Origin of the sequence: Bradyrhizobium sp. 195 (assembly GCF_023101665.1) — a bacterium.
In the GTDB taxonomy this organism is placed as follows: domain Bacteria; phylum Pseudomonadota; class Alphaproteobacteria; order Rhizobiales; family Xanthobacteraceae; genus Bradyrhizobium.
In genome coordinates this window covers 7,478,391-7,929,936 of record NZ_CP082161.1, presented here as the reverse complement: position 1 = coordinate 7,929,936, position 451,546 = coordinate 7,478,391, and the positions used below count along the sequence as shown (strand labels likewise).

Genomic DNA, 451,546 nt, shown 5'->3' with positions numbered 1-451,546 from the left:
CCGCGTCGCGCCATCGCGCCATGCAGAAAACGCACCTGTACACGTCCTTTCGCCATCCGTAACCTCCGCGGCACAATTTCAGGAGGTGCGACGTGGCGAAGAAGACGACCAACAAAACCAAAAAGAAGACTGCTTCGAAGAAACCTGCAAAGCCCTCCAGCAAGACCAGCACAAGCCGCAAGGCCGTCACTGCGAAGAAAGCCAAGAAAGCCGCTCCGCGCCGGCCCGCTGCACCACGCCGTCCCAAGGGACCTGCCTGGCAATGGTCGGCAGTGGAGACCGCCGCCGCGATCCGCTCCGGCGCGATCTCCGCAGTCGACACGGTCGAGGCGCATCTTGAACGGATGCGCGCCGTCAATCCGAAGCTGAACGCCGTCGTCGTCGATCTCGGCGATGAAGCGCTGAAAGCGGCGCATGCGGCCGACAAGCAGCGCGCCAAGGGCGGTGCGCTCGGCCTTCTGCATGGCGTGCCCGTCACCATCAAGGAAAATGTCGACTACGAAGGCCGACCGAATTTCAACGGCGTTCCCGCCAACAAGGGCCTGGTCGCGCCGTCGGATGCGCCTGTTGTCCGCAACCTGAAGAAGGCTGGCGCGATCGTCATTGGGCTCACCAATACGCCAGAATTCTCCTTCCGCGGCTTTACCGACAATCCCCTGCACGGGCTGACACTGAACCCGTGGGATCCTGATATCACCTGCGGCGGCTCCTCGGGCGGCGCGGGTTCGGCGGTCGCTGCCGGTATCGGCACCATCGCCCATGGCAACGACATCGGCGGCTCGCTGCGCTGGCCCGCGCATTGCAACGGTGTTGCCACCATCAAGCCGACGCAAGGACGCATCCCCGCGTTCAACGAGAGCGCAACGGCGGAGCGTCCGATGCTGGCGCATCTGATGTCGGCGCAGGGGCCGCTCGCCCGCCACGTCGCCGACGTCCGTCTTGCGCTGGAGGTAATGAGCCAGCGCGATCCGCGCGATCCCTGGTGGGTGCCGGCGCCGCTGCTCGGCGAGAGGCCGAAGGGGCCGATCAAGGTAGCCCTGGCCAAGATTCCCGACGATATGGAGGTCGATCCGTCCGTCGCCGCGGCGCTGCGCCAGGCCGCCGACCACCTCGAACGGTCCGGCTACCGCGTCAGCGAGGTCGAGGTGCCCGACATCAACGGCGTCTGGCAGACTTGGTGCGACATCATCACCAACGAGACCGTGGTGATGCAGGAAGCCTCCATGCTGAAGGTGACTTCGGAAGACTTCCACAAAGCCTGGGGCGGCATGAAGGCCAAGGCCAACGTCCTCGATCTCAAGGCCTGGATGCAGGCGACCGCCGCGCGCAACGGCCACATCCGCGCCTGGCAATTGTTCTTCGAAGAGTATCCAATCGTGCTGGCGCCGACCACGGTGAAGCCGACGCCGGGCCCGCGCGATGACACCGTCAGCCCCGAGCGCGTGCGCGAGATTTTCTGGGGCGAGATCCGCTTCATCTCCGCGATCAACGTGCTCGGCCTGCCCGGCGCGGTGGTGCCGGTGGCGCTTCACGACGGCAGGCCGATCGGCGTGCAGCTGATTACCGGGCGCTATCGCGAGGATCTCGCGCTCGATGCCGCGGCCGCGATCGAGAAGCGCGCCGGCGTGCTCGCTCATCGGCTGTGGGATCGGATGGGTTGAACCCGCTCCAAAAAGAGCTTCAGGGCTTCGCGCATCGCGCCCGAAGCTCGCCTACGCAACGGTTCACCGCGGCGTGAAAGCGCGTGTGCCCGTGTTGCTGACCATGTCGAGTGTGCGTCGCCGCCGTTGTCAGCCTCTCGATCTCGTGGGGCAGGGAAGCCGCAGCAAGTTCCACAACGGGTGTTCCAGCCCGCATCTCTTCACGAGAAGTCCTCAATCTTCGACTCCTTGATCTAGGTCAAATCCGACCTTGAGGAGGAGAAGAGGTTCCTGCCGGGTGCCGATCCGTGAGCGGCATCGCCTTATCATGTGCGCGGCACCCCAAGTAATGGAGGAAAGCCATGCTTCGATGTCTTCTCGCTGCTTTGGCGGCGATCGTTCTGATCACCGTCAGTCTCATTCCCGATGATGCATACGCTCGCCGCGGCGGCGGCGGCTTCCATGGTGGTGGTATGCGCGCCGGAGGTTTCCATGGCGGTGGCGCCCGCGTCGCCCATGTCCGGGGCGGCGGATACCGGGTTGCGGGAGGCCGCTACGGCGTCGCCGGCCGTGGTTATGGCTATCGCCCGATAGCGGGGCGCCCTGTGGCCAGAGGGGTCTATCGCAATGCAGCCTATCGCGGCGCTTATAGGGGCGCAGCCTATGGTCTAGGTGCGGCCGCAGTAGGAGCCGCCGCAGCCGGCGCCTACGGCTACTACGGTGGCTCCAGCAGCTGCACCTATGACACTTACGGCAATTACGTTTGCCCCGGACAATATCCATACGGGTATCGATATTGAAGTTGGCGGGACGGCAGCGGCCAGCTCCGCTGCCGTCCGTCAAGGCTGCCGGTGCTTCCTCGGCTCAAGCCCGCCGTGACCCAATTGTCCAGGTTCCCTCTAGCAACGCGCGATGGTTCTTCGACCGAGGTCAAGAGTCCCAAGACCGAAAGCATCAAGGTGGCGCGCCATCAGCACTGGTCTGGCCAGGTGGCGGCATCACACAATCGAGCGAGCAGCATGAGATTTCCGGCAGGGGTTGTCGCGGGATTGCTCTTACTCACTGGCGCGGGGGCGAGCCATGCCGTGGTTCGCATCGCGAATGATCGAGGCGGATCGATTGCTGACTACATCGAGCGATACGAGAAATTGCGCGCCGCGCGTCAATCGATCGTCATCGATGGCCTCTGCGCTTCCGCCTGCACGATCGTCCTTGCGACGATCGCATCGGACGACATCTGCGTCACCTCGAAGGCAAGACTTGCCTTTCATGCTGCGTGGGACTTCGGCAGGAATGGGCGCACATTTACCGACCGCGGGGCGACCCGCATGCTGTATTCAATGTATCCCTCGCCAATCCAGCAATGGCTCGATCGTCGAGGAGGACTAACTCCCCGTACGGTTTTTCTTCAAGGTAAACAGCTGCATGGGATGTATCGAGGGTGCGATTTCGATCCACGGTCGTCTGCCGCGCGATGAGTGACGCGATCCGCAAGTTGCACCGAGCAGCATCTTCATTAATGCAATTTAACCCGGATTCCGGCCAATTCGCCGACAAGCATTAGGGTTACTTCCTCGATCTCTAAGCGAATTATTGTCCGCTTTACCACCCGCCTCTAACACGGGGACGGCGGACAACGCACATGCCTCATACAGGCCAATAAGTGCGGCCGCTCCACGCGGAGGTGGCACGATGCGCAACGAGACGATCGCTATTCACGCCGGTTACGAGCCCGAGGCGACCACGCACGCGGTTGCCGTGCCGATTTACCAGACCGCAGCCTATGCCTTCGACAGCGCCGATCACGGCGCGGCGCTCTTCAATCTCGAGGCCGAAGGTTTTCGTTACAGCCGCATCGCCAATCCGACCAGCGCGGTGCTGGAGAAGCGTATCGCCCAGCTTGAAGGCGGCGTCGGTGCGCTCGCGGTCGCGACCGGCCAGGCGGCCTTGCATTTTGCCTTCGTCAACGTCGCCGATCACGGCGGCAACATCGTTTCCGTGCCGCAGCTTTACGGCACCACGCATACGCTGCTCTCGCACATCCTGCCGCGGCAGGGCATCACCGGCCGCTTCGCCGAGAGCGACAAGCCAGATGCCATCGAGAAGCTGATCGACGAGAACACCCGCGCCGTGTTCGCCGAGACCATCGGCAACCCCGCCGGCAACGTCTGCGACATCGAGGCGCTGGCCAAGGTCGCGCATGCGCATGGCGTGCCGCTGATCGTCGACAACACCGTCGCAACACCGATTCTGCTCAAGCCGTTCGACTATGGCGCCGATATCGCCGTGCACTCGCTGACCAAGTTCCTGGGCGGCCACGGCACGACGCTCGGCGGCGCCATCGTCGATTCCGGGAACTTCCCCTGGGCCAAGCATGCCGAGCGCTTCCCGGCCTACAACAAGCCCGACGCGTCCTATCACGGCCTCGTCTACGCCGAGCGCTTCGGCAGGACCGCCTATATCGAGCGGGCGCGCAGCGTCTATCAGCGCACCATGGGCTCGGTGCTGTCGCCGTTCAACGCCTTCCTGCTGCTCCAGGGCATCGAGACCGTGGCGCTGCGCATGGAGCGCCACGTCGAGAACGCCCGCAAGGTCGCCGAATTCCTGCGCAAGGATTCGCGCGTTGCCTGGGTCAACTACACCGGCTTTCCCGACAGTCCCTATTATCCGCTGGTACAGAAATATCTCGATGGTAACGCCTCCTCGCTGTTCACCTTCGGCATCAAGGGCGGGATGGAAGCCGGAAAGAGCTTCTATGATGCGCTGCAGCTGATCACGCGCCTCGTCAATATCGGCGATGCCAAGTCGCTGGCCTGTCATCCCGCCTCGACCACCCACCGGCAGATGTCGGCAGAGCAGCAGCGCGTTGCCGGCGTGCTGCCGGAGACCATCCGGCTCTCGATCGGCATCGAGCATATCTCCGATATCATCGAGGACATCGACCAGGCGCTGGACAAGGCCTGCCGATCAGCGCGCCTCGAGGCCGCGGAGTAGGCGGGCGGCACCCATGACGATCTTGATCGACAGGGATCAAGTCATCTCGAGTCCGGCGCTGGTGCCGACCGAGCGCGATCTCGCGCGAGAGCACGAACCCGAACTCACGATCGGCCTCGTCAACAACATGCCGGATCCGGCGCTGAAGGCGACCGAGCGGCAGTTCATGAAGCTGCTTCAGGCCGCAGCAGGCCAGTGCCGCATCCGCTTCCACTGCTTCTCGCTTCCCGGCGTGAAGCGCTCGCCGGAAGCGAGGTGGCATGTCGAAAGCGAGTATTCCGACCTGTCCGATCTCAAGCGTCAGAAATTCGACGGCCTGATCGTGACCGGCGCCGAGCCCGTCGCGCCCGAACTCGACCAGGAGCCGTACTGGCGCGACCTCACCGAACTCATCGACTGGGCCAAGGTCAACACGCGCTCGACGATCTGGTCGTGCCTTGCCGCGCATGCGGCGGTGCTGCACCTCGACGGCATCGAACGGCGACGGCTGCCGGCCAAATGCCACGGCATCTTCGATTGCGACGCCGTGACGAGCGATTCCCTGACGCGCGCCGCGCCGGCGCCGCTGAAGGTCTCGCATTCGCGCTTGAACGAGATTGCGGAGAGCGACCTGGTGCAGGCCGGTTATCAGGTGCTGACACGCTCCGCCCATGCGGGCGTCGATGTTTTCGTTCGCCAATATGCCAGCCGCTTCGTGTTCTTCCAGGGGCACCCGGAATACGATGCGCTGTCGCTCCAGCGCGAATATCTGCGCGACATCGGCCGCTATCTCGCGCGCGAGCGGGAGAATTATCCCCGCCTGCCCGTGAGCTATTTTGACGCAGCGACGGAAGAGAAATTGGCCCGCTTCGAGAAGAAGGCGGCGCACCAGCGTCATCCCGCGCTCACCAACGAGCTGCCGGGGCTGAATTTGCGCGCCGATATCGGCGCCGGCGGCGCGGCGGCAGTGCTTTTTCGCAACTGGTTGCAATATCTCAGCGAGGGAGCCCATGCGTCGGTCCCCGCGCGTCAGCCGAAGGACGTTGGCTCCGCGTTAGGATTACCCAAGCGTTAGGCTTGCCTCAACCAGTGCGCGAATGTTTCAGTACAGAAATACGCACATCACGGGAAACGCAGTCGTGTGGTCGGCACTCCAGGAACGCGTGAGCAATCGGCTGGCCCGGCATTTCCGCGCCGCGCCGCACCGGCTGCCTGCGCATGCGCCGATCGTGAGCTTCACCTTCGACGATGCCCCCGACAGCGCGGCAGGCGAGGGCGCCGAGCTTCTGGAAAAGCATGGCGGCCGCGGTACATTCTATCTCGCCGGCAGCCTGATCGGCCAGCCGTCGGATCACTGGCATGGCCTGTCCGATGACGCGATCATCCGGCTTCACCGCGCCGGTCACGAGATTGCCTGCCACACATTCTCGCATCAGTGCTCGGCCAATCTCGACGAGGCTGCGATGGCGCGCGAGATCGAGCGAAACCGCGCTTATTTCCGCCGTATCGATTCCTCGATCACGCTGGAGAACTTCGCCCATCCCTACGGGATTGCCTCGGTCTGGCGCAAGCCGCAGCTCGCCAAGGCCTTCCGTTCGGCGCGCGGCATCCTCCCCGGCGTTAACAGCGACGTCATCGACCTCCAGTTCCTGCGCGCTTCGCCCTTGGTCGATTGCGAGATCGATAGGGCCGGCGTCGATCGCTATTTCGACGAGGCGGTCGCGAGCGGCGGATGGCTCATCTTCTATGGCCACGACGTGGCGATCACGCCGAGCCCCTACGGCTGCACCCCAGACCTGATGCGTCATGCGCTGGAAGCGGCCGGAAAGCGCAACATGCCGATCGTGACGGTCGCAGAAGCGCTGCGACGAATCGGAGCGTAAGAGGCTTCTTCCCTTCTCCCCTTGCGGGAGAAGGTGGCGTAGGCGGCCTTCGGCCGCCGTTCTTAAGAACGCCGAAGCGAAGCTTCGGCTATGGCGCCGGATGAGGGGTATCTCTCCGCAAGCGCTACTATCGAGTTCGTGGAGAGAGACCCCTCACCCATCTCGCCGCTCCGCGGCGAGCCACCCTCTCGCACAAGGGGAGGGGAAGAGCCGCGCCGCGCCCCGCAAACGCTCTTGCCACGCCCGCGCCGCTATGCGACTGGCCTTGTGACGAATCTCACGGCCTTGGTTCCATCCCGCCCATGTCCGCTCCCTCCACCGCCCCGCTACCTGCGCCGGCCAACGGCCGCGATGCGCTGTCGGTGCTGCATTCGGTATTCGGCCTGCCGGGTTTTCGCGGCGAGCAGGGTGAGATCGTCAGGCACGTCACCGACGGCGGCAATTGCCTGGTGCTGATGCCGACCGGCGGCGGCAAGTCGCTGTGCTACCAGCTTCCTTCACTGCTGCGCGAAGGCTGCGGCATCGTGGTGTCGCCGTTGATCGCCTTGATGCGCGATCAGGTCGCCGGCCTCATCGAGGCCGGTGTCAACGCCGCCGCGTTGAACTCGTCGCTGACTCTGCAGGATGCCTCCGATATCGAGCGGCGCCTGCTCGCGGGCGATCTCGATCTGCTCTATGTCGCGCCGGAACGCCTGGTGACGCCGCGCTGCCTGTCGCTGCTGGCGCAGGCGAAGGTGGCGCTATTCGCGATCGACGAGGCGCATTGCGTCTCGCAATGGGGCCATGACTTCCGTCCCGAATATGTCGGCCTCTCCATCATCGCCGAGCGCTTTCCCGACGTGCCGCGCATCGCGCTGACCGCGACCGCCGACGACTTGACGCGCAGAGAGATCGTCGAACGGCTCCAGCTCACGGGCGCACCGCAATTCGTCTCGAGCTTCGACCGGCCCAACATCCGTTACGAGATCGTCGACAAGCGTAGTGCCGTATCGCAGCTGAAGGAATTCGTCCGGGAGCGGCATGCGGGCGATGCCGGCGTGGTCTATTGCCTGTCCCGCAATCGAGTCGAGGAGGTCGCCGCCGCGCTTCAGGACGCCGGCATTGCGGCGCTGCCCTACCACGCCGGGCTCGACAGCCAAGTGCGCTCGCGCAACCAGGACCGCTTTCTCAATGAGGACGGCATCGTCATCGTCGCGACCGTCGCGTTCGGCATGGGCATCGACAAGCCCGACGTGCGCTTCGTCGCTCATCTCGATCTGCCCAAGAGCATCGAGGCCTATTATCAGGAGACAGGCCGCGCCGGCCGCGACGGTAAGCCGTCGGCGGCCTGGATGGCCTATGGTCTCTCTGACATCGTGCAGCAGCGTCGGATGATCGACGAGTCCAGCGCCTCCGACGAATTCAAGCGGGTCTCGATCGGCAAGCTCGATGCGCTCGTTGGCCTTGCCGAAACGCCGCACTGCCGGCGCCGCCGCCTGCTCGCCTATTTCGGCGAGATCGTGATGGGCGAGGCTTGCGGCAATTGCGACAATTGCCTGACGCCGCCAAAGATGCGCGACGGCAAGGTGCTGGCGCAGAAGCTGTTGTCCTGCATCTATCGCACCGGACAGCGTTTTGGCGCGATGCACCTAATCGATGTGCTGGTCGGGCGCCTGACCGAGAAGGTGACGCAGTTCGGCCACGACAAATTGTCGGTGTTCGGCATCGGCCGCGAACTCAACGAAAAGCAGTGGCGCACCGTGCTGCGGCAGTTGGTGGCGATGGGGCATTTGCAGAGCGACAGCGAGGCGTTTGGGGCGCTGAAGCTGACCGAGACTGCGCGCGGCGTGCTGCGCGGGGAGACCGAGGTGTGGCTGCGTGAGGAAGCGCCCGGCACGCGCGTCCGCGCCAGTCGCGGCAAATCGCGCCGCGGCGATCTCGCGCCTGCGGCCAGCGCGCCGCAGGGCGACGTCGATCCGGAACTGCGTGCGCGGCTGCGGTCCTGGCGTTCAGACATCGCCCGCGAACGCGGCGTGCCGGCCTATGTCGTGCTGCACGATGCCACCATCGACGGCATCGTCCGGGCCTGGCCGGCCACACTCGATGAACTACGCAACGTGCCCGGCATCGGCGACAAGAAGCTCGAGCATTACGGCGACGAGCTGCTGCAAATCGTCAGGACGCGGTAAGCGATCGCAGGTGCCGTAGCCTGGATGGAGCGAAGCGCAATCCGGGGCAGGCTTTCCGTATCGTACGATTCCCGGATCCGGGCTACGGAGATGGAGGAGGCGGCTATCGCCCCGCCTCCTCATGCCTCACCCATTCCGGAACGCATACGCATATCCATTCAGCGCGGGGGCGCCGCCGAGATGGGCGTAGAGGATCTTTGCGCCCTTCTCGAAATAGCCCTTCTTCGCAAGATCGATCAGGCCCTGCATAGACTTGCCCTCGTAGACGGGGTCGGTGATCATGCCTTCGAGACGTGCGCTGAGGCGGATGGCCTCCTTGGTCTCTTCCGACGGCACGCCATAGGCGGGATAGGCGTAGTCCTCGATCAGCACGACGTCGTCGGCGACGAGCTCCCTGTCGAGCTCGACGAGTTCAGCCGTGTTCTGCGCGATCTCGAGCACCTGCGCCTTGGTCTGGGCCGGCGTGAAAGAGGCGTCGATGCCAATCACCTTGCGGGCGCGGCCATCGGCGGCGAAGCCGACCAGCATGCCGGCATGGGTGGAGCCGGTGACAGTGCAGACGATGATGTAGTCGAACTTGAAGCCGAGCTCTTTCTCCTGCTTGCGCACCTCTTCGGCGAAGCCGACGTAACCGAGGCCGCCGAACTTGTGCACCGAGGCGCCGGCGGGAATGGCGTAAGGCTTGCCGCCGGCCGCCTTCACCTCTTCGATCGCCTGCTCCCAGCTTTTGCGGATGCCGATGTCGAAACCGTCGTCGACCAAGCGCACGTCGGCGCCCATGATGCGCGAGAGCATGATGTTGCCGACCCGATCATAGACGGCGTCCTCGTGCGGCACCCAGGCTTCCTGCACCAGGCGGCACTTCATTCCGATCTTGGCCGCGACCGCCGCGATCATGCGGGTGTGGTTCGACTGCACCCCGCCGATCGAGACCAGCGTGTCGGCGTTGGAGGCGATCGCGTCGGGGATGATGTATTCGAGCTTGCGCAGCTTGTTGCCGCCATAGGCAAGGCCCGAATTGCAGTCCTCGCGCTTGGCATAGACCTCGACATTGCCGCCGAGATGTTTTGACAGCCGCTCCAGCTTCTCGATGGGCGTCGGGCCGAAGGTCAGCGGATAGCGCGGAAATTTGTCCAGCTTCATGGGGCATCCCGATTGGCGTTGATGTCCGCCGCTGCCTAGCATCGCTCTAGGAAAATGTGCTCTCGAATATTGCGCCTATATTGCGCGGGTTCTTGCGAATACGGCGACATTTGCTAAGAATTCTTCCGTAAAATCGTTTTTCTATGGAAGTTTCTTTCATGGCCGCCCGTCTCGATCGCACTGACCTTAAGATCCTGAGATTGCTCCAGAATAACGGCCGGCTCAGCAATGCCGAGCTGGCTGTATCAGTCGCGATCAGCCCCGCCACCTGTCATCGCCGGACCCAGCGCCTGTTCGAGGACGGGTTCATCGCCGCCGTGCGCGCCATGGTCGCCCCCAAGAAGGTGGCCAAGGGTACGCTGGTGATGGTCGGCGTCGTGCTCGACCGCTCGACGCCGGAGAGCTTTGCCATCTTCGAGCAGGCGATCGCCAAGCTGAAATTCGTGCTCGATTGCCATCTCGTCGCCGGCGACTTCGACTATTTCCTCAAGATCCGGGTCGGCGACATGGAAGACTTCAACCGCATCCACGGCGAGCAGCTCATCGCGCTGCCCGGCGTGCGCCAGACCCGCACCTTCTTCGTGATGAAGGAAGTCGTCGACAACGCGCCGCTGGAGTTTTGAGCGGTCAGACCTGCAATCCGTCGATCAGGGTCCGCGCTGGCTCTGCGCTGCGCGGGGCCCACCTAGACGCGTACAGTGGAGCAGATAAGGGCCCTGTTCGTGCCAAGCATCGGTCCGGGCGACCTCTTTCCATCCGCATTTCTCGGGATCCCGCTCAAAGTGCTTTGGCTTCGTTTCAATGAAGGGACCTGTCTCCATTTCAATCCTGTCGATGCTCCAATCGTAGACCAAGGCGGGGGCGCCTGGCTGGTGCGCATGACTTTCGAAGTAAAAGAATGGGTTCACTCCGATAGAGATTAGTCCTTCCAACCAGGCGTCCAGGGGAGCATTGTCTGGAGGCTTTCCCTCGCAATACATGAGAATACCAACGTCCAGCACCCACCAATCATCTTGCGCGTGCACCACCTGCCCAACAACTGCGTACGAACTTTCCACAACTTGCCTGAGTGACGGAGCTTTGCGGTCAAATCGGCCACACTTCGGAAGTGGGACTACCGGAATAAATTCGAGCGCGAATGAGACATTTGTCGCTTGAGCGAAATCACCGTAGTTGCCGTCCTGAACTATCCAACTATCAAGTCCGACGATTAGATCGGTCATTCGATGCCTCGCCAATGACAGATACCGGGACATAGCACGGTTGTGCGAGCGTCTGTACACTCCTTGCAAAGTTGCACGATCGTCACAGCAACTTCACTTGCCTTGCGCGATAACGCGCGCGACCGTCCTCTCTTCTCAACGAGGAGACTCCCACCATGCGTCTTCCCATTCTCGATCCCAAGGATCTGACCGACGAACAGAAGCCGCTCTATGACGACATGCGAGCCGGTATCAAGGACCACTTCAAGGGCTTTGTGAACATGCGCGACGACGGCGCGCTGCTCGGGCCCTGGAATCCCTGGGTCCGCGAGCCGCGCTTCGGCAAGCCGGTGTGGGAGCTGGTCAAGGCGATCGCGTCGAACCCGCTGCTGCCCGCGCCGGTGCGCGAAGTCGCCATCCTCGTCACCGGCTCGCATTTCCGTTCCGGCTACGAGCTCTATGCCCATGTGCTGGTCGCCGAGCAGCGCGGCCTGTCCGACGAGAAGCTCGCCACCATCGTCGCGGGGCAACGACCGGTGGATCTGACCAAGCAGGAGGCCGTCGCCTATGACGTGGCGTCCGCATTGGTCAGCGGCGGCGTGTTGCCGGAGTTGACTTGGCGCGCCGCGGTGAAGGAGTTCGGCGAGCATGGCGCTGCCGAGCTGTCGTATCTGGTCGGCGTCTACTGCATGGTCTCGGTCACGCTGAATACGTTCGACGTGCCGGTGCCGGACTGAGAGCTGCTTGCTTCGATCACTCCGCCGCTTTGCTTGCAGGCGGCGGAGGCGCGAAGGCGATGCAGCGGTTGCGGCCTTCGGCCTTGGCCTGGTAGAGCGCGTGATCGGCCGCGCCCATCAGCGCGTCGATGCCGGACATGCTGACCGTGGCCTCCGCGATGCCAATGCTCACGGTGACGCCGAACTCAATCTCGCCGGCAACGATCTGCGCGCTCATCACGCGCTTGCGGATGCGATCGGCGACAGTCCTCGCCCGCGACAGGCTGGTCTCGGGCAGGAGAACGGCGAACTCCTCGCCCCCAAGGCGGCCGACGATGTCCGATTTGCGCTTGCCGTCGAGACACGCGGCGGCAACCGCCCTGATCGCGGCGTCGCCCACGGCATGGCCGTAGCGATCGTTGACCGACTTGAAGTGGTCGATGTCGAGCATCAGCACCGAGACGGAGCGATAGTAGCGCTGAAACCGGCTCCATTCAGCCTCGACGCTCTCGAGGAAGTGGCGGCGGTTGTAAAGGCCGGTGAGCGAATCGGTGGTGGCGAGCGTCTCCAGCATCGCAGCTTTCTGCGTCAGGTCGGTGATGTCGATATAGGTCAGCATGCGGCCGCCATTCGACATCGTGGTGCAATGGGCTCTGATGCGCCGTCCGTCCGGCGTCTGCAGATCGCGCACATGGTCGCCAGCCGTGACCTCCTCGACGCGACGCGCCGGAAATCTCGCGATCTCGTTTGTCGGAAGATTCGGCGCGCTGGCGCGATGCAGGCGCCGCACGAGCGACGAATAGGCCGGCCGGCTCGCGGCCTCGTCTTCGCTGACCTCCCAAAAGCGTCGCATACGCCGGTTCATGAAGGTGGCGTGCAGGTCGGAGTCGAGAAGGAGGACTCCATCCTGGACATTCTCGAGCGCATCCCGCAGCAGCTTCAGCTCGTCGGAGGCGCGCACGATGTCCGTGACGGGCGTATAGGTCAGCATGCGCCCGCCATCGGGCAAGGGCGTGACCTGGACACGCACGACATCGCCATTGGTCCGGCGCAGATCAATCGGCGTCGGATCACCGGCCTCGATCACGCGGACGCGTTCCGCCACCAGGGCATCGAGTTCGGGATCTGGCACTTCATAGGCGCCGGTGTCACGGCCGTGATGGAGCAGCGTGAGGATGGATGGGTTGCTGTCGGCAACTTCGTCAGGCAGGCGCCACATCTTGCGGAACGACCGGTTGATCAGGCGCGCCCTGAGACTGGAGTCGAGCAGCACGATGCCGGTCGGCACATGATCGAGCGCCGCGCGCAGCGCCAGCATCTGGCTGCGCATCAGCGCGTCGGACGAGCGTTCCCGCTCCTCGCCGACCGCTCGCTCGACGCTGCCTGGCTGCTCGAAGGCGATCCCGACCTGACGGCCCGACCGCCAGATCACACGGCAGGTCAGGATATCGCGCCCCGCGAACCTGAGCTGGAAACGCTCGGGTACGCCAAGGCCGCTTTCCATCTCGAGCGTCGCGGCGTCTTCGGTCAGCCGGCGCACGACGCAGTCGATCGAAGACTGGCCGAAATTGAAAAAGATCTTCCCAGCAAGGAACGTCCGTTCCGGAACCAAGCGGGACATTCGCAGCCTCCAAAGCGAAAACGACGGGACGAACACGGCACCAAACAGCCGGTCCAGTCTCGCTCAAGGTTCCTTGCGGCGATGTAACGCGATCAGGGATTTTGGATGACGATTAACGATTGGTTGACGAGCGAGGTGGGGTGACCGTGGCCGCACTAATTGCGGATGGCGTAGAGCGGCGTCCGCAGCGTCACCTGGTAGGACGGTTTTGGCGTCCACGCGATCTGCGCGGTGATGCCGAACAGGCGGTTGTCGTTGTCGTCCATGCGGTCGAGGTCGAGCCTAAGGATCGGCTGGGTGAAGGACGCCGCCAAGGTCCGGCCGGCGAGCTGCGCGCCGCCGAACGACTGCATGCCAAGGCGCCCGGTGAACTTCCAATTGCTCGGCCATTGGTAATAGCCGCCGGCATAGAGGATCGTGTTCGGCCGGATGCTGGCGAGCTGGCTGGCGATGTCGGTGTGGGTATATTGCACGCCGGCCAACCAGCCCCGCGTCTCGTCCTCGTCGAGCGCGTAGTCGAATTCCAGGATGTTGTTGAACGAATTCGTCATGCCCTGCTCGTTCGGCACCGATTGGGTCAGGGTCGATTGCAGTGTGATGGTCGGGATCTTCCCGCCGTTCTGTTGATAGAGGTCGGCCTGGACGCCGATGTTCCAGCTCGTGATGTCGAACGCCGACCAGCCGCCGCCGATGTCGGTCGTCGAGCCCGACACACCGCCATAGAGCGAGACGCGATCGCTGACGTCGACCGTCAGCGGCAGATCGACGGCGATCGATTTCGCGGCCGGCAAGCCGTTCGGCAAGCTTGCGCCCCGGCGCGCCGCCAGCGCCTGGAATGCGGCCGACAATGACGTGTTGCCGAAGCCGAGCCCGAGCGTGCCCGCCGGAATCGTCGCATAGATCGTACGGAGATCGAGATAGATGTTTGGTACGGCCGGCTTCGCCGGTGCGCCGTCCCCGTCGTCGGCAGCGAAGCCCGCGCGGGTCGAAATCGTCAGACAAAGCAGCCCCATCGCGGCAGCGCGCAGAGCCTGGCGATGCATGGGGTTATGATCGAGCACGAGACAATCCGACGCGCGGCGATTTGGTGACGGAATTCTTCCTAGATGGAACGTGATCGTTGGTGCGGTCAAGCGCTATTGCAAGCGGTGGACTGCACGGACGTGGGCGGCTACCTTGTGGTGATTGCACCGACACACACACGCCGGCCGGGGTGCAGGCGAGACAATGGAAGGACGACAGCCATGAACACGTCACGCCGCATTCTGCTCACTGGTCTGGCGGGGCTCGCTGTTGCTCCGACGGCCGTGGCCGCCATACCGACGTCCGCGCCTGACGACGTGACGGTCGCCGAGGAGCGCTTCGCGCGCACCATTGCGGCTGCGCATGCGCCAGATGTCACCTGCGCAAGGCAGGCCGAACGTTATGCGGATGCACATTGGCCTGAATATGTCGTGGCCGCCAGGGCTGTGCTCGACGCGCGGGTGTGATCCGCGCTACTTCCCCACCGCTCGCCGCACCTGCTCGCCGATCTGCGACAGCACGAGCTGCGCCTGCGGAAGGATCGCGCCCATGGCGTGGAAATTGTGAACCATGCCGTCGTGGCAGACATGCTCGACGGCGACGCCAGCAGTGAGCAGCTTGCGGGCATAGGCATTGCCTTCATCGCGCATCGGGTCGTACTCGGCCGTGTGGATGATCGCGGTCGGCAGGCCGGTGAGGCGTGTTGCGCGCAAGGGAGAAACGCGGGGGTCGGCGGTGTCGACGCCGTCAGGCAGATAGTCGGAAAGATCGGCCTCGATGGTGACGCGATCGATCAGATGGCCCTCGGCAAAGGCCTCGCGTGAGGGCGAGGTTTCCTCGAAATCCAGCACGGGGCAGATCAGGCATTGCGCGGCGATGGCGAGGCCAGCGGTTTGCGCCGCTTCCTGGCACACGATCGCAGCGAGCGTCGCACCGGCGGAATCGCCGCCGACCACCAGACGGTCCGCGTCGATGCCGAGCGATGCGGCCTCGCGCGCAACCCATTCGGTGGCGGCGATCGCATCGTCGACGGCGGCAGGAAATCTGTGCTCCGGCGCAAGCCGGTAGTCGACCGAGACGAGACGGCAACCGGTCGCATGCGCCAGCGCCGCTGCGATGCGATCATGCGTGGCGATGCTGCCGGCGACGAGGCCGCCGCCATGAAAGAACACGAAGCCGGGCGCGCGCTCCTCGGCATTTGCCGGCGTGTAAAGGCGATAGGGCAGTTCGCTGGCGCGGCCGGGCAGCACACCGTCGCGTGTCGTCACATCCGGCGCATCGGTGCGCGCGAACTGCATCAGCTTGGCCAGCGATTGCCGCCGCGCCTCCACGCTCGGCCGGCTTCTCGCCTGCGGCGCGGCCGCAGCCATCATGGTCAACAAGCGCTTTGCGAGCGGGTCGAGCGGCATCTTCCTTCTCCCCTTGTGGGAGAAGGTGGCGCGCAGCGCCGGATGAGGGGTTTTCTCCACAAATGAGCTCGCGGATAGATACCCCTCACCCGTCTCGCCGCTACGCGGCGAGCCACCCTCTCCCACAAGGGGAGAGGGTAACTCACCTAGTCGCCGCAGCAAATCGTTTAGAAATTGGGACAATAGTGCCTGGGTATTTCCAAGGGGAGGCCGGTCATGGCCGAAATCAAGAAGCCGATCGAATATTCGCCGAGCTGGACCTTCTTCGAGGGCAAATGGCACGACGGCAATGTGCCGATCATGGGTCCGCGAACGCATGCGGCCTGGCTCGGCTCGGTGGTGTTCGACGGTGCACGCGCGTTCGAGGGCGTCGCGCCCGATCTCGACCGTCACGTCGCGCGCGCCAATCAATCCGCGATCAATTTTGGCCTGAAGCCGGTGGTCGATACCGGCACCTGGCTCACGCTCGCAACGGAAGGCATTGCGCGCTTTGCGGCCGATGCCGAGCTCTACGTCCGTCCGATGTATTGGGCGCAGAACGGCGCGGGCGGCGGCGTCCTGTTCGACCCCGAGAGCACCAATTGGTGCCTGTGCATCTACGAGGCGCCGATGCCAAAGCCCGTCGGCAACGCCATCACCCTGTCGCCGTTTCGCAGGCCCACCGCCGAATGCACGCCGGTCGAGGCGAAGGCGGCCTGCCTCTATCCGAACAATTCGCGCGCGCTCGCGGAAGCAGCTTCCCGCGGCTTCCAGAACGCGCTGATGCTCGACATGCTCGGCAATGTCGCGGAATTTGGCAATTCCAACGTGTTCATGGCCAGGGACGGCGTGGTCTATACGCCCGTGCCCAACGGCACGTTCCTCAACGGCATCACGCGCCAACGCGTCATCAATCTGCTTCGCGGCGACGGTGTCACCGTGGTCGAGAAGACGTTGCGCTATGCCGATTTCCTGGCCGCCGACGAGATCTTCTCCACCGGCAATTTCGCCAAGGTCGCCCCGGTGATCCGCATCGACGAGCGCGAGCTGAAGCCGGGCCCGTTCTACACCAAAGCGCGCAAGCTCTATTGGGACTTTGCGCATGCGGTGAGGCTGGCGGCTTAGGCTCGCATGCGCGCCACGGACTCCGCTGTCATCGTCCGAGAAGGCGGACGATCCAGTATTCCAGAGGCAGCAGTGATTGACCCGATGGGCCGCGGCGTACTGGATGCCTCGCCTGCGCGGGGCATGACACCGACTTCTTAGCTCCGCCTCCGAAACCGGCTGAACTGAAACGCCTGCGTCGAATTCCACGGCGTGTGATGCGTCTCGCCGCGCGTCTCGACCAGCTCGAACTCCGGCCCCAGCTCCGCTGCAAGGCTGGCGCTGTCATGGCGCTGCACCGGCAAGCCGCTGCATTTCTCCGGACCGTCGAGCGCAAACGTCGCGATGATGACGTGGCCGCCGGGCGCAACCGCAGATCGCAGACGCTCGACATAAGCAGCCCTGTCGCGGGGATCGGTCAGGAAGTGAAACGCCGCGCGATCATGCCATACATCGTAGATCCTCGCCGGCCGCCACGTCGTGGCGTCGGCGACGATCCAGTCGATCGTCGAGGCGGCTTGGCCAATTCGGCGCTTGGCCGCCTCGAGCGCGTTGGCGGAAAGGTCCAGCACGGCAACATCGCGATATCCGTCGTGCAAGAGAGCGTCGACCAGCCGCGAAGCGCCGCCGCCGATATCGATGATGGCGGCGTCATGATCCGCCGTCGCCGCGCGGATCATCTCGAGCGAGATCGCCGGGTTGTTCTGAAACCAGCTGACTTCCGTCTCGCCCTTGGTGGCGTACACGTGCTCCCAATGGCCGCTTCGGTCAGGCAAGGCGCGTGCTCCGGACTAAGCCGGCATGAACAGCGAACGAGGCAGCATCGCTCTCAACCGGCAGCTTGCGCACCCACCACATGGGGGCGCGCCAGCACAGACGAAAGAGCTATTCGTCCTTCTTTGACATCCGCTCCAGGCGTTCCTGCATTTCCTTCATCTGCTGGCGCAGATCGTCGATGTTGCTGTCCTTCGGGGTCTCTGCGGTCGCGTCCGGCTCGGTCTCAGCGCTTGTCGCCGACCGCGGCGGGACGAAGGGCTTGAACATCGAAAAAGTCTGCTGGAACAGCTCCATGTTGCGGCGGACCTGTTCCTCCAAAGGAGCAAAAGGAGTGCCGGACAGGCTATTGGCGATCTGCTTGCGGAACTTCTCTTGCTCCTGGGTCAAGGTCGCGATCGACTGCTCCAGATATTTCGGCACCACCATCTGCATGCTGTCGCCGTAGAAGCGGATGAGCTGGCGCAGGAAGGTCGTTGGGAGCAGGTTCTGGCCGGCCTTGTTCTCCTGCTCGAAGATGATCTGGGCGAGCACGGAGCGGGTGATGTCGTCGCCGGTCTTGGCGTCATAGACCAGGAAATCTTCGCCATCCTTGACCATCGCGGCGAGGTCTTCCAGCGTCACATAGGTACTCGTCCCGGTGTTATAGAGCCGGCGGTTCGCGTATTTCTTGATGGTGGTGGGTTGGTCTGATTTCGCCATGGGCTCTCACTTGCAAGCGCGGAGAACGGGAACCCGGCGGGCAATGCCGCAGGGCGGGAAGAGTACGCAACGCAACAAAATAAGCATTTTCAAAGGGGTCACGCTACCGTTTTGTGCGGCACGGTTAATTGCGGAGCAAAATCTTGCTTGCGAAAGCGCCAAGAACGCTATTTTGAATGCGCCGCGGCATGAATTCGGTCGCCGGCCGATTGACATGCCTCAACGACGTTAACAGGATGGCCGACGAGACTGGCGAGCCGTATTCCTAAGCCCCGCCTGCCCCTTTCAAGAAACCTCAAGCCTCAGGAGATGCCCATGTCAGACGATGTCGTCATCGTCAGCGCCGCCCGCACCCCGGTCGGAAGCTTCAACGGAGCCTTCGCGACCCTTCCCGCCCACGATCTCGGCGCCATCGCCATCAAGGCGGCGCTGGAGCGCGGTGGCATCGAGCCCGGCCGGGTCTCGGAAGTCATCATGGGGCAGATCCTGACCGCCGCCCAGGGTCAGAACCCGGCCCGTCAGGCCTCGATTGCCGCCGGCATTCCGGTGGAGAGCCCGGCCTGGGGCGTCAACCAGCTGTGCGGCTCGGGCCTGCGCACGGTCGCGCTCGGCTACCAGGCGTTGCTCAACGGCGATTCCGAGATCGTGGTCGCCGGCGGCCAGGAATCCATGAGCATGGCCCCGCACGCGCAATATCTGCGCGGCGGCGTCAAGATGGGCCCGGTCGAGTTCGTCGACACCATGATCAAGGACGGCCTGTGGGATGCCTTCAACGGCTACCACATGGGCAACACCGCCGAGAACGTGGCGCGGCAGTGGCAGATCACCCGTGCCCAGCAGGACGAGTTCGCGGTCGCCTCGCAGCAGAAGGCCGAGGCGGCGCAGAAGGCCGGCAAGTTCAACGACGAGATCGTCCCTGTCACCATCAAGTCGCGCAAGGGCGACGTCGTCGTCAGTGCCGACGAATATCCCCGTCATGGCGCAACGATCGAGGCCATGGCCAAGCTGAAGCCCGCCTTCGAGAAGGAAGGCACGGTCACCGCAGCCTCTGCGTCCGGCATCAATGACGGCGCGGCTGCCGTGGTGCTGATGACCGCCAAGCAGGCGGCCAAGGAAGGCAAGAAGCCGCTCGCGCGAATCGTCTCGTGGGCGCAGGCCGGCGTCGATCCGAAGATCATGGGCTCGGGCCCGATCCCGGCCTCGCGCGCCGCGCTGAAGAAGGCCGGCTGGAACGTCGGCGATCTCGACTTGATCGAGGCCAACGAAGCTTTCGCGGCGCAGGCCTGCGCGGTCAACAAGGACCTCGGCTGGGATACCTCCAAGGTCAACGTCAATGGCGGCGCGATCGCGATCGGCCATCCGGTCGGTGCCTCCGGCGCGCGCGTGCTGGTGACGCTGCTGCACGAAATGCAGAAGCGCGATTCGAAGAAGGGCCTTGCCACGCTGTGCATCGGCGGCGGCATGGGCATCGCGATGTGCATTGCGCGCGACTGAAGATGGCTGACACGTAACTGACGTGTCATGCGCGCGTGCGCTGCACACATCGGTTAGTGCGTTGCACGCGACTAAAAAGGCAGCGGTTGCAAATCAAATATTCTTCGCAACCGCGCAAGCCTCGACTAAAGAGAAACGCCCGGCTCAACGCCGGGCGTTTTGTTCTTGATGTCCGTCAAACGTCCCGCATAATCCGCAGTTAAAAAACGATCACGTCAGAAACGTCCGAAGAGTCCAAGGGAAGGAATACGACATGGCACGTGTTGCATTGGTCACGGGTGGTACGCGGGGCATCGGTGCTGCGATCAGCAAGGCGCTGAAGGCGGCCGGCTACAAGGTTGCGGCGAGCTATGCCGGCAACGACGCCGCGGCGGATAAGTTCAAGGCGGAGACCGGCATTGCCGTCTACAAATGGGACGTCAGCAGTTTCGACGCCTGTGCCGAGGGCGTGAAGAAGGTCGAGGCCGATCTCGGTCCGGTCGAGGTGCTCGTCAACAATGCCGGCATCACCCGCGACACCGCCTTCCACAAGATGACGCTCGATCAGTGGAACGCCGTCATCAACACCAATCTCGGCTCGCTGTTCAACATGACGCGCCAGGTCATCGAAGGCATGCGTTCACGCAAGTTCGGTCGCATCATCTCGATCTCGTCGATCAACGGCCAGAAGGGGCAGTTCGGTCAGGTCAACTATTCCGCGGCGAAGGCCGGCGACATCGGCTTCACCAAGGCGCTCGCGCTCGAGAATGCCAAGGGCGGCATCACCGTGAATGCGATCTGCCCCGGCTACATCAACACCGAAATGGTCCAGGCGGTGCCGAAAGACGTTCTGGAGAAGAACGTGATTCCGCAGATCCCGGTCAACCGGCTCGGCGAGCCCGAGGAGATTGCGCGCGCGGTCGTGTTCCTCGCGGCCGACGAGGCCGGCTTCATCACGGGCTCGACCATGACCATCAATGGCGGCCAATATCAGGCCTGAGATAGCGCAAGCTAAAAGCCTGTAGCGTCAGGCGCGACAAGGCGATAGTGAAGACGAAAATGCCCGGCCTCGTGCCGGGCATCATCGTCCTCAGGCCTTTGATTGATGACCCCGCGCACAGCCACGCTGATTGGATTGACCGCGATCCTGATGTGGTCGCTGCTGTCAGTGATGACGGTGGCGACCGGAAGGATCCCGGCGTTCCAGCTCGCCGCGATGACCTTCGCGATCGGCGGCCTCGTCGGTCTGCTCACCTGGATCGGCCGCGGCGAAGCGGCGAAAAGCCTGCGCCAGCCGCTCGTCGTCTGGGCCGTCGGCGTCGGCGGCCTGTTCGGCTATCACGCGCTGTATTTTCTCGCCCTGCGCTTCGCGCCGCCGGCCGAGGCCGGCCTGCTGAATTATCTGTGGCCGCTCCTGATCGTGCTGTTCTCGTCGTTCCTGCCGGGCGAGCGGCTCGCCCTGCATCACATCGTCGGCGCGGTGCTCGGCCTTGTCGGCACCGTGCTGCTGTTTGCCGGCAACACCTCTGGCTTCGCGCCGGGCCAGGTGCCGGGACTGGTCGCCGCCTTCATCGCTGCGTTCGTCTGGGCGACCTATTCGGTGCTGTCGCGCCGGCTCAAGGCCGTGCCGACCGATGCGGTCGCGGGATTCTGTCTGGCCACTGCAGTGCTTGCCGCGCTGATGCATGGCCTGCTCGAGACCACGGTGTGGCCGGAGACGAGCTTGCAATGGCTCTCCGTGATCGCGCTCGGCATCGGCCCCGTCGGTGCCGCCTTCTACGCCTGGGACATCGGCATGAAGCGCGGCGACATCCGCGTGCTCGGCGCCGCCTCCTACGCCACGCCGCTGCTCTCGACCGGCTTCCTCATCGCCGCCGGTTTTGCCAAAGCCAGCGCCAACATCGCGATTGCCGCGATCCTGATCGCCGGCGGCGGCCTGATTGCGGCGAAGGACATGGTGCTGCGGAAGAGGTGAAGGGAGCTAGGGCTCCCAGCCCTTTGGTGCGAGCTCGAAGCCTGCGAACTCGAACGCCGGAGCGACGGTGCAACCGACCAGCGTCCACTCGCCCGTGGTCTCGGCGGATTGCCAGGCCTGCGCCGGCACGATCGCCTGCGGCCGGTCGCCATTCGCAAGGTCGGTGCCGAGGCGCACCACATGCTGCGAGCGACCGTCATGAGCGATGCGCAGCGTCAGCGGGCTGCCGGCGTAATAATGCCACGTCTCGACCGCGTCGACGCGATGCCAGTGCGAACGCTCGCCGCGTGCGAGCAGGAAATAGATCGAGGTCGAGCGCGACCGGCCGTTCGTGTCCGTGGTCTGGTCGCGGAACGTCTCGCGGTAATGCCCGCCTTCAGGATGCGGGCGGAGTTCGAGGCGCGCGATGATCTCGGCTGCGGTCGGCATCGATTCCCGTCAGGACTAGGTCTTCAGGACTTGTTCTTGCGCTCGCGCAGCTCGCCGAACACCGCGGCGGCATCCGCGCCCTTCATGTGCAGCCTGGCCGCGACCGACGGTTCATCGGCGCGCAGGAACACGTTTGCCCGCTTCTCCTCGCCAAGCAGTGTGGGAATGGTCGGTTTGTTCTCGGCCCGGAGCTTCGCCACCTCCGCCGCGCGCGCCTGGAGCGCCGCATTGTCGGGATCGACGGTAAGCGCGAACTTGACGTTGGAGGCCGTGTATTCGTGGCCGCAATAGAGCTTGAAGTCGTCGGGCAGGGCACGCAGCTTCAGAAGCGAATCCCACATCATCGGATAGGTGCCCTCGAACACGCGCCCGCAGCCGATCGAGAACAGCGTGTCGGCGGCGAAGACCGTCTTCTCGGTGTCGAACACGTAGGAGATGTGGTCGAGCGTGTGGCCGGGCGTCTCGATCACGCGCGCCAGCAGGTTGCCGATCTTGATCACGTCGGCATTGGCGACACGCAAATCGACGTTCGCGATCGCAGTGGTCTTGTCGTGCGGCGCGACGACGCGGCAATTGTATTTGCGCTTGAGTTCGGCGACGCCGCCGACATGATCGCCGTGATGATGGGTGATCAGGATGTCGGTGAGCTGCCAGCCCTCGCGCTCCAGCGCCTTCAAAATCGGGCCGGCCTCAGGCGCGTCGACGGACGCCGTCGCCTTGGTTTCCACATCGTGGATCAGATAGCCGAAATTATCGTTTAAACAGTTGAAAGTACGAATTTCGGCGGCCATGTCATCTCCATCGCGCTCAGCCCCGCCAGACAAATATGGCGTTAACGTCGCGCAGGCAATGCAATATTCCGCGCGCGGCGCCGGCCTTGCGCATGTTACATTGCGGTCATGACCATCGACGTCGTCGACCTCCGCGAGTTCTATTCCCGCCGCCTTGGGATTGTGGCGCGGCAAATGATCAATCGCGGCATCAGGGAGCGCTGGCCGCGTGCCGACGGCCACCGCGTGCTCGGCCTTGGCTATCCCACGCCCTATCTGGGGTTGTTCCGGGAAGATGCCGAGCGCTGCATCGCCTTCATGCCGGCGGCTCAGGGCGTCCTGAAATGGCCGACGGGACGGCCGGCGTTGGCCTCGCTGGTCGACGAATTCTCGCTGCCGCTTCCCGACGCCGCGGTCGACCGCATCCTGCTGGTCCACGCGCTGGAGATGTCGGACGATCCGGCCGCGCTGCTGCGCGAGGTGTGGCGCGTGCTGTCGCCGTCCGGGCGCGTGATCGCGGTGATCCCGAACCGGCGCGGGGTGTGGACCCGCACCGACAGCACGCCGTTCGGTCACGGCCGGCCCTATTCGCGCTCGCAGATCACCGATCTGTTGCGCCAAACCTGGTTCACGCCGACTGCCTGGGGCGAAGCGCTGTTCATGCCGCCCTACGCCGGCGGCTGGGTGCTGAAATCGGCGCAGATGTGGGAGCGCGCCGGCGCCGCGCTGTCGCTGCCCTTTGCCGGCGTGCACATCGTGGAGGCCACCAAGCAGGTCTACCGCGCGATCCCCGCCAAGCGCGAACGGGCGCGGCTCATTCCCTCGCTCGCCAAGCCGGTGCTGGTGCCGTCCTCGACGGTGACGCGCAGCTGAAAAAAATCGTCCCGGCGAGGCCGGGACGATTTCAGATCGGAAGACCAGAAGAAGCTTACTCGCCGGGCGCGACTTCGTCGCTCGAGGCGGCTGGAGCTGCCTCGCGCTCGGGGCGCGGACCATGCGGCCGGCGCCGCCGGCGCGGATAGCGTTCGCCACCGCCGGCACCGCCCTCGAAACCGGCCTGGCCGCCATTGGCGCCGGCATTCACCTGCGGCTGCGCGCCGGTGATGAAGGACGGCAGGCGATCGACGCTGCCGGCATCGGCGATGACGGGCTGCGGCTGGTTCGCGGGCAGCGGCTGCGGCTGATATTGCGGCTGCGGACGATGATCGCGCTCGCGGTGCTCGCGCGGCTGCTGGTTGTCACGCTGATAGGGCTGCTGCTGATTGTCGCGTTGCTGATGATCACGCTGGTGATGATCGCGCTGGCCGTCGCGCTCGCGCACGAAAGACTGCTGCGGCGGCTGCGGGACGAAGCCCGGCTCCTGGCCGAAATTCGAGAAATTCTCGCCGTCGTCTTCGCCGTCGTCGCTATGGCTGCTGACCGGCTCGTCACCGCGCGGCTGCTGGTTCTGGCGGAACTGCTCCTGGGCCGCCGCGATCAGGCGGAAATAATGCTCGGCATGCTGGTAGTAGTTCTCGGCCGCAACGGGATCGCCGGAGGAACGCGCGTCGCGCGCGAGCTGGAGATACTTTTCAGCGATGTGCGAGGCGGTGCCGCGAATCTTGATGTCGGGTCCGTTGGACTCATAGACCCGGGTCATCGGGTTCTGGCTGCGCCGGTTGTTGTTGTTGTTATTGTTGTTGTTGCGGTTGCGCATCCGCTGCTTGTTCTGACCGTTTCTCATGTCCTGCCTTTAATTCCAGCCCTAAAGGTTGCACGCATTACTGATTGCTAGGAGTGACCTGGCGACAGCGGTTCGCATCGCTCACGCGCACCGCGCGCAAGCGGATTGATCCCTGCCGATGTTCGTCGACCATCGCGCTCAACAAAGACGCGTTTCCCCACCCGCCAGCATTGATCGCCAGCGAACCCATTCATTTCGCCTGCCGAAACAAGCCCAGCTTTCTTGCGTAAGTCTTCAAGCGCAATATCAGGCTTTCGTTCACTTTGCGGTCGGAGAGCAGCGCAGCTCCACTGGCTATCGCGCTTCACAGGACCTGCGGCTTGGAACCTATATCAGTAAAGCTCTCGCCCGAGAGCCCGGCTTTCGCCCGTAGGTCTACGGGGCCGGCACCGATGTGTTGACCGGAACGTAGTCGTTCCCAAGGGATATTCCAAGAGCTTTTTGCAGGCCAATCCGGCTTTTATGGGGGCATTTTTCGGGCCGAAACGGCCCGCGGAATGCCCGCCAGGTCGGCCTTGGGTGGCCTGTCCACCATTAACCCCGCAGCCGCCATAAGGGTTTCAATATTTCTCGCCTGGCCTTGGCCAGCCTCGACGATCAGCGCTCCGCCGGGGGCGAGACACTCGCCCGCCTGCGGTATCAGGGCGCGGTAGGCGTCATAGCCGTCATTGCCGCCGTCGAGCGCCAAATGCGGATCGTGCTCGCGCACCTCGATGCTCAATGTCGGAATTTCGGCCGAGGGGATATAGGGCGGGTTCGACACGATGAGGTCGAACGGGCCGCCGAGCGCCGACGCATAGGAGCAGGCGACGAAGCCGGCGCGGCCGGCGAGGCCGAGAGCGGCCGCATTGTCGCGTGCCGTATTGAGCGCCGTCAGGCTGACATCGGTGCCGACGCCAAACGCATCGGGAATTTCGTGCAGCAGCGCGAGCAGGATGGCGCCTGATCCGACGCCGATATCCGCGATTCGCGGGCGTTGTCCCGATATCGTGAGCTCGCGAAAAATCTCGAGCGCCAGCTCGACGACGGTCTCGGTGTCCGGCCGCGGCACCAGCGTCGCCTCGGACAGCCGGAACGGCATGCCCCAGAAATCCCGCGCGCCGAGAATGCGGGCGACCGGCTCATGTGCCACCCGGCGCTCGGCATATCGTTCGAGGCGCGCGGTCTCCTCAGGCGTGAGTTTTCGTGCCGCCTGCGTCATCAGGCCGGTCAGATCGAGCTCCAGAGCAGCGCCGACGAGCAGGCGCGCATCGAGCGCGGGTTCCTCGATGCCGGCCGTTTGCAGCCGCGCGGTGAGGGCGCGCCGCGCACTCTCTATGCTGTTTCCGGAATCGAAGCCTGTCGTCAATGGAACCATCCTGCCCAGCATCGTGGATAGATCGGCAGGCTTGCTTGCGTCAACGGAAAGGAGCGCGTTTGATCGCGCTTCGCAGCGAGGGAGGGGATCCGTGACGGCCTATGACGACCAGAACGTCTTCGCAAAGATCCTGCGCGGCGAGATACCCTGCTTCGAGGTCTTCAGGGACGATCGCAGCTTCGCCTTCCTCGACATCATGCCGCGCTCGCCCGGACACACGCTGGTCATTCCCCGCGCGCCGGCGCGCGGCATCCTGGATATCGCCGATGACGATCTCGCCGCGGTCGCGAGAACCGCCAAGCGGATCGCGATTGCGGCGATGAGGGCGTTCGATGCCGAGGGCATCATCCTGCAGCAGTTCAGCGAGCCGGCCAGCGGGCAGGTGGTCTTTCACCTGCACATGCACGTCATGCCGGTCAGGTCCGATATCGAGCTATTGCCGGCGCAGACGCGCAAGGAAGACATGGCCGTGCTCGCCGATCACGCCAAACGGATGGTCGCGGCGCTTGCTGGCTGATCAAACGCCGAGATAGCGCTGCAGCAGTTCCGGCTGGGCCTTCAGCTCCAGCGCCGGCCCCTCATGCACGATGTGGCCGTTGTTGATGATGTAGATCCGGCTCGCCAGCGCCAGCGTCGCCGCCAGATTCTGCTCCACCAGCACGATGGTCTGGCCGGCGGCCGCCAGCTCGCGGCAGGCCTTGACGAGATCCTGGACGATCACAGGCGCAAGACCCTCGAACGGCTCGTCCAGCAGCACGATTTTGGGGTCGCGCACCAGCGCCCGCGCGATTGCGAGCATCTGCTGCTCGCCGCCGGAGAGCTCGGTGCCGCGGTTGCTACGACGCTCCTTCAGCCGGGGAAACATCTCGTAGATGCGGCCGAGCGGCCAGCGTTTCGGCGCGGTGATCCCTGCAAGGGTGATGTTCTCCTCCACCGACAGGCTGCCGAAGATGCGGCGCTCCTCGTGCACGAGCTGCATGCCGGCCAGCGCGATCTTGTGGCTTCTGCGTCCGGCGATGTCGACGCCGTCGAATTTCACGCTGCCGCTGCGCGGGGTTACGACGCCCATCAGGCTCTTCAGCGTGGTGCTCTTGCCGGCGCCGTTGCGGCCGAGCAGTGCCACCACTTCGTGGCGCTCGACGCGCATGGCGACGTCGAACAGGATGTGGGAGTCCCCGTAATAGCTGTTCAGGCCGTTGACCTCGATCAGGCTCATGCGGCGATCTCTCCGTGAACGCCGCCGAGATAGGCTTCCTGCACCGCGGCGTTGGTCTTGATTTCTTCGGGCGTGCCGGAGACCAGCACGCGGCCTTCCTGAAGCACGGTGACGCGCTCGACCAGCTCGAACAGGGAGTCCATGTCGTGGTCGATGATGATCATCGTGCGCTCGCGCGCGATCGACTTGAGCAGCTTGACGGTCTCGATGCGCTCGCGCGGGCTCATGCCGGCGAGCGGCTCGTCGAGCAGCAGCAGGCGCGGCGAAGTCGCGAGCGCAAGCCCGATCTCCAGCCTGCGTTTCTCGCCATAGGCGAGTTCGGACACGGGCGTATCGGCGCGGCGGGTCAGATTGACCAGTGCCAGCGTGTGCTCGACTTGCTCCGTCAGGCCCTTGACGCCCGAGAGCTTGCGGAACAGATCGAGCCGGAACTTCCCGCGCAGTTCGGCCAGCGCGGCGATCGTCAGGTTCTGGCGAACGGTGAGGCCAGTGAAGAGCTGGTTGACCTGATAGCTCTTGGTGAGCCCGAGCTGGCAAACCTCGGTGACCTTCAATCCCGTGATGTCGCGGCCCTCGAACACGATCTGGCCCGATGTCGGCGCGATCTCGCAGGTCAGCATCTTGAAGAAGGTCGACTTGCCGGCGCCGTTGGGGCCGATGATGCCGCGCAGTTCGCCCTGATTGACGCTGAAATCGATGTCGCTGTTGGCGACGAGGCCGCCATAGCGCTTGGTGAGGCCGGTGGCCTTCAGGATCGGTCCGGAATAGGCGGGATGCTCGACCTCCTTGGCCTGCATCGGCGCTGGTGCGGATTGCAGTGTCGCCGCGGCGTCCGCAGCTTCCTGTTCAGTCTCTGCTTCAGTCCGCTTACGCTTGCCGGAGGCGAGGCGATAGAGATCTGCAATGCCTCCGACGATGCCGCCGCGCAGGAAGCAGACCAGCAGCACGAACACGACACCGAGCACCAGCTTCCAGGCCGCTCCGAGCCCGAGCGCGGCCTGCAGGAAATCCTGCAGGAAGAGCCAGACCGCCGCGCCGACCAGCGGCCCGAAAAGCGTGCCCCTGCCGCCGATCGCGGTCTGCATCACCAGCTGGCCGGAGGTCTCGAAGGTGAACGCGTCGGGCGGCATGAAGGCCTGGAGCACACCGAGCAGGCCGCCGGCAAACCCCGCGTAGGCGGCGGCGATCACGAAAGCAGTCAGCTTGTAGCCGTGGATGTTGTGGCCGACCGCCGTGGCGCGCAGCGGATTGTCCCGGATCGCGCTCAGAATCGCCCCGACCGGTGAGCGGACGATCCTGAGCGCGATGATGACGCCGATAAGGTAGCACAGCGCGATGAATTGATAGAGCGACCAGCCATTGGTGAAGTGGATGGTGGTGAAGCCGAGATTGAAGCTTGGCGTCGGCACGCCGGGCAGGCCGTTCTCGCCGCCGGTGAAATCCGAGAGCGGATTGAACTCGACGAAGAAGAACACCTGTGCGATCGCCACGGTGATCATGGCGAAATAGATGCCGGTCCGGCGCAGCGCGATCAGGCCGACGAGATAGCCGGTCGCGGCGGCCGCGATCATGCCGATGATCAGCGCACCCAGCACGTTGCCGAAGCCGGCGCGCGTCAGGAGATAGGCCGCGACGAAGCCGCCGGTACCGTAGAAGGCGGATTGGCCGAACGACAACAACCCCGTGAAGCCGAACAGGATGTCGAAGCCGAGCCCGAACAGGCCCCAGACCAGGATCCGGTTCACGGTGTTCGGCGCGAAGCCGAGATGCGGCAGCACAAAGGGAGCCACGATCAGGCCGATGGCCGTCAGCGTCTCGATCAGGAATGGGCGTTGCTTGAGCATCACGAAATCACTTACTCGCGGCCCTGGACGCCGAGCAGGCCATGCGGTCGCACCACGAGCACGAGCGTCATGACCGCAAACAGCATCACATAGGCGTAGCCGGGGTTGAACATGGAGGTGACGCTGATGATCTCGCCGGCGATCAGGCCGCCGAGGATCGCGCCGGGGAACGAGCCGACGCCGCCGATCACCACCACCACGAAGGTCTGGACCAGGATGTCGTCACCGATGCCCGGTGTCAGCGAGACCACCGGCGCGTTGATGATGCCGGCAAAGCCGGCGGCCATCGCGCCGATGCCGAACACGACCATGAAGACGCGGTAGACGTTGATGCCGAGCGAATCGACCATCACGGAGTCCTCGATGCCGGCGCGCACGATCATGCCGAGCCGGGTCCGGTAGAGGATGATGAACAGCGCGCCGAGCGCGACCGCGACGATGCCGACCACGGCGAGGCGATAGGTCGGATAGAACATGAAGCCGAGATTGGTGATGCCCTGGAACAGCGCCGGCGGCGGCACCAGCTGTGACTGGCTCGAGAAGATCAGACGCACGAGCTCGACGAAACAGATGCCGAGACCGAAGGTCACCAGCAGCTGATCCTCGTGCGGGCGATGATAGAAATGGCGGATGATGACGCGCTCCATGAGCACGCCGAGCAGCATCACGAACAGCGACCCCGCGATGACGGCGAGGACGAACGATTCCGTATACTGGTAGGCGACGAAGCCGGCATAGCCGCCGATCATGAACATCGCGCCATGCGCGAGGTTGAGCACGCCGAGCGTGCCGTAGATGATGGTCAGACCGGAGCTGATCAGCGCGAGCAGCGCGCCGAGCGCCAGCCCGTTGAAGAGCTGCGAAACGAGGTTGGGCCAACTGATCATGAAATGGACACTGTTGCGACGCGCCGCGGCGCGTCAAAAAGGTGACGCCGCAGGAGCAGAGGGCAGCCCGCGGCGTCACAAGGGTTAGAGCGGGCTCAGCTGTAGTCGCCGGGATGGCAGCCGAAGGCGTCCGGTTTTTGCATCAGGCCTTCACCGGGGACGACCTCGACCACGTCGTACCAATCTTCCTTGTTCTTCATGTCCTTCTGCTGCTTGCCCTTGACGATGATCACCGGGCGGACGCACTGGTGATCTTCGGAGCGGTAGTGCACGTCGCCGACGAGAGAGGGGATGGTCTCGCCCTTCTCGTAGGCCTTGATCACGTCAGGCGGATTGAAGCTGCCGGCCTGCTCGCACATGCGCGCCCAGTGCGCGAAGCTGACATAGGCGTTTTCGGCGCCCCATTCCGGCTTGTAGCCGTACTTCTTCTCGAAGGCCTCGTTGAACATCTTGGCCAGCGGGAACTTGTCCTCGATCGTCCACCAATAGTCGGTGGCGGCGTAGACGCCCTGCATCAGGCCGCCGGTCTCGCGCGCGATGAACGGCACCTGATACGGCACCACCAGCTTCATCTTGTCGAGGACACCGAACTGCTTGGCCTGCTTGGTCGACAGCACCGCGTCGTGGCCCCAATTGACATTGATCAGCACATCGGCGCCGGAATTCGCGACGTTCAGAAGATACGAGGAGTAGTCGGGGGCGCCGAGCGGCGCCACCTGGTTGGTCACGGTGGTCCAGCCAGCGGCCGCAAGGAAGTCCTGCATCGACTTGGTGACGGTGTGACCGTAGGTGTAGTCCGGCGTGAGGTACGCGGCCTTCTTGCCCTTGCCGAATTCCTTGACCATGACGGGGCCGATCGCCGCCGCGGCGGTCTGGCCGAAGAAGTTCTGGCGGAAGCCGTAGCGGACGCAGTCCTTGCCGGTGGTGTCGTTCGAGCCGGAAATGCCGCACACGAAGATCACCTTCTCGCGCTGGGCGAGCTTGTTGAGCGCGACCGCGACAGCGCTCGACGTGCCGCCGGTGATCATGATCGCCTTGTTCTCGCTGATGAAGCGCTGCTGCGCCTGCACCGCCTCGTTCGGTTTGGCCGCGGAATCCGCGACGCCAAACTTGAGCTCCTTGCCGAGCACGCCCTTGCTTGTCTTCGGCGAGATCTTCTTGATCAGGTCGTGACCGCTGTTTATGTGCTCGATCGCGAGTTGATAGCCCTTGAGCTCGTCCTCGCCCTGAACGGCATAGGTTCCCGTGCGCGGCACCGAGATGCCGATGAAGGCGGTGGAACCCGAAACGCCCGCGGGATACGTGCCGATCGGCTTGTCTTCGGCAAAGGCCGGCATCGCCGGCAGCACCGAGCCGCCGATGAGACCCGCTGTGGTCTGGAGCAAGCCGCGGCGCGAGAGGCCGCGGCGGACGAGATCGTCAGTCATGATCGTTTCCTCCGAATGTCGTTCTTGTTTGCAGGCACAACACGACCTGTCCGGCGGCAGCCGACCTTCGAGGGCCTGCCTGCACCGGGCACGTCACATCCGCGTGTAGCTCCTGGACGTAAACATTGCTTGTGAACACCTTCTGTCAATTTCGCCTTTGGTCGAACGACGAAAATTATCACGTGAAAACATATCGGATCACGATATATATTAGTCTTTGTGAGTACGAGGCTGGCGGGTTCGGCGGGAGAAATGGCGCGGCGGATGACAGTAGCGGGTGCCCGGAAGCGACGATCCTGGCCGCAGGAGGCGGAGCGGCAGGAGGCCGCGTGGCCTGCGGAGGATGGGAACGACCAACGCTTGGCGCCGCAGTCCGGCGATGGCCCGCGCATGTCGGGAGCCGCGCAGTCGGTCCGCCGCTCAACGCGGGCCGGCCCTCGGCTCAGCTCAGGCCAAGCGCACGCCGGTGCCGATGCAGCGACTTAGCGTGCGCGCCCAGAATGTCTTGAAGGAACTCGCGGTCGAGCTCACCGGCGAGCAGCCGCCGAAGGGGACCTGGTCGCCCTCGCGCGAGCTGCTGCTTGCGCTGACGGCCGAGCGACTTGCGACGACGCGCAATTGCGGTCCTCACACGATGCGGGAGATCGTCGACTGGGCGCAGGGCTGCGGCGTGACCATCAGGCCGATCATCCCGCCCGGCGGCTCGCTGTCGCAGATGTGGGGCGAGCTGATCACGAATGCATCCGACGGTGCCTTGACCAGCGCCGAGATCGTCAGTGCGCTGCAGCGTTCGATCAGGCGGAAGAGCGTTCGTATTCCGATCGCCTTTCAGGTCATCCTGGTGAAGATCCTGCTGTCCAACTACGAATAGGAGAGCTGCAAAAGCCTCCATATTTGTGAATCCGCGACGCCCGCCGGTGGTTCCGCCTGGGCTTCCTTGCTAGTCTCGGCAGCTCCCGCTTCGCCGGCGGGCTGAGGTCGAAGGCACGGATGGCTGAATCGAAACGGAAGACTGGACACACGGCGCGTGCTGCTCCCGCAAAGGGCGGCGCAATGCGTGAGGCCGATTACACGGCGCTTGCCCAATTCCGCCGCCAGTTGCGAACCTTCCTTGCTTTCAGCGAAGCCGCGGCCCAGAACGCCGGGTTGACCCCGCAGCAGCACCAGGCGTTGCTGGCGATCAAGGGATTGGCAGGCCCCGACGGCGCCAGCGTCGGCGACATCGCCGGCTTCCTCCTGATCCGGCACCATACGGCGGTGGAGCTGGTGGATCGCATGGGGAAACTGAAGCTGATCGGCCGGGAAGCCGATCCCGAGGACGCAAGGCGCGTTCTCGTCAAGCTGACGGCCAAGGGCGAGCAGAAGCTGCGGTCGCTCTCGCGCATTCATCTGGACGAGCTGAGTGCCGCCGCTCCCGCCTTGGCCAAGCTCCTGCGATCGTTCCGGGCCAAGGCACGCTGAATAAGTCGCGCCAAATGAGGCGCGCTGAAGCGCGGATTCAGGCCGCTGCGCCCTGTGCGGCGAGTTGCGCGGCCTGGTGCTCGGTGGTCAGCGCGTCGGTCAGCTCGCCCAGCGCTTCGCCCGCGATCACCTGCGGCAGCTTGTAGAGCGTCAGATTGATGCGGTGGTCGGTGACGCGCCCTTGCGGAAAATTATAGGTGCGGATGCGCTCAGAGCGGTCGCCGGAGCCGACCTTCTCCTTGCGCTCGGCCGAGCGCGCGGCGTCGACACGCTGGCGCTCGGCGTCGTAGATGCGCGAGCGCAGAATGTTCATGGCGGAGGCGCGATTCTTGTGCTGCGAACGGCTGTCCTGCATCATCACCACGATGCCGGTCGGGATGTGGGTGATGCGGATCGCAGACTCGGTCTTGTTGACGTGCTGGCCGCCGGCTCCCTGCGCGCGCATGGTCTCGATGCGCAGATCGTCGTTCTTGATGTCGACGTCGACATCCTCGACCTCCGGCAGCACGGCGACTGTCGCGGCCGAAGTGTGGATGCGCCCCTGCGTCTCGGTGTCGGGCACGCGCTGCACGCGATGCACGCCGGACTCGAACTTCAGCTTGGAGAATGCGCCGCGCCCCTGCACCTCCGCGATGATTTCCTTGTAGCCGCCGACGGTGCCTTCGCTGGCCGAGATCACCTCGACCTTCCAGCCCTGCAAGGCAGCGAAGCGCTCGTACATCCGGAACAGGTCTCCGGCAAACAGCGAGGCCTCGTCGCCGCCGGTGCCGGCGCGGATTTCCAGCACCACGTTGCGATCGTCCATGGCGTCCTTGGGCAGCAGCGCAACGCGGATCTTCTGGACCAGCTCCTCGATTTTCGGTGCGAGCTCGTCGCGTTCGGCTTCCGCCATGCCGCGCATCTCAGCATCGGTCGCGGGATCGGCGATCAGCGCCTCGGTGTCGGCCAGCTCCTTGACGGCGGAACGGTAAGCCTTCACCGCTTCGATCAGCGGCGTGATCTCGGCGAGCTCGCGCGTGATCTGCACGTAGCGTTCGGAGGCGAGCTGCCCCAGCGATTCGGCTTCGAGCGAGGCATGATGGGCGAGCAGGACGTCCAGCTTGGATTCGGGGAGTGACGACATCGGTTCAGTCTCAAATGGCGGAAGGAGGCGAGGCGGCAGGGAGCGGGGACAGGCCCGCTACAACGCCAGGCCTTCGGCCTCGGCAAATTCCGTGAGTTTCTGCCGGATCGAGACGCTGCCCGCCGGCGCGTCAAGGAGCGGGCCGAGCATGGCTTCGGCCTTCTTTGCATCGAGATCGATCACCATCGCCTTGACCGGACCGAGCGCGGTTGCCGACAGCGACAGCGAGCGATAGCCCAGCGCAATCAGCGCCAGCGCGCCGATCGGCTTGGACGCCATCTCGCCGCAGAGCGAAAGCGACTTCTTCGCCGCCTGCGATTTGTGCGCGATCTCGCGCAGCGCGCGCAGGATCGGCGCCGACATGGTGTCGAAGCGCTCGGAAACTTTCGCGTTGCCGCGGTCGACCGCGAACAGGAACTGGAACAGATCGTTGGAGCCGACCGAGATGAAGTCGACCTTCCTCAGGAGCTCGTCGAGCTGATAAAGCAGGGCCGGCACCTCGACCATGGTGCCGATGTCGATTCGTTCAGGCAGCGTGTGGCCGTGCTGACGCAAGTAAGTGAGCTCGCGCTCGACCAGCGCCTTGGCCGAATCGAACTCGGCGACCTCCGAGATCATCGGGAACATGATGCGTAGCGCGCGGCCGCCGCCGGCACGCAGCAGCGCGCGGATCTGGCCGCGCAACAGGCCGGGGCGATCCAGCCCGAGCCGGATCGCGCGCCAGCCGAGCGCGGGATTTTCCTCGATCACGGCTTCCATATAAGGCAGCGCCTTGTCGCCGCCGATGTCGAGCGTGCGGAAGGTGACGGGTTTGATGCCCGCGGCATCCAGCACGGTGCGATAGAGCGCCAGCTGGTCGCTGGTGCGCGGCAGGCTCTGTCCCACCATGAATTGCAGCTCGGTGCGGAACAGGCCGATGCCGGCGCTGCCGGTGTCTTCGATATGCGGCAGGTCGATGGCAAGTCCTGCGTTGATCATCAATTCGACCTTCTGGCCGTCCCTGGTGACGCAGGGCCGGTCGCGCAGCGCCAGGTACTGCGCCTGGCGGCGGGCGCGGAAGCGCACGCGCTCGGCAAAGGCCGCTTCGACCTCCTGAGAGGGGCGCACATAGATCGAGCCGGAGGTGCCGTCGACGATGATGGCGTCGCCGGGATCGGCGATACCGGGCGCGTTCGGGACTTCGCCGACCGCGGGGATGCCGAGCGCGCGCGCCACGATCGAGACGTGGGAGTTGGCGGTGCCTTCCTCGAGCACGATGCCCCGCAGGCGCTTGCGGTCGTAGTCGAGCAGCGCCGCCGGGCCCATCGCGCGCGCGATGACGATGGCGTTGTCGGGCAGCTGCTCGCGCGAGGGCGCGTGGTCCTGACCGACCAGCTGCCGCATCAGGCGGTAGCCGAGATCCTCGAGATCGTGCAGCCGGTCGCGCAAATATGGATCGGTCGAGCGCAGCATGCGCGCGCGGGTGTCGGACTGCACGCGCTCGACGGCGGCTTCCGCGGTAAGGCCGGTGGCGACCGCCTCGTGCAGCTTGTGCGACCAGCCCTGGTCGTTGGCGAACATGCGGTAGGCTTCCAGCACCTCGCGGTGCTCGCCGCCCTCGGCGACGTCGCCGCGCTCCAGCATGCGGTCGAGATCGGCGCGCAGCTTGGCGAGCGCGGTGTCGAGCCGCTTGATTTCCTTGGGCAGGTCCTCGGCGATGTAGTCCTTGATGACGACGCGCGGCTCGTGCAGCACGACATGGCCGAGAGCGATGCCTTCCGACAGGATGGCGCCGACCTTCTGCGCGGAATGGCGCGCGGCCGGCTCCTGGCCCGGCTGGGCCAGCGCGGAGAGTTCGCCGGAGGCGATCAGCTCCGCCAGCACCATCGCGGTGGTCTGCAGCGCCTCGAGCTCCTCCTCGACATAGTTGCGCTTGGCGCGATTCTGCACCACCAGCACGCCGAGCGTATTGCCGGCCCGCAGGATCGGCACGCCGAGGAAGGAGTGGTAGATTTCTTCGCCGGTCTCGGGACGGAACGAGAAGGCCGGGTGGCTCTGCGCATCGCTCAGGTTGAGCGGTGTCGCCTCGCTGGCGACGAGGCCGACCAGGCCTTCATGGGCGCTCAGCACGGTGTGGTGCACCGCCTCGCGGTTGAGACCTTCGGTGGCGTAGAGCTCCAACGTGTTGTCGATGCGCAGCACATAGACCGAGCACACCTCGGCCACCATGTTGGCGGCGATCAGCACCACGATCTTGTCCAGCCGCTCCTGGGCCGAGACCTGCTCCGCCATGGTTTCGCGGAGCCGTCTCAACAAGACGCGGGGACCTCCCGACGCGCTCCGCATGTCCCGTCAATCTCCTCCGTGTGCCCGGCCCGGCGGTATCGGCCGGCGGCTGGCCCAAAATTCCAGAAAAACAACCAATTTGTTCGTCCGGCGCCGGCACAAGCCCAAAATCACTTGAGATTTAGCACTTGCACCGAATCGGCGCCGCCTGAACTGGGACACAGCCCGCGGCAGCCCACCCTGTTCGCCGTATAGCGAATTGAGGCTTGTTTTGCCAAGCAAAACGCCTGCCAAACGCGAAGGTGTGTACACCTTCGCATTTGCTGCGACCGCTAAGAGAAAATTAGTCTAGGTCTGATCGAGGCCGTAGAGCGTGTGCAGCGTGCGCACCGCAAGCTCGGTATAGGCGGTGTCGATCAAAACCGAGAATTTGATCTCGGAGGTTGTGATGGCCCGGATGTTGATATTCCGTCCGGCGAGGGCCGAGAACGCCTGGGCGGCCACGCCGGCATGGCTGCGCATGCCACTGCCGATCACCGAGATCTTGGCGACGTCGGTGGCGGTATCGAGCCGCGCGTAGCCGATCTTGCCCTTGGCGGCGGTAATCGTGTCCTTGGCGCGGGTATAGTCGGCCGCCGGCACCGTGAAGGTGAGGTCGGTGGTCTTGCCGTCCTCGGAGACGTTCTGCACGATCATGTCGACGTTGATGTTGGCATCCGCCAGCGGGCCGAAGATCGATGCCGCAACGCCCGGCTTGTCCTCGATCTGGCGCACCGAGATCTGGGCCTCGTCCTTGGAGAAGGCGATACCGGTGACGACGTGGCTTTCCATGATCTCCTCCTCGCTGCAGATCAGCGTGCCGGGCGGCTGGTTGGCATGCGGGTCGATATCCTCGGGCTTGTCGAAGCTTGAGCGGACGAATATCGGCATGTTGTGGACCATGCCGAGTTCCACCGAGCGGACCTGGAGCACCTTTGCGCCCTGGGAGGCCAGTTCCAGCATGTCTTCGAACGCGATCTTGTCGAGCCTCTTGGCCTTCGGCACGATTCGCGGGTCGGTGGTGTAGACGCCGTCGACGTCGGTATAGATATCGCAGCGGTCGGCCTTGACGGCTGCGGCAATCGCCACGGCAGAGGTGTCGGAGCCGCCGCGGCCGAGCGTGGTGATGCGATTGGTCTCGGCATTGATGCCCTGAAAGCCGGCGATGACCGCGACCTCCTTGCGCTCTTGAAAGCGCTTGATGATCTCGCTGCCGTCGATGTCCTCGATTCGGGCCGAGGCATGGGCGTCGCTGGTCTTGATCGGGATCTGCCAGCCCTGCCAGGAGCGGGCCTGGATGCCCATGCCCTGGAGCGCGATAGCAAGGAGGCCGGAGGTCACCTGCTCGCCGGAGGCGACGACGGCGTCGTATTCGCGCGCGTCGTGCATCGGCGAGGCCTCGGTGCACCAGGCCACCAGTTCGTTGGTCTTGCCGGACATCGCCGAGACGACCACGGCCACTTCGTGGCCGGCGTCGACCTCACGCTTCACATGGCGTGCGACGTTGCGGATACGTTCGATGTTGGCGACGGATGTGCCGCCGAATTTCATCACGAGGCGGCTCATGACGACGCGTGCATTCCTTCATAAGGATCAGTATGGTGACCCGCGCGAGGCGATGCTGCGGGCATCCGACCGCGCGTATACAGAGGGGCGGGGCCGGGGGCAAGCGGGTTCCTGCTCCGGCCAATCCGGGCAATGGGTTAATCCAGGTTATGGCGCGCTATATTGACGAAATCCTGCAGCCGGGCGAGCGGGTGCTGTATTCGACCAATGCGCACTGGATCTTCTATTTTCCGGCGATCCTGGCCTGGATCGTGGCCCTGGGCCTGTTCGTGCTGTCGCGGCAGACCACGGTCGAAGGGCTCGTGCTGCTGTGTCTCGTCGCCGCGGTGCTGGTGGCTCTCGCCGGCCTGTACTGGACCGTGAAGGGCTGGTTCCACCGCTTCACCACCGAGACCGACGTCACCAATCTCAGGGTCGTCCACAAGACCGGGTTCATCAAGCGCCGCACCTTCGAGATGGCGCTGGACAAGGTCGAGAGCGTCGACGTCAACCAGACGATCCTTGGACGTATTCTCAACTACGGCGATGTGACCATCAACGGGGTCGGCGAAGGCCGCGAAACCATCCGGACGATCGCCTCGCCGCTCGCCTTCCGTAGTTCGATCACCACGCGGTAGGACCGCGCGTAACCATGAGCATGCAGCAAAATACTTCCGCAACCGCCCAGCCGGGCTCGACCGTCGATGCCGCCGAGATCGCGAAATTCTCAAAACTCTCGGCGGAGTGGTGGGACCCCAATGGCAAGATGGCGCCGCTGCACCGGATCAACCCGCTGCGGCTCGGCTACATCCGCGACGCCGCCTGCCGCAAGTTCGAGCGCAACGTGCGCAGCCTCAACTGCCTCGGGGCCTTGCGCGTGCTCGATATCGGCTGCGGCGCCGGCCTGTTGTGCGAGCCGCTGTCGCGCCTCGGGGCGCAGGTCATCGGCGTCGATCCCTCCCAGAGCAACATCGCCGCGGCGAAGCTGCATGCCGACAAGGGCCATCTTGCGATCGACTACCGCTGCACCACGGTTGAGGAGATCGACCCGCGCGAGCGTTTCGACATCGTGCTGGCCATGGAAGTGGTCGAGCACGTCGTCGATGTCGGCGTCTTCCTGAAGCGCTGCGCCTCGATGCTGAAGCCGAACGGTCTCATGGTGGTCTCGACGCTGAACCGCAACTGGAAGAGCTTCGCGCTCGCCATCGTCGGCGCCGAATACGTCCTGCGCTGGTTGCCGCGCGGCACCCACGAGTGGAACAAGTTCGTCACCCCCGACGAGCTGACGAAATACCTGCTCGACAACCGCCTCGTCATCACCGAGCAGACCGGCGTGGTCTACTCACCCTTCGCCGACAAATGGACCCTCTCGTCGGACATGGACGTGAACTACATGGTGGTGGCGGAAGGGATGGTGTGAGGCTGCTGTGAGCAAGGCGCGAGCTGCTCCTCCACAGAGGTGCCTGCGTTCGCAGGGACGACAGCGGAGATTGTGGCGAGAGCATCGCTCCCATGACGCCCGCGTGGTTGACCGCGCTGGCCTCAACTTGCAGGTTGGCCGCATCCTTTCCCGCTAATGCCCGCCACCCATGCTCACCATCGCCAGCCTCTGGATTCCCTTCACCGTCATTGCCGCGCTCGGGCAGGTCGCGCGCAATGCGATGCAGCGGTCGCTGACGAAGCCGCTGGGGACCTCGGGCGCGACCAATATCCGCTTTCTGTTCGGCTTCCCGTTCTCGGTGCTGTTCTTGGGGGTGGTGCTGGTCGCCACCGGCGATCATCTCGGCATGCCGCCGACCGCGTTCTGGCCATGGCTGCTGCTCGGGGCACTCAGCCAGATCGTCGCGACGGGCTTGATGCTGCTGGCGATGAACGACCGCTCTTTCGTGGTGACGACGGCGTATCTGAAGACCGAGGCGATCCAGACCGCGATCTTCGGCTTCATCTTTCTCGGCGATCACCTGACCTGGCTGAAGGTGCTGGCGATCGTGATCGCGACCATCGGCGTCGTCATCACCGCGCTGCGGCCCGGCGGCGAGAAGAGTTTTGCGGAATTGAGGCCGACCATCACCGGCCTCGTTGCTGCTGCGGCCTTCGCGCTCTCCGCGGTTGGGTTTCGCGGCGCCATCATCAACGTGCCGGGCGTCTCGTTCGTGACCTCAGCATCGTTCACGCTGGTGCTCGGCCTCCTCGTGCAGACTCTGATCCTGACGGTCTATCTGCTCTGGCGCGCGCCAAATATCCTGCGGGCGATTCTGGGGCTATGGCAGCCGTCGATGCTCGCGGGCTTCATGGGCGCCTTCGCCTCGCAATTCTGGTTTCTGGCCTTCGCGCTGACCGCCGCCGCCAATGTCCGCACGCTCGCCCTGATCGAGGTGCTGTTCGCGCAAGGCGTGGCGTATTACTCGTTCAAGCAGCCGATCGCGCCACGCGAGATTTTCGGCATTGTGCTGATCGTGGTCGGCGTGGCGCTACTGGTGGGAGTCTAATTCCGGTCTTCCGGCAGCGTCGGCAACGGCGAAACCTCGATGCCCTCATCGATCAGCGACTTCGCCTCTTCGGGCGAGGCCTCGCCGTAGATCGGACGATGCTCCTTGTCGCCGTAATGCATCGCGCGGGCTTCATTGGCGAAGCGCTCGCCGACATTGTCGGCGTTCTTCACGATGTGATCGCGCAATTCCTTCAGCTTGGTGCGCAGCTCTTTTTCCTGCGCCATCAGCAGCGAGGTCGGACCTGATGGCGCGGCCTCGGGCGTGGTCGCGGCGGGCTCCGGCGGCGGGGTCGCGCGCCCGCGGCCCTTCTTGCCGACGATGCGCGGCGCCATGATCGCCTTCTCGACCTTGGCCGAGCCGCAGATCGGACAGGTCACGAGCTTGCGCTTGACCTGAGAATCATACGCCGACGAGCTCTGGAACCAACTTTCGAAGTCGTGGTCCCGGTCGCAGCGTAGCGCATAGCGGATCATGCCGATCCCCGTACGAGGTGCAGATGATCCGGCCCCGCCTTGGGGTCGGACACGCCAAAGCGGCGGCCGTGCTGGAGCGAGGGGATCGCGCGGCGCGCGGTCTCGACCTTGGCCGGATCGATCTGGGCCATAATGATGCCGGGTTCAACGTCGCCCTCGGCGAGGATCTCGCCCCAGGGGTCGATGATCAGCGAATGGCCGTAAGTCTCGCGCTTGTTCTCATGCAAGCCTGCCTGCGCTGCGGCGAAGATGAAGCAGCCGGTCTCGATCGCACGCGCGCGCAGCAGCACGTGCCAATGTGCTTCGCCGGTCTTGCGGGTGAAGGCCGAGGGCACGGTGATGAAATACGCGCCGCTCTCGGCGAGCGCGCGATAGAGCGCGGGGAAGCGCACATCGTAGCAGATCGTCAAGCCCACGCGGCCCCAGGGCAGGTCGGAGATCACGGCGGTCTCGCCCGGCTGGTAATTGGCGGATTCGCGGTAGCTCTCGCCGTCCGGCAGCTCGATGTCGAACATGTGGATCTTGTCGTAGCTCGCGAGCACATTGCCCTCTGGCCCGATCAGGAAGGAGCGGTTGACCGCCTTCTCCGGCGAAAAGCGCAGCGCCAGCGAGCCGACATGGAGGTGGATCTTCAGTTCCGCCGCGAGCGCGCGGTAAGCCTTCAGCGAGGTGTCGTCCTCCTCGCTCTGCAGATGCTCGAACAACGCCTTGCGGTTCAGCTGCATCATGTTGCTGACCTCGGGCGTCTGCACGTAATCGGCGCCATTCGCCGCAGCCTGCCGGATCAGCCTGGTGGCCTGCGCGAGGCTGGGCTCGGGCATCAAGCCGGTGCGCATCTGCACCATCGCAGCGGTAAACGTCCGATTCTCGCTCATGAAACAGCCTTCACGCTTTCGAGCATGCCGTCGAGCTTGCCCTCGCGATCGAGGGCGTAGAGGTCGTCGCAGCCGCCGACATGAGTTCCGCCGATCCAGATCTGCGGGAAGGTCGAGCCCTCGCCGGCGCGGTCGTACATCTCGGCCCGCCAGGAAGGGTTCTTGGCGACGTCGAATTCCGTGAAATCCGCCTTCTTGCGGGCCAGCAGCGACCTGGCAGCGGAACAATAGCCGCAGCCCGGCCTGGTGTAGATCTCGACAGCAGCAGTCATCTCGTCTGGCGCTCTCTTGTCATGAATTCATTGAATTATATGGGACTTTACCTGACCTCCACAACCCGGGCGAACACCAGCACGTCGACCTGGGCCGCTTTGGCACGCAACAGGGCCCGCGCGCAGGCATCCAACGTCGCGCCGGAGGTCAGGACGTCGTCGATCAGGACAATGCGCCGGTCTTGGACCTCAGCCTGGCGGTCCGGGGATACCTGGAACGCGCCCTGCACATTGGTGGCACGCTGGGCCCGCGACAGGCCGATCTGCTGCTCGGTGGCGCGCACCCGGCGCAGCACCTCAGCCCTCGTCTTGACCCCGCTCTGTCGCTCGATGGTCCGCGCCAGCGCCCCGGACTGGTTGTAGCGGCGCCGCCAGGCCCGTCGCCAGTGCAGGGGAACGGGCACCAGCATGTCGGTGCCGGCCAGCAACTCGCCGCCCGCCCGCGCCATCCAGCGGCCCATGGCCGGCGCCAGATCGGTGCGGTCCTGGTATTTCAGCGCATGCACCAGCGTGCGCGCGACGTCGTCATAGCGCACTGCCGCGCGGGCCCGCTGATAGGCCGGCGGGCTCGCGATCGCCTCCATCGACAGCATGTCCGGGCCGGGATCATAGACGAAGGGAATGCCGAGCCGCGGACAATAGGGCCGTTCGATGAACGACAGCCGCGCCCAGCACGAAGCGCAGACGCCCTCGCCATCGACCGGCTCGCGGCAGGACACGCACTGCGTCGGCAGCGCGATGTCGAGCGCGAGCCGTGCGGCGCGCGACAGGATGTGACGGCCGGCCGTCCCGGCGGCACGCAGCGGTGTGGCGATGGAACGGGTGGGGGCGGCGTCGGCTTCCATGGGAGGAGGCTAGCGTTGCAACCCGGATTGCTCAAGTCATGGTCTCGTGCCCGGACGCAGTGCGCCGCGTAGCGGTGCGCTGCAGAGCCGGGGCCCATCTTTCCGCATCGTGCGGTATGACTTCCGGGTCCCGGCTCTGCGGAGCGTCACTGCGTGCCGCACCGCGTCCGGGACACGAGAGTGATTGCAATAGTCAGCATGATCGGCGTAACCAGCGGCATGGCTCAACACCCCCCAACTCCGCCCGCTTTGTTCGATCGCGCCTTGCTGCACGCACGGCAGCGGCGCGCGCGGGCGCAAGGGGCGGTGAGCTTCCTGCTCGATCGTGTCGCTGAGGACATGTCGGAGCGGCTCGCCGCGGTGATGCGGGAATTTCAGGCTCCCGCCGATCTCTGGACGCCCGGTGAAGGGCTCGCGGTGCTGCGCACGCGCCTGCCTACGATTGAGCACATCGCGCCCGATCCGGCGGGAGCCGAGAAGCTGCCCTTTGCACCGGAAAGTCTCGACCTCGTCGTCTCCGCGCTGGCGCTGCAATTCGTCAACGACCTGCCGGGCGTGCTCGCACAGGTGCGTCGTGCGCTGAAACCGGATGGGCTGCTGCTCGCCGCAATGATCGGCGGCGACAGCCTGACCGAGTTGCGCCAGGCCTTTGCTGCGGCGGAGGCCGAATGCGAGGGCGGCGTATCGCCGCGCGTGGCGCCGTTCGCGGATTTGCGTGACATCGGCGCGCTGTTGCAGCGGGCGGGCTTTGCGCTGCCCGTGACCGATGTCGATCGCGTCGTGGTGCGTTACGCCAACGCGTTCGCGCTGATGCAGGATCTCCGCCGCATGGGCGCCGCCAATGTCCTGATCGAGCGGCGTCGCACGCCGTCGCGGCGCGCGACGCTGCTGCGGATGGCCGAGATCTACACTGAGCGTTTTGCCGATGCCGACGGCCGCATCCGTGCGACGTTCGACATCATCTGGCTCTCAGGTTGGGCTCCGCATGCGAGCCAGCAGCAGCCGCTCAAGCCCGGCTCGGCCAAAGCGAGCCTTGCCGAGGCGGTGAAGAGGGCTGGCAAAGAGTGACGTGTGTCCCGGACGCGGTGCGGCACGAAGTGACGCTCCGCTGAGCCGGGACCCAGTCCTGCCGCAAGCATGGGCCCCGGCTCTGCAGCGCATCGCACCGGACGATGCTTCGCATCGCCGGGGGCGCTGCGCTGCGTCCGGGGCACGGCCCTCACATCAACAGATCAATCAAATGCGGGATCAGCGGGATATCCGCCGGCGGCATCGGGTAGTCGCGCAGCTTGTTGGCGCGGACCCAGGCCAGGGTCTGGCCCTCGCGCGCGGTCACCGTCCCTTCCCAGCGCCGGCAGATATAGAGCGGCATCAGGAGGTGAAAGCTCTCATAGCCGTAGCTCGCGAAGGTCAGCGGCGCGAGGCACGGCTCGGCGACGGTGATGCCGAGCTCCTCGTGCAGCTCGCGGATCAGGCTCTGCTCCGGCCGCTCGCCGGGTTCACACTTGCCGCCGGGAAATTCCCAGAGGCCGGCCAGAGTCTTGCCCTCGGGGCGCTGCGCGATCAGGACACGCTTGTCGGCATCAACCAGCGCGCAGGCCACCACCAGTGTCAGTTTGAGATCGGCCATGCGTGGATGTGTCGCTCGCTGAAGATCATCGGTAACGGCTCGTTAACCGGTGACGGCTCGGATTCTTGCGGTTCCCCATAAGTCATATTTAATCAACGGTTCCTAGAGTGGAAACATATTTAATCCATTCCGGGCTCGGTCCATGCGCGCTGCGCTTCCCACCACCATCCGCCGGTTTGTCCGCGATCGGCGCGGCAACATCGCGGTGATTTTCGCACTCGCCTGCGTCCCCCTGATCACGGTGGTCGGTTGCGCGGTCGATTACTCCCGCGCGACGCAGATGCGGTCCAAGCTTCAGGCTGCGGCCGACGCGGCCAGCGTCGGCGCGGTTGCCAAGGCTTCGCCGGCCTTTGCGGCTGCGGGCACGATGACCTCGGACGGTGCGATCCCGGTCGGTGTCAGCGACGCAAGGAACATCTTCAATGCCAATGTCGCCAATCTGACCGGCTACACGCTCGACAGCCTTACCCCGACCGTGGTCAAGACCGGCTCGACGGTCACCTCGACCGTTGCGTTCAGCGGCAGCATCAAGACCATGTTCCTCGGCGTGATCGGCAAGACCGCGCTGACGGCGAGCGGCACGTCGACGGCGACGGCGAGCATGCCGCTCTATGTCGACTTTTACCTGCTGCTGGACAATTCGCCGTCGATGGGCGTGGCGGCGACGCCGGCCGACGTCAGCAAGATGGTCAACAATACGTCTGACAAATGCGCCTTCGCCTGCCACGACTACAACGACGCCAATAATTACTACAATCTGGCCAAGTCCATCGGTGTGACCACGCGGATCGACGTGCTGCGCAGTGCCACCCAGTCCCTGATGGACACGGCCGCTGCGAGCCAGACCTATTCGAACCAGTTCCGCATGGCGATCTACGATTTTGGCGCGGCGTCCTCGAGCATCGGCCTGCGTGCGCTGTTCGCGCTGTCGTCCAGCCTGTCGAGCGCCAAGACGGCCGCGGCAAACATCGACCTGATGGGCGTCTACGGCAACAATGACGCCTACACCAAGGACATGGATTCGCCCTTCAGCGCGGTGTTTCCGGCCCTCAACAGCGTGATCAGCGCGCCTGGGGCGGGGACGTCGTCCGCGCCGATGAAGTACGTGCTCTTCGTCTCCGACGGCGTGGCGGACGAGAACAATTCGGGATGCCTGAAGCCGATCAAGAACGTGAGCGGCATGTCGCGCTGCCAGTCGCCGATCAATCCCGCGCTCTGCGACACGCTGAAGAACCGCAAGATCAAGGTCGCCGTGCTCTACACGACCTACCTGCAGCTTCCGACCAACTCCTGGTACATGAACTGGATTGATCCGTTCAATGCCGGTCCCTTCGGTCCGTCGCCGAATAGCGAGATCGCCCAGAACATGCAGAGCTGCGCCTCGCCGGGGCTGTATTTCGAGGTGAGCCCGACGCAAGGCATCTCGGACGCGATGAACGCGCTGTTCCGGAAGGCGGTCGCGGACGCGCGAATTTCAGGGTGAGATGGAGACGTCATTCCGGGGCGATGCGTCAGCATCGAACCCGGAATCTCGAGATTCCGGGTTCTCGCTTCGCGAGCCCCGGAACGACAGCCTGGGAGTTTACGACCTGTAATCGCCGTTGATCGCGACATATTCCTTGGTGAGGTCGCAGGTCATGACGCGGTCGCGGCCCTTGCCGAGGCCGAGCGAGACCTTGATCGCGATCTCCGGCGCCTTCATCGCTTCCGACACCTGGGCTTCGTCATAGTCAGGATCGCGCGCGCCGCTCTTGGCGACGCGGATGCCGTTGAAGGAGATCGAGAGCTTGTCGCGATCGGCCGGCTCGCCGGCCTTGCCGACAGCCATCACCACGCGGCCCCAATTGGCGTCCTCGCCGGCGATCGCGGTCTTCACCAGCGGCGAGTTCGCGATCGACATCGCGATCTTGCGTGCCGAGGCCTTGGTCTTGGCGCCCTCGACCGTGATCTCGACCAGCTTGCGTGCGCCTTCGCCGTCGCGCGCCACCTGCTCCGCGAGATTGGCGAGCACCTGGTTGAAGGCCTTGACGAAGGCCTTCAGGCGCGGATCGCTGGCGCGGCTGATTTTGGGCGCGCCGTGCTCGGCGGCAGCGCCGGTGGCGAAGGCGAGCAATGTGTCCGAGGTCGAGGTGTCGCCATCGATCGTCACTGCGTTAAAAGTATCTTCGACGCCGCTCTTGAGCAGCGCCTGCAGCGCGGCGGGCGCGATCGGCGCGTCGGTGAAGATGAAGGACAGCATCGTCGCCATGTCGGGGGCGATCATGCCGGCGCCCTTGGCCATGCCGTTGATGGTGACCTTGGCCTTGCCGAGCTTGACGGTCGCGGTCGCGACCTTCGGGAACGTGTCGGTGGTCATGATCGCCTTGGCAGCAGTGAGGTAGTCGCCGGGCTCGGCGGCCTCGGCGAGGCGGCCCAGCACGCCGTCGAACTTGGTCGCGTCCAGCGGCTCGCCGATCACACCGGTCGAGGCCAGGAAAATCTCGCTTTCGCTGCATCCAACCGCCTTGGCCGCGATCTTCGCGGTCAGTGCGGTGGAGGCGCGGCCGGTCTTGCCGGTGAAAGCGTTGGCGTTGCCGGAATTGACCACCAGCGCGCGTGCCTTGCCGCCCTTCAGCTTGGCGCGGCACCATTCCACGGGGGCGGAGGGGCACTTCGATTTGGTGAAGACGCCGGCCACCGCGGTGCCCTTGTCCATCACCGCCAGCAGCACGTCGGTACGGTTCTTGTAGCGGATGCCGGCCTCGGCCGTCGCGAGACGGATGCCCGCAATGGTGGGCATGTCGGGAACAGTTTTCGGGGCGAGCGGAGAGACGGAGGAGGACATCGCGGGGCGCCTTGGTGGGGTCTGGATATGCAGATGCCCGGCACGGGGGCCGGGCATCACGATACGTTAGATACTCTTGGCGTCAGCGAAGTGACAGCGAATTCTTACTCTTCGCAGTCTTACTTCTTAGCAGGCGGCGCCATCTTGCTGTCAGACGGCTTGGCTGCATCCGCCGGCTTGGCGTCTGCCGCCGGCTGGTCCAGCCGCTCGACCTTGGCCTCCGCGCGCAGCTTGGCCACATACTCGGCCTGGGCCTTGCGGGTGACGTAGCTCTCGATCTGGGTCTTGACCTGCTCGAAGTCCGGCGCCTTGCGGTTGCGCTTTTCCTCGACCTTGATGATGTGCCAGCCGAACTGCGACTTCACGGGGTCGGAGATCTTGCCGGGCTCCATCGCGAAGGCGACGGTCGAGAATTCCGGCACCATCTGCTCCTTGGTGAAGAAGCCGAGGTCGCCGCCGTCGGCCGAGCCCGGATCCTTGGACTTCTTCTTGGCAAGTTCGGCGAAATCGGCGCCCTTGTCGAGCTCGGCCTTCACGGCCTTGGCCTCGTCCTCGGTCTCGACCAGGATGTGGCGGGCGCGCACCTCCTGCTCGCCGGTGATCTGCTTGGAGGCCTCCTCATAGACCTTCTTCATGGCGTCGGGGGTGGTGGCGGCCTTGCCCTCGCCCGCGAGCAGGCTGTCCATCAGAAGCCGGTTGCGGGCGAATGCCAGGCGCTTCTTGAACTCCTCGCTGTCGGCAACCTTCTTGTCTTCGGCAGCCTTGCTGACGATTTTCATGTCGATCAGGAACGACAGGACGTTCTCGTCCTTGGTCGCCGGGTCCATCTGGGCGAGGCTCGGCCCCAGCTCCTCCTCCGCCATGGCGACGTCGCTCTTCTTGATTTCCGCGCCATTGACCTTCGCCAGCACCGGATCGTCGGCGGCCCGGAGCGGGCCCGCGAACGCCAGGGACAGCGCCAGAGTGAGGCTGCCAGCCAGGGCGGACGCACGGCGGAAACGCTGGCCGGTGGTTACCGGGAACGAGGTGGTCATGGAAAATCCTTATGTTGAAGCAGGGGGCTGCTCGAGCGGGGCGGACACTCGCCCAATTCAGGGGGCCTTGGCAACGCGAAAAGTCTGTCAAAATGATGAATTGGCCGCAATGCGCCCGCCGTTGACAAGGCCCTGACCGGGCCATATCTCTGCCCGGTCGCGACCATGGCGATGGCGTTTATTTTGCTGCGTTTTTGGCCGTTGAACCCAGACTTGTCCAATTCCCACCCATATGGCGGACGCCCCCCGCAGTCCGGGCCAACGGCGCCGTCAGGCGTCACGGTGAGTTGATAGGCAGGCGGGTGACAACTTCTTGGCTGCAACGCGGTTGAATCGCGAACACAGGAACTAGGCATGATCGGCGCGCTCGCCCGCAAGTTTTTCGGCTCCGCCAACGACCGGCGGGTGAAGGGATATCAGTCCCGCGTCAACGCGATCAACGCGCTGGAGGGAGAGGTTTCCAAGCTCTCCGACGAGGCGCTCAAGGCCCGCACCGTCGAGTTCAAGAAGCAGCTCGCCGAGGGCAAGACGCTCGACGACCTCCTCATCCCCGCCTTCGCAACCGTGCGCGAGGCCGCCAAGCGCACGCTCGGCCAGCGTCATTTCGACGTCCAGCTGATCGGCGGCATGGTGCTGCATGAGGGCGACATCGCCGAGATGAAGACCGGCGAAGGCAAGACGCTGGTCGCGACCCTGGCGGTCTATCTCAACGCGCTCGCCGGCAAGGGCGTCCACGTCGTCACCGTCAACGACTACCTCGCCCGCCGCGACTCCGGCTGGATGGGGCAGATCTACGGCTTCCTCGGCATGACCACCGGCGTGATCGTGCACGGTCTCGACGACGCCGAGCGCAAGGCCGCCTATGCCTGCGACATCACCTACGGCACCAACAACGAATACGGCTTCGACTATCTGCGCGACAACATGAAGTACCGGCTCGAGGACATGGTCCAGCGGCCGCACTTCTTCGCCATCGTCGACGAGGTCGACTCCATCCTGATCGACGAAGCGCGCACGCCGCTGATCATCTCCGGTCCGCTCGACGACCGTTCCGACTTCTACAACACCATCGACGGCTTCCTGCCCAAGCTCGACAAGACCGACTACGACGTCGACGAGAAGCAGCGCACGGTGACGCTGACCGAAGCCGGCATGGAGAAGATCGAGACCCTGCTGCGCGATGCCGGCCAGCTCAAGGGCGAGTCGCTTTACGACGTCGAGAACGTCTCCGTCGTGCACCACATCAACCAGGCGCTGCGCGCCCACACGCTGTTCACGCGCGACAAGGACTACATCGTCCGCGACGACGAGGTCGTCATCATCGACGAGTTCACCGGACGCATGATGCAGGGCCGCCGCTATTCCGAAGGTCTGCACCAGGCGCTGGAAGCCAAGGAGCATGTGCAGGTTCAGCCGGAGAACCAGACTCTGGCTTCGATCACCTTCCAGAACTATTTCCGGATGTATGAAAAGCTCGCCGGCATGACCGGCACGGCGTTGACCGAAGCCGACGAACTGTTCGACATCTACAAGCTCGAGGTCGTGGAAATCCCGACCAACGTGCCGATCGGCCGCCTCGACGAGGACGACGAGGTCTATCGCACCCACAACGAAAAATACACGGCCATCCTCGCCGAGATCGAGCGTGCCAATTCGCGGCTGCAGCCGGTGCTGGTCGGCACAGCCTCGATCGAGAAGTCGGAAGTGCTCGCCGAATTCCTCAAGAAGAACGGCTACAAGCAGATCGATTTCGGCAAGGAGAACGCGCTCGACAAGCTGTACGCCGCCGCCCGCGCCGGCAAGCCGGCAAAACTGTTCGCGGTGCTGAATGCGCGCTTCCACGAGCAGGAAGCCTATATCGTCGCCGAAGCCGGCGTGCCCGGCGCGATCACGATCGCGACCAACATGGCCGGCCGCGGTACCGACATCAAGCTCGGCGGCTCGCTCGAGATGCGCATCCCGAAGGAGACCGCGGGCATCGAGGACGAGGCCGAGAAGGCAAGGAAGATCGAGCAGATCAAGGCCGACGTCGAGCGCTTCCGCGAGATCGTGCTGAAGGCCGAAGAGGTCGTCGAGATCGAGCCGGCGAAGGGCAACAAGCCCGCCAAGACCGTGACGAAGCCCGGCGGCCTCTACATCATGGGCTCCGAGCGCCACGAATCCCGCCGCATCGACAACCAGCTGCGCGGCCGGTCCGGCCGTCAGGGCGACCCCGGCCGCTCCAAGTTCTTCCTGTCTTTGGAAGACGATCTGATGCGCATCTTCGGCTCGGATCGCCTCGACAGCATGTTGCAGCGTCTCGGCCTGCAAGAGGGCGAGGCCATCATCCACCCCTGGATCAACAAGGCCCTGGAGAAGGCGCAGCAGAAGGTCGAGGCGCGTAACTTCGACATCCGCAAGAACCTTCTCAAGTTCGACAACGTCCAGAACGACCAGCGCAAGGTGATCTTCGACCAGCGCGTCGACCTGATGAAGGACGAGAGCGTCGCCGAGACCGTCACCGACATGCGCCACGCCTTCATCGATGATCTCGTCGCCAAGCACGTGCCCGAGCATGCCTATGCCGAGCAGTGGGACGTTGCGGGCCTGAAGGACGAGCTGAAGCGCGTGCTCGATCTCGATCTGCCGGTCGACGACTGGGCCAAGGAAGAGGGCATCGCCGACGAGGAGCTGCTCACGCGCATCGAGACCAGGGCCGACGAGCACATGGCGGCCAAGGTCGCGCAATGGGGTCCCGACGTGATGCGTTACGTCGAGAAGACCATTTTGCTCCAGACCCTCGACCATCTCTGGCGCGAGCATCTGATCATGCTCGACCATCTGCGCCAGGTCATCGGCCTGCGCGGTTACGGCCAGCGCGATCCGCTCCAGGAGTACAAGACCGAAGCCTTCAATCTCTTCCAGGAGATGAGCGCTCATCTGCGCGAGGCCGTCACGGCGCAGCTGATGCGCGTCGAGATCGTTCCCCCGGAGCAGGAAGCCCCCGTCCTGCCGCCGATGGAGGCGCACAAGTTCGACCCGAACACCGGCGAGGACGAGATGGCGCTCGCCAGCGTCACGCTGGGCGCTCAGGCCTCCGACGCCGCCCTGCGCGATCCCAAGAATCCCGCCAGCTGGGGCAAGGTCGGCCGCAACGAGGACTGCCCCTGCGGCTCAGGCAAGAAGTACAAGCACTGCCACGGGCGGTACGCTTAATTAGGCAGGCGTGAGGCGCAACACAGGCGCCTCATTCTCCAATGCCGTCGCCCGGCTCGACCGGGCGACCCAGTACGCCGCGGCCTCTCGGCTCAATCACATCCGTCTCTGGAATACTGGATCGCCTGAGTAAAATCGGGCGATGACAGTGTGCTTGTGGCGCTTGCGGAATTTCGTAGCCCGGATGGAGCGAAGCGCAATCCGGGAATCTTGTCGTTGTGAGAGACCCCGGATTACGCTTGCGCTCCATCCGGGCTACGGCTGCTCGGCGAGAGGCTGCACGTCCTCTCAATTCGAGCTGTCGATCAAACTCTCCAGCAGCCGCTTCAATTCGCTGGTCGACTTGTCGCCGTAGCTCTCCAGGATGTGCTCCTCCTGGTCCACCGCGAGCGAGTTGAGCTTCCTGCTCAGCACCTTGCCGCGGTCGGAGATGAACATCAGGACCTTGCGGCGGTCGTTCGGGTCCTGCACGCGGTAGACCAGCGTGTCCGAGACCATGCGGTCGATCATCTTGGTCAGCGTCGGATGGTTGAGCAGCACGGCATCGGCAAGCTCGCCCATCGAATGGCCGTTGCCATCCGACAGCACCTTCAGGATGCGCCACTGCTCGACCGGCACGCCCTCCTTGCTCAACCGCAGTTCGAGCTGCCGGTTGATTTCCCGGTTGGCTTGCGCGAGCAGGTAGGCGAGGTGTTCGGTGATCGGGGTGTTTTCTTTCGACGGTTTTGCCACGGCTAAGACTTCGTCTTGACCCAAATGAGTGAATGTCTTGCAATCAATGCTGCATCTATATGCACTTCAATTGTTGAATATTCAATATTTTCAAAATAGGATCATTGCCCAACAAAAGGGCGGAAGCCGCGGCCGCCTGCTCAATGTGCTTTCAGGTCTGGTGTCAGACAGGAGTTGGCGTGCGCGCGACGGTGAACTTCCCGGCTCACGGCGGCCCGGCGTTGCCGCCGTCTTTGCTGTTCAGGAATCTGTCCTCCGCGGCGGATGGAGCGTTGTCGCCGCGCGATCACGCGTCCTTCAGGCGGCGGGGCGCCAACAAGCTGCGTGTCGGCGGCTTCATCTGCTGCACCGGTTCGCCCGGAATCTGGGGACCCTGCGCGACCAACAGCGCGAAGCTCGCCGTCGCCGAGATCAACAAGCGCGGTGGCATCCTTGGCCGCGAGATCGAGCTTTCGGTCTACGACGCCGGCGGGCCTCTCGATGAGGTGCTGAACCGCGCCGAGCAGGCGATTGCGTTCGACGAGGTCGATCTGATCGTGGGCCTGCACACCAGCGCGGTCCGCGTCGGCTTGCGAGATGTCACCACGCGTCATCGTATCCCCTATATCTATACGCCGGTCTACGAAGGCGGCGAGCGGACGCCTGGCGTGATGGCGATCGGCGAGACGCCGCGCTGGCAGAGCCGCCCCTCGATCCACTGGCTCGCCGACGTCAAGAAGGCCAAGCGCTGGTACCTGATCGGCAGCGACTACGTCTGGCCCTGGCAATCGCACCGCGCGGTCAAGAACTACATTAGGGAAACCGGCGGCCACGTCGTCGGCGAGGAGTTCGTTCCCCTCGGTGAGGACAATCACGAGCCCCACCTGGCGCGCATCCGCGCCGCGAAGCCCGACGTCGTGTTGATCTCGCTGATCGGAACCGACAGCAGCACCTTCAATCGCGCCTTCGGCGAGTGTGGCCTGGGCGCCACCACGCTGCGGCTTGCCGGCGCCATGGACGACACCGTGCTGCTCGGCATCGGCGCCGACAACAGCGAGAACATGTTCTGCGCCTCGGGCTATTTCACCGGCACCGGCGCGCGCGCCAACGACGACTTCCAGAGCCGTTATCATGCGATGTTCGGACCGAATGCGCCGCCGATCGGGTCGGTCGGACAGTCGAGCTACGAGGGCATGCGCTTCCTTGAGGCCGTCGCAAACAAGGCCGGCTCGTTGTCGATGGGCCCGATGCTCGTGGCCGGCCGCAACATCGTCTACAGCGGCGCCCGCGGTCCGGTCACAGTCCGTGACGGGCGCGCGCGGATGCCGATGCATCTCGCCGCGGCCGATGGCCTCGACTTCAAGCTGATCAAGCCGCTCTGACCTCGGCGCGGCGATCCGCTCGCACCTCATTGCAAAATAATACTTGAAAAGGAAAATATTTCCGTTTTGAATGTTTGGGCAAGGCCGGTGGTGCGTGCGTCGCGCCAGGGCGGCCGCGTTCCGAGGACCGTTCCAGGGAATCGTTTCGAGGATCGTTTCAAGAAACTTCAGGAGAGCGCCGTGACTGTTGTCCTTCCCACCCCAACCCAACTTCGCAGCGTCGCCGAGCAGTGCGGCCTTTCGCTGACCGACGACGATGTCGCCTCGTTCCGCGGCCTGATGCAGGGCTCGATCGAGGCTTACAATCTCGTTGCCGCTATGCCGGACGAGGTGCCCGAGGTGAAATATCCGCGCACGCCGGGCTATCGGCCGTCGGCCGAAGAGAACCCGCGCAATGCCTGGTATCGCAAGTCGACCGTGAAAGGCGCGGCCAGCGGCAAGCTCAAGGGCAAGACCGTCGCGCTGAAAGACAACATCATGCTCGCCGGCGTTCCTATGACCAACGGCTCGTCGACGCTGGAAGGCTATGTCCCCGATTTCGACGCCACCATCGTCACGCGCATGCTGGATGCCGGCGCCGAGATCAAAGGCAAGGTGCATTGCGAGCACTTCTGTCTGTCCGGCGGCAGCCACACCGGCTCCTACGGGCCGGTGCACAATCCGCACAAGATGGGTTATTCGGCCGGCGGCTCGTCGTCGGGCTCGGGCGTGGTGGTCGCGCTCGGCGAGGTCGACATGGCGATCGGCGGCGATCAGGGCGGCTCGATCCGCATGCCGTCCTCGTTCTGCGGCATCTACGGCATGAAGCCGACCTGGGGCCTCGTACCCTATACCGGGATCATGCCGATCGAGATCTATGTCGACCATACCGGCCCGATGACTGCGACAGTCGCCGACAACGCGCTGCTGCTCGAGGTCCTCGCCGGCGACGACGGTTACGATCCGCGCATCAAGTCGCCGAAGGTCGAGGAGTACACCAAGGCGCTCGGCCAGGGCGTCAAGGGCATGAAGATCGGCATCGTCAAGGAAGGTTTTGAGCAGCCGACCGCAGAAGCTGCGGTGAATGAAAGCGTGCGCGAAGCGGCCAAGCGCTTCAAGGACGTTGGCGCCACCGTCGAGACCGTCTCGATCCCGATGCACCTGTTGGGCGGCGCGATCTGGACGCCGATCGGCACCGAAGGCCTGACCCAGACCATGATGTTCGGCGACGGCTACGGTCTGTCCCGCGGCGATCTCTATTCGACCTCGCTGATGGATTTCCATCGCGGCTGGCGCCGGCAGGCCGATTCGCTGTCCGAGACCACGAAATTGTTCATGATGCTCGGCACCTACATCAACAACAATTTCGGTCCGCGCTTCTACGGCAAGGCGCTCAACATCTCGCGGCGCCTGACCGCAGCCTACGACAAGGCGTTCAGCGATTACGATCTGCTGCTGATGCCGACCACGCCGATGAAGTCGACAAAGCTGCCGGAGCCCAATGCCAGCCGCGAGGATTACGTCGCCCGCGCGCTCGAGATGATCTCCAACACCGCGCCGTTCGACATCACCCATCATCCCGCGATGTCGCTGCCCTGCGGCATGGTCGACGGTCTGCCCGTCGGCCTGATGCTGGTCGGCCGCATGTTCGAGGAATCCACCATCTACCGCGCCGCCCATGCCTTCGAGCAGATCGGTGACTGGAAGAAGATGTGAAAGAGGCATTGATACGGGCGGACGGAACAGCATCGCATGGCTAACGCGTTCGTCGCAGCGTTCGAGATCCTGAGCTTTGGCGCGATCATCGTCCTGATCGTGCTGGGGCTCGGGATCATCGCGAGCATGATGGGCATCTTCAACTTCGCGCAAGGCGAGTTCGTCCTGCTCGGGGCCTACGTCACCTATCTTGCCTATGCCAAGGGACTGCCGATCTGGGCCGGCATGGTCGCAGCGCCTTTCGTGGTCGGCGCGCTCGGCTTCGTGCTGGAGGCGCTGATCATCCGGAGATTCTACGCCGCGCCGATCGTCGCCATGCTCGGCACCTATGCGCTGGGCCTCATCATCCGTGAATCCGTGCGCGGCCTGATCGGCGGCTTCTATCTCACGGTGCCCGAGCCGATCGGCGGCTCGATCGACATCGGCGCCATGCACATCTCGGCCTGGCGCTTCACCATCATCGTGATCACGCTATTGGTGATGGGCGGCTGCTATCTGCTGCTGTCGCGGACCAGCTTCGGCCTGCGCATGCGCGCCACGCTGGAAAATCCGTCGCTGGCGCGCGCTTCAGGTATTTCCACGCCGCTGATGTACGGCGCCACGTTCGCATTCGGTTCCGCGCTCGCCGGCCTTGCGGGTGCGCTGATCGTGCCGGTGTTCAGCCTCTATGCCGATCTCGGCCTGCGTTTCCTGATCCAGGGCTTTGTCGCGGTGATGGTCGGCGGCGTCGGCTCCTTCATCGGGCCGGTCGCCGGCGCCGGCGTCATCGGCACGCTCAGCGCGGCGCTGCCCTGGGTGATGGCGCCCGTCGTCGCCGACGTGCTCGTCTTCGTTCTCGCCATTGTCTTCATCAAATTCCGCCCGCAGGGCCTCATCGCTGGAAAAGGGGTTTAGTCACATGTTCGATCGCACTCAGCTCTCGCGCCGCCGCTTCCTGTCCAATTTCGCTTTTGCCTCCGGTGCGGTCGCAACCGGGGTCGGAAGCTGGGTGATCCCGGCACCGTGGGCCAATGCGGCGGAAGGCCCGATCAAGGTCGGCATCGCCACCGACCTTACCGGCCCGATCGCCTATGCCGGCAATGCCGACGCCAACGTCGCCAAGATGGTCATCAAGGAGATCAACGCGGCCGGCGGCCTGCTCGGCCGGCCGCTCGAGCTCTATATCGAGGACACCGCCTCCAACGAATCCGTCGCCGTCGGCAACGTGCGCAAGCTGATCCAGCGCGACAAGGTCGACATGGTGCTCGGCGGCATCACATCCTCGATGCGCAACGCGATCAAGGATCCGATCGTGGCGCGCGGCAAGACGCTCTACATCTATCCGCAGCTCTATGAGGGCAAGGAGTGTACGCCCTACCTGTTCTGCACCGGGCCGACGCCGGCGCAGCAATGCGACGAGTTCATCCCCTGGCTGATCAAGAACGGCGGCAAGAAATTCGCGCTGCCGAGCGCCAATTATGTCTGGCCGCACACGCTCAACGTCTACGCCCGCAAGGTGATCGAGGCGAACGGCGGCGAGGTCGTGTTCGAGGAATACTATCCGCTCGACCAGGTCGACTTCTCCGCGACCGTCAACCGCATCGTGTCCAACAAGGTCGACGTCGTCTTCAACACCGTCATTCCGCCGGGCGTTGGTCCGTTCTTCAAGCAGCTCTATGAAGCCGGCTTCCTCAAGAACGGCGGGCGTCTGGCCTGCGTCTACTATGACGAGAACACGCTCAACATCAATCAGGCCGCGGAGATCGAGGGACTCGCGAGTTGCCTCGATTATTTCAAGGTGCTGACCAAGGAGAATCCGTTCGACGCCAAGATCCAGGCCGCTTACGAGAAGGATTTCCCGGGCAACTTCCTGTTCGCCGCCGGCAGCGCCGCGACCGGCACCTATCGCGGCCTGAAGCTGTGGGAAGCCGCGGTGAAGGAAGCCGGCAAGATCGATCGTGAGGCGGTCGCAGCAAGCCTCGACCACGCCAAGATCGCCGAAGGTCCCGGTGGACCGGCCGAGATGGTGCCGGGCAAACGGCACTGCAAGATGAAGATGTACACCGCGGTCGCCAAGGCCGGGAATTACGAGATCGTCGCGCGCAGCGAGGGTCTGGTCGATCCCAAGGAATGCTGAGGCGGAATGCTGAAGTCGATGAGTGTGGTAAGAGAGGCCATCGCCGGCGACGAAGCGGACGACGGGATGGCTGAACGCGTGACAGCGGGACAGGCCGGGGAACAAGTCAAGGCGGGACGTAAAGTCCTGCCGATCGTGGAGGGCGTCGTGCTGGTCGCGGCGCTGCTCGCGCCCCTGCTGCTGCAGGACTATCTCACCGTGTTCGCGACGCGTGTGATCATCCTGGCGCTGTTCGCGCTGTCGTTCGATCTGGTCTGGGGCTATGCCGGCATCATGAGTTTCGGCCAGGCCCTGTTCTTCGGCTCGGCCGGCTATGGCGTCGCGCTGCTCGCGCGCGACCTCGACATCACCAACATCTTCCTGGTGCTGCCGGCGGGCACCATCATCGGCCTCACCTTCGCACTGCTGCTCGGCGGCTTCCTGCTGCTGGGCCGGCATCCCTCCAGCGTGATCTTCGTCTCGCTGGGCACGCTCACGGGGTCCTACGCCGCCGATCGTCTCGCGCGCGGCTGGTACTATCTCGGCGGCCAGAACGGCATCCCCTCGATCGCGCCGATGTCGTTCAGTGGTTACGAGTTCACGGAAGGGCCGGCGTTCTACTATCTCGTGCTCGGCATTCTCGTCGTGGTCTACCTGCTCTGCCGCTTCCTGGTGCGCTCGCAATTCGGCCTCGCGCTTGCCGGCCTGCGCGAGAACGAGCAGCGCATCGCCTTCTTCGGCTACAAGGCGCAGCACCTGAAGGCGATTATCTTCACCATCGGCGGCGGCGTCGCCGGGCTTGCCGGCAGCCTCTACGCCTTTCACGAAGGTTTCGTCTGGCCCAACATGGTCGGCGTCGTGGTCTCGACGCAGGTGGTGCTCTACGTGCTGTTCGGCGGCTCCGGCACGCTGATCGGCGCCGTCATCGGTGCCGTCATCGTTGAGGGCGTCAGCTTCTGGCTGTCGGACAATTATCGCGACATCTGGCCGATCATTCTGGGCCTGTTGCTGCTGCTCGTGATCCTGTTCCGTCCGCTCGGCCTGATCAGCTTTGTGCTCGGCGAGCGTGAACGGGTCGGCAGCTTCGGTGCCAAATCCGGGGGAAACGTCAAGGAGAAGCGCAATGCTCCTTGAAGCCGCCGGCATCAAGAAGGTCTTCGGCAAGCTCACCGCGCTCGACGGCGCAGCGCTCACCGTCGGCGAGAACGAGTTCCACGGCCTGATCGGCCCGAACGGCTCCGGCAAGAGCACGCTGATGAAGTGCATCGCCGGCGCCGAAGTGCCGACGCAGGGCAAGGTGAGCTTCCTCAACACCGACATCACCGCGTTCACGCCGACCGAGCGGGCGCGGGCCGGCATGAGCCTGAAATTCCAGATCACCAGCGTGCTGCCGTCGCTGACGCTGTACGACAACATCCTGCTCGCGTTGCAGGCGCAGTCCTCGCTGTTCGACCTCGTGTTCTCGCGCACGCGGGGCGCGCTGCACGACCAGGTCATGACCATGCTGAGGCAATTTCGCCTGGCCGATCGAGCCTTTGATGCGGCCGCCGCCCTGTCGCACGGCCAGCAGCAATGGCTGGAGATCGCAATGGCGCTCGCGGGCAAGCCGAAATTGCTGCTGCTGGACGAGCCGACCGGCGGCATGAGTCTCGAGGAGCGCCGCGTCACCGGCGAATTGCTGCAGCCGATCAAGCAGCATTGCTCACTGGTCATCGTCGAGCACGACCTCGATTTCATTCGCGACATCTGCGACCGCCTCACCGTGCTCGACCAGGGCAAGGTGCTGGCGTCAGGCACCGTGTCCGAGATCCAGGCCAACCCATCCGTCCAGGAGATCTATCTGCGCCGTGCCTGAATTTTTGGACATCAAGCATCTCGACGCGGGCTATGGCAGAAGCCAGGTCCTGTTCGACGTCACCCTGGGCATTCCCTGGCGTGGCGGCGTCGCCGTGCTCGGGCGCAACGGCACCGGCAAGACCACGCTGATGAAGACCATCGTCGGCGAGCTGCCGGCGTGGAAGGGCGAAGTCGCCTTCGACGGCCGCGACATCAGCCGCCGCGCCACCCAGGAGCGCGTGCGCGCCGGCATCGGCTACGTGCCGCAGGAGCATTCGGTGTTCGCGCGCCTGTCGGTGCGCGACAATCTCGCCGTCGGTTCGCTGGCGAGCAAGAAGGCCGACGCCGTCGATCAGGTGCTGACCATCTTCCCAAAGCTCGGCCAGCGCCTCGACCAGCCCGCCGGCACGCTCTCCGGCGGCGAACGCAAGATGCTCGCGATCGGCCGCGCCATGCTGGGCGATCCAAAACTGTTGCTGCTGGACGAGCCGACCGAAGGCGTCTGGATCGGCGTCATCGAGGAGATCACCGAGCGGCTGATCGAGCTCGCCAAGACTATCGCCGTCATCATCGTCGAGCAGCATCTCGACCTCGCGCTTCGTGTCGCCGATTACGCCTATGTGCTCGACCGCGGCAGGGTCGCGCTGCAAGGGGAGGCGGGAGAGGTGAGGGGCAATCCGGAGCTGATGCGGTATCTGGCGCCGTAAGATATGCGCGTGACGCGCGCAGATCCCACACCGACTACAGCTGTCATGCTCCGCGAAGGCGGGGCATCCAGTACGCCGCGGCTTCTCGATTGAAGACGACCGCCTCTGGAATACTGGATTCCCCGCCTTCGCGGGGAACGACAGCGGAGATTGGGACAGCCTTCCCCGATTCAACTGTCAAACAGCCGACATGGCATCGCGATCCCGCGGCGCACCGCGCCCGGGGTGTTGCTTCGCTCACGCCCCTTGAATTCGGAAGGGCGCAGGGAAGGCCGGGTACCGGCTGGCACCCGCGAGCCCCTGTGCAATGATGCGTAGATAGACGCTCACAGGGGAGACACAGGTGCAGCCCGATAACCGGCCTTCCCTGCGCAGTGGTTTGACGGCTTATGTCGAGCTCTCCCCGGGGAGCGATGCACTATTGCCCCCGTCGCCATGCAGATCGCTGATGCGCGCACCCGGTCGGGCCGCTCCATCACCGCAAGACTTGACGCACAGACCCCGGGCGTCAGGACCACACGATTTTGCCGTACCCGTGCAGCGCTGTCGTGCCGCGCCCGCGGATCGCTCACGGGGAGACCCCGCCCTGCGATGCGCTTGGGCGCCAACACCGCCCGCGTCCACCGCACCCCACGAACCGTGACGATCGCGACCCGCCCCTTCCGGAGGGATGAGATGGCAAGGGAGTATAGGGTGTGTCGCTATTCGGGTAAAGAGAATTATCCTTATCCGAAGGATCGAATTCGGCCAATGGGGTGGGTGTGCGACGGGTTACCGATCGCGATGAATCATGCGGAGGCTACCTTGGTTCCGCAGAGTACATGGTCGGCGTCATGAAGAGCGCATCTTCCAGAGGCGGAGCGATCTCGAACATTTGGGGTCGGTTGCGAAAGTGAAAGACGCGCCGGACTCGATATCTGTCGCTTCTCTCTGCAGCGACGTCGACTTCCCGCTTGGTGAGCCAAAATGGCGTGCGTTCGTGCCCGCATGTCGTCTTGATTTCCAATAGCCGTTCTTGGTCATCGGGTTCAAAGGAGCGAACGTCGTACCCGGGCCGCGGTGAGCATCCTCTGCTGGCACGGACCATGACGTTGTCAGACTTGCTATGTCGAGGAAAGCGCGGCGTCGCCGCCTACTTCACCGCCCCAAAGCGGCTGTCGAACGAGTTCGACTGCATCACCGGCGCGGCTCCCATGATCTGCGTGGCTTCACCGGCACCGTCCGACACCGAGGGCTTCAGCGCCGGACGCGTCGCGGCGAGGCGCGTGTCGGGCTTTGCCGGCTCGGCGGGCTTGGCGGCCACGGCCGGCTTCGGCGCATCCTTCGCCGCATCCTTCGACTTGTCGTGCCCCGGCACAAATCTCGTCACGGCGGCCTTGAGCCGCGACGCGGCGGTCGGCGGCGTCGGGGCGGTCTGGGCCGGCGCCACGGAGGCGGTGGCTTGCGGCGGCGGGGTGGTGGCCGTGGTGTCGGATGAGCCCATGCCCATCTTGCGGCCGAGATTCGAGAAGAAGCCGGATTTCTCGGCCGGAGCTGCCGTGGCGACGCGGGTGTTGGTTGCGGGCGCGCTGACGGCGACCACCGGCTCTTCCTGCGGCGCGGGTGCGGACGCCACCGCGTCGAGATTCGGCTTGGGCGGATTGACGTGGCCGGGGATCGTGCCCGGCGCCTTCGCCATTGCCAGCATCTGCAGCGTGTTGCCCTCGGCGCCCTCGGACAGGCCGGTCGAGCCTTCCGGAATCTTCGCGGCGAAGATCTTGTTCATGCCGCCGTCGATGCCGGTGTTCATGCGCGCCACCGGCGTGCCCTTGGCGACGAGCTTGGCGTATTCGGCCTCGTCCTTAGTTTGCTTCCCCCGCACGGCGGCGACGACGTCCTCGGGGATCACATAGGCCGGACACTTTGCCGAGGCGTCGAACACCGGATCGCGCTTCGCATCGGGCGCGCGGGTCGCATCGAAGACGTACTTCTTCTCGCAGAAATCGACCTTCGGCTCCTGCCGCGTCACCTCGAAATGATCATAGCCTTCCTTGATCATCTTCCAGAACGGCATGTTCGGGTTGTTCCGGTGCTTGGCCATGTTCACCGGCGTCATCTTGAACGGATAGGCCTGCAGCTGGAACGCCTTCTGTCCGCCGAAGAAGGATTCGCGCCCGAGCGAATAGATCTCCGCGATCTGCTCGTCCGTCATCGCGTAGCAGCCGCGCGAGGAGCAGTCGCCATGCACCATCAGCTGCGAGCCGGTGCGGCCCAAAGCCTTGTCGAAGGCGTTCGGATAGCCGGTGTTGAAGGAGAGGTAATAGGCCGATTGCGGATTCATCTGGCCAGGGTTGATCGAGTAGAATCCTTCCGGCGCCTGGCGGTCGCCTTCGCGCACTTTGGGGCCGAGGTCGCCCGACCAACGGCAGATCGGATAGGTCTTGAGCAGCGCGAACTGGCCGTTGCGGGCCTGCTTCCAGACCTCGAGCTCGGCCTCCTGCTTGAACAGGCGGACCAGGATCGGCGACTGCAGATCCATATCCTTCTCGACCATCGCGGCGAGAAGCTTTGGCGGCACCGGCTGGTTGGCCTTGGCATTGGTCGCGAGCGAGACCTGGTCGGTGTCGCAGCCGGCCAGCAGAACGCCAGCCGTCATCAGCGCAACCGAAGCCAAAAGCGCGCGAGCAAGCGAACGAGAAATCAAGATGGACCCCACACCGTGCCGGGCTACGAAGCGCGAACCCCAATTCTTATGGAGCATGATCCGACCGGAGAACCGGACCCGTCGTGACGGGCTTTTTCAGCTCACGCCCCAGCGCTTGTGCCCTGAAGCCATTGATTAAAATTCTAACCTCTGGGTCATGTGGTCGCAACCCGAGCGGGGATCACGAGCCCGTTGGCCCATCGGCATGGTCAACGAAGACTGAATGGACGCGACTTGGGACGGAACTTGGGCTTTTCGGCCCCGGAGAGACTCAGATCGCCGATTTGGGCAAAAAAAGGGTTAACGCGGGGTTACCGGGGGTATCGCGTAGGGTGGGCAAAGGCGCGAAGCGCCGTGCCCACGACCTGCGTGTGATCGGTGAGAATCCGTAGGCACGTCGCGCAAGAGCGCGCCTTTGCCCACCCTACGGCCCTACGGCACCGAAATCGGGTCGATTCAGCCCAGTTTCCGGCCGATATCGAGGAATTTCTGCCGCCGCTGCTTGCGGATGGCGTCGCCGTCGAGGCCGCGCATCTCGTCAAAGGCCTTGGCGATGGCGTCGCCGGTGGTGGCGATCATGGCGGCGGGGTCGCGGTGGGCGCCGCCGACCGGCTCCTTCAGGATGCTGTCGATCACGCCGAAGCGGAGCATGTCCTGAGCGGTGATCTTCATGTTGTTGGCGGCTTCCTGCGCCTTGGAGCCGTCGCGCCAGAGGATGGAGGAGGCGGCTTCCGGCGAGATCACGCTGTAGATGGCGTGCTCCAGCATCAGGACCTTGTTGGCGGTGGTGATGGCGATTGCGCCGCCCGACATACCCTCGCCGGTGATGATGGCGACGTTCGGCACGGTCAGCGCCATGCAAGCATCGGTCGAGCGCGCGATCGCCTCGGCCTGGCCCCGCTCCTCGGCGCCGATGCCGGGATAGGCGCCGGCGGAATCGGCCAGCGACAGCACCGGCAGGCCGAACCGCTCGGCCATCTCCATCAGCCGCACGCATTTGCGATAGCCTTCGGGCCGCGCCATGCCGAAATTGTGCCGGATGCGGCTCTCGGTGGAATCGCCCTTTTCCTGGCCCATCACGCAGATCGGCTCGCCGCGGAAGCGGCCGAAGCCGGCCACCAGCGCCTCGTCCTCGCCGAACTTGCGGTCGCCAGCGAGCGGGGTGAATTCGGTGATCAGGCCCTTGATGAAGTCGTTGAAATGCGGCCGCTGCGGATGCCGCGCCACCAGCGTCTTCTGCCACGGCGTCAGGTTCGTATAGAGGTCGGCCAGCGCCTGCGCCGCCTTGTCCTCGATCCGCCCGATCTCGTCTGAGATGTCGGTGCCGGAGGCCGCGAGCGTCCTGAGCTCGTCGACCTTGGAGTCGAGCTCGGCGACGGGCTTTTCGAAGTCGAGATAGCTGCGCATCTGGTCTTGCATCAACTCAATATAGGGAGGACGGGGCGAGGCGGCGAAGCGGATTTAGATGTGCAAAGAGAAGTGTAGCTTCTTCAAGGGGTTGGCCTGTGTGCTGCGAGCCAGCCCGCCAAATCATGCGAAAGGCCACGGCTCTTTCTGCGGAGATGTGGCCGAAGTCAAGGCGGTTTTGGCCGTTGCCGTCGTCCCCGCCCCGCTCTCGTGTCCCGGACGCGCTGCAGCGCTCTATAGCGCTGCTGCGCAGAGCCGGGACCCAGCAAGCGGCATGGGCCCCGGCTCTGCGGCGCACCGTTACCGGACGATGCTTCGCATCGCCGGAAACGCTGCACCGCGTCCGGGGCACGAGACCTGTTCACTTCTCCGCCAGCGGATGCAGGTCGCGCACCAGGCTCTTCAGCCGTTCCTCGACCACATGGGTGTAGATCTGCGTCGTGGAAATATCGGTGTGGCCGAGCAGGGTCTGCACGATACGCAAATCGGCACCATTGTGCAGGAGATGACTGGCAAAGGCGTGGCGCAGCACGTGCGGGGAGACCAGCCGGGCCTGCAGGCCCGAGACGACCGCGAGCTCCTTGAGGTCGCGGGCAAAATGCTGCCGCGTCAGATGTCCGCTCTCGCCGAACGAGGGGAATAGCCATTTCGAGGCGGAGAGGGCGCTCTTCTTGTCGCCCTTGTTGTCAGTCTTGTTGCCGGTCTTGGCAGCCTCCGTCGCCGCGAGATAATCCGCCATCGCCTGCCGCGAGGCCTCGTTGAGCGGCACCAGCCGTTCCTTGTTGCCCTTGCCGCGCACCACGATCATGCGGGCGTCGCGCTTGGCCGCCGAGCGCGGCAGCGCCACCAGCTCGGAGACGCGCAGGCCCGTGGCGTAGAGCACTTCGAGCAGGCAGTAGAGCCGCAAGCTCCGCAGCCGCTTTGCGGGCGAGGCATCTTGCGCCTCGCTCAATTCCTTGGCGCGGCGGAGCATGCGGTCGACATCGGCGATCGACAGCACCTTCGGCAGGCCGCGGCCGCGCTTGGGGCCGGACAGGATCGCGGCGGGATCCTCGCTGCGGATGCGCTCGTTGAGGAGAAAGCGATAGAGATGCCGCATCGCCGACAGGCGGCGGGCGACGCTGGTGGATTTGAAGCCGCGGCTGTCGAGATCGGCGAGATAGTCGCGCAGTGTTTGCGTCTCCGCGTCCACGAAACTGTGGCCGACGCGGCCCAGAAATTCCGAGAAATCGGTGAGGTCGCGGCGGTAGGCGTCGAGCGTGTTGGGCCCGGCGCCCTGTTCCGCCGCGAGCATGTCGAGGAACAGGCCGGTGAGCTTGCTATCGGAGGGGGAGGTAGCCATGCCCTTCAGCCTAGCTCCTATTTCTTGAGAAACTCACCAGCGATATCGAGCGGTCGGCGCGGAGCCGAACGCCTCATCGAAGCTCTAGGACATTTGGCTGATCGCCGTGGCCTGCGACCAGACCACCATCCACTGCCCGTCGCGACGTTCGTAAGTGTCGGTGTGCCAATAGTCCGCTGGGGCAACCCGGTGACCACCAAACACGATCTCGAGCCTGGCGCGATAACGTATCACGGCGTGATCGCTCTGCTGGCGAACGGCGATCGCTCCGGGTTCCCACATGAGGTATTTGATCTGCCCACTCTGGATCGCGCCCAGATATTCGGTCTTGGACAGCGGCATGCCGATCGGCGTGATGAGCTGGAACTCCGGCGCGTGAAGCTGTCCCGCCGCGTCCATGTCGCTGTCGACAAGGGCGCGAAGCCGAGCCCGCTCGGTGGTGCGGATCTGCTCGGCTTGTGGTGAGTCTGTCTCGGTCGCGTGTGCGGTCATTGGTCGGTTCTCCGATTCTGCAAGAGTAAGCGAGGTCAGCCGGCCTGCGGCACGGCGATCAGGCGAAAATCGATCAGGCTCTGTGCGCTGGCGCGGATGCAGTCTTCGTCAGGACGCGGGCTCCAGTTCAGCACGCGACGCGCCTTCGCGGCACTGACGCTGAGGTCGCGATCGAGCTCGTGGACGATCATGCGCGAACGCCCGCTGAACGGCGCCATTGCCCGCACCATCCAGTTCGGCACGTCGCCGCAAGGCAGATGAGCCGCGTAGGCCGGGAAAGATTTCGCCAGCACGGCGGCCAATTCCCGCAGCCAGAAGAAGCCTCCACCAACGATGAAGCGCTCTCCGGAGGCCTCCGGGCTGGTCATTGCACGGATGTGCGCGTCAGCGACATCGCGCACATCGACGACCGCAAAGCCGAAGCGCGGCACACGTTTCAACCTGCCGCTCATCATCTGCTGGATCAGTCCGACCGAGGTGCCGCATTGCCGGCCGAGCAGCGGGCCGAAGATCATGCCGGGGTTGATGACGGCCAGATCGAGTCCGCTCTTGCTGGCAAACTTCCAGGCGGCCTGCTCGGCCAGTGTCTTCGACCTGTAGTACGGCGTCGCCCGCGCGCTGGTCGGATCAGTCCAGTTGCTTTCGGTGAACGGGGCTTGGCCATCTCCGTGATTGGTGGCGGCGATCGAGGATGTCAGGACGACGCGTGCCACACCGGCGTCATGGGCCGCGCGCAGCACCCGCAGCGCGCCGTCTTTGGCGGTCCTGATCAATTCATTTGCATCGTTCGGCAGCCCTGCCGGAAACGGCGAGGCGGTATGAATGACATAGCGACAGCCCTTCAGCGCCTCATCCCATCCGCCGTCGGAGCAGAGATCAGCGCGCGCAAAATTGAGAGCGTCGGCCGCGGCGAGCGCCGGCGCGCCAAGCTGGCTCCGGATGCGGTCGCAGGCGGCCAGGTCGCGGACGGTTCCGCGCACGCGATAGCCGCGCGCCAGCAACTGCCTGGCGATATGTCCGCCGAGAAATCCGCCGATACCCGTCACGAGAACCGTGGCTGCCGGAGCGTCAACTTGGGAATGCATGTTATTTCAAGCCTTTAGGTCGGGGGGCGCAGGTGTTTAGACAATTGGACCGCTATTGTCTAATCTGTATTTGACGTATTGGACAAAGATCGTCAAGTTGTCTCTATGAAAGACAGCGACCACAAAGCCGGGGCTATTCTCGACGCGGCACTGCCGGTGTTCGTCCGCCACGGCTTTCGCAAGACGTCGATGGGCGACATCGCGCGCGCGGCGGGCATCTCGCGTGCGGCGCTCTATTTGAGCTTTGGCAGCAAGGAGGAGTTGTTTCGGGCGGGATCGGAGCGCGCGCACGCCAAGACGATGCGAGACGTCGAGGTCGCCCTCGCCGGTCACGGCGACGTTTTCGACCGGATCGAGTTCGCGATTGCGGCGTTCCAGCGCGATCTGGTCGTGCCGTTCGCCGGCAGCGCAGATGCGGCGGAGTTGTTCGATACCAACATGGCGGTGGCCAGGGACGTCACGCTGGCCGCTCGCGCTCGGTTGGTGGCGCTGCTTGCGCGCGCACTCGCCGATGCGCAAGCAACGGGTGCGATCACACTGGATAGTGTGAAGGCCACGCCGACGGACCTCGCCGGCATCATCGTCGCGGCGATGGAAGGCATCAAGGAGGCGCAGACCGCAGGTCAGAATCTACTTGAAGATACGCGGCTGTTCTTGCGCCTGCTACGTCAATCCCTGACCCGGAATTCGCAGGCCGGCTGACGCCTGCAGCCAACGGCTATTTCTTGAGAAACTTATCCGGCGGGATCGTCACGGTCATTTCCCGCGGCTTCGGATTGACGAAGTTCGCCAGCGTGAAGACCACGCCATAGACGATGCCGGCGATCACGGCGACGGCCGTCAGGAAGCGGAACAGGCTGGGCATCGTTCTGGGGTCTCTATAGGGGCTTGGCGGGCAAATTAACCAATGAAATCATCCAACATGTTCGCCGTTTCGTGGCAAGAGTCCACTGGCGAGGCCCCCTGCGGGGTCGTATAGGTGGCCAAAGCATGCCGCCTTTGGCGGCAGATCGAGCGAGATCCATCCGAGCGAGACAATGTCCGACGCCGCGTTGCCGATACCAGCTTCGTCCGATGCCGACATCCTGTCGGCGCTGGGCGCGCGCTCGATCGTGCTCGTCGGTATGATGGGGGTGGGTAAATCCACCATCGGCCGTCGCATGGCTCTCAGGCTCAAGCTGCCGTTCGTCGATGCCGACACCGAGATCGAGACGTCGGCCCAGATGACCATCCCGGAGATCTTCGAGCGCCACGGCGAATTGTATTTCCGTGACGGCGAGGCGCGGGTGATCGCGCGGCTGCTCGACGGCGGGCCGGTGGTGCTGGCGACCGGCGGCGGCGCCTTCATGCGCGAGGAGACGCGTGCGCGCATCGCGGCAAAGGCGGTGTCGATCTGGCTCAGGGCGGACCATGACGTCATCATGCGCCGCGTGCGCCGCCGCGCCGACCGCCCGCTGCTCCAGACCGCCGATCCCGAAGGAACCGTGACGCGCCTGCTCACCGAGCGCGAGCCGGTCTACAGTCGTGCCGACCTCACCATCGCCTCGCGCGACGTGCCGCACGACAGGATCGTCGAGGAGTGCATCGAGGCGCTGCGCGCACATCTTTGCGGCGATCAGGCCGCTCAACCACCTGCCGACGTTGCGAGTGCCATACGATGACTGCGCCGTTGAAACATTCCGATCCCGTCAATGTCGAGGTCGCGCTGGGGGATCGCGCCTATGACATCGTCATCGGCCGCGGCGTGATGGCCTCGCTCGGCGAGCGCGTGGCGCGTTTGCGTCCCGGCGTGCGCACCGCGATCGTGACGGATCGCAACGTTGCAAAGCACTGGCTCGAGCCCGCCGAGGCCTCGCTCGCGGCGAGCGGCATCCCGACCTCGCGCATCGTCGTCGAGGAAGGCGAGATCTCCAAGACCTATGCCGGCCTGGAAAAGGTCAGCGAAGCCCTGATCGCCGCGAAAGTCGAGCGCAACGATCTCGTCATCGCGCTCGGCGGCGGCGTGGTCGGCGATCTCGCCGGCTTTGCCGCCGCGATCCTGCGCCGCGGGGTCGATTTCGTTCAGGTACCGACCTCGCTGCTGGCGCAGGTCGATTCCAGCGTCGGCGGCAAGACCGGCATCAACTCGCCGCAGGGCAAGAACCTGCTCGGCGCCTTCCACCAGCCGGTGCTGGTCATCGCCGACACCGCCGTGCTCGACACGCTGTCGCCGCGCCAGTTCCGCGCCGGCTATGCCGAGGTCGCCAAATACGGCGTGCTCGGCGACGAGGCCTTCTTCAGCTGGCTGGAGAAGAACCATTCCGACATCTTCAAGGGCGGCTCGGCGCGCGAGCACGCGATCGCGACCTCCTGCCGCGCCAAGGCCGGCGTCGTCTCGCGCGACGAGCGCGAGACCGGCGAGCGCGCGCTGCTCAATCTCGGCCACACTTTCGGTCATGCGCTGGAGGCGGCGACCGGCTTCTCCGACCGCCTGTTCCATGGCGAGGGCGTCGCGATCGGCATGACGCTGGCGGCGCAGTTCTCGGCAAAGCTCGGCATGATCGGCGAGGCCGATGCGGCACGCGTCGAGCGGCATCTGATCGACGCCGGCCTGCCGACACGGTTACAGGACATCGCGGGTTTCGCGCAGGAAGGGCTTGCCGATGCCGACGCGCTGATGGCGCTGATGGCGCAGGACAAGAAGGTCAAGCGCGGCAAGCTCACCTTCATCCTGCTGGAAGCCGTCGGGCGCGCGGTGATCGCGAAGGATGTCGAGCCGGCCCCGGTGCGCGATTTCCTGAAGGCGAAGTTATCACAGTGATGGCAGGACCGTTTGGCACGGCCGCCCGCGAAGCGGCGCGCAATGCCGAGGCGGTCACGAGGCAAACATGAGTTCGATCTCGATCAATCTGCTGCTTGCCGCCCTCCTGCTCGCTGCCAACGCGTTTTATGTCGCGGCGGAATTCGCGCTCGTGAAGAGCCGTGGGTTTCGCGTCAAGGCCATGGTCGAGCAGAACCGCTTCGGCGCACGCCTGCTGCAGACCATGATGGGGAATATCGAATCCTATCTTGCCTGCTGCCAGCTCGGCATCACCATGGCCTCCCTTGGCCTTGGCTGGATCGGTGAGCCCACCGTGTCTGCGCTGCTGAGCCCGGTCCTCCGTCCGCTCGGATTGTCGGAGGCCACGCTGCACTTCACCTCGTTCATGGCGGGCTTTTTGGTGTTCTCCTCGCTGCACATCGTCATCGGCGAACAGGTGCCGAAGACGCTTGCGATCCGGGAGCCGATGCCGGTGTCGCAATGGATTGCGTATCCACTTCACGTTTCCTACCTGGTGTTCTATCCGCTGAGCTGGTGTCTCAACACCGCCTCGGGTGCGATCTTGCGTCTGATCGGGGTCCAGGAGTTTTCGCAGCACGAAATCCTGACGGATTCCGAGATCGAAGGCCTGGTCGAGGAATCGGCCGTGCACGGCAAGATCGAGAGCGGCGAGGCCGAGTACATTCACAATGTCTTCCGCCTCGGCGAGCTGACGGTGTCCGACGTGATGGTTCACCGCACCGCCATGGTGATGATCAATGCGGATCTGCCGCCCGAGGAGCTGGTGCGGGAGGTGCTGGCCACCGAATACACCCGCATTCCGCTGTGGCGCGACAAGTCGGAGAACATCATCGGCATTCTGCACGCCAAGGATCTGCTGCGGGCGATCCGCGCATCGGAAGGCGATACCTCGCGCATCGACGTCACCACCATCATGCTGCCGCCCTGGTTCGTGCCGGAAATGCGGCCGATATCCCAGCAGCTCAAGGCGTTCCGCCGCCGCAAGACCCATTTCGCCCTCGTCGTCGACGAGTACGGCGAGGTTGAAGGCCTGGTGACGCTGGAAGACATTCTGGAGGAGATCGTCGGCGATATCTCCGACGAGCATGACGTGGTCGTCGCCGGCGTGCGCCGCCAGCCGGACGGCTCGGTCGTGGTCGACGGCTCGGTGCCGATCCGCGACCTCAACCGCGTCATGGACTGGCATCTGCCCGACGAGGAGGCAACGACGGTCGCCGGCCTCGTCATCCACGAGGCGCGCTCGATCCCCGACCGCGGCCAGAGCTTCACCTTCCACGGCTTCCGTTTCCGCGTCCTGCGCCGCGAGCGCAACCGCATCACCGCGCTCCGTATTTCACCGGTGCCGCGCGATGCGGAGCTGGAAGAGGCCAAGCCGAGGCGGGCGGGGACGTCGTTCTGATTCTTACCCTCCCCTGGAGGGGGAGGGTCGATCGCGCGAAGCGCGAGCGGGGTGGGGTGATCTCTCAACACGGGCAGTGTTCGTTGTGGAGAGACCTCCACCCCACCCCGCTACGCATTTCGCTTCGCTCATGCCTAGCGACCCTCCCCTGGAGGGCAGGGCAATCGCATATGGTGTGCAGGATGCGGCGGCATTGGCAGTCGGCTCCCTCTCCCGCTTGCGGGGGAGGGCTGGGGTGGGGGCTGTCTCCGCATTGGGATTGTTGAGAATTGCGGAGGATGTCCCCGAGTGGTGAGAACCCTCACCCGCCGCGCTCTGCGAGCGCGTCGGCCTCTCCCGCAAGCGGGAGAGGCGGAGCAAGCCCGCGGTCCTCGTGAAATCCATATGCGATAGCCCTGCCCTCCAGGGGAGGGTAAGAAGTTTCAACCTTCCCCCGGCGCCTGCGCCTGGATCGCCAGCGCGTGCACGCCGCCGGCAAGTTCCGCGGCCAGCGCCGAATTTATCATGCGATGGCGGTCGACCCGGCTCTTCCCTTTGAAGGCGGCAGACACGATATACACACGGAAGTGCGTCTCGCCGCCGGTCCGATGGCCGGCGTGGCCCTCGTGCAGATGTGACTCGTCGACGACATCGAGGCTTTCGGGCGTGAAAGCTTCCTGCAACTTGTTGCTGATAGTGTCTCTCATAGCCATGTGTGTGCCATTAAGGTGCGCGTACTCACTCCGTCAATTGCCGGGGTTTGCCGCTAATTGCAATGTCAAGACTTGAAGGTTTTTGCATTGCGTAGTCAAAGTCAGCCATGCCGATCGATTCATCAAAGTTCTTCGACTCCATCCGCGTCAAGCCGCGCGGCAAGCAGCCGGAAGTGAAACCGCGCGACACCGTGGTTGGTTGCGAATGGGCCGGATGCCAGAACAAGGGCGCGCATCGCGCACCCAAGGGCCGCGATAACCAGCGCGAATACTGGCACTTCTGCCTAAATCACGTGCGCGAGTACAACCAGAACTACAATTTCTTCTCCGGCATGAACGCCGACGCGGTCGCGCGCTACCAGAAGGATGCGCTGACCGGCCACCGCCCGACCTGGAAGATGGGCGCCAATGGCGGCAAGAAGGGCGCGGAAGCCGAGATCGACATGGCGTCCGATCCGTTCAGCATGTTCAGCGAGATCAACGGCCGCGCCAGCTGGCGGAAGGGTCCCGAAGCGGAGCCCAAGGTCGAGACGCGCAAGGTGATGAACGCCGAGCGCAAGGCGCTCCAGGTCATGGGCCTCGGCCCCAGTGCCACGCTCGCCGACGTCAAGGCCAAGTACAAGGCGCTGGTGAAGCAGCACCACCCCGACGCCAATGGCGGCGACCGCTCCACCGAGGACCGCCTGATCGAGATCATCAAGGCGTATAATTATCTGAAGACGGTGGTGCGGGAGGCGTAAGGCTACGCCTCCGGGAAGGACAGTTCGCAAACCAGTCCTTCCGGCCGCCACTGCCGGGTAACTCGTCCCCGCAAAGTCCGGATGATGCCGTCGACGGCGCCGATCCCGAAGCCCGTGCGCGTCGGCGGCTCGTTGACCCGAGGACCGCCGCGCTCCGACCAGCGCAGCACGAGCGGCTCTGCGTCAGTGGTCTCCCAGCGGATCTTCAGCCTGCCCGACGGGGTCGACAGTGCCCCGTATTTGGCAGCGTTGGTGGCCAACTCGTGCACGGCGACCGCGATCGATTGGGCGAGCGTGGCCGGCAGACGGATATCGTCACCGGTGATGCGGATGCGTTCGCCGTCTCCGCTTGCGTACGGCCGGAGTTCCTCTTCGACGATCGTCTTCAGACTCGCACCGGTCCAGCGCGACGCCGAGAACAGCCTCTGCACGTTGGCAAGCGCGCTGAGCCGGCCTTGAAACGCGGCCTGGAATTCCGCAGCCGTCTCGGCCTTCGTCAGCCGCAGCATCGCCTGGGTCACCGCGAGCAGGTTGTTCGAACGATGATCGACCTCGTAGGCGAGGAGCATCATCCGCTGCTCGGCCTGCTTGCGGGCCGTGATGTCGACCAGCATGTTCACCGCGCCAACCAGTCGGCCGCGTTCGTCGCGCAGCGGCGTCGGATAGGGCATGAAGCAGATCCGGGAACCGTCCGGCCGTTCGGCCACAGCCTCGACATCGCGGACCGGCCGGTTCTGCTTCAGCGCGATGGCCATCGGGCACTCATCGTGGGGGAGCGGCGTGCCGTCGGGCAGATAGAGCTTCCATGTCACGCACCACATCTCGCCGACCTTCGGCGTGCGTCCGGCAAAATCGATGCAGGCTTGATTGAAGAAGGTGATGCGGCCCTCTGCGTCGGTCGTGTAGATCGCGGCCGGCAGTGCCTGGAGCAAGTCCTGGAATCGCCTCTCGGAATCCGCGCCGGCAGCGCTCCTGCTCGCTGCCTGCCTGGCGATCTCCCCGATCCTGGCCTCGTCAGATTGTCCAAGCAAGTCCAGCATTGCATTCCTCGACGGGCCAGATCATGCAATTCGCTGCAGGCCAATACGTTCCATGTGCCGTCGGGGACGTGCGGATCCTCCTTACCCAAAGATAGTTCAGGACGTCGGCTGCACGACAGTGTCGCAGGATGGGCAAAGCGACTTGTCCGCCGTAGCTCGAAGAGCGATGACGGAACGTGCCACCACTTCCGTTGCCGTTTCGGGTTGATGGTGGGCACAGCGCAAGCGCGCCTATCTCCGCGAACCAACATGTCGTTGTTGCGAGTGAGCCGCCGGAGATGGCGGGAGTGAATATGCCCGAGGGATTGACTATCGAAGAATGGAAACAGCGGGAGGGCGATTGAGCCCAGAGTTGGGGCGGCGCATTCCGCACGCTGCACGCATCTCCGCCGACTCGCCCGCGCTCATCCCTTGCGCTTCACCGTCGAGAACAACTCTGACCGCACCTCCGCGCCGCGCCTGCCGCACTCGTCCAAATAACTTTCGGCTAAAGCAACATAGGATTCACATATGTAGGTGCTGGAACGACGTCGGCGGATTTCAGTAGCGATTGCATCATTTTCCCGATTGGTCCAATGGCGGACCATGATCCAAGTCTTGTGCAAGAGCTTGGTTGGGAGCTTTACACGACATGCATGAACACCATGGTCGAGCGGCTGACGCCGCCGTGCTGCTGCGTGAGCATCTAGAACAGCTCACCGCTCAATTGTCCGAATTGGAAAGTCTTCGCGCCCGCGTGCTTGAGGCGGAGCGGAACGCACTCATCACCGAAGATTCCGATCCGCTTTGGTTGCCATCTTTTGGAACTGCGTCGGCACGTCAAGCGGTGCGATGTAGTATGCGCAGACGCAAACGGAACGAAGGGTATCAGGTGATCAGTTAGCGCCAACTCCGCTAACAGCCGCTCGCGATGCTGCAGGTGTAAGGCTTGCGTCTCGCGCAGTGTGGTCAGGAACGCCCGCGCATTGACAGTGTCGCGTCCCTTGCGCTCCAGCCCAGCGATAAGGGCCTCCTGCTTGGCAAGATGACCCTCGCCGAGTGCGACGTGGCGCTCGACCATAGCCAAATCCCGCAGGCGCATGGTGAGGCAAGCGGGCAGGTCCTGCTCGCCTCCATCGCCTCAATATGAGGCGATGGGCCACGATCGCGGCCTGAGAGCCGCCCGCAAAGGGCGACAACTACAAACTTGGCCAGCGATTGCCGTGGCTTCTCTTCTGGCGTCCTCAATCCCGACAGCCGATAACGCAATAGGCCCCCATAGGGGAGAGGGAAAGAACGCTCCGCGATACCTCACGCCTCCGGCATCGCCCCCACATAGGACGAACTCGGGCGGATCAATCGTCCCGTGCGCTGCTGCTCGCGCGCATGCGCGGTCCATCCCGCGGCGCGCGCCATCGCGAAGACCGGCGTGAACGCCTGGCGTGGGATCGCCAGCGCGTCGAGCAGGATCGCCGTGAAGAACTCGACATTGGTCTCCAGCGGGCGTTCCGGATTCTTCTTGCGCAGCGCGCCGCGGATATAGGCTTCGACCTCGCCGGCAAAGGGCAGGTCGGCGCCGTCTGCTGAAAGCCGCTCGATCGCGGTCTTGAGCACGTCGGCGCGCGGGTCGCGCACGCGATAGACGCGATGGCCAAAGCCCATCAGCCGCTCGCCGCGGGCCAGTGCCGCGTCCACCCATGGCTTGATCCGATCGCTCGAGCCGATCGCATCTAGCATCTCCAGCACCGGCTCCGGCGCGCCGCCATGCAGCGGGCCGGTCAGTGCGCAATAGCCGGCGGTGACGGCGGCAAACAGATCGGCTTGCGTCGAGGCCACCACGCGCGTGGTGAAGGTCGAGGCGTTCATGCCGTGATCGCAGACCGTAACGAAATAGGCATCGAGCGCCGCGACCTCGCGCGGCTCCGGCGCGGCGCCACGCAACATCTGCAGCGTGTCGGCGGCATGGCTCGCATTCGGATCGGGTGCGACTGGCTCCAGGCCCTTGGCGCGCCGGACCAGCGCGCCCGCGATCACCGGAAACGCGCCGACGATCGTCGCCTCATGCTCCAGCCCGTTCTCCGCGCGAAGCCCCGCGACCGCCGCGCGAAACCCGTCGACGATGCCCATGCCGCGCGTCGCCGGCAGCAGGTCGGGCAGGCGCGCGAAGGCGCGCTCGCGGGCCGCGCCCAAGCTTGCCCGCACGTTGGCTTCGCTCAAGCCGGTCTTGCCGGCGCCGTTCCAGAGCCGGGCGGTGACGCCCTCGAAGCTCGACTGGCTCGCCAGCCGGCCCACATGCTCGCCGGCAATGATGAGCTCGCCGCGCTCGCCGTCGACATGGCTCAGCACGGTTTCGGCCGCGGGAACGCCGTCCAGCCCGATCTGGCTTTTGGTGAGGTGGATGTTCATGGCCCAATCTCCTGTTCAGGGAGAAGACAAGGTCAGGCCTCTCGACACATTGATCAATCTTGATTACATAAATCAATATGAAAAATTCCGAGGGCCTTTATCTCTCCGCCCGGGAGGCCGCAGCCGAGCTCGCGATCTCGCCGGCCACGCTCTACGCCTATGTCAGCCGCGGCCTGATCCGCTCCGAGCCGACGCCGGATTCGCGGAAGAACCGCTATCGTGCCGAGGACGTCCGCGCACTCAAGGAGCGCCGCGTGCCGTCCCCGGAGCCGCGGGGCCTACGCAGCTTCGACGCCGATCTGCCTGTCATGGACACCGAGATCTCGACCATCACCGAGGAGGGCGCGATCTATCGCGGGGTCAATTGCGTCGATCTTTCCGAGACCGGCACGCTGGAGCACGCGTCGACGCTGCTTTGGGATGTCTCCGACGTCGATCCTTTTGCTCCGGACAATCAGCCCGCGCTCTCGGAGGAGATGCGCACGATCGGGCAGGCCGCGCGCCGGGCCGCGCCGATCGACCGCGCCATTGCCGTGCTGGCACTGGCCGCAAGCGTCGATCCCCGCGCGTTCACGCGTGCGCCCGATGGTCGCGCGATGGTCGGCGGACGGATCGTTCGGCTGCTGGTCGCGACCATGCTCAATGCCGAGCCCTCGGCTGAGCCGTTGCATCGGCAGATCGCAAACGCCTGGGCGGCCGACAACAAGCATGCGCCCGACCTGATCCGCCGCGCTCTGGTGCTGCTGGCCGATCATGAGTTGAATGCCTCCACGTTCACCGCGCGCTGCGCGGCCTCGACCGGCCTCAATCTCTACGATGCTGTCATCGCCGGTCTCGCCTCATTGAAGGGGCCCAAGCACGGCGGCGCCAGCGTGCTGGCCTCGCAGCTCGTCAAGACTCTGATTGATCGCGACGTCGCCCCGATGGTGCGCGAGCGTGTCGCGCTCGGCGAGCGTTTTGCCGGCTTCGGCCATGGCGTCTACAAGCGCGGCGATCCCCGCGCGCAATCGCTGCTCAATGCCTTGTCGCGCGCCGGCGCACCGCGAAAGTTCACGCGCGAGGTGCCGGAGCGCATCGCGGAAGCAACCGGCGAATTCGTCAACATCGACTATGCGCTCGCCGTGCTCGTCCACGCGCTGCGCCTGCCCGCCGGCAGCGAGCTAGCTCTGTTCGCAATGGCCCGCAGCGTCGGCTGGATCGCGCATGCGAGTGAGCAATTGCAGTTCGGGAAGTTGATACGCCCAAGGGCAAGGTATGTGGGGCCGGCGCCGGGGCGAAGGACGGGGGCTGGTTAGAGCCGATGTGAGTGCAGCGTCTCCCATGTCGTTCCTGCGTTCGCAGGGACGACACCTGTAATGTGGCGCCGCCTACGCCCGCGGCTTCGCTTCCGCGACGCTGCCATTCCGGCGGCGATAGATCCACACCGCCACGCCCAGCACGATCGCGCCGGCTACCACCGTCAAAATCCAGATGTGCTTGCCGACATGCCCGTGATGATGCAGCCCGGCATATTCGTGCAGGGCCGACACGGCTAGCATGCCGGGCAGCACATGGGCCGGCGCCCAGACCAGGATCGCCGGGATGTTCACCGTGTAGAACTTCGCGGGCGCCATCCCCAGCGCGCCCGCGGTAACAGGCACGAAGGCGCGGATCGGGGGTACGAAGCGGGCGAAGAACACGGCCCAGGTGCCGAAACGGTGGAAGAAGCTTTCGCTCTCTTCGACCACGCGCGGATAGTTGGTCAGCGGCCAGGTGGTGAGGATTTCGCGCTGCCGCCGGTGCCCGATCCAATAGGCCGAGCCGTCTCCGAGCACGGCGCCAAGCGCAGCGGCGAGCAGCACCCATGGCAGCGCCAGTTCGCCGCCCGGAACCAGGGCGCTGAGCGCCAGGATGATGGTCGAGCCGGGGATCACCGATCCCACCACCGGCACGGCTTCGAGCAGCGCCGCCAGGAACAGGGTCAAATAGGCCAGCCACGGATGGGCCGCGACAAAGGAGATGAGGGGATCGAGGAAGGATGTCACGTCGTCTTTCGTCTCGGCGATGGACCTGGGAAGACCCTACCTAGTTAAGGACGGGCGGTAAAAGTGCCATTCCGTGGGCAAGCCGCCGTCCCGCTCGAAATTCGAGCGTGATTCGCAAGGCAGCCCTCCAAAAACTGCGTTCCTCACCTATCTAAATGAAAAGGCAATGGAACTTTGATTGGTGGGCGGGCTTCTGCCGGCCATCTGTCTCTGATAGGTTGATTTTCAGCACCCAGCCGCAGCCAACGTGCGAATAACTGGTTTCGGGACCGCCCGGGACCTCGGAGGATTGATGACGACCGCCGCCCTGTCCAAAGTTGAGGAAGTTTCCGGTCAGCCCGATATGAAGGTGTCGGTGCGCCAGGTGTTCGGGATCGACAGCGATCTCGAGGTCCCCGCCTATTCCGAAGTCGATCCTCATGTGCCCGAAGTCGATTCCGACTACCGCTTCGACCGCGCCACCACGCTCGCCATTCTCGCCGGCTTCGCCCGCAACCGCCGCGTGATGGTGACCGGCTATCACGGCACCGGCAAATCCACCCATATCGAGCAGGTCGCGGCACGCCTGAACTGGCCCTGCGTGCGCGTCAACCTCGACAGCCACATCAGCCGTATCGATCTCGTCGGCAAGGATTCCATCGTGGTCCGCGACGGCAAGCAGGTCACCGAATTCCGCGACGGCATCTTGCCGTGGGCGCTGCAGAACAACGTCGCGCTGGTGTTCGACGAATACGACGCCGGCCGCCCGGACGTGATGTTCGTGATCCAGCGCGTGCTGGAAGTCTCCGGACGCCTGACGCTGCTCGACCAGAACAAGGTGATCAAGCCGCATCCGGCGTTCCGCCTGTTCGCCACCGCCAATACGGTTGGTCTCGGCGACACCTCGGGCCTCTATCACGGCACCCAGCAGATCAACCAGGGCCAGATGGACCGCTGGTCGATCGTCACCACGCTGAACTATCTCAGCCATGACGAGGAAGTGGAGATCGTGCTGGCCAAGGCCAAGCACTATCGCACCACTGAGGGCCGCGACATCGTCAACAAGATGGTGCGCCTTGCCGATCTCACCCGCAACGCCTTCGCCAACGGCGATCTGTCGACGGTGATGAGCCCGCGCACGGTGATCACCTGGGCTGAGAACGCCGACATTTTCGGCGATATCGGATTTGCGTTCCGGGTCACCTTCCTCAACAAATGCGACGAGCTCGAGCGTCCGCTGGTCGCCGAGTTCTACCAGCGCTGCTTCAACGCGGAGCTGCCGGAATCGGCGGTCAACGTGGCGCTCAGCTAGGCCAAATGACCTGACAATGCCAACCGTCACCGTCGAGCGCACCATTGGTACTACCAAGAAGGCTGTGCTCGCCGGGCTCGGCGCCTACAACGACGACCAGTTCGGGAAGCAGAAGGTCAAGAGCATTGCGGTCTCGTTGAAGGACGGTCGCAAGATCGTCGGCGGTATCGTCGGGCATCTCTGGGCCACGGTTCTGTTCATCCAGTATTTCTGGATCGACCAGAAACAGCGCGGCAAGGGCTTTGGCACGAAGCTGATCGCGGCGATCGAAGACGAAGCAAGACAATTGGGCGCGGTCCAGGCCCATGTCGACACGATGAGTTTCCAGGCGCCGGGGTTCTATCGTTCCCAAGGGTACGAGGAGTTCGGCACCCTCAAGGGCTATCCCGGCGGCGTGACGCGCCATTCGTTTACGAAGTCGCTATGAGCACATCATCATCCAATTCCAAATTCCGTAACACCAAGGAAGCGCCGACCGAGCCGTTCAAGCGCTCGGTGGCCTCCTGCCTGAAGGCGATCGCCAAGACGCCCGAGCTCGACGTCTCCTTCGCCGCCGAGCGGCCCGGCCTTGCGCCGGGCAAGGCGCGGCTGCCCGAGCCGGCGCGCAAGATGACCAAGCGTGACGCGGCGATCGTGCGCGGCCACGCCGATTCCATCGCGCTCAAGATCGCCTGTCACGATGCCAAGCTGCATCGCAAGCTGATGCCGGGCAATCCGCAGGCGCGCGGCGTGTTCGAGGCGGTGGAGCAGGCGCGGGTCGAAGCGATCGGCGCGCGCCGCATGGCGGGCGTTGCGAAAAACCTCACCGCGATGCTCGACGACCATTTCCATCGCGGCAAGTTCGACGAGATCACCGACCGCGCCGACGCTCCCTTGGCCGACGCGCTGGCGATGCTGGTGCGCGAGCGCCTGACCGGCATGGCGCCGCCGACCGCCGCCAAGAAGATGGTCGATCTCTGGCGACCGATTCTTGAAGACAAGATCGGCAAGCGGCTCGACCGGCTCGATAACCTGGTCGAGGACCAGACCCGGTTCGGCGACGCCGTGCACGACCTCTTGACCGCGCTGGAGCTCGGCGACGAGCGCAGCGCCGACAGCGAGGACGACGAGGACAACGACGAGAACCAGGACGGCGACAACGACCAGTCCGGCGCCGAGGGCTCGCCCGATTCCGATGCCGCGCAGGAGATGAGCGCCGACCAGGCGCAGGCGACATCTGAGGAGATGAGCGAGAGCGCGATGGAAAGCGCGCAGGCCTCGACCTCCGACACTTTCGACGACGGCGAGCTCGGCGACGACGAGACGCCGGGAGAGGCGACGCGTCCGAACTCGCACGGCAAGAACGAGCCGCGCGGGCCGGAATATCACGCCTTCGCGCCGAAATTCGACGAGATCATCGCGGCCGAAGATCTCTGCGACCATGACGAGCTGGAGCGCCTGCGCGCCTATCTCGACAAGCAGCTCGCGCATCTGCAGGGCATCGTCGCCCGTCTCGCCAATCGGCTGCAGCGCCGCCTGATGGCGCAGCAGAACCGCGCCTGGGAGTTCGATCTCGAAGAGGGAATCCTCGACCCCGCACGGCTGTCGCGCGTCGTCACCGATCCCTATCATCCGCTGTCCTTCATGCACGAGAAGGAGGCGACGTTCCGCGACACCGTGGTGACGCTGCTGCTCGACAATTCCGGCTCGATGCGGGGACGCCCGATCACGGTCGCCGCCACCTGCGCCGATATTCTCGCGCGCACGCTGGAGCGTTGCGGCGTCAAGGTCGAGATCCTCGGCTTCACCACGCGCGCCTGGAAGGGCGGGCAATCGCGTGAGGCGTGGCTTGCCGCCGGCAAGCCGGCCAATCCCGGCCGCCTCAACGATCTCCGCCACATCATCTACAAGTCGGCGGATGCACCGTGGCGCCGTGCGCGAAAGAATCTCGGGCTGATGATGCGCGAGGGTCTGCTCAAGGAGAACATCGACGGCGAGGCGCTGGACTGGGCGCACAAGCGCCTGCTCGGACGGCCCGAGCAGCGCAAGATCCTGATGATGATCTCGGACGGCGCACCGGTCGACGATTCCACGCTGTCGGTCAATCCCGGCAATTATCTCGAGCGGCATCTGCGCCACATCATCGAGGAGATCGAGACCCGCTCGCCGGTCGAGCTGATCGCGATCGGCATCGGCCACGACGTGACGCGCTATTATCGCCGCGCGGTGACGATCGTGGACGCCGAGGAGCTCGGCGGGGCCATCACCGAGAAGCTCGCCGAACTCTTCAGCGAGACCAACACCGCACCAACCCAGCCGGCCGGTCGCCCGCGACGCAAATTGCATTCGTGAGCACGCATCAATCCCGCCGCAGCTTGCTTCAGTACGCTGCGGCGGGATTTTCCACTCTCGCAACATCTCGCTTCGCGCAGGCGCAAGCCACGGCCGAGCCGCCGCCGCGCGCGCTTCAGGTCGAGCGCGCCGTCTCCGAGCCTGTCAGCATCGAGGTCAATGCGCGCGCCATTCCCAATTTCGAGCCGCGCGACCGCACGCGCACGCGGTTCGGCTCGCTGGAGTACCGCAGCGGCCTGGTGCTAACGTCGCCCTATCGCGGCTTTGGCGGATTGTCCGGCATCCGGCTGGATGCCAAGGGCGAGCGCTTCCTCGCTGTCTCCGACCAGGGCGGCTGGTTCACCGGTCGCATCCGCTACGCCAATGGCAAGATGGCCGGCCTCGACGACGTCGAGGCGGCGCCGCTGTTAGGTGCGGAGGGGCGGCCGATCACGGAAAAGCGGCTGTGGTGGGATTCGGAATCGATCGCGCGTGACGGCAATTTCGTCTATGTCGGGCTCGAGCGCGTCAACCAGATCCTGCGCTATGATTTTTCGAAGGGCGGCACGGCCGCGCGCGGCGAGGTGATGCCGGTGCCAGTGGGCGTGCGCAAGCTGCCCTCCAACAAGGGGTTGGAGGCGCTGGTCGTAGTTCCCAAAGGCAAAGACCAAAACATGCCGCTCGCGGGCACCCTGATCGCCTTCTCCGAGCGCGGGCTGGATGCCGACGGCAACCTCACGGCCTTCCTGATCGGTGGCCCGTCGCCGGGCCAGTTCAGCGTGCGCCGCATCGAGAAATACGACATCAGCGACGCCGTGCTGTTGCCCTCCGGCGAGCTCCTGATCCTCGAGCGCAAATTTTCCTGGTTCACCGGCGTCAACATCCGCATCCGCTCGATCCCCCTGAAGGCAATCGCGCCGGGCGCGCTGGTCGACGGCCCCGAGCTGTTCGTCGCCGATCTCGGCCACGAGATCGACAACATGGAAGGCATCGACGCCCACGTCACGGCCGAGGGCGAGACCGTGCTGACGCTGGTGTCGGACGACAATTTCTCGATGCTGCAGCGGACCTTGCTGCTGCAGTTCACGCTGGCGGAGTAGGCCCATTGTCGTCCCGGGGCGCGACGACGTCGCGAGCCCGGGACCCATAACCACAGGACGTGGTTTGGGTGCAGGCTCGTCGCCGCAAATCGTTTCCAGAACCGATCCTGTGGCTATGGATCCCGGGCTCGCGCTGCGCGCGCCCCGGGATGACGGCCGTGGTGATGCGCGAGCTTGCGAACCGAATGATAGCCGCAATGCATCCCGTCGCTATCCCCCATCCGCCCGCGCGTCTGGCATTCTCGCATCCTCTCACTACACTCCCCTCATTGCCCCTCTCATCCCCTGGAACTCCCCGCATGTCCGTCCTGTTTTCCCCGATCGAGCTGCGCGGCCTGACGCTACCGAACCGCCTCGTGGTGTCGCCGATGTGCCAGTATTCGGCCGACGACGGCGTCGCCACCGATTGGCACTTCACCCACATCAACAATCTCAGCCTGTCGGGCGCGGCGATGTTCTGCATCGAGGCGACCCATGTCGAGGCGATCGGCCGCATCACGCCGGGCTGTCTCGGGCTCTACAGCGATGCCTGCGAGGCCGCGCTGAAGCAGGTCCTCACTTCGGTCCGCAAGCATTCCTCGACCGCGATCGCGATGCAGCTTGCCCATGCCGGCCGCAAAGCCTCCAGCGCGCGGCCCTGGGACGGAGGCCAGCTGATTCCGGTGGAGCAGGGCGGCTGGCAGACGGTGGCGCCAAGCGCGGTGCCGCACAAGGAGGGCGAGGCCGCCCCGCTCGCGCTCGATAGCGCGGGCCTGAAGCGCATTCGCGAGGCCTTCGTCGACAGCGCAAAGCGCGCGGATCGACTCGGCATTGACGCCATCGAGCTGCACGGCGCGCACGGTTATCTCATGCATCAGTTCCTCTCGCCGATCTCCAACCGGCGCACCGACGAATATGGCGGGAGCCTAGAGAACCGCATGCGCTTCCCGCTCGAGATCTTTGATGCCGTGCGCGCCGTCTTCCCGCACGACAAGCCCGTGGGCATGCGGGTGTCGTCGACCGATTGGGTCGAGGGCGGTTGGGATCTGGCGCAGACGATCGAATTCGCCAGGGCATTGAAGGCGCGCGGCGTTGACTGGATCGATGCCTCCTCCGGCGGCGTCTCGCCGCTGCAGAAGATTCCGCTCGGCCCCGGCTATCAGGTGCAATTTGCGGAGGCCATCAAGCGCGAGACCGGATTGCCGACGATGGCGGTCGGCCTGATCACGGAGGCCAAACAGGCGGAAGAGATCGTCGCAAGCGGCAAGGCCGACATGGTCGCGCTCGCCCGCGGCATGCTCTACGACCCGCGCTGGGCCTGGCACGCCGCCGCCGAGCTCGGCGGCGAGGTCGAAGCACCACCGCAATATTGGCGCTCGCAGCCCTCGACGCAGAAGGCGCTGTTCGGCAAGACCACGTTCGGCGCGCGGTGAGGGCAAGGGAGTGTGGCGCGATGACCGCGCCGCACGCTCGTCATTGCGAGGAGCCCTTGCGACGAAGCAATCCAGCATCACCTCCGCGGTGACATCTCTGGATTGCTTCCACCTTCGCCGAAGGCTTCGGCGGACAAGTCGCTGCGCTCGCAATGACGGTGGGACGCACGCGTGCGCCACACGTAGAGGTCGCAACCCCGCGAGATCGGAGGCCATGAAGGTGCACCCCTCACGCATCCGTAAATCTCCCCAGCTTCCGCCTCCCGCAAAACTGGCCTAACCTCCGTCCCCCAACGCCTCATGGAGGCCCGCCATGCGTTATCCTGTTCGCAAAGCAGCTCACATCTTCGAGCGCGTCGGCCTTGCGATGGCGGGTGCCGCGTGCGGGCTGTTCGTCGGTGCCTATGTCGGCTCGGCGATCCCGCAGCTCACCACGCAGGGCTTCCTGCTGCTGATGATGATGCTCGGCTTCGTCGGCTTCTATCTCGGCATCGACACGCCGCAAATGCCGTTCGACGATGCGCACAGCCGGATCGACGCCGCGGAATTCATGAGCTCCGCCGGCACGCTCTGCGCCACGCTCACCGCCTTCGTCTCCGTCCTCGTCATCGTGCTCAGGGGCGATCCGCACATGGGCTGGACCTGGCTCGTCTTCTTCGGCTGGATCGCAGGCGTCGCCATGCAGATCGTCGCCGGCACAAAAGCCAGGATGCGGAAGTAGGCTTTCTCTTCCCCCTCCAGGGCAGGGTAGGCAAGACTCAAAACACCACGCCCACGCGCGTGCCGCGCTTCCAGGCGATGCGGCAGCGCTTCCTGGTGTTGACGTGCAACAGCTCGAAGCGATCGGGAATGTTCACCTGGCCGCCGAGATCGACGCAGGCGCCGCCGGGCGAATAGTCGATCAGCGTGCAGGTGATGACGGGCGCGCGCGCGTCAGTGATGATCTTGGCCTGGCGGGACACCAGCCCCGCCGGTTTCACGCGGGCATATTTGCGCGGATACATTGGCACTCTCCTCCAATGCCGCAGGTATCGCGGCGGATGATCTGTCCCGATGATGGGCAGCAGATCATGCGATCCGACTAAAGCGCGCCGAAGAATTTTAATGAAAAGTAGCAGCGAAGGCAGAAAGCGGCGGTAGCGGGGTGGGGGAAGCGCCGCCTCAACCGCCGTCGTTCCTGCCCGGGCGCAATTGCGCACTAGGCAGGGACGACAGCGGAGATTTGGCGCGAGCCTGCCTCCACCGCCGTCATTGCGAGGAGCGTAGCGACGAAGCAATCCAGGAATGCCTCCTCGGCGGCAGTCTGGATTGCTTCGTCGCATCAGCGCAAAATTGCTACGCAAATTTGTCGCGGGCTCCTCGCAATGACGAACTCGGCGCCCCAACTCACCCCGTCACGATCTCCTCCGCCTCAGCCTCGGCGCCGACATGCGGCCCCACCGGCATCGGCACCGTCACATACTCCTTCGGCATGTTCACCGGCCGGTAATCCGGCTCCACCGCCATGCGCTTCAACACGCTCTCATGCACATGCGCGCCTTCGGGGATCAGGCGCGGCTCGCAATCGGGGATGTAGAAGCCGAGAAACACCTTGCGCTCCGGCCATTCCTTGTACTTGGCGCTCTTCGGCAGATATTCCAGCAGCCGCCAGCCCGCCGTCATCGAATTGTGCAGCATCCCCGTTTTGCCCGTGTAAGCCGGCGCGACATATTGGAACGGCGAGTTCTTGCGCTGGACGCCCCAGGCGAGCTGCTTCACGGTCGCCGGGTTGAAGTTCAGCCCCGCCTTCTCCGCCTCCGCGATCATCCAGAGCAGCGGATATTTGGAGTCCCCGCTCTCCGCCTCCGGATAGCCGCCGCCGACGTCGCTGTGCACGCCGGCGAACCACACCTGCAGAATGTCCTGCGGCACCTTCTTCTCGTCGGGGACGTAGCGGTTGCTCCAGAACTCCTGCGGCTCCCGGTATTGCTTCAGGCGGAACATGCAGCGCTGCTCGTCGATCGCGATCGCCTGCCGGAATATCTTGACGCTGGGGTTGCGGAGCGTGAAGGCGAGCTCCTCCAGGCTGAACAGGAAGAGAAAATTGTCGCGCCGCGGCACGATCACGCTCGCCACACTGTCCCACACGCCGATGAAGTGGATGGTCGGCCAGCGCGTCGAGGTGATGCGCGCGAACTGGGCGGCGAGATCGAATTCGTCCTTCGGCAGCGGCCCGCTCTCGTCGAAGGCGACGTCCTTGAGGTCCTCGATGTCGTTGCCGCGCCCGGTGCCGGAATATTGCTTGTAGGCGACGAGGCCGCTGCCGGCGAGGTTCGCCTGCTCCGGCCTGATCAGTCCCACCTTGTGGATCAGCCCCGCCAGCACGCGAACCGTGTAAGCCCCGCGCGAAAAACCGAACAGGTAGATCTTGTCGCCGGGCGCGTAGTGCTGAATCAGGAAGCAATAGGCCGAGAGCACATTGTCATCGAGCCCGTAGCCGGTGGCGAGCCCCAGCACCAGATTGACGTTGGCCTTGAGCCGGTGCCACGTCGTCGGCTCCGTCACCGTCCCGACCCCGGGATCGTAAAACACCATCTGCCGCGGGTGCGTCTTTTCTGTTTTGCGCAGGCAGCGATAGAGCTTCAGGACGTTGGAGATGTTCTCCGAGATCTCGTTGCCAGTGCCGTCACAGCAGATGACGAGGTTTTTCGGCTCGGGCTTGCGGTCGGCTGTATGCGCGGGCTCCATGGGATGCGCCTCCGGGTGATGCTACCCGGGCGAGTATAGCGGAAAAGCGCGACGGGGAGGAGACGATGGCGGTGCCCGGGAGACGGTCAAGCGCGGCGCCTGCTGTTTTGGGTGATCGGCCCGCACACTCGCTGCACCTCTCCCGCTTGCGGGGGAGGTCGGCGCGAAGCGCCGGGTGGGGGCTCTATCCACACGGGGAGTATCTCGATCGCGGAAACACGCCCACCCCAGCCCTCCCCCGCAAGCGGGAGAGGGAGCGCACCTGCTCCGCGGCGATTGCTATGATCCGCCTCTACTTCTTCTTCCCCGGTCCGAAATCCGGCTGCCAGGCCGGCTCCTTGCGGCTCGGGGCCGCGGCGATCGCCTTGATCTTGTCTTTCTTCGGCTTCTTGATCTCGCGATTGCTGCGTTGCTGTCCCTTGGCCATGACGTCCGTCTCCTCTGGAGTTCGAATGCGTCCGATTGCGAGATTGGCGCTGCATGATGCGCAAGGCTCGCGGCGACGAGAAGGGCACGCGGTGCCGCGCACACGAGGCGCGGCAGATGCAGCGCAAAATCGACCTGCGGCAATTGCGTGAGTTGCGCTGACCTGATCGAGCGTACGCCTGCACCACGCCGATAGCGAGGACTAAAACGTCGCGTGGGAGCGCGCTGCTTGCTGCCTCGGGGACCCATCACCCTCGAAGTGAGTTGTTTCGGATGGCTTGTGCCACAGCGTGCCTCGGCAACGCCGCCCGGGGGCATGGGGACCCGGCCCCCCTGCGCAGTTGCGCACCCAGGCCGGGACGACGGTGGGGCTGATTTGCGCGCAGCAAAGGAGTAACCCCATGACGCTCACCAGCGGCCGCTTTGTCGGCCACGAACAGGATCGGGGGATCGTCCAGTTCTCGATGCAGGACGGCGCGAGGGAGATCGCCTGCGCGATCTCGACGTCCGCGATGGACGACCTCGAACGCGGCCCGCGCGCCAGGCCGAGCGAGCGCGAAGAGCAGTTCATGCGCCTGCGCGAGCGCATCGAAGCCTGCGCGGGACGCAAGTATCAGGCTACTGAGTTCGAGGGCACCCCGCCGGGTATCGTGCTCAGGAGCATTGATTTTCGGGGGTAGGGCCGGCGACGGTTCGTACCCGCGAGCGCGCGCAAGCTTCGCGCATTTTCGATCACATCCGCACGCTCCTTGCCGCCTCAGCTGTTGATATTAACCCTTCGTTAACCATGCGGTCGCCTAATGTGGAGGATGGGGGGATCACCATGTCGGCCCATGTGACGCGACCGAAATTGATGCCAGCGGATGCTGCCTTGCATCTGCTTGGCGGGCTCGCGGTTCGCGCCAAGGGCTTCATACAGGCCAAAGCGGCTGTCCTACGGAGCAATGCCATGTTCGGAAAGGACGACTTAGTGGACAATCTCAGTCGCGATCTCGATCGCGCGCGCGGGCGACGCGATGCTCTTGCATCCGAAGCCGCCACCCTGACGGCTCAGATCGCCGAAATCGAAACCCGCCTTTCGGAAGAGAAGAAAAGGCGGGAGCGTGATCGCGTCCTGGGCGAAATCGAAGCGATCAAAACCCGGATCAATCAGGCCGGGAGCGCATTTGCACCTGTTGTCGATGGTCTCTGCAAGGCGATCGAGCAGGCTGCGGCGGTTGTGCCCGAGGCCCGCGAGCTCAACAGCTTCCTGGTATCGGTCGCGGCCGAAATCGACAACGTCATCGATCCCCTGGTGCGCGAACTGGATCAGCGCGCGGATGCGGTGCGAATGGGCCACGCTGCACCTGATATCCCGAGTTCGGCCAGTGAGGCGGCCATCGTACCGCCCGTGGAACCGCCAAAGGACAGCAACGATCGCCTGCTTCGCTTCCCGGCATGGCTGTCTCGCGACAAGGAGCCGGAAAAAAAGGAAACAGCGGAGAGCCCGCGCAGCACGGCAGCGTGACGCATCGGCGCGCCGCGCGCCTTGAGAAGCTCGCCTGCGGTCCGAAGTTCGGAGCGGGCCGGCTCCATCGGAGCGTTGCTCCTGCCACAAGGAGCGTTGCTCCTCCCACAAACTCTGCCGTCGTCCCGGCCTAGTGCGCAATTGCGCACGGGGCGCCGGGACCCATATCCACAGGGAGTTCTTTGGCGAAGACTCGTGGTTAGCAACTTCGCGCCATAACCGCTCCCTGGGGTTATGGGTCCCGGCCGCCCGTGCGCAATTGCGCACTAGGCCGGGACGACAGCTTTGTTGTTGTCGCAGCGAGTATCCAGCAGCGCGAGACGATTCGTCGACTATCACCGGGCTTTGGAGCCGCCTGGCAGCGGTCCATTTCCGGCCTTGCAGGCCAGCAACTCCCCCTCTTGCGACCAGCTCAGTTGGCGGCGCGGCGCAGGAAGGCCGGGATATCGAGAATGCTGTCGTCGGTCGCGTTGCGCGGAGATGAGCGGCCGTAGGGATCGAGCGGTCGATCGGCTGCCCGGCGCGCATATTCCGGATCCGGCCTTGCCGGCTGCCCCGCGGGCCGGCCGGCCTCGGAGCGGAGCGGCGGGCTTTCCACCTGCGGAAGCGGTGCACTGCGCTCGATGCGATCGGCGATGCGGCGGCTGTCGTTGCGTAAGCGGCCGGCGAGCTGCGAGAGTGCGGTTTCCACCGGCGCCGCCAGCTGCTCCGGGTCGACATTGTCGATCCCGGTCGCCACCACCGAGACGCGGACGATGCCTTCGAGGCTTTCGTCAAACGACGCGCCGACGATGATGTTGGCGTCCGGGTCGGCCTCGTCGCGAATGCGGGTGGCGGCTTCGTCGACTTCGAACAGCATGAGATCCCTGCCGCCGGTGATGGAGATGATGAGGCCGCTGGCGCGCTTGATCGAGGGGTTCTCGATCAATGGATTGGAGATTGCGGCCACGGCGGCGGCGAGCACGCGTTTCTCGCCGGAAGCCTCGCCCCGTCCCATCATCGCCTTGCCCTTCTCCCGCATCACGCAGAGAACGTCGGCAAAATCGAGATTGATCAGGCCTTCCTTGACGATGAGGTCGCTGATGCAGGCCACGCCCGAATAAAGCACCTGATCGGCAAGGGCAAAGGCATCGGCGAATGTGGTCTTCTCGCTGGCCACCCGGAACAGGTTCTGGTTCGGGATGATCAGCAGGGTGTCGACTGTCTTCAGCAACTCCTCGATGCCGGCTTCGGCAAAGCGCATGCGGCGCTGGCCCTCGAAGTAGAATGGCTTGGTGACCACGCCGATCGTGAGGATGCCGAGCTCGCGCGCGGTCCTGGCGATGATGGGTGCAGCCCCGGTGCCGGTGCCGCCGCCCATGCCGGCAGTCACGAACACCATGTGCGCGCCGGTCAGATGTTCGCGGATCGTATCGATGGCCTCCTCGGCCGCGGCGCGTCCCAATTCGGGTTGCGAGCCGGCGCCAAGGCCCGCGGTCACCTGCGTGCCCAGCTGGATGAGGCGCGTCGCCTTCGACATGGCAAGCGCCTGCGCGTCGGTATTGGCGACGACGAAGTCGACCCCTTGCAGCCCGCCCGTGATCATGTTGTTGACGGCATTGCCGCCGGCGCCGCCGACCCCGAATACGACGATGCGCGCCTTCATCTCGTGAATATCGGTCATGCCAGTCATTCTGTCCTCGCGGTTGCTCCGGCAGGCCGGGATGGAGAAAGTTTCGAGTGCTACCTGCAGGCCGCGCGGTCTGCGTCCACGATGGCCGCGGCCAGATGTCCCAATCGAAGCGCGGCTGGTCCCGCGATCGCGCCGCCAGGGCGGCGACCGGTCCGCAAAGCCGTCACTTCGTCTTCCAGGCGTGCCGCCCACGCATTGGCGGCCTTCGTCTCGGCCGCCGCCTGCATCAGCTCGACGGCCAGGCGATCGGCGCGCTCGCGCTCGCGCTCGAAATCTGCCCTGGCGCCGGCTGCGAGGGCTTCGAGCCGCGCGACCTCCGCCTTGAAGGCCTCCGCCTTGAATGCCTCGATCTTTGCCATGGAGGCATCGATGGGGTCTGCCCGGCCGCGACGTCGTGGGCGAGGCGTGTACCGGAGTTCGGAGAGATCAACGCTCACCAGGGCCTTGCCATCATCCGAACGCGAGCGCGGCAAACCGCGTCGCCTGGCGAGCGAACGAGCGGCCTCGCGCGAGATATCGAGGCGGGCACTGAGATCGGCATACGTCAACAACGCAACGCACATCGGTGCTTCTCCTGGAGCGAACCGGGAAGGCATTTCGGGCTAATGATGGCTGGACGATGAGTCGAGGCTAGGCTGGGTTGGTTAATGGACGGTTAACGCGCGAGGGGCGCTGTTTACTGGTGCCGTCGCCGTGCCTACCCCAGGATTGCGGGACACCATCTGCCGCGGATGAGTCCTGTCCGTCTTGCGCAGGCAGCGATAGAGCTTCAGGACGTCGGGGATGTTCTCCGAGATCTCGTTGCCGGTGCCTTCACGACAGATGACGAGGTTTTTCGGCTCGGATTTGTGGTCAACGTTGCGCTCGTGCTCCACGGGATATCCCTCCCGGTGATGCTACCGGGGCGAGTATAGCGGAGTTGGGAGTTTTTCAGCGGAAATTGTTCTACACTGCGCGGATCGGCACTCTCGGTCGTACTTGGATGCTCGTGAGAACCTCCTCATATATCTGAGCTTCTCCCGGCATCTCGATCGTGATCACCAGGCCAAATGGAATTGGTTCGTCGATTGGCGTCCCTTGATCTCGCTCTCTCTGAATCTGAATCGGAACTGTCGCGTCGTTTTCAGCTTGGCCGATTTGCGAGCTTGTCCACCTTCGGTGAACAACAGTTCCACTTTCGGACTGGCTATTGGAGGGCTGATCTGACGTCGTACTTACGCCGGTCAGTTGTAGAGAATTTTGTTCGAGTGAGTCGATTTTGAGCTTCACAGCTCTATAAGCCAGGTGCCCAGGGCGCGTAGGTGTAAACCAAGCGAGCGTGGCGCGTATTTCTCGCACAGAAGCTGAGGTCGTAAGCGACTGAGGCACGCGCAGATCGAATATCAGGGACTCTTCTGAACCGAGGGCTCCGGTCGCCCACAACGTCGCACGGTCGTTCGTGCAAGCAACAACGTTGTCCGGGTCAACGAATCCAAAGCCTAAGTAACGACTAACCTCACGCCGCCAATGCTCATGATGGAGCGTCGATGTCGGGTCGACAACGGCACGAACGAACCCTTCGCTGCCGCGCCAAGAAGCAGAATGAACTAGAAAAGATTTGAGAAGAACAGCGCGCTCCGCCAACGGCATCGCTTCAATAAGTTGAGGGTAAGCCTCTTCAAGGGCATCGAATATTCGATGCCCTGAGTGAGTAGCCAAAGCGGCCGCGGCACTTGTACCGATTGTGAAGTGCGTTCCAAGTGTTCCATTTTGCGGGGGAGCCGCAACTTTTAGCCCCCAATAGCGGCTAGGATGAGGATGTGGTGCTAAATTTACGGGCGAAGACGCAGGCCAAATCCTGGCCCTCTCTCTTCCGCCTGCAAATAAAACCTCAGGCTTAATCGCTCGTCGTAAACCAGGACCGAGCCTTGAAGAGAGGTTCGGCATCTCTACACCAGTGAAGGGTGGGAAGGGAGTCGCTCCTCTAAAGGCCTCTTGCGAGGAATCGTTGTGCCAAGCTCCGATCGTCAGGGAATTGATACTGTCGGCAGGGGCTAGGACACGACGATCAGCCTTCAGTGCATCCACACCGGCCAGGGTAGCTTGGCCTCGTGCGTCAAGGGGGGCGCTGCTGAAACCTAGTTCATCGGGAAAGTCGTCCAGAACGACTGCTTGTTCTGAATTTCCAGCGCTTATGATGAAGAGTATGCCGTACGTGTAGGATAAGTAATCGAGTGCGCGGGCCCATGTGGATATCTTACCGTAGAAGGGCTTGGTCGTGTCGCCGAGAGATAAATTCACGATGATCACTTCTGGCCCGTCAGTGCTCCTCATGCGCATGACGGCCTCGAAAATCACATCGGCTACGAGTCGATTTTCGTCAAATTTTTCCACGCCGAATCCGGGCGCATACATAACGGGCCTGAAATAGACCTGACGGTTGAGCGGTGAAGGAGCATCATTCAGGTCGCCGTGAACAACTAGCGAGGCCATTGCCGTCCCGTGAACCCGCTGCCCGACCGCGCGGGTCTCAAGATCGTCAGGATCGTCTATTCTCAGCCGATCGACGAGCAGTGGGTGGGCTTGAACCGGAATCGCATCGAAGACAGCCGCGATTGGTTGCTGTCTACTAGGCGCCGATCGTACAATCCCTTCGGAACTGATTTCGTCGGCGACATCAATAGCCGCCCCAATGCTCTGGGGAGTAATTGCAGCAATCGGATCTGCGCCGGCGAGCGATGTTGGATCGAGCGCGGCGATGCGGCGTATTTCCGTCGCAGATACTTCAGCGAGAAGGGCGTGAAACGCGAATTCTGGTCGATAAGCTTGGTGGACCACCTGTCCACCGATCGCCTCAATAAGCTGACGAGCATCGCGTTCGATCGATTGGGATGATTCGACCGAACTCCTGAAGACTAGCTCGATCTCTAGTCTAAAAAACTCTGTGTCTGGCGCGTCGTCCGCTAGAATGTGAAAATATTCCCGATTTGCATGCGATACGCGATCAGCGGGCCCCCAAGGACGAACGGCGCGAAGCTGCAAAAACAGGTCTCGCCAAGGTGTGTAGTTTCTAGGGACGCTACCGTCCCGCAGCCACAGTTCCCAAAGCGAAACGATTTGTTGCAGCGCTCCCAATTGAGGGACAAGCAGATAAAATTCCGGGTTTGGGTCGAAGTCATCGGCCTCAAGCTCTTCTTCGCGGGCAAATTCCAACCCATCGATGCGTTGGACCGCCTTGGCAAAGTTTTGCACTGAGCCAGTGACCTCAAACACGAGAAGTCGTTCTGGTGCTAGGGAGTTTGGGTCGGATCGAAGCTGAAGGGCTGCGTCCGGTCGATTCAAAATATCTTGGAGCTGAGAGAAGATTGGCCCGTGATTTTGTGCCTGTGCTTGCCGATCAAAGCGTCTTACTCGTCCCCCTCCGCCGCCCGATCGCCGCTTCGGGACGTCTCTTGGATCGTTTAGGCGTAGAAGCGGCTTCTGAGGGTCGTGAGGCATCTGACGTTGCAATAACCCTTGATGTCCATAACTCAACCTGTTCGCGTAGAATATCCTCTAGCTCGCGATTCGCGAGTGAAAGTATGTGCTGTCGTCGGACCGTTTGGCAAAAATCCAAAGCTTCGGCAAAGCTGATTTCGCCAAGCTTGCTCGCTAAGCTATTCGCCGATACGCCCGGTCGCTGCGGCCACCCTTCGAACTGACGGTCCAAGAAGACTGCAAGAGCTTCATGGGAAGGCAGGGGCATAGCAAGCCGAAGTTCGAAGCGACGCCACACAGCGCGATCCAGCAATTCAGCGTGATTCGTGGCGGCAACGGTAACGACGTAGCTGGGCAGACGGTCAATTTGCATCAGCAAAAAAGAAACTACTCGCTTAATCTCGCCCGTCTCGTGGCTATCGCCACGTTCTTTTCCGATCGAGTCGAATTCATCGAAAAACAGGACGCAAGGAACAGTGCGGGCATAGTCAAACAAGCGCGCCAACCGGGTATTGGTTTCGCCCAAAAAGGAGCCAACAAGCGCATCGTATCGAACAGTAAAAAATGGAACCGCCAAGGCTTCCGCAACCGCTTCTGCAATGGATGTTTTGCCGTTACCTGGAGGACCAGACAGCAATATCCGATGTCGTGGCTGCATTCCGTGAGCTCGTAGCAAGTCCGCTCGATGTTGTTCTTCGATCAGCTGCTTCACTTGTTGCGTGACGGGAAGAGGTAGGATCAATTCCTCCAGACGTCTCCGTGGGACAGTTTCGATAATGCTATCCTTGCCAGGCTGAGAACTAGTCGAAGCAACGTTTGTAGGTGGCGTAATTGTTACGGCGGACAGCGCTCGTTGCAGGCGATCTGCCAGTACGTGATGATTCTTGCCTCGCTCTTCTGCAACTGCGGCTTCTACGGATGAACGCAAAGCTGCCCGATCACCGGTAGCGCCAGCGCGGACTATTGATAGAAGAAGGTCACTTCGTGCCACCGAGAAGCCCACCGTGAAGCGATTTGCATGAAAGCTAACACGGGCCGAAGCTCTCTGACATAGATGATCTGAGAGCCATCTCATAACTTGGGTGACGGCTGATGTTTGTCACAAAAACCAAAACGGCCGGATCTTCCGATCCGGCCGCAACGCAAAACTCAACCGGCTAAGCCTACGCCACGCGACGCAACCTAGCCCCCGCCCTAACGGTAAAACTTCTTAGCTGGCCTTCTTCGCCGGCGCGGTGGTCGGGCCGACCTTCTTCTGGATGGCGCGCTTCAGCTCGAGGGCGCGCGGCGACAGGACGTCGGCCTTGGCCTTGAGCAGGAAGGCATCGAGGCCGCCATTGTGGTCGACGCTCTTCACCGCGTTGGTGGAGACGCGCAGGCGCACGTTGCGCTCGAGGGCTTCCGAGATGAACGTCACGTTGACGAGGTTCGGCAGGAAGCGGCGCTTGGTCTTGATGTTGGAGTGGCTGACCTTGTGGCCGACGAGGGGGCCCTTGGCCGTCAGTTCGCAGCGGCGAGACATGGTAGAAATCCTCAGGTTTCGAACCCCTAACGAGTGCGGCCGCCATTCTGGGCGCCACGGGGGCTAATTCTTCGTCCTTGCAGGGAGCGGGCGGACGTATAGGGGGGAAGGGGCGGGCCGTCAAGTTTTCGGGCAGGGATTCATGACCCATAACAGGTGTCATCGCCCGGCTCGGCCGGGCGATCCAGTACGCCGAGGCGGCGCGGCTGACCAGAGGGGCCGCGGCGTACTGGATGCCCCGGTCGAGCCGGGCATGACAGTGGAGGGAGAGAGAGGTTTGCGGCCCGCGGTTACCGCCCGATCACCAAAACGGCAATGATTGTCGCGCCTTACCATCACATAAAGGGCGTATTCGCCGCCGAAGAGTCCGGTGGAGTTCCCGGTTTAGGGTGCCCGGACACATTGTTTGCCGTGGTTTTTGGCTTAAGTAACAGCCATCGCGCCCCGATTGGATTGTTTCGTGCTCATCACGCCGCCTCTTGCGCCAGAAACGCGCTCGATCCGTCCGCGCTTTGCCGGCTGGCTGGCGGCGTTTTGCGGCCTGGCGCTGGCGTGGGGCGCGGTGCCGGCGGCGGCGCAGGGCAAGCTCGAGGCGCAATATGAGGCCTCGCTGTCGGGCATTCCCGTCGGCAAGGGCGGCTGGAATATCGACATCCAGGACGACGTGTTCTCGGCGGCGGCCGCGGGCGGCACCAGCGGGATTTTGAAGTCGTTCACGGGCGGGTCCGGCACCGGCGCCTCGCAGGGCCGCGTCGTCGGCGGCGCGCTGGTCGCGACCGGCTACCAGGCCTCCACCACCACCCAGAAGAAGACCGAAGAGATCCGCATCACGCTCGACAAGGGCAATGTGAAGGATTTTGCGATCCTGCCGGAGCCGCCGGTCGATCCTGACCGTATCGTCGTCACCGACGCGCATCGCCGCGGCGTCTGGGACCCGATGACGGCCTCGCTGCTGCGCGTGCCCGGCACCGGCGACCCTGTTTCGCCCGAGGCCTGCCACAGCGCGGCCCCCGTGTTCGACGGCCGCATGCGCTACGACCTCAAGCTCGATTTCAAGCGCATGGAGACCGTGAAGGCCGAGAAAGGCTACAAGGGCCCGGTCGTGGTCTGCTCGCTCTATTTCGTGCCTGTCGCCGGCTACATTCCCGATCGGCCCGTGATCAAATACCTCGCCGCCCAGCGCAACATCGAGATCGCGTTTGCCCCGGTGGCCGGCACCCGCATCCTGGTCCCGTTCTGGCTGAAAGTGCCGACGCCGCTGGGACCCGCCATGCTGGAAGCCACCAGCTTCATCACCACAGCCCAGCCGCCCAGGGTGGCGAAGACGCAGTAGGGGCGTCTCCTCACCGCTGTCATTCCGGGGCGCGCCTCTTGGCGCGAGCCCGGAATCCATTAGGCCGCAGAGACTGTCTCACAATGGATTCCGGGCTCGCGACTGCGTCGCGCCCCGGAATGACGGGAGAGATTTTGACCCAAAAAAAGCATAATACTTTCAACCACATCGCTACTGTGCATGGGGTTGTTTTCGCAAAAAAGAGTTGGCGGAGGCCACTTGCCGGGAATCCATTTGACTCCTCCCCGATTCTGATTCGACTCCGTGCCGTCCCCAACTTAACGCTTGGCGCCATCGAAACGTCACTTGTACGGCAGCTCAAAACTCCATCTAGTTGCAGCCGATAGGACTCCCGCGACATGTTGCGTGAACGGAACGGGACTCAATCTGGAGTCAGCGATTCGGCCGCGATTCGTTCTAGAGTCGTTCCGAAGCTTAAGACCAACGGGAAAAGCGTCGCAAAGTGAGACAGTTGCGCGAGGTTTGGGGAGCACGCCTCCACACATCCGGTGTCATCGCCCGGCTTGACCGGGCGATCCAGTACGCCGAGGCGGCTGTGGTGGAGCGGACACGCCGCGGCGTACTGGATGCCCCGGTCCCGGCTCCGCCAAGGCTACGCCGCGGCTCAGCAGGTGCTTGGCTCGCCGAAGCCTTGGCGGAGGCGGCAAGCCGGGGCATGACAGCGATGGGTGCGGATAGCGCCGTGCACCTCACCGCCCCAATCCAGCACTGACATTCGCCCAAATCGCCATTACCTAATCCCCCAGACATGGCTTTTTCTTCCTCCCCCTTCGCTTCCGAGCGCGCGCTTTCCGATCGAGCGGCTGGCGCGGGCGTCACTGCGGTGCTCGGGCCGACCAACACCGGCAAGACCCATCTCGCCATCGAGCGGATGCTCGCGCATCCCTCGGGGATGATCGGGCTGCCGCTGCGCCTCTTGGCGCGCGAGGTCTACAACAAGATCGCGGCGCGGGTCGGAGCTGAGGCGGTCGCGCTCGTCACCGGTGAGGAGAAGATCAAGCCGAAGAGCCCGCGCTATTGGGTCTCGACCGTCGAGGCGATGCCGCGCGACCTCGACCTCTCCTTCCTCGCCGTCGACGAGGTCCAGATCGCCAGCGATCTCGAACGCGGCCACGTCTTCACCGACCGCATCCTCAACCGCCGCGGCCGCGACGAGACGCTGCTGCTGGGCGCCGCGACCATGCGCCCGATCATCGAGCGGCTGCTGCCGGGCGTGTCCATGATCACGCGGCCGCGCCTGTCGCAGCTGGAATTCGCCGGCGATCGCAAGATCACGCGCCAGCCGCGCCGCACCGCCATCGTCGCGTTCTCGGCGGATGAAGTCTACGCCATCGCCGAGCTGATCCGCCGCCAGCACGGCGGCGCCGCCGTGGTGCTGGGCTCGCTGTCGCCGCGCACGCGCAATGCGCAGGTGGAGATGTTCCAGAACGGCGACGTCGATTATCTCGTCGCCACCGACGCCGTCGGCATGGGCCTCAATCTCGACGTCGACCACGTCGCCTTCGCCTCGGACCGCAAGTTCGACGGCTACCAGTTCCGCCGCCTGACGCCGTCCGAATTCGCGCAGATTGCGGGGCGCGCCGGCCGCGCCACGCGCAACGGCACCTTCGGCACCACGGGCCGCTGCGCGCCGTTCGAGCCCGAGCTCGTCAACGCGCTGCAGAACCACACCTTCGATCCCGTGAAGATGCTGCAATGGCGCAACGCCAAGCTGGATTTCGCTTCGCTCGGTGCGCTCCAGGTCTCCCTGAACCTCGCCCCCGGCCACGAGGCACTGACGCGCGCGCCGATCGCCGAGGACATGCGCGTGCTCGACCACGCCGCCCGCGACGCCGAGGTGCGCGATATCGCGCATGGCAAAGCGGCGGTGGAGCGGCTGTGGGAGGCCTGCCAGGTCCCCGACTACCGAAAACTGTCGCCAGCCGCCCATGCCGAGCTGGTCACCACGCTCTACGGCTTCCTGATGCGGAAGGAATGCATTCCCGACGCCTGGTTCGCCGCCCAGGTCACCCAGGCCGACCGCACCGATGGCGATATCGACACGCTGTCGGCCCGGATCGCACAGATCCGCACCTGGACCTTCGTCGCCAACCGCCCCGATTGGCTGAAAGACCCCGAACGCTGGCAGGGGGTCACGCGGGAGGTCGAAAATAAATTATCGGATGCGCTCCATGAACGCTTGACTGAGCGTTTCGTTGATCGCCGGACCAGTGTATTGATGCGCCGCCTGCGGGAGAACACGAGCTTGAATACTGAAATCGGCAAGACCGGCGAAGTCATCGTCGAAGGCCATGTCATCGGCCGTCTCGATGGCTTCACCTTTGCACCGGATGCGGCGGAAGCCGGCTCCGATGCGAAAGCCTTGCAGGCTGCAGCGCAAGCAGTGCTCGCCGGCGAAATCAACACGCGCGCCGAAAAGCTCGGCAATGCGCCGGACGATCAGTTCGTGCTGACGTCGGAAGGCATCGTCCGCTGGACCGGCGATGCCGTGGCGCGGCTGTCTGCCGCAGAGGACGCGCTGCATCCGCGCATCCGCATCATCTCCGACGAGCGCCTGACCGGCGCCCCCCGCGAGAAGGTGCAGGCCCGGCTCGAGCTCTGGCTCAAGACGCATATCGAAAAACTGCTCGGGCCGATGTTCGAGCTGTCGAGGGCCGAGGATGTCACCGGCATTGCCCGCGGCATCGCCTATCAGCTCGTCGAGGCGCTCGGCGTGCTCGAGCGTCCGAGGATCGCCAACGAGCTGAAGGATCTCGACCAGCCCTCGCGCGCGGTCTTGCGCAAATACGGCGTCCGTTTTGGCGCCTATCACATCTATTTCCCCGGCCTGCTCAAGCCCGCCGCGCGCGCGCTCGCCGCGCTGCTGTGGGCGCTGAAGCAGGACAATGTCGATCTGTCCTCGCTCTCGGGCGCGCAGCATCTGGCATCGTCCGGCCGCACCTCGTTCCCGGTCGACAAGGCGCTGCCGCGCGATGCCTATCGCGTGCTCGGCTACAAGCAGGCCGGCGAGCGCGCCGTCCGCGTCGACATCCTGGAGCGCCTTGCCGATCTGATCCGTCCGGCGCTGGCCTGGCGCGCGAACGCGTCCGGCGAGAAGCCGGCCGGCGCCTTTGACGGCCGCAGTTTCGTGGTGACGCAGGCGATGACCTCGCTCACCGGCTCCGCAGGCGAGGACTTTGCGTCGGTCCTACGTGCGCTCGGCTATCGCATGGAGAAGCGTCCGCCGCTGCCGCAAAAGCCTGTTGTGACCGAGCAGGTCGTGACTGAAACAGTCGCGGCAGAGACGCCGCCCGTTGAGGGCAGCGCGGAGATTTCGGCCGAGACCGCTGCGGAGGCCGTCGCCGGCCTGCCCGAGGAGGCATCCACCGAGGCCGCTGTTGAAGCGGTCACCGTCGAAGACGCTCCCGGCATGGACCTGCCGGACGAGGCCGCGCAGGCGGAGCCGGCGCTGGAAGCGTCCCCCGAGGCGCCCGTCACCCCCGAAGATGCCCCCGGCATTGCGCCGCCGGCGGAAGAGCCCGCTGCGCAAGCCGAATCCGACGGCCTTGAGGCCGGTGCCGCCGAGACCGTGGCAGCGGAAGCCGCCGCATCGGCCGATGCCGCCGCGCCGGAAGCTGCGGCAGCCCCCGCCGAGCCCGAGCTGATCGAGGTCTGGCGTCCCGGCGGCCGTCACGAGGATCGCAAGCCGCGCCACGAGCGCCATCGCCACCAGCGTCACCACCAGCCGCGTCCGCAGGCGGGCGCCGAGGCAGGTGCTGCGCCCGCCGAAGGCGGGGCCGCGCAAGCCGCCGATGGCGAGAAGCGCAACGAGCGGCATCGTCATGGCGGCCATCGCAGGGACGGCGGCAGAGACTTCCGCAAGCCGCGCGAAGGTGGCGAAGGTGCGCCGCGTCCCGAGGGGCGCGACGACAAGAACCGCCGCTTCGAGGGCAAGGACCGCGACAACAAGGGGCGCGATCGCGACAAGGGCAAATTCGGCGGAGATCGCGACAAGGGCCGGGACAACCGTGGCCGCGACCGCGACAAGGGCCGCGACCGCCAGGGCGGTCCGTCGCTGCGCCCCTACGCCTCGAGCGCGAACCCGCGCGAGCGCGATCGTCCCGCCGATCCGAACTCGCCCTTCGCCAAGCTCGCCGCGCTGAAAGAGCAGCTGTCCGGCCGTAAGGAGTAATCCCACGACGACCGAGCGGCAGCGTCTCGACAAATGGCTGTGGCACGCGCGGGTGGTGAAGGCGCGGACTTCCGCGGCCGAGCTCGTGGCCACGGGCCACGTTCGCATCAACGGCGCGCGCGAGACCTCGCCGGGCCATGCGGTCAAGATCGGCGACGTCCTCACCATCGCGCTCGATCGCACCGTGCGCGTCTTGAAGGTGACGGGCTTCAACGAACGCCGCGGCGATGCCGCCTCGGCGCGGGTGCTCTACGAGGAGCTCGGCGTGCGCAATTAATTGCGCATGCTATTCATTTCTTGGTCGATCAAGCGCACACAAGTGTCATGATCGGGCTTTCACGACCTTGCGGCGCCGGGCCATCCGCGCTACGCAAGCCACGACTTTTAAAAGAGCTTTTCGGAGCGTTGGATGACTTACGTCGTCACTGAAGACTGCATCAAGTGCAAGTACACCGACTGCGTCGAGGTCTGCCCGGTCGACTGTTTCTACGAGGGTGAGAACATGCTCGTCATCCACCCCGACGAATGCATCGACTGCGGCGTGTGCGAGCCGGAATGCCCCGCCGACGCGATCAAGCCGGACACGGAACCGGGCCTGGAAAAGTGGCTTCAGGTCAACGCCGACTACGCCAAGAGCTGGCCGAACATCACCCAGAAGAAAGAATCACCCGCCGACGCCAAGGAATTCGACGGCATGGAAGGCAAGTTCGAGAAATATTTTTCTCCGAACCCCGGCTCCGGCGACTAATTCAGGCCCAAACTTAACCCTAATAGCGGCGCTTGAGCCGAAAACCAGCCCTGAAGACCCCTAAATCATTGATTTTTGCGGGAAATGTGCTATATTGGGCACATTAAGCCGAACCCCGTCAGCCCCGTTGGCCCCTCTGGGTTCCCGTGAAACCAAATGTCGAACAGGGGCGTGGCAGTTTCCGCGCGCAGGCTGTGTCACAGAAAACGCGTAAAAAGAGTACTTCAGCGAGGGCTTCCCATAAGGAGGCCAAAAAAGTCGCCGCGGCCAGCCGTAGCGCATCCAAGGGTCGGACCGCGACGAAGGCGCCGGCTGCAAAGTCCTCGAAGAACAAAAGAAGCGCAATGCCTAACAAGACTGCCAAACCGGCCGCGAAAGCGACCGCCGCTAAGCCTGCTGCCAAGCCTGTGACTGCCAAGGCTCCGGTGGCCAAGGCTCCCGCTGCCAAGCCCGCCGCGCCGAAGGCTCCCGTTGCTGCTGCTCCTGTCAAGGCTCCTGTCGCTGCTGCCAAGCCGGCCGCGAAGCCCGCTGCTGCGCCGAAGGTCGAGGAAAAGAAGGTCGTGACCCAGCGTCAGGGCTTCAAGGCCAACGAATTCGTCGTCTATCCCGCTCACGGCGTCGGCCAGATCCTGGCCATCGAGGAGCAGGAGATCGCCGGCGCGAAGCTCGAGCTGTTCGTCATCAACTTCATCAAGGACAAGATGACGCTGCGCGTTCCGACCGCCAAGGTCGCCAATGTCGGCATGCGCAAGCTGTCCGATCCGGCGCTGGTGAAGAAGGCGCTGGAGACGCTCAAGGGCCGCGCCCGCGTCAAGCGCACCATGTGGTCGCGCCGCGCCCAGGAATACGAAGCGAAGATCAATTCGGGCGATATCGTCGCGATCGCGGAAGTCGTGCGCGACCTCTACCGCTCGGAATCGCAGCCGGAACAGTCCTACAGCGAACGCCAGCTCTATGAAGCGGCGCTCGATCGTCTGTCCCGCGAGATCGCGGTGGTGCAGCACTCGACCGAGACCGAAGCGGTCAAGGAAATCGAGGCCCAGCTCGCCAAGAGCCCGCGCCGCAACGCCAAGGCGGAAGCCGCCGAGGGCGAAGCCGACACGGATGCCGAGGGCGAGAGCGACGATACCGATGGCGACGACACCACCGTCGCCGACGAGGCCGCGTAAGCAGCTCGTCGACCGCAACAGATCAAAAGCCCGGCCGTTCGGCCGGGCTTTTTGTTTGGGGCGTGACGGCCGATCTTGCTCAGGATCGTAGGGGGGTAGACGAAGGCGTAACCCGCCGCTTCTCTCGCCTGCAGCATGGTGGGTCACGCTTCGCCTACCACCCAACTTCGCGCAGCTGGGCCGTTCCGAGCTCCATCAAATGACCGACTGGAGGGGGCAGCTCGCATAACGTGGGCCACTCCTCACAACAAGAAGTCAGACGCGGTGAGACCAAGGCTGGCGCCGGTCAATTGGATCAGAAAGTCCGCGGTCGTATTGCCGTTCACATCGGCCTGCACGAAGGTATTCCCACCGCTCACGAACCAAGTCACGCTATTGGCAACAACGGCGGTGTTTTGGCCGGGGAATGCAAATGTATCATCGATGGCCGTGGTGGTGTTTGCGTCGATTCCTCTAAGATCAATCTTGTCGGTGCCATGGAGGAAATCCTGGATGATATCGAACTCGGTGGGCGTAGAGTCGGCAAAAGCGGAAAAGACAAAGCCGTCACGTCCTTGCCCGCCGTTTAGCGTATCCTTTCCCAGGCCGCCGTTTAAAGTATCGTCGCCTTGCCCTCCATTGAGAAGGTCCTTGCCAGCTCCGCCGGCGAGCGTGTCATTTCCTGTTTCACCTTCGAGGCGGTCGTTGCCGTCCAAGCCCTGGAGATTGTCGTCACTCTTCCCCCCGCGAATGTCATCCTCTTCCCCTGCTCCCATCAGGGTGTCTGGCCCGTTTCCACCAATTTTGGTGAGTCCGGGCGCATTCTGCACGGTCACAGCGATCGCCTGTGTATCGATACCGCCGTTGCCGTCCGCAGCTTGGACGGTCACGTCATAGACGTTGTTGCCGCCCGCATCGGCTGGCGTCTCGAAATCAGGCTTCGCGGCGAAGGTGAGTGCCCCGGTCGTTGCGTTGATCGAGAACTTGCCGGCATCCGCGCCGCCGCTGATCGAATAGGTCAACGTCTGCCCGGCATCCGGATCGGTCGCGACAACCGTCGTCACCACCGTGGTGTTTTCTGGAGTGAAGGAAGTCGCTGTGGTGCCGCCGCCATTCGATGTGATCGTTGGGGCCTCGTTCTGGTTGGTTACCGTCACCGCGATCGCCTGCGTGTCGATGCCGCCATTTCCATCCGCAGCTTGGACGATCACATCATAGACGTTATTACCGCCAGCGTCGGTCGGCGCCTCGAAGTTCGGCGCCGCGGCGAAGACGAGCACACCGGTCGTTGCATTGATCGAGAACTTGGTGCGATCTGCTCCGCCAGCGATGGAATAGGTCAACGTCTGCCCGGCATCCGGATCGATCGCGACAACCGTAGTCACCGCGGTGGTATTTTCTGCGGTCGAGGCAGTCGCGGTGGTGCCGCCGCCATTCGATGTAATCGTTGGGGCCTCGTTCTGGTTCGTCACCGTCACTGCAATCGCCTGCGTGTCGACGCCGCCGTTGTTGTCTGAGGCCTGGACAGTCACGTCGTAGACGTTGTTGGCACCCGCGTCGGCTCGCACCTCGAAATCGGGCGCCGTGATGAAGGCGACCGCGCCGCTCGTTTCGTTGATCGTGAACTTGCCGGCGTCTGCGCCGCCGGTGATTGAGTACCTCAACGTCTGACCTGCATCCGGATCGATTGCGACCACCGTCGTCACTGCCGTCGTGTTCTCTGCTATCGAAACCGTCGCCGTGGTGCCGCCGCCGTTCGAGGTGATCGTCGGCGCCCGGTTCTCGGTCTCATCCGTCACCGTGACCGCAATTGCCTGCGTGTCGATGCCGCCGTTGCCATCCGAGACCTGCACGGCCACAGCGTAGACGTTGTTGTTGCCGGCATCGCTCGGCGCCTCGAAGTTAGGCGCCGCGGCGAAGACGAGCGCCCCGGAGGTCGGGTTAATTGAGAACTTGCTGGCGTCCGCGCCGCCGCTGATCGAATAGGTCAAAGTTTGTCCGGCATCCGGGTCGGTCGCCGTTACGGTTGTTACCGCGGTGGTGTTTTCGGGTATCGAGATTGCACCGAGCTCGGCTGCGGACAACGCGCGGTGATAGAGGGCCACACCGTCAAGCTTGCCATCGAAATAGAATCCTTCCGCCTGCCCGATTGTTAGTGGGGCCGCGATATCCGGAATGGCTAGTGTCTCGTCGGCGGAGCCAATGAGTTGCCCGTCGACATAAAACTGGTAGGACGATCCAGACTTGGTGAGAGCGAACGAGCTCCACTGTCCGACCGTCAGATCTAATGGTGCACCGATTGAGAAATTCTCTCCGGCTGATGTGTTGACGTGGAAGTTGAAGCTGCCGCCGATGAAGTTTACGAGCCACTTGTTGTTTGTTCCACCACCTTCATCTTGCCCGATGACGACACCGGCAGTGGAGTCGATGTTGGCCCAGAACTTGATGGTGAAGTCGCCGCTTAAATTCCAATCGGAGGAATCGGGCGCGCTGACATAATTCGACGACCCGTTGAATTCCAGGGCGTTGCCCGACACTCCCTGTACATGAGTGGCGCCAATAATCGTCCCATCGTGTCCGCCTTGCTGATCGTGCGCGATCGAACCGCCAGTTTCATTGAAGGAGTAGGAGGCAATCAATCCAGCGTTGCCAGCACCGTTCGAAGTGATCGTCGGCGCTTGGTTCTCGGTCTCGTCAGTCACCGTGACCGCAATGGATTGCATATCAGTGCCGCCGTTGCCGTCCGCAGCTTGGACGGTTACGTCATAGACGTTGTTGCCTCCGTCATCGCTTGGACCTTCGAAGTTGGGCGCCGTGAGGAAAGCGAGCACGCCCGTTGTTGCGTTGATCGTGAACTTGTCCGCGTCTGCGCCGCCGGCGATCGAATAGCTCAACGTCTGGCCGGCATCCCGGTCCGTCGCCGTCACGGTTGTTACGGCGGTCGTGTTCTCTCGCATCGAGATCGTACCCGGTGCCGTCGCGCCATCCTGATAGCTCCGTTGAATCTCGGCTTGCGACAGCGCGCGCTGGTAAATCCCAACACCATCAAGGCTGCCGCCGAATGTGATTCCAAGGCCGTCATTGGTATAGCCGATCGTCAGCGGTGTAAAAGCATCAGGAATGGGTACGGCAGGGGTGGTGCCGATCAGTTGTCCATTGACATAGAATTGGTACGTCGACCCGGTTGCTACCAGATCGATGAGATACCATTGCCCCGGTGTCGGGTTAAACGGCACCTCGGCGAAGTAGGCCTGGCCAGCGGTGTCATTGACGTGGAAACCGAGATGTCCGGAGTAGGCGTCAAGAACCCATTTGTTAGTAGACCCGCCTCCCTCGTCATGCGCCACCAGGACGTCCCCAAGTTCTCCTGCCGAACCGGTCGGAACTGAGCTGAAATTGGCCCAAGCCTGGATGGAAAAATCGCCGCTGCCGAAGTTCCAATCGGAAGAATCCGGAACGCTGACATAACCAGGATTGGAGCCGTCAAACTGCAGCGCATTCCCGGTAACGCCTGGCACGGGAGTAGTGCCTATGATTGTGCCGTCGTGCTCGCCTTGCTGATCGTGCGCGATCGACCCGCTGCTTTCATCGAACGAATAGAACGCAGCCACCTCATTGTTGCCGCCACCGTTCGACGTGATGGTCGGCACCTCGTTCTGGTTAGTCACCGTCACCGCGATCGCCTGCGTGTCGGTGCCGCCGTTGCCGTCCGAGGCTCGGACGGTTACTTCGTAGATGTTGTTGGTACCCGCGTCGCTGGGCGCCTCGAAGTCAGGTGGGTTAACGAAGGCGAGCGCGCCGGTCGCCGCGTTGATTGTGAACTTGTCCGCGTCTGCGCCGCCGGTGACAGAATAGCTCACTGTCTGTCCGACATCCGGATCGGTTGCGACAACCGTCGTCACGGCAATCGTGTTCTCCGCCGCCAAAACCGCAGCCGTGTCGCCGCCGCCATCCGAAGTGATGGTCGGCGCGCCGGTGGTGTTGAGGAGCACCGCTATGCTGCCCGCGCCGAATGGGGGTTGAGCGCTGTAGTTGACCACCACCAGATCGGGGAGACCAATTCCGTCCAGGTCGCCGATCGCGACCGAAGAAGCCTGCGATCCTGCTGGAAAGTTGATCGCGTCAGCAAAGGTGCCGTCGCCGTTCCCCAGCAGCACCGACACGTTGGCGGTAACCAAATCGAGCTTGCCATCCCCATTGACGTCAGCCACTTTGACGTCACCCGACCCGTCGTACTGAGTTACGGCACCGAAGGTGCCGTCCCCGACGCCGAGCAGAACCGAGACCGTCGGCCCCGTGCCAGTCGCAAGGTCCAGCTGCCCATCGCCGTTAAAATCACCGACCGCAACGGCACCAGTGCTTGCTTCCAACGCATAAGCGGTCGCGGCACCGAAGGCGCCATCGCCGTTCCCAAGCAGCACCGACAAATCGTTGGTATCGGAGCCTGCTACCGCAAGGTCCAGCTTGCCGTCGACGTTGAAGTCGGAAAGGGCAAGCGCGTAATGTATCCCGCTTCCTACGGTGATATTGGTAGCAGCCCCGAATGTTCCGTCGCCGTTACCTAGCAATACCGACACGGACGAGTTTTGATTGCTGGTGACCACGTCGACCTTGCCATCCCCATTTAGATCCCCCAGAACGACCGACCTCGGGTTAAAATCGGTGCCAAAGTTCGTTGCGTTACCGAAGCCGCCAAGGCCATTGCCGAGCAGCACGGAAACATCACTAGAGTTGACGTTGGACGTCATGAGATCGAGCCGGCCATCGCCGTTTAGATCCGCAATCGCGATGGAACTGGGGCCGGTGCCCGTCGCAAATGTTGTCGCGGCGCCGAAGGTGCCGTCGCCGTTCCCGAGGAGCACCGAGACTCCGTTGGAATCGATGTTCGCGGTCACGAGATCGGCATGGCCATCACCGTTCAAATCACCGGTGTTAACAGACCAGAGAGTGACTGGGAGGGGATAGTCCGTTCTTGAAAATGTCAGCGCCACCATTGTACTTCTCCCTCGTTACAAAGCGCTTCAAACTAAGCTTCGACAGTTCGCCGTCGCGGGCAGCTCTCTCCCCGGACATCTGCTATTCCCGACAAGATTTTGGTGTCCGGCCTGCCTGCTCGGAAAATGGCTATCGGCCCCGACTGCGCACACGTGCACAGGGCATTGAGAAAGGCGGAAGTTTTCAAGGCCTGCCGATGGCACCAGCGCTGTCACGTCGGAGAACAGCGAGTTCGGCGAAGTCGCCGCTTAAACGGACAGCCGATGGCAAGAAATGCTTGCCTTTGTCACCAATGCTCTCCGTTTTTTTTGAAAAGGCAAGACATATTGTCAGCGTTACGCAGTAACACAGGGCGTGTTGATGGGGATCAGAGTTTGAGTCCGCTGAGGCGTCGCACTCTAGGATTGTAGCCCGGATGGAGCGAAGCGAAATCCGGGGACGGTCTCTCCGTTGATAGAGAAGCCACGGATGCGCTGCGCTTTATTCGGCCTATGCAAAGACTACTTCACCGGCCGCTTCTCGAGCTTCCGCGCCAGCGTGCGCCGGTGCATCCCCAGCCGCCGCGCCGCCTCCGAGATGTTGAAATCCGTCTCGATCAGGGTCTGGTGGATACGCTCCCATTCCAGCGTCTTGATCGAGGTCGGCCGCGCATCCAGCGCGACCTCAGTGTTCCCTTCGGCCTTGGTGAAGGCGGCTTCGATGTCGTCGGTATTCGACGGCTTCGCCAGATAGTGGCAGGCTCCCAGCTTGATCGCCTCCACGGCGGTCGAGATGCTCGCAAAGCCGGTGAGCACCACGATCAGCATGTCCGGATCATGCGTGTGCAACAGCTCGACGCAGGCGAGGCCCGAGGCGCCGCCGAGCTTGAGGTCGACCACGGCATGGCCGAAGGAACGCTCTTCCAGCACCTGCCGCACCTCTTCGATCGAGGCGGCCAGCACGACATCATAGCCGCGGCGTTCGAACGAGCGCTTCAATGTGCGCGCAAAGCCTGCGTCGTCCTCGACGACGATGAGCGAACGGTCAGGCGTCAAAATTCCCTCCGATCGCGAGCGTTGCGAGCGGCAGCGTCAGGCGCACGGTGGCGCCCCGCTTCCTGTGATTCTCGGCGGTCACGGTGCCCCCTAACTTGCGGACCACGTTCACCACCAGGAACAGCCCGAGCCCGCCGCCGGCGCGGCCCTTGCTCGACTGATAGGGCTTTCCGAGCTGCGCCAGCATCTCCGGCGCAAAGCCCGGGCCGCGATCGCTGATCGACAGCACGAGGTTGTCGCCCTCGCGCTCGGCCACGAGCTCGACCCATTCGCGCGAGACCTCATAAGCGTTGTCGAGCACGTTGAAGATGACCTGCTTCAACGCGATGTCGGAGACGATCGCAACGTCCGTGCCGAACGTATTGACGAAGTAGAGCGTCCGCGCCGAGCGCGCGTCACGCCATTCGTCGACCAGCGCGGTCACGAACGCCGTCACCGTCGTCGGCGAGGAGCCTTCGCCGCGCGCTTCGCCTGCCGACACCAGGATGCCCGTGACGATCGACTTGCAGCGTTGCAGCGAGGTTTCCATCTCCGCGAGGTCCTCGGCGAGTTCCTGATCGGCGGCAAGATCCGGCATGCGGCGCCAATCGCTGAGGATCACCGAAAGCGAGGCCAGCGGCGTGCCGAGTTCATGCGCCGCGCCGGAGGCGAGCAGGCCCATGCGCACGATGTGGTCCTGCTCGGCGGCATGCTGGCGGAATGCCGCCAGATGCGCATCGCGCTCGCGCAGGTTTCGATTGATGCGGGTGACGAACACGACCAGCAGCACGGCATTGAGCACGAAGCCCAGCAGCATGCCGGCGACTGTGAGCGTGTAGGTCTCGCTCAATGGGTTGGGCGGCAGCTCCAGCGGGCGGTAGGCCAGCGTCAACCACACGAAGCTCGCGCAGGTCAGCGCGACCAGCGACCAGGTCGAGCGGGCATCGAGCAGCACCGCGCCGAGCGTCACCTGGAGCAGGAACAGCGAGGTGAAGGGATTGGTGGCGCCGCCGGAGAGGTAAAGCTGCGCGGTCAGCGCGGCGACATCAAGCATCAAGGCGACCAGCAGCTCGTTGTTGGTGATCGCGGCGCGATGGCGCACCCAGATCAGGCTGGAGACGTTGAGCAGCACCAGCGCGCCGATCACCGCGCCCATCCGCTCCAACGGAAGGGGAATGCCGAGCCCAAAATGCACGCCGCCGATGGTCACGATCTGGCCGACCACCGCGGTCCAGCGCAGCTGGATCAGCAGCGCCATGTTCTTGCGATTGGTCTCGTCGTCGGTCGACGCAGCACCGATCAGCTCGCTGCGCGCATCCGCCTGCGATTGCAGCGTGACGGCCAGCCTGCCCTGAGCAAGTGTTTGGGAAAGCGTCTTCCCGTCGTCAGGCCTGTTCGACGATCGTTCCAGCATCTGATCCCGTCCTGCGCGCGGCGGCATCCAGGCCGTCGGCCGGTTCGTGGATGAAGCCCTTCAAGGCTCTCTTGCGGCGGAACAGTCCGCCGCCGAATGTGACGAAAAGTCTGCCAGCCAGCATGAAGGCCAGGGCAAACCACGTCAGCGCGTAGATCAGGTGGTTATTGGGAAAGCGGATCACGGTCAATCCGCCGATCGGACCGCCGGCAATTTGTGATCCGGCGTCGGCATCGACGAAGAACGGCGCGACATCGTGGAGGCTGCGAGCCGCCGCGATCGCGGCGACATCCCGCGAGTACCAGCGGTTGTGCTGGGGCACGTTGTTTCGAAGGAACCCGCCTTTGGGCTCCGTCATGCGGAGCAGGCCGGTGATCTCGACTTGGCCACCCGGATTGCCGCTTTGGCGGGTCGATGCGTCGCGACGCTCCGTGGGCACGAAGCCGCGGTTGACCAGGACCTGCGTGCCGTCGTCGCGCAAAAGCGGCGTCAGCACCCAATAGCCCGGGCCCTCCTCGGTGACGGCCTGAACCAGCGTCTCGCGGTCATGCAGGAAGCGGCCGGTGACGCTGACATGCCTGTATTCGTCGTTCGCGGCGGAGACCGCGGACCATGAAGCGGGCGAGGGGATCGGTACCGCCGGGGCATGAACGCGCTGCTCGACACGGTCGATCAGCGCCAGCTTCCAGGCGCGGCGTTCGATCTGCCAGACGCCGAGCGCGATCAGGGTCACGAAGGCCGTGAGCGAGAGGACCGTGAGCCACAGGGAGGGGCGCGCAGCATGGCCACGCATCCCTTTTGCCTTGCTCGTCACGGTCCTGACCTCGCTCACTTCATTCCGCTCATCTGGTGCATCGGCATCATGTTGCTGTTGAGGTGGCTCATCACCCACAGCGAACCCGACAGCGCGATCACCACCATGACGATGGTGAAGATCAGCGCCATCATGCTCCAGCCGTTCTCGGACGTCGTGTTCATGTGCAGGAAGTAGATCATGTGCACGACGATCTGCACGACCGCGAAGGCCATGATGACGAGGGCGGTGATCTGCTTGCTCGGCAGCGCGCCGCTCATCACCAGCCAGAACGGGATCGCGGTGAGCACGACCGAGAGCACGAAGCCCAGCATATAAGTCGAGAACGTGCCGTGGGCGTGGCTGTCGCCGTGGTGATGATGGTCGGCGCCAGCTGCATGAGTATCGGTGTTCATCGCAGAACTCCCAGGAGATAGACGAAAGTGAAGACGCCGATCCAGACCACGTCGAGGAAATGCCAGAACATCGACAGGCACATCAGCCGACGGCGGTTGGCCTCGATCAGGCCGAACTTCTGGACCTGCACCATCAGCGTCACCAGCCAGATCAGGCCGCAGGAGACGTGCAGGCCGTGGGTGCCGACCAGGGTGAAGAACGCGGACAGAAAGGCGCTGCGCTGCGGCGTGGCGCCTTCATGGATCATGTGGGCGAACTCGGTGAGCTCGATGCCGATGAAGGCGAGGCCGAACAGGCCGGTGATCGCCAGCCAGATCTGCGTCTGCGCGACCTTGTTCTGCTGCATCGTCAGCATGGCGAAGCCGTAGGTGATCGACGACAGCAGCAGCATCGAGGTGTTCACCGCGACCAGGTTGAGGTCGAAGAGGTCCTTCGGCGCGGGGCCGGCGGCGTAATTGCCGCCGAGCACGCCGAAAGTGGCGAACAGGATCGCGAAGATGAGACAGTCGCTCATCAGGTAGATCCAGAAGCCGAGCGAGGTGCTCCAGCCTTCCGGATGCGGATGCTCCTCGGCGACGTAGAAGACCGGCTCGCCGGTTTGGGAGGGATTGACAGCGACAGTCATTTACTTGGCTCCGGCGAGCAGTTTGGTACGCGCGTCCTCGGCCCGGATGACGTCTTCAGCCGGAATGTCGAAGTCGCGGTGATAGTTGAAGGTGTGGCCGATGCCGACGACGAGCATCGCGGCGAAGCTCACGGCGGCCAGCCACCAGATGTACCAGATCAGGCCAAAACCCATCCCGGTGGCGAGGCCGGCAAGGATGATGCCGGTGCCGGTGCTGCTGGGCATGTGGATCGGCCTGAACCCGGTGAGCGGACGCTGGTAGCCGCGCCGCTTCATGTCCCACCACGCGTCATTGTCGTGAACGACGGGGGTGAAGGCGAAGTTGTAGTCCGGCGGGGGCGAGGAGGTCGCCCATTCCAGCGTGCGTGCGTCCCAGGGATCGCCGGTGACGTCCTTGAGCTGCTCGCGCCTGAGGAAGCTGACCGCGAACTGCATCAGCATGCACATGATGCCGAGGAGCACGAGGCCGGCGCCGATCGCGGCGATGACGAACCAGATCTGCAGGGACGGATCGTCGAACACGCGCAGGCGGCGGGTCACGCCCATCAGGCCGAGCACGTAGAGCGGCATGAAGGCGAGGTAGAAGCCGGTGACCCAGAACCAGAACGACAGCTTGCCCCAGAACGGATCGAGCTTGAAGCCGAACGCTTTCGGGAACCAGTAGGAGATGCCGGCGAAGGCGCCGAACACCACGCCGCCGATGATCACGTTGTGGAAATGCGCGATCAGGAACAGGCTGTTGTGCAGCACGAAGTCGGCCGGCGGCACCGCCAGCAGCACGCCGGTCATGCCGCCGATCACGAAGGTCAGCATGAAGGCGATCGTCCACATCATCGGCAGCTCGTAGCGGATGCGGCCGCGATACATCGTGAACAGCCAGTTGAACATCTTCGCGCCCGTCGGGATCGAGATGATCATCGTGGTGATGCCGAAGAACGAGTTGACGCTGGCGCCCGAGCCCATCGTGAAGAAGTGGTGCAGCCAGACCAGGTACGACAGGATGGTGATGACGACAGTGGCGTAGACCATCGAGGTGTAGCCGAACAGCCGCTTGCCTGAGAAGGTCGAGGTCACCTCAGAGAAGATGCCGAACGCCGGGAGAACCAGGATGTAGACTTCAGGATGACCCCAGATCCAGATCAGGTTCACGTACATCATCGGGCTGCCGCCGAAATCGTTCGTGAAGAAGTTGGTGCCGACGTAGCGGTCGAGCGACAGCAGTGCGAGCACGACGGTCAGGACGGGGAAGGATGCGACGATCAGGACGTTGGTGCAGAGCGAGGTCCAGGTGAAGACCGGCATCTTCATCATGGTCATGCCCGGGCAGCGCAGCTTGACGATGGTGCAGATCAGGTTGATGCCGGATAGTGTCGTGCCGACGCCGGCGACCTGCAGCGCCCAGATGTAATAGTCGACGCCGACATCGGGACTGTAGCCGATGTTCGACAGCGGCGGATAAGCCAGCCAGCCGGTGCGGGCGAATTCGCCGATGAACAGCGAAGCCATCACCAGCACCGCGCCGCCGACCGTCATCCAGAAGCTGAAATTGTTCAGGAACGGAAACGAGACGTCGCGCGCGCCGATCTGCAGCGGCACGACATAGTTCATCAGGCCGGTAACCAGCGGCATCGCCACGAAGAAGATCATGATCACGCCGTGGGCGGTGAAGACCTGATCGTAGTGGTGGGCGTTGAGATAGCCTTCGGAGCCGCCAAACGCGAGCATCTGCTGGCCGCGCATCATCAGCGCGTCGGCAAAACCGCGCAGCAGCATCACGATGCCGAGGATCATGTACATGATGCCGATGCGCTTGTGGTCGACGGTGGTGAACCACTCGCGCCAGAGATAGCCCCAGAGACGGAAATAGGTGAGACCGCCGAGCAGTGCGGCGCCGCCGAGCGCGACCACCGCGAATGTGCCGACGACGATCGGCTCGTGCAGCGGCAGCGATTCGAAGCCGAGCCGGCCGAAGATGAGCTTGAGAAAATCAGGAGACATGCGAACTCTCTTTAGGAGCCTGACTTCAGGAGTCTGACTTGGGACGTTGTCCGAGGAAGAAGGACGAGGACTTCAGCGGCGTGAACGACGGCCGCTTCAGGCCTGCGCCGAGCAGCGGCGCGGTGTCGGTGGGTGCCGGGATGGACGCGGTGGTTCTGCCCTGCGGCGCATCCGGCGTGCAGGTGCCGGCGACGAAGCTCGGCTCCGGCCCAAATGCGGTGCCGCGGCGGGCGTACTTGTCGTAGGCCAGCGGCAGCGTGTTGTTCAGGCCCTGGTGACCGGCACCGCCCTTGGCGTCGATCGCCATCATTTCGCTCTGGCACATCTTGCCGGTCTCGACGCACATGTTGAGGATCAGGCGGTAGAGATCGGCATCGACGGTGCCCCAGCGGCGCACCGGCTCGTTCTGGCTGGGTTTTTCGAGCTGGAGATATTCGGCGCGGCCGAGCGAGCCGCCGGCGGACTTGGCGCTGGCGATCCAGGCGTCAAAGCCCTTGTCGTCGAGGCCCTGGAAGTTGAAGTGCATGCCGGAGAAGCCGGCGCCGCTGTAGTTCGCGGAGAAGCCCTTGTAGGTGCCGGCGTGGTTGACGACGGCGTGGAGCTTGGTCTCCATGCCCGGCATCGCGTAGATCTGGCCGGCGAGCGCGGGGATGTAGAACGAATTCATCACCGAGGACGCCGTGATGCGGAATTTGATCGGACGATCGACCGGAGCTGCGAGCTCGTTGACGGTGGCGATGCCGTAGTCCGGATAGATAAAGAGCCACTTCCAGTCGAGCGCGACGACGTCGACCTCGAGCGGGGCCTTGGACTGGTCCACGGCGCGGTCTGCATGGATGCGGCCCAGCGTGCGGTAGGGGTCGAGCAGATGCGTGCCCATCCAGGTCAGAGCGCCCAGGCAAACGATGATCAGAAGCGGCGCCGACCAGATCACCAACTCGAGCTTGGTCGAGTGGTCCCAATCCGGCTCGTAGCGGGCGTCCGTGTTGGACTGGCGATAGCGCCAGGCGAACAGCACCGTCAGCGCCATCACGGGGACGACGATCAGGAGCATCAGGACGGTGGAGATGATGACGAGGTCGCGCTGCTGGGCAGCGATATCGCCGGCTGGCGCCAGCACGACGTAGTCGCAGCCGCTGAGCGCGGCAGCCAGAGGTAGTAGCGCCAGGATCTTGAGACGAGACACGGGCCGAGCCTTTGAGAATGAGTTTCTTTTGCGGGACCAAGGGGTAGCTGCGGCGCAACAATCCGGACATTGGACAATTTGTCCAATGTTGCAGTGCGGGATGTTGGGTCAAACAGGGCCAGATTGCCTGGCGCCCCGCCGGGCGGTCGGCTTTGGTTTCAGGACGTTAAGGGCGCACGAATGGCGACGGCACAGACCCCCGCAATGGCAGACCTCCACACGGGCGAGCACGGCCACGACCAGGCCAGTCCCGGCGAGATCGCCATCGGCGTCATCATCGGCCGCACCTCGGAATTCTTCGACTTCTTCGTCTTCGCGATCGCCTCGGTGATCGTGTTCCCGCGCCTGGTGTTCCCGTTCGCGAGCGAGCTGACCGGCACGCTCTATTCCTTCATGATCTTCGCGCTGGCCTTCATGGCCCGACCGATCGGCACCGTCATTTTCATGACGGTCGACCGTGCCTACGGCAAGACGGCCAAGCTGATCTCGGCGCTGTTTTTGCTCGGCACTGCCACCGTCGCGCTGGCGTTCCTGCCCGGCTATCACGACATCGGCGTTGCGGCGATCTGGCTGCTGGCGCTCGCGCGCATTGCGCAGGGTCTGGCCTGGGGCGGCGCATGGGACGGCATGGCTTCGCTGCTGGCGCTGAACGCACCGCCCTCCAAGCGCGGCTGGTATGCGATGGTGCCGCAGCTCGGCGCGCCGCTCGGTCTGATCGTGGCGAGCGCGCTGTTCGCCTATTTCGCGGGTAACCTCTCGGCCGACGATTTCTTCGACTGGGGCTGGCGCTATCCGTTCTTCGTCGCCTTTGCCATCAACGTCGTGGCGCTGTTCGCGCGCCTGCGCATGGTGACGACCGAGGAATATGCCTCGCTATTCGAGACCCGCGAATTGCAGCCCGCGCGCATCTCCGACACCGTCGCGCGCGAAGGCCAGAACATCATGCTCGGGGCGTTTGCGCCGCTCGCGAGCTTTGCGCTGTTCCACATGGTCACGGTGTTCCCGCTGTCCTGGGTGTTCCTGTTCACCCGCGAAAGCCCGGTGCGCTTCCTGATCATCGAGATCGTCGCCGCCGTGTTCGGTGTCGGCGCGATCGTGATGTCGGGCATCATCGCCGACCGCGTCGGGCGCAAATCGCTGCTGATGGGATCGGCGATCGCGATCGCGATCTATAGCGGCTTTGCCCCGCAGCTGCTCGACGCCGGCGCGTTCGGCGAGACCATCTACATGGTGATCGGCTTCATCCTGCTCGGCCTGTCCTTCGGCCAGTCCTCCGGTGCCATCGCCTCGAACTTCAAGCAGGCGTACCGCTACACCGCTTCGGCGCTGACCTCGGACATGGCCTGGTTGTTCGGCGCCGGCTTCGCTCCGCTGGTGGCGTTGCTGCTCGCCACCAATCTCGGCGTCATCGCCTCGGGTGCGTATCTCTTGTCCGGCGCGTTCTGGACCCTGCTCGCCCTCTGGCTCAGCGGCCAGCGCGAGAAGGGCGACATGGACGCGGGCGGTTAGTCAGGCGCGAGCAGTAGCCGCATCGCGGATGCCGTAGGGTGGGCAAAGGCGCGTAAGCGCCGTGCCCACTATCTGTGTCCGATTTAGAGAGGTGGTGGGCACGCTTGCGCTTTGCCCACCCTACGGCAGCGCGATTTGCAGCTCGAGATCCCGGGTTCACGCTAAGCGCGCCACGGGATGACGTGCGCTTAGCGCACGTCAATCCGCCACGATCTTCACGCGGTCACGCACCTTCACCTGCGCGGTGCGATCGAGGCCGTTCAGCACGCGAAAGCGCTCGGCGGGGTGATCGACGCCGGCCATGCGGTGGGACAGCGACTCCACGGTGTCACCGGGCTGCACGGTGATGACCTTGATGCGCAGCGGACGCGCGGCCTGGATCTCGTCGAGCGTCAGGCGGCGGAATGAATTGACGGTCTCGCGCGCGTTGCGCTCGCTCTCGGTCGACTTCTGCCGTGTCGCGAAGATGAAGCGATAGACATCGCTGCCGAAGCGCAGCGCATAGACCTTGAACTGCCACTGGTCGCCCTTGGCGGTGGCGGACGCGGCCGGGAAGCCATTGATGGTGATGTCCTCGGTCGACGCCTTCTCGACGCCCTCCATCCAGCCGGAATTGAGGTAGTCGCCGAGCGACTGCTCGGCCGGCACGCGCACCACGTCGAAACGCATCGCCTGCGCGCCGCCCTCGCGCACGCCGATCACGGCCTGGGCGGTGTTGTCGAGCGTGAAATTGTCCGGCGCCTGGAAGGTGAAGCCGAGCTTCGGATGCAGGAATCGGCGGCCGCGCACGAAACCTTCACTGGGGTCTTCGCCGTAGACGAGGTTGTCGATCGCGGCGAGATAGGTCTCGCGGTCGCGCTCGGCGCCCTCCGGGGCCGTATATTGCCGCGCAATGGTCTGCGCGTTCTGCACGCGCTCCGGCGTCGCCGGATGCGACGAGGTGAAATCCTGTGCGCGCGGATCGAGCGAGTTCTTGCCGGCCTTCAGCTCGGCATTGCGCTCCATCGCCGACAGGAACCGTGCCGCACCATACGGGTCGAAATGCGCCTTGGCGGAAATTCCGACGCCGATGCCGTCGGCTTCGAACTCCTGCTTGCGCGAAAAGCTCGCCATGGTGAGCTTGGTCTTGGCGAGCGCCAGCGCGGTGAGATCGGGATCGTTGCTCATGTCGGTGACGACGCGGGTGACGATCGCGGCCTGGCGCGCCTGGTCCTCGCGCATCGCGGCGTGCTTGGACAGCACGTGCGCCATCTCGTGGCTGAGCACGGAGGACAATTCCGACGTATCGCTCGCAAGCGCAAGCAGACCCCGCGTGACATAGAGCTGGCCGTTCGGCAGCGCGAAGGCGTTCACCGCGCCGGAATTGAGGATGGTGACCTTGTAGCCCTGGTCGGGACGGTCGGAGGCGGCGACAAGGCGATCGACGGTCTTGCTGACGAGTGATTCGAGCCTGGGGTCATCATAGGTGCCGCCATAGCTCGCCAGGATGCGCTCGTGCTCCTTCTCGGTGGCGGGGGTCTGGGCGACGGCCGGCTTCGGCTTCGGCATCGCGACCGTGGCTGGGGTAGCCGCGGTCTGGAACCGGTTCATGTCGCCGCAGCCCGCAAGCGCCGTACCCAGCACGAGGCATAGCGCGGCCGGCGCCGCCCGCAGGCGGCGGCGTTCGTTCCGTACGTGCCGTTCTAGCACCCCATTCACGTCGCTTAACCCGTGCCTGGCCGTTAAGGCCTTACCCCAGTAGGCTCGTTTGCGCCCAGCAATTCAACCTGTCCCAAGAGACGCACATCGATCCGCGGCCCCGTATTCCCCTCGACCCAGCCCCGGACTCGAATACGTTTACTTTCCAAGGACTTAAGTGTGATGCCAGCGTTTTCAAACGCCGGTAGCGTGCGCTTTGAAATAGTCGCGGCAAAGCCGCGTGTCCAGTTCCGTCCGAAGTTGAGGTAGGTCATTGCCCCAGCTTGCCGGACGGACAGGACTTTGCCCTCGACCACCATAAACCGCCCGATCCCCGCCAAAATATCGTCCGGACTTTCCGCGTTTTTTATGGCCGACGGGTCAGCCCAGCTGCCCTTTTTTTGGCGCCGTGCTGCGGCCTCCGACGCCATCAGGGCGGCCGCGCAGTCCTTGTCCGTGATCTCGGCGGAGACCATAGCGTCGCCCTGGGAGAGTAGCATGGCCTGCACCGAGGTGTCGCTTTCGCTGATGAAGACCAGCGCGCCCTGGCGGCCGTAGCGGTCGGGCGTGTCGTCGGTGCCGCGGAGTGTCACGTCACGGCCGGCGAGCAGCGCTGCCAGCGCCTGCTTCGTGGTCGCGGTTGGTTCTATGCCGGCGAGACGGATCTCGCGGCCGTCATCGAGGCGGACGCTGCGCGCATCGACGATGGCCGCGACGCGGCCTTCGCCTTGGGACTCGAACTGGCACGGCGCCGCGAGCGCGGTGTTAGCCGTGGCAATCAAGAATGCGACGATGAGATGAAGCGGTCGCGTCACGTGACCCGGAGAGGTTGCGTTGCGAGTGAAGCTTAACTCAAGCGTAGTGGGTCGCGAAGAGGTTTCCTCACGCTCCGTCATTGCGAGCGTAGCGAAGCAATCCAGACCATCTCCGCGGAAGGACTCTGGATTGCTTCGTCGCAAGAGCTCCTCGCAATGACGATGCGGAGACATCTTGCGTCCTCTCACTATTCCGCTTTGCGGAAAGCGCGCAATGATCATTCATCTGCATCGCACTCGCGCTTGCTGCGCTCTTGCGCATGCGGCATGATTGCGGCAACTGCAATAACCAAGAGCAATAACCAAGCCGCCATCAGAGTACGGCGCGATAAAGGGAGGTCGATTTCCATGAAGCATGTTTTGTCCGGCATTTTTGCCGCCGCGTTTGCTCTCAGCGCGAGCGCTGTGCAGGCCGAGGACAAGCCGCCGCTGAAGATCGGCGGCATCTTGGACATGTCGAGCCTCTATGCCGACATCACCGGCCCCGGCAGCGAAACCGCGGCCAAGATGGCTGTCGAGGATTTTGGCGGCGAGGTGCTCGGGCGCAAGATCCAGGTGCTCGCGGCCGACCATCAAAACAAGGCCGATCTCTCCGCCAACATCGCCCGCGACATGCTCGACAACCAGGGCGTCGAGATGATCTACGACGTCGCGGCCTCCGCGACTGCGCTTGCCGCCGGCGAGATCGCCAAGGCGCGCAACAAGATCGTCATCTTCAACGGCCCGGGCTCGATCCGTCTCACCAACGAAGCCTGCGGCCCCTATACCGTGCACTACGTGTTCGACACGTTCGGTCAGGCCAACGTGACCGGCCTTGCCGCGGTGAAGTCGGGCCTCGACACCTGGTACTTCCTCACCGCCGATTACGCCTTCGGCCAGGATTTGGAGAAGGACACCAGCAACGTCGTGACCAAGACCGGCGGCAAGGTGCTCGGCAGCGTGCGCCATCCGCTCAACACGTCGGATTTCTCGTCGTTCCTGCTGCAGGCGCAGGCTTCCAAGGCCAAGGTGATCGGTCTGGCCAATGCCGGCGGCGATACCGTCAACGCCATCAAGCAGTCGGCGGAATTCGGCATCATGAAGGGCGGCCAGAAAGTGTCGCCACTGCTCGCCTTCGTCACCGACATCGATTCGATCGGGCTCGAGACCGCGCAGGGCCTGCTGCTGGCCGAAGCGTTCTACTGGGACATGAACGACGAAACGCGCGCCTTCTCGAAGCGCTTCCAGGAGCGTGTGAAGCGGCCGCCGACCTCGGCGCAGGCCGGCGTCTATTCCTCCGTGACGCATTACCTGAAGGCGGTGAAAGCGGCCGGGACGACCGACGCGGCCACCGTGATGAAGGTGATGAAGGAAACGCCGATCAACGATTTCTTCGCCAAGGGTGGCAAGATCCGCGAGGACGGCCGCATGATCCACGACATGTATCTGTTCGAAGTTAAGAAGCCGTCGGAGTCCAAGGGCCGCTGGGACGATTACAAGCTGCTCGCCACCGTGCCCGGCAGCGAGGCGTTCCAGTCGCTAGACCAGTCGCGCTGCCCGCTGGTGAAGAAATAGGATCGTCATTGCGAGCGAAGCGAAGCAATCCAGAGATGTTTCCATAGAGACAGCCTGGATTGCTTCGTCGCTTCGCTCCTCGCAATGACGGCGTGGTGATAGCCCGGTCAAATAGCAACAAGGGAGACGTCCCATGAACGACATGGTCCTGCAAAAGCTCGAAGGCGGGCTGCTCACCATCACCATGAACCGCCCCGAGCGGAAGAATGCGCTCAACCCCGAGATGGTCGCAGGATTGGTCGAAGCTGCGCGTCGCGCGGCCGACGATCCCGAGGTGCGGGCAGTGCTGTTCAAGGGCGCCGGCGGATCGTTCTGCGTCGGCGGCGACGTCAAGTCGATGGCGGCAGGCCGTGCGCCCCTGCCGTTCGAGCAGAAGCTTGCGAGCCTCCGCCGCGGCATGGAGGTCTCGCGCATCCTGCACCAGATGCCTAAACCCGTGGTGGCGCAGCTCGACGGCGCCGCGGCCGGCGCGGGCCTGTCGATGGCGCTGTCCTGCGACCTGCGCATCGCCTCCGAATCCTGCAAGATCACGACGGCCTTCGCGAAAGTCGGCTTCTCCGGCGATTACGGCGGCACCTATTTCCTCACCCAGCTGCTCGGCAGCGCGCGGGCGCGCGAGCTCTATCTGATGTCGCCGGTGCTGAGTGCGAAAGAGGCGCATGCGATCGGCATGGTGACCAAGGTCGTTCCCGAAGCCGAGATCGACGCCGCCGCCCACGAGCTCGCACTGTCGCTGGCGCAAGGGCCCTCGATCGCACTTGGCTTCATCAAGCGCAACATCAACAATGCCGAGCATCTCGCGCTGGAGGACTGCTTCGACGGCGAGGCGATCCATCACACCCGCTGCGGCGACACCGAAGACCACAAGGAGGCCGCAAAGGCCTTCGTGGAGAAGCGCAAGCCGACGTTCAGGGGCGCATGACGATGGCGCCCTATATGCGGCTGCGACAGATCTGCCTGGTCGCGCCGCAGCTCGCGCCGGTCGTCTCCGACATCGCGGAGATCATGGGCCTTTCCGTCTGCTATCGCGACGGCAATGTCGCCAAATACGGCCTGGAGAACGCGCTGCTTCCGGTCGACACGATCTTGCTGGAAGTGGTTGCGCCCTTCAAGGACGGCACCACGGCCGGCCGCTTTATCGAGAAGACCGGCGGCCGCGGCGGCTATATGGCGATCTTCTGCTGTAACGATCCCGACGAGCGCGGGCGCAACGCCAATGCGATGGGCGTGCGCACCGCCAACGTCATCGACCACGCGCCCTATCACGGCGTGCAGCTCCACCCCCGCGACTGCCGCGCCGCCTTCATCGAGTTCAATCACACCGAAGGCAGCGACGACATCTTGGCGCCGTACCCGCCGGCAGGACCGGATTGGCAGGGGTGCATCCGCAAGGACGTGACGCAGGCACTTGCTGGCGTGGAGATGCAGAGCCCGGACCCGCAAGGCCTCGCGGAGCATTGGGGCAAGATCATCGGCGTTGCGCCGAGCGGCGCCGAATTGAAGCTGCCCAATGCGACCTTCCGCTTCGTGAAGGGCGCCAGCGAGATCATGAGCGCGCTGGAGTTTCGGGTGACTGACGTGGCTCAGGTGCTGCATGCCGCCAAGGCCAGAGGACTTGCGGTGGCCGGAAACGAATTTCTGCTGGGTGGGGTGACGTTCCGGCTTGCTGCTTGACCCCTTGCCTTCGTAGCTCTCAATCCGTCATCCTGAGGTGCGAGGCACGCGGTGCAACGCACCGCGTGGGGAGCCTCGAAGGATGAACGGCCCAGCTGGTGGCCGTGCATCCTTCGAGGCCTCCGCTTCGCTCCGGCGCCTCAGGATGACGGGTAACCATAAGAGCAGGGTTTCAACATGCCGCATCCGCTCGACAGCTTCTTCGCTCCCGCCAGCATTGCGCTGATCGGCGCCTCGCGCGATCACGAGAAGATTCCGGGCCGGCTGCTGTCTATGCTGCGCAAGAACGAGTATCCCGGAAAGATCTACCCGGTGAACCCGAACTACGCGGATATCGACGGGCTCGCCTGCTACAAATCGATCGCAGAGATCGGGGCGCCCATCGACCTCGCCGTCATCGTCATCCCGGCCCGCGCCGTGCTGGCCGCGCTCGAGCAATGCGCTGCCGCCGGCGTCAAGAACGCTGTCATCATATCCTCCGGCTTTGCCGAGGAGGGCGGCGACAGCGCGGCGATGCAGGATGCGATCGCGGCGCTGGCGAAGCGCACCGGCATGCGGGTTTCCGGACCGAACGCCGAGGGCTTCTTCAGCCAGGTGCATCGCGTGGCGGCGACCTTCAGTCCCGCCGTCGATGTCAAGCCCGGCGTGGTGCCGCTCGTTGCGACGACGAGGCGGATCGGCATCGTCGCGCAGAGCGGCGGTATCGGCTTTGCCTATTATCATCGCGCGCGGGCACTCGGCCTCGCCGTCAGTTATGTCGTCAGCGCCGGCAATGAATCCGATCTCGGCGCTGGCGAGTTCCTGGATTATCTGGTGCAGGATACTTCGACCGATGTGATCCTGCTGTTCATCGAAGGCATCCGCGACGTCGAAAGGTTTCTGGCCGCCGCCCGGCTCGCGGCCGAGCTGAAGAAGCCCGTCATCGTGACCAAGGTCGGCCGATCCGGCGCAGGTCAGCGCGCGGCGGCCTCGCATACCGCGAGCATGACCGGCTGGTCGGCGGCCTATGATGCGGTGTTTGCGAAACACGGCTTCATCGTCTCCAACGATCTCGATGAGGCGCTGACGATCGCGGCGCTGCTTGCCAGCAATCCGCTGCCGAAGGGCGATCGCGTTGCCGTCGTCACCGTCTCCGGCGGCGCTGGCATATGGGGCGCCGATGCCGTGGCGCTGCAAGGCTTGCAGGTGCCGGAGCTATCCGAACCGATCCAGGCGGGGATCAAGCAGTTGATGCCGTCCTATGGCACGGCGCGCAATCCGATCGACGTCACCGCGCAGGGCGTCACCTCCGGCGGCCTGCAGAAGAGCGTCGACGTGCTCACCGCCTCCGACGAGGTCGATGCGATCCTGGTCGTGCTGTCGCTGTCGAGCGAGGTGCGCAAGCCGTTCAAGGAAGAGGAATTGAAACCAGTGCTGGCCGCGCAGCGCAAGCCGGTAATGTTCTATTCCTACACGGTGCCATCCGACTTCGCGCGCCGTGAGCTCGCCAAATCCGGCGCCGTGGTGCTCACGGGCCTTACCCATGTCGGCGTCGCGATGCGGCAGCTCGTCGACTGCGCCAGTTTCAAGCTGCCGCCGCCTTCGGACGTCGCGCGGCTGCCGGCGCGCGATCTCTCCGCGCATCTGAAGTCGCCGGTCCTGTCCGAGGCCGACAGCAAGACATTTCTCCGCGCCGCGGGCCTCACGCTGCCGGACGAAGTGCTGGTGAAGGACAAGAGCGAGCTCGACGAGGCGGTCGCTCGTGTCGGCTTCCCCCTGGCGATGAAGATCCAGTCGCCGGATATTGCTCACAAGAGCGAAGTCGGCGGCGTGCGCGTCAACATCACCACCAAGGGCGAGGTGTTTCTGGCATTTGAGGCCCTGCTGGACAATGTGCGCAAGCATCGGCCCGAGGCGGACATTCAGGGCGTACTGGTCGGGCCGATGGCGCCGAAGGGCGTCGAGATCATCGTGGGCACGATGACGGATGAGACCTTTGGTCCGATGGTGATGGTGGGCCTCGGCGGCATCACGACGGAGCTGTTTCGGGACGTGGTCTATCGTCCGGCGCCGGTGAGTGCGGACGAGGCCGGTGCGATGCTGGCGGGCTTGAAGGCGGCGCCGCTGCTGAACGGCTTTCGCGGAGCCGCGAAGGCGGATGTCGCGGCACTGGCGCAGCTGATCGCGGATATCTCAGTGCTTGCCGCCCGACATGCTGGCGAGATCGCGGAGATCGAGCTCAACCCGGTGCTGGTGCACCCGGAGGGGCGGGGTGCGACGATCGTCGATGCGCTGGTGGTGGGGCGGAAGTAGCTGGCCGCAAGCACCGTTGTCGTCCCGGGGCGCGAAGCGAACCCGGGACCCATAACCACAGGGAGTGGTTTGGCGAAGACTCGGAGTTATCAGCTTGCGACACAACTTCTCCCTGGGGTTATGGGTCCCCGCGTTCGCGGGGACGACAGCCAGAGTGCCGGAGCGTCAGCGCAATACGTCGACTACCGTCCCCTAAAATTCGCCGCGCGCCGTTCTTCCGTGGCCTTGACGCCTTCCTTAAAATCTTCCGTCGCGCGTAGCCTGGTCTGTTCGGCGAGCTCGTGATTGGTGGCGGCCATGACGCGATCAGCCAATCCCGCACGCATCGTGGCGCGGGTTGAGAGCAGGCCGAGCGGGGAGCATTCGGCGATCTCGCCGGCGAGCTTCATCGCGGCCGCCTTGACCTGGTCCTGCGGCACCAGCTCATTGGCGAGGCCCCATTTGACCGCTTCCTCGCCAGTGACGCGGCGGCTGGTGTAGAACATCAGTTCGGCGTTGTTCTTGCCGATCAGCTCCGGCAGCGTCGTTGTCAGGCCGAAGCCGGGATGGAAGCCGAGTTTTGTAAAGTTCGCGGAGAAGCGCGCCTCGGGGCAGGTGACGCGGAAATCGGCGGAGACGGCGAGGCCCAACCCACCGCCGATGGCGGCACCCTGTACGGCCGCAACGATCGGCTTCTTGGCGCGGAAAATACGCACGGCCTGGATGTAGAGATGGTTGATCGCCCCGAGGCTGTCGGCCGGGTCGCCCTTCTTGTCGGCTTCGCGCGCCTCTTGCGCCTGACGCGCCGGGTCCTGGAAGTTGGCGCCGGCGCAGAACGCCTTGCCCTGTGCCGACAGCACCGAGGCCCGGATCTCGATGTCGCGGTCGAATTCGTCGAGCGCGTCCGCGATCTGGTTGATCAGCGAGATGTCGAAGAAGTTCAGCGGCGGGCGCCGAATCTCGATGGTGCCGACGTGCCCGACTTTCTCGACGCCGATATCTTTGTAAGTGCTCATGATAGTCCTCGATTGATTAGCGCAAACCAAGTCCGCGCGACTAGCGCAGCCCAAGTCCGCGGGCGATGATGCCGCGCAGCACCTCGGTGGTGCCGCCCTGGATGGTGAGTTTCGGTGCGGTCTTGATGGCGAAGTCGAGTTGCCGCTCCAGCGTCTCGCGGTTGGTCGCGGTCTCCTCGACGAAGGCGGCGAGATCGCGCACGCGGTGCGGCAGCTGCTGCTCCCACACCGTGCCGATGTCCTTGACGATGGACGCCTCGACCACCGGCTCCTTGCCGGCTTCCAGCATCCCGGCCACGGAGACCGACATGCGCCGCATGGTGTGGAGCTGCGCGACGAGGCGGCCGATGCCTTCGGCGCTGCGCGTATCCGGGTTGGGGCCGACCGCGCGCACGAGCTCGGTCAGCACGTAATAGGTTTCGAGGAAACGCTCGGGACCCGAACGCTCATAGGCGAGCTCGCTCGTCGCCTGCTTCCAGGCGCCGTCGACCTCGCCGAGCACGTGATCGTCGGGGACGAAGAAGTCGGTGAAGACGACCTCGTTGAACTCGTACTGGCCGGTGATCTGGCCGATCGGGTTCACCTGGATGCCCGGCTGCTTCATCTTGACCAGGAACTGGGTCAGGCCATGACGGCGGTTTTCCTTGGTCGGCTGTGACGTCCGGAAGATCGCGATCATGTAGTCGGCGATGTGCGCCGACGAGGTCCAGATCTTGGTGCCGTTGACGAGATAGCCGCCGTCGGTCTTGGTCGCGCGGGTCTTCGCGGCGAACAGGTCCGAGCCGGAATTCGGCTCGCTCATGCCGATCGCAAAGCAGATCTCGCCGCGGCAGATCCGCGGCAGGATCTCCATCTTGATATGCTCGGGCGCGTATTTGATCAGCACCGGCCCGCTCTGGCGGTCGGCGACGAAGAAGCGCCGCGTCGGCGCGTTGGCGACGCGCATCTCTTCGGTCACCACGTAGCGTTCGAGGAAGGAGCGCTCCTGGCCGCCATATTTCTTGGGCCAGGTCATGCCCAGCCAGCCCTTGGCGCCGACCCGGCGGGAGAATTCCGGCGCGTCGGTGTCCTCGCGGTTGGGCTTGTGCGGATCGAAAGTGCCGGCGGCGATCTCCTCGGCGAGGAAGGCGCGCACTTCCTTGCGCAATTGCTCGCACTTTTCGGGCAGCCGGATCGGATCGAAACGTAGGGCAGCGGTCATGGTTTCTCTCCCTGATCAGCGCGACGCCACGAGCGGCCACAATTCGTCGGCGCCGCGGTTTGCGACCAGCTTGCCGAGCTCGACGGCCCAGTGGCTCTCCGAGCCGAAATCGTCGCGCCAGGCCAGCGCCCGCAGCGAATAGCGGTGCAGGATGTGCTCAAGCGTGAAGCCGATCGCGCCGTGAACTTGATGCGCGATGGCGCCGCCCTTTTCCGCGGCTTCCGCGCAGCGGATCTTTGCGGAGGCGGCTTCGAGATAGACCTCGTCGTCAAAACTCGTCGCGTTCGCGATGGCGTCGGCCGCAGAGGTTGCAGCCGCAAGGGCCGCGGCGGATTCACCGGCGAGGCGCGCCAGATTGTGCTGCACCGCCTGGAATTTCGAGATCTTCTTCTCGAAGGCGACGCGCTCGTTGGAATAGCGCACGGAGATGTCGAGCATCGATTCCAGCGCGCCCGCAATCTGCAGGCTGCGCGCAACGCCGCCCATCAGCATCATTGTGGTCTGGTCAAAGCCCTTCGGTGCGGCCTTGAGCGTGACGGGCTGCACCTTGTCCAGGGTCACGGTGTCGCTGTGGTCGTAGCCGACATTGAGCCCCGCCTCGACCCGCGCCTTGGCGGCGTCGACCAGCGCGATCGAGACGCCGTCCTTGCCATGTGCGAGCACGGCAAAATGCTTGGCCGCCTTCGCAAAAGGTACGCCGCGGGCGCGGCCGGAGAGTGAACCGTCGGCATCCAGGGTGATGCGATCCTTCGGCGATGCCGGCAGGACCGTCATCTCGCCCTCGGGCGAGGCGATCTTCGCCTGCGCCAGCAGCCAGCCCGCCAGCATGGTCTCGGCCAGGGGAACCGCCACGGCGAAGCGGCCGGCGGCGTTCAGCAGCGCAAAGCCATCGGCCAAGCTCGCGCCGGAGCCGCCGAGATCATCGGGCACCCAGGACAATGGCAGGCCGGCTTCGCTCAGCGCCTGCCACAGCGGCCCCTGCCAGGAATTCTTGTCGTTGTTGATCTCTTGCGGATCGGCAAGATCGGCGAAGATCTTCTCCGCGGTCTCGACGACGATGTTGTCACTCTCCGCCACAGCGTTCCCCGTGTTTTGCCATTGGCGCGTCCCGCCTGGTTGAGCGAACCGCGCAGGTCTTCTTGCGCCCGATGATCCGAAAAAGCCATGGCCCTGACAAGCGTTGATCGCAGGTCAACCTGCGGCGCAGGCATGGGCGAAGAGCCGACAGGGGCTAATTCCGCTTAGCGGAGTTTGCTCGATTTGCAGGGCGCGGCAAACTCGCTAAACAAGGTCAGCTCTTTTCAAGGCTTGCATCAGAACCAGGGGAAGGAAATCCGGATGGCCAAAGACAGCTTGTGTGCAATCGTGACGGGGTCTGCCTCGGGCCTTGGCGCTGCGACCGCGGAAATTCTTGCGCGCAGCGGGGCGCGGCTCGTCATCAACTATTCGTCGAGCCAGAAGGAGGCCGAGGCCACGGCAGAGCTCTGCCGCAAGGCCGGCGCTGCGGAAGTCCTCGTCGCGCAGGGCGACGTTTCCAAGGACGAGGATTGCCGCAAGATCGTCGCGGCCGCCAGCGGCTGGGGCCGGCTCGACATCCTCGTCAACAATGCCGGCACCACCAAGCATGTCGCTCACGCCGATCTCGACGGCTTGTCGGCTGAAGATTTCCAGCGCCTTTACGGTGTCAACACCATCGGCCCGTTCCAGATGGTACGTGCTGCGCGCAGCCTGCTCGAGGCGGGCGCGAAGGCGTCGGGGAGGCCCTCCGCCGTGGTCAACATATCCTCGGTCGCCGGCATCAGCGGCGTCGGCTCGTCGATCGCCTACGCCGCGAGCAAGGGCGCGCTCAACACCATGACGCTGTCGTTGTCGCGCGCGCTGGCGCCGCTGATCCGCGTCAACACGGTCTGCCCCGGCTATATCGACACGCCCTGGTTCACCAAGGGCCGCGGCGAAGCCGGCGCCAAGCAGGTGCGCGACAGCGTGGTGGCGAAGGTTCCGCTGAAGGTCGCATCATCAGCGGAGGACATCGCGCAGCTCGTCAGCTTCCTGGCGATGCCGGCCTCCAGCAACATGACCGGCGAGGTCGTTCGCATGGATGCAGGGATGCATTTGATTACGTGAACTCGTCATTGCGAGCGCAGCGAAGCTATCCAGGAATCTCTCCGCGGAGACACCCTGGATTGCTTCGTCGCAAGAGCTCCTCGCAATGACGTCGCGTGGGGCGGCAGCGTGCCAACGGCCTATATCGCTACCCCTTGATCACGCCGCTCGCCACAAGCCGGTGCCAGATGAACAGCACCGCCACTGCGCCAATTGTGGCCATGATGAAGCCCGCACCCTGGTCAGGACTGTAGTGACCGATCGCCTGGCCGACGAAGGTCGCCAGGAATGCGCCGGCGATGCCGAGGATGGTGGTGAGGATGAAGCCGCTCGGGTTATTCGGTCCCGGCGCCAGCCAGCGCGCGATGAGGCCGGCGACGAAGCCGACGACGATGATCCACAACAGGCCGCCCATGCTCATGAGTGTGCTCCCCTTCCCGAAAGCGCGTCGATCAAAGTACGATTAAAGTCTGCCCGAGATCTCGTTCTCGGTTGGCAGCCGTCCGTCCGGCGTCAAATGGTCGATCACCTGCGGCAGATATTGGCTGAGCCCGTTGAGCAATTCGTCGCGCGACAGGCCGCTCTGGGCTGACAGGCTCTCGATCTGATCGGCGCCGAGTGCGTTCGCGAGATCGCCGGGCGCGATGGCCTTGTTCTCGCCCTTGCCGACCCAGGAATTCGCGGCATCGCCATGGCCGCCCTGCTGGAGCTGGTTGAGGAGATCGCCGAGCCCGCCGCTAAGCACTGTTCCGGCCGCGCCGCCGGCGAGCAAGCCGCCGAGCCCGCCCTTGAGCAGGCCTCCGAGACCGCCAAGACCGCCGCTGTCCGCGGTGTTCACGTTCACCGGCGGAGGGGCGGGCGTCGGCGACGGTTGCGGCGCGGTGCCGGACTGGTTCGCGGTCATGTGCTTGAACGCCTTCCAAGCGAGCAGGCCAAGCAGCGCCATGGTCATCGGCGACATGCCGCCGGAGGATTTCTCGGAGCTCGGCGTAGAGGGGCCGCGGGGGCCGTTCTGCATGCCGTTGAGGACGTCGAGTAGACCCATGGTGCTCTCCTTTGGCGTGTCGTTCGGCGAGCGCTCGCCGCTGACTGCCCCGGCGCAAAAACATATGAGCCTCTCATGACGGTTACAAGGCGGATGCGACGTGATGGGCAGCCGGTCTCGCCTCTGCTATCGAGGACGGGTCGTTCAGGGAGCAAGGCCAGGTGATGACGGATCGACCGATCGTGTTGGCCGGCGCGGGTGCCATCGGCTGCTTCGTCGGCGGCATGCTGGCGGCCGCGGGCCGCCGCGTCGCGCTGCTGGTGCGGCCGCGGGTGAAGACCGAGATCGAGCGGTTCGGCCTGCGGCTGACCGATTTCGACGGCTCCGAGAAGAAGCTCGGTGCGGGCCAGCTCGCGCTGTCGGAGGATCCTTCGATCTTCCACAGTGCCGGCATCGTGCTGGTCACGGTGAAGAGCGCCGATACCGCCGATGTCGCGGACCAGATCGCACGGCATGCGCCCGAGGATGCCGTCATCGTCTCGCTTCAGAACGGCGTCGGCAATGTCGCGGTGCTGCGCGAGCGGCTCGGCCGCCGCCGCGTGCTCGCCGGCATGGTGCCGTTCAACGTGATTGCGATGGGTGAGGGGCGCTTCCATCGCTCGACCTCCGGCGACATCCATATCGGCGAGGATGCCGAGAACACGTCGGCGGCGCTCTCGGTGCCCGGCCTTACCATGCGCGCAAGCGGTGATATCACCGGCGTGCAATGGGGCAAGCTGATCATCAATCTGAACAATGCGCTCAGCGCGTTGTCCGACATGCCGCTTGCCGCGCAACTGGCCAACCGCGACTGGCGCAGGCTGTTCGCGGACCAGATGGCCGAGGGGCTCGCCGCGCTGAAGGCCGAAGGTATCGCGCCGGTCTCGGCGACGCCGATCCCGATGAACTGGACGCCCGCCTTACTGCGGCTGCCCGACCTGATCTTCAACGCGATCCTGGGACGGACCATGAAGATCGATCCCGAGGCGCGCTCCTCGATGTGGCAGGACCTGAAACAGGGCCGCAAGACCGAGATCGACTATCTCCAGGGCGCGGTCATCGCGCTCGCCGAGCAAAACCATGTCGACGTGCCGCTGATGCGCCGCATTGTTGCGCTGATCAAGCAAGCCGAGGCGGCCGGCAACGGACCGCCGCGGCTGACGCCGCCGCAGATCCGAGGCGTGGCTTGAGTGCGAGGGAGGAACGTGATGAAGCGTGGTTTTGTAATCGGGCTCGCGCTTGCCGCGTTCTGCGGCGCATCGACGCTCGCTCACGCGAGGCCGCCGACGGTCATCAACTCTCCCGGTTATGATAGGCGATTGCAGGAGAGCCGGTCGCAGTTGGGCAGCTCGCCGACGGTAACGGCGCCGGCGGATGTGCCGGTGGCCAAACCGAAGCACGGTAAGAAGAAGCGCACGAAGTGAGGGTGGGAGCTGATCTCCATCCAACTCGTCATTGCGAGCGCAACGAAGCAATCCAGAATCCCGCCGCGGAAAGACTCTGGATCGCTTCGCTGCGCTCGCAATGACGGCTTGTAGGGTGGGCAAAGCGAAGCGTGCCCACCTCTCTCAATCATAAATGAATGGTGGGCACGGCGCTTTGCGCCTTTGCCCACCCTACGGTCATCTCGCAATGACAGCCGCTACTTCAGCTCTTCTTCGCCGGCTTACTCGGGGTCGGGTTGAACAGCTTCTTCAGATCGTTCAAGCTTTCCGATAGCCGCGGCCATTCGCAGGAGAACGAGCCCTTGGTGCAGGTGGCGCCCTTCGGCCGCTGGCCGGCGGTCTGCTGCACCTTCGGCCGCTCGGCGGGGATAGGCACGCGCTCGACGTCGGTTCGCAATGCGACCTGCTCCAGTTGCCGCGCCTGTTGCTCCTGCTGCTCGCGCTGTTGGCGCGCGGTTGCCTGGGCGGCTTCATTAATGCGCCGCTCTTTGGCGAGATAGGCGGTATAGGCTTCGTCGATCTTCTTCTGCTCCTCCGGCGTCGGGTTAGGCCCGGCGATGTCGAAGGTGCGATCCTGCAGGAAGTCGTAATAGGAATAGCCTCCGCCTGGCTTGCGGCGGCCGGCAAACTTGGCGTTGCAGTTGGCAAGCGCAGATGTCTTCTCGGCCTTGGTCGCGGCCTTCTCGGCTGCGTCGGCGCATTCCTCGAAGTCGACCGGCGCGCGCTTCCACCATTGCGCCTGCGCATGCGGTAGCGTCAGCAGAAGACATCCTGCTGCAACGAGAAGCAGCGCCGCACGACGCAATGCAATCACGGACAACATTCTACGAGAGCATTCCCTGCAAACTCAACCCGAACTGAGTCGAGCCAGATTTTTGCCTCTTTATCGCCGGCTTGTCACCCATGGAACCCGGGAAATTCATGGCTGCGATGCTGACATTTTGTGCTTGACGTGGCGCAGGAGTCACAGCGTCGCGCTGACCGGCTGCTACACTCCGCCCCGCGAGCGCCTCATCCGAGGCGACGCCAAGAAAACGAAATGGAAACACCTGATGTTGCTTCCCCTGTCCGACGTGCCGCGCTGGTACGCTGAGCGCAAACCACACGGCACGATCGCCGTCCGCCATGGGCAGGACGCGCTGACATGGGACGAACTCGAGCGCGGTGCCAACCGGCGCGCGCGGGCATTCGCGGCCAAGGGCGTCAAGCCCGGCGATTTCGTTGCGATCGGATTGCCCAACGGCAACGCGTTCTTCGAGACCTCCTTCGCGGTGTGGAAGTGCGGGGCGACGCCGACCTCGCTGTCATGGCGGCTGCCGCGCGGCGAAGCCGCCGCCGTACTCGACATTCTCAAGCCCGCGCTGGTTGTCGGCGGCGAGGCCGACTGGAACGCGCCGAACCGTCTGCCGGCTGATTTCGTGCCGGAGGGATTTTCGGACGAGCCGCTCAATCCGCCGGTGGCACGCTACTGGAAAGCCATGACCTCAGGCGGCTCGACCGGGCGCCCGAAAGTGATCCTCGACCATCATCCGGCGGTGACCGACACCGTCGCCGCCCCGCCGCTCAACATGCCTGTCGGCGCCTCGCTGCTCAATCCCGGTCCGCTCTATCACAACGCGCCGTTCATCGTGTCGCATTACGCGCTGTTCACAGGCGGCCGGCTCACGGGTCTCGTCAAGTTCGATGCCGAGGAGACGTTGCGGCAGATCGAGCGCGAGCGCGTGCAATGGGTCAATTTCGTGCCGACCATGATGCACCGGATCTGGGCGCTGCCGGAGAGCGTGCGCAACGCCTACGATCTGTCGAGCCTGAAGACCGTCTTCCATATGGCAGCTCCGATGCCGCCCTGGCTGAAGGAAAACTGGATCGCCTGGCTCGGCCCCGAGCGGATCTGGGAGCTCTATGGCGGCACCGAGCGCCAGGGCTCCTGCATCATCTCAGGCACGGAATGGCAGACGCACAAGGGCTCGGTCGGCAGGATCGGCGAGATGGCACGCCTGCGCATCATCGGCGAGGACGGCAACGACGTCGCGCCCGGTGAGACCGGCGAGATCTATTTCCTCAACAATGACGGCAAGGACGCCACCTATCACTATCTCGGCGCCGAGCCGAAGCGCCGCAGTGATGGCTGGGAGTCGCTCGGCGACATCGGCCGGCTGGATGCGGACGGCTATCTCTATCTCGGTGACCGCCTCGCCGACATGGTGCTGCGCGGCGGCGCCAACATCTATCCGGCCGAGGTCGAGGCCGCGGTCTCCGCTTGCCCCGGCGTGCGGTCCTGCGTGGTGGTGGGATTGCCCGATCCGGAATTGGGCCAGCGCGTGCATGTCATCATCGAGCCGGAGGGCGATGCCGATGGCCAGACCATCGCCGACGGCATGGCCGACTTCCTGAAGGACAGGCTCAGCCGCTACAAGCACCCCGAGAGCTTCGAGGTCGTCAGCGCCCCGCCGCGTGATGATTCCGGCAAGGTCCGCCGCACGCTGTTGCGCGACGAGCGCGCAGCGTGGTTGAAGGAAGGGCGCGCCTTCCGGATTTGGCCGGCGAAGGCGCGGGCGCACGCCGAGTAAGGCAAACCCGGAAGGACTGACATGACGATCACCATCGCAGCGAACAGCGTGCCGAAGCCGCCGGCCGAGATCATCGAGGGCTTTCGGAATGCGCCGACCTCGGTCATTTCAGACAATCTCGCGCGGCTGCCGGGCGCGGTCGGCCTGAAACCCTATCACCGTGGCGGCAAGCTGGTTGGCACGGCCTTCACGGTGCGTACCCGACCGGGCGACAATCTCGCGATCCACCGCGCGCTCGAACTGGTCGGTCCCGGCGACGTCATCGTGGTCGATGGCGGCGGCGACGAGACGCGCGCGTTGGTCGGCGAGATCATGAAGAACATCGCGCAATGGCGCAAAGCCGAAGGTTATGTCATCGACGGCGCGATCCGCGATGTCGCGGCCTTCGCGGCCGACGACTTTCCCTGCTATGCCCGCGCCGTGATCCATCGCGGTCCCTACAAGAATGGTCCCGGCGAGATCAACGTGCCTGTGACGATCGGCGGCAGCGTCATCTCGCCCGGCGACATCGTCGTCGGCGACGAGGACGGCGTGGTGTCGTTTCCTGCCGCGGGCGCCGCCGCGCTGCTGGACGCCGTCCGCGCCCAGGTCGCGCGCGAGGAGGAGACATTGAAGGCGATCCGCGAGGGCCGCTACCAGGGGTCGTATGGCAAATCCTGATTCAATCGCGGCTTAAGTCAAAGCGGTGGCCGAGTCGGTCGCAAGCCGTCGGCCATTGCCAGCTTCGAAACTGATTTCATAGTCCTTGTTTAGACCAAACTGTCTCATGCTTTTTGACGCTGGAGATAATTCAAGTGGCGAGGAAGTACGCGATCGTCCTGCCTTGCTTTCTCCTTCTGTTGATCTCTGGAAATTTCGAGATTGGTTCGCTGGAGCGGCCGCCTCATCCGGTGGTCAAGGCCGCGTCGGCCCCTACTGAGCGACGAATGACCGAAGACGCCTACGCAACAGCCAACGGTCTCTCTCCAGGTGAGGTGCGAGAGCGCTTTGCGGCGAGTGGAGTCCTGCGATGTCCGGGCGGAGCCAGCAGCGCTCAGGTCACCGGAGCGCGCGACGTGATCACGACGGCGGCTCACGCTTTTCGGGATCTTTGCAAACCGAATACGCCACCCGAGAAGTGCATCTTCGAGTACTATCGGGGAACGGAGAGGCGGATCATTCCTCTATCGGCGACGCTATGGATGGGCATCTGCGCGGATGCTGCCCCAAGAGCGGTCGTCAGCGATTGGGCTGTCGCAAAACTCGCGTTTCCCGCGGAAGTGACGCCTTACGAGATCTACGAACGGACGGAAATTCTGGCCGAGCTGGAGCGTGTTCTGGCGGTCGTCGGTTATGATATCGAAGCCATGGGAAAGAAGGACAAATTCGGGCAGTTCAACAAGACGATGCAGGAGTGTCAGGTTCGCAACGTCAGGGACTGGTCGACATTTGAAACGAACTGCGAGTTTGAAGTTGGGGCGTCCGGTAGCGCCTTGTTTCGCATGCGGGACAATCGAATGACCCTGTTTGGCGTTCTTAGTGGCGACCATCACGATAAAAACTATTGTCCGAAAGGCGGCTGCGACTACAAGGCTGGGCGTTGGTCCAGCGTGTACGTGACCTTGAAGGGCGAGTTCAAAGATCGGCTTCTGACTGTCGTGAGCCAGTCTGCCGCACAATAAGCGTAGAAGGGAGAACGGCTTGAGCCAGAAGGACGAATTTCACAATATCGATGATGCCAGCGACGGGCTCTTCCGCGAGCTCGCGGCGGGAGTGACGACGCGCATCTTCTCCGGCGAGCAGGCGATGCTGTCGGTGGTGACGCTGGCCCCGCATGCGCGAGGCACGCTGCACCATCATCCCGAGGAGCAATGGGGCGTGCTGCTCGACGGCTCCGCCATCCGCGTCCAGGGCGACGAAGAGATCCCGGTGAAGAAGGGCGATTTCTGGCGCACGCCGGGCAACGTGCCGCACACCATGCGCGCCGGCCCCGACGGCGCGCGGGTGCTGGACATCTTCAGTCCGCCTCGGCCAGAATACAGAAAAGCCGGGTCCGGTTTCGGCACGACTTGAAGCGCCAAAGAGCAAAAGCCGGGCGCAGAACCAAAGGGAGGGGACCATGACGATCACACGACGGGCGCTGCTCGCTGCGCCCGCCATCCTCGCGATGGCACCGGCAAGTGCGCAGGCCGGCAAGATCACGCTGGTGGTGCCGTTTCCGCCGGGCGGCTCGACCGATGCAATGGCGCGGCTGCTGCAGAGCAACCTGCAAACCAGGCTTGGCCGCATCGTCGTGGTCGAGAACAAATCGGGCGCCGCCGGCGCGCTCGGTGCGGCGCAAGTCGCCAAGAGCCCGGCGGACGGCTCGACCTTCCTGGTCACCTTCGATTCCCACGCCGTGATTCCGTCCATCCTCGACAAGCCGCCGGTGGATGTCGAGCGCGAGCTGATGCCGGTGCTGCTGATCGGCACCGCGCCTTACGTGATCGCGGCCGGTGCCGACCGTCCCTATAGGAGCTTTGCCGACGTCGTGGCGGCCTGCAAGGCGAAGCCCGGTGCGGTGAAATATGCCTCCGTCGGCATCGGCACGCTCGGCCATCTCGCCATGACCGTGCTCGGCAGCAAGGCCGGCGTCGAGATCATGCACGTGCCCTATCGCGGCGGCGGGCCGGCGATGAACGACGTGCTCGGTGGCCATGTCGATCTCATCGCGGGATCGGCGGCGCTGGTCGCCGCCCAGCTCGGCACCAACATGCTGCGTCCAATCCTGCAGCTCGGCCGCGAGCGGCTGCCGGCCCTGCCTGATACTCAGACCGCGATCGAGGCGGGCTTTCCCGATTTCGAGACGCTGGCCTGGTGGGGCATCTTCGCCCCCGCAGGCACGCCGCCGGACATCGTCGCAGCCTTCGCGGCAGCGTCCAAGGAGATCCTGAGCGAACCTGCGACCGCCACCCAGCTGAAGGAGACGCAGCACATGACGCTGCTGCTCCAGGACGGTGCCGCCTTCAAGACCTTCTTCGACAAGCAGGTCGCCTATTGGGGCAAGGTGGTGAAGGACAATAATATCAGGGCATAGCCGGTAGACTCCCGCAATCGGGGCGCGGAGGGCTTCCGGTCCCGTCGCCGCTTTGATATGAACGCCTCAAGGCAACCCGTCGACGAGCGGGTTCCGCGGTCCCGTAGCTCAGCCGGATAGAGCGACGGTTTCCTAAACCGTAGGTCGGAAGTTCGAGTCTTCCCGGGATCGCCAGTCTGACATCAGCCGTCGCCACTGCGCGACAAGCTCTTCGGCGCAAGATTTGCTAGAAGCAGGGCCTCCCTTCTAGGCTGACTGCCGCAGGCAGTCTTATCGCCACACCTCCGGAGACCATGATGCCTTTCGATCTGATCCTGCGCGGCGGCCGCGTGGTTGACCCCTCGCAGAAGCTCGATGCCGTGACCGATGTCGCCTTCGCCGGTGGCAAGGTCGCCGCCATCGGTACCGGGCTCAAGGCCGATCCCGGCACGGATGTGCGCGATGTCTCGAAATACGTCGTGACGCCGGGACTGATCGATCTGCACACCCATGTCTATTGGGGCGGCACGTCACTCGGCATCGATGCCGAGGAATTTTGCCGTCTCTCCGGCGTCACCACGGCGGTGGATACCGGCAGCGCCGGGCCCGGCAATTTCGCGGGCTTCCGCAAGCATGTGATCGAACCGAGCCAGGTCCGCATCCTCGCTTATCTGCACGTCTCGCATGCCGGCATTTTCGGCTTCTCGCACCGGATCATGGTCGGCGAGAGCGAGGAGCTGCGGCTAATGAATCCGATCGAGGCCGCCAAGGTGGCCGATGCCAACCGTGATCTCATCGTCGGCATCAAGGTGCGCGTCGGTTTGCACTCCTCGGGTACGTCGGGAACGGTGCCGCTCGACATCGCGCTCGAGGTCGCCGACGAGGTCGGCATGCCCCTGATGGCGCATATCGACCATCCGCCGCCGAGCTATGAGGAAGTGCTGGCGCGTCTGCGTCCCGGTGACGTGCTCACCCATGCGTTCCGTCCCTTCCCCAACACGCCGGCGACCGCGCAGGGCACGGTGAAGAAGGCCGTGCTAGATGCGCGCGAGCGCGGCGTGCTGTTCGACATCGGCCACGGCAAGGGCTCGTTCGCCTTCAAGACCGCGCGCGCGATGCTCGCCAATGGCTTCTATCCGGATACGATTTCCTCGGATATCCACCAGCTCTGCATTGACGGCCCCGCGTTTGACCAGGTGACGACCATGTCGAAATTCCTGTGCATGGGCATGGAGCTGTCCGATGTGATCGCGGGCTCGACGGTCAATGCCGCGATGGCGCTGCGGCGCCCCGAGCTCGGTAGCCTCAAGCCCGGCAGCGTCGGCGACGCCACGCTTGTTACGATCAGGCAAGGCCAGTTCGATTATGAGGACGTGGTCGGCGAGCATCTGATCGGCGACCGCAAGATCGTGTCCGAAGGCGTCGTCATCGGCGGCCGCTGGTGGCATCCGAATTGAGCGGCGCTAACCCTGCTCGCGATAGAATTGCAGCAGCCGCGCGCCGGCCGGTGAAAGCCAGTCGGGCGCACCGGTGATGTAGCCTTCGACGCGACCGCTGGTGCCGATGAGATAGGTGATGGGCATGCCGAGGATGGAGAACGTCGCTTTGGACGCTTCGGCCGCTACGCCGTAGGCATCGACATAACAAGCGAGATTCTGCACCGCGAGGCCGCCGAGAAATGTGCGGATCTTGCGCAGGTCTTTGGTGTCGGTGCAGATCGCGACAATATCGAGCCGGTCGGGCCGCGATCCCGCAAGGCTCGCCAGCATGGGCAGATCGAGTTTGCAGGCCGCGCACCAGGTCGCCCAGAAGTTCACCAATGTGACGCGGCCCGCCTTCGCGGTGACGACGGCATCGCGACCGTGCAGGTCCTGAAGCCTGAGCTGCGGCATCGGCGCGCGCGGCCGCACCAGTGTGAACTGGCTGCGGCCGGCCTCGAACACCGGCGGCCAGCTTTCCTGCGCGTGGCCTGCCTGCACGGAAGCAAGAAGCGCCGGCGCGGCCATCAGGATCGATCGCCGCGACAGCGCCGGACCGGCTTTGAGCGTCGCCTCACGCATGAATATAGGCCCAGCCTTTGAGTTGCAGATCGACGACGCGCCCGATACCGAACGGCACGAGGCTCGCGCCCGATATCAGCGGAATTGAGACCTGCTCCTTGGCTTCCGCGATCGCCTTGGACGAGGCGCACATGCTGTAGGTCAGGTTGGGCAGCGACTTCCGCAGCGTCGCCAGCGGCTCGACCAGCGGCGACTTGTCCGCGCGGAAGACGTCGATGCCCTTGCCGTTGGCGACGACCTCGATCAGCAATTTCGCGCCCCTGTCGGCAAAATGCTTGGAGAGGTTGGCCGAGTAGCTGATCGCGTGCCCCATGACATAGGGCTCGTTGCTGTCGATCAGGATCACGACGCCGTCGGCAAGGCGATCCTCCTTGGCCGCGGCGGTCCCGCCGGCCGTGAGGATCGCGGTGCCGGCGAGCAGTCCCCTGCGGGACCATCCATTGGCAGAGATCATTGTGCGGCGTTCCCGTCGGTCAGAACTGGCGCGGAGTGATCGGCGCCTTGCCGTTGCGTCCCCACAGCACGAACAGGCTGAGCGCGAGCAGGACGAGGTTGAGCGGTGTCGTTGCGGCTTCGCCGCGCGAGAGATGGAAGACGAATGCGAACACCTGCAGCACGGAGCAGCCCAGCGCGGCCAACACCGTGAGTCGCGGCAGGATCCGGGTCAGGGCAGGCAGAAGAATGCCGATGCCACCGGCGAGATCGACCAGGGCGACGGAACGGACGAACGTTTCGGAATACTCGCCTGCAAATGGCATCATCGCGGCCAGCTTGGGAATTGGCGTCGTCAGCTTGACGAACCCGGCCGAGATGAAGACGGCGGCGAGGACGATCTGGGCGGCCCAGAGGCCGATGCGAAGGGCGCGGCCGGGGGTGGGGGTCTCGAGGGTGGTGGCAGACATGGTGGTTCTCCAGGAGGTGAGGTTGCCACCATTTGATGGTTTCTCCATTTTTGATCATTATATGTTTTGGGATAGGTTCATTTCCTAGGTGTTGATGATCTCATGGATTCCCTGGTCAGCATGAGGGTGTTTTGCCTGGTCGCCGAGCTGAAGAGCTTTGCGACCGCGGCGCAGCGCCTGCGCATCTCGCCCGCCATGGCGAGCAAGCACGTGATGCAGCTCGAGAAGCGGCTGGGCACGCGGCTGCTTAACCGGACCAGCCGGCGCGTCAGCCTGAGCGAGAGCGGCACGCTCTATTTCGAGCAGGCGCGGCAAATGCTGGATTCGCTCGACGAGGTCGAGGCCGCCGTCAGCCATGCGACGGTCGTTCCGCGCGGCACGCTGCGGCTGACCGCGCCGGTGTGGATGGCGAACACGATCTTCGCGGGCGTATTGGCGGACTACCAGGCGCGATACCCGGATGTGCGGCTCGACATCGATCTCAGCGGGCGGCTGGTCAACCTCGTGGAGGAGGGATTCGACCTGGCCCTGCGCGCGACCGCCGCGCCCGACGAGGCGCTGATCGCGCGCCCGATCACCAACGTTCCGTTCTACATGGTCGCCGCGCCGGCCTACCTCAAACGCGCAGGGCGCCCGGCCAGGCTCGCCGATATCGCCGGCCACGCGCTATTGCATTACGCGCTTTATCCCGGCGAGAGCTTTTCCTTCGAGGGCGAGAACGGGCCCGAGACCATCAAGCTCGATCCGGTGCTGCGCAGCGCCAACGAGACGCTGCTGCACATGGCGGCGCTCGAAGGTATGGGCCTCGCCTTCCTGCCGAAATGGCTGGTCGCCGCGGACATCAGCGGGGGGCGTCTCGATCACGTCATGCCGGAGCAGGTCATCTTCGAAGGAAAGCTGTTCGCGGTCTATCCGAGCCGCAAATATCTCTCCGCGAAGGTGAGGACCTTCATCGACTTCATCGCTGCCGACAAGCGGATGAAGTAGCCGCTCACGGCAACCGGATCACAGCGACCTCGCGATCAACAGCTTCATGATCTCGTTGGTGCCGCCATAGATCTTCTGGATGCGGGAATCGATGAAGATGCGCGAGATCGGGTATTCCTGCATGTAGCCATAGCCGCCGAACAGCTGGAGGCATTCGTCGGCGGTCTGGACCTGCTTGTCCGAGCACCAATATTTCGCCATCGAGGCCGTGACGGTGTCGAGATCCCCCGCGACCAGTTGCTCGATGCACCAGTCGACGAAGACGCGCGCGATCATCGCCTCGGTCTTACGCTCGGCGAGCGCGAAGGCGGTGTTCTGGAAATCCATCAGCGGCTTGCCGAAGGCCTTCCGCTCCTTGGTGTAGTCGACGGTCAGCTTGACCGCGCGCTCCATCGCGGCGACGGCGCCGACCGCGAGCGCGAGGCGCTCCTGCGGCAATTGCTGCATCAGCTGGACAAAACCCTGGCCCTCCTCCTTGCCGAGCAGGTTTTCGGGCGGCACCGTGACATTGTCGAAGAACAGCTCTGACGTGTCGGAAGCGTGCAGGCCGATCTTGTCGAGGTTGCGCCCGCGCTTGTAGCCGTCCGCGCCTGCAGTCTCGACCACGATCAGCGAGATGCCTTTGGCGCCGGCATCGCCGGTGCGCGCGACCACGATAACGAGATCGGCGGCCTGGCCGTTGGTGATGAACGTCTTCTGGCCGTTGATGACGTAGGAATTGCCCTGCTTCTTCGCCGTGGTCTTCACGGCTTGCAAATCCGAGCCGGTGCCGGGCTCGGTCATGGCGATGGCGCCGACCATCTCGCCTGAGGCCATCTTCGGCAGCCAGCGCTTCTTCTGCTCCTCCGAGCCGTAATTGAGGATGTAATGCGCCACGATGGCGCTGTGCACGGAGACGCCGGTGGTCAGCTCCGGCACCGTGCTTTCGAGGTCGTCCAGCACGGCGGCGTCATAGGCGAAGGTGGCGCCCAGGCCGCCATATTCCTCCGGCACGCTCGCCAGCAGCGCGCCCATCTCGCCGAGCCCGCGCCAGGCGAAGCGGTCAACCATCTTCTGCTCGCGCCATTTCTCGGCATGCGGCGCCAGATCCTTGGCAAGATATTTCCGGAACTGGTCGCGGAAGACATCGAGCTCTTCGGTCATCCAGGAGGAGCGGTAGGACATGATCACCTCGGTTGATACGGCCTAGGCTTGGTAGGCCAGCTAGCTGCGGCAATTATTGTGTTTTCAGGCTGCGCCGGTGACGCTACCAAGGCGGCCGTAACAGCTTCTGTCGGGATGGTTGATTGTGGCTGGCAAAACAAAAGAGCTCAAGCTCGACATCGCGCGTATCGGCACCGTCTCCGCGATCCTGACGCAGCCTGACAACGCACGCGCCTGCTACGTGCTGGCGCACGGCGCGGGCGCCGACATGCGCCATTCGTTCATGGACAAGGTCGCAGTGGGCCTCGCGGAGCGCGGGATTGCGACGTTCCGTTTCAATTTTCCCTACATGGAAGAAAAGAAGGGACGTCCCGACCAGCCGGCGGTTGCGCACGCCGCTATCCGCGCGGCCGTCGAGGAGGCGGCGCGGCTTTGCCCCGGGGTGAAGCTCATTGCGGGTGGAAAATCGTTCGGTGGCCGCATGACCTCGCAGGCGCAGTCGAAGGCGCCGCTGGCAGGCGTGAAGGGGCTCGCTTTCCTCGGCTTTCCCCTGCATGCCGCCAAGAAGCCGTCGTCCGAGCGCGCCGAGCATCTCGCCGGCATCGCGATCCCCATGCTGTTCCTGCAGGGCACGCGCGATGAGCTTGCCGATCTCGGCCATCTCAAGCCCGTCATCGCGTCGCTCGGGGCGAAGGCGACCTTGCATGAGATCGAAGGTGGCGATCATTCTTTCGCGGTGCTGAAGAAGTCGGGCCGCACCAATGACGAGGCGCTCACCGAGGTGCTTGATACGCTCGCGGCGTGGATCGACCAACTCGCCTGAGGCTCAGGCCGAGTAGAGCCCCTTGTCGCGCGCCTTCTGGACCGCGAGCGCGGCGATCAGGTCGAGCGTCGGGGTCGACAGGCCGGCGGTGCGCGCGAAGGCGGCGGGCGCCCTGACAAGCACGTCGATCTCCATGGCGCGGCCGAGCTCGTAATCCTGAAGCAGTGACGGCTTGTGGTTGGGGGCGGGGCCGCTGCGCGTGACGCGCTTGACCTCGGGAATGAAGTGCTGGGCGATATCGTTGGCCTCGTTCAGCATGCGCGGAATGACCTCAGTGAAAGCAGGGTCGTCGCGCACGCCGCGTGCGGTTTGGCCGGTGAGCAGGCACAGCACCGACAGCGACATGTTGGTCAGCAGCTTTGACCAGATCGCCTCGCGGATTTCCGCCACCGGCGGCGATTCAAGCCGGGCGTCGTTGAAGACGCCGCGCAGCTTGGTGATCCGCTCGCAATTGCGGTCGTCGCATTCGCCGATCAGCAGACGGTTGCGGTCCGGGGTGAGGTTGTGCACGACACCGGGCGCGGTCACCTCGTTGGACGAGAAGACGACGCCGCCGATGATCCGCTCCTTCGGAATGCAGGCGCGCAGCCGCCCGCCGGGGTCGAGGAAGGAAATGTCCGGCGGCGTCGGATGCCGCGGCGGCAGGCCGATCCCGTACCACCAGGGAATGCCGTTCTGCGCGAACACGATGGCGGTGTCGTCCTGCAGCAGTGGCTTGATGCTGGAAACCAGCCCCGGCAACGCGGTTGCCTTTAGCGTCGAGATCACGACGTCCTGCGGGCCGAGCTGGGCTGGATCGCCTGAGGCGTTCACCTTGGCGCTGACCTCGGAATCGCCGACGCGCAGCTTGAGGCCGCCTGCGCGCACCGCCTCGAGATGCGCCCCGCGCATGACGCACGAGACGTCATGGCCGGCGCGCGCCAGCCGGACCGCGATGTGGCTGCCGACGGCGCCCGCGCCGAAAATGCAGATGCGCATGATGATTCTGTCCTGTCCCTGGGTGCCATCGGGCGGCAGCATGACACAAGCCGCCATGCGATGGACGCGACCGCCCCACGCTGGAAAGATATGGATCGGGACGCGTTGCCTCGGCCATAGTGCGTGCCAAGCAACTGACCGGAGGATCGCCGATGACTGCCAGCCCCGTCCTGTGGAGCCTTGATGAGCGTGGGGTTGCGACCGTCACGTTGAACCGGCCGGAGGTCAACAACGCCTATGACGGCGCGCTGATCGCGGGGGTGCTCGCGGCCATGGACGATCTTGCCACGAAGCCGGCCTTGCGCGTCGTCGTGCTCAAGGGTAACGGCAAGCATTTCCAGGCCGGCGCCGACCTGAAATGGATCAACGGCGTGCGCCCGCAATCGGCTGAAGCCAACGAAGCGGCCTCGCGTGCGACGTTCGAGGCCGTGCAGCGGCTCAATACGCTGCCGATCCCGACGGTCGCCCTGGTGCAAGGTGGCTGTTTTGGCGGCGGCACCGGCGTAATCGCGGCCTGCGATGTCGTGATCGCCGCGGACAACGCGCTGTTCTCCATCACCGAAGTGCGTTGGGGCCTGACGGCGGCGATCATCATCCCGCAGCTCTGCGACGCCATCGGCGTGCGGCAGGTTCGCCGCTACGCGCTGACCGGCGAACGCTTTGGTGCCGAGGACGCCCGCCGCATCGGTCTCGTCCACGAGGTGGTGCCGCTTGCCGAACTCGAAGCCGCAGGCCGCAAGGTGGTCGAGCAATTGCTCGCCAATGGACCAGACGCGATGGCCGAGACCAAACGCCTCGCGCTGGAGAGTTCGTTCGGCGGCATGGCGGTGGACGATGCCGCCTACACGCGGCTGGTGCACCTGCACTCACTCAAGCGCCAGAGCGCGGAGGCCGCGGAAGGGCTCGCCTCGTTCGCCGAGAAGCGGGCCGGGAATTGGGGTACGAAAAGCTGAGGCTCAACAGCCGCGGCAGATGTTGTTGATGCTGCGATAGACCGCGTCGTCGTCCTGCCGCATCTGGCGCAGCGTTTCGAGCGTCGTGCCATCGTTGGCGGGCGCGGCGGGCTTGCGCTTCGCTGCGAGTTCTTCCTCCTGCCGCTTGTAGCAGGCCTCGCGATCGGCCTTGGCCTGAATGAAGCGGCAGTTCTGCTCCACGGCGGCGGCGGGAGTGGCGGAGATCGCAAGGGCGAGCAGCGCGGGGAGAGAGAACTTCAAGAGTGTTGTATCCATTCGTTGAACGAAGTTGCTTGTCGTCGCCCGGCTTGACCGGGCGACCCAGTACGCCGCGGCTTCTCCGTATGCGCTTGACGTCTCTGGAATACTGGATCGCCCGGTCAAGCCGGGCGATGACAGCGGAGCTTGGCGATCCTTCTCTCAGGTCCGCTCTGCCAGAGCAACCTCGATCTTGCGACAACGGCGTGGCACAGCCTACAGCGACGGTGCCAGTGACGTTTTCAGCAGCGTGAGCAACGCCTGCACCGCGGCGGCATTGCGTCGCCGCTCGGGGATCGCGGCCTTCACCCATAATTCCGGAATCGGAAAATCGCGCAGCACCGGCTTGAGCGTGCCCTCGCGCAAGGCATCCGCAACGAGATAATGCGAGAGCAACGCGATGCCGTTACCCGCGATGGCGCTGCGCGCCAGCACGTGTCCCTCGTTGGAGGAGAGCAGTGGGGTGACCTGGATGCTGATGCGGCCGCGCGGTCCGTCGAAGACCCATTCCGGGCCGGTCGGCAGGAAGCTGAGGCAGCGATGCTCGACGAGATCGCGCGGATGTTTTGGCGTGCCATGTTTCTTCAAGTAGGCGGGCGAAGCGCAGAGCAGCCGCTTCAGCGCGCACAGCGGTTCGTCGACCACGCCGCCGAACGAATGCGGGAAAGCGCCGATCGCGATATCGAAACCTTCGGTCACGGGATCGACCGGGCGATCGATCAGTACGATATCGAGCTTGAGCTTCGGGTTCTCGGTCTGGAACGCGCTGAAGGCATCGGCCAGCCGTGCCACCGTCAGTGAGGTCGGCGCCTTGATGCGGAGGTGATCGACGAGGTCGTGACCCTTCTCGCCCATGCGCGAGAGCAGGTCGGTGGCGTCAGTCACAACGCCGCGCGCACGATGCACGTAACGCTGTCCGGCTTCGGTCAGGCGCAACTGCCGGGTCGAGCGATGAAACAGCGACGTCCCGATCCGTGCCTCCAATTGCGTGACGCGCTTGGCCACGACCGAGGTCGAGACATCGAGTTTTCGAGCCGCGGCGGAGAAGCCGGCCGCATCCGCGGTGGCGAGGAAGGCTTGCAGGTTCACCAGAATATCCATGTTGACCTTTCTCGATTCGCGAAAGCTGATCGCGTATTTTGGTGGATTGTAGCCCCGTCCGCGTTAATTCATAGTCGGCCCCAAGCAAGAGATTTTGGGAGCGGACGCGCCATGCGGGCCACAATGATCGAAGAACCGGCACGACAGGTGCCGCTCTATGGCGAATACGAAGTCGTCGTGCTCGGCGGCGGTCCCGCCGGCATCATCGCGGCGGCTTCATGCGCGCGCGCCGGGCGGAAGACCCTGCTGATCGAGCGCTACGGCTTCCTGGGCGGCATGGGCACCGCGGCCGGCGTCACCAATTTCTGCGGCCTGCATGGCAATGTCTTCGGCGAGCATCGTCGGCTGGTGCAGGGCATGGCGTCGGAGCTGCTGGCGCGGATCGATCATTTGAACGGCCTCAACACGCCGCATCTGATCCTCGGCAAGGTCTTCGCCCAGGCCTATGACACCGCCGCCTACAAGATCGCGGCCGACGAGCTGCTTGCCAGTCACAAGGTGCACATCCTCTTCCACGCGCTCGGCGCCGGCGTGGTGATGGGCGACAACAGCCGTATCGACGCGCTGATGGTCGAGACCAAGGCCGGCCGGCAGGCGGTGCGGTCGGAGATCTTCATCGACTGCTCCGGCGACGGTGACCTTGCGGTGTGGGCCGGCGCGCCGTTCGAAATCGGCGACGAGCACGGCCATCCTCTCTATCCCTCCATGATGCTGCGCCTCAACGGCATCGATCCGGAGAAGGCCGGCGATGCCTGGCGGACCATTCCCCAATTGATGGAGAAAGCCGCCGCGGCCGGCACGCATCAATTCCCGCGCAAAAGCGCGATCGTGCGACCGCAGAAATCCGGCATTGAATGGCGGGTAAACTTCACGCAGGTGGCGCGCGCGGACGGCCACGCCATCAACGGCGTCGAGCCCGACGATCTCACCCGCGGCGAGATCGAGGGCCGCAAGCAGGCGCTCGCCGCGTACGAGTTTTTGCGCAGCACTGTCCCGGGCTTTGAAAAATCCTACATCGTCGATCTGCCGCCGCAGCTCGGCATCCGCGAGACGCGCCGCATCAAGGGCAGCTACCAGCTCAGCGGCGAGGACGTGCTCGGCTGCGCCTCGTTTACGGATTCCATCGGCGTCAATGGCTGGCCGATCGAGGCCCACGTGCCCGGAGACGTCGTCTTCACCTTCCCGCCGATCCCGGAATCGCGGGCTTACAACGAGCTGCCGTACCGGATGCTGGTGCCCGAAGGCGTCGACAATCTCCTGGTCGCCGGCCGCTGTGCCTCGATGACCCACGAGGGCCAGTCGGCGGCACGGGTTTCCGGTGCCTGTTTCGTGATGGGCGAGGCCGCCGGTTCCGCCGCGGCGCTGGCGCTGTCCGGAAACAGGATCCCGCGTGACATCCCCGTTGAAAAATTGCAGGAAACGTTGAAACAACAGGGCGCCTTCATCGGCCGGGATCAGCCCGTCCCCGAGGGCCTGTAACAAACTGCTGAGAGAAACGACGAGGGAGGAAACGGGATGATCGGGATTGCGCGGCTCGCGGCAGCCAGTCTTTTGGCGATCATGGCAATGGGCACGGCCCGGGCCGAAGACGCGCTCAAGGCCAAGATCGGCGTGCTGCGCCTGTCGTCCTCCGCGCCCGTCTTCATCGCGCAGGACAAGGGCTATTTCCGCGAGGCCGGCCTGGAGGTCGAGCTGAAATTCTTCGACGCGGCGCAGCCGATCGCGGTCGCCACCACCTCGGGCGACGTCGATTTCGGCATCACCGCCTTCACGGCCGGTCTCTACAATCTTGCTGGCAAGGGAACGCTGAAGGTGATCGGCGGCATGAGCCGCGAGAAGGCCGGTTATCCCCTGATCGGCTATTTCGCCAGCAACAACGCCTACGCGGCCGGGCTGAAGACGCCAAAGGATCTCGCGGGCAAGCGCGTGGCGATGACGCAGGTCGGATCGAGCTTTCATTATTCGCTCGGCCTGCTCGCCGACAAATACGGCTTCAAGCTCGCTGAGGTGAAGATCGTGCCGCTGCAATCGCTGTCGAATGCGGCCGCTGCACTCAAGGGCGAGACCGTCGATGCGGCGCTGCTGCCGATCTCCACGGCGCGAAAGCTGATGGACGAGGGCGGCGCGAAGTTTCTGGGCTGGGTTGGCGACGAGACGCCCTGGCAATTGGGCGCGGTGTTCGCCTCGCCGAAGACGCTGACCAAAAAGGTGCTGGTGACAAAACTTCTCGGCGCGCTCGCCAAGGCGGATCGCGAATATCACGACGTCATCCTCGCCGCGATGAAGGACGGCGTGGCGCCGATCAACGACAAGACCAAGCCGCTGCTGGAGATCATCGCAAAATACACCAATCTCCCGGTCGAACAGGTGGTCGGCAACTGCGCCTATATCGATCCCGACGGCAAGCTGGACGTGAAGAATGTCGACAACCAGATCAAATGGCTGCAGGAGCAGGGATTCGCGGACAAGGGCTTTGACGCGGATGCGATCATCGCCAAGGATTATGTGAAGGCGGATTGATCGATGTTGCGAGCCCCCCTCTCTCCCCGTCATCCTGAGGTGCTAGCGAAGCGAGCCTCGAAGGATGCACGGCCCGGATGTAGCGGGGCCGCTCATCCTTCGAGGCTCCCAATCGCGATGCATTCGCATCGCGATGCTCGCACCTCAGGATGACGGGTTGAGATTGAAGGGTTGCACATGGACCTGATCGCCAACCACATCACCCATCGCTTCGGCGATCTCGCCGTGCTCGACGATGTCTCCTTCACCGTCAGCGCCGGCGAGGTGGTGGCGATCGTCGGGCCCTCGGGCTGCGGGAAGAGCACGCTGCTGTCGATCCTCGGCGGGCTGTTGCAGCCGACCTCGGGCGCGCCTGAACTGCGCGGCTCGCCGCCGGCGGACAGTCTCAATCCGCTGACCTTCGTGTTCCAGGATTTTGCGCTGCTGCCCTGGGCCACGGTCGAGGAGAATGTCGAATTCCCGCTGCTGCACACCCAGCTTTCAGCAACGCAGCGCCGCGCGCTGGTCGACGACGCCTTGCGGCGCACGAGCCTGACCGATTTCCGCAAAACCTATCCAAAGCAGCTCTCCGGCGGCATGCGCCAGCGCGTCGGCATTTCGCGCGCGCTTGCGGTGAGGCCCGCCATTCTGCTGATGGATGAGCCGCTGTCGGCCCTGGATTCGCAGACCCGCGAATTGCTGATGGAGGATTTCGTCCGCCTGCTCGCCGATGGCGGCATGGGCGCGGTTTATGTTACCCATAATCTGGAAGAGGCGGCGCGGCTTGCCGACCGCATCGTGGTGCTGTCGCGCAGGCCTGGCCGCATCCGCGAGGTCGTGACCGTGCCGATGACGCGCGCGGCGCGGGGCGAAGCTGCGGCGCGCGAAAAGCTGCTGGCGTTGCAGAACCAGATCTGGTCGCTGATCCGCAATGAGGCGATCGATGCCGAACGCGAGGTCCAGCATGCTTGATCGCGCACCGGGCGAAAGCGCGAAGGACACCGCGACAAGGCGCGTCCGCTTTCGCGGCGCCGGCTTCGTGCCCGCGTCGAGCAGGTTCGGCGGCTGGATCGCGCTCGCCCTCGTCATCGCGATCTGGCAGGCCGCTGGCAGCGTGGGCCTCGTCAACGCGCTGTTCCTGCCAACGCCCCTCGCAATTGCGCGCGCGATCTACCAGCTCGCGATCTCGGGCGCGCTGTGGCAACATTTGTCGGCCTCGCTGCTGCGCATCGGCGTCGGCTGGCTGTTGGGCACCGCGGCCGGTATCGCGGTCGGCTTCGCCATCGGCCTGTCGCGGCTGGCGCGCAGCGTCGGCATCACGTTCATCTCCGCGCTGTTCCCGATCCCGAAAATTGCGCTGCTGCCGCTGTTGATCCTCTGGCTCGGCATCGGCGAAGAGCCGAAGATCGCGACCATTGCGCTCGGGGTGTTCTTCTCGACCGCGATCTCGGTCTATAGCGGCGTCGACGCGGTGCCGCGCAACCTCATCCGCATGGCGCAAAGCTTCAACGTTCCCTTCGCCACCATCGTGCGCAAGGTAATCTGGCCCGGCGCGCTGCCCGCGATCCTCGCCGGCTTCCGCATCACCGCCTCCGTGGCTCTCCTGCTCGTCGTCAGCGCCGAGATGATCGGCGCCCAATACGGCATCGGCGCCTTCGTGCTCCAGGCCGGCAATCTGATGCAGACCGATCAGCTGCTCGCGGGCGTGGTGATCCTGTCGGTGTTTGGCCTCGCGGTCGGCAAGGTGATCGGCTGGCTGGAGACGCGGCTGTTGCACTGGCGGTAGCGGCATTGCGCGCTGCCGTAGCTGCCGTAGGGTGGGTTAGCGAAGCGTAACCCACCTCCTCTTTTTCGCGTGTGCCGATCGAAGTTGGTGGATTACGCCTTCGGCTAATCCACCCTACGAGACCGTCACGCGTTGCCCCTGTCCTCGCGAAACAGATCCAGCTTCTGCTGTACCGGCCGATCCGAGAAGCTGAACAGCACGGCGTCCTCATCCGCCTCGTGGGTGACCCAGTGCCAGCTCGGCACCACGAACAGATCGCGGGGGCCCCACTCGAACACGGCATCGCCGATGCGACTGCGCCCTCGGCCCTCGATCGGGCAGAACACGGTGGCATCGGTCGACCGATAGCGCGCGGTGTTAAAGCCCTTCGGCAGCAGCTGGATGAAGGTGCCGATCGTCGGCATCGCGAAATCACCGGTCTCGGGATTGCTGAACTTCAGCTTCAGCCCGTGACAGGCGTCCCATTCCTGGCTCGTCCTCGCCTTCTCCAGGGCTTCGCGGGTGTAGGCATAGGGATAGCTGAAGATCGGCGAGGTTTTCGACGAACGCTTCACGTCGACGGGCAAGAGATTGTGGCCGTAGCGCGCAAAGCTGTCGCCGGCAGGCCTCGTGATCTTCTGCTGGTCTTCTTTCGAGCCTTCCGCAAAAGAGCAGTCGAAGAACTGCACCAAGGGGATGTCGAGGCCGTCGAGCCAGAACATCGGCTCGCTGGTCTCGTTGGAATGATCGTGCCAGGTCATCGACGGCGTGATGATGAAGTCGCCCGGCTCCATCGCGGTGCGCTCGCCGTCCACCGTGGTGTGGGCACCCTTGCCTTCGAGCACGAAGCGTAGCGCGGACTGGCTGTGGCGATGCGCCGGCGCGACGTCGCCGGGCACCACCATCTGCACGCCGGCATAGAGCGAGGTCGTGATCTTGGACTGGCCGCGCAAGCCGGGGTTCTCCAGCACCAGCACGCGCCGCTCGGCCTCCTTGGCGGTGATGAGCTTGCCGGCTTCCGTCATGTAGTCGCGGATGACGTCGAATTTCCACAAGTGAGGCCGGCAGGCGCTCTTCGGCTCCGGCGTGATCAGATCGCTCATCACCGTCCACAGCGCGGTGAGGTTTTCGCCGTCGATCTTCCTGTAGAACGCCTCGCGTTCCGGCGTCTTGGTCACGGCTTCCATGGTTGCTGCTCCCGATCGTTTTGTTAATTGACAGTATACTGACGATCTAGGTAGCGTCAACGTGACGAATGAAAGGGAGGTCTCGATGAAGCTGCACGGCTATTTCCGCTCCAGCGCCGCCTATCGGGTGCGGATCGCGCTGAACCTGAAGGGTCTCGGCGCCGAGCATCTGCCGCATCATCTTCGCAAGGGCGAACAATGCGCGCCCGCCTATCTCGCCATCAATCCGCAAGGCCTGGTGCCGGCGTTGGAGAACGATGCGGGTACAGTGCTGACCCAATCGGTGGCGATCATCGAATGGCTCGACGAGACGCACCCCAATCCGCCGTTGCTGCCGAAGGATCCGCTGCGACGCGCCAAGGTGCGGGCGTTCGCGCTGGCGATCGCCTGCGATACCCATCCGGTGCAGAACCTGAAGGTGCTGGCGCGGCTGCGCGAGCTTGGCCTGCCCGAGGAGAAGGTCCAGGACTGGGCGGCATGGGTCAACCGCGAGGGACTGTCGGCCTGCGAGACGCTGATCAGGGACGAAGCGGGCCCGTTCTGTTTCGGCGCTGCGCCGACGCTGGCTGATCTCTGTCTGGTGCCGCAGCTCGCCAATGCGCGCCGCTTCGGTGTCGATGTCTCGGCCTATCCGCGCCTGCTGGGGGCGGAAGCTGCCGCCAAGGCGCTTGCAGCTTTCGCCGATGCCGCACCGGAGAAGCAGCCCGATGCCGAGTAAGCCGCCCGCTCCGATCACGATCGATGCCGTCTATGCCGCGCCGGGTTATCTGTTCCGGCGCATGCAGCAGATCGCGGTCTCGATCTTCATGGAGGAGTGCAAGGCATTCGACCTCACCCCGGTGCAATATGCGGCGCTGATCGCGATCCACACCCATCCCGGCATCGACGCGACGCGGCTGTCGGCTGTGATCGCGTTCGACCGCTCCACGCTCGGCAGCGTGATCGAGCGGCTGCAAGCCAAGGACTATATCGAGCGCAAGCCGGCGCCCGAGGACAAGCGGATCAAGCTGCTCTACCTGACGAAATCTGGCGCCGCGATCCTGCGCGAAATCATCCCCGCCGTCGAGCGCGCCCAGGCGCGCATGCTGGAGCCGCTGAAGGCCACGGACCGCAAGACGCTGATGGGTCTGCTTGTGCAGCTCGTCGATCTCAACAACGAAGCGTCACGCGTGCCGCTGCGGGCCGAGGATGCGCTGGAGCATTTGGGGAAGGCGGGGTGAGGGGGACGTGAGGCGATGCTCGCGCCTCACGCTCATATCTCGTAGGGTGGGCAAAGGCGCCCTTGCGCCGTGCCCACCACCTCTCTCCAACGGATCAGAAGTCGTGGGCACGCTTCGCTTTGCCCACCCTACGAATGCGGTGCGCGGATCCTCGTCCTCGCCTCACATCCTGAGCAATGCCTGCCGATCAATCTTCCCCGTGCCGGTCTTCGGCAACTCGTCGATGAAGATCACCTCGCGCGGATATTTGTAGGGCAGCAGCTTGCCCTTGACGTAATCCTGCAATCGTCGCGTCGCGTCACCCTGGTTAACCGCGCGGTTGTTCATCACGACCACGGCCTTCAGCGTCATGCGGCGATCCGGCAGCTCGGCGGCGAACACCGCGCATTCGCGGATATCGGGGTGGTCGGCGAGGCAGAGCTCGACCTCGAGCGGGTAGACCCACTGGCCTGAGATCTTGATGAGATCATCGGCGCGGCCGCGGAAGAAGTGGAAGCCGTCGGCATCCCTGACGAAGCGGTCGCCGGTGTAGATCCAGCCGCCCTCGCGGATCGTCTCGGCGGTTTTGTCCGGCCGGTTCCAATACAGCGGTGTGTTGGAATCGCCGCGGACCCACAGAATGCCTTCCTCGTTGTCGCCGACCTCGCGGCCCTCCTTGTCGCGCAGCGCGACCTCGTAGCCGGGCACGCGCAGACCGGCGGCGCCGAGCTTCTTTTGCTCGGGCCGGTTGGAGAGATAGATGTGCAGCACCTCGGTCGAACCAAGGCCCTCGACGATCTCGAGGTCCGTGAGCGTCTTCCAGCCGTTAAAGACTTCGGCCGAGAGCACCTCGGCCGCGGAGAGCGACATGCGCAGAGATGAAAAATCGATTTTCTCCGCGCCCTCGGCCTTGGTCAGCGAGGTGTAGAGCGTCGGCAGGCCGAAGAAGACAGTCGGCTTGTATTGCTCGATCGCCGCAAAGATCGATGCTGGTTTCGGCTGGCCCGGCAGCAGCAACGTTGCCCCTCCCGCCGAGAACGGGAAGGTGACGGAGTTGCCGAAGCCATAGGCGAAAAAGATTTTGGGCACCGAAAAGCAGATGTCGTCGGGCGTCAGCTTCAACACGTTTCGCGCAAAGGCCGCCTCGCTATAGGCCATGTCGTGCTGCAGATGCACGATGCCCTTGGGCCGTCCGGTCGAGCCGGACGAGTACATCCAGAACGCCATCTCGTTGCGATGGGTGTCCGCTTCCGCCAGCTCGGCCGGGAATTGCGCGAGCCATCCTGCGGCAGAGATCGCCGCAGGCGCGGCGTGGTCGCCCGCTTCGCCATTCGCGACGATCAGCGTGCGCAGGCCCGTCTCCTTGCACGCCTCCGCATTGAAGCGCGCCGCGAACTCGGCATCCGCCACCGCAACCGCCGCGCCGGAATCGGCGAGGTAGAATTGCAGGAGATCCGGCGGAGTCAGCGTGTTGATCAGGAGCGGCACGAAGCCGGCGCGCACCGCGCCGAAGAAGGCAGCCGGGTATGCCGGGGTGTCGTCGAGGAACAAGAGCACGCGGTCGCCGCGCGTGAGGCCAAGCGATGCAAAACCGTTGCCCCAGCGGCAAGCCTCCGCGCAGAGCTCGGCATAGGTCCGCATGCCCGCGGGACCCAACAGTGCAAGCTTGTCGCCGCGGCCGTTGGCGAGATTGTCGAACAGCACGCGGCTGGCGTTGTAGATTTGCGGAACGGCAAAGCCGATCTCGCGTGTCCCTTCGCTGTCGGCGGGCACCTGGTCGCGAATTTCGTTGCTCATGCCTCGTCTCCGCCGTTCTTGGCCGCCTCGTACCGGGCCGCGAAAGCCGGCGACATCGCGCGTAGCCGGGAATCGTCGATACGGCCGGAGCGGGTGATGTAGCTGTAGGCGAAATCCATCAGGTCGAGCTTCATGTGCTCGGCAAAGTGCTCGTACCAGAACGCCGACGTGCGTGCGGCGTTGACGAGCTTCTGCACCACCGGTTTTCGCGCGGCCTGGTACCGATGCAGCGCGGTCGCAAGATGCGCATCCGATTCCAGCGCCTTGACCAGCGCAATGGCGTCCTCGATCGCAAGCCGCGTGCCCGAACCAATCGAGAAATGCGCGGAATGCAGGGCATCGCCGAGCAGCACCATGTTCTTGAACGACCAATGCTCGTTCCAGACCCAGGGAAAGTTGCGCCAGACCGATTTATTGGAGACGAGGCAATGGCCGCCGAGCGTGTCCGCGAACACCTCCTCGCAGACGCCCTTGGACTGCTCGACGTCCTTATAGGCAAAGCCGTAGGCCTGCCAAGTGGCGTAGTCGCACTCGACCAGGAAGGTGCTCATGGCCGGCGAGTAACGATAATGATGGGCGTTGAAGGCGCCGCGGTCGGTCTTCACGAAGGTCTGCGACAGCGTGTCGAACCGCTTCGAGGTGCCGTACCAGACGAACTTGTTGGAGGAGTAGGACAGCGAGGTGCCGAAATCGCCCTCATAGGCGCGGCGCACCAGCGAGTTCAGCCCGTCAGCGGCGACGATCAGATCGTGCCCGTTGAGCTGGTCGATGGCATGGATCGGCGTATCGAAGCGCGGGGTGACGCCGACGTCGAGCGCGCGCTGCTGCAGGAATCTCAGGAGCTCGAGCCGCCCGATCGAGGAGAAGCCGACCCCGTCGATGGCGACGCTGTCGCCGCTGAGGTTCAGCGTGATGTTCTCCCAGCTCTCCATATGCGGCGCGATCGCATCGACCGTTTCGGGGTCGTCGGCGCGCAGGAATTCCAGGGCCTGGTCGGAGAACACGACGCCAAAGCCCCAGGTCGCGTCGGCCGGGTTCTGTTCGAACAGGTCGACCTGATCCTCGGGGTGACGCTTCTTCCAGAGATAGGCGAAGTAGAGCCCACCGGGCCCCCCGCCAATCACGGCGATCCGCAACGTCTGCCTCCCTAATTGACAGTATACTTACTATCTAGGGGTAGACTAATGTGCTCCGGCGTCCTGCGCCAGCGGAATTATCGGCCAAGCGCGGGCGCGTCGAAGCCCATCTTCGGACACACGTTCTGCGCATGTCCGAAACCGTCAGGTCCGAATCATAGCCAAACCGCGCCGGCTTGGCCATCCGCCCCGTTCAGACGCAGCGCTTCACGTAAACGCCGTTGACCAGCACCCGGGTGCAGCGGATCACTGGAACCGGCTTGCGGACAACGACAGCCGCGTTCGGGCCGGCGCAACCGGCGCGATAGACCCCGCGGGCGCACACCACCGCATTGGCGTCGGTGGCCTCGAACGTCATGGTCGCTCCGAAGGCGAGGAGTGCAGAAGCAACGAGCAGCAATGAACGCATGTTGTCCTCCCGGCTTGTCGTGATCGAAATCGGATATCTGCAATAGATTTGTCGTTGCAGGCGTGCGGAAATTCAATTCACCGCACGCCGCCAATCATTGACGCGCGAACGCGAACCGCATCATCGCGCCGCGAACGGAGCCAGCACGTCCCTGCACGCGGGCGATAGCGAGGCGGCCCTGTTGGAGATGCATCGAATGATGCGGCCGCCGCCGGGCGCGACGCCGGCGCAGAGCGAGCGAATGTCGGCGCCGCAGGCCGACCTCACGATGAACAGCTCTTCGCGCGGCAGCAAGGGGCGCAAAACGATCACGGCGGGTGCGGCCGCTGCGGGAGCCGCATCCGCGGGCGCTGCCGTTGCTGCCGCGCCGCCGCCGGTTGCGGCGCTCACGGCCTTCTCGCAGGCGGGCGAGACCTTGGCCTTGTTTTTCTCCAGGCATTCGAGCGCGGGGGCGCCGCCCGGCGGCACGCTGGCGCACACCTTGGGATAGTCGGCGCGGCATGCGCTTTTGACGGCCGCAACCTGCGCGCTGCTGGGTTGCTTGGCGGCCGCAGCCTTCGGCGCCGGTGCGGCGGCCGGCTTTGCCGCGGGGGCGGCATCGGCCTTCGGCGCGGCCGGCGCGGTTTCCGCCTTGGGCGCAGCCTCAGTCTTGGGCGCGGCGGGAGCGGCTTCGGTCTTCGGAGCCGCAGCGGGCTCGACGGCGCGAACCGCGGTCTGGCATCCCGATGACAGGCTCGACATGTTCTTCTTCAGGCATTGATACGCTTCGACGCCGCCGGGCGTGACGCTCGCGCAGTGCGCCATGAAGTCCGACCGGCATGCAGACCGGATGGCACCCTTCTGCGCCTCGGTCGGCGCTTGTGCGAATGCGGGTGCTGCAGTTGCGAACAGCGCCGCCAGCAACGCCGTGCGGGCTGAGACTTGTTTCAACGTGTTGAACATCTGGATGAATTCCTGCCCTGTCGAAATCTTTTGACAATCAATCAAAGTCGCGCAATCCCAGTCGTCGCGAAGTGATGCCTCGCGAGCGATATCATTGGCCGCTTCCGTTTCTACCGCAAGTGGATATTGCCGACGCAATTGCGACGTAACTACGTCTCAGAGCTTGACCATGCGCTTGCCGCGGTTCTCGCCCGCGAGCAATCCGATCAGCGCCTTCGGCGTGTTCGGCAATCCGTCGATAATGTCTTCCTGCACCTTCAGCTTGCCGGATTTGACCCAGGCCTGGAGGTCGGCGAGCGCGCGCGGGCTCTCCTTTATGTAATCCATCACGATGAAGCCCTGCATGACGAGCCGCTTCACCACGATCAGTCCCGGCACGCCGCGGGGTCCGTGCGCTGCGGGCGCGCCGTCATATTGCGAGATCGCGCCGCAGCAGGCAATGCGGCCGTAATTGTTCATCTGCGGCAGGCAGGCTTCGAGAATGTCGCCGCCGACATTGTCGAAATAGACGTCGATGCCCTTCGGGGCAGCAGCGCGGAGCGCCTTGAAGACCGCGCCGTCCTTGTAGTCCACGGCGGCATCGAAGCCGAGTTCGGAGGTCAGCCAGTTGCACTTGTCCGCGCCGCCGGCGATGCCGATCACGCGGCATCCTTTGATCTTGGCGATCTGTCCGACGATCGAGCCGACCGAGCCTGCGGCCGCGGAGACCACGACCGTCTCGCCCTCTTTGGGCTTGCCGATCTCCAGCAGGCCGAAATAGGCGGTGAGGCCGGCGATGCCGAACACACTGAGCAGATGCGTCATCGGCTCGAGCTTCGGCATCTTGGTGAGATGCTTTGCGGCTACCGCTGCAAACTCCTGCCAGCCGGTGTCGCCGAACACGATGTCGCCGGGCGCTAGTCCCTCGGCCTTCGAGCTGACGACCTCGGCAATGGCGCCGCCGGCCATTACGCTGTTGGCCTCGACCGCGGAGCGGTAGGTCGCGCCATGCATCCAGGCGCGGTTGGCGGCGTCGAGTGAGATGTATCGCACGCGCAGCAGGGCCTCGCCGTTTTTTGGCTCCGGGGTTGCGCTCTCCACCATCTTGAAATGCTCGGGGCCGAGCTTGCCGCTGGGCTTTTCCACCAGCAGAATTTGGCGATTGATGTTGCCGCTCATGGCGTTTCCCTCTTTGATTGTCTTGGCGATTATTGATGCAGCCGCCGCAAACAAGACGTGCAGGCCGCTGCGTTGTGCGCTGCATGAAGGCTAGATCGCGGCGTTCCTTTTCACAATGGGAACATCCTGAAAACGCGATTGCACGCGAAGCGTGTTGCGTCGCTTTGATATCTGCGACATCATGAAGCGCCGGTGTACGTGGGGGTCAACGATGTCCAACAGGTTTACGCAATACATTCTGGCAGCGATGGTGCTCGGCATCATCATGGGGTCGGCGATCTACAACTTCCTGCCCGACACGCGCGCGGACTGGGCCTCCTCCATCAACCTGATCGCCATGATGTTCCTGCGCCTGATCAAGATGATCATCGCGCCGCTGGTGTTCGCGACCCTGGTCGGTGGCATCGCCCATATGGGCTCGGGCTCCAAGCTCGGCCGCATCTTCGCCAAGACCATGGGCTGGTTCATCAGCGCCTCCTTCGTCTCGCTGCTGCTCGGACTCGTGATGGTGAACCTGCTGCAGCCCGGCGCGAACTTCCCGGGCACGCTGCCCCAGGCGGGCCAATCGACCGGCCTGCCGGTCTCGGCCTTCTCGATCGAGAAATTCCTGACCCATCTGATCCCGACCTCGATCGCGGATGCGATGGCGCAGAACGAGATCCTTCAGATCGTGATCTTCGCGGTGTTCTTCTCGGTGGCGATGGGCTCCATGCCCGAACGTTCGAAGCCGATCCTGGCGATGATCGACGATGTCGGCCACATCATGCTCAAGGTGACGAGCTATGTAATGCTGTTCGCGCCGCTCGCGGTGTGGGCCGCCATCACCGCGACGGTCGCCAAGAACGGCCTGCTGGTGCTCTGGAAGCTCGTCGTCTTCATGGGTGGCTTCTATCTCTCGCTGGCGATCCTGTGGACGATCCTGGTCATCGTCGGCTTCATCGTGATCGGGCCACGCTACAGCCATCTCTTGAAGCTGGTCCGCGAACCGCTGATGATCGCGTTCTCGACCGCGAGCTCGGAGGCGGCCTATCCGAAGACGCTGGAGGCGCTCAACCGCTTCGGCGCCTCGTCGCGGATCTCGAGCTTCGTGCTGCCGCTCGGCTATTCCTTCAACCTCGACGGCACGATGATGTATTGCACGTTTGCGGCCGTCTTCATCGCGCAGAGCTATCACATCGACATGCCGCTCGGCACCCAGCTCGCCATGCTGGCAACGCTGATGATCACCTCCAAGGGCGTCGCCGGCGTGCCGCGTGCCTCTCTCGTCGTGATCGCCTCGACCTTGGCGCAGTTCAACATCCCCGAGGCGGGCCTCTTGATGATCATGGGCATCGACACCTTCCTCGACATGGGCCGCAGCGCCACCAACGTGATCGGCAACACCCTTGCGACCTCGGTCGTGGCCAAATGGGAGGGCGAGCTCGGACCCGAGCACGCGCTCGGCCCCAGTGACGTCGTGCCTGATGGCATGGTGCCGGGCGAAGTGCCCGCGATGGCCGGCCATGGGTAGGAGTGAACCATGGGCCAGATATTGGCGAGGTCTCTGACCTCAAGCCGGCTGTGGCTGGCGGCCTCGTTGCTCGCGACCTCTTTGTCGGCGACGTCGTTGTTCGCGAGCTCGGCGCTCGCCCAGACCGGCGGCGAAGGGCTCAGCCCGACGCTGTCGGCCATCAAGACGGCGCACGCCGTGCGGCTCGGCTACCGCGAGAGCTCGCCGCCTTTCTCTTTCCTCGACCAGTCGGGCCGCCCGATCGGCTACAGCCTCGAGCTCTGCGAGGCGATCGTCGAGGAGATCGGCGTCGAGGTCGACGATCCCAACCTCAGAATCGACTACGTCAAGGTCACCTCGGACGACCGCATCGACGCCGTGCTCCAGAACAAGATCGACCTGGAATGCGGTTCGACCACGGCCAATGCCGAGCGCGGCAAGCGCGTCGCCTTTTCGCCCTTGATGTTCGTCGCCGGCACCAAGCTGATGGTGCCGAAGGCGTCGAACGTCGCCGCGATCACCGATCTCAAGGGCAAGACCGTGGTGGTGACCAAGGGCACCACCAACGAGCAGGCGATGCATGCGGCCGACAAGAAGTTCTTGCTCGGCCTCAACATCGTCACCGCGAGCGATCACGAGCAGTCGTACCAGATGCTCGCCGAGGGCAAGGCCGACGCGTTCGCGACCGACGACATCCTGCTCTCCGGCCTGATCGCGCGCCACAAAGCGCAGGACAAGTTCCGCGTCACCGGCGATTATTTGTCCTACGATCCCTACGGCATCATGTTCAAGAAAGGCGAGCCGCAATTGTCCGCATTGGTCGAGCGTGCCTTCCGCAAGCTCGGCTCCAACCGCGACCTCGTCCCGCTCTACAACAAATGGTTCACCGCGAGGCTTCCGACCGGCGAACGTCTGAACGTGCCGATCTCGCCGCAGCTGGAGGAAGCCTTCAAGGCGATGGACGATTCCGCCAGCGCGAATAACTAGCGGCTTGCGTGGCGGCGATCGCGCCGCGATTTCAGTGCACCCTCTCCCCATACGGGAGAGGGTGGCTCGCCGCGTAGCGGCGAGACGGGTGAGGGGTCTCTCTCCGCGAGTCCAACTCTCGTTTGAATTTGCCGAGAAATACCTCTCATCCGGCGCTTCGCGCCACCTTCTCCCACAGGGGGAGAAGGGATTGCAGCGAGCATGCCGCTGCTATTTTTCGCCAAACACCCGATCCAGCGCCGCGTCATACGCCGCTTGCACCAGCTCCGGATGCAGCTTGCCCAGCGCCTCCATCATCACGCCGGAATTGATCTCCAGCACGCGCCACTTGCCATCGACGCGCACCAAATCGATCGACGCAAAGACGATGCCGATGGCGCGCGCGGCATCGATCGCGAGCTTCGCGCGATCCGCGCGAGCCTCGCCATCCTCCAGCAAGACCGGCTTTGCGCCGGCATCGAGATTGTGCCGCCAATCCGTGCCACGCTGCTTGCTGTAGACGATGAGTGGAACATCGCCGAGTAGCACCACACGGACCTCTTCCTCGATCTCGACATAGGGCGAGATCACGAGCCCCGTGCTCATCGAGAAAACGTCGCTGGTCGCGTGGTCGAGTTCCGCTTCCGTCGTCACCTTGAACACCGAACGCCCCGATGTCCCCTCGTTCGGCTTCACCACCACGCCTTGCGGATGGTCGTGGAGCAGTTCGAGCATTGCATCGCGCCAGCTGGGGCCAACAACATTCTTGCCGAGCTTCGGGTTGAGGGAGAGGTGATGGGGAACGCACGGCACGCCCTCAAGCGTCAGCGCTTCGGCCGTGGCCGATTTGTCGTTGGCGAGGCGGTGTGCGATGGCGCTGTTGAGGCCGATGTCGTAGCCGAAGGCGAAATGGCGCGCCTCGCCCCGGCGCATCGTGATCAGCCAGCCGCCGGCGCGGACATCGACGGCGATGCCGTGGTCCGCGCAATAGCGCCTGATCGCCTGAACGAAGATTCGCTCGCCGCTTGCCATCTCTGCTGTTCCTGTCGCCGAAAGCCGCAAAAACACGGGCAATAGCGCCAACCGCGCGGAAAATCAGAGCTATTCTTAATGAAATTCTCGCGAGCGCGACGGAAATTAAGTGCTGCAATCGAGCTCTGGAGGGAAAAGAAATTGCCCTCCCGGCATGGCAGGCAGCAGATTCATTAATGATGCGGCCAATTCCGCCGCAAATGCCGGTTTGATCGGCGTCAATTGCATCCGAAACGAGGTTGATTATTGGTCTCAATGGCGTAGATCACACACGCGAAATCCTCCGCCATGGCAATGGTGTCCGCCCCGATTTCTGGGCCGGGCAACGCTGTTGCCCGAAAAACCGCAATTATTCGGAATAGCGAAAATCATGAGCGCGTTTTACCGAGAGAAGGTTCTTTCCGTCCAGCACTGGACCGACACGCTGTTCAGCTTCCGCGCCACGCGCGATACCGGCTTCCGCTTCCAGAACGGCCAGTTCGCGATGATCGGCCTCGAGATCGACGGCCGTCCGCTGCTGCGCGCCTACAGCATGGCGAGCGCCAATCACGAGGAAGAGCTCGAGTTCTTCTCGATCAAGGTGCAGGACGGCCCGCTGACCTCGCGCCTGCAGAAGATCAAGGAAGGCGACACCATCCTGGTCGGCCGCAAGGCGACCGGCACGCTGATCACCGACAATCTCCTTCCCGGCAAGCGGCTGATGCTGCTCTCGACCGGGACGGGCCTTGCGCCTTTCGCGAGCCTGATCAAGGACCCCGAAGTCTACGACCAGTTCGAATCCATCGTGCTGGTGCACGGCTGCCGTCAGGTTTCCGAGCTCGCCTATGGCGAGAAGCTCGTCGCTTCCCTGCGCGAGGACGAGCTGTTCGGCGAGCTGCTCGCGGACAAGCTGATTTACTACCCGACGGTGACCCGCGAGCCGTTTAGGAATCGCGGCCGCATCACCGACCTCATCAGCTCCGAGCAGATCTTCAACGACATCGGCCAGGGTCCGCTCGACATCGCGACCGATCGCGTCATGATGTGCGGCAGCCCGGGAATGCTGGAAGAGCTGAAGGTGATGTTCGAAGGCCGCGACTTCATCGAGGGAAGCGGCAACAAGCCCGGCCATTTCGTGATCGAGAAGGCCTTCGTCGAGCGGTAAGCGCTGATGAAGAAGTGGCGTGATCGCGCGCCACCTCAACTCGTCGTCCCGGACAAGCGCAGCGAAGCGGAGCGCAGATCCGGGACCCACAACCCCAGCGAGGGTTATGGTGCGAGCTGGTCACCACGAGTCTTCGTCAAATAACTTCCTTTGGTTATGGGTCCCCGGGTCTGCGCTGACGCTTGCCCGGGCCGACAGCTGGGCTTGTGGACTGCATTGGGGCCCTTGCGCAGCCCCTCCAGGGGCCGGTGGCACGCCCTTTCTTCCTGCCCCAGCCCCTTTGCTGCACCGCACCCCGCCCATCGGGCTGATTGATTTGTCTCGGCCGAATTCGCTAGCCTGAAACAAGGGTCGCGTCATATCCGTATGACAGGCGAGGGCGTATCGTACCGCCTCATGCTGGCGAGAGGATCGGAATCGTGGCCGACGACAACAAGACGCAGGAATCCTCCCAACACTCATCCCCCAAACGGCTGCCGCTGGCGGAAGAGGGGATCATGGAAACCCTGCTGCTGCCATTCTCGCCGCGCTTCATCGTGCTGACGATCTGCGCGGTCGTCACCGCGCTGTTGATCGGCATCGGCATCGTCGACCGCAAGATCTTCGACATCCTGCTGGTGCCGATTCTGATTTTCGGCGCGCTGACGCTGCTGGGCGTCCGCGATCTCCTGCAGAAGAGCCATGCGGTGCTGCGCAACTATCCGATTTCCGCGCATATCCGCTTCCTGCTCGAAGAGATCCGCCCCGAGATGCGGCAATATTTCTTCGAGAGCGAGAAGGACGGCATGCCGTTCTCGCGCGACACCCGCGCGGTGGTCTATCAGCGCGCCAAGATGGAGCTCGACAAGCGTCCGTTCGGCACCCAGGAGGACGTCTACCGCGAGGGCTATGAGTGGATGCATCACTCGGTCTCGCCGAAGACGCATGCGGCGGAGAAGTTCCGCATCGGCATCGGCGGCCCCGACTGCAAGAAGCCTTATTCGGCCTCGGTGTTCAACATCTCCGCGATGAGCTTTGGCGCGCTCAGCCCCAACGCCGTGCGGGCACTCAATGCCGGCGCAAAGAAGGGCGGCTTCGCGCACGACACCGGCGAGGGCGGCGTCAGCCCCTATCATCGCGAGATGGGCGGTGACATCATCTGGGAGATCGGCTCCGGCTATTTCGGCTGCCGCCATCTCGACGGCACCTTCGATCCCGAAGCGTTCGCGCGCGTTGCCGGCGACGACCAGATCAAGATGGTCGAGCTCAAGGTCAGCCAGGGTGCCAAGCCCGGCCATGGCGGCGTGCTGCCGGCCGCGAAAGTCTCGGAGGAGATCTCCAAGATCCGCGGCGTCGCGATGGGCGAGGACTGCATCTCGCCGGCCTCGCACCGCGTCTTCTCCACGCCTGTTGGCATGATGCAGTTCATCGCCGAGATGCGCCGCCTCTCCGGCGGCAAGCCGACCGGATTCAAGCTGTGCATCGGCCATCCCTGGGAATTCCTGGCGATCTGCAAGGCGATGCTTCAGACCGGCATCTATCCTGATTTCATCGTCGTCGACGGCAATGAAGGCGGCACCGGCGCGGCGCCGCTGGAGTTCATGGACCATCTGGGCATGCCGATGCGCGAGGGCGTCAGTTTCGTCCACAACGCGCTGATTGGCATCAATGCGCGCGACCGGATCAAGATCGGTGCCTCCGGCAAGATCGCCACCGCCTTCGACATGGCGCGGGCGATGGCGATCGGCGCCGACTATTGCAACTCGGCGCGCGGCTTCATGTTCTCGCTCGGCTGCATCCAGTCGCTGAGCTGCCACACCGATCGTTGCCCGACCGGCGTCGCGACCCAGGATCCGACGCGTGCGCGAGCGCTCTACGTTCCGCTCAAGATCGACCGCGTGCACAATTATCACCACGCGACGCTGCATTCGCTGACCGAGCTGATTGCCGCCGCCGGCCTCGAACATCCGCAGCAGTTGCGCCCGATCCATTTCAGCCAACGGACCTCGACGACCCAGGTGCAATCCTTCGCGCAGCTCTATCCGGCGCTGCGTCCGGGCGAGCTGCTTGAAGGTACCGAAGACCCGCGCTTTCGCGACGCCTGGCGGATGGCGCAGGCCGACACATTCCAGCCGGCGCTGTGAGCGTCGCCCCGGCCGCCGGGGTGGCTGGCCGCGGCGCGTAAAGTCACCGCGAGCGGGGCTGTGTTTAATTCTTGATTCAACTTTGGGTGTAGATTGTGCCCATGGACGAACGGCGCGACAAGGCGAGGCATCGCGTGCTGAAGGCCGGAACGATCGAGTTCGGCGGCGGCGCGATCGACTGCACCGTTCGCAACCTGTCCGACGCCGGCGCGGCTCTCGACGTCACCAGCCCGGTTGGCATCCCCGAGCATTTCACTCTGTTCGTCCCGGCCGACGGCAAGCACCTGCCCTGCACAGTGGTCTGGCGCAAGGAGAAGCGGATCGGGGTGAGGTTCGGGTGAGGGTGCGGGTCTCGGCCTGACGCTTGTCCGGAACGACAGCCTAGATTGGGGTTCGTCCCCGCCGCTCCATTTACCCCGTCTCGACCTCGCTCAACCGGCTCGCCAGGATCTTGTCGATCCTTCGTCCATCGAGATCGATCACCTCGATATGCCAGCCGCCGAAGTCGAAAGCGTCGCCAGTGTCAGGCAGCGCGCTGAATTGTTGCAGAACCAGGCCCGCCACCGTGTTGTAGCGGTGCGGCGGTAGTTCGACGCCGAGCAACTCGCCGAATTCGTCGACCGGCATCCAGCCGGAGATCAGCAGCGAATCGTCTGCGCGCCTGACATAGGCCGGCTCCGGCGGTCCCGCTTCCGAATGGAAGGCGCCGACGATCGACTCGAGGATGTCGGCCGCCGTCACCATGCCTTCGAAGCCACCGTATTCGTCGTAGACGAAGCCGATGTGAACCGGAGCAGTTTTCAGGATGGTCAGTACGTCGCGCGCGTCTGCCGACGCCGGGATGCCGGGCGCCTCGCGCACGAGCGCGCGCAGGTCCGGTGTGCGTTCGTTCATATAGGCGACCAGCAGGTCCTTGGCCTGAATCACGCCGATTGGTTTGTCGCGGTCGCCATCGGAGACGGGAAAGCGCGAGTGCGGGCTCTTGGCGATGATCTCCTGGATGACGGCCAAATCGTCGTTGAGGTCGATTTCGTCGACCTCCGTGCGCGGCGTCATGACCGCGCCCACCGGCCGGTCGCCGAGCCGCATCACACCGGCGATCATCTCCTTTTCGCCGGGCTCGAGCACGCCTGCGCTCTCGGCCTCGCTGACGAGGTGATGGATCTCGTCCTCCGAGACCTTCTCCTCGGACTTGCCGCCACGGCCGAGCAAAGTGAGGATCAGCTTGCCGGAGACGTCGAGCAGGAAGACCAGCGGCAGCGAAACCTTCGCAAGCACGTGCATGGCCGGCGCAACCCTCACCGCAATGCTCTCGGGATCGCGCAACGCCACTTGTTTCGGCACCAGCTCGCCGACGATCAGGGTGGCGTAGGTGATGAGCGTGACCACGAGCCCAACGCCGACGATGTCGGCGATGCCGGGCGACAGCCCGAGCTCGAGCAGCCACTGCGTCAGCCGCTGTCCGAGCGTCGCGCCCGAGAATGCGCCGGAAAGCACCCCGACCAGCGTGATGCCGATCTGCACCGTCGAGAGGAATTTGCCGGGATCGGCCGCCAGAATCAGCGCCCGCTCGGCGCCGCGCACGCCCTTGGCGGCGAGCAGCGACAGCCGGGCCGGACGGGACGAGACCACGGCCAGCTCGGACATGGACAAGAGGCCGTTGATGACGATCAGGACGACGACGATGGCAAGTTCGACCGAGAGCATTGACGTTCCGAGGTAAGGGAGTGTGGCCGGATGGGGGCACTCGCCTTGATATAGGTATTCGGCGAGGAAATGCCGTCAATTTTGCCCCATTTGGCGCCCGCGGGAACTGGGCGCGGTCGATCGGCTGCCCGACAAGCTCGCGCGTGCGTCCGTGGAACTACGGGACTCCATGTTTAACGGGCTCTTAGTGGCCGGCGGTTAGGTTTTCGACATTGCAGAAGTGTATTGGGGAAACGCAAGATGCGGATCGGGAAGCTTTTCGCGCTGTCCATGCTGACGGTGACGGTTTTTGCAGTCATCCTGGGCGCGGAGGTCCTGATACCCCAGGCACGCATCTTCACGAACCGCTCCGACGCGATCAAGACCGTCGATGCCTTTGGCGCAATGCTGACGGTCAGCCAGCACGTCGCCGGCCTGCGCGCCCCCTACGTTGGACCGATGTTCCAGGAAGGCGTTGCAACGCAGGCCCAGCTCGAAACCGCTGCAAAGGCCGCGAAAGCCGCCGATGCCTCCTTCGAGGCTGCAAGGCGCGCCATCATGGTGCTGGATGACGGCGGCACGATGGTCGAGAACCTCGACCGTGCCGCACGGCGGCTGAAGGAGGTCTACAGCGCGGCAGATCGCACGATGGGCGTTCCTCTGGCGGCGCGCGACGGTTCTGTAGTCAAAGGCTTCCTGCCCGGCGTTGCCGAGGTGCTTGCCACCATCGAGCCGACCATGAACCGGCTCGAAGCCAAGGTCATCAGCGCGGATTCCTCGCTTGCGTCGTTGCTGCGCCTGGCGCGGACGGCGCAGGATCTGCGGGTTGCGGCAGGCAGCCGCGCGGCCACGCTGTCACTCCCGCTGTCCGCACGCCGGCCATTGACGGCCGCCGAAGCGTTGCTGATGGATCGCATGCAGGGTCGTGTTGAAGCCGACCGCGAGCGCATCGAGGCCGGCATCGACCAGCTCGGCAATCCGCCCCGCCTCGTCGCGGCGTTCAAGGCCGCCGTGGAGGCGTATTTCGGAAAAGCAGCGCCGATCATCGACAAGGAGATGCCCGCGGCGCGCAGTGACGGCAAATATGCCCTCGGCGCCGATGAACTGGCGACCGTCATCGTGCCCGCCATCCAGATGTTCTACGGCGTGCGCGATGCCGCGCTGGCGGAAGCGGCCGAACGCGCCTCAGCTGCGCGCGATGGCGCGCTGGCGATGCTCGCGCTCGCAGGCGTCGTCGTGCTGGCATTGCTCGGTACACTTGCCGGCGTGACCATGATGCTGCGCCGTCGCGTCGTGACGCCGCTTGCGAAGCTGGCCGAGGTGATCGGAACGCTCGCCGCCGGACGGCACGAGGTCGAGATCCCCGCGACGGGTCGCGATGACGAGATCGGCCAGGTGGCGGGCTCGCTGCAGCACTTCAAGGATTCGCTGCTCGCCAAGAAGGCGGCCGACGAAGCGGCCGCAATCGAGGCCGACGCGAAGCTCCGGCGCAGCCAGCGCATGGACCAGATCGCGCGCGAGTTCGAAGCCATGATCGGCGACGTCATCAACACGGTGTCATCGGCGTCGTCCGAGCTCGAAGTGTCCGCGGGCACGCTGACCAGCACGGCCGATCAATCGGAAAAGGTTACCGCGACCGTCGCGGCCGCTTCCGAACAGGCTTCCACCAACGTGCAGACCGTCGCCGCGGCGGCCGAGGAGATGGCCTCGTCGGTCGACGAGATCAGCCGGCAGGTGCAGGACTCCGCGCGCATTGCCGGCGAAGCGGTGCAGCAGGCAGGGCGGACCAACGACCATGTCGGCGAGCTCGCCAAGGCCGCCGGCCGTATCGGGGACGTGGTTGAGCTCATCAGCCAGATCGCGGGCCAGACCAATCTTCTGGCGCTCAACGCCACCATCGAGGCGGCGCGCGCCGGTGAGGCCGGGCGCGGCTTTGCGGTGGTTGCTTCCGAGGTCAAGGCGCTGGCTGAGCAGACCGCCAAGGCCACCGGCGAGATCAGCCAGCAGATCGCGGGAATCCAGACCGCGACGGAGGATTCGGTCGGCGCCATCAAGGCGATCGGCGACACCATCAGCCGCATGTCCGAGATCGCTTCCGCAATCGCCGCGGCGGTCGAGGAGCAGGGCGCAGCGACGCGAGAGATTTCCCGCAACGTGCAGCAGGCCGCGCGCGGCACCCAGCAGGTTTCCGCCAGCATCGTCGATGTGCAGCGCGGCGCAAGCCAGACCGGATCGGCGTCTTCCAACGTGCTCGCGTCCGCCAAGTCAATGTCCGGCGAGAGCAGCCGTCTCAAGGTCGAGGTCGGAAAATTCCTGGACGCGATCCGGGCCGCGTAAAATTCGAACTTCTCGCTGACGCAATCCCGTCAGGCGCGGCTTCCCCTCAGCGCATCCTTCGAGACGCCCGCCTATGGCGGGCCCTCAGGATGAGAGCGGAGTGCGCGGCGGCAATTTCGGCGGACACCGATGCCGCTTAGCCTCATCCTGAGGGCCTGCGAAGCGGGCGTCTCGAAGGACGAGGCGCGCGCATTCATCGGTCAGCGCCGCGCTCAGAACTCGCCGTGCAGCCGTCCTGAGAACACCGACACCGGTCCGCGGTCGGCATTGTAGGCGGGGTTGACGATCAGCTGATAGTCGGCGGTGAGCGTGAGATTCTTGTTCACCGCATAGGCGTAATAGGTTTCGAGGATGCGCTCCTTGCGGTAGTTGAGCGCACCGTCGCCGACCAGCACGCCGAGGCCGCCGGCGGCGAGGAAGTCGCGGTAGTCCTGCGAAATCGCATTGATCGCGCCGCCGATGCCGACCACGTCGTCGGGTCGCCCCCATCTCGTGCCCTTGATCGACAATCCCGCGGACAGACTGCGATGAATGTCGGTGAACGCCAGCGTTTCGAAATGGCCGTCGTTCCAGCTCCAGCGGCTGAACAGGCCGACATCGTCCATGATCGCCTGCTCGAGGTTGAGCACATAACCATACTTCACGCGGCCGCGCCGGGTCTGCGCGATGTCGAGATTGAGCGCGGGATTGTTCAGCGTCTCGCGGAAGCTGCCCATATTGGCGCTGTCGAGCCAGCCCATGGTCCTGAGCTTGCCGGGCTGGCCGAACAGCGAGAAGCGCGTCTCGAGCTCGAGCACGTACTGGCCGCGCTCCCCGACCTTGGTGTCGAAATGATTCGAGTTGGACTCGGAGACCATCAGGAAATAGCCGCCGCGTAGCGCCCATTGCTTCTGATTGAGCTCGGCGGTGACGCCGTAGGTGAGGCCGACCTTGTCGGCGGAATAGTCGAAGGCGCCCGGCGCCCAGATCGACCAGTTCATGAAATCCCTGCGGGTGTCCTTGGCGTAGGCATTGCCGTCGAACACGTCGACGACCGCGAACTTGCCGGCCTGCACCGTGAGGCGGGACACGTCGACCTTCTGTCCCAGCTGCAGCTGCCCGCTCGCGAGCTCCTCCTGCTCGCCGCCAAAGCCAAACGTCTGGCGCACGAACAGGCGCGAGGTGTTGTAATGCGGATAGGGGAAGTTCGACTTCTGCGCTTCGCCGTTGGGGAAGCCGGCCGCACCGACCGTGTCATTCAGTCCAAATCCCTGCAGCAGCTCGGGATTGTAATAGACCTCGCCGCCATCCCAGAGCCGCGCATTCAGGAACAGGCTGTTGCTCCAGGTCGCCTTGGCTTGCCGCGAAGGCGAGAGCGAGTTCGGTCCGGTATAGAGCGTGGGGAACGACGGATAGCCTTGCGGCAGATAAGTGCTCTGGCCGTGAATCTCCCAGCGATCGGATTCCGTGTCGATCAAAGAACTCTTCGGGTCGTAGCTGGGCACGCCCGGCCAATCGACCTTGCGGTTGAGGCCGACCCTGACCTGCTGGAAGTCGAGCGACGATGAGGTGTATTGGGCGCCCGTGGAGAAGGCGACATTGGCGCCGTCGAAGCGGCTGTAGAGATATTCGAGCCGTGCGCTCCAATGCGGCGCGAAGCCGTATTCGACGCCGGCGCCCGCGATCCAGCCGGGCCGCGTGTTCAGGATCTTCGGGATTTCGGCGCCGGAGGCCGGCGAGTCGAAATAGCGCTCGCCCATCCAGGCAAAGCCGCCGGTGGCGTAGACCAGCCACGGACCGCTGGTGTAGCCGACGCGGCCGCGCACGCTCGCGGCGTAGTCCCATTGCTGCGTGACCGTGTTGGCGGGTGTCGTCAGGAAGGACACGATCGAATTCGAGGTGATGTAGTTGGGAAACGAGAAATCGCCTTCGACGCCGATCAGCCAGCCGGAGTTGAGCCGGTAATTGTAGCCGGCCTGCACGCCGCCGATCATGCCGCTGAAGACGCCGCTGTCGCCAATTGCGGTGCCGTCGTTCAGTGCGAAGTGCGATGAGCCGTGGCCATAGCCGGCATGCGCGCCGATATAGAGTCCGGTCCAGTCATAGACCGCTCTCAGCGCCGGCGCCTTCAGCGGCAGATCGGCCGCGGTGCCTGTGGCGGGAAAAACCAGCACGCCCGTGGCAATCGCCGCGGCCGTTCGCAAGTACCGGTGTCTGTGACCTCTCAACGCCAAAACGCACGCCCCCAAAAACACGAATGTTTCCCCATTCGCCGCGCTATCCCAGCCGATTCGCGGCGACCCTGTCATCAGGTTCCGGACCCGCGATCGGCCGAAATTCGGCGCGACTTCGTCCAGGTTCCTGAGCCTGATGCGAACCTTATTGCGATTAATTCGCAATAGCAACTAACACGGATTGCCGCGGAGGATGGTTCGCACCTCGGTGTGACGGGACTGCAACATCGGTTTTGGGGGCGCGAGAAGCTTGCACCGCTTGGAATGGGGGGCGGGCCTTGTTGGAGGCCTATCCAGGGCCAGGACAGATGCGAGGGGCGGCGAGCTCTGGCAGGTCGGCGGTCGGTCGCCGGCTGACGCAAGCGCCTAGCAGCCGCGGCAGATGCCCTTGATCTTCTTGTTGAGCAACGCGTCATCCGTGCTCATTTTCTTGTCGAGCGAGGTGGAATCCTTGATGGCCGGACTGCTCGTATCCTTTGTCGGAAGGATCGTATCCCACCGCTGCTGCCAGAGCTTCTCGCCGATCATGCAGAGAACCCGCGGCTCCTTGTTCCCGGTCGGGGCAGGCGATTGATTCGGTGTGAGGCCTGCGACCTCATGCGCCAGCTTGGTCCGGATCGCCTCCTTGAAATTTTCGCGATCGGTGATCGGCACAGCAAAAGAACCTGGCCCGCCGATCACGCAATCCTCGTAGTACCAGTCGATATGGTCGATATGGCTGATATCCTTCGTCCCGTTCGGCGTCGCATTGATCAAGACCGGGAGGCCGGTGATGACGATGCCGTTCTGCAACGCTGTGTCGCGCGCTGTGGCGACAGGATCGCCGACGTTGTTGGGACCGTCGCCCGAAATGTCGATGATTTGGCGCGAGCCACGGTATGGGTTCTGCTCGAACAACGGCATGGCGAACTTGATCGCGCTTGAAATCGACGTGCGCGAACCGCGGAGGATTGGGGCCTTCATAAGTTCATCTGCGACGGCCTCGGCCGCTTCCGGTCCGTCGATCTGCCGCCAGGGGACAACAATCTTCCGGTCCTTCGTGCCTGACCATTCGAAATAGGTCAGCGCGATCTTGCCGATCGGGCCGGCCCGCAGGGCCTGAAGAAATTCCCGCGAGACGATGGCCTTGGCAAAGCCCTCGCGTTGAGCTGCCAGATCATCCATTTCCATCGAGTAGGAAATATCGACCGCGATGACGAGTTCGACGTCCACGGCAGGCCGGCTGTCGGCCTGGGGCGCCGTATGCGGCTGCGACCCCGGCTCGGAAAACGCTTGTGTCGATGTCAGGATCGCAATCAGGATCGATCCAATTGTGACCCGCCAATTCACGCTCGCCCTCCAGCTACCCGTCTGTATCCTGACACGCGGAACGTGCAATCGGAAGGGCAGTCTGAGCCAAGCCATTGCTGGGCTGCTCTGACGGCTCAAAAAAGAATGACCCCGCCCGGGGGACAGCCGGGCGGGGTCGGGGGCACGACACGGGGTGGATGAGGCGCCCGTGTCGGACGCAGGATCCACGTGAGATCGGCCTCAGGTACTCAGATCAGTAGCAGCTACGAACGCGGCCGACGTACTGGCCGAAGGCGTTGTACTGGGCGACCCAGCCGCAGCGGTGATAGCCGTAGTGATAGGGGTCGTTGCTGGCGGCGATCGCGGAGCCGACGACGGCGGCAGTGGCGATGCCGGCACCGACACCCCAGACCCAGCCGGGCTGCTTGGCTTCGGCCGAGGAAGTGGTGGACACGATGCTGCCGGTGACGGCGAGGGCGGCGAGAGCGATGGCGGCAATCTTGGTCTTGATCGACATGTGAAACTCCATCCGGGGTTGAGGCGGTCCGTTGTGGCCCGCGTGCCCAGTTTGACGGAGGCTGCTCGCGTCCGGTTCGAAAGCGGCAAACCCGCCCCCGAATCGAAGTATTTTCCTGAACAATTCCAGTTGGATACGGCCTAGCCGAGGGGGCCCTTGGCAAGCCTCTTCACGTCGAAGTTATCGACCTCGCTCAGAAGCTCGCAAAAAGCACGGGCGCCCTGATCGACGAGGTGCTCGCCCTTCTCGGCCACGGCCAATGTCGCGTTGCCGACTGCGCCGCTGGCGTTCAGATCCTGCGCCTGCCAGGCGAACGGTGCGGGCCGCTGCGTCGACAGCCAGCGATATTGCTTTTCCATCGCGATGCTGCTCGCGGGAAAATCCGCGATTTCATGCTTGCGCACCTGATCGGGATAGCGCGCCAGCATGATCGAGGTCTCGATCGCGCCGCCATGAATGCCATGTCGCACTTCATCGGCCGGGAACAATTTGTCGGCGCCCGACAGCCGCGACCAGGACGTCGTCACCACGAACAGTTTTTGATGCGCACGCAAATCTTGCGCAATCAACATCATGGCCGCGCTGTTGCCGCCATGGCTGGTGATGATGACGAGCTTCCTCACGCCGCGCCGCGCGACATCCTCGCCAATTCCCGTCCATCGCTTCAGCGCGACGTCAGTCGCCAGCGTCTGCGTGCTGGGATAATCGATATGCTCGGTGGAAATCCCGACCGGCTCGACGGGCAGGAACGTCGCTGGAACGTTCTCGGGCAACAACTCGCGCACCCGCGCCAGATAGGCGTCCGCGATCAGCACGTCGGTTGTCACAGGCAGATGCGGGCCGTGCTGCTCCGTCGCCGCCAGCGGCAGCACCGCGATCCAGCGCGACGTCTCCGCAGGGGGCGCATCGGCCCAGCGGATCTCGGTCCAGTCGCGGGACGGCGTCATCAAGGTTTCTTTGCCCGAATTTGTCACGTAATTTGGGTTATCAGGGGATGCGGGCCCGGCCGGCTCGCATCCCCTGATGTCATGCGGTTTTATCGCGTTGTGTCCACATGAGCCAGACGCGATTGGCCGGAAGCGATCGACGGAGTGCCATTATGACCCCCTTTCATCTGCGGCGAGCGCTCACGGCGGGCCTGATGGCCGCCTTCGTCTGCGGCGTCCCCGTGCGCGCCGAGACGCTGGACAAGGTCACCTTCGGCACCAACTGGGTCGCCGAGGCCGAGCATGGCGGCTTCTTCCAGGCCGTTGCCGACGGCACCTACAAAAAATACGGCCTCGACGTCACCATCGTCCCCGGCGGGCCTAATGAGAACAACCGGATGCTCTTGATCGCCGGCAAGATCGATTTCTTCATGGCGGCGAACACGCTGATGTCGTTCGATGCGGTGGCCAACAACGTCCCCGTCGTGACCATCGCCGCGATCTTCCAGAAGGATCCGCAGGTGATGCTGACGCAGCCGGATGCCAAGGTCAGCAAGATCGAGGACCTCAAGCCGCTGACGCTGTTCGTGTCCAAGGAGGGCATGGGCAGCTACTTCCAATGGCTGAAGTCCGAATATGGATTCAGCGAGAAGAACGTCCGCCCCTATAATTTCAATCCGCAGCCTTTCATCGCCAACCCCAAGAGCGCCATGCAGGGCTACGTCACCTCCGAGCCCTTCGCGGTCGAGAAGGCCGCCGGCTTCAAGCCGAACGTGCTGCTGCTCGCCGATTACGGCTTCAATACCTATTCGACCCTGATCGAGACTCGCCGCGACATCGTCGAGAAGAAGTCCGATCTCGTCCAGCGCTTCGTCGATGCCTCCATGGTCGGCTGGTACAATTACATCTACCGCGACAATTCCGCCGGCAACGCCATGATCAAGAAGCTCAATCCTGAGATGACCGACGATCTGCTCGCCTATTCCGTCGCCAAGATGAAGGAGCATGGCATCGTCGATTCCGGCGACAGCTTGAAGAACGGCATCGGCGCGATGAGCGACGAGCGTTACGCCTCCTTCTTCAACAAGATGGTCAAGGCCGGCGTCGTCAAGGCGGATCTCGACTTCCGCAAATCCTACACGCTGCGCTTCGTCAACAAGGGCGTCGGCGTCGAGCTGCGCCCGAACAAGCCATAACGCACGGTCGATGTCCCCTGTCCAAACCTCATCCGCCGTCGAGGCCAGCCTGACGGCGCTCGCCGTGAGCCTGCGCGGCGTGACGAAGACCTATGACAATGGCGTCATGGCGCTCGGCCCGTTCGACCTCGCTGTCCGCAACGGCGAGTTCATCTCGCTACTGGGCCCCTCCGGTTGCGGCAAGTCGACGGTGCTGCGCATCATCGCAGAGCTCAGCGCGCCGTCATCGGGCAGCGTGCGGGTTGCGCGCCGTGAGGGCGTCCCGCAGCCGGGTCACGGCATCGGTTTCGTGTTTCAGGAACCCACCCTGATGCCCTGGTCCAGCGTGCGCGAGAACGTGCGGCTGCCGTTGCGGCTTGGGCGCGTTCCGAAGGCAGAGGCATGCGCGCGTGCCGACGCGGCGCTGGCCAGCGTCGGGCTCGCCGATTTCGCGGATAGCTTTCCACGCGAGCTCTCCGGCGGCATGAAGATGCGGGTGTCGCTGGCGCGCGCGCTCGTCACCGATCCCGACATCCTGCTGATGGACGAGCCGTTCGCCGCGCTCGACGAGATCACGCGCTTCCGTCTCAACAACGATCTGCTCGCGCTGTGGCGCAGCCTTGGCAAGACCATCATCTTCGTCACCCATTCGGTGTTCGAATCCGTCTATCTGTCGCAACGCGTGGTGGTGATGACGGCGCGGCCGGGCCGCATCCAGGCCGATATCCGCATCGAGACGGTCGAGCCGCGCGGCGAGGCGTTTCGTACCTCCGCCGCCTATTCCGACTATTGCCGGAAAGTGTCGGCGGCGCTGGCGCCGTCCTATTCGGGGCAGTCGACGCTATGAACGCGCAAGCCGCCGTCACCGCGAAACCGCGAGCTGCGCAGCGCGCGCTGCGCTTCGTGTTGCCCGTCATTGTGTTCGCGGCGGGCCTCCTCGCCTGGGAACTGGTGGTCCGGATCAAGGAGATCCCGCCCTACGTGCTGCCGGCCCCCTCAATCATCATCCTGACGCTGATCAAGGACTGGGCGGTGCTGTCACAATCGCTCGCGACCACGCTGCTGACCACGCTCGAAGGTTTTGTCGCGGCCAGCGTCGGCGGTATTGCGCTGGCGCTGCTGTTCAACCAGTCGAAATGGGTGGAATATTCGCTATTTCCCTATGCGATCGTGCTGCAGGTGACGCCGGTGATAGCGATCGCGCCGCTGCTCCTGATCTACCTGGAACAACAGACCGCGGTCGTGGTCTGTGCCTTCATCGTCGCCTTTTTCCCGGTGCTGTCGAACACCACGCTCGGGCTCAATTCGGTCGACCGCAACCTCGCCGGGCTGTTCCAGCTCTACGGCGCCTCGCCACAGCAAGCGCTGCGCTTCCTCAAGCTGCCGGCCGCGCTGCCCTATATCCTCGGCGGCCTGCGCATTGCCGGCGGCCTGTCGCTGATCGGCGCGGTCGTGGCCGAGATCGCGGCGGGAACGGCCGGCGCCGGCTCCGGGCTTGCCTACAGGATCGCCGAGTCGGGCTATCGATTGAACATACCCCGCATGTTCGCAGCGCTGCTGCTGTTGTCGCTGGCCGGGATTGTCATCTATGGGGTGCTGGCGCTAGTTTCCCACCTCGTTTTACGGCGCTGGCATGAGAGCGCGCTTGGAAAGGAAAGCTGATGTCTACCGGTTCGATTTCGTCCGAAAAGATCGACCTTCTGATCTATGGGCCGGTGCGGCCGATCCTCGAGAACGGGTTTTCCGACCATTTCGTCGTGCACAAGGCCGAGACGCGCGGTGACCTGGAGCGATTGACGCCGGCGATCCGCGAAAAAATCCGCGGCGTCGCGGTGACCTATCACACCGTGCGCGCCGACAAGAATTCGCTGTCGCAGCTGCCCAAGATCGAGATGGTGGCAAGCTTCGGCGTCGGCTATGACCACATCGACGCCAAATATGCGGCCGAGCACAACATCATCGTCACCAACACGCCCGACGTGCTGACCGAGGAGGTCGCCGACGTCGCGATGGGCCTTCTGATCTCCACCTTGCGCGAGTTCGTCAAGGCCGACCGCTACGTTCGCTCCGGGCTCTGGCAGACGCAAAATTATCCGCTCAGCGTCGGCTCGCTGCGCGACCGCAAGGTCGGCATCGTCGGCATGGGCCGGATCGGCCAGGCCATCGCGCGCCGGCTCGACGCCTCGCTGGTGCCGGTGGTCTACCACTCGCGCAACCCGTCCAAGGACGTCTCCTACAAGCACTATCCTGATCTGATCGAGATGGCGAAGGCGGTGGATACGCTGATGGTGATCGTGCCCGGCGGCGCCAGCACGAACAAGATGATCAATGCCGAGGTGCTGAAGGCGCTCGGCCCGCGCGGCGTGCTGGTCAACGTGGCGCGTGGTTCGGTGGTCGACGAGCCCGCGCTGGTGCAGGCGCTGAAATCAGGCACCATCCTGGCCGCCGGCCTCGACGTGTTCGCGGCCGAGCCGACCGTGCCGGACGAGCTCAAGACCATGCAGAACGTCGTGCTGCTGCCACATATCGGCTCGGCCTCGGTGGTGACGCGCAACGCCATGGACCAGCTCGTGGTCGACAACCTCAAGTCCTGGTTCGGCGGCAAGGCCCCGTTGACACCGGTCGCCGAGACGCCGTTTAGGGGGCGCTGATGACAGCTCTTCGGGTCGTTGCATTCGCCGTCGCGGCCTATTTGGCCGCGATCGGCATCGCGCAGGCGCAGGATGCGACGAGCCTGAAGAAATCGATGCCCGGGCAATGGGAGCTCTCGACCACCGAGCGTAGCAAGACCTGCGTCGTCACCCTCAAGGGCGACGCCGCAGGCCAGGGTTTTAAGCTGGAGCTCGAGCCTGCCTGCAAGACCGCGCTGCCTTTCACCAAGGATATCGTCGCCTGGAACGTCAGGGGCCTCGACATCGTCCGCTTGCAGGACGCCACCGGTGAAGCCGTAATCGACTTTACCGAGGTCGAGGCCGGCATCTTCGAAGGCCTGCGCCAGGGCGAGGGCGTCTACATCCTGCAGGACCTCGCGGCCGCCCGCTCGATGGCCAAGTCGATGGACCAGATGATCGGCGACTGGTCGATGGTGCGCGGCAACGGCCAGCCGATCTGCGGGCTGACGCTGACCAACACCGAGTCGAGCCCCGACAATTTCCAGGTCTTCCTCAAGCCGAAATGCGACGCAGCCATCGCGCAGTTCAACCCGACGCAATGGCGGCTCGAGCGCGGCCAGATCATCCTGATGTCGAAATCAGGCGATGCCTGGCAGTTCGAGGCCGACGACAACGCGCAGTGGCGGCGCGTCCCCGATACCGCCGATCCCCTGATCATGCTGCGTCAGTAGACGACGCGGAACGTGCGGGGGCGCCTCGAGAGGAACTGATCGAGCCGCGGGCTCGGTGCAACCTCTCCCGCTTGCGGGAGAGGTCGCGCCGGAGGCGCGGGTGAGGGCTCTTTCCTCTTGGGGATTGTCCCGTTAGGGACACACCCTCTCCCCAGCCCTCCCCCGCAAGCGGGGGAGGGAGTAGACCCGTTCCGTAGCGATACCCGAGCTACGATCTCGTCGCGTTACGTCGTCAGCTTCGGCGGCGGCGCCGTGCCTTGCGCCCATTTCTCCATCTTGCCCAGCGCGCCCCAGGCCGCGAGTGCCAGGGAGATCGGCATCGCGAACTGGCCGAGGCCCGGCACTGCCGACACGACGGTCCCGAGCAGTCCGGCAAGTCCTCCCGCATTGGGGCTCGCCGTCACTGAAGAGAGCAGCGCAGTGAGCACCGAGCCGCCGATACCGAGCGCGGTCTTCTTGCCGTTCAGCATCTTGCCGATGGTCTCGCCGAGCGCGCCGTTGACCTGGCCGAGCACCGGCTTGCTGTCCTTGTTGAGCAGTGTGCTGAGCAGATCAACAACCTGTTTCAGCTGGTCGACGGGGGCGGGGGTGGCTGGCGTGACCGGTCCCGGCATCGGCGCCGTCTTGTTGATAAGAGAGAACAGCCGTTCGAACAGGTTGATCGGATCGTTGGTGGCAGGCACGGGTTTGGGCGGAATCGTCGCTGGCAGCGTCGTGCCGCCGGCTGGCGGCCTCAGCACTTGCGCCAGGTCTTCCAGTCGGGTCAGGACGTGTGACAGGTCGGCCGCCTGCCCGGCAGGGCCCGGCTGCTGCGTCGCGCGCGTGATGGAGGCGACCGTGGCGGCGTCGAGAAGCCCGGTGTCTCTCAAGCCGTTCTGTTGCTGGAATTGCGAGACGGCCCCCCTGGTCTTCACACCGCAGATGCCGTCCTCGGCGAGCGGCGGATTGGCGCCGAGCTTGTTGAGCGCCTGCTGCATGAGAACGACCGTCGAGGCCGCATCGTCCTCCGGCTCGATGCGGGCGGCGAATTGCGGGCTGCCGTCGAGCGTGATCGAGGAATCCAGCGACATCATCGCATGCAGGATCGCCGCGGTGCCGAGCTGGGTGTCGACATGATTGGAGTCGAACACATGGTCGCGGACAAACTTTCCGGCCCGTGCCTCGGGCGGCCCGTACAATGTCGAGCCGCCATAGAGATAGGGCGAATTGACGCCCTTGGCGTGATAGCCGAAGCCGTTGAACGCCTCGAGTCGGAACAGCATCCGCGCGATGCCCCAATCCTGGGCGCCGACGAAGTTCTCGAGTCTGTACGCGTCCACGGCGCCGTCCACGAAGGTGGCAAACGGGCCGCGCCCTTTCGGCACGATGGTGGTCACGCGATGCAGCGACTCGCCGTTGCCGAGATAAGTGTCGAAATCGAAATTGGACTCGCGGTAGTGGCAGAGCGCAGTGAAGTACCAGGGGACGCCCGTCAGCCGCTCGATCTGCTGATAGGTTGCCTTGCCGTTGAGGGCCTTGCGGGCCACCGCATTCGCATCAGCGAGGCGCCCGGGCCGGATCTCCAGATTGGCCCAATTCCGCTCGTATTCGGCTTTCAAACTCTCGAATGAAATCATTTTCCGCTCCATCAAATGAATGGTCGAATCTCGTGCAAGCCAAGTGAACCGGCTGGCGTGATCGGGGCGTGACGCCAGCATGATCTCCCGCAAATCTGGCAGGTCGCCGGTCCGTCGCATGTGAAATGGCTTACAACCTGGATGGGAAATCCTCAGCGGCACCTGGCATGCGGGCGCGACTGCCCATCAGGGAACCGGCGCCGTCGTCCGTCCGTTAGCGAGGTGAGACGGTTCGGCAAGGAGTCCTGCATGGCCAAGCGCATCCTCGCGATCGGCATCGAACCCGGCAGTGCCGACTACAGCGCATTCCCGCAACTGACGCCGGAGCTCGTGCGCAACTATATCGAGGCGCAGCTGTTGCGTCTGCGCGATCTCGGCTTCGAGGTCACGAGCTGCCTGATCGATCTCGACGTCACCGCGGAAGCCGGCGTCACGGCCGCGCTGCGCGACGAGAGCTTCGACTGCATCGTGATCGGCGCCGGCCTGCGCGAGCCGAAGGAGCGCCTGGTGCTGTTCGAGAAGGTGCTCAACCTCGTCCATCGCCTGGCCCCGGAAGCCGCGATCTGCTTCAACACCACGCCCGCCGATACCGTCGAGGCCGTGCTGCGCTGGGTCGAGCCGTGAGCCGGCAATTTGTCTGGCCCGAATCCGCGTCCGGCGCTATGACTTGCCCCACCACAGGGAGGGCGAGCATGCTTCGGGGTCTTCGCATTGGAAGTTTTGGAATCGCGGCATGTCTGACGGTTGCGGCGGCAATGCCCGTGCATGAGGCTGCAGCCCAGGACGCCATTGGCGGCGCGATCATCGGCGGTGTCGGCGGAGCGATCCTCGGCGGCGCGCTCGGTGGAGGCCGCGGAGCCGCAATCGGCGCCGTCGTCGGTGCCGGCACGGGCGCCGCGATCGCTTCCGAAGGCGAGCGCCGCCGCTCCGGCTACTATGCCTATCAGCGCGGCTGCTACATGCAGAGGCCGGACGGGTATTATGTCCGGGTCGATCACAGGTATTGCTACTAGATCAACCGCATCCCACGCAAACTCGCATGCCCACCCTTGCCGACGATGATGTGGTCGTGCACGGCGATGCCGAGCGGCTTTGCGATGTCGATGATTGCTTTCGTCATCTGGATGTCGGCCTGCGATGGCGAGGGATCGCCTGAGGGATGGTTATGCACCAAGCCGCGGAGCTACTGCGTTGAAACTCAAGTATACATTGGGCCATTGATCATTATGGGGGCGGCGATTGGGAGCGGCTTTCCATGCGCCCGAGTGATCCTCACGCTCCCTCATCGACATGGATGTGCAGTCGCTTTTGATGCACAGCTCGTCACCAAGCTCGTTGATCGGGTAAGAACAGACTTTCCGACTTTGACGAAGGTTGTCGTCGCCGCCAGGACCGGAACGGCTTCAGGTGCCCGAGGCACCCTTGCGATATTCAGCCGGCGTACAATTGAGGTACTGGCGAAAGACCCTGTTCAGATGACTCTGGTCGGCAAAGCCGCTGAGAAGCGCGATTTCCTTGAGTGCAAAATTGTCCCGTCGCAGATGCCGGCATGCCTGTTCGACTTTCTGTTTCTGAACAAAAGCGTGAGGCCGCATTCCGTAATGAGCGTGGAATTTTCGGGCGAACTGAATCGGCGTACAGTTGCAGATGGCTGCTAGTTCGTCGAGCGTGATGTTTCGGGAAATATTCTGCTGGATGTAGTCCTCGATCAGCCGGGCATGAGCCGGCCTGAAATGTCCCCGCGCGGAAGGCATCTTGAACTTCACCGCCGCGTATTTCCGCACGATGTGGACGCTGGCCTGGAGCGCCAGCGCGTCGTAGCAGAGTCTTCCGCCGGGACCGCCGGCGGCGACTTCGTGAGCCATTTGTTCGTTGATCCAGCCCAGGACGGGGTCATCGATTCCGAGCAGGTCATGGAGTTCAATGGCGCCGACGTCATGATCGAAAGCCTCGCTCGCGGTTTTCATCATGAAAGCCGGTGAAATGTAGAAGTGGCTGACCTCTATATCGTTTGCCCATCGCCAATGCGAAGGCTCGGCGCGGGTCAGCAGCGTGGTAATGCCGCGGCTGACTCGCTCCTGCTTCCATGCGCCGGTGACGCGACGGTTCATCGCGGTGGCTCCTTGCCGGTAGACGACGATCAGGAAGTCTTCCGTCGGGGGGACCCAAATATCGGACGGCGCATAGCGAAATACCCGCATGCGGAAATCAGGTCGGCCGACCGCCGAACTGTCCAGCTTCAGTTCACCCGGTGCGTATCGCGGAAGCTCCTCGACCGCAATGAACTTGCTCATGGCGCAACCTCCGCATGGTTGGCGGCCGTTCGCCGGCTCTTCTTTCCGATGATATGGGATCGGTAGCGCAGGATACGGCGCTTTTTGCATTTGGCCAAATGTATTGGTTCGCCCGGAGCGTCCGCTGCACCGCACACGCATTTCGTCCAAAAAATGGTCGGCTTCGTTCAAGCCCGCCGTGGTTCGGGGCAACTATTTTCCGGCACGTTCTGCCGGCGATGCGTGAGCGGCTTGAGATCCTTCAGGGGCCATGAGACCTGCCCAGCACTTCCGTTGGATCGCCAAGGACGCACTCCGCCCACTAGGTAGGTCGAGTGGCCGTGCATAGCCAAGAAATATCAGGAGAGGGAAATGGACCAGGCTGAAATCACGTCCAGATCGAACGGAGCAAAAAAGACGACGCTCGACGCGGTGGTCATCGGAGCTGGCATCGCGGGTCTGTACCAATTGTACCGCATGCGGCAACTGGGGCTGAAGGTTCGCGCCTACGAGGCGGGTTCGGGCGTTGGTGGAACCTGGTACTGAAATCGTTACCCCGGTGCGCGCTTCGATTCTCAGGTCGAGGTGTACCAGTATTGGTTTTCCGAGGATTTGTACAAAGCTTGGAAGCCGAGCGAGCGTTTTCCGGGGCAGCCAGAGACCGAGCAATGGCTGAACTTCGTCGCTGATCGCTTCGATCTCAAGAAGGACATCCAGTTCAGTACCCGGATCGAGTCCGCCACCTATCGGGAGAACGACGGCCGCTGGGATGTGGTCACTGCCGATGGCGAACGCATTGATACGCAATATCTGTTGGCCTGCTGCGGCATGCTGTCGGCGCCGCTGAACGACCGCTTCCCGGGCCAGTCCACGTTCAAAGGTGTGATCACCCATACCGGTCTTTGGCCGAAAGATGGTATCGATCTCAAAGGTAAGCGGGTCGCCGTGGTGGGCACCGGAGCCACCGGCATCCAGGTGATCCAGACCATCGCACCCGAAGTCGGGTCGATGAAGGTGTTCGTGCGCACGCCACAGTATGTTGTGCCCATGAAGAACCCGAAATATTCGCAAGCGGATTGGGGTCGCTGGAGCAGCCGATTCAATGAGCTGAAGACCCGCGTGCGCTCCACCTTCGCGGGCTTCGACTACGACTTCGAGAATCGCCCTTGGGCCGAACTGACCGCCGATGAGCGCACCGAGGTTCTGGAAAAGTACTGGAACGACGGATCGCTCTCGATGTGGCTTGCGACGTTCCCGGAAATGTTCTTCGACGAGGCGGTAAGCGCGGTCGTTTCTGAATTCGTCCGAGGCAAGTTGCGGCAGCGGCTTCGAAACGAGCCGAAGCTGTGCGATCTTCTCATTCCATCCGAGAACGACTACGGATTCGGCACGCATCGTGTGCCACTCGAGAACAATTATCTTGAGGCATATCTGCAGGACAACGTCGAGGGAGTGAACTGCCGCAAGACACCGATCGAGCGCATCGTGCCCGAAGGCATCCAGACCTCCGACGGGAAGGTCCATGAGGCCGACATCATCATCCTAGCCGTCGGATTCGACGCCGGTTCGGGCGCCCTCAGCCGGATCGATATCCGTGGCCGCGACGGCCGTTCGCTGAAGGACGGGTGGCACGATGATATCCGCACCGCGATGGGGTTGCAGGTGCACGGCTATCCCAACCTGTTCACCACCGGCGCTCCGCTCGCTCCGTCCGCCGCACTTTGCAACATGACGACCTGTCTTCAGCAGCAAGTGGACTGGATCACCGACTGCATTGCTTACGCGAGGAAACACGGCAAAGGAGTCGTTGAGGCAACCAAGGAGTTCGAGGACAACTGGGTGAAGCACCACGACGAGATCGCGGCCGCGACCCTCGTTGTGAAAACCGACTCCTGGTACATGGGCTCGAACGTCGACGGAAAGCCACGACGCCTGCTGTCCTATATTGGCGGCGTCGGTAACTACAACCGGCAGTGCGACGAACTTGCAGCCAATGGCTACCAAGGCTTTGCGATGACCTGATGATAACAACAACAGAAGGAAACATCCAATGAGCACAAATCCCTACTACGGCCAGGAAGGCCACGGTCCCTACGAGATGATTAGAATCGGCAACCTCGAGCTTGAGGAGGGGGGCTATATTCCCGACTGTCAGCTTGCGGTGGCGACCCACGGAACGCTGAACGCGGCGAAGGACAACGCGATCCTCGTTACGACCTGGTACTCGGGTACGAGCAAGATCATGGAGCAGGTCTATATCGGCAATGGGCGTGCGCTCGATCCGGAAAAGTACTTTATCATCGTCGTCAACCAGATCGGAAATGGCCTTTCCACCTCACCGAACCACAGCGGTGGAGCGCAGGCCATACCGACCTTCCCGAAAGTGCGCATTGGTGACGACATTCGCGCCCAACACAAGCTTCTGACCGAGAAATACGGTCTGAAGAGTCTCGCGCTGGTCGTCGGCGGCTCGATGGGCGCGCAGCAAGCCTATGAGTGGGCCGTGCGTTATCCCGACTTCGTCAAGCGAGCTGCTCCGATCGCCGGCACCGCCAAGAACACCGAGCACGATTTCGTCTTCGCCGAGACACTCTGCGAAGCCATTACATCCGATCCGGGGTTCAGTGGCGGCAAGTACGGTTCGCCGGCCGATGTCTCCGCCGGGCTCAAGCGCCACGCCAAGCTGTGGACGGTGATGGGGTGGAGTACCGACTTCTTCCGCGAAGGTCGACACAAGGCGCTCGGCTTCGACTCGATGCAGGCCTTCGTCGACACCTTCATGACAGGATATTTCGCGCCGATGGATCCAAACGCTCTGCTGGCGATGGCGTGGAAATGGCAACGAGGCGACGTGAGCCGCAACACCGGCGGCGATCTGGTGTTGGCGCTCGGCCGTATCAAGGCGAAGACCTACGTGATGCCGATCAGTCACGACATGTTCTTCCCGCCGAGCGACTGCGAGGTTGAGCAGCGTCTGATCCCGGGAAGCGAGTTTCGTCCGCTGAAGAGCATCTGCGGACATCTCGGCCTGTTTGGTGTGGACCCAGAGTTGCTCGCGCAGCTTGACGCCAATCTGAAAGAGCTGCTGGCGGCGCCTGTGAATTGACGCTCCGGATTGATTAATCGCTGTGCAGTTGGGGGCGCGAACGAAAATTGTTCACGCCCTCAATCCGCGCTCGACGCCGATGGCGTTCCGGTGGCGCCAGCGGGCTAGATCAGCTTCATTCCCTTAAGGCTGGCGTGCCCGCTCTTGCCGACGATGATGTGGTCATGCACGGCGATGCCGAGCGGCTTTGCGATGTCGATGATCGCTTTCGTCATCTGGATGTCGGCCTGCGACGGCGAGGGATCGCCTGAGGGATGGTTGTGCATCAAACTTCTCGCATCAATATCATGTTGATTCGATTGTTATTATTTGAGCGGGCGATTCCGTTGGGGCCGGGGATTGGAGGCGGTGAGTGTTGACGGTTCGTGATCATCCCGCTGCCTCTCGTTCCTTCTCGCCCAGGACTTTTGCCGCACGACAGATCACGAGGTTCTTCCAATCCCGTGCCTCCAACTCCGAGAGGGGATACAAAACTGCACGTCCGAGCTTCAGGAAGAAAGGCCCGATTTTTATCATCCGCCAATTGCGCAACACGCGCCAAGCTGATCATTCCTCGATAACGCTCGTAGACCTCCTCGGGCGTAAGAAAACAGGGATGACATAGCGCAGCGCGAGTGGCAGGAGGGCAATCCGAAGATGGGCGAAATGCACACGCTCGACCCACTTGCTCCGAGAGCACCATGCCGCGCTCAGGTTTGCGCGTGGTCCGCAAGGTCCCCCCTGCTGATCGGGTTCACGGTAAGCTCCTCGGCTCGAATTCGTTCGAGTCAAGGGGGTGGATGGATAATAGGTGGACCTGCTATTTGTACAGAAGCCCGATGCCGAGTCGCGGCCATGAGGATTTGGATCGGTGCATGGCGGACTTTTTTGTAAGCTATACCTCTGCCGACAAGGCCTGGGCCGAATGGATCGGTTTCGTTCTTGAGGAGGAAGGCTTCACGGTCGTCATTCAAACTTGGGACTTTCGGCCAGGCAGCAATTTTGTCCTCGAAATGCAAAGGGCGGCGACCGAAGCCGACCGCACAATCATGGTGTCGTCGCCCGACTACCTGAAATCTCAATTTGCCTCGCCTGAATGGGCCACTGCATTCGCCCAGGATCCCCAGGGGCTCAAACGCAAATTGGTGCCAGTGATGGTCAGGCAATGTCAGCCCCCGGGGCTATTGAGCTCTGTCGTCTATATCTCCCTTGTGGGCGAGGACGAGCGCGCTGCCCAGGGATTGCTCCTGAATGGGGTCAATGCAAAGCGCGCAAAGCCTGCTCAACGACCATCCTTTCCCGGGGCTAGAGCCGGCCGGCCGCATAAAGCCTTTCCCGGGCCGGTGAGTCCGGGTGGCGCGGGCCTCGCACCCTACGTTCCCAACTTAAAGCGCTCGCCGACCGACGCTGACAGGCGACGGTTCAGCCGACGGGCCTTCGAAGTGATCAAGGCTCACTTTCAGACGGCACTCGACCAACTCGCACAGCACGGCGACGCTGTGGAATGTGACTTTCAGCCGAACACCGCGACAGAGTTCATGGCGGAGGTGTTTTTGAGTGGAAAGAGCGCATGTCGCTGTCGGATTTGGCTAGGCGGCATGCATTCTAACGACGGGATTTCCTATGCTAAGGACAAAGGCATCACGGGACCAACGCCTGCAACGAGATCCTGTCGGTCACTGACACCCAAGGTGAGTTGCATATGACTTCGCTCATGGGGCTGGGGTTCGGTCAACTTGAAAGGAAGTTTGATTTGAAGCGGATGAGCCAGGAGCAGTCTGCGGACTATCTGTGGCGCCGCTTCGTAGCGCCGCTCGAAGGGTAGTCGGCTTGATGGAGATCGTTCCGGCTGCCCGAACCACTCGATTTGAACAGCTCGAGGCTGGTGATCTCTTTATCTATATGGATGGACGACAGACATTTTATGCTCTCAAAACCCAGCGGCCGGCGACCGGCGATAGAAGCACCATGGTCCTTCTCGGGCCCACATTTATTCAGGATGTTGCAGAATCCTTTCTCGTTCCCTGGCAGCCCGTAACAGTCCTGTCTTTCGGAAAAGGCTTCTCGATTTTGCCGTCACTAGATCCTGCTGCGTGGTCGCCCAGAGGGCCAAGCCGTGCGCCTGTTTGCCTCGCCGTTGCGGATGAGAACGTCTACATCTGCACCGACGGGGGCCCTTCGCCCCAGCGCTATTTCCCCTGCTTCGTCGAAGTAAAGACAGGTGCGATTGTCGAAGGGCGTCTTCCTGGCTCGGCCGCCTTCACCAGCCGCTGGGAGATTGCCGTGTTAGCTGCAAATCATCCGCCGCGGTCGATTCTGAAATATCCGCTTCCCTAGGGTTTCGATCCGGCATTTTATGCAACAGCCCGTTGCACCACCATGATTGGAGGTCGTCAACAGAGCGTGCTGCACTTCGTCTTGTTGTGCGTAATTCGCACTAAACGCGAATTGCTACATACATGCTATTGTGCGCCCGATCAAACCGGCCCCCCTCCAGGCGGTCTCCAGGCGGCCATCGGCGATACAGCCTTGGAAGCACTATGGTGATAGAGGCGTTCCTTTTCGTCGTCGAACGCATCCTACTCGAACAATTTTTGGAAACGGTTTCAGGTCAGCGCGTCTACGCTAAACAGCCTGGCTCCTTCAATGGACGCCGAGCCGACGCGGAGACACTTTGGAGTGGCCGGTGAGCAAATAGCCGTTTTTGACTCACATCGTCTTTTGACCACGGTCTTTCGCAGCACGACAGGGCGACAGCTGCCCTTCGTCGCGACCTGAGGGCTGCTTCCAGATAAAGAACAATACGGACCTATGGATCACGGCGATTGTTGAGATTCATGCGATCAACCGGCCGCCTTCCGTGCCCTACAACTGAACGCCGCCTCGAAAGCCGAACCGTGGCAGCAGCGGAAAGAATGGAGAAAGTGGCGGATGCTCACGAGGGGATACTTCATAGGCGAGATTGTCGATGCGTTGAGTGATGTTTCAGGACAAGTATCGACGCGAGGGAAACTCGGCCTCACGGACCTCAACAAGTATCTTGAGGACTTTATAAAGACTACACTCAACCACCTCTGGTCGCTAACGTTGCGAAATCTTAACGAGGAGCGAAGCAACTTCCCCGGCCTCGATCTCGGCGACGAAACCAGCGGATGGGCCTTCTAGTGGTTCCTGCCTAACATAAGAGTCCCTTTAGGGATTCCCTTTGTTTGGCGCGCGTGCGAGTCTCGCGCATGCGCACCGGGATATCCATCAAGATCACACGACCAGATCGCCGTCGGCTTGAAGCGATCATCAGGGACCGTAACGCCCCGCAGAAGCACGCTTGGCGAGCGGACATTGTGCTTCTGAGCGCCGACGGCGTCGGCACCAACGAGATCATGCGCCGGACTGGCACATCCAAGACCTGCGTTTGGCGCTGGCAGCAGCGCTTCATGGAAGAAGGCGTCGATGGTCTCCTGCGAGACAAGACGCGCCCCTCGCGGATCCCTGGGCTCGGCCCGGAGGTGGCCGAGCGTGTGGTCGCTCTGACGTTGGCCGATCCGCCGACTGAGACGACCCACTGGACGGCCGACCTGATGGCCCAAGCGAGCGGTATCAGTGCCAGCGCGGTCCGTCGAATCTGGAAGGCGCACGGGCTCCAGCCTCATCGATGCCGACAGTTCAAGCTCTCGAACGATCCGAACTTCGTCGCCAAACTGCGTGACGTCGTCGGGCTCTATGTCGATCCGCCGGCCCACGCGATCGTGCTGTCGGTTGACGAGAAGAGCCAGATTCAGGCCCTCGATCGCACCCAGCCGGGCCTGCCGCTGAAGAAGGGCCGGCTCGGAACCATGACACACGATTACAAGCGGCACGGCACCACGACGCTGTTTGCCGCACTCAACGTCCTCGACGGCACGGTGATCGGCCGCAACATGCAGCGCCACCGTCATCAGGAACTCATTCGATTTCTGAACGCCATCGAGGCGGAAGTTCCGGCAGGTAAGATCATCCACGTCATTCTCGACAACTATGCCGCCCACAAGCATCCAAACGTTCGCGCCTGGCTCGATCGCCACCCGCGTTTCGTCTTCCATTTCACGCCAACCTCGTGCTCCTGGCTCAACGCCGTCGAGGGATTTTTCGCCAAACTTAACCGGCGTCGATTGAAGCGCGGTGTCTTCCACTCCGTCGTCGATCTCCAGGCCGCAATCAACCGCTTCGTGGCTGAGACCAACGCAAACCCGAAGCCCTTCACATGGACGGCCAATCCCGACAAAATCATCGCCGCCGTCAAAAGAGGGCACCAAGTGTTAGATTCGATCCACTAGGTCACGGCCGAACGCACTAGCGGCAAGGTCAATGAAACGTTGGCTAAACTCACGCAAGAGCAACTGGACGCGTTCCCAACGATCAAGGTCCTCATTCTGGGCTCGAAGCAGGGATCCTGTACGCTCGATCCCGACCAATGTGCCCCAACCGGATTCAAGGAAGAGGACATCTGGGACATCCACATCCTGTGCAAACGCTGTATGGACCTGCCCGTCGACGTGCTGCAAACGCTCTATAATCATGTTCGTGCCGAACTGGCGCGTGTGCGGATCGAGCTAGAGATTCCCGACGAGAACGGGAGGTTCCAGACCAACGTCGCCGATTACATCGAGGCGATCCCGAAGCCGCGCATGTCCGATTTATCCAAATTCAAAGCGTACCTGCGAGCGGAGGGGTTGGATGACCTGACCGGCAAGGGGGAGGCCGACTTCAAACGCGTTTCTGAGAACCTCGCCAAACTCGCTCGCATCACGCGGGAGTTTCTGACAATGATGATTGAGCGCCGTGAGACGGAACAGCGCCGCGGCAGCACTTGGCACGGAATGGAGATTAACGTCGATCGGCTTGACAGAATTTCCAGCTATCCTGACAGCGAGGGCGAGGTTCGACTGCTCCGCGAATACAACTTCATCGATCTCAGTGATCCTGACGACGAGAACGACAGCAGGTATTGGTACATATACTTCGCCGGCACGTCTGAGGGGTTCGAGTACGAGCTTGTAGACTACGCAAAGCAGAACGGGATTCCTCTCGCCCGGCCCTTGGTCAATCTCGATTTCAGCGAGTTCTGACGCACGTGCTCTCGGCCAGGTTCCATATGTGTTGAAGGATAACAAAGTGACGCAGGTGAACAGCGCGCCGATGCCGCGAACATTGAAGCATCGGCTCGACGGTATCGAGAAACTGGAGCAGGAGCTTGTCGCCAAAGCCCATGAGATGCTTCCCGACGGTGCCGTCAACATCGTTGACTTCTTCATCCTCGGCGCCACCCAGAGGACGCTCTCACAATCGCGCGGTTTCCGGACGTTGATTGAAACGAAGAACTTTCCTTCGGCCACGATCTTGTTGCGTACGCAGATCGACACTGCGATGCGCATCAACGGACTGACGATGATGGGAGACATCGAGGCCGATGTTCAAAAGCTTCTCAAAGGCGAGCGCACGTTCGATCGCCTAATGTCCGGTACACCGGTCGGAGGCGGCAAGCCCGAACGCCTCACCGATGCGTTCTTGAAAAAGAAGCTTGCCGAGGAGCATCCCTGGATCGAACGTCCGACTTCGTGCATCTCAGCTTTCGGCATCTATTCACCGCGATCACCGACACGGATTCGGAGACGCGTATTGCGATGCTTGCGATCAGCGGTATTGACCCCAAGCAGGATGAGGCAGTCTATTACGAGGTATGCGACGCGTTTTCCAGGGTTTCTCGGCTGACCTCCATGTCGATCCTCGCCATGTTGATGCTGAGACATCAGCGTGGCCGCGTCATGGCGGCCGCTGCAGCACCGGAGAGCGGCGGAAGATGAACAGCCTTAGCCGCGAGATCATTGACCTTGATCGACCCGATACATGGCCCTCTGATCTTGTCGCTGTTCTATCGGAGCATCACGCGACACTGCTCTCACAGGAAGTTGGCCCCTTGAGCAGCCGTTACGATGCGGCGATCTACAGCGTGGTTGATGCACTGCAGCCCTATAGCATCGTCGGCTGGCACTGCACTCGACTCGCCGATCACGAGGTCGAGGACATCAAGAACAACGGAATGACAGTGCTCGACATTGGTCTTGTATCGCGCCGGATTGGTACTGCCGTGCGGACGGGACTGCTTTCCGCCAGTCACGGTGATCGCCTCACGAAGGCCAATCAGGCTGCCGAAAAATATCGTGCTGGCATGTTGTGGTTCTGCTTTTTCAGGCCCGGCCTCGCGGGAGAAAGTGGGATCGGCGATCTCCTCCGGTTCTAGGGCGGCGAGGCCGTCTATAACTCTCATGACTCCGACCCGGAAATTGGTCCGATCATTGCCGCGCTTGGGAAGCCGGCAATCGTGGAAGCGGAGATCCCGATTGCGTGGTGTGGTGGCGATCGTGGATTACGTTTGGCGATGAATATCGGCCAGAGGTTTGTCCTCGCCCAAGGCGCACCAAGCCGAAGGTCGAGCCATGTCGAAGACAATATCAAGCGGCCTCTTCCGAGCAAATTCATCCGCCAGGTGCATGTTCATCCCACTTCGGAGTTCATAAAACTGGCCGGTTGTGCGGATTGGGATCGCCCTCTCTGACCAAGGCGAAGCAGTTCGCATTTTGTTTGCACACGAACGTGAGCGCGGCGTTTCAATGAATGCTGGGCGGACGTCGTCGTTTAGGTCACGCGTGTGTAGGTCTCTCCATCGATCACTCGCTGTACCTGGTCTCTATTCCGCGCGCCGATGCGCTCGGCGATGACATCTGCCGAATGGATCCTCGACAGTTCCCGAATCGCGCGGACCTGCTCGACGGACAGGCGGTCATCTCGGCCACAGATCTGCGCCACCGCCCACGCATCGTTCTTCCATTTCTCCGAAACCCAGGGGGCGGGCAGGCCCTTCCGCGGATGCTCGCGTAGCCAAGCCTCGACTAGGCGATCACGTTCGTCGGGCATCGGCACCACCCGTTCAGCCAACATGCCGTGCTCGCGAAGATACCGCAGCCCAGACTTTCCGCCGGGAGTCATGTTCAGGCGCCGCTCATCATGCCAGTGCCCGTCCACGAGCCATTCCTCTGTGGCGTAGAGCCGTTCGATGTCGTCGGTGACAGCCATGACCTTGTGGTGGATGTAGGTCACCCGGCCTGCACCCATCTCTTCCCGCAGCTTGCGATGGAACAGCAACGGGCTGCCGGTCTCGACTGCCCGCCGGTGTTCTGCCCACCGCTTTTGCCAGCTTCGAGTGGTGACGCCGATATAGAAAAACCCATCGTCAGGATAGGATGGTCCCGCGCCGAAAATGTGCTGATAGAGCACGTAAGCCTTCTTCGGAAACGCATCGGGAGCCAGCAGAAGACGCGCCGGCGCCGAAAAGACTTGGCTTGGCTCCTTAACGCCTGCGATGTGCGTAGATGTGTCTCCTCGCGCCGCTGCCGCAAGAAGGGTATAATCCTCAACGACATCGAACCGAATTTCCGGCCGCAGCGCGAGTTCGCCTTCGTCAAGCGTATGACCCGATCGAAACTGATCAGGCCCCACCATTCGGTGCCCTGGTCTGACCTTGGACTGTGGCGCAATGAAAACCGGTCTGTCGCCGAGAGCGACGAAATGGACAACCGGAATGAACTGGCCCGATTTGACTCGGATCACTCCGTGCTCCTGCATCGCCATGGTGAGCCATCGTGCACCATATTCCGAACGACACCATTGCCTCAGCAACGTCTCGACTTCGCGAAACCGCCGATGCATCGGCCTTTGGAGCGAGATGCTCCCACCAAGCGCGGTTGATCGAGACAAAAGAATCCCCCAAACTTCTGCCAGCGTGGTGTCTTGCGGGCTCAATACAACCCCGCCGATCACCGGTGCCTTGCGAACCGGCAAAAGACGTCACCTTCGATCCGTGTCAATGCCATGCGCATGCTTCTGATGCGATGGATCCGCGCCACAGAGCGGGCAGGGCCTACGCGCCCGCCAGCAACGCCGCACCGCCTTCCTCGAGCGAGGCCAGCCGCTGCAGATCGCTTTCGTAAACACTCTTGAGCAGAGCGAATCGTCCGAGCGAGAGTGTGATCTCCGTCCGACGTTCCTGGGCGTCTCTGAGGGAGTCTATTCTCGACCGACGATCCAGGCGGAGCTCATCCAAAAGCGATTGCCGATCCGACATCGTCTGCTGAAGGTCGCGGATCGACGCGGTTTGCTTTTCCGCCTGGTCGTTCAGGTCCGGCTCGCCGGGATAGTCGCGTTCCCACTCCAGTTGCGCGGCCACGATCATTTCGTCGATGATCTCAACCTTTCCCGAATTCGCGGTTCGCTGGGAATCTGCGCTTTGCGTGGTGACGATCGCGGAATCATCGACCCCAGTCAGGATAAATTTCAGAACATTCTTGTCGAACGTCTCGCCGCTGCGGTCTGAAATTCGGATGGGGCTCCACTCCCCCATCATGTTCGTTTCTTCGGTGTAAACAAAAGCAGCGTAGTGCCGGAATGTGAAAGCGCTCTTCTCGCCCGTCAGCGTTCGAGCGATTTCCTTCGCGCCGACTCCGAGTTCGCCAAGCAGAAAACCCGACAGGCTCTCGCCCTTTCCGCGATGATCCCAGGACAGCGTCCGAGCAGCCGACCAGCCGATTCCGGATCTATCGAACCGATGTGGAGGCCGAAATCTCCGCCCTTCATCGCCCGCGATAACGTCACCGTGCGGCTCACAGGAAGCTCAAGCTCAAGCCAGCATTTGTCGTAGCCTTGGGCTTCGGTGATAGGCGGGAGGGGCGTCTTGGCGCCCGACATCAAGTCGAGCGCCTTGACGATATAGGATTTGCCGCTATTGGAGGCGCCCCAAACGACATTGATGCGCTCCTCGAACATGAGGGTGACGGGCTTTTTTCCGGGCCCGGTAATCGTAAGCCGGAGAAGAAGGACGCGCGCTGGATCCGCTAAGCTCATGTCGAGCCTGTCTGGAAGGCATCGGTTCAATCACCGATCCGCTCCCGCACCAACCGCTTGAACTGCGTCTTGCCGTGGTTTTTTACCTGCTCGGCAGCCAGCGTGCACAAGCCTTCATCTGCACCGAGCAGTCCGTTTCGAGCAGCTCGACATAGGCTGCGGCCTCTTCGGAGACGCGATAAATAATACCCTCCTCGGCCCCCTCCTGGTCAACGAGATGACATCGCTGCATGAGCTGCAAGCTTGACTCGACCAATCTTCGGCGAACCAAAAGCTCGCCCTTTCGACCGGGAATCTCGGGATGCAGGCTAGGCGGGCCACCAAGATCGGCGGTATGCACGACGACATGGTCGAACAGGACCATTTCGGCAAGGTCCAACGTCTCCGGCCGTAAATGCTCCAGCACGACGACGGCCCTGATGCCGGCCTCGAGAGGAGAGTTGAACAATCCTCCGAACTCGCTCTCGCCTACGGCGCCCATTTCAGCCGCCCGTCATTCGCGAGATGATGGCAAATCCCCTGTTTTACGGGGATGCGCACAGTACGGCCGATCAAACTCGCCGGCAGGATCGATGCGTGCTTCATGACCGCGTCGACGCGTCGAAGAAGCGTCTCGTAGCGATCGCGGTGCACTTCGATGACGCCGTGATAGACGTCGCCTTCAAACGTCACAAGCGCGCCCGGAGCAGTATTGTCCCGGTGAAACCGCTTGAACGAGGCCGCTTCGAAAAAGCGCGTGCGTTGATCGCGGAAATGCTCGCCGTGATCCGCATGCGCAAGGACGTCGTCGGCCGACATGAAGGTGCTGCCGCTGGCCTCTCCATAGACGTGACGGAGCTGCTCGACGTACTGCGCCTCCTCCGGCTGAATGGCCTGCGGCGCTTCGCCCGCGGGTGCCTCATCTGGTATCAACCCAAGCACCTTGGACAAAGCTGGCCCCGCGGCCTGGTCCTTTACGAGCATCGGTGCCGTCAGATGCTCGACGCGTGAGAAATCGAAGCCGTCGATCGCTGCCTTAATCTCTGGTGTCAACGCCACCGTTTCTCGCCGGGTTATGCTCCCGGAGCAGTGCTCGTCCCACCCATCGATCAACGCGGCTTTCAGCGTCGAGGGGTTATTGATCAAGTCCATCAACGAGCCGACGATGCCGCGCGGCGCGACGAACACATATTTTTCGGGCAGGCTTTTGTAGACGCCTCGACAATGATGGAAAAACACCTTGCCGAGTTCGGCAAGCCCCTCGGACTTGCCAAGCTTGCCGCCTCGCGTCTTCCGCTTGCATTGAAAGAGATGCCAAGCCCCTTCATGCCGGGCGCGGGTCAAAAAGCCGATCAGGTCGCGGCCCTTGTCATTCGCCGCGCCTATTCTTTCGACCCGATCATATTGCTGAGAGCGACGCTCCACCCACAGTTCGATGAACTCCTCGAGCTGCGTGTCATCGATCTCCATCAACCAAACAGCCAGGCTAGTCACGTCAGCACACTACCTCCATCAAACGAGCCAGTGCGGTGCGATCTGAGACTACAGATTCCATACCCGATCAACGGTGCTGCCCCGTCACCAATTTTTGCATTGTTATCGCCACGAATCTTGCCCCCCTTCCACTTGCGATCGACTCTACAATAGGAATTTGGTTTCGCCCATTGTTCTTTCTGACTCGACCGCATCAAACCTGCTTGCTGAGGCGTGCACGAGCTGTCGTGACCCAGAAGGGAGCAGAGAACCATCGCATCTGGACGGAGGAAAGGGGCTTCTTTGCTCGCAGAAAAGCGTCTTGCGAAGCTAGCCTTTCATTCCCTTTTTCCTATCCACCGGCAGCAAGTGGGCGGATCTGAGCGCATCCGTAAGCCCCTTAAATCGAGTTGGCATGTTCGAGCGGCACGCCGATCATTGACCACCATTCTGTAAGCACATTGAAATGTCCGCGCTAACTAGTCTGCCCAAAAATGTTGGGGACGTGGAGCCGATAGTGGCTGTTTTTCCGTGGTCTGCGCTAACGTTAGCTCACGTTCAGCCCTTTTGACGCACTACAAATGACAAGATTTTTTCGATCCCATGCGTCAAGTTCATCCACCGGATATAAGACGGCTTTGCCGATCTTGACGTATGCGGGTCCGATTCGCATCGCGCGCCAATTCCGCAGCGTGCCCACTGTGACCTCACCACGGTACCGTGCAGACACTTCCTCGGGGGTAAGGAATTTGTCGTCCGACATTCGTATTCTCCATCACTCCGCCGCACGACACATCACGGTCGAGATGGCCGAGATGTTGGCACCCGGACTGACGCAAGAAAACGATATTCTCGATGAGCCAGCGTAGCTCGCGTCGAATGCAGACGACTTGGCGCGTCGGGCTTCGTTGATAGTCGTAGGATGACGTGATGGAGCGTAGTAAAAATACTTGCGCCTCGCGGTCCCAAGTTCACGAGGTAAAGGATGCTGAAGCGATCGCCCGACGACTCGCAAGCCAGATCCAGCGGCGCTACGTCAAGTATCCGTTGCTGGTGAAGGCTAACGTTATAGCGGTCAATCTCAACAGGAAAAGTCGGCCACGCCGCCACGATGTAGCCAGTCCCCTAGCGATGCTCGCCAAACGTCACCGAGCGATCGCGGCAGCCTTGGTCGGCTGGCCGACCAAGGCTTGCAGCAGCTGTCCGCTGCCGATCTCGCCCGGCTTGCGTTCGCGCTACAATGCCAACCGGGTGATTTCATCGAGAATGACGGCCGGCCTGAAGGGCGGAAATACGCTGATCCTGACATCCTGAAATTCGGCGTTACGCCTTTGAGGGGAAAGCCTTCCCCTACGCCCGAGTCTTTGGTCTCGGTCGACCCCTTCTGCGGGGAGAACCCCGCAACGCCCCCAATAGAGTGAGAGGGCGGACGGGCTTCGCCGTGACGGGTTGAAGAACGGAGGAGAGGCCTCCGGCGCCCGTCATGGAGATGACCCATGACCCAAGTCGAAGTTCTGAGCGCTGGCCGCGACCGCGTCGGCGGCTACAAGGTGGACGTGACCCGCGGCGAGCGCGTCGGCCGCGTATCGTCGGAGTGGTTCGCGCGGCCAGCGGACGAGCGCTATCTGTCGCTGTCGGACCTCTATGCTGCCGTGCACGGCCGGACCGAGCGCAGCCAGACCCGAACAGTCGAGAGCGCGGCGATCCGGGTGGAGGCCAACCGCGATGACGCCGAGCGCCTGGCGCTGATGTTGCCCGGTTCCGACGCGCCGATCGCACCGACCCATTGGAGCTTCGGCCAACTCGCCGGCCTGGTCGGAGCCCCGGCGGCCTACCTCCGGCAGCTTCCGGCGACGCTCGCCGGCATTAACCTGCAGTTCGGCCTCAGCTCTCATCGAGGCGAGCAGGTCAAGACGCTCGAGATCGAAGATGGTCGCGTCGAGCTTCGCGCCGTTACCGGGCCCGAATACGGCCGTATCTTCGACCACGAACTCGTGGCGGCGGTTCAGCGCATCGCCGGCAATGGTACGGGCGACACGCGCTGGAAGATGCCGGGCGTGCTCGACTGGTCGACGGGGGTCTATAATCCGCATGTCGACATCAGCCAGGATACGACGACGCTTTACGCGTCAGATCGGGACGTTTTCCTCTTCCTGGTTGACGACCTCAACCCGATCGAGGCCGGCCGGCTGCGTGATGGCTCGCCGGACCTCTACTTCCGCGGCTTCTACTGCTGGAATTCCGAGGTCGGGGCGAAGACGCTCGGCATGGCAAGTTTCTATCTCCGCCCCGTCTGCCAGAACCGCAATCTCTGGGGCGTCGAGGATTTCGAGGAGATCACCATCCGTCACTCCAAATACGCCGCCTCACGCTTCGCACACGAGGCGGTGCCGGCGCTGACCAACTTTGCCAATTCCTCAGCGATGCCGTTCGTCAATGGCATCCGAGCCGCACGAGAAATGATCGTCGCCCGCACCGACGACGATCGCAGCGGGTTCCTGCGCAAGCGCGGCTTCTCGAAGAGCTAGACAGCGAAGATCATTGAAACGGTGCTGGCCGAGGAAGGACGCAAGCCTGAAAGCGTGTTCGATTTCGTGCAAGGCATCACAGCGATTGCGCGGGGCAAGACCCATCAGGATGCACGCCTCGACCTGGAAGCGCGTGCGAAAAAGCTGCTCGACCGAGTAGCCTGACAACTGGAAAGCCGGATGTACGGAACGGCGTGGCTCCGTTTCCGTGGCTTTCCTTCATTTCCGATCGCCAGTTTGCGGCGCTGCCCTCAGAGGAAGAGGGCGGCGCTTGCGCTTTGTGACGGGTTGGAGGCCCAGAGAAAGTCTTTGGGTCGCCCGTCGCGGAGTATCACCCATGGCGACTGTCGTTCAGAAGATCACCCTGTCGTCCTCGCGCGACATCCCCTTCAATAAGCTGGTGCTCAGCCAGTCCAACGTCCGCCGTGTAAAGGCCGGCGTCTCCATTGAGGAGCTGGCCGAGGACATCGCCCGGCGTACCTTGCTCCAAAGCCTCAACGTCCGGCCGGTCCTCGACGCCGAAGGTGCCGAGACCGGAATGTTCGAGATCCCGGCCGGCGGCCGCCGCTATCGGGCACTGGAGCTGCTGGTGAAACAGAAGCGGTTGGCCAAGTCCGCGCCGGTGCCTTGCGTCGTGCGCGATCTGCGAGCAACATTCTCGCCGAGGACGACTCACTCGCCGAGAACATCCAGCGCGCGCCGTTGCACCCCCTTGACCAGTTCCGCGCCTTTCAGGCTATGCGCGAGAAGGGCAGGACCGAGGAGGACATCGCCGCTGCTTTCTTCACGTCGATCAATGTCGTGAAGCAGCGCCTGCACCTCGCGTCGGTCTCGCCCGCGCTGCTCGACGTCTATGCCGATGACGGGATGTCGCTCGAGCAGCTCGTGGCCTTCACCGTCACTGCCGATCATGCGCGCCAGGAGCAGGTTTGGCAGTCGATCTCCGGGTCGTGGCAGAAGGAGCCCTATCAGATCCGCCGCATGCTGACGGAGAAGACGGTGCGCGTCTCCGACCGGCGGGCCGTGTTTGTCGGCCTCGACGTCTACGAGGCGGCCGGAGGCGCGGTGCTGCGCGATCTCTTCCAGTCCGACGACGGCGGCTGGCTCGAGGACGTCGCTCTGCTCGACCGACTTGTCGCTGAGAAGTTGAAGGCAGAGGCGGAAACGATCGCCGCCGAAGGTTGGAAGTGGATCGAGGTCGGCGCGACCGATTTCCCCTACGGCCATACCCGTGGCCTGCGCCAACTGGACGGCGTCTCCGCTAATCTCACGGCTGAAGAGCAGGCGACCATCGATGCGCTCAACGCTGAATATGCCAGGCTCGAAGCCGAGCATGACGGTGTGGACGAACTGCCCGACGAGGTTGACCAGCGACTCGGCGAGATCGAGACGGCTCTCGCCGCCTTCGAGGATCGACCCGTCACCTATCAGTCGGCCGACATCGCCCGCGCGGGCGTGTTCGTCGGCATCGATGCCGAAGGCAGGCTGTCGGTCGATCGCGGCTATGTGCGGCCGGAGGACGAAGTGCCCGTGGCCGAGCCGGGGCAGAGTGGCGACGGCGAACCCACCACCTCGGTTGATCCAGATGGCGCGGAGCCCTCGGTGCCGGTCGCCCAACGCGCCGTCATCACCGTCGCGGGCCAAGCTGCAGAGCCCGAGGATGAGGACGATGATGCGGTCAAGCCGCTCCCGGACCGTCTACTGACCGAACCACGGCGGAGCGGACGCTGGCGCTGCGCGACAAACTGGCGACCACGCCTTCGGTGGCCTTCCAGGCGGTGCTGCACAAATTCTGCCTCGACGTCTTCTCCCGCTATTTCTCCCATGGGGCGGCGATGGAGGTCTCCGTGCGCAGCGCCAGCTTCCCGATGCAGGCGCAGGGGCTGAAGGATACGCCGGCGGCTAAGGCGATCGACGCACGCCACAAGAGCTGGGAGGAGCGGATGCCGAAGGACAAGGCGGGCCTATGGGATTGGCTCACCGGCCTCTCCGGCGACGAGCAGGCGCCGCTTTTTGCGCACTGCGCCTCGTTCGGTGTCAACGCGCTGTACGAGAAGGGTGACCGCTACGGCGGCGGGGTCACGCCGCACACCGTCGAGCAGCGCATCACTGAGGCCGATCGCATCGCCAAAGCCGTCGACCTCGACATGGTGGAAGCCGGGTGGCGCCCGACCGTCGAGAACTATCTCGGCCGGGTGCCGAAGCGCCGCATCCTGGAGGCGGTGCGGGAAGGCGCCGGCGAGCGGGCCGCCCAGCTCATCGATCATCTGAAGAAGGGCGACATGGCCAAGGAGGCCGAACGCCTCCTGGCGGAGACCGGCTGGCTGCCCGAGCCCCTGAGAATGGCCGACGCCGACCACGCGGCGACCGTCCACACCACGGAGCACGAGCGCGATGACGCGGTCTGGCTCTCCAAGTCCGACAAGCTGCTCGAGGACGCCCAGCGCGACTGGTCGGCGCTGGGCATGGAGCGTCTGCTCGTCACACCGCTCTCGCGCTTTCCTCAGGGACGTCCGATCGTTCTCTCCGAGGATATCCTATTTTTAACCTACGCTACGCTGCGGTCCGACGACCGCGGCGAGAAGCTTTCGCGCGTCCGGCAGATCGTTCAATGGTTGGGCTCCGACTTCGACGGCGTCATTATTTTCGACGAGAGCCATGCCATGCAGAACGCCGGGGGCAAGGGCGAGCGGGGCGATGTCGCGCCCTCGCAGCAGGGCCGTGCAGGTTTGCGCTTGCAGCACGCGCTGCCCAACGCCCGCGTCGTCTATGTTTCGGCGACCGGCGCCACCACTGTCCACAATCTCGCCTATGCGCAACGGCTCGGGCTCTGGGGTGGGGAGGATTTTCCGTTCGCCACCCGCGCCGAGTTCGTCGAAGCAATCGAGGAGGGCGGCGTCGCGGCAATGGAGGTTCTGGCCCGCGACTTGCGCGCGCTCGGCCTCTACACCGCCCGCTCTCTCTCCTATGACGGTGTCGAGTATGAACTGGTCGAGCACCAGCTCACCGACGAGCAGCGGCGGATCTATGATGCCTACGCCAGCGCATTCAGCGTCACCCGCCTTGAACCCGACCTCGAGGACCTGCTCTGGTCGACGGTGAACGTCTTCCACCGTGCCATCGACCGGATCGAGCGCGAACTCGACGACAACGAGCTGGCGCAGCAGCGGTCGCAGCGCGAGCATGACGGCAGCGAGATCAAATCCGTCGAGCTGGAGCGACTGACGGCAGAAGGGCAGACGCTGATCGAGCGACGAGGCGCCTTCGAGCTGATGCGCGACCAGGCCGCCGACGAGTTCGAATGCCACAGACGGCAAGCTATGTGACGCATAAGTTCGATATGCGATTCCAGGAAAACGCGATCGAAGATCGCCTGACCAAGGTCAAGCATCCCTGGACCAATGCCCAGGTCGAGCGCATGAACCGCACGATCAAGGGACGCGGCCGTCCAACGCTACCATTACGATCGACACGTTCAGCTCGAAACTCATCTTGCCGACTTCATCACCGCCGACAACCACGATCGACGGCTGAAGACCCTGAAGGGCCTCACACCCTACGAATACATCTGCAAATGGACTTCCCAGCCAGGACGATTCAAGCTCGACCCGCTCCAGCAAATGCCGGGACTAAACACCTCGGTCCAACCAAAATGGCGCAATCGTAAATTGCGCGCGCAGATTCCATGCTGAACGGGATGATCCAGGATGCCGTTGTAGGCAGCCATAGCAATTACCAGATCTTCGCACGCTCGACGTTTGATTCTAGATCAACGTCGAGCGGACGGAGCTGGAGCGAACAGTTCAGTCAAATTTGTAGGAGGCCTGGAAGAACGTGCCCCACCGCTCCATGCGATAGTCCCCGGGAAAGGGGCCGTGAGTAACAGGACGGCGGCCGGCTTCCTCGGCTATGGTTGTGAGTTGCTTTTGCTGGTTAGGAGTCCACATGGCCCAATAACGACCACCGACGCCGACGCTGAAGTTCTTGGTGATGAAGTAGGATAAAACTGCCTCGACCTGCACACCACCGCCACCACTCCCGCGTTGATCGTAGAAGGTCGTGAACGGGCGCAGCAGATGGTTGTCGCGCCCCTGGAAATCCGTCCACGGCAGGTAAGCAACATCGGCGCTCATGCGCCAGCGATCGAGCAACATGGTCTCAGCGCTAAGCCCGATGCGCAGCGCATTCCAATCAGTGTCTTGGCTGCCCACAATCCTTTTATCGCCTGGCGCCAGACATGGAGCGTAGGGCGAGGCGATCTGAACGCAGCCTATCGTGTCAGACTTCTGGCCGTAGTAGCTCCAGCCCATAAACCCACCAACCTTGGAGGTGCTGCCATGCAGGAAATCGTAACCGGCATCGGCGGTGTAGTACGTGAACCTTCCGTTGCCCTGGCCCGATATTGTGTTGCGATAAGGGAGCGGGTCCACGCCCCAATCTTCATCGTTCATTTTTCCGTTGTTGAAGCGCCCAACTCCGATATTGCCCTTCAGAAAGATTCCCCAAGGGCTGTCCAGCCGCTCGAACAACTCACCGGAAATCCCGTCCAGCCCATGATAGGTGAGCCTTGATATAAGATCAGTACTCCCGAGGTCCCATTGAAACCTCCCCCGGCTCAACCACAGCCGTGTGCCGCCTTCCAGCGACCACCCGTCAGCAAGGCCACTGGGCGAGGCGCTGACGGTCGGCTTCGTTGCGTATGGCGGCGTATCTCGCCATCCTGGCGTCTGTGGGAGTGCGTCAAAATGGTAGTTCAGTCCAAGTTTTCCGATGTGATAGCTGCTGGACAGGCCGGTGGTGTTGGCGGGGACGGTTGCCGGCGGCGGATATTGCAGGGTCGGAGGAGTCGCAACACTTGATCCGTTGAACTTCAGATAATCGTACTCAAGGCTCAAGGACCATGCATTCGTGAGTGCTTGCTCGACGCCTACGCCGATGGTGCCACCGACACGACCATCGTCGAAACGGGTGGAATTCTGTGGCGCCAGGCCAGATGGGTTAGTGCGGCTAGCGAATTCGTTGTTGTTGGCGACAACGCCGCTATTGCGCTGCCAGGCCAAGCCCCCCTTGAGGTAAACAAGTGTTTGGCCATGCGGGCCGAACGCATACCCAAGGCGACCCGTTCCGGTAGCAAACACGCTTGGACCGGCGCTGCAGTTTGCGCTGATGACAGAGCTGGAGGCGGCAAGACAGGTGTTTGTACCGTCTGAGGCAGCGCGACTAGCATCCAGTTCAACGCCGAAAACCCAGCGTTCGCTCTGCCAGTTGTAGCCGATCTGACCTCCCGCCAGGAACACAGGGGTTTGGACAACGTCCCCATAGAGCGACTTGCCATAGGAATCGCTGAATGATGTTTGCCCGTAGCCCCCGCCGACGTGCCCACCGATATATCCTCCGGTCCACCTCCAGACGGCGGGTGGGGCCTTTACTGCCGGCTTAAGATCGGCCGAATTGACGGCACCGCCTGCAACGAGCGCAGCTGTTGTGACGCAGCAAAAAAGAAGTTGGGGTCGCATTTCACCTCACGAACACAAAACGCGCGCCAAAACTTGCAACGGCAACTCAATGGCTGACGTTGTTGGCTCGCTTCCACGGCGGTTGTGGTTTGCAGGATCTGAGCCAGCGGACGCAATGCGCATTCGCTGCGGTTTTCGATCGCGATGTTGTCTTCGCAACAAGATCGGTTAGTTTTGTAACACGCGGCGTGTCCAGGACCGGACACGAGTCGGTCGCATGAACAAGAGCGATCGGAATGATGCTCGGGGTCTTGCCGAACTGGGTGCGGGTTGGGTGGTATCGAGAAGTCAAAATCCAGAGCGAGGAGAGCCACAATGTTCGAGCGATACTTGTCGCGCAATTCCGCCTTGTGTCCATGCGCCGGATATCGAGAACCAGGACCGCAGTCTGATGTCGGGCGACGTGGAAAATTGACCCCCTGACGACACGAGGAATTGACCCCCTCGCGACACGGTCAGAACGGGGGTTTTATGCAGCGACTCAGTTCAGGTCCTCTGCGGTTCAAAGATCCGCGGAGGGAGGCCATGCTGGAGCCGGACGAGGTTTCGGCGATACTCCGGCTCAAGGAGCTGGGGTGGGGTAGTAAACGGATTGCCGGGGAGCTCGGGATTAGCCGCAACACGGTGAAGGACTACGTGGCGGCTGGCGGCTGGACGCCGTATCGGCAGCCGCACCGCAAAAAGGCACTCGATGGCCAGGAGATCTGGCTCAAGGAGCGCCTACGGCAGCACCACGGCAATGCCGACGTGATCCGCCAGGAGCTGGCAGCCGAGAAAGGCATCATCGTCAGCCTGCGCACGGTCGAGCGGGCCGTCCAGCGCTATCGCCAGGAGCTTGCGGCCGAGGCGCGTGCGACGGTGCGGTTCGAGACACCGCCCGGCAAACAGCTGCAGATCGATTTTGGCGAGCGGCTGGTCGAGATCGGCGGTAGCAAGGTTCGCGCCTACCTGTTCGTCGCCACGTTGGGCTACTCGCGCCGGCACCATGTCAGGGCATTCCGCAACGAACGGCAAGAGAGCTGGTTCGATGGCTTGGAAAGCTCCTTCGTGAAGTTTGGCGGCGTGCCCGACGAGGTGCTGTTCGACAATGCGCGTGCGCTGGTCGTGGAACACGATGCCGCGACGCGCACCGTCGTGTTTAATGACAAGCTGACCGCGTTTGCCAAGCACTGGGGCTTCCGGCCACGGGCCTGCGCGCCATATCGAGCCCGCACCAAGGGCAAGACCGAGAATGGCGTCGGCTACGTCAAGCGGAATGCGGTCGCCGGCCGCACCTTCCCGAGCTGGGAGGCCTTTGAGGCGCACCTTGAGGCTTGGACGCGGGAGATCGCCGACCTACGCCAGCATGGCACGACGGGCGAAGTACCGATTGAGCGCTTCAGGCGCGCTGAGGCGCATGCGTTGAAGCCCATCGCCGGCAGGCCGCCCTTCCAGGCCGCACGTGAACTGATCCGTCGCGTGCAGGCCGACTGCGCGGTCGAGATCGATGGCAACGCCTACTCTGTGCCATGGCGGCTGATCGGCGAGACGGTGAGAGCGACGATCGCCGATGGCGTGGTGTGCATCCACCACGGGATCCATGAGGTGGCCGCTCATCCGATCTGTGTCGGCCGTCGCGGTCGCGTCGTCGACCCTAAACACTTTGAGGGCCTGACTGGCTTTAAACCGAGTCGTGCTGGCGATCTCGCGTTATCGCCTGTCGCGCCGCCGTCGCCGACGCTGCTGCGGCCGCTCGGCGAGTACGAAGCGATTGTGGGAGGGGGCTTCTGATGCGAGCCATTGTCCCCGACCGCCTTAGTGATATGCTGACGCGCCTAAAGCTGACGGCTGTCCGCGACCAGCTGGATGGGCTGTTGGATGAGGCCGGCCGGCAAGAGCTGAGCCTACGCGAGACCCTGGTGCTGCTGTGCGAGCGCGAGATCGCCCGCAAGGATGAGCGGCGCGTCGAGATGACGCTCAAACTTGCTCGCTTCCCGTTCGTTCGCGATTTGTCGGGCTTCGACTTCTCGGCCCAGCCCTCGCTGGATCCCAAGCAGATACGCGAGCTTGCGAGCGCCCGCTGGATTGCCAATGGCGAGAACGTGTTGCTGCTTGGGCCACCCGAGTCCGATTCATACTGCTCACCTCGCTATGCCGTTATAGTTCAAGCTCTCTTTGGCGCAGATCGCCGGACGACGGCCGCCGGAAGCGCCGCGCGTGTGCCGCCTTCTTGACCTCAGGATGCTCCAGATCCAGCGCTTTGATCACCCAGGGTGCGCCCTTGCACAGCTGATGCGCGGGCAAGCTCTGCTCCGCGATCAGACGGCGAACCGTCGATGGGCTGACCTTCAAGGCAGCGGCAGCTTCATCCAGAGTGACCTCTCCTCTCTCCGCGCGTTCGCCCTCTCGGTAGGGCGCGATAGCCTGCTGGTTGCGCAAGTGGCAAACGCGGGCGCGGGTCCAACTGTTACCCCGTCCCGTCGACTTGCCGGCGCGGTTGAGGACCGCCGCGATCGTGTTGTCGGGCATCTGCCGCGCCAGAACACGCACGAGATCGATGACGTCCGCGGACGTTCTCCAGCGGTGTTGGCCCGTGCGGTTCTTCCTGGTCTTTAGTGCTGTATGATCGCCGCCCTGCCAGTGGATGACAAGCTCGATCGCCTCATCATGGATGCGCACAACGATCTCGCGGATCACAGTTCGGATGATCCGCTTGCGCGTCGCAGGCGTCGCCCCAGTGCTGTTCCAGGCACGCTCCAAATCGGAGCCAAGCGCGAGTAACCGCTCGCGATCCGCCTCTGTCAGAGTCGTCTCCGGCTTGGCTAAAAACGCACCGCGCTCATCCTCGAGCGCGCGGACAGCCAGCAGGCGTTCATTCCAACGTCGCTCCAACTCGCCGGCTACCAAGCGATGGTCGGGATCGACGGCCTCATAGTGCCGACGAGCACGAGTGGCCTCATAACGCGCTTGCTCCAGAGCCAGTTCAAGTTGACGCAGCTTCTCGGCGTGCTCACGGCCGCGCGCCTCCATGGCAGCCAGCGCAGCCTTGACACCGAGCGGCTGCAAACGTGCGATGACTTCCGCGCTGATTGCGCGATCCACGCGCAAGCCGCCGAATGAGATACATGGATCTCCGCCATGGTTGATCTGGCTACCGCGGCAATGATAACGCCCAACAGTGCTGTGCGTGCCACTGTAGGCAACGTGAAGTTTGCGACCGCAGTGACCGCAACGAAGGAGCCCTGCAAGAAGGGCCTCGCCGCAGCGGACCGAGCCACGACTCATGAAGCTCTTCCCATTGGCGTTATCGGTGATCAAGCGCTGATTCCTCTCGAACTCCGCCCACGTAATGTAGCCCTCATGGTGGTCCTTGATCAAAACCTCCCAGTCGCTGCGCTCCCGCCGGAAGCCCCGCACGATCCTCTTGCGGCCGGCCTCGATCGTCACCCGACTGCTCGAGCGCCCGAAGGCGTAGGCACCAGCATAGATGGGATTGGTCAGGATGTGATAGATCGTATTGTAGACTGGTAACTTCCACTCGACGTGGCGGCCCTCGGGGCCATGGCTGACCGCGGGCAAAGTGATTCGTTCTTGCCGTAACCACAGGTGGACCTGGCGAAGTGTCTGCATCTCGGCAAACTTGGTGAACACGAGTGCGAGAGCCTCCTTAATGCGTCGATCAGGGTCCTTCTCGATCCGATCGTGGGAGACTTTGAGATAGCCGATGGCAACGTTGAGGAAGAGCTCACCCCTGTGGGCCTTCTGCTTCAAGGCTTCAAGCGAGCGCTGCCGAAAGATAGACAGCTCCATCTCGCTCATTGTGCCCTTCATGCCGAGCAGAAGGCGATCATTGGGGTGGCGCGGATCGTAGACGCCATCCTCATCGACGATCAGTGTTCCGACGAGCCCGCAGAACTCCAGGAGCGTATGCCAATCCCTGCCGTTGCGGGCCAGCCGAGAGGCCTCAATCGAGACCACAGCGCCAACTCGCCCTTCGCAAATGGCGGCAAGCAGCTTCTCGAAGCCGGGACGCGCGGTGCCTCCACCAGAGCGACCGAGATCATCGTCGATCACGACCACCTCGTTCCAGCCCAGTTGCCGCGCACGGTCGGCCAAGCCGTACTGGCGGCGCTGGCTCTCTCGGTTGTTGATAACCTGGTCGGCCGTCGACTGACGAACGTACACGACGGCCTGGCGAGCAAGGTGCTCAGGCGTGATCTTGCTCACCGCTGTCCTCCCCGTTCACGTCGTTTGCGTCGACCGCGCTGTCGGTGAGCGCTTCGGTCAGAAGCTCCTTCAACAGCTCCAACATTCGCTGGTGGGCTTCGATTGGAATGCTGCTGTATGTTGGAGGGCTCTCGAAAAGATCCCCCTGACGACGTGATGCGTCCGCCATGACCGCCTCCTCGCGATTGGGACGATTCCCTGGGAGAGGAGGCTAAGGCCGCGTCGGCAAGAACGCGCGCCTCCAGCAGACGATTCACCGGAAGCCGCGGATCAGCTATCAGTCGGAAGGAAGCGGCGGCGGGGGTCGCCATCCATGCCGGCAGAAGCGTTAACGTCGCATCAGGTTGTCTGATAACAAAATGCGTCTCACCCCCGAGCCGCTTGCAGGCGACAACGACGACTAACGCTCCGCATCGCGGATGAAATGGGTAGAGGATCTCAACCTCTGATCCCAGACACCCGGCATTATGACGCTGGTCCGCCTGGCGTTGGCAAGACGCATCTTGCGGTCGCTCTTGGTCGCGAAGCGATCCTGGCTGGGCATTCAGTTCAGTTCGTCGCAGCCACGACTGTCGTTGCGCAGCTTGCTAAAGGTCACGGCGAAGGGCGGCTCGAGGAGCGACTCGCGCAATTTGCCAAGCCAAAGCTCTTGATCATCGACGAGCTTGGGTATCTGCCCTTTGAACCCAATGCCGCGCATCTCTTCTTTCAGCTCGTTAGCCGTCGCTATGAGAGAGGCGCGATCCTGCTGACCAGCAACCGCAGTGTCGGCGAGTGGGGCTCGGTCTTCAGCGACCCCGTGGTTGCCACCGCGATCCTTGATCGTCTGCTGCACCACAGTCACGTCATCACGATCCGCGGCGACAGCTATCGCTTGAAGGAGAAGCGCCGCAGCGGACTGCTGCAGAAGCCCGCTGCACCAGAAGCCAAATCGGAGAAGAAGTCGTGAAGCAAGCCGCTCGCTCGCTACAGCGCTATGACGGGCGCGCTTCGCGAGCGGCTTGCTACAGTCCTGCAAACAACAAGGGGGTCACTTCCTCATGTCGCTGCGGGGTCAAATCCGGACGTCGCTTGACAGTCTGATGAAGAAATGTGGGTTGCTATTCCCTCGCGCGATTGGCCAACAGTTCTTAACCAGCTCGGGGAGCTATCGGGCGAAGATCATCGACTCCTCAACATGATCGAGCCACTCCTGTCAATTCATGAGCATATCTGCCAGCAGCAGATAAAATTCGACGAGGAGGTCCGCCGATTTGGGAAGTCTGACGAGACGACGCCTCGCCTAATGACGGTTCCTGGTGTTGGCCTGGTGACTGCCGTCACCTTCCGCCATACGATCGATGACCCGCCCCTGCGATCGGCCTCGACAGTCAGTGCCTATCTCGGCCTCACACCTCTGCGCAACCAATCTGGTGAAACTGACATTAGTGGCAAGATATCTCGATGGGGCGATTGACTTCTCCAAATCTACCCTGTTTTAGGCAGCGACCGTCCTTCTCTATCGGACCAAGAAATGGTGTTCCCTCAAGGCCTGGGGAATCGCGAAGCGGGTCGGTATGAAAAAGGCAAAGGTCGCCATTGCGCGCTAGATCGCTGTGATCCTCCACGGCATTTGGGTCTATGGCACGCCGTTCCACTGAGGCCACGCGCCGGCCTGACATTATTTTGCAAGTTCCTGACCCGGTTCGCCGGGCCCGGCGATGTCCCGCTGGGATGGTGGTCGTGGTGACCTCGGTCAATCGGCTGGTGGCGGCTCGCCCGCACGCCATTGCAAACGATGAGGCACCCGATCCGGACATCATCATGAGGCGCTTGCGACCTTCGGAAAGGACCATGACCCCAGCGGCGCGCAGCTGAGGAGAGTAGGTAATGGCTAATCGGTCCACGACTACGAGCCGGCTATCGATCTACCAGTCGCGCTCGCCCCGTCTCCGCAACCCCAACCCGCTCCAACGGGTCGAGCGCTATCGTCTTGCCGAATGGCTTCAAAAAGAGAATTGGCATCAATCCGCAATTAAAAGGCCGATTGACACAACGATCGCCGACATGGACGCGACTCGCGTTGCTGCTGCGCAGGGGAGCACTTGGCGGTACTGGAGGGGAGCCTGGACGGCCTGACCACGCGCCAGATTGCGGCGGCGAACGGGTGGGCGACGGCAAGTCCAGCGAGCGCAAGGCCGTGGTAGCGCAGGATTTTCACTTGAGGCGTTGGTTGGCGATGGAGAAAAAGCTCGCGGCCTGACAATGAAATCATGATCCAGCCAAATTGAGACCGAAATCGCCAATCACATCTCCCGCGCCCTAGAGCGGGAGAGATGAGAGACGTGACGAAAGAGCGCCGAAACAGGGGTATTCGCATAGCCGAGATCGTTATTGATGGTTCTCCGATGCGCTGTAAGGTGCGCCATCTCACGGCTTCCTCCGCAATCGTTCAGACCTTGGATGCGCCTTTTATGCCAGCCGCTTTCGGTCTGCGCATTCCGAGCGTTGGACGTGATATTTATTGTTCCGTCATCTGGCGTGACGAGCGACGGTTGGGCGTGACATTTCTCAACTAACCGCCAATTTCTTTTGTAGAAAGACGTTCTTACGCTGAACTCGGACGGTATTCAATTGTAGGCAGATTTCTGTCTCGACGCGACGATGCATCACTCGCGCGGGTTCGATCCCCGCGTAACTGGCCGGACTGAGGGCCTTGCGGGACCTCTGTGCGGCTCATTTTTACCACACCCAATCGACATTGTTGATTGAGGAGAAGGGTACATGGCGAGGCTCGCCGACGTGCTCGAGCTATCGAGCCACTGGGCTTCGATCCTGCTAGAGCCAAACATGAGCAGATCGTCCTTCCATGTCCCATCCGAAGGCATTGATGGTCAGAACGGCAACAACAAGTGGGACCTCGCTGATGAGAATGCCAAAAACGAGCGTGGGCCAGCGTCATCTTACCCAACTCCTCATCGGCGAAGCCGACGAAGTTTCCTTTAACAACGCTGCGGCTGGCGCCGATCAACAAGGTCTCCGGCCGCCGAATGCTCTCGTCCCGAACGCGCCGATCCGGCGGCCGGGGAGCGGCGCTTCTCCACGCGTGCCGCCGTGACCGCCACGGCCCGCAAAGGCAAGTGGCCATGGATCGCATCCTGCGCTGTTTCGACGAAGGTGTCGAGGAATGATCACCCGCAAATTCCGTGGACGCCAGTGCCAATGATCAGGTCCGAACTCGTTGAGCGTATCGCCGGTCGAAGTCCGCGCCTTTATCAGCGTGACGTCGAGAACATTGTAAATGCAATCCTGGGCGAGATCGTCGCTGCGCTCGCGCGCGGTGATCGGGTTGAGCCTCGAGGATTCGGAGTGTTTTCTGCCAAGCAACGGCCGGCGCGCATCAGCAGAAATCCGCGAACGGGCGCGCTCGTGCGAGTCGACAAGAAGCGCTTTCCGCTCTTCAAGGCTAGCAAGGAAATGCACAAACGACTAAACAGTGAAGCCGGACCGAACGACAGCAACTTTGCCGTCCAAGACAGTCTGAGAGCGTCCGGGCAGTCTAAGTGGCCGGGCTGAGCCCGGTGTGGTGAAGAAGCAACGTTAATATTGTTTTCGCAAACGCAAGCGCCATTGACGCTCCACAAATCTCAATGAACGAGGCACTCTGAGGTCGGTACCGGGGCTGGACTACATTGCGTCTTATTGAGCTATTTCCCGGGGAGCCGCGGATCTCATCTGCGGCTCCATTTTATTTCGTGAATGTCTTTGAGAAGATGTCGATGGCCATCCAGGATTTAAGTGACGCGAGCGTCCTTAAACTCTACGAAAATATTCGGCAGCAAGTTGCGGCCGATGTGCGCCTAGGCAGCAAACATCGTCTGCTGGGCGAAACTGCGAAACGAGAAGCGTTGCGCCTTGAGGAAGAACTGAAGCGCCGTCGAGTTCCGTATACCCCCATCAGTTGGGGCTGACGCTCGATCCAAATGAAGTCGGCGCGAGCCGCCACGACGCGTGATCAATCTGATGAGGATTGAAGCCGTCCTGCCTGGTCCTCTAAGTGGGAATCTCCGTCACTCGGCCAAGTACCAAACGTAGCCCAGATTCTCTTTCACTCAGCGCTCGCGCGCCTGGATTTCATCGCCTGCGCCGCGCAATCTCGTCAGCGACTGCGCTCGTGGCGCGCACCAGCCGCTCATGCAGAGTCTCGAACATGTCGAGAATCTCATCATTGGGTTCATTCCTGCCTTCTTCGATAGCCTCGGCAACCAGTTCGTCGAGAGGCGTCTCCTTCAATTGACCTTTCTCGAGCAGGTGTTCAAATAGCCCGTCGCTGTCGGGCTGCGGCTGGATGCGGCCGTCGGAGTTGCACCAAACCCCGATTGTCTGATGCCTCATAACGGCTTGCTCAACCATCTCCGCCTCCAGTGGGATCAGCGTGCCCCACGCCTCGTCCTCCTCATCGACGAATCCCGCCACGTACATCTGTTGCTCCTCAGCGTCCTCATCGCGAGGGCGGAAGAACGGCGTGAGGACGATTTGAGGGGGTTTTGCCATAACAATCTCTCCAGGGGGTTCAAGCACTAGTTGCATTGGTACATGGCAGCATCAGGGCCTGCGCCAACACACCGGATCATCCAAAAACTGCAAACGGTGGAAGCGGCTGTCGGCGGCCAACGAACAATTCGTTCTCTCATTCATCGCTCTGGCAGATAAACTATTCCGGCGCGCAACGTGATCGAAGCAGACGACTTCTGTCATCTCCCGTGGTCGTGGTTATGCGCCACCTGCGCATAGGTAAGAATTCGACCCGTTCCAATGATGAAGGACCCGAGCATCGTGGAGGTCGGGCGGCGGAAATCCCACAGGATTTCCGCTCGCGATCACAGTCGTCTCCGCTATACTCGGGCATGCGCCGTGGTGGTGGTGGAAGGCGCGACCGTCAGACCTCTATCTCACGGAGCCCACCGCTATGATCATCTTCGGACCGCTGCTCGTCATTACCGGCATTGGCTTCTTTTGCTGGCTGCTGTTCACCCTTGCTGTCTTCGCGCTCCGGTTTTTCGTCGGCCTCACGACCGTCGTCTGGGCCTTTCATACCGGCGCCGGGGTGGTCGGCTGCATTGTCTTAGGCCTCGTCGCAGGCGGCGCGACTTTCGGCATCGGCCAGCTTGCGCTCGCCTATGTGCCGTGGACCTGGCTCCGGCTGCTGATCGTCGTCCTCTACGTCGCGCCCGCCACTGTCGCCGGTTACAGCGCCACCCACGGAATTGCGCTGATGGCGGTGCCTGCACCGATCTGGCAGGCGATCTTTCCAGTCGTGGGCGCCATTGCCGTCAGCATCACGGCGTTCATCCGGATCACTGGAATGACCGCCGGACCTGCCGGGTAATGGCAGGGGGCATTGTAGCTTCACGTCGGCGGACGGGATTGGATCAGATGTACGGAACGCTCTCGGTTTTCATCGCCGAGTCAAATGCGCGCGTCGAAGCTCGAGCAATCTCCACAAGGCCAGCTTCGTCACGCCCTCATGGCGGTATGGACCAAGCCGTCACCTCTCAAATATCGGCCGACAACGGATGTGAACGGGCCGTCCCCGCCGAGGCGCGATCTCGAACGCCAAATCCGTCCATTGCTGACAGGAGAGGGCGCCTGTCACCATCGAACTCATTCGCCGGGCTCTCGGTGCGACCGAAATCGCCACGTTCTCCTCGATATCAGCTCTGTCCGGCCGAGCGCACCGAACGGCCTCTTTGATGGATTGATCTGGCCGAAGGCCGGCTGAAGCCTCGATCGCCTAAGGCGCAACAGCGGCGTCACAACTTTCTTCCCCTGCCGGCTGCGCCGTCATTCCTCGCGCGAGACAAGAAAGGTCCTCCTTTGCTGTCGAGCCCCTTCGGGGTGCGCCGTCGATCGCCTCCGGCCCCTTCGATCACCATCGAGGCCGCAAGGTGCGGGCTCGGAAAACAGAGATCAAGGAGAACTTCCATGGCGACCATCGGCACCTTCAAGAAGACCGGCAACAACGAGTTCACCGGTGAAATCGTGACCCTCTCGCTCCAGACCAAAAACGTCCGGATTGTCCCCGAGACCAATCGGTCCGGCGAGAACAGCCCCAGCCACCGCGTCTATGCGGGCCGGGTTGAGATCGGCGCCGCCTGGGCCAAGCGCTCCAACGAGGGCCGCGATTATCTCGGCCTCAAGCTCGACGATCCGAGCTTCACCGCTCCGATCTTCGCCAACCTCTTTGACGACGAGGAGGGCGAGGGCTTCAGTCTGATCTGGTCTCGCCCCAGCCGTCGCAACGGCGACTGAGCCGATCCACAATGCCTCGCCCGGCTGGTCCGGGCGGGGCATCACCATCCGCCAGGTGTGCCGGGCGGGCTTGCAATGAACGGCAAGGGAGCAGTTGGGTACGGCGGAATAGATCCCGGTCAGCAGCGCGAGGCGGTCACGGTTTGACTGGACGCGTTTCGTTGGCCTCCAATGCGCTCAACAATGTCCGGCCAGCTCAAGTCGTCAAGTGGCCCGCTTTCCGCGTAGCGTGCCGCGCGCTTTCTTCTGCAAGAGATCCGCTGCTTCGACCCCTAATTCACGGGCAAGTCGATCGAGAACGTCAATGCTGGCTGCATACCGGCAGCGTTCGAGTGAACTGATGTAACCGCGATCAATTTCGGCGCGATGGGCAAGCTCCTCCTGAGACAGGCCTGCGGCCTGCCGATGCTTTCTCAAATTGCGCGCCAGAATCTCCCGTATCTCCATGGAGATGAGAGAGGTCTATTGAAGAGTATTTCACCACGGAGTATTCTCTACAATCGGCACGGCAGTCCCCAATGAACGAAGCTGCTGATGTGCCTCAAGCCCGAACCGAATGCATGATGAAACGTTGGCGATCAGCGCGGGGGGGCAGACGGTACGGACTACGTACCGCCGAGGGCGTCAGCAGGATGCCGAATCGGGTTGCGATTTCGTGCCAGGCGCGCTCAGCGAGCGCCGGTTCACGATTTAGAGAGCGCCGGTGCCTCGCGAGCCATCGTTCGCCGCTTGCGGGCACACCGTGATGCGGCCTATGCATCACGGTGGAGGTCGCGCGACATTTCGCGACGTTGCGAAGTTCCCGCCGTCAAATGAATGTCCGGCATTGCTTTGAGGCTGACGGAGATGATTGCAATGAACGAACTGCCATTTCAGGACCGGCCGCCACAAACCGATCGCGTGAACGCCTACGATGAGAAACATCTTGCAATCTACGTCCGGTTGTTAATGGCCGAAGAAGAGGGCGCCGACTGGCGTGAGGTCGTCGAAGTGCTCTTTGGCCTTGATCCATCCCGAGAACCCGATCGCGCCAAGATCGTCCATGACAGCCATCTGGCCCGCGCGCGATGGATGACGGACGCCGGATATCAGCATTTATTGGAGCCGCGGATGCAGTGAGCTGCCCTGTCACGCAAGTTGCGATCACGCGTGATGCAACTTCGAGGTCTAGCTTGCCTGCCCCTCTTTTCTGATCCTGCCGTGGCCTTCGCTGGGGAGCGCGGAACGTGAAGAAGCAAGAGGACACACTATGCCCACGCAGTATTGGCGCTCGCCGGAGACGATTGAACGCCTGAATCGTCTCGAACGCCCGGGCTTTGCCCTCGAGTTCCTTCGCCGCAACGCTGACTATCGCCGCGACTTCGCTCGTGCACAGCGCCAGATCACGCGTGAGGGGGCTGATCCCAAGACTGTCCGTTCCGAGCTTGCACGTCGTTGGAGGTTACGGTGTCGCCCATGACCCCGCCTCTCCCGTTGGACTTGAACCCACCATTTGGCTGCCGCAGGTATCGCCGGGAACGCTGATCCTGGAGCGGGCGCCTTCCGGATTCGATATCGCCACGTCGGTCGGTCGTAACGTCCTCGGGGAGCCGCTTATCGAGCGGATCGATGCCGACGGACGTGAGCTGGTGATCACAGACGGATCAGGCGAGCTCCACTTGCTCATGCGAGACGAGCAGGCTGCGCGACGTCCTGCTGTGCTCGTGCCGCTCGACAGCATGGGCGAACTGCGGCTCGAGGTGGCGCTAAACTTCGTTCGTCGCCTTGGGGGCCAGCGCATCGGTCTTCTGCCGGCGGCTCTGCGGCTGACGTCCTTTCAGAAACGGCGATTGATCCAGCTCCTTCACGCCTTCGACGTCCACGACCTGGGCGGCGGCCCGCGCGAGGTGGCCGCAAAGGTGCTAGCTTCCGATCACGCGCGGCGTCGTTCGGTCGAGTGGAAGGATTCGCACGCCCGCCGCAAAGCAAACCGCCTCATTCACGATTCGATCGCCCTGGTCGAGCGAGGTTACCTGAAACTCCTGCGCGGTTTCTGACGCGGGCGTCAATCCCTCAACGCAATCCGTACAATCAGGCCCGTTCGCGCGGCGCCCCGCTGGCAATGTCTCAGCTCGCCTTGTCGCGACCTTAAGGGGGACACGCACCTGCAAGAATTTTCGTCCACCCCCAACGCCTGAACTCTCCGCCACTCTGGCCCCGACATGCCGCGACTTGGCCGCGGCGCTTCGAGGCAAGACGGAGATCTCCCATGCTCGACCGGACCGCGCAGCTCACCACGCGCTACGTGCGCACGCCTGAGGCCGCGCGCCTCCTTGGCCTGTCGCCGCGCACACTGGAGAAATACCGCTGCCATGGCAACGGCCCGACCTTCCGCAAGCTGGGCGGCCGTGTCGTCTACGCCATCGGCGATCTCGAAGCCTGGGCCGATCAGGCCGCCTGCACCTCAACGTCGGATCCGCGTTACGTCGAGGCCCGCGCCGCCGGCAACGCGCACCGCTAAGGCAACGCTCGCCCATGTCGTCGCGTCGCATCCTTGTGCCGAGCGAGCGAAGCAAGCTCGACCCATTCGTTGTCGCCACGGGCGACGCCAGCCCGCGCGATCAGCGCGACCTGATGGAGCGGCCATTCTTCTCGCTTGCCAAGGCCAAGCGCACAAAGCCCATTCTCTACCAAGCCGGCGACGTCCGCGTCGAAGTCTATGCAGTTCCCGAGCACGGTATGGCGACAATTTGGGACGCCGACGTGCTGATCTGGGCCGCCAGCCAAATCGTCGAGGCTGAGAACCTCGGCCTGAGGACCTCGCGTTTCCTGCGCTTCACGCCCTACCAGCTTCTGATCGCGGTCGGGCGGCAGACCGGGGCGCGCGACTACAAGCTTTTGAAAGGGGCACTGGCCCGCCTTCAAGCGACCGTCATCCGTACCACCATCCGGCAGGGCGAACATTGGCGGCGCCACCAATTCTCGTGGATCAACGAGTGGGAGGAGTGCGCCAAGGCCGACGGTCGCGTCGAAGGCATTGAGTTTGTCCTTCCCGACTGGTTCTATCGCGGCGTTATCGATCGCTCCCTCGTTCTCACCATCGACCCGGCCTACTTCAGCCTGAGCGGCGGGATCGAGCGCTGGCTGTACCGCGTCGCGCGCAAGCATGCCGGCCGCCAGCCGAGAGGATGGCTGTTCGAGGTCGCACATCTTCACGAGAAATCCGGCAGCCTCGCCAAGCTCGCTGACTTCGCCTTCGATCTCCGCCGGATCGCTGCACGTCAACCCCTGCCAGGTTACTCTCTGAGCATCGAGCGCATCGAACGGCGCGAGCTACTGCGCATCTTGCCAGGCAAGCCATCCACAGCACCTGTGGATGGCGCTGTGAATCAGCTCGGGACTTCGGGCGTTCGCACGATCGGGACTTCGGGCGTGCCGGTATCGGGATTTCGGGAGTGCAAACCACAGCTAACGCTTTGGCAAGACGCGACGATCCCGGGTCCTAACTTAGAGTCTAACTTAGAATCTAACTGTTGTAGTGGGTTGGTGCGTGTTGCGGATAACGCCGCCACGAGCGCTGAGCCGCCAACCAAGCACCCAAGCGAACAATCTCTGCCTCTTCCCGACCATAAGACGGGAGGTAAGCGATGATTGTCGCGCTGCTCAACCAGAAGGGTGGCGTCGGCAAGACCACGCTCGCCTTGCACCTCGCCGGCGAATGGGCGCTGCGCGGAAAACGCGTGACGTTGATCGACGCGGACCCACAGGGCTCGGCACTCGACTGGTCACAGCAACGGGCGCGGGAGAACGTTCCACGGCTGTTCGGCGTCGTTGGTCTCGCCCGCGACACGCTCCATCGTGAGGCGCCGGAGATCGCGCGCGCCGCCGATCATGTCGTCGTTGACGGACCGCCGCGTGTCGCAGGCTTAGTGCGCTCGGCGCTGCTAGCGGCCGACCTAGTGCTGATCCCCGTGCAACCCTCGCCGTTCGACGGCTGGGCATCGGCCGAGATGCTGGATCTTCTGCGGGAGGCCCGCATCTACCGTCCGCAACTCGCCGCTCGCTTTGTGCTCAACCGCTGCGGCGCGCGCACGATCATCGCCCGCGAGACAGCCGAGACGCTCGCCGATCATGATCCGCCGGTGCTCACGAGCACCATCGGCCAGCGCGTCGTCTTCGCCGATGCCGCGCAGTCCGGCCGGCTCGTCTTCGAGCTTGCCGACGAGAGCGCCGCTGCGCGCGAGATCGCCGCGCTCGCCTCTGAAGTTGCGAGGTTCGCGTCATGAGCGAGCGCTCCACCAAGCGCGGCTTCGCCTCGCGTCCCGGCGATGCCGAAAGCTGGATCAAGGCCAGCGACGCGCCGCCGCGCCGCGTGGATGACGGGACCGCATTCACTGCGCGTCTGACCATCGACGTCACCCCGGCGCTGCGCGGCCGCATCAAGGTCGCTGCGTTCCAGAGCGGCGTGACCGTCGCCGACATGCTGCGCGAGCTGCTGGCACGCGAATTCCCCACCGACACCGGAGAGCCGTCATGAACGACAATGAGGCCCTGCCGCCGCGCGCCGTGCCGTCCTCGCATCGGCGCAGCGTCGCGCTCACGCATGTCGAACTGACCTGGATCGAGAAGAGGATCGAGCACTGGCTGCGCTTCGGCCGTCGCATTGAAGAGAAGATCCTCGACCGCCGCCGCAGCGTTTCAAGCTTTGCACCCGGCAGCATCTTTGGCTTCGTTCGCTGGGCCTCGAACGACTATGGCACCGTGGTGTCGCGTATGGACATTGTGCGCGCCGTGGAGGCCGGCCAGCGTTATCAGACGCTGCCCTTCGTGCGCCCCGGCGGCGAGATCCTGCTGCGCGTCGATAACTGGCCGAAGGTCGAGCGCGTGTTGCAGGCGGTCGATGCCATTGAGGCGCTCGCCATCGATCCTGCTGACGCTGCCCCCGAATACTGGCGGCATCTCCACAACCGCCTCGCTGCCGGCCACGTGCCGCGCGCCTACACGCGCGAGCAGCATGTGGCCTGGCTCAAGCGCCGGAGTGTCACACCATGACCCGCTTTGGCTACGTCGTTCTGACATACATCGCGTCGCTCGCCGCCGGGGGGCTGGTGTTCGTTCAGCCTGCTCCGCGGCTGATCTGGAATGCCACCGCGAGCACGCCGACGGGACTCTATGCGCTACATCCCATCGGTGAGCTGCACGCGCTGGAACTGGTCGTGGTGCGGCTCCCAGAGCCGATTGCCAATTTCCTCGCCGATGGTGGCTTCCTGCCAAAGGGCGTGCCCCTGCTGAAGCATGTGATGGCGCTGCCAGGACAGACCGTGTGCCGGTCCGGCGATGCGATCACCGTCGATAATATCGATGTCGGCGCCGCGCACGATCGCGACCATCTCGGCCGTCTGTTACCGCGGTGGAGCGGATGCACGACCCTTCAGCCGGGTCAGGTCTTCCTCATGAACCCCACCGTTCCGGACAGCCTGGACGGACGCTACTTCGGCTCACTGCCTGCAAGCTCGATCGTCGCGCGCGCGGTCCCGCTTTGGACGGATGAAGCCGGCGACGGCCGTTTCGTTTGGGGCGCCGCCACTCATTGACCCGCCTCCCAACCAGCCACCAAGGAGATTTCCCATGGCGCAAATCGGTCAGTTCACCCGCGACAAGTCCGGCTTCACCGGGCGCATTGAAACGCTATTCTTCGAGCGAATTCTCACCCTCGTTCCGGCCGAATCCTCGGATGCCGAGAACGCGCCGGACTACCGCGTTCGCCTCGGCGACGGCGACGGCCCAGAGATTGGCGCGGGCTGGAAGCGTACCGGTGAGAAGGCCGGCGAGTACGTTTCGCTTGTCATCGACGATCCCACGCTGCCGCGACCGATCCGCGCCAATCTCTTCCGGTCGGGCGACGACAAATCGGCCTGGACTCTGAACTGGAATCGTCAGGCCCAGCGCGCGGAGAGGGACTGATCGCATGCAGGATCCCGTCGCGCATGCCGGCTACAAGGCGCATCAAAGCTCGATCGCTTTGTTCGTATTGTCTCGTCACCTTATCCAGTTGAGGCGTCAGTCGGCCGTCGCACACGGCGAAAGTCGAGGGCGGCCGCAGGCTGGCGCGCCGTACACTCGCTTGTCGGGCGCGAGCACGATGGCTTGCTCACGTTATGGCGGAGACCTGGCGGGTTTTGCCATTCTCCTGCTTGCTGGCGTGCTGGTGATTAGTGAGCCGAACGGCTTCTCCACCATATCACTGTCGATACACTCCAGATGGCGTTCTATGCGCTTCGGCGCAAAGCCGCCCCCGGCGTGGATGGCATGACGTGGCAGGACTACGAGGCCGACCTTGAGCCCCGGCTCAGGGAACTGCACGAACGGGTCCACCGGGGAGCGTACCGGCCGCAACCGTCGAGGTTGCAGATGATGCTGGCGTATCGGTGATTGGTAAGCGACGTTCGCGTCCCATTTGCAAAGGTTTGGCGTGGGGGATTGCAGTCTGTTGATCAACGTGTTTGCAAATCGTTGGCGGCGGGTATGGAGGCGGCAACGACGGAGAATCACGAGGTGCGGCCGAACGACCAGGGCAGGAGTTTGTCGATCCGGGACTGCGGGTGACCGGTTGCGATCGCTTTGAGCGTCGCTTTCATCCAGGCGTATGGCTCCACGCTGTTGATCTTGCAGGTGGCGATGAGCGAGGCAACAATGGCATTTACCTTCTGGATGTCGGCGTTGCCGTTTGACTTCAGGCGAAGCCGAGCTTTCGGCGGAAGTCCCCATGTCACCTTAAACGTGGTGACTTCGTAACCCATTTGTTCGAGCACAGGCAGAGCATCGCCCACTTGTTGAGTGAATGCATGAACTCCGTCATCATTTTACCCGTCGTATCCGAGAAGTCTGGAAGCGAAAGGTCAGGCGTCGAAGGCAGGGAGACGGATGGCAGCGACGGCATGGCAGGCATCATGTCTCGCGCAGATTTTGTGATGCTATCGATCCGACTTGGCGCGACCTCTTCGGCCTGAGCTGCCGCGGTCACGAGCCCCACGGCAATTATCGAGAATGCCTTCATACAATTTCCCCCTGTTGCCCGATGGATTAGGCATCGGTCATGTGTCGTTGCAATAGGCATCATGCACGCGGTAAAGGTGTTAGGCGTCAACTTGAGGATTGCTCCAGCGCTAAGCCGGACCATCGAGTGAGCCGGGCATAACCGTAACAAGAGCTCAGCGCACGCTTGCAGGCAGCAGGCCGATCAGCGCTTTAGCCTCGGACTTCAGAACTACAATCGCAGCCTTCCGAGCATCTGCATCAAAGCGCCTCCGAATGGCGGACACCGAGAGAGCGCCGCGCAATTGGCCATGAACGTCGATCACAGGCACAGCTGCAGCCGCGACCTCAGGATCCCGCTCGCCGATCGAGACGTAGAAGCCACGATCTCTGACCTTCTTTCCATCGGTTGATGCAGAATCGCGGTAGGCGGTAAGAACACGGCCGGCAGCGCCGCGGTCAATCGGCAATCGGTGACCCTCTTCGAGGTGATGCCGGACCGAACGCGGAGAATTGACGCGATAAAGGCAGATGCGCTCGTCGCCCTCCGCGATGTAGAACGATGCGGTCTCTCCGGTAGCCTCGACCAGACGATGGAGCGAGGGTCTGATCAGGTCACCAAGGTCGAGCCCGCGCTGATAGAGCGCCCCAAGGCGCCATAGCTCCGGTCCGGGTCGAAATAGCCGGTCCGTACCCCGCACCAGGAAGCCATCCGCCTCCAGAGATGCGGCAAGGCGAAGGACTGTGCTCTTGTAGAGGTCAGTCGCATCCGCAATCTCCGTCAGCGTCATCGCGGCGCGCTCCGGGTCGAACGCCTTAAGGATTGCCAGTGCCCGCGCGACCGCATCAACCCCTGTTCTTACCATCTATACCTCTGGTTCTGTTGTGCAGAACCAATAGTCAGAATGACGCCAGGAGTCCATCCAGTTAGCACAATCGCCATTCTGCACATCAAAGTAAGCTTGACTGTTCGTGAGACGCCAGCTACTCAAGTTCCATCAGCAAGAATAAGTTCTATGTAGCGAAACAATGGAGGCCCCGGCCTTGCTGTGGATTGCGCGACGCGGGGATAACGGCGCTCGGTTGTGGACCGAGGGAATGCAGGGAACTCTTGGATGCGATCTGGAATTCTTCTTTCGGGAGCCACAACAATTGCGTTTGCAAGCGTTGCAGCCACTGCGGCGAATTATGAGCCAGCGGTGCAACCGGCGGTGTGGAGCTGGTCCGGAGGCTATATTGGCGGGCACGTCGGCGGTGGGTACGGCCGAACCTCCTTCACCAATCCCTACGGTCCGTCAATCTATGGCGCCGTCGTCGATACCCCAGTGTTCCTCGCAGGAGGTCAGGTCGGCTACAATTGGCAGAAGAACGGCTGGGTGTTTGGCGTCGAACTAGATGCCAGCGGCGCTGTATCCGATGGCACAAATACTTGCCTGGCCGCCTCCGGCTTTGTTGTGAGCGCAAACTGCACGGCTGGTCCAAACCTCTTCGCCACCGGGACCGGCCGCGTCGGTTACGCGTTCGGCGCTGTCGGCCATACGCTGGCCTATCTCAAGGGAGGCGTGGCTTGGCAACACAATCAGGGCAACGTCCTCAATAACCGCGAATTCAACGAGCTACGGCAGAAAACTCATTTCGACTATGGTCAGGTCGGTGGCGTCATCGGGCTGGGCATCGAACAAGCGCTTACGCCTGCATGGTCGGTCAATGTAGAGTATGACTATCTGCATTTCGGTGGGCCAAGCGTCGGAACGCCTCCGACGGTGCAGTTTCCGCCGTTCGCAATTGTTCCGGCGAACACAACGAGCCTGTCCAGCAGCTATCACATCGGAAAGATCGGGTTGAACTACCATTTTGGCGCCGACCCATGGGGGGCGCAATGGGCCGATGCGCCGCTGTATGCGAAAGCACCTGCCGGCGCGCCGCCGATTGCTTACACGGCCGGTTGGTCGTTCGAAGGCGGATCGCGGCTCTGGCTCAGCCGGGGACGATTCCAATGGGACCACAGCGGCATCGCTGCTGGAGATCGAGATCCTAACAGTCTTATATCAAGGCTCACCTACCACGGCCTCGACGGACTTTCCGGCGAATTATTTGGCCGTCTTGACAGCCCGTGGGGAGTGTTCCTGAAGAGCAACGTCGGCATCGGGCGCTTCGATAAAGGAAAGATGAACGATGAAGATTGGAGTCTCCCTCGCGGGGTCTCTTATAGCAACACGATATCGGGCCAGGCAAACGGAAGGTTCACCTATTATACGGTCGACGCGGGTTACGATTTTTTGCGCGGCGCCAACTACAAGGTCGGCGGATTTCTCGGCTGGACCTATTACGCCCAGAACTCCGACACGAACGGAGTCATGCAGATTGCCCACCCCATCAGTTCATATTCGGGGTCCGCTGAAATCGTTGGCAGCCAGGATACGCAGTGGAATGCACCTCGCGTCGGCCTGAGCGCCGAAACCATGCTTACCGAGCGTTGGCGTTTAAGCACAGATGTCGCTTACCTGCCTTGGACCGATTTCGCTGGTCGCGACCACCATCTCTCGCGCGGGCTCTTTGCTGATCAACGCGGGAACGGAGGCGGGGGTGTACAGGCCGAAGGCGTGTTGTCCTACTTCATCACCAAAAATCTCAGCATTGGCGTCGGCGGGCGCTATTGGGCAATGTGGACCCAAAAGGAAAGCGAATCGATATGCGCATACTGTTCTGAGGCACCCACTCCGCCTCAGCTTGCGAAGTTCAGCATGCAGCGCTGGGGTACGTTCTTTCAGGCCTCTTACAAGGTCGATTGAAAAGGCCCCACCGTAATCAAGCTCCAGACTGCAGCCTTCCTGGTTTCTGTTCATGGAGCGGCGCACCGCATCAAGGAAGGCCGCGCTCGCATTTTCCATCAGATGCCAGCGGTCGGCGACTTGGATGGCGTTCGGCAGCGCCTTGGCTGCTGCCTCGCCGTATCCACCACCGCGATCTCGCGACACAATGTTGATCGCTGGGTGCTTCGATAGCCACGCCCGAACGGTCGCAGTTTCCCTGTCGGGCAGCAGGGTAACGATCCGCCGGCGCTCCAAATCGCACACGATCGTCCCGTATCGATGGTTTCTCCGGAACGCCCAGTCATCGATGCCCACAACAAGCAATGGATCTGTCGGCATCGCCGTCCGCCGGCGGACCACCCGCAGCAAGGTATCGTTGCTGACGGGCAGCATGAGCCGCTTGGCGAAGCTTGCCGCCGGCCGGCCGCCCAGCGCCAACCCCAAGTGATGGACGATGTATTCCAGCCGTGCCGTCCGGCGCCGTCGAAGCGGGACGATGTCTTCTCCAAACCGCTCCGCGAAGATCCGCCGGCGGCAATGCGGCACCTCACATGTGAAGCGCCGCGTGAGCAATCGGAGGCGCACCCTTCTGCCCGCTGATGGCAAATCGGCCACGTGCCGGATGTAACGGCTATGGATTCGGCGCGATGCTGTCGTGCACAAAGGGCACCGGGCCTCCGTAGCCTCTGACCGAACAGCCAGAATAACCGAATCCTCTGAATCACTTACGCCATCAAACACCAAACCACTCGGTACGAGCGATGAAATTCGAAAGCCTGTCCGCATGGCGCCGATTCTCCGTTGAAGAACCACAGTCGCCGGCGAACTTCATCAGAAATGATGGTGTGGAACGGCCCTTCGAACCGGCATCAAAAGTGCCTAACGTGGTCGCGTAGAGAGGCGCCACAAAGGAAGGACCGTTCCATGGAGAAGATTATCACGGTGGGTTTGGATTTGGCCAAGTCGATCTTTCAAGTTCACGGCATCGCCGAAAACGGGAAAGTCTTGGTTCGTCGCACATTGCGGCGATCGCAGGTTCTGCCCTTCTTTCGGAGCCTTCCAGCTTGCTTGGTAGGTATGGAGGCCTGTGCGAGTGCCCATCACTGGGCGCGCGAGATAGCGGCGCTGGGCCACGCTGTCCGCATGATGCCGCCAGCCTACGTGAAGCCTTACGTCAAACGAAACAAGACCGACGTGACGGATGCTGAAGCCATTTGTGAGGCGGTCACCCGCCCGACAATGCGGTTCGTACCGGTGAAGACTGCCGAACAACAAGCGGCCAGCATGATTTTGCGAACGCGAGAGCTGCTGATGAGGCAGCGCAGCCAGACTGCAAATGCCCTACGTGCTCATATGGCCGAATTGGGCATTATCGCCGGCACAGGCATGGCAAGCATCGCAAAACTCCTGGTGCTTCTCCGGGACGAAAAAGACAATAGGATCCCCGGCGCCGCCCGCTTTGCCCTGATCCTATTCGCTGAACAGATTGAGCTGCTTACAACCCGCATAGAGAAGCTCGACAGAGAGATTTTGGTTGCCGTCAGACAGGACCCCGATGCCAGGCGTCTGATGAGCATTCCGGGTGTCGGTCCTCTCATCGCCGCTACCGTTCGGACATCGGTTTTGGACGCTCGCAATTTTGCGACTGCACGAGATTTTGCGGCTTGGACGGGGCTCACACCGAGGGCACAGTCGAGCGGCGGAAAAGAAAGGCTCGGCGCGATATCAAAGCGTGGAAATCGGCAACTACGGACGCTCTTGATCGTTGGTGCGACCTCTATCATCAAGCTTGCTAAACGAGGCTTGAAAGTCCCACTCTGGATTCGGACCATGCTGCAAAGACGGCCGGTCAAGGTCGTATCGGTCGCGCTCGCCAATAAGATTGCGCGCACGATCTGGGCCTTGCTGGTCAGAGGCGGCATCTATCAGGCGCCGGCCGCAATGCTGAAATCCTAATCTTAAGAGCTCTCCGGCGGAAGAAGAAAGCTGCCGAGGAGGCAAGGTGCAAAATCTGGATGAACCCGAATGACGACATTCTCGGTAGCAATCAGACCGCCTGACTCACTGCGCTTCGAGCGCGAGAAATTGATTGGGCGATTGCTTCCGCGGATATCATCGTGGCCAGCGGCCAGGCGCCGCGTTCACAAGCCGAACATATGACCGCACCGTCATCCCTTGTTCAACCAGAGAAAGAGTGCAGCCCGGGCCGTTCCACATATGAGTCAGAGCCCCGATTGGATGCCGATCACCCCGAAAACGGGGTCCTTATTCGGGTCTGACTCATTTCCGATGAAGTTTGCCGGGCGACTGTGGTTCTCAAACGGAGAATCAGCGCCATGCGGACGGGCTTTCAAATCTCATCGCTAGTACCGAGTGGTTTGGTGTTTGATGGTGTAAGTGACTCAATGGATTCGGTTATTCTGGCTGTTCGGTCAGAGGCTGCGGAGGCCCAATGCCCTTTGTGCGCGACAGCGTCGCGCCGAATCCATAGCCGATACATCCGGCACGTGGCTGATTTGCCGTCAGCGGGCAGAAGGGTGCGCCTCCGATTGCTCACGCGGCGCTTCACATGTGAGGTGCCGCATTGCCGCCGGCGGATCTTCGCGGAGCGGTTTGGAGAAGACATCGTCCCGCTTCGACGGCGCCGGACGGCACGGTTGGAATACATCGTCCATCACTTGGGGTTGGCGCTCGGCGGCCGGCCGGCGGCAAGCTTCGCCAAGCGGCTCATGCTGCCCGTCAGCAACGATACCTTGCTGCGGGTGGTCCGCCGGCGGACGGCGATGCCGACAGATCCATTGCTTGTTGTGGGCATCGATGACTGGGCGTTCCGGAGAAATCATCGATACGGGACGATCGTGTGCGATTTGGAGCGCCGGCGGATCGTTACCCTGCTGCCCGACCGGGAAACGGCGACCGTTCGGGCGTGGCTATCGAAGCACCCAGCGATCAACATTGTGTCGCGAGATCGCGGTGGTGGATACGGCGAGGCAGCAGCCAAGGCGCTGCCGAACGCCATCCAAGTCGCCGACCGCTGGCATCTGATGGAAAATGCGAGCGCGGCCTTCCTTGATGCGGTGCGCCGCTCCATGAACAGAATCCGAACCGCAATTGGAGCGACGACGATCAACCCGGAATTGCTGACCTGTGCGGAAAAGCTGCGCTATCAGGGCTATTTGCGGCGGCAGGACAGCCATGCCGTAATTACGGCTCTCGTCAGCGACGGTGTGTCGCTCAAGGAGATCGTCCGCCGCACAGGACATAGTCGCAATCTGGTTCGCCAAATTAGCCGCGGCGGCGGTACGGAAATGTTCCGCACCCGTCAAAGCACCCTGGACGGGCATCTGCCGTTCCTGGACGCGCAGTGGTCAGGCGGCTGTCGCAACGGTGCCGAGCTCTGGCGCCGCTTGAAGGGACAAGGCTTCAAGGGATCGCTGCGCGTCGTGGCGGAATGGGCGACGCGACGGCGACGTGCCGAGACCATCAGCCATCAACAATTGCAGAAGGTCCCCGCCGCCAGGACGATAGCGCAGCTGATGACGACGAAGCGCGACCACCTAACCAAAGCCGAGACCGTCACGCTTGCGGTCATCGAACAAAACGTTCCTATGCTGGCCGATGCCCAAGCTCTCGTTGGCCGCTTCCACGCGATGATCCGAAAGAAGGCCGAGATGGAGCTCGAACCTTGGATTGATGACTCCAAGCGGAGCCTCATTGCCTCGTTAGCGAATGGCATTGCCAACGATAAGGGCGCGGTGCACGCGGCTATCACGCAACCATGGTCCAATGGCCAAGTGGAAGCTCAGATCACCAAGCTCAAGCTGGTCAAACGGCAAATGTACGGGCGCGCTAAGCTCGATCTCCTTCAGGCTAGGCTGATTGACGCGCCATAAAAACAATCACGATCATCGAATATGCGTCAGAGCCCTTATTCCATGCCGAAACACATCCGGCTTCGGTGTAAGCTGTTCATAGCAAGGAAAAACGGCGGTCAGCTTAAAACCAGCTCTGCGCAATCATGTGCTCCGCATAATGCCGCATGTCGTGTGGCTGGTCACGACTATGCTCGCACGCCTGATCAATCACTTCGATGAGCAGAACACTTTTGTCGACGCGGCACGCAACACGTCAATGTCGATTCAGAGTGTGCGATATCCGACGATGTTGGACATGCGACATCGCTGTTCTGGATGTCTCCCATTGTATTTAAACGAAGTTTCTTTGGCACGACTAATGCTCTGGGTTATGCGCAAGCGCGTCGGACCGACAGCAGTGGCGCGTAAAAAGCCGTTCCATTGGATTCATCGGAGAGATAGCAGCCGAAAATAGATGTCGATCACAACCTCGCTCCTCATGCCAACGAACTACTATGGAGATCTAAAAGGACCATGCCGAACCAGCAGCTGACGAACCTTCTCGATGACAACGCCGGGGCCAAATGCCCGCCGCCCTATCGTACGTTCTACCCTGACGTCTGGGGCCGAGCCTCTACAAGGATTGCGATGTTCTCATATCGATGGGCGGCTCGCCTTCTTGCCGTACTGCTCACGACTTGCGCGCTCTCCACTGGCGGCCTGTTCGCCACAACCACGCTCAAATCGGCTCCGCCCACCAGCTTCACGCTCAGTAACGGGCTACAGGTGGTCGTGATCCCAGACCATCGCACGCCGGTGGTGACGGAGATGATCTGGTACAAGGTTGGCTCGGCCGACGAGACGCCGGGCAAGTCCGGACTCGCGCACTTCCTCGAACATCTCATGTTCAAGGGCACCGACAAGCATCCACTCGACGAATTCGATCAAACCGTGGTTCGCGTCGGGGGCAATGCGAACGCCTCGACCTCGGTCGACTACACCAACTACTACCAGCGCGTGCCGAAAGAGCAGCTGCCGACCATGATGGAGTTCGAGGCCGATCGCATGACCGGCCTGATCCTCAAGGACGAGAATGTGCTGCCCGAGCGCGACGTCGTGCTCGAAGAATACAACATGCGCGTCGCCAACAATCCGGACGCGCGGCTGAACGAGCAGATCATGGCCGCGCTCTATCTCAATCATCCCTACGGCCGGCCGGTGATCGGCTGGCACCAGGAGATCGAGAAGCTCAATCGCGAGGACGCGCTCGCCTTCTACCGCCGCTTCTACGCGCCGAACAACGCGACCGTCGTGATCGCCGGCGACGTCGAGGCCGCCGACATGCGCCCGCTGGTCGAGCGCAATTTCGGGTCCATCCCGGCCCAGCCCGCAATCCCGGCACAGCGCATCCGTCCGCAGGAGCCGGATCCTGCCGCGCCGCGAACTGTTACGCTGTCCGACCCGCGCGTCGAGCAGCCCGGCCTGCGGCGCTATTACCTGGTGCCGTCGGCAACCACGGCCGCGGCCGGCGAAAGCGCGGCCCTCGACGTGCTGGCTCAGTTGATGGGCAGCGGCAGCAATTCCTACCTCTACCGCGCACTCGTCGTCGACAAGCCGCTCGCAGTCTCCGCCAGCGCCAGCTATTCGAGCGTCTCGCTCGACCCGACCCAGTTCGCGGTCGCGGCCTCGCCGAAACCCGGTGTCAGCTTCGCGGACATCGAGCAGGTGGTCGACGGCGTCATTGCCGACATCGCGCAGAATCCGATCCGCGCCGAGGATCTCGAGCGGGTCAAGACCCAGCTCATCGCCGAGGCGATCTACGCCCAGGACAACCAGGCGGTGCTGGCGCGCTGGTATGGCGGCGCGCTGACCACGGGCCTGTCGGTCGAGGACATCCGGAGCTGGCCCGACCGTATTCGGGCCGTCACCGCCGAGCAGGTCCGCACCGTCGCGCAGAAATGGCTCGAGAAGAAACGCTCGGTGACGGGCTATCTGATCAAGGACACCGCGACCACTAAGCTCCAGGAGAAGCGTTCGTGACCTATCCCTTCCTTCGTGCAAGACAGTTCCTGCGCACAAGATACCTCGCGCTGTCCGCCGTCACCGGCGCGGCACTCGCGCTCGCTACCGTTTCGCCGTCGCAGGCGGCTGCAAAGATCCAGCATTTGACCTCGCCGGGCGGCATCGAGGCCTGGTTCGTGCAGGATGCGACCGTGCCGCTGATCGCCATGGAATATTCCTTCGCCGGCGGCTCGGCACAGGATCCCAAGGACAAGTCGGGCGTCGCCAATCTGGTCGGCGACCTCCTCGACGAAGGCTCCGGCGATCTCGATTCCAAGACCTTCCATGAGCGGCTCGACCGCCGCGCCATCGAGCTCTCCTTCAGCGCCACCCGCGACACCTTCCGCGGCAGCCTGCGCATGCTGCGCGACAACAAGGACGAGGCCTTCGACCTGCTGCGGAGCGCGCTGACCTCGCCGCATTTCGAAACGGCCGATGTCGAGCGCATTCGCTCACAGGTGATCTCGGGCCTGCGCCGCGAGACCACCAACCCGACCTCGCTGGCGAGCCGCAAATTCCTGGAGGTCGCCTTTGGCGAACATCCTTACGGCCGGCAGTCCAACGGCAACCTCGAGAGCGTTCCGACCATCACGGTCGCCGACATGAAGGATTATGTCGGCCGCGTGCTCGCCAAGGACACGCTGAAGATCGCGGTGGTCGGCGATGTCGATCCAGCCACACTCGGCAAGCTGCTCGACCACACCTTTGGTAGCCTGCCCGCCAAGGCCAACCTCGTGCCGGTCCCCGACGTCGAGGCCGCCAGGCCGCCGCAACGCGCCTTCGTGACGCTCGACGTGCCCCAGACCGTGATCACCTTCGGCGGTCCCGGGGTGAAGCGCAGCGATCCGAACTTCATGGCGGCCTATGTCGTCAACCACATCCTCGGCGGCGGTGGATTGTCCTCCCGGCTCTACCATGAAATCCGCGAGAAGCGCGGGCTGGCTTATTCCGTGTTCGAATCGCTGCTCTGGATGGAACATTCGGCGGTCTTCATCGGCAACACCGGCACCCGCGCCGACCGCGCAGGCGACACCATCGACGTCATCGACAAGGAGGTCCGCCGCATCGCCGAGGAGGGCCCGACGCAGAAGGAGCTCGACGAGGCCAAGTCCTACCTCAAGGGCTCGCAGATGCTGGCGCTCGATACCTCCTCGAAGCTCGCGCAGGCGCTGCTGCGAGACCAGCAGGACAAGCTCCCGATCGATTATATCGAGAAGCGCAATGCCATCGTCGATGCGGTGACACTGGACGACGCCCGAAAGGTTGCGAGGCGGCTATGGGCTCAGGGGCTTCTGACCGTTGTCGTCGGGCGCGCCCCGCAAGCCGCAGCGCAGCCCGCTACCCCGACGGTACCGAAGTCGAATTGATTATACGTCCTTCATCATGGCCGGGCTCGTCCCGGCCATCGATCTCTTTGATGATGCTGCACCGCGACGACGAGCAGTCGGTACCTAAGCGCGATCGTTCCCCATGGCGTGGTGTAGCTGATGACCCGCCCCGCGGGGTTAATCCAATCGCCACCACTCCAACTCTGTTTGCCGCAAGCCTAGCTTCCAAGACGCCCGAAAGAAATCGAGATTTGAAATCCTACGGTGGCTTAGTCGGAACCGTCGGAACTGCTGATGAACCAGGGTTGACGCCAGCCCTAAAGGCAAAAAGACACAGGCCTTTCAGAAAGTATGCACACCGGCAGCAAGGAGCACGACGATCAATAGCACACATATACAAGAGCAAGACCCCACGTATTTCGCGATAGTTCTTCATCGCTTGCTCGATTGGCGTTTCAGCCAATTTCTTCTCCCTCCCGAACGGAGAGAACTCTAAAGACCTTTGCAGCCAGCTACGCCGGGAAGAGGTCCGACCTGCGAAAAACGCGCGATTGATGCGCCATTGCAGGCAAAATGAAAGAAATATACCAGAGCAGCAAAAAAATAGATCAAGGACGAGATGAGAGCACTCGGTGCCTTGTTTGCCTCACTCAGGATATTCAAAATGAAATGCGCCGCTTAGCTAGACGGCCAGGTCGCTTAGCTGCAGACCTTCCTGGACTTCCACCTCGATCTGGGTGGCGTAGTTCGGAGCCGGGTGGCTCGCGTCATCCAGCTGAAGGGAGGTAATCGCGCTCAGTGTCCCCGGCAGTGTTCTGCCAAGCCGTTTCCAGTTCGAGATTACCGGCGAAGATGAAAGTGCGGTCCTTTGTCGGAGGGTTCTCGATCCCGAGCAGCTTGGCTTTGGCAGTGAGCGCGAGGGTGATGTGAAGCGACTGCCGGTCGATGTGAAGGTGCCGATGGTCGCCGGGCGCCGCCTGTCGCGGCGGTAGGAACGAGGCGGCCTCGAACCGACGATCTTTCGCTCAGGCATGCCCGATTGAGTACGACGTAGTGTGAGAAGAAACTAGTCTGCCGGCTTGGTCGCCACCATCACCCGGACCGCACCTGACGGACCGATCACCGGCTCGCCTTCAGCGCCTGGACAATCGACGCAATCATCGCCGTATCCGCTCCACGACCGGCTCGGATCGTGATGCCGTCGACTTCAATCTCGATGATCCCGCTATCTGCCTTGCGCACCGCTTTGCGCTCCCGGTGAGCACTTGGCGCCGGTACCACTGCCTCCACCACCGCCGGCACGAACTGTACTTCGTCAGCTTCGGAATGACCGCCTGCCGCTTCTCGCAACTGACGTCGCCAGCCAAACACCTGCCGCAGCGACAATCCATGCCGTCGAGCTACGGAACACAGCGAGTCGCCACTCGCCACGATCTCCGCGACGAAACGCGAAACGCAGATTGTATCTGTGATAGATTCGACCGTCGGGATGGTGGGCGACCTCCAAGCGATAGCCGGCAAGTCGATGCCTGAAATTCCCAGTTTGGCGCCTCCCTTGCTTTGCTAGAAGCTGGTAATGAGCCCGAACGCAAGGTGAGCTAGTTTTCACTAGACGATCGCCTCCCTTCCCTGCCGCGTCAGCATAACGATTGGGACGGGCCTGTAGCTCAAGGGTTAGAGCCGGCCGCTCATAACGGTCTGGTTGCAGGTTCGAGTCCTGCCGGGCCCACCAATGATTTCAACAACTTCTCACGGAAGATCACTCGGCGCTTTTTTCTTTCCGTCAGAAATGCCAACAGAAACTATCGCGTTTTGTTCGTGTTTTGGGTTCAGGGATGTTCTCATCTCGATCGGTGGTGTCCCAGTTTTCCAGCCACGCTATGGCAGGATGCCAGCTCCGAAAAGAGAGGCATTCATATGACCCAGTCTTATACGAGGTCGGCGAGTTTTAACGAAAACAACGGTTCGAAATCTAGCGGCATGGGGTTTTCAATTACACGGTCGCATCCAATTACGGACGAGGAGTGGCACAAGGCTCTCCGCGATGCGGGGTTTGGTGAGCGAAACATACAGGAGTAGACGAAAAACGACCCCGATCAATCGTAAGCGGAGCTTTTCTCCCATTTGATTAATTGGTTTCCCTTCGGCTTTCGCTCTGCGATTCTTGGCTGGTCAGAGAGCCAAGAGGAGACTGAAGACGATGGAGCAATCGGGTGAGCAAGCCGAGGCTGATGGCTTTGTAGGGAAGCTTACGCGCCGGACGCGTTCTGGAGGCCGGTTGTGGTCTGCGGAGATCAAGGGGCGGGCTGTTTTCGAGAGCATGAAGCCCGACGCCCGCGTATGTGATGTCGCACGGCGTTATGGTGTGAAGGCCCAGCAGTTGACGACGTGGCGCAGATTGGCGCGTGCTGGCCGGCTCGCATTGGTCACGGACGACGCGGCGGATTTCGTGTCGATCGAGCTGAACGATCCAGCGGCGTCAGGCAAGAGCGAGGGGCCCATCGAGATTACGATTGGCAAGGTTTCGGTCCGCCTGGATGCGGACGTGTCGGCGGTGCGGATCGCGGAGATCGTGACTGCAATCGAGCGCGGCGCATGATCATTCCGACGCAGGGACTGCGGATCGTGCTTGCTGTGCGTCCTGTTGATTTCCGGTGTGGGCACGACGCGCTGGCCGGCTTGGTGCAAAACACGCTTGGGCTTGATCCGCATTCGGGCCTGATCGTGGTTTTTCGTTCGAAGCGCGCGGACCGGCTGAAGATTTTGCTATGGGACGGCACCGGCCTCGTTTTGGTCTACAAGCGACTTGGCCGCGATGGTCGTTTCGAGTGGCCGCAGATCAGCGACGGCGTCGTGCATCTGACGCGCGTGCAGTTCGAAGCGCTGTTTGAAGGGCTGAACTGGAAGCGAGTGGGCGAACGGATTGTCGCGACGCCAGCTGCGGCAAACTGACTCAGACCCGACAACCTGTTTCGCGCGGGGATTTGGGATGATAGCTTGCGGATGTGTCGCCGACCCCGATTGACCCCGTCCATCTTGCAACGCTGCCCGCCGATTTGCGAGCGCTCTTCCGCGCGCAGTAAGCGATGATTGAAGCCGAGCGTCGTCGCGCTGACGATGAATGCTCGGCGCGCCTTCATGTCGAGAGCGAACTGGCTGCGTCCAAAGAGACCGTCGAACGCCTCGAACTGCTCGTGAAGGAGTACGAGCGCGCACGTTTCGGCAAACGCTCGGAGAAGTTCAATCCCGCTCAGATGCAACTGGTTCTCGAAGACGTCGAGATGCCATCGCCGAGGTCCAGGAGCGCCAGGACGATCGTGCGCGCCGCGCGGCGATGTTGGCGCACTGTGGACGGCCTCCCTGACGGGATATGGCTTGGACGAAAGTGAGTCCTTTGTCTTTTTTGTGTGCCGGATGGTGGCTGAACACCAGCTGCGCATACTGCGGTTCTTGTTTGACTATTGCGAGCTCGACGCCACACTGTGGGCTGATGTTCTGACTCAGGCCAAGATGACCGTGAGCAAGGCAGCCCACCGCCAGCTTCGCGCATTGGTCTCCTGATGCGAGGATCTATTGGTGATTGCCCGCAGCACTCGCGGATACTCAGGCGCAAACTGTGACCGCACTAGCGGGCAGGTTTTCCAAGATCGTTTTGCAGTGAGCCAAGCGAGAGAGATGCACGGGTTCCATTCGCAAGCAATGCAGCGACGTTGCTTCATCGGCTTTTCTTCCATCTCCTTCTTCATCGTGGGCGCCGGGATTGTCATGCCGGCTTGGGTTGCATTCGCTGTGGGCGGATCGAACCTGGTGGGCCTGGTGCTGCTGGCCTCCAGCCTTGCCGGTTTCGCCCTGGCGCCGCTTAGCGGACATCTCGTCGATCGTCATAGTCGCCTCAGGGTCACCGCATCGGGACAACTCGTCAGAGCTGTTGGCTTGCTGATGCTGGCTCCGGTACAAGTTTTGAACGATGCGCTCTCGCGTCCTATCCTTCCTTCTATCAGCAGTTCTCGGAGCTTTCGGCTACGCGCTTCTAGCAGGCGCGATGAGCGGCATCCTGCAGTCGCTGATTCCCGAGACCGAGCGCATGCGCTTTAACCTGCGATTGTCGTTCTTCAATCAGGCGGGGATGGCTTTGGGCACAGGTGCGGCCGGCTACGGCATCGCTCACGTCGGCAGCGCGACGACCGCCGCCCTGTTTGCCTTCGTCGCGATCTCCGTTCTGCCCCTGTTGAGGAATCTGACCGCGTATCCTACGCGCACACACGCAGCGAAGCGCCTCAACCTGTTTTCGGCTTCTCGTGAAGCGATCAACTATCTTCTGAACGAGCCACAAAGCCTATCCGCGTCGGTAGCAGTGGGCCTGGTATTTGCGGTAATTCAGATCACAAATCTGTTGTTACCTGGATTCGTAATTCATTCGCTCGGCGGAGGTAGTCGCCTGTTCGGTACACTCGAGATGACGGCTGCGATTGCGGGCATGGCCGCTCTTGCCGCTGCGGGGATCCCAGCGCTGGCCAGAAGAATGGCTCGCATGACGACGCCCCTTGTCGCCGGCGCGGCGGGCTCGTTGCTCGTCTTGTCCTTTGCGACCGACCCGCTTGTCGCAATTGTGCTCTATACGGTGGCTGGGATGCTGTGGAACCTGTCGCGGGCGGCGGCGAACGGACATCTCTTGACCGTCGTCGATTCGGCGCTAATCGGACGCGTCCAGGCCTTTACCAGTGTTTTAACCGGAGCGGTTGGTGCGCTGATCTTCCTCCTTCCCACTTTGCTTCCGAATACGACCGAAGCTCAGCTCTACATGGCATGCGGCGTGATGATCCTAGTCGCAACCGCGCTCCTCGGTCTATGGAATGGCCGCGGCAGACCCGCTCGCACCTGACAGGTCGGCATCGACGATCTGCAATGCCGCTAGGCTGTGGCGATAAAGGGAGACATCGCCGGGCGATAGCGGGGCAGTATCTTCCGGCATACCAAAACCGCCTAAATGGTGGCGATGACGAATTAGGTCGCGAATTGTGGGTCTGAATCTGAGGACTTTCTTGGTTAGGTTGGATTTCCCAGCGCTGTCGGGGCTTTTGGAAAATATCCCAGCCGCCGCTCCAGGGCAGCCAAAGCCAGACGTGCGGAATCCACTCTCGCAGTCGCCTCACTCAGCGCTGCACACCCTTTGTCCGACCGCGAAGCTGCTGCCAAACCAATCTTAAACAGGCGATCCTTTTGAGACGGCGCTGCTCCGTTGTCCATGGCGCGCCCCAAATCAAGCAGCGTGTTCGCCAGCTCACGACGCGCGTCGGCTTCCTCTTGTTCCAGGGTTTCCGCCAGCGCGAGAGCCTCGCGATAGTGTCGTATCGCTACGACAGTTCTTTTGTCCAGATCGACGTTGCCTCTCACCCGCTCTTCTCCTTACGAATTCCAGAGCAAATTTTGCAAGCCTGAATGAGCAAAAATGAGGCGGCTCGTAGGTGGTGGGAGCGGGGCCAAGATAGAGTCATTCCCCTCGAAAACTAGGCGGGCTGGCGCCAGAACCGAGTGCTGTAATTATTCAGCCCGCCGGTATGCGAATCGACCGTCGCCTGAAATGTCCGCGGAATCTTGTCTCCGTCGCCACCTTCTCTGAAATAATCCCTAACAGAATAGAGCGCTCCTCTCGTCAGATGCTCCCATGTTTGAGACCACTCGGTCTGCCGATCCTGCTCCTGCCTGGCGGCGCTAGGCTTTCGCTTGGGAGCGGGGATCGTATAGTCGGGCCGTAGATCTACGTCATGGACGAACGTTATGCTGCCGGACGTCCACTCGTCATCGACGGTCCGGCGCCACCGATAGCTCACTCTGACGCTCAGGCGTTTATCGAAGCGGTAAGGCGGCACGATCTGGTCATCGACGTAGAAGAGCTGCCCTTCCTTCTGTTCCTCTTCCATTCGTCGCTTCATGGCCTCGACGGCGAAGGACAGATCACTGCCCGCGCGTCGGAGGGTGTTTTCTGTTTCCGCACGCTTTCGTGGCGCCTTGGCCTGGCGCTGCTTCGTCAACGCCTGCTCGAAATAGTGAAGTTTTCTCGCAATGTAGGTCCACAGCTCGCGAGAGGAGGCGGTGAAGCTCACCCGATCGTTCCTCGCGGATTGCTTGCTCGACAAGCCTGCCCAGCTCGTTGGTATCGATCGCCGCGAGGGCATTTTGTTGATCGCGAGGGATATTGATCTCTCCCATGCCGGCTTCCTCGTTTTTCCTGTTGAGGCTCGAATGATCGTGACAACCTCCGGGCTGCGGACGAAGGCGGGAAGTCAGCACCGGAAGAATCGCAGTTCCTCGATAAATAATATCAGGACAAGGCTCATAAATCGTAGGCTCTCTCTTTTGCCGCGGCGATCGCCGATGATGCTCAGAGGGGAGACGTCCGGTTACCGCTTCCCTTCTATCGAACGTCAGTATCTGTGCTTTGCATCGCTGGCCGCGCATTCTGCTGCGCTGGAACCACGAGGCTGCCGTGTTTCCGCTATACGGCTTCAGGCGCTAAGGCGGTCAGGCAGTCGACGGACTGCCCCGTATTGGTGATCGGCTCCATTCAGTCGGGCTCGCCGGTCACGGCGATCCTTGCCGCGCACGCATAAAAGGCCAGCTCGGTGTCGTTCTCGATCATATCATCGAGCAACGTCTTCATGTCGCTTTGATCGGAAGCCGACTGAAGCGGCCCAGCGTGACACTCGATCGCCAGCACCGCGATCGCGAGCGCTTTCTTCACCAGATGCAGGTCGCGTCCTGTGAACTCCACCATCCCGGCCCCCTCAACCGCACTTCGACTCACAATCCATTCTAGCCGATCAGCCACCGCACCGTGACGGCGACGATATTCCAGCCGAGAGCCACGCAGCCTCGACAACCAGCGTCGTGTTTGGCGGACACCACCCCGCTGCTTTGGCGCTTATCCTTGATCCGGCCGCAGGCCTGACGCCATCAACCCGCAAGGGGTCGGCTTACGCTGAAGCGTGCCGCCGCTTCGTCTTCGCCTGCGCGGTGATTGCGGCCCACGCCCGGACACATCGGGCGCCTGTCGCGCGGGGATGGTCCCCGCCTCAGAACAGGAGCCGGACCGATGTCTCAAGCCCTTGCCTTCGCCAACGCCTGGAACCTCGCCACCACCCTCATGGTCTGCGTCGTCATCTTCCGTACCGGCATGGGCGGATACGGCGTCATGCCGGCCGCCGAATACGAGGGCGATCCGGCCGCCGTCATCCACGAATTCGATCCCTTCCAATGACGAAGGGCGCTGCAGATCGTTGGCCGGCGAGCGGAGGTCCTTTCGGATTTCCGCTCCCGGCCGCCGCCGTTTGTGGCTATGCTGTCAGCTGCGCCGTGGTGGTGGTGGAAGGCGCGACCGTCAGACCTTTATCTCACGGAGACCACCGCCATGATTTTCTTTGGACCACTGCTCATCGTCGTTAGCATCGGCTTTTTCTGCTGGCTGCTGTTCACGCTCGCTGTCTTCGCACTGCCCCTCTTCGTTGGCCTGACGATCGGCATCTGGGCCTTCCACACCAGCGCCGGAGTGCTCGGCGGCACCGCAGCAGGGCTCGTGGCGAGCGGTGCAACCATTTGCATTGGCGAACTCGCGCTCGCCTACGTGCCATGGACTTGGCTTAGACTCTTGATCATCCTCCTCTATGTCGCGCCCGCCACCTTTGCCGGTTACAGCGCGACGCACGGAATCGCCCAGATGGCGATGCCTTCGCCCACCTGGCAAACGATCTTCGCGATTGTTGGCGCCGCCGCCGTCACCATCACGGCGTTCATCCGCTTTACAGCTATGGCCGCACCCGGACCAGTCGGACGGGATTTCGCGCAGGGCTAACACCCTAGCGGCGGCTGGGGCGGGACCAGATCAGGCGCCCAGAGCGCTCGCGGTGCTCATCTTCGATATTCGATAGAGAGCGGCCCGTGCGTCGACACTCGAATCGTCGCGGGGGGCCGAGCTAACAGCGGTTGTTGAGACGCGGTGGTCTAGGCGGTGACGTCTCACAAACACGGCCGGCAACTCGAGTCGATGGGCGTGTTACTCAAGTGCGGTCGCGGAAATTTAGATCCGTCCGTCGCCAGGCAGCACGGGAGCCAATCTCCGTCGAATTCGCTTGCCGGACTTTGCGGGACGCGAGGATCGCCACGTTCTCCCTGATGTCAGCTCTGTTCGGATCGAGCGCACCAAACGGCCTCTTCGATGGATGGATCTGGCCGAAGGCCGGCTGAAGCCTCGACCGCCTATGGCGCAACAGCGGCGTCACAACTTTCTTCCCCTGCCGGCTGCGCCGTCATTCCTCGCGAACCAAGAAAGCTCCTCCTTTGCTGTCGAGCCCCTCCGGGGTGCGCCGTCGATCGCCTCCGGCCTGTCCATCACCATCGAGGCCGCAAGGTGCGGGCTCGGAAAACAGAGATCAAGGAGAACTACCATGGCGACTGCGGATTCCGACGAAGTCGCCCAGGCGTACCGATATGAAGTCGCCCGTGGATTCCGAGACGATGTCGCCCACCTTTCCGATTTGATCTCGCCCAGCGGCGAGGCGTTCTGGCCGGCTGGTTCTCTGGCATCGGTCAAGCCGCGTGGTCAATCTGGAATCGCGACTTCGACCTGTTTTTCTTCTTCTGCAGTTGCTGTGGGCATGTGGGCAACGCGATTGCGTTGTCCAAGCGCAGCGGCATGTCCACAGCGCCACGGGCTCAGGTCTTTCGGGCGGATTGCCGGGTTCGGCGCAGGCTCTCACCGGTGAGGTCGAGCCGATGGGCATTGTGGACGAGGCGATCGAGCACGGCGTCGGCATAGGTGGGATCTCCAATGAGCAGATGCCACTGGTCCACGGGGAGCTGGCTGGTGACGATGGTGGAGCGATGACCGTAGCGATCTTCGAGGATTTCCAGGAGGTCGTGACGGGCACCGGCGTCGAGCGGCTCGAGTCCCCAATCATCGAGGATCAGCAGATCGACACGGCCAAGGCCGCGCAACAGGCGTGGATGGCGGCCGTCGCCGCGGGCGAGCGCCAGATCGTCGAACAGTCGCGGGACGCGCTGATAGAGCACGGAGCGATTGTCGCGACAGGCCTTGTGGCCGAGCGCCGAGGCGAGCCAACTCTTGCCAACGCCGGCCGGGCCGCAGATCAGGAGATTGACGTGGTCGTCGATCCAGCGGCCCTCGACAAGCTTAGCGAACAGCGGGCGGTCGAGACCGCGCGGGGTGCGGTAGTCGATGTCCTCGACGCACGCCTGCTGGCGCAGCTTGGCGTAGCGCAGGCGAGTGGCGAGCCGTTTGTCGTGCCGCAGCGAGGCTTCACGTTCGAGCAGCAGCGCAAGCCATTCGGTGTGACCGAGGCTTGCGGCCTCACCGGTGGCTTCGATGTCGGCGAAGGCCTTGGCCATGCCGTGGAGGCCGAGGGCGTTGAGGCGGTCGAGGGTCGGATGGGTGAGCAAGGGATGATCTCCTAATTGTAGTAGCGCGGTCCGCGGATGTTGGCATGCAGGATCGGCGCATCGTCCGCGGAACGCTGGTGAGCAGAACGCCGATCGAGATTGTTGGCGAGGATCGACTTGACCGAGCCATAGGTGCGCGCGCCGATGTCGATTGCCCGCGCAGCCGCGGCGTCCAGCCGTTCGCGCCCATAGGAGGCGGCGAGCCTGAGGATGCCGAGGCAGGCGCGGAAGCCTTGCTCGGGGTGCGAGCGCTCGTCGAGAATGAGGTCGCACAACGCGCTGGTCGCCGGCCCGATCGCGGCGGCGTCCTGGCGGATACGCGCGATGGTCCAGCCGGCGTAGCGCCGATGGCTGGAGGCCATGTGCTCCGGCACGGTGGTGTGTTTGTGATTGCCGCTCATGCGCTGATGCGCGGCGATCCGCTCGCCCTTGTGGAAGATCTCGACGGTACGGGCCGTGAACCGCACCTCGACCTCGGCGCGGGCGAAGCGATGCGGAACGCTGTAGTAATGCTTCTCCACCTCGACGTGGTAATCGAGACTGACGCGGCGGATCCGCCACTCGGCGAGGACATAGGGGGACGCCGGCAATGGCTTGAGCGCCGGCCGGTCGACCTCCTCGAGCAACCGGCGGCGTGTCACGCCGAGCCGCCGGATCGGCCGTTCCTCATTCAGCCTCGTGAGCAGTTCGCCGATCGCCGCATTGACCTCGGCCAGGCTGTAGAAGGTGCGATGGCGCAGGCGGCCGAGCAGCCAGCGCTCGACGATGAGGACGGCCTGCTCGACCTTGGCCTTGTCGCGCGGCTTGCGCGGCCGCGCCGGCAAGATGGCGGTGCCGTAATGCGCCGCCATCTCCGCGTAGGTACGATTGATCTGCGGGTCGTACAGGCTCGCCTTAATGACCGCGACCTTGGTGTTGTCGGGCACCACCAGCGCCGGTATGCCGCCGATCGCCGCGAAGGCGCCAACATGGGCGCTGATCCAGTCGGCGAGCCCCTGCGTCCACGTCGCCTGCGCGTAGGTGAAGCTCGATGCGCCGAGCACGGCGACGAAGATCTGCGCCGTTCTGCGCTCACCGGTCAGGCGGTCGACCACCACCGGCACGCCATCGCCGGCATAGTCGACGAACAACTTGTCGCCGGCCGCATGGGCCTGGCGCATCGTCACCGACAGGCGGCCCTCCCAGGCGCGGTAGAGCTCACAGAAGCGCGAGTACCGGTATCCGCCGGGCTCGGTGGCGATATATTCCTCCCACAGGATCGACAGCGTCACGTGCTTGCGTTTGAGCTCGCGGTGCACGGTCGCCCAGTCGGGCTCGGCGATGCGGCGGTGACCCTGACGGTTGCCATTGCCGGTCTTCGCGAACAGGCGAAGTTCCAGAACCGTGTCGGTGACGTCGTCTGGCAACGGCCAGCTCAAGCCCGCGGCCTCGAACCGCCGGAGCGCCAGGCGCACCGTCGAGGGCGCCGCGCCCACCCGTCGCGCAATCTCGCGGCTCGGCAGCCCGGCCGCCTTCATTCTGATCACATCGCGCACACGGCGCATCGCAAGCCTCTCCGTCGGCATCCAGGGTCCCCTTCGCAAAGCCGAAAGAGTTGACCCTATGGGAGCCAGAAGAGGCCTCGTCACCCGGGCGACATCATCCCGGAATGGTGGGCGACATCATTTCGGAACGGGTGGGCGACTTCAAATCGGAATGGTGGGCGAGATCATCTCGGAATCCTGGGCGACATCGATCGGAATCCGCAGGCCGCGACTATCTGAGCCTCAAGCTTGACGATCCGAGCTTCACCGCTCCCATCTTCGCCAACCTCTTCGACGACGAGGACGGTGAGGGCTTCAGCTTGATCTGGTCCCGGCTGGTCCGGGCGGGGCATCGCCGCACTCAAGAATCGCGAAGGCGCACCTTATGGCCGTGACGGCGCAGGCGGGGAGGGCGTAACAGACTCCGACTAGCGCCCGCGCGCCGGTTTGATCGGCCGCCTTTGATTAGCCTCCAACACGCTATCGACGATGTCTTCCCAGTCGGGGCAAATTGCGACCAAACGATCCAGCACCGTGGGATCTCGTTCGATCTGGCCGAGCGCCTGAGCGCGCCATTGGTCGTTGAAGCTGATGCTCATCAGCCCCAGGCATTCGACGACCGAACTGTCGGGCCGCAAGTGCTCCAACGTTGCCGTCACCACGCCGGTCCATTGTTGGATCAGATTCCAAGGCTCCGGCTCGGCCCTAGCCTCCAACTTCTCTCCGAGCAGGCCAATCAGTGCGAGGAATCGAGTTGGCCAAGGTTGCGGCTTGAGTTCCTCAACCAGAGCATCCACCGTCCCGCGGATGTCGACTGGCAAGTGCTCGTACAGGGTCATAAAGCCTACTCCATCTCACTCAGCATGCCCTTCCGTCCCTGGACGACCGGGCATGTGTTTTGGAGAGAGAGCAGATTTGTGTGAGGCCGCCTATCAACTCGTGCGTGAGGCAACGCGGAGTTGATTCTCAACGTGACGGCGCTACGGCAGAGCATGAATGCATCTCGTCATCGAGCCCAAGAGGATGAACCGCCGTTCGTTTGATCAGATCCGTTGCTTCGACCCCTAGCGCCTTCGCGATTCGGCCGAGCACCGTGACGCTGGCCGACACGTCGGCGCGTTCAATCGCGCCGACGTAACGGACACTCAGTCCGGCGCTATCGGCCAAATCTTCCTGCGTCATCTTCTTCACATGGCGTATCCGACGCAAATTGATCGCCATGACCTCCTTGAGATCCATGGCGACTAGGGAACTCAAACCGGAACGATCGTTCTAGGAACGATCGTTCCGATTCGTACGACGGTGTCTTATTCGTATCTTCTGGCTTGGGTGGTTTGCCGCTTCCGGGGAGCGCCGTGATGCAGTCCATACATCGCGACGCAAATTGTGTGGCGATTTCGTGGGTTGCAAAGTTCCGCCACCAAATGAACTCTAATCGCTGCATCGATGCTGAGGGGCAATTGCAATGAACGAAGCGCCATTCGAGGATCGGCCGCCAATAACCGATCGTGTCAACGCCTACGACGAGAAACATCTTGCAATCTATGTTCGGTTGTTGATGGCCGAAGAAGAGGGGGCTGACTGGCGTGAGGTGGTCAGCGTGATCTTCGGCCTCGACTCTGCACGCGAACCTGATCGTGCCAAAGTCGTCACGACAGCCATCTCGCCCGCGCGCGATGGATGGTGGAAGCCGGATATCAGCAGTTGTTGCAGCCGCGGATGCAGTGAGTTGCGCCTTGCCACGCAAATTGCGATCTCGCGTGATGCAACCTCTGGGTCTAGTCTCTCGTAGCGTTTTTGCGGATCTTGGTGTGGGGACCGAACAAAAAGACGAGAAGACAGACCATGCCCACCCAGTACTGGCGCTCGCCGGAGACGATCGAACGCCTGAATCGCCTTGAGCGTCCCGGCTTTGCCCTCGAGTTCCTGCGCCGCAACGCTGACTACCGCAGCGACTTCGCCCGCACGCAGCGGCAAGTCGCGCGCACTGGCGCTGATCCCGAAACCATCCGAACTAGCATTACAGTTGCTTTTTTGATTTGAAGTGGGCGCGTTGAGCGGCAGCCTGGTGAGCTCTGCGCCAGAAGGACCATGCGATGATGTGTGCGGGTTGAATCCGCTTCCGCGCAAGTCTGATAGCAATGCGGCGGATTTCCTGGATTGACCAACGGATCAGTGGTGGGGTGGTTATGTTTTGGCTTTTGCCGGGGGCGCCGTTTCGTTTTTTTGGGCGGTGGCGGATTAGCGCGATGTCGGATCGCGGCCATCATGGCGAAGGCGAGCATCACCAAGGACACATGACGGTGCCAGCCATGCCAGGATCTGCTCTCGTTGTGATCGAGCCCGAACTCGTTTTTCGCGGTTTCAAAGCTGTCCTCGATCGCCCATCGATGGCCTTCGACCGCGACCAGCGTTTCAATGGCTGTTCCCGCTGGGCACCAGGTGGTGAAGAAGGCGAGGTCATCATCGGCAATGCGACGACGGATCAGTAGACCGCGTGTCCACAAACCGTCATTTGCACTGTTGGACTGCTCGGCCTCGAGATCCGCCAATTCGAGATAACACCAATCGTGCAGCCGCGGTCCTTTGGTTCCGGCTCCCGCCGACAGGCGCTTCCAGTCGGATGAGCGCCGCGTCCGGGCGAGGTCTGCAGCCGTACCGGCGACCGGCGGTCGCTTGCCCCAGGATCGAAACACATGAGCGCTGCTGACCCCAAGCACGTAGCCTTTGCCTGCCCGACGTAGTTGCTGTTCGATGTTGCCAACACCGTAGACGGTATCACCGGCAACCCACTTGAATGGTACAGACCCGGCTATCGCGCGTGCGATCATTCTCGTCGCAAGCTTTGGTTTGGTCGCAAAGCCGACATCGGCAGGCACATATGTGGCTTCCAGACGATCTGGATCGTCGGTCCATTCCTTCGGAAGATACAACGCGCGATCGATGAACGCATGGCCATGACGCGAAACGTAGGCAGCGAAGACGCCGATCTGGCAGTTCGTGATCTTTCCTGCCGAACCAGTGTATTGCCGCGCCACTCCGCATGACGCTTTGCCCTGTTTGAGAAAACCGGTCTCGTCGATCACGAGCACCGCATCGTCATCCGCCAAATGCTCGATGACATAGTCGTGCACGATATCGCGCAGGGCATCAGCGTCCCAGTCTCCACGACCCAGAATCGCCTGCTGCCGCCATGGGCCGGGATCGCCAGCCGCCTCCGCGCGCATCCAACCGGTCTTGCGCTGCTCATCTCCGAGCAGACCTTCCAGGAACAGACCTGCATTCGTCGCAACACGCTCTTGCGTGAACAACGGACGTATCCGTTGCTTGATCTCTCGAAGCGACGCCGCCCACAACGCAAGCGTCGCCTCAACCGACGCGGCCCGCGCCCACGACATTCGAATCATGGTTGCCCATGGATTCAGAAGCCCGCAACAAAAGCAACTGTAATGCTAGGATCTGTACCTAATTAGCGAGTTCTGATTCCCTGATGCTAAGTTGATTCGGCACGGGGGACTTCGATGCGCAAAGGACTGTTCTGGCTCAACGACAAGCAGTGGGCTCAGATAGAGCCGCATCTGCCAACAAACCAGACCGGCCCGGCGCGCGAAGACGATCGACGCATTATCAGCGGTATCATTCACATGCTCCAGTGCGGCGGCACGCTGGCGCGATTGCCCGTCCGACTATGGCCCTTACACGACGATCTACAATCGGTTCAATCGCTGGGCTAAGCGCGGACATTGGCAGGCGATCTTTGAAGCGCTCGCCCGCTGCGGCAAGGACCGAGTGGCTTTGTCGATCGACTCCACCTCGATCAAAGCGCATCGCTCGGCGAGCGGCGGAAAAGGGGGGAGTGTGAACAGGCGATCGGCCGCTCGCGCGGTGGGCGGACCACGAAAATCCACGCGCTGAGCGACCCTGATTGCAAACCTTGCGCATTTCATCTCACTCCGGGACAGGCCGCAGACATTGCCGCAGGGCCGGCCCTTTTGAAGCTCGCGCCGCCCATGTCTTCCCTCATTGGGGACAAAGGCTACGATGGCGACGCTTTCGCGCCGAAATCGTCAATCGCGGCGCGAAACCCGTCATTCCAAACAAATCCAACCGGGTAACCCTCCACAGCTTCAGCAAGCGCCTCTATAAAGGGCGCAATGTTATCGAGCGCTGTTTCTGCCGGCTCAAGGATTTCAGGCGTGTTGCTACTCGCTACGACAAACTTGCCAGAAACTTCTTGGCCGCCGTCCACCTCGCCGCTCTCGTCGCTTATTGGATCAATTGAGTCTGAACCCTAGCACTACTTTGGCAGAATGTGTTTTCGCCGCTGTTTTTCAAGGATTTGCTTTCGGCAATGTGGGCACTGCTGGGGCGGCGGCCGAAGGATGAGATCGACGATGGCGTGACGTACGGCGGGCATAGTCGGTTGAGGCGGAGGCCCGTTGATTCGTTTTTTTTCGCCCCGCGTTTGCGAGGCGACGATGTTGCAGGAAGGCGTAGGCAATCATTGTCATAAGGGCGTGGCGATGAAGACCTTGCCATGATCGCCCTTCGAAGTGATCAAGTCCAAGTTCCTCCTTCAACTGTTGATGCGCCTGCTCACAAATCCACCGTGCCTTGATGGTGGCGGCCAGCGTGCGCAGATCCGTCGTCGCCGGAAGATTGGCGAGATAGTATTTCTTCTCCCCGGAGGCACGTTGCTCGCCAATGAGCCAGGCTTCGTCGCCTGGGAGATGCTGCTGACCTTTATCCCATATCCGCTGCGGAGGGCCGTCGGCGGTGCGGACACGGAGAGCAGCAAATCGGGCTTTGAGCCGACCTTTCGTCCCGCTGCGCCAACTCACGGTTTTCCATTTGGCGCTGGCCAGCATTTGTTCTGCCGCAATCGATAAGATATCGGGCACGTGGTGCTTTCGTGGTTTGCCACGGGCTTTGGTGATCGGCCAAATGAGCTTCACATCGACCGGATACACTTTCTGGTGCCGAGGGATACCGACCGCCCAGGCCAGCCCGCGCTCTGTTAGCCCTTGTCGAAACGGCGCGCTGAGGCCGTATCCTGCATCCGCCAGCACACATCCAAAGCGTATGTTGGCTGCCATCGCGCGGTCAATCTCGGCCAAAGCGATCTCCGGCTTGGACCGCGGCGTTCGGTGTTCGACTGGCACGCGAGCGCGCTTCAAGCGAGGCATGTCACTTGTCCAGCTGTCAGGCAGAAAGAGACGTAACGCGACCATCACGGGCACTTCCCCGCGCGCAAGCGTTAAAGACACCAGCGTTTGGCAATTTGCAGTTTTACCGAGAGCCGACGCGTATTGAGCCGCAACGCCGACCGATCGCTCACCCTTTTTCGGCAGTGAGGTGTCATCAATAACCAGCACCGCATCCCTGCCGCCGACAAGTCGGTCCGCCTGGTTGAGCAGCTCTGTCTCTAGCGGCGTCGCGTTCCAGACGCCGTCCGCAATGAAGTGGTGCAACTGGTCGTAGTTGCTCGTGGCAAGGCGTTCCGCCATCGGCTGAACGCTCTTGCGATCGCCAGGACCGATCAATCCCGCAACATATAGAGGACACATCCGCTGTCGGGTCTTATGACCCAGCCGGTCCAAGAACGGCATCAGCCAGCGTTCGAGTTCGTCTTCCCATCCCGGCATGGTCAGCCCTCCAAGAGCCGACCACCCATGAATCATTGAACAATTGATTCGGGAATCCTATAAATCGCGGCAAAATCAACAATCTGCCAAAGTAGTGCTAGTTTCGCACGTCGATGGAGGTTGCGGTGTCGCCCATGACCCAGTCTCTCCCGTTGGGCCCGAGCCAACCATTTGGCTCCCCGAGGCATCACCGGGAACATTGATCCTGGAGCCCGCGCCGCCGGGCTTCGATACTCTCCGTTCGATTGATCGCAGCGCTTTCGGGCAGTCGCTCCTCGAGCTGTCCGATACTGACGGTCGCGATCTGGTGATCGCGGACGGGTCGGGTGAACTTCATGTCCGTTTGCGCGACGAGCACGCCGCGCGACGGCCTGCCGTGCTTCTGCCGCTCGACAGCATGGGCGAACTGCGGGCCGACGTGGCGCTACACTTTGCGCGCCGTGTTGCTGGCCAGCGCACCGGTCTCCTGCCGGCGGCTCTGCGCCTCACGTCGTTTCAGAAGCGGCGATTGATTCAGCTCCTTCACGCGTTCGACGTCCATGACCTGGGCGGTGGCCCGCGGGACGTGGCAGCGAAGGTGCTCGCCTCCGACCACGCCCAGCGCCGCTCGGTCGAGTGGAAGGATTCGCACGCCCGCCGTAAGGCGAACCGGCTCATTCATGATTCGGTCGCCCTGGTCGAGCGCGGCTATCTGAAACTCCTGCGCGGCTTCTGACGCGGGCGTCAATCCTCCACGCAATCGCTACAATCACCCCCGTTTGCGCCGCGCCCCGCCGGCAATGTCTCAGCTCGCCTTGTCGCGACCTAAAGGGGGACACGCACCTGCAAGAATTTTCGTCCACCCCCAACGCCTGAACTCTCCGCCACTCTGGCCCCGACATGCCGCGACTTGGCCGCGGCGCTTCGAGGCAAGACGGAGATCTCCCATGCTCGACCGGACCGCGCAGCTCACCACGCGCTACGTGCGCACGCCTGAGGCCGCGCGCCTCCTTGGCCTGTCGCCGCGCACACTGGAGAAATACCGCTGCCATGGCAACGGCCCGACCTTCCGCAAGCTGGGCGGCCGTGTCGTCTACGCCATCGGCGATCTCGAAGCCTGGGCCGATCAGGCCGCCTGCACCTCAACGTCGGATCCGCGTTACGTCGAGGCCCGCGCCGCCGGCAACGCGCACCGCTAAGGCAACGCTCGCCCATGTCGTCGCGTCGCATCCTTGTGCCGAGCGAGCGAAGCAAGCTCGACCCATTCGTTGTCGCCACGGGCGACGCCAGCCCGCGCGATCAGCGCGACCTGATGGAGCGGCCATTCTTCTCGCTTGCCAAGGCCAAGCGCACAAAGCCCATTCTCTACCAAGCCGGCGACGTCCGCGTCGAAGTCTATGCAGTTCCCGAGCACGGTATGGCGACAATTTGGGACGCCGACGTGCTGATCTGGGCCGCCAGCCAAATCGTCGAGGCTGAGAACCTCGGCCTGAGGACCTCGCGTTTCCTGCGCTTCACGCCCTACCAGCTTCTGATCGCGGTCGGGCGGCAGACCGGGGCGCGCGACTACAAGCTTTTGAAAGGGGCACTGGCCCGCCTTCAAGCGACCGTCATCCGTACCACCATCCGGCAGGGCGAACATTGGCGGCGCCACCAATTCTCGTGGATCAACGAGTGGGAGGAGTGCGCCAAGGCCGACGGTCGCGTCGAAGGCATTGAGTTTGTCCTTCCCGACTGGTTCTATCGCGGCGTTATCGATCGCTCCCTCGTTCTCACCATCGACCCGGCCTACTTCAGCCTGAGCGGCGGGATCGAGCGCTGGCTGTACCGCGTCGCGCGCAAGCATGCCGGCCGCCAGCCGAGAGGATGGCTGTTCGAGGTCGCACATCTTCACGAGAAATCCGGCAGCCTCGCCAAGCTCGCTGACTTCGCCTTCGATCTCCGCCGGATCGCTGCACGTCAACCCCTGCCAGGTTACTCTCTGAGCATCGAGCGCATCGAACGGCGCGAGCTACTGCGCATCTTGCCAGGCAAGCCATCCACAGCACCTGTGGATGGCGCTGTGAATCAGCTCGGGACTTCGGGCGTTCGCACGATCGGGACTTCGGGCGTGCCGGTATCGGGATTTCGGGAGTGCAAACCACAGCTAACGCTTTGGCAAGACGCGACGATCCCGGGTCCTAACTTAGAGTCTAACTTAGAATCTAACTGTTGTAGTGGGTTGGTGCGTGTTGCGGATAACGCCGCCACGAGCGCTGAGCCGCCAACCAAGCACCCAAGCGAACAATCTCTGCCTCTTCCCGACCATAAGACGGGAGGTAAGCGATGATTGTCGCGCTGCTCAACCAGAAGGGTGGCGTCGGCAAGACCACGCTCGCCTTGCACCTCGCCGGCGAATGGGCGCTGCGCGGAAAACGCGTGACGTTGATCGACGCGGACCCACAGGGCTCGGCACTCGACTGGTCACAGCAACGGGCGCGGGAGAACGTTCCACGGCTGTTCGGCGTCGTTGGTCTCGCCCGCGACACGCTCCATCGTGAGGCGCCGGAGATCGCGCGCGCCGCCGATCATGTCGTCGTTGACGGACCGCCGCGTGTCGCAGGCTTAGTGCGCTCGGCGCTGCTAGCGGCCGACCTAGTGCTGATCCCCGTGCAACCCTCGCCGTTCGACGGCTGGGCATCGGCCGAGATGCTGGATCTTCTGCGGGAGGCCCGCATCTACCGTCCGCAACTCGCCGCTCGCTTTGTGCTCAACCGCTGCGGCGCGCGCACGATCATCGCCCGCGAGACAGCCGAGACGCTCGCCGATCATGATCCGCCGGTGCTCACGAGCACCATCGGCCAGCGCGTCGTCTTCGCCGATGCCGCGCAGTCCGGCCGGCTCGTCTTCGAGCTTGCCGACGAGAGCGCCGCTGCGCGCGAGATCGCCGCGCTCGCCTCTGAAGTTGCGAGGTTCGCGTCATGAGCGAGCGCTCCACCAAGCGCGGCTTCGCCTCGCGTCCCGGCGATGCCGAAAGCTGGATCAAGGCCAGCGACGCGCCGCCGCGCCGCGTGGATGACGGGACCGCATTCACTGCGCGTCTGACCATCGACGTCACCCCGGCGCTGCGCGGCCGCATCAAGGTCGCTGCGTTCCAGAGCGGCGTGACCGTCGCCGACATGCTGCGCGAGCTGCTGGCACGCGAATTCCCCACCGACACCGGAGAGCCGTCATGAACGACAATGAGGCCCTGCCGCCGCGCGCCGTGCCGTCCTCGCATCGGCGCAGCGTCGCGCTCACGCATGTCGAACTGACCTGGATCGAGAAGAGGATCGAGCACTGGCTGCGCTTCGGCCGTCGCATTGAAGAGAAGATCCTCGACCGCCGCCGCAGCGTTTCAAGCTTTGCACCCGGCAGCATCTTTGGCTTCGTTCGCTGGGCCTCGAACGACTATGGCACCGTGGTGTCGCGTATGGACATTGTGCGCGCCGTGGAGGCCGGCCAGCGTTATCAGACGCTGCCCTTCGTGCGCCCCGGCGGCGAGATCCTGCTGCGCGTCGATAACTGGCCGAAGGTCGAGCGCGTGTTGCAGGCGGTCGATGCCATTGAGGCGCTCGCCATCGATCCTGCTGACGCTGCCCCCGAATACTGGCGGCATCTCCACAACCGCCTCGCTGCCGGCCACGTGCCGCGCGCCTACACGCGCGAGCAGCATGTGGCCTGGCTCAAGCGCCGGAGTGTCACACCATGACCCGCTTTGGCTACGTCGTTCTGACATACATCGCGTCGCTCGCCGCCGGGGGGCTGGTGTTCGTTCAGCCTGCTCCGCGGCTGATCTGGAATGCCACCGCGAGCACGCCGACGGGACTCTATGCGCTACATCCCATCGGTGAGCTGCACGCGCTGGAACTGGTCGTGGTGCGGCTCCCAGAGCCGATTGCCAATTTCCTCGCCGATGGTGGCTTCCTGCCAAAGGGCGTGCCCCTGCTGAAGCATGTGATGGCGCTGCCAGGACAGACCGTGTGCCGGTCCGGCGATGCGATCACCGTCGATAATATCGATGTCGGCGCCGCGCACGATCGCGACCATCTCGGCCGTCTGTTACCGCGGTGGAGCGGATGCACGACCCTTCAGCCGGGTCAGGTCTTCCTCATGAACCCCACCGTTCCGGACAGCCTGGACGGACGCTACTTCGGCTCACTGCCTGCAAGCTCGATCGTCGCGCGCGCGGTCCCGCTTTGGACGGATGAAGCCGGCGACGGCCGTTTCGTTTGGGGCGCCGCCACTCATTGACCCGCCTCCCAACCAGCCACCAAGGAGATTTCCCATGGCGCAAATCGGTCAGTTCACCCGCGACAAGTCCGGCTTCACCGGGCGCATTGAAACGCTATTCTTCGAGCGAATTCTCACCCTCGTTCCGGCCGAATCCTCGGATGCCGAGAACGCGCCGGACTACCGCGTTCGCCTCGGCGACGGCGACGGCCCAGAGATTGGCGCGGGCTGGAAGCGTACCGGTGAGAAGGCCGGCGAGTACGTTTCGCTTGTCATCGACGATCCCACGCTGCCGCGACCGATCCGCGCCAATCTCTTCCAGTCGGGCGACGACAAATCGGCCTGGACTCTGAACTGGAATCGTCAGGCCCAGCGCGCGGAGAGGGACTGATCGCATGCAGGATCCCGTCGCGCATGCCGGCTACAAGGCGCATCAAAGCTCGATCGCTTTGTTCGTATTGTCTCGTCACCTTATCCAGTTGAGGCGTCAGTCGGCCGTCGCACACGGCGAAAGTCGAGGGCGGCCGCAGGCTGGCGCGCCGTACACTCGCTTGTCGGGCGCGAGCACGATGGCTTGCTCACGTTATGGCGGAGACCTGGCGGGTTTTGCCATTCTCCTGCTTGCTGGCGTGCTGGTGATTAGTGAGCCGACGGCGGCGGTGGCGGCGCAGGCAGCACCAATCCAGCGTCAACAGGCAAGCGATCGCTATGCCGCCTTGGTGGCGGAGGCCGCGCGGCGGTTTAGCATTCCGGAAGCGTGGATCCGCGCGGTCATGCGGATCGAGAGCGGCGGTGACCGGCACGCTGTGTCACCGAAAGGCGCGCTCGGCCTCATGCAGCTCATGCCCAAGACCTGGGCAGACATGCGCGCACGCTACGGTCTCGGACGCGATCCCTTCGATCCACATGACAACATTTTTGCGGGCACCGCCTTCCTTCGCGAGCTCCACGAGCGCTACGGCTCGCCGGGTTTCCTCGCCGCCTACAATGCAGGTCCCGGCCGCTACGAAGATTACCGCGACAAACATCGTCCGCTGCCCGCCGAGACCGTCGCCTATGTCGCAGCCATCGTCCCTTTTGTCGATGCGGAGAGCACGCCAGGACCTCTCCTCGTCGCGGCCTCTTCTCGTTCATCCTGGACCCGGGCGTCGCTCTTTTCCGGCCGCGCTGAGAGTCGGCCTTCTGCCGCGCCAGCGACACCCAGTCGACTGCCGAACGACAAGCCGGCTGCGGTTCCTGTGCACGATCTCTCGGCCATTGCGCCGCAGTCGGAAGGCCTGTTTGTCGCGCTCTCGTCAACGGGACGATCGCAATGACAGCACCGCGTCGCCAACATGAAAACCTAGATCGATGCATGTCGGCGAGCACTCATGCTGCCGACATCTGGTCATTTGTCGCACGATGGCCGCTTGCCGCTGCCATCCGTTGCGCATTCGCGCTCAAGCGTGTCTCAGCGCACACCTGCGAAGAAAAAAGAGCAGGCGAGGGAGACGCGGAAGCAACAACCGAACGATGGCCGCCCGTAATCGGTCTCCTGCAGAACTTGCGGCGGCGGAGCAGATGGTCTGCGCGATGAATATTGCGCACACTGCACCGGCTCAGCAACGCGGGAGGCGTGTGATGGAATTCTTCTGTGGTTTGGACGTCGGCATGGACGAGACGGCGATCTGCGTGGTGGACGCGACCGGCAAGGTGATGCTGGAGACGGCGGTGGTGACCGATCCGGACGCGATCAAGGTGGCGCTGACGCCCTATCTTGGCCGCTTGCGACGCCTTGGTCATGAGGCGGGATCGCTGTCGCCCTGGCTGCATCCGGAGCTGCTCAGGCTGGGCCTGCCGGCGGTCTGCCTGGAGACTTTGCATGTTCGCGCGGCGCTGAAGGCGCAGCGCAACAAGACCGACCGGGCAGATGCGCTCGGGATTGCCCACATCATGCGCACCGGCTGGTTCCGCAGGGCGCATATCAAGAGCGAGGCCTGCTACCGGCTGCGGCTGTTGTTGACGCACCGGCGCAATCTGAAGCGCAAGTTTGTGGACCTCGAGAATGCGATCCGGCACTCGCTGAAAGTGTTTGGCATCCGGCTGAACCGGGTCGGGCGCGGCGGCTTTGCGCAAGTCGTGCGCGAGGCGGTGGCCCACGATGCGCTTGTCAGCGAGCTGATCGACGCCATGCTGAATGCGCGCGCGGCGCTGTGGAAGGAGTACTGCCGGCTGCACGACCTGGTGGTTCGCCTGGTCGCCGGCCATGAGCTGTGCCGGCGCTTCATGCAGATTCCTGGCGTCGGCCCGATCGCGGCGCTGAGCTTTATGACCGCGGTCGACGATCCCTCGCGCTTCAGGCGCTCGCGCGACGTGGCGGCCTATTTTGGCCTGACCTCGCGGCGCTGGCAGTCCGGCTCGTCGATCGACGTCAAGGGCCGGATCAGCAAGGCGGGCGACGGTGACGTGCGGCGGGCGCTGTACGAGGCGGCCAGCGCTTTGCTGACTCGCTACAAGAAAAAAGACAAGGTCAAGGCGTGGGGGCTGGCGCTGGCCAAGCGCTCCTCGCACCGCAAGGCGACGGTGGCGGTAGCGCGCAAGCTCGCTGTGATCATGCATGCGATGTGGACCAGCGGCACGTTCTACTGCGGCGATCCGGACGCCTCGGCGGCGGAGATGCATGCCGAAACAACAGCTAAGCAGCGCAAATTGCTCGGGCCCTACGCATGAGGCGCGTGATCCTGCAACCTGGCAACGACGCGGTGATGGCCGCGACCTGAACACGGAGCTCCGCCGCCGGCGGATGAGGACTGGTGCAGCACCAACACGACGGAACGCACGTTATCTTGCCTGCGACGATGCATCTTCGGATGCCGACCGATCGCGCCGGATTGCCTGTGATGTGGCTCCGTCACACCGATGGAAAGATGCGCCGCGACGGCGTCCGCGCTGCCTTGCTGCAGCGACACTGTGCCGTCGCTGAGCGCGGAAGACTGCACGGCGCATCAGGACTCGCAAGCCTCGCGGCGCATCGTGTCATGGCGTGGATCAGAGAGGCTTGTCGCAAGCGAGAAAGGAAGCGAGAATGGCTGAGGTCAGACAGACGAGACGACCGATTAAGACGGCGAGATAAAAGGCCGCAATGTGCGGCTCGGTCGGTCGGTTGTTGTTGCTTTCCTTTTTTGCTGATCTGGCAATGTGCGGCTCTCGTGCGCAATGTGCGCCTCACGGTCAACGCATTGCAGGCATTTGACGTTTCGCACATTGCCGAGGCTGGCCATGACTGAGGAGAAGGAATTTCAGCCTCGGCCAGGCCGCATCCGCTCTTCGCGGAGCCAGCGGGCCAAGCCCTTCATCGCCCAGGCGCTTGCGGCTGCTCAGCGTGCCGGCGGCGGTCTTTCGCGAGCCGGCCAGCTCGCCAACCATCGTCATTCGCGCTTCGGCCGCGGACGGGTCGCCAGCGCGCGCGCAAACCGTCTGCTCACCGGCCGCTCGCGTCTGGTGACGATCAAGACACGTGTTGTCAGGCATAAAGCGAGATCGGCGCCGCTCGCCGCGCATCTCGGCTATCTCCGGCGGGAGGGCGTGACCCGGGACGGGGAGAAGGCCCGGCTGTTCGGCCCGGACACGGAGCATGCCGATCCCAAGGCCTTTGCCGAGCGTTGTCAGGATGACCGCCACCATTTCCGCTTCATTGTCTCGCCGGAAGACGCAGCCGATATGGCCGACCTCAAAGGTTTCGCCCGCGAGCTGGTCGGCCAGATGGAAGTGGATCTCGGCACCAAGCTCGATTGGGTGGGTGTCGATCACTGGAACACCCAGCACCCCCACGTCCACGTCATCGTGCGCGGTGTCGCCGAAGATGGCCAGGACCTCGTCATCTCCCGCGTCTACATCAAGGAGGGGATGCGCGCCCGTGCCCAGGACCTGGCCACACAGGAACTCGGACTGCGCTCCGATCCGGACATCCGTCGCTCGCTCGAGCGCCAGGTCGAAGCCGAACGCTGGACACAGCTCGACCGCCAGCTTGTTCGCGATGCAGACCGGCATGGGGTCATCGACCTTGCACCCGATCTGGCGCAGCAGCCTGATCAGTTCCATGCCCTGAAGGTCGGCCGGCTGCGGCGCTTGGAGAGTCTCGGACTTGCGCATCAACTCGGGCCAGGCCAATGGGTCATGGACGAGGCCGCCGAGACGACCTTGCGCGAGCTCGACGAGCGCGGCGACATCATCAAGCGCATCCACCGCAGCCTGACCGAACGTGGCATCGAGCGCGGGACCGCGAGCTACGTGCTATCGGGCGAAAGCCTCGACGTGCCCATCATCGGACGCCTCGTCGATCGCGGTCTCGACGACGAACTCAAAGGGACCGCCTATGCCGTGATCGACGGCGTCGACGGACGCACCCACCACATCAGGCTGCCCGATCTCGACGCTTCCGGCGACAGCGCACCGGGCTCCATTGTGGAGCTACGCAAATTCAACGACGCGAGAGGGCAGCGTCGCGCGGCGCTCGCCGTCCGCTCCGATCTCTCGATCGAAGCGCAGATAACGGCGAGAGGCGCGACGTGGCTCGACCGGCAGGCGGTTGCGCGCGATCCGGTGGCATTGGGCCAGGCGGGCTTCGGCGACGAAGTCCGCGACGCCATGCAACGGCGGGCCGGGCAGCTCATCGAACAGGGTCTCGCCGAACGCCAGGCGCATGGACTGGTGTTTGCGAAGAACCTCATCGGCACACTGCGCCAGCGGGAGTTAGCGAATCTCGGCAAGCAGCTCGCTGCCGAGACCGGCCGGCCGTTCAACCCGTCGGCTGCCGGCGAATATGTCGCCGGCACCTATCGGCAGCGCTTCGCGCTCGCCTCCGGCCGCTTCGCCATGCTCGACGACGGTCTCGGCTTTCAGCTCGTGCCCTGGACGCCCTCACTCGAAAATCAGCTCGGCCGACATGTCTCCGGCGTGGCCCGCACCGACGGCGGCATCGATTGGAGTTTTGGACGCAGTCGGGGGCTCGGCCTGTGAGCGATCCCTCCAATCACCGACATCAAGAGAGGACGGCCGCCATGTCCGCGACCAAAATTCTCTGGGGCCAGGTCATCACAGTCCTCGCGATCGTTCTGCTGACTATCTGGACCGCGACGGAATGGACGGCTTGGCGGCTCGGCTTCCAGCCGCAGCTCGGGCAGCCCTGGTTCGAGCTGCTCCATTTTCCGTTCTATCTCCCGCCCGCCTTTTTCTGCTGGTGGTATGCCTACGATGCCTATGCACCCTCAATCTTCATCGAGGGTGGCTACATCGCCGCATCCGGCGGCATCATCGCCGCAGCCGTTGCGATCGGGATGTCGGTTTGGCGCGCCCGTGAAGCAAACAATGCTGAGACCTATGGCTCCGCGCGCTGGGCCGAGGCAAAGGAGATCGAGCAGGCTGGCCTGCTTGGGGCCGACGGCGTGGTGCTCGGCCGGTTCGAGCGCGCCTATCTTCGCCATGATGGACCGGAGCATGTGCTGTGTTTCGCTCCCACGAGATCCGGCAAGGGCGTGGGCCTTGTCATCCCTTCGCTCCTGACTTGGCCGGGCTCCGCAATCGTCCATGACATCAAGGGCGAGAACTGGCAGCTCACCGCCGGGTTCCGCGCGCGGCATGGCCGCGTGCTTCTGTTCGATCCGACGAACGCGAACTCGTCGGCCTATAACCCCTTGCTGGAAGTCCGGCGCGGGGAGTGGGAGGTGCGCGACGTCCAGAACATCGCCGACATCCTGGTCGACCCCGAGGGCAGCCTCGAGAAGCGAAACCACTGGGAGAAGACCAGTCATGCGCTGCTGGTCGGCGCGATTCTCCACGTCCTCTACGCCGAGAAGGACAAGACGCTCGCCGGCGTCGCCGCCTTCCTGTCCGATCCCAAGCGGCCGATAGAATCGACGCTTGCCGCGATGATGCGGACGCCGCATCTGGGCGAAGCCGGCGTCCATCCCGTCGTCGCCTCCGCCGCGCGCGAGCTCTTGAACAAGTCCGGCAACGAACGCTCCGGCGTCCTGAGCACCGCGATGTCGTTCCTGGGCCTCTACCGGGATCCCGTGGTGGCAGAGGTAACTCGGCGCTGCGACTGGCGGATTACTGATATCGTTAGCGGGGACCGGCCCACCACGCTCTATCTCGTGGTGCCGCCATCGGACATCAATCGCACCAAGCCGCTGATCCGTCTGATCCTCAATCAGATCGGCCGGCGCTTGACCGAGGATCTCCAAGCCAAGGCCGGCCGGCGCCGGCTCCTGCTAATGCTCGACGAATTCCCGGCGCTCGGCCGGCTCGACTTTTTCGAGTCCGCGCTGGCCTTCATGGCGGGTTACGGCATCAAGAGCTTTCTGATCGCCCAGTCGCTGAACCAGATCGAGAAAGCCTATGGGCCCAACAACTCCATCCTCGACAATTGTCACGTCCGGGTCAGCTTCGCGACCAACGACGAGCGGACCGCGAAACGGGTGAGCGATGCACTCGGAACCGCAACCGAGATGAAGGCGATGAAGAACTATGCCGGCAGCCGGCTGGCACCTTGGCTCGGTCACCTGATGGTGTCCCGGTCCGAGACCGCTCGCCCGCTGTTGACGCCCGGCGAGATGATGCAGCTCCCGCCATCAGATGAGATCGTCATGATGTCGGGTCTCCATCCGATTCGAGCAAAGAAGGCGCGCTACTACGAGGACGGACGCTTCCAGGAGCGCATCACGGCGCCGCCGACCCTGACTAAATCCAACGACGGCCGGCCGGACGACTGGAGTTCACGGCCGCTGCCGCCGCACCCAACTCCATTGGCGTCGTTGACCGACGGCCAGACGGATGACGAAGATCCAAAGTCCGCGGATCGGCGGCGGCATCCGGAACTGGATCGAGACATCGTGGAAAAGAAGGAACCGCTCGACAATGAGTTTGCATCTGACCTCGCCGATGAACTCGATGAAGATGTCCCGCGGATCAGGCGTATGAACGACATGATGCAGGGCGTGGCGCGCCAAGCCTCGCTCGATCCTGGCGATGAGCTTGGATTGTGAGGCTGGCATGACCGCAGCGAAGAAGAAGGCCCAGATGTCGGTCTATCTCGAACCTGATGTCATGAAGGCGCTGTCGGCCTATGCCGCCCGGCGCGAGCAGTCGCTGTCGCTGATCGCCGAAGCCGCCATTGCGTCCTTTCTGTCGCCGGATGCCGATGAGCGGCGTGAGGCCGCTACTGCCAAGAGACTCGACCAGATCGACCGCCGGATCGCTCGCCTTGAGCGGGATGTTGGAATTTCAGTCGAGACCATCGCTCTCTTCATCCGCTTCTGGCTCACGACGACACCGCCACTTCCCGAACCGGCCGCCAAGGCAGCGAGGGCACAGGCCGGAGCGCGCTATGATAACTTTGTCGCCGCTCTGGGCCGCCGACTCAATCAGGGACCAAAGCTGCGGCAGGAAATCCCGGAGGATGCTCAGCAGACTGGCTCGTTTCAAGGCGACTAGGGACGACGCGACACTGAAATCAAGCCAGTGAAGTGGATGGCGGTCTCGAACCCTGCAATGGGCTAGGGCTACGGCCTATCAGTCAGGTAGCTAACCGCTTCGAGCCCGAATTTGTTGGCGAAGATCTCGCAAACGTCGGTCGCGAAATACCAACTGTGCAAGTGATGTTTGCGACCTCTGTTGAAGTTCAACGCAACGAAACTGGCCACGAAGATCAAGATTTCCGCGATCGTTCCTGACCTGCGGTCCAAAGGGATAGCCCGCCGACGCAGGCCACAATGGCCGCGCCACATGCCATGTAGAGTGTTGCCTCCGAGGCTCCTGGCGCAATTGTCGGGATGAGATATATCGCAAGCCCGAAGCCACCTGTAAGCAGGGCTGTGAACGCTTGCACACGGCCAATCATGCCGGCATCCACAACGGTCAAAAGGTGGCCGTTGGCCGCTGCTCGCGACACGTTCCAGAGCATGCCGGCCACACAGTAGAGAACAATAGCGATGGCCCGATTCGGCGCGAGGGAAAACAAGAACAGGGATACGCCAGCAATAGCCAGGATTGCGGGTGTGAGACCTTGCAGACGTTTCGCTATGGACGGAAAGCCCACTACCGCCAATGCGACCATTCCAGTGATCGCGGGCAGCCATTTCGAGCAACCCAAAAAGGCCACTATCACCGTCGAGCGATCGAATCACAAAACCCGGTAAGAGAAGGTTGGTTATCTGGATCACGGCAAATGCCAGTCCGACCGTCACCGCTGCGGCGAGTGCTTGAGGACTGGCGAGCAAATAGCTGAGAGCCTGCCGTGAAGCAGAAAGTAGACTAAGCCGTCGAGACGATCGGACGTCGCGGGCCTGCGCTGTGATCGGCTTCAGCAAAGGAAGACATGCTAGAGCTGCCGCCGCAAACATCAGTGCGGTCGTGAGACTGCCAAGCCTGTCAATGGCAAGCCCGGTAGCACCCGTCCCGATCGCTATGCCCAACTGATTGAAAAGGGAAAGTCGAAGGGCGAACCCCATGCGCTGTGCTTCGGGGACGATTGCCTGCAAAATGCCGCTCAGTGATCCCGACAGCAGCGCGAAGCCAAAGGCTCCCAATACGCCGGAAGCGATGAGAAGGACGGGCGACAAAGATTCTGTGAGAAATCCAACGGGAGCGAGAAGGGCCAGCCCCAAGGCGCGGATCGTCTGCCCCGCCACCGTGACCTGTGCCCGATCATGACGATCGGCCAGGTGGCCGGCAACCGGCGCGAGCAGTAAGCCGGCGACGCTGGTTGAAAGTAACACCAGTCCAACCAGTCCAGAACCACCCACGTGGAAAGCTACCCAGGCTGGCAGAACAATGCCGACACCAACGATGAAGAAAGAAGCCGACGAAAACGCTATAAACAGAGGTCTTTCCGAATCTTTCACGCTGAATCTGCCTCAAGGGAGATCGTGGTTGGCGTCTCCTAATGATCTGACATATTTTCCGATTCAAGCGACAGTTTTGCATCTGACATTTGCGATGTCCTAGGGTCCACTGGGAGTGATCGCGCATCTTCGCCGAAATCTGCAGGAAACCTGCGTGGTACCGAACAAAAAATCCGCTAATAGCCTAAGTCGAAGAGGGAATATGCCGTGGTTCATTTTCACGGTCATACGAGTTTGCTGGGTTTCTCCATTGGCACGGTATTCGCCGAAGAGTACCGCAATCAGCCGACCACGGTTGATCAAAACTCCGGCGAACTCGCAAACCGAACTAGGCAGAAACATCTGGAGTTCACTTCTTATGACGTTCGATGATGTTTCCTTTAGGGCCGCTCGCCGCGAGGACGCGGAGGCGGTTTTCAACGTTACCAAGGCGTCGATCGACGGCCTTGCTCGCGCATCCTACTCTCAACCAAATCCAGAATTGGATGGGCCACCGTACGCCGGCATTTTACGAAGAGCTCATCGCCAAGGGGCGAATGACCGTGTGTCTCCGCGGCCGTATCGTGGTCGGATTTGTCGATGCGGAACCCGGCGAAGTAACACGCCTATTTATCTTGCCAGAAGCCGCTGGCGCCGGACTGGGTCGGCAACTGCTCGAGATCGGGATTGAACAGGCACGGTTAGGCCATAACGGTCCAGTGAGGCTCGAAGCGACGATCAATGCCGAAGGCTTCTACCAAAAGCATGGCTTTAAAAGCATAGGTAGGGGCTATTTCTCTCACGGTCTCGGCGGCGAGCCTGTCGAAATCGTGCATATGGAATTGTGAACTTCGACACCCTTGCTGCTATGTGATTCTCAGCGAGTCGCATTCGCGACCTAGCAAGTATTTTTTCTCTGCTCTGCGCCGGGTCCCTACGACGGCTGAATACTTGTTGAACTGCGCCAGTTCCTGCCTTTTCTATCCATCCCCGTTGCTGATCGCTTGCCGTGATTGGCGCTCGACGGGGGACGATCATGGCGGACACTTCACTCCATTCGGAAGCGTTCTCGCGTGGCGCGCGCATGTTGCGCACCGCGCTCGGCCCCGCGATCGCCACTTTCCTCGAAGACCCCTCGATCGTCGAGGTGATGCTCAACCCTGATGGCCGGCTCTGGATCGACCGGCTGTCCGGCGGCCTGGAGGATAGCGGACGAACGATGTCCGCCGCCGATGGCGAGCGGATCGTGCGTCTGGTCGCGCACCATGTTGGCGCCGAGGTGCATGGCGAGAAGCCGCGCGTCTCGGCCGAGCTTCCCGAGACGGGGGAGAGGTTCGAGGGGCTCCTTCCGCCCGTCGTTGCGGCGCCGGCCTTTGCGATCCGCAAGCCCGCCGTTGCTGTTTTTACCCTCGACGACTACGCCGCGGCCGGCATCATGACGGCAGGGCAGGCGGGCGTGCTCCGCGAAGCCGTCGCCGCCCGCAAGAACATCCTGGTCGCCGGTGGCACCTCGACCGGCAAGACCACCCTGACAAACGCACTGCTGGCCGAGATCGCGGGCACCACCGATCGCGTGGTCTTGATCGAGGATACGCGTGAGCTGCAATGCCGCGCTCCGAATCTGGTCGCGCTGCGCACCAAGGACGGCGTCGCATCCCTGTCCGATCTGGTTCGGTCCTCCTTACGTCTACGCCCCGACCGGATTCCGATCGGCGAGGTACGCGGCAGCGAAGCCTTGGAGCTCCTCAAAGCCTGGGGCACGGGCCACCCCGGCGGGATCGGAACGATTCACGCAGGCTCCGCGCTGGGCGCGCTTCGTCGTCTAGAACAGCTCATCCAGGAGGCCGTCCTCACCGTTCCCAAGGCGCTGATTGCCGAGACGATCGATCTCGTCGCGGTGCTGCGCGGCCGCGGCAGCGAACGCCGCCTTGCCGAACTCGCTCTCATTGCCGGCCTCGATCCCGCCACCGGCGATTACCGCGTCCAGTCCGCCGAGGCGGGCGGCCAATCCTCGCTTACCGGAGACCGATCATGACCCAATTGCCTGCCGCGATCCGTCGCGTTCGCCGCCGCTTCACGGAGCTTGCGGCGATTGCCGTCATCTCCATCGTTGTCGCGCCCGCGGCCCACGCCTCCGGCTCCTCGATGCCGTGGGAGACGCCGCTCAACCAGATCCTGGAGTCAGTGCAAGGTCCGGTCGCCAAGATCATGTCGGTCATCATCATTACCGTGACCGGTTTGACGCTCGCGTTCGGCGATACTTCCGGCGGCTTCCGCCGGCTGATCCAGATCGTCTTCGGACTGTCGATCGCCTTCGCCGCGTCGAGCTTTTTCCTGACCTTCTTCAGCTTCTCCGGCGGAGCGTTGGTCTGATGGCCGGCATCGTCGATCCGGAAGTTCCGGGCTTCTTCGCGCCGGTCCATCGCGCGCTCACCGATCCGATCCTTATGGGCGGCGCGCCCCGCACGGTTGCGATCGCCAACGGCACGTTGGCGGCCGCCATCGCGCTCGGCCTCCACCTCTGGATCCCCGGAGCGCTGATTTGGGCGGTGGGCCATGCGGCGGCGGTCTGGGCGGCCAAGCGCGACCCGCAGTTCGTGGACGTCGTTCGACGTCACCTCCGCTATCCATCCTATCTCGGCGAGTGAGCCTTTCATGCTGAACCTCGCCGAATATCGCACCCGGCCCCATAGTCTCGCCGACTTCCTGCCTTGGGCCGCTTTGGTCGAGAAGGGCATCGTCCTCAACAAGGACGGCGCGTTCCAGCGCACGGCTCGCTTCCGCGGCCCTGATCTCGACAGCGCGACGCCAGCCGAACTCGTCGGCGTGACGTCCCGCCTGAACAACGCGCTGCGCCGTCTCGGCTCAGGCTGGGCGATCTTCGTCGAGGCCCAGCGTATCACCGCCCAGACGTATCCGCACAACACCTTTCCCGACGCCGCATCAGCGCTGGTCGATCTGGAACGACGGGACGCTTTCGAGGAGGCCGGCGCGCATTTTGAGAGCCGTTATTTTATGACTCTCGTCTGGCTCCCGCCGGCCGAGGATGCCTCGCGCATCGAGGGGTGGCTCTATGAGGGCCGAGCGCAGAGCGGTGTCGATCCTCACGAGCTGCTGCGTGGCTTCGTCGACCGGACCAACCGCGTCCTGCAATTGGTCGAAGGGTTCATGCCCGAAGTGGCATGGCTCGATGACGGCGAGACGCTAACTTACCTGCATTCGACCATCTCGACCCGGCAACAGCGCGTACGCGTTCCCGAGACGCCCATGCATCTCGACGCGTTGCTTGCGGATGAGCCGCTCGCCGGCGGCCTCGAGCCGCGTCTCGGCAGCCACCACCTTCGCACACTCACCGTGGTCGGTTTCCCGACCGCAACCCATCCTGGAATCCTCGACGAGCTGAACCGGCTTGCCTTCCCCTACCGCTGGTCGACGCGTGCGATCCTGCTCGACAAGACCGAGGCGGTGAAACTGCTGACCAAGATCCGCCGCCAGTGGTTCGCCAAGCGAAAGTCCGTCGCTGCCATCGTCAAGGAGGTGATGACCAACGAAGCCTCAACACTGGTGGATAGCGATGCGGCGAACAAGGCCACTGACGCCGATCTCGCCTTGCTGGAACTGGGCACCGACGATGTCGGCCAGGCCTACGTCACCGCGACTGTCACCGTCTGGGACGAGGACGCCGGTCTCGCCGCCGAGAAGCTTCGGCTCGTCGAGAAGGTGATCCAGGGGCGCGACTTCACCTGCATGCCGGAAGGGGTGAACGCGCTCGAAGCCTGGCTCGGCTCTCTGCCAGGGCACGCCTATGCTAACGTCCGCCAGCCGCCGCTCTCGACACTGAACCTGGCTCACCTGATTCCTCTTTCGGCGGTCTGGGCCGGGCCAGACCGCGATGAGCATTTCCGCAGCTCTCCGCTCTTCTTCGGCAAGACGGAAGGCTCGACGCCGTTCCGCTTCTCGCTGCATGTCGGCGACGTCGGTCACACCCTGATCGTCGGCCCGACCGGTGCCGGCAAGTCCGTGCTGCTCGCGCTGATGGCGATCCAGTTCCGCCGCTACCGGAAGAGCCAGATCTTCGCCTTCGATTTCGGCGGTTCGATCCGCACAGCTGCGCTTGCCATGGGCGGCGACTGGCACGACCTCGGCGGAAGTCTGTCGAACAGCGCGGAGGACTCCGTGTCTCTTCAACCGCTCGCACGTATCGGCGATGCGGCAGAGCGCGCCTGGGCTGCCGAATGGGTGACCGCGATCCTTGCCAAGGAGGGCGTCACCATCGATCCGACCGCGAAGGAGCATGTCTGGTCGGCGTTGACCTCGCTGGCATCCTCGCCGGTCGAGGAACGCACGATCACCGGCCTCACTGCTCTGTTGCAATCGACCGCGCTCAAGCAGGCGCTGCAACCTTATTGTGTTGGTGGCTCCTCCGGCCGCCTGCTCGACGCGGAGGCCGAGCAGCTCGGCTTCGCGTCGGTGCAGGCGTTCGAGACCGAGGGCTTGATCGGCGCGGGTGCTGCGCCCGCCGTCCTCACCTACCTCTTCCATCGCATCGAGGGACGGCTCGACGGTCGGCCGACGCTGCTCATCATCGACGAGGGCTGGCTCGTCCTCGACGATCCGGCCTTCGCCCAGCAGCTTCGCGAATGGCTGAAGACGTTGAGGAAGAAGAACGCCTCTGTCGTCTTTGCAACCCAATCGCTCTCCGACATCGACGCCAGCAACATCGCACCCGCAATCGTCGAGAGCTGCCCGACGCGCATCTTCCTGCCGAATGAGCGCGCGATCGAACCGCAGATCACCGCCATCTACCAGCGGTTTGGGTTGAACGACCGCCAGATCGAGATCATCGCGCGGGCGACACCGAAGCGGGACTATTATTGCCAATCTCGTCGGGGCAATCGGCTCTTCGAGCTCGGCCTCGGGCCGGTCGCGCTCGCCTTCTGCGCCGCGTCCTCCAAGGCCGACCATGCCGCAATTGAACGGCTGCTCGCCGAGCACCGCCGCGACGACTTCACGCCCGCCTGGCTCGCGGATCACGAGCTGCTCTGGGCCGCCGATCTCATCCCCGACCTGACAAACCTGGAGGTGCAATCATGACCACTCTTAAGACGCGACGCGCAAGCTTGGTCGCCGCGGCCGCTCTCTCGCTCGCACTATCGATCTTGCCGCCTTCGACGACGCCAACCTCCGCGCAGTGGATCGTCTACGACCCCACCAACTTCAGCCAGAACGTGCTGACCGCGGCGCGTGAGTTGCAGCAGATCAACAATCAGATCCAGATGCTGACCAATCAGGCTCAGAGCCTGGTGAACCAAGGAAAAAACCTCGCCAATCTGCCGTTGTCGACGCTGACCCAGCTTCAGTCACAGGTCGCACGGACTCAGTCACTGCTGAGCCAGGCCCAGAACATCGCCTTCAACGTCGAGCGCATCCAGACGACATATTCCAGCACCTACGGCACGGCGGCGGCCACGGGCTCCAATTCGACAATGTTTGCCGCGGCCCAAAGTCGTTGGCAGAACTCGGTAGGCGCGTTCGAAGACTCGCTCAAGGTGCAGGCCGGGGTCGTCGGCAATATCTCGACCAACTCCAGCGCAATGAGCTCGCTGGTCACCGCCAGCCAGTCGGCGAGTGGCGCCCTGCAGGCCGCTCAGGCCGGCAATCAGCTCCTGGCCCTGCATTCCCAGCAGCTATCCGATCTAGTCGCGGTGTTCGCCGCAAAGGGACGGGCGGACGCGCTGGAGCAGGCGCGCGTGACCGCGACCGAATCGCAGGGCCAGCAACAATACAAGATCTTCTCGACACGCAGCGGCTATCAGCCCGGCAATGTCACCATGTTCAGCGGCAACTAAGGCACACCGATCATGGAGCGCTCGGATATCCTTCGCGTAGGCGCGATGATCATTGTGTTCGCGATTTTTCTTGCCACGCTGCACGTCATTCATCGGCGTCCGGCGGAGCGGCCTATATCCGATGCACCCTCTGTCTCCGCTCCCGATAATCTCTCGGCCGAGCTGCGCCGCTGCCGCGCGCTTGGCCCCCAGGATGCCGAAGATCCGCACTGCCAGGCGGTCTGGGAGGAGAACCGCGCGCGCTTCTTCGGCGGGCCGGCGCGGCCACTTCTGCCGCAGGCCGCGCCGGCCACACAGCCGACGACGAGTGCTCCACAGGGAGAGAAGCCGTGAACAACGTCGGCGTCATCGACACCTTTCTCAATACCTTCACGACCTACATCGATTCAGGTTTCGGCCTGATCAAAGGCGAGATCACGTATGTTTCGTCGACGTTGATCGTCATCGACATCACGCTCGCCGGCCTGTTCTGGGCCTGGGGCGCAGACGAAGACATTCTCCAACGGCTGGTGAAGAAGACCCTCTACATCGGCTTCTTTGCCTTCATCATCACCAACTTCACCAAGCTCTCAGGCATCATCTTCAATAGCTTCGCTAGCCTCGGACTGAAGGCCGGCGGCTCATCAATCTCGACCGCGGACTTCCTGCGGCCCGGCCGACTTGCGCAGGTCGGACTCGATGCCGGGCAACCGTTGCTCGACTCCGCAAGCCAAATGATGGGCTTCACCAGCTTCTTTGCGAACTTCGTCCAGATTGCCGTGCTGATGGTGTCCTGGCTACTCGTGCTGATCGCCTTCTTCATTCTGGCGGTGCAACTGTTCGTAACGCTGCTCGAGTTCAAGCTGACGACGCTTGCCGGTTTCATCCTTATTCCCTTCGCGCTTTTCAACAAGACCGCCTTCCTCGCGGAAAAGGTGCTGGGCAACGTCGTTGCCTCCGGCGTGAAGGTCATGGTGCTTGCTGTCATCGTCGGCATCGGCACCGGGCTCTTCTCCCAATTCACAACTGCCTATGCCGGCGGGGAGCCGACCATCGAGCAAGCGCTCTCTGTCGTGCTGGCGGCACTCGCCATGCTCGGCCTCGGCATTTTCGGTCCGGGCATCGCCACCGGGCTTGTGTCGGGCGCGCCGCAGCTTGGCGTCGGCGCTGCCGTCGGCACGGGCCTCGCCGTCGCCGGCACGGCTATGGCGGGTGGAGCTGCGCTTGGGCTCGCCGGAAGGGGGGCGATGGCGGCTAGTTCCGGTGCTGCGGCCGCCGCGCGTGGTGGTGCGGCGATGGCGGGCGGTGTGTCCTCCGCCTACAGCCTCGCATCGGCCGGTCGGTCCGGCGTTGGCAGCGTCGCGTCCGGTCTCGGTGGCGCAGGCCGCGCGGCGGCAAGTCACGCGGCAGCTCCCGTCAGACGCGCCGCTTCCCAAGCGGCGGGGGCAATGAGAGAGAGCTTCACCTCCGGTGCCCGTGCCGGCGTCGCCAACACCGGTGGCTCCTCGACGATGGGGACCATCGGGAGTGGCGAGGCTGCACCCGATGGAGCCGAATCTCAAGCAGCGAGCGAAAGCGGTCCGCCCGCCTGGGCCCAGCGCGTCAAGCGCAATCAGACCGTCATTCACGGCGCTCAGACAGCCGCGCAAGCCCTCAAATCCGGCGACAGCCATGGTGGCGGCCACTCCGTCGACCTCTCGGGAGGAGAATAAGAAATGTCAGTCTTCCGGCGATCGTCGGTCCGCTATGGCCGCACCCCCGAACCCGAAACCCCCTACCAGCGCGCGGCGCGGGTTTGGGATGAACGCATCGGCTCCGCCCGCGTGCAGGCCAGGAACTGGCGGCTGATGGCCTTCGGTTCGCTGATCCTTTCTTGCGGCCTCGCTGGTGGGCTCGTCTGGGAATCCGCGCACGGCACCGTCGTTCCCTGGGTGGTGCAGGTCGACAAGCTCGGGGAGGCGCAGGCCGTGGCGCCAGCCACCGCGGACTACAGGCCGAACGACCCGCAGATTGCCTGGTATCTCGCCCACTTCATCCAGATCGTTCGCTCGCTTCCGGCCGATCCAATTATCGTGCGGCACAACTGGCTGCAGGCTTATGATTTCACGACCACGGCGGGCTCGGTGGCGCTGAACGACTACGCCCGCGCCAATGACCCCTTCGCCAATCTCGGCAAGCAGCAGGTCGCGATCGACGTCTCCAGCGTCATCCGCGCCTCGCCCGACAGTTTTCGCGTCGCTTGGGTCGAGCACCGCTATCAGGACGGAGCGCTCGCCGGCACCACACGTTGGACCGCGATCCTCACCATCGCAATTGCGCCGCCCACGGACGCCGATCGGCTGCGCAAGAATCCACTCGGCATCTACGTCAACGCTATCAACTGGTCGAAGGAGCTGGGACAATGACCCCGCCGAATTTCTCGAAAGCCGGCGGTCCGGCTTGGCGCTTTTCCATCGTTCACCAAAATTGGAAAGACGGCGATACGTCTTTCCGTCAACCCGCCTTTGCGGCTTTGCTGATGGTCGCCTCGGTGCTTGGCGGCTGCGCGCACAATTTCATCCCGCCCGACATCAACTATGACACTGCGGAGCCGGCAGCGCTCACCACTGATCCGCCGCCGCCCGTCAAGATCGTGGAATTGCCCCAGCCCCTGCCGCTCCCTGGGCAGTTAAAACCGCTCGCTTGGAGCAAGCGCACGCCCGAAGCCGCCGATCCGAAGGTTCGCGTCAAACAGGCCAACGCCGCCGCACGGGTGCAGCCGGTCCGCAATGGCTTCATCAACGCGGTACAGGTCTATCCGTTCTCGGGCGGAGCCCTCTACCAAGTCTATACGGCGCCGGGTCAGATCACCGATGTCGGACTCCAAGAGGGCGAGCAACTCGTCGGCTCCGGTCCGGTCGCCGCCGGTGATACCGTGCGCTGGATCATCGGCGATACCGAGAGCGGTGCGGGCGCGACCAAGAAGATCCACATCCTGGTCAAGCCGACGCGGCCGGAACTGGTCACCAATCTCGTGATCAACACCGATCGGCGGACCTACCTCCTCGAGCTGCGCTCGACGGAGAAGACCTACATGGCCTCGGTCTCCTGGCAGTATCCCGAGGACCAACTGATTGCACTTCGGCGGCAGAATGCGGCGGCTGAAACCGCAGCTCCCATTGCGGCCGGCGTCGATCTCGCCGCGATCAACTTCCGCTACGCGATCGAGGGCGACGATGCGGCCTGGCGTCCGCTGCGCGCCTTTGACGACGGAAACAAAGTCTACATCGAATTCCCCACCGGCATCGTCCAGGGCGAAATGCCGCCGCTGTTCGTCATCGGTCCGGCCGGCGGCTCCGAACTGGTGAACTACCGAGCGAACCGCAATTACTACATCGTCGACCGCCTGTTCGCTGCCGCCGAATTGCGTCTTGGCGACAAGGATAGCGAACGGCGCGTGCGCATCGTCCGCACCGACGGAAGGCCGCGCTCATGGCGATAGGCAACGAAGACGAACGTCAGAGCGACATCCCGCCCGTCGCGCCGCCCGACCTTCGGCTCCGAGGCGAGCGGCCGCGTGTCACACGCCTCTCGCGCAAGGTGCTTATCGGCCTCGGCGCGGTGTCTGCCCTCGCAGTCGCGGGCGCGCTCGGCTATGCCCTCCAGACCGGCAACAAGTCGCAGACCGGCCAAGAGCTGCTCAGCACTCAGAACCGACCTTCGGCCGAGGGCCTAGCCGGGTTGCCGAAGGACTACACCGGTCTGCCGCGTCAAGCGCCGCCGCTCGGGCCGCCGTTGCCCGGCGATCTCGGCAAGCCGATCCTCAACGCAGGCGCTGCAGCGAATACCGTGGTCCCGGGAATGACGTCCGATCCGGAGGCGCAGCACCGAGCCCAGGAGATCGAGGCGGCGCGCGTCAGCCGTCTGTTCGCCCAGACTGTTCAGCAACCACAGAGCATCGGCCAAGTCATCCCGAATACCTCGAACGGAGCCACGACGCCGCCGGCCACGACACCACCCGTCGATGCGGGATCCACCCAGAACATGCAGGACCGCAAGGAAGCCTTCCTCAACGCTTCCACCGACAAGCGCACGGTCAGTCCGGACCGGCTCGAGGCCAAGGTCTCGCCCTATGTCGTGCAGGCGGGCACCGTAATCCCGGCTGCACTCATCACGGGCATCAGGTCCGATCTGCCAGGCCAGATCACCGCTCAGGTCACCGAGGCGGTGTACGATAGCCCCTCCGGAAAATATCTTCTGATCCCCCAGGGGGCCAAGCTGATCGGCCAGTACGACAGCTCGGTTGCGTTTGGTCAGAGCCGCATTCTCCTGGTCTGGACCCGCATCATCATGCCGGACCGCAACTCGATCGTGCTGGAGCGCCAGCCCGGCGCCGATACCGGAGGTTATGCCGGGCTCGAGGATGAGGTCGACAACCATTGGGGCATGCTGTTCAAGGCCGCGGTCCTCTCGACCATGCTCAGCGTCGGAGCCGAGGCGGGTACGAGCCAGAACGAGAACAATCTCGTTCAAGCGATCCGCAGCGGCGCATCCAACAGCATCAGCCAGACCGGCCAGCAGATCGTGCAGCGCCAGCTCAACATCCAACCGACGCTGACTATCCGGCCAGGTTTCCCGGTTCGCGTCATCGTCACGCGCGATCTCGTGCTGGCGCCGTACCGGAAGGGAGCAACACCGTGACAAAGCTCAAGCTTGGACCACTCGAAGACGACAAACCAGTCAAGCTCACCGTCGAGCTGCCGGCGGCGGTCTTCAGGGATCTCAAAAGCTATGCTGAGATCCTAACGCGTAGTGGAGGCACGACGACGCCGACCGAGCCCGGCAAACTGATTGCGCCGATGATAGAGCGATTCATGGCAACCGACCGCGCTTTTGCGAAGGCCCGACGAAATGCGGCTCAGCCCGCACCTGGATCAGCCGAGAGATCCGGATAGCGCTCGCGAAGCAGGTCAAGGAACGGACGTAGCGATGGATTGCCGTTGGCCTGCCGCCAGTAAGCGCGGAAGCTCAGCCGGGTCGGACCCTCGGCGTCATGCACCTCGCGGAAGGTGACACCCGGATAGGTCGCGCCGGTCGCACCTTCCAAGGCCAACAGCATTCCCCAGCCGGCGCCGACCAGGGTGAGGAGCCGATCGAGCGACGCATCATGACGAAGTACCGGGCATGGATCGGAAGTTCCCAACTTGCTGATGAGCAGTTTGTGGAATTCCGGTCCAGGGCCGTGCTGTGACAATAGTAGGGCTTCATGCCGCAGTTCGCCCCAGTGAACTACATTGCGGGCTGTCAGCGGATGGTGTTCGGGAAGGGCGACGACGACACGTTCGCTCCACACCAATAATGACTTGTCGCTCCACCTCGGATTGGGCTCGGCCACGAACGCGATATCAATGGCGGAGCTGGCGAGATCGGACATCAAATCGTCGCTCGATCCGTCGACGAAATGCGGTTTGACATCAGGGAAGCGCCGCTGGTGCTCGAGAAGGGTGGCCCGTAGATTGCCGGCGGAGAATGAGGCGTGGATCCCGATGTTCAATAGACCGCTCTCGCCGCGCCAGCGGCTCTTGAGGCGGCCGGTCATCGCCTCAGTATCATTCACGATGCGCCGGGCAGCATCGAGGAATTCCTGACCTTCGATGGTCGGTCGCGTACCGGCTTTAGTGCGCTCGAAGATGGCACCGCCCAACTTATGTTCGAGATTGCGCAGGCGGCGACTCAGCGTTGACTGCTTAACCCTGAGGGTCTCTGCCGCTTGGCGGAGGCTTCGGTGCTGGGATGCGACGATAGCCCAGCGTAGATCTCGAAATTCCATTGGCACGGTCGAAGCGCAACCCCCTCTAGCTCGTATGATTCGGTGCTACCATGCCAAACCGCAGTTGGGATCGATCAAAAAAACAACTGGTAGTAGAATTTTCTTCCAAATCAATGGGAAGCAAAGTTTCAATCTAAACGGGTAAAATCGGGAATATCCGCAGTGGTGGCCCGATCCTGCGCGAACCTGCCCAGGGCATTCGCTTGCTGAACTGCTGTCCATCGGGCCGGGAGCTTGCTTGCTTTGCCCTGCAATCATTCGGAGAATCTTGTCGAGGGAACAGCGAACTGTGCATCGGTCGAGTGACATACAATCGGACGATCCACAGACTGCAGAAGCCGGTTGTGATAAATAAATCCCGAGTTTGCATGGACGAGGTTTTCCGGTTTCGAGCCTGTCGCGCCGATTGCGTTATATGATGAGCCGAACTTGCGCGCGGGTTTGACCGTGATTCACCATTTCGGGTCGATTTCCCGGGCGTATCGCCTGGCCGGATTGGCGCGACTCGACGTCCGATAGCGCGCGCCTGCCGCCGCCGTCAGTTCCTTCCGCGTCACCATGGTTAGCCGCCCCACCTTCGCCCCCGGTCGTTCCCGATCCAAGGGAGCAATTTACGTGAGGCAACGGCTTAGCATCCGGTAACAATTAAGGTGAGGCAATGCGACCTTGTCATCGACGGCAGTGTGCTGCTTGTAAGCGGGCTCCAGCCGCCGGTTTCGGGCATTGGTGGCCATTGTCGCATCGGGGATCAGTCGTGCAGACCTTTTGTACTTCCCGCTTTGCGGCCCTTCTCTCATCCTCACTTCCATCTTCGCCTTGATTTTCGCTCAGCATATCCATCACATGCTGCTCGGTGAGGCTGTCCCAACTCACGTTGGCGCGGATCAGCGACGCATCGATGTGAACCACTTCGGCTGTTGCGATCTTGGCCTTCAGGCAGGCCTCGACCGTGCGTTTGAAGATCCTACGGAATCGCTCTTCGCCCCAGCGCTGGCGGATGCGCGTCAGGCTTGAATGGTGCGGTAGCTGCTCGTGCAGGCCATAACCAGCAAACCAGCGAATGGCGATGTTGACCTGAGCCTCACGGATCAGCTTGCGATCGTGTACGATCCCGGTGAGCAGACCCGCGAGCATCAGCCGTACCGCGGCTTCCGGATCGATGCCTGGCCGACCGTCGTTCGCGCAGTCGGAGACCTCTTCCCTTAGCCAAGACAGGTCGAGCACACGATCGACCGCGCCAGCACGTGCTCATCTGGGACGAGCTGTTTCAGCGAGCCCGTGATGAAGAGCTCCAACTGATCCCGCTCCTTGCGCCCCAGCATCTCGTTTGCTCCGCCGATCGCGAATCGCCGACGAGAACGGAATCAGCCAATTGGAGCTTTTTCAACGACCCCCATGTGCGTGAGTTGCTAGATGTTCCAGAACGTATCTTCGAACCGACGTAGGCGCACGGCGCGATGGGGCTAATAAGTAGGCGGAAAATCTGACCGCCATTTCGGGCGAGGCCACATTCTACCTGTTGGCAGTTCCCAACGATCAAATCTAATAGGCGGGTTATAGCCAGTGATTTGACGCCCGAGCTCATGGCATGCTTTGCACATGGAAACTCGTGCACTTGTGGCTTGGAATGTGCGTCGGATTCGGATTAGCCGCGGCATTTCGCAAGAGAAATTGGCTTATCAGGCCGGCGTTGACCGCTCCTATTTGGCCAGTCTTGAGCGGCAATCGAAAAACCCGACAATTGATCTGCTCGAGCGCATCGCCGAGGCGCTGGACGTTCATTTGTCCGAATTCTTCGTTCGGCCTGTGACGCCCAAGACCTTTCCTAAAGATCGCAACCGGTGAGTTTACGTCGTCGTTGGACGGGTTAGCCATTTTATGCGATTGGGCAGAGCGCTCGAAGATAGCACCACCCAACTTATGTTCGAAATTGCGCAGGTGGCGCCTCAGCGCTGACTGCTTAACTCCGAGGGTCTCTGCCGCTTGGCGGAGGCTTCGGTGCTGGGATACGACGATCGCCTAGCGTAGATCTCGAAATTACGTCGAAACTTATGACAGCTTGCTCGTGACCAAGATTTCTCTTGAAGGGAGCTTGCACTGCTTCGCGCCGCCTCGTCCGCCCGTTCACTGTTCCTATGGCCCCGATGGGGACAGTCACTTTCGCAGTCCTGCTAGCGCTTGCGATCCTTCCTGCCTGGCATATTGGTCCATACGAGGATGATGCCTTTGTGGAAGCCACACACCCTTCGCGCGCGAGTCTCATCGTCCAAGTTCAGTCGACTCGTTCCTTAGAGCCTGACTCAAAATTGCATTGCTGTTTTTATCGCTGCGATGCGCCTTGTCATGAGTTGGACAGAGGCGAGGAAGAGCCAGGCAGTTGCGCTTTCGATGGTTCGCTCGAAGTCCTTGGCCAATCTGCGGTTGCGGCCGAGCCAGGCGAAGGTTCGTTCGACCACCCAGCGGCGCGGAAGCACCTCGAAGCCCTGTGCGGCATCGGAGCGCTTGATGATCTCGACAGTCCACCGGCCGATCTTTCCAGCACCGCCTTGAGCTTTTCGCCGGCATAGCCGCCATCGGCGAAGATATGGCGCAGCCAGGGGAAGCGGTAGCGAATGCTGCACAGGACATCTGGCGCGCCGTCGCGATCCTGAAACGATCGCTCCGACCAGGAGCCCTTGGGTGTCGGTGACGATGTGGCGCTTTCGACCCTTGATCTTCTTTCCCGCGTCGTAGCCGCGAGGGCCGCCACTTTCCGTAGTCTTGACCGATTGGCTGTCGATCACGCCGGCCGTGGGCGAGGCCTCCCGGCCGATCGCCTCGCGCGCCAGCATCAGGAGTGCGTGGTGATCGATTGCCACAATCCGTTGTCGCGCCACTGGTAGAAATAGTACTGCACCGTGGTCATTGGTGGAAACAGAGTGGGCGGCAGCATGCGCCACGGCAATCCGCCGCGCAGCAGATAGAGCACTGCCTCGACGATGTCGCGATAGCTCCATTTCGGGCGCCGCCCGCGCTTGGCCCGCACAGGAAGCAACCTCTCCAGCACGCCCCATTCCGCATCCGTCAAGTCGCTTGGCAAACGCAGCTCCTCTCGGGCAAACTGTGCCCGGGTGATATCAGTCCACATTCTCGATCCTTTGATGCTTCGCAACACCGATGGAATGAGAACTCGCTGATATCACTCAACTTATTTTTCGGTCGGACACTTAGGCGTAGAACTATTCGTAACGCTCTAGTCCGAAATCCGCAGCTTCAATGTCAGGCCTTCGACCAGAGACAAGGTCAGCTATGACCCGTGCGGAGCCGCAACTCATCGTCCAACCGAGAGTGCCATGTCCTGTGTTCAAGAATAGATTACTAATTCTGGTCCCGCCGATAATTGGCGTTCCATCCGGCGTCATCGGTCGTAGCCCTGACCAGAAGGACGCGTTTTTGGGATCTCCACCGGGAAACAGATCCATCACGGAATACTCCAGCGTTAGCCGGCGTGCCTCGACGAGGTCATTGGTGTAACCCGAGATTTCGGCCATTCCGCCGACACGAATGCGATCCCCGAGGCGGGTAATCGCAATCTTGTATGTCTCGTCCATGACCGTCGATTCGGGGGCGCGCGAAGTGTCGGTAATGGGAATCGTCAGCGAGTATCCCTTGACAGGATAGACTGGCAACTTGAATCCTATCTTCTTGAGGAGAAGCGGCGAATAACTTCCCAGTGCGACAACGACCGCGTCCGAACGAATAGCCCCGCGATCGGTGATCACACCACGCACTCGGCCGGCTTCGATCTCCAGTCCATTGATGCAATGTCCGTAACGGAAATCGGCGCCCAATGCAGCGGATTTCTGCTCCAGTGCATGGGTGAACTTGAAGCAATCGCCGGTCTCGTCCTTCGGAGTCAAAAGTCCTCCGACTATTCGATCGCGAACATGGCGCAATGCGGGTTCGACCCGAACGCAACCGTCTCGATCGAGCACCTCAAATGGAACGCCATCTGCTGCAAGAGCCTTCACGTCCTTTGCTGATGCATCGAGCTGCTGTTGTGTTCGAAACACCTGCAGGGTTCCCTGCATGCGTTCGTCATAGTGAAGCGAGGCTTCCGCCCTTACCTCGGCAAGCGCCTTGCGACTGTAGTCCGCCAGACGCAACATTCGTCCCTTGTTGAGGGCATAGCGGCTGGCTGTGCAGTTGGACAGCATGCGGCCGAGCCAAGATAGCATCGCGGCATCAAGCTTCGGGCGAAGGATCAATGGCGCATGCCGCAGCAAGTGCGTCAATGCTGACAAACGGCTGAGCTGTCAAAGGCTCAGCGTCAGGGCATGCCGTCCTGTCGAACATCCACGCTGGAACTTCCAGGCAACGATCTATTTTCGATCCATCAAGAGAGCAGCGGAAAGCGACATCATTAGCCTTCTCGACCCTTCCATGAACGCAAACTCGGCGACCAAACCAGGGATGATGTCGATAAAGAACCTCGCGAAGAACGATCCTGTGGGCGTTCTTGAGCCTTGTTGTATAACGAAGAACGGCCCCATGGGGCGATCGGCAATTGACCGCCGATTTTGCTGCACAACCACGTTGGCGCAACCAGCCCGCGAACGTGACAGAGGCGCAAAACTCTAGTTCTGGGTGGTCCAAAGTTCGGTCTCGCTACAAAACCCCCGAGACTCTAACTGCCGCTGGATGAAAAGCAGTGGCAGGTCACTCCTTCGTCAGGCTAATCGCTGTCGCTCGGGGATGCTGCTCATGCACCCTTGAAGCAAGACTCAACTTTCAGGAAAAGTGGGGACTACGCTAGGCCAATGCCACGGCTATCCTTCGAGTGCCCGGTGCCGATGTCCAATTGTTCACCGCATGCGCCCAAGTTAGGTTGTTCAGAATAACAAGGTCCCCTGGTTTTAGCTTGAGAATAATCTCGTCACAAAAAAGTTTCTCGTAATCGGCGCCTGAACACCAGCTCCGTCCTGCATTAACGGGGTCCAGTTGGTGCAACTCAAAACCGTTCGGCGGGAACTTGAGAAGTTCGCGCTCCTGCAACATCCGAACGAAAAAGTGAAGACAGCTTTGGTCAACACTACCAATGTTATCCCAAAGGACATTCACATCGCGCCCTAGGAGAAGGGAAAAGCTTCTTTTCGGCCTTGCCATAACAATCGCCAGCAAAAGGCCCGGGATCTCGGATTTCACCTCGGCTACTATTTGGTCATCTGGTACCAAATAGTCATCCGGCGAGCTCAGACGATAAAGTGCTTTTGCACGAGTGATCATGCCCCGAGACAATGGCTTTGATCCAGGTAATATTTTTGTCGTTTTTTCTCGTAAAAGTCCCCATGCCTCACTTGTGTCGTCGATGTTCAATAGGATTGTTTCTCCTCCGTCTTTACTATTCTCGAAACAATAAAAGCACGACAACTGCATATTAGATATTCTATCTCCTTCGGAATGCGGGGTGACAAACTGATAATCATCTCGGGAATTAACGCTCATGAAGTATTTGTTGATCCGCCGTCGGTGACCAAGAAAATCGGAAAAGCCGGCCTCCAGCTCTAGCTTTTTTTGCAATCCCAGTTCACCGGCAATTTGATGTACGAGGCCGTCCGACTCGCTCGGTGAGACATTACGAATCAAAATGACACAGTCTCGACTGAGTGCCTCGATCACGCAAGTCACATCCAAGCCGCTGCACCCAAGGGTCAACAGCATGCGCCGATGTGAGAGATCAGGAGTCAGTTGTGGTTGCGACATTCGCCGTGGACCCGTTCTTCGTCGCATTCGTCGCCTCACGAGCAAGGGCCGTGCCACAGACGTCAGCGGGCATTAAGCGAAAACGCTACTTAGTGCCGAGCCCCGGCCAATCTGCGAAAACGCGATGCGTGGCGAACTTTGCAACATCGAGCGGAATCCCTGCCGCAGGACCCTCTCTCACTCGACGAGCAGACCACCTGGAGAAAGCAGCGGCGAGCATTTTGGCTCGCAAAGGCAATGCGGGCAAGGCGCGGGCGCCCGATCTTGAGTGGTCGTCGCTGTTGACGGCGCGTGCTGTTGTGTTGAGCTCTGTTCGGTTCAAGGCGTTAATGTCCCAAGCCCGACGGCATGACGGCAAAATTCTGGCAGCCCGGCGAGAAGCGAATTGTTTTCTTCAGAATGAGCTCGCAGAAGGTCATTGGCGCGTCCGTTACTTAACGTGAGCGCCAAGGAGATTCTGCTGTACGCGCGGTGATGACGGCGGCTGTTGCAGATCTTCCGACGACTTTGCGGACGCCCATGCGGTGATCGTCGCCAATGACGTCCGTATTGTTGTGCTGAGCTGTGTCTGGTTCAGGACGTCGATGTCCCAAATCCGACGGCGGCATTCCGAGCGAGGCGCGCGTTATTTCTTCAGGAAACGCTCGCAGTACGTCATTGGTATGTCGATTGCTTGAAATGCGGGGTGATCCGTTACGGCCTTCATCGTAACCCCTGTCTAAGAGTTCAGATGAAACTTGCTACACCGGTTGGCTCTTGCATCTTTGTTGGTGGTGGTACGCTAGCTGTTAGATGTGCTCAGCTAGTGATGGAGATGGGCCACGTGATCCGGGCGGCGCTGTGTGCCGACGCCATATTCCGCGATTGGGCCGCTCTCGCCGATATCTTGTGTGTGACGAGCATTGAAGAGCTATCTGCGCTGCTCAACGCCGAGCCAGTCGAGTGGATATTTTCCGTTGCCAATCCGTTCATATTGCCAGCAGATGTGTTTGGGAAAGCGCGTAGAGGCGCTTTCAATTACCACGACGGTCCGTTGCCGCGATATGCCGGAACTCATGCGACGTCTTGGGCGCTTCTTGCCCGTGAGACCGAACATGGCATCACGTGGCATCGTATCGATCACGGTGTTGGTACTGGTGAGCTGGTCGTCCAACGCCGAGTGTTGATTGCGACGAGCGATACTGCGCTGACGCTGAATCTCAAATGTTATGAGGCTGCTATCGATGGCTTCCGCGAGCTTCTAACTGGCTTAACAAATGGAGAGCTTAGTGCTCGTCCGCAAGCGCTAGCGGACCGAAGCTTTTTCCCGAAAGGTCGACGCCCAGATGCTGCGGGCTGTCTGCGATGGGATCGATCCGCACAAGATCTGGAAGCGATGACGCGCGCCTTAGACTGTGGCCCGTATCATACCAATCCATTGGGGTTGTCCAAGGCTCTCGTAGGCGATGACGTTGTCGTCGTCAGGCGCTTGGAGGTGACGGCTCGGCGCTCGGGTTTTGCTGCGGGGGCTTTAGTTGAGATCCACCCCAGCCACTGGCGTGTGGCGACAGGGACAGAGGATGTTGATGTTTGGCTTAGCAGCTTGGATGGTAAGGCTCTGGATGCGCGGGCACTCGCGAGGCGTTCTGATTCCCATGTAGGCGACCGCCTTCCGATTCTGAGCGATGACGAGGCGCGGAGCATAACGGTTGCGCATGAAATGTTGGCGCCTCGTGAGAGTTTTTGGCGACGGCGGCTTGAACAGTTCAAAACATCCCAGCTTTCCTTTTTGTCGTCTTCAGTAGCTTTGGCTGCACCTCAATGGCAGTTGAGTTCATGGCGAATTCCAGGTGCTTTGGCTGAGCTGTCTCCCAGTAATCGCACGGAATTCTTGCTAACGGCTTGGCTGATCTACCTAGCCCGCATCACGGGAGAATTAGAGCTTCAATTGGGATGGACTCCCGCGCCGAGTGGATCGCGAGCGGGCTTGAAAGCGCTCGAGGTGCTTGTCGCTTCTGTTGTGCCGATGGCAATTACCATCGATCTCGACAATGATTTTGCAGAGGCGCGCACGGTGGTGGCGGCCGAATTCGCTCAGCTGAAGGAGCAGGATAGCTTCGCGCGAGATCTTATCGCGCGCTGCCCAACGTTGCTCGGTATGGAGGCGTTACGATTGCGCCGGCCCTGGCCCATTGGCGTTATGCTTACTGTAAGTGGCGAGTCTGCCACTGGTGACCTAGCTTCGAGCCCGACTTCTGAGGCAGCCCTGCCCGGTGAGGCGTTAACATTTGAGGTTTGCGCTCTAGATGGCAGCTTTCGATGGCACTTTGATGCAAGTCGCTTGGAGCCCAAGCATATCGACCGTATGACCCAGCATTTGCAAAATTTGCTATGTGCTGTGAAGGCAGATCCGCGGCAGCCGGTGGGGCGGATTGAACTCTTGTCATCCGCTGAGCGCGCGTCTCTGCTGGAGGAGCTGAACCGGACGGCATCGGCCTATCCGTCGGACGTGTGCATCCACGAGCTGTTTGAGGCACAGGTTCGCCGTGCGCCGGACGCGGTGGCGGTGGTCCATGAGGAGGAGCGGCTAAGCTATGGCGAGCTGAATGCGCGGGCCAACCGCCTGGCGCATCATCTGATCGGGCTCGGGGTCAGGCCGGACCAGCCGGTGGCGATCTGCGTTGCGCGCAGCGTGGCGATGGTGGTCGGGCTGCTGGCGATCCTCAAGGCGGGCGCGGCGTACCTGCCGCTGGACCCGGCCTATCCACCGGCGCGGCTGCGGCAGGTTCTCGACGATGCGGCGCCGCGGCTCCTGCTGGCCGATGCGGCCGGGCGATCGGCGCTGGGCGCCGATGCGCTACGCGATGTGAGCGTGGTGGATCTGGCGGCGACGCCGGAATGGGCAAACCTGCCGGCGTCGGATCCGGACCCGCGCGCGCTTGGCCTCACCTCACGCCATCTCGCCTATGTGATCTACACCTCCGGATCAACAGGCACCCCCAAGGGGGTCATGGTCGAGCATCGCGGAGTGGTGCGTCTGGTGGCGGAGAACGATTTCGTCGAGATCTCGCCGCAGGACGTTTTTCTCAACGCGTCCTCGCCGACATTCGATGCGACCACGTTCGAAGTCTGGGGAGCCTTGGCGAACGGCGCCAGTGTTGTGCTCTATCCCGAACGCTATCTCTCGACGGCAACGCTGGCCCGGATCATCCAAGACCAAGGCATCACTATCGCTTGGATGACTGCGCGGTTGTTCGACGTCTATGTCGGGGAGGGGCGGAGCACCAGTGGGCTGCAGCAACTGCTGGTCGGGGGCGAAGAGGTCTCAGCCAGTTCCATCAGAGCATGTCAGACGCGACATCCGACGCTGCGAATCTCAAATGGCTACGGCCCGACCGAGAACACCACCTTCAGTCTCTGCTACCCGGTGCCTGCTGGCTTCGACGGCCAGCAGCGGGTGCCACTGGGACGACCAATCCGGAATTCGGTGGTCTATCTGCTGGACGGTCATGGTGCGCCGGTTCCGTTTGGCGCGGTCGGGGAGCTCTACGTCGGCGGGGCGGGGGTGGCGCGCGGTTATCTGAACCGGCCCGAGCTGACCGCGGAGCGGTTCATCGCCAGTCCCTTTGTGGACGGCGACCGGCTGTACCGCACCGGCGATCTGGCGCGCTACCTGCCGGACGGCAATCTGGAGTTTTTGGGCCGCAACGACGACCAGGTGAAGATCCGCGGCTTCCGGATCGAGCCCGGCGAGATCGCGGCGCGGCTTTGCGAGCACCCGTTCGTGCGCGAGGCGGTGGTGGTGGCGCACGAGGGCCCCGGCGGCGAGCAGCGTCTTGTCGCCTATGTGGTGTGCGCGCCGGAAGCAGCTTCGAACGGGCTGGAGGGAAGCGAGCTTGTCGGCGCCTTGCGCGCCCACATAAGTGCGCACCTGCCGGAGTACATGGTGCCATCGGCGTTCGTGCGGCTGGCGGCGCTGCCGCTGACGGTGAACGGCAAGCTGGACCGCAAGGCGCTGGCTGCGCCGGACGATGAGGCGTATGCGCATCGCGCCTATGAGCCGCCGCAGGGCGAGATCGAGATCACGCTGGCACAGATCTGGGCCGAGCTTCTGGGTGTTGAGCGGGTCGGACGCCACGACCACTTCTTTGCGCTCGGCGGGCACTCGCTGCTGGCGGTGCAACTGATCGAGCGTTTGCGGCGGCGGTCGCTGGGGGTTGAGGTGCGCACGCTGTTCGCCAGGCCGGTGCTGGCCGATCAGGCCGCAAGCCTGGGCAGTCATCAGGAGGTGGCGGTCCCGGCCAATCGGATCACCGAACAGAGTACGGCGATCACGCCAGAGATGTTGCCGCTCATCGAGCTGGCGCAGGACGAGATCGATCGGATCATCGCCACGGTACCCGGCGGGATCGGCAACATCCAGGACATTTATGGCTTGTCGCCGCTGCAGGACGGCATCCTGTTCCATCATCTGTTGGCGACAAAGGGCGATCCGTACCTGCTGGTATCGCAGATGGCGTTTGCCGAGCGTGGCGTGTTGGACCGCTATCTTGCCGCGGTCCAGCGGGTGGTGGATCGACATGACATCCTGCGTACCTCGTTTGTCTGGGAGGGATTGTCGCGGCCGGCCCAGGTGGTTTGGCGCCACGCATCGCTGGAGGTGAGCGAGGTCGAGCTGGACGGGTCTGCTGGTCCTGGCGCCGCGCAGCTTAAGTATCGGTTTGATCCGCGCCAGCACCGCATCGATCTTGGCCGAGCGCCCTTGTTGCGGTTTGTGATTGCGCGCGAGCCCGGCAGCGGGCGCTGGCTGCTGTTGGAGCTGCAGCATCATCTGATCGGGGATCACACGACACTGGAGGTGATGCGTGCCGAGGTCCAGGCTGTGCTGGAGGGACGCGAGCACGAGCTGAGCGCGCCACAGCCGTTCCGCAACCTGGTGGCGCAGGCGCATCTCGGCGCTGATGCCAAGGCGGATGAAGCGTTCTTCCGGGAGCTGCTGGCAGACATCGACGAGCCGAGCACGCCGTTCGGCTTGAGCGAGGTGCGCGGCGACGGCAGCGGGGTTCGAGAGGCGCAGCGGATGCTGCCGCAGCAGCTGAACGCGCGGCTGCGCAGCCAGGCGCGGCGGCTGGGGGTGAGCCTGGCCAGCCTGTGCCATCTGGCCTGGGGTCAGGTGGTGGCGCGCAGCAGCGGCCGCGAGCAGGTGGTGTTCGGCACGGTGCTGTTCGGCCGCATGCATGGCGGGGCGGGCGCCGACCGCGCGATGGGCCTGTTCATCAACACCCTGCCGCTGCGGCTTGATCTTGACGGCACCGCGGTCGAGGCGAGCGTGCGAACCACGCATGCCCGGCTGGTCGAGCTCTTGGCGCACGAGCATGCCTCGCTGGCGCTGGCGCAGCGCTGCAGCGGCGTTGCGGCGCCGGCGCCGCTGTTCAGCGCGCTGTTGAACTACCGCCACAACACGCCGGCGGCGGTCACCGCCTCCGCAGCCGATGATGCGCTGTCCGGCGTGGAATGGCTGGGCGAGGAGGAGCGCACCAACTATCCGCTGACCTTGTCGGTGGAGGATTTTGGCGAGGCGCTCGGGCTGACGGCGCAGGGGGTGGAGCCTATCTCGGCGGATCGGATCTGCGGCTACATGCAGCAGACGCTCGCGCAGCTGGCAGCGGCGCTGGAGCGGGCGCCGGACATGCCAGTGCGGGAGCTGGACATCCTGCCAGCGGACGAGCGCACCTATCTGCTGGAGGAGCTGAACCGGACGGCGGCGCCGTATCCTGAGCAGCAGTGCATCCATGAGCTGTTTGAGGCGCAGGTGCGCCAGGCGCCGAATGCGGTGGCGGTGGTCTATCAGGACCAGCGCGTCAGCTATGGCGAGCTCAATGCGCACGCCAACCAGCTGGCGCATCATCTGATCGGGCTCGGGGTCAGGCCGGATCAGCCGGTGGCGATCTGCGTTGCGCGCAGCGTGGCGATGGTGGTGGGGCTGCTGGCGATCCTCAAGGCGGGGGGCGCCTATCTGCCGCTGGACCCGGCCTATCCGCCGGCGCGGCTGCGGCAGGTTCTCGACGATGCGGCGCCGCGAGTGCTGCTGGCCGATGCAGCCGGGCGATCGGCGCTGGGCGACGGTGCGCTACGCGATCTGACGGTGGTGGATCTGGCGGCGACGCCGGAATGGGCAAATCTGCCGGCGTCGGATCCGGACCCGCGTGCGCTCGGCCTGACCTCACGCCATCTCGCCTATGTGATCTACACCTCCGGATCAACAGGCACCCCCAAGGGGGTCATGGTCGAGCATCGCGGCTTGGTCAATCTCAGCTTGGCTCAGATCGGGCTTTTTGGCGTTTATTGCAACAGCCGCGTAGTGCAGTTCGCCTCCTTCGGTTTTGATGCAAGCGCCTGGGAGCTTGTTATGGCGTTTGGTTCGGGAGCCACATTGCATTTGCCTGCGGATGAGCTCCGTCAAGCGAGTAACAAGCTATCGGATTATCTGCGAAGCGAAGCCATCACGCACGCGACGCTGCCTCCAGCCTTGCTTCAGGGAAGCCAGAAGCTGGAAGGCTTGGGATCGCAAGTTCTCATTCTTGCTGGAGAGCTGCCGAAGGCAGAACTCATCCGGAGTCTGGCTCCAGCATCCATTATCAATGCTTATGGACCTACCGAAGCAACAGTTTGTGCGGCGACCTGGAGTTGCCCCGATGGGTTTGATGGGGCCATTGTCCCGATTGGCCGCCCGATTGCGAACACGCGGGTGTATCTGCTGGATGATCATGGCGGGCTGGTGCCGTTCGGTGCGGTGGGGGAGCTCTACGTTGGCGGGGCGGGGGTGGCGCGCGGTTATCTGAACCGGCCCGAGCTGACCGCGGAGCGGTTCATCGCCAGTCCCTTTGTGGACGGCGACCGGCTGTACCGCACCGGCGATCTGGCGCGCTATCTGCCGGACGGCAATCTGGAGTTTTTGGGCCGCAACGACGACCAGGTGAAGATCCGCGGCTTCCGGATCGAGCCGGGCGAGATCGCGGCGCGGCTTTGCGAGCACCCGTTCGTGCGCGAGGCGGTGGTGGTGGCGCACGAGGGCCCCGGCGGCGAGCAGCGTCTTGTCGCCTATGTGGTGTGCGCGCCGGAAGCAGCTTCGAATGGGCTGGAGGGAAGCGAGCTTGTCGGCGCCTTGCGCGCCCACATAAGTGCGCACCTGCCGGAGTACATGGTGCCATCGGCGTTCGTGCGGCTGGCGGCGCTGCCGCTGACGGTGAACGGCAAGCTGGACCGCAAGGCGCTGGCTGCGCCGGACGATGAGGCGTATGCGCATCGCGCCTATGAGCCGCCGCAGGGCGAGATCGAGATCACGCTGGCACAGATCTGGGCCGAGCTTCTGGGTGTTGAGCGGGTCGGACGCCACGACCACTTCTTTGCGCTCGGCGGGCACTCGCTGCTGGCGGTGCAACTGATCGAGCGTTTGCGGCGGCGGTCGCTGGGGGTTGAGGTGCGCACGCTGTTCGCCAGGCCGGTGCTGGCCGATCAGGCCGCAAGCCTGGGCAGTCATCAGGAGGTGGCGGTCCCGGCCAATCGGATCACCGAACAGAGTACGGCGATCACGCCAGAGATGTTGCCGCTCATCGAGCTGGCGCAGGACGAGATCGATCGGATCATCGCCACGGTACCCGGCGGGATCGGCAACATCCAGGACATTTATGGCTTGTCGCCGCTGCAGGACGGCATCCTGTTCCATCATCTGTTGGCGACAAAGGGCGATCCGTACCTGCTGGTATCGCAGATGGCGTTTGCCGAGCGTGGCGTGTTGGACCGCTATCTTGCCGCGGTCCAGCGGGTGGTGGATCGACATGACATCCTGCGTACCTCGTTTGTCTGGGAGGGATTGTCGCGGCCGGCCCAGGTGGTTTGGCGCCACGCATCGCTGGAGGTGAGCGAGGTCGAGCTGGACGGGTCTGCTGGTCCTGGCGCCGCGCAGCTTAAGTATCGGTTTGATCCGCGCCAGCACCGCATCGATCTTGGCCGAGCGCCCTTGTTGCGGTTTGTGATTGCGCGCGAGCCCGGCAGCGGGCGCTGGCTGCTGTTGGAGCTGCAGCATCATCTGATCGGGGATCACACGACACTGGAGGTGATGCGTGCCGAGGTCCAGGCTGTGCTGGAGGGACGCGAGCACGAGCTGAGCGCGCCACAGCCGTTCCGCAACCTGGTGGCGCAGGCGCATCTCGGCGCTGATGCCAAGGCGGATGAAGCGTTCTTCCGGGAGCTGCTGGCAGACATCGACGAGCCGAGCACGCCGTTCGGCTTGAGCGAGGTGCGCGGCGACGGCAGCGGGGTTCGAGAGGCGCAGCGGATGCTGCCGCAGCAGCTGAACGCGCGGCTGCGCAGCCAGGCGCGGCGGCTGGGGGTGAGCCTGGCCAGCCTGTGCCATCTGGCCTGGGGTCAGGTGGTGGCGCGCAGCAGCGGCCGCGAGCAGGTGGTGTTCGGCACGGTGCTGTTCGGCCGCATGCATGGCGGGGCGGGCGCCGACCGCGCGATGGGCCTGTTCATCAACACCCTGCCGCTGCGGCTTGATCTTGACGGCACCGCGGTCGAGGCGAGCGTGCGAACCACGCATGCCCGGCTGGTCGAGCTCTTGGCGCACGAGCATGCCTCGCTGGCGCTGGCGCAGCGCTGCAGCGGCGTTGCGGCGCCGGCGCCGCTGTTCAGCGCGCTGTTGAACTACCGCCACAACACGCCGGCGGCGGTCACCGCCTCCGCAGCCGATGATGCGCTGTCCGGCGTGGAATGGCTGGGCGAGGAGGAGCGCACCAACTATCCGCTGACCTTGTCGGTGGAGGATTTTGGCGAGGCGCTCGGGCTGACGGCGCAGGGGGTGGAGCCTATCTCGGCGGATCGGATCTGCGGCTACATGCAGCAGACGCTCGCGCAGCTGGCAGCGGCGCTGGAGCGGGCGCCGGACATGCCAGTGCGGGAGCTGGACATCCTGCCAGCGGACGAGCGCACCTATCTGCTGGAGGAGCTGAACCGGACGGCGGCGCCGTATCCTGAGCAGCAGTGCATCCATGAGCTGTTTGAGGCGCAGGTGCGCCAGGCGCCGAATGCGGTGGCGGTGGTCTATCAGGACCAGCGCGTCAGCTATGGCGAGCTCAATGCGCACGCCAACCAGCTGGCGCATCATCTGATCGGGCTCGGGGTCAGGCCGGATCAGCCGGTGGCGATCTGCGTTGCGCGCAGCGTGGCGATGGTGGTGGGGCTGCTGGCGATCCTCAAGGCGGGGGGCGCCTATCTGCCGCTGGACCCGGCCTATCCGCCGGCGCGGCTGCGGCAGGTTCTCGACGATGCGGCGCCGCGAGTGCTGCTGGCCGATGCAGCCGGGCGATCGGCGCTGGGCGACGGTGCGCTACGCGATCTGACGGTGGTGGATCTGGCGGCGACGCCGGAATGGGCAAATCTGCCGGCGTCGGATCCGGACCCGCGTGCGCTCGGCCTGACCTCACGCCATCTCGCCTATGTGATCTACACCTCGGGATCAACCGGTTCGCCCAAGGGGGCACAGAATGAGCATCGGGCTATCGTTAATCGCCTGATCTGGATGCAAAACGCCTATGGTCTCAACGCAACTGATGTCGTGTTGCAGAAGACGCCATTTAGCTTCGATGTCTCGGCCTGGGAGTTCTTCTGGACCTTGCTTGAAGGGGCAACCCTGGTGCTGGCGCCGCCCGGTGCGCACAGAGATCCCGACGCATTGGTCGACTTGATCATCAACCAGCGAATTACGACGGTTCACTTCGTGCCATCCATGCTGGTCAGCTTTATGGATGCGAAGAGTGTTGACCGCTGCACGTCGCTGGGACGAGTTTTATGCAGCGGCGAGGCGCTTCCTGCCGCCAGTGTGCATAAGGTTCGGCGCCTCTTGCCTTGGACGGCCCTGCACAATCTGTACGGTCCGACGGAAGCTGCGATCGACGTGACAGCGTGGAGTTGTCCGGCTGAGTTTGATGGCGCCATTGTCCCGATTGGCCGCCCGATTGCGAACACGCGGGTGTATCTGCTGGACGGTCATGGGGCGCCGGTTCCGTTCGGCGCGGTCGGGGAGCTCTACGTTGGCGGGGCGGGGGTGGCGCGCGGTTATCTGAACCGGCCCGAGCTGACCGCGGAGCGGTTCATCGCCAGTCCCTTTGTGGACGGCGACCGGCTGTACCGCACCGGCGATCTGGCGCGCTATCTGCCGGACGGCAATCTGGAGTTTTTGGGCCGCAACGACGACCAGGTGAAGATCCGCGGCTTCCGGATCGAGCCGGGCGAGATCGCGGCGCGGCTTTGCGAGCACCCGTTCGTGCGCGAGGCGGTGGTGGTGGCGCACGAGGGCCCCGGCGGCGAGCAGCGTCTTGTCGCCTATGTGGTGTGCGCGCCGGAAGCAGCTTCGAACGGGCTGGAGGGAAGCGAGCTTGTCGGCGCCTTGCGCGCCCACATAAGTGCGCACCTGCCGGAGTACATGGTGCCATCGGCGTTCGTGCGGCTGGCGGCGCTGCCGCTGACGGTGAACGGCAAGCTGGACCGCAAGGCGCTGGCTGCGCCGGACGATGAGGCGTATGCGCATCGCGGCTATGAGCCGCCGCAAGGCGAGATCGAGACCACGCTGGCACAGATCTGGGCCGAGCTTCTGGGTGTTGAGCGGGTCGGACGCCACGACCACTTCTTTGCGCTCGGCGGGCACTCGCTGGTGGCGGTGCAGCTGTTGAGCCGGGTCTGGCAGGCCATTGGCTTCACACTGCCGCTGACCACGCTGTTTGCCAAACCGGTGCTGGCCGATCTGGCCGCGAGTATCATGGATGAGTTGAGCCGCTCCGGCGCGCAAGACCCGCCAGCCATTGCGCCGGTGTCGCGTGACGCGCCGCTTGTGCTGTCGTTTGCGCAGCAGCGGCTGTGGTTTTTGGCGCAGCTGGATCAGAGCAGCACGAACTATCACATTCCGCTCGGGTGGCGGCTCAAGGGTGGGCTCGACCGCAGCGCCTGGCAGCGCAGCCTGGACCGTGTGTTGGCGCGCCATGAGGCGCTGCGCAGCGTGTTTGTCGCGCCGGAGGGCAAGCCCTGGGTGGAGCTGCTGCCGGACGATGCGGGGCTGCCGGTTGTGGAGCACGATCTGCGGGACAGGCCGGATGCGGACGAGGCGCTATTGGGTCTGTGCAGGGAAGAGGCGTGCACGCCGTTCGATCTGGCGCGTGGCCCGCTGATCCGTGGCCGCTTGATCCGGATCTCGGATGAGGAGCACGTCTTCCTGCTGACGCAGCATCACATTGTCTCGGATGGTTGGTCGCTGGGCGTGTTGGCGCATGAACTCAGTCAGCTGTACCGGGCGTTCGTGGCCGGAGACGACGATCCGCTGCCGCCGCTTGTGATCCAGTATCCGGACTATGCCGCCTGGCAACGGCGGTGGCTAACAGGGGAACGGCTCTCGAACCAGGCGCAGTATTGGCGCAACGCCCTGTCTGGCGCGCCGGCCCGTCTGGCCTTGCGGACCGACCGGCCGCGGCCGGCACAGCAGTCGTTTGCCGGGGCCGGTGTGGCGGTCGTGATCGATGCGGATCTGACGCGGGGCTTGCGGCGGCTGAGCCAGCAGCATGGCACGACCTTGTTCATGACGGTGCTGGCGGGGTGGGCTGCGGTGCTGTCGTGTCTGTCGGGACAGGACGATCTTGCGATTGGCGTGCCGAGCGCTAATCGCGGTCGCCGCGAGATCGAAGAGCTGATCGGCTTCTTCGTCAACACCCTGGCGCTGCGGCTGGACCTGTCGGGCGAGCCGAGCGTGTCGGAGCTGTTGGAGCGGACGCGGCGCACGGCCTTGGGAGCGCAGGAGCACCAGGACCTGCCGTTCGAGCAGGTGGTGGAGATCGTGCAGCCGCCCCGGGCTCTTGATCACACGCCGTTGTTCCAGGTGATGCTGGCCTGGCAGAACAACGCCGCTGGGACGTTCGACCTTCCTGGGCTGATGGTGGAGGCGGCGGCAGACGGCTTCGATCAGGTCAAGTTCGATCTGGAGCTGAGCCTTGGCGAGCAGGGTGAGGTGATCGCTGGCACGCTGGGTTATGCCACGGCGCTGTTCGATCGCGCGACCATCGAGCGGCAGCGTGGTTATCTGCTGGCGCTGCTGCGGGCGATGGTTGCCGATGCGCAGCAAGCGGTCGGGCGGATTGAGCTGCTGCCAGCCGACGAGCGCGCATATCTGCTGGAGGAGCTGAACCGGACGGCGGTGACGTATCCTGAGCAGCAGTGCATCCATGAGCTGTTTGAGGCGCAGGTGCGCCAGGCGCCGAATGCGGTGGCGGTGGTCTATCAGGACCAGCGCGTCAGCTATGGCGAGCTCAATGCGCACGCCAACCAGCTGGCGCATCATCTGATCGGGCTCGGGGTCAGGCCGGATCAGCCGGTGGCGATCTGCGTTGCGCGCAGCGTGGCGATGGTGGTGGGGCTGCTGGCGATCCTCAAGGCGGGGGGCGCCTATCTGCCGCTGGACCCGGCCTATCCGCCGGCGCGGCTGCGGCAGGTTCTCGACGATGCGGCGCCGCGAGTGCTGCTGGCCGATGCAGCCGGGCGATCGGCGCTGGGCGACGATGCGCTACGCGATCTGACGGTGGTGGATCTGGCGGCGACGCCGGAATGGGCAAATCTGCCGGCGTCGGATCCGGACCCGCGTGCGCTCGGCCTGACCTCGCGCCATCTCGCCTATGTGATCTACACCTCCGGATCAACAGGCACCCCCAAGGGGGTCATGGTCGAGCATCGCGGCTTGGTCAATCTCAGCTTGGCTCAGATCGGGCTTTTTGGCGTTTGTTGCAACAGCCGCGTGGTGCAGTTCGCCTCCTTCGGTTTTGATGCAAGCGCCTCGGAGCTTGTTATGGCGTTTGGTTCGGGAGCCACATTGCATTTGCCTGCGGATGAGCTCCGTCAAGCGAGTAACAAGCTATCGGATTATCTGCGAAGCGAAGCCATCACGCACGCGACGCTGCCTCCAGCCTTGCTTCAGGGAAGCCAGAAGCTGGAAGGCTTGGGATCGCAAGTTCTCATTCTTGCTGGAGAGCTGCCGAAGGCAGAACTCATCCGGAGTCTGGCTCCAGCATCCATTATCAATGCTTATGGACCTACCGAAGCAACAGTTTGTGCGGCGACCTGGAGTTGCCCCGATGGGTTTGATGGGGCCATTGTCCCGATTGGCCGCCCGATTGCGAACACGCGGGTGTATCTGCTGGATGATCATGGCGGGCTGGTGCCGTTCGGTGCGGTGGGGGAGCTCTACGTTGGCGGGGCGGGGGTGGCGCGCGGTTATCTGAACCGGCCCGAGCTGACCGCGGAGCGGTTCATCGCCAGTCCCTTTGTGGACGGCGACCGGCTGTACCGCACCGGCGATCTGGCGCGCTACCTGCCGGACGGCAATCTGGAGTTTTTGGGCCGCAACGACGACCAGGTGAAGATCCGCGGCTTCCGGATCGAGCCCGGCGAGATCGCGGCGCGGCTTTGCGAGCACCCGTTCGTGCGCGAGGCGGTGGTGGTGGCGCACGAGGGCCCCGGCGGCGAGCAGCGTCTTGTCGCCTATGTGGTGTGCGCGCCGGAAGCAGCTTCGAACGGGCTGGAGGGAAGCGAGCTTGTCGGCGCCTTGCGCGCCCACATAAGTGCGCACCTGCCGGAGTACATGGTGCCATCGGCGTTCGTGCGGCTGGCGGCGCTGCCGCTGACGGTGAACGGCAAGCTGGACCGCAAGGCGCTGGCTGCGCCGGACGATGAGGCGTATGCGCATCGCGCCTATGAGCCGCCGCAAGGCGAGATCGAGATCACGCTGGCACAGATCTGGGCCGAGCTTCTGGGTGTTGAGCGGGTCGGACGCCACGACGACTTCTTCGAACTGGGCGGGCACTCACTACTAGCGGTGCGGCTTCTCAGTCGAGCGCTCGATGCCGGGTTCAAGTTTACCGCCGCCGATCTCTTCCAAGCTCCTGTTCTGAAGGAACTTGCATTGAAGGTTCATTTGGAGCCACAGCCCAGTAGTCCGGGAGTGATTTGTGTTCGCGCAACCGGATCGCAGCCGCCGCTGTTCTTTGTTCCCACAGGCTTAGGAGATTGTTCCTATATCCTCAACTTGGTGGAGGAAATGGACGCGGACTGTCCAATCTATGGTCTACCGTGGCCTTCTTTCAGTGAAGTTTGTTCACCAACTCTTGAAGCGATAGCCTCGCAAGTCATTCCGGCGATCAGGGAGATACGGTCCCGGGGTCCATATCGATTTGCTGGATACTCATCAGGCGGAATATTGGCTTACGCCATAGCCGAGCAGTTACTGAGCCTCAATGAAACTGTCTCATTTATGGCGTTCATTGATGTTACGCTACCCGCAAAGCCAGCCGGCATGACGCCCACCCAGATGGTATGCGATGTGGTGCTAGAAACTCTTGAACCCCTTGAGGACGAGCACTTTAAACTATTAAAGCGCTTTGCACGGCACAGTTCGATTGCTCAACTACTTGAGAAGGCTCATCAAATAGGAGCTATACCTCCGGATCACAATGATGCTTTGATGTACGAGAGAATTGAGCAGTTTCAAAGGGCGCTGCAGCTATATCGGGCTCCGTCGCTGCCGATTGAGGTACATCAGTTTTACGCGACGGATTCTTCCGTAAGTTGTCGCGCACGAATAGACAAGAGCTCAATAGCTCCAGAGATGAGCTCGCCGATGCGAGGCTGGGACAGGGTTTTGAGTGCAGCGGCCATTGATACCACACCGATTCCAGGCAATCACGCGACGATGATGAACACTCCAGAAAACCGCAAAGTCCTGGCACGCTCGTTATCAAGAGCCTTAAATAGCTCACCGACGTGATGATCTGAGGCCGGCAAACTGGACCATTTTTGGCTAGAGTTTGCGCTGCGTAAATCCACCCGGCTGGGAGGAGCGACGACGATGAAGGCCTCGAAGTTTTCGGACGCCCAGAAGGCGTTCATCCTGAAGCAGGGCAGCGACGGGGGTGCGGTGGCGGAGATCTGCCGCAGGGCCGGGATCAGCCGGGCGACCTACTTCAATTGGAAGAAGAAGTATGACGGGCTGCTGCCGAACGAGATGCGACGGTTAAAGCAGCTCGAGGAGGAGAATGGCAGTAAGCGCGAATTTCCCGGCACCTTTTGCTTTTGAGTGCTCTGATGCATGAGGTGTCCACCAAATTAGGTGGACACCTTGTGATGGCAGACGATGATCAGAAACTGCGGGTCAGGCTTGTTGGTCGGAACGGTCGCCGGCGCTACGAGGCGGCATCGAAGGAGCGTCTTGTCGCGAGTTGTCTTGAGCCTGGCGTTTCGGTATCGAGACTTGCGCTCGAACACGGGGTCAACGCGAACCTGCTCCGGAAATGGATCAAGAAGCACACCGCGACCAGGTCTCTCCCGCGGTCTTCCCCATCGGCGTTCATCCCGGTTCAACTTGAGGGGGCTTCCGATCGCGCCCTGTCGCGGGGGAGCAGCGTGGCGATGGTGGGTTTGCCGGCGGCTTGCGATGAAGTGCGCGGGTCGGAACCCAAGGGGACTACAGCTTTTTGTTCTCCGGCCAAAGTGAGCGCGTCGCTGCCGAACGGCGTGAAGGTCGCGCTGGAATGCGGCGATGTGGATGCATTGACGGCGATCATCGGAGCCCTGGGCCATGTTCAGACTGGGCGGTGACCTGCAGGTCTATCTGCACCGTGAGCCGATCGACTTCCGGGCTGGCATCAACAGCCTTGCGGTTCTGGTCCAGGAGACGATGGCGCTCGATCCGTTCGCTCCGGCGGTTTTTGCGTTCTGCAATCGCCGTTGCGACCGGTTGAAGTTGCTGTTCTTCGACCGGTCCGGCTTTGTGCTGGTCCTGAAGCGGCTGACCGAGGACAAGTTCCGATGGCCGCGCCGCCAGGAGGCGGTCGTCACGCTGACGACCGAGCAATTGCACTGGATCCTTGACGGCATCGATATCGATGCGATGGTCCGCCATCCGGTGCGGCAATATCAGGTTGCCGGCTGAGCTCTCGAGTTGAGCGGTTGACGCGTCGGTACGGTTCAGATTCAAGAATCCGATGAATCGAACCGGCGAACCGAGTGTCGAAGCGCTGTTGGCGCGCATTGCTGCGCTGCAGGTGGAGAATCGTCAGCTCACGGAGCGCGTCGTCAGGCTCGAGGAAGAACGTAAGCGCGAAGCCGATACCCTTGCTTCAGAATTCGAATGAACGTGCGAAAGAAGCCTCCGGCTTGGACGGAGGTTTCGGATGGGATTGGACAGCAAAAAGGACGTCCATTTGGACGGCTCAACGAGGGGATCGGTGAGCCGGCTGGAGGTTCTTGAAGGACCATCGGGGCGCCGCGTACGTTCGGAAGCTGAGAGAGCTCGGATCGTCGCCGAGAGTCTGTTACCCGGTGCCCAGGTGTCCGAGGTGGCGCGCAAGCACGGAGCGACGCGCTGGCAAATCTACGATTGGCGGCGGCGGTTTCGACAGCGAGGCATGTTGCCGCCGCGCGAGGTATCGCAGCCGACATTCGCGCCGCTAGTCGTGGAAGGTGTGTTTCGGCATGGAATAAGGACCCCGTTTTCGGGGTGATCGGCATCCAATCGGCGGTCTGACTCATTTCCGATGAAGTTTGCCGGGCGACTGTGGTTCTCAAACGGAGAATCAGCGCCATGCGGACGGGCTTTCAAATCTCATCGCTAGTACCGAGTGGTTTGGTGTTTGATGGTGTAAGTGACTCAATGGATTCGGTTATTCTGGCTGTTCGGTCAGAGGCTGCGGAGGCCCAATGCCCTTTGTGCGCGACAGCGTCGCGCCGAATCCATAGCCGATACATCCGGCACGTGGCTGATTTGCCGTCAGCGGGCAGAAGGGTGCGCCTCCGATTGCTCACGCGGCGCTTCACATGTGAGGTGCCGCATTGCCGCCGGCGGATCTTCGCGGAGCGGTTCGGAGAAGACCTCGTCCCACTTCGACGGCGCCGAACGGCACGGCTGGAATACATCGTCCATCACTTGGGGTTGGCGCTCGGCGGCCGGCCGGCGGCAAGCTTCGCCAAGCGGCTCATGCTGCCCGTCAGCAACGATACCTTGCTGCGGGTGGTCCGCCGGCGGACGGCGATGCCGACAGATCCATTGCTTGTTGTGGGCATCGATGACTGGGCGTTCCGGAGAAACCGTCGGTACGGGACGATCGTATGCGATTTGGAGCGTCGGCGGATAGTTGCCTTGCTGCCCGACCGGGAAACTGCGACCGTTCGGGCGTGGCTATCGAAGCACCCAGCGATCAACATTGTGTCGCGAGATCGCGGTGGTGGATACGGCGAGGCAGCAGCCAAGGCGCTGCCGAACGCCATCCAAGTCGCCGACCGCTGGCATCTGATGGAAAATGCGAGCGCGGCCTTCCTTGATGCGGTGCGCCGCTCCATGAACAGAATCCGAACCGCAATTGGAGCGACGACGATCAACCCGGAATTGCTGACCTGTGCGGAAAAGCTGCGCTATCAGGGCTATTTGCGGCGGCAGGACAGCCATGCCGTAATTACGGCTCTCGTCAGCGACGGTGTGTCGCTCAAGGAGATCGTCCGCCGCACAGGACATAGTCGCAATCTGGTTCGCCAAATTAGCCGCGGCGGCGGTACGGATATGTTCCGCACCCGTCAAAGCACCCTGGACGGGCATCTGCCGTTCCTGGACGCGCAGTGGTCAGGCGGCTGTCGCAACGGTGCCGAGCTCTGGCGCCGCTTGAAGGGACAAGGCTTCAAGGGATCGCTGCGCGTGGTGGCGGAATGGGCGACGCGACGGCGGCGTGCCGAGACCATCAGCCATCAACAATTGCAGAAGGTCCCCGCCGCCAGGACGATAGCGCAGCTGATGACGACGAAGCGCGACCACCTAACCAAAGCCGAGACCGTCACGCTTGCGGTCATCGAACAAAACGTTCCTATGCTGGCCGATGCCCAAGCTCTCGTTGGCCGCTTCCACGCGATGATCCGAAAGAAGGCCGAGATGGAGCTCGAACCTTGGATTGATGACTCCAAGCGGAGCCTCATTGCCTCGTTCGCGAATGGCATTGCCAACGATAAGGGCGCGGTGCACGCGGCTATCACGCAACCATGGTCCAATGGCCAAGTGGAAGCTCAGATCACCAAGCTCAAGCTGGTCAAACGGCAAATGTACGGGCGCGCTAAGCTCGATCTCCTTCAGGCTAGGCTGATTGGCGCGCCATAAAAACAATCACGATCATCGAATATGCGTCAGAGCCCAATCGGGACCCCGGGATAAGGGTCCACAGTGGCTTCCATCGAGTCATGGAAGCCGAGGTTGGGATGCTGGTGGTGGAGACGATTGGTAAGATCCGTCGCGCCTACTTTGTTGATGGTCGTCCGATCAAGGCGATCTGCCGAGAACTTGGCGTATCGCGGAAGGTGGTTCGCAAGGTCATTCGTTCTCAAGCCACGGAGTTCCGGTATGAGCGCGAGACGCAGCCGCTCCCGAAGATCGGTGCCTGGAGTGCCGAGCTTGACCGGTTGCTGGCAGGGAATGAGAGCAAGGCAGTACGGGAACGGCTGACGCTGATCCGGCTATTCGAAGAGCTTCGCGGCCTGGGTTATGCCGGCGGCTATGATGCGGTTCGTCGATACGCACGGCGGTGGAGCAAGGAACGCGGGCAATCGACCGCAGCCGCTTATGTCCCGCTGAGCTTTGCACCAGGCGAAGCGTACCAGTTCGACTGGAGCCACGAGGTCGTCCTGCTGAGCGGCACCACGGTGATGGTGAAGGCTGCTCATGTCCGGCTCTGTCACAGCCGCATGCTGTTCGTGCGGGCCTATCCGAGGGAGACGCAGGAGATGGTGTTCGACGCCCACGACCGGGCGTTCGCCCTGTTCAAAGGCACCTGCACCCGCGGCATCTACGACAACATGAAGACCGCCGTAGAGACGATCTTCGTCGGTAAAGGCCGTCTCTACAATCGCCGCTTCCTGCAGATGTGCAGCCACTATCTGGTCGATCCGGTCGCCTGTACGCCAGCGTCGGGCTGGGAGAAGGGGCAGGTCGAGAACCAGGTCGGGCTGGTCCGGGAACGCTTCTTCACGCCGCGGCTGCGGTTCAAAAACCTCGACGAGTTAAACGCCTGGCTGCTCGACAAGTGCATCGCCTACGCCAAGGCTCATCGCCATCCGGAGCTGGCCGATCAGACGATCTGGGACGTGTTCGAAGCCGAACGCCCCAAACTCGTTCCCTATGCCGGCCGCTTCGACGGCTTCCATGCGGTGACGGCATCGGTCTCGAAGACCTGCCTGGTGCGCTTCGACAACAACAAGTACTCGGTCGCAGCCAGCGCAGTCGGACGACCGGTCGAGGTCCAGGCCTATGCCGATCGCATCGTGATCCGTCAGGATGGACGTATCGTTGCCGAGCACCCGCGATCCTTTGGCCGCGGCGATACCGTCTACGACCCCTGGCATTATGTGCCGGTGCTCGCCCGCAAACCCGGCGCCTTGCGCAACGGTGCTCCCTTCAAAGACTGGGTGCTGCCGGCCGCGATCGAGCGGATCCGGCGCAAGTTGGCCAGCACCGACGATGGCAATCGGCAGATGGTCGACATCCTCAACGCGGTGCTGACTGACGGTCTGTCTGCGGTGGAAGCGGCCTGTGCCGAAGCGCTCAGTCACAGCGTCCATTCCGCCGATGTCGTTCTCAATATCCTGGCCCGTCAACGTGAACCCGCCCCACCGGCAAACATCATGACGCCGGCCGCACTGACGCTCCGTCATGCACCGATCGCCGATTGTGCTCGCTACGACAACCTCCGGAGGACCATCTGATGGAACGAACCCAAATCTTCGATCTTATGGGCGAACTCAAGCTCTACGGCATGAAGGCCGCCTTCGACGAGATCATGGCAACTGCCGTCAAGCGCCAGCACGAACCTCAGCGCATTGTCGGAGACCTGCTCAACGCCGAGATCAACGAGAAGCAAGCCAGGTCGATCAAATACCAGCTCACCATTGCCAAGCTGCCGCTCGCCAAGGACATCGCCGACTTCCAGTTCGACGGCACGCCGATCAATCAAACTCTCGTCAATGATCTCGCTGGCGGCGGCTTCATCGCCCAACAACGCAACGTCGTGCTGGTTGGCGGCACCGGTACAGGCAAAACACACCTCGCCATTGCCATCGCCAGAAGTTGCATCCGCGATGGCGCCAGAGGACGCTTCTACAACGTCGTCGACCTCGTCAACCGGCTCGAGACCGAGACCCGCAACGGTCGGCAGGGACGGCTCGCCGAGCATCTGACCCGCATGGACTTCATCGTTCTCGACGAGCTGGGCTATCTGCCGTTCGCGCAATCCGGCGGTCAGCTCCTGTTCCATCTCATCAGCCGGCTGTACGAGCGCACCTCCATCATTGTCACCACCAATCTTGCGTTCGGCGAATGGCCGAGCGTGTTCGGCGATGCCAAAATGACCACCGCGCTACTCGACCGATTGACCCATCACTGCGACATCGTCGAAACCGGCAACGACAGCTGGCGATTCAAAAGCCGCGACGATGTTCAAACAACCCGCGCTCGCGCCGTCTCCGCAACCCCGACCAGCTCCGACGACCCGAGCGCTACCAGCAGAGCACGCCGATCAAAGGGGTCCCTTTTGGATGCCGCTAGGGGGTCCCAGTCGAACGCCGATTGACACTGTAGAGCGGCGCGACCTCGCCGTCGATCCAGTCCCAATCGATCTTGCCGGCGAGCTGAACCAGCTCCTGCTTCATGTTGATGATCTGGTCCAGCCGCGCCCGGAACAGATCGTTCGATCCCGTCGTCCTGTGCTTCTTCGGTCGCATCGGCCCCTCCAATGCACCACAGAATCATGGTCCGCAGCGAAAGGGAATCCACAAATGAAAATTGCAAGGTTTGGGGGCCTCAAGCCCCCAATCCCTGCAATCTCAAATGCCGCCGCAACTAAAAAACTGACTCCTGCTCAATCGCTTAGAGCCTTGTTCACGGACGACCAATTAGCGCTTCGCGGTCAGCGCTCAATTTCCTTTTGAGGCGCCCGCGACGTTCGCCGGGCTTTCGGCCGGATAATCGACCCCGGAGACGTAAAGCGTCACGGCGTCGCCCTCGATGAAGATGCAGTCGGCGTCATTGGAGATGAACCCGGCGAGAGCGTTTCGTCCTCCTCTCATGCGACCATGCGCGGTGTTGAACGCTACGTTTTCGCCAATGACATAGCCGTATCGGACATAGTCCGAGCCGTAGAGCCCGTCTGCACCCTTCGGATAATTGGCGAACTTCACGATGTTGTATTGCGGTTTCAGAAGGCTGACGAACGCCTTCTCGGCGTCGGCGACGATCCGTTTCTGATCGTAGGCGCCGCTGAAATCTTCGCCCTCAAAGTCGTGGTCCAGCTCGAACGTCGTCATGATCAAAGGCTGTACATTGAACATGAACAGGTAGATTTCGTCGGTGACGCGTGCCCCGGGATATCGTTGTGGTTCGTTGGAGAGTATCTCCATGCGAGCTTTGTGGCCGTGGCGGATCAGACGATCGAAGCTGTCGCCCACCTTGGCGATGCCGACATAAAGAAGGTCATACGTCGCCGCTTCGCGATAGCGTTCGAAGCCCTCAATTCCAGCTCTGCCTCTGGAGCGGTCCCAAAGAAGCTTCTCGGTCGTGAACCATTCGAGAAGGTTAGATCCCTCTTCGCCAATCGGACCATCCCAGACCCGTATCATTTTTTCGCCCGCCTCAACCAGATAAGAGTTGATTTGGGCAGCGGACACGCCCGGCAAGTCTTTGAGGCGCAGCTTCACATCATCAGCGAAGCTATCGCCGACGACGAACGTGAACGTGATCTCGTGGGTGTCCGGGTCGATAACAATGTCCTGATACCGCGCCTCAGCACGTGCCGCGATCATGTAGAAGTCGCTCTGCCGCAGAAGCGCCTCGACCGCGGGGTCGCTCTGCATCCAAACCGCCTCCTGATTGGAGATCGGAGGGTACACAGTCTCGATCACCGTCAGCTTGGACTTAATACTGGTTGCCGTGCCGCTCATGTTTCAGGCCTTGCGCCTGGTCCGAGGAGCATCGTCCGGCGAAGCCCCGACATCGCCGAGATGTTGTAGACGGAGTGCGCGGCTCGGCAGCTTGACGACAAGTTCCAATTTTCCGCCGACTGCCTCGACATAGCTGCGCAACGTAGAGAGATACATATCGGCTTGTTTCTCGATCTTGGACACCGAGGGCTGTTTGATGTTAAGCGCCGTGGCGATGTCGGCCTGGGCCTTCCCTGCAAGCTGGCGGAGCTCACGCAGACCTTCGACCTCCTGCTTTACCTCCTGATAGCGAGCTTCGATCCCCTTCTGCCGTTCGGGGGGCAAGTCGGCGATAATCTGGTTTAGGCTACGGCCCATTCTATCTTCCCTTCCTTCCGGCATTCAGGCTCTCCAGATGTGCGGAAAACCGTGAATCCGCTTTTGCGAGAAGCCGCTTGTAGAAGCGTTTCTGACCGCCTCCAGATTTGTCTCCGGCTACAAGCACGATCGCCTTCCTCTCGGGGTCGAATGCGAAAGCGGCGCGCCACCCGCCATTCGACGCCTCGAAACAAAGCTCCTTCATGTTGGTGTGCTTCGAGCCTTTGAGCGTATCTGCATATGGCCGGCCGAGCTGCGGGCCGTAGTCGGCAAGCAGCTTGGCGACGGCCAGCAAGGAGTCCTGCTTGGACGGCTCAAAGGCAAGAAACTCCGCCTCAAAGGCATCGTGAAATACGACGTCCCAAGTCATCTATATAGCTTCTAAGCTATGTCCGGTCAACGGGAAGGATGCGCCGCGGCTCCGGCGAGGCCGTCGTCACGCTGCGGCAACTTCCGCCAAGGCGTCGACGTCATTGACGGCGTAGCGCACCCATTTCCCGAACTTTAGGAAGACGGGCCACCACCCAGTGGGCGGTAGGACTCCCCCGAAGCAGGAAAGCTCCTGCATTGCGGGCATCATGCCGTGAGGGCATGGAATAGGGATTAGGAGCGGCCTCGCCACCAAACGACTGGCTCGCCGTTCAGTCCCGCTTGGCACGAGGGATCACCATGGTGCACGCTGGAGCACCTCTGGGCTTTGAGGGCGCAAAGCCGCACCACTTAGGTACTTTGTCGGTCATGCAACCTCCAACGTCTACGCTGCGCCGGCCGAGGCGTTCGTGCTCGGCGACCGTGGGCTGCGGCATCAGTTACTTGTCGGTTTCATTTCCGACCCAGACAATCTCTCCGCTGGTGAGGTAGACAACCGCGCCTCGATTGGCATGGGTCGCCGACAGATAGTCGAGCAGCTGTTGCGCGTGTGCCTTGCGAACGGCGAGTGTCGGTTTGACATCCGATTTCCAGTCAATTGCGGCGTCGACACCCTGGTCGCTGATGGCTGAAGTGGACCCCGGAAATAGGACCAAACGTTAAGGTGTGAAGCGTCCTGCTCTGTTTGAACCGACGGAGCACGGATATGACGAAATCACGCAAGAAGTTCGATGCCGCATTCAAGGCCAAGATTGCCCTGGAGGCCCTGCGCGAGGTCGCGACGGTGCCTGAACTGGCGAAGCGGCACGGCGTTCACCCGAACCAGATCTACGGCTGGAAGAAGCAAGTCCTCGACAATTTGGCGAGCCTGTTCGTGCGTGGCGCGACGGCTTTGGGAGATGGCGAGGAGGAGCATGAGCGTGAGACGGCGAAGCTATATACGAAGATTGGCCAGTTGACGGTTGAAAGGGATTTCTTGGCCAAGAGGCCCGGGCGATGACCGTCCCCGAGCGCAGGGCGATGGTCGAGCGCCCTGGCGAGAATTTGTCGGTTCGGCGGCAATGTGAGCTGCTGAATCTGGCGCGTTCGGGCGTCTATCGCTCCGAGCCGGTGACCAGCTCCGACGATCTGGCCATGATGCGACGGATCGACGAATTGCATCTGAAGTGGCCGTTCTACGGCTCGCGACGAATGGTGTTCGAACTCAACCAGGCAGGCTACGGCATCAACCGCAAGCGCATGCAAAGGCTGATGCGCGTGATGGGAATCGAGGCGCTGGTCCCGCGTCCCGGCACCAGCAAGGCAGCGCCCGGCCACAAGATCTATCCATATCTTTTGCGCGGCGTCGGCATCACCGAGCCCAATCACGTCTGGGCCAGCGACATCACCTACATTCCGATGGCGCAGGGATTCCTGTATCTGGTGGCGATCATCGACTGGGCTACCCGGGCGGTACTGGCGTGGCGTCTGTCGAACACGATGGATACGGGCTTTTGCATCGCCGCGCTCGACGAAGCGCTGGCGCGGCACGGCCGGCCTAAAATATTCAACACGGATCAGGGCGCGCAGTTCACCAGCTCAGCCTTCACCGGCAGGCTTGAGGCTGTAGGCATTGCGATTTCGATGGACGGACGCGGTCGTTTCATGGACAATATTTTCATCGAACGGCTGTGGCGCTCGATCAAGTACGAGGAAGTGCATCTGAAAGCCTATGCCGACGGACGCGAAGCGCGAGATGGCATCGGATCATGGATGAGCTTTTACAATCATCGCCGCCCGCACCAGGCGATGAATAACCAGTTTCCGATGGCGGCATGGCGTGCCGGCATCGACAGGATCGAGGCGGCGAGGACTGTGGATATGCCGCTTCGCTTGGACAACGCAAACGCGTTGCCCACATACCCACAGCAGACGCAACAGCAGCAGAAGAAAGCTGCTTGATTTGAACGACAAGGCAGGCCGGATCACACCTTAACTTTGGCGATCCATGGTCCCCGCTCCGGGGTCCACTTCTGGCCAAAGCATCGGCGCGCCCCGCGACAAGAACGTGCCCATCAATCGCCCAGACCGGAATCTCAGGTACGAGATGAGGCCGCAGTTTAGAAATTTCGGGCAAAGCAAACGCACGAAGCGCAGCCGCCGCCATTTCGTTGGGATCTGGCCGCGTTCGATCATCCTCTGCGCTAGGCGTTAGCTGATCGAGCAGGAAGCGGGCGCGCGCGACGCTCGCCGCCAGTTCATCCGCGAGCTCGCCCGTCAGGAGTTCCTCCATAAGCTTATGCAGGATCACGCCGCGGCGAGCGCCAGCGCCTGCAATTTCGAAACGCTCCGCCTGGCTCTCTAAGGCGATTACTCCGTCGAGAGAGTCGCCAAGACGATCACCGTCATGTTCGCTCGGTCGACGCCAGACCAGAGGCGGCGAACTCTCCTCGACGGAACGCTGTTCCGTTGCAAAAATTTCAGCCGACTGTTCATTCGGTTGAGAGGCGCCCGAACGGTTTGCCAATAGCATGAATGAAGAAAGATCCAGCTCTGGGACTTCAAGCTGACGAAGATTCACGGAGCTGAACCACGAATCCTTTGACGCCTGGGGGATATGAGGAAGGATGAGAAGGTTTCGCGCCCGTGTGCTCGCCACGTACCAGATTCTCTCGCGCTGATTTGCATCCTCGAGGCTTTCTGCCGCGCGCGCCGCAGCCAGCCCCGGGGGCGCGACGCCACCGATCATCCAATGCAGGCTGTTGTCGGATTGCCTATGAACGAACTGTTCCGGCCGATAGAGCTCGGTCGTCGAATTGATCGGAATGACCACTGGCCATTCCAACCCTTTTGCACTGTGGATTGTGACAATCTCGACCGCATGCTCCGCGGCGTCGATGCGTCCCTCCGGTGCTCTGGCCTTGCGCTCCCAGTCAGATTGGAGATCGCGGACGAATGCGCGCAGGCCGGCAACCCCGTAGCTGCGCGCTTTCTCGATCAGCGCATCTAGGTTGGCGAGGGCCCGCGCGTTCCGGTTGCCATGCCGCGCCGCGATGATGACGCGGGCGTTCAGGCGCTCAATGGCCTCAGCGAGGATCAGGCTCGGGGTGACAAGGGCCGCTTTGCGCCGCAGGCTCTGCAGCAGTATGAGAATTTCCTTGGCCAGCGGATGCTGCACCAAGTCGGGATCTGTGCGCACAGTAAAGAAGGCCTGAGCCGTCCCATCTGCGGAGAGGGCTGTAGTAATGTCGAGCAGCTCCTGCTCGCTCAGCCCAACCAGCGGACCGCGCATGAAAGCGCCGAAGGCGAACGTATCCGACGAATCTGCCAGCACCCTCACAAGTGCCAGGACATCCTGCGTTTCCTGCCGTCGCATTAAGGTCTGGCCAGCTTGCGATGAAACCGCGAGGCCCCGCTGTTCGAGGGCTCGTTCATAACGCCAGAGCTCCGTATGACCGGGTGATAGAAGCGCGATGTCACCGGCCTTCAGGGGCGTGTGCGTGTTGTCGGCCCGCAGAATTGGTAGGTTTCCGATCAACGCTGCGCAGATATCCGCGACCCTTTCGGCTTCGGCTTCCCGAAACATCTCCGCGTAAATGCGCTCGGCGGTCGGGATCTCGATCGTGGAACGTGCTACGCAGGGCAGGGGCTGCGACACGTCAGACAGTGTTGGAGCAAGAGCGACATATCGGGGCTGCGAAGGCTTCGCAAAAACCGGTTCGAAGCATGCATTGACGTGATGGATGATCGGGCTAAGCGATCGGAAGTTGGCAGTGACTTCGATGACTGCTCCGCCATTCTGGCCTTGGATCAGCCTGCTGCAAAGCTCATAGGCTTCGATATCGGCACCGCGAAAGCGATAGATCGCCTGCTTCGGATCGCCGACGAGGAAAAGCGCTCCGGCGCGCAGCCGCGCGGCCTCCCAATGCGTCGGGCGTTCGGCGGTCGCAGCAATCGAGAACAGAATCTCACTTTGAATGCGGTCCGTATCCTGAAATTCGTCGACCAGAATATACCGATAGCGCCGCCCAACTGCCTGACGCACCTCTTCGTGTGATCGCACGAGGGACTGAACGTGAACTATCAGATCGTCGAAATCCAATATTGCTGCAGCGCGCTTGCGGGCGCGATAGCTCTCCAGGAGTTGGTCAAGCGAGCCTGATAGCGAACAGACGAGCGTGCTCGCGGTGTGGCCAATGAGCTGGCTCCACGCGTCGTTGACCGCTTCGAACAGCGCTCGCCCTGAATCGTTGCCAACATCATTCGTGTGGGCGCCAAAACCGCGGGCGGCCTCGCCATAAGTCTTGAGCTGCAATCCCTTCCGTCCAAACAACCGGCCGGACCCTGGATCGCAAAGTTGCCACAGCGAGCGGAAATCCGGATCGCCCGTGAAGCAGCCTTGGTAGCGCGTCGCCAGCCTCCCGAGTTCCTGTGCGATTTCTCGCGTCCACCCTTCGTCCCCGACGGTTGCGCTCCATCGCTCGAAGTCGTCGACCGCCTGGACGAAGTCGATGTCGGGCCGCAAGTCTTGGGGAGGAGAGATCGGCTGAGCATCGGGGTGCTCTCGCCGCAGCATTGCAAGTTCGCGGACGAGTTCGACCACTTGGAGCGGAATTTGCTCCGCCAAGACGACGATCGGATCGTCCTGTGAGGCGTCAATCGCGAGCTGGCGTGAGAACCACGCTGATAATTCTGCCATAAACAAATTGTCAGCGACGGTTGCATCGGCGATGCGAGCGCCAGGATCGAGGCCGGCTTCGACGCCATGGCTGCGAATGATCGCCTGACAGAAACCGTGGATGGTCGTCGCGGTCAACTCGTCGAGTTGCGTCGATGCAATGACAAGCGCGCTTCGCTGCAATTCGGAGAGGCCCAGCGGGATGACTGCCTTCAGGAAAGCGGGAACCTCTCCCGCCAGCAGGACGTCGACAGTCTCGTTGATACGCGCGGCGAGTTGGCTTGCCGCTAATTCGGTAAAGGTGATCGCGGCGATTTCACCGGGGTGATGACCTGCGGCAAGCATCATCGCCACGCGCCCTGCCATGAGCGATGTTTTTCCGGTTCCTGCGGCTGCCTCCACAAGCAGAATGGAAGCGAAGTCTGTCATCGCCCGGCAACGATTGTCCTGATCGACGAGCGTCATGTCGAGGCGCTCCAGAGCTTGTTGAGCTGCTGGTTAGCCGCGCGGAATTCGGAGGCTTTGCGCCGGAGATAGCTTTCGCGATCTGCTGGAAGCGCAAGACGCATGTCGTCATAGAAGGCGTCTTTCTCCCAGCGGGGCGCAATCCGTCCGCTGCGCAAGATTATTGTCGCCGCCGAGAGGTAGCCCGTGGCGTGCGTGATCGCGTCATCGAGTTCGTCCCCCTTGAGCTCGAAGGTTGCCGGGCCATCCGCCAGATAAATCAGACGTGCGACCACTGTTCTCACCTCAGGTAGCAGGGTCCTGACTGCAATTGCGTAAAGCACGCGCTGCAACTCGCGCCCTTGTCCGAGCGTGATGCGGTGGGTTTTTGGAGGTGGCTTGATGCTCTTGTAGTCCGTGATCCGCGCGGCGTCGCCGGTCGCGCGAATATCCAGGCGGTCCATCCGACCGCCGAAGACCAAGCCGGTTGGCTTGATGGGAACCGCGAACGTTGCGTTCCATGGCACTTGTTCCGCTACCGGATTGATTTGGCCGAAGGGCACCTCCGTCCAGCTTCTCGTGTCGGATCGCACTGGATCGTCGGAGGCGAGGCCCTTTGCTGTTCTGCGCGCCGCTTCCTTCACGGTATGGCGCCAGAGGATCGACGGCGGGACGGACCGTTGCAACGGCCATGCGGTAAGGACGGCCGCTGAAGCTTCTTCGATCGCCGCCTCGATTTCATCTGCGCTCGCGCGCGCAAATCCTGGCGCGGGTTCGAGCGCCGTGATCGCATCGCTGATCAACTCGTGCACGAGCTCGCCGAACGACGTTGGATTGAGCTGCAGCGGTTCGGGCTCTTGTCGCGCCGAGCGCCAGCCCAATGCGTATCGCCAAACAAATCCGAGTGGGTCACGCAGCAAGCGCTGCAATGAGGTTGTCGACTGGACCCGCGCCAAGGCCGCCTCGATTGCTGGGTGATTGGCGTTCGACAATCCGTCATGTGCCGTGAGATCCGCACGCCACTGCCAATTACGCCAGCAGAGCTGAGCCTGCCGCACATGAGCGAGCTGCCCGGCGTCGCGGGCGCGCGCCAGCAGCCTGTCGGCTTCGCTGAAGGCGTGTTCTGGCACGCGGTCACGTTTGTGAATGACTGAGTCGCCCGGCCATAAGGTGCTTGGAGATAGCTGGCCGCCTCTGGCGTTCCGCTGCGCACGCGACAAGACAAGTTGCTCGCGCGTCTGCGCCCTGATGATTTCGAAATGAAGGCGATCTCGCTCGGCGGTGCTGACCGGATGCAGCTTACGGCGCTCGAGCATATGATGCGGGATGAGCGGGTCGTCATGATCCGCACGTGGCCAGGATCGGCTGGTGAAGCCGAGCAGACGTGTGAACGGTCGCGGGCACGACACCAACTGTGATGCCGGACACCAAACAACGCTGTTGGCCGGTTCGCGCTGATCTGCGACGCGTAAAGATTGCAGCGACAGTGCAATTGCGTGCGGCGGGGCGCTTCGCAACGCCTCTTCCCACATCGTCAGACTGGCACCGCTCAATAGCCGCGTGCCGGCTTCGCTCCCAGCATCTGGTCCTCGGGCAAGGAGCTCGAGGATTGGCAGAAGAATTTGCTCGGCGAGTTCGGCCGCAGCCCGCTGGGGCCTGGCGGCGGTCAGCGCCTCGCGCCATAGATCAAGCGTTCGTAAAGCTGCCCCTCTCCGAATCCCAGCGAACCAGTCCTCGGGAAGTGAGCTGGCGAACGGCCGCGCCGGAAGGCGTCGGATCAGGCGCCAGACGCGCTCCTGGGTGAGACCATTGCCAAGGACATCCGCGAGGGCAGCACAGGTTTGACCGTCCGGTGTGCTCAGTGCCGGAACGCCATGAGAAAAATGGACCGGCAGTGCCGCACTTCTCGCATAGGCAAGAAAGTCGTCGTCCCAGTCTTGCGTCGAGGTCGCTGCGATAGCGATGTCCTGCGCCTTGACCTCGCCCGTCGATAACAGCCGCCTAGCCCATCTCAGGGCCTCTATGACCTCTGACTTCAGATCGGCGCTCGCTTCGGAGGAGGTGTGAGCGGGGCCAAGGGTTGCGCTCTTTCGGGTCGCGCCACCGAACCAGGGCTGCTCGATACCCTCCGGCATGTCCCACGACAGCTCGGTGACTTCCGCAACCGCAATGAGAAGCGGGCGCCAAACCGGATCAACTTCCACGATTCCGGCAAGTGTGATCGGTCCCAGCAGGGCGCGCGCGCGACGGGCGCGTCTGACGGCGGCGTCGCGAAGGTCACGCGGCAGCAGATGGGTGGCCGGTATGCTCTTGCGGATACGCGCCTCAATCATGGCAAGGTCGTGGAACCGCGCTGCTTCGTGGGCGAGTGAGGCTAAGTCCAAGTCCGTCCGCCAAACCGAATCGAGCGATTGAAGAACCGCCCGTGGCATGCCCGGCAAACCTGCAATGTCGCTAACATCCTGAAACCCGCCAGCGGCAAGTGCCGCCTGAATCGCTGAGTAAAGCACGTCGGTCCCCGCGGGCGTCGTAAATCCGCCGACAAGACGACTGGCGAGAAGGGGAAGCGTCAGGATTTCGCGGCCGATGGCGCCACTCATGGCGGCTGCGGCGCGGGCGCTGCGCAAAGCTAGCAGACCGTCGACGATGTGGGTGGCGCGAGTAATCATCTGGATACTTTACGCTATTGTTCGACCGAGTCTCGATGATTGCCCAAGGTCTCGATCTTCGGAAATACCACGATAATAAAGGCCTACGATTCCTGAGGGAGAAATACGTCTAGGTAAGTTAAACCTAAGAAGTTTCAGGAATTTCCAATCTATCGACATTCCTCTATCTGGCAATGCCGTCCTGGGCATGAGATTATCGATGCGTCGTTGGGGTAGATCGGGAAGAACACCAAGGCTACCTCCGCGGAAAGGTAGCCCGTCCCTCACGCCGCAAGATTCCTATGAAGTCATATGGTTCATCTGTTCGTGGTACGAACCAATAAAGCGCGAGCATGTCATCCCGGCCGCCTTGCTCGAAGGCGCTGTTCGCTGCGTATCGGAGATTAGCCTCGAATTGCTCTGACGAATTTGGCGCACCCACCATGACAGAGATGGTTTGCAGTCGCGCAGATGCCCCCTGCGTGAGTCCCGTAGTGAAGAAAAAGTCGGGGCGGCGTTTCACTTCCCGCAGCCCTTTTTGCATGAACCGCTCGATCATCCGCTGACCTTTGCCGTTCACGTTGAGGAGACGATGGCCAAATCTGGTCCAGCCTGATGGGCGCCGTCTCTCCAGCGAGCGGAGAAGCTCTTCCCAGAAAGGTGTGCGTTTGATTGGGGGCTTTGAAAGCTGCTGCATCCGTTTCTCGGAGTACAGTGGCGTGAGGCGAAGCGATCGTCCGTACCATTCTTGGCGCGCGCCATCGAACTCATCTTCCCCGAGATTGAATTGCGTCTCTACGTAGATCGCGAGCAAATCCAATTCGTCGGCGCGATAATTCGCATTCTGCTCGAGTTCGACCCTGCGGCTCAGATAGTGACAACGTTCGATCTCAAGAGACAAGGTTTCGAACACACTCTCCAAGTCGAACACGGACATGGACGGAGCGATGTCCTTGTCGACCGGAATAAGACCGACCTTTTTTAGCTGCGGCCAATGCGAAGAAAGGGGACCAACCGCATCCTGAAGAATGTTGATGCGGATCACTTCCCGCACCTCACCGGCGTTTACAACCCATGACCCTTGTTTGGTTTCAAACTCGATCGGTCCGCTTGCATTATTTACGTGTTTCTTCAACCGGAGTGATTGCTCGGAGGGCGCTACGACGAGTTCTTGAAGAACCTCCTTTAGACTCCCGATTGCGCCGCGGCTTGCCGGCGCGCTGATCTTTGCGGACTTTGCCTCGAAAATAAGCATCGTCTTATCGATCACCGCAACGATATCCGACTCCCACCAATTTTGACCCCCGTCTTCGCTCCATTTAACGGCGTCACGTACCTCCGCACTCGGCAGAAACTGTCGGATCACGGCACTTAGGCGCGCCTCGAGCCAATCCGCTCTTGCCTTCTCCGCAAGCTTTTTAAGGTTGGGCTTTGTAGCGCAGAGCGCTTCAAGGATTTCAGCAAGATGCGTCCCGACAATCTGCGGACCGCTGCAGAATACCTTGTGTGCATTGATCTCAATGAACGGCTTCAGGCGGACCGGGTTGCTGAGGTGGAGGTGTTGCAGAACGCCTCTGTGACATCTCCGAAGCGGAGCATAAGCGCGGATGTCACAACCTCTTTCAATGCGGAACGCTGCTCAGCCGGTGCGTCGGCGACCAGTTCGTCTAGGGGGAAAGTGAAGGCCTCTCGAAGTCTTTGCTCACTCAAATTCCAGAAGTGAGCATGCAGGCGGCGTTTGTCACGGTGCCACGGCACAGTTTCCGCTGTGACCCTTGCCGCGGCTTCGGGCTCCAAGCTTTTCACGTAGGCCTCGATCATAGCAGTCCCAGACTTCTTCTGAGCCCACGAGCGAAGGTGGCCGATATGCGCCTGGAGACGGAACTCCGATCTTTCCATGATCGATGACAGCATCGCGACCACGGCGCTAGCATCGCATCCAAAATGGTGGCGAAACGATGCGTTTACCGCGCTGGCAAGGCCTTCCGCATAGTCCTGGGTCTGATAGCCGCGCCGTGTTCCCCGAACTGCCAGCGTCCAGCTCTGGATCAGGGCGAGCATTTCACGCTGTTGGTTTGCGCGGAAATCGTTGGTTGTTTTGCACTTTGCCTTACCGCGGTAGGCCTGCCCATTGCGTTCGATCAGGTCGATCACGCGCTGTGTGACTGCGGGATAGTCGTCTTCATCATTGGGCACACCACGGGGACGTGCAAGGGCTAGTGCCTGAACGAGCTCGATATGGAATAGTTCGAGACCCTTTGTACCGATCTGCTTGATCCGATCCGGACCCCGCATAATTAAGGAGAAGCCGGCCCGCGCAAGGATTTCCAAAGCGTCGACCGAGCTGACCTCCTCGGTAAGGGTCTCGAGTGTCTCACTGAATTCGTCGCGGGCGGCCGAGCCCTGGCGATGCGCCAAGGCAACTTCTTCGTCGGTCAAATCGACGTCGTGCATTAGTGACACGTCATTCGCCTATCTTTTGTTTTGGCTGCGCTGCCTGCAATGACAGCCTGTCATCTCACGGAGAGCGCTCGAATACTACTTGTGGAAGCTGCTGTATTTATCGCTGCTTTGTCGAGCGGGCTTTATGTTTCGACGCCGTTCTGCCAAGGTTGAGAGGGATTCGCAGACTGTGTATCTCTGCGTGCGTTGAAGCCGTTGGCATCGGCGTGAATAAGGGGGGAGACACCGATTGCCGACGGCTGGGACCATCACGGTCAAAGAAACTCTAGATCTGCTGGACGGGGCTTTCCAGGGCTTGAGCGATAGCATTGCCCAAGGCGGCTATGCTTTCTGGCTTGGGTCGGGGATCTCCCGTGAGCGAGTTGTTGGGCTCGATGGGGTTCTGGAGAAGCTGATTGATTTTCTAAGGACACATACCACCGCTGATCCCGCGTGCCCTTACGGTAAGGCGCTAGAGAAAATCCTTGGAATGGCATCGCCTTCCGCCGATGAGCGCAAGGAAATTGATTTGGCTAAGCCCGTGGCAACTTGGGCCTGCCGCAAAGCTTTATTGGGCCGACTCTGGAACCAATACTCAAAGGTTCTATCAGTCGAGATACCCGCGGAAAGTCTTGACTATCTTCTATGGGTTGGCGTCGATTTTAGGAATACATTCTCAAATCAGAATCCCGATGCGGAGCATTTGGCAATCGGGATGCTTGCGCTCGAAGGCACTGTCACCGAACTCGCCACCGCAAACTGGGACGGCCTGCTCGAGGGGGCGATGAAGGCTCTGGGCCATTCCGATACCTTCTACCGCGTCACTGTTACAGGCGACGATCTGCGCGGTGCGGCCGCGGCGGCCAAATTGTACAAATTTCACGGCTGCGCACTTCGAGCGATCGAAGATGAGGGCAAATACCGACCGCTCTTAGTTGCTCGTTCCGCACAGATCACGAGCTGGATGGGAAACGACACGTTCAAGATTACTCGCGACCAGCTTGAAGCGCTGATCCAGCGCGCGCGCACGCTCATGATTGGCTTGTCGGCGCAGGACGAAAACATCAAAAATTTGTTTGGTCAGGTGAATGCGCACAAGGGCTGGAACTGGAAAGATGAGCCCGCGCCCATCGTCTTTTCAGCAAATGAGCTTGGTGACGATCAAAAAGATCTCCTGAGCGTCGCCTATGGTAAGGAATATGAAGCCAACCGCGAAGCGATCTGGAAGTCGGCATGCTTGCAGGCTTATGCAAAGCCGCTGCTGCTGGCTTTGTTGCTGAACGTGCTTACTACCAAGGCGAAAATACTGGCCAGTGACATCGTCGCACCGGGTCTTGGTGACAACGGGCATGCGAGGATCGCGCATGGCTTGACGCATTTGCGCGATCGTGCGGCTCAGGGCGCCGACGATGACCGGCTCCTGTTCGCGAAAGGATTAGCGGGCGGATTGGCGCGAGCACGGCACCAGCTGCAGAACGGTTCAAGCCCGGCGGGTCTTGCTGCTTATTTCCCAGTCGATGAGCAGCCCGCGCACCTTATGAAGGGTAAGCTGGGCCTCGCCAGCACGGGGCAGCGTGAAGCTGCCGCTGCAATGGGACTCATCGGGCTTGAGTGCGAGGCAACCGCTTGGGCTCCGGGCGTCGACGATCCCGCTGAAATCCGATCGGCCGCATTGCGGGTATCTTCAGCGACGGCAGAGGCACGGATTTTCTTCGCCGCAAACGACGATAATATTACCAGCTTGATGGAGTGTGGTGCATTCGACGAAGACGATGACGATGTCGTTGTGATCTGCTCAAGGCGGGTTACCGAACGGCAACAACGCAATCCCCGTTCGCGGCTGAGAAGTGGCAAGATCGCACCGCGGCTGATTGCCTTCGGGCCAATGCTGGCGGGCGCCCCGAGCCTCGCCGGCTTGCGAGAAGCCTTCCGAGATGAGGTTGGCTTATGACCACCAGTGAGAGCGTCGTCGAGATTCTTGTGCAGGAAGGCGGCTATCGCGAACTGCCTCGACCCCTAAAGGTCGGCTCCTTGTCATTTGAGTTCACCTCAGCGCTCGTAGCCGGCGAGCGCGCGAACGATCTGGTCATCGTGATTGAACTTAAGGGGGATACCGACGATGATGGGGTGATCCGCAAGGTGTTAGCGCTGACGCGAGCGCTCGATGTGATGCACTCCAAGCGGCCGGTAACCGCTGTCCTGACATCGGGCCAAGCGTCGGCGGACACCATACAATCGATTGGTCGGGTCTGCCGCGTGCTGCCCGTGGGGGCGCCTACTGGTCCCAAAGCGACAGACGCGGTGCGCGACTGGCTTTCGGTGTTGTTGCCTCTGGCTCGGCCGCAGGCGGCGGATACGCTGTTGGACTGGGAAGGGGACCTTCGGCGCGTTTTGGCCGCCAAGGCCGGTGACCCCTTGGTTGAGAATCTCCTTGCCGCCGCGACCCACGGCAAGGTTGCGGTTGAAGCCGCGCTAGTAGAATCGATCAGCGCTTCGGTCAAAGCTGCGCTCGCAGAAGACGAAGAGGACGACTGATGCAGCCTCGTTTAAAGACACTGGTGATCGAGAACTTCCGAAGCTTGCGGGGGAAGGTCGTCATTCCGCTCGACGCCCAGGTCGTCCTCGTCCACGGTACCAATGGAATGGGCAAGACCAGTGTCTTGTCGGCCCTTGAGCTAGCGCTCACGGGGAGGATCAAGCATCTCGCCGAAGACGGTGACGGCTATCAATCCTACCTAACAACACTTGATACGCCTGGCGGATCGGTTCAGCTAACGACCACCGCATCCTATCGCGATGGCGCACGATTGGGCGGATCGCTTGATTTTTCGAATACCGCGTTTACGCCTACACCGCTTCTCGACGCCGAAGACGCGAAATTTTTCGCGGAGCGCTGTTATTTGCCGCAAGCGACACTTGGGCGATTGCTCGAGCTATATGACGACAACAAAACTGATACGACGTCGCCACTTACCCAGTTCGTGAAAGAGTTGCTCGGACTAGATCCATTGGATGCGCTCGTCGACGGACTCTATCCCGCTTTTAACGTCGCTCGGGTGCGAAATCTCGTGCCGGAGTATCGACGCCTTGAGACGCTGCAGACAGCGCTGCGCGTGGAGATTTCAGGTTATGAGCGGTCGATCGAGACGGTCACCCGGTCATCCGCCGATCGACTTGCCGTTCTGAATGCAACTCTTTCGGGGCTGCGATCAGGGGATGCCCTAGTCGTCAGCGAAACCTCAGACGTCGGGGTCGTTCGGGCCGCGTTAGAGGTCGCTCGTGATGCTGAGCGTGACCTGACGGAGTTAAGCGGCGTCCGCTCGGACCTGCGTTCGGTGATGGAACGGTGGAGGACACTGCCGTCAGCCGACCTCAGCCATGACCTAGCTACAAAGGAGCGCGCCGAGCAGGCAGCTTTCGCGGCGGTGGACGCATGGCGTGCGGGTGACGGTCGCGATCTCATGGCGATCATCAGTACACTACAGGTCATTTTTTCTGACATTCCGGGGATTGATGACGGCCCCGAAAAGAGCCGCGCTATGGCTGCACGGCGCGCAGATGCGGAGGCGAGCCGCTGTGAGACGCTGGTTAGGGGCAATATTGAGGCGGCAGAGCGCGTCAACAATCTTAACACGACGATACAGCGGTCAACGACCCGGATAGCGGAGTTGAGTCAGGCACTGGCGTCGGGTGTGGATGACGCCAGGTCGCTCGCGAGTGCACTGGCGGGCGTAGCCCCTCACATCGCGGGCGAGACGTGCCCAGTCTGCGAACGGGACTTTACGGAAAAAGATGCGGGTCCGTTATCGGCACATATCGCGGCCAAAATTGCGTCGCTGACGAGTGAAGCCGGCCGGCTGCAGTCGCTGGCAACAGAGCGCGCCGAGGAGAGTAATCGCCTCGCGGTCGCCCAGCGGGATTTGCTCGCGGCAGCCGGCGGGAGGCTCTCGGACGAAGATAATGCGCAATTCCCCGTGCGCGCTGTTCAAATGCGCGGCGCCGCGCAGCGCCTAGATGCGCTCAGAGCCGTTGCAGTGGCCGGCACGGCGCTAATGGTAGATGCGGCGGCTGCGCGGGAGACGCTCGCCCTTGCGCGTCGGCGTGATGAGATCTCCACCTCACTTCTCCCAGACATTGAAGCACTTGTGACGGGATTGACTGGTCGGTCGCCAAGCAGCTTTGACAGCATTGAGTCCGCCATGGCAGACGCCGAGCGAACGCTTTCTAGCAAGGTGGAAGCTGCGCAGACCGCGGTGTCACACAGAATCCGCGCGCTATCAGAACTCGATCTCTACGCCAAAGACGTGGGGCAGATTGCGGACCTTAAGAGGCAGCGCGACACGGCGGTCCAGCGGTTTTCGATCGTTGAGGCGGCGGAAACTCAGGTTAGCGCCGGCCGCGAACACGCGAAAGGCGTTGCCAACACGGCGGATAAAGTGCGGTCCGCCATTGTCAAAAAGGTCTTCAACACTTCGCTCAATAAGATTTGGCGGGACCTGTTCGTCCGCCTAGCACCCTCCGAACAATTTGTGCCGGCCTTCAAGTTACCCAGCGGAGACGGTGGCAAGGTTGAAGCCGTGCTTGAGACACTTCACCGCTCCGGCAAAGTGTCCGGGTCGCCAGGCGCAATGCTGAGCCAAGGCAACCTCAATACGGCGGCGCTGACTCTGTTTCTCGCCCTCCACCTCTCTGTGCCGTCGCGCATGCCTTGGCTCGTTCTGGATGACCCCGTCCAGTCAATGGACGACGTTCATATTGCGCAGTTCGCGGCCCTCCTGCGTACTCTCGCAAAAGGAATGGGTCGGCAGCTGATCGTCGCGGTACATGAGCGAGCCCTGTTCGACTATTTGACCCTGGAGCTCAGTCCTGCGTTCGATGGCGACAGCCTGATCGCGGTTGAGATCGCTCGGAATTTCGAAGGCGATGCTATCGCGATGCCTCAGGCCTTCGGATTCGAAGCGGATCGCGCGATTGCCGCCTGAACTGGCCGCAATTGGCGGACAAGGTTCGCTAACGACCGGCGCTCTGGAAAATCCTGGCTGGAGGGGAGATCGTCATGTCCGCCGCAGGCTCGTGATGTCATTGTTAACTCACGGCAGATTCGGCGTCGATGAGTTCGAGCATGCCCTCAGCGATCATCAGCTCGATCGCTAAGTTGAGCGCTTCGTTCTCGCTCACAGTGAATGCTGCTCTGTCGTAACTGCTGGCGAGGTCGATGCTTAGTTCCTCGACCAGACGGAGAACCATGTAGATATGCAGGCGCATAGGATCTTCGGGCGAGGCCCACGTCGGTCTCAGGAAAATAGCGGGTCAGATTCGTCGGACCGGGAAGATTCTCCATCTCGCCATCCCAGGACGTCGCACTCTGAACTATATGATGCTGTGATACATGGGCAGCGGGTGATAGCCCGCCGTAGAGCCGGGCTAGCGATTGCTCTAGGGCGGCGATATTCGGAGCACCGTTGAGCTTTCGCCTATTTGCGCGGACAGCCTTGAGCTGAGCGAGGATTTCAAGTTCTTGGCGCAGCATGGCGTGCGCCTGCAGATAGCGCGCCTCTGCGATCGCTCTCTCACATGGTTCCAGGCCGATCACGAAGGCCGCGAACAGGGCATCGCGTTCGAAGGAGGTCTGATCACCTTCCACAATGGCCCCATTGATGCGCAGCAGACCGCTGGCAAGCACGCCAGTCACGAGCATGTGGGCGTCGATTAGTCGTCCAAAGGCGACCATGGCTTTGGCCTTCGCCTGATCTCCGTACACCTTCTGAACGGCATAGAGCGTGGCGGCCGGTTCGATCAGCGCCTGCTTGTGACGCTCGATAGCTTCGTCGTTGAGCGTCTCAATCATCGGCGTTCAATGCCTTGAGATCGGCGAGGAAGACCGTCCCAATCTCCACGGCCCGCTTCGCCGCGTCCGAGTCGACGTCTACGCCATGCGAGGCTTCGTTCATGACCCGCAGCGCGCCGAGCATCTGCTCGGTGCTGGCGGGCACCGGTCCCTGCCGTCGTAGATCGCGCAGCATGTTTATGATGCCAACGGGCCGATCGAAGACGAGGCCTCGTTCCGAGGCGAGGTCGCGAACCGCGCGCTCGATTTCGATGCGAAGTTTGACCACGGACATCAGCGGAAACTCCCGGGCGAATTCCGCCACAGTTGGGAGATCCTCCTCGAACTGGGGTGGGAGCGCATGGGAGAGTTGATACTGAGCGACGCCCATCGGCTTGCTGGAATCTCGCAGGGCGTATTCCACGATCACCTCGTTGCGCCCCTTGCACAAAATGATGCCGATCGTCGGCTTGTCATCCGGATGGCGCAATTTCTCGTCCACGGCTGACAGGTAGAAGTTCATCTTGCCCGCGAATTCGGGTTTGAAGTCCTCGATCTTCAACTCGATCACCACGAAGCAGCGCAGTCGGAGATGATAGAAGAGTAGGTCGAGATAATAGTCCTGTCTGCCGACTTCGAGGTGGTATTGGCTGCCAACGAAGGCGAACCCCTTGCCGAGTTCGAGGATAAGCGAGCGCAGATGCGCGATGAGACCACGTTCGAGATCGCGCTCCAGCATTTCGGGGCTAAGCGAGAGGAAGTCGAACGTATAGGGGTCCTTGAGGATTTGCTGAGCGAGCTCGGATTGCTCGGCCGGAAGGGTTCGCGAGAAGTTGGTCAGCGCACTGCCTTGACGAGCGAAAAGATTGCTGTCGATCTGGTGGGCGAGGACGTTACGGCTCCAGCCGTGCTCGATCGCTTGCCGGGCGTACCAGGTGCGTTCCTCGGACGCTTTGACGGCGTCAAGAAGGCGGACGTTATGGCCCCAGGGCAATAGTGCAACAACCTGTTGCACAATTTCGCTGTCGGGCCAGGCCTCGGCGAAGGCGCGCATATATTTCAGGTTTCGGGCCGAGAGTCCGGTCATCTCTGGGAAGGCTCGGCCGAGATCCTCCGCCAACCGATCGATGACCTTGGCGCCCCAACCCTCTCGCTCCTGTCGGCCGAGAATGTCCCGACCGATGGTCCAGTACAGGAGGACGAGCTCCCGATTGACCGAAAGGCCGGCCCGGTGCCGTGCCGCTGCGATTTTCTGTTTCAGATCGCCGACAAAGGCAGAGTAGCTCTGCAGGTCGATCTCGACGGTCGCCTTACCAGTCTTAACGCGGCGATGGGGCTTGGATGGTGTAGAACTCATGCGGCCATCTTCACGTGCTTCTTGGCAAGCATGGCACGGACGAACTTGTCCCATTTCATCATGCCAGCGCGTTTCTCGGCCATGTAGTTCCAGCGGTCGTAGTGCTTCGAGCTGACGTCCTGCAGGGCATGGTTTTGCAGGCGGTCGCGGACTTCCTTCGGGATGCCGGCCTTGCCCGTCAAAGTCTTGAAGGTCCGGCGCAGGTCGCGGTTCGTCACATAGGGGATCACGCCGCGGTCCCGCTGGCGCCACATGAACGAATAAAGCGTGCCGTGGCTGACGGGCTTCGACGGATCCTTGGCCGAAGGGAAGAACCAGCCGTATTCGTTGACGTTGATGGATGAGATCAACTCTGCGGCCAGATTCGGCACCGGAACGGCATGGGGCTGGTCGTTCTTGGTCGTGGACCAGTCGATGATCTTCTCCTTAGCGTCCCATTGGTCGATGTGGAGGCTCGCGATCTCCTCGACTCGCTGGCCGGTCAGCATGAGGATTCGGACCGCACGGGTATACGGCGGATGGACAGGCGTATCGGGGCACTCTAGCCAGCGATAGAGCTGGACGAACTCGTCTTCGTCGAGCCAGCGCGTGCCCTTGACCTTCGGTTCGGTCGGAATGCCGGTCGCCGGATTGAAGGGGATGCGGAAGCGCCGAGCGGATTGCTGCCGATAGTCGTTGTCTGACTTCATGCCCCAGCTAAAGGCCGCGTGCATGTACGACCGCACATGGTCGGCCATCGACTTGGCGCCGCGTTCGTAGATCGGTCGGATCAGTTCGATGATTTCCTCTGACTCGATATCGCGGGCGAGGCGGTTGCGCCCGAGCGTGTCCGCAATCTTGTTCAGGCCCTTTTCGGTTTCTTTCCAGGAGGGTTTGTCCGCAGCCTTGAGCGAAGCGACATAGCCCTCGAAAAGATCGGCCACAGTGCCAGGGCGCGTGTCGGTCGCGATTTTGATGCTTCGGCCCTTCTGGATCACGTCAGCGAAGTCGCGCTTGAAGATTTCTCGCGCCTGCGCGAGCGACATTGACGGGTAGGCGCCGAGCTTCTTCTTGGTACGCTTCCCGTCGCGCCACTGCTGCGCCATCCAGTCGGCCGTGACGCGCTTCGGCATGGGCTTGAGGACCAGGACGAGACGACCGGTGCCGCGCCCTTCGCCGTCGGCGAGGTTTTCTTGCTTCTGGCTCATCTCGACGCGCTTTAGCGCATGTCGGATTGCTGTGTCGGTCAGGCTTGGCATGGCGTTCCTCCTGGTCCCGCAACTGGGATCGGTCGAGGAGAAACGGGGATCGTTTGCTGGGATCGGAAAGCCGTTTTCAACCCCTCTAACCACCCCCAATTTGCCATAGTCGCCCCCTGTACGCAATGCACAAAAAGCGGCTATTTCATTGATATTTCAGCGGTATTGAGTGTGATCCAGCGTGATCGAAATGGGGTAGTGGGATGGTTATGCACCAGGATGAGGGCGGTCGCCGATAATTCCAGCGCGCGCTTGATCACCTCGCGGGGATAGACCGGGGTGTGGTCGACCGTGCCGGTCTGCTGCACCTCGTCGGCGATGAGCTGGTTGCGCTTGTCGAGGAACAGCAGGCGAAACTGCTCCTTGTCGGCGAACGCCATGCTGGTGCGGCAATAGTCGATCACCTCGTTCCAGGACGACAGCGCGTTGCGGCTGTTGACCTCGCCCTTTGCGACGCGGTGCGCCGCCGCGGCGATCAGCTTGAGCTGGTTGATCGCGGATTCGCCGATGCCGTCGATCTCGCGCAGCCGCGCCACCGGCGCATGCACGACCTCGGCGAACGAACCGAACGTCTTGATCAGCGTCTTCGCCAGAGGTTTCGTGTCGCGCCGCGGCAGCGCCGGAAACAACGCCATCTCCAGCAGTTCGTAATCGCTCAGCGCATCCGCACCCGCGCTGTAGAAGCGCTCGCGCAGGCGCTCGCGATGGCCGAGATAATGCGGCTCGTCGTCAGGCTTGCTCTTGTCGTGGTCCGGCTTGGCGGGCATCGGCCGCCAGCATCGCCGGGGACCTGCGCTTTTGCAACCGTCAATTGCGGGACGGCGCGCGCGTCGCGGCACCCGGCACCGTGACCGCCACCACCCCGGCGAGAATGAGCAGCATTCCGACAAGACTGGACTGGGTAAAGCGTTCGCCGAGCCATACGGTGCCGAGCGCCACGGCGAAGCCCGCACGCAGATAGCTGCCGCTGGTCGTGCCGAGCGGGCCGAGCGTGTGGATCAGGCGGAAATAGATCACCATCGCCAAGGCTGTGCAGACCACCCCGAGCGCGATCACCGCTGCGATCGCCGGCGCGGGCGGCTGTGCCAGCCTCCACGGCTGTTCGAGAGCTGCGGCGGTCGGGAGCATCAGCACCGCAGCGCAGCTCATCGCCCCTGCTGCGGTGACGATCGCGGGCAGGCCCGAAAACCGCTGCCCCCAGATTGGTGCGAGCGCGTAGCAGAGGCTCGCGCCGAGCACCGCCATCTGGGCCAGTGGCGACGCCGTGCCGATCCCGGACAGCGCATCGATGCCCATGGTCAGGGCTACGCCCGCAAGGCCGAGCACAACACCGACGATCTTCCGGCCGCCGATCGCCTGCCGTCCGTGCCCGGTCATAACAGCGATCGCCAGCACGAACATGGGCGGGGTCGCATTGAGCACGCCGGCAAGCCCGCTCGCGATATGTGCCTCGCCCCAACTGATCAGAGTGAAGGGCAGCGCGCTTTGCAGCAGCCCTTGCACGACGAAAGCCGCCCATACCGATCCTCGGCGGGGCAAGGCGTATCTCTGCGTGGCTGCGACCAGGATCAGGAGAACGGCCGCGATCGTCACTCGCGCGGCGACCATCGTGAAGGGCGGAATGGTCGGGATCGCGACCTTGATAAGCGTGAACGAGCTGCCCCAGATCAGCGAGAGCAACAGCAGAAGACCGATCTCGACCACGAGTGTGGTTTGTCCTGACGTCGTTGGTTGGGCCTGCGTTCTCATGCGATTTGCTCCGGGATCATCGGCACCATGATCCGGAGCGGCGGGAGAGGCTGGCTGAATTCGGACCTCATCGCCCGATCAGGTCCGATTTCAGCTACTCGGCGCGCGGTGTCGTAACTATGCTATCGCATGGCGACAGGCTCGACGCACCGGCAGACGCTGCCACCGCATCTCGATTGGGAGACCTGCGATCGCGCGCGGCTGGCACGCGTTCGCGCCTTCGACGGCCTGTTCTTTTCTGGCGTTCGCTCGACGCGTATCTATTGCCGGCCGGTCTGTCCGGTCCGTCCCGCCCGCTCGGAGAACGTGACCTTCTATGCGACTGCGGCTGCCGCCGAGCGGGCCGGCTTTCGCCCGTGCCTGCGTTGCCGGCCTGAAACAGCGCCGGGTTCTCCCGCCTGGATGGGAACGGCCACCACCGTTGCGCGCGGCATGCGCCTCATCCATGACGGCTTTCTGGATCGGGCGTCGATGACGGAGCTTGCGGAAGCCCTTGGCGTCGGGCCGCGTCATCTGCTGCGCCTGTTTATGCGCCACGCCGGCGCGAGCCCCAGCGAGATCGCGGCAACCCGACGCGTGCAGGAAGCCAAGCGTCTGATCGACCAGACCGACATGACGTTGGCGGAGATTGCGTTTGCGGCCGGCTTCGGCAGCGTTCGGCGGTTCAATGATGCCTTTGCCGCGACTTACAAGAGGGCGCCGTCAACGTTCCGTCGTCGGCGATAGCCGACGCGCCGCCAATCACCCGATCTGCTTCTCGCCGTGCCGCTCCGACAGCGTGAAGATCTCGACGCCCGTTGCCGTCACGCCGACGGAGTGCTCGAACTGCGCCGACAGCGAGCGGTCGCGCGTCACGGCGGTCCAGCCGTCGGAGAGGATCTTCACGTGCGGCTTGCCCAGATTGATCATCGGCTCGATGGTGAAGAACATGCCGGGCTTGAGCTGCACGCCTTCGCCGGGGCGGCCGATGTGGATGATGTTCGGCTCGTCGTGGAACATGCGCCCGAGGCCATGGCCACAGAAATCGCGCACCACGCTCATGGCCTGCGGCTCGACGAAACTCTGGATGGCGTGACCGATGTCGCCGGTGGTGGCGCCGGGCTTCACCGCGGCGATGCCGCGCATCATCGCTTCATACGTCACCTCGATCAGCCGCTCGGCCTTGCGGGCGATCGGGCCGATCGCATACATCCGGCTGGAATCGCCGTACCAGCCGTCAACGATGAAGGTGACGTCGATATTGACGATGTCGCCCTCCTTCAGCGGCCGGTCGCCGGGCATGCCGTGGCAGACCACGTGGTTGAGCGAGGTGCAGGTCGAATAGCGATAGCCGCGATACATCAGCGTCGCCGGATAGGCGTTGTTGCTGAACGCGAAGTCGCGGACGAACTCGTCGATGCGCGAGGTCGGCACGCCCGGTCCGACGATGTCGGTGAGCTCGTCGAGGCACTTGGCCACCAGCGCGCCCGCCTTGCGCATGCCGGCAAAGGCGGCCGGCCCATGCAGCTTGATCTGTCCGGTTTTGCGCAGCGAGGTATCGGTGGCTTCGACGTAGCTCATGCGTGTCAGGTCTTTTCGGGCTGAATTCGATTTCGGCGGAAAGGCTTGATTTCAGGCCCTAATTTAATGATTGCGGGGCTTCATGCAAGCTAAGGCGGAGCGTTTTCGAGCGAAGTAGCTACCGGTTCGCGTGAAGAAAACGCGTCAAAACAGGAATCTTACCGGCCTCTTGCGCCCGAAAGCGGGCCTAATTCGGGACTTCTACGGTGGTTTCCACCGGCAGCGCGCCGCCGCGGATGCGGATCTCGCGGACGGGATAGGGAACCCGGATGCCCTCGTGCTTGAAGGCGTCCCACAGCCCCAGCATCACGTCGCTCTTGACCTTGTCCATGCCGTCGGGATCGGCGATCCAGAAGGTCAGCGAGAATTTCATCCCGGCTTCGGCGAATTCGGTCAGGATGCAGCTCGGCGGCTTGCCCTTCTGCGCGCGCGGATGGGCGGCGGCGGTCTCCGCGGCGAGCGTGCAGACCAGGCGGGGATCGGCGTCGTAATTGGTGCCGAAGGCGATCTTCACCAGCGTGTTCTTGTCGGTATAGGTCCAGTTGACGACCTTTTGCGTCACCAGATCCTCGTTCGGCACCAGGAACTCGCGGCCGTCGCCGGCGGCGACGGAAATGTAACGCGTCTTCATCGCGCTGATGCGACCGGTATTGTCGCCGATGGTGACGAGGTCGCCGGGCTTCACCGACTTGTCGGCGAGCAGGATGATGCCCGAGATGAAGTTGGCGACGATCTTCTGCAGGCCGATACCGATGCCGACGCCGACCGCGCCGGAGAACACCGCGAGCGCCGAAAGATCGATGCCGACCGCTCCGAGCGCGATCACGATCGCGACGGCAAGCAGCCCGATGCGGATGATCTTGACCAGCAACACCTGCACCGATGGCGTCAGATCGGTGGTCGCGTTGATCCGGCTCTCGGCGAAATTGCTCGCGATGTTGGTCGCCCACAGCGCGATGAGAAGGAGCGCACCTGCCTTGAGCACCAGCAGTGGGGTCAGCCTGAGGCCGCCGAGCACAATCGCGTAGGAATCGAGCAGGTCGACTGTCGTATCGAGCTGGCCGAGGATCGAGAGCGCTGCGAGAAACCACGCCGTGATCGACACCAGCTTGACGATGAAGGCATTGCGCAGCACCGAGGTCACGAGGCGGATTGCGAGCCAAGCCAGTCCGAGCTTGGCGGCGACCATCAGGAGATAGGAGCGGCTCGGCCAGGTCGCGTGGTACATCACCACGCGGGAGATGATCACGAACAGGGTGAACACCGCCGTCGAGGCGCTGGAGACCATCACCCGGGCGAAGTGCCGGAGCGGCAGCGGCCAGCGCATCGCCAGCGAGGTCATGTCGATCCGGTTGCGGACGGCGGCTTCCGCGGCATAGGCGATGCCGGCCGCGGCCAGGATCAGACCGAACTGCAGGTAGAACCAGGGCGAGGAGATCTCCGCCCCGACGCTGCGCGCGGTGGTCTGCACGAACTCCATGAAGTCCTTGAGGTCCATGTCCATCGGTCTCGTCGGCAAGCGGGGAGGAATTGATTCGAGGGAGCCGCAGAATCCCACAAAGGGCGCGGCCGGGCCATCGATACACCGGCATGTGATGTACGTTAAGGCCGTAAAATACGGGCAGATTGCCGCGAGCGGGAGAAAATGGGTTGGCGCAGGAGAGTGCCGACGATAAGGATGAAATTCCAGCGATTTGTACCCGGAAGGTGGATGGCCTCCCTCGACTCCGTTAGCCTCGCCATATTGCTCGGCGCCGTCCTCGTCATGGCCGGCATCCTCTCCAGCCTGCTTGCGCTGCGCTTCGGCGCACCCTTGCTGCTCGTCTTCCTTTTGATTGGCATGCTTGCGGGCGATTCCGGCCCTGGCCAGCTCCAGTTCGACGACGTCCGCACCACCTATCTGGTCGGCTCTGTGGCGCTGGCCCTGATCCTGTTCGACGGCGGCCTGAAGACGCGCTTTGCCAGCATCCGCACCGTGCTCGCGCCGTCCGTGGTGCTCGCGACCGTCGGTGTGCTCCTGACCGCGCTGATCACGGCGCCGTTCGCCAAATATGCGCTCGACCTCAACTGGACGGAGTCGCTGCTGGTCGGCGCCGTCGTGGCCTCGACGGACGCCGCCGCCGTGTTCCTGCTGGTGCACACCCAGGGCCTGCGCCTGCGCCCGCGCGTCGGTGCGACGCTGGAGGCCGAATCCGGCACCAACGATCCTTTCGCGATCTTCCTTACCCTGATGCTGGTCGAATACATCTCGCTGGGATCGAGCTCCGCAGGCCATGTGGCGATGGAATTCATCCAGGAGGCGGTGCTGGGCGCCGTCGTCGGCGTCTTCGGCGGACGGCTTGTCGTCATCGCGCTCAACCAGGTGGCGTTGCCGCAGGGCCTGCATGCGCCGTTCGTGACCACGGCCGCGCTCGTGATCTTCGGCGGCTCGCAGATCATGCACGCCTCGGGCTTCCTCGCGGTCTATCTCGCCGGCATCATCATCGGCAACCGGCCGACCCGCGCGCACAATTCAGTGGTGGCCTTTCTCGACGCGGCGACCTGGTTGGCGCAAATCGTGATGTTCGTGCTGCTGGGCCTGCTGGTGTCGCCGAGCCGGCTCGGCGCCAGCGTCCTGCCGGCGGTCGGGGTCGCCTTCGTGCTGATGCTGGTGGCGCGGCCGATCGCGGTATTCGCGTGCCTGGCGCCGTTCCGCTTCAACTGGCGCGAAAAGATCTTCATCGCCTGGACCGGCCTGCGCGGCGCCGTCGCGATTTTCCTGGCCTCGATCCCGATGCTGGTCGGCCTGTCCAAGGCCTATCTCTATTTCGACGTCGCCTTCGTCGTCGTCATCATCTCGCTGTTGCTGCAGGGCTGGACCCTGGCGCCGGCCGCGCGCAAGCTGCATGTGGCGCTGCCGCGCGCCGAACGCGGGCCGCGCCGCGTCGAGCTGGATCTGCCCGGCCAGCTCGAGCAGCAGCTGGTCGGCTATCCGGTGCGGCCAAAAAGCCTGTATTTCCGCCGCGGCCTGATCCCGTCCTGGTCCAAGCCGACGCTGGTGATCCGCAACGAGAACATCCTGACGCCGACGGAAGCCGAGCCGATCGCGCCCGGCGATTACATCTATCTGCTGGCGCCGCCGGAAAAGGCCGAGTCGCTCGACCGCTTCTTCGTCGACATGCAGCCGAGCTCGGCGCCGGATCCGCATCTGCTCGGCGACTTCATGGTCTCCGGCGAGCACACGCTCGCCGAGCTCGCCGAGATCTACGGCGTGAAGGTGAGCGACGACGAGAGCAAGCTCACACTCGCCGATTATTTCGACGTCCATCTCGACCGCGCGCCGAAGGAGGGCGCTGAGATCGCGTTGGACGAGATCGTGCTCGTCGCGCGCTCGATCTCCGGCGGCCGCGTCAGCGTCGTCGGCCTGCGCCTGCCCGAAGAGGACGAGACGCCCGCGCCGCTGACCCGCGCGCAGGCGCTGCGGCGCAAGCTTGCGGAGGTATGGACGTCGGTGGCGGGGGTTTAGTATTTCCTCGTCATTGCGAGGAGCTCTTGCGACGAAGCAATCCAGGCTGCCGCTGCGGAGGGATTCTGGATTGCTTCGCTGCGCTCGCAATGACGGCGGAGAGAGCTGTGCCGGGCTACGTCACGCCAGCACCTTCACCCCGCCAAAGCTCGTCACCCGGCCCTGCTTCAGCATCACGATCTGCGTCGCGAGCTGGCGCAGCTCGGCGGCGTCGTGGCTGACATAAACCATCGGCACATTGGCCTCGTCGCGCAGCCGCGCCAGATAAGGCAGGATCTCGAGCTTGCGCCCCTCGTCGAGCGCGCCGAGAGGCTCGTCGAGCAGCAAGAGGCGCGGCTTCGACAGCAGCGCGCGACCGAGCGCGACGCGCTGCCGCTCGCCGCCGGAGAGCTTTCCGGGGCGGCGACCCTGCAGCGCGCCGAGATCGAGCAGGTCGATGACGCGCTTGTGCTGGGCAGGATCGGGCGCCAGGCGGTTCATCTGCCGGCCGTAGTCGAGATTCTGCGCGACGTTGAGATGCGGAAACAGCCGCGCGTCCTGAAAGACATAACCGATGCGGCGGCGCCAGGTCGGGACGTGGACGCCGGCCGCGGTGTCGTCGACGGTTTCGCCGTCGATCACGATGCTGCCGCGGTCGGGCCGCAGCAGCCCTGCGATCATGTTGACCAGCGACGTCTTGCCGGCGCCGGAGGCGCCAAACAGGCCGATGACGCGGCCTTCGCCGATGAAGGTCGCGGACAGCGAGAACTCGCCGAGCTGTTTTTCGATGTCGACCCGCAGCATGATCAGTTCCCGTGCAATCGCGCGGTGGCGCGGCGGGCGAACCATTCGGCCGCGATCAGCGCGCCCAGCGCGAGCACGATCGAGACGATCACGAGCCGGCCCGCGGCTGCGTCGCCGTCCGGTGTCTGGATCAGCGAGTAGATCGCGGACGAAATCGTCTGGGTCTCGCCGGGAATGTTGGAGACGAAGGTGATGGTGGCGCCGAACTCGCCGATCGCCTTGGCAAAGCCGAGCACCATGCCGGCGAGCACACCGGGTAGCGCCAGCGGCAGCGTCACCGTGAAGAACACTTTCCAGGGGGCGGCGCCGAGCGTCTCGGCGGCCTGCTCGAGCCGGCGGTCGATCGCCTCGATCGACAGCCGCATCGGCCGCACCAGCAGCGGGAACGACATCAAGCCGCAGGCAAGCGCCGCGCCGGTCCAGCGGAAGGCGAAGACGATGCCGAGCGTGTCGGCGAGGAAGCCGCCGACGAGGCCGCGCCGGCCGAACGTCAACAACAGCAGATAGCCGGTGACGACAGGCGGCAGCACCAGCGGCAGATGCACGACGGCATCGAGCACCGACTTGCCCCAGAAATCACGCCGCGCCAGCAGCCACGCGAGCGCGATGCCGAATGGCGTCGCCACCAGCGTTGCGATGATCGCGACCCTGAGCGAGAGCAGGATCGCGGTCCATTCGGCGGGAGAAATCTCGGACATCAAGCCGGAGATATCACGTCGTGGGGCTGATCAGGAACCTGAAGCCGTATTTTTCCAAGATGGTCTTGGCGGCCGAGGAGCGCAGGAAGGCGAGATAATCCTTGGCCTCGCCTTTCGCGGTCGTGGTCGCGGCGACGGGATAGATGATCGCGGGATGCGAATCCGCCGGGAAGGTGCCGACGATCTTGACGCCGGGCTCGACCTTGGCGTCGGTGGCATAGACGATGCCGAGATTGGCCTCGCCGCGCGCCACCAGCGTCAGCGCCGCGCGTACGCTCTCGGCCATGGCGAATTTCGGCTCGGTGGCCTGCCATGCCCCGAGCTTTTCGAGTGCCGCCTTGGCATACTTGCCCACCGGCACCGACTTGACGTCCCCGGTCGCGATCCTGCCGTCGCCGGCAAGCTTGGCGAGGTCAAAACCTTGCGCGATGGTGACGTCGTCGACTTTGGAATCCTTCGGCGCGATCAGCACGATGCTGTTGCCGAGCAGATTGACTCGGGAAGACTCGTTGATGGTCTTCCTGGCTGTCGCGTAGTCCATCCAGTCGGTGTCGGCCGAGACGAACACGTCGGCCGGCGCGCCCTGCTCGATCTGCCTCGCCAGCACCGAGCTGGCGGCATAGCTGACCGAGAACTTGACGCCGGTCTTGGCGGTGTAGGCAGCGTCGACCTCGTCGAGCGCGTTCTTCATCGACGCCGCGGCAAACACAGTGATGGTCTTGTCCTCGGCAGCAGCAGGCGAAAGGCTCGCGCTTGCGAGGACGACGAAGGCGGTGACAAGTTCGGCAATACGATTCATGGAGAGCGCTCCCTGCGAGGTCGCGCGTCCAGGATGCACGCGCAGCTCTAGCGTTGGTGGGTCAGGTTGCGACGGGCGGAAGCGCTGTTCCACGGGCCCGGCTGCGGCTTACGGCCGGCAGGGATATCGCTGCCGGCGAAGATAGCAGGCCGGGCCGCGAGGTCAAACCTGGGTCGTCGTCCCGGACAAGCGAAGCTCTGGGCAACGCGTAGCGTTGTCCTGAGCGGAGCGCCGATCCGGGACCCATAGCCCCAGGCGGGCGTGGTTACGGGGATTCGGAGTGGCCTGCTCGCACAACGATTTCTTCCCGTGGTTATGGATTCCCGCCTTCGCGGGGACGACGGCGGTGGGGTGGCGACAGTGTGCCAACAACACGCTACGGCTTCGCATCCGCCGCATGCAGCACCGCCTTGCAGGCCGCCGGCATCTGCGCCAGCGTCATCGGCGGCTTCGGTTTTGGCGGCTCCGGCGGCGGCTTGGGGTGCAGTACCGCGTCGGAGAACCAATAGGAGAGGTCGGCGGGCTTGCAGCCTTCGTCCTCGGATTGCGACGGCTGACCCTCGCATTCCCCGGCGCCAGCCGGGCAATGCATGCGGATGTGGAAGTGGTAGTCGTGGCCCCACCATGGGCGGATCTTCGACAGCCACGCGCGGTCGCCCTTGGCCTCGCGGCACAGCGCCTTCTTGATCGCGGCATTGACGAAGATGCGCTGCACCGCCGGCTCCCGCGCCGCATCGCGCAGCACCAGCACATGGCCTGATGTGAACACTTTTGGATCGATGTCGAGCCGGTCGGGGCGCACCATCATCACCGCCGACATGTCCTCGCGCTCCTCGCGCGAGAGGCGGCGGTCTGGCATCGGCGTCAGCCAGATGTCGGCATCGAGGCCGATCTGATGGCTGGCATGGCCTGACAGCGCCGGGCCGCCCCGCGGCTGGGCAATATCGCCGACCAGGATGCCCGGCCATCCCGCGTTCTTGTGCGCCCTGGCCGCGAGCCGCTTGATCAGCGCGATCATCTCGGGGTGACCGTAGCTGCGATTGCGCGACAGCCGCATCACCTGCCAATGGTCGCCGTTGACCGGCATCTGATCCGCGCCGCCGATGCAGCCCTTGGTGTAGGAGCCGATGACATGGGCCGACCCCTTCGACGGCAGCAGCTTTCGCGCGAACAGCTCCTTGGCGGCGAGCTCCGGGTCGTTGGGATTGGCGAGCGGCGGCAGCGGCTTCGGCGTGACGCTGCCCTTGTCCTGGGCCAGCGCGCCGCCGGCGGCCAGGAGCGTCATGACAAGCAGGAGAGGGGCGATGTGGCGGGGACTCATGCGCAGCCCTTATAACCCAACGCCGCGTCGGGGTTAAGAATGAGGCTTTCGCCCAGCCGCAATCTCACGGCGTCTTGACAGCCGTTGCCTCAGCGTAAAGCTGCGCCCGGGATGACGATCCTCATGTCCAATGAGTCGTCCGAAAGTCGTCGTCTTGTCGCGAGCCAGCCCGATCCTTAACAGTGCGATAACCGTATCCTGCATTGACTAAAATTCGTGCGCGGAACGATGCCCGTTTCGATCCCGTGTGCAATCGGACGCGCGGGCGGAATTGATTCATGGAGAGGGCATGTTTTTGCGCCATCTCTCTCCCCGATTGCGACGAGGCCACCGGGTCTGGCGCGCCATCCGGCCCGCTTGCGCCGCGCGAACAGGCACGAGAGCCGGGCTCTCGGTATTCGCAAGGGGCGGCCCCGGCGGGCGCGGTCACCCAAGATTACCTTTCTTTCAGACACTTGCCCCAAAACTTGCGCCCACTGGGCGCGATTGGGACGAGTGAAGTTGGGTTTGGGCTCTCGAAAAACAAGGAAACGAAACGGAAGCGCGCGTGCCCGCGCCGGCCGATTGCCACGCAAGCCGCGCTTGGCGCGCGCGTCGCGAACCCGTTCGGACCGCGACGAAGTCCTGCGCAGCCGCGCCGAGGCGGAAGCCGCGATCGCGGAAGCGCGCAAATCCCATGAGCGCCTGCGCCAGGCCATCGACATCCTGCCGCAGGGCATCGTGTTTCTCGATGCCGACGGCCGCTACGTGCTTTGGAACAAGAAGTACGCCGAGATCTACCGCAAGACCGCCGATCTGTTCGAAGAAGGCGCACGTCTCGAAGACACGCTGCGCATCGGCGTCGCACGCGGTGATTATCCCGAAGCCATCGGCCACGAAGAGGAGTGGATCGCCGAGCGGCTGCAAAAGCTCTATCAACCCGCCGCGCGCCACGAGCAGCAGCTGTCGGACGGCCGCGTCATCCTGATCGAGGAGCGCTTGACCGACGACGGCGGCGTCGTCGGCCTGCGCGTCGACATCACCGAATTGAAGCAGCGCGAGGCCTCGTTCCGCCTGCTGTTCGACGGCAATCCCGTTCCCATGATCGTGTGCGCGCTGGACGACGAGCGCATCCTCGGCGTCAACGACGCCGCGGTTGCGCATTACGGCTACAGCCGCGCCGAGTTCGAGCGCCTGAAGATCCGCTCCTTGCAGGCTTTTGACAGCGAGCCGCCCTGGACCGCCGATCCCACCGGCGAGGAGCAGGCAGGCCGTACCTGGAAGCACGTCAAGGCCGACGGAGCGCTGATCGACCTTGCGATCTATTCGCGCGAACTGACCTATGCCGAGCGGCCGGCGGTGCTGCTCGCGCTGATGGACATCACCGAGCGCAAGCGCGCGGAGGCGCGGCTTGCCTTCATGGCCCAACATGACGGGCTGACCGGCCTGCCCAACCGCAATCTGCTGCGCCAGCAGGTGGACGAGATGCTGCTGCACACGCGGCGCAGCACCGACAAGGTCGCGCTGCTCATCCTCGGGCTCGACAGTTTCAAGTCGGTCAACGACACGCTGGGACACGCGGTCGGCGACACACTGCTCCGCGGCGTCGCCAAGCGGCTGCGCTCCACCTTGCGCGAGGAAGATGCGCTGGCGCGGCTCAATTCCGACGAGTTCGCGATCGTGCAAAGCGGTCTGGCGCGGCCCGAAGACGCGGTGATGCTGGCCAAGCGTCTCCTGGAAGCCATCGCCGATCCCTATCTGCTCGACGGCCATTCCGTGGTGATCGGCGCCTCCATCGGCATCGCGATGGCGCCTGGCGACGGCGATGAATCCGAAAAGTTGCTCAAGAGCGCCGACATGGCGCTGTCACGGGCCAAGCTCGACGCGCGCGGCAGCTTCGCCTTCTTCGAGGCCGCGCTGGATGCAAAAGCGCAGAGCCGCCGCAAGATCGAGGTCGAGCTGCGCGACGCCATCCAGAACGACGTGCTGCGCCCCTATTACCAGCCGCTGATCGACCTCCAGAGCGGCCGCATCACCGGGTTCGAGGCGCTGGTGCGCTGGCCGCATGCCGAGCGCGGCATGGTCTCGCCGGCCGAGTTCATTCCGGTCGCTGAGGACACCGGCCTGATCAATCCGCTCGGCGGCTTGATGCTGCGCCGGGCCTGCCTGGATGCCGCAGCCTGGCCGGACGACGTCCGCGTCGCCGTCAACCTGTCGCCGTTGCAGTTCCGCAGCGGCAATCTGCTCTCGATCGTCACCGACGCCTTGAAGCATTCCGGCCTGTCGCCGCGGCGGCTCGAGCTCGAGATCACCGAGACGCTGCTTTTGGAAAAGAGCGCGCAGGTGCTGGCGAGCCTGCATGCGCTGCGCGCGCTGGGCGTGCGCATCTCGATGGACGACTTCGGCACCGGCTATTCCAGCCTCAGCTATTTGCGCAGCTTCCCCTTCGACAAGATCAAGATCGACCAGTCCTTCGTGCGCGATCTCGGCGCCAACCGTGAGGCCCAGGCGATCATCCGCTCCATCGTCAGCCTCGGCAAAGGCCTGGGCGTCACCATCACCGCCGAAGGCGTGGAGACCGAAGCCGAACTCAGCTGCCTCCGCACCGAGGGCTGCGACGAAGGCCAGGGCTTTCTGTTCAGCAAGGCCCGGCCGAATGCCGAGATCATCAGCCTGCTCGCTGCCCAGCGCGGGATTGACGGCGAGGATGCGGCACTGGTGGCGTGAGCATCGCTCCTTCGGAGCCACTTCTTCGCGTTTCGCAAGTATCTCCCTAATGTAAGGGAAGCGCGGCTCTCTACGATAACCTCTCCCGCTTGCGGGAGAGGTCGCGCCGAAGGCGCGGGTGAGGGCTTTCTCCTCTAGGGGATTGTCCCGTTGCGGAGACACCCTCTCCCCAACCCTCCCCCGCAAGCGGGGGAGGGAGCGCACCGTCAGCGTGGAAGCGATCAACCCCCCGCCAAAATCGCCTTCCCCACATCCTCATAATGCGTATCGCGCGCCTGGATCTGCTGGGCGATCGCATGCATGTCGCGAAACCGCCGCTCGAACGGGTTGCTGCGGAACACCGCGGTCGCGCCGGCCATGTGATAGGCCGTGTCGACCACCCCGGTCGATTGCTGGATCGTCCATGTCGCAGCCAGGCGGACCGCGCTGCGATGCGCCGCGCTGAATTCGCCGGTCGCGCAGAGGTCGCGCCACATCGCATGCGCGGTCGCGTAGAGGTAGGCGCGCGCGGCGCGCAAATCCCCCTCGGTGCGGCCGATCAGGCCCTGCACCGCTCCATTGTCGCGCATTGCGCCGGCGGCGAGCGACTGTTGCTTTCCACGTGCCAGCGCAATGGCGGCATCCAGCGTGGCGCGCGCCACGCCGAGCGAGACCGCGGCAAAGCCGAGGCTGAAGGCCGAGCCGGTGCCGATCTTGTAGAGCGGGCCCTTCTCCTGCAACGCCGATGGCACGTCGCGGAACGCCGTAAAACGCTCGGGGATGAAGAGGTCGCTTACCTCGTACGAATCCGTGCCGGTGCCGGCGAGCCCGATCGCCTGCCAGACGTCGTGCAGCACCGCGCGCGCGGCCGGAAACAGGATGGTGCGCACCTCCGGCGAGCCATCGGCGTTCGTCCGCGGCGTGCCGTTGACGATGCGCACATGCGCCCCGAGCCAGCTCGCCTGCCGCGACCCTGAAGCAAAATCCCAGCGCGCGGTGACGCGATAGCCGCCGTCGACGCTGCGGGCCTCATGCGCGATCGCGCCCCAGGCGAGAATGCCGGGCGGCGTGTTGAAGATCTCTTGGGCGGTATCGTGGTCGAGCGAGGCCGCGATCATCGCGCAGACGCTGCACTGGCCGAGGCACCAGGCGGTCGAGGCGTCCGCCTTCGCGATCTCCTCCAGCATCTGCATGAAGCTCTCGATCGGGGCTTCCGCGCCGCCGAGGCTCTGCGGCAGCAGCGCGCGATAGAGCCCGTTGTCGATCAGCGCGGCGACGACGACAGGCGTCAGCCGCCGCGTCCGCTCGATCTCGTCGGCTTCGCGCGCGATCAACGGCGCAATGGCGCGGGCACGTTCGACCAGATCGAAGCCTTGATCGAAGTCCTGCGATCTGTTCATGCGCCACCCCGTCAGACTGCAGCGCGGCCAAGATCGAGCGATTGCCTGCGTCTGGTCGGGAAGCTCAGCGCCACCACGACGGCGGCGAGCCCGATCGCGAAGGAGCCGGCGTGCAGCCACGTGTATTGCTGGAAATTGTCAAACACGAGCCCGCCGGCCCACGGACCGAGCGCCATGCCGAGGCTGGCGAAGGCTGAGACCGCGCCGAACACGGTGCCCATGATGCGCGCGCCGAAGAATTCGCGGACCAGCACCGCGTAGAGCGGCATCACGCCGCCATAGGCGAGGCCGAACACGACCGAGAGCGCGTAGAACTCGCCGAGCTGGGCCACCGCAAGATAAGTCGCGATGCACATCGCCTGCACGAACAGGCCGCCGACCAGCACGGGCTTTGCACCGATGCGATCGGCGAGCGTGCCCAGCAGCAGGCGCCCGCCGAGGCCTGAGACGCCAGCGACGCTGTAGACCGTCACCGCCGTGAGCGGAGCGATGCCGCACACCATCGCATAGGACACCATGTGGAAGATCGGGCCGGAATGCGCGGCGCAGCAGGCAAAATGCGCCGCCGCGAGCGCGATGAATTGCGGCGTGCGCAGCGCCTGCGCCGCGGTCAGCTCCACGTTCGGTGCGGCGTCTGCATTCGTGTTGCCTGCGGCTGCCGGCGCCGGACGCACCAGGAAGCAGGCGGGGATCAGCAGCACCCACGCGGCAATGCCGATCACCAACATCGCGGTGCGCCAGTCATAGGCGGTGATCAGCCAGCTCGCGGTCGGCGCGATCGTCACCGGCGACACGCCCATGCCGGCCGAGACCAGAGCGACTGCAAGGCTGCGGTTCTTCTCGATCCAGGCGCTCGCGAGCGCCATCATGGGTGCATAGAAGCTGCCGGCGGCAACGCCGATCAATACGCCGAAGAAGAGCTGGAATTGCCACAAGGTAGTTGCCTGGCTCGCGGTGACGAGGCCGAGCCCCAGCAAAAGACTTCCCGCAAGCACCACGATGCGGGTGCCAAACCGATCCGACAGCGTGCCCCAGAGGAACGCGGCAACGCCCATGCAGAGAAAATCCAGCGTCGCCGCCGCCGATACGCCGGCGCGTGACCAGCCCATCGCTTCCGAGATCGGCTGCAGGAACACCGCCAACGACAGCATCGTGCCGAACCCGACGCAAGTCATCAGCGCACCCGCGGCGACAACGACCCAGCCATAGTCGAAGCTTGATGGCTTGCTCATGCGTTTCCTCAGCGCTTTTGGTTTTTTTGGTGGGGCGCAGCGGGGATGGTGGCTTATCTGCCGGCTGAGGGCAAGGTTGGGTGTTGCACGCGTTTGCGTGAGAGTGCGAGAGGCGATATGGATTCCGGGTTCTTGCTTCGCGAGCCCCGGAATGACGGTGTGCCACACGCTGCGATGATGGCATTATGCCCCTGTTTTGCCCAGCGAGTCAAAGTGGATTCGTAAAAATCGAAAATCTCAATAGCATCAAGCCCCCGTCTACTGTGCATGGGGTTGTTTTTCGAGATTTTAGTTGGTCCGGTCGCAAAACGCGCGGGCTGGATCTGATCCCGCCACGAAATCGGCTGTCCTCATCGTCATGGCCGGGCTTGACCCGGCCATCCATGCCTTCCCGGGCCTCAAAAACGCAAATGCCCGGGACGAGCCCGGGCATGACGGCAGTTGAGCCAATCCAGGAAGCGTCGCCTCAGCTGTCCACCTTCAGCGCGGCAATGAAGGCTTCCTGCGGGATGTCGACCTTGCCGAACTGCCGCATCTTCTTCTTGCCTTCCTTCTGCTTCTCCAGAAGCTTGCGCTTACGCGTGATGTCGCCGCCGTAGCATTTTGCGGTGACGTCCTTGCGCAGTGCGCGGACCGTCTCGCGGGCGATCACCTTGCCGCCGATCGCCGCCTGGATCGGGATCTGGAACATGTGCGGCGGGATCAGCTCCTTCATCTTCTCGACCATGGCGCGGCCGCGGCCCTCCGCACGGGTGCGGTGGACCAGCATCGAGAGCGCGTCGACCGGCTCGTTGTTGACGAGGATCTGCATCTTGACGAGATCGGCCGGCTTGTAGTCGGTCAGATGATAATCGAACGAGGCATAGCCCTTGGAAACCGATTTCAGGCGGTCGTAGAAGTCGAACACCACCTCGTTGAGCGGCAGATCGTATTTCACCATCGCGCGGGCGCCGACATAGGTCAGCTCCTTCTGCGAGCCGCGGCGGTCCTGGCACAGCTTCAGCACGCTGCCGAGATATTCGTCGGGGGTGAGGATCGTCGCCTCGATCCAGGGCTCCTGGATCTCTGCGATCTTGACCACGTCGGGCATGTCGACCGGATTGTGGATCTCGATCTCGGTGCCGTCGGTGAGCTTCATCTTGTAGATGACGCTCGGCGCGGTCGCGATCAAATTGAGATCGAACTCGCGCGACAGCCGCTCCTGGATGATCTCGAGGTGCAGCAATCCGAGGAAGCCGCAGCGGAAGCCGAAGCCGAGCGCGGCGGAGGTCTCCATCTCGAAGGAGAAGCTGGCGTCGTTGAGGCGCAGCTTGCCCATGGCGCCGCGCAGCGTTTCGAAATCGTCGGCGTCGACCGGGAACAGGCCGCAGAACACCACGGGGATGGCGGGCTTGAAGCCCGGCAGCATCTCCGTCACCGGCTTCCTGTCGTCGGTGATGGTGTCGCCGACGCGGGTGTCGGCGACTTCCTTGATCGCGGCGGTGATGAAGCCGATCTCGCCCGGGCCGAGCTCGTCGACCTGTGTCATCTTCGGCGTGAAGAAGCCGACGCGCTCGACGTCGTAGGCGGCGCCCGTGCCCATCATGCGCACGCGGCTGCCCTTCTTCATGACGCCGTCGACGACACGGATCAGCACGACGACGCCGAGATAGACGTCGTACCAGCTGTCGACCAGCAGCGCCTTCAGCGTCGCATTGCGGTCGCCCTTCGGCGGCGGCAGGCGGGTGACGATGGCCTCCAGCACGTCGGGAACGCCGAGGCCGGTCTTGGCCGAGATCATCACCGCGTCGGAGGCGTCGATGCCGATGACGTCCTCGATCTGCTGCTTGATCTTGTCGGGCTCGGCGGCGGGAAGGTCGACCTTGTTCAGGACCGGGACGATCTCGTGATTGTTGTCGAGCGCCTGATAGACATTGGCGAGCGTCTGCGCCTCGACGCCCTGGCTGGCGTCGACCACCAGCAGGGAACCTTCGCAGGCCGCCAGCGACCGCGAGACTTCGTAGGCGAAGTCGACATGGCCGGGCGTGTCCATCAGGTTGAAGATGTAGTCCTTGCCGTCCTTGGCGCGGTAGGCGAGGCGCACGGTCTGCGCCTTGATGGTGATGCCGCGCTCGCGCTCGATGTCCATGGAATCGAGCACCTGCTCCTTGCCCGCCATCTCGCGGTCGGAGAGGCCGCCGGTCATCTGGATCAGGCGGTCGGCCAGCGTCGATTTGCCATGGTCGATATGGGCGACGATGGAGAAATTGCGGATGTTGGAAATGGGGGCGGTCGTCATGGGCGCGGGATACCACTCACATCCCCGTGCGGCAACCATATTGCTGTATTTTCAGGGCCTTTGTTCACGCCAAGCTGATTCCACCGCGGACGAAAACGCGCTAGGCAACGGCCATGTCCACGACCTCGATCCCCTCTGCCCGAACGCGCGCGAAAACCCGCCTGAGCTTTGACCGTTTCCGGGCCTGGCTGGTTGCCTGCGCGGTCCGCCCTGAGGCGAGATTGTGGCTGGTGATCCAGCTCGCCATCCTGCATGCGGTGCTCTGGACCTTCATCCTGATCAATCTCAAGGCCGCGCAGGACGTTCACATGGACGTCGCGGAAGCCTATGGTTGGGGCCAGAAATTCCTCTGGGGCTACGGCAAGCACCCGCCGCTGTCGGGCTGGGTCGCCGGCCTCTGGTTCACAATGTTCCCGGCGGCGGACTGGGCGACCTATGCGCTGGCGATGGCGACCGTCGCCGTCGGCATGGTGATCTGCTGGCTCGTCGCGCTGCGCGTGGTGGATGCGCGCCGCGCGTTCCTGGTCGTGGTGATGATCGCGCTCTACCCGATCTTCAATTTCAAGGGGTTCAAGTACAACCCGGACCTGTTGCAGCTCGTCACCTTGCCGCTGCTCGTGCTCGCTTATCTCAACGCCTTCGAGAAGCGGAGCTGGCAATCCGGAGTCCTGCTCGGGCTTGCCGGCGCGCTGGCGTTGATGACCAAATATTGGGTGCTGACCATGATCGGCGCCATCGGCCTTGCCGCGCTGATCCATCCCGAGCGGCTGAAATTCCTGCTCTCGCCGGCGCCATGGGTCGCGATCGTGACGATCGTGCTGGCGATGATCCCGCACATCGTCTGGCTGGCGGAGGCGCATTTCGTGCCGCTGACCTATGCTGGCGACACCTACAGCCTGCAGGACGCGAGCCAGGTGCACCAGCTCGTCGCCGGCTACGGACTGCACAATCTGGGGCTGCTCGCATTGCCGGTGGCGCTGGCCGGGCTCGCGATGGCGCTGGTGCCGCCCTGGTTCACACTGCTGCTGCGCGCGCCCTTGCGCATCGTCACGCGCGCCTGGGCCCGCGGCGCCAATTCGGGCGTCAATTTTTCTCAGGCGCTGAACGTGTGGGCGATCCAGATCATCGTCGCGTTCGGCCCGCCGCTCGGTGCGCTCGTCTTCAGCATCTACATGAAGACCGATTGGGGCATCTCGCTGTTCTTCCTGGTGCCCTTGGCGCTGGTCGCGATCCCCGCATTGCGCGTGCAGGGCGCGAGCCTGTTCAACATCGCCGTGATCTGGCTCGTGCTCAGCGCCGCGACGCTCATGGCCTCGCCCTGGATTGCCGCGCGCGAGATGGCGGCCAATGCCGGCAACACCGCGACCTATGGCGCGCGCTCGGATCTCGCGCGCGAATTGACCCAGGCCTGGCACGCCCGCTTCGCCTCGCGCTGGGCGGTCGTCGCGGGGACGATGGAAACGATCCAGCCGATGGTGTTCTACAGCCCCGATCATCCGAGTCCGTATACACCGAACGAAGCCTGGGCTTCCGGGCTGACCTCGCTCGACGACGTCAAGAGATACGGTTTCATCGGCGTGTTCGATCCGACCGACGGCCGGCTCCCCGCGTTCGAAAAGTGGATCTCGGACGTCGCGCCGAACGCCGAGCGCATGGTGATGACCACGCGCCGCTTCACCCACGGCAAGGCCGGCCCGGCGATGAGCTGGAACGTCTACATCGCGCCGCCGGCGAAGTAGGAGGCGCCGTAGGGTGGGCAAAGCGAAGCGTGCCCACCACCTCCAACCGAACGAGAAAGATCGTGGGCACGGCGCAAGCGCGCCTTTGCCCACCCTACGGCACTGCGCGTAGCGAGAGCCGCCTAAACCCCTTCCTCGTTGAACTTGCTTTCAACGAGCTCGGTGATCGCCGCGAGCGCGGCTTCGGCGTCGGTGCCGGTGGCGGCCACCGTGATCGTCGTGCCCGGCCCCGCGGCGAGCATCATCAGGCCCATGATCGAGGTGCCGCCGACGGTCTCGCCGCCGCGCGTCACCCACACCTGCGCGTCGAAGCGCTCGACCGCCTGGACGAATTTCGCCGAGGCGCGCGCATGCAGGCCGCGCTTGTTGATGATCAGGAGGTCCTTGGAGATCGCGCCCGCGGGCACGCCTGTCCCCGCTTGTGGCGCCTCCTCGCTCATTTGCCGGCGAGCACGCGGCTGGCGATGGTGACGTATTTGCGGCCTGCTTCCTGGGCCATGGCGATCGCGTCGGGCAACGGACGCTCCTCGCGCACCTTGGCGAGCTTCACCAGCATCGGAAGGTTGATGCCCGCGAGCACCTCGACCTTGGGCCGGCTCATGCAGGATATTGCGAGGTTCGACGGCGTGCCGCCGAACATGTCGGTGAGGATCGCAACGCCGTCGCCGGAATCGACGCGGTTAACCGCCTCGATGATGTCGCTTCGACAGAGATCGGAATCATCCTCGGCACCGATCGTGATCGCTTCGATTTGCTTTTGTGGCCCCATGACATGTTCAAGCGCTGCCTTGAATTCGTCGGCAAGGCGCCCGTGGGTCACAAGTACTAGACCAATCATCGGAAAACTCCTCGCGGGCGCTTTTGGTGCACCGCACGAACGCGCCACTTTGACCATCCAGAGCCCCCGCGCAAGAGGGGATGTTGCGTATCTCCCTGAATCTATACGGATGTATGAGGGGAGCTGCGCCGGTCTATTCGGTCGCGATAGTGGGGTTCATATGGTTACCATTTCCCTTCAAACAATCGGCGGAAGGGTTACGGAAGATGAACTCTTGGTAGTGGTCAAGGCCGCGACAACCAGGGGGAGCGGTGAATAGTCGCGGCTAACAGGGATTCGCGGTATTTCGACACCGAAAATGCTTGTTTTTAGGGATTCTGCCGGCGGCAGGCGTTCCGCGTCGGCCGCGTCCAGATCGACCACGAGACCGACGGTTGCATGCTCCATGAAGTCGCAGCGGCGGATCCCCAGGCCCCGGACCTCAATCAGGCCCGCCAGGCGAGGCGTCGGGCGGACCTCAATTTCATCGCCGACTGTCGCCAGATGGACACGGTCGTCCCCGACCAGAACGGCCGTTTCGACCACTCCAGTGCGGCCCGCCATGATCAAATCAAAGGCAAGGCGCGACTTGCCGGAGCCCGAAGGCCCGCGGATCAGCACCGCCAGCTGCCCGACCTTGACCGCGGAGGCGTGAACGCTGGGCCCGCCTTTCGAGCTGCCGTCGTTCGAGCTGCCCTGGCTCATAGCGCCGGCAGCCTCACGACGAAGCGCGCGCCTGATACCGTCGGAACGCCTTCGTCATCCGGTGGCCCTGCGCGGTTCTCGGCCCAGATGCGTCCGCCATGCGCGTCGATGATCTGCTTGGAGATCGACAGGCCAAGGCCGGAGTTCTGGCCAAAGCCCTGATGCGGGCGATCGGTGTAGAAGCGCTCGAAGATGCGCTCCAGCGCGTCGTCACGGATGCCGGGGCCGTCATCGTCGACCACGATCTCGATCTCTCCGCGGACACGGCGGCAGGTGAGGCGCACCTTGCTGCCGCGTTCGGAGAACGATTGCGCGTTGGAGAGCAGGTTGGAGACCACTTGCCCGAGCCGTGAATCGTGGCCGGTCACGGCGAGCGTGTCGGACGCGCTGCGGCCTTCGAAGCGCGTCTCGACCGCGACGTCGTGGCCGAGCTTGGTTTCATTGGCGACGGACACCAGCGTCGTCAGCAGGCGGCGCAGGTCGACCGGGATTGCGTCCTGGCGCTGCAATTCGGCGTCGAGCCGGCTGGCATCGGAGATGTCGGAGATGAGGCGGTCGAGCCGCTTGACGTCGTGCTCGATCACCTCGAGCAGGCGCGCGCGGCTGTTCTCGTTGCGCGCCAGCGGCAGCGTCTCGACCGCCGAGCGCAGCGAGGTCAGCGGGTTCTTCAGTTCATGCGCGACGTCGGCGGCGAACATCTCGATCGCCTCGATGCGGCTGTACAGTGCGCTGGTCATGTCGCGCAGCGCGCCGGAGAGGTGACCGATCTCGTCGCGGCGGCGGGTGAAATCGGGGATCTCGATGCGGGCCTTGATGCGGCGGCGGACGCGCTCGGCGCTGTCGGCAAGCCGGCGCACGGGACCTGCGATCGTGCTCGCGAGCAGCAGCGACAGCATGATCATGACCGCGGCCGCGACGCCGCCGACCTTCAGGATGGCGAGGCGCTCGGCGGTGACCATCTGGTCGATGTCGTCGCCCTGCGTCGAGAGCATCAAGGCGCCGCGGATGGCGCGCGAGCGCAGCACGGGGACCGCGACCGAGACGATCACCTCGCCGCGCGCATTGACCCGCACCATCGAGCGTTTCTGGCCCTGGAGCGCGTCGCCGACCTCCGCATAGCCGTTGCCGTTCTCAGGGCCGAGCTCGCGGTAGAGCGGCAGGTCGCCGCGATTGAGCCAAGTGCGCACCGCGACCATGCCGCGCTCGACGATGCCGGGTTTCTCGGCCGGCGGCGGCAAATTGTAGCGCAGCACGTTTTCGAGGTTGCGGCTGTCGACCAGCAGGCTGCCGTTCGGATCGTAGATGCGGGCGCGCGTCTTGGTCGGCGAGATCAGCGTGCGCAGCACCGGCGCCACGCGCTCCGGATTGATCGGGAAGTCCAGCGGCGAATATTCGTCCGGGCCGCCATAGGTCTCGCCCGGCTTGAGGTCGAGCAGCCGGTCGGGGTCGATGGTGATGGCGTTGGTCTGCACCGTGGCGGAGGCCGCGATCGCGCCGGCGATGATCTCGGCCTGTACCAACAGGCTCTGCGCCCGCGCGTCGATCAGGCCGGCGCGGAACTGCGACAGGTACAGGATGCTCGCGACCAGCGCGACGAGGCCGGCGAGGTTGAGCGAGACGATGCGGCGGGTCAGGCTGGAGAAGGACAGCGCGAAGAAGAATTGCCCGGCGCGCTTCAGCCAGTTCAGCGGCCGAAAGCCCTGCGGCTTGTCTTCGGCAAATTGCTCCGGAACGCCGTCGGACGTGACATCCCCGGCGCTCTGGTTTGGATCAGGCTGCGTTCGGTCCAGCAATGCTTACGCCCGCGTTAGGACGGCTCGTTCGAGAAGGCCCCCGCATTCTAGAGCATGATCCGGAAAAGTGTGCAGCGGTTTTCCGAACGGATCATGCTCAAGAAATAAACCAAAGCGCGATGACGATTCCCATCCATCGCGCCTTGGAGCGATCCCGGTCCCGATGGAATCAGAACCGGTGATGCTGCGTGAGCCTCAGGCTTCCTTGAAGCGGTAGCCGACGCCGTAGAGCGTCTCGATCATCTCGAACTCGTTGTCGACCACCTTGAACTTCTTGCGCAGCCGCTTGATGTGGCTGTCGATGGTGCGGTCGTCGACATAGACCTGGTCGTCATAGGCGGCGTCCATCAGCGCGTTGCGGCTCTTCACCACGCCGGGCCGGGTCGCGAGCGCCTGCAGGATCAGGAATTCGGTGACGGTTAGCGTCACCGGCTCGTTCTTCCAGGTGCAGGTATGCCGTTCCGGATCCATGCGCAGAAGGCCGCGGTCGAGCGCCTTGGCGTCGTTCTCCTTCGGCGCGACGGTTGGGTCCTTCGGCGCCGAGCGGCGCAGCACCGCCTTGACGCGCTCGACCAAAAGGCGCTGCGAGAACGGTTTGCGGATGAAATCGTCGGCACCCATCTTGAGGCCGAACAGTTCGTCGATCTCTTCGTCCTTGGAGGTCAGGAAGATCACCGGCAGGTCCGACTTCTGCCTGAGACGGCGCAGCGTCTCCATGCCGTCCATGCGCGGCATCTTGATGTCGAGGATGGCGAGATCGGGCTGGGTGGTGCGGAAACCGTCCAGCGCGGAGGCGCCGTCGGTGTAAGTCATGATTCGGTAGCCTTCGGCTTCCAGCGCGATCGAGACGGATGTGAGAATGTTGCGGTCGTCGTCGACCAAAGCGATTGTGGGCATGAGCCTCTGCTTTCTGCTTTCCGTTTGGGTCGTGGCTTGAAACGGCGAGCAATCCACTGATGCGCCGCATACATGGGTGCCGAAGTCGGCATTCGAACCTTGTCACCGAGCAATGCAAGCTGGGCTGAAGTGTGACCAAGTTCCACGAAACACGGCAGATTCGCCGCATGTCGACCCATAACCAGGCCCCCGTTTACCCGAAAAAAGGCCCCCCTTGCAACCACCTGAGCCGAGAAAGCCGATGCAACCGACCCCTGATTTCGCCCCCGGAACGCTCGCCAAATCCCTGCTGCGCCGGTCGCGGCAGGGGGCGCTGGCAACCCTCATGGCCGGCAGTGGCGATCCCTACTGTTCCCTGGTCAATCTGGCCAGCCATCCCGACGGCTCACCGATCCTGCTGATCTCGGGCCTTGCCGTGCATACCCGCAATGTTCTTGCCGATAGCAGGGTCTCGCTGATGCTGGACGAGCGGGCGGCGGGCGATCCGCTGGAAGGCGCCCGGATCATGCTGTCCGGCCGGGCGGAACAGGCGGATGCCGAGAAGGATCTGCTCCAGCGACGGTATCTCAATGCGCATCCGTCGGCAGAAGGCTTTGTTTCATTTAAGGATTTCTCCTTCTACCGGATCCGCCTCACGGGAACTCATCTGGTCGCCGGCTTCGGCCGGATCGTCGATCTCACGCCCGCGCAGTTCCTCACGGATCTCGCCGGCGCCGAGGACCTCTTGGCAGCGGAGGAGGGGGCAGTCGCGCATATGAACGCCGACCATCGCGAGGCCTTGGGCCTCTATGCGACAAAGCTGCTGGGCGCGGCCGAAGGCGATTGGCGCTGCACCGGCTGCGATCCGGAAGGTCTCGACATGCAGGACGGCCAGACCGCGCTTCGGCTGGATTTCCCGGAGCGGGTGACGGACGGCACGTCGCTGCGCAAGATGCTGGTTCGTCTCGCTGGCGAAGCGCGCATGAAGGTGGACCAGAACGCAACAATTTGAACGCCGCGACCCATCGCTGCGACCCAAGACGGTAGATCCTGAGGCTCGCAGCGAGAGGGTTCATGACGCGTCGTCGTTTGGCATTGGCTGCGGGTCTGGCGCTCGCGATCAATGCGTCGTTTGCCGTGCCCGGTCTTGCTCAGAAGGGCGATCTGTCGGCGCAGAGCGCGCGCATCGCTGCGCTCCGGAGCGTGGGCAAATATTCGGAGGCGCTGCCGCTGGCGCAGGCCATGGTGGCCTCGCTCGAAAAGACCAGCAACAACCGCGACCTCGCCGCGGCGCTCAATAATCTCGCGCAGATCTACGCCGACCAGGGCCACGACGATCAGGCCGAGCCGCTCTACAAGCGTGCCATCGCGCTGATGGAGAAGGGGGCCGGTCAGGGCAGCGTCGAGATCGCGCCGCTCCTCAACAATCTTGCCGCGCTCTATCAGCGGCAGAGCCGCTTCACCGAGGCCGAGCCGCTGTTCAAGCGCGCGCTTGCCGTTCGCGAGCAGGCGCTATCGCGCGAGCATCCGGACGTCGGCCAGTCCCTCAACAATCTCGCCACGCATTATGTGAAGCAGGAGCATTTTGCCGACGCCGAGCCGCTGTTCCAGCGGGCGCTGGCGATCTATCAGAAGGCCGCCGGGCCCGAGCATCCCGCGGTCGCCACCGTCCTGAACAACATCGGCCAGGTCGATCGCGACCTCAACCGCGATGTGGATGCCGAGGCGCCGATCAAGCGATCGCTCGCCATCCGCGAAAAGGTGCTAGGACCGGATCATCCCGATGTGGCGCGCTCGCTGAACAATCTCGCCGGGCTCTACGAGCACCAGCAGCGCTATGCAGAGGCCGAGCCGCTCTATCGCCGCGCCCTGTCGATCCGTGAGCGTGCGCTCGGACCCGATCATCCCGATGTCGCGACCTCGACCAGCAATCTCGCTTATTTCCTGCAGGTGTCGGGCCGCACCGCCGACGCCTTGCCGTTCGCGCAGGCAACGCTTGCCGGCAATCGCGCGCAGCTGCGTGTCGTGCTGCCGGTTCTGTTCGCTGCGCGGCAGCAGGCGCTGCTGGCGAGCGACAAGGCGCTCGATGACGCGCTCGGCGCGATCCAGCGCGGCACGCAATCTTCCGCCGCCTCCGCCGTGAACAAGCTCGCGGTGCGGCTTGGCGCCGGCAGCGACCGGCTCGCCGAGCTGGTGCGCCGGGATCAGGATCTCGCGGCCGAGGCCGAGGCGCTCGACAAGGCGATCATCGCCGCGGTGTCGAAGCAATCGGCCCAGCGAGACCGCGCAACCGAGCAACGCAGCCGCGCGCGGATTGCGGCGATCGTGAGCGAGCGCAGCGGACTGCAGAAGACTCTCGCCGTCGAGTTTCCTGACTATTCCTCGCTCTCCAACCCGCTGCCGCTGGCGGTGAAGGATATCCAGCCGCTGTTGTCGGCCGACGAGGCGATGGTGATTTATTCCGTCGTCGACAAGCAGAGCTATGTCATCGCGATCACGCGCGAGGGCGTCGAATGGAAGGAGATTCCGCTCGGCGCGGACGCGATGGCACGGAAGGTGGCGGCCTTCCGCAAGGGGCTGGATGTCGGCAAGGCGCGTGACGCCTCCGGCAAATCGGGGCTGTTCGATCTTGCGCTCGCGAACGAGCTCTATGTCGCGCTGCTCGGCCCGGTCGAGGCGCTGACGAAGGACAAGCGCAACCTGCTGGTGGTGCCATCGGCTGCGCTGACTGCGTTGCCGTTTCATCTGCTGGTGACGGAGACGCCGCAGGCTGCGATCCCGGACAGGCTCGAGGGCTATCGCGAGGCCGCCTGGCTGCTCCGGCGTCAGGCCGTCTCGGTGCTGCCCTCGGTGATCAGCCTGAAATCGTTGCGGGCCTTCGCGCGCAGGGATCAAGGCGTAAAACCGATGACCGGCTTCGGCGATCCCGTCTTCAACCCCGCAGCCGAAGGACCGGCCGATCGTCGCGCGGCAAGCGGCAAGGTCGCCGCGCGCAGCATCGCGACGAGCGCCTATACCGATTTCTGGCGCGGCGCCGGCGTCGACCGCGCGCGACTGGCGCAGGCGCTGCCGCAATTGCCTGATACCGCCGACGAGCTGAACGCGGTGGCGAAGGACGTCGGCGCCTCTGATGCCGACATCCATCTCGGCCGCGATGCCAGCGAAACGACCCTGAAGCGTGCAGCGCTTGCTCAATACGGCATCATCTACTTTGCCACCCATGGGCTCGTTGCCGGCGACGTCAAGGGACTGGGTGAGCCCTCGCTTGCGTTGTCCATTCCCGATCAGCCGTCGGAGCTCGACGATGGTCTTTTGACCGCGAGCGAGGTGGCCCAGCTCAAGCTCAACGCCGATTGGGTGGTGCTGTCCGCCTGCAATACCATCGCCGGCGACAAGCCCGGCGCCGAGGCGCTGTCGGGATTGGCGCGTTCGTTCTTCTACGCAGGTGCCCGTGCGCTCCTGGTCTCGCATTGGGCCGTGGATTCGGAAGCCGCCACCCGCCTGACGACGTCGACTTTCGAGCTGCTCAAGAAAGAACCAAAGATCGGTCGTGCCGAAGCCTTGCGCCGCGCCATGTTGACGTTTGTCGACGACACCTCGTCGCCGCGCAACGCCTACCCCGCGATGTGGGGGCCGTTCGCACTGATTGGCGAAGGAGAGGTAAGATAAGACGACGCCACAGGGATTGTGCGTCGCAATAACCGGAAGTAACACGCGAACACGCATTTGGTTGCGCGATCATCCGTGATTTTTTGATGCAGCTGCTCAGGGCTGTCATGCGCGACGTTTGGCGCGGTCCTTGAATAAACCAAATCCTAAGGGATCAGCTTGGCAACGCCAGCGTTCATGATTATTAGGTCGTTTAGCCGAGGCCGAATGGCCCATTAATCACGGTGACCGCGACGGCGCCAAACTTGGTCCGCTGATGTCGCGGGTTCTAGGAGGATTTTTTCGTGCAAGAGACGGGCGTGCGCAACGGTGCCTTCGGCGCCGACAAATTCGGCTTAAAGAATCTCAAGCAGGTTCACTGGAACCTCGGTGCGCCGCAACTCTATCAATACTCGCTCTCCGCGGGCGAGGCAGTGCTGTCCGCCGACGGCGCACTCTGCGCAGACACCGGCGAATTCACCGGGCGCAGCCCGAAGGACAAGTTCACGGTGCGTGACGCCTCCACCGACAAGAAGATGTGGTGGGCCGGCAACCAGTCCATCACGGCAGAGCAGTTCGAGACGCTTTATCAGGACTTCCTCAAGCACGCCGAAGGCAAGAAGCTGTTCGCGCAGGACCTCTACGGCGGCGCCGATCCGGCCTACCGGATCAAGACGCGCGTCTTCACCGAGCTCGCCTGGCACTCGCTGTTCATCCGCACGCTGCTGATTCGCCCCGAGGCGATCGAGCTGTCGACCTTCGTGCCGGATCTCACCATCATCGACATGCCGAGCTTCCGCGCCGATCCCAAACGTCATGGCTGCCGTTCGGAGAACGTCGTCGCGATCGATTTCGCCCGCAAGATCGTCCTGATCGGCGGGTCTTATTATGCCGGCGAGATGAAGAAGTCGGTCTTCACCACGCTGAACTACTATCTGCCCGAGCGCGGCGTGATGCCGATGCACTGCTCGGCCAATGTCGGCGCCAAGGGCGACGCGGCGATCTTCTTTGGCCTCTCCGGCACCGGCAAGACCACGCTGTCGGCCGATCCGAACCGCACGCTGATCGGCGACGACGAGCATGGCTGGGGCCCGAACGGCGTCTTCAATTTCGAGGGCGGCTGCTATGCCAAGTGCATCAAGCTGTCGCAGGAAGCAGAGCCCGAGATCTACGCGGCTTCGACGCGCTTCGGCGCGGTGCTCGAGAATTGCGTGCTCAACGATGACACCCGCGTGGTGGATTTCGACGACGGCTCCAAGACCGAGAACACGCGTTCTGCGTATCCGCTCGATTTCATCCCGAACGCCTCGCGCACCGGCCGCGCGCCGCAGCCGAAGAACGTGGTGATGCTCGCCGCCGACGCCTTCGGCGTGCTGCCGCCGATCGCCAAGCTCACGCCGGCGCAGGCGATGTATCACTTCCTGTCCGGCTACACCGCCAAGGTCGCCGGCACCGAGCGCGGTCTCGGCAACGAGCCGCAGCCGGAATTCTCGACCTGCTTCGGCTCGCCCTTCCTGCCGCTCGACCCATCCGTCTACGGCAACATGCTGCGTGACCTCATTGCCCAGCACAATGTCGATTGCTGGCTGGTCAATACCGGTTGGACCGGCGGCAAATACGGCGTCGGCTCGCGCATGCCGATCAAGGTGACGCGCGCGCTGCTCACCGCCGCGCTCGACGGCTCGCTTCGCAACGTCGAATTCCGCACCGACAAATATTTCGGCTTCGCGGTCCCGACCGCGCTGCCCGGCGTGCCCAGCGAAATCCTCAACCCGGTCAACACCTGGAAGGACAAGGACGAGTTCGACAAGACCGCCCGCGCCCTGGTCGGCATGTTCCAGAAGAACTTCGCCAAGTTCGAAGCCCAGGTCGATGCCGAGGTGCGCGCTGCTGCCCCGGACGTGAAGCTGGCGGCGGAGTAATTTTCGCATCGCTTGAAATGCAAGAGGGCGGCCGCAAGGCCGCCCTTTTGTTTTGTGGGCACAATCTCTCCATGCGTCATTGCGAGCGTAGCGAAGCAATTCAGAATCCCGCCGCGGAGACAGTCTGGATTGCTTCGCTGCGCTCGCAATGACGAGATCGTAGAAGCAGCTAGGCCTTGAAATACGCGATCTGCGTGCTCGTCGCGAGCAGCCGGCCGTTCGGCGACCACAGCTCGGCGTTCTGGTCGCCGTAGCTCTTGTGGAAGATCTTGGCATCGGCCGTCGCCAGCACGTGCGTGATGTCTTCCGCTGCGAGCTCCTCGCTGTCGGTGTGGAAATACGTCGTCAGCGACACCGTGCCGAACGGCACCAGCGCGCGCCTCGCGTGGAAGACGCGGCCGAAAAAGGCGTCCGACATCGACATCAGCGACAGCATGTCGAGCTTGCGCGGCGTGCGGTCGCTGATCCAGAGCTTCGAATAGGTGCTGCCGGGCTCGGCCTGCAGCGGGCCGATGCGCATCTCGCCCTCGACGAAGCGGAATTCATACTGGTTGGCCCAGGACGCCGTGATCTTCGGGAACGGCATCGTCTGTTCGAACGACTTGGTCTCAGGATATCGCGCGACCCGGTGTTCCCAGGACGGCCGGCGCTCGGCGAACACTGCAGTGGCGAGCGTTGCGACCTCGCCGCAGCCTTGGCCGAGCTCGACGCTCCAGTGCTGGCTGGAGCGATTGGCCTTCACCAGCCGCACGTCCAGATCGAACGGGCCCTTGGCGATCGGCGCGCAGTAATTGACGGTCAGCGCCAGCGGATCGCCGGCGCGTTCCGGATGGTCGATCAGCGCGCGCAAGATGGTTGCGGCGGTCACGCCGCCGAACGGGCCGACGAAGGCCCAGTAATCGTCGCTGGTGTGCCCCTGCCAGTTGGAGTCACCGGGGGTGACGCGCGTGGCGTCGTCGAAAGGGTGCGGGAGCTTGGCGTGCATTGTATTCCTCGATGCCGACTCCACCGCCATTGCGAGGAGCTCAGCGACAAAATTGCGTAGCAATTTTGCGCAGATGCGACGAAGCAATCCAGCCGGTCGCCGCGAATGGATTTCTGGATTGCTTCGCTGCGCTCGCAATGACGGCGTTTGAGGCGACGGCATCGGTATCCCTGACGCCGCCGCGATTATGATGATAGTCATATCATCACTACCCTTGCGAGATGCAATAATCTCGCAGGTAACGCCGCTTCCACGCCGCGGAAAATCAGCCTGCGACGTCGCGCAAGTTCGGAAGCTGCGGCGTGGTCGGATTGACCGGCACGTTCCAGATCTCCTCGGCGTATTCGCGGATGGTGCGGTCCGAGGAGAACCACGCCATGCGCGCGACGTTGAGGATGGAGGCGCGCGTCCAGGCCGGCGAGACCAGCCAGCGCGCATCGACCGCGCGCTGTGTCTCGTAATAGGAATCGAAATCGGCGCTGACCATGTAATGGTCGAGATAGCGCAGCGCGTGCGCGATGGATTCGAAGCGGCCGGGATCGCCGGGCGAGAACTCGCCGGCGCGGATCGCATTGATGGCGCGCTGCAGCTTCGGCGAATTGCGGATGACGTCGGAGGCGTCCAGTCCCTGCTTGCGGCGGATCATCACGTCGCCGGCCTCCATGCCGAAGATCGCGATGTTCTCCGCCCCGACATGGTCGCGGATCTCGATATTGGCGCCGTCGAGCGTGCCGATGGTGATGGCGCCGTTGAGCGCCAGCTTCATGTTGCCGGTGCCGGAGGCTTCCATGCCGGCCGTCGAGATCTGCTCGGAGAGGTCGGCCGCGGGAATGATCACCTCGGCCAGGCTGACATTGTAGTCGGGCAGGAAAACGACCTTGAGCTTGCCGCTGATCGCGGGATCGTTGTTGACGGCTTCCGCGACGTCGTTGATCAGCTTGATGATCAGCTTGGCGTATTTGTAGCTCGCCGCCGCCTTGCCGGCGAAGATCTTCACCCGCGGCACCCAATTGCCGGTGGGGTCGTCCTTGATCGCCTGATACAGCGCGACCGTCTCGATGACGTTGAGGAGCTGGCGTTTGTATTCGTGGATGCGCTTGATCTGCACATCGAACAGCGCGGTCGGGTCGACCTTGATGCCGAGCCGCTCGCCGATCAGGCGCGCCAGCGCGGTCTTGTTGTGGAGCTTGACGGCGCGGAATTTCTTCTGGAATTCGACGTCGCTGGCGCGGGCCTCGATCAGTGAGAGCTGGGTCGGATCGTCGAGCACGGCCTCGCCGCAGGTCTCGCGCAACAGATCGGTCAGCTTCGGGTTGGCCAGCATCAGCCAGCGGCGGAAGGTGATGCCGTTGGTCTTGTTGGTGATGCGGCCGGGATAGAGATGGTTGAGGTCGTGGAACACGGTCTCGCGCATCAAGTCCGAATGCATCCCCGAAACGCCGTTGATGCGGTGCGAGCCGACGAAGGCGAGCTGGCCCATGCGCACGCGGCGCCCGCTCTTCTCGTCGATCAGCGACACCGAGGCCCGGAAGTCGATGTCGCCCGGGCAGCGCGCCTCCGCAAGCGCCAGATGCTGCACGTTGATGCGGTAGATGATCTCCAGATGCCGCGGCAACAGCCGCTCGAACAGCTCGACCGGCCAGGTCTCCAGCGCCTCGGGCAGAAGCGTGTGGTTGGTATAGGAGAGCGTGGCGACCGTGATCTTCCAGGCCTCGTCCCAGCGGAAATTGTGGAGGTCGACGAGGATGCGCATCAGTTCGGTGACGGCGAGGCTCGGATGGGTGTCGTTGAGCTGCACCGCGACCTTGGACGACAGGCTGCGCAGCTGGCCGTCGGACCCAAGATGCCGCTTGATGAGATCCTGAAGCGAGGCTGAAACGAAGAAATATTCCTGGCGCAGCCGCAGCTCGCGCCCCGCCGGGCTCTCGTCGTTCGGATAGAGGAATTTGCAGATCGCTTCGGCGCGCGACTGCTCGGCGCTGGCGCTGACATAGTCGCCCTTGTTGAAGGCATCGAGCTTCAGCGGATCGGGCGAGCGCGCCGACCACAGGCGGAGCGCGTTGACGTGCTGGCCGCGCCAGCCGACGATCGGCGTGTCATAGGCGATCGCCTGCACGGTCTCGGCCGGATGCCAGATCGCGCGGTCGCGGCCCTTGTCGTCGACATGCTCGACGCCGCCGCCGAAATTGATGTCGTAGATCACCTCGGGGCGCTGCAATTCCCAGGGATTGCCGAAGCTCAGCCATTCGTCGGGATATTCCTGCTGCCAGCCCTGATTGATGATCTGGCGGAACAGGCCGTAATCGTAGCGGATGCCGTAGCCGATCGCGGGGATCGACAGCGTCGCCATGCTCTCCATGAAGCAGGCGGCAAGGCGCCCCAGGCCGCCATTGCCGAGCGCGGCGTCCGGCTCGCATTTGCGCAGCTCCGGCAGCGAGACGCCGAGATCGCCGAGCGCGACTTCGAAGATCTTCAGGAGACCCATATTGTTGAGCGCGTCGCTGAAGAGGCGGCCGATCAGGAATTCGAGCGAGAGATAATAGACGCGCTTGCGCCCCGCGTCGTAGCTGTGCTTCTCGGCGGTGAGCCAGCGATGCACGATGCGGTCGCGCAGCGTGAGCGCAGCGGCCTGATACCAGTCGTGCTTGGTTGCCATGCCGGCATCCTTGCCGATGGCAAGGCGCAGCTTCGCCAAGATCGCGCTCTTGATCTCAGCCAGCGCGAGTTCGTCGATGGGCTGCCCCGGCGCGGGAGAACTGGGCTGGAACGATTGATCTTGCAAAGCCGTCACTTCCTGGTCGAAAGAACACTACTCACTCTACGCGTCTTGCCCCTGCACCGGAATCGTCACCGGCGCGGCCGTGCACTGCGCTGGCGTCAATTTATGCAAGGAACGGGCCGCTTTGGGAACCCGGACGAGCACGGAGAAACCGGGATTCGGTGCTAGATTGCGGATCAATTCAGCCATCAGTGTGGAGGAACATCTTCATGAGACTGCTGATTGAAATCGCCGCGGCGGCCCTGCTCGTCGTCTGCATCAGCGCCTCCAGTGCCGCGGCTGCCGCCGGCAAACCCGGTCGCAGCGCCGATGGTCTCAGCTGCGGCTTCACGGTCCCGCAGAACGCGTCGCCCGCGGCCCGCTGCGCTGCCATCAAGCGCCAATGCGGCGGCAGGTTTTATGCGAATACCTGCGGCGACAGGCTGATGTCCGCGGCGAATTGAGCGGCGGGCGGCAGCCCTCGCGAATTCAAGCCGCCTTCAAGCCGCCTTGGCCTGCACCGCATCGCAAAACTCGGCGAGACGATCCGCAAGCCGCAGCGTTGCCGGGCTCGCATCCGGCGAAGCCATCAGTGCGACCTCGGTCTTGTTGATCGGCGCAAAACCTTCCTTCGCCGTCAGCACGCGGTGGTCGGACTGGATCGACATCTCCGACAGGATGCTCAAGCCCATGCCGGCGGCGACCGCGGCCTGGATGCCGGAAAGGCTCGATGAGGAATAGGCCATGTGCCAGGCACGGCCGACGCTTTCCAGCGCGTGGATGGCGCCGGCCCGGTAGAGGCAGCCGGTCGGAAAACCGATCAGCGGCACGGACGCGGCGTGAACGTCGACCGGATGGCTCTTGCTGGTGACCCAGTGCACCCGCTCCGGCCACACCGCGATGGCGCCGTTCTCGCCGGCTGCGCGCTTGAACAGCGCAAGATCGAGCTCGCCGCGCTCGAGATCGCGCGCGAGGTGCTTGCTCTGGTCGGCGCGCACGTCGAGCCGCAGGCCCGGATGCGAGCGCGAGAACGCGCCCAACAATTTGGTCAGCCGGTACGCCGCGAAATCCTCGGGGATGCCGAGCCGGATCGCGCCTTCGCCGTCAGGCTGGCGCAGCACGTCGCGCGCCTCCTCAGCCAGCGAGAGTAGCCGCCGCGCATAGGACAGCAGCCGCTCGCCGGCCTCGGTCGGGCGCACGTTCTTGCCGTCGCGATGCAGCAGCACCTGGCCGACGTCTTCCTCCAGCCGCTTGATCTGCTGGCTCACGGTCGACTGCGTGCGGTGGACGCGCTCGCCGGCGCGGGTGAAGCCACCGGCCTCGACCACCGAGACGAAGCTGCGCAGCAGCTCGAGATCGAGCATGACCGCCTCCATTCGAAAAATCACTGACAGGGAGTTAATCATTTAATTTCCAGATGACAAGCGACCTCCCTAGATCCAGGGTTCAGGAGAATGCCCTCATGTCGCTCGCCCCCTCGATTTCGGTTCCCGGCCTCCGCTTCAACACGCTGCCGCTTGCCATCGGCCTGTTTTGCCTGCTCTGGAGCTATGCCTTCGTCGCCGGCAAGATCGGCGTCACCCATTGCCCGCCGCTGATCCTGCTCGCCGCGCGGTTCTCGCTCGCCGGCATTTTGATCCTGGGCGCCACGCTGATCCGCGGCGAGGCTTGGTCGCTATCCTGGCGCGATGCCGCGATCTTTGCCGTGCTCGGTATCGCCAACAACGCGCTCTATCTGGGCCTCGGCTACACCGGCCTGCAATCCGTCTCCGCCGGCCTCGGCGGCCTGATCGTATCGGCCAATCCGGTGTTCACCGCCGCGCTAGCGGCCCTGCTGCTCGGCGAAGGCATGACCTGGCGCAAGGCCGGCGGCCTCCTGCTCGGCGTCATCGGCGTGACCGCGATCGTCTGGCATCGCCTGTCGGTGGGCACGGATTCCCTGCACGGCATCGTGTTCACGCTGGCTTCGCTGGCCTCGCTCGTCGCCGGCACCATCCTGTTCAAGCTGCTCGCACCGAAGGGGAGCCTGTGGATCGGCAACGGCGTGCAGAATCTCGCGGCCGGCATCGTGCTGACGCCGGTCGCGCTCACCTTCGCCGACATCCACGCGATCGATGTCACGCCGGGCCTGATCGGCGCCTTCGCCTTCCTCGTGCTGGGCGGCTCGATCCTGGCCTACTGGCTCTGGTTCCATCTCCTGAAAGTGTGCGGCGCCACCGCCGCCAGCGCCTATCATTTCCTGATGCCGCCGCTCGGCATGCTGTTCGCGTATCTCGTCCTTGGCGAGCATGTCGAGGCCCGCGACCTCCTCGGCATCATCCCGGTCGCGCTCGGCATCTACCTGGTGACGCGCCCCGCAAAGCCCGTCTCGTAGCAGGAGTTCATCATGCCCATTTCCATCACCCTGATCGGTGGCCCGACTGCGCTGATCGAGATCGACGGCTTCCGCCTAATCACCGATCCGACCTTCGATGCGCCCGGCGCCTATCAGCTGCCGCATGTGAAGCTGGAGAAGACCATCGGCCCCGCGTTGAGGCCCGATGCGATCGGTCCGGTCGATGCCGTGCTGCTCAGCCACGACCAGCATTCGGACAATCTCGACAATTCGGGGCGCGAATTCCTGAAGCATGCCAAACGCGTGCTGACCACCGAAGCCGGTGCCAAACGTCTCGGCGGTCATGCCGAGGGTCTTGCGCCCTGGGCCACCGCCCACATCAAGGACCGCGACGGCAATTCGCTGACCATCACCGCGACGCCGGCGCGTTACGGCCCGGCCGGCATCGAGCCGCTGTCGGGCGATGTGATCGGCTTCGTGGTGTCCTCGAACCGCAAGGACACCAGCGCGGTCTATGTCAGCGGTGATACCACCTGGTTCGACGGCGTCGCCGAAGTCGCGCGCCGCTTCAAATGCGGCGTGGTGCTGCCCTTCGCCGGCGCCGCGCAGACGCGCGGGCCATTCCATCTCACCATGGACACCAACGACACCATCGAGACGGCGCGGGCCTTTCCGGATGCGATGATCGTGCCGGTGCACACCGAAGGCTGGGCGCATTTCCGTCAGAACAGCGAGGATCTGCGCAAGACGTTCGACGTGCTGGGCTTCGGCACGCGGCTGCGGCTGCTGGAGCCGGGCGTGCCGACGGTGATCGAGGCGCCGTAGCTATCACCACAGCCGTCATTGCGAGCGCAGCGAAGCAATCCAGTCTGTCTCCGCGGATGCATTTCTGGATTGCTTCGTCGCAAGAGCTCCTTGCAATGACGGGGCTAATCCTTCCGGAACACGATCGACGCCATCCAGCCCGTCATCAGCGCCATTGCCGCGGTGACGAGGCCGTAGATCAGCCCGTTCTGCCTGGCGGTGGTGGCGACGAACTGCTCGAAGCCCACCTTGACGATCTCGAACGCGGTCTCGGTCTTGCCGATGAACGCGCCATTCGCAAACAGCTTGATCTCGACCTCATAGGTGCCGATCGGCACCTCCGCCGGCAATGGAATGCCGGTGCGGAACAGGGTCGGCGTCAGGAACGTCACCGCGCTCGGATCCTCGCGATAGAGCCCGCGCTGGGTGCGCAGGCGGATGAAGGCGGACCGGAACACATCGTTCGGCACCACGTCGGCATAATCGCCGCCGACCCGCTGCATCAGCAGCACGTTGTTCAGTCCGATCTGCTGCCGCCGCGCGATCTCGGGCGAGGTGATGGCGTCGAAGGGGCGGTTGGCGAACAGCGCCAGATAGCTCGGCACCTGCAGGAACTGCCGGTAGTCGGTGTTGATCCAGATCCCGAAGGTGCGTTCCTTGCGCCGCGTCATCATGTCGGCGCGCGGGCCCATCACGGTGACCACGAGATCATAGGCCGTGCGATCAGCGGGCGTCGTCGCATCCTTCTCGACCGAGCCGAACAGCACCAGCTCCTCACCGGAATAGTTCGGTGTCACCGTGACGCGGTGGTTGGAGACCGAGACGATCAGCCGCTCGGCGCGCGCGGCCGAGCCGAGCAGCAGGACGAGCAGGAGTGCGAGAGCTGCGCGCATCATCAGCTCGCTCCGAGCTCACGGATGGTGAAGAGATCCTCGGGCCGGATCACCAGCTCGATCGCGAAGCGGACGCCGACCGAGAGGATCAGAAGGCCGAGCAGCAGCCGCAGCTGCTCGCCGCGGATCTTCTGCCCGGCACGGACGCCGAACTGCGCGCCGGTGACGCCGCCAACCATCAGGATCAGCGCCAGCACGGCGTCGACGAGGTGGTTGGTCACCGCATGCAGCATGGTCGCGAACAGCATCGTGACGAGCGTCAGGACCATCGAGGTTCCGATCACCGTCGAGGTCGGCACCCTCAGCAGGTAGATCATGATCGGCACCAGGATGAAGCCGCCGCCGATTCCCATGATGGCGCCGATGAAGCCGATCATGATGCCGACGATCACCACGGGGATGACCGAGAGATAGATCTTGGAGCGCTTGAACCGCATCTTCAGCGGCAGGCCGTGGATCCAATTGTGGGTGCGTCGCGGCGGCTGCGCGCCGCGCCGGGTCCGCATCAGGGCGCGCAGGCCTTCGGAGAACATCAGGCTGCCGACGGTGGTGAGCAGCACCACGTAAGAGAGCGCGATCATCAGATCGAGCTGGCCGAGTGCGCGCAGCTGCGTGAAGGTCCACACGCCGAGCGCGGTCCCTGTCACGCCGCCGCAGAGCAGAACGCTCGCAAGCGCCGGATCGATCGCGCGCCGCCGCCAATAAGACAGCGCGCCGGAAAAGGAGGAGGCCGCGATGTGGCTCGTGACGGAGGCGACCGCGACCGCCGGCGTGATGCCGATGAAGATCAGGAGCGGCGTCATCAGGAAGCCGCCGCCGATCCCGAACATGCCCGAGACGAAGCCGACCGCAGCGCCCATGGCGAGCACCAGGAAGACGTTGACCGGAAGATCGGCGATCGGAAGATAGAGCTGCATTGAACCACGCGCCGGCGAGACGGATCGACTATCGGGGAAGACCCGCGAGAAGATCGGAACGATTGCCGCGCCCCTCAATAGCGGAATTTGCTCGCGGGAGGGACCCTAGAATTTGGGGCGTGGTGAATGCCTTAAGAGGGCTGCGTCATTTCGCGATCGCGCCACCATCTCCGCCGTCATGCCCCGGCTTGACCGGGGCATCCAGTACGCCGCGCCCCTTGTTGTGAGAGCGAGCTCCTTAACGCCGGCCTCTGGAATACTGGGTCGCCCGGTCAAGCCGGGCGACGACAAGAGGAGAGAGCGTCCAAACGGATCAGTGCGCCGCCGAGGCCGAGCGCTTTGTTGCTACCGCCTTCGGAGCGGGCTTTGCATTCGCCTGCGGCGCGCTGTCCCAGCCGCCGTTCGGGGCCGGAACGTTGACTGCATCATCCGGCTGCGGTTCGGCGCTGAAGGTCTGGATCGCGAGCTTGGCGGCGGCGAGCGATTGCGGGTCGAGACGTTTGGCGACGTCGTCGCGCTTGCCGGACGCATCCGCATCGCCCTGAGCGGCTGCCAGGCTGAACCATTTGTAGGACTCGGCAAGGTTCTGCTCGACGCCGATGCCGCGGGCATAGAGGATGCCGAGGTTGAACTGGCTGTCGGCGACGCCGCGATCGGCCGCTTTCCGGAACCACTGCGCCGCGCTCTTGTAGTTGGCGCCGCGTCCGCCGCCGTCGGCGTCGAGCACGGCGAGATTGTGCATCGCCTTGGCGTTGCCGCGCTCGGCGGCCTGGGTGTAGTAGCGGCGGGCGATGTCGGCGTCCTTCTTCACCCCCAAGCCCTTTTCGTAGAGCGTGCCGAGGCGGAAGGTCGCGGGCACGACGCCGGCCTGCGCCGCGCGGTCATACCATTTCGCGGCTTCGTCGTAATTCGTCGCAACACCCTTGCCCTCGGCAAAGCGCAAGCCGATCTCGTAGGCCGCGGTCGCATCGCCCTTCATCGCGGCGGTGCGCAAGCCCGGGCCGCCGATGCCGTCAGGCAGCTTTTCGCTCGGCGGCACCTGGATGAGACCGAGCTTGACGCGGCTCGTGCCCGACAGCGCACCGGTAACGTCGCTGTTGGTCGCAGGTGCGGGCGCCGTCGTGGCAGGCGCCGTCGGAATTTCAACCGAAGCCGAGTTGGCCGCAGGAGCGGCCGGCGCGGAATTGTTCTGGGATTGCCGTCCGATCGGCGTCGGCGAGGTCATCGATGGCGTGACCTGCTCGGGCGTGGCGGGCTTGTTCTCGATCACCGGCGGCGGCGCCTGCGGCGCGGGCTGGCTGGACGTATTCTCCATGGCCTGCGGCGCCGGCGGCGCGCTGCTGCCTTCGAGCAGATTCATCGCCATCTTGAAGGTGCCGAGCACGATCACGACCACGCTCGCGCCGACCAGCAGCGAGCGAATCTTCGAGGTGATGGTCGAGCCGCCGTCCTTGCCCTTGTCCTTGGTGCGATCGGCACCGGCCTTGGCACCGCGAGCCGGCTTTTCCGGCTGCGTGGCGGCGGCCTGGGCGGCGCGGCGGGCGGCCGCGATGAAGCTCGACGACGAGACCGGCTCCTTCGCAGCAGCGGGAATGCCGCTGATCGCGCTCTCGGAGGCGGCGATGCGCTCCGACGGCGTGGCGGCGCGTCCGCCCGGCCGTGTGCCCGGCTCGAGCGGATGATCCGGCGGCAATTCCGGCGCGAGCGCGGCGCGCGCTGGCGCCGTGTGCGGCTCCAGGATCTCGCTGATCGCGCGCGGCGGCAAGGGTGGTGCGACTTGCGCCGCCATCGGCGCCGGCACCGGCGGCGGCGCGGCGGGGGCAGCGGCATGGAATTCGCGCGGCGCGGCGGCGAAGGCGGCTTGTGCCTGTTGCTGCGCGGCGGGATTCGGAAGCTCGGGCTTGGGATCGTATTTCGGCTGCTGTGCCTGCGGCCGCGGCTCACGCGCGACCGGCGCGGGCTCCATGGAAGCATCAATGGGAGCGGCCATCGGCATGGGCATCGGCTGCGGCGCAGCGGCCGGCGGCGCGGTGCGCACCGCGCGCAGATCACCCTCGATCATGGAGAGGCGATCGACGACATGGCCCAGAGCGCTATGGACGGCGTCGAGCGAGTCCTGGGTGCTGCGGTTGGTCTCGGCCTGGCTGAAGCGGATGTCGGACAGCTCGCGCTTGACGAGATCGACCATTCCGGAATCGGCCGGCGGCGCCGAGCTGCGGCTCTCCGCCAGCGCGGAGTAAGTCGCCTGCTGCCGCTCCAGGTGCCGCAGAATGTCGTGCAGCCCGTCCTCGACGCGGCTCAAATTGCCGTTGCGCGGGTCGGAGGCGGCTTCGATCCGCTCCAGCAAATACGAGACACGCTGCTCGAGATGCGCGAAGGTCGAGGCCGAATCGTTGCCGACCTGCATGCGGTCGAAGCGGTCCGACAGCGCGCGGATGGCGGATTCGAGATGCTCGGTGCTTTCGGATGGCTGGGGCCGCTCGCGGGTTTCCAGCGCCGCGGTGAGCGCCGCAATGCGCTGCTCCAGCACTGCAAAGCTGTCGCCCTGGCCGGAGGCGCGGGTGACCTGGTCGACCTTGGACGACAGCAGCTGCACGTCTTCGGACAGGCGTGCCAGGGCTTCGTTGGACGCGACGTTGGAGACGATGCCGCGCAGCGCCGAGATCGCGCTTTCGAGCTGATGCACCGTCGAGGGATCGTCATTGGCGCGCAGGATCAGATCGAGCTTGGCGCCGAGATTGCGGATCGCCTCGTCATAGCCGGTGAGCTGCTCGGCCGGCGTCAGCGTGCGCAGCACCTGCTTGATGTCGGACAGCGCGTGCTCGATGCCCGACAGCACCTGGCCGTCGGTGCCGTTGGAGCGCGTCTCGTCGATGCGCCGATGCAGCGAGCGGATCTCGTTCTCGATCGATTCGATCGCGCGGCGCGGCATCGCTTCGGTGATGGCGGTGCGGATCTCGGCAAGCTCGCTGCGGAAGGCGTTGATCGCCTGCTCGGTATTGTCAGGGCGCTGGAGCGACTCGATCTGGCTCGTGATCTTGAGCAGATGGCGCTCGAGCGATGAGAAATCAGGCCCTGCTTGTGGTGGCGGCGGACCATAGGCAGGCGCGGGCGGCGCCGCCATTGGTGTCATGGGGGGCGCGAAGGGAGCCGCATTGGGCGCAATGGAGGGCGCGGCACGCGGCGGCATCTGCCGCGGCGTAAAGCCGTCGAGCTCGCTCTGCCGCGCGGTGATTTCGGCGACGGCGACGTCGAACGAAGCGGGGCTCAGGGGAGGGGCGTTGCGATAGACCTGCGCTGCCGCGCGCTCGACCATATCGGCCTGGCGCTGTCGCGTCTCGACCGGAGACGGTGCAGGTGAGGGTGCCGGCCGCGGCGCCTGAGGCTGCTGCGGCTTCGAGATCTGCGACAGTCGCGCGTCGAGCCGCGAGATCGCATCGTTGAGCTGGCGCGCGACGCCCTGCTCGCGCGAGGCATCTGACCGTGACGAATCCTGTCGCGAAGCGTCTGGGCGCTGCGCGGGCTTCGAGATCCGTTCGATCTGCTGGGTGATCGCGTCGAGCCGCTGATGGATGTCAGCGACTTCGCGGCTCTCCTGACTCGGTGCCTGGCTCGGAGCGTGGGGCGCTTGCTGACGCTGGTCGTAAGGTGCGCGAAAGTTCGGTGGCGCAGTTTCACCGAGCGTGGAGTTCAGCCAATCGTTGAGTGACATGCCGGCTCTGCGCGCAGCAGCTTCGGCCCGCTCCCGGACGGATGGGTCGATGCCCTCAACACTCCACGATACGCGCGAATTCATGACTCTGTCCGGTCCCGACTCCGGCGCCCCACCCGGCGCCTCCAGCCTCCCCACGCGCGCCAGTTGCAAACACAACCGAATTTTGCGCAGGTCGTCTGCCTCGAAAACCGACTTTTGTCCGTTACGGTAAATAACGAGTTAAGGAACGCGTCGCCGGTGTCTTAAAGTTGGGCGGGGGAACCGGGTGGGGCACCCGGGACTACGTCGCCGCGGCTTGCAGTCGCCACACACTCCGCTGTCATCGCCCGCGAAGGCGGGCGATCCAGTACGCTGCAGCGGCTCGACTCCAGCCGCGCTGCCTCGGAGTACTGGATGCCCCGCCTTCGCGGGGCATGACACCGGAGGAGGTGGTGGCATCTCCTGTCGCGGCGGCCCTAACCCTTCTCGCGCTTCCCTTCCTCCAGCGGCACCACGCTGGCCTTGCCGCTCATCGCCGAGAGCGCCTCCAATGTCTCTTCGCAGAAGTCGGCCACCATCTGCTCGTGCCGGGCCCCTAAGCGGAGCAGGAGCAGGTTGCCGAGGTCGAGCCTACCTTCCGCCGTTCCGTCCGGGAAACGCTTCTTCAGGATGCGCTCGTAATTGGCGTGGCGGTCGCGGTGGTGCTCCAGGCGGGCCATCAGGTCGGTGCGCAGCGGCTCGATGTCGATGCTGTCGAGGGCGTGGAGGCGGACCAGGAGGTCATCCTTGGTCGAGGCTGGCGTGCTTGGCCGCGCGGCCCAGTGCCGCAGCGCTGTTCTACCCTCGGGCGTCAGCGTATAAACCAGCTTGTTGGGCTTGCCTGATTGCACGACCTCCCGGCCCTGGATGTGGCCGCGGTCGCGCAGCTTGGAGAGCTCGCGGTAGATCTGCTGGTGGTCGGCCTTCCAGAAGAAGCCGATCGAGGAATCGAATGTCTTGGCGAGCTCGTAACCCGTCATCGGACGTTCCGTCAGGCATGCGAGGATTGCGTCGCCCAGCGCCATGGTCGGCCTCCTTCTTCGATCCTAACCAACCAGCTTGACTTTATGCGTATCGGCGCATATGCGTCAATGTGCATATGGGGCAGCTTGCGGGCCGGTCACAGGTCCGACTGAAAAATCCAGCGAAATCAACCTCCTCGCTACTGTGCATGGGGTTGTTTTCGCACTTTTTGCCCTTGCCCTAGGGAGGCACCTGAGAATGACCGGCCTCGATTCCTGGTACGCCTACATGAAGTCCCATGACCGCGCTCAAGCCCGCGCCGCGCTCTGGGATCTGCTGCACCCCGATGCCGTGTTCGAAAGCCCGGTCGTGCATTCGCCGCAGCGTGGCCGCGACATCACCTTCAAATACCTCTCCAGCGCCGAGAAGGTGCTCGGCGGCCCCGGCTTCACCTACGTCGGTGAATGGCGCAGTGACACTGGTGCGGTGCTCGAATTCAAGAATGTCATCGACGGCATCGAGATCAACGGCGTCGACATCATCAGCTTCGATGCCGAGGGACGCATCACCCATTTCAAGGTGATGGTGCGTCCACTCAAGGCGATCAACATGCTGCACCGCCTGATGGCGGAGCAGCTTGCCGCCCAATCATGACCCTGCCCTGAGGTTGCCGAACCCGCTAAGCTCGCGGGCAAAGGCTGCGCCTCATCACTTCAAGCCCCATGCCGGGAGACCACCATGCCGATCTACAAAGCCCCCGTCGAAGACGTAAACTTCCTGCTCAACGACGTCTTCCAGATCGACCGCTACGACAATCTCGCCGGCTTCTCCGATGCATCGAGCGATGTGCGCGAAGCCATCCTCGGCGAAGCCGCCAAGCTCGCGGAAGAGGTGCTGCAGCCGCTCAACCGCGTCGGCGATCTCGAAGGCTGCAAGCGTGCCGATGACGGCAGCGTCACCACGCCGAAGGGTTTCAAGGACGCCTTCAAGCAAGTCGCCGAGGGCGGCTGGCTCGGTCTGTCGGCGCCGACCGAGTTCGGCGGCCAGGGGCTGCCGGTGACGCTGAGCCAGGCCGTCAATGAATTCCAGATCTCCGCCAACATGGCGTTCTCGATGTATGGCGGCCTCACCATGGGCGCGACCGCCGCGCTGATCGTTCATGGCTCGCCCGAGCAGAAGCAGACCTACGTGCCGAAGATGGTGGCGGGCGAATGGACCGGCACCATGAACCTGACCGAGCCGCATTGCGGCACCGATCTCGGCATGCTGCGCACCAAGGCGGTGCGCCAGGCCGACGGCAGCTTCAAGATCACGGGCACCAAGATCTTCATCTCGGCCGGTGAGCATGATCTTGCCCCCAACATCATCCACCTCGTGCTCGCCCGCATCGAGGGCGCGCCGGCCGGCATCAAGGGCGTGTCGCTGTTTGTGGTGCCGAAGTTCCTGGTGAACGCGGACGGTTCGGTGGGCGCGCGCAACGGCGTCGTCTGCGGCTCGATCGAGCACAAGATGGGCATCCACGGCAATTCCACCTGCGTGATGAACTACGACAACGCCACCGGCTGGCTGATCGGCGAAGAGAACAAGGGCATGCAGGGCATGTTCGTGATGATGAACGAGGCCAGGCTCGGCGTCGCCGTGCAGGGCCTCGCGCAGTCCGAGGTCGCCTATCAGAACGCAGTCGCCTACGCCCGCGAGCGCATCCAGGGCCGCGCGCTCACCGGCGCCAAGGCGCCGGACAAGCAGGCCGACCCGATCATCGTGCATCCCGACGTGCGCCGCACGCTGCTCTCGATCCGCGCCTTCAACGAGGCCGCGCGTGCCTTCGTGATGTGGACCGCGCTGAAGAGCGACGTCGCTCATCGCTCCGAGGATCCGAAGGACCGTCAGGCCGCCGACGATCACATGGGCCTGATGACCCCAGTGCTGAAGGGCTTCCTCACCGACTACGGCTTTGCCAACGCGGTGCAGGCGCAGCAGATGTATGGCGGCCACGGCTATATTGCCGAACAGGGCATGGAGCAGTTCGTGCGCGATGCGCGCATCGCGATGATCTATGAAGGGGCCAACGGCATCCAGGCGCTGGACCTCGTCGGCCGCAAGCTGCCGCGCGACGGCGGCCGCGCCATCATGGCGTTCTTCGGCGAGGTCATGGCCTTCGCCAAGGAGAACGGCGGCGACGAGGCGCTGAAGCCCTTCATCACCCCGCTTTCGGCTTCACTCGGCCATCTCCAGCAGGCCACGACCTGGCTGATGCAGAACGCGATGGCGAAGCCTGATAATGCCGGCGCCGCCGCAACCGATTACCTGCACCTCTTCGGCTTTGTCGCGCTGGGCTACATGTGGGCGAAGATGGCGAAGGTGACGAATGCCAAGATTGCCGAGAGCGGGGCGACGCCCTATCTCTCGACCAAGCTCGTCACCGGCCGTTTCTTCATGGAGCGGATGCTGCCGGAGACCGCCGCCAATCTCGCGCGCATCCAGGCCGGCTGCGCCACCATCATGGAATTGCCGGCGGAAGCGTTCTGAGGCTTTCCGCTTCACTGGAGATCGCGACCGCGCAGCGGTCGCCGCGACAATAACTGCAATCAGGAGGCTCCCATGGCAGATGCCTATATCTACGATCACGTCCGAACCCCGCGTGGCCGCGGCAAGGCCGACGGCGCACTGCACGAAGTCACGGCGCTCGCGCTCGCGACCGTGCCGCTGAAGGCGCTGAAGGATCGCAACAACCTCCCTGAGGATTCCGTCGACGACGTCGTGCTCGGCGTGGTCGATCCGGTCGGCGAGGCCGGCTCCGACATCGCGCGCTTCGCCGCGCTGAAAGCCGGTCTCGGCGAAGCCGTTCCCGGTGTGCAGATCAGCCGCTTCTGCGCCTCCGGCCTCGATGCCGTGAACTTTGCCGCCGCGCAGGTGATGAGCGGCCAGCATGAGCTGGTGATCGGCGGCGGCGCCGAATCCATGAGCCGCGTCGGCATCGGCGCCTCCGGCGGCGCCTGGCCGATGGACCCCTCGATGGCGGTGCCGGCCTATTTCATGCCGCAGGGCGTGTCGGCCGACCTGATCGCGACCAAGTACGGCTTCTCGCGCGATGACGTCGATGCTTACGCGGTGCAGAGCCAGCAGCGTGCGGCGAAGTCCTGGGAGGAAGGCCGTTTCGACAAGTCGATCGTGCCGGTGAAGGACATCAACGGCCTCACCATCCTCGTCAAGGACGAGCACATGCGTCCCTCGACGACGATGCAGTCGCTGGCGCAGCTGCAGCCGTCATTCACGATGATGGCGCAGATGGGCGGCTTTGACGGTGTCGCATTGCAGTCGCACCCCGAGATCGAGCGCGTCAATTACGTGCACCATGCCGGCAACTCGTCGGGCATCGTCGATGGCGCCGGCGCCGTGCTGCTCGGCAGCAAGGAGGCGGCTGCGAAATACGGCTTGAAGCCGCGAGCAAAGATCCGCGCCTTTGCCAATGTCGGCTCCGAGCCGGCGATGATGCTGACCGGTCCGGTCGACGTCACCGAGAAGCTGTTCGCACGTTCCGGCATGAAGAAGTCGGACATCGACCTGTTCGAGCTCAACGAGGCCTTCGCCTCGGTCGTGCTGCGCTACATCCAGGCCTTCGACATCGACAACGCCAAGATCAACGTCAATGGCGGCGCGATCGCGCTCGGCCATCCGCTTGGTGCCACCGGTGCGATGATCCTCGGCACCGTGCTCGACGAGCTCGAGCGCACCAACAAGTCCACCGCTCTCGTCACGCTGTGCATCGGCGGTGGCATGGGCACCGCGACCATCATCGAGCGGGTGTAGGTCCGTAGGGTGGGTTAGCCGAAGGCGTAACCCACCACTTCTTTCGCCGTGGACTGGTGGATTACGCCTTCGGCTAATCCCCCCTACGAAATCCAGATCAACCGCCGCGCCTGGCATCGGCTGCGGCACCGAGGAGCAACCAACATGTCGTACAAGAACTTCAGGGTTGAGACCGACGCAGACGGCATCGCGCTCGTTACCTGGGACATCCCGGGCCGTTCGATGAACGTGCTCGACGAGACCTCGACCAGCGAGCTCGACGCGATCGTCAAGGCGACCACGGCGGATGCCGCGGTGAAGGGTGTCGTCATTACCTCCGCCAAGGAAGCCTTCTGCGCCGGGGCCGATCTGTCGATGCTCGAAGGCATGAACCAGGCCTATGCGAAAGTCTTTGGGGAGCAGGGCGAGACGGCCGCGAACCAGATGCTGTTCGACCAGAGCCGGCGCTTCTCGCAGGTGCTGCGTTCGATCGAAACGTCAGGCAAGCCGTGGGCGGCCGCGATCAACGGCCTTGCGCTCGGCGGCGGTTTCGAGATCACGCTGTGCTGTCACTATCGTGTCGCCGCGGAGAATCCCAAGACCCGCCTCGGCCTGCCCGAGGTCAAGGTCGGTCTGTTCCCCGGCGCCGGCGGCACGCAGCGCGTGCCGCGCCTGGTGCCGCCGCAGGACGCGATGACGATCCTGCTCAAGGGCGATCCGGTCACCGTCGACAAGGCCAAGGCGCTGAACCTGATCCACGCCATCGTGCCGGCCGCTGATCTCATCAAGGCCGCGAAGGATTGGATCAAGGGCGGCGGCAAGGCGGTCGCGCCCTGGGACGAGAAGGGCTTCAAGCTGCCCGGCGGCCCGGTGTTCTCCAAGGCCGGCATGATGATGTTCCCGGCCGGCAACGCGATCTATCGCCGCGAGACCTACGACAATTATCCGGCCGCGCGCGCGATCATGAGCTGCGTCTATGAAGGCCTGCAGCTGCCGATCGACGCCGCGCTTCGCGTGGAGTCGCGCTACTTCACCTCGGTGCTGCGCTCGAAGGAAGCCGCTGCGATGATCCGCAGCCTGTTCCTGTCGATGCAGGAGCTCAACAAGGGCGCGCGCCGCCCGAAGGACGTGCCGCCGACCAAAGCGAAGAAGATCGCAGTGATCGGCGCCGGCTTCATGGGCGCGAGCGTCGGCTACGTCTCGGCCCGTGCCGGTCTCGACGTCGTCCTGATCGACCGCGACCAGGAGAGCGCCGACAAGGGCAAGGCGCATGCGCAGAAGGTGATCGAGGATCAGATCAAGAAGGGCCGCGCCAAGCCCGCGGATGCCGAAGCGCTGCTCGCGCGCATCACCCCGACGGCGGACTATGCCGCGCTGAAGGACGTCGATCTCGTCATCGAGGCCGTGTTCGAGGACCGCAAGGTCAAGGCCGAGACCTTTGCCAAGGCGCAGCAATATCTGAAGCCGGACGTGATCTTCGCGTCCAACACCTCGACGCTGCCGATCACTTCGCTGGCCGAGAGCTTCAAGGATCAGGGCAAGTTCGTCGGCATTCACTTCTTCTCGCCGGTCGAGAAGATGATGCTGGTCGAGATCATCAAGGGCAAGAACACCGGCGACGTCGCGCTCGCGACCGCGCTCGACTACGTCCGGCAGATCGGCAAGACGCCGATCGTCGTCAACGACTCCAGAGGCTTCTTCGCCAATCGCTGCGTCGGCCGCTACGTCGCCGAGGGCAACGAGATGTTCCTCGAAGGCATCCCGCCGGCGATGATCGAGAACTGCGCCAAGATGGCCGGCATGCCGGTCGGCCCGCTCTCGCTCTCGGATGAAGTGGCGCTCGACCTCGGCCTCAAGATCATGAAGGCGACGGAAGCCGATCTCGGCCCCAACGCCATCAACCCCGATCAGAAGAAGCTGATGGTGGAGATGGTCGAGAAGCAGGGCCGCCTGGGGCGCAAGAACAGCAAGGGCTTCTACGACTATCCCGAGAAGGGCAAGGGCCAGAAGAGCCTGTGGCCGGGTCTCTCGGCTTTACAGCCGAAGCAGCTCGATCCTGATACGCTCGACGTCGAGGAGCTGAAGCAACGCTTCCTGGTGGTGCAGGCGGTGGAAGCCGCGCGCACGGTCGAGGACCACGTCATCACCGATCCGCGCGAGGCGGATGTCGGCTCCATCCTCGGCTTCGGCTTCGCGCCGTTCACCGGCGGCACGCTGTCCTACATCGACTTCATGGGCACCAAGAAGTTCGTCGAGCTCTGCCACAAGCTGGAGGCGAAGTACGGCTCGCGCTTCACGCCGCCGAAGCTGCTGGAGGAGATGGCGGCAAAGGGCGAGACCTTCTACGGCCGCTTCGCGCCGAAGAAGGCGGCGGCCTGACGCAACTCGTCATTCCGGACAGTCCGCAACGCGGACTGATCCGGAATCTCGATCGGCTTCGCCCGGTCGTGCAACAACTGCGAGGTTCCGGGTTCGCCGCGTCGCGGCGCCCCGGAACGACGAAGAATAATCACTTCGCCTGCGCGAGCCCTTCCTTCTCTAGCGCTTCCTGCACCTGCGGCCGGGCCGCGACGCGGGCCTTGTAGGCAGCAAGGTTCGGCATCGCCGAGAGGTCGAACTTCATCCGGTCGGCCCAGGTCAGCATCGTGAACAGATAGCCGTCGGCCACCGTGAACTGCTGGCCCATGAGGTAGTCGCGGCCGGCGAGCTGGCCGTCGATATATGTCAGCTTGCCCATGACGCGGTCCCTGAAGAAGGCCTTGGCCTCGTCGTTCAGGGCCGGCGCGAACATCGGCCCAAAGTTCTTGTGCACCTCGGACGTGAGGAAATTCAGCCACTCCAGCAGCTTGTAGCGCTCGGAACTGCCGTGGGCCGGCGCCAGCGCCTTAGCCGATGCCTGATCGGCGATCATCTGGACAATCACCGGGCCTTCGGTCACGATCTCGCCGCTGTCGAGGCCCAGCGCAGGGACCTGGCCCTTGGGGTTCAGCTTCAGATAATCCTCACCATTTTCGAGCTTCTTGGCCCGGATATCGACCTTGACCAATTCATAGGGCAGGCCGGCTTCCAGGAGCGCGATGTGGGGGGACAGCGAGCAGGCACCGGGCGAATAATACAGTTTCATGGAATTTCCTTCTCTTGAAGCTTGGTTCGGCCGAAACAGCGATTACATGCACCTGCTTGGAATAGTCAAGATTGATGCAGCTGCATCAAATGAGGTAAGAGACGGGCGACGAGCTTGAGCGGGACCATGAAACGCAAACCATCGACCGAGGCGACTTCCGCCTGGATCCGCCTGATGCGGGTGCAGAGCCGCGTGCTCGATTGCGTCGAGCAGGATTTGAAGAAGGCGGGGTTCCCGCCGCTGGCATGGTACGACGCGCTGCTCGAATTGTCGCGGGCGCCGTCGGGCGAGCTGCGGCCGGTCGAGCTCGAGCGGCAGATGCTGATCCCGCAATATTCCACCTCGCGCCTGATCGACCGCCTGGTCGACGAGGGCCTCGCCTCGCGGCGCGAGTGCAAGATCGACAAGCGCGGCCAGTTCGTCGAGATCACGGAAGCCGGCCGCGAGTTGCAGAAGCGGATGTGGAGCGCCTATTCGGCTGCGATCGAGAAATATGTCGGTTCGAAACTGTCCGATGCCGATGCCGTCAAGCTCAGCGGTCTGCTCGACCGCCTGGGCTGCTCGTGCGGCGAGATGAAACTGCCGCCCGTCGCCAACGTCAACGAAAGCACGCCGTCGCGATGACCGCGCGGCAAACCAGCACGTCCGCGCCCCCGGTGGTTCGCGGACGATCCCCGCCACCCGCGCGCCTTCGATCGAAGCGCCCTTTTGATTAGAGTTTGATATGGCGCGAGACCAGATCGACATGACGCCGCTGCAATCGCGCGAAGAGCTCGTCGCGTGGTTCGAGGCGGGCTGCAAGCCGCCGTCCGAGTGGCGCATGGGCACCGAGCACGAGAAGACGCCGTTCACGCTCGAAGGCCACCGTCCCGTGCCCTATGAAGGCGCGCGCGGCATCGGCGCGCTGCTCGAAGGCATGAAGCTCCTGCTCGGCTGGGAGCCGATCATGGAGAAGGGCAACATCATTGGCCTCTATGACGTCACCGGCGGCGGGGCGATCTCGCTCGAGCCCGGCGGACAATTCGAGCTGTCAGGCGCGCCGGTCGAGAACGTGCACCAGACCCAGGGCGAGTTGATGGCGCATCTGGCGCAGGTGCGCGAGATCGCGACCCCGCTCGGCATCGGCTTCCTCGGCCTTGGCATGACGCCGTCCTGGTCGCGCGCCGACATCCCGGTGATGCCCAAGGGCCGCTATAAGATCATGACCAATTACATGCCGAAGGTCGGCCAGTACGGCCTCGACATGATGTATCGGACCTGCACGGTGCAGACCAATCTCGACTTCTCCTCCGAAGCGGACATGGTCAAGAAGCTGCGCGTCTCGCTCGCGCTGCAGCCGGTCGCGACCGCGCTGTTCGCCAATTCGCCGTTCACCGAAGGCAAGCCGAACGGCTTCCTCTCCTTCCGCTCCGAGATCTGGCGCGACACCGACAATGCGCGCGCGGGCATGATGCCGTGGGCGTTCGAGGACGGCATGGGCTTTGAGCGCTATGTCGACTACGCGCTCGACGTGCCGATGTATTTCGTCAAGCGCGACGAGGATTACATCGACGTCTCGGGTTCCTCGTTCCGCGCCTTCTTCGACGGCCGCAACAACAACCTTCCCGGCGAGCGTCCGACGCTGTCGGATTGGGCCAACCATCTCTCGACGATTTTCCCGGAAGTGCGCCTCAAGCGCTATCTCGAGATGCGCGGCTCCGACGGCGGCCCGTGGGGCCGGCTGCCGGCGCTGTCGGCGTTCTGGGCCGGGCTGCTCTACGACGACGTGTCGCTCGATGCCGCATGGGACCTGGTGAAGCACTGGACCGCACCCGAGCGCCAGGCGCTGCGCGACGACGTGCCGCGCTTCGGCTTCAAGTCGCGGATCAAGGACCGTTATCTGTTCGAGATCGCCAAGGAATGCCTTGTTCTGGCACATGCGGGCCTGCGCCGGCGCGGCCGGATCGACCAGCTCGGCCGCGACGAAACGCGGCATCTGGAGCCGCTCGACCGTATCATCGATTCCGGCCGGACGCCGGCTGAGGAAATGTTGGACAAGTTCAACGGCCCCTGGAAGGGCTCGGTGGAACCAGCCTACGCGGACTACGCGTTCTAGGCCGGTAGGCCGGTCGGGATTTCAGCCGTTCATCGCCCATACAGGTTTGCGGCGATCAAATGACCGGCTGAAAAAACCTGAGCGTCGTCAATAACTCGAAAGCTGTTCCGATGTGGAAGGGCCGCCTGACCGGGGCCGTCATGGCCAGCGTCGTGGCATGTGTCACGCTGCTTGCGCTCGCATGCGCGAGCGTGCCCGTACACGCCCAGACTGCGTTCGATCGGCCCGGCGGCGACTATTTCAGCACGCCGGTCGCCTCAGGCGATCCCGAGGATTGCGCGCTGCTGTGCGAGCGTGATCGCCGCTGCCGCTCCTGGAGCTTCAGCTATCCCGACGTCGAAGGCGGCTCGGCGGTGTGCTGGCTGAAGAACACCGTGCCGACGCGCGTGCCGGGCAGTTGCTGCATCTCCGGTGTGCGCGGCGCCGGCGTGATCGAGCCGCGGGTCGAGGGCGTGGAGACGTCGATCGATCGCCCCGGCGGTGATTTGCGCAATTTCGAATTGAAGGAGGGGGACGGCGTCGAGGCCTGCAAGGCTGCGTGCACCGCCGACAACAAATGCCGCGCCTTCACCTATGCCCGCCCCGGCTACACCGGGCGCGAGGCGCGCTGCTTCCTGAAAAAGGAAATCAAGCCGCCGCGCCGCAAGGCGGGGTTCACGTCGGGCGTGGTGCGGTAGCGTTCGGTCTCGTGCCCCGAACGCAAAGGCGCAAAGCGCCGTGCCCACGATCTTTGCGATATGGCGACAGACGCGTGGGCACGCTACGCTTTGCCCACCCTACGAGGTCTCACTCCGTGGCGATCACCGTGAGTGCCGTAGGGTGGGCAAAGGCGCGAAGCGCCGTGCCCACGATCCTTGCGATATGGCGACAGACGCGTGGGCACGCTACGCTTTGCCCACACTACGAGATCTCACTCTGTGGCGATCACGGTGAGCTCCGGCCACAGCGCTTTCCAGCGCGCGGTTTTTATCGCGTAACTCGCCGCGGAAAAATTCGGGCTTGGATTCGGCCGCGCGATCAGCCCTGCGACATCGTCAAAGCCGTGCGGCGCATAGACTTCGTAGCCATCGTGCGTGCGCCGGACGCCGACCTGCGTGTTCTGCGTCAGAAAGCGATCGATGCCTTCGCGCGAGCTTCTCAGCGGCGGATAGGGCAGGCCGTGCTTGGCGGGATACCATAGATGCACGCGGGCCTGGTTGCGGATCTCGACCTTGACGCCGAGATGCGCGAGCCGCGCATGCAGCCTGCGGATCACCGCATCCTCTGCCTCCCACGAGATGTCGGGATCGAAATAGAACACGTCGTAATCGGCGATGCCGTGATCGATCGCGCGGCGCGTGAGCACGTTCCACACGGTCTGCACCAGGCATCCGGAAACCAGCCATGCATCCGGCAGCCCGAGGCGATGCAGTTCATCGACGATCGCGACGTTGACGGGATTTCTCAGCGCGAGCGCGAGGAATTCGTCACGGTTCATCGTCGTGCAGTGAGGTGACTTAATGCACCGCGGTGAAGAACCGTGCCAGCCTGAATCCGGACAGCCAGGTCCACACCGGCTGGCCGCGCATGCCGAGATCCCAGGAGCCGAGCACCGCATCCGCACGGCCGATCAGATTGTCGATCGGCAACAGGCCGACGCCGCCGGACCGCAGCGGCACGCGGCTGTCGGAGGAATTGTCGCGGTTGTCGCCGAGCACGAAGAGATGGCCCGCCGGCACCGTCACCTCCTGTGTATTGTCGAGCGGCCCGTTGTCGCGCATCTTGAAGATCAAATGCGAGACGCCGTTCGGCAGCTTCTCGACATAACGGTAGGCGGGCTCGCTGCCGCCATTGTCGTCCTCAGCCGCACCGACGCCGTCCGGCTTGAGCTCGGCAGGCCGGTCGTTGATGAAGAGCTGGCCCTGCCGCATCTGGATGCGATCGCCGGGCAGACCTACGACGCGCTTGACCCAGGCTTGCGAACGATCGCCGGGCCAGCGAAACACCACGACGTCGCCCTGCTTCGGCGTCTCCGCGAATACGCGGCCGCTCTCGGGCAGGCTGATCTGAATCGGCAGCGACGAGGTGCCGTAGCCATAGGGAAATTTCGAGGCGAGCAGCGCATCGCCGATCAGCAGCGTGGGCTCCATCGAGCCCGACGGCACGTAGAACGGCTCGGCGAGCGCGCCCTTGGCGATGAAGACGGCGGCGACGATGCCGGCGAGCTGAACGAGCTGCCCGCCCCAGCCGCTGCTTTTCCGCTTGGGGGTGACAGTGACCTTTTCTTCCACGCTCATGCGCCCGTTCCACCCACCGTGATGCGTTCCATCAGCAGCGAGGGCTGGCCGACGCCGACAGGCACGCCCTGGCCGTTCTTGCCGCAGGTGCCGATGCCGGTATCGAGCGCAAGGTCGTTGCCGATCATGCGGATGCGATGCAGGTCGGTCGGCCCGTTGCCGATCAGCATGGCGCCCTTCAGCGGCGCGCCCAGCTTGCCGTTCTCGATCTTGTAGGCCTCGGTGCACTGGAACACGTATTTGCCCGAGGTGATGTCGACCTGGCCGCCGCCGAAATTCGCGGCGAAGACGCCATTCTTCACCGAGGCGAGGATCTCGGCCGGATCGCGGTCGCCCGCGAGCATGTAGGTGTTGGTCATGCGCGGCATCGGCACATGGGCATAGCCCTGACGGCGGCCGTTGCCGGTCGGCTTCATGTTCATCAGGCGCGCGTTCTGACGGTCCTGCATGTAGCCGACCAGGACGCCGTCCTCGATCAGCACGGTGCGATTGGTCGGCGTGCCCTCGTCGTCGATCGACAGCGAGCCGCGGCGCGAGGCCATGGTGCCGTCGTCGACCACGGTGACGCCCTTGGCCGCGACCTGCTGGCCCATCAGGCCGGCAAATGCAGACGTCTTCTTGCGGTTGAAGTCGCCCTCGAGGCCATGGCCGACCGCTTCATGCAGCATCACGCCGGGCCAGCCGGCGCCAAGCACGACATCCATCTCGCCGGCCGGCGCCGGAATCGATTCCAGATTGACCAGTGCCTCGCGCAGCGCGCCGTCGGCGGCGTCGCGCCAGTTCTTGCTCTCGATGAATTCGGCATAGCCGGCCCGGCCGCCATAACCCTTGCTGCCGCTCTCCTGGCGATCGCCCTGGCCGGCGACGACGGAGACGTTGACGCGCACGAGCGGGCGGATGTCGCGATAGCTCTCGCCGTCAGGCCGCAGGATTTCGACCACCTGCCAGGTCGCGCCGAGGCTGACGCTGACCTGCCGTACCCGCGGATCCTTGTCGCGCAGGTAAGCGTCGATCTCGGCGAGCAGTTTGACTTTTGTCTCGAAGCCCGGCGCGTCCAGCGGGTTGTCATCGCTATAAAGCCGCACGTTGGTGTGCGCTGGCGGGGCCGCAAAGCTGCCGGAATAGCCGCCGCGCACGGCCGCGACCGCGTCCGCAGCGCGAATCAGCGCGGGGAGCGACACGTCGGAGGAATGCGCGTAGCCGACCGCGTCGTCCTTGACCGCGCGCAGGCCAAAGCCTTGCGAGGTGTCGTAGGTCGCCTGCTTCAGACGCCCATTGTCGAACATCAGCGCTTCGGTCTGGCTGTATTCCAGGAACAGCTCACCGTCGTCGGCGCCGGCGAGCCCGCGCGCGACCTCGTTGCGAATCTGGTCGCGATCGAGATTGGCGCGGTCGAGCAGGGAGGTCGTGGCAGGGTTGGTCATGCGTCCGTCCATTAGCGGAAGATGTGGGGCAAGATAATGGTTTCCCGCCGGTTCCGCGAGGGGGCGGGCCGTCACATTACGGAAACGATAGGTGCGGCAGGGACGCTTGTCGAAACGTGCCGCAAGCGTCAATCCATCACCGTCATCCTTCGAGGCTCGCACGGCAGCGCGACTGTGCTGCCGAACTGTCGCCTCCAGCGACAATGGCGTCGCCATTGCGCGGGGATGACGGGATTGAGAACGAACGATCGGACGCCACCCCTACGGCAGCTTGTCATAGCCCTCGCCGAGCCCGTTCAGGCTGAGCGGGAAGCCGATGCCTTCTTCCGGGGTCTCGAAGATGATGAAGGTGGCGGTCTTGGCGGCGCGGAGCTGGCCGAGCAGCTTGTCGTCCATCACCACCTCCGCCACGCAGCCATTGGGCAGGCATCTGACAAAACCGGCGCGGCCGACGTCCTGGTTGTCGAGCTTGAGGCCGAGGCCGGAGGGCAAGAGGACCCCCAGGGGCGCGACCACGCGCATCAGGCGGCTCTTCTGGTCGGCGGTCTTGAGCACGATCACGGTCAGGCCGGCATTGGAGCGGTCTTCCGCCACCACGCTCTGGATCAGGGCGCATTGCTCGCTCTGGGCGCCTGGCGGGGTGTCGCAGCGGATCTGCCAGTCGCCATGGACGGAGCGGACCGCGCCCTGCGCATGGGCGAGGCCATGAAGCGCCAGAAGGACGAGCGCAGCCAGCAGGCTGGCCAGCGCGGGGAGGCGGTCAAGCTGCCTTGTCGCCGGCCTTGCCATCGATTTCGAAAGCCCCATCGGGTCGGTCCCTCTGCTCGCCTGGGTCGCTCGCGCTTGGCGGCCTAATCTGGCGGACTGATACGGGAATGACGGCGTCTTGAAGGCGATTCCCAAGCAAATTCCACGCCGCCCCGCGCCGCCGCCGCCCGCACGAATCAGGTTCCTGCGCGGCCATCTGCCAGTGCCTACCGCGGGCAATTCCGCTGTCAAGCGGCAGCGTCCCGGGAAACGGTATTTTTGTCTGATCTTACTAGGAAATATCCTGCGGGTGATCGCTGGCAGATCAGGCTCAAGACTGCATTGCGATAGATCAAGAATTATGGTTTGAGAGGCTTGATTTCGGCGTTCTAGCGATCTGGCCCCAATTCCTCTTAGAGGTATTCTTGCGCGGCGGTTTGTCAGGCGGGCGGATCGAATAAGCGTTTCCCGGACATAGGGCGGCGCACTTGGGGTGACTTCGTAAGGGGAGCGCGAACGGCATGAGGATGTCGATGGGCCGGATGGGCCGGCAGTTGCTGGGATTGGCCGTGGCGGGTCTGACGCTGGCTACGGGCGGTGCGGCATTCGCCGAGCTCGGGCAACCGGCGCCGTGGGAGTGGACGCTCCAGCAATCCGCGTCCCCGGTGATGGACAACATCATTTGGTTCCACAACTTCCTGTTTGTGCTGATCACGCTGATCACGCTGTTCGTTCTGGCGCTGCTCGTGGTCGTGGTCGTCAAGTTCAACGCGCGGGCCAATCCGGTGCCGTCGCGCACCACCCACAACACGCTGATCGAAGTGGCCTGGACGCTGGTTCCGGTGCTGATCCTGGTCGGCATCTCGGTGCCGTCGTTCCGACTTCTGTTCCTCGAGCTCGACGTGCCGAAGGCGGATATCACCATCAAGGCGACCGGCAAGCAGTGGTACTGGTCCTATGCCTATCCCGATAACGGCAAGTTCGAGTTCGACTCGCTGATGGCACAGGACAAGCAGCCCCGGCTGCTCGGCGTCGACAACGAGATGGTGGTGCCGGTCAACAAGGTGATTCGTGTCCAGGTCACCGGCGCCGACGTCATCCACGCCTTCGCGCTGCCGGCTTTCGGCGTCAAGATCGACGCCATTCCGGGGCGGCTGAACGAGACGTGGTTCAAGGCCACCAAGACCGGCATGTTCTACGGCCAGTGCTCGGAGCTCTGCGGCAAGGACCACGCCTTCATGCCGATCGCGATTCGCGTCGTGGAGGACCAGGAGTTCGCCTCCTGGGTCGAGACGGCGAAGAAGAAATATGCGAGCGGCGGCACCAGCACCTACGCCTCCGCGGCCGGCCCGACGCAGTAAGCGTCGGGGAACGGCTTGAGGGACTGAAAGCGACATAAGGGCGGGACCTCCCAAGGTCCGAATGGGACGCAAGGCAGGATTTGAAAATGGCAACGAGCGCAGCGGCACACGGCGATCACGCCCACGGACATGACGAGCATGCCCATCCGACCGGATGGCGCCGCTATGTCTATTCGACCAACCACAAGGACATCGGCACGATGTACCTGATCTTCGCGGTCATCGCCGGCGTCATCGGCGCCGCGATGTCGATCGCGATCCGTGCCGAGCTGATGTATCCGGGCGTGCAGATCTTCCACGAGACGCACACCTATAATGTGTTCGTGACCTCTCACGGCCTGATCATGATCTTCTTCATGGTCATGCCCGCGATGATCGGCGGCTTCGGCAACTGGTTCGTGCCGCTGATGATCGGCGCGCCCGACATGGCGTTCCCGCGCATGAACAACATCTCGTTTTGGCTGCTGCCGGCTTCCTTCGGCCTGCTCCTGATGTCGACCTTCGTCGAGGGCGAGCCCGGCGCCAACGGCGTCGGCGCCGGCTGGACCATGTACGTGCCGCTGTCGAGCTCCGGCCATCCGGGCCCGGCCGTCGACTTCGCCATCCTGTCGCTGCATCTGGCGGGCGCCTCGTCGATCCTCGGCGCCATCAACTTCATCACCACGATCTTCAACATGCGCGCGCCGGGCATGACCCTGCACAAGATGCCGCTGTTCGTGTGGTCGATCCTGGTGACGGTGTTCCTGCTGCTGCTGTCGCTGCCGGTGCTCGCCGGTGCGATCACCATGCTGCTCACCGACCGCAATTTCCACACGACGTTCTTCGCGCCCGACGGCGGCGGCGATCCGGTGCTGTTCCAGCATCTGTTCTGGTTCTTCGGCCACCCCGAGGTGTACATCCTGATCCTGCCCGCCTTCGGCATGATCAGCCAGATCGTCTCGACCTTCTCGCGCAAGCCCGTGTTCGGCTATCTCGGCATGGCCTACGCCATGGTCGCGATCGGCGGCATCGGCTTCGTGGTCTGGGCGCACCACATGTACACGGTCGGCATGTCCAGCGCGACGCAGGCCTATTTCGTCGCTGCGACGATGGTGATTGCCGTTCCGACCGGCGTAAAAATCTTCTCCTGGATCGCCACGATGTGGGGCGGCTCGATCGAATTCCGGGCACCGATGATCTGGGCGGTGGGCTTCATCTTCCTGTTCACGGTCGGCGGCGTCACCGGCGTCGTGCTGGCGAACGCCGGCGTCGACCGCGTGCTGCAGGAGACCTATTACGTTGTCGCGCACTTCCACTACGTGCTGTCGCTCGGTGCGGTGTTCGGGATCTTTGCCGGCTGGTACTACTGGTTCCCGAAGATGACGGGCTACATGTACAGTGAGCCGCTGGCCAAGGCGCACTTCTGGGTCACCTTCATCGGCGTCAACCTGGTGTTCTTCCCGCAGCACTTCCTCGGCCTGTCGGGCATGCCGCGCCGCTATGTCGACTATCCCGACGCGTTCGCGGGCTGGAACCTGATCTCGTCGCTCGGTTCCTACATCTCCGGCTTCGGCGTGCTGATCTTCCTCTACTGCGTGGTCGATGCCTTCATGAAGAAAGTGCCGGCGGGCGACAATCCCTGGGGTGCGGGCGCGACCACGCTGGAATGGACGCTGCCCTCGCCGCCGCCGTTCCACCAGTTCGAAGTGCTGCCCCGCGTGCAGTAAGCAATCTCCCGCGGCGCCCATGACGGGCGCCGCGGCTCTGTAACGAAGCGAGTTGAATTTAGTGTCCGTCCTCGACCACAACGCCCTCGACATCAATCCCCGCATCTCCGAGGCGGAGGTCGGCGACTACATCGCGCTTCTGAAGCCGCGGGTGATGTCGCTGGTGATTTTCACCGCGCTGGTCGGGATGGCGATGGCGCCGGGACACTTCCATCCCGTGCTCGCGTTCACCTCGCTGCTCTGCATTGCCGTCGGCGCCGGCGCCTCCGGTGCGCTCAACATGGCGCTCGAAGGCGACATCGACGCCAAGATGTCGCGCACGCAGAACCGGCCGATCCCGCGCGGCCGCATCACCCGGCCCGAAGCGATGGCGTTCGGCATGACGCTGTCCTTCTTCTCGGTGATGACGCTCGGCATCCTCGTCAACTGGGTCGCGGGCGCGCTGCTCGCCTTCACCATCTTCTTCTACGTCGTGATCTACACGATGTGCCTGAAGCGCTGGACCGCGCAGAACATCGTGATCGGCGGCGCCGCCGGTGCGCTGCCGCCGGTGGTGGCCTGGGCCGCCGTGACGGGCACCGTCGACGTCGAGCCGCTGCTGCTGTTCGCCATCATCTTTTTCTGGACGCCGCCGCACTTCTGGGCGCTGGCGCTGTTCCGCTCCGACGACTATGCGCGCGCGGGCATTCCGATGCTGCCCAACGTCGCCGGTCCCGATGCGACGCGCCTGCAGATCCTGCTCTACACCATCGTGCTGATCGCGGTCGCCGCCGCGCCCTGGGCGCTCGGTTATTTCGACGCCGTCTACGGCATCGTCTCGCTGATCCTGGGGACCGGCATGCTGGCGCTCGCGATCAACGTCTATGTGCGCCGCGAGCGCAGCCAATCGCTGCGCGCGACCCGCAAGCTGTTTGCCTTCTCGATCCTCTATCTGTTCGCGCTGTTCGCGACCCTGCTGGCCGAGGTCGTGTTCCGGGCACTGGCTCCGATGGTTGGGGGCGCATGATCACAGCGATGGCCGACAAACCTGAGACAGACGGAATCGTCCTCACCGAGGCACAGAAGAAGAGCCGTCGTCAGCGCTCCATTGCCATCGCTTTGGCGCTCGGCGTGCTCGTGGTGCTGTTCTTCGCCGTGACCATGGTCAAGGGACCGGCAGTTCTCGTGCGGCCGATGTAGGAAACATGGATCACGAGCCGACCATATCGCGGGATCAGGGCCGGACGGCCAGCAAGGGGCGTGCGCCTTTTAGGGGCCTTGGCCGCGATGCGCTGGTCGCCTCGATCTGCGGCGGCGTGGTCGCGCTGATGGTCGGTGCCTCCTACGCGGCGGTGCCGTTCTACAACTGGTTCTGCCGTGCCACCGGTTTCAACGGCACGACCCAGGTTGCGACCTCCGCGCCGGCCACCGGCCCGATCGCGCGGAAGATCTCGGTGCGCTTCGATTCCAATGTCGCGCCCGGCCTGCCCTGGAAATTCGAGCCGGAGCAGAACGAGATCGAGGTCAATATCGGTCAGGTCACGACTGTCTTCTACACCGTGACCAACCAGGCCGCGCGCACCACGGCCGGGCAGGCTGCCTACAATGTCGCGCCGCTGACGGTCGGCTCCTATTTCCAGAAGATCAACTGCTTCTGCTTCACCGAGCAGACCATGGCGCCCGGCGAGAAGCGCGAGATGCCGGTCGTGTTCTACGTCGATCCCTCGATCGCCAGCGACCCCGAGAACGACGGGCTGAACACGATCACGCTGTCCTACACCTTCTATCCGGTGAAGGATCCGGTGGTGAAACCGCTGGCATCGGGCCAAGACGACAAACGCAAGGGAAATCTCTGATCGCCGGGCTCGCGCTCGGGAGGTCGGAAACGAGGGGATAAGTGCCTCATAGGCACGGGATTGAGGAGAGAGACCGCAAATGGCAACGGCGCACACCAAGCATCACGACTATCACCTGGTCGATCCCTCTCCGTGGCCGGCGGTCGGTTCGCTCTCGGCCTTCATCATGGCGGTCGGCGCGATCGCCTGGATGCACCACATGTTCTCGGCCGCGCCGATCGTGTTCGGCGTCGGCACCGTGGGCGTGCTCTACACCATGGCGAGCTGGTGGGGCGACGTGATCAAGGAAGCCCAGTACAGGGGCGACCACACCCGCGTCGTGCAGCTGCATCACCGCTACGGCATGATCCTGTTCATCGCCTCCGAGGTGATGTTCTTCGTCGCCTGGTTCTGGGCCTATTTCAACGCGGCGCTGTTTCCGGCCGACGCCGTCCACGCCACCCGCGATGCCGTGTTCGGCTGCGGCCTCGGCACTCAGGCCGGCGCCTGCGCCGTGCCGGGCACCTGGCCGCCGAAGGGCATCGAGACTTTCGATCCCTGGCACCTGCCGCTCCTGAATACGCTGATCCTGCTGACCTCGGGCACCACCGTGACCTGGGCGCACCACGCGCTGCTCGAGAACGATCGCCAGGGTCTGAAGTATGGCCTGATCCTCACCGTCGTGCTCGGCGCGCTCTTCACCTGCGTGCAGGCCTATGAGTACAGCCACGCGGCGTTCTCGTTCGGCGGCAACGTCTATGGCGCGACCTTCTTCATGGCGACCGGCTTCCACGGCTTCCACGTGCTGGTCGGCACCATTTTCCTGCTGGTGTGTCTGATCCGCGCCTATGCGGGCCACTTCACGCCGACGCAGCATCTCGGCTTCGAGTTCGCCGCCTGGTACTGGCACTTCGTCGACGTGGTCTGGCTGTTCCTGTTCCTCTGCATCTACGTCTGGGGACACGGCGCCGAGACCATGGCCCACGGCGCGCACTGAGCCGCGACGATGAGATCAGAAAGGGCGGCCGCAGGGCCGCCCTTTCGCTTTTGGGCCGCCGGAGGCTTCGCCGAAACTGTGATAGAGTCCGCCATCATGAACGACACCGCCGGCAAACCCGAGCCCGAAACCACCGTTCTGCAAAGCGCGCTGCGCGGGCTTGCCTGCAGATGCCCGCGCTGCGGCCAGGGCAAGCTCTATGCGGGCTTCCTGACGCTCGCGCCGGCCTGCGACCGCTGCGGTCTCGACTTCGCCTTCATCGATACCGGCGACGGTCCGGCGATCTTCATCATCATGCTGGCCGGTGGGATCGTTGTTGCGGCCGCACTCATCGTCGAGGTCAAGTACCAGCCGCCATACTGGCTGCATGCGGCGCTGTGGTTGCCACTGATCCTGGCCACCACGCTCTTGCCGCTGCGTGCGATGAAGTCGCTGTTGATCGCGCTGCAATTCCACCACAAGGCGACACCGGGCCGGTTGGTCGACCGCGCGAAATGAACGAGACTGCGCGCACGCCCCGCGTGGCCGGCTTCGCGCTGTTCACGCTGTTCCTGACAGCCGTCTTCGTCGCTCTCGGCGTCTGGCAATTGCAGCGCCGGATCGCCAAGCACGAGCTGGTCGCGGCGCTCACCGAGCGTCTGGCGGAGGCGCCCGTCGCGCTGCCGCCGCCGGCGCAATGGGCTGCACTCAATCCCGCGCGCGATGAATTCCGCCGAGTCAGCTTCACCGCGGCTTACGCAGCGCTGCCCGATGCGATGGTCTATTCCTCCGGCTCGGCGGTGCGCAGGGACGCCTCCGGCCCGGGCACCTGGGCGTTCCTGCCGGCGCGGCTTCCCAGCGGCGAGACGGTCGTGATCGATGCGGGCTTCGTCGAGAACACGATGCAGGACCGCAGCGTCGAGGACCGCGCGGTGAAGAAGCTTGTCACTGGGCAGCCGGTCATGCTCACCGGTTATCTGCGCTTTCCCGAGCCGTCCGGCTGGCTGACGCCGGCAGAGAATCGCGACAAGCGGCTCTGGTTCGTGCGCGATCATCTGGCAATCGCAGGCGCGCTCGGCTGGGGCGCGGTTGCGCCGTTCTATGTCGACCTCGAGCAGCCGGCGCCCGAGAACGGCATTCCGCGCCCGGGCCCGCTGGACGTGCATCTGAAGGACGATCACCTGCAATATGCCATCACCTGGTTCACGCTCGCAGGCGCCGTGCTGATCGCTTTCGCCGTGTGGGCAAGAGGCCGGCGGCAGAGCTGAGCCGTCGAAGGTCCCCAAGGGGGGAACCCGGTATCGCCCGGGGTTTATTATTCAGTGCACATTCACGAGTGTGGTCCTAAGCCGCCGGTGGTTTCCCGCGGCAGACAGGATTCCGGCGTGAGCGATTTCGATCAGATGGGAATTGTCGTCGACTGGGTGGACGCCTGCCGGAAGGGCGACCTCACGACGTTGCTCGACCTCTATGCGGACGACGCCCAGGTCGAATGCACGTGTAACGGCGCGCAGCGCTATCACGGCCGCAGCGAGCTCGAAGCCTATTGGCAGCCGCGGCTCAGTGCCTTCTCCTTGGCGGGTTTCGGGCTGGAGGAGATCGGCCCCGTGCCCCATGGCGTCGATCTCGAATATTCCGTCGCCGGCACGCTGCGCATTCGCGCCTCGTTTCGCTTCAGCCCGGAAGGCAAGATCCGCAGCACGCTGTGCGAGCCGGCGCGACAGAACGCGCACGACGGCTGTTGTGCATGCTAGCCGCCGACCGGCACCTCGCGTGCCGGTTCGGCCGGAAGGCGGCAGCGTACATAGGTTCGCTCATCCACGCGCAGCAGTGACAACGATCCGCTGAGCGCGCGCACGCGCTCATGCATGCCGGTCAGGCCACGGCCGAAGACATTGTCGGCGGGAAAGCCGCCGCCGTCGTCGGAGATCTCGACGATGAGCGCCTCGCCGCTGACGGTCGCCTGGACATGGGCGCTGCTGGCCTTGGCGTGGCGCAGCACGTTGGTCAGTGCCTCCTGGATCACCCGATAGATGGTCCGAGCCAACGGCCCGTCGATCACGTTGAGATCTGGATCGATCGTATCCGTCAGGACGATATGCGGTGCCTGCTTGCGAAAGTTCCGGAGCAGCGTCTGCACGCTGGTCGCAAGGCCCAGCTCCTCGATGTAGAGCGGCCGCAGTCGGTCGAGGATGCGGCGGTTGGTCTGCTGGAGCGCCTCGACCGATTGCAGTACCTGCTGTGCCGAGTTGCCGAGATTTCCCACCGGCGGCGAGGCTTCGATCAGCGCGATCGTACCGGCGCGGATGCTGAACAGCAGCGGTCCGAGCTCGTCGTGCAATTCGCGGGCGAGATCGCGCCGCTCGTCGTCCTGGAGCGACACCAGGCGGTGCATCAGATCGCGATTGTCCTGGCTGAATTGCGCAAGCGTGGCAGCCAGCGCATTTGCCTCCGCACAACTCTGCCGAACCTCCGGCGGCCCTGCGACCGGGATCGGCTTTGCGTAGTCGCCACGCCGCATCCGCGTCAGGCCCTCACCGAGCTGCTGCAGGGGACGCAGGGCAGATCCCGCGAAGACGTAGGCGATGATTCCAGTGAGCACCGTCAGCACGGCGACGAGGCTGGTCAGGGCCAGCAAGCCGATCCATTTCTCGAACAGGTCGGCCGTGAGGTCCGGCAGGAACACGATATCGCCGATACGTCTGCCATCGATCAGCACCGGGGCCGCAACGTCCGTGCCCGGTACCATAAGCAGGTTGACGAACCACTGCGGCACCCCTTGCAGGTTGCGCGTATCGTTCCTTGGCGAACGCACGGGCGCGCCTTCCGCGGAACGGAATTGGATGTCCGAGGAGGTGGTCAAGGATTGGACAAAGGCGTCAAGCATCTTCTGCGGATTGTCCGACGCGCGCAAAGTGTTGTTGAGTGCGGTGGCGATCGTTCGGGTCGAACGTCGAGCGGGCTCGTTTTCGTCGGCCAGCTGGCTGGTTGCGAATATCTGGAGCAGCACCCCGCCCAGGATCAGGGCTGCGAGAAAGCTCGCGCCGAGCGGAAGAAACAGTTGCGTTCTGAACGAGAGCCGTTGCCACATTAGGTCAATTCTAACGCGCATCGGCGGGATTTGCTCTTTCCATTTGTTCCCGCCGGTTTATGAGTCAAAAAAAGCGAGTGCGCGATGCAAGATACCGCCAAGCCGGGGACCCGGGTCCTCATCGTCGATGACCATCCCGTGGTGCTGTCCGGTTGCCGCACCCTGTTCGCTTCGGACCAATCGATCCGTATCGACGAGGCGACGGACGCCAAATCCGGGCATCGCGCCTATGTCAGCAAGCGGCCCGACGTCACCGTGATCGACATCAGCCTGCCCGATGTCTCGGGCTTCGAGCTGATGCGACGCATCCGCAAGGACGATCCCGACGCCAAGATCATCATGTTCAGCATGAACGACGATCCGGCTTTCGTGGTGCGGGCAGTCGAGCTCGGGGCGCAGGGCTATGTCTCCAAGGGCGATGATCCCAGGATCCTGCTGAAAGCGGTGCGCAAGGTGGTCGCTGGCGACAATTTCATCTCACCGCAGCTTGCGGAAGCCGTGACGTTTTCCGGCGCGGCGATCAAGGCCAACCCGGCCTCGCAGATGACGCCGAGGGAACTCGAAATTCTCCGCCTGCTCGGACGCGGCGACAAGATCGTGGAAGTCGCCGAGGCGCTTGGCATCTCCTACAAGACGGTCGCTAACACCACGTCCCTGCTCAAGCAGAAGCTGGGGGCCAAGAACCATTCCGACCTGATCAGGATCGCGGTGGAAATCGGGATGAATTGACGTCGCCGGCACCGACCGGCGGGCACCGAGGGACACTGGCGGCCCGGACGCACCGAACCGGCTACTCCAGGATGCAGCCGGTTCGGCGGGACGGATCGGTGTCAGCGTGCAGCCGGGCAATGCATGGACACCGCCGACACCCATCCGCGGACCCAATGAGCCGAGGTGGCAATCGTTCCGGTGCTATCCGAAACTCGGGTCAAAACGGCACTCTGCGGTGCGAATTCGCTCGAACGGGCTCATGAAGCTGGGGCGTTTCGGGAAAAATAGGAACATCTTCCCGCATCCGTCGTTTTCGCCCTTGACGATTTCGTGACGGGCGACGAAAGCTTGGCTGACAAGGTTCAGCGGGCGGCGACCCGATAGAGGCAAACTGGTCTGCACACATCAACGACAGACCTTCCAAGAGAGGGCTGCGGCGCCGCCGCAGCCCTTTTTGCTGGGCCCTGTGCAGTTGGGAAGCGGTTTCCCGTTGCCACAAAACACTTTATGGTGGCCCAAAGCCTCTGGCTGTTAACAAGTAATTTCGTAAAATCAAAGGCTTAAGGATCGCGCTCAGGCCCGGTCGGCCTTTGGAGGGCAGTTTGACTCGTTATATCTCGACCCGGGGCGAGGCCCCCGAACTCGGCTTCTGCGACGTGATGCTGACCGGGCTCGCCCGGGATGGCGGCCTGTACGTGCCGGCCACTTGGCCGCAGCTCTCCACTGATGCCATCGCCGGCTTCTTCGGCCGTCCCTATTGGGAGGTCGCGGTCGACGTGATTCGTCCCTTCGCAGGCGGCGAGATCACCGACGCCGAACTCGGCCGCATGGCAAACGAGGCCTACGCAACCTTCCGCCATCCGGCGGTGGTGCCGCTGCGCCAGATGTCGCCGCACCAGTTCGTGCTGGAGCTGTTCCACGGTCCGACGCTCGCCTTCAAGGACGTGGCGATGCAGCTGATCTCGCGGCTGATGGACCACGTGCTCGCCAAGCGCGGCCAACGCACCACCATCGTGGTCGCGACGTCAGGCGATACCGGCGGCGCGGCGGTCGAAGCCTTCGCCGGCCTCGAGAACGTGGATCTCATCGTGCTGTTCCCGCACGGCCGCATCTCAGAGGTGCAGCGGCGGATGATGACTTCGACGGGCGCGGTCAACGTCCATGCCCTCGCCATCGAGGGCAATTTCGACGACTGCCAGGCGCTCGTGAAGGGAATGTTCAACAACCATCGCTTCCGCGATGCGACCTCGCTTTCCGGCGTCAATTCCATCAACTGGGCGCGCATCGTGGCCCAGGTCGTCTACTATTTCACCTCCGCCGTTGCCGTCGGCGCGCCGGCGCGCGCGGTGGATTTCGTCGTGCCGACCGGCAATTTCGGCGACATCTTTGCCGGCTATGTCGCCAAGCGCATGGGCCTGCCGGTGCGGACCCTGCGCATCGCCGCCAACGTCAACGACATCCTGGCGCGCACGCTGAAGACGGGGATCTATGAGGTGCGCGAGGTGCACGCGACGGCGTCGCCGTCGATGGACATCCAGATCTCGTCGAATTTCGAGCGACTGCTGTTCGAGGCCGGCCGGCGCGATGCGGCAAGCGTGCGCCGTCTGATGGATTCGCTGAAGCAGTCAGGTCGTTTCGTGCTGCCCGATGCGACGCTGGCCGCAATCCGCGAAGAGTTCGACGCCGGCCGCGCCGACGAGACCGAGACCGCGGCTGCGATCCGCGCCGGCTGGCGCGAGGCAGGCGAGCTGGTCGATCCCCATACGGCGGTGGCGCTCGCTGTCGCCGATCGCGACACCACCGACACGAGGGTGCCGAGCATCGTGCTCTCCACCGCCCATCCGGCCAAATTCCCCGATGCTGTCGAAGCGGCCTGCGGCCAGCGGCCGCAATTGCCGGCCTGGCTCGACGGATTGATGACCAAATCCGAACACATGAAGGTGATGAAGAACGATCAGGCCGAGATCGAGCGGTTCGTGCTGTCGGTCAGCCGCGCCGCAAAGCAAGGAGTTGCCGGATGAGCGTCGAGATTTCCAAGCTTGCCTCCGGCCTGACCGTCGTCACCGACAAGATGCCACACCTGGAGACCGCGGCGCTCGGCGTCTGGGCCGGCGTCGGCGGACGCGACGAAAAGCCGAACGAGCACGGCATATCGCATCTGCTTGAGCACATGGCGTTCAAGGGCACGACCAAGCGTTCCTCGCGCGAGATCGTCGAGGAGATCGAAGCGGTCGGCGGCGACCTCAATGCCGGCACCTCGACCGAGACCACGTCCTATTATGCGCGGGTGCTGAAGGCCGACGTGCCGCTGGCGCTCGACGTGCTCGCCGACATCCTCGCCAATCCCGCCTTCGAGCCCGACGAGCTGGAGCGCGAGAAGAACGTCATCGTGCAGGAGATCGGTGCCGCGCAGGACACTCCCGACGACGTCGTGTTCGAGCATCTCAACGAGCTCTGCTATCCCGACCAGCCGATGGGTCGCTCGCTGCTTGGCACGGCCAAGACGCTACGCGCCTTCAATCGCGACATGCTGCGCGGCTATCTCTCGACGCATTATCGCGGGCCCGACATGGTGGTGGCGGCGGCCGGCGCGGTCGATCACGAGCAGGTGGTCGCCGAGGCCGAGAAGCGTTTTGCGAGTTTCGAAGGGACGCCGGGCCCGAAGCCGCAAACCGCTCAGTTCGGCAAGGGCGGCGCCAAGGTGGTGCATCGCGAGCTGGAGCAGGCGCATCTGACGCTGGCGCTGGAAGGCGTGCCGCAGAGCGATTTGTCGCTGTTCTCGCTTCAGGTCTTCACCAACATCCTTGGCGGCGGAATGTCGTCGCGCCTGTTCCAGGAGGTGCGCGAGAAGCGCGGTCTCTGCTACTCGATCTACTCGTTCCACGCGCCTTATACGGATACCGGCTTCTTCGGCCTCTACACCGGCACCGATCCAGCCGATGCGCCGGAGATGATGGAGGTCGTGGTCGACATCATGAATGATTCGGTGGAGACGCTGACCGAGGCCGAGATCGCGCGCGCCAAGGCGCAGATGAAGGCGGGCCTCCTGATGGCGTTGGAGAGCTGCTCGTCCCGCGCCGAGCAGCTCGCCCGTCATGTGCTGGCCTATGGCCGGCCGCAGACGGTCGAGGAGCTGGTGGCCCGGATCGACGCCGTCAGCGTCGAATCGACCCGGGACGCCGCGCGTGCCCTGCTGTCGCGGAGCCGGCCTGCCGTTGTCGCATTAGGCAGCGGCAGGGGTCTGGACACGGCGGTGTCTTTTGCGGAAGGATTGACCCGGGCACGTGCCAAGGCGCGGCTGCATTAGGAGCCGCGCACGGGCTGATCTGCCCCGGGAAGCATCACCATGGCCCTCTTTCGCCTGCCGTCCAGTGGACCCGCCGCCCTCGCGCCGCGCGGCAACGGGCTGTTGTTGCGTGCGCCGCAGATGTCGGATTTCCTGCAATGGGCGCATTTGCGCGAAACCAGCCGCGACTACCTGACGCCCTGGGAACCGATCTGGCCGTCTGACGATCTCACCCGTTCCGGCTTCCGCCGCCGTCTGCGCCGCTATTCCGAGGACATCGCCGCGGACCGTTCCTATCCCTTTCTGATCTTCCGCGAGCTCGATGGCGCCATGGTCGGCGGCATCACGCTGGCCAATGTGAGGCGCGGTATCGTGCAGGCCGGCACCATCGGCTATTGGGTCGGGCAACCCCATGCTCATCGCGGCTACATGACGGCTGCGCTGCGGGTCCTGCTGCCGACGCTGTTCGGCGAGCTCAACCTGCACCGCGTCGAGGCGGCCTGCATCCCGACCAATGCGCCGTCGATCCGGGTGCTGGAGAAGTGCGGCTTCTCCCGTGAGGGGCTGGCGCGCCGCTATCTCTGCATCAACGGGATCTGGCAGGACCATTTGCTGTTTGGCCTTCTGCACGAGGATTTCCGCGGCTGAGCCGCCCGATTCGTGCAGCCAAATCCCCCTTTTTGCTGCCTTGGGTTCGCCGATTTTGACGATATAACGCGCAGGTCTACCGGCGATCGGCCGGGGATTTTGTCATGGAGTACGGGCTTTGATGGTGAAGCAGCTTCGGTCATCGCGGAATGTGCTGCGGCGGATGCCGGCGATCGCGCTGGCATTGTCGGTGTCGTGCGCAGCGGTTTCGCCGGTGGCGGCGCAGTCATTGACCGACCGCTTCAAGAGCCTGTTCGGCGGCAAGTCCGATGAGCCGGCCCAGCCCAAACCGCCGCCTGCGCCCGGCCAGCCGGCCGAAGACGACCTCGATTGCCCCCAGGTTACGGTGCGCGCGGGGGCCTCGACCTACGCGGTTGGCGCCACCGGCAAGCCGGCCGTTGGCAATGAAATCCGTTTCCAGGCCTCGATCACCAAGATGGCGCGCGAATGTGCCCGCAGCAGCGCCGGCATCACGGCGCGGATCGGCATCCAGGGCCGCGTCATCGCCGGTCCCGCCGGTGCGCCTGCCTCCGTCGAGGTGCCCCTGCGCATCGCCGTTGTGCAGGGCGGCGTTGGCGAGAAGGTGATTGCCTCGAAGGCCTACCGGACCACGGTCGACATGACGGAGGGCGGCAGTGTGCCCTTCACCTTCGTTGTCGAGGATATGACCTATCCGGTGCCGTCAGCCGCGACCGCCGATTCCTACATCTTCTATGTCGGCTTCGACCCGCAGGCGCTCTCGCCCGAACCGAAGGGGCGGAAGAAGAAGTAGGAAAAGTCGCGCGACATCTCCACTGTCATTGCCCGCGAAGGCGGGCGATCCAGTATTCCAGAGGCAGTCGTGCTTGAACCGAAAAGCCGCGGCGTACTGGATGCCCCGCCTTCGCGGGGCATGACGTCGGATGTGTGGCTACAGACCGGCCAACAAAAAAGCCGGCGCTCATCGCGCCGGCTTTTTGATTGGTGAAGGCCAAACCCTCAGTTCAGCTTCTGCCTGACTTCGGTGATGCCCTTGGCGAGCAGATCGTCGGCGACCTGGCCCTTGACCGACTGCGACAGGATCGTGGAGGCGGCCTGGACGGCGGCTTCCGCGGCAGCGGCGCGGACATCGGCCAGCGCCTGGGCCTCGGCGAGCGCGATCTTGCTCTCTGCGGTCTTGGTCCGGCGGGCGACGAAGTCTTCCATCTTCGCCTTTGCGTCGGCTGCGATGCGCTCGGCTTCGGCCTTGGCATTGGCGATGATGTCGGCAGCTTCGCGCTCGGCCGTGGCACTGCGCGCCTTGTAGCCGGCGAGCACCTTGGCCGCTTCCTGCTTGAGGCGCGTTGCGTCGTCGAGCTCGGCCTTGATGCGGGCGGCACGATGGTCGAGCGCAGTCATCGCCGACTTGAAGACCCCGAGATAGCCGAACACGACCATCAGGATCACGAAGGCGATGGCGACCCAGGTTTCAGGATCGAAGAACATCTCGACTACCCCTTCAAGGACGCGTCAACGGCAGCACCGACCGAGGCCGCATCCGGAACGATGCCGGTGAGCTGCTGCACGATCTGACCTGCCGCATCGGCCGCGATGCCGCGGACGTTGCTCATGGCGGTGGCGCGGGTCGAGGCGATGGTCTTCTCCGCCCCGGCGAGCTTGGCCGCCAGTTGTTCTTCCAGCGACTTGCGTTCGGCTTCCGCCTGCGCATTCGCCTTGTCGCGGGATTCGTTGCCGATCGCCTGTGCCCGCGTGCGCGCCGAAGCGAGCTCGGTTTCATAGGCCTTCAGCGCCGCGTCGGACTGGTCCTTCAGCGACTGCGCTTCGGCGAGGTCACCCTCGATCTTGTTCTGACGCGCCTCGATCGCACCGCCGACCTTCGGCAGAGCGAGCTTGGACACGATCACGTAAAGCAGGACGAAGAAGATCGCGAGCGACACCAGCTGTGAAGCGTAATTGCTGCTCTCGAACGGCGGAAACCCGCCACCGTGGTGACCACCGTCAGCCTCGGTGTGAGCGCCCGCCGCCGGACCTTTTGCGCCGCCATGACTTTCAGCCACGGAGTTCTCCTGTTGCTGTCACACGCGCCGTCCCATCGGAATGGAACGGCGCGAAAAACGTCGTCCTCAGAGCGGAACGAACAGCAGCAGCAGCGCGATCAGCAGCGAGAAAATGCCGAGCGCTTCGGTCACGGCGAAGCCGAAGATCAGGTTGCCGAACTGGCCCTGAGCTGCCGAGGGGTTGCGAACGGCTGCGGCGAGGTAGTTGCCGAAGATCACGCCGACGCCGACGCCCGCGCCGCCCATGCCGATGCATGCGATGCCCGCGCCGATAAGTTTTGCTGCTGTCGGATCCATTTTAGACTCCTTGGAGGAAAGATTGGGTTGTGGGTGGGAAATTCCCCGGACCGCTCAGTGTCCCGGATGAATGGCGTCGTTGAGGTAGATGCAGGTCAGGATCGCAAACACATAGGCTTGCAGGAACGCGACCAGAATCTCCAGCGCGTACAGCGCGACCGTGAGGGCCAGCGGCAGCACGCCGCCGACCCAGCCGAGGGCGCCGAGCGAGAAGCCGAGCATGGCGACGAAGCCCGCGAACACCTTCAGCGCGATGTGGCCGGCCAGCATGTTGGCGAACAGACGGACGCTGTGGGAGACCGGCCGCAGGAAGAACGACAGGATCTCGATGAACATCACCAGCGGCAGGATGTAGCCGGGGACCCCGTGGGGCACGAAGATCGAGAAGAACTTCAAGCCGTTCTTGGCGACGCCGTAGATCAGCACCGTGAAGAAGACGAGGAGCGCGAGCGCTGCCGTCACGATCAGATGGCTCGAGATCGTGAAGGTGTAGGGGATGATGCCGACCAGGTTCGAGACGCAGATGAACATGAACAGCGAGAAGATCAGCGGGAAGAACTTCATGCCTTCCGCGCCGGCCGTAGAACGGATGGTCGAGGCGACGAATTCGTAGGAGATCTCGGCGACCGACTGCAGGCGCCCGGGAACCAGCTGCGTGCCGCTGGCGAGCATCAGGATCGAGATGATCGCGACCGCCACCAGCATGTAGAGCGACGAATTGGTGAAGGCGATCGTGTGATTGCCGATATGGCCCAGCGTGAAGAGAGGCTCGATGTTGAACTGGTGGATCGGGTCGATTTTCATCAGCGCGGCATCTCTTGTCTGCCGGGCGATGCCGGCGGGTCTCGGTCTGCCGGCCGGGCCGGCCCGTACCGGCGAAGCCGGCACGATCATTCCTCTCTTGGTGGGACGGCTTACGAACCACCGCGTCTGTTTTGACCCGCGCCCGCCGTTCTCACCACATTCACCACGCCGGCGACGAAGCCTAGCAACAGGAACACGATAAACCCGAAAGGCGACGTCGACAGCAAGCGGTCGAACCCCCAACCAATCCCCGCCCCGACAACGACCCCGGCGATCAACTCCGAGGATAACCGGAAACCAAGCGCCATCGCCGAGGCTCTGGCCGCTCTGTCTTCACCGTCACCTGCGGGTTGCTCGGTCTTGATCCGTCGGTCGCGAAATTCGGACAACCGCTGATCAAGATTTCCGAGCCGTTCGGAAAGCGCAGCTTCCTCGGACGATTTATCGCGATCTCCATTCTCGCCGTGCCCCGTGCCCTGTGTCATGCAACGAAGACCCGAAACGCCGCGGCTGAATGGAAATTACGCCCGCCACCCTCAAAAGCCGCGCGGACCATACTGATGGCCCATAATCAAGTCAAGCCAAGTCACGATTGCGTCGCTTTCGGTTATGTAACTGATTTATTTGATGATATTGACGTGCACGGCAGCGCTGCACACAGCGTGACGCCGCACCGCAGCAGCTCGCCTCATGATCGGCGAATGCGGCCGCCCTTTCGCCGCGCTGGCGGGATCAAAGACATCGCCGCGATCGTTGATGTCGGTGCGCGTTTTGGGCGGCGGATCGTCTCACCGGGGTGTAGAATTTGCCAGATTGCCACCTTCACGTCGTGGCGGAGAGCGCGATGAGACCCGTGAGGTCATCCACAACATCCTGGCTTGCGGCGGCGGCATTTGCCGCGGCGATGGCCCTCAGTGGCGGTCTCGAGGCCGCGCAATCGGCGCCCGACAGCGAAAATGGTCGCTACAGCATGACGCCGATTCCCGAAGGCGTGCTGCGGCTCGACACGCGCACCGGCACGGTATCGACCTGCACCAAGAACGGCGCCGGCTGGGCCTGCTACGCGGTGCCCGACGAACGGACGGCGCTCGACGCCGAGATCGGGAGGCTCCAGGCCGAGGTCGAGAGGCTGAAGGGGCAGCTCGCGGCGGGCCCGTCGGTGTCGGGCAAGATCGACGAGGCGCTGCCGAAATCCGACCCGTTGAAGAAAGCCGAGCCCAAGGCCGCCGAGGGCGAGCGCAAGATCGAGATCCCGCTGCCGAGCGATCAGGACGTCGATCGCATGATGTCGTTTCTGGAAAAGGCCTGGCGGCGGCTGATCGACATGGCCAACCGCATCCAGAAGGACGTGTCGGGGAGGATTTGATGAGCTGCCGCAGGGTGGGCAAAGCGACTTGTCCGCCGTAGCTCGAAGAGCGAAGGCGGAAGCGTGCCCACCACTTTTAATGATCGGGAAAGATCGTGGGCACGGCGCTTTGCGCCTTTGCCTACCCTACGGCAGCTTTCTGAACTGAGAGACCTTTCATGACACCAGTCAAATCCCTCACGCGCTCGGCAGCATCGTCCGTGCAAACCACCACGATCGCTTCGTCATTGCTGACCGTGCAGACGTCGGGCCGCGGCTTCACTGATCTCACCAGCGAAGCCGCAAAATTCGTCGCCGAGGCGCACGCGCGCGAGGGCGCGCTGACGCTGTTCATCCGTCATACCTCGGCCTCGCTGACGATTCAGGAGAACGCCGATCCTTCCGTGCTCGTCGACCTCACGACGGCGCTGTCCCGGCTCGCGCCGGAAAATGCGGGGTGGACCCACGACACCGAGGGACCGGACGACATGCCGGCCCACGTCAAGACGATGTTGACCGGAGCCTCGCTTCAGGTCCCGGTCCTGAACGGCAGGCTCGCACTCGGCACCTGGCAGGCGATCTATCTGATTGAGCACCGCAAGCGCCCGCACCGGCGCGAGGTGGTGCTGCAATTCGTCGGCAGCAATCAATAGAGCGTTTTCGAGCGAAGTGGGCGCCGGTTCGCGTCAAGAAAACGCGTCAAAACAAAAAGCTCCCATAAAAAACCGGCCGCGGGAAGCCGCGGCCGGTTCGTGTTGGTTGAGATCGGTGCCTACGATCAGGTCGCCTTGATGTCGACGTCCTTGGTCTCGGGTAGGAAGAAGAAGCCGATCACGACGGTAATCGAGGCGAAGATGATCGGGTACCAGAGGCCGGCATAGATGTCGCCGGTCGAGGCCACGATGGCAAAGGCCGTCGCCGGCAACAGGCCGCCGAACCATCCGTTGCCGATGTGGTAGGGCAGCGACATCGAGGTGTAGCGGATGCGGGTCGGGAACAGTTCGACCAGCATCGCCGCGATCGGGCCGTACACCATGGTGACGAACAGCACCAGGATGAACAGCAGGCCGACGATCGCCGCCACCTGCGGGCGGAAGATGTCGAACGGATGCGCCATCTTCACGATCCCGGCGTCGCCCGCCTTCGGATAGCCAGCTGCCTGCACTGCCGCAAGGACGGCAGGGTTGCTATCCTTGGCGTTGGTGTAGGCAACCTCCTTGCCGTTGACCATCACCTTCACGCCCGAACCGGCCGCACCTGGCGTGGTCGAGTACTTGACCGACGATTGCGACAAGTAGGCGCGCGCGGTGTCGCACGGTGCGGTGAAGACGCGGGTGCCGACCGGGTTGAACAGGTCGCCGCAGCCCGCGGGATCGGCCACCACGTCGACCTTGACCGTCTCGATGGCCTTTTCCAGCGCCGGGTTGGCGTTGCTGGTGATCATCTTGAAGATCGGGAAGAAGGTCAGCGCCGCGATCAGGCAGCCGCCGAGGATGATCGGCTTGCGGCCGATCTTGTCGGACAGCATGCCGAACACGATGAAGAAGCCGGTGCCGAGCAGCAGCGACCAGGCGATCAGCAGGTTGGCGGTGTAACCGTCGACCTTCAGGATCGATTGCAGGAAGAACAGCGCGTAGAACTGGCCGGTGTACCAGACAACACCCTGGCCCATCACGCCGCCGAGCAGCGCGAGCAGCACGAGCTTGCCGTTCTGCCAGTTGCCGAAGGCTTCGGTCAGCGGCGCCTTCGAGCTCTTTCCCTCGTCCTTCATCTTCTGGAAGATCGGGGATTCATTGAGGCGAAGCCGGATCCAGACCGAGATGCCGAGCAGCAGCACCGAGACCAGGAACGGAATGCGCCAGCCCCAGGCCGCGAAGTCGGCCTCGCCAAGGGCGGAACGGGTGAACAGGATCACCAGCAGCGACAGGAACAGGCCGAGAGTCGCCGTGGTCTGAATGAAGGAGGTGTAGTAGCCGCGCTTGCCGTTCGGAGCATGCTCCGCGACATAGGTCGCCGCGCCGCCGTACTCACCGCCGAGCGCCAGGCCCTGGGCGAGGCGCAGCGCAATCAGGATGATCGGAGCCGCGATGCCGATGGTCGCTGCGTTCGGCAGCAGGCCGACGATGAAGGTCGAGAGGCCCATGATCAGGATGGTGACGAGGAAGGTGTATTTGCGGCCGACGATGTCGCCGACGCGGCCGAACACGATCGCGCCGAACGGACGCACCAGGAAGCCGGCTGCGAACGCGAGCAGCGCGAAGATGTCGCGGGTTGCCGGCGGATAGGCCGAGAAGAACTGGGCGCCGATGATGCCGGCCAGTGAACCATAGAGGTAGAAATCGTACCACTCGAAGACGGTACCGAGCGAGGAGGCGAGAATGACGAAACGTTCGTCCTTCGTCATCCCTCCCGCGTTTGCTTGAGATACGGCCATTGTCGACATGTTGAGTCGCTCCCCGAAATGCGTTTCCTCGCGCCCCAGACGTCCGGACATGCCGGATCAACCCAGGTCTTGCCCGCAAGGTAACATCGGCGTGAAACCCGCCCCAATACGACTTTCGGCCTTGCGCACTGACGTGCAGCTGACGTCCGGTATCGGGCGCCGGCCTTCAGTCACGGCGACGTCCGGATTAACCCCTTTGCAGCAAAGGGATAATGTGCACTTGCATGCCACGGCCGCTCGGGGAAGAATTGGACAAACCCGGGATCTGTCCGCCGGCCCACGAACGACAGCAAGAGAACGATGAACGCTCCCTCGACCCATCTCGTCATCGCCGATGACCATCCGCTTTTCCGCGACGCGCTGCGACAGGCGGTGGCCGGCGTCCTGACCTCGGCCCGAATCGACGAGGCCGGATCGTTCGAGGATCTGACCAAGCTCCTGGAACAGACCTCGGACGTTGACTTGATCCTGCTCGACCTCTCGATGCCCGGGATCTCAGGCTTCTCCGGCCTGATCTATCTGCGCGCGCAATACCCGGCGATCCCGGTGGTCATCGTTTCGGCTTCCGACGACAGCGCCACGATCCGCCGCTCGCTCGATTTCGGCGCCTCGGGCTTCATTCCGAAGCGTTTCGGCGTCGAGACCTTGCGTGACGCCATCCTCAAGGTGATGGAAGGCGATGTCTGGGTTCCCGCCGACACCGACCTCTCGGCTGCGGCCGATCCCGACATGACGCGCCTGCGCGACCGCCTGGTGACGCTGACGCCGCAGCAGGTCCGGGTCCTGATGATGCTGTCGGAGGGACTCCTCAACAAGCAGATCGCGTATGAGCTCGGGGTCTCCGAGGCCACCATCAAGGCACATGTCTCGGCGATCCTGCAAAAGCTCGGTGTCGAGAGCCGCACCCAGGCGGTGATCGCAGCCGCCAAGATCGCCGGGGGCCAGTGGAAGCAGGGCACCCCCACGGGGTGAGCCCCTGCTACAGCCTCTTCAGGAGCGCATCGGCGGCCCTGATATCCGCCGTCTCGGAACCTGCAACGAAACCTGCGAGCGCGGATTGGAGCAATAGCCTTGCGTCCTTGCCGCGGGACCGGTCGGCAACAAGCTGCGCAAGATCGATTGCTGTGCGCAGCTCCCAGGCCTTCGCTCCCTTGCTTCGGCTGAGTTCCAGTGACTGCATGAGGCAAGCCTCTGCGTCCTCGATCCGGGGCTCCGGCAGCGACAACAGGACTCTGCCCTTCATCCGCAGCAGCTCGGGCATGTACAGATGATCGCCGCCTTGCTCGACCAGGCGGATCGCATCGTCGATCAGTTCTGCGCTCTGCTCGATCTGCCCGAGCGCCAGCAAGCCCTGAACCAGCGCGATGTTGAACGTTGTGGTGAGCAGCTCGTAGCCGGCATCGTGGAGCTCGCGCAGGCACGTCCTGATCGTCTCGACGCCATCGGCGGCGTCGCCGCGCCGGATCGCCAGCTCGCCTTTGACGCCTCGGCCGACGGCGAGATAAGGCCCCATCGAGCGCGAATTGGCATGTGCGATGAAGCGGTCGATGTTCTCGTCCGCGCCGTCGAGGTCTCCGCTCCAGAGGTCGATCGAGACCGCCCAGATCAAGGCAATGCAGAGCGTGATCGGGTGATCCATCTGCGCGGCCTCGGTGACCGTCTGCCGCGCCAGTTGCAGCGCCTCTGCAGGCCGGCCCTGCAACCAGAGCTCGCGGGCCAGCGTGATGCCGGCCCGGTTGCGATGATCGAAGCCATGCACCGTGCTGATTCGTTCCGTGCCGGGTCCCTGCCAGGCGACCTCCAGCATCTTCAGCGCGTCGCGATGGTCGCCGGCCAGATGCAGTGAGACGCCGAGAAGGGAATGGGCGAGGGCGATCGAGGCGGGGTCCCCCAGCGACCTCGCGACCGCGAGGCTCTGCTGCGCGTAGCCAAGCGCGGCGTCGAACTCTCCCATCCGCTCGTGAAAGATATGCATCCGGCCAAGCAGCTGGAGCTGGTTGATTTCGTCGCCACGCGCTTCGGCGATCGCAAGGCTCCTGCTCAAGGCGCCACGCGCCGCGTCGCTGCCGCCGCGGGTGAACATCAAGGTCAGTCCGAGGGCGGCCTGGATGTGCATTTCCTCGGCGCTGCCGCGCGAGGAGGGGGCAATCGCCTGCAGCGCGCGTTCCGACCAGCGCCGGCATTCAATCAACAAGGACATCGCCAGAAAAATCGGCGCCGCAGCGGCGGTGAGCGCAATGCCGATGCCGAGATCGCCGTCCGCGCCGAAGCACCAGTCGAGCGCGGCGCGCACATTGTGAAGCGCGGAGAAGTGAGCCGCCCGTTCGTCCGCGCTCGGCACCGTGGCCCACGTCAAGCCGGCCTGTTCCAGCCATCGCCGGTAGTAAGTCGCGTGGCGGACGGCGAGAGCCGCGTCCCTGGGTTCGATCTCGAGCAGGTAGGCGCGCGTCGTGTCGAGCAGACGGTAGCGCATCATGGCGCCGATCGGTCGCGGCGCGACCATCGATTTGGCAACGAGACTGTCGACGGCATCGAACAGGTGGGTGTGGTCGACGCGCTCGTCCGGCACGACCTCGAGCGCTGCATCGATGGTGAAATGCCCGGCGAAGACCGCAAGCCTGCGCAGCACGAGTCGTTCGAGTTCCGACAACAGACCGTAGCTCCAGTCGAGCGTGGCCTGCAATGTCTTCTGCCGAGGTGACGCCGTTCGCTGTCCCTGCCAGAGCAGGTTGAGGCGTTCGTCAAGCAGCGCGGCCGTCTGCTCCAGGCCGTAGGCTTCGACCCGGCCGGCGGCGAGCTCGATCGCCAGCGCCATGCCGTCGAGCTTGCGGCAGATGCTCGCGATGATCGTGGCGTTGGCGTCATCGAGCGTGATCTGCGCGCCGCTGGCCGTGGCACGTTCGAGGAACAATTGAAGCGCAGGATAGGTCTGGGCTGCGGCGACCGTCAGCGAGGAGCCGTCGGGCGGAACGGCGAGTGGAGCCAATCGATAGACTTGCTCGCCCTCGACGCGCAGGGCTTCGCGGCTGGTCGCGAGGATATGGACATGCGGCGCCGCTTGGAAGATGTCTGCCGCCAGCGGTGCAGCGCTCGCGATGACATGCTCGCAATTGTCGAGGATCAGCAGCATCCGCTTGTCGCGGAGATGCGCGAGCAGGGCGGGCAGGGGATCGTCGGTCTGGGCCGGCAGACCAAGCATCAGCAGGATCGAGGTGATCACGAGATCGGGATCGCTGAGCGCGGCAAGGTCCACGAAGTGCGCGGCATCGGAGAACGTTTCGAGCAAGTCGTGCGCGATTGCCACCGCAACGGCGGTCTTGCCGACGCCGCCGGGGCCGGCAATCGTGACAAAACGCGAGGTGACGAGCTTGTCGGAGACGGCGGTGATCGCATCGTCGCGCCCGACCATCCGCTGCAACCGGTTCGGCAGCTTCACAGGCGGCAATTCCAGCCGCGGCGCGGGGCGCTGTGCCGCCGCAATGTCCGTTCGCGAAATCGGCGCAACGAAGCAATAGCCGCGGCCGGAGAGCGTCGTGATGTAGCGGGCGCCACCCTTGCCGTCGCCGAGCGCCTTGCGAAGTGCTGCGACATGAAAGCGCAGATTGGCCTCTTCGACGGTGATGCCGGGCCACACCAGCGCCATCAGGTCCCATTTGCTGACGACTTCGTTCGGCCGCGACATCAGTGCAATCAAGGTGTCGAAGGCTTTCGCGCCGAGCGGCAACGCGACGCCGTCGCGCATCACGAGCCTTTCATGTGGCGTCACGGAAAATGGCCCGAACGACAAGGTTCCCGTCGCGGTGCCGGCCGGCTCAATCATGGCGAAAACTTGGTCCTTTCGACAGGCCCCGATAGCCAGATGATCGCGATCCTGCAAGGCCGTCCCTGCATCGGCGTCAGACCGCGCATGCAGGCCTCGTGAGGTACGTAAGGCGGCCTCACAATTTCTCACAAGTCCAAACGGGTGTGCTGCCGCGACCGCTGCTAGTCAATGGCGTGACGACGAGGAGATCCTGATGACGCAGGCGGCAAAGATACTCTACACGGCCAAGACCCATACCAGCGGCGGGCGGCACGACGGCATATCGCGTAGCTCAGATGGTCGCCTGGACGTCAAGCTGTCGCCGCCGGGCGGCACAGGCATCGGCACCAATCCCGAGCAATTGTTCGCGGCGGGCTGGTCGGCCTGCTTCGAAGGCGCGATGGAGATCGCGGCCCGCAAGCGCGGGATCGATCTTCCCAGGAAATGCGCTGTTGATGCGGAGATCGATCTCGTGCTCGACGAGGGCGCCTACTCGCTCCGGGCACGCCTCAATGTCAGCCTGCCAGGCCTCGCCCCTGAGATCGCGCGCGGCATCCTCGATGATGCGCATCAGACGTGTCCCTATTCCAAGGCCGTTCGCGGCAACATCGACGTCACGGTCGCACTGATCTGACGCACCATCACCAACCATCAAGGGGTAGCACGACCATGACGCAGATCATCGACCAGCATCGTCGCAAGTTCTTCGGCGTCGCCGCCGGAACCGTCGCCGTCGGTCTCGGCGTGATCGACCTCGCGCGCGCCGAAACGGAAGCGTCGCGATCCCAGGCATCGACCACGTCCTTCGGCGCGATCAAGCAGATCGATGCCGGCGTCCTCAATGTCGGCTATGCCGAGGCAGGTCCTTCGAACGGTCCCGTGGCGATCCTGCTGCACGGCTGGCCTTACGACATTCACGCCTTCGTCGACGTCGCGCCGATCCTGGCAAAAGCCGGCTATCGCGTGATCATCCCGCACTTGCGCGGCTACGGCTCGACGCACTTCCTCACCAGTGAGACACCGCGCAACGGCGAGCCTGTCGCGATGGCCGCCGACATCATCGCGCTGATGGACAAGCTCGATATCAAGAAGGCGGTCGTCGCCGGCTTCGATTGGGGCGCGCGCACGGCCGACATCATCGCCGCGCTGTGGCCGGATCGCTGCCGCGCGCTGGTGTCGGTCAGCGGCTATCTGATCTCCAGCCAGGCCGCGGGCAATGCGCCGCTGCCGCCGTCGGCCGAGCTGCAATGGTGGTATCAGTTCTACTTCGCGACCGAGCGCGGCCGGGCCGGATACGAGAAGTACACGCATGATTTCGCCAAGCTGATCTGGAAGCTTGCCTCGCCGCAGTGGAAGTTCGACGACGCCACCTTCGCCCGCAGCGCGGCGGCGCTGGACAACAAGGATCATGTCGCGATCACGATCCACAATTACCGCTGGCGGCTCGGGCTCGCCCAGGGGGAGGCGAAATACGAGCATCTCGAAAAGAAACTCGCGGCGGCTCCCGTCATCAACGTGCCGACGATCACGATGGAAGGCGACGCCAACGGTGCGCCGCACCCCGACCCCAGCGCTTATGCCAAGAAGTTTGCAGGCCGATACGAGTTTCGCCTGATCACCGGCGGCATCGGCCACAATTTGCCGCAGGAAGCGCCGCAAGCCTTTGCCAAGGCCGTCATCGATGCCGACGTCGCTTGAAGATCTGTCATGACCTCGGTCCAGCCAGGCTGGACCGAGGATCGCCCGTTGATCCCAGTTTGAAGAAACGTCATGACGTCAACCGAGCCTGAAACGAAGAAATTCTCCGTCTCCACCGTCGTCGCGCTCGCCGTGATTCTCCTCGTCGTTCTCCTGAGCTGCGTGCCGTACCTCGTCACCATCGCTCGCGCGCAGGGGCCCGCAACGGCCGACGCCTCGCCGATCTTCGGCGTCACGATTCCGCCGGGCTACAAGCAGTGGGAACTGATCGCGCCGGCTGAAGAGGCGGCGCCGCTCGACGAGCTTCGTGCTGTCATCGGCAACCAGACCGCAATCGACGCTTATCAAGCCGGCAAGCTTCCGTTCCCGGACGGCACCATTCTGGTCAAGCGCGCCTGGAAGCGGAAACAGTCGCCGGAGTTTGCGTCCGCGACGATTCCCGGCGCCGCCACCACGGTTCAGGTGATGGTCAAGGACTCCAGAAAATACGCCGCGACCGGCGGCTGGGGCTTTGGCCGCTTCGTCAACGGCAAGCCGGTCGACGAAGCTCAGCATCGCACCTGCTTTGCGTGCCATGAGGCGCGTGCCAAGGGGCGCGATTACGTCTTCACGCGGCTCGCTCCGTGAACGGATCTCGGCCGGCAACCATTCCGCCGCATCCGCAAGGCGCACGTTTCGGCGATCCTGCAAGAGCTCGGCGTCGAGAGCCGGACGCAAGCCGTGATGGTTGCCGCCAGTGGAATCAGGGCACGCCGGTTGGCCGAGGCGCTTACTCGCCAAGTCGCGGATGCCCGGTGTTGAGGCAAAGCGGAGTCATTCGGCTCGTTCAGAGCATTGCCGGTTTTGACCCGAAGGCGAAGTCGCCGCTGTCCGTATTCATGTCCGTTAATCGGGGGCTGAGCCGACCGTTACCCTCGCGGCGAGTCTTTCGGTTGATGAGTCGGCCCATCGCCCAGGTTGCTGTACCCAATATGCCGCTGAGCGCGGCGACCAATCATACATCCGGCGGCAGTGGATAGCATTGTTGCCTGATCAGTCGTTCACGCTGATATCCGTAAAAAGGAATCCGGCCGGCGTCTTGGTAAAGACGAAGATGAGCTCGCCGCAGAAGACGAAGTAAGAGTCATTCTTGTATTGATCGCGATCGTAGATGGCCTTGCCGCGCTGGATACACGCGCGATTCTTCGCCGTGAACGAGCTCGCATAGGTCTTGGCGCGAAATTGCGCGGCGTCGCGAATTGCGCTGTCGTTCATGAACGGCAATCGTGTCATACCGGCGACGGCGGCGGAATCGTTTGTCCTCAGCGCCGCGCGAAACTTCTCGATGAAGCCATCGAATTCCTTCTGCAAGGCAGGAGAAGCGACGGCGTTCTTCGGCGCCGCGGCGACGGCTGGAGCAAGGTTCACGAGGGCGGTTGCAAGCATAATTCTCAGCAAAAATTTCACGGGTCGGCTCCGTCCATCTACCAATCAAGGTCTTCCGAATCCATGGTGTTCTGTCGCGGCAAGGACTTTCTGGTTCACCGGCGCAGCGTTGACCCCGCCCAGGCGTGAACCGACGGCATTCGCCGGAGCATGCGCTGGCATGTTTTGCCGCGCCTGTTCAAGGCAGAAAATGGCCCATCGGCGAAGTCGCGCGCCGTTTGACGGAGGTCCGCTCATTGCGGCCCAGCGGACCAGATTTGCTCAACCTGAGTTATTCGCATTTTGACCCAAACCAGACGTCGGCCAGAGCCAAATCAGAGCCGAATGACGTCCCACCCGCCAGCGACAACGTGGCACATTTGAGTTGGCAGGTTGCGCGAACCCGTTAATGCACGCTTAGCCTAGTTCGAGTTAGGTCGGGGGTGTGCACCCTGCGGGCCAGTCGCTCAAACCAGGCAGGCAAAATTCTGTAAGAGTTACAGATGAAGATTAAGCTTGCTCTCGCAGCGTTCCTAGTCCTCGGCATCGCTGTTCTCGGTTACGCTCATGTCCGCGGCTATCCGCCGTTCACCTCTCAATTTGTACAAACCTGCGAAACGGCAATCCAGGAGCGGCTGGCGGTTCCCTCCACCTATCAACGGATCGGGGTGGACGACTCCACAAGAACGATCACATGGGACGAATTTTTCGCCGAGCCGGAGCGCGCCGTATCCGCGTCAACCAGACGATCCATGATGCAAGCTGCACGCCACCCGCCGGTTCAGTACGTGGCGCTCATTGACTACCAAGCTCAGGACTCCATCGGCGCCATCATTCGAGAAAGGGCATCATGTACTTTCAATTCGCTCGATGGGGCCGATGCGCCTACCCGTACGTTCTGGGTGAAGGTCGATGGCGAACGTAATCTGGAGTGGGCCGCCAGGCAGCCCAATGCCGCAACGCTACATCGGCGCTTGTTGAAAAATATGTGATGCGGCGGCGGGTCGGCTATTGGCCCGGAGCAGTCTGTGAGGGCAGAGCAGAGCGCGTCTGCTCTGCCCCCGAAGTCAGACCTCAACTTGTTCTGCTATCGCGAGGGCGTCATCGACTTCGATGCCGAGATATCGGACGGTACTCTCGATCTTGGTGTGCCCTAGAAGGAGCTGTACAGCTCGCAGGTTACCGGTTCGGCGGTAAATCAAGGTTGCCTTGGTGCGGCGAATGGAATGCGTCCCGAACAGATGTGGGTCCAGTCCAATGTCAGCGATCCAGTGAGATAGGAGGCGGGCATACTGGCGGGTCGTCATGTGTCCAGTAGTCCGCCGCCGGCCAGTGAACAGGTATTCACCTGACTTCTTGCCGGTCGTCCGCAGGTAGTCATCGATAGCCTGACGGGTTGATTCCGTTAGTTCAAACTTGACTGGTCGGCCGGTCTTCTTTTGTCGGACGGTCGCGCGATCGGCCGCATATCCGCGCAGCGCAACGTCATCGACTTTCAAGGCTACGACGTCGCAGCCGCGCAGCTTGCTATCGATGGCGACGTTGAACATCGCCAGATCGCGCAAACGGCCATCCACTTGGAGCTTAGTTCGAATTGACCAGACGTGCTTCGGACGGGGCGGCGGCTTCGCCCCGACGATCTTTCCCTTATTCCACGGAGTGTGGCTCAAGACGGCAGGAGTAGTGCTTAGGATATCGTTCATGTTGACCTCCTCAACTCGTGAGGCTGGTCATTTTCAGGCCGCAGCCCTTCCGATCTGCGTCCGCTTTCAAGATGATTCGAGACGTACTTGCGGGCAATTCAAGGGAGAGGCCCGAATCTGACCCGAAGCTGACGTTGCGCAAGGCTTCGAATGTGGATCAAAAACGGACATCGGCCGTTATCCTGAGCCGGGCGCCCACAAAGGCTAACCCTCGGACACGGGAACGAACGACATGTCGCGCCGCGAAAGCACGCTCAAACTGGCACGTGCCAGATTGAAGGCGTACATCGATAAGGATCGGGCAGCGATCGAGGCAGTACTATCTGACGATTATCGCTTCTCCAGTCCAGTCGACAATCAACTGGATCGGGCAACCTATCTGAGCCGCTGCTGGCCCAACAGCGAGAGAACTACCTCGTTTGACGAAATGCTCGCGATCGAAGACGGAGACCGTGCAGTTATCGTCTATGAAGCAGCCGCCGGAGACCACAAGTTTCGCAACTGTGAGGTCGCGACCGTGCGCGGCGACAAGATCGTCCGGGTGGAAGTCTACTTCGGATGGGACTTGCCTCATAAGGCGCCAAGGGGCGGCTTTATCGAGAATGCGGGTGAGGGACACGCGTAGTCGGCGCTGGCTGGTCACTGCTCACCGTTCTCGGACTGCAAAAGACTAGCAAAAAGCCCCGCCCGGCTAGCCTCAAGGCGAGCCTCGCACATGCTACTTCACGATGAATGCCACCAGAGAAAAGATTGAACGAAGCTAAAGCGCTTGTATGGAGGGATGACCGCTTCTGACCCCGAGCGGACCTTGAGCGCCACTACCACGCTAGAGTTCGAGCAAATCCCGTCCAGCTATAATTTCGCCGGAGAACGCTTTGCGAGCTTCATCCACGAACACCTGATCGGGCACAGCACCATTCCCCGGCACGAAATGACTTAGCACCAGCTTTTTGACGCCTGCGGCTTGAGCGACTTCGCCCGCCTGTTCGACGGTGAGAGCGTTCCCTGAAATGCTTTTGAAAAGATCATCTGCAGTGTCCTTGTCGAACCTGCCCGCCTTCACAGCTTGATCGAGCGCACTGCGCACTCCCGAAAGATGCTGCGCCTCGCATACGAACACGTCGACGCCCTTGGCAAGCTCTATCAAAGCGTCGGTCTTTCGAGTATCTCCCGAAAAAACGACCGAACGATCATCCGTGTCAAAACGATAAGACAACGCCACCGGAAGCGGAGGATGGTCTGCCAATACGCATGTGACCTTCACATGTTCATCCTGCATCACAACTCCAGCGGACGTTACCTCATGCGGAACAAGCATCTTCCTAGGATCGGGCTTCTTTTCATCGCGCATCCGAATATCGATATCGAAGGCATTCAGTTCGAAGTATTTACTTGTCATCTCTGCTAGTGGGGGTGGTCCGTAGGAATTCACTTGATCTCGCAGGCTGGAGTACCACGCAAAATAGAACAAGTTGCCGTAGTCCAGATTGTGATCCGAGTGGTGATGGGTAATGAAGATGCTTTTCAATGCATTGAGCCTCAAGCCAGCTTGCACTATTTGTCGAGCGACGCCATTGCCGCAGTCGACAACGTAAAGAGCTCCCCCCGCTACGATGGCGTTTGAAGGTGCAGCGCGCGCAACCTGCAGGGGTGGCCCTCCCGTCGTGCCCAATAACACGATTTTTGTACGTGACGATTGTGCTGCTACGGGGCGCTGCGCAAGTGCTGACGCTAGAATTACTCCTGCCGGAATCTTCAATGTCTCTCGTCTGGATAAAGACATGGATGCTCCCTCTCGCTATACGAGGTGGCGAGTAGCTCTCAACCTGGAGGCGATGACATACAAAACTATGTCTGGCCAGCTTATGGGGGGTTCAACGTCCAGCAATTCGATATGACGGATATTCCAATGCTTCTGACAGAACGCTTGTCCTAATTTCGTTCAAATCCTCGTAAAGCTTCGAGGCAAAATGAGCTAACGATTCTTGCGCGTGCTTTCTCGCCGGACGAGGGCCACGCCACCAAGAATTCACCAATGGACACGAAGTAAGGCGCCGTCCTTGATCGCCGCACAATTCCGCTCGTGGCCCAATCCGGAAGTTGGACAATACCGCGTTTTGCGCTGCTGCTGAGATCAGCGGACATCAAGTGCGTTCCTCAAAGCGTCTTTTGGGGCGACGTGCCCGGGTCACCCCAAGGGCTTGGGTGATCCGCCGGGCAAAACAGCAATGGCTGGGTCAATCAGCGCGAGGCAAAAGATTCTGCTTTACAGAAATTCGGATTTGTCGTAGGTGTCGCCCACCCTGATCCGGCGAAAAGGGGCGGTCGTACGTCGTCACGAGCCGCGGATCGGGTTGCGGTGGACGCATTGGCGCCGTCGCGGATGCGAGACGCAGGGCGGGGTGATGCATTGAGCCAATCCCCGTGAGCATTTCGCAAGCCGCGTTGTACGAACGGCACTGTTGCGTGCGGCAAAATCGTGTGGTCCTGGCCGTCGTTGCTACGGTCAAGCCTTACGGAGGCGACATGGTGCCAACCGGTGCCATGCCGGCGAATTCCGTGAGGCGAGGGAGGCCAGAGGGAAAGTTCGGCTCCCGGGAGAGCACGGCATAAGCCGTCCGACCATCGCGCAGGGAAGGCCGTGTGTTCGGCTCCACCTGTATGCTGCTGTGCGGTTCTTCCTGCGTGTGCATTTCGCGCAGCGGACCGCGGGTGCCAGCCAGCACCCGGCCTTCCCTGCGCCCTTTTCTCCAGGAGGGCGCCACGAGAAGCGCAAACCTCGGGCGAAACGCGCCGCGAGAAGGCGAAGGCGTGTCTACGAAACGGGATGCCGGTTTGAGGACGAAAGCATCTCTATCTTGCTCCGTCATTGCGAGCGCAGCGAAGCAATCCAGACGGTCTCTGCGGAGGGATTTCTGGATTGCTTCGCTGCGCTCGCAATGACGCGGTGGGCCCATTTCAACGTAGCGGCCGATCTTGACCTGCGGCGCCTCTCATTCCGCCGCGACCATCTGCTGCGTGCGCCACTGGCCAAGGAGCGCGCGGAGCGAGGCCGGCTTGACCGGCTTGTTCAGCACCGCGACTTTCTCGTCGCGCGCGGCGACCTGCACGGCGGGGCTGCGGTCGGCCGTGATCAGGATCGCGGGGATGGTATCGCCGAAGCGGCGTCGAATGTCGCGGATTGCGGCGATGCCGTTGCCGCGGTCGAGATGATAGTCGACCAGGAGGCCGGTGACGCGCCTTCCGGCTGTTTCGATTGCGGCGATCGCGCCTTCCGGATCGGCGACCGCGATCACCTCGGCGTCCCACGCCTTCAGCAGCGTGCGCATGCCGTCGAGGATCGCCGCGTCGTTCTCGATGCAGACGATCAGCGCGCCCGAGATCGGCGTGCGCGCCAGCGGGGTCGCACTGGTCACGGCGGCGGTGTGGGTGATCGCCTTGGCGGTCGGCACCGTCACGGAGAACACCGAGCCGCCGCTCTTGTTGCCGTCGATGGCGATGCCGTGCTTGAGCACCCGCGCGAGGCGTTCGACGATCGAGAGACCGAGCCCCAGCCCGCGCGCGATCCGCGCGCCCTGCTCCAGGCGATGGAATTCCTTGAAGATCTCGCCGCGCTTGACCGGCGGGATGCCGACGCCGGTGTCGTAGACGCAGATCTTGAGCGAAGCGCCCTGGCGGCGGCAGCCGACCAGCACGCGGCCGCGCGGGGTGTATTTGATCGCGTTCGAGATCAGGTTCTGCAGCAGGCGGCGCAGCAGCAGCCGATCCGACTCGACCGGCAGCGAGCAGGGCACGAAGGCGAGCTCGAGGCCCTTGGCGCGCGCGATCGGCGCGAACTCGATCTCCAGCGAGCGCATCAGATCCGCCATCTTGAAGCTCGAGGTCGAGGTCGTCATCGCGCCGGCGTCGAGGCGGGAGATGTCGAGCAGCGCACCGAGGATCTCTTCGATCGCCTGCAGCGATTCGTCGATGTTCTCGACCAGCCGCGTCTCCTCGCCGCTGTGCTGGCGCTCGACCAGGCTCGTGACATAGAGCCGCGCAGCGTTCAGCGGCTGCAGGATGTCGTGGCTGGCGGCGGCGAGAAAGCGGGTCTTGGAGATGCTGGCGTCTTCCGCCGCGCTCTTGGCCAGGGCCAGCTCGGAGTTCAGCCGCGTCAATTCCTCGGTGCGGTCGCGCACGCGCTTTTCCAGCGTCGCGTTGGCGCGCTCCAGTGCTTCCGCGGCTTCGAAGCTCGGCGTGACATCGGTGAAGGTGATGACGAAACCGCTGCCGGGCATGTGGTTGGTGAGCACCTCGATCACCATGTGGCGTTCCGGCAGGCGCTCGAGATAGGGCTCGCTGTCGGTGGTGTAGGCGGCGAGGCGCTGCTCGATCATCGCCTCACGGTCGGCCTGATGGTCCGGATCGCTCACGCCCATGAATTCCAGGATCTCGCGCAAGGGCGTGCCGAATTGGACGATGTGCGGGGGAACGTTGAGCAGATCGCCGAACTGCCGGTTGGAGCAGATCAGTTGCAGGTCGGCATCGAACACCGCGATGCCCTGGCGCACGTGGTTGAGCGCGGTCTGGAGGATCTCGCGGTTGAAATGCAGGGCCGCGTGGGAATCGTCGAGCAGTTTTAGCGCGGCCTTCGCGGACACGGTTCGCTTGCGCAGCAGCAGCGACATCACGAGGCGGGAGGACGCCGCGCCGATCGAGGAGGCGATCAGGTGCTCGGCGTGCTGCAACAGCTCGAAATCAGCGGGGGCTCCGGATTCCAGCCGGACATTGCGCCGCGCCGAGAAGGCCTCGAAGGAATGCCGGGCGCGGTCGGGGCCGAGATATTGCGCGACGGTGGTCTGGATGTCCTGCACGGTGACGGTGGTGCGCCAGCGGCGGAAACCCGGGGAGATCGGCGCGAGCGTGTTGGGCACGAACAGATCGGCCTGCAACAGCTCGATTGACGAGGGCCTTCGCGCCAGCGACAGCAGCACATAGGTCAGGATGTTGAGCGACAGCGACCAGATGACGCCGTGCATCAGCGGCGGCAGATCGGCGCCGAACAGCGCCTGCGGCCGCAGCGCCTCGATGCCGAACGGCCCATGCTGGAGCAGCAGGATTCCCGTGGTCGAGGTGTCCATGAAGCTCGGTATGAAGAGCGTGTAGAGCCACACCACGAAGCCGACCAGCATGCCGCCGATCGCGCCGCGCGCGGTCGCGCGCCGCCACAGCAGCCCGCCGAAGAAGCTCGGCGCGAGCTGGGCGATGGCGGCAAAGGAGAGCAGGCCGATCGCCGCGAGCTGGGTATTGCCGAGCGCGCGGTAGTAGAAATAGGCCATCACCATGATGGCGAAGATCGCGAGCCGCCGCGAGCGCAGCAGGAAGTCGCTGAAATCGGCGCCGCCGGTGCGCCCTTCCGGCCGGCGTTGCAGCACCAGGGGCACCACGAGGTCGTTGGAGACCATGATGGAAAGCGCGACGCATTCGACGATCACCATCGCGGTTGCCGCCGACAGGCCGCCGACGAAGATGGCGACGCTGAGCAGATCCGCACCTCCCTCCATCGGCAACGCCAGCACGTACATATCAGGGTCGGCTGTGCCGAACGGGAAGCTGACGAGGCCGGCGAGTGCGATCGGGATCACGAACAGGTTGATGGCGATGAGGTAGAGCGGGAACAGCCAGCGTGCACGGCCGACCTCGGCATCGCTGGAATTCTCCACCACACTGACGTGGAACTGGCGCGGCAACAGCATGATCGCGCAGAGCGACAGCAGCGTCATGGTGAGGAAGTTGCCGATCGACGGCGAATAGTTGATGGCGCGCACCGCCTCCGGCGTCTTCATGGCGCGCTCGATCAGTTCTTGCGGCGAGAACATCCAGAAGGTGACGAAGATGCCGGCGGCGAGGAAGGCGACCAGCTTGATGATGGATTCGGTCGCGACCGCCAGCATGAGGCCGTGCTGGTGCTCGGTGGCGTCGGTCTGCCGCGTGCCGAACAGCACGGCAAAGGCCGCCATCGCCAGCGTCACCATCAGCGCCATGTCGCCGAGGATCGGGATGTGGGAGAAGGCCTGGTCCTCGCTCAGGATCGTTGCCAGCGAGGAGGCGACCGCCTTGAGCTGGAGCGCGATGTAGGGCACCGAGCCGATGATCACGATCAGCGCGACGGTCGCCGCCACCGCCTGGCTCTTGCCGTAGCGGGCTCCGATGAAATCGGCGATCGAGGTGATGTTGTGGGCTTTCGCCAGCTGGATCACGCGGCGCAGGACGCCCGCGCCGAGCCCGATCATCAGGATCGGGCCGACATAGATGGCGAGGAAGTCGGTCGAGGTGCGGGTGGCGAAGCCGACCGAGCCGAAGAAGGTCCAGGAGGTGCAGTAGATCGCCAGCGACAGCGGATAGATCCACCCGGAGGCACGGCCGCGTCCGGCCGGCGAGCGGCGGTCGCCATGGCTCGCCACCAGGAACAGGAAGCCGATATAACCGAAGGCGGCGGCGATCACGCCCCAATCGTGCAGCATGGCGAGCGCGCTTCTCCCAGGGCGCTGACCGGCGCCCAAGCTCATTTTCCCTGTAAATCTAGCGCGTTGGACCGGTGGAGGCGACAGCGAAATGGCGGGCGAGGGCAGGAACTGGGGTTGTCGTTAAGTGTGCGGCGTTAGCGGGCCTGCTCAGAGAGTCCCCGTGTGGCACCCCCCTCCCTGACCCTCCCCCACAAGGGGGAGGGAACGGAGAGAGGATCGCTCGTGGCAATGAGAATCGGCATGCTTCGCGTCGAGCGGTCGTGCCCAATCGACGTGAGGCGGAGACACCTGTCTCGCCCCCTCCCCCCTTGTGGGGGAGGGTCGGGGAGGGGGGTAGCTCCGGGCTCGATAGAAGTTGGATCGAAGAAGAGGCGAAAAACGCCTACTCCGCCGCCAGCGACTTCTCGCGCAGCGGCAGGCCGAGGCGGTCCCACACCTGGAGCAGGGCTTCGGCGAGCTGATCGATCAGGCCGTCGTCGTGATAGGGCGAGGGGGTGATGCGCAGCCGTTCGCTGCCCTTGGCGACCGTCGGATAGTTGATCGGCTGGATGTAGATGCCGTGCTCTTCGAGCAGGAGGTCGGACGCCTGCTTGCACTTCTCGGGATCGCCGACGAACAGCGGCACGATGTGGGTGTCGCTCGACATGACAGGCAGGCCGGCGGCGTTGAGGATCGCCTTGACGCGGGCGGCTCGGTCCTGATGGCGCTCGCGCTCCCAGCTCGAGGTCTTCAGATGCTTGATCGCGGCGGTCGCGGCCGAGCAGATCGCCGGCGGCAGCGCGGTGGTGAAGATGAAGCCCGGCGCATAGGAGCGCACGGCGTCGATGATCTGGCCGTTGGCGGCGATGTAGCCGCCGAGGCAGCCGAACGCTTTCGCCAGCGTGCCTTCCAGAATGTCGATGCGGTGCATGACGCCGTCACGCTCGGCGATGCCGCCGCCGCGCGGGCCGTACATGCCGACGGCGTGGACCTCGTCGACATAGGTCATCGCCTTGTACTTCTCGGCGAGATCGCAGATCTTGGCGAGCGGGGCGACGTCGCCGTCCATGGAATAGAGGCTCTCGCAGACGATCAGCTTCGGCCGGTTCGGGTCGGCCGCTTTCAACAACGCCTCGAGATGCGCCAGATCGTTGTGGCGGAACACCACCCGCTCGCAGCCCGACTGGCGGATGCCCTCGATCATCGAATTGTGGTTGAGCTCGTCCGACAGGATGAGACAGTTCGGAATGAGCTTGGCGATGGTCGGAATGCCGGTCTGGTTCGAGACATAGCCCGAGGTGAACAGCAGCGCGGCTTCCTTGCCGTGGAGGTCGGCGAGCTCGGCCTCGAGCTGGACCAGCGGATGATGCGTGCCGGCGATGTTGCGGGTGCCGCCGGCACCGGTGCCGACGCGCGTCGCGGTCTCGACCATGGCACCGACCACCTTCGGGTGCTGGCCCATGCCGAGATAATCGTTGGAGCACCAGATCACGACGTCGCGCTTGCCCTTGGGCGAGTGCCAGACCGCGTGCGGGAATCGGCCGGCCGTCCGCTCGAGGTCCGCGAACACGCGGTAGCGCCGCTCGGCGTGGAGACGATCGAGGGCGGAATCGAAGAACTGGTTGTAATCCATCGGCAAAACCTGCAACGGAACCCGGCCACGGCGGCCGCTCATTTTTAGAGCTTTTCCAGCTCCAATGTCCATGCGCCCGCCCACATTTGTCACGAGGCGCGCGGGTTCACTGATAGCGGCGTATCGCCGGCGATAGTTGATGTGGATCAAATGCCTAACACGGGCCCGCCGGCGGGGGCCGAGACTCCAGGGAAGGCACGGACGCCGGCTGCTGCCATGGACATTTTGTCCAAGGCGCGCGCTCCGTCCATGATTGCGCAGCCGGTCGCGCCGACGCCTTAGCTCACGTCGTCCGGAATTGCAGCACGCCGTCCTTCGTCTCCGCCGTCAGCCGGCCCTCGACGATCATGTAGTTGACGTGAGCGACCAGCTCGCCGGCGGCAAAGCCCATCTGGTGCTCGTCGAGCACATGCTTGTTGAACACGACCGGCACCAAGGCGCGCGAGGTCTGCGGCACTTCGCGGCAGGCTTCCGCGATCAGGCGGCAGCGCTCTTCATGGTGGTCGGCGAGTTGCTTGATGCGGGTCTTAAGTCCGTAGAACGGCACGCCGTGGCCGGGCAGCACCAGCACGTCGTAGGGCAGCGTGGTGGTGAGGCTAGCGAGCGAGGCCAGATATTCGCCGAGCGAATTCTGATCGGGCTCGACCGCCCAGACGCTGACATTGGGCGAGATCTTGCTCAGCACCTGGTCGGCGGAGAGGAACAGCTTGTCGTCGGCGCAATAGAGCATCACCTGGTCGAGCGCGTGACCGCCGCCGGTGATTACCTTGAAGCGGCGCGTGCCGATCACGACGTCGTCGCCGTGGGAGATGCGGCGGTAGGAGGGCGGCAGCACCGAGACGCGCTTGAGATAATCCTGGCCGCGGCCCAGCAGCTTTTCGGTGAGCGACTCGTCCATGCCATGGTGGCGGAAGAACAGCCGCTGCGCCTCCTGCCGCTCCGCGGTGCCGCGGTTCTGGTGATAGACCGATTGCAGATATTCGACCTGCGACATCACTAGCGGGCAGTTGAACCGCTCGACGACCCAGCCCGCAAGTCCGACATGGTCGGGGTGGGAGTGGGTGACGATCAGGCGCGTGATGGTGACGCCCTTCAGCGGCCCGTCGAACAGCTTGGTCCAGGCCTCGATCGTCTCTTCGTTGCCGAAGCCGGTATCCACCATGGCATAGCCGTCGCCGTCGGCGAGCAGGTAGACGTTCACGTGGTTGAGGCGAAACGGCAGCTTCAGCCGTGCCCACAACACGCCGGGACGCACCTCGACGATCTCGTCGTGACCAGGATGCTGTTCCCAGGGGTAGCGCAGGGCCTCGGCCGAGGACTGCACGATATCGGTTTTTGCGTTCATACTACCGGCTTAAACCCGCCGCGGGCGGCGCGCCAGCCGAAAAAGGACAGGGTGTGGTCTCCGCATGGCGGTCATACCGGGGCTTTTTCCGTAGCCCGGATGGAGCGCAGCTCCATACGGGCTACCGGCCTGGTCTCGGAACGACGGGCCGGCGTCCTTACGCCGCCCGCATGTTGTTGAGGAACGCGTCGATCTCTCCGCGCAGCATGTCGGCTTCGCGCCGCAGAGCGTCGGAGGCGCTCAGCACTTCGTTCGCCGCGGCGCCCGCTTCGGCCGACGCGGTGGAGACGCCGACAATGTTGCTGGAGACTTCGCTGGTGCCGCCGGCCGCATGCTGGATGTTGCGCGCGATCTCGCGGGTGGCGGCGCCCTGCTCCTCGACGGCGGCCGCGATCGTCGTGGTCACGCCGTCGATCTCGCCGATGATCCGGCCGATGCCCTGGATGGCGCCGACTGCCGATGTCGTGATGTCCTGCATGCTGGCGATCTGTGTGCGGATTTCCTCCGTCGCCTTGGCGGTCTGGCTCGCGAGACTCTTCACCTCGGAGGCAACCACCGCGAAGCCGCGGCCGGCCTCGCCAGCACGCGCCGCCTCGATGGTGGCGTTGAGCGCGAGCAGATTGGTCTGCGAGGCGATGGTCTGGATCAAATCGACCACGACGCTGATCCGGCTGGCGCTGTCGGCAAGGCTCTGCACCGTTGCGTCGGTGGCGCCGGCCTCGTCGACCGCCTTCTTGGCGATCGCGGCGGAAGTGACGACCTGCTTGCTGATCTCCTCGATCGAGGAGGACAGCTGCTCGGTGCCCGACGACACGGTCTGCACGTTGACCGAGGTCTCCTCGGCGGCGGAGGCGACCGCGTTGACCAGCGCGTTGGACTGGTCGGCGGTGGTCGACATGCTCTGCGCGGTCGATTGCATCGAATTGGCCGACTGCGCCAGATTGTCGAGCGCGGAGCGCACCGTGTTTTCGAATTCGGCGATCTTCGCTTCCATGCGCGCGGCCCGCTCCGCCTTGGCGATACGGTCCTTGTCCTGCTCGGCGGCGAGTGCCCGCGCTTCGATCATGCTGTCGCGGAACACGGTCAACGTATCGGTCATCGCACCGATCTCGTCATTCTGCTTGGCGCGCGGGATCTCGGTGTCGAGATCGCCGGCCGAGAGCAGCTGCATGGCGCGCTGCAGGCCGGTGATCCGGCGCAGGATGTTGCGGCCGACATAGAGCCAGACGAACAGCGCCGAGCCGACCAGCATCAGCGCCCCGAGGGCCAGCATCGCGGTCGTCGCAAGCGAGATATCCTGCTGCGCCTGGGAGGTCGAGGCGTTGGTCTCCTTCTGCACGCCGTCGACGAGCTGCTGCACGCTGATGCCGAGGCCGATATTGAGCTTGCGGGTCTCGTCCAGGATGGTCTGGCCGTAGTCGACGGAATCGAGCTCCTTCTCGCGCAGATTGAACACGCCGGTCTTGCCGGTGCCGAGCGCGAGCAGCTTCTCCGCTGTTTCGCGCAGCATCTTGTTGCCCTGATTGTCCGGCAACAGATCGAGGTTGGAGCGCAGGCGGCCCTGTGCCTTCTGGATGTCGTCGAGCTTGTCGCTCGTGTTGGCCGACAGCGCCGCACTCATGTCAGCGGCGGCGAGATTGCCGCTGGCGACGACGTTGCCGAGCTGGCCGACGGTCTGCGCGGCGTCGGAGGCATCTGCGGCGGACAGGTCGGCCGAGCCGAGAATGGCGTTGACCCGTGTCTGCGCGTCGAGCATGGCCGGGCTGGCCGCGCCGACGAAGGCGCCCTGCGCGCTGCGCAGCGCGTCATATTGCTTGTCGTGGAGGGCGGCGATATCCAGCCGTTCGCGGGCGGCCTTGGCCAGGCTCTGGGCCGCCTCGTTGATGCTCTTCATGGTCTCGCTGAGTCCGGAGACAACGGACTTGTCGCCGCCGAGCTCGATGATCTCGTTGAGCTTCTTCTGCGTCTGCTCCTGCAACTCCTTGAGCTTCGCGGTGCGCTCTTTCAGGGCGTCCTCGGTTTGAGCCGCGAGCAGGGCCGGTCCCTGTGCCGCAAGGCTCGCGCTCAGTGCCGACAATTGCAGGCTGGCGGCAAGGCGCGGAATGTCCCGCCCGCTCAGTTCGGTCATCCGTCCGCCGAGATTTTGCAGCACGAGGCCGGCGCCGGCCGAGATCACGAGGCCCATGCCCGCAATCACCGCGAAGGCCGCGAACAGGCTGCCGCGCACGCCCCAGGTCGGCATTTTGAAACGAGGCCGCATTCGGCCAAGTGAGCCGCTAAGGCTGAGACGGATCGCCATCGAAATTCCCCCAACAATTCTTGTTTCTGCTTGGTGGCCGGCAGTATCCGCACGGCGAGTTAAAAATTCGCAATCTCCGCAAAAGGTTGCGGGTGTTCCGCAGGGCGAAAAAAGAAGGGCCGGCGAAATCGCCGGCCCCGGGTCATCTTAAGATTGCGGTAACCGATCAGTAGCGCGCGACCGCCGGGCTTGCCCAATTGAAGCGGTAGTTGACGCCCGCCTTGATGGTGTGGTCGTCGGTGGTGAAGCTGCCGGTGCCCGCGAGCGGTCCGCCGGTGAAGCTCGCGTCGCCGAAATTGTAGTACTGGTACTCGGCCTTGGCCGACCAGTTCGGGGCGAACATGTATTCGAGGCCGGCGCCGACCGTGTAGCCGTTGCGGTGATCGCCAGCGATCACGAACGCGGTCGGCACGCCACCGACGGTCACCTTCTCATTGTTGTCCGAATAGGCATAGCCGCCCTTCACATAAAGAAGGCCGGGGCCCCAGGTGTAGCCGACGCGGCCGGTGATCGAGCCGAGGCCACGCTGGTCGTTGGTGTAGGCGATGCCGCCCGGAAACACTGCGCCGACGCTGCCGGAAAGCCAGGAATACTGACCCTCGACGCCGACCACGAAATTCGGATGGAACTGCCAGTCCCCACCGACCTGCACGCCGCCGAGGAAACGGCCGTTGCCGTTGTTGCCGGTGGAAAGGCCGTTGAAGTTGTTGTCGCTGGAGAACGCGCCGCCGACATGGCCGCCGATATAGAAACCGGTCCAGTTATAGATTGGCGCGGCATAGGCCGGCGCGGGCGTCTTATAGTAGTTGCGGTTGCCGAGATCGGCACCGACGGCCGGGGCAGCCGCGCCCATCGCAAGCAGCGCCACGGTCGCAAACAGAATCTTCTTCATAGTCCGAACTCCAACACTAAAGGTCCCCGGCAAGCGCGCTTTTTCGCGCCGGCGTTGGTTTTGCAGATAGCTTGCTTTTGACGAAAATGCTGTCACATGCGTGGCACAGCGAGGCCCAAGCTAACTTATTGGGCTGCAAATGATTTTCGTGCTTAATGTCGGCTTAAGAAATGCTGAAGAAAGGCTTAATTTCGCAGCTTTCCCGTAACCTCTGAGCCTGCTTCATTAACCAAGACGCCGTCGCGCCTCATCGCGCATCTGTTCGCGGAACGCCGCGCGCTTTGCAGGTCGGTCCTCCTCGCGCACGTCATGGCGATCGAAGATGTCGAACTTTTCCAGGATCGGATAGCGCTCGCTCGCCATCGCGAGCACGCGCAGCACTTTGGTCGCCGACGGCGTCGGGCCGCTGACCTCCCAGCGCCGGATGGTGTCAGCGCCGCCCTTCTCCGGCAATCCGCAGAGCTTGGCCATGTCGGCCGCAGTGAGTTTCCGCTCGAGCGCGTCGGAGAGGTCGTTGCGGAGTTGCTTCAGTTCGGCGCCGGTCATGCTGCTCGCGTCCAGGGAAGTCACTGATCGCAATGCACTAACGCTGATTCGGGTCCATCCGAAGGCGGCGGGTCCCTGCTCCCTGCACTTCGGCACCTTCGTCCGCGCACGGAGTTATGAACTGAGACCTATGGAAATTGTCCGGTGAATGTACAGTTGAATACCGGGGCGTGCAGCGGGCGAAAGGATCAGCCATGAAAACCATCAAATTCGCCATTGCCGCGCTCATCACGACCGGATTGCTTGCCGCGCCTTTCGCGGCTGAAGCAAAGAAGGTCCGGTCGAGCCGACATTACAGCACGGGTGTGGTGGCGCCGAGCTATAGCGGTGCGCCAGCATCGGCAGCGCAGCCGAGGGCGTCCTACGGGTCATCCGGACAGACGTCCGGCACGGTCACGGCGCCGTCGGTCGGCTCGTACAATTGGCCCTCGGTCGGCGTGACCAACTCGGTCCCCACCTGGAATAATACCACGCGATAGATAACATTTCGGCGAGACGGACGCCGATGGCCGATCAACGCGTGCCGCTCGCCAAGCCGGAGAGCAAATAGAGCGCGGCCAGCAATGTCGCGACCGACAGCATCGTCGTGATCGAGACCGTGGCCGCAACCAGTTTCTCCTCGACCTTGTGCTCGTGCGCGAGGACATACACGGTCTTTGCGGTCGGCACGGCCGCGCAGACGACGGCCGCGACCGTGTAGAGAGGATCGAGCACCAAGACCACACAGAGTCCGTAGACGATCAGCGGCATGACCACCAGCTTCACCGCGGCGAGCGCAAACGATGCCTTCAGGTTGGAGCGCAGGCCCTCGACGGACAGACCGAGGCCGATGGCGAACAGCGCGCAGGGCGTGAGCGCGTCGGCGATCATGTTCAGATAGGCCGCGACCGGCGCCGGAATCGGCAGGCCGGTGATTGCCCAGACCAGACCAATGAGCGTCGACAGCACCATCGGATTAAGCAGGATCTGCTTCACCAAACCTGCCGGATGCGCCGGCTCTCGCACGTCTTTTTCCAGCAGGATGACCGTGATCGGAAACATCACGGCGGCCACGAACACCGTGGCCACCGCCGCGGGCAGGACGGCAGGCTGGCCGTAGATCGCGTGCAGGATCGGCAGCGCGACGAAACCGGTGTTGGTCATCGCCGCCGCCATTCCGTATATCGTGCCGCTCGCAAGATCGTGCTTTCCGCCGGCGCGGACCACCAGGAAGACCAGGGCGAAGCAGATCAGGGAGCCGCCGCCGAATGCGAGCAGGAAGCGCCATTCCAGCAGATTGCGCGCCGGCTCCTGTGCGATCGTGACGATCAGCAGCGCCGGCATCGCCACGTTGTAGGCAAAGTGCACGAGGGCATCGGCAAGCGAACGGGAGAGGTAGCCGAGTTCGCCCGCGAGCCAGCCGGTGACGATGATCGCGAATACGGGAAGAACGAGGCTGGCGACTTCCATCCGGCTTACCCCTGCTGCGAACGGTCGCAGCAGGTTACTCCGTCAACGTATCGTCGTCACCGTCTTCGCGGGCCGCCTTGGCTCGAAAGGCGTTTGTCACTGCAGCCGTCAGGACCAAAGCCAGGGATCGTTCAGTGAAAGCAGGTCGAGTTCAGATTCCCCTGCCGCTCTGCTTCCCGATCACGCAGCGCCAAGCCGCCAGGCGCTCCGCCGGATGCTGATTCATCCAGTCGGCGAGCTGCGGCGCGCCCATCAGGCAGGATTGCACCGACACCTCGGCAAAGTCGGAGGTGGTGACGATCTGCTCATGACAATTGGTCGGAGAGGCGAGGCTACAGAGGACGGCGATGATCTTGATCATGCGAGGTTACCCCCGTCGCCCCGGACAAACCCGCGGCTGCCCGCCGCCTTGTCCTGTCTCTCGCCGGCCGGATCAGCCGATGGGAAGATGCTGTCGTAGATGGCCCGCGCCTCCTGAATGAGGCGCACTCGCTCGCGCTCGGACTTCGAGACAAATTGAATAACTTCGCCCATGGTGGCTCCGAATATCAGTTGGCAAATCCGTCATCAGATGACGGTGATCATTCCATCTCGATCTATGGCGCCGTTTCGGCTTTGAAACGGCGCAGCCGGTCACGTCAGAACAAAAGCGCGTGATGGCACTCCCGCGGTCGGATGCCCCGGTTTGTTCTCTCGCGTGAATTGCGAAACTGGCGCGCCGCATCACGACGCGCGAGGTCCGGTGGCAATTTTCCCTTTGCTGCCGCCAGCAAGGACAATCTTGCCAAGCCAATGCCGTTCAATCGAATATGTTTCTCATCTTGCGGCGGGCAAGTTTTGGAACGATCTCGAATTCGGCTGTCGCACGCGTTCGTTTCACGCCGCCGGCGCGCGGTCCTTGCGCCCCGGCACCGCCGCAAGCAGCTCCCGCGTATAGGCATGCTCAGGCGCGGCGAAGAGCTGCGACGTCGGCTTCAACTCGACGATGGCGCCACGCTGCATCACCGCGATACGGTCGCAGATCTGGGCTGCGACGCGCAAATCGTGGGTGATGAACAGCATCGAGAGGCCCAGGCGTAGCTTGAGGTCTTCGAGCAGTCTCAAGACTTGCGCCTGCACTGAGACGTCGAGCGCGGAGACGGCTTCGTCCGCGACGATGATCTCGGGCTCGAGCGCCAACGCGCGTGCAATGCCGATACGCTGGCGCTGGCCGCCTGAGAATTCATGCGGATAACGTTCAAGTGCGCCGGCATCCAGGCCCACCATCTTGAGGAGATCGCGGGCGCGGTCGAAGGCGACCTTCGGATCGATGCCGGCCGCGATCGGGCCGTCGGTGATGATGTGGCCGATCTTGCGCCGCGGATTGAGCGAGGCGAACGGATCCTGGAAGATCATCTGGATGCGGTGGCGCTCGGCGCGCAGCGCCTTGCCCGAGAGTGAGGTGAGATCGGTCTCGCCGATCCGCACCGTGCCGCGGTCGGCCTCGATCAGCCGCATCACGAGACGCGCCACCGACGATTTTCCGGAACCGGATTCGCCGACGAGACCGAGCGTCTCGCCCTTGAGGATGTCGAAATTGACCGCGCGCGCCGCATCGACGCGGCGGTCCTCGCGAAACCAGCCGCCCGATGTCACGTAGGTCTTGTCCAGCCCGATCACCTCGACCGCCCTGGCCTGATCGTCGAGCGGCTGTCGCGCCGGTGGATCCATCGAGGGGACGGCTGCGAGCAGCGCCTTGGTGTAGTCGTGCTGCGGCTCGTTGAAGACGGCCGCGGCCGGGCCTTCCTCCACGACCTTGCCATGGCGGAGCACGACGACCTGGTCGGCAATGTCCGCGACGACGCCGAAATCATGGGTGATGAACATCACCGCCATGTTGCGGTTGCGCTGAAGGTTACGGATCAGCTTGAGGATCTGTGCTTGCGTGGTGACGTCGAGCGCGGTGGTCGGCTCGTCCGCGACCAGAACGGCAGGCTCGAGCGCGAGCGCCATCGCGATCATGGCGCGCTGGCGCTGGCCGCCGGAGAGTTGGTGCGGATAGGCGCGCACGATTCGCTCGGGGTCGGGCAGACCGACCTCGCGTGCCAGAGCGAGCACTCTCGCGCGCCGCTCCCTCGGCGTCAGCAGGCCGTGCGCCTCGAACATCTCCGCCATCTGGTCGCCGATCCGCATCAACGGATTGAGCGCGGTCATCGGCTCCTGAAAAATCATCGCCAGCCTGCGGCCGCGCAGATCGCGCCAGCCGTCGTCATCGAGCTTGAGCAGGTCGCGGCCTTCGAACTGGATCTCGCCGGAGGCGACAGACACCGTATCAGGCAACAGGCCCATCAGCGCATGCGCGCACATCGACTTGCCGGAGCCGGACTCGCCGACGACGCAGACGATCTTGCCGGGCCGCAGGTCCAGCGAGATGCCGTAGACGGCGAACGGGCGCTCGGCGCCTTTCGGCAGCGCGATCTTGAGGTTCCTGATGGAGACGGCGGGCGGGGCGGTCATCGTCAGCGTCCCTCCCGCGACAGGCGCGGATTGAGCGCGTCGTTGAGGCCTTCGCCGATCAGGTTCAATCCGAGCACGGAGATCAGGATGGCGACGCCGGGAAACACGGTGATCCACCAGGCCTGACGGATCACGGTGCGGCCGGCGCCGACCATGTAGCCCCAGGAGATCAGATTGGGATCGCCGAGGCCGAGGAAGGACAGCGAGGATTCCAGCAGGATCGCGGTCGCCACCATCAGCGAGGCCAGCACGATCACCGGTGACAGCGCGTTGGGCAGGATCTCGCGCAGGATGATCCAGGTGTGCGACTGCCCGGTAACCACGGCGGCCTGGACATACTCGCGCGTGCGCAGCGACAGCACCTCGCCGCGCACGAGCCGGGCAACCGGCGGCCAGCTCACCAGCGCGATCGAGGTCACGATCGAATAGATCGAAGGCTGCAGGATCGCGACCAGCACGATCGCGAGCGCGAAGCTCGGAATGGTCTGGAAGAACTCGGTGAAGCGCATCAGGGCGTCATCGACCCTGCCGCCGAAATAGCCCGCCATGGCGCCGATCGGCATGCCGACGATTAGCGCCACCAGCGTGGAGACGAGGCCCACCAGCAGCGAGACGCGTGCGCCAAAAATCATGCCGGCGAACACGTCGCGACCGAGCGCGTCGGTGCCGAGCGGCACCGTCGAGAGTGTGAACGGCGGCAGGAACGGGCGCTGCACCATGCGCCAGGGCGAGTTCGGGAACAGCATCGGCCCGAACAATGCGACCGAGATCGCGAGCACCAGGATGACGAGCCCGATGACGCCGCTCGGGCTCTTCAGCATCGATTTCCAGAACTGTTTCATGAGGCGAATTCGATGCGTGGATCGACCAGTCGGTAGACCAGGTCGGTGATGAGGTTGAAGATCAGCACCATGGCGGAGCAGATCACGAAGACGCCGAGCAGCAGATTGTAGTCGCGCTGGAGCAGGGCGTCGTACATCAGGCGCCCGATGCCGGGCCAGGCGAACACGGTCTCCGTGATGACGGCACCGCCGATCAGCGTGCCGGAATGCACGCCGGCCAGCGTCACGACCGGCAGCAGCGCGTTGCGCAGCACGTGGCGGCGCTGGATCACGGCGTCCGAGAGGCCTTTGGCCCGCGCCGTCTTGACGAAGTCGAGCCGCTTCACCTCCAGCATCGAGGCGCGCGTCATGCGGGTGTAGGTCGCCATGAAGAACAGCCCGAGCGTCATCGCCGGCATGATCAGGTGCTTTGCGACATCGACCGCATGGGCGAAGCCGGTGAGGTTGGCACCGACCGTCTCGTAACCAAAACTCGGCAACCAATCCATGGTGACCGAAAACAGCAGGATGCCCATCAGCGCCACCCAGAACAGCGGCATGGCATAGAAGATCAGCGCGAACACGGTGATGGCCGTGTCGAGAAAGGTCCCGGCAAAGCGCGCGGCGAAGGTGCCGAACAGAATGCCGAGCGCGAGAGAGATCGCGAATGCCGTCAGCGTCAGCAGCAGCGTCGCCGGCAGCCGTTCGCCGATCAGCTTTGCGACCGGTGCCTGCTGGCGGAAGGAGAAGCCGAGGTCGAGCGTCACGACGCCCTTGACGTAGATGAAAAGCTGCTCGGGCAGCGGCTTGTCTAGGCCGAACTTTTCCCGGAGCTGCTTGACGAAGACCTGGTCACTGGCCCCGGCCTCGCCCGCCATCACGACAGCGGGATCGCCCGGCGCAAGCCGGATCAGGAAGAAATTGAGGACGACGATCGCAAGCAGGACGATCACGCCCTTGAGGATACGTTGAGCGACGAAGGAGAGCATCTTAGATGGCGATCAGATCAGGTTGAACGCAGCGACAATCACGGTGCGCTCCCTCTCCCGCTTGCGGGAGAGGGCAGGGGAGAGGGTATTTCCGCAGAGAGGACGCCAAGAGGAGAAAGCCCTCTCCCGCCGCGCTCTGCGAGCGCGTCGACCTCTCCCGCAAGCGGGAGAGTAAGCGGAGTTCGGAGCGCCCGCCCTCACTTCTCGAGCCATGCGTCCTTGAAGCCGTCATTGACGCCGATCCCCGTGGTGATCAGGTTCTTGACCTTGCAGCGCGTGATGGTCGGGAATTGTAGCTCGAGCATCCAGGCCACCGGCACGTCCTCGACCAGGATCTTCTGCGCCTGCTCGTAGATCTCCTTGCGCTTGGAGTCCGGGGTTGCGACCGCGCCGTCGGCGAACAGCTTGTCGATCTCCGGGTTGGAGTAACCCTCGACATTGTTGAACACCTGGCCCTTGGCGATGGCGCTGGAGACGTAGTTGCGGCCGACGCCGAGGGCGGGGTCGCCGTACTGGTAGAGATAGGTGAAGGCGATGTCGTAATCCCAATCGCCGATCTTCTGGTTGCCGCCGGCAACGTCCGTGGCGATGGTCTCGATGTTGATGCCGACGTCCATCAGGTTCTGCTTCACCGCTTCGCCCCAACGCTGCCAGGTCTCTCCATAGGCGAGCGGCAGCAGGCGGATCTTCTCGCCCTTGTAACCGGCTTCCTTCAGCAGCGCCTTGGCCTTGGCCGGATCGTACGGATATTTCTTCACGTCGTCGGTGTAGTATTTGATGGTGGAGGCGGACGGGCCGGTTGCGACCTTGCCGAGCCCGTTCCAGATCACGTCCTTGGCGAAATCGCGGTCGATCGCATACATGACCGCCTGCCGCACCCGCTTGTCGGCGAGCGGGCCCTGGCGGTTGTTGAGCCACAGCCAGGCCAGCGGCGAGAAGAACTCCCAACCGGTGCCGGTGACGCAAGTGTCCTTCAGCTTGGACAGCCGCGGCACGTCGAAGTTCTCGACCGAGCCGCCGGGCAGCACATCGACCTTGCCGGTCTCATACGCCACCGAGCGCGCAGCGGCGTCGGGAATGATCTGCCAATAGATCTCGTCGAGATAGGGCTTGCCCTTCTCATGATAGTTCGGGTTCTTGACCAGGCGGATGAACGAACCCTTCTGCCACTCCCTGAACATGAAGGGGCCGGTGCCGATGGGCGCGTTGTTGTAGGGATTGGTCTTGAAGTCGGTGCCTTCGTAGAGATGCTTCGGCACCATCGGCATCGATCCGACCTCGAAGATGCCGAGGAACGGGCCGAACGGCTGCTTCAGGGTGAATACGACAGTGTAGTCGTCGGGCGCCTCGACCTTGTCGACCTGCGCGAGGTTGTTGCGGGCGCGCGCGTGGGTCTGCTTCAGCATCTCGACCGAGAACAGCACGTCGGCGGCGGTGAAGGGCTTGCCGTCGTGCCAGGTCACGCCCTTCCTGAGCTTGAAGCTGTAGGTCTTGGCGTCCTCGCTGACGCTCCAGCTCTCGGCGAGCTCCGGCTGCGGTTCGAGCTTGGGGCTGTAGCGCAGCAGCCCCTCGAAGATATTGCCCGACACCATCTGGGTCGGGCCGTTCTGGACCAGCGCGAGCATCAGGCCGGGCGGCTCGGGTTGGATCACGGCATTGACCACGCCCCCCGTTTTCGGCTCTTGCGCCAGTGCCGGGGCCGTGAGGCCGCAAGCCAGGAGGAGACCAAGCAAAACTCGTTTTGGCATGTCGTATCTTTCTCAAGCGACCGGCCGTGAACGCTCCGCAACGTCCTCGCGCGCAAAGCGACGGCCGGCCCATCCCAGTCCCCATCCGATATCGAGGCTCACACAGTCCCGTTCGGCGCCGCAAGATGAAAGTCGCGACAGGGCTCGCACAAAAAATGTACAGCGCGTCCTGTTTTGATGGATCGGCCTCTTATTGCCGGGCGAGCCATGATGTCGGTCGTTGGCCGACACGGCCAGTGAGACTAGCGACACAGCGTCGCGGGACGGTAGTCGGAGCCCTCTTGCGCCACGCGGAATAAACCGGACCGCCTTGCGATAGGTCAGAGGCGGCTGCGCTGCGGATTTGATCCGGATCAAAGCCGAGCCGCCGCTTTTGCGATCGAATGGCAACTGGCGGGACCCGAAACGGCGTGTCTTGCTCCCTTGAGCCGTGAGACGCGTGAGACAATCGATGGACATCCAGGCCACGAATATCCCTGTGGATGACGAGTGCGGACCTGATGTCGCCGGCCACGAGCACCCGCCGGACGCGGGCGTGCAGCACTGCCTGCAATTGCTGGGCAATGCCGGCCTGCGCCCGACGCGTCAGCGCCTCGCGCTCGGCCAATTGCTGTTCCTGGGCGGCCATCGGCATGTCACCGCAGAGAGCCTCTATGAAGAGGCGATGGCGGCGAACGCGTATCTGTCGCTCGCGACCGTCTACAACACGCTGAACCAGTTCACCGAGGCCGGCCTGCTCCGCCGGATCGCGGCCGACGGCATCAAGTCGTTCTTCGACACCGACACATCCGTGCACCCGCACTTCTATCTCGAAGGCGAGGATGTGCTGGTCGACGTTGCCGACAGTCTTGCCTTCACCAAGATCCCCGAGGCGCTTCCCGGGCACGAGATCGCGCGGCTCGACGTCATCGTCCACCTGCGCCGCAAGCGGACGGCGTAGGGACCGCATGACTGTCGTCTAACGCAACCCCGCGCGCCGAAATCCCTCCAGATAGTGCTCGCGATCGGCGTCATTGGCCCATGGCAGCTTTGTCGCGATCCAGTGCAGCGAGATGTCCGGCTGAGTGCGCCGGAGCTCGCCCAGCGCCGTCTCCGCAAGCATGTCGTCGCCCGTCATGCCGGCAGAGACCGCGAGCACGCGGTAGGCGCCGGTGAGATCGCCGCGATGGCGGATCGCCTCGCGCGCGAGCGCGATGGCCTCGTCGTATTGGCGTTCGGTGAAGCGCGCATAGCCGGCGATGCCCTGATAGATCGCCAGCGACGGATCGCGCGGTGACAGCCGGATCGCCCTTTGGGCGGCCTCGAACGAATCCTTCGGCCGTCCGGCATAGGACAGCGCCAGCGCGTAATAGCCTTGCGCCAGCGAGAAGTTCGGATTGAGCGCGAGCGCCTGCTCGAACTCGGATAGCGCGTCCGCAAGCCGGCGTGTCGAGAAGCAGACGCTGCCGAGCGCGACATGCGCCCAGGCATCCTCATGGTCGCAGCGCAGCGCGGCCAGTGCGGCGGCTTCCGCCACCGGCGCCACCGCGGCGAGCTCGGCCCAGCCGAGATGCACGCCGAGCATGTGGTTTGCCGCCAGCACCGACAGCGCCCGGCCGTAGTTCGGATCAATCCCGATCGCGCCTTCGAGCAGGGCCCGCGCGGCCTCGTGATCACGCCGGGTCACGCGCCAGTAGTGCGATAGCGCCCGCATCAACAGATCCCATGCATCGAGGCTCGACGGTGGCTTGCGATCGGCGCGGAAATTCTCTGCTGCATGGATCTGCGGCTCGATCGCCGCCACGATCGCGTTGGTGATCTCGTCCTGGACGGCGAAGACGTCGACCAGATCGCGGTCATAGCGCTCGGCCCACAGATGGCCGCCCGATGCGGCATCGTTGACCTGCGCGGTGATGCGCACCCGGTTGTTCGCCTTGCGCACGCTGCCTTCGACGACGTAGCGGACGCCGAGTTCTTCGGCGATCTGCCTGATGTGGACCGCGCGTCCCTTGTAGGTGAAGGACGAGTTGCGGGCGATCACCATGAACCAGCGTTGTTTCGACAGCGCCGTGAGGATGTCCTCGCTGATCCCGTCGCCGAAATAATCCTGCGCGGGATCGCCGCTCATGTTCTCGAAGGCGAGCACGGCGACCGCCGGGCGGTCCGCGACGCGCGGGGGAGCGGGCCCGGCTTCGACTGGTGCGATCGACGCTGCCATTTCTTCCCGGACGTCGCCGACGAAGCGAAAGCCCTTGCGCGGGATGGTCTTGATCAGCCGCTGGGTCGCGCCGTCGTCGCCAATCGCCTTGCGGGCGGCATTGATCCGGCTGTTCAGCGCGGAATCCGAGATGACCCGATCGCTCCAGATCCGGCTGATCAGGTCATCCTTGCTGACCACTCGCGTGCGTTGCACGACGAGATAGAGCAAGAGATCGAACACTTGCGGCTGCAACGGTACGGCTGCCCCGCCGCAGGTGAGTTCCCGCAGGTCGCCGTCGAGCACGCTGTTTTCAAAGCGAAATCGCACGTTTCTGTCGTCTCAAGCAAAAATCAAAGTCGTCTCAGGCGAAAATCAACCGTCTGCGAAAGTCTTGGGGCCACCGATGCGGCAGGGTGCAGCGACCAATGAAGTGCCGGCGTTTTGGCACAACGGAGCTGTTTATGACCCAACTTGATCACCAGGTTCATTCGATCGGCCCGGAGGTTACGGGCTCTCGCATTTTCAAGTTCATCGCATTTCTGTACGGAATTGCGGCGTATCTCGTGTTTTTCGTCACCATTCTCTACGCCATCGGCTTCGTCATGGGGCTGGCGGTGCCGAAGACGATCGACACCGGAACCGACACGCCGGCGACTGAAGCCATCATCATCAATCTCCTGCTGATGTCGCTGTTCGCGGTCCAGCACAGCGTGATGGCCCGCCAGCAGTTCAAGGCCTGGTGGACGCAGTTCGTCCCCAAGCCGGTCGAGCGAAGCACCTATGTGCTGCTGGCGAGCCTGTCATTGCTGCTCCTGTTCTGGCAGTGGCGTCCGTTGCCTGCGGTCATATGGAACGTCGAGAATCCGGATCTTGCCGTGATGATCGTCACGCTGTCCTTCGCCGGCTGGGTGCTGGTGTTCACCTCGACCTTCATCATCAACCATTTCGAATTGTTCGGATTGCACCAGGTGACCAACCATCTGGTCGGGAAGGAGATGACGCCGCCGCGCTTCAAGACGCCGCTGCTCTACAATTTCGTCCGCCATCCGATTTATCTCGGTTTCATCATTGCGTTCTGGGCGGCGCCGACCATGACCGCGGGCCATATGCTGTTCGCGGTCGTCACCACGCTCTACATCTTCGTCGGCATCGCGCTGGAGGAGCACGACCTCGTCGCGCTCTTCGGTGACGAGTACCGGCAGTACAAACAACGGGTGTCGATGCTTATTCCCTGGCGCCGGTCACTCTAACCTCGGCGCAGCACCGCGCGCGTCCTTTGAAAGGAGGACGCGTGACCGCGCCGAGTGAGGTACGCGAGGATCGCACGCGTCCGTCCCCTCAACGTCCCTCTCAAAGTTCCTTGGGGTGATCTCCCCCTTCATCCCGACACCTCTCCCCGCATCCCGCCTTCCCGAGATATCGTGGAACGGGGGCGGGGAGAGGATTTCTCCCCTTCATCAAACGGAGACGACCAAATGAAACATGTCGGAAACTGCTTCTGTGGCGCGGTGACGATCGAGGTCACGGGCGCACCGGAGGCGATGGGCTATTGCCATTGCCGCTCCTGCCGCTCCTGGTCGGGCGGCCCGGTCAACGCCTTCAGCCTGTGGAAGCCCGAGGCGGTGCGCATCACCGAAGGCGCGGAGAATGTCGAGACGTTTGCCAAGACGCCGCTCAGCCAGCGCAAATTTTGCGGGAAGTGCGGCGGCCATCTCATGACCAACCATCCGCCGCTCGACCTGGTCGACGTCTTCACCGCCACCATCCCCACGCTCGCATTCGCGCCCGGTGTTCACGTCAACTATGCCGAGACCGTGCTGCCGATGCGTGATGGCCTGCCCAAGCTGAAGGATTTCCCGGCCGAGTTCGGCGGCAGCGGCGAGATGATGCAGGAGTAGTGGCGCGTTTAGGAGGGCGGCAGAGCGCCGCCCTCTCATCGTTCTCCCAAGGAAGGAAGAAAGATCAGCCGCCGCGCGATTCGACGACCTTGCGGCAGGAGTCCGAGAGCTTCGACTTGTTCTCGCGCAGGCAGGCGTTCATCTGCGGCGGCTTGCCGATATGTTCGGCGCAGAATTTGCTGGCATCGCCGCGGCAGGCCATTTGCTCCTGGGGCGACGGACCGGATTGCGCGGCAGCGGGCAGGGCGGCGGCCGTGAGCAGCAGCGCGGCAAGAGCTGAAATCTTCATAAAACACCTCCTTGGAATCGGCGTTGGTCCCGACAGGGACCAATCGGGCCGGACCATTCCGCGAAGGCCGGTCATGGGTCCATGCCATGTTCATGGCATCGGCGCGGCCCCGCGGTCGCGGCATCCCCCATCTTCATGGCATGTATCCGCGCGCCGTCTTTTGCCATTGAGGCTGCACCTCGGCTGCGAAATCCGGTGATTGCATCGGGACGCCGAACGGAAGCAGGAGAGCAAAGGATGTCGAAGAGAGCTGGAGCGCTCAGCGCAGGGCTGACGGTCATGGCGCTGGCGGGCGCGGCGATGGTGTCGCTGGGCACGAGCCCGGCGCAGGCGGTGGTCTATTGCAAGACGGTCGGCGTGCCCAAGGGCTGCGTGGTGCGTCCGACTGCGGCGGTGGTGGTGGGAGCGCCGGTCGCGAGGGCGGCGGTCGCGACGCCCGGCGTCGGCGCGCCCGGTGTCGGCGTGCGCGCGGGAACACCGATGAATCGCGGCGGTCCGGTCAATCGCGTCGGCGTGCGCTGATATTTCCATTCGATTGAATTGATTGCATCGCTTCGGGCCCAGGCGCCCTGCGGACGAGCCCCCGTTCTCCGCCGGCAAAACACCAGGCCCGTTCCCTCTCTCCGTGCGTCCCACACGTTCGGAGAGGGGGCTTTTCAGCCCGCAGCCATGTCGCTGTCGGGAAAACACTGCGGCAATTGCAGCCGCACCCGCGTCCCGGAGGTGTCGGAACTCAGATCGAGCATCGCGCCGCAGCGCGCGGCGCGGTTTCTCATGTTGCGCAAGCCGCGCGCGGTCTGGCCCGTGCGCGCGGCCTCGCCATTATCGCTCACCGCAAAGCCATGGCCGTCGTCGGTCACGCTGATCACGCCGTACGGCCCCTGGTCGCCGTCCAGCGTGTCGATGGTGACCGCGATGTGGCGGGCCTCGGCGTGCTTGACCGCATTGGTCACGGCCTCGTCGAGGATGCGCACGATCTGGATGACGTGCCATGGCCTGAGCTCGGGATGCAGCGGCAGGCCCTGCGGCGTCGCCACGCGCCAGTCGAGCGTGATGTCGTGCGGCCGCAATTGCGCGCTCGCGCGTTCGCGCCAGGAGCCGAGGGCGAGCATCAGGTCGCCCCCGATGTCGTCCATGGAATCGATGACGAGACGCAGATCCTTCAGCGCGGCACGGGCGGCGTCGGTGATGGTCGCGCCCTCATGGCCACGCTCGGAGAGCGCGACGATGCTGACGAGTTGGCCGCCGAGGCCGTCATGCAGGTCACGCATCAGGCGCGTGCGCTCGTTGGCGAGTGCGGCGGCGCGCGCGCGCTCCTCCTCGCGGGCAAAGCTCGCCTTCAGCCGCTCCTCGGCTTCGCGCACGCGCGTCACGAGCTGGCCGGCAAAGCTGTCGACCTGGTTCAACGCGCGGGCAAAGCGCCAGGTCAGCCCGGCGCCGATCGCGACCAGCATCGCCGAATAGGACAGGCGCGAGACGAAGATGCGATCGTTGCTCACGATCTCGAGCACGTTAAGCATGTCCTGGATCCAGCAGACCAGCACGATGGTCACCGCGCAGCCGATCGTGAAGCTCGCGGCGTCCTGCCGCCGCACCACCGCCGTTGCCGTGATGCAGGCCATCAGGACCAGGCAAATTCCGACCGTGGGGATGCCGAGCACCAGAAAAAGGATTCGCGGCAGCGGCGGGCCTCCGATCAGCCCGACCACGAACACGACAATTCCCGGCAGGAACAGCAGCGTGGCGTAGCGTGGCCAGCGCCAGCCGAAAAACAGCACGCCGAAGACGACGATCAGCGCACTCTCTGTCGGGGCGGACGCCAGCAGCACGGCGGCCAGCCGTGACGTGGCGGCCGGCGGGACCGGCGGGGGTGCGAACGCCTGCACCACGCCGAGCACCATCGCGGCCGCCAGCACGCCGTAGACCGGCTCATGACGCCGCATCAGCCACATGATCGCGAGGATGACGGCCAGGATCGACTGCCAGGCCGAGAACACCACGGGCAGGGTGACGAACAGCAGCGTGCGCGTCTCATAGGCCGGGCGCAAGGCCGCGTCCGGTCCGACATACACCGTGTCGAGAAAGCCCTTCAACGGTCCCCAAACGAACAGCCGCACCGTGATCTCGTTGGTGCCCTCACGCAGCAGCGAGGCGGGAACGGCGGCGATCTGCGGCGTGTTGCGGTCGGGCCGGTTGGCATTGGCATCGCGCCGGGAGTCGAGCACGACGACGCCGTCGACTGCGACCTCCACCGCGTTGCTGAAGCGCGGAAGGTAGACCGACCATCCCGACGCCGCATCGCCGCGACGGAACGTGAAGGTGCCGGTGTAGAGCGGCGGATCGGCCAGCGAATAGCGCGAAGCCGTGAAATGCGGCAGCGTCACGGGGGTCGTCACGCCATCTTCCCGCAGTGAAAATCCGCTCAGCGCAAAATCGTCGGGGTCGCTCGGCTGCAGCAGCCGCAGCCCGAGAACGGTGGCGATCACGATCAGGGCCTGCAGCAGCAGATAGGGCACGAGGCGCGAGGCGATCAGTCGGCGCCGCGGGCGCGTGGGTGCCTTCGTAGGTGCCTTGGCCGCGATCTCGCTCACAGCTTGATCAGGCCCTGCTGCACCGCCTCGAATACCGCTTCGCTGCGCGTATGCACCTCGAGCTTGCGATAGATGTTCTTGATATGGCCTGGCACGGTCTGCTTGGACAGGCCGAGATGGCTGGCGATCTCGGCATAGCTGAAGCCTTTTGCGATGCCCCAGAGGATATCGATCTCCCGCGGTGTCAGCCTGGCCGTGTTGAGCGCGGGGCCGGGCGGCGGCTCGGCCGAATTCTGCGCGGTACCTTGCGTTCTGCGCACGATGAAGCGCGCGATCGAGGCCGAGATCGGCGAATGGCCGGCGACGAGATCGCGCACGGTGGTGGCGATGTCGGTGGGGAAGGCGTCCTTGAGCAGATAACCGGTGGCGCCGACCGTGATCGCGGAGATCACGCTTTCCTCGTCCCCGAGTGCCGAGATCACCATGATCTCGGTGTCGGGAAAGCGCTGCCTCATCTCGCGGATCAGCTCGACGCCGTGGCCGTCGGGCAGCCGCAGGTCGGTCAGCAGCACGCGCGGCGCGCCGCCGGCGAGGGCGGCACGGGCTTCACTGAGCGTGCCGGCGCTGCGCACCTCGTAGCCGGCCTTGACCAGCGCATCCTGCAGCCGCCAGCAGGTCGGTGCGTCGTCCTCGACGAGGAGGATGGTGATGGTGTCACCCGTCTCGCCCTGTTCGGTCATGATCATGGTCCCGCACCCGCGTGTCCCCCGCGGTGCAAAGGCAAGTTTAACCGCAGTGCGGATGCCGTGACACCCATAATCATGGGGGCGGCGATGACTTGGTCCCGCGTCAGCGCGGGTAGACGGTTGTGGGGTCGCACCTAAGCTGGAATCCGTGCTCCGCGCGGCGCTCAGGGCGCCGACCGGTCCGCTCTGCCTCTGACACCGGCCCGTTACCGCAGCTCACAACGTCCGAGTTGGGCCACGTGGTCCGAGTTAGGCCACGTGCGGGCCTTGCGGCCGTACTCGACCTGGGGTCCGTTGGTACCCCGCAAGCCGACGTCGGACGCAGAAAAAGAGCGGCAGCTAAGGGTCGCCTGGGGGCACATACACCGGGACTAACGCGCTTATTCGATCACCGCATCCGCGCGGGCGAGCAACGTTGGAGGTACACCAACGTGCAAGGCATTAGCCGTCTTCACATTGATCACCAACTCAAATTTTGCCGGCTGTTGAATCGGAAGCTCCGCAGCTTTGGCGCCTTTGATGATCTTATCTACGTAAGCTGCGCCTCTCTTGAAGAGATCGACGAGATCGGGGCCGTAGCTCATCAGCGCTCCCATTTCGGCAGCATCGCGATAACCAAAGATCGTCGCTAGTTGTGCTTCCCGCGAAGCGTCAACGATCTTGCGGCGATACGTCCAAAGGAGCCCCTCCGGGAACACAATGAGTCCTTCAACATTTCCGCGAAGCGAACGGAAAACACCATCGATGTCCTCCGCTCGGCGTACATCGTAAGCATTGAGGGTAAGCCCTTCCGATTGTGCTGCTTGCTCCACCGCCTCGAGGTAGAAACGGCTGCCAGGATTTGCAGAATTCCAAAGCACACCAATTCGAGTGATTTTAGGAGCTGCCTCGTGCAAAAGCTGAAGCATTTTTGCGTTCGTTTCGGGCGTGACCTCCAAGGAAAAGCCCGTCAAGTTGCCACCGGGATGGGAGATGCTTGCAGCTAAGCCACTTCCCACGGGATTGACAACTGCAAGCGCGACGATTGGTGTCTGTGCTGTCGCCTTCTTGGCGGCAACAGCCAGAGGATGGCCCGCTGTGACAATCACGTCCAGCTGACTTTCGGCCAACTCGCGCGCTACCTCGTCGTACTGGCTCTCATGACCAGCCATCCAACGATACTGGATCGAAAGGTTGTGTCCCTCACTATAACCCAGCTCCTTCAATCCTCGCCCGAACGAATCCGCAAGAGGGTTCGGACCAGCCGCGACCGAAAAGAAAACAACTCGCGATAACTTTCCTGATCGCTGCGCACGAGCCAATCGCGGCTCGAGCATAATGATAATCGCGCCTGTGACGAGGCTTCGTCTATCGATCATGCGACGGTCCTCCTGAAAGTGCGTTTTACGGCCCGCGACGGCACGTTACTCGCATTTCTCCGTCCGTACCCGTGAAAGAAGGTCGCGGCGCGGGAGGTGATTGGAGCGTTCGGCTTCCCTGATTCCCGCCTTCGCCGATGGGCCACTTTCGGAAGTCGCTTGCTTCAAAAAGCCAAAGGCTGTTGCTGAAACGGCGGTGCCGGATGGTCGCCGCCGTTGTGATCGAGCGCCGTTATGTCAATGCTCCTCGACCTATCTTGCTGGAGATGTCGGCGCATCAACACTAGCCATCTGCTCAGCATCTTTTGAACTGAAAGAGGCGGTCACCTGAGGCGCCCTCAGTCGTTCCAGATGCGATCGCCGCATTCGCATTCGAACAGGTGTATGAGGTTACCGGTTTCCATGTTCAGTATCGTGCGAACCAGCTGTAGTTGCTTGTCGCAGACCCGACATTTTCGAGCCGAATTGTTTTCGACTTCTCCGATCTTCTCCGCGCGAAACAGATCCATATAAAGTCCCCATCAAAGTCGGAGGGACGTTACTCCATTGGTTCGGCAAGTGGATCATACGGAAGTATACTGGCCGCGGCGGCTGCACAGTAGCGCTTAAGCGGGCGACTTCCGCTTTGCCTGGCGGAGCGGATGTTTATGAGTACACCCTAGACCGGCTCATGAGAGATCAACCCGCGGCGGCGGATAGCGCCGGGCCAGCGCCGACAATGTCAACCGCCGTTCGTCCTGCGGCAGCTCCAGATAGGCCAGCACGAGCGGCCGCTTCCAATCGCCGACACCGAAGTCCATGGCCGTCCATTTCTGCGGCTCGGGCCCTTCCAGGCCCCGCACCCAGACGAAGTAGCGGGGGAGGTCGTCGGTGTCCGTCGTGCGTGTCCTGGCCATCAAAGCTGTCCGCTGCATCACATCTGTTGCCACAGGATATAGGGATTGGCGCGGCGAAGGTGAACGCCTCCGGAAGCTTGTAATCTCTCCTCCTCGTCATTGCGAGGAGCTCTTGCGACGAAGCAATCCAGGCTACCTCCGTGGATGCATTCCTGGATCGCTTCGCTGCGTTCGCAATGACGCTGTGGATACGCGTAAGGCAAGAATGAATCTATTGGGCTACAGAAGCTGTTCTCAACCGGAACGATCTGTCCGAGCGCGCGCCGTTTCGCGCGCCAAGATTCTGGTTGACCGAAATTCGGAAATGGCGTATATGCGTCGTCATCCCGGCCCATGGATAAGGGGCGTTTCGCGATCGTCACGATACGCGGGCGGGGTGGCGGTGGACGTGGAGCGCATCGGCGCGCCAGCAATCGCAGGGCGGGTTTGGCCCGTGAGCGGTTGACTGGCGCGCACACGACCGGTGCGGTCCGCGTACGGCAAAAGCGTGTCGTCCTGACGCCCGGGGTCTGTGCGTCAAGGCTTGCGGTGGTGAAGCGGCCCGACCGGGCACGCGCACCAGTCATCCGCAAGGCGACGGGGGCAATAGTGCATCGCTCCCCGGGGAGAGCACGCCATAAGCCGTAAAGCCACTGCGCAGGGAAAGGCCGGGATGTCCAGGCTGCCCTGTATGCCGCTGTGCATTTGTTTTCGCGCAATTTGCGCACAGCGGACCGCGGGTGCCAGCCGGCGCCCGGCCTTCCCTGCGCCCTTTCCACGGAAGGGGCGTCGAGAGGAGCACAAGACTTGGGCGTCATGCGCCGCGAGGCTGTAGCGGCGTGTCTCGTTGTTTGAAAACTGAAATGTGCGCGCTGGTCGTGCCGGTCAGCGCCACAATTCGCAGGTCGCCACGCGGTTGATGTCGGTGAGGCGGCGAGCGGCGTCTCCGTGCAGATCGAGGCTTTCGACCAGCGTCAGCAGGCGATGATAGGCGCCGTCGGCGACCTCGACCGGCAGCGGAGCTTCGTCAAAGGCCTCGACATAGCTGCCGACGACATTGCTGAGCAGGCGGCACAGGCCGCGCTGGGCGGGATCGCGCCGGCCGAGCGTCTCGAGCTTCTGCTGAAAGGTCTGGAAGGTCCGCAAACCGTGGTGCTGTTGCGAAAGCCACGCGTGCAGGTCGTTCATATGAGCTCCTTCGAGTTACGGAAGAAGCTACCGGTTTATACAGGGAGGAGGCGGGGATGGCTAGAGGAGGAGGAGAGCGAGTGTGTTGAGCCGGTCCGCCTTCGCCAAGGCTCCGGCACGACAGCCTTCGCCGCTTCGCATGGATGGAATTGCGCCTGGCTTGCCTAGCCGTAGCTGCGAAGCAGCGAAGGCTGGTGCCCCTGGCCGGAATCGAACCAGCACTCCTTGCGGAACTCGATTTTGAGTCGAGCGCGTCTACCAGTTCCGCCACAGGGGCCCTCGGTCGGCCCTTGAAGGGAGCGTCGCGAAGCCGGCGGACTATAGCCATGGACAAAGCGGGGTCAACCCGCGCCAAAGTGATCCCGCCCGTTCTCGACAGCCGCATGGACCGGAGCTAGAGGCTTAAGGGCGCGACCCATCGGAAAGAGGCTGCCGTGACGACCCAGAGTGCCGCGATACCTGCGTTCAAGCCGGCTGCCGGCGGCTCCGCGCTGACGGCCTCGCTGCTCGTCACGCTGATCGCGGCTGCGACCATCGCGGGCGCCTGGTTCTTCCAGCTCGTGCTGGAGATCCTGCCCTGCCCGCTCTGCCTGGAGCAGCGCTACGCCTATTACCTCGCGATCCCGCTCGGGGCGCTCACGGCGATCGCGGCACGAGCCGGCGCGCCGCGGCCGCTGTTGCTGGCCGGGCTCGCGATCCTCGCGCTGGCGACGCTCGCAAATGCCGGTCTCGGCGCCTACCATTCCGGCGTCGAATGGGGGTTTTGGAAGGGGCCGACCGATTGCACCGGTCCCGTCGTCAACCTCGGCAACGCCGGCGATCTCTTTTCAAAGCTCGACACCGTGAAGGTGGTGCGCTGCGACGAGGTGCAGTGGCGCTTCCTCGGCCTCTCGCTCGCCGGCTACAACGTGCTTATCTCGCTGCTCATGGCTGCGATCGCGGCGTGGGGATTTATGCGGACGGCGAAGCGCTAGGCAACCTGTCGTAGGGTGAGCAAAGCGCAGCGTGCCCACCACCTCTGAATGGTGGGCACGGCGCAATTGCGCCTTTGCCCACCCACCGAGAGCGGAGTTCGCGACGCGAGCCGCGCTCCTTCAATCGTCCACGTCGTCCTGGGTGCGTCCGAACAGATGCACGATGCCCGGCGTCGCGATCGTCACGAACACGAAGCGCGACAGGTGGTGAGCGCCGACGAAGATCGGGTCGATGTGCAAGGTCAGCGCCAGCGCCAGCATGGCGTCCATCGCTCCCGGCGCGAAGGCGACGACGACGTCGGAGAACTTCACCTGCGTGGTCAGCGCGACGATGCCGACGAAAATGGCGGAGACGGCGATCGCCACGGTGAACGAGCCCAGCGCCGCGTTGATGTGGCCCGCGAGCGTCTTGATCCGCATCCGCGCGAAACGGCTGCCGATCAGCGCGCCGATCCCGATCAGCGCCACGCCGCGGACCCAGTCCGGCAGGCCGCCCTCGACCCAGCCGGCGCCATGCAGCACGCTGGAGGCGATCATGGCGCCGAACATCCAGCTCGCCGGAAACTTGATCAGCCGCAAGAGCAGCGCCATGGCCAGCGAGGCGGCGGCCAGCTCGACAAGGTCGAGCGGCGAGGCGATCGTTGCGGTCGTCAGCGACGGCGCGGCGGAGGGGGCGACGCCCGCGATCGCCAGCACCATCGGCAGTGCCGCGGTGAGGATGATGACGCGCATGGTCTGCACCACCGCGATGCCCGGCAGGTCGGCGCCGCGCTCGACCGCCAGAATCGTGATCTGCGACAGCGCGCCGGGACTGCCGGCAAGGAAGGCCGAGGTGCGGTCCCAGCCATGGACGCGCTGGAGATAATAGCTCGAGCCGAAGGTCGAGCAGAAGGTTGCGAGCGCAAGCAGGCCGATGGTGAGCGGGTAGGCGCCGACCTGTTGAAGCAGATGGCGCGAGACCACCGAGCCCAGCGAAATGCCGAGCAGCACCAGCACAGTCTGGGTCAGGAGCGGCGGCAGCGACAATTGGCGGCCGGCGATTGCGGCGATCCCGACCGCGATCATCGAGCCCGAGATCAGCCCGCCGGGAAGGCCGGCGAGCAGAAACAACAGGCCTCCGGCGGTGCCGATGACGAGCGTCTCCGCCGCGCTCAAGAGCTTGGCGCGGCTGAGCCATTCGAACGGCGGGGAGGCGGTGATTTGCTTCACGCCACCTTATCGCAAATCAGCGAGAGGCGCACAATTGCAGGCTCGTCATGCCGCAATGCGTGCGCCTCTGTCTGATGCAAATGGAGGATCGCGGCGGACTTACTTCTTGTCGGCGGCAGGGGCGGCGGGCGCCGCGGTGCCAGCCCTCGCTTCCTTCTTGCACTCGCGGCGGAATTTCTTGCGCTCCTTGCCCTTCAATCCCTTGGCGTCCGCCTGCTTGGAGCATTCGAGCGATTCCGCCGAACGCTCCTTCGGCGCCTTCCTGTCGGCAATGGCGGCTGCATCGGGCTTGGTTGCCGGCGCGGCGGTCTGTGCGAAGGCAGTGCCGCTGAGGAGCAGGGAGGCGAGAGCGACGGCGGCGAGGCGGGACGTGAAGGTCATGTGTTGCACTCTGCTTGCGAGAATTGCGAAGGGCTGGGACCGTCGGCCTGCGTTGCTGAACGCGACATGAATGATGAGAACGACGGGATCACTATATTTTGCCGGCGCAACGCATCGCATCCTTGTCGCGGGCGACCGGCACGCTAGGATAGCAATCTTCGTTTCACTTCCGTCGAGGAAGACCAAGGAGGAGGACCAAGGATGACCATTCAATCGAAATTGTTGTGCGTGATTGCAGCGTCGGGCGTCGTCGCATTCATGGCGAGCGCGCCGGCGCAGGCGCTGACCTCGCAGGAATGCAGCGCGAAATATCAGGCGGCCAAGAAGGACGGCTCGCTCGGTACCATGAAGTGGAATGATTTCCGCAAAGCTCAGTGCGGTGCTGACGCAACGCCTGCGGCTGCGCCTACTGCGGCGGCTCCGGCTGCGCCCGCAGCTCCCGCCGAGCCGAAGCAGGCGAAGAAGGAGGCTGCCCCCGCCGCCATGCCGACGCTGCCGGCCGGTCCGGCGATCTATCCGAACGCGGTCGATCCGAAATATGCCAAGGAGACCGCCGGCAAGGCCCGCCTGCACACCTGCGTCGACCAGTACAACGCCAACAAGACCACCAACGGCAACGGCGGCTTGAAGTGGATACAGAAGGGCGGCGGCTATTACAGCGAATGCACCAAGAAGCTGAAGGGCGCCGCCTGAGCTCCGACCTAACGCGACAATGCGATGGCCGGAGCTGAGCTCCGGCCATTTCTCGTGAGCCGATCGTCTAGTCGAGCAGCTTTTCGGCCGATTTCGCCACCAGTTGCGCCCGCTTGCGCGGGCCGCACTCGACGAACAAGAGGCTCTGGCCGAAGATGAAGCAGTAGAACAGGAAGGCCTGCGCCTCTGCCTCCTCGGCCGCAAGCCCGGTCGCGCGATAGAGCTCGGCCACGTGCTTGAGCCGCGCGGCGTCCACGCCCGCCACCGCCGCCGCGGCACTCTCGTCCGAGCGGGCCCATTGCCGGATCGCGAGCTCGATCGCCATGGCTTCCGGATTGAGCCGCTCCGAATAGAGCTGGATCACCGCCTTCAGCCGTTCGCGAGGCTCTTGACCGTCGAGGCGCGTCTGCTCTGCGATCGAGGCTGCGCGCTCCTCGCGCCAGCGTTGCAGCATGGCGTCGAGCAGCGCGGCGCGGTCGGCGAAGCGGCGGTAGAAGCCGCCCTTGGTGACGCCGAGGCTCTTGGCGAGCACCTCGACCCTGACACCCTCGACCCCCGAGCGGGCGAGCTCGGCAAACCCCGCCTCGACCCAGACATCGCCCTTGCCGTCGCTCATGAAGGAAGCCTCGCAGATTCTTGATACGGTGCCGTATTGCTAGCGCGACGGAGCCCTGATACGCTACCGTATCAAGAAGCCGCCGAAGGCGGAACAGGGCAGGAGGAATTGCGATGGCGCAGGAGGCGACCTATCGCGGCACGGTCTATCCGTGGCAATGCGATCATGTCGGCCACATGAACATCATGTGGTATGTCGGCAAATTGGACGAGGCCAATTGGAATTTGTTCGCCCGCCTTGGGCTGACGCCGAGTTACTTGCGCAGTTCCGGCCGCGGCATGGCGGCGGTCCAGCAGAACATCACCTACAGGCGCGAGCTGCTCGCCGGCGACATCGTCGAGATCCGCAGTCACCTGCTCGAGATCAGCGACAAATCGATCCGGTTCCGGCACGAGATGAGGAACGCGGAGACCGGCGAAATCGCCGCGACTTGCGAGATTACCGCCGTGCACATGGATCGTGGGTTGCGGAAGTCGGCGCCGTTCGCGGATGCGATCCGCCAAACCGCCTTGAGGCATCTTGCCGAACCGGCCGAGGTCTGAGCCATGGCGGCGTTCGAGCCGAAAAATCCGGGCTATCGCGCGGCTGCCATTGCCTTGTTCGACGGTCAGCCGGCGATGCGCACGCTCGGCGTCGTGATCGTCCGCCTTTCGCCGGGCGAGGTCGAATTGGCAATGCTGCATTCGCCGGCCTTCACGCAACAAAACGGGTTTGTCCATGCCGGCATCATCACGGCAGGCCTGGACAATGCCTGCGGTGTCGCCGCCTTCACCCTGATGCCACCCGAGGCTGACATCCTCACCGTCGAGTTCAAGACCACGCTGCTTGCGCCCGCCCGCGGCGAACGCTTCGTCTTCAAGGCGGAGGTGGTGAAGCCCGGCCGCACGCTGACCTTCTGCGAGGCCAGGGCCTTTGCCGAGCACGAAGGCAAGACCACATCGATCGCCACCATGACCGGAACGCTGATGGCGATGCTGCCCCGCGCCTAGCACGCGATGACTTTACGCCCGCAACGCTCTATATGAGCGTAACAATTCCGGTCCCGAACCGTATTCGGGGAGATGGGACCGAAAACGGGACGAGATATGGCTGGATTTGGGAATAAGGGCCTGCTGCCGACGCGGCGCGCGGCGCTGACGCTGATCGGGGCGGGTGCCCTCGCGGCGGGCCGCATCAGTTCGGCGTGGGCAGCCGCCGATAATGACGAGGTGCTGACCGAAGCCAAGGTGCTGCGCGATCCCGACACGCCCGTCGCCGGCAATCCCAACGGCAACGTCACCATCGTCGAATGGTCCGACTACAATTGCCCCTATTGCCGCAAGCTCGAGCCCGAGCTGCGCCAGGTCGTCCAGGACGATGGCAAGGTGCGGCTGGTGATGAAGGACTGGCCGATCCTCGGGCCGGTCTCGGTCACTGCGGCGCGGACCGCGCTCGCGGCGAAATTCCAGGACAAGTACCATCCGGCCCATGACGCCTTGATGGGCGTCAGCTCACGCCTGACCGAGCCGCGTATCAACGAGTTGCTGGCGGCCGCCGGCGTCGACATGGATCGCCTGAAACGCGATCTTGCTGACCATGGCAGCGACATCGACGCCCTGCTCAAGCGCAACAACGAGCAGGCTGAAGCCTTCAGTTTCAGCGGCACTCCATCCTTCATCGTCGGCAAGTACCGCGTACCGGGCGTGCTCAGCATGACCGAGTTCGAGCAGGTCATCGCCGATGCCCGCAAGGCCAAGATGAACTGACGCGCAGCGTTGATCGTAGCCAACACAAAGGCGCCGCCGCGGATCCGCGACGGCGCCTCGTTCATGATAGGGCATCGTTACTTCGACGAGATCCGGACCCAGTCCTTGTGCGCGCGATCGCGCAGCGCATCCCAATCCGCCTTCGCCACGTCCCAGTTCACGATGGTGCGATTCGTGATCGCCACCTCGCCATTGGCAACCGATGACGTCTGCATGGAATCATAGACATAGACGCCGCCCGCAAGCAGCAGCGCGCCCAGGATCATTCCGAAAAAAGTCTGCATGGCGAACCTCCGGTGACCGGCAATAACGTCGGCCCGGAGCGATGGTTCCGCGGCAGTACGGCGCAGGTAAGATCGGATCGTTCACGTCCCATTCAGCCACTCCAGCAGCTCCGCGTTGATCTCGCGCGGATAGGTGTGGCTGAGGTCGTCGATCTCGCGATAGGTGACATCTGCGCCGGCCGCCGTGAGCGCCGCCTGCGTCTGGCGCGCGGTCTGCACGGGAAACATCCAGTCGAGCTTGCCGTGAGTGATGAAGACAGGCAGCCTCTGCAGGCGCGGGGCGTCGGCCATCTCCGCCATCAGCGGATGGAAGGTTGCGGACACCGGCGCCAGATGGGTGAAGGGCGAGGCTCCGTCGAGCCCGCTCACGTAACAGAAGGTGCCGCCGTCGCTCATGCCGGTCAGCAGCATGCGCGAGGCATCGACGGTCCAACGGCCGCGCACGGTTTCGAGAATGCGCATGAGATTGGGCGTATCGGCATCGTCGCCCATCAGCGCCCAGGTCGGGCCGGTCGCGGTCGGCGCCACCAGGATCGCACCACAGCTGCGGGCGTCGCGCAGCCAGCTCCACAGGAAGCCGCGGCCGTTGCCGCTGCCGCCATGCAGCGCCATCACCAGCGGCATGGCGCGATCGGCCGTGTAATATTCGGGCACATAGACCGAGAAGCCGCCGCGGCTGCCGGGCTCGTTGTGATCGTGGAAGATGCCGGTATTGTCGCGCCCGCCGACTTCGAGCCGCGACAACAGATCCGCATTTTCGCGATTGGCGTCGTTGAGGAAGAAGCTGCTCACCGGTGGAAATTGCACCGAAAGGAGGTAAAGCGCCTCCTGCGCGCGCGGCAGGTGGCGCAGCGCGCGGAAAACCGCGACGAGATCGCCATTGCCGCGCTCGACCTCGCGAATGCCGGCAAAGGCGGCGAGCGTCTCGTCGCAGGCGCGATCCAGTCGCTCGCGCAGGCCGGCGAACTGGTCCGGCCAATCCGCGATCGCGGTACGTCCGGCCTGCAGTGCCTCGTCCGGCGCGCCGATCGCGTTCATGACGGAAGCAAAGGCCGGCGGATGCAGATGCCGTTGGAAAAATCCAAGCGCTTCCAGCGCATTGAGCAGTGGCGGGAGCACGGCCACGATGTCGTCGATCACGGCCTCGGTCATCGCGGCTTCCTCCGGACGTAGGGCAATGTCGATGCCGCGAACTGTCCGGCCATATGGCCGCGCTACTTGGCCGGCACCGTCTCCTGAGTCTTAAATCCCAGGTACGCGGAATTGACAATCCCCATGTGCATGAGGAGATAGGCGTCGAATTCGACGAAGATAAAATTCGCGACGACATTCCAGGCAAAGATGATCGCGAGGATGCCGGTCCAGCCAATCATCTGGATTCTGTGCAGCTTGGGACCGCCGCCGTCCGAGATCCGATCGGCCCAGAAGCCTTTCGTTATCTCCTTTTCGACCGGTTTGTTGGGGTCATCTCTGTCCAGGATAACGGCGGTGAGTCCCGTCACGCTGTTGATGCCGAGCAGGACGAGGATCGCTTCCGTGATGACGTTTCTGTAAATTCCCAGAGTGAGCCAGATGAAGATGAAGCCCGCGATCGACAGGCCGAGCCACAGCGCCATTTGAGCCCGGCCTAGGCTGAAGCTGCCTCCCGGATCGTCTTTTGTGGAGGCGTTCTTGCAGGCAAGCAGCACTTGCGTGGCCTGCGCAGATCTGTCGGCGAGCGCCTGATTGGCGGGATCAGTTGCGGCCGCCACACGGGCAATTCTGTCATTGTACTCCGCGATCTCGATATTCGAGAGCGCATGGTCGCGCAGCTCAGGCTTATCCTGTGGTGCCGATCAATGCAGCTTCGGCGCCTTTAAGAGCTTGAAGCGATCGGTCGAGGTCACCGTGACGTCGAAGGTGACGCCTTGGTGATGCACAGTCAGCGGCACGTCGACGCCGGCGGCGCCGAGCGACCACATCTTCTTGTAGAAGGCGGTCTGGCTCGTGACCTTGTCGCCGTCGACGGCGAGGATGATGTCGTCGGTCTTGAGCTCGGCGCGCGCCGCCGGACCGTTGGCGGAGATCCCGATCACCACCACGCGGTTGTCGATCTCGGTCGAGTAGAGCCCGAGCCAGGGCCGCGCAGGCTTGTTGACGCGACCGAACTTGCGCAGATCGTCCAGGATCGGCTTCAACAGGTCGATCGGCACGACCATGTTGACGTGCTCGGCCTTGCCGTCGCGTTCACGCTCCAGCTGAAGCGAGCCGATGCCGATCAACTCGCCGCGCTCGTTGAGCAGCGCGGTGCCGCCCCAGTTCGGATGCGCGGGATAGGTGAAGACGGCTTCGTCCAGCAGATATTCCCAGTAACCGGCGAATTCCTGCTTGGCCACGATCTGGCTCGCGACCGAGCGCGTGCGACCGCCGGCGCCGCCGACCACGACGCGGTCGCCGATCCGGCTTGCCGCCGACGAGCCGAGCGGCAGCGGCTCGACGTCGAGCGGGCCGAGCGCCTGCACCAGCCCGAACCCGGTCTCGGAATCGAAGCCGAGCGCATGACCCTCCACCACGCGTCCGTCGGCGCGGTGCAGCCAGACCGACTCCGCCTCAGTAATGAGATAACCTATCGTGAGCACCAGCCCGTCGTCGATCACGACCCCGTTGCCAGCCCGTTCGGTGCCCAGCGTCTCGGCGCTGAAGGCGTCCGGCGGGATGATGGCATGCAGGCCGACAACGGATGCGAGCGCGCGGTCGAGATCGAAACCGTAGTCGCCCGCACGCGGCTGATTGGCCGGCGGCACTCTCCATTCGGTCAGGGCGGGCATGGAGTTCTCCTGGCTGAGTGCATCGCTGCACGATTGCAGAGGAGCGAGGCGCGAAGCAGGCATAATTTAGGCCGGGAGAGGCCGTCTTGAAAGCCTCGTTTCCAACTATTCGTGAGACGCCGCGCGAGATATTTCGAAAGGCACAGAAGCACCTTCGTGCACGGGTGGCAGGCGACCCTCAATCCGACATGCCTCGCATGGCTGCTGTCCAGCGAGGTGCTAGGCGCCGTGCGGTGAAACTGCTAACCATTGCCGCTTCGTTTGACCAAGGGATCACGGATCGAAGCATGGACAACCGCAGCGACATCTGGCGTGGCATCGACACGATCAAGGCGCGTTTCATCGACCTCAGCGACAAGGTCTGGGGCATGCCCGAGGTGTGCTACACCGAGGCGCGGTCCGCCGCCGAGCATCTCGCCGAACTGCGTCACCAGGGTTTCCGCATCACAGAGAACGTCGCCGGCATTCCGACCGCGGTGATGGGCGAGTGGGGCGAGGGCGGTCCGGTCATCGCCTTCATGGGGGAATATGACGCGCTGCCCGGCCTCAGCCAGGAAGCGGGCGTGGCCGAGCATCGTCCAGTCGAAACGGGTGGGCACGGCCACGGCTGCGGTCACAATCTGCTCGGTTCCGCCGCGCTGCTCGCCGCGACCGCGGTGAAGGACTGGCTCGCCGAAAACAAGGTGCCCGGTCGCGTGCGATACTATGGCTGCCCGGCCGAAGAAGGCGGCGCGGCAAAGGCCTTCATGGTGCGCTCCGGCGCGTTCGAGGACGCCGACATCGCCATCACCTGGCATCCGCACAGCTTCTGGGAGGTCGCGGTGACGCCGTCGCTCGCCAACACGCGCGCGGACTTCATCTTCACCGGCCGAACCTCGCATGCCGCGGCCTCGCCGCATCTCGGTCGTTCCGCGCTCGATGCGGTGGAATTGATGAATGTGGGCGTGAACTACATGCGCGAGCACATGCCGAGCGATGCACGCGTGCATTACGCGCTGCTCGACACCGGCGGCATCGCGCCCAACGTGGTCCAGGCCCATGCGCGAGTGCGCTATTCGATCCGTGCCCGCGATCTTCCCGGCATGAACGAATTGGTCGGACGCGTGAGCAAGATCGCTGAGGGCGCGGCGCTGATGACCGAGACCAAGGTCGAGATGAAGATCATCTCCGCGGTCTCCAACATCCTCCCGAACACCCCGCTGGAACAGGCGCTGCACCGGGTCATGGAAGAGCTCGGACCGCCGCATTTCGACGATGCGGACAAGGGTTTTGCCAGCCAGATCCGCGCGACGCTGAGCGACAAGGATATCGCGTCGGTCTATTACGCGATCGGCATGGAGCAGACCGATCGGCCGCTGGCCGACTTCCTGGTGCCGCTCGATGCCAAGCGCAATCCGCTGGTCGGCTCGACCGACGTCGGCGACGTCAGCTGGGTCGTGCCGACCGTGCAGGTTCACGCCCCCACGGTTGCAATCGGCACGCCCTTCCACACCTGGCAGGTGGTGGCGCAGGGCAAGAGCCCGCATGCCCACAAGGCCATGGTGCAGGCGGCCAAGGCGATGGCCGGTCTCGGCATCAAGGCGCTGACGGGTCCGGAGCTGATCAAGGCAGCCAAGGCCGACCTGAAAAAGCGGACGGCCAAGACGCCCTATATCTGTCCGCTGCCGGATCATGTCGAGCCGCCGCTCGACATGTCCGTCGCGTAGAATTTCGTCTCGATACTTCGTCTGATCCGGCGAACAAATTTTTCGCACTGCAGCGTGCAATCCAGCATGTTTTGATGCTGGATTGCCGAGCGGATGGGCTGCAGAACGTAGTTTTGCCCAACAGACAGCCAGAAGACCGTTTGCATACACACGGTCGCAGTTGACGCGCCCCCCATTCGGTGTGCCATCTACTGCCAGCCAAATGGGCAGCCACGTTTCGCGGCCGCCCTCATCACTATGGGAACCAGACGGGGGACAACCATGCTGGATAAAGAACTGCGTTCGATGATCGGCAAAGTGAAGGACGGGCGGATGGATCGCCGCGCCTTCATCAAGCGCATGGCCGCGGTTGGTCTCACCGCTCCCCTGGCCAATCAGATCCTCGCGCTCGGCGGCGTCGCCATGGCCGAGGGCGCCTCGACCTACAAGCCGACCAAGCGTGGCGGCGGCGGTGCGCTGAAGCTGCTGTGGTGGCAGGGACCGACCTTGCTCAATCCGCATTTCGCCACCGGCACGAAGGACCAGGACGGCTCGCGCCTGTTCTACGAACCGCTCGCCTGTTGGGATCCGGACGGCAACATGAAGCTGGTGTTGGCGGCGGAGATTCCGTCGATCCAGAACGGCCTGCTCGCCGCCGACGGCAAGTCAGTGACGTGGAAGCTGAAGCCCGGCGTCAAGTGGCATGATGGCAAGCCGTTTTCGGCCGACGACCTCGTCTTCACCTGGCAATATGCCAAGGATCCGGCGACCGCAGCCGTCACCATCGCTGTCTATCGCGACATCACTGTCGAGAAGATCGATGATCTCACGGTCAAGATCACCTTTCCGCAGCCGACTCCGTTCTGGGCCGATGCTTTCGTCGGCGCCGGCGCAGGCCAGATCCTGCCGAAGCATCTCTTCGCCGATTTCATCGGCTCCAAATCGCGCGAGGCGCCGACCAATCTCTCACCTGTCGGCACCGGTCCCTACAAGTTCGTCGAGTTCAAGCCGGGCGATCTCATCCGCGGCGTGATCAATCCCGACTATCACATGGCCAACCGCCCCTATTTCGATTCGCTCGAGATGAAGGGCGGGGGTGACGCCGTCTCGGCCGCGCGTGCGGTGATTCAGACCGGCGAGTATGATTTCGGCTGGAACATTCAGGTCGAGGACGACGTCCTACTGCGCCTGGAGAAGGGCGGCAAGGGCAAGACCGTCTATGCCGTTGGCGGCGACACCGAGTTCATCGCGCTCAACTTTACCGATCCGAACGTCGAGGTCGACGGCGAGCGTTCGTCGATGAAGACCAAGCATCCGCTGTTCTCGGATCCCGCCGTACGCAAGGCGCTGTCCCTTCTGGTCGATCGCGAATCCGTCAAGAAGGCGATCTACGGCCGTGCCGGCCGCACCACCGCGAACTTCCTCAACGGCCCCGAAAAGTTCGTATCCAAGAACACCTCGTGGGAATTCAGCATCGAGAAGGCCTCGAAGATTCTCGACGATGCCGGCTGGAAGCCCGGCGCGGATGGTATTCGAGAGAAGGACGGAAAGAAGCTGAAGCTCTTGTACCAAACCGCGATCAACGGTCCGCGCCAGAAGACTCAGGCCATCGTCAAGCAGGCCTGTCAGAAGGCCGGCGTCGATGTCGAGCTGAAGTCGGTGGTGGCCTCGGTGTTCTTCTCGTCCGACGTCGCCAATCCCGACACCTATCCGAAGTTCTACGCCGACATCGAGATGTTCCAGATCCCGCTGAGCCAGCCGGACCCGTCGCAGCACATGCGCCGCTATCTCTCGACGGCGGTGGCGACCAAGGAGAACAAGTGGCAGGGCACCAATTTCCCGCGCTGGGTCAACAAGGACTATGACGCGGCGATCAACGCGGCCGATATGGAGATGGATCCGGTCAAGCGCGCGGCGCTCTACATCAAGGCCAACGACCTGATGTGGCAGGATACGGTGTTCATCCCGGTGCAGCATCGCCTGAAGGTCGAGGCGGCCGCGAACAATTTGCGTCCGGTGATCTCCGGCTGGGCCAACGAAACCGACAATCTGTTCGACTGGTACCGCGAGGAATGATCCCCCAACTCTAGACGGGGCCTTCCCTCATGAGCCAATACGTCCTGCGTCGACTGATGATCGCGATTCCGAGCCTGCTCGGAATCTCGGTCGTGCTGTTCGTCGTGCTCGCGCTCGCGCCCGGCGATCCGTTCTCCGAACTGGCGACCAACCCGAACGTGCCGCCCGAAGTGCAGGCCGCGCTTCGGGCCAAGTTCGGCCTCGACGATCCGATTCACCTTCGCTACCTGCATTGGCTCAACGCCATGCTGCACGGCGACTGGGGCTTCTCCTTCGTCAGCCGGATGGACGTCGACACGCTGATTCTCCAGCGCCTGCCGGCCACGCTCTATGTGATCGGCTCGGCGCAGATCCTGGCCCTACTGATCGCGATCCCGGTCGGCGTCTATGCCGCGACCAAGCCGTACTCGCTGTTCGACCAGATCGCCAACACGCTCGCCTTCGTCGGCTTCTCGCTGCCGACCTTCTTCACCGGCATCCTGTTCATCCTGATCTTCTCGGTCACGCTGGACTGGCTGCCGTTCGTCTATACCACCGACATCAAGGGCACCGGCATCCGCTGGGTGCTGGAGATGATCCGTCAGGCGATCATGCCGGTGGCGGTGCTCGGCCTGTTCCAGGCGGCGTCGATGACGCGTTTCGTGCGCTCGGCGATGCTGGATGTGATCCGGCTCGATTACGTCACCACGGCGCGCGCCAAGGGCCTCGGCCAGGCCAAGGTCATCGTCAAGCACGTGATGCGCAACGCCATGATCCCGGTCGTGACGCTGATCGCGCTGCAGATGCCCGCCGTGTTCGGCGGCGCCATCGTCACCGAGCAGATCTTCCGCATCCCCGGTATCGGCTCGCTGCTGATCTCTTCGATCCTGTCCAACGACACGCCGGTGGTGATGGCCGTGACCTTCGTCTTCGCGTGCCTGGTCGTGCTGTTCAATCTCATCGCGGACGTTCTTTATGGCTGGCTTGACCCTCGCATCTCCCTCCGCTGAGCGGCGCGTCTACTCGCCCTGGCGCGAGACGTGGCGGCGTTACAGCCGCCACAAGCTCGCCGTCGTCAGCGCCTTCCTGCTCCTCGTTCTGGTGCTCGCCGTCGTGGTCGGGCCCTTCGTCTGGCGCATCAAGATCAACGAGATCGACATCGTCGCGGGCCTGCAAGGACCCTCGCTCGCCCATCCCTTCGGCACCGACGATCTCGGCCAGGACATCCTGGCGCGCATGATCTATGGCGGCCGCATCTCGCTCGCGGTCGGCCTCGCCGCGATGCTGGTTTCCGTCTTCATCGGCACGCTGATCGGCGCGCTCGCCGGCATGTCGCGCGGTGCGCTCGGGCACGGCCTGATGTGGCTCACCGACCTGTTCCTGTCGCTGCCGCAACTGCCGCTGCTGCTGCTGCTGATCTATCTGTTCCGCGATGGGCTGAAGCAGGTATTTGGTCCCGAAGGCGGCATCTTCATCCTGATCGTGCTCGTGATCGGGGGGCTGCGCTGGATGCCGGTGGCGCGGCTCGTGCGTGCGCAGTTCCTGTCGATCCGCGAAAAGGAATTCGTCGAGGCGGCACGAGCCTTGGGCGCCAGCCCGGTGCGGCAGGTGGTGCGGCATATCCTGCCGAATGCGCTCGGCCCGGTGATCATCGCC

General features: G+C 63.4%; 402 protein-coding genes, 3 tRNA genes and 24 pseudogenes (1 of these 429 running past the window's edge). 232 read left to right on the top strand and 197 right to left on the bottom strand.

Going from position 1 to position 451,546, the window contains the following annotated elements:
* Positions 1–92 precede the first annotated feature (92 nt).
* The 7 genes from IVB26_RS36980 to recQ all read left to right on the top strand — a co-directional run bounded on the left by IVB26_RS36980 (position 93) and on the right by recQ (position 8,664).
* On the top strand, positions 93–1,661 hold the full coding sequence (locus IVB26_RS36980) for an amidase family protein (RefSeq protein WP_247969786.1): 1,569 nt from the start codon (positions 93–95) through the stop codon (positions 1,659–1,661).
* A 341-nt stretch (positions 1,662–2,002) separates the two neighbouring features.
* The gene (locus IVB26_RS36975; RefSeq protein ID WP_247969785.1) at positions 2,003–2,440 is read left to right on the top strand and encodes a hypothetical protein; all 438 of its coding nucleotides are present in this window, start codon (positions 2,003–2,005) and stop codon (positions 2,438–2,440) included.
* Between the two features lie 75 nt (positions 2,441–2,515).
* Entirely contained in the window at positions 2,516–3,118 is a 603-nt protein-coding gene (locus tag IVB26_RS36970) for a hypothetical protein (RefSeq protein ID WP_458309301.1), read from the top strand.
* Positions 3,119–3,332: 214 nt separating this feature from the next.
* Entirely contained in the window at positions 3,333–4,634 is a 1,302-nt protein-coding gene (locus tag IVB26_RS36965; protein ID WP_247969784.1) for an O-acetylhomoserine aminocarboxypropyltransferase/cysteine synthase family protein, read from the top strand.
* Between the two features lie 13 nt (positions 4,635–4,647).
* Positions 4,648–5,688, top strand: coding sequence for a homoserine O-succinyltransferase MetA (gene metA / locus IVB26_RS36960; protein ID WP_247969783.1), 1,041 nt, complete (start codon positions 4,648–4,650; stop codon positions 5,686–5,688).
* A 64-nt stretch (positions 5,689–5,752) separates the two neighbouring features.
* A complete protein-coding gene (locus IVB26_RS36955) occupies positions 5,753–6,496 on the top strand; it encodes a polysaccharide deacetylase family protein (protein ID WP_247969782.1) in 744 nt (247 codons plus the stop codon).
* A gap of 302 nt (positions 6,497–6,798) precedes the next feature.
* Positions 6,799–8,664, top strand: coding sequence for a DNA helicase RecQ (recQ, locus tag IVB26_RS36950; RefSeq protein WP_247969781.1), 1,866 nt, complete (start codon positions 6,799–6,801; stop codon positions 8,662–8,664).
* Positions 8,665–8,790: 126 nt separating this feature from the next.
* Here the strand turns inward: recQ and IVB26_RS36945 are convergent, their stop codons facing one another.
* Complete coding sequence (locus IVB26_RS36945; protein ID WP_247969780.1) at positions 8,791–9,807, bottom strand: 1-aminocyclopropane-1-carboxylate deaminase; 1,017 nt, start codon at positions 9,805–9,807, stop codon at positions 8,791–8,793.
* Positions 9,808–9,965: 158 nt separating this feature from the next.
* Here IVB26_RS36945 and IVB26_RS36940 point away from each other — a divergent pair, with 158 nt between their 5' ends.
* A complete protein-coding gene (locus tag IVB26_RS36940; protein ID WP_247969779.1) occupies positions 9,966–10,430 on the top strand; it encodes an Lrp/AsnC family transcriptional regulator in 465 nt (154 codons plus the stop codon).
* 24 nt (positions 10,431–10,454) lie between these two features.
* On the opposite strand, the gene IVB26_RS36935 is transcribed toward IVB26_RS36940, so the two are convergent.
* Positions 10,455–11,030: a hypothetical protein gene (locus IVB26_RS36935; protein ID WP_247969778.1), complete on the bottom strand. Its 576-nt coding sequence runs from the start codon at positions 11,028–11,030 to the stop codon at positions 10,455–10,457.
* A 155-nt stretch (positions 11,031–11,185) separates the two neighbouring features.
* Between IVB26_RS36935 and IVB26_RS36930 the strand changes: the two genes are divergently transcribed.
* Entirely contained in the window at positions 11,186–11,746 is a 561-nt protein-coding gene (locus IVB26_RS36930) for a carboxymuconolactone decarboxylase family protein (protein ID WP_247969777.1), read from the top strand.
* Between the two features lie 16 nt (positions 11,747–11,762).
* Here the strand turns inward: IVB26_RS36930 and IVB26_RS36925 are convergent, their stop codons facing one another.
* Together IVB26_RS36925 and IVB26_RS36920 are read right to left on the bottom strand one after the other, a co-directional pair.
* On the bottom strand, positions 11,763–13,346 hold the full coding sequence (locus tag IVB26_RS36925; protein ID WP_247969776.1) for a sensor domain-containing diguanylate cyclase: 1,584 nt from the start codon (positions 13,344–13,346) through the stop codon (positions 11,763–11,765).
* Positions 13,347–13,501: 155 nt separating this feature from the next.
* Complete coding sequence (locus IVB26_RS36920; RefSeq protein ID WP_247973363.1) at positions 13,502–14,374, bottom strand: hypothetical protein; 873 nt, start codon at positions 14,372–14,374, stop codon at positions 13,502–13,504.
* A gap of 216 nt (positions 14,375–14,590) precedes the next feature.
* On the opposite strand from IVB26_RS36920, the gene IVB26_RS36915 reads away from it, so the two are divergent.
* Positions 14,591–14,836: a hypothetical protein gene (locus IVB26_RS36915; RefSeq protein WP_247969775.1), complete on the top strand. Its 246-nt coding sequence runs from the start codon at positions 14,591–14,593 to the stop codon at positions 14,834–14,836.
* 6 nt (positions 14,837–14,842) lie between these two features.
* Here the strand turns inward: IVB26_RS36915 and IVB26_RS36910 are convergent, their stop codons facing one another.
* Positions 14,843–15,778, bottom strand: a complete 936-nt coding sequence (locus IVB26_RS36910; RefSeq protein ID WP_247969774.1) for an alpha/beta hydrolase — start codon at positions 15,776–15,778, stop codon at positions 14,843–14,845.
* Positions 15,779–15,994: 216 nt separating this feature from the next.
* Here IVB26_RS36910 and IVB26_RS36905 point away from each other — a divergent pair, with 216 nt between their 5' ends.
* Entirely contained in the window at positions 15,995–16,882 is an 888-nt protein-coding gene (locus IVB26_RS36905; RefSeq protein ID WP_247969773.1) for a branched-chain amino acid aminotransferase, read from the top strand.
* A gap of 137 nt (positions 16,883–17,019) precedes the next feature.
* On the opposite strand, the gene IVB26_RS36900 is transcribed toward IVB26_RS36905, so the two are convergent.
* Positions 17,020–17,637 (bottom strand): class I SAM-dependent methyltransferase, encoded by a 618-nt coding sequence (locus tag IVB26_RS36900; RefSeq protein ID WP_247969772.1) that lies wholly within the window; start codon positions 17,635–17,637, stop codon positions 17,020–17,022.
* A gap of 109 nt (positions 17,638–17,746) precedes the next feature.
* Positions 17,747–18,337 carry a polyhydroxyalkanoate synthesis repressor PhaR gene (gene phaR, locus IVB26_RS36895; protein WP_247969771.1) on the bottom strand — a complete coding sequence of 197 codons (591 nt, stop codon included), beginning with the start codon at positions 18,335–18,337 and terminating at the stop codon, positions 17,747–17,749.
* Positions 18,338–18,652: 315 nt separating this feature from the next.
* Between phaR and IVB26_RS36890 the strand changes: the two genes are divergently transcribed.
* The 3 genes from IVB26_RS36890 to yddG all read left to right on the top strand — a co-directional run bounded on the left by IVB26_RS36890 (position 18,653) and on the right by yddG (position 21,785).
* Positions 18,653–19,831 (top strand): acetyl-CoA C-acetyltransferase, encoded by a 1,179-nt coding sequence (locus IVB26_RS36890; protein WP_246927929.1) that lies wholly within the window; start codon positions 18,653–18,655, stop codon positions 19,829–19,831.
* A 253-nt stretch (positions 19,832–20,084) separates the two neighbouring features.
* Positions 20,085–20,810, top strand: coding sequence for an acetoacetyl-CoA reductase (gene phbB / locus IVB26_RS36885; protein WP_246927927.1), 726 nt, complete (start codon positions 20,085–20,087; stop codon positions 20,808–20,810).
* Positions 20,811–20,915: 105 nt separating this feature from the next.
* Complete coding sequence (gene yddG, locus IVB26_RS36880; RefSeq protein ID WP_247969770.1) at positions 20,916–21,785, top strand: aromatic amino acid exporter YddG; 870 nt, start codon at positions 20,916–20,918, stop codon at positions 21,783–21,785.
* A 6-nt stretch (positions 21,786–21,791) separates the two neighbouring features.
* Here yddG and IVB26_RS36875 read toward each other — a convergent pair whose 3' ends face one another.
* On the bottom strand, positions 21,792–22,214 hold the full coding sequence (locus IVB26_RS36875; protein WP_247969769.1) for a cupin domain-containing protein: 423 nt from the start codon (positions 22,212–22,214) through the stop codon (positions 21,792–21,794).
* Between the two features lie 23 nt (positions 22,215–22,237).
* The gene (gloB, locus tag IVB26_RS36870; protein WP_247969768.1) at positions 22,238–23,005 is read right to left on the bottom strand and encodes a hydroxyacylglutathione hydrolase; all 768 of its coding nucleotides are present in this window, start codon (positions 23,003–23,005) and stop codon (positions 22,238–22,240) included.
* Positions 23,006–23,113: 108 nt separating this feature from the next.
* Between gloB and IVB26_RS36865 the strand changes: the two genes are divergently transcribed.
* Positions 23,114–23,857 (top strand): methyltransferase domain-containing protein, encoded by a 744-nt coding sequence (locus tag IVB26_RS36865; protein ID WP_246927899.1) that lies wholly within the window; start codon positions 23,114–23,116, stop codon positions 23,855–23,857.
* Between the two features lie 55 nt (positions 23,858–23,912).
* Here IVB26_RS36865 and IVB26_RS36860 read toward each other — a convergent pair whose 3' ends face one another.
* Positions 23,913–24,707: a DUF4167 domain-containing protein gene (locus IVB26_RS36860; RefSeq protein ID WP_247969767.1), complete on the bottom strand. Its 795-nt coding sequence runs from the start codon at positions 24,705–24,707 to the stop codon at positions 23,913–23,915.
* Between the two features lie 460 nt (positions 24,708–25,167).
* Positions 25,168–26,064, bottom strand: a complete 897-nt coding sequence (gene prmC / locus IVB26_RS36855) for a peptide chain release factor N(5)-glutamine methyltransferase (protein WP_247969766.1) — start codon at positions 26,062–26,064, stop codon at positions 25,168–25,170.
* Between the two features lie 91 nt (positions 26,065–26,155).
* Between prmC and IVB26_RS36850 the strand changes: the two genes are divergently transcribed.
* A complete protein-coding gene (locus IVB26_RS36850; RefSeq protein WP_247969765.1) occupies positions 26,156–26,581 on the top strand; it encodes an HIT family protein in 426 nt (141 codons plus the stop codon).
* Here the strand turns inward: IVB26_RS36850 and IVB26_RS36845 are convergent, their stop codons facing one another.
* The 4 genes from IVB26_RS36845 to IVB26_RS36830 form a co-directional block, all read right to left on the bottom strand.
* The gene (locus tag IVB26_RS36845) at positions 26,582–27,280 is read right to left on the bottom strand and encodes an ABC transporter ATP-binding protein (protein WP_247969764.1); all 699 of its coding nucleotides are present in this window, start codon (positions 27,278–27,280) and stop codon (positions 26,582–26,584) included.
* On the bottom strand, positions 27,277–29,124 hold the full coding sequence (locus IVB26_RS36840; protein ID WP_247969763.1) for a branched-chain amino acid ABC transporter ATP-binding protein/permease: 1,848 nt from the start codon (positions 29,122–29,124) through the stop codon (positions 27,277–27,279). The genes IVB26_RS36845 and IVB26_RS36840 overlap by 4 nt, the downstream gene beginning before the upstream one ends.
* Before the next feature lie 11 nt (positions 29,125–29,135).
* Positions 29,136–30,011 carry a branched-chain amino acid ABC transporter permease gene (locus tag IVB26_RS36835; RefSeq protein ID WP_246929047.1) on the bottom strand — a complete coding sequence of 292 codons (876 nt, stop codon included), beginning with the start codon at positions 30,009–30,011 and terminating at the stop codon, positions 29,136–29,138.
* Between the two features lie 95 nt (positions 30,012–30,106).
* Positions 30,107–31,438 carry a substrate-binding protein gene (locus IVB26_RS36830; RefSeq protein WP_247969762.1) on the bottom strand — a complete coding sequence of 444 codons (1,332 nt, stop codon included), beginning with the start codon at positions 31,436–31,438 and terminating at the stop codon, positions 30,107–30,109.
* Positions 31,439–31,910: 472 nt separating this feature from the next.
* Here IVB26_RS36830 and IVB26_RS36825 point away from each other — a divergent pair, with 472 nt between their 5' ends.
* Positions 31,911–32,309 carry a hypothetical protein gene (locus IVB26_RS36825; RefSeq protein ID WP_247969761.1) on the top strand — a complete coding sequence of 133 codons (399 nt, stop codon included), beginning with the start codon at positions 31,911–31,913 and terminating at the stop codon, positions 32,307–32,309.
* Positions 32,310–32,428: 119 nt separating this feature from the next.
* Positions 32,429–32,899 (top strand): MarR family winged helix-turn-helix transcriptional regulator, encoded by a 471-nt coding sequence (locus IVB26_RS36820; protein ID WP_247969760.1) that lies wholly within the window; start codon positions 32,429–32,431, stop codon positions 32,897–32,899.
* 37 nt (positions 32,900–32,936) lie between these two features.
* On the opposite strand, the gene prfA is transcribed toward IVB26_RS36820, so the two are convergent.
* The 3 genes from prfA to IVB26_RS36805 all read right to left on the bottom strand — a co-directional run bounded on the left by prfA (position 32,937) and on the right by IVB26_RS36805 (position 37,892).
* Positions 32,937–34,022 carry a peptide chain release factor 1 gene (gene prfA / locus IVB26_RS36815; protein WP_247969759.1) on the bottom strand — a complete coding sequence of 362 codons (1,086 nt, stop codon included), beginning with the start codon at positions 34,020–34,022 and terminating at the stop codon, positions 32,937–32,939.
* A gap of 57 nt (positions 34,023–34,079) precedes the next feature.
* On the bottom strand, positions 34,080–36,347 hold the full coding sequence (gene ptsP / locus IVB26_RS36810; protein WP_247969758.1) for a phosphoenolpyruvate--protein phosphotransferase: 2,268 nt from the start codon (positions 36,345–36,347) through the stop codon (positions 34,080–34,082).
* Positions 36,348–36,635: 288 nt separating this feature from the next.
* On the bottom strand, positions 36,636–37,892 hold the full coding sequence (locus IVB26_RS36805) for an aspartate kinase (RefSeq protein WP_247969757.1): 1,257 nt from the start codon (positions 37,890–37,892) through the stop codon (positions 36,636–36,638).
* 149 nt (positions 37,893–38,041) lie between these two features.
* On the opposite strand from IVB26_RS36805, the gene IVB26_RS36800 reads away from it, so the two are divergent.
* From IVB26_RS36800 to IVB26_RS36790, 3 genes are all read left to right on the top strand, one after another.
* On the top strand, positions 38,042–38,509 hold the full coding sequence (locus IVB26_RS36800) for a PH domain-containing protein (RefSeq protein ID WP_247969756.1): 468 nt from the start codon (positions 38,042–38,044) through the stop codon (positions 38,507–38,509).
* Positions 38,510–38,523: 14 nt separating this feature from the next.
* Complete coding sequence (gene ubiG / locus IVB26_RS36795; protein ID WP_247969755.1) at positions 38,524–39,291, top strand: bifunctional 2-polyprenyl-6-hydroxyphenol methylase/3-demethylubiquinol 3-O-methyltransferase UbiG; 768 nt, start codon at positions 38,524–38,526, stop codon at positions 39,289–39,291.
* 169 nt (positions 39,292–39,460) lie between these two features.
* Positions 39,461–40,360: an EamA family transporter gene (locus tag IVB26_RS36790; protein ID WP_247969754.1), complete on the top strand. Its 900-nt coding sequence runs from the start codon at positions 39,461–39,463 to the stop codon at positions 40,358–40,360.
* Here the strand turns inward: IVB26_RS36790 and IVB26_RS36785 are convergent.
* The 4 genes from IVB26_RS36785 to IVB26_RS36770 are packed head-to-tail and all read right to left on the bottom strand — an operon-like array spanning position 40,357 to position 42,828.
* Positions 40,357–40,836, bottom strand: coding sequence for a DUF1178 family protein (locus IVB26_RS36785; RefSeq protein ID WP_247969753.1), 480 nt, complete (start codon positions 40,834–40,836; stop codon positions 40,357–40,359). The genes IVB26_RS36790 and IVB26_RS36785 overlap by 4 nt on opposite strands.
* The gene (locus IVB26_RS36780; RefSeq protein WP_247969752.1) at positions 40,833–41,711 is read right to left on the bottom strand and encodes a carbon-nitrogen hydrolase family protein; all 879 of its coding nucleotides are present in this window, start codon (positions 41,709–41,711) and stop codon (positions 40,833–40,835) included. The genes IVB26_RS36785 and IVB26_RS36780 overlap by 4 nt, the downstream gene beginning before the upstream one ends.
* Positions 41,708–41,983: a glutaredoxin 3 gene (grxC, locus tag IVB26_RS36775; protein ID WP_247969751.1), complete on the bottom strand. Its 276-nt coding sequence runs from the start codon at positions 41,981–41,983 to the stop codon at positions 41,708–41,710. Before grxC ends, IVB26_RS36780 begins: the two co-directional genes overlap by 4 nt.
* A 47-nt stretch (positions 41,984–42,030) precedes the next feature.
* The gene (locus IVB26_RS36770) at positions 42,031–42,828 is read right to left on the bottom strand and encodes a ComF family protein (protein WP_247969750.1); all 798 of its coding nucleotides are present in this window, start codon (positions 42,826–42,828) and stop codon (positions 42,031–42,033) included.
* A gap of 198 nt (positions 42,829–43,026) precedes the next feature.
* Between IVB26_RS36770 and IVB26_RS36765 the strand changes: the two genes are divergently transcribed.
* Entirely contained in the window at positions 43,027–43,896 is an 870-nt protein-coding gene (locus IVB26_RS36765; protein WP_247973362.1) for a methyltransferase domain-containing protein, read from the top strand.
* 151 nt (positions 43,897–44,047) lie between these two features.
* Here IVB26_RS36765 and IVB26_RS36760 read toward each other — a convergent pair whose 3' ends face one another.
* Positions 44,048–44,458, bottom strand: coding sequence for a (deoxy)nucleoside triphosphate pyrophosphohydrolase (locus IVB26_RS36760; protein ID WP_247969749.1), 411 nt, complete (start codon positions 44,456–44,458; stop codon positions 44,048–44,050).
* Between the two features lie 142 nt (positions 44,459–44,600).
* Between IVB26_RS36760 and IVB26_RS36755 the strand changes: the two genes are divergently transcribed.
* Positions 44,601–45,941: a TadE/TadG family type IV pilus assembly protein gene (locus IVB26_RS36755; RefSeq protein WP_247969748.1), complete on the top strand. Its 1,341-nt coding sequence runs from the start codon at positions 44,601–44,603 to the stop codon at positions 45,939–45,941.
* Positions 45,942–46,040: 99 nt separating this feature from the next.
* Here IVB26_RS36755 and argJ read toward each other — a convergent pair whose 3' ends face one another.
* Positions 46,041–47,282, bottom strand: coding sequence for a bifunctional glutamate N-acetyltransferase/amino-acid acetyltransferase ArgJ (gene argJ, locus IVB26_RS36750; protein WP_247969747.1), 1,242 nt, complete (start codon positions 47,280–47,282; stop codon positions 46,041–46,043).
* Positions 47,283–47,401: 119 nt separating this feature from the next.
* Entirely contained in the window at positions 47,402–48,316 is a 915-nt protein-coding gene (locus IVB26_RS36745) for a peptidylprolyl isomerase (protein ID WP_247969746.1), read from the bottom strand.
* A gap of 354 nt (positions 48,317–48,670) precedes the next feature.
* On the opposite strand from IVB26_RS36745, the gene secA reads away from it, so the two are divergent.
* A complete protein-coding gene (gene secA, locus IVB26_RS36740) occupies positions 48,671–51,511 on the top strand; it encodes a preprotein translocase subunit SecA (protein ID WP_247969745.1) in 2,841 nt (946 codons plus the stop codon).
* A 288-nt stretch (positions 51,512–51,799) separates the two neighbouring features.
* Here secA and IVB26_RS36735 read toward each other — a convergent pair whose 3' ends face one another.
* Entirely contained in the window at positions 51,800–52,243 is a 444-nt protein-coding gene (locus tag IVB26_RS36735) for a MarR family winged helix-turn-helix transcriptional regulator (RefSeq protein ID WP_247323471.1), read from the bottom strand.
* Between the two features lie 179 nt (positions 52,244–52,422).
* Here IVB26_RS36735 and IVB26_RS36730 point away from each other — a divergent pair, with 179 nt between their 5' ends.
* The 7 genes from IVB26_RS36730 to IVB26_RS36700 all read left to right on the top strand — a co-directional run bounded on the left by IVB26_RS36730 (position 52,423) and on the right by IVB26_RS36700 (position 59,937).
* Positions 52,423–53,604: a substrate-binding domain-containing protein gene (locus tag IVB26_RS36730; RefSeq protein ID WP_247969744.1), complete on the top strand. Its 1,182-nt coding sequence runs from the start codon at positions 52,423–52,425 to the stop codon at positions 53,602–53,604.
* 180 nt (positions 53,605–53,784) lie between these two features.
* On the top strand, positions 53,785–55,299 hold the full coding sequence (locus IVB26_RS36725) for an amidase (protein ID WP_247969743.1): 1,515 nt from the start codon (positions 53,785–53,787) through the stop codon (positions 55,297–55,299).
* Between the two features lie 36 nt (positions 55,300–55,335).
* Positions 55,336–56,193 (top strand): branched-chain amino acid ABC transporter permease, encoded by an 858-nt coding sequence (locus tag IVB26_RS36720; RefSeq protein WP_246920819.1) that lies wholly within the window; start codon positions 55,336–55,338, stop codon positions 56,191–56,193.
* Positions 56,194–56,197: 4 nt separating this feature from the next.
* Positions 56,198–57,415, top strand: coding sequence for a substrate-binding protein (locus IVB26_RS36715; protein WP_247969742.1), 1,218 nt, complete (start codon positions 56,198–56,200; stop codon positions 57,413–57,415).
* A gap of 6 nt (positions 57,416–57,421) precedes the next feature.
* On the top strand, positions 57,422–58,528 hold the full coding sequence (locus tag IVB26_RS36710; protein WP_247969741.1) for a branched-chain amino acid ABC transporter permease: 1,107 nt from the start codon (positions 57,422–57,424) through the stop codon (positions 58,526–58,528).
* Complete coding sequence (locus IVB26_RS36705; protein WP_247969740.1) at positions 58,518–59,249, top strand: ABC transporter ATP-binding protein; 732 nt, start codon at positions 58,518–58,520, stop codon at positions 59,247–59,249. The genes IVB26_RS36710 and IVB26_RS36705 overlap by 11 nt, the downstream gene beginning before the upstream one ends.
* Complete coding sequence (locus tag IVB26_RS36700) at positions 59,242–59,937, top strand: branched-chain amino acid ABC transporter ATP-binding protein (protein WP_247969739.1); 696 nt, start codon at positions 59,242–59,244, stop codon at positions 59,935–59,937. Before IVB26_RS36705 ends, IVB26_RS36700 begins: the two co-directional genes overlap by 8 nt.
* A gap of 799 nt (positions 59,938–60,736) precedes the next feature.
* On the opposite strand, the gene IVB26_RS36695 is transcribed toward IVB26_RS36700, so the two are convergent.
* From IVB26_RS36695 to IVB26_RS36670, 6 genes are all read right to left on the bottom strand, one after another.
* A complete protein-coding gene (locus IVB26_RS36695; protein ID WP_247969738.1) occupies positions 60,737–61,024 on the bottom strand; it encodes a protein NO VEIN domain-containing protein in 288 nt (95 codons plus the stop codon).
* Positions 61,025–61,069: 45 nt separating this feature from the next.
* A complete protein-coding gene (locus IVB26_RS36690) occupies positions 61,070–62,572 on the bottom strand; it encodes a L,D-transpeptidase family protein (protein WP_247969737.1) in 1,503 nt (500 codons plus the stop codon).
* A gap of 504 nt (positions 62,573–63,076) precedes the next feature.
* Complete coding sequence (locus IVB26_RS36685) at positions 63,077–64,039, bottom strand: acetyl-CoA carboxylase carboxyltransferase subunit alpha (protein WP_247969736.1); 963 nt, start codon at positions 64,037–64,039, stop codon at positions 63,077–63,079.
* 349 nt (positions 64,040–64,388) lie between these two features.
* Complete coding sequence (gene xerD, locus IVB26_RS36680; RefSeq protein WP_247969735.1) at positions 64,389–65,369, bottom strand: site-specific tyrosine recombinase XerD; 981 nt, start codon at positions 65,367–65,369, stop codon at positions 64,389–64,391.
* A gap of 84 nt (positions 65,370–65,453) precedes the next feature.
* The gene (locus IVB26_RS36675) at positions 65,454–65,861 is read right to left on the bottom strand and encodes a nuclear transport factor 2 family protein (protein ID WP_247969734.1); all 408 of its coding nucleotides are present in this window, start codon (positions 65,859–65,861) and stop codon (positions 65,454–65,456) included.
* Between the two features lie 35 nt (positions 65,862–65,896).
* Positions 65,897–66,946 carry an SDR family oxidoreductase gene (locus tag IVB26_RS36670; RefSeq protein WP_247969733.1) on the bottom strand — a complete coding sequence of 350 codons (1,050 nt, stop codon included), beginning with the start codon at positions 66,944–66,946 and terminating at the stop codon, positions 65,897–65,899.
* A gap of 105 nt (positions 66,947–67,051) precedes the next feature.
* Here IVB26_RS36670 and IVB26_RS36665 point away from each other — a divergent pair, with 105 nt between their 5' ends.
* Positions 67,052–67,648 carry a TetR/AcrR family transcriptional regulator gene (locus IVB26_RS36665; RefSeq protein ID WP_247969732.1) on the top strand — a complete coding sequence of 199 codons (597 nt, stop codon included), beginning with the start codon at positions 67,052–67,054 and terminating at the stop codon, positions 67,646–67,648.
* 16 nt (positions 67,649–67,664) lie between these two features.
* On the opposite strand, the gene IVB26_RS36660 is transcribed toward IVB26_RS36665, so the two are convergent.
* Complete coding sequence (locus IVB26_RS36660; RefSeq protein WP_247969731.1) at positions 67,665–67,811, bottom strand: histidine kinase; 147 nt, start codon at positions 67,809–67,811, stop codon at positions 67,665–67,667.
* A gap of 172 nt (positions 67,812–67,983) precedes the next feature.
* Here IVB26_RS36660 and IVB26_RS36655 point away from each other — a divergent pair, with 172 nt between their 5' ends.
* The 3 genes from IVB26_RS36655 to IVB26_RS36645 all read left to right on the top strand — a co-directional run bounded on the left by IVB26_RS36655 (position 67,984) and on the right by IVB26_RS36645 (position 71,166).
* A complete protein-coding gene (locus IVB26_RS36655; protein ID WP_247969730.1) occupies positions 67,984–68,607 on the top strand; it encodes a shikimate kinase in 624 nt (207 codons plus the stop codon).
* Positions 68,604–69,746, top strand: coding sequence for a 3-dehydroquinate synthase (aroB, locus tag IVB26_RS36650; RefSeq protein ID WP_247969729.1), 1,143 nt, complete (start codon positions 68,604–68,606; stop codon positions 69,744–69,746). Before IVB26_RS36655 ends, aroB begins: the two co-directional genes overlap by 4 nt.
* 67 nt (positions 69,747–69,813) lie before the next feature.
* Entirely contained in the window at positions 69,814–71,166 is a 1,353-nt protein-coding gene (locus IVB26_RS36645) for a hemolysin family protein (RefSeq protein ID WP_247969728.1), read from the top strand.
* Between the two features lie 422 nt (positions 71,167–71,588).
* Here IVB26_RS36645 and IVB26_RS36640 read toward each other — a convergent pair whose 3' ends face one another.
* Positions 71,589–71,858 (bottom strand): BolA family protein, encoded by a 270-nt coding sequence (locus IVB26_RS36640; protein WP_247969727.1) that lies wholly within the window; start codon positions 71,856–71,858, stop codon positions 71,589–71,591.
* A gap of 107 nt (positions 71,859–71,965) precedes the next feature.
* Between IVB26_RS36640 and IVB26_RS36635 the strand changes: the two genes are divergently transcribed.
* The gene (locus IVB26_RS36635; protein ID WP_247969726.1) at positions 71,966–72,598 is read left to right on the top strand and encodes a J domain-containing protein; all 633 of its coding nucleotides are present in this window, start codon (positions 71,966–71,968) and stop codon (positions 72,596–72,598) included.
* 2 nt (positions 72,599–72,600) lie between these two features.
* On the opposite strand, the gene IVB26_RS36630 is transcribed toward IVB26_RS36635, so the two are convergent.
* The 3 genes from IVB26_RS36630 to IVB26_RS36620 form a co-directional block, all read right to left on the bottom strand.
* On the bottom strand, positions 72,601–73,638 hold the full coding sequence (locus IVB26_RS36630; protein ID WP_247969725.1) for a sensor histidine kinase: 1,038 nt from the start codon (positions 73,636–73,638) through the stop codon (positions 72,601–72,603).
* 685 nt (positions 73,639–74,323) lie between these two features.
* Positions 74,324–74,698 carry a hypothetical protein gene (locus IVB26_RS36625; protein ID WP_247969724.1) on the bottom strand — a complete coding sequence of 125 codons (375 nt, stop codon included), beginning with the start codon at positions 74,696–74,698 and terminating at the stop codon, positions 74,324–74,326.
* A gap of 230 nt (positions 74,699–74,928) precedes the next feature.
* Positions 74,929–76,023 (bottom strand): citrate synthase/methylcitrate synthase, encoded by a 1,095-nt coding sequence (locus tag IVB26_RS36620; RefSeq protein ID WP_247969723.1) that lies wholly within the window; start codon positions 76,021–76,023, stop codon positions 74,929–74,931.
* A gap of 77 nt (positions 76,024–76,100) precedes the next feature.
* On the opposite strand from IVB26_RS36620, the gene IVB26_RS36615 reads away from it, so the two are divergent.
* Positions 76,101–77,318 carry a citrate synthase family protein gene (locus tag IVB26_RS36615; RefSeq protein ID WP_247969722.1) on the top strand — a complete coding sequence of 406 codons (1,218 nt, stop codon included), beginning with the start codon at positions 76,101–76,103 and terminating at the stop codon, positions 77,316–77,318.
* 72 nt (positions 77,319–77,390) lie between these two features.
* On the opposite strand, the gene IVB26_RS36610 is transcribed toward IVB26_RS36615, so the two are convergent.
* Positions 77,391–78,047, bottom strand: coding sequence for a DedA family protein (locus IVB26_RS36610; RefSeq protein ID WP_247969721.1), 657 nt, complete (start codon positions 78,045–78,047; stop codon positions 77,391–77,393).
* A 292-nt stretch (positions 78,048–78,339) separates the two neighbouring features.
* Between IVB26_RS36610 and cobS the strand changes: the two genes are divergently transcribed.
* The 6 genes from cobS (at position 78,340) to IVB26_RS36580 (ending at position 84,881) form a co-directional block, all read left to right on the top strand.
* Entirely contained in the window at positions 78,340–79,338 is a 999-nt protein-coding gene (gene cobS, locus IVB26_RS36605) for a cobaltochelatase subunit CobS (RefSeq protein WP_247969720.1), read from the top strand.
* Between the two features lie 16 nt (positions 79,339–79,354).
* Complete coding sequence (locus tag IVB26_RS36600; RefSeq protein ID WP_247969719.1) at positions 79,355–79,765, top strand: GNAT family N-acetyltransferase; 411 nt, start codon at positions 79,355–79,357, stop codon at positions 79,763–79,765.
* Positions 79,762–81,669 carry a cobaltochelatase subunit CobT gene (cobT, locus tag IVB26_RS36595; protein WP_247969718.1) on the top strand — a complete coding sequence of 636 codons (1,908 nt, stop codon included), beginning with the start codon at positions 79,762–79,764 and terminating at the stop codon, positions 81,667–81,669. The genes IVB26_RS36600 and cobT overlap by 4 nt, the downstream gene beginning before the upstream one ends.
* Positions 81,666–82,748, top strand: a complete 1,083-nt coding sequence (locus IVB26_RS36590; protein ID WP_247969717.1) for an esterase-like activity of phytase family protein — start codon at positions 81,666–81,668, stop codon at positions 82,746–82,748. Before cobT ends, IVB26_RS36590 begins: the two co-directional genes overlap by 4 nt.
* A 299-nt stretch (positions 82,749–83,047) precedes the next feature.
* Positions 83,048–84,160: an NADH:flavin oxidoreductase/NADH oxidase gene (locus tag IVB26_RS36585; protein ID WP_247969716.1), complete on the top strand. Its 1,113-nt coding sequence runs from the start codon at positions 83,048–83,050 to the stop codon at positions 84,158–84,160.
* Between the two features lie 313 nt (positions 84,161–84,473).
* A complete protein-coding gene (locus IVB26_RS36580; RefSeq protein WP_247969715.1) occupies positions 84,474–84,881 on the top strand; it encodes a hypothetical protein in 408 nt (135 codons plus the stop codon).
* A 37-nt stretch (positions 84,882–84,918) separates the two neighbouring features.
* Here IVB26_RS36580 and IVB26_RS36575 read toward each other — a convergent pair whose 3' ends face one another.
* The 3 genes from IVB26_RS36575 to IVB26_RS43065 all read right to left on the bottom strand — a co-directional run bounded on the left by IVB26_RS36575 (position 84,919) and on the right by IVB26_RS43065 (position 87,314).
* Complete coding sequence (locus IVB26_RS36575) at positions 84,919–85,164, bottom strand: PilZ domain-containing protein (protein ID WP_247969714.1); 246 nt, start codon at positions 85,162–85,164, stop codon at positions 84,919–84,921.
* Between the two features lie 382 nt (positions 85,165–85,546).
* A complete protein-coding gene (locus IVB26_RS36570; protein WP_247969713.1) occupies positions 85,547–86,887 on the bottom strand; it encodes a DUF2235 domain-containing protein in 1,341 nt (446 codons plus the stop codon).
* A gap of 292 nt (positions 86,888–87,179) precedes the next feature.
* Positions 87,180–87,314 (bottom strand): hypothetical protein, encoded by a 135-nt coding sequence (locus tag IVB26_RS43065; protein ID WP_256468900.1) that lies wholly within the window; start codon positions 87,312–87,314, stop codon positions 87,180–87,182.
* A gap of 400 nt (positions 87,315–87,714) precedes the next feature.
* Here IVB26_RS43065 and IVB26_RS36565 point away from each other — a divergent pair, with 400 nt between their 5' ends.
* Positions 87,715–87,993: a DUF1488 family protein gene (locus IVB26_RS36565; protein ID WP_246929251.1), complete on the top strand. Its 279-nt coding sequence runs from the start codon at positions 87,715–87,717 to the stop codon at positions 87,991–87,993.
* Positions 87,994–88,136: 143 nt separating this feature from the next.
* Positions 88,137–88,820 (top strand): hypothetical protein, encoded by a 684-nt coding sequence (locus tag IVB26_RS36560; RefSeq protein ID WP_247969712.1) that lies wholly within the window; start codon positions 88,137–88,139, stop codon positions 88,818–88,820.
* 721 nt (positions 88,821–89,541) lie between these two features.
* Here IVB26_RS36560 and ftsZ read toward each other — a convergent pair.
* The 6 genes and pseudogenes from ftsZ to rpmB form a co-directional block, all read right to left on the bottom strand.
* Positions 89,542–90,492: pseudogene (gene ftsZ / locus IVB26_RS36555) on the bottom strand (cell division protein FtsZ); the annotation flags it as partial.
* 50 nt (positions 90,493–90,542) lie between these two features.
* Positions 90,543–90,851: a hypothetical protein gene (locus IVB26_RS36550; RefSeq protein ID WP_247969710.1), complete on the bottom strand. Its 309-nt coding sequence runs from the start codon at positions 90,849–90,851 to the stop codon at positions 90,543–90,545.
* A 321-nt stretch (positions 90,852–91,172) separates the two neighbouring features.
* Positions 91,173–91,367: pseudogene (locus IVB26_RS36545) on the bottom strand (phospholipase effector Tle1 domain-containing protein); the annotation flags it as partial.
* 70 nt (positions 91,368–91,437) lie between these two features.
* On the bottom strand, positions 91,438–93,744 hold the full coding sequence (locus IVB26_RS36540) for a S8 family peptidase (RefSeq protein WP_247969709.1): 2,307 nt from the start codon (positions 93,742–93,744) through the stop codon (positions 91,438–91,440).
* 124 nt (positions 93,745–93,868) lie between these two features.
* Positions 93,869–94,660 carry an AAA family ATPase gene (locus IVB26_RS36535; protein WP_247969708.1) on the bottom strand — a complete coding sequence of 264 codons (792 nt, stop codon included), beginning with the start codon at positions 94,658–94,660 and terminating at the stop codon, positions 93,869–93,871.
* Between the two features lie 498 nt (positions 94,661–95,158).
* Positions 95,159–95,470, bottom strand: coding sequence for a 50S ribosomal protein L28 (gene rpmB / locus IVB26_RS36530; RefSeq protein ID WP_194405642.1), 312 nt, complete (start codon positions 95,468–95,470; stop codon positions 95,159–95,161).
* A 523-nt stretch (positions 95,471–95,993) separates the two neighbouring features.
* Between rpmB and IVB26_RS36525 the strand changes: the two genes are divergently transcribed.
* The 5 genes from IVB26_RS36525 (at position 95,994) to IVB26_RS36505 (ending at position 102,912) form a co-directional block, all read left to right on the top strand.
* Positions 95,994–96,803, top strand: a complete 810-nt coding sequence (locus tag IVB26_RS36525; RefSeq protein WP_247973361.1) for a DUF3108 domain-containing protein — start codon at positions 95,994–95,996, stop codon at positions 96,801–96,803.
* A 769-nt stretch (positions 96,804–97,572) separates the two neighbouring features.
* Complete coding sequence (locus IVB26_RS36520) at positions 97,573–100,995, top strand: helicase-related protein (protein WP_247969707.1); 3,423 nt, start codon at positions 97,573–97,575, stop codon at positions 100,993–100,995.
* A gap of 55 nt (positions 100,996–101,050) precedes the next feature.
* Positions 101,051–101,272: a S4 domain-containing protein gene (locus IVB26_RS36515; RefSeq protein WP_346732850.1), complete on the top strand. Its 222-nt coding sequence runs from the start codon at positions 101,051–101,053 to the stop codon at positions 101,270–101,272.
* A gap of 132 nt (positions 101,273–101,404) precedes the next feature.
* A complete protein-coding gene (fdxA, locus tag IVB26_RS36510) occupies positions 101,405–101,743 on the top strand; it encodes a ferredoxin FdxA (protein ID WP_247311061.1) in 339 nt (112 codons plus the stop codon).
* Positions 101,744–102,087: 344 nt separating this feature from the next.
* Positions 102,088–102,912, top strand: a complete 825-nt coding sequence (locus tag IVB26_RS36505) for a CarD family transcriptional regulator (RefSeq protein ID WP_247969706.1) — start codon at positions 102,088–102,090, stop codon at positions 102,910–102,912.
* 242 nt (positions 102,913–103,154) lie between these two features.
* Here the strand turns inward: IVB26_RS36505 and IVB26_RS36495 are convergent, their stop codons facing one another.
* The 8 genes from IVB26_RS36495 to cyoA form a co-directional block, all read right to left on the bottom strand.
* Entirely contained in the window at positions 103,155–107,885 is a 4,731-nt protein-coding gene (locus IVB26_RS36495) for a beta strand repeat-containing protein (RefSeq protein WP_276578701.1), read from the bottom strand.
* A gap of 501 nt (positions 107,886–108,386) precedes the next feature.
* Entirely contained in the window at positions 108,387–108,920 is a 534-nt protein-coding gene (locus IVB26_RS36490) for a response regulator transcription factor (RefSeq protein ID WP_247969705.1), read from the bottom strand.
* Positions 108,910–110,313, bottom strand: a complete 1,404-nt coding sequence (locus tag IVB26_RS36485) for an ATP-binding protein (protein WP_247969704.1) — start codon at positions 110,311–110,313, stop codon at positions 108,910–108,912. Before IVB26_RS36485 ends, IVB26_RS36490 begins: the two co-directional genes overlap by 11 nt.
* A complete protein-coding gene (locus IVB26_RS36480) occupies positions 110,285–111,145 on the bottom strand; it encodes an SURF1 family protein (protein WP_247969703.1) in 861 nt (286 codons plus the stop codon). The genes IVB26_RS36485 and IVB26_RS36480 overlap by 29 nt, the downstream gene beginning before the upstream one ends.
* The gene (gene cyoD, locus IVB26_RS36475; protein WP_247969702.1) at positions 111,142–111,522 is read right to left on the bottom strand and encodes a cytochrome o ubiquinol oxidase subunit IV; all 381 of its coding nucleotides are present in this window, start codon (positions 111,520–111,522) and stop codon (positions 111,142–111,144) included. The genes IVB26_RS36480 and cyoD overlap by 4 nt, the downstream gene beginning before the upstream one ends.
* On the bottom strand, positions 111,519–112,148 hold the full coding sequence (gene cyoC, locus IVB26_RS36470) for a cytochrome o ubiquinol oxidase subunit III (protein ID WP_247969701.1): 630 nt from the start codon (positions 112,146–112,148) through the stop codon (positions 111,519–111,521). The genes cyoD and cyoC overlap by 4 nt, the downstream gene beginning before the upstream one ends.
* On the bottom strand, positions 112,149–114,146 hold the full coding sequence (gene cyoB / locus IVB26_RS36465) for a cytochrome o ubiquinol oxidase subunit I (protein ID WP_247969700.1): 1,998 nt from the start codon (positions 114,144–114,146) through the stop codon (positions 112,149–112,151).
* Between the two features lie 25 nt (positions 114,147–114,171).
* Positions 114,172–115,332 carry a ubiquinol oxidase subunit II gene (gene cyoA, locus IVB26_RS36460; RefSeq protein ID WP_247969699.1) on the bottom strand — a complete coding sequence of 387 codons (1,161 nt, stop codon included), beginning with the start codon at positions 115,330–115,332 and terminating at the stop codon, positions 114,172–114,174.
* Positions 115,333–115,512: 180 nt separating this feature from the next.
* Between cyoA and IVB26_RS36455 the strand changes: the two genes are divergently transcribed.
* Positions 115,513–116,841, top strand: a complete 1,329-nt coding sequence (locus IVB26_RS36455) for an MFS transporter (protein WP_247969698.1) — start codon at positions 115,513–115,515, stop codon at positions 116,839–116,841.
* Between the two features lie 198 nt (positions 116,842–117,039).
* Here IVB26_RS36455 and IVB26_RS36450 read toward each other — a convergent pair whose 3' ends face one another.
* The 3 genes from IVB26_RS36450 to IVB26_RS43060 form a co-directional block, all read right to left on the bottom strand.
* The gene (locus tag IVB26_RS36450) at positions 117,040–118,530 is read right to left on the bottom strand and encodes a M48 family metalloprotease (protein ID WP_458309381.1); all 1,491 of its coding nucleotides are present in this window, start codon (positions 118,528–118,530) and stop codon (positions 117,040–117,042) included.
* Positions 118,531–118,562: 32 nt separating this feature from the next.
* A complete protein-coding gene (locus tag IVB26_RS36445; RefSeq protein WP_247973358.1) occupies positions 118,563–119,414 on the bottom strand; it encodes a thermonuclease family protein in 852 nt (283 codons plus the stop codon).
* 137 nt (positions 119,415–119,551) lie between these two features.
* Positions 119,552–119,683: a hypothetical protein gene (locus IVB26_RS43060; protein WP_256468899.1), complete on the bottom strand. Its 132-nt coding sequence runs from the start codon at positions 119,681–119,683 to the stop codon at positions 119,552–119,554.
* Here IVB26_RS43060 and IVB26_RS36440 point away from each other — a divergent pair.
* The 4 genes from IVB26_RS36440 (at position 119,682) to IVB26_RS36425 (ending at position 124,853) form a co-directional block, all read left to right on the top strand.
* Positions 119,682–120,887 carry an ABC transporter substrate-binding protein gene (locus IVB26_RS36440; protein WP_247969697.1) on the top strand — a complete coding sequence of 402 codons (1,206 nt, stop codon included), beginning with the start codon at positions 119,682–119,684 and terminating at the stop codon, positions 120,885–120,887. The genes IVB26_RS43060 and IVB26_RS36440 overlap by 2 nt on opposite strands.
* A 133-nt stretch (positions 120,888–121,020) precedes the next feature.
* Entirely contained in the window at positions 121,021–121,809 is a 789-nt protein-coding gene (locus IVB26_RS36435) for an enoyl-CoA hydratase (protein ID WP_247969696.1), read from the top strand.
* A 2-nt stretch (positions 121,810–121,811) separates the two neighbouring features.
* Positions 121,812–122,561 (top strand): VOC family protein, encoded by a 750-nt coding sequence (locus IVB26_RS36430; RefSeq protein ID WP_247973357.1) that lies wholly within the window; start codon positions 121,812–121,814, stop codon positions 122,559–122,561.
* A gap of 177 nt (positions 122,562–122,738) precedes the next feature.
* Positions 122,739–124,853 (top strand): acetate--CoA ligase family protein, encoded by a 2,115-nt coding sequence (locus IVB26_RS36425; protein WP_247969695.1) that lies wholly within the window; start codon positions 122,739–122,741, stop codon positions 124,851–124,853.
* A 182-nt stretch (positions 124,854–125,035) separates the two neighbouring features.
* Here IVB26_RS36425 and IVB26_RS36420 read toward each other — a convergent pair whose 3' ends face one another.
* Genes IVB26_RS36420 through IVB26_RS36410 form a run of 3 tightly spaced genes read right to left on the bottom strand, consistent with a single transcriptional unit; the run spans position 125,036 to position 128,126 of the window.
* Positions 125,036–125,848, bottom strand: a complete 813-nt coding sequence (locus IVB26_RS36420; protein ID WP_247006129.1) for an enoyl-CoA hydratase/isomerase family protein — start codon at positions 125,846–125,848, stop codon at positions 125,036–125,038.
* 40 nt (positions 125,849–125,888) lie between these two features.
* On the bottom strand, positions 125,889–127,049 hold the full coding sequence (locus IVB26_RS36415; protein WP_247969694.1) for an acyl-CoA dehydrogenase family protein: 1,161 nt from the start codon (positions 127,047–127,049) through the stop codon (positions 125,889–125,891).
* A 15-nt stretch (positions 127,050–127,064) separates the two neighbouring features.
* A complete protein-coding gene (locus IVB26_RS36410) occupies positions 127,065–128,126 on the bottom strand; it encodes an acyl-CoA dehydrogenase family protein (protein WP_247969693.1) in 1,062 nt (353 codons plus the stop codon).
* A 261-nt stretch (positions 128,127–128,387) separates the two neighbouring features.
* Between IVB26_RS36410 and IVB26_RS36405 the strand changes: the two genes are divergently transcribed.
* Positions 128,388–129,173: an SDR family NAD(P)-dependent oxidoreductase gene (locus IVB26_RS36405; protein WP_247969692.1), complete on the top strand. Its 786-nt coding sequence runs from the start codon at positions 128,388–128,390 to the stop codon at positions 129,171–129,173.
* 127 nt (positions 129,174–129,300) lie between these two features.
* Here IVB26_RS36405 and IVB26_RS36400 read toward each other — a convergent pair whose 3' ends face one another.
* The gene (locus tag IVB26_RS36400; protein WP_247969691.1) at positions 129,301–129,573 is read right to left on the bottom strand and encodes a GlsB/YeaQ/YmgE family stress response membrane protein; all 273 of its coding nucleotides are present in this window, start codon (positions 129,571–129,573) and stop codon (positions 129,301–129,303) included.
* Positions 129,574–129,615: 42 nt separating this feature from the next.
* A complete protein-coding gene (locus tag IVB26_RS36395) occupies positions 129,616–130,197 on the bottom strand; it encodes a YidB family protein (RefSeq protein WP_247969690.1) in 582 nt (193 codons plus the stop codon).
* Between the two features lie 161 nt (positions 130,198–130,358).
* Between IVB26_RS36395 and IVB26_RS36390 the strand changes: the two genes are divergently transcribed.
* Positions 130,359–131,366: a 2-dehydropantoate 2-reductase gene (locus IVB26_RS36390; protein ID WP_247969689.1), complete on the top strand. Its 1,008-nt coding sequence runs from the start codon at positions 130,359–130,361 to the stop codon at positions 131,364–131,366.
* Positions 131,367–131,384: 18 nt separating this feature from the next.
* Positions 131,385–131,600 (top strand): hypothetical protein, encoded by a 216-nt coding sequence (locus tag IVB26_RS36385; RefSeq protein ID WP_247969688.1) that lies wholly within the window; start codon positions 131,385–131,387, stop codon positions 131,598–131,600.
* Positions 131,601–131,823: 223 nt separating this feature from the next.
* On the opposite strand, the gene IVB26_RS36380 is transcribed toward IVB26_RS36385, so the two are convergent.
* A complete protein-coding gene (locus IVB26_RS36380; RefSeq protein ID WP_247969687.1) occupies positions 131,824–132,444 on the bottom strand; it encodes a hypothetical protein in 621 nt (206 codons plus the stop codon).
* 229 nt (positions 132,445–132,673) lie between these two features.
* On the opposite strand from IVB26_RS36380, the gene IVB26_RS36375 reads away from it, so the two are divergent.
* The 7 genes from IVB26_RS36375 (at position 132,674) to IVB26_RS36345 (ending at position 138,682) form a co-directional block, all read left to right on the top strand.
* A complete protein-coding gene (locus IVB26_RS36375) occupies positions 132,674–134,191 on the top strand; it encodes an AMP-binding protein (RefSeq protein WP_247969686.1) in 1,518 nt (505 codons plus the stop codon).
* A gap of 21 nt (positions 134,192–134,212) precedes the next feature.
* Positions 134,213–134,851 carry an RraA family protein gene (locus IVB26_RS36370; RefSeq protein ID WP_247969685.1) on the top strand — a complete coding sequence of 213 codons (639 nt, stop codon included), beginning with the start codon at positions 134,213–134,215 and terminating at the stop codon, positions 134,849–134,851.
* A gap of 266 nt (positions 134,852–135,117) precedes the next feature.
* The gene (locus IVB26_RS36365; RefSeq protein ID WP_247969684.1) at positions 135,118–135,852 is read left to right on the top strand and encodes a hypothetical protein; all 735 of its coding nucleotides are present in this window, start codon (positions 135,118–135,120) and stop codon (positions 135,850–135,852) included.
* Positions 135,853–135,871: 19 nt separating this feature from the next.
* Positions 135,872–136,243 carry a dimethylsulfonioproprionate lyase family protein gene (locus tag IVB26_RS36360; protein WP_247969683.1) on the top strand — a complete coding sequence of 124 codons (372 nt, stop codon included), beginning with the start codon at positions 135,872–135,874 and terminating at the stop codon, positions 136,241–136,243.
* Between the two features lie 46 nt (positions 136,244–136,289).
* Positions 136,290–137,246 (top strand): tripartite tricarboxylate transporter substrate-binding protein, encoded by a 957-nt coding sequence (locus IVB26_RS36355; RefSeq protein WP_247969682.1) that lies wholly within the window; start codon positions 136,290–136,292, stop codon positions 137,244–137,246.
* Positions 137,247–137,343: 97 nt separating this feature from the next.
* Positions 137,344–137,420 (top strand) — tRNA-Arg (locus IVB26_RS36350).
* 122 nt (positions 137,421–137,542) lie between these two features.
* Positions 137,543–138,682 carry an amidohydrolase/deacetylase family metallohydrolase gene (locus IVB26_RS36345; RefSeq protein ID WP_247973356.1) on the top strand — a complete coding sequence of 380 codons (1,140 nt, stop codon included), beginning with the start codon at positions 137,543–137,545 and terminating at the stop codon, positions 138,680–138,682.
* A gap of 6 nt (positions 138,683–138,688) precedes the next feature.
* Here the strand turns inward: IVB26_RS36345 and IVB26_RS36340 are convergent, their stop codons facing one another.
* The 3 genes from IVB26_RS36340 to IVB26_RS36330 are packed head-to-tail and all read right to left on the bottom strand — an operon-like array spanning position 138,689 to position 140,187.
* A complete protein-coding gene (locus tag IVB26_RS36340; protein ID WP_247969681.1) occupies positions 138,689–139,285 on the bottom strand; it encodes a TlpA family protein disulfide reductase in 597 nt (198 codons plus the stop codon).
* Positions 139,278–139,739 carry a DsrE family protein gene (locus IVB26_RS36335; RefSeq protein ID WP_247969680.1) on the bottom strand — a complete coding sequence of 154 codons (462 nt, stop codon included), beginning with the start codon at positions 139,737–139,739 and terminating at the stop codon, positions 139,278–139,280. Before IVB26_RS36335 ends, IVB26_RS36340 begins: the two co-directional genes overlap by 8 nt.
* Before the next feature lie 19 nt (positions 139,740–139,758).
* Positions 139,759–140,187, bottom strand: coding sequence for a DoxX family protein (locus IVB26_RS36330; RefSeq protein ID WP_247969679.1), 429 nt, complete (start codon positions 140,185–140,187; stop codon positions 139,759–139,761).
* A gap of 102 nt (positions 140,188–140,289) precedes the next feature.
* Between IVB26_RS36330 and IVB26_RS36325 the strand changes: the two genes are divergently transcribed.
* Complete coding sequence (locus IVB26_RS36325) at positions 140,290–141,174, top strand: LysR family transcriptional regulator (protein ID WP_247969678.1); 885 nt, start codon at positions 140,290–140,292, stop codon at positions 141,172–141,174.
* 18 nt (positions 141,175–141,192) lie between these two features.
* On the opposite strand, the gene IVB26_RS36320 is transcribed toward IVB26_RS36325, so the two are convergent.
* Positions 141,193–142,338: an acyl-CoA dehydrogenase family protein gene (locus IVB26_RS36320; protein WP_247969677.1), complete on the bottom strand. Its 1,146-nt coding sequence runs from the start codon at positions 142,336–142,338 to the stop codon at positions 141,193–141,195.
* A gap of 124 nt (positions 142,339–142,462) precedes the next feature.
* On the opposite strand from IVB26_RS36320, the gene IVB26_RS36315 reads away from it, so the two are divergent.
* Entirely contained in the window at positions 142,463–143,140 is a 678-nt protein-coding gene (locus IVB26_RS36315; protein WP_247969676.1) for an alpha/beta hydrolase family protein, read from the top strand.
* A gap of 3 nt (positions 143,141–143,143) precedes the next feature.
* Here the strand turns inward: IVB26_RS36315 and IVB26_RS36310 are convergent, their stop codons facing one another.
* Positions 143,144–144,118 carry a ketopantoate reductase family protein gene (locus IVB26_RS36310; protein ID WP_346732895.1) on the bottom strand — a complete coding sequence of 325 codons (975 nt, stop codon included), beginning with the start codon at positions 144,116–144,118 and terminating at the stop codon, positions 143,144–143,146.
* A gap of 152 nt (positions 144,119–144,270) precedes the next feature.
* Here IVB26_RS36310 and IVB26_RS36305 point away from each other — a divergent pair, with 152 nt between their 5' ends.
* Positions 144,271–145,071: an enoyl-CoA hydratase-related protein gene (locus tag IVB26_RS36305; protein ID WP_247969674.1), complete on the top strand. Its 801-nt coding sequence runs from the start codon at positions 144,271–144,273 to the stop codon at positions 145,069–145,071.
* A 3-nt stretch (positions 145,072–145,074) separates the two neighbouring features.
* Here the strand turns inward: IVB26_RS36305 and IVB26_RS36300 are convergent, their stop codons facing one another.
* Both IVB26_RS36300 and IVB26_RS36295 read right to left on the bottom strand, forming a co-directional pair.
* Positions 145,075–145,332: a hypothetical protein gene (locus IVB26_RS36300; RefSeq protein ID WP_247969673.1), complete on the bottom strand. Its 258-nt coding sequence runs from the start codon at positions 145,330–145,332 to the stop codon at positions 145,075–145,077.
* A gap of 213 nt (positions 145,333–145,545) precedes the next feature.
* Positions 145,546–146,430 carry a LysR family transcriptional regulator gene (locus tag IVB26_RS36295; protein ID WP_247969672.1) on the bottom strand — a complete coding sequence of 295 codons (885 nt, stop codon included), beginning with the start codon at positions 146,428–146,430 and terminating at the stop codon, positions 145,546–145,548.
* Between the two features lie 111 nt (positions 146,431–146,541).
* On the opposite strand from IVB26_RS36295, the gene IVB26_RS36290 reads away from it, so the two are divergent.
* From IVB26_RS36290 to IVB26_RS36275, 4 genes are all read left to right on the top strand, one after another.
* Entirely contained in the window at positions 146,542–147,909 is a 1,368-nt protein-coding gene (locus IVB26_RS36290) for an FAD-dependent oxidoreductase (RefSeq protein ID WP_247969671.1), read from the top strand.
* 36 nt (positions 147,910–147,945) lie between these two features.
* The gene (locus IVB26_RS36285; RefSeq protein ID WP_247969670.1) at positions 147,946–148,950 is read left to right on the top strand and encodes an ABC transporter substrate-binding protein; all 1,005 of its coding nucleotides are present in this window, start codon (positions 147,946–147,948) and stop codon (positions 148,948–148,950) included.
* Positions 148,951–149,127: 177 nt separating this feature from the next.
* The gene (locus IVB26_RS36280; protein ID WP_247969669.1) at positions 149,128–149,901 is read left to right on the top strand and encodes an ABC transporter ATP-binding protein; all 774 of its coding nucleotides are present in this window, start codon (positions 149,128–149,130) and stop codon (positions 149,899–149,901) included.
* Positions 149,894–150,715, top strand: coding sequence for an ABC transporter permease (locus IVB26_RS36275; protein WP_247969668.1), 822 nt, complete (start codon positions 149,894–149,896; stop codon positions 150,713–150,715). The genes IVB26_RS36280 and IVB26_RS36275 overlap by 8 nt, the downstream gene beginning before the upstream one ends.
* Before the next feature lie 125 nt (positions 150,716–150,840).
* On the opposite strand, the gene gtdA is transcribed toward IVB26_RS36275, so the two are convergent.
* A complete protein-coding gene (gene gtdA / locus IVB26_RS36270) occupies positions 150,841–151,881 on the bottom strand; it encodes a gentisate 1,2-dioxygenase (protein WP_247969667.1) in 1,041 nt (346 codons plus the stop codon).
* 85 nt (positions 151,882–151,966) lie between these two features.
* Between gtdA and maiA the strand changes: the two genes are divergently transcribed.
* Positions 151,967–152,599, top strand: coding sequence for a maleylacetoacetate isomerase (maiA, locus tag IVB26_RS36265; RefSeq protein ID WP_247973355.1), 633 nt, complete (start codon positions 151,967–151,969; stop codon positions 152,597–152,599).
* A complete protein-coding gene (locus tag IVB26_RS36260) occupies positions 152,589–153,101 on the top strand; it encodes a MarR family winged helix-turn-helix transcriptional regulator (RefSeq protein ID WP_247969666.1) in 513 nt (170 codons plus the stop codon). The genes maiA and IVB26_RS36260 overlap by 11 nt, the downstream gene beginning before the upstream one ends.
* A gap of 162 nt (positions 153,102–153,263) precedes the next feature.
* On the opposite strand, the gene IVB26_RS36255 is transcribed toward IVB26_RS36260, so the two are convergent.
* The 5 genes from IVB26_RS36255 to IVB26_RS36235 all read right to left on the bottom strand — a co-directional run bounded on the left by IVB26_RS36255 (position 153,264) and on the right by IVB26_RS36235 (position 158,522).
* Positions 153,264–154,877 carry a benzoate-CoA ligase family protein gene (locus IVB26_RS36255; RefSeq protein WP_247969665.1) on the bottom strand — a complete coding sequence of 538 codons (1,614 nt, stop codon included), beginning with the start codon at positions 154,875–154,877 and terminating at the stop codon, positions 153,264–153,266.
* Positions 154,874–156,013, bottom strand: coding sequence for an FAD-dependent monooxygenase (locus IVB26_RS36250; protein ID WP_247969664.1), 1,140 nt, complete (start codon positions 156,011–156,013; stop codon positions 154,874–154,876). The genes IVB26_RS36255 and IVB26_RS36250 overlap by 4 nt, the downstream gene beginning before the upstream one ends.
* Positions 156,014–156,206: 193 nt before the next feature.
* A complete protein-coding gene (locus IVB26_RS36245; RefSeq protein WP_247969663.1) occupies positions 156,207–156,422 on the bottom strand; it encodes a hypothetical protein in 216 nt (71 codons plus the stop codon).
* Positions 156,423–156,542: 120 nt separating this feature from the next.
* Complete coding sequence (locus tag IVB26_RS36240) at positions 156,543–157,364, bottom strand: cysteine rich repeat-containing protein (RefSeq protein ID WP_247969662.1); 822 nt, start codon at positions 157,362–157,364, stop codon at positions 156,543–156,545.
* A gap of 156 nt (positions 157,365–157,520) precedes the next feature.
* On the bottom strand, positions 157,521–158,522 hold the full coding sequence (locus IVB26_RS36235; RefSeq protein WP_247969661.1) for an NADP-dependent oxidoreductase: 1,002 nt from the start codon (positions 158,520–158,522) through the stop codon (positions 157,521–157,523).
* 211 nt (positions 158,523–158,733) lie between these two features.
* On the opposite strand from IVB26_RS36235, the gene IVB26_RS36230 reads away from it, so the two are divergent.
* Both IVB26_RS36230 and IVB26_RS36225 read left to right on the top strand, forming a co-directional pair.
* On the top strand, positions 158,734–160,032 hold the full coding sequence (locus tag IVB26_RS36230) for a dicarboxylate/amino acid:cation symporter (protein WP_247969660.1): 1,299 nt from the start codon (positions 158,734–158,736) through the stop codon (positions 160,030–160,032).
* Between the two features lie 9 nt (positions 160,033–160,041).
* The gene (locus IVB26_RS36225; RefSeq protein WP_247969659.1) at positions 160,042–160,998 is read left to right on the top strand and encodes an amino acid ABC transporter substrate-binding protein; all 957 of its coding nucleotides are present in this window, start codon (positions 160,042–160,044) and stop codon (positions 160,996–160,998) included.
* 210 nt (positions 160,999–161,208) lie between these two features.
* Here the strand turns inward: IVB26_RS36225 and IVB26_RS36220 are convergent, their stop codons facing one another.
* The gene (locus tag IVB26_RS36220; protein ID WP_247969658.1) at positions 161,209–162,009 is read right to left on the bottom strand and encodes an ATP-grasp domain-containing protein; all 801 of its coding nucleotides are present in this window, start codon (positions 162,007–162,009) and stop codon (positions 161,209–161,211) included.
* A gap of 370 nt (positions 162,010–162,379) precedes the next feature.
* On the opposite strand from IVB26_RS36220, the gene IVB26_RS36215 reads away from it, so the two are divergent.
* From IVB26_RS36215 to IVB26_RS36205, 3 genes are all read left to right on the top strand, one after another.
* Positions 162,380–163,153 carry a ferredoxin--NADP reductase gene (locus IVB26_RS36215; protein WP_247969657.1) on the top strand — a complete coding sequence of 258 codons (774 nt, stop codon included), beginning with the start codon at positions 162,380–162,382 and terminating at the stop codon, positions 163,151–163,153.
* Positions 163,154–163,572: 419 nt separating this feature from the next.
* Positions 163,573–165,276: an FMN-binding glutamate synthase family protein gene (locus IVB26_RS36210; protein ID WP_247969656.1), complete on the top strand. Its 1,704-nt coding sequence runs from the start codon at positions 163,573–163,575 to the stop codon at positions 165,274–165,276.
* 101 nt (positions 165,277–165,377) lie between these two features.
* On the top strand, positions 165,378–165,617 hold the full coding sequence (locus IVB26_RS36205) for a PilZ domain-containing protein (protein WP_063197991.1): 240 nt from the start codon (positions 165,378–165,380) through the stop codon (positions 165,615–165,617).
* Between the two features lie 70 nt (positions 165,618–165,687).
* On the opposite strand, the gene IVB26_RS36200 is transcribed toward IVB26_RS36205, so the two are convergent.
* A complete protein-coding gene (locus IVB26_RS36200; RefSeq protein ID WP_247969655.1) occupies positions 165,688–166,983 on the bottom strand; it encodes a hemolysin family protein in 1,296 nt (431 codons plus the stop codon).
* A gap of 240 nt (positions 166,984–167,223) precedes the next feature.
* On the opposite strand from IVB26_RS36200, the gene IVB26_RS36195 reads away from it, so the two are divergent.
* Positions 167,224–169,299, top strand: coding sequence for a methyl-accepting chemotaxis protein (locus IVB26_RS36195; protein WP_247969654.1), 2,076 nt, complete (start codon positions 167,224–167,226; stop codon positions 169,297–169,299).
* A gap of 212 nt (positions 169,300–169,511) precedes the next feature.
* On the opposite strand, the gene IVB26_RS36190 is transcribed toward IVB26_RS36195, so the two are convergent.
* The 4 genes from IVB26_RS36190 to IVB26_RS36175 form a co-directional block, all read right to left on the bottom strand.
* A complete protein-coding gene (locus IVB26_RS36190) occupies positions 169,512–171,482 on the bottom strand; it encodes a carbohydrate porin (protein WP_247969653.1) in 1,971 nt (656 codons plus the stop codon).
* 396 nt (positions 171,483–171,878) lie between these two features.
* Positions 171,879–172,841, bottom strand: a complete 963-nt coding sequence (locus tag IVB26_RS36185; protein ID WP_247969652.1) for a DUF1194 domain-containing protein — start codon at positions 172,839–172,841, stop codon at positions 171,879–171,881.
* Between the two features lie 214 nt (positions 172,842–173,055).
* On the bottom strand, positions 173,056–173,319 hold the full coding sequence (locus tag IVB26_RS36180; RefSeq protein ID WP_247969651.1) for a hypothetical protein: 264 nt from the start codon (positions 173,317–173,319) through the stop codon (positions 173,056–173,058).
* A 140-nt stretch (positions 173,320–173,459) separates the two neighbouring features.
* Positions 173,460–174,266: a creatininase family protein gene (locus IVB26_RS36175; protein WP_247969650.1), complete on the bottom strand. Its 807-nt coding sequence runs from the start codon at positions 174,264–174,266 to the stop codon at positions 173,460–173,462.
* Positions 174,267–174,418: 152 nt separating this feature from the next.
* On the opposite strand from IVB26_RS36175, the gene IVB26_RS36170 reads away from it, so the two are divergent.
* The 5 genes from IVB26_RS36170 to IVB26_RS36150 are packed head-to-tail and all read left to right on the top strand — an operon-like array spanning position 174,419 to position 178,763.
* Entirely contained in the window at positions 174,419–175,441 is a 1,023-nt protein-coding gene (locus IVB26_RS36170) for an ABC transporter substrate-binding protein (RefSeq protein ID WP_247969649.1), read from the top strand.
* A gap of 10 nt (positions 175,442–175,451) precedes the next feature.
* Positions 175,452–176,267, top strand: coding sequence for an ABC transporter ATP-binding protein (locus tag IVB26_RS36165; RefSeq protein ID WP_247969648.1), 816 nt, complete (start codon positions 175,452–175,454; stop codon positions 176,265–176,267).
* Complete coding sequence (locus IVB26_RS36160) at positions 176,264–177,082, top strand: ABC transporter permease (protein ID WP_247969647.1); 819 nt, start codon at positions 176,264–176,266, stop codon at positions 177,080–177,082. Before IVB26_RS36165 ends, IVB26_RS36160 begins: the two co-directional genes overlap by 4 nt.
* Positions 177,082–178,071, top strand: coding sequence for a 2-hydroxyacid dehydrogenase (locus IVB26_RS36155; RefSeq protein ID WP_247969646.1), 990 nt, complete (start codon positions 177,082–177,084; stop codon positions 178,069–178,071). The genes IVB26_RS36160 and IVB26_RS36155 overlap by 1 nt, the downstream gene beginning before the upstream one ends.
* The gene (locus tag IVB26_RS36150; protein ID WP_247969645.1) at positions 178,071–178,763 is read left to right on the top strand and encodes an AprI/Inh family metalloprotease inhibitor; all 693 of its coding nucleotides are present in this window, start codon (positions 178,071–178,073) and stop codon (positions 178,761–178,763) included. Before IVB26_RS36155 ends, IVB26_RS36150 begins: the two co-directional genes overlap by 1 nt.
* Before the next feature lie 224 nt (positions 178,764–178,987).
* Here the strand turns inward: IVB26_RS36150 and IVB26_RS36145 are convergent, their stop codons facing one another.
* Positions 178,988–180,379 carry a peptidoglycan-binding protein gene (locus IVB26_RS36145; protein ID WP_247969644.1) on the bottom strand — a complete coding sequence of 464 codons (1,392 nt, stop codon included), beginning with the start codon at positions 180,377–180,379 and terminating at the stop codon, positions 178,988–178,990.
* A 249-nt stretch (positions 180,380–180,628) separates the two neighbouring features.
* On the opposite strand from IVB26_RS36145, the gene IVB26_RS36140 reads away from it, so the two are divergent.
* On the top strand, positions 180,629–181,003 hold the full coding sequence (locus IVB26_RS36140; protein WP_247969643.1) for a hypothetical protein: 375 nt from the start codon (positions 180,629–180,631) through the stop codon (positions 181,001–181,003).
* A 68-nt stretch (positions 181,004–181,071) separates the two neighbouring features.
* Entirely contained in the window at positions 181,072–181,392 is a 321-nt protein-coding gene (locus IVB26_RS36135) for a hypothetical protein (protein ID WP_247310852.1), read from the top strand.
* Here the strand turns inward: IVB26_RS36135 and IVB26_RS36130 are convergent.
* Together IVB26_RS36130 and IVB26_RS36125 are read right to left on the bottom strand one after the other, a co-directional pair.
* Positions 181,389–181,553, bottom strand: a pseudogene (locus IVB26_RS36130) (JAB domain-containing protein); the annotation flags it as partial. The gene IVB26_RS36135 and the pseudogene IVB26_RS36130 overlap by 4 nt on opposite strands.
* Before the next feature lie 229 nt (positions 181,554–181,782).
* Positions 181,783–182,673, bottom strand: coding sequence for an AraC family transcriptional regulator (locus tag IVB26_RS36125; RefSeq protein WP_247969642.1), 891 nt, complete (start codon positions 182,671–182,673; stop codon positions 181,783–181,785).
* Positions 182,674–183,024: 351 nt separating this feature from the next.
* Between IVB26_RS36125 and IVB26_RS43245 the strand changes: the two genes are divergently transcribed.
* Genes IVB26_RS43245 through IVB26_RS36115 form a run of 3 tightly spaced genes read left to right on the top strand, consistent with a single transcriptional unit; the run spans position 183,025 to position 185,758 of the window.
* The gene (locus IVB26_RS43245) at positions 183,025–183,198 is read left to right on the top strand and encodes an NAD(P)-binding protein (RefSeq protein WP_346732849.1); all 174 of its coding nucleotides are present in this window, start codon (positions 183,025–183,027) and stop codon (positions 183,196–183,198) included.
* 39 nt (positions 183,199–183,237) lie between these two features.
* A complete protein-coding gene (locus tag IVB26_RS36120; protein WP_346732848.1) occupies positions 183,238–184,674 on the top strand; it encodes a flavin-containing monooxygenase in 1,437 nt (478 codons plus the stop codon).
* A 28-nt stretch (positions 184,675–184,702) separates the two neighbouring features.
* Positions 184,703–185,758 (top strand): alpha/beta fold hydrolase, encoded by a 1,056-nt coding sequence (locus tag IVB26_RS36115; RefSeq protein ID WP_247969641.1) that lies wholly within the window; start codon positions 184,703–184,705, stop codon positions 185,756–185,758.
* A 104-nt stretch (positions 185,759–185,862) separates the two neighbouring features.
* Here the strand turns inward: IVB26_RS36115 and IVB26_RS36110 are convergent.
* A pseudogene (locus IVB26_RS36110) lies at positions 185,863–186,027 on the bottom strand (JAB domain-containing protein); the annotation flags it as partial.
* A 585-nt stretch (positions 186,028–186,612) separates the two neighbouring features.
* On the opposite strand from IVB26_RS36110, the gene IVB26_RS36100 reads away from it, so the two are divergent.
* From IVB26_RS36100 to IVB26_RS36065, 8 genes are all read left to right on the top strand, one after another.
* Positions 186,613–187,443 carry a toll/interleukin-1 receptor domain-containing protein gene (locus tag IVB26_RS36100; RefSeq protein WP_247969640.1) on the top strand — a complete coding sequence of 277 codons (831 nt, stop codon included), beginning with the start codon at positions 186,613–186,615 and terminating at the stop codon, positions 187,441–187,443.
* A gap of 124 nt (positions 187,444–187,567) precedes the next feature.
* Complete coding sequence (locus IVB26_RS36095; protein WP_247969639.1) at positions 187,568–188,074, top strand: hypothetical protein; 507 nt, start codon at positions 187,568–187,570, stop codon at positions 188,072–188,074.
* Between the two features lie 594 nt (positions 188,075–188,668).
* Complete coding sequence (locus IVB26_RS36090; protein ID WP_247969638.1) at positions 188,669–188,902, top strand: SMEK domain-containing protein; 234 nt, start codon at positions 188,669–188,671, stop codon at positions 188,900–188,902.
* Between the two features lie 68 nt (positions 188,903–188,970).
* The gene (locus IVB26_RS36085) at positions 188,971–190,050 is read left to right on the top strand and encodes an IS630 family transposase (RefSeq protein ID WP_247969637.1); all 1,080 of its coding nucleotides are present in this window, start codon (positions 188,971–188,973) and stop codon (positions 190,048–190,050) included.
* A gap of 39 nt (positions 190,051–190,089) precedes the next feature.
* Positions 190,090–190,842 (top strand): hypothetical protein, encoded by a 753-nt coding sequence (locus tag IVB26_RS36080; protein ID WP_247969636.1) that lies wholly within the window; start codon positions 190,090–190,092, stop codon positions 190,840–190,842.
* Positions 190,843–190,888: 46 nt separating this feature from the next.
* Positions 190,889–191,485, top strand: a complete 597-nt coding sequence (locus IVB26_RS36075) for a hypothetical protein (RefSeq protein WP_247969635.1) — start codon at positions 190,889–190,891, stop codon at positions 191,483–191,485.
* 88 nt (positions 191,486–191,573) lie between these two features.
* Complete coding sequence (locus IVB26_RS36070) at positions 191,574–192,014, top strand: hypothetical protein (protein WP_247969634.1); 441 nt, start codon at positions 191,574–191,576, stop codon at positions 192,012–192,014.
* Positions 192,015–192,095: 81 nt separating this feature from the next.
* Entirely contained in the window at positions 192,096–192,329 is a 234-nt protein-coding gene (locus IVB26_RS36065) for a hypothetical protein (protein WP_247969633.1), read from the top strand.
* A gap of 80 nt (positions 192,330–192,409) precedes the next feature.
* Here IVB26_RS36065 and IVB26_RS36060 read toward each other — a convergent pair whose 3' ends face one another.
* From IVB26_RS36060 to IVB26_RS36035, 6 genes are all read right to left on the bottom strand, one after another.
* Positions 192,410–193,612 carry a GIY-YIG nuclease family protein gene (locus IVB26_RS36060; protein ID WP_247969632.1) on the bottom strand — a complete coding sequence of 401 codons (1,203 nt, stop codon included), beginning with the start codon at positions 193,610–193,612 and terminating at the stop codon, positions 192,410–192,412.
* Positions 193,613–193,691: 79 nt separating this feature from the next.
* Entirely contained in the window at positions 193,692–194,174 is a 483-nt protein-coding gene (locus IVB26_RS36055) for a hypothetical protein (protein WP_247969631.1), read from the bottom strand.
* 65 nt (positions 194,175–194,239) lie between these two features.
* Positions 194,240–194,593 (bottom strand): P-loop NTPase family protein, encoded by a 354-nt coding sequence (locus IVB26_RS36050; RefSeq protein ID WP_247969630.1) that lies wholly within the window; start codon positions 194,591–194,593, stop codon positions 194,240–194,242.
* A gap of 160 nt (positions 194,594–194,753) precedes the next feature.
* Entirely contained in the window at positions 194,754–195,152 is a 399-nt protein-coding gene (locus IVB26_RS36045) for an ABC-three component system middle component 2 (protein ID WP_247969629.1), read from the bottom strand.
* Positions 195,140–196,120, bottom strand: coding sequence for an ABC-three component system protein (locus IVB26_RS36040; RefSeq protein ID WP_346732894.1), 981 nt, complete (start codon positions 196,118–196,120; stop codon positions 195,140–195,142). Before IVB26_RS36040 ends, IVB26_RS36045 begins: the two co-directional genes overlap by 13 nt.
* Positions 196,121–196,670: 550 nt before the next feature.
* On the bottom strand, positions 196,671–196,886 hold the full coding sequence (locus tag IVB26_RS36035) for a helix-turn-helix domain-containing protein (RefSeq protein ID WP_247808190.1): 216 nt from the start codon (positions 196,884–196,886) through the stop codon (positions 196,671–196,673).
* A 167-nt stretch (positions 196,887–197,053) separates the two neighbouring features.
* On the opposite strand from IVB26_RS36035, the gene IVB26_RS36030 reads away from it, so the two are divergent.
* The 4 genes and pseudogenes from IVB26_RS36030 to IVB26_RS36010 all read left to right on the top strand — a co-directional run.
* The gene (locus IVB26_RS36030; protein WP_247969627.1) at positions 197,054–197,437 is read left to right on the top strand and encodes a hypothetical protein; all 384 of its coding nucleotides are present in this window, start codon (positions 197,054–197,056) and stop codon (positions 197,435–197,437) included.
* Between the two features lie 182 nt (positions 197,438–197,619).
* Positions 197,620–198,816 (top strand): annotated as a pseudogene (locus IVB26_RS36025) (DUF932 domain-containing protein).
* A gap of 172 nt (positions 198,817–198,988) precedes the next feature.
* Positions 198,989–201,707 (top strand): annotated as a pseudogene (locus IVB26_RS36020) (strawberry notch-like NTP hydrolase domain-containing protein); the annotation flags it as partial.
* 272 nt (positions 201,708–201,979) lie between these two features.
* Positions 201,980–202,343, top strand: a pseudogene (locus tag IVB26_RS36010) (integrase core domain-containing protein); the annotation flags it as partial.
* Positions 202,344–202,454: 111 nt separating this feature from the next.
* On the opposite strand, the gene IVB26_RS36005 reads toward IVB26_RS36010, so the two are convergent.
* Positions 202,455–204,167 (bottom strand): outer membrane beta-barrel protein, encoded by a 1,713-nt coding sequence (locus tag IVB26_RS36005; RefSeq protein ID WP_247969626.1) that lies wholly within the window; start codon positions 204,165–204,167, stop codon positions 202,455–202,457.
* 214 nt (positions 204,168–204,381) lie between these two features.
* Here IVB26_RS36005 and IVB26_RS43575 point away from each other — a divergent pair.
* From IVB26_RS43575 to IVB26_RS35995, 3 genes and pseudogenes are all read left to right on the top strand, one after another.
* Positions 204,382–204,561: pseudogene (locus tag IVB26_RS43575) on the top strand (IS110 family transposase); the annotation flags it as partial.
* A 131-nt stretch (positions 204,562–204,692) separates the two neighbouring features.
* A complete protein-coding gene (istA, locus tag IVB26_RS36000; protein WP_346732847.1) occupies positions 204,693–205,937 on the top strand; it encodes an IS21 family transposase in 1,245 nt (414 codons plus the stop codon).
* Positions 205,937–206,269: pseudogene (locus IVB26_RS35995) on the top strand (ATP-binding protein); the annotation flags it as partial. The gene istA (IVB26_RS36000) and the pseudogene IVB26_RS35995, both read left to right, overlap by 1 nt.
* 34 nt (positions 206,270–206,303) lie before the next feature.
* On the opposite strand, the gene IVB26_RS35990 reads toward IVB26_RS35995, so the two are convergent.
* Positions 206,304–208,373 carry a recombinase family protein gene (locus tag IVB26_RS35990; protein WP_247969624.1) on the bottom strand — a complete coding sequence of 690 codons (2,070 nt, stop codon included), beginning with the start codon at positions 208,371–208,373 and terminating at the stop codon, positions 206,304–206,306.
* Positions 208,354–208,542 carry a hypothetical protein gene (locus IVB26_RS35985; protein WP_247301635.1) on the bottom strand — a complete coding sequence of 63 codons (189 nt, stop codon included), beginning with the start codon at positions 208,540–208,542 and terminating at the stop codon, positions 208,354–208,356. The genes IVB26_RS35990 and IVB26_RS35985 overlap by 20 nt, the downstream gene beginning before the upstream one ends.
* A gap of 306 nt (positions 208,543–208,848) precedes the next feature.
* Here IVB26_RS35985 and IVB26_RS35980 point away from each other — a divergent pair.
* The 5 genes and pseudogenes from IVB26_RS35980 to IVB26_RS35960 form a co-directional block, all read left to right on the top strand.
* Positions 208,849–209,322: pseudogene (locus tag IVB26_RS35980) on the top strand (ATP-binding protein); the annotation flags it as partial.
* Between the two features lie 127 nt (positions 209,323–209,449).
* Positions 209,450–209,959 (top strand): annotated as a pseudogene (locus tag IVB26_RS35975) (transposase); the annotation flags it as partial.
* 386 nt (positions 209,960–210,345) lie between these two features.
* Positions 210,346–210,615 carry a hypothetical protein gene (locus tag IVB26_RS35970; RefSeq protein WP_247969622.1) on the top strand — a complete coding sequence of 90 codons (270 nt, stop codon included), beginning with the start codon at positions 210,346–210,348 and terminating at the stop codon, positions 210,613–210,615.
* 959 nt (positions 210,616–211,574) lie between these two features.
* Entirely contained in the window at positions 211,575–211,928 is a 354-nt protein-coding gene (locus IVB26_RS35965; RefSeq protein WP_247969621.1) for an HU family DNA-binding protein, read from the top strand.
* Positions 211,929–212,131: 203 nt separating this feature from the next.
* On the top strand, positions 212,132–212,323 hold the full coding sequence (locus IVB26_RS35960) for a hypothetical protein (protein WP_247969620.1): 192 nt from the start codon (positions 212,132–212,134) through the stop codon (positions 212,321–212,323).
* Positions 212,324–212,486: 163 nt separating this feature from the next.
* Here IVB26_RS35960 and IVB26_RS35955 read toward each other — a convergent pair whose 3' ends face one another.
* Positions 212,487–212,906, bottom strand: coding sequence for a hypothetical protein (locus IVB26_RS35955; RefSeq protein ID WP_247969619.1), 420 nt, complete (start codon positions 212,904–212,906; stop codon positions 212,487–212,489).
* A gap of 415 nt (positions 212,907–213,321) precedes the next feature.
* Here IVB26_RS35955 and IVB26_RS35950 point away from each other — a divergent pair, with 415 nt between their 5' ends.
* Together IVB26_RS35950 and IVB26_RS35945 are read left to right on the top strand one after the other, a co-directional pair.
* On the top strand, positions 213,322–213,741 hold the full coding sequence (locus IVB26_RS35950; protein WP_247969618.1) for a hypothetical protein: 420 nt from the start codon (positions 213,322–213,324) through the stop codon (positions 213,739–213,741).
* Between the two features lie 596 nt (positions 213,742–214,337).
* The gene (locus IVB26_RS35945; RefSeq protein WP_247356100.1) at positions 214,338–214,664 is read left to right on the top strand and encodes a DUF736 domain-containing protein; all 327 of its coding nucleotides are present in this window, start codon (positions 214,338–214,340) and stop codon (positions 214,662–214,664) included.
* Positions 214,665–214,868: 204 nt separating this feature from the next.
* Here the strand turns inward: IVB26_RS35945 and IVB26_RS35940 are convergent, their stop codons facing one another.
* On the bottom strand, positions 214,869–215,111 hold the full coding sequence (locus tag IVB26_RS35940; RefSeq protein WP_247293522.1) for a helix-turn-helix domain-containing protein: 243 nt from the start codon (positions 215,109–215,111) through the stop codon (positions 214,869–214,871).
* Between the two features lie 408 nt (positions 215,112–215,519).
* Between IVB26_RS35940 and IVB26_RS35935 the strand changes: the two genes are divergently transcribed.
* The 11 genes from IVB26_RS35935 to IVB26_RS35885 all read left to right on the top strand — a co-directional run bounded on the left by IVB26_RS35935 (position 215,520) and on the right by IVB26_RS35885 (position 220,956).
* The gene (locus IVB26_RS35935) at positions 215,520–215,783 is read left to right on the top strand and encodes a DUF2285 domain-containing protein (protein ID WP_026233330.1); all 264 of its coding nucleotides are present in this window, start codon (positions 215,520–215,522) and stop codon (positions 215,781–215,783) included.
* Between the two features lie 130 nt (positions 215,784–215,913).
* A complete protein-coding gene (locus IVB26_RS35930) occupies positions 215,914–216,123 on the top strand; it encodes a transcriptional regulator domain-containing protein (RefSeq protein WP_083926468.1) in 210 nt (69 codons plus the stop codon).
* Complete coding sequence (locus IVB26_RS35925; protein ID WP_247969617.1) at positions 216,089–216,700, top strand: DUF2285 domain-containing protein; 612 nt, start codon at positions 216,089–216,091, stop codon at positions 216,698–216,700. Before IVB26_RS35930 ends, IVB26_RS35925 begins: the two co-directional genes overlap by 35 nt.
* Before the next feature lie 212 nt (positions 216,701–216,912).
* Complete coding sequence (locus IVB26_RS35920) at positions 216,913–217,164, top strand: helix-turn-helix transcriptional regulator (protein WP_247532350.1); 252 nt, start codon at positions 216,913–216,915, stop codon at positions 217,162–217,164.
* 14 nt (positions 217,165–217,178) lie between these two features.
* Complete coding sequence (locus IVB26_RS35915) at positions 217,179–218,294, top strand: replication initiator protein A (protein ID WP_247969590.1); 1,116 nt, start codon at positions 217,179–217,181, stop codon at positions 218,292–218,294.
* Positions 218,291–218,929 carry a ParA family partition ATPase gene (gene parA, locus IVB26_RS35910; protein ID WP_247969589.1) on the top strand — a complete coding sequence of 213 codons (639 nt, stop codon included), beginning with the start codon at positions 218,291–218,293 and terminating at the stop codon, positions 218,927–218,929. Before IVB26_RS35915 ends, parA (IVB26_RS35910) begins: the two co-directional genes overlap by 4 nt.
* Positions 218,926–219,180 (top strand): hypothetical protein, encoded by a 255-nt coding sequence (locus IVB26_RS35905; protein ID WP_247969588.1) that lies wholly within the window; start codon positions 218,926–218,928, stop codon positions 219,178–219,180. The genes parA (IVB26_RS35910) and IVB26_RS35905 overlap by 4 nt, the downstream gene beginning before the upstream one ends.
* Positions 219,177–219,695 carry a DUF2840 domain-containing protein gene (locus IVB26_RS35900; protein WP_247969587.1) on the top strand — a complete coding sequence of 173 codons (519 nt, stop codon included), beginning with the start codon at positions 219,177–219,179 and terminating at the stop codon, positions 219,693–219,695. Before IVB26_RS35905 ends, IVB26_RS35900 begins: the two co-directional genes overlap by 4 nt.
* Positions 219,692–220,237, top strand: a complete 546-nt coding sequence (locus tag IVB26_RS35895) for a S26 family signal peptidase (protein ID WP_247969586.1) — start codon at positions 219,692–219,694, stop codon at positions 220,235–220,237. Before IVB26_RS35900 ends, IVB26_RS35895 begins: the two co-directional genes overlap by 4 nt.
* Positions 220,238–220,271: 34 nt before the next feature.
* Positions 220,272–220,607 (top strand): DUF736 domain-containing protein, encoded by a 336-nt coding sequence (locus tag IVB26_RS35890; protein ID WP_247969616.1) that lies wholly within the window; start codon positions 220,272–220,274, stop codon positions 220,605–220,607.
* Between the two features lie 4 nt (positions 220,608–220,611).
* Entirely contained in the window at positions 220,612–220,956 is a 345-nt protein-coding gene (locus IVB26_RS35885) for a hypothetical protein (RefSeq protein WP_247969615.1), read from the top strand.
* Positions 220,957–221,191: 235 nt separating this feature from the next.
* Here the strand turns inward: IVB26_RS35885 and IVB26_RS35880 are convergent, their stop codons facing one another.
* Positions 221,192–221,443, bottom strand: coding sequence for a transposase domain-containing protein (locus IVB26_RS35880; RefSeq protein WP_247969614.1), 252 nt, complete (start codon positions 221,441–221,443; stop codon positions 221,192–221,194).
* A 45-nt stretch (positions 221,444–221,488) separates the two neighbouring features.
* On the opposite strand from IVB26_RS35880, the gene IVB26_RS35875 reads away from it, so the two are divergent.
* The gene (locus tag IVB26_RS35875; RefSeq protein ID WP_247969613.1) at positions 221,489–221,653 is read left to right on the top strand and encodes a hypothetical protein; all 165 of its coding nucleotides are present in this window, start codon (positions 221,489–221,491) and stop codon (positions 221,651–221,653) included.
* 201 nt (positions 221,654–221,854) lie between these two features.
* On the opposite strand, the gene IVB26_RS35870 is transcribed toward IVB26_RS35875, so the two are convergent.
* On the bottom strand, positions 221,855–222,544 hold the full coding sequence (locus IVB26_RS35870; protein WP_247969612.1) for an IclR family transcriptional regulator: 690 nt from the start codon (positions 222,542–222,544) through the stop codon (positions 221,855–221,857).
* Between the two features lie 249 nt (positions 222,545–222,793).
* Between IVB26_RS35870 and IVB26_RS35865 the strand changes: the two genes are divergently transcribed.
* Positions 222,794–224,470: an outer membrane beta-barrel protein gene (locus IVB26_RS35865; RefSeq protein WP_247969611.1), complete on the top strand. Its 1,677-nt coding sequence runs from the start codon at positions 222,794–222,796 to the stop codon at positions 224,468–224,470.
* A 36-nt stretch (positions 224,471–224,506) separates the two neighbouring features.
* Here IVB26_RS35865 and IVB26_RS35860 read toward each other — a convergent pair.
* A pseudogene (locus IVB26_RS35860) lies at positions 224,507–225,277 on the bottom strand (ISL3 family transposase); the annotation flags it as partial.
* Positions 225,278–225,415: 138 nt separating this feature from the next.
* Here IVB26_RS35860 and IVB26_RS35855 point away from each other — a divergent pair.
* The 4 genes from IVB26_RS35855 to IVB26_RS35840 all read left to right on the top strand — a co-directional run bounded on the left by IVB26_RS35855 (position 225,416) and on the right by IVB26_RS35840 (position 231,773).
* Positions 225,416–226,447 carry an IS110 family RNA-guided transposase gene (locus IVB26_RS35855; RefSeq protein ID WP_247969610.1) on the top strand — a complete coding sequence of 344 codons (1,032 nt, stop codon included), beginning with the start codon at positions 225,416–225,418 and terminating at the stop codon, positions 226,445–226,447.
* Between the two features lie 380 nt (positions 226,448–226,827).
* Positions 226,828–228,384 (top strand): ISL3 family transposase, encoded by a 1,557-nt coding sequence (locus IVB26_RS35850; RefSeq protein WP_247969609.1) that lies wholly within the window; start codon positions 226,828–226,830, stop codon positions 228,382–228,384.
* A 609-nt stretch (positions 228,385–228,993) separates the two neighbouring features.
* Entirely contained in the window at positions 228,994–230,385 is a 1,392-nt protein-coding gene (locus tag IVB26_RS35845; RefSeq protein ID WP_247969608.1) for a M16 family metallopeptidase, read from the top strand.
* Positions 230,382–231,773 carry a M16 family metallopeptidase gene (locus IVB26_RS35840; RefSeq protein ID WP_458309300.1) on the top strand — a complete coding sequence of 464 codons (1,392 nt, stop codon included), beginning with the start codon at positions 230,382–230,384 and terminating at the stop codon, positions 231,771–231,773. The genes IVB26_RS35845 and IVB26_RS35840 overlap by 4 nt, the downstream gene beginning before the upstream one ends.
* 1,080 nt (positions 231,774–232,853) lie before the next feature.
* Here IVB26_RS35840 and IVB26_RS35830 read toward each other — a convergent pair.
* The gene (locus IVB26_RS35830; protein WP_247969607.1) at positions 232,854–233,165 is read right to left on the bottom strand and encodes a transposase; all 312 of its coding nucleotides are present in this window, start codon (positions 233,163–233,165) and stop codon (positions 232,854–232,856) included.
* A gap of 225 nt (positions 233,166–233,390) precedes the next feature.
* Between IVB26_RS35830 and IVB26_RS35825 the strand changes: the two genes are divergently transcribed.
* The 4 genes from IVB26_RS35825 to IVB26_RS35810 all read left to right on the top strand — a co-directional run bounded on the left by IVB26_RS35825 (position 233,391) and on the right by IVB26_RS35810 (position 235,123).
* Positions 233,391–233,466, top strand: a tRNA-Ile gene (locus IVB26_RS35825).
* Positions 233,467–233,934: 468 nt separating this feature from the next.
* Positions 233,935–234,333 (top strand): transposase, encoded by a 399-nt coding sequence (locus IVB26_RS35820; RefSeq protein ID WP_247969606.1) that lies wholly within the window; start codon positions 233,935–233,937, stop codon positions 234,331–234,333.
* On the top strand, positions 234,330–234,686 hold the full coding sequence (tnpB, locus tag IVB26_RS35815; RefSeq protein ID WP_247969605.1) for an IS66 family insertion sequence element accessory protein TnpB: 357 nt from the start codon (positions 234,330–234,332) through the stop codon (positions 234,684–234,686). Before IVB26_RS35820 ends, tnpB (IVB26_RS35815) begins: the two co-directional genes overlap by 4 nt.
* 134 nt (positions 234,687–234,820) lie before the next feature.
* Entirely contained in the window at positions 234,821–235,123 is a 303-nt protein-coding gene (locus IVB26_RS35810; protein WP_247969604.1) for a transposase, read from the top strand.
* A 214-nt stretch (positions 235,124–235,337) separates the two neighbouring features.
* On the opposite strand, the gene IVB26_RS35805 is transcribed toward IVB26_RS35810, so the two are convergent.
* Positions 235,338–235,619, bottom strand: coding sequence for a hypothetical protein (locus tag IVB26_RS35805; RefSeq protein ID WP_247969603.1), 282 nt, complete (start codon positions 235,617–235,619; stop codon positions 235,338–235,340).
* 157 nt (positions 235,620–235,776) lie between these two features.
* On the opposite strand from IVB26_RS35805, the gene IVB26_RS35800 reads away from it, so the two are divergent.
* On the top strand, positions 235,777–236,616 hold the full coding sequence (locus IVB26_RS35800) for an MFS transporter (RefSeq protein ID WP_247969602.1): 840 nt from the start codon (positions 235,777–235,779) through the stop codon (positions 236,614–236,616).
* Between the two features lie 164 nt (positions 236,617–236,780).
* Here the strand turns inward: IVB26_RS35800 and IVB26_RS35795 are convergent, their stop codons facing one another.
* From IVB26_RS35795 to IVB26_RS35785, 3 genes are all read right to left on the bottom strand, one after another.
* Positions 236,781–237,128 carry an efflux RND transporter periplasmic adaptor subunit gene (locus IVB26_RS35795; protein WP_247969601.1) on the bottom strand — a complete coding sequence of 116 codons (348 nt, stop codon included), beginning with the start codon at positions 237,126–237,128 and terminating at the stop codon, positions 236,781–236,783.
* Between the two features lie 113 nt (positions 237,129–237,241).
* On the bottom strand, positions 237,242–237,838 hold the full coding sequence (locus IVB26_RS35790) for a hypothetical protein (RefSeq protein WP_247969600.1): 597 nt from the start codon (positions 237,836–237,838) through the stop codon (positions 237,242–237,244).
* A gap of 461 nt (positions 237,839–238,299) precedes the next feature.
* Entirely contained in the window at positions 238,300–238,509 is a 210-nt protein-coding gene (locus IVB26_RS35785; protein ID WP_247969599.1) for a hypothetical protein, read from the bottom strand.
* Positions 238,510–238,827: 318 nt separating this feature from the next.
* Between IVB26_RS35785 and IVB26_RS35780 the strand changes: the two genes are divergently transcribed.
* Together IVB26_RS35780 and IVB26_RS35775 are read left to right on the top strand one after the other, a co-directional pair.
* Positions 238,828–238,992 carry a hypothetical protein gene (locus IVB26_RS35780; RefSeq protein ID WP_247969598.1) on the top strand — a complete coding sequence of 55 codons (165 nt, stop codon included), beginning with the start codon at positions 238,828–238,830 and terminating at the stop codon, positions 238,990–238,992.
* Between the two features lie 150 nt (positions 238,993–239,142).
* Complete coding sequence (locus IVB26_RS35775) at positions 239,143–239,583, top strand: hypothetical protein (protein WP_247969597.1); 441 nt, start codon at positions 239,143–239,145, stop codon at positions 239,581–239,583.
* A gap of 860 nt (positions 239,584–240,443) precedes the next feature.
* On the opposite strand, the gene istB (IVB26_RS35770) is transcribed toward IVB26_RS35775, so the two are convergent.
* Together istB (IVB26_RS35770) and istA (IVB26_RS35765) are read right to left on the bottom strand one after the other, a co-directional pair.
* On the bottom strand, positions 240,444–241,187 hold the full coding sequence (istB, locus tag IVB26_RS35770; protein ID WP_007605871.1) for an IS21-like element helper ATPase IstB: 744 nt from the start codon (positions 241,185–241,187) through the stop codon (positions 240,444–240,446).
* An 11-nt stretch (positions 241,188–241,198) separates the two neighbouring features.
* On the bottom strand, positions 241,199–242,731 hold the full coding sequence (gene istA / locus IVB26_RS35765; RefSeq protein WP_083843304.1) for an IS21 family transposase: 1,533 nt from the start codon (positions 242,729–242,731) through the stop codon (positions 241,199–241,201).
* Positions 242,732–242,835: 104 nt separating this feature from the next.
* Here istA (IVB26_RS35765) and IVB26_RS43570 point away from each other — a divergent pair, with 104 nt between their 5' ends.
* Positions 242,836–243,105 (top strand): DUF736 family protein, encoded by a 270-nt coding sequence (locus IVB26_RS43570; RefSeq protein ID WP_247969596.1) that lies wholly within the window; start codon positions 242,836–242,838, stop codon positions 243,103–243,105.
* A gap of 33 nt (positions 243,106–243,138) precedes the next feature.
* Here IVB26_RS43570 and IVB26_RS35755 read toward each other — a convergent pair whose 3' ends face one another.
* Both IVB26_RS35755 and IVB26_RS35750 read right to left on the bottom strand, forming a co-directional pair.
* Positions 243,139–243,549, bottom strand: a complete 411-nt coding sequence (locus tag IVB26_RS35755; protein ID WP_247969595.1) for a hypothetical protein — start codon at positions 243,547–243,549, stop codon at positions 243,139–243,141.
* Positions 243,550–243,676: 127 nt separating this feature from the next.
* Positions 243,677–243,949 carry a helix-turn-helix domain-containing protein gene (locus IVB26_RS35750; RefSeq protein ID WP_247969594.1) on the bottom strand — a complete coding sequence of 91 codons (273 nt, stop codon included), beginning with the start codon at positions 243,947–243,949 and terminating at the stop codon, positions 243,677–243,679.
* A 226-nt stretch (positions 243,950–244,175) separates the two neighbouring features.
* Between IVB26_RS35750 and IVB26_RS35745 the strand changes: the two are divergent.
* A pseudogene (locus tag IVB26_RS35745) lies at positions 244,176–244,438 on the top strand (DUF2285 domain-containing protein).
* A gap of 117 nt (positions 244,439–244,555) precedes the next feature.
* A complete protein-coding gene (locus tag IVB26_RS35740) occupies positions 244,556–244,753 on the top strand; it encodes a transcriptional regulator domain-containing protein (RefSeq protein ID WP_247969593.1) in 198 nt (65 codons plus the stop codon).
* Positions 244,754–244,917: 164 nt separating this feature from the next.
* Here IVB26_RS35740 and IVB26_RS35735 read toward each other — a convergent pair.
* Positions 244,918–246,117 (bottom strand): annotated as a pseudogene (locus IVB26_RS35735) (IS701 family transposase); the annotation flags it as partial.
* 114 nt (positions 246,118–246,231) lie between these two features.
* On the opposite strand from IVB26_RS35735, the pseudogene IVB26_RS35730 reads away from it, so the two are divergent.
* Positions 246,232–246,992 (top strand): annotated as a pseudogene (locus IVB26_RS35730) (IS5 family transposase).
* A gap of 49 nt (positions 246,993–247,041) precedes the next feature.
* On the opposite strand, the gene IVB26_RS35725 reads toward IVB26_RS35730, so the two are convergent.
* Positions 247,042–248,391, bottom strand: a complete 1,350-nt coding sequence (locus tag IVB26_RS35725; protein ID WP_247969592.1) for an IS701 family transposase — start codon at positions 248,389–248,391, stop codon at positions 247,042–247,044.
* Positions 248,392–248,554: 163 nt separating this feature from the next.
* Between IVB26_RS35725 and IVB26_RS35720 the strand changes: the two genes are divergently transcribed.
* The 13 genes from IVB26_RS35720 (at position 248,555) to IVB26_RS35660 (ending at position 260,055) form a co-directional block, all read left to right on the top strand.
* Positions 248,555–249,070 (top strand): DUF2285 domain-containing protein, encoded by a 516-nt coding sequence (locus IVB26_RS35720; protein WP_247969591.1) that lies wholly within the window; start codon positions 248,555–248,557, stop codon positions 249,068–249,070.
* Between the two features lie 211 nt (positions 249,071–249,281).
* Positions 249,282–249,533, top strand: coding sequence for a helix-turn-helix transcriptional regulator (locus IVB26_RS35715; protein ID WP_247532350.1), 252 nt, complete (start codon positions 249,282–249,284; stop codon positions 249,531–249,533).
* A 14-nt stretch (positions 249,534–249,547) separates the two neighbouring features.
* Entirely contained in the window at positions 249,548–250,663 is a 1,116-nt protein-coding gene (locus tag IVB26_RS35710; protein ID WP_247969590.1) for a replication initiator protein A, read from the top strand.
* Positions 250,660–251,298 (top strand): ParA family partition ATPase, encoded by a 639-nt coding sequence (gene parA / locus IVB26_RS35705; protein ID WP_247969589.1) that lies wholly within the window; start codon positions 250,660–250,662, stop codon positions 251,296–251,298. The genes IVB26_RS35710 and parA (IVB26_RS35705) overlap by 4 nt, the downstream gene beginning before the upstream one ends.
* The gene (locus IVB26_RS35700; protein ID WP_247969588.1) at positions 251,295–251,549 is read left to right on the top strand and encodes a hypothetical protein; all 255 of its coding nucleotides are present in this window, start codon (positions 251,295–251,297) and stop codon (positions 251,547–251,549) included. The genes parA (IVB26_RS35705) and IVB26_RS35700 overlap by 4 nt, the downstream gene beginning before the upstream one ends.
* Entirely contained in the window at positions 251,546–252,064 is a 519-nt protein-coding gene (locus IVB26_RS35695; protein ID WP_247969587.1) for a DUF2840 domain-containing protein, read from the top strand. Before IVB26_RS35700 ends, IVB26_RS35695 begins: the two co-directional genes overlap by 4 nt.
* On the top strand, positions 252,061–252,606 hold the full coding sequence (locus tag IVB26_RS35690) for a S26 family signal peptidase (RefSeq protein WP_247969586.1): 546 nt from the start codon (positions 252,061–252,063) through the stop codon (positions 252,604–252,606). Before IVB26_RS35695 ends, IVB26_RS35690 begins: the two co-directional genes overlap by 4 nt.
* A 34-nt stretch (positions 252,607–252,640) precedes the next feature.
* Complete coding sequence (locus IVB26_RS35685; RefSeq protein WP_247969585.1) at positions 252,641–252,976, top strand: DUF736 domain-containing protein; 336 nt, start codon at positions 252,641–252,643, stop codon at positions 252,974–252,976.
* A gap of 4 nt (positions 252,977–252,980) precedes the next feature.
* A complete protein-coding gene (locus IVB26_RS35680; RefSeq protein ID WP_247969584.1) occupies positions 252,981–253,901 on the top strand; it encodes a lytic transglycosylase domain-containing protein in 921 nt (306 codons plus the stop codon).
* Between the two features lie 304 nt (positions 253,902–254,205).
* A complete protein-coding gene (locus tag IVB26_RS35675) occupies positions 254,206–255,294 on the top strand; it encodes an IS110 family RNA-guided transposase (RefSeq protein WP_247476073.1) in 1,089 nt (362 codons plus the stop codon).
* A 549-nt stretch (positions 255,295–255,843) separates the two neighbouring features.
* Positions 255,844–257,583: a relaxase/mobilization nuclease domain-containing protein gene (locus IVB26_RS35670; protein WP_018457227.1), complete on the top strand. Its 1,740-nt coding sequence runs from the start codon at positions 255,844–255,846 to the stop codon at positions 257,581–257,583.
* Between the two features lie 41 nt (positions 257,584–257,624).
* Positions 257,625–259,607 carry a conjugal transfer protein TraG gene (locus tag IVB26_RS35665; RefSeq protein WP_247969583.1) on the top strand — a complete coding sequence of 661 codons (1,983 nt, stop codon included), beginning with the start codon at positions 257,625–257,627 and terminating at the stop codon, positions 259,605–259,607.
* A gap of 7 nt (positions 259,608–259,614) precedes the next feature.
* A complete protein-coding gene (locus IVB26_RS35660) occupies positions 259,615–260,055 on the top strand; it encodes a CopG family transcriptional regulator (RefSeq protein ID WP_018457225.1) in 441 nt (146 codons plus the stop codon).
* 68 nt (positions 260,056–260,123) lie between these two features.
* Here the strand turns inward: IVB26_RS35660 and IVB26_RS35655 are convergent, their stop codons facing one another.
* Positions 260,124–261,464 carry an MFS transporter gene (locus tag IVB26_RS35655; protein WP_247969582.1) on the bottom strand — a complete coding sequence of 447 codons (1,341 nt, stop codon included), beginning with the start codon at positions 261,462–261,464 and terminating at the stop codon, positions 260,124–260,126.
* 485 nt (positions 261,465–261,949) lie between these two features.
* Here IVB26_RS35655 and IVB26_RS35650 point away from each other — a divergent pair, with 485 nt between their 5' ends.
* The 12 genes from IVB26_RS35650 (at position 261,950) to IVB26_RS35595 (ending at position 272,205) form a co-directional block, all read left to right on the top strand.
* The gene (locus IVB26_RS35650; RefSeq protein WP_247969581.1) at positions 261,950–262,291 is read left to right on the top strand and encodes a GNAT family N-acetyltransferase; all 342 of its coding nucleotides are present in this window, start codon (positions 261,950–261,952) and stop codon (positions 262,289–262,291) included.
* A gap of 188 nt (positions 262,292–262,479) precedes the next feature.
* Positions 262,480–263,478, top strand: a complete 999-nt coding sequence (gene trbB / locus IVB26_RS35645; protein WP_018457221.1) for a P-type conjugative transfer ATPase TrbB — start codon at positions 262,480–262,482, stop codon at positions 263,476–263,478.
* Complete coding sequence (locus IVB26_RS35640) at positions 263,475–263,816, top strand: TrbC/VirB2 family type IV secretion system protein (protein ID WP_018457220.1); 342 nt, start codon at positions 263,475–263,477, stop codon at positions 263,814–263,816. The genes trbB and IVB26_RS35640 overlap by 4 nt, the downstream gene beginning before the upstream one ends.
* Complete coding sequence (locus tag IVB26_RS35635; RefSeq protein WP_018457219.1) at positions 263,816–264,091, top strand: VirB3 family type IV secretion system protein; 276 nt, start codon at positions 263,816–263,818, stop codon at positions 264,089–264,091. Before IVB26_RS35640 ends, IVB26_RS35635 begins: the two co-directional genes overlap by 1 nt.
* 7 nt (positions 264,092–264,098) lie before the next feature.
* Entirely contained in the window at positions 264,099–266,537 is a 2,439-nt protein-coding gene (gene trbE, locus IVB26_RS35630; RefSeq protein ID WP_018457218.1) for a conjugal transfer protein TrbE, read from the top strand.
* Positions 266,534–267,292 (top strand): P-type conjugative transfer protein TrbJ, encoded by a 759-nt coding sequence (gene trbJ, locus IVB26_RS35625; protein ID WP_247969580.1) that lies wholly within the window; start codon positions 266,534–266,536, stop codon positions 267,290–267,292. The genes trbE and trbJ overlap by 4 nt, the downstream gene beginning before the upstream one ends.
* Before the next feature lie 12 nt (positions 267,293–267,304).
* The gene (gene trbK-alt / locus IVB26_RS35620; protein WP_247532052.1) at positions 267,305–267,625 is read left to right on the top strand and encodes a putative entry exclusion protein TrbK-alt; all 321 of its coding nucleotides are present in this window, start codon (positions 267,305–267,307) and stop codon (positions 267,623–267,625) included.
* The gene (gene trbL / locus IVB26_RS35615; RefSeq protein WP_247969579.1) at positions 267,622–268,983 is read left to right on the top strand and encodes a P-type conjugative transfer protein TrbL; all 1,362 of its coding nucleotides are present in this window, start codon (positions 267,622–267,624) and stop codon (positions 268,981–268,983) included. Before trbK-alt ends, trbL begins: the two co-directional genes overlap by 4 nt.
* Before the next feature lie 3 nt (positions 268,984–268,986).
* Positions 268,987–269,676 (top strand): conjugal transfer protein TrbF, encoded by a 690-nt coding sequence (trbF, locus tag IVB26_RS35610; protein WP_018457215.1) that lies wholly within the window; start codon positions 268,987–268,989, stop codon positions 269,674–269,676.
* The gene (gene trbG, locus IVB26_RS35605; RefSeq protein ID WP_247969578.1) at positions 269,673–270,752 is read left to right on the top strand and encodes a P-type conjugative transfer protein TrbG; all 1,080 of its coding nucleotides are present in this window, start codon (positions 269,673–269,675) and stop codon (positions 270,750–270,752) included. The genes trbF and trbG overlap by 4 nt, the downstream gene beginning before the upstream one ends.
* Complete coding sequence (locus IVB26_RS35600; RefSeq protein WP_247969577.1) at positions 270,743–271,951, top strand: TraB/TrbI/VirB10 family type IV secretion system protein; 1,209 nt, start codon at positions 270,743–270,745, stop codon at positions 271,949–271,951. The genes trbG and IVB26_RS35600 overlap by 10 nt, the downstream gene beginning before the upstream one ends.
* Positions 271,948–272,205: a DUF2274 domain-containing protein gene (locus IVB26_RS35595; protein WP_247377240.1), complete on the top strand. Its 258-nt coding sequence runs from the start codon at positions 271,948–271,950 to the stop codon at positions 272,203–272,205. The genes IVB26_RS35600 and IVB26_RS35595 overlap by 4 nt, the downstream gene beginning before the upstream one ends.
* On the opposite strand, the gene IVB26_RS35590 is transcribed toward IVB26_RS35595, so the two are convergent.
* Both IVB26_RS35590 and IVB26_RS35585 read right to left on the bottom strand, forming a co-directional pair.
* The gene (locus IVB26_RS35590; RefSeq protein ID WP_247969576.1) at positions 272,169–273,080 is read right to left on the bottom strand and encodes a LysR family transcriptional regulator; all 912 of its coding nucleotides are present in this window, start codon (positions 273,078–273,080) and stop codon (positions 272,169–272,171) included. The two genes, IVB26_RS35595 and IVB26_RS35590, sit on opposite strands and share 37 nt — an antisense overlap.
* 860 nt (positions 273,081–273,940) lie before the next feature.
* Positions 273,941–274,402 (bottom strand): annotated as a pseudogene (locus tag IVB26_RS35585) (transposase); the annotation flags it as partial.
* Positions 274,403–274,679: 277 nt separating this feature from the next.
* Here IVB26_RS35585 and IVB26_RS35580 point away from each other — a divergent pair.
* Entirely contained in the window at positions 274,680–274,925 is a 246-nt protein-coding gene (locus tag IVB26_RS35580; protein ID WP_247377244.1) for a helix-turn-helix domain-containing protein, read from the top strand.
* 99 nt (positions 274,926–275,024) lie between these two features.
* Here IVB26_RS35580 and IVB26_RS43565 read toward each other — a convergent pair.
* The 4 genes and pseudogenes from IVB26_RS43565 to IVB26_RS35565 form a co-directional block, all read right to left on the bottom strand.
* Positions 275,025–275,096, bottom strand: a pseudogene (locus IVB26_RS43565) (hypothetical protein); the annotation flags it as partial.
* 284 nt (positions 275,097–275,380) lie between these two features.
* Positions 275,381–276,207 (bottom strand): annotated as a pseudogene (locus tag IVB26_RS35575) (IS5 family transposase).
* A gap of 91 nt (positions 276,208–276,298) precedes the next feature.
* Positions 276,299–277,342 (bottom strand): annotated as a pseudogene (locus tag IVB26_RS35570) (D-amino acid dehydrogenase); the annotation flags it as partial.
* Between the two features lie 529 nt (positions 277,343–277,871).
* Positions 277,872–278,738, bottom strand: a complete 867-nt coding sequence (locus IVB26_RS35565) for a Fe(II)-2OG oxygenase family protein (RefSeq protein ID WP_156929122.1) — start codon at positions 278,736–278,738, stop codon at positions 277,872–277,874.
* A gap of 898 nt (positions 278,739–279,636) precedes the next feature.
* On the opposite strand from IVB26_RS35565, the gene IVB26_RS35560 reads away from it, so the two are divergent.
* From IVB26_RS35560 to istB (IVB26_RS35520), 9 genes and pseudogenes are all read left to right on the top strand, one after another.
* Entirely contained in the window at positions 279,637–293,658 is a 14,022-nt protein-coding gene (locus IVB26_RS35560; protein ID WP_247969575.1) for a non-ribosomal peptide synthetase, read from the top strand.
* 81 nt (positions 293,659–293,739) lie between these two features.
* Positions 293,740–293,928 (top strand): annotated as a pseudogene (locus IVB26_RS35555) (transposase); the annotation flags it as partial.
* A gap of 86 nt (positions 293,929–294,014) precedes the next feature.
* Positions 294,015–294,488, top strand: coding sequence for an IS66-like element accessory protein TnpA (gene tnpA / locus IVB26_RS35550; protein WP_247371484.1), 474 nt, complete (start codon positions 294,015–294,017; stop codon positions 294,486–294,488).
* Entirely contained in the window at positions 294,469–294,822 is a 354-nt protein-coding gene (tnpB, locus tag IVB26_RS35545) for an IS66 family insertion sequence element accessory protein TnpB (RefSeq protein WP_247371481.1), read from the top strand. Before tnpA ends, tnpB (IVB26_RS35545) begins: the two co-directional genes overlap by 20 nt.
* A 52-nt stretch (positions 294,823–294,874) precedes the next feature.
* Positions 294,875–295,024 carry a hypothetical protein gene (locus tag IVB26_RS35540; protein ID WP_247969574.1) on the top strand — a complete coding sequence of 50 codons (150 nt, stop codon included), beginning with the start codon at positions 294,875–294,877 and terminating at the stop codon, positions 295,022–295,024.
* 39 nt (positions 295,025–295,063) lie between these two features.
* Positions 295,064–295,393, top strand: a complete 330-nt coding sequence (locus IVB26_RS35535; RefSeq protein ID WP_247969573.1) for a transposase — start codon at positions 295,064–295,066, stop codon at positions 295,391–295,393.
* Between the two features lie 80 nt (positions 295,394–295,473).
* Positions 295,474–297,030, top strand: coding sequence for an ISL3 family transposase (locus tag IVB26_RS35530; protein WP_247969572.1), 1,557 nt, complete (start codon positions 295,474–295,476; stop codon positions 297,028–297,030).
* Positions 297,031–297,128: 98 nt separating this feature from the next.
* Positions 297,129–298,619: pseudogene (istA, locus tag IVB26_RS35525) on the top strand (IS21 family transposase); the annotation flags it as partial.
* Between the two features lie 8 nt (positions 298,620–298,627).
* On the top strand, positions 298,628–299,491 hold the full coding sequence (istB, locus tag IVB26_RS35520) for an IS21-like element helper ATPase IstB (protein ID WP_346732846.1): 864 nt from the start codon (positions 298,628–298,630) through the stop codon (positions 299,489–299,491).
* Here istB (IVB26_RS35520) and IVB26_RS35515 read toward each other — a convergent pair.
* From IVB26_RS35515 to IVB26_RS35500, 4 genes and pseudogenes are all read right to left on the bottom strand, one after another.
* A pseudogene (locus tag IVB26_RS35515) lies at positions 299,481–299,642 on the bottom strand (IS5/IS1182 family transposase); the annotation flags it as partial. The gene istB (IVB26_RS35520) and the pseudogene IVB26_RS35515 sit on opposite strands and share 11 nt — an antisense overlap.
* 192 nt (positions 299,643–299,834) lie before the next feature.
* A complete protein-coding gene (locus IVB26_RS35510) occupies positions 299,835–300,857 on the bottom strand; it encodes a hypothetical protein (RefSeq protein ID WP_247969571.1) in 1,023 nt (340 codons plus the stop codon).
* A gap of 3 nt (positions 300,858–300,860) precedes the next feature.
* Positions 300,861–301,238: an XRE family transcriptional regulator gene (locus tag IVB26_RS35505; RefSeq protein ID WP_458309299.1), complete on the bottom strand. Its 378-nt coding sequence runs from the start codon at positions 301,236–301,238 to the stop codon at positions 300,861–300,863.
* Positions 301,216–301,509, bottom strand: a complete 294-nt coding sequence (locus IVB26_RS35500) for a type II toxin-antitoxin system RelE/ParE family toxin (protein ID WP_346732845.1) — start codon at positions 301,507–301,509, stop codon at positions 301,216–301,218. The genes IVB26_RS35505 and IVB26_RS35500 overlap by 23 nt, the downstream gene beginning before the upstream one ends.
* 780 nt (positions 301,510–302,289) lie before the next feature.
* On the opposite strand from IVB26_RS35500, the pseudogene IVB26_RS35495 reads away from it, so the two are divergent.
* A pseudogene (locus tag IVB26_RS35495) lies at positions 302,290–303,401 on the top strand (IS3 family transposase); the annotation flags it as partial.
* Between the two features lie 844 nt (positions 303,402–304,245).
* On the opposite strand, the pseudogene IVB26_RS35490 reads toward IVB26_RS35495, so the two are convergent.
* The 4 genes and pseudogenes from IVB26_RS35490 to IVB26_RS35475 all read right to left on the bottom strand — a co-directional run.
* Positions 304,246–306,669, bottom strand: a pseudogene (locus IVB26_RS35490) (UvrD-helicase domain-containing protein); the annotation flags it as partial.
* Positions 306,670–306,701: 32 nt separating this feature from the next.
* The gene (locus IVB26_RS35485; protein WP_247969570.1) at positions 306,702–309,353 is read right to left on the bottom strand and encodes a PD-(D/E)XK nuclease family protein; all 2,652 of its coding nucleotides are present in this window, start codon (positions 309,351–309,353) and stop codon (positions 306,702–306,704) included.
* Positions 309,354–309,588: 235 nt separating this feature from the next.
* Entirely contained in the window at positions 309,589–310,602 is a 1,014-nt protein-coding gene (locus IVB26_RS35480) for a hypothetical protein (RefSeq protein WP_247969569.1), read from the bottom strand.
* Between the two features lie 260 nt (positions 310,603–310,862).
* Positions 310,863–311,786, bottom strand: coding sequence for a hypothetical protein (locus IVB26_RS35475; RefSeq protein WP_247969568.1), 924 nt, complete (start codon positions 311,784–311,786; stop codon positions 310,863–310,865).
* Positions 311,787–312,024: 238 nt separating this feature from the next.
* Between IVB26_RS35475 and IVB26_RS35470 the strand changes: the two genes are divergently transcribed.
* From IVB26_RS35470 to IVB26_RS35460, 3 genes are read left to right on the top strand one after another with little or no spacing between them, the layout of a single operon-like run.
* Positions 312,025–313,725: an SIR2 family protein gene (locus IVB26_RS35470; protein WP_247969567.1), complete on the top strand. Its 1,701-nt coding sequence runs from the start codon at positions 312,025–312,027 to the stop codon at positions 313,723–313,725.
* Positions 313,722–314,309, top strand: coding sequence for a hypothetical protein (locus tag IVB26_RS35465; protein WP_247969566.1), 588 nt, complete (start codon positions 313,722–313,724; stop codon positions 314,307–314,309). The genes IVB26_RS35470 and IVB26_RS35465 overlap by 4 nt, the downstream gene beginning before the upstream one ends.
* The gene (locus tag IVB26_RS35460; RefSeq protein WP_247969565.1) at positions 314,309–316,756 is read left to right on the top strand and encodes an AAA family ATPase; all 2,448 of its coding nucleotides are present in this window, start codon (positions 314,309–314,311) and stop codon (positions 316,754–316,756) included. Before IVB26_RS35465 ends, IVB26_RS35460 begins: the two co-directional genes overlap by 1 nt.
* A 146-nt stretch (positions 316,757–316,902) precedes the next feature.
* Here the strand turns inward: IVB26_RS35460 and IVB26_RS35455 are convergent, their stop codons facing one another.
* The 5 genes from IVB26_RS35455 to IVB26_RS35435 all read right to left on the bottom strand — a co-directional run bounded on the left by IVB26_RS35455 (position 316,903) and on the right by IVB26_RS35435 (position 321,945).
* Positions 316,903–317,622 (bottom strand): hypothetical protein, encoded by a 720-nt coding sequence (locus IVB26_RS35455; RefSeq protein WP_247969564.1) that lies wholly within the window; start codon positions 317,620–317,622, stop codon positions 316,903–316,905.
* Complete coding sequence (locus IVB26_RS35450) at positions 317,615–318,958, bottom strand: PDDEXK nuclease domain-containing protein (RefSeq protein WP_247969563.1); 1,344 nt, start codon at positions 318,956–318,958, stop codon at positions 317,615–317,617. The genes IVB26_RS35455 and IVB26_RS35450 overlap by 8 nt, the downstream gene beginning before the upstream one ends.
* Positions 318,955–320,196 carry a tyrosine-type recombinase/integrase gene (locus IVB26_RS35445; protein ID WP_247973351.1) on the bottom strand — a complete coding sequence of 414 codons (1,242 nt, stop codon included), beginning with the start codon at positions 320,194–320,196 and terminating at the stop codon, positions 318,955–318,957. The genes IVB26_RS35450 and IVB26_RS35445 overlap by 4 nt, the downstream gene beginning before the upstream one ends.
* A gap of 140 nt (positions 320,197–320,336) precedes the next feature.
* Entirely contained in the window at positions 320,337–320,963 is a 627-nt protein-coding gene (locus IVB26_RS35440; protein ID WP_247969562.1) for a JAB domain-containing protein, read from the bottom strand.
* A 40-nt stretch (positions 320,964–321,003) separates the two neighbouring features.
* Complete coding sequence (locus IVB26_RS35435) at positions 321,004–321,945, bottom strand: DMT family transporter (RefSeq protein ID WP_247969561.1); 942 nt, start codon at positions 321,943–321,945, stop codon at positions 321,004–321,006.
* A gap of 129 nt (positions 321,946–322,074) precedes the next feature.
* Here IVB26_RS35435 and IVB26_RS35430 point away from each other — a divergent pair, with 129 nt between their 5' ends.
* Complete coding sequence (locus IVB26_RS35430; protein WP_247969560.1) at positions 322,075–322,671, top strand: bifunctional transcriptional activator/DNA repair enzyme AdaA; 597 nt, start codon at positions 322,075–322,077, stop codon at positions 322,669–322,671.
* A gap of 15 nt (positions 322,672–322,686) precedes the next feature.
* Here IVB26_RS35430 and map read toward each other — a convergent pair whose 3' ends face one another.
* Both map and IVB26_RS35420 read right to left on the bottom strand, forming a co-directional pair.
* Positions 322,687–323,505, bottom strand: a complete 819-nt coding sequence (map, locus tag IVB26_RS35425) for a type I methionyl aminopeptidase (protein ID WP_246930899.1) — start codon at positions 323,503–323,505, stop codon at positions 322,687–322,689.
* A gap of 187 nt (positions 323,506–323,692) precedes the next feature.
* The gene (locus tag IVB26_RS35420) at positions 323,693–325,009 is read right to left on the bottom strand and encodes a mechanosensitive ion channel family protein (RefSeq protein ID WP_247969559.1); all 1,317 of its coding nucleotides are present in this window, start codon (positions 325,007–325,009) and stop codon (positions 323,693–323,695) included.
* A 207-nt stretch (positions 325,010–325,216) separates the two neighbouring features.
* On the opposite strand from IVB26_RS35420, the gene IVB26_RS35415 reads away from it, so the two are divergent.
* Positions 325,217–327,010: a potassium/proton antiporter gene (locus tag IVB26_RS35415; protein WP_247969558.1), complete on the top strand. Its 1,794-nt coding sequence runs from the start codon at positions 325,217–325,219 to the stop codon at positions 327,008–327,010.
* 120 nt (positions 327,011–327,130) lie between these two features.
* Here IVB26_RS35415 and modC read toward each other — a convergent pair whose 3' ends face one another.
* The 4 genes from modC to mepA form a co-directional block, all read right to left on the bottom strand.
* Positions 327,131–327,793, bottom strand: a complete 663-nt coding sequence (gene modC, locus IVB26_RS35410) for a molybdenum ABC transporter ATP-binding protein (protein ID WP_247969557.1) — start codon at positions 327,791–327,793, stop codon at positions 327,131–327,133.
* 2 nt (positions 327,794–327,795) lie between these two features.
* Positions 327,796–328,491, bottom strand: coding sequence for a molybdate ABC transporter permease subunit (modB, locus tag IVB26_RS35405; RefSeq protein WP_247969556.1), 696 nt, complete (start codon positions 328,489–328,491; stop codon positions 327,796–327,798).
* 13 nt (positions 328,492–328,504) lie between these two features.
* Entirely contained in the window at positions 328,505–329,290 is a 786-nt protein-coding gene (gene modA, locus IVB26_RS35400; RefSeq protein ID WP_247969555.1) for a molybdate ABC transporter substrate-binding protein, read from the bottom strand.
* Positions 329,291–329,666: 376 nt separating this feature from the next.
* Positions 329,667–330,611 (bottom strand): penicillin-insensitive murein endopeptidase, encoded by a 945-nt coding sequence (mepA, locus tag IVB26_RS35395; RefSeq protein ID WP_247969554.1) that lies wholly within the window; start codon positions 330,609–330,611, stop codon positions 329,667–329,669.
* A 582-nt stretch (positions 330,612–331,193) separates the two neighbouring features.
* Here mepA and IVB26_RS35390 point away from each other — a divergent pair.
* Positions 331,194–333,317, top strand: coding sequence for a putative bifunctional diguanylate cyclase/phosphodiesterase (locus tag IVB26_RS35390; RefSeq protein WP_247969553.1), 2,124 nt, complete (start codon positions 331,194–331,196; stop codon positions 333,315–333,317).
* A 221-nt stretch (positions 333,318–333,538) separates the two neighbouring features.
* Here the strand turns inward: IVB26_RS35390 and IVB26_RS35385 are convergent, their stop codons facing one another.
* From IVB26_RS35385 to lepA, 3 genes are all read right to left on the bottom strand, one after another.
* A complete protein-coding gene (locus tag IVB26_RS35385) occupies positions 333,539–334,696 on the bottom strand; it encodes an acyl-CoA dehydrogenase family protein (protein ID WP_247969552.1) in 1,158 nt (385 codons plus the stop codon).
* An 11-nt stretch (positions 334,697–334,707) separates the two neighbouring features.
* On the bottom strand, positions 334,708–335,928 hold the full coding sequence (locus IVB26_RS35380; protein WP_247969551.1) for an MFS transporter: 1,221 nt from the start codon (positions 335,926–335,928) through the stop codon (positions 334,708–334,710).
* Positions 335,929–336,394: 466 nt separating this feature from the next.
* On the bottom strand, positions 336,395–338,206 hold the full coding sequence (gene lepA / locus IVB26_RS35375) for a translation elongation factor 4 (RefSeq protein ID WP_247969550.1): 1,812 nt from the start codon (positions 338,204–338,206) through the stop codon (positions 336,395–336,397).
* Positions 338,207–338,319: 113 nt separating this feature from the next.
* On the opposite strand from lepA, the gene IVB26_RS35370 reads away from it, so the two are divergent.
* Positions 338,320–339,945, top strand: coding sequence for a glycosyltransferase family 39 protein (locus IVB26_RS35370; RefSeq protein ID WP_247969549.1), 1,626 nt, complete (start codon positions 338,320–338,322; stop codon positions 339,943–339,945).
* Positions 339,946–340,067: 122 nt separating this feature from the next.
* Here IVB26_RS35370 and IVB26_RS35365 read toward each other — a convergent pair whose 3' ends face one another.
* From IVB26_RS35365 to IVB26_RS35345, 5 genes are all read right to left on the bottom strand, one after another.
* Positions 340,068–340,385, bottom strand: a complete 318-nt coding sequence (locus IVB26_RS35365; RefSeq protein ID WP_247969548.1) for an HPr family phosphocarrier protein — start codon at positions 340,383–340,385, stop codon at positions 340,068–340,070.
* On the bottom strand, positions 340,382–340,783 hold the full coding sequence (locus tag IVB26_RS35360) for a PTS sugar transporter subunit IIA (protein WP_007597752.1): 402 nt from the start codon (positions 340,781–340,783) through the stop codon (positions 340,382–340,384). Before IVB26_RS35360 ends, IVB26_RS35365 begins: the two co-directional genes overlap by 4 nt.
* A 177-nt stretch (positions 340,784–340,960) precedes the next feature.
* On the bottom strand, positions 340,961–341,467 hold the full coding sequence (locus tag IVB26_RS35355; RefSeq protein WP_247969547.1) for an HPr kinase/phosphorylase: 507 nt from the start codon (positions 341,465–341,467) through the stop codon (positions 340,961–340,963).
* Entirely contained in the window at positions 341,464–343,260 is a 1,797-nt protein-coding gene (locus tag IVB26_RS35350) for a sensor histidine kinase (protein WP_247969546.1), read from the bottom strand. Before IVB26_RS35350 ends, IVB26_RS35355 begins: the two co-directional genes overlap by 4 nt.
* A gap of 195 nt (positions 343,261–343,455) precedes the next feature.
* A complete protein-coding gene (locus tag IVB26_RS35345) occupies positions 343,456–344,157 on the bottom strand; it encodes a response regulator transcription factor (RefSeq protein WP_008542552.1) in 702 nt (233 codons plus the stop codon).
* Positions 344,158–344,398: 241 nt separating this feature from the next.
* Between IVB26_RS35345 and IVB26_RS35340 the strand changes: the two genes are divergently transcribed.
* From IVB26_RS35340 to IVB26_RS35330, 3 genes are all read left to right on the top strand, one after another.
* The gene (locus tag IVB26_RS35340; RefSeq protein ID WP_247969545.1) at positions 344,399–345,148 is read left to right on the top strand and encodes a HugZ family pyridoxamine 5'-phosphate oxidase; all 750 of its coding nucleotides are present in this window, start codon (positions 344,399–344,401) and stop codon (positions 345,146–345,148) included.
* Positions 345,149–345,210: 62 nt separating this feature from the next.
* The gene (locus IVB26_RS35335) at positions 345,211–347,805 is read left to right on the top strand and encodes a CHAT domain-containing tetratricopeptide repeat protein (protein WP_247969544.1); all 2,595 of its coding nucleotides are present in this window, start codon (positions 345,211–345,213) and stop codon (positions 347,803–347,805) included.
* A 284-nt stretch (positions 347,806–348,089) separates the two neighbouring features.
* Complete coding sequence (locus IVB26_RS35330; RefSeq protein ID WP_247969543.1) at positions 348,090–349,706, top strand: phosphoenolpyruvate carboxykinase; 1,617 nt, start codon at positions 348,090–348,092, stop codon at positions 349,704–349,706.
* A gap of 169 nt (positions 349,707–349,875) precedes the next feature.
* On the opposite strand, the gene IVB26_RS35325 is transcribed toward IVB26_RS35330, so the two are convergent.
* A complete protein-coding gene (locus IVB26_RS35325) occupies positions 349,876–350,691 on the bottom strand; it encodes an acyl-CoA thioesterase (protein ID WP_247969542.1) in 816 nt (271 codons plus the stop codon).
* A gap of 265 nt (positions 350,692–350,956) precedes the next feature.
* Positions 350,957–353,473, bottom strand: a complete 2,517-nt coding sequence (locus IVB26_RS35320) for a glycogen/starch/alpha-glucan phosphorylase (protein WP_247969541.1) — start codon at positions 353,471–353,473, stop codon at positions 350,957–350,959.
* A 206-nt stretch (positions 353,474–353,679) separates the two neighbouring features.
* Between IVB26_RS35320 and IVB26_RS35315 the strand changes: the two genes are divergently transcribed.
* Positions 353,680–353,913 (top strand): hypothetical protein, encoded by a 234-nt coding sequence (locus tag IVB26_RS35315; protein ID WP_247969540.1) that lies wholly within the window; start codon positions 353,680–353,682, stop codon positions 353,911–353,913.
* Between the two features lie 36 nt (positions 353,914–353,949).
* Here the strand turns inward: IVB26_RS35315 and IVB26_RS35310 are convergent, their stop codons facing one another.
* The gene (locus tag IVB26_RS35310) at positions 353,950–354,813 is read right to left on the bottom strand and encodes a LysR family transcriptional regulator (RefSeq protein ID WP_247969539.1); all 864 of its coding nucleotides are present in this window, start codon (positions 354,811–354,813) and stop codon (positions 353,950–353,952) included.
* Between the two features lie 98 nt (positions 354,814–354,911).
* On the opposite strand from IVB26_RS35310, the gene IVB26_RS35305 reads away from it, so the two are divergent.
* Together IVB26_RS35305 and IVB26_RS35300 are read left to right on the top strand one after the other, a co-directional pair.
* A complete protein-coding gene (locus IVB26_RS35305) occupies positions 354,912–355,823 on the top strand; it encodes a DMT family transporter (protein WP_247969538.1) in 912 nt (303 codons plus the stop codon).
* Between the two features lie 12 nt (positions 355,824–355,835).
* Positions 355,836–356,609 (top strand): MBL fold metallo-hydrolase, encoded by a 774-nt coding sequence (locus IVB26_RS35300; protein ID WP_247969537.1) that lies wholly within the window; start codon positions 355,836–355,838, stop codon positions 356,607–356,609.
* A 104-nt stretch (positions 356,610–356,713) separates the two neighbouring features.
* Here the strand turns inward: IVB26_RS35300 and IVB26_RS35295 are convergent, their stop codons facing one another.
* From IVB26_RS35295 to IVB26_RS35280, 4 genes are all read right to left on the bottom strand, one after another.
* Positions 356,714–357,484: a TIGR02186 family protein gene (locus IVB26_RS35295; protein ID WP_247969536.1), complete on the bottom strand. Its 771-nt coding sequence runs from the start codon at positions 357,482–357,484 to the stop codon at positions 356,714–356,716.
* The gene (locus IVB26_RS35290) at positions 357,484–358,398 is read right to left on the bottom strand and encodes a sulfite exporter TauE/SafE family protein (RefSeq protein WP_247969535.1); all 915 of its coding nucleotides are present in this window, start codon (positions 358,396–358,398) and stop codon (positions 357,484–357,486) included. Before IVB26_RS35290 ends, IVB26_RS35295 begins: the two co-directional genes overlap by 1 nt.
* A gap of 313 nt (positions 358,399–358,711) precedes the next feature.
* Positions 358,712–362,194, bottom strand: coding sequence for a tetratricopeptide repeat protein (locus IVB26_RS35285; protein ID WP_247969534.1), 3,483 nt, complete (start codon positions 362,192–362,194; stop codon positions 358,712–358,714).
* Between the two features lie 374 nt (positions 362,195–362,568).
* Positions 362,569–363,156, bottom strand: a complete 588-nt coding sequence (locus tag IVB26_RS35280) for a PadR family transcriptional regulator (protein ID WP_247969533.1) — start codon at positions 363,154–363,156, stop codon at positions 362,569–362,571.
* A gap of 196 nt (positions 363,157–363,352) precedes the next feature.
* Here IVB26_RS35280 and IVB26_RS35275 point away from each other — a divergent pair, with 196 nt between their 5' ends.
* The 4 genes from IVB26_RS35275 to IVB26_RS35260 all read left to right on the top strand — a co-directional run bounded on the left by IVB26_RS35275 (position 363,353) and on the right by IVB26_RS35260 (position 369,262).
* Positions 363,353–363,748 (top strand): nuclear transport factor 2-like protein, encoded by a 396-nt coding sequence (locus IVB26_RS35275; RefSeq protein ID WP_247969532.1) that lies wholly within the window; start codon positions 363,353–363,355, stop codon positions 363,746–363,748.
* A gap of 84 nt (positions 363,749–363,832) precedes the next feature.
* On the top strand, positions 363,833–365,623 hold the full coding sequence (locus tag IVB26_RS35270) for an acyl-CoA dehydrogenase C-terminal domain-containing protein (RefSeq protein ID WP_247969531.1): 1,791 nt from the start codon (positions 363,833–363,835) through the stop codon (positions 365,621–365,623).
* 72 nt (positions 365,624–365,695) lie between these two features.
* On the top strand, positions 365,696–366,904 hold the full coding sequence (locus IVB26_RS35265; protein WP_247969530.1) for an acetyl-CoA C-acetyltransferase: 1,209 nt from the start codon (positions 365,696–365,698) through the stop codon (positions 366,902–366,904).
* Positions 366,905–367,048: 144 nt separating this feature from the next.
* A complete protein-coding gene (locus IVB26_RS35260; RefSeq protein ID WP_247969529.1) occupies positions 367,049–369,262 on the top strand; it encodes an FAD-dependent oxidoreductase in 2,214 nt (737 codons plus the stop codon).
* A 130-nt stretch (positions 369,263–369,392) separates the two neighbouring features.
* Here IVB26_RS35260 and gstA read toward each other — a convergent pair whose 3' ends face one another.
* A complete protein-coding gene (gstA, locus tag IVB26_RS35255; protein WP_247969528.1) occupies positions 369,393–370,007 on the bottom strand; it encodes a glutathione transferase GstA in 615 nt (204 codons plus the stop codon).
* Between the two features lie 126 nt (positions 370,008–370,133).
* Between gstA and IVB26_RS35250 the strand changes: the two genes are divergently transcribed.
* From IVB26_RS35250 to IVB26_RS35240, 3 genes are all read left to right on the top strand, one after another.
* The gene (locus IVB26_RS35250) at positions 370,134–370,631 is read left to right on the top strand and encodes a MarR family winged helix-turn-helix transcriptional regulator (protein WP_246923942.1); all 498 of its coding nucleotides are present in this window, start codon (positions 370,134–370,136) and stop codon (positions 370,629–370,631) included.
* A 100-nt stretch (positions 370,632–370,731) separates the two neighbouring features.
* Positions 370,732–372,102 carry a glutamate--cysteine ligase gene (locus IVB26_RS35245; RefSeq protein WP_247969527.1) on the top strand — a complete coding sequence of 457 codons (1,371 nt, stop codon included), beginning with the start codon at positions 370,732–370,734 and terminating at the stop codon, positions 372,100–372,102.
* A gap of 110 nt (positions 372,103–372,212) precedes the next feature.
* Entirely contained in the window at positions 372,213–372,779 is a 567-nt protein-coding gene (locus IVB26_RS35240; protein ID WP_247969526.1) for a PAN domain-containing protein, read from the top strand.
* 233 nt (positions 372,780–373,012) lie between these two features.
* Here IVB26_RS35240 and IVB26_RS35235 read toward each other — a convergent pair whose 3' ends face one another.
* The 4 genes from IVB26_RS35235 to IVB26_RS35220 all read right to left on the bottom strand — a co-directional run bounded on the left by IVB26_RS35235 (position 373,013) and on the right by IVB26_RS35220 (position 376,609).
* A complete protein-coding gene (locus tag IVB26_RS35235) occupies positions 373,013–373,579 on the bottom strand; it encodes a nucleotidyltransferase family protein (protein WP_247969525.1) in 567 nt (188 codons plus the stop codon).
* Positions 373,580–373,598: 19 nt separating this feature from the next.
* The gene (gene lepB / locus IVB26_RS35230) at positions 373,599–374,378 is read right to left on the bottom strand and encodes a signal peptidase I (RefSeq protein WP_247969524.1); all 780 of its coding nucleotides are present in this window, start codon (positions 374,376–374,378) and stop codon (positions 373,599–373,601) included.
* Complete coding sequence (gene tldD, locus IVB26_RS35225) at positions 374,375–375,802, bottom strand: metalloprotease TldD (protein WP_247969523.1); 1,428 nt, start codon at positions 375,800–375,802, stop codon at positions 374,375–374,377. Before tldD ends, lepB begins: the two co-directional genes overlap by 4 nt.
* Before the next feature lie 261 nt (positions 375,803–376,063).
* Positions 376,064–376,609, bottom strand: a complete 546-nt coding sequence (locus IVB26_RS35220; protein ID WP_247969522.1) for an invasion associated locus B family protein — start codon at positions 376,607–376,609, stop codon at positions 376,064–376,066.
* 461 nt (positions 376,610–377,070) lie between these two features.
* Between IVB26_RS35220 and coxB the strand changes: the two genes are divergently transcribed.
* The 9 genes from coxB to IVB26_RS35175 all read left to right on the top strand — a co-directional run bounded on the left by coxB (position 377,071) and on the right by IVB26_RS35175 (position 384,160).
* Positions 377,071–377,910 carry a cytochrome c oxidase subunit II gene (coxB, locus tag IVB26_RS35215; RefSeq protein ID WP_247969521.1) on the top strand — a complete coding sequence of 280 codons (840 nt, stop codon included), beginning with the start codon at positions 377,071–377,073 and terminating at the stop codon, positions 377,908–377,910.
* An 86-nt stretch (positions 377,911–377,996) separates the two neighbouring features.
* Positions 377,997–379,616, top strand: coding sequence for a cytochrome c oxidase subunit I (gene ctaD / locus IVB26_RS35210; RefSeq protein WP_247969520.1), 1,620 nt, complete (start codon positions 377,997–377,999; stop codon positions 379,614–379,616).
* A 61-nt stretch (positions 379,617–379,677) separates the two neighbouring features.
* Positions 379,678–380,622: a heme o synthase gene (locus IVB26_RS35205; protein ID WP_247969519.1), complete on the top strand. Its 945-nt coding sequence runs from the start codon at positions 379,678–379,680 to the stop codon at positions 380,620–380,622.
* A complete protein-coding gene (locus tag IVB26_RS35200; protein WP_063197888.1) occupies positions 380,619–380,795 on the top strand; it encodes a hypothetical protein in 177 nt (58 codons plus the stop codon). Before IVB26_RS35205 ends, IVB26_RS35200 begins: the two co-directional genes overlap by 4 nt.
* Positions 380,796–380,800: 5 nt before the next feature.
* Positions 380,801–381,451 (top strand): cytochrome c oxidase assembly protein, encoded by a 651-nt coding sequence (locus IVB26_RS35195; RefSeq protein WP_247969518.1) that lies wholly within the window; start codon positions 380,801–380,803, stop codon positions 381,449–381,451.
* A gap of 79 nt (positions 381,452–381,530) precedes the next feature.
* The gene (locus IVB26_RS35190) at positions 381,531–382,427 is read left to right on the top strand and encodes a cytochrome c oxidase subunit 3 (RefSeq protein ID WP_247969517.1); all 897 of its coding nucleotides are present in this window, start codon (positions 381,531–381,533) and stop codon (positions 382,425–382,427) included.
* Positions 382,428–382,523: 96 nt separating this feature from the next.
* Positions 382,524–382,925 carry a DUF983 domain-containing protein gene (locus tag IVB26_RS35185; RefSeq protein WP_247969516.1) on the top strand — a complete coding sequence of 134 codons (402 nt, stop codon included), beginning with the start codon at positions 382,524–382,526 and terminating at the stop codon, positions 382,923–382,925.
* Positions 382,922–383,674 carry an SURF1 family protein gene (locus IVB26_RS35180; RefSeq protein WP_247969515.1) on the top strand — a complete coding sequence of 251 codons (753 nt, stop codon included), beginning with the start codon at positions 382,922–382,924 and terminating at the stop codon, positions 383,672–383,674. The genes IVB26_RS35185 and IVB26_RS35180 overlap by 4 nt, the downstream gene beginning before the upstream one ends.
* Before the next feature lie 117 nt (positions 383,675–383,791).
* Complete coding sequence (locus IVB26_RS35175) at positions 383,792–384,160, top strand: nuclear transport factor 2 family protein (protein WP_247969514.1); 369 nt, start codon at positions 383,792–383,794, stop codon at positions 384,158–384,160.
* On the opposite strand, the gene IVB26_RS35170 is transcribed toward IVB26_RS35175, so the two are convergent.
* Positions 384,157–385,497 (bottom strand): ATP-binding protein, encoded by a 1,341-nt coding sequence (locus tag IVB26_RS35170; protein ID WP_247969513.1) that lies wholly within the window; start codon positions 385,495–385,497, stop codon positions 384,157–384,159. The genes IVB26_RS35175 and IVB26_RS35170 overlap by 4 nt on opposite strands.
* A gap of 84 nt (positions 385,498–385,581) precedes the next feature.
* Between IVB26_RS35170 and IVB26_RS35165 the strand changes: the two genes are divergently transcribed.
* The 5 genes from IVB26_RS35165 (at position 385,582) to IVB26_RS35145 (ending at position 390,914) form a co-directional block, all read left to right on the top strand.
* On the top strand, positions 385,582–386,226 hold the full coding sequence (locus tag IVB26_RS35165) for a response regulator transcription factor (protein WP_247969512.1): 645 nt from the start codon (positions 385,582–385,584) through the stop codon (positions 386,224–386,226).
* A gap of 584 nt (positions 386,227–386,810) precedes the next feature.
* Positions 386,811–388,229: a threonine synthase gene (gene thrC / locus IVB26_RS35160; protein ID WP_247969511.1), complete on the top strand. Its 1,419-nt coding sequence runs from the start codon at positions 386,811–386,813 to the stop codon at positions 388,227–388,229.
* Positions 388,226–389,515, top strand: a complete 1,290-nt coding sequence (locus IVB26_RS35155) for a M16 family metallopeptidase (RefSeq protein ID WP_247969510.1) — start codon at positions 388,226–388,228, stop codon at positions 389,513–389,515. The genes thrC and IVB26_RS35155 overlap by 4 nt, the downstream gene beginning before the upstream one ends.
* 39 nt (positions 389,516–389,554) lie before the next feature.
* Positions 389,555–390,142 carry a GNAT family N-acetyltransferase gene (locus IVB26_RS35150; protein ID WP_063197874.1) on the top strand — a complete coding sequence of 196 codons (588 nt, stop codon included), beginning with the start codon at positions 389,555–389,557 and terminating at the stop codon, positions 390,140–390,142.
* Positions 390,143–390,263: 121 nt separating this feature from the next.
* A complete protein-coding gene (locus tag IVB26_RS35145) occupies positions 390,264–390,914 on the top strand; it encodes a hypothetical protein (protein ID WP_247969509.1) in 651 nt (216 codons plus the stop codon).
* A gap of 206 nt (positions 390,915–391,120) precedes the next feature.
* Here the strand turns inward: IVB26_RS35145 and IVB26_RS35140 are convergent, their stop codons facing one another.
* The 5 genes from IVB26_RS35140 to IVB26_RS35120 form a co-directional block, all read right to left on the bottom strand.
* On the bottom strand, positions 391,121–391,606 hold the full coding sequence (locus IVB26_RS35140; protein WP_247969508.1) for a F0F1 ATP synthase subunit B family protein: 486 nt from the start codon (positions 391,604–391,606) through the stop codon (positions 391,121–391,123).
* Positions 391,607–391,611: 5 nt separating this feature from the next.
* Entirely contained in the window at positions 391,612–392,178 is a 567-nt protein-coding gene (locus tag IVB26_RS35135; RefSeq protein WP_247969507.1) for a F0F1 ATP synthase subunit B family protein, read from the bottom strand.
* A 66-nt stretch (positions 392,179–392,244) separates the two neighbouring features.
* Entirely contained in the window at positions 392,245–392,475 is a 231-nt protein-coding gene (locus tag IVB26_RS35130) for a F0F1 ATP synthase subunit C (protein WP_247969506.1), read from the bottom strand.
* A 54-nt stretch (positions 392,476–392,529) separates the two neighbouring features.
* Entirely contained in the window at positions 392,530–393,279 is a 750-nt protein-coding gene (locus tag IVB26_RS35125) for a F0F1 ATP synthase subunit A (protein WP_007605089.1), read from the bottom strand.
* Positions 393,280–393,389: 110 nt separating this feature from the next.
* Positions 393,390–393,764 (bottom strand): AtpZ/AtpI family protein, encoded by a 375-nt coding sequence (locus IVB26_RS35120; protein WP_246919050.1) that lies wholly within the window; start codon positions 393,762–393,764, stop codon positions 393,390–393,392.
* Between the two features lie 359 nt (positions 393,765–394,123).
* Here IVB26_RS35120 and IVB26_RS35115 point away from each other — a divergent pair, with 359 nt between their 5' ends.
* Positions 394,124–394,645 carry a hypothetical protein gene (locus IVB26_RS35115; protein ID WP_247969505.1) on the top strand — a complete coding sequence of 174 codons (522 nt, stop codon included), beginning with the start codon at positions 394,124–394,126 and terminating at the stop codon, positions 394,643–394,645.
* Positions 394,646–394,803: 158 nt separating this feature from the next.
* Positions 394,804–395,277 carry a secondary thiamine-phosphate synthase enzyme YjbQ gene (locus IVB26_RS35110; protein ID WP_247969504.1) on the top strand — a complete coding sequence of 158 codons (474 nt, stop codon included), beginning with the start codon at positions 394,804–394,806 and terminating at the stop codon, positions 395,275–395,277.
* 125 nt (positions 395,278–395,402) lie between these two features.
* On the opposite strand, the gene IVB26_RS35105 is transcribed toward IVB26_RS35110, so the two are convergent.
* Positions 395,403–397,028, bottom strand: a complete 1,626-nt coding sequence (locus IVB26_RS35105) for an MFS transporter (protein ID WP_247969503.1) — start codon at positions 397,026–397,028, stop codon at positions 395,403–395,405.
* 339 nt (positions 397,029–397,367) lie between these two features.
* On the opposite strand from IVB26_RS35105, the gene IVB26_RS35100 reads away from it, so the two are divergent.
* The gene (locus IVB26_RS35100) at positions 397,368–398,039 is read left to right on the top strand and encodes a response regulator (protein ID WP_018316334.1); all 672 of its coding nucleotides are present in this window, start codon (positions 397,368–397,370) and stop codon (positions 398,037–398,039) included.
* A 7-nt stretch (positions 398,040–398,046) separates the two neighbouring features.
* Here the strand turns inward: IVB26_RS35100 and IVB26_RS35095 are convergent, their stop codons facing one another.
* Entirely contained in the window at positions 398,047–400,887 is a 2,841-nt protein-coding gene (locus IVB26_RS35095) for an ATP-binding protein (protein ID WP_247969502.1), read from the bottom strand.
* 196 nt (positions 400,888–401,083) lie between these two features.
* Between IVB26_RS35095 and IVB26_RS35090 the strand changes: the two genes are divergently transcribed.
* The 3 genes from IVB26_RS35090 to IVB26_RS35080 all read left to right on the top strand — a co-directional run bounded on the left by IVB26_RS35090 (position 401,084) and on the right by IVB26_RS35080 (position 403,194).
* Entirely contained in the window at positions 401,084–401,503 is a 420-nt protein-coding gene (locus tag IVB26_RS35090; RefSeq protein WP_247969501.1) for an organic hydroperoxide resistance protein, read from the top strand.
* A gap of 35 nt (positions 401,504–401,538) precedes the next feature.
* Positions 401,539–402,567, top strand: a complete 1,029-nt coding sequence (locus tag IVB26_RS35085) for an alpha/beta fold hydrolase (RefSeq protein ID WP_247969500.1) — start codon at positions 401,539–401,541, stop codon at positions 402,565–402,567.
* A gap of 72 nt (positions 402,568–402,639) precedes the next feature.
* Positions 402,640–403,194 (top strand): cytochrome P460 family protein, encoded by a 555-nt coding sequence (locus IVB26_RS35080; protein ID WP_247969499.1) that lies wholly within the window; start codon positions 402,640–402,642, stop codon positions 403,192–403,194.
* A 405-nt stretch (positions 403,195–403,599) separates the two neighbouring features.
* On the opposite strand, the gene IVB26_RS35075 is transcribed toward IVB26_RS35080, so the two are convergent.
* Positions 403,600–404,013, bottom strand: a complete 414-nt coding sequence (locus tag IVB26_RS35075; protein WP_247969498.1) for a hypothetical protein — start codon at positions 404,011–404,013, stop codon at positions 403,600–403,602.
* A 461-nt stretch (positions 404,014–404,474) separates the two neighbouring features.
* On the opposite strand from IVB26_RS35075, the gene IVB26_RS35070 reads away from it, so the two are divergent.
* On the top strand, positions 404,475–404,963 hold the full coding sequence (locus tag IVB26_RS35070; protein WP_247969497.1) for a hypothetical protein: 489 nt from the start codon (positions 404,475–404,477) through the stop codon (positions 404,961–404,963).
* A gap of 75 nt (positions 404,964–405,038) precedes the next feature.
* Here IVB26_RS35070 and IVB26_RS35065 read toward each other — a convergent pair whose 3' ends face one another.
* A complete protein-coding gene (locus IVB26_RS35065) occupies positions 405,039–405,674 on the bottom strand; it encodes a tyrosine-type recombinase/integrase (protein ID WP_247969496.1) in 636 nt (211 codons plus the stop codon).
* 232 nt (positions 405,675–405,906) lie between these two features.
* Between IVB26_RS35065 and IVB26_RS35060 the strand changes: the two genes are divergently transcribed.
* Positions 405,907–406,299, top strand: a complete 393-nt coding sequence (locus IVB26_RS35060) for a nuclear transport factor 2 family protein (RefSeq protein ID WP_247969495.1) — start codon at positions 405,907–405,909, stop codon at positions 406,297–406,299.
* A 201-nt stretch (positions 406,300–406,500) separates the two neighbouring features.
* On the opposite strand, the gene IVB26_RS35055 is transcribed toward IVB26_RS35060, so the two are convergent.
* The 7 genes from IVB26_RS35055 to IVB26_RS35025 all read right to left on the bottom strand — a co-directional run bounded on the left by IVB26_RS35055 (position 406,501) and on the right by IVB26_RS35025 (position 418,874).
* Entirely contained in the window at positions 406,501–407,457 is a 957-nt protein-coding gene (locus IVB26_RS35055; protein ID WP_247969494.1) for an MBL fold metallo-hydrolase, read from the bottom strand.
* Between the two features lie 1,210 nt (positions 407,458–408,667).
* Positions 408,668–412,177, bottom strand: a complete 3,510-nt coding sequence (locus tag IVB26_RS35050) for a PAS domain-containing hybrid sensor histidine kinase/response regulator (protein ID WP_247969493.1) — start codon at positions 412,175–412,177, stop codon at positions 408,668–408,670.
* A gap of 385 nt (positions 412,178–412,562) precedes the next feature.
* A complete protein-coding gene (gene hemA, locus IVB26_RS35045; RefSeq protein ID WP_247973350.1) occupies positions 412,563–413,792 on the bottom strand; it encodes a 5-aminolevulinate synthase in 1,230 nt (409 codons plus the stop codon).
* A gap of 283 nt (positions 413,793–414,075) precedes the next feature.
* The gene (locus IVB26_RS35040; protein WP_247969492.1) at positions 414,076–415,137 is read right to left on the bottom strand and encodes an MBL fold metallo-hydrolase; all 1,062 of its coding nucleotides are present in this window, start codon (positions 415,135–415,137) and stop codon (positions 414,076–414,078) included.
* A 157-nt stretch (positions 415,138–415,294) separates the two neighbouring features.
* The gene (locus IVB26_RS35035; protein WP_247969491.1) at positions 415,295–417,436 is read right to left on the bottom strand and encodes a methyl-accepting chemotaxis protein; all 2,142 of its coding nucleotides are present in this window, start codon (positions 417,434–417,436) and stop codon (positions 415,295–415,297) included.
* A 166-nt stretch (positions 417,437–417,602) separates the two neighbouring features.
* Positions 417,603–418,328: an outer membrane protein gene (locus IVB26_RS35030; protein ID WP_247969490.1), complete on the bottom strand. Its 726-nt coding sequence runs from the start codon at positions 418,326–418,328 to the stop codon at positions 417,603–417,605.
* Between the two features lie 225 nt (positions 418,329–418,553).
* Positions 418,554–418,874: a helix-turn-helix domain-containing protein gene (locus IVB26_RS35025; protein WP_247969489.1), complete on the bottom strand. Its 321-nt coding sequence runs from the start codon at positions 418,872–418,874 to the stop codon at positions 418,554–418,556.
* Positions 418,875–419,068: 194 nt separating this feature from the next.
* Here IVB26_RS35025 and IVB26_RS35020 point away from each other — a divergent pair, with 194 nt between their 5' ends.
* On the top strand, positions 419,069–419,353 hold the full coding sequence (locus tag IVB26_RS35020; RefSeq protein WP_247969488.1) for a hypothetical protein: 285 nt from the start codon (positions 419,069–419,071) through the stop codon (positions 419,351–419,353).
* Positions 419,354–419,387: 34 nt separating this feature from the next.
* Here the strand turns inward: IVB26_RS35020 and IVB26_RS35015 are convergent, their stop codons facing one another.
* The 7 genes from IVB26_RS35015 to IVB26_RS34985 form a co-directional block, all read right to left on the bottom strand.
* Positions 419,388–420,323, bottom strand: coding sequence for an AEC family transporter (locus tag IVB26_RS35015; protein WP_247969487.1), 936 nt, complete (start codon positions 420,321–420,323; stop codon positions 419,388–419,390).
* Between the two features lie 151 nt (positions 420,324–420,474).
* The gene (locus IVB26_RS35010; protein WP_247969486.1) at positions 420,475–420,684 is read right to left on the bottom strand and encodes a hypothetical protein; all 210 of its coding nucleotides are present in this window, start codon (positions 420,682–420,684) and stop codon (positions 420,475–420,477) included.
* Positions 420,681–420,857, bottom strand: coding sequence for a hypothetical protein (locus tag IVB26_RS35005; protein WP_247969485.1), 177 nt, complete (start codon positions 420,855–420,857; stop codon positions 420,681–420,683). Before IVB26_RS35005 ends, IVB26_RS35010 begins: the two co-directional genes overlap by 4 nt.
* A 342-nt stretch (positions 420,858–421,199) precedes the next feature.
* A complete protein-coding gene (locus IVB26_RS35000; protein ID WP_247969484.1) occupies positions 421,200–422,819 on the bottom strand; it encodes an ABC transporter ATP-binding protein in 1,620 nt (539 codons plus the stop codon).
* Between the two features lie 2 nt (positions 422,820–422,821).
* Entirely contained in the window at positions 422,822–423,661 is an 840-nt protein-coding gene (locus tag IVB26_RS34995; protein ID WP_247006098.1) for an ABC transporter permease, read from the bottom strand.
* Positions 423,658–424,629, bottom strand: coding sequence for an ABC transporter permease (locus IVB26_RS34990; protein ID WP_247969483.1), 972 nt, complete (start codon positions 424,627–424,629; stop codon positions 423,658–423,660). The genes IVB26_RS34995 and IVB26_RS34990 overlap by 4 nt, the downstream gene beginning before the upstream one ends.
* Before the next feature lie 197 nt (positions 424,630–424,826).
* The gene (locus IVB26_RS34985) at positions 424,827–426,377 is read right to left on the bottom strand and encodes an ABC transporter substrate-binding protein (RefSeq protein ID WP_247969482.1); all 1,551 of its coding nucleotides are present in this window, start codon (positions 426,375–426,377) and stop codon (positions 424,827–424,829) included.
* A 451-nt stretch (positions 426,378–426,828) separates the two neighbouring features.
* Here IVB26_RS34985 and irr point away from each other — a divergent pair, with 451 nt between their 5' ends.
* A complete protein-coding gene (irr, locus tag IVB26_RS34980; protein ID WP_247969481.1) occupies positions 426,829–427,317 on the top strand; it encodes a Fur family transcriptional regulator Irr in 489 nt (162 codons plus the stop codon).
* A gap of 18 nt (positions 427,318–427,335) precedes the next feature.
* Here irr and IVB26_RS34975 read toward each other — a convergent pair whose 3' ends face one another.
* On the bottom strand, positions 427,336–428,883 hold the full coding sequence (locus IVB26_RS34975) for a winged helix-turn-helix domain-containing tetratricopeptide repeat protein (RefSeq protein WP_247969480.1): 1,548 nt from the start codon (positions 428,881–428,883) through the stop codon (positions 427,336–427,338).
* 134 nt (positions 428,884–429,017) lie between these two features.
* On the opposite strand from IVB26_RS34975, the gene mddA reads away from it, so the two are divergent.
* Positions 429,018–429,806: a methanethiol S-methyltransferase gene (mddA, locus tag IVB26_RS34970; protein ID WP_247969479.1), complete on the top strand. Its 789-nt coding sequence runs from the start codon at positions 429,018–429,020 to the stop codon at positions 429,804–429,806.
* A 225-nt stretch (positions 429,807–430,031) separates the two neighbouring features.
* Entirely contained in the window at positions 430,032–430,454 is a 423-nt protein-coding gene (locus IVB26_RS34965) for a GFA family protein (RefSeq protein WP_247969478.1), read from the top strand.
* A 64-nt stretch (positions 430,455–430,518) separates the two neighbouring features.
* Here IVB26_RS34965 and IVB26_RS34960 read toward each other — a convergent pair whose 3' ends face one another.
* Positions 430,519–430,743, bottom strand: coding sequence for a cysteine rich repeat-containing protein (locus tag IVB26_RS34960; protein ID WP_246919075.1), 225 nt, complete (start codon positions 430,741–430,743; stop codon positions 430,519–430,521).
* 237 nt (positions 430,744–430,980) lie between these two features.
* Here IVB26_RS34960 and IVB26_RS34955 point away from each other — a divergent pair, with 237 nt between their 5' ends.
* On the top strand, positions 430,981–431,265 hold the full coding sequence (locus tag IVB26_RS34955; protein WP_247969477.1) for a hypothetical protein: 285 nt from the start codon (positions 430,981–430,983) through the stop codon (positions 431,263–431,265).
* A 134-nt stretch (positions 431,266–431,399) separates the two neighbouring features.
* On the opposite strand, the gene IVB26_RS34950 is transcribed toward IVB26_RS34955, so the two are convergent.
* The 6 genes from IVB26_RS34950 to IVB26_RS34925 form a co-directional block, all read right to left on the bottom strand.
* Positions 431,400–433,334, bottom strand: a complete 1,935-nt coding sequence (locus tag IVB26_RS34950; protein WP_247969476.1) for a sensor histidine kinase — start codon at positions 433,332–433,334, stop codon at positions 431,400–431,402.
* Positions 433,331–434,014, bottom strand: a complete 684-nt coding sequence (locus IVB26_RS34945) for a response regulator transcription factor (protein ID WP_247973349.1) — start codon at positions 434,012–434,014, stop codon at positions 433,331–433,333. The genes IVB26_RS34950 and IVB26_RS34945 overlap by 4 nt, the downstream gene beginning before the upstream one ends.
* A 386-nt stretch (positions 434,015–434,400) precedes the next feature.
* Complete coding sequence (locus IVB26_RS34940) at positions 434,401–435,378, bottom strand: ABC transporter substrate-binding protein (protein ID WP_247969475.1); 978 nt, start codon at positions 435,376–435,378, stop codon at positions 434,401–434,403.
* A 668-nt stretch (positions 435,379–436,046) separates the two neighbouring features.
* Positions 436,047–436,274, bottom strand: a complete 228-nt coding sequence (locus tag IVB26_RS34935) for a hypothetical protein (RefSeq protein ID WP_247969474.1) — start codon at positions 436,272–436,274, stop codon at positions 436,047–436,049.
* An 864-nt stretch (positions 436,275–437,138) separates the two neighbouring features.
* A complete protein-coding gene (locus IVB26_RS34930; RefSeq protein ID WP_247969473.1) occupies positions 437,139–437,441 on the bottom strand; it encodes a hypothetical protein in 303 nt (100 codons plus the stop codon).
* Between the two features lie 192 nt (positions 437,442–437,633).
* A tRNA-Leu gene (locus IVB26_RS34925) sits at positions 437,634–437,718 on the bottom strand.
* A 157-nt stretch (positions 437,719–437,875) separates the two neighbouring features.
* Here IVB26_RS34925 and IVB26_RS34920 point away from each other — a divergent pair.
* Positions 437,876–438,415, top strand: coding sequence for a disulfide bond formation protein B (locus IVB26_RS34920; RefSeq protein ID WP_247969472.1), 540 nt, complete (start codon positions 437,876–437,878; stop codon positions 438,413–438,415).
* Positions 438,416–438,535: 120 nt separating this feature from the next.
* Here IVB26_RS34920 and IVB26_RS34915 read toward each other — a convergent pair whose 3' ends face one another.
* Together IVB26_RS34915 and IVB26_RS34910 are read right to left on the bottom strand one after the other, a co-directional pair.
* On the bottom strand, positions 438,536–439,624 hold the full coding sequence (locus IVB26_RS34915) for an AbrB family transcriptional regulator (protein ID WP_247969471.1): 1,089 nt from the start codon (positions 439,622–439,624) through the stop codon (positions 438,536–438,538).
* A gap of 99 nt (positions 439,625–439,723) precedes the next feature.
* Positions 439,724–440,005 (bottom strand): PsiF family protein, encoded by a 282-nt coding sequence (locus IVB26_RS34910; protein WP_247969470.1) that lies wholly within the window; start codon positions 440,003–440,005, stop codon positions 439,724–439,726.
* A 201-nt stretch (positions 440,006–440,206) separates the two neighbouring features.
* On the opposite strand from IVB26_RS34910, the gene IVB26_RS34905 reads away from it, so the two are divergent.
* The gene (locus IVB26_RS34905; protein WP_247969469.1) at positions 440,207–440,698 is read left to right on the top strand and encodes a hypothetical protein; all 492 of its coding nucleotides are present in this window, start codon (positions 440,207–440,209) and stop codon (positions 440,696–440,698) included.
* A gap of 67 nt (positions 440,699–440,765) precedes the next feature.
* On the opposite strand, the gene IVB26_RS34900 is transcribed toward IVB26_RS34905, so the two are convergent.
* The gene (locus IVB26_RS34900; protein WP_247969468.1) at positions 440,766–441,314 is read right to left on the bottom strand and encodes a TetR/AcrR family transcriptional regulator; all 549 of its coding nucleotides are present in this window, start codon (positions 441,312–441,314) and stop codon (positions 440,766–440,768) included.
* Positions 441,315–441,427: 113 nt separating this feature from the next.
* On the opposite strand from IVB26_RS34900, the gene IVB26_RS34895 reads away from it, so the two are divergent.
* The 3 genes from IVB26_RS34895 to IVB26_RS34885 all read left to right on the top strand — a co-directional run bounded on the left by IVB26_RS34895 (position 441,428) and on the right by IVB26_RS34885 (position 443,059).
* The gene (locus IVB26_RS34895; protein WP_247969467.1) at positions 441,428–441,856 is read left to right on the top strand and encodes an acyl-CoA thioesterase; all 429 of its coding nucleotides are present in this window, start codon (positions 441,428–441,430) and stop codon (positions 441,854–441,856) included.
* 3 nt (positions 441,857–441,859) lie between these two features.
* Positions 441,860–442,303, top strand: coding sequence for a PaaI family thioesterase (locus tag IVB26_RS34890; protein ID WP_247969466.1), 444 nt, complete (start codon positions 441,860–441,862; stop codon positions 442,301–442,303).
* Between the two features lie 96 nt (positions 442,304–442,399).
* Positions 442,400–443,059, top strand: a complete 660-nt coding sequence (locus IVB26_RS34885) for a DsbA family protein (protein WP_247969465.1) — start codon at positions 442,400–442,402, stop codon at positions 443,057–443,059.
* Between the two features lie 77 nt (positions 443,060–443,136).
* Here the strand turns inward: IVB26_RS34885 and IVB26_RS34880 are convergent, their stop codons facing one another.
* The 4 genes from IVB26_RS34880 to IVB26_RS34865 form a co-directional block, all read right to left on the bottom strand.
* Positions 443,137–443,343 carry a hypothetical protein gene (locus IVB26_RS34880; protein ID WP_027573305.1) on the bottom strand — a complete coding sequence of 69 codons (207 nt, stop codon included), beginning with the start codon at positions 443,341–443,343 and terminating at the stop codon, positions 443,137–443,139.
* Between the two features lie 81 nt (positions 443,344–443,424).
* Positions 443,425–444,495, bottom strand: a complete 1,071-nt coding sequence (locus tag IVB26_RS34875; RefSeq protein WP_247969464.1) for a carboxylesterase family protein — start codon at positions 444,493–444,495, stop codon at positions 443,425–443,427.
* 62 nt (positions 444,496–444,557) lie between these two features.
* Positions 444,558–445,094, bottom strand: coding sequence for a hypothetical protein (locus IVB26_RS34870; RefSeq protein ID WP_247969463.1), 537 nt, complete (start codon positions 445,092–445,094; stop codon positions 444,558–444,560).
* A gap of 84 nt (positions 445,095–445,178) precedes the next feature.
* Complete coding sequence (locus IVB26_RS34865; protein WP_247969462.1) at positions 445,179–446,150, bottom strand: S1C family serine protease; 972 nt, start codon at positions 446,148–446,150, stop codon at positions 445,179–445,181.
* A 287-nt stretch (positions 446,151–446,437) separates the two neighbouring features.
* On the opposite strand from IVB26_RS34865, the gene IVB26_RS34860 reads away from it, so the two are divergent.
* The 4 genes from IVB26_RS34860 to IVB26_RS34845 all read left to right on the top strand — a co-directional run.
* Positions 446,438–447,856, top strand: coding sequence for a M20 family metallopeptidase (locus tag IVB26_RS34860; protein WP_247969461.1), 1,419 nt, complete (start codon positions 446,438–446,440; stop codon positions 447,854–447,856).
* 261 nt (positions 447,857–448,117) lie between these two features.
* A complete protein-coding gene (locus IVB26_RS34855) occupies positions 448,118–449,911 on the top strand; it encodes a peptide ABC transporter substrate-binding protein (RefSeq protein ID WP_247969460.1) in 1,794 nt (597 codons plus the stop codon).
* Positions 449,912–449,940: 29 nt separating this feature from the next.
* Positions 449,941–450,900, top strand: a complete 960-nt coding sequence (locus tag IVB26_RS34850; RefSeq protein WP_247969459.1) for an ABC transporter permease — start codon at positions 449,941–449,943, stop codon at positions 450,898–450,900.
* A protein-coding gene (locus IVB26_RS34845; protein WP_246924975.1) for an ABC transporter permease crosses the window boundary here: on the top strand, positions 450,866–451,546 show its 5' portion. It continues 237 nt past the right edge of the window; only the first 681 of its 918 coding nucleotides appear in the window; its start codon is at positions 450,866–450,868; the stop codon falls past the right edge of the window. Before IVB26_RS34850 ends, IVB26_RS34845 begins: the two co-directional genes overlap by 35 nt.

What these genes read in the sequence shown, in the direction of transcription:
- IVB26_RS36975 (WP_247969785.1), top strand. Translation starts at nt 2,003, where the DNA reads ATGCTTCGATGTCTTCTCGCTGCTTTGGCGGCGATCGTTCTGATCACC.
- IVB26_RS36965 (WP_247969784.1), top strand. Translation starts at nt 3,333, where the DNA reads ATGCGCAACGAGACGATCGCTATTCACGCCGGTTACGAGCCCGAGGCG.
- metA (WP_247969783.1), top strand. Translation starts at nt 4,648, where the DNA reads ATGACGATCTTGATCGACAGGGATCAAGTCATCTCGAGTCCGGCGCTG.
- recQ (WP_247969781.1), top strand. Translation starts at nt 6,799, where the DNA reads ATGTCCGCTCCCTCCACCGCCCCGCTACCTGCGCCGGCCAACGGCCGC.
- IVB26_RS36945 (WP_247969780.1), bottom strand. Translation starts at nt 9,807, where the DNA reads ATGAAGCTGGACAAATTTCCGCGCTATCCGCTGACCTTCGGCCCGACG.
- IVB26_RS36940 (WP_247969779.1), top strand. Translation starts at nt 9,966, where the DNA reads ATGGCCGCCCGTCTCGATCGCACTGACCTTAAGATCCTGAGATTGCTC.
- IVB26_RS36935 (WP_247969778.1), bottom strand. Translation starts at nt 11,030, where the DNA reads ATGACCGATCTAATCGTCGGACTTGATAGTTGGATAGTTCAGGACGGC.
- IVB26_RS36930 (WP_247969777.1), top strand. Translation starts at nt 11,186, where the DNA reads ATGCGTCTTCCCATTCTCGATCCCAAGGATCTGACCGACGAACAGAAG.
- IVB26_RS36925 (WP_247969776.1), bottom strand. Translation starts at nt 13,346, where the DNA reads ATGTCCCGCTTGGTTCCGGAACGGACGTTCCTTGCTGGGAAGATCTTT.
- IVB26_RS36915 (WP_247969775.1), top strand. Translation starts at nt 14,591, where the DNA reads ATGAACACGTCACGCCGCATTCTGCTCACTGGTCTGGCGGGGCTCGCT.
- IVB26_RS36910 (WP_247969774.1), bottom strand. Translation starts at nt 15,778, where the DNA reads ATGCCGCTCGACCCGCTCGCAAAGCGCTTGTTGACCATGATGGCTGCG.
- IVB26_RS36905 (WP_247969773.1), top strand. Translation starts at nt 15,995, where the DNA reads ATGGCCGAAATCAAGAAGCCGATCGAATATTCGCCGAGCTGGACCTTC.
- phaR (WP_247969771.1), bottom strand. Translation starts at nt 18,337, where the DNA reads ATGGCGAAATCAGACCAACCCACCACCATCAAGAAATACGCGAACCGC.
- IVB26_RS36890 (WP_246927929.1), top strand. Translation starts at nt 18,653, where the DNA reads ATGTCAGACGATGTCGTCATCGTCAGCGCCGCCCGCACCCCGGTCGGA.
- phbB (WP_246927927.1), top strand. Translation starts at nt 20,085, where the DNA reads ATGGCACGTGTTGCATTGGTCACGGGTGGTACGCGGGGCATCGGTGCT.
- yddG (WP_247969770.1), top strand. Translation starts at nt 20,916, where the DNA reads ATGACCCCGCGCACAGCCACGCTGATTGGATTGACCGCGATCCTGATG.
- IVB26_RS36875 (WP_247969769.1), bottom strand. Translation starts at nt 22,214, where the DNA reads ATGCCGACCGCAGCCGAGATCATCGCGCGCCTCGAACTCCGCCCGCAT.
- gloB (WP_247969768.1), bottom strand. Translation starts at nt 23,005, where the DNA reads ATGGCCGCCGAAATTCGTACTTTCAACTGTTTAAACGATAATTTCGGC.
- IVB26_RS36865 (WP_246927899.1), top strand. Translation starts at nt 23,114, where the DNA reads ATGACCATCGACGTCGTCGACCTCCGCGAGTTCTATTCCCGCCGCCTT.
- IVB26_RS36860 (WP_247969767.1), bottom strand. Translation starts at nt 24,707, where the DNA reads ATGAGAAACGGTCAGAACAAGCAGCGGATGCGCAACCGCAACAACAAC.
- prmC (WP_247969766.1), bottom strand. Translation starts at nt 26,064, where the DNA reads ATGGTTCCATTGACGACAGGCTTCGATTCCGGAAACAGCATAGAGAGT.
- IVB26_RS36845 (WP_247969764.1), bottom strand. Translation starts at nt 27,280, where the DNA reads ATGAGCCTGATCGAGGTCAACGGCCTGAACAGCTATTACGGGGACTCC.
- IVB26_RS36840 (WP_247969763.1), bottom strand. Translation starts at nt 29,124, where the DNA reads ATGCTCAAGCAACGCCCATTCCTGATCGAGACGCTGACGGCCATCGGC.
- IVB26_RS36835 (WP_246929047.1), bottom strand. Translation starts at nt 30,011, where the DNA reads ATGATCAGTTGGCCCAACCTCGTTTCGCAGCTCTTCAACGGGCTGGCG.
- IVB26_RS36830 (WP_247969762.1), bottom strand. Translation starts at nt 31,438, where the DNA reads ATGACTGACGATCTCGTCCGCCGCGGCCTCTCGCGCCGCGGCTTGCTC.
- IVB26_RS36825 (WP_247969761.1), top strand. Translation starts at nt 31,911, where the DNA reads ATGCAGCGACTTAGCGTGCGCGCCCAGAATGTCTTGAAGGAACTCGCG.
- IVB26_RS36820 (WP_247969760.1), top strand. Translation starts at nt 32,429, where the DNA reads ATGGCTGAATCGAAACGGAAGACTGGACACACGGCGCGTGCTGCTCCC.
- prfA (WP_247969759.1), bottom strand. Translation starts at nt 34,022, where the DNA reads ATGTCGTCACTCCCCGAATCCAAGCTGGACGTCCTGCTCGCCCATCAT.
- ptsP (WP_247969758.1), bottom strand. Translation starts at nt 36,347, where the DNA reads ATGCGGAGCGCGTCGGGAGGTCCCCGCGTCTTGTTGAGACGGCTCCGC.
- IVB26_RS36805 (WP_247969757.1), bottom strand. Translation starts at nt 37,892, where the DNA reads ATGAGCCGCCTCGTGATGAAATTCGGCGGCACATCCGTCGCCAACATC.
- IVB26_RS36800 (WP_247969756.1), top strand. Translation starts at nt 38,042, where the DNA reads ATGGCGCGCTATATTGACGAAATCCTGCAGCCGGGCGAGCGGGTGCTG.
- ubiG (WP_247969755.1), top strand. Translation starts at nt 38,524, where the DNA reads ATGAGCATGCAGCAAAATACTTCCGCAACCGCCCAGCCGGGCTCGACC.
- IVB26_RS36790 (WP_247969754.1), top strand. Translation starts at nt 39,461, where the DNA reads ATGCTCACCATCGCCAGCCTCTGGATTCCCTTCACCGTCATTGCCGCG.
- IVB26_RS36785 (WP_247969753.1), bottom strand. Translation starts at nt 40,836, where the DNA reads ATGATCCGCTATGCGCTACGCTGCGACCGGGACCACGACTTCGAAAGT.
- IVB26_RS36780 (WP_247969752.1), bottom strand. Translation starts at nt 41,711, where the DNA reads ATGAGCGAGAATCGGACGTTTACCGCTGCGATGGTGCAGATGCGCACC.
- grxC (WP_247969751.1), bottom strand. Translation starts at nt 41,983, where the DNA reads ATGACTGCTGCTGTCGAGATCTACACCAGGCCGGGCTGCGGCTATTGT.
- IVB26_RS36770 (WP_247969750.1), bottom strand. Translation starts at nt 42,828, where the DNA reads ATGGAAGCCGACGCCGCCCCCACCCGTTCCATCGCCACACCGCTGCGT.
- IVB26_RS36765 (WP_247973362.1), top strand. Translation starts at nt 43,027, where the DNA reads ATGATCGGCGTAACCAGCGGCATGGCTCAACACCCCCCAACTCCGCCC.
- IVB26_RS36760 (WP_247969749.1), bottom strand. Translation starts at nt 44,458, where the DNA reads ATGGCCGATCTCAAACTGACACTGGTGGTGGCCTGCGCGCTGGTTGAT.
- IVB26_RS36755 (WP_247969748.1), top strand. Translation starts at nt 44,601, where the DNA reads ATGCGCGCTGCGCTTCCCACCACCATCCGCCGGTTTGTCCGCGATCGG.
- argJ (WP_247969747.1), bottom strand. Translation starts at nt 47,282, where the DNA reads ATGTCCTCCTCCGTCTCTCCGCTCGCCCCGAAAACTGTTCCCGACATG.
- IVB26_RS36745 (WP_247969746.1), bottom strand. Translation starts at nt 48,316, where the DNA reads ATGACCACCTCGTTCCCGGTAACCACCGGCCAGCGTTTCCGCCGTGCG.
- secA (WP_247969745.1), top strand. Translation starts at nt 48,671, where the DNA reads ATGATCGGCGCGCTCGCCCGCAAGTTTTTCGGCTCCGCCAACGACCGG.
- IVB26_RS36720 (WP_246920819.1), top strand. Translation starts at nt 55,336, where the DNA reads ATGGCTAACGCGTTCGTCGCAGCGTTCGAGATCCTGAGCTTTGGCGCG.
- IVB26_RS36715 (WP_247969742.1), top strand. Translation starts at nt 56,198, where the DNA reads ATGTTCGATCGCACTCAGCTCTCGCGCCGCCGCTTCCTGTCCAATTTC.
- IVB26_RS36710 (WP_247969741.1), top strand. Translation starts at nt 57,422, where the DNA reads ATGCTGAAGTCGATGAGTGTGGTAAGAGAGGCCATCGCCGGCGACGAA.
- IVB26_RS36705 (WP_247969740.1), top strand. Translation starts at nt 58,518, where the DNA reads ATGCTCCTTGAAGCCGCCGGCATCAAGAAGGTCTTCGGCAAGCTCACC.
- IVB26_RS36695 (WP_247969738.1), bottom strand. Translation starts at nt 61,024, where the DNA reads ATGGTCCGTGCCAGCAGAGGATGCTCACCGCGGCCCGGGTACGACGTT.
- IVB26_RS36690 (WP_247969737.1), bottom strand. Translation starts at nt 62,572, where the DNA reads ATGACGGCTGGCGTTCTGCTGGCCGGCTGCGACACCGACCAGGTCTCG.
- IVB26_RS36685 (WP_247969736.1), bottom strand. Translation starts at nt 64,039, where the DNA reads ATGCAAGACCAGATGCGCAGCTATCTCGACTTCGAAAAGCCCGTCGCC.
- xerD (WP_247969735.1), bottom strand. Translation starts at nt 65,369, where the DNA reads ATGGCTACCTCCCCCTCCGATAGCAAGCTCACCGGCCTGTTCCTCGAC.
- IVB26_RS36675 (WP_247969734.1), bottom strand. Translation starts at nt 65,861, where the DNA reads ATGACCGCACACGCGACCGAGACAGACTCACCACAAGCCGAGCAGATC.
- IVB26_RS36670 (WP_247969733.1), bottom strand. Translation starts at nt 66,946, where the DNA reads ATGCATTCCCAAGTTGACGCTCCGGCAGCCACGGTTCTCGTGACGGGT.
- IVB26_RS36665 (WP_247969732.1), top strand. Translation starts at nt 67,052, where the DNA reads ATGAAAGACAGCGACCACAAAGCCGGGGCTATTCTCGACGCGGCACTG.
- IVB26_RS36660 (WP_247969731.1), bottom strand. Translation starts at nt 67,811, where the DNA reads ATGCCCAGCCTGTTCCGCTTCCTGACGGCCGTCGCCGTGATCGCCGGC.
- IVB26_RS36655 (WP_247969730.1), top strand. Translation starts at nt 67,984, where the DNA reads ATGTCCGACGCCGCGTTGCCGATACCAGCTTCGTCCGATGCCGACATC.
- aroB (WP_247969729.1), top strand. Translation starts at nt 68,604, where the DNA reads ATGACTGCGCCGTTGAAACATTCCGATCCCGTCAATGTCGAGGTCGCG.
- IVB26_RS36645 (WP_247969728.1), top strand. Translation starts at nt 69,814, where the DNA reads ATGAGTTCGATCTCGATCAATCTGCTGCTTGCCGCCCTCCTGCTCGCT.
- IVB26_RS36640 (WP_247969727.1), bottom strand. Translation starts at nt 71,858, where the DNA reads ATGGCTATGAGAGACACTATCAGCAACAAGTTGCAGGAAGCTTTCACG.
- IVB26_RS36635 (WP_247969726.1), top strand. Translation starts at nt 71,966, where the DNA reads ATGCCGATCGATTCATCAAAGTTCTTCGACTCCATCCGCGTCAAGCCG.
- IVB26_RS36630 (WP_247969725.1), bottom strand. Translation starts at nt 73,638, where the DNA reads ATGCTGGACTTGCTTGGACAATCTGACGAGGCCAGGATCGGGGAGATC.
- IVB26_RS36625 (WP_247969724.1), bottom strand. Translation starts at nt 74,698, where the DNA reads ATGGTCGAGCGCCACGTCGCACTCGGCGAGGGTCATCTTGCCAAGCAG.
- IVB26_RS36620 (WP_247969723.1), bottom strand. Translation starts at nt 76,023, where the DNA reads ATGAACATCCACCTCACCAAAAGCCAGATCGGGCTGGACGGCGTTCCC.
- IVB26_RS36615 (WP_247969722.1), top strand. Translation starts at nt 76,101, where the DNA reads ATGAAAAATTCCGAGGGCCTTTATCTCTCCGCCCGGGAGGCCGCAGCC.
- cobS (WP_247969720.1), top strand. Translation starts at nt 78,340, where the DNA reads ATGACGACCGCCGCCCTGTCCAAAGTTGAGGAAGTTTCCGGTCAGCCC.
- IVB26_RS36600 (WP_247969719.1), top strand. Translation starts at nt 79,355, where the DNA reads ATGCCAACCGTCACCGTCGAGCGCACCATTGGTACTACCAAGAAGGCT.
- cobT (WP_247969718.1), top strand. Translation starts at nt 79,762, where the DNA reads ATGAGCACATCATCATCCAATTCCAAATTCCGTAACACCAAGGAAGCG.
- IVB26_RS36585 (WP_247969716.1), top strand. Translation starts at nt 83,048, where the DNA reads ATGTCCGTCCTGTTTTCCCCGATCGAGCTGCGCGGCCTGACGCTACCG.
- IVB26_RS36580 (WP_247969715.1), top strand. Translation starts at nt 84,474, where the DNA reads ATGCGTTATCCTGTTCGCAAAGCAGCTCACATCTTCGAGCGCGTCGGC.
- IVB26_RS36575 (WP_247969714.1), bottom strand. Translation starts at nt 85,164, where the DNA reads ATGTATCCGCGCAAATATGCCCGCGTGAAACCGGCGGGGCTGGTGTCC.
- IVB26_RS36570 (WP_247969713.1), bottom strand. Translation starts at nt 86,887, where the DNA reads ATGGAGCCCGCGCATACAGCCGACCGCAAGCCCGAGCCGAAAAACCTC.
- IVB26_RS43065 (WP_256468900.1), bottom strand. Translation starts at nt 87,314, where the DNA reads ATGGCCAAGGGACAGCAACGCAGCAATCGCGAGATCAAGAAGCCGAAG.
- IVB26_RS36565 (WP_246929251.1), top strand. Translation starts at nt 87,715, where the DNA reads ATGACGCTCACCAGCGGCCGCTTTGTCGGCCACGAACAGGATCGGGGG.
- IVB26_RS36560 (WP_247969712.1), top strand. Translation starts at nt 88,137, where the DNA reads ATGTCGGCCCATGTGACGCGACCGAAATTGATGCCAGCGGATGCTGCC.
- IVB26_RS36550 (WP_247969710.1), bottom strand. Translation starts at nt 90,851, where the DNA reads ATGGCAAAGATCGAGGCATTCAAGGCGGAGGCCTTCAAGGCGGAGGTC.
- rpmB (WP_194405642.1), bottom strand. Translation starts at nt 95,470, where the DNA reads ATGTCTCGCCGCTGCGAACTGACGGCCAAGGGCCCCCTCGTCGGCCAC.
- IVB26_RS36520 (WP_247969707.1), top strand. Translation starts at nt 97,573, where the DNA reads ATGGCTTTTTCTTCCTCCCCCTTCGCTTCCGAGCGCGCGCTTTCCGAT.
- fdxA (WP_247311061.1), top strand. Translation starts at nt 101,405, where the DNA reads ATGACTTACGTCGTCACTGAAGACTGCATCAAGTGCAAGTACACCGAC.
- IVB26_RS36505 (WP_247969706.1), top strand. Translation starts at nt 102,088, where the DNA reads ATGCCTAACAAGACTGCCAAACCGGCCGCGAAAGCGACCGCCGCTAAG.
- IVB26_RS36495 (WP_276578701.1), bottom strand. Translation starts at nt 107,885, where the DNA reads ATGGTGGCGCTGACATTTTCAAGAACGGACTATCCCCTCCCAGTCACT.
- IVB26_RS36485 (WP_247969704.1), bottom strand. Translation starts at nt 110,313, where the DNA reads ATGCTGGAACGATCGTCGAACAGGCCTGACGACGGGAAGACGCTTTCC.
- cyoD (WP_247969702.1), bottom strand. Translation starts at nt 111,522, where the DNA reads ATGAACACCGATACTCATGCAGCTGGCGCCGACCATCATCACCACGGC.
- cyoC (WP_247969701.1), bottom strand. Translation starts at nt 112,148, where the DNA reads ATGACTGTCGCTGTCAATCCCTCCCAAACCGGCGAGCCGGTCTTCTAC.
- cyoB (WP_247969700.1), bottom strand. Translation starts at nt 114,146, where the DNA reads ATGTCTCCTGATTTTCTCAAGCTCATCTTCGGCCGGCTCGGCTTCGAA.
- IVB26_RS36455 (WP_247969698.1), top strand. Translation starts at nt 115,513, where the DNA reads ATGGCGACGGCACAGACCCCCGCAATGGCAGACCTCCACACGGGCGAG.
- IVB26_RS36445 (WP_247973358.1), bottom strand. Translation starts at nt 119,414, where the DNA reads ATGACGGAGCGTGAGGAAACCTCTTCGCGACCCACTACGCTTGAGTTA.
- IVB26_RS36440 (WP_247969697.1), top strand. Translation starts at nt 119,682, where the DNA reads ATGAAGCATGTTTTGTCCGGCATTTTTGCCGCCGCGTTTGCTCTCAGC.
- IVB26_RS43060 (WP_256468899.1), bottom strand. Translation starts at nt 119,683, where the DNA reads ATGGAAATCGACCTCCCTTTATCGCGCCGTACTCTGATGGCGGCTTGG.
- IVB26_RS36435 (WP_247969696.1), top strand. Translation starts at nt 121,021, where the DNA reads ATGAACGACATGGTCCTGCAAAAGCTCGAAGGCGGGCTGCTCACCATC.
- IVB26_RS36430 (WP_247973357.1), top strand. Translation starts at nt 121,812, where the DNA reads ATGGCGCCCTATATGCGGCTGCGACAGATCTGCCTGGTCGCGCCGCAG.
- IVB26_RS36425 (WP_247969695.1), top strand. Translation starts at nt 122,739, where the DNA reads ATGCCGCATCCGCTCGACAGCTTCTTCGCTCCCGCCAGCATTGCGCTG.
- IVB26_RS36420 (WP_247006129.1), bottom strand. Translation starts at nt 125,848, where the DNA reads ATGAGCACTTACAAAGATATCGGCGTCGAGAAAGTCGGGCACGTCGGC.
- IVB26_RS36415 (WP_247969694.1), bottom strand. Translation starts at nt 127,049, where the DNA reads ATGACCGCTGCCCTACGTTTCGATCCGATCCGGCTGCCCGAAAAGTGC.
- IVB26_RS36405 (WP_247969692.1), top strand. Translation starts at nt 128,388, where the DNA reads ATGGCCAAAGACAGCTTGTGTGCAATCGTGACGGGGTCTGCCTCGGGC.
- IVB26_RS36400 (WP_247969691.1), bottom strand. Translation starts at nt 129,573, where the DNA reads ATGAGCATGGGCGGCCTGTTGTGGATCATCGTCGTCGGCTTCGTCGCC.
- IVB26_RS36395 (WP_247969690.1), bottom strand. Translation starts at nt 130,197, where the DNA reads ATGGGTCTACTCGACGTCCTCAACGGCATGCAGAACGGCCCCCGCGGC.
- IVB26_RS36385 (WP_247969688.1), top strand. Translation starts at nt 131,385, where the DNA reads ATGAAGCGTGGTTTTGTAATCGGGCTCGCGCTTGCCGCGTTCTGCGGC.
- IVB26_RS36380 (WP_247969687.1), bottom strand. Translation starts at nt 132,444, where the DNA reads ATGTTGTCCGTGATTGCATTGCGTCGTGCGGCGCTGCTTCTCGTTGCA.
- IVB26_RS36375 (WP_247969686.1), top strand. Translation starts at nt 132,674, where the DNA reads ATGTTGCTTCCCCTGTCCGACGTGCCGCGCTGGTACGCTGAGCGCAAA.
- IVB26_RS36370 (WP_247969685.1), top strand. Translation starts at nt 134,213, where the DNA reads ATGACGATCACCATCGCAGCGAACAGCGTGCCGAAGCCGCCGGCCGAG.
- IVB26_RS36365 (WP_247969684.1), top strand. Translation starts at nt 135,118, where the DNA reads ATGACCGAAGACGCCTACGCAACAGCCAACGGTCTCTCTCCAGGTGAG.
- IVB26_RS36355 (WP_247969682.1), top strand. Translation starts at nt 136,290, where the DNA reads ATGACGATCACACGACGGGCGCTGCTCGCTGCGCCCGCCATCCTCGCG.
- IVB26_RS36345 (WP_247973356.1), top strand. Translation starts at nt 137,543, where the DNA reads ATGCCTTTCGATCTGATCCTGCGCGGCGGCCGCGTGGTTGACCCCTCG.
- IVB26_RS36340 (WP_247969681.1), bottom strand. Translation starts at nt 139,285, where the DNA reads ATGCGTGAGGCGACGCTCAAAGCCGGTCCGGCGCTGTCGCGGCGATCG.
- IVB26_RS36335 (WP_247969680.1), bottom strand. Translation starts at nt 139,739, where the DNA reads ATGATCTCTGCCAATGGATGGTCCCGCAGGGGACTGCTCGCCGGCACC.
- IVB26_RS36330 (WP_247969679.1), bottom strand. Translation starts at nt 140,187, where the DNA reads ATGTCTGCCACCACCCTCGAGACCCCCACCCCCGGCCGCGCCCTTCGC.
- IVB26_RS36325 (WP_247969678.1), top strand. Translation starts at nt 140,290, where the DNA reads ATGGATTCCCTGGTCAGCATGAGGGTGTTTTGCCTGGTCGCCGAGCTG.
- IVB26_RS36320 (WP_247969677.1), bottom strand. Translation starts at nt 142,338, where the DNA reads ATGTCCTACCGCTCCTCCTGGATGACCGAAGAGCTCGATGTCTTCCGC.
- IVB26_RS36310 (WP_346732895.1), bottom strand. Translation starts at nt 144,118, where the DNA reads ATGCGCATCTGCATTTTCGGCGCGGGCGCCGTCGGCAGCCACATCGCG.
- IVB26_RS36305 (WP_247969674.1), top strand. Translation starts at nt 144,271, where the DNA reads ATGACTGCCAGCCCCGTCCTGTGGAGCCTTGATGAGCGTGGGGTTGCG.
- IVB26_RS36295 (WP_247969672.1), bottom strand. Translation starts at nt 146,430, where the DNA reads ATGGATATTCTGGTGAACCTGCAAGCCTTCCTCGCCACCGCGGATGCG.
- IVB26_RS36290 (WP_247969671.1), top strand. Translation starts at nt 146,542, where the DNA reads ATGCGGGCCACAATGATCGAAGAACCGGCACGACAGGTGCCGCTCTAT.
- IVB26_RS36285 (WP_247969670.1), top strand. Translation starts at nt 147,946, where the DNA reads ATGATCGGGATTGCGCGGCTCGCGGCAGCCAGTCTTTTGGCGATCATG.
- IVB26_RS36280 (WP_247969669.1), top strand. Translation starts at nt 149,128, where the DNA reads ATGGACCTGATCGCCAACCACATCACCCATCGCTTCGGCGATCTCGCC.
- IVB26_RS36275 (WP_247969668.1), top strand. Translation starts at nt 149,894, where the DNA reads ATGCTTGATCGCGCACCGGGCGAAAGCGCGAAGGACACCGCGACAAGG.
- gtdA (WP_247969667.1), bottom strand. Translation starts at nt 151,881, where the DNA reads ATGGAAGCCGTGACCAAGACGCCGGAACGCGAGGCGTTCTACAGGAAG.
- maiA (WP_247973355.1), top strand. Translation starts at nt 151,967, where the DNA reads ATGAAGCTGCACGGCTATTTCCGCTCCAGCGCCGCCTATCGGGTGCGG.
- IVB26_RS36260 (WP_247969666.1), top strand. Translation starts at nt 152,589, where the DNA reads ATGCCGAGTAAGCCGCCCGCTCCGATCACGATCGATGCCGTCTATGCC.
- IVB26_RS36255 (WP_247969665.1), bottom strand. Translation starts at nt 154,877, where the DNA reads ATGAGCAACGAAATTCGCGACCAGGTGCCCGCCGACAGCGAAGGGACA.
- IVB26_RS36245 (WP_247969663.1), bottom strand. Translation starts at nt 156,422, where the DNA reads ATGCGTTCATTGCTGCTCGTTGCTTCTGCACTCCTCGCCTTCGGAGCG.
- IVB26_RS36240 (WP_247969662.1), bottom strand. Translation starts at nt 157,364, where the DNA reads ATGTTCAACACGTTGAAACAAGTCTCAGCCCGCACGGCGTTGCTGGCG.
- IVB26_RS36235 (WP_247969661.1), bottom strand. Translation starts at nt 158,522, where the DNA reads ATGAGCGGCAACATCAATCGCCAAATTCTGCTGGTGGAAAAGCCCAGC.
- IVB26_RS36230 (WP_247969660.1), top strand. Translation starts at nt 158,734, where the DNA reads ATGTCCAACAGGTTTACGCAATACATTCTGGCAGCGATGGTGCTCGGC.
- IVB26_RS36225 (WP_247969659.1), top strand. Translation starts at nt 160,042, where the DNA reads ATGGGCCAGATATTGGCGAGGTCTCTGACCTCAAGCCGGCTGTGGCTG.
- IVB26_RS36220 (WP_247969658.1), bottom strand. Translation starts at nt 162,009, where the DNA reads ATGGCAAGCGGCGAGCGAATCTTCGTTCAGGCGATCAGGCGCTATTGC.
- IVB26_RS36215 (WP_247969657.1), top strand. Translation starts at nt 162,380, where the DNA reads ATGAGCGCGTTTTACCGAGAGAAGGTTCTTTCCGTCCAGCACTGGACC.
- IVB26_RS36205 (WP_063197991.1), top strand. Translation starts at nt 165,378, where the DNA reads ATGGACGAACGGCGCGACAAGGCGAGGCATCGCGTGCTGAAGGCCGGA.
- IVB26_RS36200 (WP_247969655.1), bottom strand. Translation starts at nt 166,983, where the DNA reads ATGCTCTCGGTCGAACTTGCCATCGTCGTCGTCCTGATCGTCATCAAC.
- IVB26_RS36195 (WP_247969654.1), top strand. Translation starts at nt 167,224, where the DNA reads ATGCGGATCGGGAAGCTTTTCGCGCTGTCCATGCTGACGGTGACGGTT.
- IVB26_RS36180 (WP_247969651.1), bottom strand. Translation starts at nt 173,319, where the DNA reads ATGTCGATCAAGACCAAGATTGCCGCCATCGCTCTCGCCGCCCTCGCC.
- IVB26_RS36175 (WP_247969650.1), bottom strand. Translation starts at nt 174,266, where the DNA reads ATGACGCCGTCCCGCGACTGGACCGAGATCCGCTGGGCCGATGCGCCC.
- IVB26_RS36170 (WP_247969649.1), top strand. Translation starts at nt 174,419, where the DNA reads ATGACCCCCTTTCATCTGCGGCGAGCGCTCACGGCGGGCCTGATGGCC.
- IVB26_RS36165 (WP_247969648.1), top strand. Translation starts at nt 175,452, where the DNA reads ATGTCCCCTGTCCAAACCTCATCCGCCGTCGAGGCCAGCCTGACGGCG.
- IVB26_RS36160 (WP_247969647.1), top strand. Translation starts at nt 176,264, where the DNA reads ATGAACGCGCAAGCCGCCGTCACCGCGAAACCGCGAGCTGCGCAGCGC.
- IVB26_RS36155 (WP_247969646.1), top strand. Translation starts at nt 177,082, where the DNA reads ATGTCTACCGGTTCGATTTCGTCCGAAAAGATCGACCTTCTGATCTAT.
- IVB26_RS36150 (WP_247969645.1), top strand. Translation starts at nt 178,071, where the DNA reads ATGACAGCTCTTCGGGTCGTTGCATTCGCCGTCGCGGCCTATTTGGCC.
- IVB26_RS36145 (WP_247969644.1), bottom strand. Translation starts at nt 180,379, where the DNA reads ATGATTTCATTCGAGAGTTTGAAAGCCGAATACGAGCGGAATTGGGCC.
- IVB26_RS36140 (WP_247969643.1), top strand. Translation starts at nt 180,629, where the DNA reads ATGGCCAAGCGCATCCTCGCGATCGGCATCGAACCCGGCAGTGCCGAC.
- IVB26_RS36135 (WP_247310852.1), top strand. Translation starts at nt 181,072, where the DNA reads ATGCTTCGGGGTCTTCGCATTGGAAGTTTTGGAATCGCGGCATGTCTG.
- IVB26_RS36125 (WP_247969642.1), bottom strand. Translation starts at nt 182,673, where the DNA reads ATGAGCAAGTTCATTGCGGTCGAGGAGCTTCCGCGATACGCACCGGGT.
- IVB26_RS43245 (WP_346732849.1), top strand. Translation starts at nt 183,025, where the DNA reads ATGGACCAGGCTGAAATCACGTCCAGATCGAACGGAGCAAAAAAGACG.
- IVB26_RS36115 (WP_247969641.1), top strand. Translation starts at nt 184,703, where the DNA reads ATGAGCACAAATCCCTACTACGGCCAGGAAGGCCACGGTCCCTACGAG.
- IVB26_RS36100 (WP_247969640.1), top strand. Translation starts at nt 186,613, where the DNA reads ATGGCGGACTTTTTTGTAAGCTATACCTCTGCCGACAAGGCCTGGGCC.
- IVB26_RS36090 (WP_247969638.1), top strand. Translation starts at nt 188,669, where the DNA reads ATGCTCACGAGGGGATACTTCATAGGCGAGATTGTCGATGCGTTGAGT.
- IVB26_RS36085 (WP_247969637.1), top strand. Translation starts at nt 188,971, where the DNA reads ATGCGCACCGGGATATCCATCAAGATCACACGACCAGATCGCCGTCGG.
- IVB26_RS36070 (WP_247969634.1), top strand. Translation starts at nt 191,574, where the DNA reads ATGAACAGCCTTAGCCGCGAGATCATTGACCTTGATCGACCCGATACA.
- IVB26_RS36055 (WP_247969631.1), bottom strand. Translation starts at nt 194,174, where the DNA reads ATGATGGGGGAGTGGAGCCCCATCCGAATTTCAGACCGCAGCGGCGAG.
- IVB26_RS36050 (WP_247969630.1), bottom strand. Translation starts at nt 194,593, where the DNA reads ATGTTCGAGGAGCGCATCAATGTCGTTTGGGGCGCCTCCAATAGCGGC.
- IVB26_RS36045 (WP_247969629.1), bottom strand. Translation starts at nt 195,152, where the DNA reads ATGGGCGCCGTAGGCGAGAGCGAGTTCGGAGGATTGTTCAACTCTCCT.
- IVB26_RS36040 (WP_346732894.1), bottom strand. Translation starts at nt 196,120, where the DNA reads ATGGAGATCGATGACACGCAGCTCGAGGAGTTCATCGAACTGTGGGTG.
- IVB26_RS36035 (WP_247808190.1), bottom strand. Translation starts at nt 196,886, where the DNA reads ATGTCGGACGACAAATTCCTTACCCCCGAGGAAGTGTCTGCACGGTAC.
- IVB26_RS36030 (WP_247969627.1), top strand. Translation starts at nt 197,054, where the DNA reads ATGGAGCGTAGTAAAAATACTTGCGCCTCGCGGTCCCAAGTTCACGAG.
- IVB26_RS36005 (WP_247969626.1), bottom strand. Translation starts at nt 204,167, where the DNA reads ATGCGACCCCAACTTCTTTTTTGCTGCGTCACAACAGCTGCGCTCGTT.
- istA (WP_346732847.1), top strand. Translation starts at nt 204,693, where the DNA reads ATGCTGGAGCCGGACGAGGTTTCGGCGATACTCCGGCTCAAGGAGCTG.
- IVB26_RS35985 (WP_247301635.1), bottom strand. Translation starts at nt 208,542, where the DNA reads ATGGCGGACGCATCACGTCGTCAGGGGGATCTTTTCGAGAGCCCTCCA.
- IVB26_RS35965 (WP_247969621.1), top strand. Translation starts at nt 211,575, where the DNA reads ATGATCAGGTCCGAACTCGTTGAGCGTATCGCCGGTCGAAGTCCGCGC.
- IVB26_RS35960 (WP_247969620.1), top strand. Translation starts at nt 212,132, where the DNA reads ATGGCCATCCAGGATTTAAGTGACGCGAGCGTCCTTAAACTCTACGAA.
- IVB26_RS35955 (WP_247969619.1), bottom strand. Translation starts at nt 212,906, where the DNA reads ATGGCAAAACCCCCTCAAATCGTCCTCACGCCGTTCTTCCGCCCTCGC.
- IVB26_RS35950 (WP_247969618.1), top strand. Translation starts at nt 213,322, where the DNA reads ATGATCATCTTCGGACCGCTGCTCGTCATTACCGGCATTGGCTTCTTT.
- IVB26_RS35945 (WP_247356100.1), top strand. Translation starts at nt 214,338, where the DNA reads ATGGCGACCATCGGCACCTTCAAGAAGACCGGCAACAACGAGTTCACC.
- IVB26_RS35940 (WP_247293522.1), bottom strand. Translation starts at nt 215,111, where the DNA reads ATGGAGATACGGGAGATTCTGGCGCGCAATTTGAGAAAGCATCGGCAG.
- IVB26_RS35935 (WP_026233330.1), top strand. Translation starts at nt 215,520, where the DNA reads ATGAACGAACTGCCATTTCAGGACCGGCCGCCACAAACCGATCGCGTG.
- IVB26_RS35930 (WP_083926468.1), top strand. Translation starts at nt 215,914, where the DNA reads ATGCCCACGCAGTATTGGCGCTCGCCGGAGACGATTGAACGCCTGAAT.
- IVB26_RS35920 (WP_247532350.1), top strand. Translation starts at nt 216,913, where the DNA reads ATGCTCGACCGGACCGCGCAGCTCACCACGCGCTACGTGCGCACGCCT.
- IVB26_RS35915 (WP_247969590.1), top strand. Translation starts at nt 217,179, where the DNA reads ATGTCGTCGCGTCGCATCCTTGTGCCGAGCGAGCGAAGCAAGCTCGAC.
- parA (WP_247969589.1), top strand. Translation starts at nt 218,291, where the DNA reads ATGATTGTCGCGCTGCTCAACCAGAAGGGTGGCGTCGGCAAGACCACG.
- IVB26_RS35905 (WP_247969588.1), top strand. Translation starts at nt 218,926, where the DNA reads ATGAGCGAGCGCTCCACCAAGCGCGGCTTCGCCTCGCGTCCCGGCGAT.
- IVB26_RS35900 (WP_247969587.1), top strand. Translation starts at nt 219,177, where the DNA reads ATGAACGACAATGAGGCCCTGCCGCCGCGCGCCGTGCCGTCCTCGCAT.
- IVB26_RS35895 (WP_247969586.1), top strand. Translation starts at nt 219,692, where the DNA reads ATGACCCGCTTTGGCTACGTCGTTCTGACATACATCGCGTCGCTCGCC.
- IVB26_RS35890 (WP_247969616.1), top strand. Translation starts at nt 220,272, where the DNA reads ATGGCGCAAATCGGTCAGTTCACCCGCGACAAGTCCGGCTTCACCGGG.
- IVB26_RS35885 (WP_247969615.1), top strand. Translation starts at nt 220,612, where the DNA reads ATGCAGGATCCCGTCGCGCATGCCGGCTACAAGGCGCATCAAAGCTCG.
- IVB26_RS35880 (WP_247969614.1), bottom strand. Translation starts at nt 221,443, where the DNA reads ATGGGTTACGAAGTCACCACGTTTAAGGTGACATGGGGACTTCCGCCG.
- IVB26_RS35875 (WP_247969613.1), top strand. Translation starts at nt 221,489, where the DNA reads ATGAACTCCGTCATCATTTTACCCGTCGTATCCGAGAAGTCTGGAAGC.
- IVB26_RS35870 (WP_247969612.1), bottom strand. Translation starts at nt 222,544, where the DNA reads ATGGTAAGAACAGGGGTTGATGCGGTCGCGCGGGCACTGGCAATCCTT.
- IVB26_RS35865 (WP_247969611.1), top strand. Translation starts at nt 222,794, where the DNA reads ATGCGATCTGGAATTCTTCTTTCGGGAGCCACAACAATTGCGTTTGCA.
- IVB26_RS35855 (WP_247969610.1), top strand. Translation starts at nt 225,416, where the DNA reads ATGGAGAAGATTATCACGGTGGGTTTGGATTTGGCCAAGTCGATCTTT.
- IVB26_RS35850 (WP_247969609.1), top strand. Translation starts at nt 226,828, where the DNA reads ATGCGGACGGGCTTTCAAATCTCATCGCTAGTACCGAGTGGTTTGGTG.
- IVB26_RS35845 (WP_247969608.1), top strand. Translation starts at nt 228,994, where the DNA reads ATGTTCTCATATCGATGGGCGGCTCGCCTTCTTGCCGTACTGCTCACG.
- IVB26_RS35820 (WP_247969606.1), top strand. Translation starts at nt 233,935, where the DNA reads ATGGAGCAATCGGGTGAGCAAGCCGAGGCTGATGGCTTTGTAGGGAAG.
- tnpB (WP_247969605.1), top strand. Translation starts at nt 234,330, where the DNA reads ATGATCATTCCGACGCAGGGACTGCGGATCGTGCTTGCTGTGCGTCCT.
- IVB26_RS35810 (WP_247969604.1), top strand. Translation starts at nt 234,821, where the DNA reads ATGATTGAAGCCGAGCGTCGTCGCGCTGACGATGAATGCTCGGCGCGC.
- IVB26_RS35805 (WP_247969603.1), bottom strand. Translation starts at nt 235,619, where the DNA reads ATGACGATCGACGAGATGTCCGCTAAGCGGCGCCAGGGCGAAACCGGC.
- IVB26_RS35800 (WP_247969602.1), top strand. Translation starts at nt 235,777, where the DNA reads ATGAGCGGCATCCTGCAGTCGCTGATTCCCGAGACCGAGCGCATGCGC.
- IVB26_RS35785 (WP_247969599.1), bottom strand. Translation starts at nt 238,509, where the DNA reads ATGGTGGAGTTCACAGGACGCGACCTGCATCTGGTGAAGAAAGCGCTC.
- IVB26_RS35780 (WP_247969598.1), top strand. Translation starts at nt 238,828, where the DNA reads ATGTCTCAAGCCCTTGCCTTCGCCAACGCCTGGAACCTCGCCACCACC.
- IVB26_RS35775 (WP_247969597.1), top strand. Translation starts at nt 239,143, where the DNA reads ATGATTTTCTTTGGACCACTGCTCATCGTCGTTAGCATCGGCTTTTTC.
- istA (WP_083843304.1), bottom strand. Translation starts at nt 242,731, where the DNA reads ATGCGCCGTGTGCGCGATGTGATCAGAATGAAGGCGGCCGGGCTGCCG.
- IVB26_RS43570 (WP_247969596.1), top strand. Translation starts at nt 242,836, where the DNA reads ATGGTGGGCGACATCATTTCGGAACGGGTGGGCGACTTCAAATCGGAA.
- IVB26_RS35755 (WP_247969595.1), bottom strand. Translation starts at nt 243,549, where the DNA reads ATGACCCTGTACGAGCACTTGCCAGTCGACATCCGCGGGACGGTGGAT.
- IVB26_RS35750 (WP_247969594.1), bottom strand. Translation starts at nt 243,949, where the DNA reads ATGGATCTCAAGGAGGTCATGGCGATCAATTTGCGTCGGATACGCCAT.
- IVB26_RS35740 (WP_247969593.1), top strand. Translation starts at nt 244,556, where the DNA reads ATGCCCACCCAGTACTGGCGCTCGCCGGAGACGATCGAACGCCTGAAT.
- IVB26_RS35725 (WP_247969592.1), bottom strand. Translation starts at nt 248,391, where the DNA reads ATGATTCATGGGTGGTCGGCTCTTGGAGGGCTGACCATGCCGGGATGG.
- IVB26_RS35715 (WP_247532350.1), top strand. Translation starts at nt 249,282, where the DNA reads ATGCTCGACCGGACCGCGCAGCTCACCACGCGCTACGTGCGCACGCCT.
- IVB26_RS35710 (WP_247969590.1), top strand. Translation starts at nt 249,548, where the DNA reads ATGTCGTCGCGTCGCATCCTTGTGCCGAGCGAGCGAAGCAAGCTCGAC.
- parA (WP_247969589.1), top strand. Translation starts at nt 250,660, where the DNA reads ATGATTGTCGCGCTGCTCAACCAGAAGGGTGGCGTCGGCAAGACCACG.
- IVB26_RS35700 (WP_247969588.1), top strand. Translation starts at nt 251,295, where the DNA reads ATGAGCGAGCGCTCCACCAAGCGCGGCTTCGCCTCGCGTCCCGGCGAT.
- IVB26_RS35695 (WP_247969587.1), top strand. Translation starts at nt 251,546, where the DNA reads ATGAACGACAATGAGGCCCTGCCGCCGCGCGCCGTGCCGTCCTCGCAT.
- IVB26_RS35690 (WP_247969586.1), top strand. Translation starts at nt 252,061, where the DNA reads ATGACCCGCTTTGGCTACGTCGTTCTGACATACATCGCGTCGCTCGCC.
- IVB26_RS35685 (WP_247969585.1), top strand. Translation starts at nt 252,641, where the DNA reads ATGGCGCAAATCGGTCAGTTCACCCGCGACAAGTCCGGCTTCACCGGG.
- IVB26_RS35680 (WP_247969584.1), top strand. Translation starts at nt 252,981, where the DNA reads ATGCAGGATCCCGTCGCGCATGCCGGCTACAAGGCGCATCAAAGCTCG.
- IVB26_RS35675 (WP_247476073.1), top strand. Translation starts at nt 254,206, where the DNA reads ATGGAATTCTTCTGTGGTTTGGACGTCGGCATGGACGAGACGGCGATC.
- IVB26_RS35670 (WP_018457227.1), top strand. Translation starts at nt 255,844, where the DNA reads ATGACTGAGGAGAAGGAATTTCAGCCTCGGCCAGGCCGCATCCGCTCT.
- IVB26_RS35665 (WP_247969583.1), top strand. Translation starts at nt 257,625, where the DNA reads ATGTCCGCGACCAAAATTCTCTGGGGCCAGGTCATCACAGTCCTCGCG.
- IVB26_RS35660 (WP_018457225.1), top strand. Translation starts at nt 259,615, where the DNA reads ATGACCGCAGCGAAGAAGAAGGCCCAGATGTCGGTCTATCTCGAACCT.
- IVB26_RS35650 (WP_247969581.1), top strand. Translation starts at nt 261,950, where the DNA reads ATGGGCCACCGTACGCCGGCATTTTACGAAGAGCTCATCGCCAAGGGG.
- trbB (WP_018457221.1), top strand. Translation starts at nt 262,480, where the DNA reads ATGGCGGACACTTCACTCCATTCGGAAGCGTTCTCGCGTGGCGCGCGC.
- IVB26_RS35640 (WP_018457220.1), top strand. Translation starts at nt 263,475, where the DNA reads ATGACCCAATTGCCTGCCGCGATCCGTCGCGTTCGCCGCCGCTTCACG.
- IVB26_RS35635 (WP_018457219.1), top strand. Translation starts at nt 263,816, where the DNA reads ATGGCCGGCATCGTCGATCCGGAAGTTCCGGGCTTCTTCGCGCCGGTC.
- trbE (WP_018457218.1), top strand. Translation starts at nt 264,099, where the DNA reads ATGCTGAACCTCGCCGAATATCGCACCCGGCCCCATAGTCTCGCCGAC.
- trbJ (WP_247969580.1), top strand. Translation starts at nt 266,534, where the DNA reads ATGACCACTCTTAAGACGCGACGCGCAAGCTTGGTCGCCGCGGCCGCT.
- trbK-alt (WP_247532052.1), top strand. Translation starts at nt 267,305, where the DNA reads ATGGAGCGCTCGGATATCCTTCGCGTAGGCGCGATGATCATTGTGTTC.
- trbF (WP_018457215.1), top strand. Translation starts at nt 268,987, where the DNA reads ATGTCAGTCTTCCGGCGATCGTCGGTCCGCTATGGCCGCACCCCCGAA.
- trbG (WP_247969578.1), top strand. Translation starts at nt 269,673, where the DNA reads ATGACCCCGCCGAATTTCTCGAAAGCCGGCGGTCCGGCTTGGCGCTTT.
- IVB26_RS35600 (WP_247969577.1), top strand. Translation starts at nt 270,743, where the DNA reads ATGGCGATAGGCAACGAAGACGAACGTCAGAGCGACATCCCGCCCGTC.
- IVB26_RS35590 (WP_247969576.1), bottom strand. Translation starts at nt 273,080, where the DNA reads ATGGAATTTCGAGATCTACGCTGGGCTATCGTCGCATCCCAGCACCGA.
- IVB26_RS35580 (WP_247377244.1), top strand. Translation starts at nt 274,680, where the DNA reads ATGGAAACTCGTGCACTTGTGGCTTGGAATGTGCGTCGGATTCGGATT.
- IVB26_RS35560 (WP_247969575.1), top strand. Translation starts at nt 279,637, where the DNA reads ATGGGCCACGTGATCCGGGCGGCGCTGTGTGCCGACGCCATATTCCGC.
- tnpA (WP_247371484.1), top strand. Translation starts at nt 294,015, where the DNA reads ATGGCAGACGATGATCAGAAACTGCGGGTCAGGCTTGTTGGTCGGAAC.
- tnpB (WP_247371481.1), top strand. Translation starts at nt 294,469, where the DNA reads ATGTTCAGACTGGGCGGTGACCTGCAGGTCTATCTGCACCGTGAGCCG.
- IVB26_RS35540 (WP_247969574.1), top strand. Translation starts at nt 294,875, where the DNA reads ATGAATCGAACCGGCGAACCGAGTGTCGAAGCGCTGTTGGCGCGCATT.
- IVB26_RS35535 (WP_247969573.1), top strand. Translation starts at nt 295,064, where the DNA reads ATGGGATTGGACAGCAAAAAGGACGTCCATTTGGACGGCTCAACGAGG.
- IVB26_RS35530 (WP_247969572.1), top strand. Translation starts at nt 295,474, where the DNA reads ATGCGGACGGGCTTTCAAATCTCATCGCTAGTACCGAGTGGTTTGGTG.
- istB (WP_346732846.1), top strand. Translation starts at nt 298,628, where the DNA reads ATGGAACGAACCCAAATCTTCGATCTTATGGGCGAACTCAAGCTCTAC.
- IVB26_RS35510 (WP_247969571.1), bottom strand. Translation starts at nt 300,857, where the DNA reads ATGAGCGGCACGGCAACCAGTATTAAGTCCAAGCTGACGGTGATCGAG.
- IVB26_RS35505 (WP_458309299.1), bottom strand. Translation starts at nt 301,238, where the DNA reads ATGCCGGAAGGAAGGGAAGATAGAATGGGCCGTAGCCTAAACCAGATT.
- IVB26_RS35485 (WP_247969570.1), bottom strand. Translation starts at nt 309,353, where the DNA reads ATGATTACTCGCGCCACCCACATCGTCGACGGTCTGCTAGCTTTGCGC.
- IVB26_RS35475 (WP_247969568.1), bottom strand. Translation starts at nt 311,786, where the DNA reads ATGCACGACGTCGATTTGACCGACGAAGAAGTTGCCTTGGCGCATCGC.
- IVB26_RS35465 (WP_247969566.1), top strand. Translation starts at nt 313,722, where the DNA reads ATGACCACCAGTGAGAGCGTCGTCGAGATTCTTGTGCAGGAAGGCGGC.
- IVB26_RS35460 (WP_247969565.1), top strand. Translation starts at nt 314,309, where the DNA reads ATGCAGCCTCGTTTAAAGACACTGGTGATCGAGAACTTCCGAAGCTTG.
- IVB26_RS35455 (WP_247969564.1), bottom strand. Translation starts at nt 317,622, where the DNA reads ATGATTGAGACGCTCAACGACGAAGCTATCGAGCGTCACAAGCAGGCG.
- IVB26_RS35450 (WP_247969563.1), bottom strand. Translation starts at nt 318,958, where the DNA reads ATGAGTTCTACACCATCCAAGCCCCATCGCCGCGTTAAGACTGGTAAG.
- IVB26_RS35445 (WP_247973351.1), bottom strand. Translation starts at nt 320,196, where the DNA reads ATGCCAAGCCTGACCGACACAGCAATCCGACATGCGCTAAAGCGCGTC.
- IVB26_RS35440 (WP_247969562.1), bottom strand. Translation starts at nt 320,963, where the DNA reads ATGCCCGCCAAGCCGGACCACGACAAGAGCAAGCCTGACGACGAGCCG.
- IVB26_RS35435 (WP_247969561.1), bottom strand. Translation starts at nt 321,945, where the DNA reads ATGAGAACGCAGGCCCAACCAACGACGTCAGGACAAACCACACTCGTG.
- IVB26_RS35430 (WP_247969560.1), top strand. Translation starts at nt 322,075, where the DNA reads ATGGCGACAGGCTCGACGCACCGGCAGACGCTGCCACCGCATCTCGAT.
- map (WP_246930899.1), bottom strand. Translation starts at nt 323,505, where the DNA reads ATGAGCTACGTCGAAGCCACCGATACCTCGCTGCGCAAAACCGGACAG.
- IVB26_RS35420 (WP_247969559.1), bottom strand. Translation starts at nt 325,009, where the DNA reads ATGGACATGGACCTCAAGGACTTCATGGAGTTCGTGCAGACCACCGCG.
- IVB26_RS35415 (WP_247969558.1), top strand. Translation starts at nt 325,217, where the DNA reads ATGGCCTCCCTCGACTCCGTTAGCCTCGCCATATTGCTCGGCGCCGTC.
- modC (WP_247969557.1), bottom strand. Translation starts at nt 327,793, where the DNA reads ATGCTGCGGGTCGACATCGAAAAACAGCTCGGCGAGTTCTCGCTGTCC.
- modB (WP_247969556.1), bottom strand. Translation starts at nt 328,491, where the DNA reads ATGTCCGAGATTTCTCCCGCCGAATGGACCGCGATCCTGCTCTCGCTC.
- modA (WP_247969555.1), bottom strand. Translation starts at nt 329,290, where the DNA reads ATGAATCGTATTGCCGAACTTGTCACCGCCTTCGTCGTCCTCGCAAGC.
- mepA (WP_247969554.1), bottom strand. Translation starts at nt 330,611, where the DNA reads ATGAGTCCCCGCCACATCGCCCCTCTCCTGCTTGTCATGACGCTCCTG.
- IVB26_RS35385 (WP_247969552.1), bottom strand. Translation starts at nt 334,696, where the DNA reads ATGAACAGATCGCAGGACTTCGATCAAGGCTTCGATCTGGTCGAACGT.
- IVB26_RS35380 (WP_247969551.1), bottom strand. Translation starts at nt 335,928, where the DNA reads ATGAGCAAGCCATCAAGCTTCGACTATGGCTGGGTCGTTGTCGCCGCG.
- lepA (WP_247969550.1), bottom strand. Translation starts at nt 338,206, where the DNA reads ATGACGACCGCCCCCATTTCCAACATCCGCAATTTCTCCATCGTCGCC.
- IVB26_RS35370 (WP_247969549.1), top strand. Translation starts at nt 338,320, where the DNA reads ATGTCCACGACCTCGATCCCCTCTGCCCGAACGCGCGCGAAAACCCGC.
- IVB26_RS35365 (WP_247969548.1), bottom strand. Translation starts at nt 340,385, where the DNA reads ATGAGCGAGGAGGCGCCACAAGCGGGGACAGGCGTGCCCGCGGGCGCG.
- IVB26_RS35360 (WP_007597752.1), bottom strand. Translation starts at nt 340,783, where the DNA reads ATGATTGGTCTAGTACTTGTGACCCACGGGCGCCTTGCCGACGAATTC.
- IVB26_RS35355 (WP_247969547.1), bottom strand. Translation starts at nt 341,467, where the DNA reads ATGAGCCAGGGCAGCTCGAACGACGGCAGCTCGAAAGGCGGGCCCAGC.
- IVB26_RS35345 (WP_008542552.1), bottom strand. Translation starts at nt 344,157, where the DNA reads ATGCCCACAATCGCTTTGGTCGACGACGACCGCAACATTCTCACATCC.
- IVB26_RS35340 (WP_247969545.1), top strand. Translation starts at nt 344,399, where the DNA reads ATGCAACCGACCCCTGATTTCGCCCCCGGAACGCTCGCCAAATCCCTG.
- IVB26_RS35335 (WP_247969544.1), top strand. Translation starts at nt 345,211, where the DNA reads ATGACGCGTCGTCGTTTGGCATTGGCTGCGGGTCTGGCGCTCGCGATC.
- IVB26_RS35325 (WP_247969542.1), bottom strand. Translation starts at nt 350,691, where the DNA reads ATGCACGCCAAGCTCCCGCACCCTTTCGACGACGCCACGCGCGTCACC.
- IVB26_RS35315 (WP_247969540.1), top strand. Translation starts at nt 353,680, where the DNA reads ATGAGACTGCTGATTGAAATCGCCGCGGCGGCCCTGCTCGTCGTCTGC.
- IVB26_RS35310 (WP_247969539.1), bottom strand. Translation starts at nt 354,813, where the DNA reads ATGCTCGATCTCGAGCTGCTGCGCAGCTTCGTCTCGGTGGTCGAGGCC.
- IVB26_RS35305 (WP_247969538.1), top strand. Translation starts at nt 354,912, where the DNA reads ATGTCGCTCGCCCCCTCGATTTCGGTTCCCGGCCTCCGCTTCAACACG.
- IVB26_RS35300 (WP_247969537.1), top strand. Translation starts at nt 355,836, where the DNA reads ATGCCCATTTCCATCACCCTGATCGGTGGCCCGACTGCGCTGATCGAG.
- IVB26_RS35295 (WP_247969536.1), bottom strand. Translation starts at nt 357,484, where the DNA reads ATGATGCGCGCAGCTCTCGCACTCCTGCTCGTCCTGCTGCTCGGCTCG.
- IVB26_RS35290 (WP_247969535.1), bottom strand. Translation starts at nt 358,398, where the DNA reads ATGCAGCTCTATCTTCCGATCGCCGATCTTCCGGTCAACGTCTTCCTG.
- IVB26_RS35285 (WP_247969534.1), bottom strand. Translation starts at nt 362,194, where the DNA reads ATGAATTCGCGCGTATCGTGGAGTGTTGAGGGCATCGACCCATCCGTC.
- IVB26_RS35280 (WP_247969533.1), bottom strand. Translation starts at nt 363,156, where the DNA reads ATGGCGCTGGGCGACGCAATCCTCGCATGCCTGACGGAACGTCCGATG.
- IVB26_RS35275 (WP_247969532.1), top strand. Translation starts at nt 363,353, where the DNA reads ATGACCGGCCTCGATTCCTGGTACGCCTACATGAAGTCCCATGACCGC.
- IVB26_RS35270 (WP_247969531.1), top strand. Translation starts at nt 363,833, where the DNA reads ATGCCGATCTACAAAGCCCCCGTCGAAGACGTAAACTTCCTGCTCAAC.
- IVB26_RS35265 (WP_247969530.1), top strand. Translation starts at nt 365,696, where the DNA reads ATGGCAGATGCCTATATCTACGATCACGTCCGAACCCCGCGTGGCCGC.
- IVB26_RS35260 (WP_247969529.1), top strand. Translation starts at nt 367,049, where the DNA reads ATGTCGTACAAGAACTTCAGGGTTGAGACCGACGCAGACGGCATCGCG.
- gstA (WP_247969528.1), bottom strand. Translation starts at nt 370,007, where the DNA reads ATGAAACTGTATTATTCGCCCGGTGCCTGCTCGCTGTCCCCCCACATC.
- IVB26_RS35250 (WP_246923942.1), top strand. Translation starts at nt 370,134, where the DNA reads ATGAAACGCAAACCATCGACCGAGGCGACTTCCGCCTGGATCCGCCTG.
- IVB26_RS35245 (WP_247969527.1), top strand. Translation starts at nt 370,732, where the DNA reads ATGGCGCGAGACCAGATCGACATGACGCCGCTGCAATCGCGCGAAGAG.
- IVB26_RS35240 (WP_247969526.1), top strand. Translation starts at nt 372,213, where the DNA reads ATGTGGAAGGGCCGCCTGACCGGGGCCGTCATGGCCAGCGTCGTGGCA.
- IVB26_RS35235 (WP_247969525.1), bottom strand. Translation starts at nt 373,579, where the DNA reads ATGAACCGTGACGAATTCCTCGCGCTCGCGCTGAGAAATCCCGTCAAC.
- lepB (WP_247969524.1), bottom strand. Translation starts at nt 374,378, where the DNA reads ATGAGCGTGGAAGAAAAGGTCACTGTCACCCCCAAGCGGAAAAGCAGC.
- tldD (WP_247969523.1), bottom strand. Translation starts at nt 375,802, where the DNA reads ATGACCAACCCTGCCACGACCTCCCTGCTCGACCGCGCCAATCTCGAT.
- IVB26_RS35220 (WP_247969522.1), bottom strand. Translation starts at nt 376,609, where the DNA reads ATGGGGCTTTCGAAATCGATGGCAAGGCCGGCGACAAGGCAGCTTGAC.
- coxB (WP_247969521.1), top strand. Translation starts at nt 377,071, where the DNA reads ATGAGGATGTCGATGGGCCGGATGGGCCGGCAGTTGCTGGGATTGGCC.
- ctaD (WP_247969520.1), top strand. Translation starts at nt 377,997, where the DNA reads ATGGCAACGAGCGCAGCGGCACACGGCGATCACGCCCACGGACATGAC.
- IVB26_RS35200 (WP_063197888.1), top strand. Translation starts at nt 380,619, where the DNA reads ATGATCACAGCGATGGCCGACAAACCTGAGACAGACGGAATCGTCCTC.
- IVB26_RS35195 (WP_247969518.1), top strand. Translation starts at nt 380,801, where the DNA reads ATGGATCACGAGCCGACCATATCGCGGGATCAGGGCCGGACGGCCAGC.
- IVB26_RS35190 (WP_247969517.1), top strand. Translation starts at nt 381,531, where the DNA reads ATGGCAACGGCGCACACCAAGCATCACGACTATCACCTGGTCGATCCC.
- IVB26_RS35185 (WP_247969516.1), top strand. Translation starts at nt 382,524, where the DNA reads ATGAACGACACCGCCGGCAAACCCGAGCCCGAAACCACCGTTCTGCAA.
- IVB26_RS35180 (WP_247969515.1), top strand. Translation starts at nt 382,922, where the DNA reads ATGAACGAGACTGCGCGCACGCCCCGCGTGGCCGGCTTCGCGCTGTTC.
- IVB26_RS35170 (WP_247969513.1), bottom strand. Translation starts at nt 385,497, where the DNA reads ATGTGGCAACGGCTCTCGTTCAGAACGCAACTGTTTCTTCCGCTCGGC.
- IVB26_RS35165 (WP_247969512.1), top strand. Translation starts at nt 385,582, where the DNA reads ATGCAAGATACCGCCAAGCCGGGGACCCGGGTCCTCATCGTCGATGAC.
- IVB26_RS35155 (WP_247969510.1), top strand. Translation starts at nt 388,226, where the DNA reads ATGAGCGTCGAGATTTCCAAGCTTGCCTCCGGCCTGACCGTCGTCACC.
- IVB26_RS35150 (WP_063197874.1), top strand. Translation starts at nt 389,555, where the DNA reads ATGGCCCTCTTTCGCCTGCCGTCCAGTGGACCCGCCGCCCTCGCGCCG.
- IVB26_RS35145 (WP_247969509.1), top strand. Translation starts at nt 390,264, where the DNA reads ATGGTGAAGCAGCTTCGGTCATCGCGGAATGTGCTGCGGCGGATGCCG.
- IVB26_RS35140 (WP_247969508.1), bottom strand. Translation starts at nt 391,606, where the DNA reads ATGTTCTTCGATCCTGAAACCTGGGTCGCCATCGCCTTCGTGATCCTG.
- IVB26_RS35130 (WP_247969506.1), bottom strand. Translation starts at nt 392,475, where the DNA reads ATGGATCCGACAGCAGCAAAACTTATCGGCGCGGGCATCGCATGCATC.
- IVB26_RS35125 (WP_007605089.1), bottom strand. Translation starts at nt 393,279, where the DNA reads ATGAAAATCGACCCGATCCACCAGTTCAACATCGAGCCTCTCTTCACG.
- IVB26_RS35120 (WP_246919050.1), bottom strand. Translation starts at nt 393,764, where the DNA reads ATGACACAGGGCACGGGGCACGGCGAGAATGGAGATCGCGATAAATCG.
- IVB26_RS35115 (WP_247969505.1), top strand. Translation starts at nt 394,124, where the DNA reads ATGAGACCCGTGAGGTCATCCACAACATCCTGGCTTGCGGCGGCGGCA.
- IVB26_RS35110 (WP_247969504.1), top strand. Translation starts at nt 394,804, where the DNA reads ATGACACCAGTCAAATCCCTCACGCGCTCGGCAGCATCGTCCGTGCAA.
- IVB26_RS35105 (WP_247969503.1), bottom strand. Translation starts at nt 397,028, where the DNA reads ATGACGAAGGACGAACGTTTCGTCATTCTCGCCTCCTCGCTCGGTACC.
- IVB26_RS35100 (WP_018316334.1), top strand. Translation starts at nt 397,368, where the DNA reads ATGAACGCTCCCTCGACCCATCTCGTCATCGCCGATGACCATCCGCTT.
- IVB26_RS35095 (WP_247969502.1), bottom strand. Translation starts at nt 400,887, where the DNA reads ATGATTGAGCCGGCCGGCACCGCGACGGGAACCTTGTCGTTCGGGCCA.
- IVB26_RS35090 (WP_247969501.1), top strand. Translation starts at nt 401,084, where the DNA reads ATGACGCAGGCGGCAAAGATACTCTACACGGCCAAGACCCATACCAGC.
- IVB26_RS35085 (WP_247969500.1), top strand. Translation starts at nt 401,539, where the DNA reads ATGACGCAGATCATCGACCAGCATCGTCGCAAGTTCTTCGGCGTCGCC.
- IVB26_RS35080 (WP_247969499.1), top strand. Translation starts at nt 402,640, where the DNA reads ATGACGTCAACCGAGCCTGAAACGAAGAAATTCTCCGTCTCCACCGTC.
- IVB26_RS35070 (WP_247969497.1), top strand. Translation starts at nt 404,475, where the DNA reads ATGAAGATTAAGCTTGCTCTCGCAGCGTTCCTAGTCCTCGGCATCGCT.
- IVB26_RS35065 (WP_247969496.1), bottom strand. Translation starts at nt 405,674, where the DNA reads ATGAACGATATCCTAAGCACTACTCCTGCCGTCTTGAGCCACACTCCG.
- IVB26_RS35060 (WP_247969495.1), top strand. Translation starts at nt 405,907, where the DNA reads ATGTCGCGCCGCGAAAGCACGCTCAAACTGGCACGTGCCAGATTGAAG.
- IVB26_RS35055 (WP_247969494.1), bottom strand. Translation starts at nt 407,457, where the DNA reads ATGTCTTTATCCAGACGAGAGACATTGAAGATTCCGGCAGGAGTAATT.
- IVB26_RS35050 (WP_247969493.1), bottom strand. Translation starts at nt 412,177, where the DNA reads ATGCTGCACGATTGGGGCGTGATCGCCGCCGCCTTCGGTTATATCGGC.
- hemA (WP_247973350.1), bottom strand. Translation starts at nt 413,792, where the DNA reads ATGGATTACAACCAGTTCTTCGATTCCGCCCTCGATCGTCTCCACGCC.
- IVB26_RS35040 (WP_247969492.1), bottom strand. Translation starts at nt 415,137, where the DNA reads ATGAACGCAAAAACCGATATCGTGCAGTCCTCGGCCGAGGCCCTGCGC.
- IVB26_RS35035 (WP_247969491.1), bottom strand. Translation starts at nt 417,436, where the DNA reads ATGGCGATCCGTCTCAGCCTTAGCGGCTCACTTGGCCGAATGCGGCCT.
- IVB26_RS35030 (WP_247969490.1), bottom strand. Translation starts at nt 418,328, where the DNA reads ATGAAGAAGATTCTGTTTGCGACCGTGGCGCTGCTTGCGATGGGCGCG.
- IVB26_RS35025 (WP_247969489.1), bottom strand. Translation starts at nt 418,874, where the DNA reads ATGACCGGCGCCGAACTGAAGCAACTCCGCAACGACCTCTCCGACGCG.
- IVB26_RS35020 (WP_247969488.1), top strand. Translation starts at nt 419,069, where the DNA reads ATGAAAACCATCAAATTCGCCATTGCCGCGCTCATCACGACCGGATTG.
- IVB26_RS35015 (WP_247969487.1), bottom strand. Translation starts at nt 420,323, where the DNA reads ATGGAAGTCGCCAGCCTCGTTCTTCCCGTATTCGCGATCATCGTCACC.
- IVB26_RS35010 (WP_247969486.1), bottom strand. Translation starts at nt 420,684, where the DNA reads ATGATCAAGATCATCGCCGTCCTCTGTAGCCTCGCCTCTCCGACCAAT.
- IVB26_RS35005 (WP_247969485.1), bottom strand. Translation starts at nt 420,857, where the DNA reads ATGGGCGAAGTTATTCAATTTGTCTCGAAGTCCGAGCGCGAGCGAGTG.
- IVB26_RS35000 (WP_247969484.1), bottom strand. Translation starts at nt 422,819, where the DNA reads ATGACCGCCCCGCCCGCCGTCTCCATCAGGAACCTCAAGATCGCGCTG.
- IVB26_RS34995 (WP_247006098.1), bottom strand. Translation starts at nt 423,661, where the DNA reads ATGAAACAGTTCTGGAAATCGATGCTGAAGAGCCCGAGCGGCGTCATC.
- IVB26_RS34990 (WP_247969483.1), bottom strand. Translation starts at nt 424,629, where the DNA reads ATGCTCTCCTTCGTCGCTCAACGTATCCTCAAGGGCGTGATCGTCCTG.
- IVB26_RS34985 (WP_247969482.1), bottom strand. Translation starts at nt 426,377, where the DNA reads ATGCCAAAACGAGTTTTGCTTGGTCTCCTCCTGGCTTGCGGCCTCACG.
- irr (WP_247969481.1), top strand. Translation starts at nt 426,829, where the DNA reads ATGGACATCCAGGCCACGAATATCCCTGTGGATGACGAGTGCGGACCT.
- mddA (WP_247969479.1), top strand. Translation starts at nt 429,018, where the DNA reads ATGACCCAACTTGATCACCAGGTTCATTCGATCGGCCCGGAGGTTACG.
- IVB26_RS34965 (WP_247969478.1), top strand. Translation starts at nt 430,032, where the DNA reads ATGAAACATGTCGGAAACTGCTTCTGTGGCGCGGTGACGATCGAGGTC.
- IVB26_RS34960 (WP_246919075.1), bottom strand. Translation starts at nt 430,743, where the DNA reads ATGAAGATTTCAGCTCTTGCCGCGCTGCTGCTCACGGCCGCCGCCCTG.
- IVB26_RS34955 (WP_247969477.1), top strand. Translation starts at nt 430,981, where the DNA reads ATGTCGAAGAGAGCTGGAGCGCTCAGCGCAGGGCTGACGGTCATGGCG.
- IVB26_RS34945 (WP_247973349.1), bottom strand. Translation starts at nt 434,014, where the DNA reads ATGACCGAACAGGGCGAGACGGGTGACACCATCACCATCCTCCTCGTC.
- IVB26_RS34940 (WP_247969475.1), bottom strand. Translation starts at nt 435,378, where the DNA reads ATGATCGATAGACGAAGCCTCGTCACAGGCGCGATTATCATTATGCTC.
- IVB26_RS34935 (WP_247969474.1), bottom strand. Translation starts at nt 436,274, where the DNA reads ATGGCCAGGACACGCACGACGGACACCGACGACCTCCCCCGCTACTTC.
- IVB26_RS34930 (WP_247969473.1), bottom strand. Translation starts at nt 437,441, where the DNA reads ATGAACGACCTGCACGCGTGGCTTTCGCAACAGCACCACGGTTTGCGG.
- IVB26_RS34910 (WP_247969470.1), bottom strand. Translation starts at nt 440,005, where the DNA reads ATGACCTTCACGTCCCGCCTCGCCGCCGTCGCTCTCGCCTCCCTGCTC.
- IVB26_RS34905 (WP_247969469.1), top strand. Translation starts at nt 440,207, where the DNA reads ATGACCATTCAATCGAAATTGTTGTGCGTGATTGCAGCGTCGGGCGTC.
- IVB26_RS34900 (WP_247969468.1), bottom strand. Translation starts at nt 441,314, where the DNA reads ATGAGCGACGGCAAGGGCGATGTCTGGGTCGAGGCGGGGTTTGCCGAG.
- IVB26_RS34895 (WP_247969467.1), top strand. Translation starts at nt 441,428, where the DNA reads ATGGCGCAGGAGGCGACCTATCGCGGCACGGTCTATCCGTGGCAATGC.
- IVB26_RS34890 (WP_247969466.1), top strand. Translation starts at nt 441,860, where the DNA reads ATGGCGGCGTTCGAGCCGAAAAATCCGGGCTATCGCGCGGCTGCCATT.
- IVB26_RS34885 (WP_247969465.1), top strand. Translation starts at nt 442,400, where the DNA reads ATGGCTGGATTTGGGAATAAGGGCCTGCTGCCGACGCGGCGCGCGGCG.
- IVB26_RS34880 (WP_027573305.1), bottom strand. Translation starts at nt 443,343, where the DNA reads ATGCAGACTTTTTTCGGAATGATCCTGGGCGCGCTGCTGCTTGCGGGC.
- IVB26_RS34875 (WP_247969464.1), bottom strand. Translation starts at nt 444,495, where the DNA reads ATGACCGAGGCCGTGATCGACGACATCGTGGCCGTGCTCCCGCCACTG.
- IVB26_RS34865 (WP_247969462.1), bottom strand. Translation starts at nt 446,150, where the DNA reads ATGCCCGCCCTGACCGAATGGAGAGTGCCGCCGGCCAATCAGCCGCGT.
- IVB26_RS34860 (WP_247969461.1), top strand. Translation starts at nt 446,438, where the DNA reads ATGGACAACCGCAGCGACATCTGGCGTGGCATCGACACGATCAAGGCG.
- IVB26_RS34855 (WP_247969460.1), top strand. Translation starts at nt 448,118, where the DNA reads ATGCTGGATAAAGAACTGCGTTCGATGATCGGCAAAGTGAAGGACGGG.
- IVB26_RS34850 (WP_247969459.1), top strand. Translation starts at nt 449,941, where the DNA reads ATGAGCCAATACGTCCTGCGTCGACTGATGATCGCGATTCCGAGCCTG.